The organism is Rhizobium sp. SSA_523 (assembly GCF_030435705.1).
In the GTDB taxonomy this organism is placed as follows: domain Bacteria; phylum Pseudomonadota; class Alphaproteobacteria; order Rhizobiales; family Rhizobiaceae; genus Neorhizobium.
On record NZ_CP129381.1, the window covers coordinates 402,034 to 863,406 of the forward strand.

General features: G+C 62.3%; 397 protein-coding genes, 1 pseudogene and 2 riboswitches (2 of these 400 cut by a window edge). Of the genes and pseudogenes, 210 read left to right on the plus strand and 188 right to left on the minus strand.

Annotated elements, in window-relative coordinates; genetic code table 11:
* From QTJ18_RS03235 to QTJ18_RS03265, 7 genes are all read left to right on the plus strand, one after another.
* A protein-coding gene (locus QTJ18_RS03235; protein WP_252752067.1) for an ABC transporter permease crosses the window boundary here: on the plus strand, positions 1 to 1,488 show its 3' portion. The gene continues 366 nt to the left of window position 1, outside the view; only the last 1,488 of its 1,854 coding nucleotides appear in the window; the start codon falls outside the window, past its left edge; its stop codon occupies positions 1,486 to 1,488.
* Positions 1,488 to 2,621, plus strand: a complete 1,134-nt coding sequence (locus QTJ18_RS03240) for an ABC transporter ATP-binding protein (RefSeq protein ID WP_252752066.1) — start codon at positions 1,488 to 1,490, stop codon at positions 2,619 to 2,621. Before QTJ18_RS03235 ends, QTJ18_RS03240 begins: the two co-directional genes overlap by 1 nt.
* Positions 2,622 to 2,658: 37 nt before the next feature.
* A complete protein-coding gene (locus QTJ18_RS03245) occupies positions 2,659 to 3,798 on the plus strand; it encodes an ABC transporter substrate-binding protein (RefSeq protein WP_301557760.1) in 1,140 nt (379 codons plus the stop codon).
* A 20-nt stretch (positions 3,799 to 3,818) separates the two neighbouring features.
* Positions 3,819 to 4,958, plus strand: a complete 1,140-nt coding sequence (locus QTJ18_RS03250) for an ABC transporter substrate-binding protein (RefSeq protein WP_252752064.1) — start codon at positions 3,819 to 3,821, stop codon at positions 4,956 to 4,958.
* 45 nt (positions 4,959 to 5,003) lie between these two features.
* Entirely contained in the window at positions 5,004 to 6,128 is a 1,125-nt protein-coding gene (locus QTJ18_RS03255) for an ABC transporter substrate-binding protein (protein ID WP_252752063.1), read from the plus strand.
* A gap of 82 nt (positions 6,129 to 6,210) precedes the next feature.
* Complete coding sequence (locus tag QTJ18_RS03260) at positions 6,211 to 7,116, plus strand: inositol monophosphatase family protein (protein WP_252752062.1); 906 nt, start codon at positions 6,211 to 6,213, stop codon at positions 7,114 to 7,116.
* Positions 7,117 to 7,199: 83 nt separating this feature from the next.
* Entirely contained in the window at positions 7,200 to 7,829 is a 630-nt protein-coding gene (locus tag QTJ18_RS03265; RefSeq protein WP_252752415.1) for a dual specificity protein phosphatase family protein, read from the plus strand.
* Positions 7,830 to 8,005: 176 nt separating this feature from the next.
* On the opposite strand, the gene QTJ18_RS03270 is transcribed toward QTJ18_RS03265, so the two are convergent.
* From QTJ18_RS03270 to QTJ18_RS03280, 3 genes are all read right to left on the minus strand, one after another.
* Positions 8,006 to 8,377 carry a hypothetical protein gene (locus QTJ18_RS03270; RefSeq protein WP_252752061.1) on the minus strand — a complete coding sequence of 124 codons (372 nt, stop codon included), beginning with the start codon at positions 8,375 to 8,377 and terminating at the stop codon, positions 8,006 to 8,008.
* A complete protein-coding gene (locus QTJ18_RS03275) occupies positions 8,374 to 9,234 on the minus strand; it encodes a DODA-type extradiol aromatic ring-opening family dioxygenase (RefSeq protein WP_252752060.1) in 861 nt (286 codons plus the stop codon). The genes QTJ18_RS03270 and QTJ18_RS03275 overlap by 4 nt, the downstream gene beginning before the upstream one ends.
* A gap of 195 nt (positions 9,235 to 9,429) precedes the next feature.
* Entirely contained in the window at positions 9,430 to 10,236 is an 807-nt protein-coding gene (locus QTJ18_RS03280) for an IclR family transcriptional regulator domain-containing protein (protein ID WP_289852021.1), read from the minus strand.
* Positions 10,237 to 10,508: 272 nt separating this feature from the next.
* On the opposite strand from QTJ18_RS03280, the gene QTJ18_RS03285 reads away from it, so the two are divergent.
* From QTJ18_RS03285 to QTJ18_RS03325, 9 genes are all read left to right on the plus strand, one after another.
* On the plus strand, positions 10,509 to 11,321 hold the full coding sequence (locus QTJ18_RS03285) for a citryl-CoA lyase (RefSeq protein WP_252752058.1): 813 nt from the start codon (positions 10,509 to 10,511) through the stop codon (positions 11,319 to 11,321).
* Between the two features lie 10 nt (positions 11,322 to 11,331).
* Positions 11,332 to 12,477 carry a CaiB/BaiF CoA transferase family protein gene (locus tag QTJ18_RS03290; RefSeq protein WP_252752057.1) on the plus strand — a complete coding sequence of 382 codons (1,146 nt, stop codon included), beginning with the start codon at positions 11,332 to 11,334 and terminating at the stop codon, positions 12,475 to 12,477.
* Positions 12,478 to 12,502: 25 nt separating this feature from the next.
* Positions 12,503 to 12,907, plus strand: coding sequence for a YciI family protein (locus QTJ18_RS03295; RefSeq protein ID WP_252752056.1), 405 nt, complete (start codon positions 12,503 to 12,505; stop codon positions 12,905 to 12,907).
* 25 nt (positions 12,908 to 12,932) lie between these two features.
* Complete coding sequence (locus QTJ18_RS03300; protein ID WP_252752055.1) at positions 12,933 to 14,006, plus strand: C4-dicarboxylate TRAP transporter substrate-binding protein; 1,074 nt, start codon at positions 12,933 to 12,935, stop codon at positions 14,004 to 14,006.
* Positions 14,007 to 14,013: 7 nt separating this feature from the next.
* A complete protein-coding gene (locus tag QTJ18_RS03305; RefSeq protein WP_252752054.1) occupies positions 14,014 to 14,580 on the plus strand; it encodes a TRAP transporter small permease subunit in 567 nt (188 codons plus the stop codon).
* Positions 14,577 to 15,890, plus strand: a complete 1,314-nt coding sequence (locus tag QTJ18_RS03310; protein ID WP_252752053.1) for a TRAP transporter large permease — start codon at positions 14,577 to 14,579, stop codon at positions 15,888 to 15,890. The genes QTJ18_RS03305 and QTJ18_RS03310 overlap by 4 nt, the downstream gene beginning before the upstream one ends.
* 12 nt (positions 15,891 to 15,902) lie before the next feature.
* Positions 15,903 to 16,433 carry an NADPH-dependent FMN reductase gene (locus QTJ18_RS03315; RefSeq protein WP_252752052.1) on the plus strand — a complete coding sequence of 177 codons (531 nt, stop codon included), beginning with the start codon at positions 15,903 to 15,905 and terminating at the stop codon, positions 16,431 to 16,433.
* A 238-nt stretch (positions 16,434 to 16,671) separates the two neighbouring features.
* Entirely contained in the window at positions 16,672 to 19,974 is a 3,303-nt protein-coding gene (locus QTJ18_RS03320; RefSeq protein ID WP_252752051.1) for an Ig-like domain-containing protein, read from the plus strand.
* Between the two features lie 81 nt (positions 19,975 to 20,055).
* Positions 20,056 to 20,610 (plus strand): ankyrin repeat domain-containing protein, encoded by a 555-nt coding sequence (locus QTJ18_RS03325; RefSeq protein WP_252752050.1) that lies wholly within the window; start codon positions 20,056 to 20,058, stop codon positions 20,608 to 20,610.
* 56 nt (positions 20,611 to 20,666) lie between these two features.
* Here QTJ18_RS03325 and QTJ18_RS03330 read toward each other — a convergent pair whose 3' ends face one another.
* The gene (locus QTJ18_RS03330) at positions 20,667 to 21,086 is read right to left on the minus strand and encodes a winged helix-turn-helix transcriptional regulator (RefSeq protein ID WP_252752049.1); all 420 of its coding nucleotides are present in this window, start codon (positions 21,084 to 21,086) and stop codon (positions 20,667 to 20,669) included.
* 122 nt (positions 21,087 to 21,208) lie between these two features.
* Here QTJ18_RS03330 and QTJ18_RS03335 point away from each other — a divergent pair, with 122 nt between their 5' ends.
* The 7 genes from QTJ18_RS03335 (at position 21,209) to QTJ18_RS03365 (ending at position 29,379) form a co-directional block, all read left to right on the plus strand.
* A complete protein-coding gene (locus QTJ18_RS03335) occupies positions 21,209 to 22,231 on the plus strand; it encodes a zinc-binding alcohol dehydrogenase family protein (protein WP_252752414.1) in 1,023 nt (340 codons plus the stop codon).
* Between the two features lie 329 nt (positions 22,232 to 22,560).
* On the plus strand, positions 22,561 to 23,610 hold the full coding sequence (locus QTJ18_RS03340; RefSeq protein ID WP_252752048.1) for a LacI family DNA-binding transcriptional regulator: 1,050 nt from the start codon (positions 22,561 to 22,563) through the stop codon (positions 23,608 to 23,610).
* A gap of 11 nt (positions 23,611 to 23,621) precedes the next feature.
* A complete protein-coding gene (locus tag QTJ18_RS03345) occupies positions 23,622 to 25,223 on the plus strand; it encodes an FAD-dependent oxidoreductase (RefSeq protein ID WP_252752413.1) in 1,602 nt (533 codons plus the stop codon).
* A gap of 46 nt (positions 25,224 to 25,269) precedes the next feature.
* Complete coding sequence (locus tag QTJ18_RS03350) at positions 25,270 to 26,532, plus strand: ABC transporter substrate-binding protein (protein ID WP_252752047.1); 1,263 nt, start codon at positions 25,270 to 25,272, stop codon at positions 26,530 to 26,532.
* Positions 26,533 to 26,543: 11 nt separating this feature from the next.
* Positions 26,544 to 27,479 carry a carbohydrate ABC transporter permease gene (locus QTJ18_RS03355; RefSeq protein WP_252752046.1) on the plus strand — a complete coding sequence of 312 codons (936 nt, stop codon included), beginning with the start codon at positions 26,544 to 26,546 and terminating at the stop codon, positions 27,477 to 27,479.
* The gene (locus QTJ18_RS03360) at positions 27,469 to 28,311 is read left to right on the plus strand and encodes a carbohydrate ABC transporter permease (RefSeq protein WP_252752045.1); all 843 of its coding nucleotides are present in this window, start codon (positions 27,469 to 27,471) and stop codon (positions 28,309 to 28,311) included. The genes QTJ18_RS03355 and QTJ18_RS03360 overlap by 11 nt, the downstream gene beginning before the upstream one ends.
* A gap of 15 nt (positions 28,312 to 28,326) precedes the next feature.
* A complete protein-coding gene (locus tag QTJ18_RS03365; protein WP_252752044.1) occupies positions 28,327 to 29,379 on the plus strand; it encodes an ABC transporter ATP-binding protein in 1,053 nt (350 codons plus the stop codon).
* A 92-nt stretch (positions 29,380 to 29,471) separates the two neighbouring features.
* On the opposite strand, the gene QTJ18_RS03370 is transcribed toward QTJ18_RS03365, so the two are convergent.
* Complete coding sequence (locus QTJ18_RS03370) at positions 29,472 to 30,359, minus strand: LysR family transcriptional regulator (protein ID WP_252752043.1); 888 nt, start codon at positions 30,357 to 30,359, stop codon at positions 29,472 to 29,474.
* Between the two features lie 156 nt (positions 30,360 to 30,515).
* Here QTJ18_RS03370 and QTJ18_RS03375 point away from each other — a divergent pair, with 156 nt between their 5' ends.
* On the plus strand, positions 30,516 to 31,175 hold the full coding sequence (locus tag QTJ18_RS03375; RefSeq protein WP_252752042.1) for a hydrolase: 660 nt from the start codon (positions 30,516 to 30,518) through the stop codon (positions 31,173 to 31,175).
* Positions 31,176 to 31,286: 111 nt separating this feature from the next.
* Here QTJ18_RS03375 and alaE read toward each other — a convergent pair whose 3' ends face one another.
* Entirely contained in the window at positions 31,287 to 31,709 is a 423-nt protein-coding gene (gene alaE / locus QTJ18_RS03380) for an L-alanine exporter AlaE (RefSeq protein ID WP_252752041.1), read from the minus strand.
* 433 nt (positions 31,710 to 32,142) lie between these two features.
* Here alaE and QTJ18_RS03385 point away from each other — a divergent pair, with 433 nt between their 5' ends.
* The 5 genes from QTJ18_RS03385 to QTJ18_RS03405 all read left to right on the plus strand — a co-directional run bounded on the left by QTJ18_RS03385 (position 32,143) and on the right by QTJ18_RS03405 (position 37,317).
* Positions 32,143 to 33,915: a monovalent cation:proton antiporter-2 (CPA2) family protein gene (locus QTJ18_RS03385; RefSeq protein WP_252752040.1), complete on the plus strand. Its 1,773-nt coding sequence runs from the start codon at positions 32,143 to 32,145 to the stop codon at positions 33,913 to 33,915.
* Between the two features lie 157 nt (positions 33,916 to 34,072).
* On the plus strand, positions 34,073 to 35,008 hold the full coding sequence (locus tag QTJ18_RS03390) for a pirin family protein (protein WP_252752039.1): 936 nt from the start codon (positions 34,073 to 34,075) through the stop codon (positions 35,006 to 35,008).
* Positions 35,009 to 35,092: 84 nt separating this feature from the next.
* Positions 35,093 to 36,343: a DUF5996 family protein gene (locus QTJ18_RS03395; protein WP_252752038.1), complete on the plus strand. Its 1,251-nt coding sequence runs from the start codon at positions 35,093 to 35,095 to the stop codon at positions 36,341 to 36,343.
* Between the two features lie 26 nt (positions 36,344 to 36,369).
* Positions 36,370 to 36,972: a hypothetical protein gene (locus tag QTJ18_RS03400; RefSeq protein ID WP_252752037.1), complete on the plus strand. Its 603-nt coding sequence runs from the start codon at positions 36,370 to 36,372 to the stop codon at positions 36,970 to 36,972.
* Between the two features lie 3 nt (positions 36,973 to 36,975).
* Positions 36,976 to 37,317 (plus strand): hypothetical protein, encoded by a 342-nt coding sequence (locus tag QTJ18_RS03405; RefSeq protein WP_252752036.1) that lies wholly within the window; start codon positions 36,976 to 36,978, stop codon positions 37,315 to 37,317.
* A 53-nt stretch (positions 37,318 to 37,370) separates the two neighbouring features.
* Here the strand turns inward: QTJ18_RS03405 and QTJ18_RS03410 are convergent, their stop codons facing one another.
* Complete coding sequence (locus QTJ18_RS03410) at positions 37,371 to 38,378, minus strand: SDR family oxidoreductase (RefSeq protein ID WP_252752035.1); 1,008 nt, start codon at positions 38,376 to 38,378, stop codon at positions 37,371 to 37,373.
* Between the two features lie 90 nt (positions 38,379 to 38,468).
* On the opposite strand from QTJ18_RS03410, the gene QTJ18_RS03415 reads away from it, so the two are divergent.
* On the plus strand, positions 38,469 to 39,113 hold the full coding sequence (locus tag QTJ18_RS03415; RefSeq protein ID WP_252752034.1) for a TetR/AcrR family transcriptional regulator: 645 nt from the start codon (positions 38,469 to 38,471) through the stop codon (positions 39,111 to 39,113).
* On the opposite strand, the gene QTJ18_RS03420 is transcribed toward QTJ18_RS03415, so the two are convergent.
* The 5 genes from QTJ18_RS03420 to QTJ18_RS03440 form a co-directional block, all read right to left on the minus strand.
* Positions 39,091 to 40,662: a methionine--tRNA ligase gene (locus tag QTJ18_RS03420; protein WP_252752033.1), complete on the minus strand. Its 1,572-nt coding sequence runs from the start codon at positions 40,660 to 40,662 to the stop codon at positions 39,091 to 39,093. The two genes, QTJ18_RS03415 and QTJ18_RS03420, sit on opposite strands and share 23 nt — an antisense overlap.
* A 267-nt stretch (positions 40,663 to 40,929) precedes the next feature.
* Positions 40,930 to 42,729, minus strand: coding sequence for an ABC transporter ATP-binding protein (locus QTJ18_RS03425; protein WP_252752032.1), 1,800 nt, complete (start codon positions 42,727 to 42,729; stop codon positions 40,930 to 40,932).
* Positions 42,723 to 44,492, minus strand: a complete 1,770-nt coding sequence (locus QTJ18_RS03430) for an ABC transporter ATP-binding protein (protein ID WP_252752031.1) — start codon at positions 44,490 to 44,492, stop codon at positions 42,723 to 42,725. Before QTJ18_RS03430 ends, QTJ18_RS03425 begins: the two co-directional genes overlap by 7 nt.
* The gene (locus QTJ18_RS03435; protein WP_252752030.1) at positions 44,492 to 45,763 is read right to left on the minus strand and encodes an MFS transporter; all 1,272 of its coding nucleotides are present in this window, start codon (positions 45,761 to 45,763) and stop codon (positions 44,492 to 44,494) included. The genes QTJ18_RS03430 and QTJ18_RS03435 overlap by 1 nt, the downstream gene beginning before the upstream one ends.
* A gap of 3 nt (positions 45,764 to 45,766) precedes the next feature.
* Complete coding sequence (locus QTJ18_RS03440) at positions 45,767 to 47,887, minus strand: TonB-dependent receptor (RefSeq protein ID WP_252752029.1); 2,121 nt, start codon at positions 47,885 to 47,887, stop codon at positions 45,767 to 45,769.
* A 283-nt stretch (positions 47,888 to 48,170) separates the two neighbouring features.
* Between QTJ18_RS03440 and QTJ18_RS03445 the strand changes: the two genes are divergently transcribed.
* Positions 48,171 to 48,986, plus strand: a complete 816-nt coding sequence (locus QTJ18_RS03445) for a helix-turn-helix domain-containing protein (protein ID WP_252752028.1) — start codon at positions 48,171 to 48,173, stop codon at positions 48,984 to 48,986.
* 45 nt (positions 48,987 to 49,031) lie between these two features.
* On the opposite strand, the gene QTJ18_RS03450 is transcribed toward QTJ18_RS03445, so the two are convergent.
* Entirely contained in the window at positions 49,032 to 49,619 is a 588-nt protein-coding gene (locus QTJ18_RS03450; RefSeq protein ID WP_252752027.1) for a HutD/Ves family protein, read from the minus strand.
* Positions 49,620 to 50,036: 417 nt separating this feature from the next.
* Here QTJ18_RS03450 and QTJ18_RS03455 point away from each other — a divergent pair, with 417 nt between their 5' ends.
* Positions 50,037 to 51,338, plus strand: coding sequence for a sensor histidine kinase (locus tag QTJ18_RS03455; RefSeq protein WP_252752026.1), 1,302 nt, complete (start codon positions 50,037 to 50,039; stop codon positions 51,336 to 51,338).
* 179 nt (positions 51,339 to 51,517) lie between these two features.
* Positions 51,518 to 51,850, plus strand: coding sequence for a hypothetical protein (locus QTJ18_RS03460; RefSeq protein ID WP_252752025.1), 333 nt, complete (start codon positions 51,518 to 51,520; stop codon positions 51,848 to 51,850).
* Between the two features lie 37 nt (positions 51,851 to 51,887).
* Here QTJ18_RS03460 and QTJ18_RS03465 read toward each other — a convergent pair whose 3' ends face one another.
* The 7 genes from QTJ18_RS03465 to QTJ18_RS03495 all read right to left on the minus strand — a co-directional run bounded on the left by QTJ18_RS03465 (position 51,888) and on the right by QTJ18_RS03495 (position 60,354).
* On the minus strand, positions 51,888 to 52,220 hold the full coding sequence (locus QTJ18_RS03465) for a hypothetical protein (RefSeq protein WP_252752024.1): 333 nt from the start codon (positions 52,218 to 52,220) through the stop codon (positions 51,888 to 51,890).
* A 370-nt stretch (positions 52,221 to 52,590) separates the two neighbouring features.
* Positions 52,591 to 53,346: a siderophore-iron reductase FhuF gene (gene fhuF / locus QTJ18_RS03470; protein ID WP_252752023.1), complete on the minus strand. Its 756-nt coding sequence runs from the start codon at positions 53,344 to 53,346 to the stop codon at positions 52,591 to 52,593.
* Positions 53,330 to 55,339: a Fe(3+)-hydroxamate ABC transporter permease FhuB gene (gene fhuB, locus QTJ18_RS03475; protein WP_252752022.1), complete on the minus strand. Its 2,010-nt coding sequence runs from the start codon at positions 55,337 to 55,339 to the stop codon at positions 53,330 to 53,332. The genes fhuF and fhuB overlap by 17 nt, the downstream gene beginning before the upstream one ends.
* A gap of 2 nt (positions 55,340 to 55,341) precedes the next feature.
* Entirely contained in the window at positions 55,342 to 56,124 is a 783-nt protein-coding gene (locus tag QTJ18_RS03480; protein ID WP_252752021.1) for an ABC transporter substrate-binding protein, read from the minus strand.
* Positions 56,125 to 56,234: 110 nt separating this feature from the next.
* Positions 56,235 to 58,691: a TonB-dependent siderophore receptor gene (locus QTJ18_RS03485; protein WP_252752020.1), complete on the minus strand. Its 2,457-nt coding sequence runs from the start codon at positions 58,689 to 58,691 to the stop codon at positions 56,235 to 56,237.
* 100 nt (positions 58,692 to 58,791) lie between these two features.
* Positions 58,792 to 59,748, minus strand: coding sequence for a FecR family protein (locus tag QTJ18_RS03490; protein ID WP_252752019.1), 957 nt, complete (start codon positions 59,746 to 59,748; stop codon positions 58,792 to 58,794).
* A gap of 102 nt (positions 59,749 to 59,850) precedes the next feature.
* Positions 59,851 to 60,354 (minus strand): RNA polymerase sigma factor, encoded by a 504-nt coding sequence (locus QTJ18_RS03495; RefSeq protein ID WP_289852010.1) that lies wholly within the window; start codon positions 60,352 to 60,354, stop codon positions 59,851 to 59,853.
* Positions 60,355 to 60,721: 367 nt separating this feature from the next.
* On the opposite strand from QTJ18_RS03495, the gene QTJ18_RS03500 reads away from it, so the two are divergent.
* Positions 60,722 to 61,615: a DMT family transporter gene (locus QTJ18_RS03500; RefSeq protein ID WP_252752017.1), complete on the plus strand. Its 894-nt coding sequence runs from the start codon at positions 60,722 to 60,724 to the stop codon at positions 61,613 to 61,615.
* A 50-nt stretch (positions 61,616 to 61,665) separates the two neighbouring features.
* Here the strand turns inward: QTJ18_RS03500 and hutU are convergent, their stop codons facing one another.
* The 4 genes from hutU to hutI are packed head-to-tail and all read right to left on the minus strand — an operon-like array spanning position 61,666 to position 66,944.
* Positions 61,666 to 63,339 (minus strand): urocanate hydratase, encoded by a 1,674-nt coding sequence (hutU, locus tag QTJ18_RS03505; RefSeq protein WP_252752016.1) that lies wholly within the window; start codon positions 63,337 to 63,339, stop codon positions 61,666 to 61,668.
* A gap of 11 nt (positions 63,340 to 63,350) precedes the next feature.
* Positions 63,351 to 64,151: an N-formylglutamate deformylase gene (gene hutG / locus QTJ18_RS03510; RefSeq protein WP_252752015.1), complete on the minus strand. Its 801-nt coding sequence runs from the start codon at positions 64,149 to 64,151 to the stop codon at positions 63,351 to 63,353.
* A gap of 1 nt (position 64,152) precedes the next feature.
* Positions 64,153 to 65,685: a histidine ammonia-lyase gene (gene hutH, locus QTJ18_RS03515; protein WP_252752014.1), complete on the minus strand. Its 1,533-nt coding sequence runs from the start codon at positions 65,683 to 65,685 to the stop codon at positions 64,153 to 64,155.
* Complete coding sequence (hutI, locus tag QTJ18_RS03520; protein ID WP_252752013.1) at positions 65,682 to 66,944, minus strand: imidazolonepropionase; 1,263 nt, start codon at positions 66,942 to 66,944, stop codon at positions 65,682 to 65,684. Before hutI ends, hutH begins: the two co-directional genes overlap by 4 nt.
* A gap of 133 nt (positions 66,945 to 67,077) precedes the next feature.
* Here hutI and QTJ18_RS03525 point away from each other — a divergent pair, with 133 nt between their 5' ends.
* From QTJ18_RS03525 to QTJ18_RS03560, 8 genes are all read left to right on the plus strand, one after another.
* Positions 67,078 to 68,421 carry a formimidoylglutamate deiminase gene (locus QTJ18_RS03525; protein WP_252752012.1) on the plus strand — a complete coding sequence of 448 codons (1,344 nt, stop codon included), beginning with the start codon at positions 67,078 to 67,080 and terminating at the stop codon, positions 68,419 to 68,421.
* 110 nt (positions 68,422 to 68,531) lie between these two features.
* Positions 68,532 to 69,266 carry a histidine utilization transcriptional repressor HutC gene (gene hutC, locus QTJ18_RS03530; protein WP_252752011.1) on the plus strand — a complete coding sequence of 245 codons (735 nt, stop codon included), beginning with the start codon at positions 68,532 to 68,534 and terminating at the stop codon, positions 69,264 to 69,266.
* Positions 69,267 to 69,473: 207 nt separating this feature from the next.
* Positions 69,474 to 70,454 carry a LacI family DNA-binding transcriptional regulator gene (locus QTJ18_RS03535; RefSeq protein ID WP_301557767.1) on the plus strand — a complete coding sequence of 327 codons (981 nt, stop codon included), beginning with the start codon at positions 69,474 to 69,476 and terminating at the stop codon, positions 70,452 to 70,454.
* 58 nt (positions 70,455 to 70,512) lie between these two features.
* The gene (locus tag QTJ18_RS03540; protein ID WP_252752010.1) at positions 70,513 to 71,748 is read left to right on the plus strand and encodes an ABC transporter substrate-binding protein; all 1,236 of its coding nucleotides are present in this window, start codon (positions 70,513 to 70,515) and stop codon (positions 71,746 to 71,748) included.
* 102 nt (positions 71,749 to 71,850) lie between these two features.
* Positions 71,851 to 72,768 carry a carbohydrate ABC transporter permease gene (locus QTJ18_RS03545; protein ID WP_252752411.1) on the plus strand — a complete coding sequence of 306 codons (918 nt, stop codon included), beginning with the start codon at positions 71,851 to 71,853 and terminating at the stop codon, positions 72,766 to 72,768.
* A complete protein-coding gene (locus QTJ18_RS03550; protein WP_252752009.1) occupies positions 72,765 to 73,628 on the plus strand; it encodes a carbohydrate ABC transporter permease in 864 nt (287 codons plus the stop codon). Before QTJ18_RS03545 ends, QTJ18_RS03550 begins: the two co-directional genes overlap by 4 nt.
* A 14-nt stretch (positions 73,629 to 73,642) precedes the next feature.
* Positions 73,643 to 75,565, plus strand: coding sequence for a glycoside hydrolase family 127 protein (locus QTJ18_RS03555; RefSeq protein WP_252752008.1), 1,923 nt, complete (start codon positions 73,643 to 73,645; stop codon positions 75,563 to 75,565).
* Between the two features lie 12 nt (positions 75,566 to 75,577).
* On the plus strand, positions 75,578 to 76,660 hold the full coding sequence (locus tag QTJ18_RS03560; RefSeq protein ID WP_252752007.1) for an ABC transporter ATP-binding protein: 1,083 nt from the start codon (positions 75,578 to 75,580) through the stop codon (positions 76,658 to 76,660).
* A gap of 92 nt (positions 76,661 to 76,752) precedes the next feature.
* On the opposite strand, the gene QTJ18_RS03565 is transcribed toward QTJ18_RS03560, so the two are convergent.
* Complete coding sequence (locus QTJ18_RS03565; RefSeq protein WP_252752006.1) at positions 76,753 to 77,403, minus strand: TetR/AcrR family transcriptional regulator; 651 nt, start codon at positions 77,401 to 77,403, stop codon at positions 76,753 to 76,755.
* A gap of 184 nt (positions 77,404 to 77,587) precedes the next feature.
* Here QTJ18_RS03565 and QTJ18_RS03570 point away from each other — a divergent pair, with 184 nt between their 5' ends.
* From QTJ18_RS03570 to QTJ18_RS03585, 4 genes are read left to right on the plus strand one after another with little or no spacing between them, the layout of a single operon-like run.
* A complete protein-coding gene (locus QTJ18_RS03570; RefSeq protein ID WP_252752005.1) occupies positions 77,588 to 78,478 on the plus strand; it encodes a shikimate dehydrogenase in 891 nt (296 codons plus the stop codon).
* A 16-nt stretch (positions 78,479 to 78,494) separates the two neighbouring features.
* Positions 78,495 to 80,384, plus strand: a complete 1,890-nt coding sequence (locus QTJ18_RS03575) for a bifunctional sugar phosphate isomerase/epimerase/4-hydroxyphenylpyruvate dioxygenase family protein (protein ID WP_252752004.1) — start codon at positions 78,495 to 78,497, stop codon at positions 80,382 to 80,384.
* A complete protein-coding gene (locus QTJ18_RS03580) occupies positions 80,381 to 81,274 on the plus strand; it encodes an SMP-30/gluconolactonase/LRE family protein (protein ID WP_252752003.1) in 894 nt (297 codons plus the stop codon). The genes QTJ18_RS03575 and QTJ18_RS03580 overlap by 4 nt, the downstream gene beginning before the upstream one ends.
* 30 nt (positions 81,275 to 81,304) lie before the next feature.
* Positions 81,305 to 82,291: a sialic acid TRAP transporter substrate-binding protein SiaP gene (locus QTJ18_RS03585; protein ID WP_252752002.1), complete on the plus strand. Its 987-nt coding sequence runs from the start codon at positions 81,305 to 81,307 to the stop codon at positions 82,289 to 82,291.
* A gap of 18 nt (positions 82,292 to 82,309) precedes the next feature.
* Here the strand turns inward: QTJ18_RS03585 and QTJ18_RS03590 are convergent, their stop codons facing one another.
* Complete coding sequence (locus tag QTJ18_RS03590) at positions 82,310 to 82,987, minus strand: GntR family transcriptional regulator (protein WP_252752001.1); 678 nt, start codon at positions 82,985 to 82,987, stop codon at positions 82,310 to 82,312.
* Positions 82,988 to 83,192: 205 nt separating this feature from the next.
* On the opposite strand from QTJ18_RS03590, the gene dctP reads away from it, so the two are divergent.
* The 4 genes from dctP to QTJ18_RS03610 all read left to right on the plus strand — a co-directional run bounded on the left by dctP (position 83,193) and on the right by QTJ18_RS03610 (position 86,527).
* A complete protein-coding gene (dctP, locus tag QTJ18_RS03595) occupies positions 83,193 to 84,179 on the plus strand; it encodes a TRAP transporter substrate-binding protein DctP (RefSeq protein WP_252752000.1) in 987 nt (328 codons plus the stop codon).
* An 88-nt stretch (positions 84,180 to 84,267) separates the two neighbouring features.
* Complete coding sequence (locus QTJ18_RS03600; RefSeq protein WP_252751999.1) at positions 84,268 to 84,786, plus strand: TRAP transporter small permease; 519 nt, start codon at positions 84,268 to 84,270, stop codon at positions 84,784 to 84,786.
* On the plus strand, positions 84,783 to 86,084 hold the full coding sequence (locus tag QTJ18_RS03605; RefSeq protein WP_252751998.1) for a TRAP transporter large permease: 1,302 nt from the start codon (positions 84,783 to 84,785) through the stop codon (positions 86,082 to 86,084). The genes QTJ18_RS03600 and QTJ18_RS03605 overlap by 4 nt, the downstream gene beginning before the upstream one ends.
* A 2-nt stretch (positions 86,085 to 86,086) precedes the next feature.
* Positions 86,087 to 86,527 carry a type II 3-dehydroquinate dehydratase gene (locus tag QTJ18_RS03610; protein WP_252751997.1) on the plus strand — a complete coding sequence of 147 codons (441 nt, stop codon included), beginning with the start codon at positions 86,087 to 86,089 and terminating at the stop codon, positions 86,525 to 86,527.
* Positions 86,528 to 86,650: 123 nt separating this feature from the next.
* Here the strand turns inward: QTJ18_RS03610 and QTJ18_RS03615 are convergent, their stop codons facing one another.
* The 3 genes from QTJ18_RS03615 to QTJ18_RS03625 all read right to left on the minus strand — a co-directional run bounded on the left by QTJ18_RS03615 (position 86,651) and on the right by QTJ18_RS03625 (position 91,278).
* The gene (locus QTJ18_RS03615; RefSeq protein ID WP_252752410.1) at positions 86,651 to 87,469 is read right to left on the minus strand and encodes a DMT family transporter; all 819 of its coding nucleotides are present in this window, start codon (positions 87,467 to 87,469) and stop codon (positions 86,651 to 86,653) included.
* Between the two features lie 77 nt (positions 87,470 to 87,546).
* Positions 87,547 to 89,976, minus strand: a complete 2,430-nt coding sequence (locus QTJ18_RS03620) for a PIG-L family deacetylase (RefSeq protein WP_252751996.1) — start codon at positions 89,974 to 89,976, stop codon at positions 87,547 to 87,549.
* Positions 89,977 to 90,051: 75 nt separating this feature from the next.
* Positions 90,052 to 91,278 carry an ROK family transcriptional regulator gene (locus QTJ18_RS03625; protein WP_252752409.1) on the minus strand — a complete coding sequence of 409 codons (1,227 nt, stop codon included), beginning with the start codon at positions 91,276 to 91,278 and terminating at the stop codon, positions 90,052 to 90,054.
* Positions 91,279 to 91,515: 237 nt separating this feature from the next.
* On the opposite strand from QTJ18_RS03625, the gene QTJ18_RS03630 reads away from it, so the two are divergent.
* The 7 genes from QTJ18_RS03630 (at position 91,516) to QTJ18_RS03660 (ending at position 99,533) form a co-directional block, all read left to right on the plus strand.
* Complete coding sequence (locus QTJ18_RS03630) at positions 91,516 to 92,769, plus strand: sugar ABC transporter substrate-binding protein (protein ID WP_252751995.1); 1,254 nt, start codon at positions 91,516 to 91,518, stop codon at positions 92,767 to 92,769.
* 14 nt (positions 92,770 to 92,783) lie between these two features.
* Complete coding sequence (locus QTJ18_RS03635; RefSeq protein WP_252751994.1) at positions 92,784 to 93,725, plus strand: carbohydrate ABC transporter permease; 942 nt, start codon at positions 92,784 to 92,786, stop codon at positions 93,723 to 93,725.
* Positions 93,722 to 94,564 (plus strand): carbohydrate ABC transporter permease, encoded by an 843-nt coding sequence (locus QTJ18_RS03640; RefSeq protein WP_252751993.1) that lies wholly within the window; start codon positions 93,722 to 93,724, stop codon positions 94,562 to 94,564. The genes QTJ18_RS03635 and QTJ18_RS03640 overlap by 4 nt, the downstream gene beginning before the upstream one ends.
* 7 nt (positions 94,565 to 94,571) lie before the next feature.
* A complete protein-coding gene (gene argH / locus QTJ18_RS03645) occupies positions 94,572 to 96,086 on the plus strand; it encodes an argininosuccinate lyase (protein WP_252751992.1) in 1,515 nt (504 codons plus the stop codon).
* The gene (locus QTJ18_RS03650) at positions 96,086 to 97,123 is read left to right on the plus strand and encodes an ABC transporter ATP-binding protein (protein WP_252751991.1); all 1,038 of its coding nucleotides are present in this window, start codon (positions 96,086 to 96,088) and stop codon (positions 97,121 to 97,123) included. The genes argH and QTJ18_RS03650 overlap by 1 nt, the downstream gene beginning before the upstream one ends.
* Before the next feature lie 2 nt (positions 97,124 to 97,125).
* Entirely contained in the window at positions 97,126 to 98,019 is an 894-nt protein-coding gene (locus tag QTJ18_RS03655) for a carbohydrate kinase family protein (RefSeq protein ID WP_489667194.1), read from the plus strand.
* Between the two features lie 116 nt (positions 98,020 to 98,135).
* Positions 98,136 to 99,533, plus strand: coding sequence for a M20 family metallopeptidase (locus tag QTJ18_RS03660; RefSeq protein WP_252751989.1), 1,398 nt, complete (start codon positions 98,136 to 98,138; stop codon positions 99,531 to 99,533).
* A gap of 97 nt (positions 99,534 to 99,630) precedes the next feature.
* On the opposite strand, the gene QTJ18_RS03665 is transcribed toward QTJ18_RS03660, so the two are convergent.
* The 6 genes from QTJ18_RS03665 to QTJ18_RS03690 form a co-directional block, all read right to left on the minus strand.
* Complete coding sequence (locus QTJ18_RS03665; RefSeq protein ID WP_252751988.1) at positions 99,631 to 101,820, minus strand: anthranilate synthase; 2,190 nt, start codon at positions 101,818 to 101,820, stop codon at positions 99,631 to 99,633.
* Between the two features lie 284 nt (positions 101,821 to 102,104).
* The gene (locus tag QTJ18_RS03670) at positions 102,105 to 103,157 is read right to left on the minus strand and encodes a dipeptidase (RefSeq protein ID WP_252751987.1); all 1,053 of its coding nucleotides are present in this window, start codon (positions 103,155 to 103,157) and stop codon (positions 102,105 to 102,107) included.
* A 157-nt stretch (positions 103,158 to 103,314) separates the two neighbouring features.
* Complete coding sequence (locus tag QTJ18_RS03675; protein ID WP_252751986.1) at positions 103,315 to 104,139, minus strand: class I SAM-dependent methyltransferase; 825 nt, start codon at positions 104,137 to 104,139, stop codon at positions 103,315 to 103,317.
* A gap of 2 nt (positions 104,140 to 104,141) precedes the next feature.
* The gene (locus QTJ18_RS03680) at positions 104,142 to 104,966 is read right to left on the minus strand and encodes an ABC transporter ATP-binding protein (protein ID WP_252751985.1); all 825 of its coding nucleotides are present in this window, start codon (positions 104,964 to 104,966) and stop codon (positions 104,142 to 104,144) included.
* Positions 104,963 to 105,913 (minus strand): FecCD family ABC transporter permease, encoded by a 951-nt coding sequence (locus QTJ18_RS03685; protein WP_252752408.1) that lies wholly within the window; start codon positions 105,911 to 105,913, stop codon positions 104,963 to 104,965. Before QTJ18_RS03685 ends, QTJ18_RS03680 begins: the two co-directional genes overlap by 4 nt.
* Before the next feature lie 74 nt (positions 105,914 to 105,987).
* Complete coding sequence (locus tag QTJ18_RS03690; protein ID WP_489667193.1) at positions 105,988 to 107,028, minus strand: ABC transporter substrate-binding protein; 1,041 nt, start codon at positions 107,026 to 107,028, stop codon at positions 105,988 to 105,990.
* Between the two features lie 182 nt (positions 107,029 to 107,210).
* Positions 107,211 to 107,435, minus strand: a riboswitch (cobalamin riboswitch).
* 451 nt (positions 107,436 to 107,886) lie between these two features.
* Between QTJ18_RS03690 and kdpF the strand changes: the two genes are divergently transcribed.
* Genes kdpF through QTJ18_RS03720 form a run of 6 tightly spaced genes read left to right on the plus strand, consistent with a single transcriptional unit; the run spans position 107,887 to position 115,726 of the window.
* The gene (gene kdpF / locus QTJ18_RS03695) at positions 107,887 to 107,988 is read left to right on the plus strand and encodes a K(+)-transporting ATPase subunit F (protein ID WP_252751983.1); all 102 of its coding nucleotides are present in this window, start codon (positions 107,887 to 107,889) and stop codon (positions 107,986 to 107,988) included.
* Between the two features lie 19 nt (positions 107,989 to 108,007).
* Positions 108,008 to 109,717 carry a potassium-transporting ATPase subunit KdpA gene (gene kdpA / locus QTJ18_RS03700; RefSeq protein WP_252751982.1) on the plus strand — a complete coding sequence of 570 codons (1,710 nt, stop codon included), beginning with the start codon at positions 108,008 to 108,010 and terminating at the stop codon, positions 109,715 to 109,717.
* Between the two features lie 11 nt (positions 109,718 to 109,728).
* The gene (gene kdpB, locus QTJ18_RS03705) at positions 109,729 to 111,765 is read left to right on the plus strand and encodes a potassium-transporting ATPase subunit KdpB (RefSeq protein ID WP_252751981.1); all 2,037 of its coding nucleotides are present in this window, start codon (positions 109,729 to 109,731) and stop codon (positions 111,763 to 111,765) included.
* A 2-nt stretch (positions 111,766 to 111,767) separates the two neighbouring features.
* Positions 111,768 to 112,337, plus strand: coding sequence for a potassium-transporting ATPase subunit KdpC (gene kdpC, locus QTJ18_RS03710; protein WP_252751980.1), 570 nt, complete (start codon positions 111,768 to 111,770; stop codon positions 112,335 to 112,337).
* 8 nt (positions 112,338 to 112,345) lie between these two features.
* Positions 112,346 to 115,018 (plus strand): sensor histidine kinase, encoded by a 2,673-nt coding sequence (locus QTJ18_RS03715; RefSeq protein ID WP_252751979.1) that lies wholly within the window; start codon positions 112,346 to 112,348, stop codon positions 115,016 to 115,018.
* A gap of 18 nt (positions 115,019 to 115,036) precedes the next feature.
* Positions 115,037 to 115,726 carry a response regulator gene (locus QTJ18_RS03720; protein ID WP_252751978.1) on the plus strand — a complete coding sequence of 230 codons (690 nt, stop codon included), beginning with the start codon at positions 115,037 to 115,039 and terminating at the stop codon, positions 115,724 to 115,726.
* A 44-nt stretch (positions 115,727 to 115,770) separates the two neighbouring features.
* Here QTJ18_RS03720 and QTJ18_RS03725 read toward each other — a convergent pair whose 3' ends face one another.
* A complete protein-coding gene (locus QTJ18_RS03725; RefSeq protein WP_252751977.1) occupies positions 115,771 to 116,766 on the minus strand; it encodes a LacI family DNA-binding transcriptional regulator in 996 nt (331 codons plus the stop codon).
* Between the two features lie 215 nt (positions 116,767 to 116,981).
* Here QTJ18_RS03725 and QTJ18_RS03730 point away from each other — a divergent pair, with 215 nt between their 5' ends.
* The 4 genes from QTJ18_RS03730 (at position 116,982) to QTJ18_RS03745 (ending at position 122,274) form a co-directional block, all read left to right on the plus strand.
* Positions 116,982 to 117,992, plus strand: coding sequence for an ABC transporter substrate-binding protein (locus QTJ18_RS03730; protein ID WP_489667192.1), 1,011 nt, complete (start codon positions 116,982 to 116,984; stop codon positions 117,990 to 117,992).
* Between the two features lie 166 nt (positions 117,993 to 118,158).
* The gene (locus tag QTJ18_RS03735) at positions 118,159 to 120,393 is read left to right on the plus strand and encodes an ABC transporter permease (RefSeq protein WP_252751975.1); all 2,235 of its coding nucleotides are present in this window, start codon (positions 118,159 to 118,161) and stop codon (positions 120,391 to 120,393) included.
* The gene (locus QTJ18_RS03740) at positions 120,390 to 121,451 is read left to right on the plus strand and encodes an ABC transporter ATP-binding protein (protein ID WP_252751974.1); all 1,062 of its coding nucleotides are present in this window, start codon (positions 120,390 to 120,392) and stop codon (positions 121,449 to 121,451) included. The genes QTJ18_RS03735 and QTJ18_RS03740 overlap by 4 nt, the downstream gene beginning before the upstream one ends.
* A gap of 22 nt (positions 121,452 to 121,473) precedes the next feature.
* Positions 121,474 to 122,274, plus strand: coding sequence for an inositol monophosphatase family protein (locus QTJ18_RS03745; protein ID WP_252751973.1), 801 nt, complete (start codon positions 121,474 to 121,476; stop codon positions 122,272 to 122,274).
* A gap of 113 nt (positions 122,275 to 122,387) precedes the next feature.
* Here QTJ18_RS03745 and QTJ18_RS03750 read toward each other — a convergent pair whose 3' ends face one another.
* Both QTJ18_RS03750 and QTJ18_RS03755 read right to left on the minus strand, forming a co-directional pair.
* The gene (locus QTJ18_RS03750; RefSeq protein ID WP_252751972.1) at positions 122,388 to 123,518 is read right to left on the minus strand and encodes a M24 family metallopeptidase; all 1,131 of its coding nucleotides are present in this window, start codon (positions 123,516 to 123,518) and stop codon (positions 122,388 to 122,390) included.
* Positions 123,518 to 124,237 carry a type 1 glutamine amidotransferase gene (locus QTJ18_RS03755; RefSeq protein WP_252751971.1) on the minus strand — a complete coding sequence of 240 codons (720 nt, stop codon included), beginning with the start codon at positions 124,235 to 124,237 and terminating at the stop codon, positions 123,518 to 123,520. Before QTJ18_RS03755 ends, QTJ18_RS03750 begins: the two co-directional genes overlap by 1 nt.
* 124 nt (positions 124,238 to 124,361) lie before the next feature.
* Here QTJ18_RS03755 and QTJ18_RS03760 point away from each other — a divergent pair, with 124 nt between their 5' ends.
* Positions 124,362 to 125,144 (plus strand): LamB/YcsF family protein, encoded by a 783-nt coding sequence (locus QTJ18_RS03760; protein ID WP_252751970.1) that lies wholly within the window; start codon positions 124,362 to 124,364, stop codon positions 125,142 to 125,144.
* A gap of 13 nt (positions 125,145 to 125,157) precedes the next feature.
* Here QTJ18_RS03760 and QTJ18_RS03765 read toward each other — a convergent pair whose 3' ends face one another.
* The 5 genes from QTJ18_RS03765 to QTJ18_RS03785 are packed head-to-tail and all read right to left on the minus strand — an operon-like array spanning position 125,158 to position 129,815.
* On the minus strand, positions 125,158 to 126,108 hold the full coding sequence (locus tag QTJ18_RS03765; RefSeq protein WP_252751969.1) for a 5-oxoprolinase subunit C family protein: 951 nt from the start codon (positions 126,106 to 126,108) through the stop codon (positions 125,158 to 125,160).
* A complete protein-coding gene (gene pxpB, locus QTJ18_RS03770; RefSeq protein WP_252751968.1) occupies positions 126,105 to 126,848 on the minus strand; it encodes a 5-oxoprolinase subunit PxpB in 744 nt (247 codons plus the stop codon). The genes QTJ18_RS03765 and pxpB overlap by 4 nt, the downstream gene beginning before the upstream one ends.
* An 8-nt stretch (positions 126,849 to 126,856) precedes the next feature.
* A complete protein-coding gene (locus QTJ18_RS03775) occupies positions 126,857 to 127,804 on the minus strand; it encodes an NAD(P)-dependent oxidoreductase (RefSeq protein WP_252751967.1) in 948 nt (315 codons plus the stop codon).
* Positions 127,805 to 127,815: 11 nt separating this feature from the next.
* Positions 127,816 to 129,159 (minus strand): Zn-dependent hydrolase, encoded by a 1,344-nt coding sequence (locus QTJ18_RS03780; protein ID WP_252751966.1) that lies wholly within the window; start codon positions 129,157 to 129,159, stop codon positions 127,816 to 127,818.
* Entirely contained in the window at positions 129,156 to 129,815 is a 660-nt protein-coding gene (locus QTJ18_RS03785) for a GntR family transcriptional regulator (protein ID WP_252751965.1), read from the minus strand. Before QTJ18_RS03785 ends, QTJ18_RS03780 begins: the two co-directional genes overlap by 4 nt.
* 238 nt (positions 129,816 to 130,053) lie before the next feature.
* Between QTJ18_RS03785 and QTJ18_RS03790 the strand changes: the two genes are divergently transcribed.
* From QTJ18_RS03790 to QTJ18_RS03825, 8 genes are all read left to right on the plus strand, one after another.
* Positions 130,054 to 131,226, plus strand: coding sequence for a M24 family metallopeptidase (locus QTJ18_RS03790; protein ID WP_252752407.1), 1,173 nt, complete (start codon positions 130,054 to 130,056; stop codon positions 131,224 to 131,226).
* An 85-nt stretch (positions 131,227 to 131,311) separates the two neighbouring features.
* On the plus strand, positions 131,312 to 132,877 hold the full coding sequence (locus tag QTJ18_RS03795; RefSeq protein WP_252751964.1) for an ABC transporter substrate-binding protein: 1,566 nt from the start codon (positions 131,312 to 131,314) through the stop codon (positions 132,875 to 132,877).
* A gap of 4 nt (positions 132,878 to 132,881) precedes the next feature.
* Positions 132,882 to 133,832, plus strand: coding sequence for an ABC transporter permease (locus QTJ18_RS03800; RefSeq protein ID WP_252751963.1), 951 nt, complete (start codon positions 132,882 to 132,884; stop codon positions 133,830 to 133,832).
* Positions 133,825 to 134,643, plus strand: coding sequence for an ABC transporter permease (locus tag QTJ18_RS03805; RefSeq protein ID WP_252751962.1), 819 nt, complete (start codon positions 133,825 to 133,827; stop codon positions 134,641 to 134,643). The genes QTJ18_RS03800 and QTJ18_RS03805 overlap by 8 nt, the downstream gene beginning before the upstream one ends.
* Positions 134,643 to 136,319 carry a dipeptide ABC transporter ATP-binding protein gene (locus QTJ18_RS03810; protein ID WP_252751961.1) on the plus strand — a complete coding sequence of 559 codons (1,677 nt, stop codon included), beginning with the start codon at positions 134,643 to 134,645 and terminating at the stop codon, positions 136,317 to 136,319. The genes QTJ18_RS03805 and QTJ18_RS03810 overlap by 1 nt, the downstream gene beginning before the upstream one ends.
* Positions 136,320 to 136,331: 12 nt before the next feature.
* Positions 136,332 to 137,552 (plus strand): M20 family metallopeptidase, encoded by a 1,221-nt coding sequence (locus tag QTJ18_RS03815; RefSeq protein ID WP_252751960.1) that lies wholly within the window; start codon positions 136,332 to 136,334, stop codon positions 137,550 to 137,552.
* Entirely contained in the window at positions 137,549 to 138,766 is a 1,218-nt protein-coding gene (locus tag QTJ18_RS03820; RefSeq protein ID WP_252751959.1) for a M24 family metallopeptidase, read from the plus strand. Before QTJ18_RS03815 ends, QTJ18_RS03820 begins: the two co-directional genes overlap by 4 nt.
* Before the next feature lie 185 nt (positions 138,767 to 138,951).
* A complete protein-coding gene (locus tag QTJ18_RS03825) occupies positions 138,952 to 139,878 on the plus strand; it encodes a dihydrodipicolinate synthase family protein (protein ID WP_252751958.1) in 927 nt (308 codons plus the stop codon).
* An 86-nt stretch (positions 139,879 to 139,964) separates the two neighbouring features.
* Here the strand turns inward: QTJ18_RS03825 and QTJ18_RS03830 are convergent, their stop codons facing one another.
* On the minus strand, positions 139,965 to 141,155 hold the full coding sequence (locus tag QTJ18_RS03830) for an MFS transporter (RefSeq protein WP_252751957.1): 1,191 nt from the start codon (positions 141,153 to 141,155) through the stop codon (positions 139,965 to 139,967).
* Between the two features lie 121 nt (positions 141,156 to 141,276).
* On the opposite strand from QTJ18_RS03830, the gene QTJ18_RS03835 reads away from it, so the two are divergent.
* On the plus strand, positions 141,277 to 141,567 hold the full coding sequence (locus tag QTJ18_RS03835) for an ArsR/SmtB family transcription factor (protein ID WP_252751956.1): 291 nt from the start codon (positions 141,277 to 141,279) through the stop codon (positions 141,565 to 141,567).
* A 4-nt stretch (positions 141,568 to 141,571) separates the two neighbouring features.
* Here QTJ18_RS03835 and ehuA read toward each other — a convergent pair whose 3' ends face one another.
* From ehuA to QTJ18_RS03890, 11 genes are all read right to left on the minus strand, one after another.
* Positions 141,572 to 142,351 (minus strand): ectoine/hydroxyectoine ABC transporter ATP-binding protein EhuA, encoded by a 780-nt coding sequence (gene ehuA, locus QTJ18_RS03840; protein ID WP_252751955.1) that lies wholly within the window; start codon positions 142,349 to 142,351, stop codon positions 141,572 to 141,574.
* Complete coding sequence (gene ehuD, locus QTJ18_RS03845) at positions 142,348 to 143,040, minus strand: ectoine/hydroxyectoine ABC transporter permease subunit EhuD (RefSeq protein ID WP_252751954.1); 693 nt, start codon at positions 143,038 to 143,040, stop codon at positions 142,348 to 142,350. Before ehuD ends, ehuA begins: the two co-directional genes overlap by 4 nt.
* Positions 143,041 to 143,053: 13 nt before the next feature.
* On the minus strand, positions 143,054 to 143,719 hold the full coding sequence (ehuC, locus tag QTJ18_RS03850; RefSeq protein WP_252751953.1) for an ectoine/hydroxyectoine ABC transporter permease subunit EhuC: 666 nt from the start codon (positions 143,717 to 143,719) through the stop codon (positions 143,054 to 143,056).
* 60 nt (positions 143,720 to 143,779) lie between these two features.
* The gene (gene ehuB / locus QTJ18_RS03855; RefSeq protein ID WP_252751952.1) at positions 143,780 to 144,631 is read right to left on the minus strand and encodes an ectoine/hydroxyectoine ABC transporter substrate-binding protein EhuB; all 852 of its coding nucleotides are present in this window, start codon (positions 144,629 to 144,631) and stop codon (positions 143,780 to 143,782) included.
* A gap of 57 nt (positions 144,632 to 144,688) precedes the next feature.
* Positions 144,689 to 145,705, minus strand: coding sequence for a N(2)-acetyl-L-2,4-diaminobutanoate deacetylase DoeB (gene doeB / locus QTJ18_RS03860; RefSeq protein ID WP_252751951.1), 1,017 nt, complete (start codon positions 145,703 to 145,705; stop codon positions 144,689 to 144,691).
* A gap of 3 nt (positions 145,706 to 145,708) precedes the next feature.
* Positions 145,709 to 146,887, minus strand: a complete 1,179-nt coding sequence (doeA, locus tag QTJ18_RS03865) for an ectoine hydrolase DoeA (RefSeq protein WP_252751950.1) — start codon at positions 146,885 to 146,887, stop codon at positions 145,709 to 145,711.
* Entirely contained in the window at positions 146,884 to 147,888 is a 1,005-nt protein-coding gene (gene eutC, locus QTJ18_RS03870; RefSeq protein ID WP_252751949.1) for an ectoine utilization protein EutC, read from the minus strand. The genes doeA and eutC overlap by 4 nt, the downstream gene beginning before the upstream one ends.
* Positions 147,882 to 148,904, minus strand: coding sequence for a hydroxyectoine utilization dehydratase EutB (gene eutB, locus QTJ18_RS03875; protein WP_252751948.1), 1,023 nt, complete (start codon positions 148,902 to 148,904; stop codon positions 147,882 to 147,884). Before eutB ends, eutC begins: the two co-directional genes overlap by 7 nt.
* Positions 148,905 to 148,967: 63 nt before the next feature.
* Positions 148,968 to 150,413 (minus strand): MocR-like ectoine utilization transcription factor EhuR, encoded by a 1,446-nt coding sequence (gene ehuR / locus QTJ18_RS03880; RefSeq protein WP_252751947.1) that lies wholly within the window; start codon positions 150,411 to 150,413, stop codon positions 148,968 to 148,970.
* Positions 150,414 to 150,585: 172 nt separating this feature from the next.
* Complete coding sequence (locus QTJ18_RS03885; protein ID WP_252751946.1) at positions 150,586 to 151,989, minus strand: aspartate aminotransferase family protein; 1,404 nt, start codon at positions 151,987 to 151,989, stop codon at positions 150,586 to 150,588.
* Positions 151,990 to 152,002: 13 nt separating this feature from the next.
* Positions 152,003 to 153,481 carry an NAD-dependent succinate-semialdehyde dehydrogenase gene (locus QTJ18_RS03890; RefSeq protein WP_252751945.1) on the minus strand — a complete coding sequence of 493 codons (1,479 nt, stop codon included), beginning with the start codon at positions 153,479 to 153,481 and terminating at the stop codon, positions 152,003 to 152,005.
* A 120-nt stretch (positions 153,482 to 153,601) separates the two neighbouring features.
* On the opposite strand from QTJ18_RS03890, the gene QTJ18_RS03895 reads away from it, so the two are divergent.
* The gene (locus QTJ18_RS03895; protein WP_252751944.1) at positions 153,602 to 154,069 is read left to right on the plus strand and encodes an Lrp/AsnC family transcriptional regulator; all 468 of its coding nucleotides are present in this window, start codon (positions 153,602 to 153,604) and stop codon (positions 154,067 to 154,069) included.
* Positions 154,070 to 154,396: 327 nt separating this feature from the next.
* Positions 154,397 to 154,660, plus strand: coding sequence for an ArsR/SmtB family transcription factor (locus QTJ18_RS03900; protein ID WP_252752406.1), 264 nt, complete (start codon positions 154,397 to 154,399; stop codon positions 154,658 to 154,660).
* Between the two features lie 43 nt (positions 154,661 to 154,703).
* Here QTJ18_RS03900 and QTJ18_RS03905 read toward each other — a convergent pair whose 3' ends face one another.
* The 10 genes from QTJ18_RS03905 to QTJ18_RS03950 form a co-directional block, all read right to left on the minus strand.
* Complete coding sequence (locus tag QTJ18_RS03905) at positions 154,704 to 155,105, minus strand: PAS domain-containing protein (RefSeq protein WP_252751943.1); 402 nt, start codon at positions 155,103 to 155,105, stop codon at positions 154,704 to 154,706.
* Between the two features lie 96 nt (positions 155,106 to 155,201).
* Positions 155,202 to 155,723 carry a gluconokinase gene (locus QTJ18_RS03910; protein ID WP_252751942.1) on the minus strand — a complete coding sequence of 174 codons (522 nt, stop codon included), beginning with the start codon at positions 155,721 to 155,723 and terminating at the stop codon, positions 155,202 to 155,204.
* Entirely contained in the window at positions 155,714 to 156,469 is a 756-nt protein-coding gene (locus QTJ18_RS03915) for an SDR family oxidoreductase (protein WP_252751941.1), read from the minus strand. The genes QTJ18_RS03910 and QTJ18_RS03915 overlap by 10 nt, the downstream gene beginning before the upstream one ends.
* Positions 156,470 to 156,647: 178 nt before the next feature.
* Entirely contained in the window at positions 156,648 to 157,556 is a 909-nt protein-coding gene (locus QTJ18_RS03920) for an aldose epimerase family protein (RefSeq protein ID WP_252751940.1), read from the minus strand.
* A complete protein-coding gene (locus QTJ18_RS03925) occupies positions 157,543 to 158,730 on the minus strand; it encodes a galactarate dehydratase (RefSeq protein WP_252751939.1) in 1,188 nt (395 codons plus the stop codon). The genes QTJ18_RS03920 and QTJ18_RS03925 overlap by 14 nt, the downstream gene beginning before the upstream one ends.
* 9 nt (positions 158,731 to 158,739) lie before the next feature.
* On the minus strand, positions 158,740 to 159,957 hold the full coding sequence (locus QTJ18_RS03930) for a mandelate racemase/muconate lactonizing enzyme family protein (RefSeq protein WP_252751938.1): 1,218 nt from the start codon (positions 159,955 to 159,957) through the stop codon (positions 158,740 to 158,742).
* A complete protein-coding gene (locus QTJ18_RS03935) occupies positions 159,954 to 161,678 on the minus strand; it encodes an ABC transporter ATP-binding protein (RefSeq protein ID WP_252751937.1) in 1,725 nt (574 codons plus the stop codon). The genes QTJ18_RS03930 and QTJ18_RS03935 overlap by 4 nt, the downstream gene beginning before the upstream one ends.
* A 9-nt stretch (positions 161,679 to 161,687) precedes the next feature.
* Positions 161,688 to 162,809 carry an ABC transporter permease gene (locus tag QTJ18_RS03940; RefSeq protein WP_252751936.1) on the minus strand — a complete coding sequence of 374 codons (1,122 nt, stop codon included), beginning with the start codon at positions 162,807 to 162,809 and terminating at the stop codon, positions 161,688 to 161,690.
* A gap of 13 nt (positions 162,810 to 162,822) precedes the next feature.
* On the minus strand, positions 162,823 to 163,809 hold the full coding sequence (locus tag QTJ18_RS03945) for an ABC transporter permease (protein ID WP_252751935.1): 987 nt from the start codon (positions 163,807 to 163,809) through the stop codon (positions 162,823 to 162,825).
* 119 nt (positions 163,810 to 163,928) lie between these two features.
* On the minus strand, positions 163,929 to 165,878 hold the full coding sequence (locus QTJ18_RS03950; protein ID WP_252752405.1) for an ABC transporter substrate-binding protein: 1,950 nt from the start codon (positions 165,876 to 165,878) through the stop codon (positions 163,929 to 163,931).
* Between the two features lie 195 nt (positions 165,879 to 166,073).
* Here QTJ18_RS03950 and QTJ18_RS03955 point away from each other — a divergent pair, with 195 nt between their 5' ends.
* The 5 genes from QTJ18_RS03955 (at position 166,074) to QTJ18_RS03975 (ending at position 170,642) form a co-directional block, all read left to right on the plus strand.
* Positions 166,074 to 166,787 carry a ribonuclease activity regulator RraA gene (locus QTJ18_RS03955; RefSeq protein ID WP_252751934.1) on the plus strand — a complete coding sequence of 238 codons (714 nt, stop codon included), beginning with the start codon at positions 166,074 to 166,076 and terminating at the stop codon, positions 166,785 to 166,787.
* Entirely contained in the window at positions 166,787 to 167,500 is a 714-nt protein-coding gene (locus QTJ18_RS03960; protein ID WP_252751933.1) for a FadR/GntR family transcriptional regulator, read from the plus strand. Before QTJ18_RS03955 ends, QTJ18_RS03960 begins: the two co-directional genes overlap by 1 nt.
* 84 nt (positions 167,501 to 167,584) lie before the next feature.
* Positions 167,585 to 168,463, plus strand: coding sequence for an SMP-30/gluconolactonase/LRE family protein (locus QTJ18_RS03965; protein ID WP_252751932.1), 879 nt, complete (start codon positions 167,585 to 167,587; stop codon positions 168,461 to 168,463).
* A 24-nt stretch (positions 168,464 to 168,487) separates the two neighbouring features.
* Positions 168,488 to 169,402, plus strand: a complete 915-nt coding sequence (locus tag QTJ18_RS03970; RefSeq protein WP_252751931.1) for a dihydrodipicolinate synthase family protein — start codon at positions 168,488 to 168,490, stop codon at positions 169,400 to 169,402.
* Between the two features lie 112 nt (positions 169,403 to 169,514).
* Positions 169,515 to 170,642, plus strand: a complete 1,128-nt coding sequence (locus QTJ18_RS03975; protein WP_252751930.1) for a zinc-dependent alcohol dehydrogenase family protein — start codon at positions 169,515 to 169,517, stop codon at positions 170,640 to 170,642.
* Positions 170,643 to 170,698: 56 nt separating this feature from the next.
* On the opposite strand, the gene QTJ18_RS03980 is transcribed toward QTJ18_RS03975, so the two are convergent.
* The 8 genes and pseudogenes from QTJ18_RS03980 to QTJ18_RS25530 form a co-directional block, all read right to left on the minus strand.
* Positions 170,699 to 171,358 (minus strand): Crp/Fnr family transcriptional regulator, encoded by a 660-nt coding sequence (locus QTJ18_RS03980; RefSeq protein ID WP_252751929.1) that lies wholly within the window; start codon positions 171,356 to 171,358, stop codon positions 170,699 to 170,701.
* 118 nt (positions 171,359 to 171,476) lie between these two features.
* Positions 171,477 to 172,127: a hypothetical protein gene (locus tag QTJ18_RS03985; protein WP_252751928.1), complete on the minus strand. Its 651-nt coding sequence runs from the start codon at positions 172,125 to 172,127 to the stop codon at positions 171,477 to 171,479.
* Positions 172,128 to 172,321: 194 nt separating this feature from the next.
* The gene (locus tag QTJ18_RS03990; protein ID WP_301557768.1) at positions 172,322 to 172,831 is read right to left on the minus strand and encodes a chemotaxis protein CheW; all 510 of its coding nucleotides are present in this window, start codon (positions 172,829 to 172,831) and stop codon (positions 172,322 to 172,324) included.
* A 2-nt stretch (positions 172,832 to 172,833) separates the two neighbouring features.
* On the minus strand, positions 172,834 to 174,648 hold the full coding sequence (locus QTJ18_RS03995) for a methyl-accepting chemotaxis protein (protein WP_301557761.1): 1,815 nt from the start codon (positions 174,646 to 174,648) through the stop codon (positions 172,834 to 172,836).
* Positions 174,649 to 174,791: 143 nt separating this feature from the next.
* Positions 174,792 to 175,306: pseudogene (locus QTJ18_RS04000) on the minus strand (chemotaxis protein CheW).
* On the minus strand, positions 175,303 to 177,579 hold the full coding sequence (locus tag QTJ18_RS04005) for a chemotaxis protein CheA (RefSeq protein ID WP_301557762.1): 2,277 nt from the start codon (positions 177,577 to 177,579) through the stop codon (positions 175,303 to 175,305). The pseudogene QTJ18_RS04000 and the gene QTJ18_RS04005 overlap by 4 nt, the downstream one beginning before the upstream one ends.
* A complete protein-coding gene (locus QTJ18_RS04010; protein WP_252755599.1) occupies positions 177,576 to 177,944 on the minus strand; it encodes a response regulator in 369 nt (122 codons plus the stop codon). Before QTJ18_RS04010 ends, QTJ18_RS04005 begins: the two co-directional genes overlap by 4 nt.
* Positions 177,941 to 178,258 (minus strand): STAS domain-containing protein, encoded by a 318-nt coding sequence (locus QTJ18_RS25530; protein ID WP_367318032.1) that lies wholly within the window; start codon positions 178,256 to 178,258, stop codon positions 177,941 to 177,943. The genes QTJ18_RS04010 and QTJ18_RS25530 overlap by 4 nt, the downstream gene beginning before the upstream one ends.
* 442 nt (positions 178,259 to 178,700) lie before the next feature.
* Between QTJ18_RS25530 and rocF the strand changes: the two genes are divergently transcribed.
* The gene (gene rocF, locus QTJ18_RS04020) at positions 178,701 to 179,621 is read left to right on the plus strand and encodes an arginase (RefSeq protein WP_252753296.1); all 921 of its coding nucleotides are present in this window, start codon (positions 178,701 to 178,703) and stop codon (positions 179,619 to 179,621) included.
* 64 nt (positions 179,622 to 179,685) lie between these two features.
* Here rocF and QTJ18_RS04025 read toward each other — a convergent pair whose 3' ends face one another.
* The 12 genes from QTJ18_RS04025 to QTJ18_RS04080 form a co-directional block, all read right to left on the minus strand.
* Positions 179,686 to 180,507 carry an HpcH/HpaI aldolase family protein gene (locus tag QTJ18_RS04025; RefSeq protein ID WP_252753295.1) on the minus strand — a complete coding sequence of 274 codons (822 nt, stop codon included), beginning with the start codon at positions 180,505 to 180,507 and terminating at the stop codon, positions 179,686 to 179,688.
* Positions 180,508 to 180,560: 53 nt separating this feature from the next.
* The gene (gene glpK / locus QTJ18_RS04030) at positions 180,561 to 182,054 is read right to left on the minus strand and encodes a glycerol kinase GlpK (RefSeq protein ID WP_252753294.1); all 1,494 of its coding nucleotides are present in this window, start codon (positions 182,052 to 182,054) and stop codon (positions 180,561 to 180,563) included.
* Between the two features lie 224 nt (positions 182,055 to 182,278).
* Complete coding sequence (locus QTJ18_RS04035) at positions 182,279 to 183,061, minus strand: sulfite exporter TauE/SafE family protein (protein WP_252753293.1); 783 nt, start codon at positions 183,059 to 183,061, stop codon at positions 182,279 to 182,281.
* A gap of 2 nt (positions 183,062 to 183,063) precedes the next feature.
* Complete coding sequence (locus tag QTJ18_RS04040) at positions 183,064 to 185,055, minus strand: alpha-glucosidase (RefSeq protein WP_252753325.1); 1,992 nt, start codon at positions 185,053 to 185,055, stop codon at positions 183,064 to 183,066.
* A gap of 11 nt (positions 185,056 to 185,066) precedes the next feature.
* Positions 185,067 to 185,831 carry an SDR family NAD(P)-dependent oxidoreductase gene (locus QTJ18_RS04045; RefSeq protein WP_252753292.1) on the minus strand — a complete coding sequence of 255 codons (765 nt, stop codon included), beginning with the start codon at positions 185,829 to 185,831 and terminating at the stop codon, positions 185,067 to 185,069.
* An 11-nt stretch (positions 185,832 to 185,842) separates the two neighbouring features.
* Complete coding sequence (locus QTJ18_RS04050) at positions 185,843 to 186,736, minus strand: SMP-30/gluconolactonase/LRE family protein (RefSeq protein WP_252753291.1); 894 nt, start codon at positions 186,734 to 186,736, stop codon at positions 185,843 to 185,845.
* Between the two features lies 1 nt (position 186,737).
* Positions 186,738 to 187,541 carry an HpcH/HpaI aldolase family protein gene (locus QTJ18_RS04055; protein ID WP_252753290.1) on the minus strand — a complete coding sequence of 268 codons (804 nt, stop codon included), beginning with the start codon at positions 187,539 to 187,541 and terminating at the stop codon, positions 186,738 to 186,740.
* 14 nt (positions 187,542 to 187,555) lie between these two features.
* Complete coding sequence (araD, locus tag QTJ18_RS04060; protein WP_252753289.1) at positions 187,556 to 189,292, minus strand: L-arabinonate dehydratase; 1,737 nt, start codon at positions 189,290 to 189,292, stop codon at positions 187,556 to 187,558.
* Between the two features lie 9 nt (positions 189,293 to 189,301).
* On the minus strand, positions 189,302 to 190,156 hold the full coding sequence (locus QTJ18_RS04065) for a carbohydrate ABC transporter permease (protein WP_252753288.1): 855 nt from the start codon (positions 190,154 to 190,156) through the stop codon (positions 189,302 to 189,304).
* A 3-nt stretch (positions 190,157 to 190,159) separates the two neighbouring features.
* Complete coding sequence (locus tag QTJ18_RS04070) at positions 190,160 to 191,092, minus strand: carbohydrate ABC transporter permease (RefSeq protein ID WP_252753287.1); 933 nt, start codon at positions 191,090 to 191,092, stop codon at positions 190,160 to 190,162.
* A 138-nt stretch (positions 191,093 to 191,230) separates the two neighbouring features.
* On the minus strand, positions 191,231 to 192,466 hold the full coding sequence (locus tag QTJ18_RS04075; protein ID WP_252753286.1) for an ABC transporter substrate-binding protein: 1,236 nt from the start codon (positions 192,464 to 192,466) through the stop codon (positions 191,231 to 191,233).
* 61 nt (positions 192,467 to 192,527) lie between these two features.
* The gene (locus QTJ18_RS04080; RefSeq protein ID WP_252753285.1) at positions 192,528 to 193,604 is read right to left on the minus strand and encodes an ABC transporter ATP-binding protein; all 1,077 of its coding nucleotides are present in this window, start codon (positions 193,602 to 193,604) and stop codon (positions 192,528 to 192,530) included.
* Between the two features lie 241 nt (positions 193,605 to 193,845).
* Between QTJ18_RS04080 and QTJ18_RS04085 the strand changes: the two genes are divergently transcribed.
* Both QTJ18_RS04085 and QTJ18_RS04090 read left to right on the plus strand, forming a co-directional pair.
* Positions 193,846 to 194,898, plus strand: coding sequence for a LacI family DNA-binding transcriptional regulator (locus tag QTJ18_RS04085; RefSeq protein WP_252753284.1), 1,053 nt, complete (start codon positions 193,846 to 193,848; stop codon positions 194,896 to 194,898).
* Between the two features lie 71 nt (positions 194,899 to 194,969).
* Positions 194,970 to 195,983, plus strand: coding sequence for an AI-2E family transporter (locus tag QTJ18_RS04090; protein WP_252753283.1), 1,014 nt, complete (start codon positions 194,970 to 194,972; stop codon positions 195,981 to 195,983).
* A 39-nt stretch (positions 195,984 to 196,022) separates the two neighbouring features.
* Here QTJ18_RS04090 and QTJ18_RS04095 read toward each other — a convergent pair whose 3' ends face one another.
* Entirely contained in the window at positions 196,023 to 198,293 is a 2,271-nt protein-coding gene (locus QTJ18_RS04095) for an FdhF/YdeP family oxidoreductase (RefSeq protein ID WP_252753282.1), read from the minus strand.
* 128 nt (positions 198,294 to 198,421) lie between these two features.
* Entirely contained in the window at positions 198,422 to 199,603 is a 1,182-nt protein-coding gene (locus QTJ18_RS04100) for a M20 aminoacylase family protein (protein ID WP_252753281.1), read from the minus strand.
* Between the two features lie 366 nt (positions 199,604 to 199,969).
* On the opposite strand from QTJ18_RS04100, the gene QTJ18_RS04105 reads away from it, so the two are divergent.
* Positions 199,970 to 200,212 (plus strand): PilZ domain-containing protein, encoded by a 243-nt coding sequence (locus tag QTJ18_RS04105; protein ID WP_252753280.1) that lies wholly within the window; start codon positions 199,970 to 199,972, stop codon positions 200,210 to 200,212.
* A 13-nt stretch (positions 200,213 to 200,225) separates the two neighbouring features.
* Here the strand turns inward: QTJ18_RS04105 and QTJ18_RS04110 are convergent, their stop codons facing one another.
* From QTJ18_RS04110 to QTJ18_RS04120, 3 genes are read right to left on the minus strand one after another with little or no spacing between them, the layout of a single operon-like run.
* Positions 200,226 to 202,610, minus strand: a complete 2,385-nt coding sequence (locus QTJ18_RS04110; protein ID WP_252753279.1) for a GAF domain-containing protein — start codon at positions 202,608 to 202,610, stop codon at positions 200,226 to 200,228.
* A gap of 27 nt (positions 202,611 to 202,637) precedes the next feature.
* Positions 202,638 to 203,063, minus strand: coding sequence for a response regulator (locus tag QTJ18_RS04115; protein WP_252753278.1), 426 nt, complete (start codon positions 203,061 to 203,063; stop codon positions 202,638 to 202,640).
* Positions 203,064 to 203,074: 11 nt separating this feature from the next.
* The gene (locus tag QTJ18_RS04120) at positions 203,075 to 204,184 is read right to left on the minus strand and encodes a PAS domain-containing protein (protein ID WP_252753277.1); all 1,110 of its coding nucleotides are present in this window, start codon (positions 204,182 to 204,184) and stop codon (positions 203,075 to 203,077) included.
* A gap of 234 nt (positions 204,185 to 204,418) precedes the next feature.
* On the opposite strand from QTJ18_RS04120, the gene QTJ18_RS04125 reads away from it, so the two are divergent.
* Positions 204,419 to 205,507, plus strand: coding sequence for a four-carbon acid sugar kinase family protein (locus tag QTJ18_RS04125; RefSeq protein ID WP_252753276.1), 1,089 nt, complete (start codon positions 204,419 to 204,421; stop codon positions 205,505 to 205,507).
* Position 205,508: 1 nt separating this feature from the next.
* The gene (locus tag QTJ18_RS04130) at positions 205,509 to 206,219 is read left to right on the plus strand and encodes a FadR/GntR family transcriptional regulator (protein WP_252753275.1); all 711 of its coding nucleotides are present in this window, start codon (positions 205,509 to 205,511) and stop codon (positions 206,217 to 206,219) included.
* 150 nt (positions 206,220 to 206,369) lie between these two features.
* Here QTJ18_RS04130 and QTJ18_RS04135 read toward each other — a convergent pair whose 3' ends face one another.
* From QTJ18_RS04135 to QTJ18_RS04145, 3 genes are read right to left on the minus strand one after another with little or no spacing between them, the layout of a single operon-like run.
* Positions 206,370 to 207,503 (minus strand): iron-containing alcohol dehydrogenase, encoded by a 1,134-nt coding sequence (locus QTJ18_RS04135; RefSeq protein WP_252753274.1) that lies wholly within the window; start codon positions 207,501 to 207,503, stop codon positions 206,370 to 206,372.
* Positions 207,504 to 207,508: 5 nt separating this feature from the next.
* Positions 207,509 to 208,465 carry a 4-hydroxythreonine-4-phosphate dehydrogenase PdxA gene (gene pdxA, locus QTJ18_RS04140; protein ID WP_252753273.1) on the minus strand — a complete coding sequence of 319 codons (957 nt, stop codon included), beginning with the start codon at positions 208,463 to 208,465 and terminating at the stop codon, positions 207,509 to 207,511.
* Positions 208,462 to 209,658, minus strand: coding sequence for a sialidase family protein (locus QTJ18_RS04145; protein ID WP_252753272.1), 1,197 nt, complete (start codon positions 209,656 to 209,658; stop codon positions 208,462 to 208,464). Before QTJ18_RS04145 ends, pdxA begins: the two co-directional genes overlap by 4 nt.
* Positions 209,659 to 210,070: 412 nt before the next feature.
* Here QTJ18_RS04145 and QTJ18_RS04150 point away from each other — a divergent pair, with 412 nt between their 5' ends.
* The 5 genes from QTJ18_RS04150 to QTJ18_RS04170 all read left to right on the plus strand — a co-directional run bounded on the left by QTJ18_RS04150 (position 210,071) and on the right by QTJ18_RS04170 (position 216,061).
* The gene (locus QTJ18_RS04150) at positions 210,071 to 211,582 is read left to right on the plus strand and encodes an ABC transporter substrate-binding protein (RefSeq protein ID WP_252753271.1); all 1,512 of its coding nucleotides are present in this window, start codon (positions 210,071 to 210,073) and stop codon (positions 211,580 to 211,582) included.
* Between the two features lie 92 nt (positions 211,583 to 211,674).
* Complete coding sequence (locus QTJ18_RS04155; protein ID WP_252753270.1) at positions 211,675 to 212,589, plus strand: ABC transporter permease; 915 nt, start codon at positions 211,675 to 211,677, stop codon at positions 212,587 to 212,589.
* Positions 212,590 to 212,602: 13 nt separating this feature from the next.
* On the plus strand, positions 212,603 to 213,541 hold the full coding sequence (locus tag QTJ18_RS04160; RefSeq protein WP_252753269.1) for an ABC transporter permease: 939 nt from the start codon (positions 212,603 to 212,605) through the stop codon (positions 213,539 to 213,541).
* Complete coding sequence (locus QTJ18_RS04165; protein ID WP_252753268.1) at positions 213,534 to 215,141, plus strand: ABC transporter ATP-binding protein; 1,608 nt, start codon at positions 213,534 to 213,536, stop codon at positions 215,139 to 215,141. The genes QTJ18_RS04160 and QTJ18_RS04165 overlap by 8 nt, the downstream gene beginning before the upstream one ends.
* 29 nt (positions 215,142 to 215,170) lie before the next feature.
* The gene (locus QTJ18_RS04170; protein WP_252753267.1) at positions 215,171 to 216,061 is read left to right on the plus strand and encodes a dihydrodipicolinate synthase family protein; all 891 of its coding nucleotides are present in this window, start codon (positions 215,171 to 215,173) and stop codon (positions 216,059 to 216,061) included.
* Positions 216,062 to 216,132: 71 nt separating this feature from the next.
* Here the strand turns inward: QTJ18_RS04170 and QTJ18_RS04175 are convergent, their stop codons facing one another.
* The gene (locus QTJ18_RS04175; protein ID WP_252753266.1) at positions 216,133 to 218,127 is read right to left on the minus strand and encodes a BCCT family transporter; all 1,995 of its coding nucleotides are present in this window, start codon (positions 218,125 to 218,127) and stop codon (positions 216,133 to 216,135) included.
* A 338-nt stretch (positions 218,128 to 218,465) separates the two neighbouring features.
* On the opposite strand from QTJ18_RS04175, the gene osmF reads away from it, so the two are divergent.
* The 4 genes from osmF (at position 218,466) to QTJ18_RS04195 (ending at position 222,349) form a co-directional block, all read left to right on the plus strand.
* Positions 218,466 to 219,377 carry a glycine betaine ABC transporter substrate-binding protein OsmF gene (gene osmF / locus QTJ18_RS04180; protein WP_489667218.1) on the plus strand — a complete coding sequence of 304 codons (912 nt, stop codon included), beginning with the start codon at positions 218,466 to 218,468 and terminating at the stop codon, positions 219,375 to 219,377.
* 100 nt (positions 219,378 to 219,477) lie between these two features.
* The gene (locus QTJ18_RS04185) at positions 219,478 to 220,680 is read left to right on the plus strand and encodes an ABC transporter permease (protein WP_252753265.1); all 1,203 of its coding nucleotides are present in this window, start codon (positions 219,478 to 219,480) and stop codon (positions 220,678 to 220,680) included.
* Positions 220,677 to 221,612: an ABC transporter ATP-binding protein gene (locus QTJ18_RS04190; protein ID WP_252753264.1), complete on the plus strand. Its 936-nt coding sequence runs from the start codon at positions 220,677 to 220,679 to the stop codon at positions 221,610 to 221,612. Before QTJ18_RS04185 ends, QTJ18_RS04190 begins: the two co-directional genes overlap by 4 nt.
* Entirely contained in the window at positions 221,609 to 222,349 is a 741-nt protein-coding gene (locus QTJ18_RS04195) for an ABC transporter permease (RefSeq protein ID WP_252753263.1), read from the plus strand. Before QTJ18_RS04190 ends, QTJ18_RS04195 begins: the two co-directional genes overlap by 4 nt.
* 30 nt (positions 222,350 to 222,379) lie before the next feature.
* Here the strand turns inward: QTJ18_RS04195 and QTJ18_RS04200 are convergent, their stop codons facing one another.
* Positions 222,380 to 223,063, minus strand: coding sequence for an SGNH/GDSL hydrolase family protein (locus QTJ18_RS04200; RefSeq protein WP_252753262.1), 684 nt, complete (start codon positions 223,061 to 223,063; stop codon positions 222,380 to 222,382).
* A gap of 341 nt (positions 223,064 to 223,404) precedes the next feature.
* On the opposite strand from QTJ18_RS04200, the gene QTJ18_RS04205 reads away from it, so the two are divergent.
* Entirely contained in the window at positions 223,405 to 224,688 is a 1,284-nt protein-coding gene (locus QTJ18_RS04205) for an ABC transporter substrate-binding protein (RefSeq protein ID WP_252753261.1), read from the plus strand.
* A gap of 209 nt (positions 224,689 to 224,897) precedes the next feature.
* Here the strand turns inward: QTJ18_RS04205 and xth are convergent, their stop codons facing one another.
* The gene (xth, locus tag QTJ18_RS04210; RefSeq protein WP_252753260.1) at positions 224,898 to 225,668 is read right to left on the minus strand and encodes an exodeoxyribonuclease III; all 771 of its coding nucleotides are present in this window, start codon (positions 225,666 to 225,668) and stop codon (positions 224,898 to 224,900) included.
* Between the two features lie 201 nt (positions 225,669 to 225,869).
* Here xth and ku (QTJ18_RS04215) point away from each other — a divergent pair, with 201 nt between their 5' ends.
* Positions 225,870 to 226,769, plus strand: a complete 900-nt coding sequence (gene ku / locus QTJ18_RS04215; RefSeq protein WP_252753259.1) for a non-homologous end joining protein Ku — start codon at positions 225,870 to 225,872, stop codon at positions 226,767 to 226,769.
* A gap of 14 nt (positions 226,770 to 226,783) precedes the next feature.
* Positions 226,784 to 227,593, plus strand: a complete 810-nt coding sequence (gene ku / locus QTJ18_RS04220; protein WP_252753258.1) for a non-homologous end joining protein Ku — start codon at positions 226,784 to 226,786, stop codon at positions 227,591 to 227,593.
* A 44-nt stretch (positions 227,594 to 227,637) separates the two neighbouring features.
* Here the strand turns inward: ku (QTJ18_RS04220) and ligD are convergent, their stop codons facing one another.
* Both ligD and QTJ18_RS04230 read right to left on the minus strand, forming a co-directional pair.
* Positions 227,638 to 230,433 carry a DNA ligase D gene (ligD, locus tag QTJ18_RS04225; protein ID WP_252753257.1) on the minus strand — a complete coding sequence of 932 codons (2,796 nt, stop codon included), beginning with the start codon at positions 230,431 to 230,433 and terminating at the stop codon, positions 227,638 to 227,640.
* A gap of 51 nt (positions 230,434 to 230,484) precedes the next feature.
* Positions 230,485 to 230,793: a hypothetical protein gene (locus QTJ18_RS04230; protein ID WP_252753256.1), complete on the minus strand. Its 309-nt coding sequence runs from the start codon at positions 230,791 to 230,793 to the stop codon at positions 230,485 to 230,487.
* Between the two features lie 250 nt (positions 230,794 to 231,043).
* Here QTJ18_RS04230 and QTJ18_RS04235 point away from each other — a divergent pair, with 250 nt between their 5' ends.
* The 3 genes from QTJ18_RS04235 (at position 231,044) to QTJ18_RS04245 (ending at position 232,939) form a co-directional block, all read left to right on the plus strand.
* Positions 231,044 to 231,793 (plus strand): DNA polymerase III subunit epsilon, encoded by a 750-nt coding sequence (locus tag QTJ18_RS04235; protein WP_252753255.1) that lies wholly within the window; start codon positions 231,044 to 231,046, stop codon positions 231,791 to 231,793.
* A gap of 8 nt (positions 231,794 to 231,801) precedes the next feature.
* A complete protein-coding gene (locus QTJ18_RS04240) occupies positions 231,802 to 232,242 on the plus strand; it encodes a hypothetical protein (RefSeq protein WP_252753254.1) in 441 nt (146 codons plus the stop codon).
* 70 nt (positions 232,243 to 232,312) lie between these two features.
* Positions 232,313 to 232,939 carry a 2'-5' RNA ligase family protein gene (locus QTJ18_RS04245; protein ID WP_252753253.1) on the plus strand — a complete coding sequence of 209 codons (627 nt, stop codon included), beginning with the start codon at positions 232,313 to 232,315 and terminating at the stop codon, positions 232,937 to 232,939.
* Here QTJ18_RS04245 and QTJ18_RS04250 read toward each other — a convergent pair.
* Entirely contained in the window at positions 232,876 to 233,823 is a 948-nt protein-coding gene (locus QTJ18_RS04250; protein ID WP_252753252.1) for a LysR family transcriptional regulator, read from the minus strand. The genes QTJ18_RS04245 and QTJ18_RS04250 overlap by 64 nt on opposite strands.
* A 138-nt stretch (positions 233,824 to 233,961) precedes the next feature.
* Here QTJ18_RS04250 and QTJ18_RS04255 point away from each other — a divergent pair, with 138 nt between their 5' ends.
* The 3 genes from QTJ18_RS04255 (at position 233,962) to QTJ18_RS04265 (ending at position 239,489) form a co-directional block, all read left to right on the plus strand.
* The gene (locus tag QTJ18_RS04255; RefSeq protein ID WP_489667217.1) at positions 233,962 to 234,750 is read left to right on the plus strand and encodes an alpha/beta hydrolase fold domain-containing protein; all 789 of its coding nucleotides are present in this window, start codon (positions 233,962 to 233,964) and stop codon (positions 234,748 to 234,750) included.
* A gap of 247 nt (positions 234,751 to 234,997) precedes the next feature.
* Positions 234,998 to 236,182: an efflux RND transporter periplasmic adaptor subunit gene (locus QTJ18_RS04260; protein WP_252753250.1), complete on the plus strand. Its 1,185-nt coding sequence runs from the start codon at positions 234,998 to 235,000 to the stop codon at positions 236,180 to 236,182.
* A gap of 124 nt (positions 236,183 to 236,306) precedes the next feature.
* A complete protein-coding gene (locus QTJ18_RS04265) occupies positions 236,307 to 239,489 on the plus strand; it encodes an efflux RND transporter permease subunit (RefSeq protein WP_252753249.1) in 3,183 nt (1,060 codons plus the stop codon).
* A gap of 176 nt (positions 239,490 to 239,665) precedes the next feature.
* Here QTJ18_RS04265 and QTJ18_RS04270 read toward each other — a convergent pair whose 3' ends face one another.
* Positions 239,666 to 240,337 (minus strand): BA14K family protein, encoded by a 672-nt coding sequence (locus QTJ18_RS04270; RefSeq protein WP_252753248.1) that lies wholly within the window; start codon positions 240,335 to 240,337, stop codon positions 239,666 to 239,668.
* A 215-nt stretch (positions 240,338 to 240,552) separates the two neighbouring features.
* Between QTJ18_RS04270 and yghX the strand changes: the two genes are divergently transcribed.
* Positions 240,553 to 241,440 (plus strand): YghX family hydrolase, encoded by an 888-nt coding sequence (gene yghX, locus QTJ18_RS04275; RefSeq protein WP_252753247.1) that lies wholly within the window; start codon positions 240,553 to 240,555, stop codon positions 241,438 to 241,440.
* A gap of 63 nt (positions 241,441 to 241,503) precedes the next feature.
* On the opposite strand, the gene QTJ18_RS04280 is transcribed toward yghX, so the two are convergent.
* Entirely contained in the window at positions 241,504 to 242,403 is a 900-nt protein-coding gene (locus tag QTJ18_RS04280; RefSeq protein ID WP_252753246.1) for a LysR family transcriptional regulator, read from the minus strand.
* A 366-nt stretch (positions 242,404 to 242,769) separates the two neighbouring features.
* Here QTJ18_RS04280 and QTJ18_RS04285 point away from each other — a divergent pair, with 366 nt between their 5' ends.
* From QTJ18_RS04285 to QTJ18_RS04315, 7 genes are all read left to right on the plus strand, one after another.
* The gene (locus QTJ18_RS04285; RefSeq protein WP_252753245.1) at positions 242,770 to 243,744 is read left to right on the plus strand and encodes an ABC transporter permease; all 975 of its coding nucleotides are present in this window, start codon (positions 242,770 to 242,772) and stop codon (positions 243,742 to 243,744) included.
* Complete coding sequence (locus QTJ18_RS04290; protein ID WP_252753244.1) at positions 243,741 to 244,643, plus strand: ABC transporter permease; 903 nt, start codon at positions 243,741 to 243,743, stop codon at positions 244,641 to 244,643. The genes QTJ18_RS04285 and QTJ18_RS04290 overlap by 4 nt, the downstream gene beginning before the upstream one ends.
* A 5-nt stretch (positions 244,644 to 244,648) precedes the next feature.
* Positions 244,649 to 245,623: an ABC transporter ATP-binding protein gene (locus QTJ18_RS04295; protein WP_252753243.1), complete on the plus strand. Its 975-nt coding sequence runs from the start codon at positions 244,649 to 244,651 to the stop codon at positions 245,621 to 245,623.
* Positions 245,623 to 246,660 carry an ABC transporter ATP-binding protein gene (locus QTJ18_RS04300; protein WP_252753242.1) on the plus strand — a complete coding sequence of 346 codons (1,038 nt, stop codon included), beginning with the start codon at positions 245,623 to 245,625 and terminating at the stop codon, positions 246,658 to 246,660. The genes QTJ18_RS04295 and QTJ18_RS04300 overlap by 1 nt, the downstream gene beginning before the upstream one ends.
* Before the next feature lie 20 nt (positions 246,661 to 246,680).
* Positions 246,681 to 248,255: an ABC transporter substrate-binding protein gene (locus QTJ18_RS04305; RefSeq protein WP_252753241.1), complete on the plus strand. Its 1,575-nt coding sequence runs from the start codon at positions 246,681 to 246,683 to the stop codon at positions 248,253 to 248,255.
* 61 nt (positions 248,256 to 248,316) lie between these two features.
* Complete coding sequence (locus QTJ18_RS04310; RefSeq protein WP_252753240.1) at positions 248,317 to 250,266, plus strand: CocE/NonD family hydrolase; 1,950 nt, start codon at positions 248,317 to 248,319, stop codon at positions 250,264 to 250,266.
* Positions 250,263 to 251,411: a CapA family protein gene (locus QTJ18_RS04315; RefSeq protein WP_252753239.1), complete on the plus strand. Its 1,149-nt coding sequence runs from the start codon at positions 250,263 to 250,265 to the stop codon at positions 251,409 to 251,411. The genes QTJ18_RS04310 and QTJ18_RS04315 overlap by 4 nt, the downstream gene beginning before the upstream one ends.
* A 102-nt stretch (positions 251,412 to 251,513) precedes the next feature.
* On the opposite strand, the gene QTJ18_RS04320 is transcribed toward QTJ18_RS04315, so the two are convergent.
* The gene (locus QTJ18_RS04320) at positions 251,514 to 253,478 is read right to left on the minus strand and encodes an alpha/beta fold hydrolase (RefSeq protein WP_301557764.1); all 1,965 of its coding nucleotides are present in this window, start codon (positions 253,476 to 253,478) and stop codon (positions 251,514 to 251,516) included.
* Between the two features lie 150 nt (positions 253,479 to 253,628).
* On the opposite strand from QTJ18_RS04320, the gene QTJ18_RS04325 reads away from it, so the two are divergent.
* Together QTJ18_RS04325 and QTJ18_RS04330 are read left to right on the plus strand one after the other, a co-directional pair.
* Positions 253,629 to 254,144 (plus strand): cytochrome b, encoded by a 516-nt coding sequence (locus QTJ18_RS04325; protein ID WP_252753237.1) that lies wholly within the window; start codon positions 253,629 to 253,631, stop codon positions 254,142 to 254,144.
* A 29-nt stretch (positions 254,145 to 254,173) separates the two neighbouring features.
* Positions 254,174 to 254,995, plus strand: coding sequence for a RibD family protein (locus QTJ18_RS04330; RefSeq protein WP_252753236.1), 822 nt, complete (start codon positions 254,174 to 254,176; stop codon positions 254,993 to 254,995).
* Here QTJ18_RS04330 and QTJ18_RS04335 read toward each other — a convergent pair.
* The 4 genes from QTJ18_RS04335 to QTJ18_RS04350 are packed head-to-tail and all read right to left on the minus strand — an operon-like array spanning position 254,924 to position 258,088.
* The gene (locus tag QTJ18_RS04335) at positions 254,924 to 255,718 is read right to left on the minus strand and encodes a class I SAM-dependent methyltransferase (protein ID WP_252753235.1); all 795 of its coding nucleotides are present in this window, start codon (positions 255,716 to 255,718) and stop codon (positions 254,924 to 254,926) included. The two genes, QTJ18_RS04330 and QTJ18_RS04335, sit on opposite strands and share 72 nt — an antisense overlap.
* On the minus strand, positions 255,715 to 256,758 hold the full coding sequence (locus QTJ18_RS04340; RefSeq protein ID WP_252753234.1) for a glycosyltransferase family 4 protein: 1,044 nt from the start codon (positions 256,756 to 256,758) through the stop codon (positions 255,715 to 255,717). The genes QTJ18_RS04335 and QTJ18_RS04340 overlap by 4 nt, the downstream gene beginning before the upstream one ends.
* Positions 256,755 to 257,153: a 6-pyruvoyl trahydropterin synthase family protein gene (locus tag QTJ18_RS04345; RefSeq protein WP_252753233.1), complete on the minus strand. Its 399-nt coding sequence runs from the start codon at positions 257,151 to 257,153 to the stop codon at positions 256,755 to 256,757. The genes QTJ18_RS04340 and QTJ18_RS04345 overlap by 4 nt, the downstream gene beginning before the upstream one ends.
* 14 nt (positions 257,154 to 257,167) lie before the next feature.
* Positions 257,168 to 258,088: a zinc-dependent alcohol dehydrogenase gene (locus QTJ18_RS04350; protein WP_252753232.1), complete on the minus strand. Its 921-nt coding sequence runs from the start codon at positions 258,086 to 258,088 to the stop codon at positions 257,168 to 257,170.
* 337 nt (positions 258,089 to 258,425) lie between these two features.
* On the opposite strand from QTJ18_RS04350, the gene ribA reads away from it, so the two are divergent.
* From ribA to QTJ18_RS04365, 3 genes are read left to right on the plus strand one after another with little or no spacing between them, the layout of a single operon-like run.
* Entirely contained in the window at positions 258,426 to 259,532 is a 1,107-nt protein-coding gene (ribA, locus tag QTJ18_RS04355; protein WP_252753231.1) for a GTP cyclohydrolase II RibA, read from the plus strand.
* A gap of 16 nt (positions 259,533 to 259,548) precedes the next feature.
* Positions 259,549 to 260,346 (plus strand): CDP-alcohol phosphatidyltransferase family protein, encoded by a 798-nt coding sequence (locus QTJ18_RS04360; RefSeq protein WP_252753230.1) that lies wholly within the window; start codon positions 259,549 to 259,551, stop codon positions 260,344 to 260,346.
* Positions 260,343 to 261,089 (plus strand): FkbM family methyltransferase, encoded by a 747-nt coding sequence (locus tag QTJ18_RS04365; protein WP_252753229.1) that lies wholly within the window; start codon positions 260,343 to 260,345, stop codon positions 261,087 to 261,089. The genes QTJ18_RS04360 and QTJ18_RS04365 overlap by 4 nt, the downstream gene beginning before the upstream one ends.
* On the opposite strand, the gene QTJ18_RS04370 is transcribed toward QTJ18_RS04365, so the two are convergent.
* On the minus strand, positions 261,068 to 261,982 hold the full coding sequence (locus QTJ18_RS04370) for a lysylphosphatidylglycerol synthase transmembrane domain-containing protein (RefSeq protein ID WP_252753228.1): 915 nt from the start codon (positions 261,980 to 261,982) through the stop codon (positions 261,068 to 261,070). The genes QTJ18_RS04365 and QTJ18_RS04370 overlap by 22 nt on opposite strands.
* A 50-nt stretch (positions 261,983 to 262,032) precedes the next feature.
* Here QTJ18_RS04370 and QTJ18_RS04375 point away from each other — a divergent pair, with 50 nt between their 5' ends.
* Positions 262,033 to 263,676, plus strand: coding sequence for an LTA synthase family protein (locus QTJ18_RS04375; RefSeq protein WP_252753227.1), 1,644 nt, complete (start codon positions 262,033 to 262,035; stop codon positions 263,674 to 263,676).
* Between the two features lie 27 nt (positions 263,677 to 263,703).
* Here QTJ18_RS04375 and QTJ18_RS04380 read toward each other — a convergent pair whose 3' ends face one another.
* Positions 263,704 to 264,438, minus strand: a complete 735-nt coding sequence (locus tag QTJ18_RS04380; RefSeq protein ID WP_252753323.1) for an SDR family oxidoreductase — start codon at positions 264,436 to 264,438, stop codon at positions 263,704 to 263,706.
* 273 nt (positions 264,439 to 264,711) lie between these two features.
* Between QTJ18_RS04380 and QTJ18_RS04385 the strand changes: the two genes are divergently transcribed.
* The 5 genes from QTJ18_RS04385 to QTJ18_RS04405 all read left to right on the plus strand — a co-directional run bounded on the left by QTJ18_RS04385 (position 264,712) and on the right by QTJ18_RS04405 (position 272,072).
* Positions 264,712 to 265,572, plus strand: a complete 861-nt coding sequence (locus QTJ18_RS04385) for an MBL fold metallo-hydrolase (protein WP_252753226.1) — start codon at positions 264,712 to 264,714, stop codon at positions 265,570 to 265,572.
* Between the two features lie 215 nt (positions 265,573 to 265,787).
* Positions 265,788 to 267,467, plus strand: coding sequence for an adenylate/guanylate cyclase domain-containing protein (locus QTJ18_RS04390; RefSeq protein ID WP_252753225.1), 1,680 nt, complete (start codon positions 265,788 to 265,790; stop codon positions 267,465 to 267,467).
* A gap of 81 nt (positions 267,468 to 267,548) precedes the next feature.
* Positions 267,549 to 268,757, plus strand: coding sequence for a DUF3095 domain-containing protein (locus QTJ18_RS04395; RefSeq protein ID WP_252753224.1), 1,209 nt, complete (start codon positions 267,549 to 267,551; stop codon positions 268,755 to 268,757).
* A 102-nt stretch (positions 268,758 to 268,859) separates the two neighbouring features.
* The gene (locus QTJ18_RS04400; RefSeq protein WP_252753223.1) at positions 268,860 to 271,574 is read left to right on the plus strand and encodes an ABC transporter transmembrane domain-containing protein; all 2,715 of its coding nucleotides are present in this window, start codon (positions 268,860 to 268,862) and stop codon (positions 271,572 to 271,574) included.
* 33 nt (positions 271,575 to 271,607) lie between these two features.
* Positions 271,608 to 272,072 (plus strand): cyclic nucleotide-binding domain-containing protein, encoded by a 465-nt coding sequence (locus QTJ18_RS04405; RefSeq protein ID WP_252753222.1) that lies wholly within the window; start codon positions 271,608 to 271,610, stop codon positions 272,070 to 272,072.
* Positions 272,073 to 272,203: 131 nt separating this feature from the next.
* Here QTJ18_RS04405 and katG read toward each other — a convergent pair whose 3' ends face one another.
* Entirely contained in the window at positions 272,204 to 274,423 is a 2,220-nt protein-coding gene (gene katG, locus QTJ18_RS04410) for a catalase/peroxidase HPI (RefSeq protein ID WP_252753221.1), read from the minus strand.
* A 217-nt stretch (positions 274,424 to 274,640) separates the two neighbouring features.
* Between katG and QTJ18_RS04415 the strand changes: the two genes are divergently transcribed.
* Positions 274,641 to 275,597, plus strand: a complete 957-nt coding sequence (locus tag QTJ18_RS04415) for a LysR substrate-binding domain-containing protein (protein WP_252753220.1) — start codon at positions 274,641 to 274,643, stop codon at positions 275,595 to 275,597.
* Here the strand turns inward: QTJ18_RS04415 and QTJ18_RS04420 are convergent.
* From QTJ18_RS04420 to QTJ18_RS04455, 8 genes are all read right to left on the minus strand, one after another.
* A complete protein-coding gene (locus QTJ18_RS04420; RefSeq protein WP_252753219.1) occupies positions 275,594 to 276,121 on the minus strand; it encodes a DUF992 domain-containing protein in 528 nt (175 codons plus the stop codon). The two genes, QTJ18_RS04415 and QTJ18_RS04420, sit on opposite strands and share 4 nt — an antisense overlap.
* Positions 276,122 to 276,389: 268 nt before the next feature.
* Complete coding sequence (gene mmsB, locus QTJ18_RS04425; protein ID WP_252753218.1) at positions 276,390 to 277,271, minus strand: 3-hydroxyisobutyrate dehydrogenase; 882 nt, start codon at positions 277,269 to 277,271, stop codon at positions 276,390 to 276,392.
* 31 nt (positions 277,272 to 277,302) lie between these two features.
* Positions 277,303 to 278,898 (minus strand): GMC family oxidoreductase, encoded by a 1,596-nt coding sequence (locus QTJ18_RS04430; RefSeq protein WP_252753217.1) that lies wholly within the window; start codon positions 278,896 to 278,898, stop codon positions 277,303 to 277,305.
* A 137-nt stretch (positions 278,899 to 279,035) separates the two neighbouring features.
* A complete protein-coding gene (locus QTJ18_RS04435) occupies positions 279,036 to 280,046 on the minus strand; it encodes a branched-chain amino acid ABC transporter permease (RefSeq protein WP_489667212.1) in 1,011 nt (336 codons plus the stop codon).
* Between the two features lie 5 nt (positions 280,047 to 280,051).
* Positions 280,052 to 280,939, minus strand: coding sequence for a branched-chain amino acid ABC transporter permease (locus QTJ18_RS04440; protein WP_252753216.1), 888 nt, complete (start codon positions 280,937 to 280,939; stop codon positions 280,052 to 280,054).
* Positions 280,940 to 280,943: 4 nt separating this feature from the next.
* Positions 280,944 to 281,642: an ABC transporter ATP-binding protein gene (locus tag QTJ18_RS04445; RefSeq protein ID WP_252753215.1), complete on the minus strand. Its 699-nt coding sequence runs from the start codon at positions 281,640 to 281,642 to the stop codon at positions 280,944 to 280,946.
* Between the two features lies 1 nt (position 281,643).
* Complete coding sequence (locus tag QTJ18_RS04450) at positions 281,644 to 282,432, minus strand: ABC transporter ATP-binding protein (RefSeq protein ID WP_252753214.1); 789 nt, start codon at positions 282,430 to 282,432, stop codon at positions 281,644 to 281,646.
* A 15-nt stretch (positions 282,433 to 282,447) separates the two neighbouring features.
* The gene (locus QTJ18_RS04455; protein WP_252753213.1) at positions 282,448 to 283,650 is read right to left on the minus strand and encodes an ABC transporter substrate-binding protein; all 1,203 of its coding nucleotides are present in this window, start codon (positions 283,648 to 283,650) and stop codon (positions 282,448 to 282,450) included.
* Between the two features lie 175 nt (positions 283,651 to 283,825).
* Between QTJ18_RS04455 and QTJ18_RS04460 the strand changes: the two genes are divergently transcribed.
* Positions 283,826 to 284,728, plus strand: coding sequence for a LysR family transcriptional regulator (locus QTJ18_RS04460; RefSeq protein ID WP_252753212.1), 903 nt, complete (start codon positions 283,826 to 283,828; stop codon positions 284,726 to 284,728).
* 12 nt (positions 284,729 to 284,740) lie between these two features.
* Here the strand turns inward: QTJ18_RS04460 and QTJ18_RS04465 are convergent, their stop codons facing one another.
* From QTJ18_RS04465 to QTJ18_RS04500, 8 genes are all read right to left on the minus strand, one after another.
* The gene (locus QTJ18_RS04465; protein ID WP_252753211.1) at positions 284,741 to 285,103 is read right to left on the minus strand and encodes a DUF779 domain-containing protein; all 363 of its coding nucleotides are present in this window, start codon (positions 285,101 to 285,103) and stop codon (positions 284,741 to 284,743) included.
* Between the two features lie 70 nt (positions 285,104 to 285,173).
* On the minus strand, positions 285,174 to 286,688 hold the full coding sequence (gene adh, locus QTJ18_RS04470) for an aldehyde dehydrogenase (protein WP_252753210.1): 1,515 nt from the start codon (positions 286,686 to 286,688) through the stop codon (positions 285,174 to 285,176).
* 137 nt (positions 286,689 to 286,825) lie between these two features.
* Positions 286,826 to 287,782, minus strand: coding sequence for a helix-turn-helix domain-containing protein (locus tag QTJ18_RS04475; RefSeq protein WP_252753209.1), 957 nt, complete (start codon positions 287,780 to 287,782; stop codon positions 286,826 to 286,828).
* Positions 287,783 to 287,925: 143 nt separating this feature from the next.
* Positions 287,926 to 288,777: a dipeptide ABC transporter ATP-binding protein gene (locus tag QTJ18_RS04480; protein WP_252753208.1), complete on the minus strand. Its 852-nt coding sequence runs from the start codon at positions 288,775 to 288,777 to the stop codon at positions 287,926 to 287,928.
* On the minus strand, positions 288,774 to 289,625 hold the full coding sequence (locus QTJ18_RS04485; RefSeq protein WP_252753207.1) for an ABC transporter ATP-binding protein: 852 nt from the start codon (positions 289,623 to 289,625) through the stop codon (positions 288,774 to 288,776). Before QTJ18_RS04485 ends, QTJ18_RS04480 begins: the two co-directional genes overlap by 4 nt.
* Before the next feature lie 2 nt (positions 289,626 to 289,627).
* Positions 289,628 to 290,536 (minus strand): ABC transporter permease subunit, encoded by a 909-nt coding sequence (locus QTJ18_RS04490; protein ID WP_252753206.1) that lies wholly within the window; start codon positions 290,534 to 290,536, stop codon positions 289,628 to 289,630.
* 15 nt (positions 290,537 to 290,551) lie between these two features.
* Complete coding sequence (locus QTJ18_RS04495) at positions 290,552 to 291,556, minus strand: ABC transporter permease subunit (RefSeq protein ID WP_252753205.1); 1,005 nt, start codon at positions 291,554 to 291,556, stop codon at positions 290,552 to 290,554.
* 152 nt (positions 291,557 to 291,708) lie between these two features.
* Positions 291,709 to 293,304: an ABC transporter substrate-binding protein gene (locus tag QTJ18_RS04500; RefSeq protein WP_252753204.1), complete on the minus strand. Its 1,596-nt coding sequence runs from the start codon at positions 293,302 to 293,304 to the stop codon at positions 291,709 to 291,711.
* A 491-nt stretch (positions 293,305 to 293,795) separates the two neighbouring features.
* On the opposite strand from QTJ18_RS04500, the gene QTJ18_RS04505 reads away from it, so the two are divergent.
* Positions 293,796 to 294,296, plus strand: a complete 501-nt coding sequence (locus QTJ18_RS04505; RefSeq protein ID WP_252753203.1) for a cupin — start codon at positions 293,796 to 293,798, stop codon at positions 294,294 to 294,296.
* Between the two features lie 322 nt (positions 294,297 to 294,618).
* On the opposite strand, the gene QTJ18_RS04510 is transcribed toward QTJ18_RS04505, so the two are convergent.
* The 4 genes from QTJ18_RS04510 to QTJ18_RS04525 all read right to left on the minus strand — a co-directional run bounded on the left by QTJ18_RS04510 (position 294,619) and on the right by QTJ18_RS04525 (position 300,732).
* On the minus strand, positions 294,619 to 296,955 hold the full coding sequence (locus QTJ18_RS04510; protein WP_252753202.1) for a peptidase domain-containing ABC transporter: 2,337 nt from the start codon (positions 296,953 to 296,955) through the stop codon (positions 294,619 to 294,621).
* Positions 296,952 to 298,292 (minus strand): HlyD family secretion protein, encoded by a 1,341-nt coding sequence (locus QTJ18_RS04515; RefSeq protein WP_252753201.1) that lies wholly within the window; start codon positions 298,290 to 298,292, stop codon positions 296,952 to 296,954. The genes QTJ18_RS04510 and QTJ18_RS04515 overlap by 4 nt, the downstream gene beginning before the upstream one ends.
* Positions 298,276 to 299,346: an LpxL/LpxP family acyltransferase gene (locus tag QTJ18_RS04520; protein ID WP_252753200.1), complete on the minus strand. Its 1,071-nt coding sequence runs from the start codon at positions 299,344 to 299,346 to the stop codon at positions 298,276 to 298,278. Before QTJ18_RS04520 ends, QTJ18_RS04515 begins: the two co-directional genes overlap by 17 nt.
* Before the next feature lie 63 nt (positions 299,347 to 299,409).
* Positions 299,410 to 300,732, minus strand: coding sequence for a TolC family protein (locus tag QTJ18_RS04525; protein WP_301557765.1), 1,323 nt, complete (start codon positions 300,730 to 300,732; stop codon positions 299,410 to 299,412).
* 304 nt (positions 300,733 to 301,036) lie between these two features.
* Here QTJ18_RS04525 and QTJ18_RS04530 point away from each other — a divergent pair, with 304 nt between their 5' ends.
* The 4 genes from QTJ18_RS04530 to QTJ18_RS04545 all read left to right on the plus strand — a co-directional run bounded on the left by QTJ18_RS04530 (position 301,037) and on the right by QTJ18_RS04545 (position 304,242).
* Positions 301,037 to 301,174: a hypothetical protein gene (locus QTJ18_RS04530; RefSeq protein WP_252753199.1), complete on the plus strand. Its 138-nt coding sequence runs from the start codon at positions 301,037 to 301,039 to the stop codon at positions 301,172 to 301,174.
* A gap of 223 nt (positions 301,175 to 301,397) precedes the next feature.
* Positions 301,398 to 301,679 carry an acyl carrier protein gene (locus QTJ18_RS04535; protein ID WP_252753198.1) on the plus strand — a complete coding sequence of 94 codons (282 nt, stop codon included), beginning with the start codon at positions 301,398 to 301,400 and terminating at the stop codon, positions 301,677 to 301,679.
* A complete protein-coding gene (locus tag QTJ18_RS04540; protein WP_252753197.1) occupies positions 301,676 to 302,869 on the plus strand; it encodes a beta-ketoacyl-[acyl-carrier-protein] synthase family protein in 1,194 nt (397 codons plus the stop codon). Before QTJ18_RS04535 ends, QTJ18_RS04540 begins: the two co-directional genes overlap by 4 nt.
* 8 nt (positions 302,870 to 302,877) lie before the next feature.
* Entirely contained in the window at positions 302,878 to 304,242 is a 1,365-nt protein-coding gene (locus QTJ18_RS04545; RefSeq protein WP_252753196.1) for an aspartate aminotransferase family protein, read from the plus strand.
* 42 nt (positions 304,243 to 304,284) lie between these two features.
* Here QTJ18_RS04545 and QTJ18_RS04550 read toward each other — a convergent pair whose 3' ends face one another.
* On the minus strand, positions 304,285 to 304,530 hold the full coding sequence (locus tag QTJ18_RS04550) for a hypothetical protein (RefSeq protein WP_252753195.1): 246 nt from the start codon (positions 304,528 to 304,530) through the stop codon (positions 304,285 to 304,287).
* A gap of 324 nt (positions 304,531 to 304,854) precedes the next feature.
* On the opposite strand from QTJ18_RS04550, the gene QTJ18_RS04555 reads away from it, so the two are divergent.
* The 8 genes from QTJ18_RS04555 to QTJ18_RS04590 all read left to right on the plus strand — a co-directional run bounded on the left by QTJ18_RS04555 (position 304,855) and on the right by QTJ18_RS04590 (position 314,214).
* Positions 304,855 to 305,808 carry a sugar-binding transcriptional regulator gene (locus tag QTJ18_RS04555; RefSeq protein WP_252753194.1) on the plus strand — a complete coding sequence of 318 codons (954 nt, stop codon included), beginning with the start codon at positions 304,855 to 304,857 and terminating at the stop codon, positions 305,806 to 305,808.
* 143 nt (positions 305,809 to 305,951) lie between these two features.
* On the plus strand, positions 305,952 to 307,271 hold the full coding sequence (locus QTJ18_RS04560; protein ID WP_252753193.1) for an ABC transporter substrate-binding protein: 1,320 nt from the start codon (positions 305,952 to 305,954) through the stop codon (positions 307,269 to 307,271).
* A gap of 276 nt (positions 307,272 to 307,547) precedes the next feature.
* Complete coding sequence (locus QTJ18_RS04565) at positions 307,548 to 308,420, plus strand: carbohydrate ABC transporter permease (protein ID WP_252753192.1); 873 nt, start codon at positions 307,548 to 307,550, stop codon at positions 308,418 to 308,420.
* A 5-nt stretch (positions 308,421 to 308,425) separates the two neighbouring features.
* On the plus strand, positions 308,426 to 309,256 hold the full coding sequence (locus QTJ18_RS04570) for a carbohydrate ABC transporter permease (RefSeq protein ID WP_252753191.1): 831 nt from the start codon (positions 308,426 to 308,428) through the stop codon (positions 309,254 to 309,256).
* A 26-nt stretch (positions 309,257 to 309,282) separates the two neighbouring features.
* Positions 309,283 to 310,287 (plus strand): ABC transporter ATP-binding protein, encoded by a 1,005-nt coding sequence (locus QTJ18_RS04575; protein ID WP_252753190.1) that lies wholly within the window; start codon positions 309,283 to 309,285, stop codon positions 310,285 to 310,287.
* 67 nt (positions 310,288 to 310,354) lie between these two features.
* Positions 310,355 to 311,836, plus strand: coding sequence for a mannitol dehydrogenase family protein (locus QTJ18_RS04580; RefSeq protein ID WP_252753189.1), 1,482 nt, complete (start codon positions 310,355 to 310,357; stop codon positions 311,834 to 311,836).
* A gap of 9 nt (positions 311,837 to 311,845) precedes the next feature.
* On the plus strand, positions 311,846 to 312,556 hold the full coding sequence (locus tag QTJ18_RS04585) for an HAD family hydrolase (RefSeq protein WP_252753188.1): 711 nt from the start codon (positions 311,846 to 311,848) through the stop codon (positions 312,554 to 312,556).
* A 56-nt stretch (positions 312,557 to 312,612) separates the two neighbouring features.
* On the plus strand, positions 312,613 to 314,214 hold the full coding sequence (locus tag QTJ18_RS04590) for an FGGY-family carbohydrate kinase (protein ID WP_252753187.1): 1,602 nt from the start codon (positions 312,613 to 312,615) through the stop codon (positions 314,212 to 314,214).
* On the opposite strand, the gene QTJ18_RS04595 is transcribed toward QTJ18_RS04590, so the two are convergent.
* Entirely contained in the window at positions 314,207 to 314,596 is a 390-nt protein-coding gene (locus QTJ18_RS04595; protein WP_252753186.1) for a response regulator, read from the minus strand. The two genes, QTJ18_RS04590 and QTJ18_RS04595, sit on opposite strands and share 8 nt — an antisense overlap.
* 308 nt (positions 314,597 to 314,904) lie before the next feature.
* Between QTJ18_RS04595 and QTJ18_RS04600 the strand changes: the two genes are divergently transcribed.
* From QTJ18_RS04600 to QTJ18_RS04630, 7 genes are all read left to right on the plus strand, one after another.
* Positions 314,905 to 315,987, plus strand: a complete 1,083-nt coding sequence (locus QTJ18_RS04600; RefSeq protein WP_252753185.1) for a LacI family DNA-binding transcriptional regulator — start codon at positions 314,905 to 314,907, stop codon at positions 315,985 to 315,987.
* On the plus strand, positions 315,984 to 317,006 hold the full coding sequence (locus QTJ18_RS04605; RefSeq protein WP_252753184.1) for an ABC transporter substrate-binding protein: 1,023 nt from the start codon (positions 315,984 to 315,986) through the stop codon (positions 317,004 to 317,006). The genes QTJ18_RS04600 and QTJ18_RS04605 overlap by 4 nt, the downstream gene beginning before the upstream one ends.
* A gap of 174 nt (positions 317,007 to 317,180) precedes the next feature.
* On the plus strand, positions 317,181 to 318,008 hold the full coding sequence (locus QTJ18_RS04610; RefSeq protein ID WP_252753183.1) for an ABC transporter permease: 828 nt from the start codon (positions 317,181 to 317,183) through the stop codon (positions 318,006 to 318,008).
* On the plus strand, positions 318,005 to 318,784 hold the full coding sequence (locus tag QTJ18_RS04615) for an ABC transporter permease (protein ID WP_252753182.1): 780 nt from the start codon (positions 318,005 to 318,007) through the stop codon (positions 318,782 to 318,784). Before QTJ18_RS04610 ends, QTJ18_RS04615 begins: the two co-directional genes overlap by 4 nt.
* Positions 318,777 to 319,802, plus strand: a complete 1,026-nt coding sequence (locus tag QTJ18_RS04620; RefSeq protein ID WP_252753181.1) for an ABC transporter ATP-binding protein — start codon at positions 318,777 to 318,779, stop codon at positions 319,800 to 319,802. Before QTJ18_RS04615 ends, QTJ18_RS04620 begins: the two co-directional genes overlap by 8 nt.
* Before the next feature lie 5 nt (positions 319,803 to 319,807).
* Positions 319,808 to 320,731: a nucleoside hydrolase gene (locus QTJ18_RS04625; protein ID WP_252753180.1), complete on the plus strand. Its 924-nt coding sequence runs from the start codon at positions 319,808 to 319,810 to the stop codon at positions 320,729 to 320,731.
* Complete coding sequence (locus tag QTJ18_RS04630; RefSeq protein ID WP_252753179.1) at positions 320,728 to 322,506, plus strand: adenine deaminase; 1,779 nt, start codon at positions 320,728 to 320,730, stop codon at positions 322,504 to 322,506. Before QTJ18_RS04625 ends, QTJ18_RS04630 begins: the two co-directional genes overlap by 4 nt.
* 63 nt (positions 322,507 to 322,569) lie before the next feature.
* On the opposite strand, the gene QTJ18_RS04635 is transcribed toward QTJ18_RS04630, so the two are convergent.
* The 18 genes from QTJ18_RS04635 to QTJ18_RS04720 form a co-directional block, all read right to left on the minus strand.
* Positions 322,570 to 323,247 carry an energy-coupling factor ABC transporter permease gene (locus tag QTJ18_RS04635; protein WP_252753178.1) on the minus strand — a complete coding sequence of 226 codons (678 nt, stop codon included), beginning with the start codon at positions 323,245 to 323,247 and terminating at the stop codon, positions 322,570 to 322,572.
* A 53-nt stretch (positions 323,248 to 323,300) separates the two neighbouring features.
* Positions 323,301 to 323,523: riboswitch (cobalamin riboswitch) on the minus strand.
* A gap of 35 nt (positions 323,524 to 323,558) precedes the next feature.
* Positions 323,559 to 324,641 carry an enoyl-CoA hydratase/isomerase family protein gene (locus QTJ18_RS04640; protein ID WP_252753177.1) on the minus strand — a complete coding sequence of 361 codons (1,083 nt, stop codon included), beginning with the start codon at positions 324,639 to 324,641 and terminating at the stop codon, positions 323,559 to 323,561.
* A 212-nt stretch (positions 324,642 to 324,853) separates the two neighbouring features.
* Positions 324,854 to 325,642 carry a crotonase/enoyl-CoA hydratase family protein gene (locus QTJ18_RS04645; RefSeq protein WP_252753176.1) on the minus strand — a complete coding sequence of 263 codons (789 nt, stop codon included), beginning with the start codon at positions 325,640 to 325,642 and terminating at the stop codon, positions 324,854 to 324,856.
* Positions 325,639 to 326,496, minus strand: coding sequence for a hydroxymethylglutaryl-CoA lyase (locus QTJ18_RS04650; RefSeq protein ID WP_252753175.1), 858 nt, complete (start codon positions 326,494 to 326,496; stop codon positions 325,639 to 325,641). Before QTJ18_RS04650 ends, QTJ18_RS04645 begins: the two co-directional genes overlap by 4 nt.
* Entirely contained in the window at positions 326,489 to 328,441 is a 1,953-nt protein-coding gene (locus QTJ18_RS04655) for an ATP-binding protein (protein ID WP_252753174.1), read from the minus strand. Before QTJ18_RS04655 ends, QTJ18_RS04650 begins: the two co-directional genes overlap by 8 nt.
* 21 nt (positions 328,442 to 328,462) lie before the next feature.
* The gene (locus QTJ18_RS04660) at positions 328,463 to 330,067 is read right to left on the minus strand and encodes a carboxyl transferase domain-containing protein (RefSeq protein WP_252753173.1); all 1,605 of its coding nucleotides are present in this window, start codon (positions 330,065 to 330,067) and stop codon (positions 328,463 to 328,465) included.
* A 42-nt stretch (positions 330,068 to 330,109) separates the two neighbouring features.
* Complete coding sequence (locus QTJ18_RS04665) at positions 330,110 to 331,273, minus strand: isovaleryl-CoA dehydrogenase (protein ID WP_252753172.1); 1,164 nt, start codon at positions 331,271 to 331,273, stop codon at positions 330,110 to 330,112.
* A 58-nt stretch (positions 331,274 to 331,331) separates the two neighbouring features.
* Complete coding sequence (locus QTJ18_RS04670; RefSeq protein ID WP_252753171.1) at positions 331,332 to 332,099, minus strand: 3-hydroxyacyl-CoA dehydrogenase; 768 nt, start codon at positions 332,097 to 332,099, stop codon at positions 331,332 to 331,334.
* 3 nt (positions 332,100 to 332,102) lie between these two features.
* Positions 332,103 to 332,876, minus strand: coding sequence for an enoyl-CoA hydratase (locus QTJ18_RS04675; RefSeq protein WP_252753170.1), 774 nt, complete (start codon positions 332,874 to 332,876; stop codon positions 332,103 to 332,105).
* A gap of 25 nt (positions 332,877 to 332,901) precedes the next feature.
* On the minus strand, positions 332,902 to 334,044 hold the full coding sequence (locus QTJ18_RS04680) for an acyl-CoA dehydrogenase family protein (protein ID WP_252753169.1): 1,143 nt from the start codon (positions 334,042 to 334,044) through the stop codon (positions 332,902 to 332,904).
* Positions 334,045 to 334,048: 4 nt separating this feature from the next.
* Positions 334,049 to 335,233 carry an acetyl-CoA C-acyltransferase gene (locus tag QTJ18_RS04685; RefSeq protein ID WP_252753168.1) on the minus strand — a complete coding sequence of 395 codons (1,185 nt, stop codon included), beginning with the start codon at positions 335,231 to 335,233 and terminating at the stop codon, positions 334,049 to 334,051.
* Positions 335,234 to 335,359: 126 nt separating this feature from the next.
* Positions 335,360 to 336,529, minus strand: coding sequence for a phenylacetate--CoA ligase family protein (locus tag QTJ18_RS04690; protein WP_252753167.1), 1,170 nt, complete (start codon positions 336,527 to 336,529; stop codon positions 335,360 to 335,362).
* Positions 336,530 to 336,555: 26 nt separating this feature from the next.
* Positions 336,556 to 337,380 (minus strand): ABC transporter ATP-binding protein, encoded by an 825-nt coding sequence (locus QTJ18_RS04695; RefSeq protein ID WP_252753166.1) that lies wholly within the window; start codon positions 337,378 to 337,380, stop codon positions 336,556 to 336,558.
* A gap of 63 nt (positions 337,381 to 337,443) precedes the next feature.
* Entirely contained in the window at positions 337,444 to 338,730 is a 1,287-nt protein-coding gene (locus QTJ18_RS04700; protein WP_252753165.1) for an ABC transporter substrate-binding protein, read from the minus strand.
* Positions 338,731 to 338,813: 83 nt separating this feature from the next.
* Complete coding sequence (locus tag QTJ18_RS04705) at positions 338,814 to 339,890, minus strand: branched-chain amino acid ABC transporter permease (protein WP_252753164.1); 1,077 nt, start codon at positions 339,888 to 339,890, stop codon at positions 338,814 to 338,816.
* Between the two features lie 4 nt (positions 339,891 to 339,894).
* Entirely contained in the window at positions 339,895 to 340,881 is a 987-nt protein-coding gene (locus QTJ18_RS04710) for a branched-chain amino acid ABC transporter permease (protein ID WP_301557770.1), read from the minus strand.
* Positions 340,882 to 340,911: 30 nt separating this feature from the next.
* On the minus strand, positions 340,912 to 341,775 hold the full coding sequence (locus QTJ18_RS04715; RefSeq protein ID WP_489672076.1) for an ABC transporter ATP-binding protein: 864 nt from the start codon (positions 341,773 to 341,775) through the stop codon (positions 340,912 to 340,914).
* Positions 341,772 to 343,739: an AMP-binding protein gene (locus QTJ18_RS04720; RefSeq protein WP_252753162.1), complete on the minus strand. Its 1,968-nt coding sequence runs from the start codon at positions 343,737 to 343,739 to the stop codon at positions 341,772 to 341,774. The genes QTJ18_RS04715 and QTJ18_RS04720 overlap by 4 nt, the downstream gene beginning before the upstream one ends.
* A 194-nt stretch (positions 343,740 to 343,933) precedes the next feature.
* Between QTJ18_RS04720 and QTJ18_RS04725 the strand changes: the two genes are divergently transcribed.
* From QTJ18_RS04725 to QTJ18_RS04770, 10 genes are all read left to right on the plus strand, one after another.
* A complete protein-coding gene (locus QTJ18_RS04725; RefSeq protein ID WP_252753161.1) occupies positions 343,934 to 345,856 on the plus strand; it encodes a hybrid sensor histidine kinase/response regulator in 1,923 nt (640 codons plus the stop codon).
* Positions 345,853 to 346,557 carry a response regulator transcription factor gene (locus QTJ18_RS04730; RefSeq protein ID WP_252753160.1) on the plus strand — a complete coding sequence of 235 codons (705 nt, stop codon included), beginning with the start codon at positions 345,853 to 345,855 and terminating at the stop codon, positions 346,555 to 346,557. The genes QTJ18_RS04725 and QTJ18_RS04730 overlap by 4 nt, the downstream gene beginning before the upstream one ends.
* A gap of 138 nt (positions 346,558 to 346,695) precedes the next feature.
* Positions 346,696 to 347,697, plus strand: coding sequence for a TAXI family TRAP transporter solute-binding subunit (locus tag QTJ18_RS04735; protein WP_252753159.1), 1,002 nt, complete (start codon positions 346,696 to 346,698; stop codon positions 347,695 to 347,697).
* Between the two features lie 237 nt (positions 347,698 to 347,934).
* Complete coding sequence (locus QTJ18_RS04740; RefSeq protein WP_252753158.1) at positions 347,935 to 350,025, plus strand: TRAP transporter permease; 2,091 nt, start codon at positions 347,935 to 347,937, stop codon at positions 350,023 to 350,025.
* A 148-nt stretch (positions 350,026 to 350,173) separates the two neighbouring features.
* Positions 350,174 to 351,445, plus strand: coding sequence for an ABC transporter substrate-binding protein (locus QTJ18_RS04745; RefSeq protein WP_252753157.1), 1,272 nt, complete (start codon positions 350,174 to 350,176; stop codon positions 351,443 to 351,445).
* A 53-nt stretch (positions 351,446 to 351,498) separates the two neighbouring features.
* Positions 351,499 to 352,368: a carbohydrate ABC transporter permease gene (locus QTJ18_RS04750; protein ID WP_252753319.1), complete on the plus strand. Its 870-nt coding sequence runs from the start codon at positions 351,499 to 351,501 to the stop codon at positions 352,366 to 352,368.
* Positions 352,358 to 353,167 carry a carbohydrate ABC transporter permease gene (locus QTJ18_RS04755; RefSeq protein ID WP_252753156.1) on the plus strand — a complete coding sequence of 270 codons (810 nt, stop codon included), beginning with the start codon at positions 352,358 to 352,360 and terminating at the stop codon, positions 353,165 to 353,167. The genes QTJ18_RS04750 and QTJ18_RS04755 overlap by 11 nt, the downstream gene beginning before the upstream one ends.
* 18 nt (positions 353,168 to 353,185) lie before the next feature.
* The gene (locus QTJ18_RS04760; protein WP_252753155.1) at positions 353,186 to 353,932 is read left to right on the plus strand and encodes a glycerophosphodiester phosphodiesterase family protein; all 747 of its coding nucleotides are present in this window, start codon (positions 353,186 to 353,188) and stop codon (positions 353,930 to 353,932) included.
* Complete coding sequence (locus tag QTJ18_RS04765) at positions 353,932 to 354,999, plus strand: ABC transporter ATP-binding protein (protein ID WP_252753154.1); 1,068 nt, start codon at positions 353,932 to 353,934, stop codon at positions 354,997 to 354,999. The genes QTJ18_RS04760 and QTJ18_RS04765 overlap by 1 nt, the downstream gene beginning before the upstream one ends.
* Entirely contained in the window at positions 354,996 to 355,892 is an 897-nt protein-coding gene (locus QTJ18_RS04770) for a MurR/RpiR family transcriptional regulator (RefSeq protein ID WP_252753153.1), read from the plus strand. Before QTJ18_RS04765 ends, QTJ18_RS04770 begins: the two co-directional genes overlap by 4 nt.
* Before the next feature lie 10 nt (positions 355,893 to 355,902).
* Here the strand turns inward: QTJ18_RS04770 and QTJ18_RS04775 are convergent, their stop codons facing one another.
* Positions 355,903 to 357,168 carry a sensor domain-containing diguanylate cyclase gene (locus QTJ18_RS04775; protein ID WP_252753152.1) on the minus strand — a complete coding sequence of 422 codons (1,266 nt, stop codon included), beginning with the start codon at positions 357,166 to 357,168 and terminating at the stop codon, positions 355,903 to 355,905.
* 346 nt (positions 357,169 to 357,514) lie between these two features.
* Here QTJ18_RS04775 and QTJ18_RS04780 point away from each other — a divergent pair, with 346 nt between their 5' ends.
* The 5 genes from QTJ18_RS04780 (at position 357,515) to QTJ18_RS04800 (ending at position 362,411) form a co-directional block, all read left to right on the plus strand.
* Positions 357,515 to 358,165: an HAD-IA family hydrolase gene (locus tag QTJ18_RS04780; protein ID WP_252753151.1), complete on the plus strand. Its 651-nt coding sequence runs from the start codon at positions 357,515 to 357,517 to the stop codon at positions 358,163 to 358,165.
* A gap of 26 nt (positions 358,166 to 358,191) precedes the next feature.
* Entirely contained in the window at positions 358,192 to 359,262 is a 1,071-nt protein-coding gene (locus tag QTJ18_RS04785) for an ABC transporter ATP-binding protein (protein ID WP_252753150.1), read from the plus strand.
* 56 nt (positions 359,263 to 359,318) lie between these two features.
* Positions 359,319 to 360,557: an extracellular solute-binding protein gene (locus QTJ18_RS04790; protein ID WP_252753149.1), complete on the plus strand. Its 1,239-nt coding sequence runs from the start codon at positions 359,319 to 359,321 to the stop codon at positions 360,555 to 360,557.
* Positions 360,558 to 360,645: 88 nt separating this feature from the next.
* A complete protein-coding gene (locus QTJ18_RS04795) occupies positions 360,646 to 361,566 on the plus strand; it encodes a carbohydrate ABC transporter permease (protein WP_252753148.1) in 921 nt (306 codons plus the stop codon).
* The gene (locus tag QTJ18_RS04800; protein ID WP_252753147.1) at positions 361,563 to 362,411 is read left to right on the plus strand and encodes a carbohydrate ABC transporter permease; all 849 of its coding nucleotides are present in this window, start codon (positions 361,563 to 361,565) and stop codon (positions 362,409 to 362,411) included. Before QTJ18_RS04795 ends, QTJ18_RS04800 begins: the two co-directional genes overlap by 4 nt.
* Here the strand turns inward: QTJ18_RS04800 and QTJ18_RS04805 are convergent, their stop codons facing one another.
* A complete protein-coding gene (locus QTJ18_RS04805; protein WP_252753146.1) occupies positions 362,412 to 363,260 on the minus strand; it encodes a MurR/RpiR family transcriptional regulator in 849 nt (282 codons plus the stop codon).
* A gap of 158 nt (positions 363,261 to 363,418) precedes the next feature.
* Between QTJ18_RS04805 and murA the strand changes: the two genes are divergently transcribed.
* The 9 genes from murA (at position 363,419) to QTJ18_RS04850 (ending at position 373,943) form a co-directional block, all read left to right on the plus strand.
* Positions 363,419 to 364,687: a UDP-N-acetylglucosamine 1-carboxyvinyltransferase gene (gene murA / locus QTJ18_RS04810; RefSeq protein ID WP_252753145.1), complete on the plus strand. Its 1,269-nt coding sequence runs from the start codon at positions 363,419 to 363,421 to the stop codon at positions 364,685 to 364,687.
* 2 nt (positions 364,688 to 364,689) lie between these two features.
* Entirely contained in the window at positions 364,690 to 365,586 is an 897-nt protein-coding gene (locus QTJ18_RS04815) for a glucosamine kinase nucleotide-binding domain-containing protein (RefSeq protein WP_489667215.1), read from the plus strand.
* Positions 365,587 to 365,682: 96 nt separating this feature from the next.
* Positions 365,683 to 366,606, plus strand: coding sequence for an N-acetylmuramic acid 6-phosphate etherase (gene murQ / locus QTJ18_RS04820; protein WP_252753318.1), 924 nt, complete (start codon positions 365,683 to 365,685; stop codon positions 366,604 to 366,606).
* Positions 366,607 to 366,671: 65 nt separating this feature from the next.
* Positions 366,672 to 368,189, plus strand: a complete 1,518-nt coding sequence (locus QTJ18_RS04825) for an ABC transporter substrate-binding protein (RefSeq protein WP_252753143.1) — start codon at positions 366,672 to 366,674, stop codon at positions 368,187 to 368,189.
* Between the two features lie 24 nt (positions 368,190 to 368,213).
* Positions 368,214 to 369,176 carry an ABC transporter permease gene (locus QTJ18_RS04830; RefSeq protein ID WP_252753142.1) on the plus strand — a complete coding sequence of 321 codons (963 nt, stop codon included), beginning with the start codon at positions 368,214 to 368,216 and terminating at the stop codon, positions 369,174 to 369,176.
* Positions 369,173 to 370,015 carry an ABC transporter permease gene (locus QTJ18_RS04835; RefSeq protein WP_252753141.1) on the plus strand — a complete coding sequence of 281 codons (843 nt, stop codon included), beginning with the start codon at positions 369,173 to 369,175 and terminating at the stop codon, positions 370,013 to 370,015. Before QTJ18_RS04830 ends, QTJ18_RS04835 begins: the two co-directional genes overlap by 4 nt.
* Complete coding sequence (locus tag QTJ18_RS04840) at positions 370,012 to 371,763, plus strand: ABC transporter ATP-binding protein (RefSeq protein WP_252753140.1); 1,752 nt, start codon at positions 370,012 to 370,014, stop codon at positions 371,761 to 371,763. The genes QTJ18_RS04835 and QTJ18_RS04840 overlap by 4 nt, the downstream gene beginning before the upstream one ends.
* A gap of 10 nt (positions 371,764 to 371,773) precedes the next feature.
* On the plus strand, positions 371,774 to 372,805 hold the full coding sequence (locus QTJ18_RS04845) for a serine hydrolase domain-containing protein (RefSeq protein ID WP_252753139.1): 1,032 nt from the start codon (positions 371,774 to 371,776) through the stop codon (positions 372,803 to 372,805).
* A 22-nt stretch (positions 372,806 to 372,827) separates the two neighbouring features.
* A complete protein-coding gene (locus QTJ18_RS04850) occupies positions 372,828 to 373,943 on the plus strand; it encodes an anhydro-N-acetylmuramic acid kinase (protein ID WP_252753317.1) in 1,116 nt (371 codons plus the stop codon).
* A 33-nt stretch (positions 373,944 to 373,976) separates the two neighbouring features.
* Here the strand turns inward: QTJ18_RS04850 and QTJ18_RS04855 are convergent, their stop codons facing one another.
* Positions 373,977 to 374,396, minus strand: coding sequence for a GNAT family N-acetyltransferase (locus tag QTJ18_RS04855; protein WP_252753138.1), 420 nt, complete (start codon positions 374,394 to 374,396; stop codon positions 373,977 to 373,979).
* A gap of 92 nt (positions 374,397 to 374,488) precedes the next feature.
* Between QTJ18_RS04855 and QTJ18_RS04860 the strand changes: the two genes are divergently transcribed.
* From QTJ18_RS04860 to QTJ18_RS04895, 8 genes are all read left to right on the plus strand, one after another.
* Entirely contained in the window at positions 374,489 to 375,004 is a 516-nt protein-coding gene (locus QTJ18_RS04860) for an MgtC/SapB family protein (protein WP_252753137.1), read from the plus strand.
* A 267-nt stretch (positions 375,005 to 375,271) separates the two neighbouring features.
* Positions 375,272 to 375,700 (plus strand): helix-turn-helix domain-containing protein, encoded by a 429-nt coding sequence (locus QTJ18_RS04865; RefSeq protein ID WP_252753136.1) that lies wholly within the window; start codon positions 375,272 to 375,274, stop codon positions 375,698 to 375,700.
* Positions 375,701 to 375,814: 114 nt separating this feature from the next.
* Positions 375,815 to 377,650 carry an AfsR/SARP family transcriptional regulator gene (locus QTJ18_RS04870; RefSeq protein ID WP_252753135.1) on the plus strand — a complete coding sequence of 612 codons (1,836 nt, stop codon included), beginning with the start codon at positions 375,815 to 375,817 and terminating at the stop codon, positions 377,648 to 377,650.
* 20 nt (positions 377,651 to 377,670) lie between these two features.
* Positions 377,671 to 377,889: a hypothetical protein gene (locus QTJ18_RS04875; protein WP_252753134.1), complete on the plus strand. Its 219-nt coding sequence runs from the start codon at positions 377,671 to 377,673 to the stop codon at positions 377,887 to 377,889.
* Between the two features lie 169 nt (positions 377,890 to 378,058).
* Positions 378,059 to 379,240, plus strand: coding sequence for a YcaO-like family protein (locus tag QTJ18_RS04880; RefSeq protein WP_252753133.1), 1,182 nt, complete (start codon positions 378,059 to 378,061; stop codon positions 379,238 to 379,240).
* Positions 379,237 to 379,941, plus strand: a complete 705-nt coding sequence (locus QTJ18_RS04885; protein WP_252753132.1) for a TfuA-like protein — start codon at positions 379,237 to 379,239, stop codon at positions 379,939 to 379,941. The genes QTJ18_RS04880 and QTJ18_RS04885 overlap by 4 nt, the downstream gene beginning before the upstream one ends.
* A 99-nt stretch (positions 379,942 to 380,040) precedes the next feature.
* Complete coding sequence (locus tag QTJ18_RS04890) at positions 380,041 to 380,295, plus strand: hypothetical protein (RefSeq protein WP_252753131.1); 255 nt, start codon at positions 380,041 to 380,043, stop codon at positions 380,293 to 380,295.
* Between the two features lie 313 nt (positions 380,296 to 380,608).
* Positions 380,609 to 381,406 (plus strand): potassium channel family protein, encoded by a 798-nt coding sequence (locus QTJ18_RS04895; RefSeq protein WP_252753130.1) that lies wholly within the window; start codon positions 380,609 to 380,611, stop codon positions 381,404 to 381,406.
* Between the two features lie 102 nt (positions 381,407 to 381,508).
* On the opposite strand, the gene QTJ18_RS04900 is transcribed toward QTJ18_RS04895, so the two are convergent.
* From QTJ18_RS04900 to QTJ18_RS04930, 7 genes are all read right to left on the minus strand, one after another.
* Positions 381,509 to 382,942, minus strand: a complete 1,434-nt coding sequence (locus QTJ18_RS04900) for an NAD(P)(+) transhydrogenase (Re/Si-specific) subunit beta (protein WP_252753129.1) — start codon at positions 382,940 to 382,942, stop codon at positions 381,509 to 381,511.
* A 16-nt stretch (positions 382,943 to 382,958) separates the two neighbouring features.
* Complete coding sequence (locus QTJ18_RS04905; RefSeq protein WP_252753128.1) at positions 382,959 to 384,530, minus strand: Re/Si-specific NAD(P)(+) transhydrogenase subunit alpha; 1,572 nt, start codon at positions 384,528 to 384,530, stop codon at positions 382,959 to 382,961.
* A gap of 356 nt (positions 384,531 to 384,886) precedes the next feature.
* Positions 384,887 to 386,335: an aldehyde dehydrogenase gene (locus QTJ18_RS04910; RefSeq protein WP_252753127.1), complete on the minus strand. Its 1,449-nt coding sequence runs from the start codon at positions 386,333 to 386,335 to the stop codon at positions 384,887 to 384,889.
* 296 nt (positions 386,336 to 386,631) lie between these two features.
* On the minus strand, positions 386,632 to 387,384 hold the full coding sequence (locus QTJ18_RS04915) for an ABC transporter ATP-binding protein (protein WP_252753126.1): 753 nt from the start codon (positions 387,382 to 387,384) through the stop codon (positions 386,632 to 386,634).
* Positions 387,378 to 388,445 carry a FecCD family ABC transporter permease gene (locus tag QTJ18_RS04920; RefSeq protein ID WP_252753125.1) on the minus strand — a complete coding sequence of 356 codons (1,068 nt, stop codon included), beginning with the start codon at positions 388,443 to 388,445 and terminating at the stop codon, positions 387,378 to 387,380. Before QTJ18_RS04920 ends, QTJ18_RS04915 begins: the two co-directional genes overlap by 7 nt.
* A complete protein-coding gene (locus QTJ18_RS04925) occupies positions 388,445 to 389,578 on the minus strand; it encodes an ABC transporter substrate-binding protein (RefSeq protein WP_252753124.1) in 1,134 nt (377 codons plus the stop codon). The genes QTJ18_RS04920 and QTJ18_RS04925 overlap by 1 nt, the downstream gene beginning before the upstream one ends.
* Before the next feature lie 76 nt (positions 389,579 to 389,654).
* Entirely contained in the window at positions 389,655 to 390,761 is a 1,107-nt protein-coding gene (locus QTJ18_RS04930; RefSeq protein WP_252753316.1) for an ABC transporter substrate-binding protein, read from the minus strand.
* A 144-nt stretch (positions 390,762 to 390,905) separates the two neighbouring features.
* Here QTJ18_RS04930 and QTJ18_RS04935 point away from each other — a divergent pair, with 144 nt between their 5' ends.
* Positions 390,906 to 391,709: a class I SAM-dependent methyltransferase gene (locus tag QTJ18_RS04935; protein ID WP_252753123.1), complete on the plus strand. Its 804-nt coding sequence runs from the start codon at positions 390,906 to 390,908 to the stop codon at positions 391,707 to 391,709.
* Between the two features lie 5 nt (positions 391,710 to 391,714).
* Here the strand turns inward: QTJ18_RS04935 and QTJ18_RS04940 are convergent, their stop codons facing one another.
* A complete protein-coding gene (locus QTJ18_RS04940; RefSeq protein WP_252753315.1) occupies positions 391,715 to 392,116 on the minus strand; it encodes an Lrp/AsnC family transcriptional regulator in 402 nt (133 codons plus the stop codon).
* Positions 392,117 to 392,316: 200 nt separating this feature from the next.
* Between QTJ18_RS04940 and alr the strand changes: the two genes are divergently transcribed.
* Both alr and QTJ18_RS04950 read left to right on the plus strand, forming a co-directional pair.
* Entirely contained in the window at positions 392,317 to 393,435 is a 1,119-nt protein-coding gene (alr, locus tag QTJ18_RS04945) for an alanine racemase (RefSeq protein ID WP_252753122.1), read from the plus strand.
* A 27-nt stretch (positions 393,436 to 393,462) separates the two neighbouring features.
* On the plus strand, positions 393,463 to 394,716 hold the full coding sequence (locus QTJ18_RS04950; protein ID WP_252753121.1) for a D-amino acid dehydrogenase: 1,254 nt from the start codon (positions 393,463 to 393,465) through the stop codon (positions 394,714 to 394,716).
* Here QTJ18_RS04950 and QTJ18_RS04955 read toward each other — a convergent pair whose 3' ends face one another.
* The 8 genes from QTJ18_RS04955 to QTJ18_RS04990 all read right to left on the minus strand — a co-directional run bounded on the left by QTJ18_RS04955 (position 394,717) and on the right by QTJ18_RS04990 (position 405,950).
* Entirely contained in the window at positions 394,717 to 396,159 is a 1,443-nt protein-coding gene (locus QTJ18_RS04955; protein WP_489667211.1) for a sensor domain-containing diguanylate cyclase, read from the minus strand.
* Between the two features lie 121 nt (positions 396,160 to 396,280).
* On the minus strand, positions 396,281 to 397,462 hold the full coding sequence (locus QTJ18_RS04960) for a glycosyltransferase family protein (RefSeq protein WP_252753120.1): 1,182 nt from the start codon (positions 397,460 to 397,462) through the stop codon (positions 396,281 to 396,283).
* Positions 397,459 to 398,724 carry a glycosyltransferase family 4 protein gene (locus QTJ18_RS04965; protein ID WP_252753119.1) on the minus strand — a complete coding sequence of 422 codons (1,266 nt, stop codon included), beginning with the start codon at positions 398,722 to 398,724 and terminating at the stop codon, positions 397,459 to 397,461. Before QTJ18_RS04965 ends, QTJ18_RS04960 begins: the two co-directional genes overlap by 4 nt.
* A gap of 5 nt (positions 398,725 to 398,729) precedes the next feature.
* On the minus strand, positions 398,730 to 399,938 hold the full coding sequence (locus tag QTJ18_RS04970; RefSeq protein WP_252753118.1) for a glycosyltransferase family protein: 1,209 nt from the start codon (positions 399,936 to 399,938) through the stop codon (positions 398,730 to 398,732).
* Between the two features lie 61 nt (positions 399,939 to 399,999).
* Entirely contained in the window at positions 400,000 to 401,172 is a 1,173-nt protein-coding gene (locus QTJ18_RS04975) for an ABC transporter permease (protein ID WP_252753117.1), read from the minus strand.
* Positions 401,169 to 402,176, minus strand: a complete 1,008-nt coding sequence (locus tag QTJ18_RS04980) for an ABC transporter permease (protein WP_252753116.1) — start codon at positions 402,174 to 402,176, stop codon at positions 401,169 to 401,171. The genes QTJ18_RS04975 and QTJ18_RS04980 overlap by 4 nt, the downstream gene beginning before the upstream one ends.
* Positions 402,169 to 404,070, minus strand: a complete 1,902-nt coding sequence (locus QTJ18_RS04985; RefSeq protein WP_252753115.1) for an ABC transporter substrate-binding protein — start codon at positions 404,068 to 404,070, stop codon at positions 402,169 to 402,171. The genes QTJ18_RS04980 and QTJ18_RS04985 overlap by 8 nt, the downstream gene beginning before the upstream one ends.
* The gene (locus QTJ18_RS04990) at positions 404,067 to 405,950 is read right to left on the minus strand and encodes an ABC transporter ATP-binding protein (protein WP_252753114.1); all 1,884 of its coding nucleotides are present in this window, start codon (positions 405,948 to 405,950) and stop codon (positions 404,067 to 404,069) included. The genes QTJ18_RS04985 and QTJ18_RS04990 overlap by 4 nt, the downstream gene beginning before the upstream one ends.
* Positions 405,951 to 406,287: 337 nt before the next feature.
* Here QTJ18_RS04990 and QTJ18_RS04995 point away from each other — a divergent pair, with 337 nt between their 5' ends.
* Complete coding sequence (locus QTJ18_RS04995) at positions 406,288 to 407,241, plus strand: glycosyltransferase family 32 protein (protein ID WP_252753113.1); 954 nt, start codon at positions 406,288 to 406,290, stop codon at positions 407,239 to 407,241.
* A 5-nt stretch (positions 407,242 to 407,246) separates the two neighbouring features.
* Here QTJ18_RS04995 and QTJ18_RS05000 read toward each other — a convergent pair whose 3' ends face one another.
* Positions 407,247 to 407,978, minus strand: coding sequence for a polysaccharide deacetylase family protein (locus QTJ18_RS05000; protein ID WP_489667214.1), 732 nt, complete (start codon positions 407,976 to 407,978; stop codon positions 407,247 to 407,249).
* A gap of 16 nt (positions 407,979 to 407,994) precedes the next feature.
* Positions 407,995 to 409,080: a glycosyltransferase family 4 protein gene (locus tag QTJ18_RS05005; RefSeq protein ID WP_252753111.1), complete on the minus strand. Its 1,086-nt coding sequence runs from the start codon at positions 409,078 to 409,080 to the stop codon at positions 407,995 to 407,997.
* A 228-nt stretch (positions 409,081 to 409,308) separates the two neighbouring features.
* Between QTJ18_RS05005 and QTJ18_RS05010 the strand changes: the two genes are divergently transcribed.
* Together QTJ18_RS05010 and QTJ18_RS05015 are read left to right on the plus strand one after the other, a co-directional pair.
* Positions 409,309 to 410,637 carry a nucleotide sugar dehydrogenase gene (locus tag QTJ18_RS05010; protein WP_252753313.1) on the plus strand — a complete coding sequence of 443 codons (1,329 nt, stop codon included), beginning with the start codon at positions 409,309 to 409,311 and terminating at the stop codon, positions 410,635 to 410,637.
* 49 nt (positions 410,638 to 410,686) lie between these two features.
* A complete protein-coding gene (locus QTJ18_RS05015; protein WP_252753110.1) occupies positions 410,687 to 411,169 on the plus strand; it encodes a class I SAM-dependent methyltransferase in 483 nt (160 codons plus the stop codon).
* 59 nt (positions 411,170 to 411,228) lie between these two features.
* On the opposite strand, the gene QTJ18_RS05020 is transcribed toward QTJ18_RS05015, so the two are convergent.
* From QTJ18_RS05020 to QTJ18_RS05050, 7 genes are all read right to left on the minus strand, one after another.
* A complete protein-coding gene (locus tag QTJ18_RS05020; RefSeq protein WP_252753109.1) occupies positions 411,229 to 411,693 on the minus strand; it encodes a cyclic nucleotide-binding domain-containing protein in 465 nt (154 codons plus the stop codon).
* 40 nt (positions 411,694 to 411,733) lie between these two features.
* The gene (locus QTJ18_RS05025; RefSeq protein WP_252753108.1) at positions 411,734 to 414,454 is read right to left on the minus strand and encodes an ABC transporter transmembrane domain-containing protein; all 2,721 of its coding nucleotides are present in this window, start codon (positions 414,452 to 414,454) and stop codon (positions 411,734 to 411,736) included.
* 324 nt (positions 414,455 to 414,778) lie between these two features.
* Positions 414,779 to 417,514, minus strand: coding sequence for a DNA translocase FtsK (locus tag QTJ18_RS05030; protein WP_252753107.1), 2,736 nt, complete (start codon positions 417,512 to 417,514; stop codon positions 414,779 to 414,781).
* A 295-nt stretch (positions 417,515 to 417,809) separates the two neighbouring features.
* Complete coding sequence (gene lpdA, locus QTJ18_RS05035; RefSeq protein WP_252753106.1) at positions 417,810 to 419,204, minus strand: dihydrolipoyl dehydrogenase; 1,395 nt, start codon at positions 419,202 to 419,204, stop codon at positions 417,810 to 417,812.
* Between the two features lie 3 nt (positions 419,205 to 419,207).
* A complete protein-coding gene (locus QTJ18_RS05040; RefSeq protein WP_252753105.1) occupies positions 419,208 to 420,611 on the minus strand; it encodes a dihydrolipoamide acetyltransferase family protein in 1,404 nt (467 codons plus the stop codon).
* Between the two features lies 1 nt (position 420,612).
* Positions 420,613 to 421,626: an alpha-ketoacid dehydrogenase subunit beta gene (locus tag QTJ18_RS05045; RefSeq protein WP_252753104.1), complete on the minus strand. Its 1,014-nt coding sequence runs from the start codon at positions 421,624 to 421,626 to the stop codon at positions 420,613 to 420,615.
* A 1-nt stretch (position 421,627) separates the two neighbouring features.
* A complete protein-coding gene (locus QTJ18_RS05050) occupies positions 421,628 to 422,863 on the minus strand; it encodes a thiamine pyrophosphate-dependent enzyme (RefSeq protein WP_252753103.1) in 1,236 nt (411 codons plus the stop codon).
* A gap of 574 nt (positions 422,864 to 423,437) precedes the next feature.
* Here QTJ18_RS05050 and QTJ18_RS05055 point away from each other — a divergent pair.
* Both QTJ18_RS05055 and QTJ18_RS05060 read left to right on the plus strand, forming a co-directional pair.
* Positions 423,438 to 425,015 carry a glycosyltransferase family 39 protein gene (locus tag QTJ18_RS05055; protein WP_252753102.1) on the plus strand — a complete coding sequence of 526 codons (1,578 nt, stop codon included), beginning with the start codon at positions 423,438 to 423,440 and terminating at the stop codon, positions 425,013 to 425,015.
* Between the two features lie 172 nt (positions 425,016 to 425,187).
* Entirely contained in the window at positions 425,188 to 425,922 is a 735-nt protein-coding gene (locus tag QTJ18_RS05060) for a FadR/GntR family transcriptional regulator (protein WP_252753312.1), read from the plus strand.
* Positions 425,923 to 426,015: 93 nt separating this feature from the next.
* On the opposite strand, the gene QTJ18_RS05065 is transcribed toward QTJ18_RS05060, so the two are convergent.
* Positions 426,016 to 426,807, minus strand: coding sequence for a carbohydrate-binding protein (locus QTJ18_RS05065; RefSeq protein ID WP_252753101.1), 792 nt, complete (start codon positions 426,805 to 426,807; stop codon positions 426,016 to 426,018).
* Between the two features lie 11 nt (positions 426,808 to 426,818).
* Positions 426,819 to 428,615, minus strand: a complete 1,797-nt coding sequence (locus tag QTJ18_RS05070) for a heparinase II/III domain-containing protein (protein WP_489667210.1) — start codon at positions 428,613 to 428,615, stop codon at positions 426,819 to 426,821.
* Between the two features lie 260 nt (positions 428,616 to 428,875).
* On the opposite strand from QTJ18_RS05070, the gene QTJ18_RS05075 reads away from it, so the two are divergent.
* The 8 genes from QTJ18_RS05075 to QTJ18_RS05110 all read left to right on the plus strand — a co-directional run bounded on the left by QTJ18_RS05075 (position 428,876) and on the right by QTJ18_RS05110 (position 438,710).
* Positions 428,876 to 429,805, plus strand: a complete 930-nt coding sequence (locus QTJ18_RS05075) for a carbohydrate ABC transporter permease (RefSeq protein ID WP_252753310.1) — start codon at positions 428,876 to 428,878, stop codon at positions 429,803 to 429,805.
* Between the two features lie 5 nt (positions 429,806 to 429,810).
* Positions 429,811 to 430,647, plus strand: coding sequence for a carbohydrate ABC transporter permease (locus tag QTJ18_RS05080; protein ID WP_252753100.1), 837 nt, complete (start codon positions 429,811 to 429,813; stop codon positions 430,645 to 430,647).
* A 5-nt stretch (positions 430,648 to 430,652) separates the two neighbouring features.
* The gene (locus tag QTJ18_RS05085; protein ID WP_252753099.1) at positions 430,653 to 431,825 is read left to right on the plus strand and encodes a glycoside hydrolase family 88 protein; all 1,173 of its coding nucleotides are present in this window, start codon (positions 430,653 to 430,655) and stop codon (positions 431,823 to 431,825) included.
* 15 nt (positions 431,826 to 431,840) lie between these two features.
* On the plus strand, positions 431,841 to 432,950 hold the full coding sequence (locus QTJ18_RS05090; protein WP_252753098.1) for an ABC transporter ATP-binding protein: 1,110 nt from the start codon (positions 431,841 to 431,843) through the stop codon (positions 432,948 to 432,950).
* A gap of 23 nt (positions 432,951 to 432,973) precedes the next feature.
* Positions 432,974 to 433,663, plus strand: a complete 690-nt coding sequence (locus QTJ18_RS05095) for a DUF624 domain-containing protein (RefSeq protein WP_252753097.1) — start codon at positions 432,974 to 432,976, stop codon at positions 433,661 to 433,663.
* Positions 433,664 to 433,732: 69 nt separating this feature from the next.
* Positions 433,733 to 435,013 carry an ABC transporter substrate-binding protein gene (locus tag QTJ18_RS05100; protein WP_252753096.1) on the plus strand — a complete coding sequence of 427 codons (1,281 nt, stop codon included), beginning with the start codon at positions 433,733 to 433,735 and terminating at the stop codon, positions 435,011 to 435,013.
* A gap of 163 nt (positions 435,014 to 435,176) precedes the next feature.
* Positions 435,177 to 437,018 (plus strand): DUF2264 domain-containing protein, encoded by a 1,842-nt coding sequence (locus QTJ18_RS05105; protein WP_252753095.1) that lies wholly within the window; start codon positions 435,177 to 435,179, stop codon positions 437,016 to 437,018.
* A gap of 3 nt (positions 437,019 to 437,021) precedes the next feature.
* A complete protein-coding gene (locus QTJ18_RS05110; protein ID WP_252753094.1) occupies positions 437,022 to 438,710 on the plus strand; it encodes an acyltransferase in 1,689 nt (562 codons plus the stop codon).
* On the opposite strand, the gene QTJ18_RS05115 is transcribed toward QTJ18_RS05110, so the two are convergent.
* Genes QTJ18_RS05115 through QTJ18_RS05130 form a run of 4 tightly spaced genes read right to left on the minus strand, consistent with a single transcriptional unit; the run spans position 438,711 to position 442,611 of the window.
* Positions 438,711 to 439,625, minus strand: coding sequence for an ROK family protein (locus QTJ18_RS05115; protein WP_252753093.1), 915 nt, complete (start codon positions 439,623 to 439,625; stop codon positions 438,711 to 438,713).
* Positions 439,622 to 440,800, minus strand: a complete 1,179-nt coding sequence (nagA, locus tag QTJ18_RS05120; protein WP_252753092.1) for an N-acetylglucosamine-6-phosphate deacetylase — start codon at positions 440,798 to 440,800, stop codon at positions 439,622 to 439,624. Before nagA ends, QTJ18_RS05115 begins: the two co-directional genes overlap by 4 nt.
* Entirely contained in the window at positions 440,797 to 441,819 is a 1,023-nt protein-coding gene (locus QTJ18_RS05125; protein ID WP_252753091.1) for an SIS domain-containing protein, read from the minus strand. Before QTJ18_RS05125 ends, nagA begins: the two co-directional genes overlap by 4 nt.
* A 30-nt stretch (positions 441,820 to 441,849) precedes the next feature.
* Positions 441,850 to 442,611, minus strand: coding sequence for a GntR family transcriptional regulator (locus QTJ18_RS05130; RefSeq protein ID WP_252753090.1), 762 nt, complete (start codon positions 442,609 to 442,611; stop codon positions 441,850 to 441,852).
* A gap of 427 nt (positions 442,612 to 443,038) precedes the next feature.
* Between QTJ18_RS05130 and QTJ18_RS05135 the strand changes: the two genes are divergently transcribed.
* The 5 genes from QTJ18_RS05135 (at position 443,039) to QTJ18_RS05155 (ending at position 448,454) form a co-directional block, all read left to right on the plus strand.
* The gene (locus QTJ18_RS05135; protein ID WP_252753089.1) at positions 443,039 to 444,220 is read left to right on the plus strand and encodes a Gfo/Idh/MocA family protein; all 1,182 of its coding nucleotides are present in this window, start codon (positions 443,039 to 443,041) and stop codon (positions 444,218 to 444,220) included.
* 12 nt (positions 444,221 to 444,232) lie between these two features.
* Complete coding sequence (locus tag QTJ18_RS05140; protein WP_252753088.1) at positions 444,233 to 445,117, plus strand: carbohydrate ABC transporter permease; 885 nt, start codon at positions 444,233 to 444,235, stop codon at positions 445,115 to 445,117.
* Positions 445,114 to 445,974, plus strand: a complete 861-nt coding sequence (locus tag QTJ18_RS05145) for a carbohydrate ABC transporter permease (RefSeq protein ID WP_252753087.1) — start codon at positions 445,114 to 445,116, stop codon at positions 445,972 to 445,974. The genes QTJ18_RS05140 and QTJ18_RS05145 overlap by 4 nt, the downstream gene beginning before the upstream one ends.
* Before the next feature lie 27 nt (positions 445,975 to 446,001).
* The gene (locus QTJ18_RS05150) at positions 446,002 to 447,234 is read left to right on the plus strand and encodes an ABC transporter substrate-binding protein (RefSeq protein WP_252753086.1); all 1,233 of its coding nucleotides are present in this window, start codon (positions 446,002 to 446,004) and stop codon (positions 447,232 to 447,234) included.
* Positions 447,235 to 447,329: 95 nt separating this feature from the next.
* Positions 447,330 to 448,454: an ABC transporter ATP-binding protein gene (locus QTJ18_RS05155; protein WP_252753085.1), complete on the plus strand. Its 1,125-nt coding sequence runs from the start codon at positions 447,330 to 447,332 to the stop codon at positions 448,452 to 448,454.
* 50 nt (positions 448,455 to 448,504) lie between these two features.
* On the opposite strand, the gene QTJ18_RS05160 is transcribed toward QTJ18_RS05155, so the two are convergent.
* Entirely contained in the window at positions 448,505 to 449,323 is an 819-nt protein-coding gene (locus tag QTJ18_RS05160) for an AraC family transcriptional regulator (RefSeq protein ID WP_252753084.1), read from the minus strand.
* Between the two features lie 118 nt (positions 449,324 to 449,441).
* Between QTJ18_RS05160 and QTJ18_RS05165 the strand changes: the two genes are divergently transcribed.
* Positions 449,442 to 450,644 carry an MFS transporter gene (locus QTJ18_RS05165; RefSeq protein ID WP_252753083.1) on the plus strand — a complete coding sequence of 401 codons (1,203 nt, stop codon included), beginning with the start codon at positions 449,442 to 449,444 and terminating at the stop codon, positions 450,642 to 450,644.
* Between the two features lie 18 nt (positions 450,645 to 450,662).
* Here QTJ18_RS05165 and QTJ18_RS05170 read toward each other — a convergent pair whose 3' ends face one another.
* From QTJ18_RS05170 to QTJ18_RS05180, 3 genes are read right to left on the minus strand one after another with little or no spacing between them, the layout of a single operon-like run.
* Positions 450,663 to 451,775 (minus strand): D-TA family PLP-dependent enzyme, encoded by a 1,113-nt coding sequence (locus QTJ18_RS05170; RefSeq protein ID WP_252753082.1) that lies wholly within the window; start codon positions 451,773 to 451,775, stop codon positions 450,663 to 450,665.
* Positions 451,776 to 451,778: 3 nt separating this feature from the next.
* On the minus strand, positions 451,779 to 453,260 hold the full coding sequence (locus tag QTJ18_RS05175; RefSeq protein ID WP_252753081.1) for a M81 family metallopeptidase: 1,482 nt from the start codon (positions 453,258 to 453,260) through the stop codon (positions 451,779 to 451,781).
* Positions 453,261 to 453,308: 48 nt separating this feature from the next.
* Entirely contained in the window at positions 453,309 to 453,806 is a 498-nt protein-coding gene (locus QTJ18_RS05180) for a hypothetical protein (protein ID WP_252753080.1), read from the minus strand.
* 96 nt (positions 453,807 to 453,902) lie between these two features.
* Here QTJ18_RS05180 and QTJ18_RS05185 point away from each other — a divergent pair, with 96 nt between their 5' ends.
* Genes QTJ18_RS05185 through QTJ18_RS05215 form a run of 7 tightly spaced genes read left to right on the plus strand, consistent with a single transcriptional unit; the run spans position 453,903 to position 461,326 of the window.
* A complete protein-coding gene (locus QTJ18_RS05185; RefSeq protein ID WP_252753079.1) occupies positions 453,903 to 454,289 on the plus strand; it encodes a RidA family protein in 387 nt (128 codons plus the stop codon).
* Between the two features lie 15 nt (positions 454,290 to 454,304).
* Entirely contained in the window at positions 454,305 to 455,168 is an 864-nt protein-coding gene (locus QTJ18_RS05190; RefSeq protein ID WP_252753078.1) for a MurR/RpiR family transcriptional regulator, read from the plus strand.
* Positions 455,169 to 455,170: 2 nt separating this feature from the next.
* Positions 455,171 to 455,947 (plus strand): SDR family oxidoreductase, encoded by a 777-nt coding sequence (locus QTJ18_RS05195; RefSeq protein WP_252753077.1) that lies wholly within the window; start codon positions 455,171 to 455,173, stop codon positions 455,945 to 455,947.
* A gap of 34 nt (positions 455,948 to 455,981) precedes the next feature.
* Entirely contained in the window at positions 455,982 to 457,907 is a 1,926-nt protein-coding gene (locus QTJ18_RS05200; protein ID WP_252753076.1) for a beta-N-acetylhexosaminidase, read from the plus strand.
* A gap of 14 nt (positions 457,908 to 457,921) precedes the next feature.
* The gene (locus QTJ18_RS05205; protein ID WP_252753075.1) at positions 457,922 to 459,370 is read left to right on the plus strand and encodes a M81 family metallopeptidase; all 1,449 of its coding nucleotides are present in this window, start codon (positions 457,922 to 457,924) and stop codon (positions 459,368 to 459,370) included.
* Positions 459,367 to 460,569 carry an MFS transporter gene (locus QTJ18_RS05210; RefSeq protein WP_252753074.1) on the plus strand — a complete coding sequence of 401 codons (1,203 nt, stop codon included), beginning with the start codon at positions 459,367 to 459,369 and terminating at the stop codon, positions 460,567 to 460,569. The genes QTJ18_RS05205 and QTJ18_RS05210 overlap by 4 nt, the downstream gene beginning before the upstream one ends.
* 1 nt (position 460,570) lies before the next feature.
* On the plus strand, positions 460,571 to 461,326 hold the full coding sequence (locus QTJ18_RS05215) for a copper homeostasis protein CutC (protein WP_252753073.1): 756 nt from the start codon (positions 460,571 to 460,573) through the stop codon (positions 461,324 to 461,326).
* A gap of 19 nt (positions 461,327 to 461,345) precedes the next feature.
* Here the strand turns inward: QTJ18_RS05215 and QTJ18_RS05220 are convergent, their stop codons facing one another.
* A protein-coding gene (locus QTJ18_RS05220; protein WP_252753072.1) for an ABC transporter ATP-binding protein crosses the window boundary here: on the minus strand, positions 461,346 to 461,373 show its 3' portion. Its footprint extends 1,781 nt past the window's final position; only the last 28 of its 1,809 coding nucleotides appear in the window; its start codon lies off the right edge, out of view; its stop codon occupies positions 461,346 to 461,348.

Genomic DNA, 461,373 nt, shown 5'->3' on the forward strand with positions numbered 1-461,373 from the left:
GGCACGGTGCTTGCCTGGCTGATCAGCCGAACCGACATGTTCGGCCGCCGCTGGTTCGCCACCGCCCTCATCGTGCCTTACATGCTGCCCGCCTGGACCTTCGCGCTGGCCTGGACGACGCTGTTCAAGAATCGCACCGTGGGCGGCCAGCCCGGCTGGTTCGAGGCCATGGGGTTTACACCGCCGGACTGGCTTGCCTATGGGCGGGTCCCGATCATCGTGATACTGGCGCTGCATTATACGCCATTCGTCATCCTTCTCTTCGGCTCGGCGCTTCGCCGGTTCGATTCTCAGCTCGAGGATTCCGCCCGCATCCTGGGGGCCCGCCGTTATCAGGTCGCGGTCCAGATCATCTTGCCGCTGATGCGGCCGGCGCTTCTGTCGTCGATGGTGCTGATCTTCGCAAAGTGCCTGGGCGAGTTCGGGGTGCCTTACGTGCTCGGCCTGCCGGTCAAGTTCGAGGTCCTGTCCACTTCGCTCTTCCGGAGCATAGCCTCCCGTCAGACGGGTGTTGCCGGGGTCGTCGCGGCGTCGATCATGCTGATCGGCATCATCACCCTGATGATCGACGCCAGGCTGGTCCGCGAGGCGCGCCGCTTCGTCACGATCGGTTCCAAAGGCTCGATGAACCGTCAGAGCCGCCTGGGCAGGCTTCGCCTTCCGGCCACGGCGTTTGCGGCGGCAATCTTCATCCTGAGCGTCGGAATGCCCTTGCTGACGCTGGTACTCTCGACCGTGATGAAGGTGCCGGCGCGCTTCACGCTCGACAATTTCACCCTGGATTACTGGATCGGCACCGACCTCCATACGGTCGCCCTGCAGACCGGCGTCCTGCTCAGCCCCGATCTCTGGGCTGCGGCCAAGAATACGCTGATGATCGTCGGCCTCGCATCGGTGACGTCGGGCGTGCTCGGCCTGCTTGTCGGCTATGTCGTCATCCGCACGCCAATGCGCAGCCTGTCCACCTTTCTTCGGCAGGTGACTTTCCTGCCATATCTCGTGCCGGGAATCGCGTTTGCGGCGGCCTATCTCTCGCTGTTTGCAGTGCCTCGCGGCCCGGTCCCCGCCCTCTACGGCACAGTCACCATCCTGATGCTCGCCTTGATTGCCGATCAGATGCCCTATGCGTCCCGTGCCGGCATTTCGGCCATGACGCAGCTCGGAAAGGATCCCGAAGAGGCGGCGCAGATTGCCGGTGCCGGTTGGTTCCGGCGGATGATTTCGATCGTCATCCCGATCCAGAAGGGCTCGCTCGTCACCGGCGTTCTGTTGCCCTTCATCTCGGGCATCAAGGGGCTCAGCCTGTTCGTCATCCTGGCGGTGCCGAGCACCGACGTTCTGACCACCTTTTCGCTCCGCCTGGTCGATTATCACTATACGCAGGCAGCCAATGCCGTGGTGCTGATCATTGCCGCGATCGCCTATCTCGGCACCCTGCTGGCGCAGAAGCTGACCCGCACAAATCTTGCAGAAGGACTTGGAAGCTGATGCCTACGATCAACCTGCGCGGCGCGCAGAAGAACTACGGTGTGAATGCCGCGAACGCCGTGGCCGATCTGGACCTGGAAATCCGCGACGGCGAATTCATGTGCCTGCTCGGTCCCTCCGGCTGCGGCAAGACGACGACACTGCGGATGATCGCCGGCCTCGAGAACCTTTCCGGCGGCGAGATCCAGGTGGGAGAACGCGTCGTCGATTCCGTATGCCAGGGCATATTCGTGCCGCCGGAAAAACGGGAAATGGGTCTGGTCTTTCAGAGCTACGCGCTCTGGCCGCATCTGACCATCGAGCGCAACACGGATTTCGGCCTTCGCCTGCGCAATCTGCCGAAGCAGGAGCGCGAGGCGCGGGTTGAGCGGGTCATGCAGGCGCTCGACATTGCCAAATATCGTGACCGCTATCCGTCGCAGCTATCGGGCGGCCAGCAGCAACGCGTTGCGCTGGCCCGCATGCTGGCCGTCAATCCCGGCGTGCTTCTTCTCGATGAGCCGCTCTCCAACCTCGATGCGCGGCTGCGGCTGGAAATGCGGGCCGAATTGAAGCGCCTGCATAATGAGTTCAAGACGACGATCATCTTCGTGACCCATGATCAGTGGGAAGCCATGACCCTGGCCACCACCATTGCGGTGATGAACGAGGGCACGCTGCAGCAGATGGGAACGCCCAATGATATCTATGACCGTCCCGCCAACCGGTTCGTTGCCGAATTCGTCGGGAGCCCGCCCATCAACATCCTGACATTCGGCAGGCCGGGAGTATCCGACATCGCGGACAAGGCGGAAGCCTTCTTCTCCAGCCATTATTCGAGCCTGCGCGGAATAGGCTCGATCGGCATGCGACCGGAGGCGCTGGCCTATTCGCGGGATAAGCAGGACGTTCCGGCCGGCAGCTTCAGCATGGAGATGACGACCACCGGCGTGCTGCCTACCGGCGGCAGCTGGATCCTGGAATTGAAGAGCGACAATCACACGCTCTTCCTCACGACCCATGTCCTGCCGCGAATCGAGACGGGCGAAAGGGTCTTTGTCCACGCGCCGCCGGAAGCCCTTCATGTGTTCAACGCCAAAGGCGAGCGCATGGACGAGGCAGACGCTCTGCTGAGGCGGACCATGCACAGCTGACAGGAATGAGACGGGACGCTTGCTGAAGGAGGACAGTATGAAGCGGGCAATGAAGGTATATTCGGGCACAAGGATGCATCGGCTTCTGGGAACGGCCGCGGCACTGACGATGCTGGCAGGAGGGGCAGGGGCGGAGGAGGCCTTCAACCTCGAAACGCTTGTCGAGGCGGCCAAAAAGGAAAAGGCCATCACCGTCTATGACAGCACCGGCAAGATCGTCGAAATGGCGGCGAATTTCGCCAAGGCCTATGGTCTTTCCGCAGAGGGCTCGAAGGTCAAGGCCACGGCGCAGCTGGAGATGATCATCCGCGAGGCGCGGGCCAACAATATCCAGGGCGACGTCTCCATCATCAGCGATGCGCCAGCTGCCATGGCCCAGCTGATCCCGCAGGGCTTTGCCGAAAGCTGGCTGCCGCCCGATCTGGCCAGCAAGATCGCGCCGGAGCACCAAAACCCTTTGACGGTGGTCAACAGCGCCAATGTCTGGGCCTATAATACCGAGCTCTTCGACAAATGCCCGGTATCGAACATCTGGCAGCTTACGGAGCCCGAATGGAAGGGCAAGGTTGCCATGCAGGACCCGCTCGGCAAGGCGTCCTATGTCGACTGGTTCAACCAGATGGCAATGCATGGCGACGAAGACGTGGCCTCCGCCTACAAGGCGCTTTACGGCAAGGATCTCGACACGAAGGAACAGAGCGCTACCGCATCGTGGATCAAGGCTCTTGCATCGAATGCGCCATTGTTGACCGATGCCGATGCGGCGGCCGCCGATGCTGTCGGCGCCCCTGGCCAGTCAAAGCCCTTCATGGGACTGATCAGCTCGGCCAAGTTCCGTGACAATGCCGACAAGGGCATGAAGCTCGGCCTGTGCAAGGATCTGAAGCCTTGGCTTGGCTGGCTCTATCCCGGTGTCGGGCTGATCACCAAGGGCACCGACAGTCCTAATGCGGCCAGGCTCTTCATCCATTACGTGATGACGGCGGAAGGGATCGCGCCGCAGGCGATCGACGGAAAAATGTCCACCAATCGCGATGTCGGCCTGCCGGCGGATGAGCCGTCGGGCATCGGTGCCGCGCTCGACCAGCTGCTGCCCTACAGCATGGCGACCGCTCTGTCGGATTGGGACGAGCGGGAAGGCTGGCAGGATTTCTGGCGGATGAACTACCACAAATGACTGGCGGACCGGAGAGTATCATGACCAACCATGCCAATGTAACAAGCTCGCATCGCAGGAGAGCCGTCGCGGCTGCGGCGATTTTCACGTCCCTGTCCTGCGCAGGCTCCGCTTTTGCTGAGCAGGCCTTCGATCTCGACGCTTTGATCGAGGCGGCGAAGAAGGAGCCGCCGATCACCGTCTACGCAGTGACCGGCAAGATCGTCGATACAGCCCAGGCCTTCACCACGAAATTCGGCGTTCAGGCGAGCGGCAAGAAAGTCAATGAGGCAACGCAGATCGAATTGCTGATCCGCGAGCATCAGGCGGGCAATGTCGTCGGCGATGTCAGCCTTGCCACGGATGTCGCCTCTGCCATGGGCGAATTGCTGCCCCAGGGCATCGTCACCAACTGGGCGCCGCCGGATCTTTCCGGCGATATTGCAGAAAACCTGCGCGACCCGCTGGTCGTCGTCTACGATCCGCATGTCTTCACCTACAATACCGAGAAATACGACAGCTGCCCGGTGACCAACATCTGGCAGCTGACGGAGCCGCAGTGGAAGGGCAAGCTTGCTATGCTCGACCTGTTCGACAAGCCGCTGTATGCGGACTGGTTCAACCAGATCGAGAGCCATCATGACGCGGAAATGGCCAAGGCCTACGAGTCGCTTTACGGCAAGCCTCTCGACACCAGCGGCCAGACGGCGACCGCGGCCTGGGTCAAGGCTTTCGCGCAGAACGGACCGATTCTTTCGGACTCCTCGACGGTTGCAGAAGCCGCCGGAGCGCCAGGCCAGGCGGATCCCTTCTTCGTCATCACCTCGACGGCCAAATATCGCGACAACCAGTCCAAGGGGTTGAAACTCGGCTTCTGCTCCGGCGTAAAGCCTTTTGCCGGGTTCCTCTATCCCGGCTTCGGCCTGATCGCCGCGCAGACCAAGAGCCCGAACGCCGCCAGACTCTTCGTTCGCTACCTGATGACGGAGGAAGGCATCGCGCCGCAGACGGCGGATGGCAAGATCTCCGGCAATTCGAAAATTGGCCTGCCGGCAGACGAGCCTTCCGGTATCGGCAAACACCTCGACACACTGATGGCATTCAGCGCGGCCACCGCAGCCGAAGATCTCGATAAGCGGGAAGGCTGGCAGGATTTCTGGCGTGTGAATTACAAGAAATAAAGCTTGCGGCAGGTAGGCCTGCCGATTTCCTTGGGAGGGGAGAGCATGAAACATTCAAGACGTTTGGTCATCCTGCTGACAACGGCAGGTCTGTACTGCGGCGCTTCGGCTGGTGGCCTGCAGGCGCAGGACGCTTTCAATCTCGACGCTCTGATCGCAGCGGCGAAGCAGGAAGCACCGATCAACATCTATGACAGCACCGGCAAGATCGTCGAAATGGCCGAAAATTTCAGCGCCAGATACGGCCTGAAGGCGACGGGCATGAAAGTGTCGGCCAATAGCCAGCTGGAAATGATTATCCGTGAAAGCCAATCCAACAATGTGCAGGGCGATGTGGTGCTGATCACCGACGCTCCGGCAGCGCTTGCGCAATTATTGCCGGAGGGTTTTGTCGAGAATTACCTGCCCGGCGACATGGCATCGAAACTACCGGAGCAATTCCAGAACCCGCTGGCGATTTCGACCAATGCCAATGTCTGGGCCTATAATACCGAAGTCTACGACAAATGCCCCGTTGCCAATATCTGGGAGCTGACGGAAGTCAGGTGGAAGGGCAAGGTCGCGCTTGTCGACCCTTTGACCAAGGGCACCTATACCGACTGGTTCAACCAGCTGGAAACCCATGGCAGTGACAAGGTCGCCGCCGCCTACAAGGCACAATACGGCAAGGATCTCCAGACGAGCGAAGAAAGTGCAGCCGCAGCCTGGATCAAGGCCTTGGCACAGAACGCGCCGCTGGCGACGGATGGCGATGATCCTGTTGCCGAAGCCGTTGGAGCGCCTGGACAGAAGGAGCCCTTTTTCGGCCTCCTGAGCTCTGCCAAGTTTCGAGACAATCAAGACAAGGGCTATAAGCTCGGCATCTGCACCGGCCTCAACCCCTGGGTCGGCTGGACCTATATCAAGCTGGGACTGATCGCCTCCAAGACCAAAAGTCCCAATGCGGCCCGGCTCTTCATTCACTATATCCTGACGGAAGAGGGCATTGCTCCGCAGATGAAGGACGGCAAAGTGCCGACCAATACCGACATCAAGATGCCGGAAGACGAGCCCTCCGGTCTGGCAAAGGTCGCCGACAATCTTCTCGGCTACAGTTCCAGAACCGGGCTCGACGATTTTGACCGTCGTGAGGAATGGCAGGATTTCTGGCGCGTCAATTACAAGAAGTAACAGCCTGCCGCGTGCGTGCATGAAGTGCCCGGCGCGGCTCTCGTCGCGCCGACTTTCCCTTTTATGACAGGAATTGAGAAGAATGCCCAGCGACACCAGCCCCATCCGCACAACACCCGCAACGGCCGATGCAATCACTCGATCCCGGCGCCTGATGGAGGTGGCAAAGCAGGCGGCGCTTTCGGTCCGCGATCCACTGCTGGACGCCTTTCGTTCCGTCATGGGCGTCGACTACAAGGTGGACCTGCATGACATCGTCACGGTGCACGACAAGCGGGCGGAGGCGACGATACGGTCCTTCATCCTGGAGCGCGAAGCAGGATCTGCGATCATGGGCGAGGAGGGAGGCCAGGTCGGGACGGGCGATATCCAGTGGTATGTCGATCCCATTGACGGGACGGCGAATTTTGCGCGCGGCCTTGCCTTCTGGTGCGTGTCGATCGCCGCGGTGATCGACGGTGAGGTCGTCGCGGGCGCCATATACGATCCGGTTTCCGAACTCATGTTCTCGGCGGATGTCAATGGCGCCTATCTCAACGGCCAGCCGATCCGCTCTCGCGCCGTTGCGGATGAAACGCGGGCCACCTTGATCACCGGCTATCCGGTCTCGCGGGATTTCCGTCTCGATGGCCGGTCGGAAGCGCTCGCCAATCTGGGAACACTCGTCGAGACCTTCTCCACGCTGCGCCGTCCCGGCAGCGCGGCGCTCAGCATTGCCCATGTCGCGGCAGGCTGGGCGGATGCGGCGGCGGGATTCGGGGTGAATGCCTGGGATGTGGCGGCGGCCGTGCTGATCCTGAAAAATGCCGGCGGCTGTTACGAGCCGCTGACCCTCGGCAAGGTCGCGCCGGGTTCCAGGGATTATCTCTGCCCGGGTTACATCGCGACGGGCGAGGGGGCCGTTTACCCGACGCTGAACCAGGTCGCCCGCTCCATCTCCGAAGGCCGCATAGCCAAAGCGGCGCAGGTAAAGGTTCAGGCCGGGTGATCCGCGGTTTGCGCAGCGACGAGTGGAGGCAGACCATCATGCATGATCGGGAATTGATAGACATGAAGACGAACGAGGCGGAGATGACGGCGCCGAAGCCCCCTGACGACGGAGATGACGAGACGCTGCCGAAGCTCAGCCGGATCTATGAGCGCCATCCGACCTATGGCGTCGACTTCTTCATCTCGGGCAAGAAGGGCGCGAGCGATCTCAACCTGCTGCGCCGCCACGGCATCACGACCGTGGTGAATTGCGCCGTCAACCTGGATTTCAACTATGTCCGTCAGCCGCAAGTCGTGTCCGATCATGAAGGCAGCGTCTACGGTCCCGGCGAGATCCGCTATTACAAGATCGGCCTTATCGACGGCGCCGGCAATCCCGAGACCCAGATGGTGGCCGCGCACTATATTCTAAGGGCGGCGCTGGAGCAGGTCCTGCCGGACAAGCCGTCCTATCCGCGGCGCGAGCAGGGCAATATCCTGATCAATTGCCGTGGCGGACGTTCCCGCTCGGTCGCCGTCATGTCGCTTTTCCTGCACCTGACGCTGCCGGAGAAGTTCGCAACGCTCGATGCGGCCATAGCGCATGTGCGCAAGCATCGCGAATTGCCGGAAGATGAGTGGTTCAAAGCGCCGAAGCCGGTGCTGGCCGAGGCGGCAAGGCGGGCGGCCGGCTGGATCCGCATGATCGACACGGCGTCCCGCTCGGACTGATCCGTTCGCCGAAGAAACCTCTGCGCTGAAAGCACAGGCTTGTTCCTCAAGCTCGCAGAGCCGGTTTCCATCACGACGCCCCGGCTCGCAGAACGGCGGTTGCGTCTCGCGCCTCCGCCGTTCCTTGCGATTGCCCCGTCTCTGCCGAGACGATCGACCCGTTGCTCCGGTCCGGATCAGACCTCTACCGTCGGATAGTCCTTCTCGCGCCAGTGCTGCAGCTTGGCGGCGAATTCGCGCTGGAAGGAGAGCGGCCCCGACTTGGTGAAATAGGGCTCGTCATAGATGCCGATATACATCGTGAGATTCAGGAAGAAATGCGCTCCCATCTCGAACAGGGCGACGTAATCGTGATTGACGAGCGCCTCGCGCTCCTGCTCGGTGAAACTGTGAACGGTCGACACCTCGACGTCATTGCCAAGCAGCTTTGGGCCGATCGACTGTTCCCAGCTTGCCACGAGATTGCGCGGATCCTCGATATAGCGCTTCATGAGCTCCGGATCGCGATCGACGGTGAACAGGAACTTGTTGACGTAATACTTGCTCATGCCGCCTGCTCCTTCGGGTACCAGGTGAAATAGGCTTCCATCGTGTGGAAGAGATCGAGATTGTCGACGTAATCGGCGCCTTCCGGTCCCGCGACGCCGAGCATCAGGATGAAGTTCAAGAAGCCGTGCGTGGCATTGCCGCTCGCCGCCATGCTCTTGTGGGTCACATTGGCAAGGATCGCTTCGATATCGCCGGACCGCAGCCACTCGATGGCCTGGCGATCGAAGACCGGGTCGGGCCCCGTCTCCATGAATTGCCGTGGCCCGCCGAGTTCCAGCGAGAGGTGGCCGGTACCGATGGCCGCAACGCGTTTGTCGGAGGGGTAATCGTCGATCGCTTTCCGGATCGCGCGGCCGACTTCGTAGAAGCGGCGCGGCGAATGCAGCGGCGGCGCGAATATATTCGTGTAGATCGGCACCACCGGCAGGTCGTTCTGCGGACGGACCGTGATGATCGGGCAGATGATCGAGTGGTCGATCTTGAGTTCGTTGGAGAAGGCGAAGTCGAAATTCTGGTCCATCAGCGACTGGTGCATGAAGCGCGACATGTCCTCGTCGCCTTCCAGAAGATATTTCGGGATGCCGAATTCCCGCTCCTCATTGTAGAAGGTCGCGTCATATCGCGGTGCCTTGCCGATCAGGAATTGCGGGCAATTGTCGAGGAAGATCTGATGGAAATGATCCGAGCCGATCATCACCAGAATATCCGGTTTGGTCTGCGCCAGGGTCTCGCGATAGGCCTCCACCTTGCGCTTCCATTCCGGCGCCTGAGGCATCTGCTGCTCGGGCGGCATTGTGGTGGCTTTTAGATAAAACGGGTGATGCGTCGATGCCAGTGTTGCTACGAGTTTTGCCAAAGGTCCTCTCCCTGCCGATAATTGGCGCGAATGCGCCGAAATCTCCCTGGGCGACCGACAAGTAGGCCGGGCGCCGTATCCTCAATTGCCTTTCGCATCCCGTCGCGGCGCGACCTGACCGAAAGCGCGGTCGCGGCCTGCTGGCGATGGGCATGCCGCAATCCTCATCCCTCGTCCCTCATGCCTCCGCCGTCCTCATGGTCCCATGATCGATTGCAGAACCGGGTAGCGGGTAATGGCGTGAGCGATGTGCGAGGCCGTCTGCCTGAGCGCCGGCAAGCGCTCGGCCACAAGGCTTTCCGGGGTCTGAAGTCCGGTATAGCCGGAGGTGTTGAGCGCGGCGATCGTGCGGCCCTCCATGTCCCGGATCGGAACGGCAAGTGCCGTGATCCCATAATCAAGCTGATCGACCGTTGTGGAATAGCCGGCCTCGCGCACGGCCAGGATTTCCCGCCTCAGTGCCTTAGGATCGGTGATCGTCTTGGACGTGAGCGCTTTCGGCGTCACCGTCGACAGGAAGCGGTCCAACGCATCGTCCGGCAGGCCGGCCAGCAGGACCCGGCCGAGCGATGTGGCGCAGGCGGGATAGCGGGCTCCCAGCACGGCGGCAGCGCGTCGAGCCCGTTGAACCGAGACATGCGCGATATAGATGACATCTTCGCCATCCAGTGTGCCGACGGACGATGCATCGCCGAATTTCTCCACGAATTCCCGCAGATCCGGCTGCAGAACCTCTTCGATCCTGGCCGAGAAATAGAAGGCCGATCCCAGCGTCATGATCTTCGGCTTCAGGTGGAAGCGCTTGCCTTTCTGGTCGACATAGCCGAGCGCCTGCAGCGTCAGCAGGCTGCGCCGGGCCGCCGCGGGCGAGAGACCGGCACGGCGCGCCACTTCGCTCAACGTCATCTCCGGATGGGCGGCATCGAAGGATTCGAGAATGGCGAGCCCCTTCGCCAGTGCTTCGACGAATTCGACGGGCCTGTCGGCCTCTCCCGCGATCATGTCTGGCGCTGCACTCACTGTTTGCATCTCCATTGCTCAGAGCCTGCAATCGATAGCGCGTTCGACGCGGAGCGCACATAGGGCGTCCGCGGCTTTTGTGCCGCATTCATGTCCGCCAAGCCAGCCATGCGACCTCCCATCATTCTCCCCCAAGATCTAGTGCCCGGCGTCAACTTCAAGCCTCCGGACGAATGGCACTTGACGCAACCGTAAATGCTGTTAACGTTTTCGGCAAGAGGAAATATTTTCGCACAGCGAAAATGAGGAGCGCAATGCGAATTGGAAAGCAAGAACAGGCACAGACCGCCATCGCGACGTCTGATGCCGATACAATCACAGTCCGCGGGCTTGATCTCTGCGATGATCTGATCGGCAAGATCGATTTCACCGATTATTTCTGGCTGCTGGTGCTGGGGGAGAAACCTTCAGCCGCACAGCGCAAGATGATGGATGCCTGCCTCGTCGCCATTGCGGAGCATGGTCTTGTGCCGAGCGTCCAGGCGGCGCGTATGACGCTCGCTGCTGGCCCTGAAGCCTGGCAGGGCGCAATGGCGGCCGGATTGCTGGGGATGGGAAGTGTCGTCGCCGGCAGTTCGGAATCGGCCGGGCTTTATCTGGCGGAGGTTCTGGCGGATGCGGACGCCAATGGTGGTGATATGGATGCGGCCGCCATCCGCAGCCTGACAGCGCTCAAAACGGCGCGCAAAAAGGTGCCGGGCCTCGGCCATCCCCAGCACAGCGAGGGTGATCCGCGCGCCAACCGCTTGCTCGAGATCGCCGATCAGTCCGGCATCAGCGGGCGGCATGTCGATATGCTCCGCGTTCTGGCCAAGCATGCCCCGACAATCATCCAGCGGCCTCTGCCGATCAATGTCTCGGGCGCCATTCCGGCAACAATTCTCGATGCCGGCTGGCCGCTCGAAGCCATCAAAGCCGTTCCCCTGCTGGCGAGAACGGCGGGCCTTGCAGCCCATCTTTACGAGGAATCGCTCCGATCGATCGGTTTCATCATGTCTCACAAGGCGGATCAGGCCATTACCTACGACGGCAAGGCCGCCACGCGGCCCGCTGCCGCGAAGAACTGAGGAGCCCGCTATGGTCAAGATATTGAAGAACATCCGGGTCATCGAACTGGGCACCTATATTACCGGGCCTGCCGCCAGCATGCATCTGGCCGATCTCGGCGCCGATGTCATCAAGGTCGAGCGGCCGAAAACGGGCGATCCCTTCCGCGCCTTCAAGGGTGGGCTCTATTCGCCGCATTACCAGACCTATAACCGCAACAAGCGCTCGATCGCGCTCGATACCACCCAGGCGGACGATCTGGCGACCTTCCAGGATCTCGTCTCCACGGCGGATGTGTTCATCCAGAACTTCCGGCCAGGCGTTGCCGAGAAGCTTGGCTGCGGCGAGAGCGAGCTGCGCAGGCTCAACCCGTCCCTGATCTATTGTGCGATCTCCGGCTTTGGCCAAAGCGGGCCGTCGCGGGACCGTCCGGCCTTCGATACGGTGGCGCAGGCGGCGAGCGGTTTCCTGCGGCTGGTCACGCCGCCGACCAATCCGCGCGTGATCGGACCGGCCATCGCCGATGCCATCACCGGCCAATATGCCGCCATGGGAATCATGGCCGCCCTTCTGGAGCGCGCCAGCACAGGCAAGGGCCGCCGTCTCGACATCTCGATGCTGGAAGCCATGGCGCATTTCAACCTCGACAGCTTCACACATTACTATTCCGTTGGCGAAATCATGGGTCCGCTGTCGCGTCCGGTGGTCTCGCAGAGCTACACATTCGAATGCTCGGATGGAAAATGGGTGGCGATCCACATGTCCTCGCCCACCAAGTTCTGGGAAGGGCTGTTGGAGGCGACGGGCCAGCAGGCTCTCGCGCATGATCCGCGCTTTGCGGAACGCCTCCAGCGCATCCAGCATCAGGACGAGCTGATCGAGATCTTCACGCCGGTCTTCAAGCGCGACAGCCGGGATACCTGGTGTGCCCGCCTGCTTGAAGCCGAAGTGCCCCATTCGCCGGCCTATGATGCCGATGAAGCGCTGGAGGACCCGCAGGCGCTGCATCTGAAGCTAGCCGTGCCGACGCAGCATCCTGAAATGGGACAATCCAAGACGGTCCGGGCGCCCTACAGTTTCGATGGCGAGCCCGAGCTGGAGGTCGTGCCGCCGCCGACGCTGGATCAGCACGGCGACGAGATCCGGGCTGAGCTGGATCGGCGCAAGGCCGGCTGAGGCGGTCGATAGGGAGGAGGAACCGATGGCAGAAGACAGTAATCCAAAATCCGTTCCCGTCGCCGCGGTGCTGGAGGCGAGCAGGGCCATGCTGCAAAAGCAGCTCTTTGCGATCTTCACCCGGCCCGTTGACGGGCTCGGACCGATCTTCGCGATCATGGAGGAGCATCTCCAGTTCCAGGTGAGCCTGGAGAAGGAGGGCATTCTGTTTGCCGCAGGCCCCATGTGGACCGATGACGGCGAAAAATGGGAGGGCGATGGCCTGGTCATCGTCCGGGCGGAAACGCGCGAAGATGCCATCGCCATTGCCGAGCGCGATCCGATGCACCGCGCCGGCGCCCGCAGTTTCAGCGTGCGGCCCTGGCTGATCAATGAGGGCACGACGACGATAAGGCTCGATTACTCGAGCCAGACATTCTCGATTGCATAGACATCAATCCTGGGGAGGAATTACCATGCGTTTTCTATTCGCGGCCATGACTGCCGGTCTGTTCGCCATGCCGGGCGCCCTTGCGGCGCAGGAAAAGATCAGTCTCACCATCGCATCCAGCCATCCGACCGTCATTCCCTGGGTGGGGATGATGAAGACCCATTTCATGGCAAAGACCGATGAACTTCTGGCCAAGGACGGCAAATACCAGATCGAGTGGAGCGAAGCCTTTGGCGGCCAGCTCTACAAGGCCAATGCGACGCTGACCTCCGTCGAGCAGGGCATTACCGATATCGGCTGGGTCTTTTCCTTTCTGGAGCCGGCCAAGCTGCCGCTGAGCCAGGCCTCAAGCTACGCGCCTTTTGCGACCGTCAATCCGCCGCTTCAGCTGGAGGTCATGCAGGACCTGCTGGAGACCAATGAGGCGCTGAAGAAGGAATGGGAGCAGTACAATATCAAGGTGCTCGGTCTCACCAGCACCGACATGTACGATATTTATACCAAGACGCCGCTGAAGAGCATTGACGACATCAACGGCATGAAGCTGTCGGCGCCGGGTGTTCTGGGCACCTGGCTGAGAGGGACCGGCGCCAATGCGGTGGACGGCTCGCTGACGAGCTTCTACACCGATATCCAGACAGGCATTTCGGACGGTGTTCTGTCGCTTGCTCTCGGCGCGCTTCCGGCCAAGCTCTATGAAGTGGCGCCCTATATCAACCGGTTCGATGTCGGCGTTGCTTTCTCCGGGGCTGTCGCGATCAACAAGGACAGCTGGGACGGACTGCCGGAAGAGGTTCAGAACGCCATGATCGAGGCAGGAAAGTTCTACACTGCCGCGCATGGCAAGGATCTGCTCGAACGTCACGAGGTGGCGCTCAACAAGATGGTCGAACTTGGGGCAGGACAGAAGCCGCCGGTCACCATCCTCAAGATGTCGGATGAACAACGCAAGGCCTGGGTCGACAAGCTGCCGGATATTGCGGGCGAATGGGCAGCCGATCTCGATGCCAAGGGAATGCCCGCCAGCGCCTTCCTGAAGGCCTATATGGACGGATTGCGGGCCAAGGGCGAGAAGCCCATGCGCAACTGGGGCGAATGACCGGCCGATGACGCTCGAGAACGAAACCGCCACGGCTCCCGAATTGCGGGAGCCGACGAACGGCATCGAACGGGTCTGGTACCTGTTCATCGATGCCCTTGCCGCGCTGGGAACCTTCCTGATCGGCGTTCTGATGGTCATAATCTGCGCGGATATTCTGGCGCGAAACCTGATCGGATCGTCGCTGCCGCTGGTTTCCGAACTCGGCGCCCTGCTTCTGGTGATGATCGTCTGTCTGCAGCTCGCCACCACGGTCCGGGCGAACCGACTTGCCCGCACCGAGCTTTTCTTCGTCGCCTTCCGGGAGAGCTCGCCGCGGGCCGGGGCTCTTCTGTCGGCCCTCTTCAATCTCGTGGGCGCCCTGGCGCTTGCCGGTATTTCCTGGGCCAGCGTCGCGATCCTGCAGAAGGACTTCAACAGCGGCGAGTTCATCGGCGTCAGCGGCATTGCCACCATGCCGACCTGGCCGTTCCGCGCCCTGATCCTTCTGGGAATGATCGTCGCCGCGCTGCAATTCTTCGTCGCCATGGCCGGCGATCTTCGCCTTGCCTTCAAGCCTGGAGCGCCACGATGAGCCCTGTTGAAGTTGGTTCGCTTTCCATCATCGCGCTGATCGTGCTGATCTATCTGGGAATGCCCATCGGCATCGGCATGCTTGCGGTCTCCTTTGCGGGTGTTGCTGCCATTCGAGGCGATGCTGTGTCGCTGCGCATGCTTGGTGCCGTCGCAAACGACTCACTGCGCGAATATCTGTTTGCCGTTGTCCCTCTCTTCGTTCTGATGGGACTGCTCGTCACCATTTCACGGGTCGGCAAAGACACATTCGATGTCTTCCAGAAATTGCTGGGCCGGGTCACGGCCGGTCTCGGCGTCGCCACCGTTTTTGCCAATGCCGTCTTTGCCGCCATTACCGGCATATCCATCGCCTCGGCCACAGTGTTCAGCCGGGTTGCCGTGCCGGAAATGCGGCGGCATGGCTATACGCGGAAATTCGCGACCGGCGTCGTCGCGGGCTCCTCGGTGCTCGGCATGCTGATCCCGCCCTCGCTGCTGATGATCGTCTATGCGGTGATGGCGGAGGAATCGGTCGGCCGCATGTTCCTTGCCGGGATTGGTCCGGGGATCCTGCTGGCCGTCGTTTTCTGCATCACCATCCTGTTGCTGGCGCGCTTCTCGAAATCCTTCGTCTTCGAGGCCACCCATGATTCCGATGCGACCGTGGATATCGGCCTGCTGGACGTCGTGCGAAAATCGATCCCGATCGCGGCTTTGATGCTCCTGGTCCTCGGCGGCCTGTATGGCGGGTTCCTCAATCCGACCGAGGCGGGGGCGGCGGGTGCCGCCGGCGCGCTGGTGATCGCGCTCCTGCGCCGTTCGCTCGACCGCAAGTCCTTCTGGAACCTGTTGGTGGAATCCGGCCAGATCACGGTCTCGGTATTGTTCCTGATCCTGGCGGCGACCTTCTTCAGCCGCATGCTGGCACTTTCCGGCGTCCCGCGCGAACTGGCGGATATTTTCCTGTCAGGCCCGGTCGGACCCTGGGGCTTCCTGCTCTTCTATCTTCTGCTGATCATCGCGCTTGGTTGCCTGATCGATTCCATCTCGATCATGCTCATCCTTTTGCCGATTGCGCTGCCGATCGCCAGCGCGGCCGGCTTCGACCTCATCTGGTTCGGCGTTCTGACCGTTGTCGCCGTGGAAGTGGGGCTGCTCACGCCGCCCTTCGGCCTGTCGGTCTATGTCATCAAGTCTGCGATGAACGAGCCGGACCTGAGGGTGGGCGAGATTTTCCGCGGATCCTTCCCCTTCGTCGTCGCAATGATCGTCGCCATCGCGCTGATCGTCATATTCCCGTCGATTGCGACATTCCTCGCACGTCTTTGATCTGGTGGTACCATGCCCGAACTTCTCTTCATTGCCGGCAGCTTGCGCAGCGCCTCCTCGTCTCGCGCCACCGTGCGTGCGCTCGTGGCACGTGTCGAGCAGACCGTGACGTGCGAGATCGCCGAAATAGGCGGCCTGCCGCTGTATAACTCGGACATCACGGACAATGCGGAAGTTGCCGCGCTCAATGCCGCGATTGGCCGCGCCGACGGCCTGGTCTTCGTCACGCCGGAATACAACTATAGCGTTCCGGGCGTTCTGAAGAACGCGATCGACTGGGCGTCACGCCCGGCGATGAATTCCGTCTTCAAGGACAAGCCCTGCTTCGTCATGAGCGTATCGGGAGGCGCTCTCGGCGGCGTGCGGGCGCAGGGCCATCTCAAATATGCGTTGAACGGCATGTTGGCGAAGGTCTTTCCCTGCCCGGAAATCGTCATTCCCTCGGCAAACGACAAGGTGAAGGACGGGCTGCTGGTGGATGAGGCAATCCTGAACTTTGCAGAGGAAAAGCTGCGGGCCTTCATCGACACGCTCGGGTCGTAACGCCTGAGCGCTTTTCCTGTTGCGGCGGACCGGCGGCGAGATCGGCAATGCCGCTCGCCGCTTCGGCTGTTCCGGTGGCGCACAGTCGGTCTCCGCCCCCGACCGCTTGAGGGCGGATCTAAAGGAACTGTTAACCATGATCGACCTAAATTAGTGGTTGTGCATAAACCGTGCTTTCGCGCCTGGCGAGGCATTGCTACGACGCCCTTTCATATTGCGTTAAGCGTCGGAGGATCCCATGGCCATTCGCACAGTCGATTTCAATCAAGTCACTGACGGTGCGGCAGGCGGGGCGGATACGACGCTCTCGGCAGGTGGGCTGACCTTTACCATCCAGGCGGCCGGCAACTGGACCGCGAACTTCGACAATGGCCGGTTCAACTTTACCGAGGACGCCAGCCTCGGTTCGTCTCCCTTCAAGATTACCGTGACAGAGACGGACGGGTCCCGCTTCTCGCTCAATGACTTCATGGCCTATGTCGACCTCACTCCCAATATCGCGAACGGGGATTTGCCAACGGCGATCCAGATCGCGCATGTCTCGAGCCTCTCGGACGATACGTTTCAAAACTACCCTTTCCAGTATTCGACAGCCTTTCCCAATGGTCCTCAGCCACCTGTGGCCACGTCCTTCGAGATCCGCGATTACGGAGACGTCAATCCGACCACGTCCCTCTGGATGGACAATCTGGTGGTCGACAGCTATCCGAACGAACCACCTGCCGTGACGAGCATCGTCCGGGCCGCAGGGGGGACCGGTCTGCTTTCCAAGGATGCAACATCGGCCAGCTACACGGTCAAGTTTTCCGAAAGCGTCTCGGGTGTTGATGCCAGCGACTTCGTCCTGACCAGAACTGGCACCGCAAACGGTAGCATTGCGCAGGTCTCCGGCAGCGGCACGACCTATACGGTTGTCGTCAATGACCTCACCGGCGATGGCACGCTCCGGCTTGATCTCAACGCCTCCGGGACCGGCATTGTCGATGGCCAGAATGCTGCGATCCAGGCCGGCTTCACCGGCGGACAGACCTACACGCTCGACCATTTTGCACCGGCTGCGCCTTCCGCGCCGGATCTGGCCGCCGCCAGTGACAGCGGCTCTTCCAGCACCGATGACATAACAAACGTCACACTTCCAACCTTTACCGGCAGCGCGGAAAGCGGTGCGACAGTCAAGCTCTACGACGGCAATCAGGCGCTGATCGGCAGCGGCACGGCGGCGCAGGATGGCACCTGGACCATCGCGTCGACTGTTGCGCTCTCGGAAGGGGTTCACACCATCCGGGCGACGGCAACCGACCAGGCAGGCAATGAGAGCCTGTCCGGAAGCGCATTGGCGATGACAGTCGATACGACAGGGCCGATCGTTGCCGTCACGAGCGACCGCGCGGAGCTGAAGATCGGCGAGACCGCCAAGATCACCTTCACCTTCAGCGAAGATCCGGGCGCGACATTCAGCGGCGCCGATGTGACGGTTACAGGCGGCTCGCTCGGTTCGTTCTCCGGCAGCGGTGCGATCCGCACGGCAACCTTCACGCCATCGACCAATACCGACACGAGCACCGCCAAAATCACCGTGACCGCCGGGGGCTATACGGATCTCGCCGGCAATGCCGGCGCTGCGGGCGTCACGCCGTCGCTGACCGTCGATACGAAGGCGCCGGCTGCTCCGTCCACGCCCGATCTGGTCGCCGCTTCGGATACCGGCCCGCGGAGCGACGACAATATCACAGGCGATACGAGACCCACATTCAGTGGCGTTGCCGAGGCAGGATCGACCGTCACGCTCTATGCCGATGGCAACGCCATCGGCTCGGCACTTGCCCTTGACGGGACCTGGAGCATCAAGAGCGATACAAGCCTTGCAGAGGGGTCCTACGGCGTTTCGGCTACAGCGACCGACAAGGCCGGCAATATCGGCGCCAGTTCCGCCGCGCTCACCGTCGAGGTCGTCACCTCCGCGCCGACGACGTCCGTCGGAGCCATACTCTTCTCCGCCGACAGTGGCTCTTCCAGCACCGACCTCATCACCAAGACTGCCGCGCAGACGCTGTCGGGACAGCTGAGTGCTCCGCTTGCGGCCGGAGAACATGTCGAAGTGTCCCTCGATGGTGGCGCCAGCTGGACGACGGCCGCGTCCATGTCCAGCGCAACGACCTGGTCGCTCGCGGCTACCCTGGTGGAAGGAACGCATGCGCTTCAGGCGAGGGTGGTCAACCAGGCCGGCAATGCCGGTCCGGAGCTGAAGACCAGTTACACGCTCGATACCGTAGCGCCCGGTATCACGGTGCGGACGGATGCGGCAACGCTGAAGGCCGGCCAGACTGCGACCGTGACCTTCGAGTTCACCGAAGATCCGGGCGACAGCTTTACCTGGAACGGCAATTCGGGTGATGTCACGGTCTCGGGCGGAACCGTGTCGGCTATCAGCGGTAGCGGGACGACGAGGACCGCGACATTCACGCCAACCGCCGGCATTGACTCCGGCACCGCCAAAATCAGCGTTGCGTCCGGTAGCTTTGCCGACATTGCGGGTAATATCAACCAGGCGAGCAAGGTTCATTCGATCGGCTACGATACCGCTGCGCCGACCGTAACGGTCGATATCGTGGACGCGAAACTCAACCTCGCCGACGATCAGTCGGATGTTGTCATCACATTTTCCGAAAAGCCCTCGGACTTCGGCCTGGAGGATCTTGTCGCCACGGGCGGCAAGCTCGCCAATCTGCAGACCACCGCCGACCCGCTGGTCTATACCGCAGTCTTCAAGGCGGATCAGGCCTATAGCGGCAGCGGCTCGGTCAAGATCGTCGCCGGCAGCTACCAGGATGCCGCAGGCAATCCGGGAGGTCCCGCCTCCGATACGGTTCTCATCGATACAGGCGTGCCCTACACGCCGCCGCCAACCCCGGATGTACCGACGCCGCCCATCGTGGCAGGGACGGAAGGTGGAATCCTGTCGGGCACGGCTGGAAATGACAGCTTCATCGGCAGCACCGGGCTCGATTATGTCAGCTATTCCGGAGGCATCAGTGACTATCGCGTCATCACGGACGCCAACGGCAAGGTCACCGCGATCCAGGGACCGCAGGGAACCGACAGTTTCGACGGGATCGAGAGGCTTGTCTTCTCCGATGGCATTCTCGCCTTCGATGAGCCTGCCAAGCAAAGCTACCGGCTCTACGAGGCCGCCTTCGACCGGGATCCGGATCTTGCAGGCCTGTCCTTCTGGGTGGGGGAACGGGATGACGGCGCGCGCGATCTCTTGACCACGGCACGCGATTTCCTTTTCTCCACGGAATTCGTGTCGCGCTTCGGCAATATTCAGCAAATGTCGAACAGCGACATCGTGCAGCTGTTCTACCAGAATGTTCTGGACCGCCCGGGGGAAGCGCAGGGCGTTGCCTATTGGCAGGCCATGCTCGACCAGGGCATGGCGCCGGAGCACGCGCTCGTCCTGTTCTCCGAGAGCATGGAGAACCGCCAGCTTGTGGACGTGGATGTTCTGGGTGGCGTTCGCCTGTCTCTCGACCTAATCTGACGGGATTAACCCCGACAGACCCGGTGGCTCGGCTCGACCGTCTGCGGCCGGATCGGCCGGGCGGGGCGGAGGCCGCTGCACATGAGACGTTTCCTTCTGGCCGCGCTTGCCGCCCTCGGCCTCTCTTTCGGTCCGGCCGCGGCATCCGATGCGGCCGCGGTCGCTGCATTTCATGATGCCGTCCAGAGCGGCAATCTTGATCTCGCGCGATCCATGCTGGCCGCCGATTCGTCCTTGGCGACCTCGGTCGGGGCGTACGGGTTCCAGCCGGTCCACCTTCTCGACATGTATTTCGACGCGAACCTCCTCGACCTCCTTCTTGCTGCCGGAGCCGATATCAACGCCCGAAATGACGAGGGCGTCACCCTGCTTCACATCGTCACCGATCCTGATGCTGTGCCCCTCCTGGTCCAGAGGGGAGCGGATCTCGAAGCCAGGGATGCCAGGGGATGGACGCCTCTTATCATGCAGGCGAACAATCAGCAGAACGGGCCCGACGTCGTTGCCGCGCTGATGGCCAGCGGAGCCAACCCGGACGCCCGAGGCGCAGACGGCGAGACCGCCCTTTCCTTCGCCCGCGAGACCGGCGATGTCGACTTCATTGCCGTCCTGACGGAGGGGGGAGCTAAGAAGTGAGGCGGCCTGCACCAAGGGTGTGAAGGCAACGGCCGCCGTGCGGCGGGTCGCAGTGACTATATCGTCGTTGCCTCCGGATCAGGCTGATGGGACGCCTCGGTGGCCGGTGTTTCCCGCGGATCCAGACCGCGCGGCTTGCCATAGAGGCCGATGTTGGCGTCGCCCCAATCCTTCAGCGCAAGCAGGACCGGCTCCATGCTGCGGCCAAGCCTGGAGAGACTGTATTCCACCTTCGGCGGAACCTGCGCATAGACCTTTCGCTCGATTAGACCATCGTCTTCCAGCTCCCGAAGCTGGTTGGTCAACATGCGCGGCGTGACATTGGCGATATGCCTGCGCAGCTCGTTGAACCGCAATGTCCCCGAGAGCAGATGAAACAGCACCACCGATTTCCATTTCCCGTCGATGAGGCCGATGGCGGCCTCGACCGAGCAGCCGGGAGAACAATCGAAGCGCGAATGGCGAGCCTTGGCCATAACAGTATCCTTTTGATACTAGGTGCAGATTTTGTGCATATTGCATTCCGACAATGATACCGCATTTTGGTGCCACATCAATCAATCGACGACGCTGATGTCGGTGAGCAAAGGAGCACATGATGAAAGCCGTTGGATACAAAGCGCCGGGCGCCATTGGCCGCGAGGATGCCCTGCAGGATATCGAGCTTCCCCGGCCTGTTCCCGAGGGGCATGATCTTCTCGTGGAGGTGCGGGCTGTCTCGGTCAATCCGGTCGACACGAAGATTCGCAAAGGGGTGGCACCCGAGGCTGGACAGTTCAAGGTCCTCGGTTGGGATGCGGTCGGCACGGTCGTGGAAGTTGGACCGCACGTGAAAGACGTCACGATCGGCGACGACGTCTTCTATGCAGGCTCCCTGGTCCGGCCGGGTGCCAATAGCCAATTCCATCGTGTCGACGAGCGGATTGTCGGCAAGAAGCCCAGGACAATTTCGGATGCCGAGGCGGCGGCCTTGCCTCTGACGGCGATAACTGCCTGGGAAATGCTGTTCGACCGGCTGGATATTCGTAGACCCGTGCCGGGCGCCGCAAATGCCATTCTCATCGTTGGCGGTGCCGGCGGCGTTGGTTCGATTGCCATCCAGCTCGTGCGGGCGCTGACCGATGTCACTGTCATTGCCACGGCATCGCGCCCGGAAACCCGGGAATGGGTCGAAAAGCTCGGCGCGCATCATGTGGTCGACCACGCAAAACCCATCGCCGAACAGGTCGCGGCTCTTGGTGTCGGTGCGCCGGCCTTTGTCTTCTCGACCACCGAAACCCATCGTCATCTGAAGGATATTATCGAGTTGATCGCGCCGCAGGGCCGTTTCGGGCTGATCGACGATCCGGAGAGCCTGGATGTGCTGGGATTCAAGCGCAAGGCGGTCTCCATCCATTGGGAGTTGATGTTCACGCGGTCGCTCTATGAGACCGCCGACATGGCCGAACAGGGCCACCTGCTGAACGAGGTTGCGCGCCTGATCGATGAGGGCAAGCTCAGGACGACCGTGACGGAAGTCCTGTCTCCCATCAATGCGTCCAATCTGCGCCAGGCGCATGCGGCCATCGAAAGCGGCAAGACGAAAGGCAAGATCGTGCTTGAAGGATTTGGTGAGGGCTGAGGCGGCGGCAAAGACACAAGCTCGCAAAATTGCGGGCTTGTGTGTCCGGACCGGGCGCGGGCACACCGCGCCTTGCCGCGCTTCTTCGGTCAGCCGCCCCAGAGCCTGCGTCGCGCCCTGAAGTTGATCGAGGGCATGGAACTCGATCCCGTCACCGCCTGCGTCTCGTCCCCATCATCAGATCCGCGTCCCGGAAGACGGGCGCTCGCAGATCATTCCATCGGATTCCTTTTCCGCAAATTTCAGGCTTGACAGATGCTGCGCGCACAGTGCTAATACGCATTAGCAGCTAATACGTATTAGCAGATTTCTGGGATGGGAATGAGCGCGTGACGGGACGCCGGAGACTGACGCAGAACGACATTGCCAAGCTCGCCGGCGTCAGCCAGGCGACGGTTTCCCTCGTTCTCAATGGGGCTCCAACAGCTCTTGCCCGCATCCCGGCCGAAACGCGCGAACGGGTTCAGCAGGTCATCCGCACCACGGGCTATGTCGCCGATCCTATTGCCAGGCGCATGGCGAAGGGTCTCAACCGCATTCTCGGCGTATTCACCTACGAGCCGGCTTTCCCGAGCGCACAGGCGGATTTCTTCACGCCTTTCCTCCTCGGAATAGAGGAAGAGGCGCAGCAGCAGAATTACGACTTGCTGCTTCTGACGAGCGCCGGCGTCGGCAGCGACCGCAAGATCTTCTCGGAAAACAACCGGCTGCGCATTGCCGATGGCTGCCTCATCCTTGGACGCGAGTTCGACCGCGAGGAGCTCGCGCGCCTTGTGGCCGAGGATTATCCCTTTGTGGCGATCGGCCGACGTGAGGACGCTGGCGGACCCGTTCCTTACGTCGGCGGCGATTATGCCGCGGGCACCCGTGCGCTGGTGGAAAAGGCCGCGGCATTGGGGCATTTGAAACTCGCCTATGTCGGGCCGCAAGGTCCGGCGGAATCGATTGCCGACAGATGGTTCGGCTTCGAGGCGGCGCTCGGCCTGACCAAGGCCGAGCTTGCCGTTCACATCGACACCGTCAATCGCCCGGCCGCGGACATCCTGGATGCGATCCGGTCGAGTGGCGCAACGGCGGCGTTTTTCATCGAACTGGCGGATGCCGTGCGCGTCGAGACATTGGCGCGTGAGCGTGGCATCTCGATACCGGGCGATTGCTCGATGATCGTGCTCGGCAGTCACATCCGAGCCAGCCGCAGCCCGGTGCGCTTCACATCCTACGATATTCCCCGGGAGGAAATGGGCAGGCGGGCGACTGCCATGCTGGTGAACCGCATCGAGACCGGCGGCATCGGCGACCAGATCCTTCTTCCCTGCGATCCGGTCGAGGGCGAAACCCTCGGACCGGCTCCCTCGATCCCTGCAACAGGACGGATTTAGACGTGAAAGACATGCGAGCAGATATTCTTGTCGTGGGTGGCGGCCTTGGTGGCGTGGCGGCGGCGCTGGGCGCCGCGCGCGCCGGCAAACGCGTCATCATGACGGAGGAATATGATTGGATCGGCGGACAGCTCACCAGCCAGGCGGTGCCTTCCGACGAGCATACATGGGTTGAACAGTTCGGCATCACCCGTTCTTACCGACGCCTGCGCGAGGGCGTGCGCCGGTATTATCGCGAGCATTATCCCCTGACGGAAGGCGCACGCGCCTGGGGCGACCTCAATCCCGGCGCCGGCTGGGTCAGCCGCATCTGCGCCGAACCGCGCGTCAACCTTGCGGTCATCGAGAGCATGCTGGCGCCTTATCGCGGCGCCGATCGGCTGACGGTGCTGACGCCGTATCGGCCGGTCGCCGCCGATGTCGAGGGCGACACGGTCCGCGCCGTCATCGTCCGACACCGTGATACCGGCGCCGAAATCGTCATCACTGCCGATTACATTCTGGATGCGACCGAGCTTGGCGATCTCCTGCCGATGACCGGCACCGAATATGCCAAGGGTTTCGAGGCGCAATCCGACACCGGCGAGCCGAGCGCCCCGGCGCAGGCGCAGCCCGACAATGTCCAGGCTGTCTCGATCTGCTTTGCCATCGACCATGTCGATGGCGACCAGACCATCGACAAGCCCGAGAACTACGATTACTGGAAACAGTATCAGCCGCATTTCTGGGGCGGTCCGCTGCTCGGCTTCACGGCGCCGCACCCGCGCACGCTGGAGCATACGACCCGCTCCTTCACGCCCAATCCCGACGATGATCCGCTTCTCGTCGATGCCGACCAGCGCAAGGGCGGCGGTGATGAGAACCTCTGGATCTTCCGCCGCATCGCTGCTCGACGCAATTTCACGCCCGGCTTCTATGCATCCGACATCTGCCTCGTGAACTGGCCGATGATCGACTATATGGACGGCACCATCATCGACGTCTCGGAGGCAGAGAAGGCACAGCATCTGAAGGCCGCGGCCGATCTGTCCTACTCGGTTTTCTACTGGCTGCAGACCGAAGCGCCGCGCCTTGACGGCGGCCAGGGTTTTAGCGGTTTGCGCCTGCGTGGCGACATCACCGGCACGGATCATGGCCTGGCCATGGCGCCCTATATCCGCGAAAGCCGCCGCATCAAGCCGGTCACCCGCATTGTCGAGCAGGATCTCTCCTATACGGTGCGCGGCGACAAGGGTGCCGTGCGCTATCGCGACAGCATCGGCATCGGCATGTACCGCATCGACCTGCACCCCTCGACAGGGGGCGACAATTACGTCGACGTGCCGTCCTGCCCATTCGAGATTCCGCTCGGCGCGCTCTTGCCGCAACGGATGAAGAACCTCATCCCGGCCGGCAAGAATATCGGCACGACGCACATCACCAATGGCTGCTACCGCCTGCATCCGGTGGAATGGAACATCGGAGAGGTTGCCGGAATGCTGGCCGCCTACAGTCTCGAAAAGGGTCTGACGCCGCATCAGGTGCAGGCAGACGACAAGCACCTTCATGACTTCCAGGCAGTGCTGACCCGCGAGGGCATCGAGATACGCTGGCCCCATATCGCGGCCTATTGAACCACATCATCTGTTCATCGACCCCAACTTTGGAGGAGGGCTGGGAATGCCATATCATCGGACTTTGAAAGCGACTGCCTTTGCGCTGGCCCTGCTGGGGCTTGGCGGGGCGGCCAAGGCGCAGGATGCCGTCAATCTGCGGATGACCATCTGGAGCGCCAACGAAGCGCATCTGAAACTGTTCAACGAGCTTGCGGCCGGTTTCAAGAAGGATCATCCGAATGTCAGCGTGACCTATGAATCGCTGCCCTTCGATACCTATACAACGGCGCTCACGACCCAGATTGCCGGCGGCAACGCGCCGGACATGGCCTGGATCTTCGAGACGACGGCCTACGACTTCGTCAAATCCGGGGCGCTCTATCCGCTGACGGAAACACTGAAGGCGACGCAGGGCTATAATCTGGAGGAAGTCAGTGCCGGTGCGACCGAGAGATGGATGCAGGATGGCGCTCTTTATGCCTATCCTTTCTCCACCTCGCCATTCGCGATGTTCGTCAACAATGACATCATCAAGGCCGCGGGTGCCAAGACGCCGGCCGAGATGATTGCTGCCGGCGAATGGACCTGGGACAATGCGATCGCCACCGCCTCGGCTGTCGGCAAGACCGGCAAGGGCGGCCTGATCGTCCGCGACTTCAACTATCAGAACTGGCAGTATCTGACCTCCGTCTGGAACGGCTGGGGCGCCTCGCCCTGGTCCGAAGACGGCAAGACCTGCAGCATGGCCGACCAGCCGATGGCGGACGCTTTGTCCTTCATCCACGATGCCATCTTCAACAAGAAGGCGATGCCGGGCCCCGGCGAAACGGTCGACTTCTTTGCCGGCAATGCGGCCATGACGATCACCCAGATCAGCCGCGCCTCGCTGCTGCCCAAGGAGAACCCCTTCTCCTGGGACCTCGTGCCCCTGCCGAAGGGACCGGCCGGAGAGTATGCGCTGATCGGCCAGGCCGGTATCGGCGTCATGCAGTCTGGCAAACATGCCGCGACGGCGGCGGAATTCGTCGCCTATATGACCAATCCGGAAAATTCGGCGAAGCTCAGCCAGTTCTTCCCCTCCGCCCGCAAGTCGCTGCTCAGTGCCGAACTTCTGAAGAAGACCAATCCGCTCCTGACGCAGGAGCAGATCGAAAAGGTCGTGATCAACGGCATTGCCACCGGCAGGGTCATGCCCGGCCATAGCGGCTTTGCGCAGATCCAGCAGGTGGTGCGGTCCAATCTCGACGCCATCTGGCGGCCGGATGCGGACGTGCCTGCCACGCTGCAGAAGATTTGCGGCCAGATCGGCCCGCTTCTGAAGCGCTGAGGAAAACCATCATGGCTGTCGCGCACCATCATCATCAAACATCGGGACAGACCGCCTCGCGGACGTTCTGGACCATCGCGCGGCGCGACAGCCTGGCCGGCTTCCTGTTCATCGCGCCGCAGCTGATCGGCATCATCACCTTCGTCCTGGTGCCGCTCGGGCTTGTCTTCTGGTATTCGCTGCACGAATGGAACGTGCTCGCCAATACCTTCACCTTTACCGGCACCCAGAACTACCGGATGCTGATCGAGGACACGAACCTCGCTGAAGTCCTGGGTGCGACGGCGATCTTCTCCGCGGGCCTTGTGGTGTTCAACATGTCGCTGGCCCTCTTGCTGGCGGTCCTGCTCAACCAGAAGCTCGCCGGCATCGCCCTCTTTCGCACGCTGTTCTTCTCGCCCGTCGTTGTCTCGCTGGTTGCCTGGACCATCGTCTGGGGTTTCCTCCTGCAAAAGAACGGCGGCATCAACGGCATGCTGCTGATGCTCGGGATCGAGGGTCCGAACTGGCTGCGCGAGGAGACCACGGCCATGATTTCCGTCATCGTCGTCCAGGTCTTCAAGAATGTCGGTCTGAACATGATCCTGTTCCTGGCCGCTCTGCAGGGGGTGCCAAGGGAACTGTACGAGGCGGCGCGCATCGACGGCGCCCCGGCTTTCAAGCAGTTCCGCCGCATCACCCTGCCGCTGATCAGCCCGACCATTCTGTTGACGTCGATCATCACGATCGTCGGCTCGCTGCAGGTCTTCGCCCAGATCGCCGTCCTGACCCAGGGTGGTCCCGGCCTCTCCACGACGGTGCTCGTCTACTATCTCTATCAGCAGGCCTTCCAGTTCCACTATTTCGGCTATGGCTCGACACTCTCCATTCTGCTGTTCGTGATCGTCGCCGTACTGACATTTGCCCAATGGCAGATGCGCAAGAGGATCGTGTTCTATGAAAGCTGATCTTTCCCCTCGCATGCAGGTGGTGCTGTACGGGCTGATGTGCGTGCTGCTCATCCCCTTCGTCTTTCCCACCTGGTGGATGGTGACGTCTTCGATCAAGCCGATCAGCGATATCTTCGCCTTTCCGCCGCAGCTGATCCCGAAGACCTTTGACTGGACAACCTATTCCAAGGTGTTTGAGCTGCAGCCTTTCGTCCGGCAATACTGGAACTCGGCCTATATCGCGGCCGTCGTCACCATCGGCACCATGGTCGTGTCGTCCATGGCCGGCTATGCCTTCGCACGGATCAGGTTTCCCTTTGCCAATACGATCTTCATGATCGTTCTGCTCGGTCTTTTGATCCCGTCCGAAGTGACGATCGTGCCGCTGTTCCAGATGTTCCTGAAGGCCGGAATGGTCAACACCCACTGGCCGCTGATCCTCGTGCCGATCTTCGGCGCACCCAGCGTCTTTGCCACTTTCGTCATGCGGCAGTTCTTCGTGACGCTTCCGGCCGAACTGGAAGAGGCGGCGCGTGTCGACGGGCTGGGCCGCTTCAAGATCTTCCGCAAGATCGCCCTGCCGCTGGCCAGGCCGGCGCTCGCCTCCGTTGCGATCTTCACCTTCCTTCACTCGTGGAACCTGTTTCTCGAGCCGATCGTCTTCCTCTCGAGCGCCGAGCAATTCACCCTGCCGCAGGCCCTCACGCAATATACCGACGCCTATGGCGGGCCGATGTGGAACATCCAGCTTGCCGCGGCAACCCTGACGGCGCTGCCCGTCCTCATCGTCTTCATCATCGCGCAGAAGCAGTTCGTCGAGGGACTGGCGCATACCGGCCTCAAAGGCTGAATACGGGATCACACCATGGCTCAGGTCACCCTTTCCGACATCCGCAAGAATTACAGCGCTGTCAAAGTCATTCACGGTGTCGATCTTGAGGTCGAGGATGGCGAATTCGTCGTGCTTGTCGGCCCGTCCGGCTGCGGGAAGTCCACGCTGCTGCGGATGATTGCCGGGCTAGAAACCATCACCGACGGCACACTGGCAATCGGCGGCCGCGTGGTCAACGATCTCGATCCGAAGGATCGTGACATCGCCATGGTGTTCCAGAGCTATGCCCTGTATCCGCACATGACGGTGGCGACGAATATGGGCTTCTCGCTGGAGCATCGCGGCGCCAGCAAGACGGAGATTGCCGATCGGGTCAGCTGGGCCGCCGGAATCCTCGGGCTCGATGCTCTCCTGGATCGCTATCCGCGGCAATTGTCCGGCGGCCAGCGCCAGCGCGTGGCCATGGGCCGGGCGATCGTGCGAAACCCGCAGGTCTTCCTGTTCGACGAGCCTTTGTCGAACCTCGATGCAAAATTGCGGGTGGTCATGCGCGGCGAGATCAAGTCGCTGCACCAGAAGCTGAAGACCACCACCATTTACGTCACCCATGATCAGGTGGAGGCCATGACCATGGCGGATCGGATTGTCGTGCTCAACGGCGGCAAGGTCGAGCAGATCGGCGCGCCGCTGGAGCTCTACGACCGACCGGCCAACCGCTTCGTCGCCGGCTTCATCGGCTCGCCCTCCATGAACTTCATCGAGGGAAAGATCACCGCACAAGGCTTTGACGCCGCCGGTGCCCTCCTGCCATTGCCGGCCTCAGCGAAGAACCATGGAGGCCGGGCGGCCACTTTCGGCATTCGTCCCGAACATCTCCTTCTCGATCCGGCAGGCGTGAAAGCGGAGGTTCTGCTGGTTGAGCCCATGGGCGCCGAGACGCAGGTGACGATGAAGCTCGGCGATACATCCATCATCGGCGTCTTCCGTGAGCGTGTCGCGCTGGCGCCGGGCTCCATCATCGGCATTGCGCCGGATGTCGCGGCCATCCATCTGTTTGCCGCAGAAGGCGGCCGCCGCCTGGACTGAGCAGCGAAGACCGGCCTGCTTCAGCGGCAGGCGCTCTCGCAGTGCAGAGGACGCGCCGGCCATCGGCGCATCCAAAGCAAAGCCTTCGGCATTCACACCTCGTCGCCGGCGCCGGACGTGCCGAAACACTCGATCAGCATATCCGTCAGCACCCTGACCTTGCGTGACGGATACTGGCTGGGCGGCCTGACGACGAAAATCGCGGCCGGCGGGATCGGATGATTGGTCATGATCGGCACCAGCCCGCCGGAGGCGACGTGGTCGGCCACGAGCAGATGCGGCACATAGGCGATCCCGAGCCCATCGAGCGCCGCCGCAACGAGCGATACACCGTTATCGGTAACGAAGCGGCCGCGCGGCCGGATCGAGACGATCCTGTCATCCGCCATGAACTGCCAGATTTCGCCGTGGCGAAAGACAGCTTCGTGATCGGTGATCTCGTCCGGCGCCATCGGCGCGCCATGAGCCTCGATATAGGCGGGGCTTGCCACCAGCGCGCCGTATATCGGTCCGATGCGCCGCGCCACAAGGGTCGAATCCGGCAGGTAGCCGACACGGATCGCACAATCGAAACCCTCGCCGACAAGATCGACAAAGCGGTCGGTATAGGAGGAGTCGATCTGCAGGTTTGGATGTCGCCGTGCCATGTCGGACAGAACCGGCGCGAAATGCGTCGGTCCGAATGTGAGGGGCGCTGCGACGCGGATGCGGCCCCGAAGCTCGCCGGCCGGCAGAATGGTCTCGCGAGCCACATCCAGTTCGGCGGAGATCCTTGCGGCATAGTCCCTGAAGGTGGCGCCCGCTTCCGTCAGCGCTATTCCACGCGTCGTCCTTGCCAGCAACTGCACGCCAAGCTCCGCTTCCAGCTGGGTGATCCTGCGGCTGACCATCGACTTGGACAGGCCGAGCCTCAGCGCCGCCGACGATACCCCGCCCGCATCGGCTACCTCGACGAAAATCCTGAGATCTTCAATCTCCACTACGCGTTCCTCTTCTTGCAACTTCGCGTCACGAAACCGGCGGCTATCGGGCTGGGCGAGAGAATGTCACGGTCTCATGGCCTGCTTCCGAAAATGCTTCGGGGGCGGGCAGACACGCATTTCGCCACAACGAACCGCCAACCTAGGATACAATCCATGACCTTTCGTAACGGCCTCGATTCTCTGCTTCGGCCCGAGGATTCGGTCCTCGTTCTGATCGATCACCAGCCCTATCAATTGACCAATCTCAATAGCCACGATCCGCAAGCGATCGTCAACAACGTGACAGCCCTTGCCAAGCTGGCAAAGGCCTTCAACGTCCCGACCATCCTCACCAGCGTGATCGCCGATCGCGGCGGCAAGATCTTCAAGCACATCACCGATGTCTTTCCCGGCCAGGAGGTCATCGACCGCACCTGGGTTAATACCTGGGAGGACGAGAAAGTGGTCGAGCTGGTCAAGGCGACGGGCCGCAAGCAGCTGATCATTGCCGGTCTGTGGACGGAAGTCTGCGTGGCGATGCCGGCCATCCAGGCCGCCGGCGAAGGCTGGGACGTGACCGTCATTACCGACGCCTCGGGCGGAAGTTCGCTGGAATCGCACCAGGTCGCCATCCAGCGCATGATCGCGGCCGGCGTCAACATGATGACCTGGATGGCTTTGGCGGGTGAGTGGCAGCGGGACTGGGCACGGACCGAGCATGTCGAGGAACTGACGGAAGTCCTGATCTCTCACATGAGCGGCAGCGGCATTGCCTATCTCTGGGAGCAGCAATTGCTGAACACGCCGACCCCGACGAGCAAGGGCGGTCTTTGACGCGACGGCGGGGGTGGTGCGGCAGACAGCGATGACCTTCAGAGGGGGCCATCCATGCTGTCGTCGGCATCGCCCTCGCCGGCAATGACTGCCGGTGGCGGCCAAACGTGATCACGGAGATCCGATCTCGGTGTTCAACGACATCGGCTTCGAGCCGCCCTTCGGAAGTCCGAAGAGGCGTCGCACCGCATTGAGAAACGCGCCATAGGGGCGGCCAAGCACCAGCATCATGACGGCCGCGCCGAGAATGCCACTGAGCAGGCCGCCGCCTTCGGCGCCACTGATGGCAATGATGGCCGCATAGATCGGCACCTGAAACGTCATCAGGGAGAGGCTGTCCCAGAAGAGCTGCGACATCGTGGTATCGCCGGCGCGCTTCATCATCCAATCCCGCCACAGGCCGTAGGGCCTTGCCACCGGAACCATGAGCACGGCGCCGAGGAGCCGGGCATTGCAGACTTCCTCCCAGCTCATGCCGGCAATGAAACGCTCATTGAGCGCGCCGGTTGCCGTGAAGAAGATCAGGAGCGCCACCGTATCGGCGATGAATGAGCGGCGACGCAGGGACCGACCCGATAGGCGAGCCTCTGCTGCATCGCTGCCGGGCTGCCTATCTGCAGACTTGCTTGGAGACTGGGTGATGGTAACCTCTCTATCGACGAATGCGGACTTGTCTCTTGCGACTTGTCTCTTGCGACTGGCCAAGCGCGACTGGCCAAGCGCGACTGGCCGAGTGCGATCGGCCGTCGGCGTGCCTTGGAGACAGGGTAACGCGGATAGCCTCCATTAGGTGTTGCTTTTTTCGAGACAGACTATTGCAGTTTGCGCGACTATCCAGCGAGGAGCTGCAAGGCTACCTATCATGTCGGCGTCGGAGGGATGTTCAACCGAGAAGCGTCGAAGGAGCGAAAAAGGCGCCGCCGGCTGTTGTCGGTCGTTGAGGCGGCCGGAATTGAAAGGCGAGTGCATGGCTGACGTGAGCCTGGGACAGACGATCGGTCCTGCTATTGTTCTGATGGGAGCGGCCGTCGCGGCAGTGCCGTTGTTTCGCCGTCTCGGCCTGGGTTCGGTGCTGGGTTATTTCACCGCCGGCGTCCTGGTCGGACCGTCGGTGCTTGGCCTGTTTACCGATACGCTGTCCATCCTGCATTTCTCCGAGCTCGGGGTCGTCATGTTCCTGTTCGTGATCGGACTGGAATTGCGCCCGCAGAAATTATGGTCCATGCGCGGACAGATTTTCGGCCTCGGCCTTTTGCAGGTGGCGCTGGGCATTGCCGCGCTTGCCCTGACGGGGATGCTGGTTTTCGGCCTGTCCGCCCCCGTCGCCTTCATTGCCGGCGCCGGTTTTGTCCTCTCCTCGACGGCCGTTATCATGTCGGTGCTGCAGGATCGCGGCGAGGTTTCCACGCCTGAGGGGCAGCAATCCGTTTCCATTCTTCTCTTCGAAGATCTGATGATCGTGCCGCTCCTGGCGGTCGTGGCCTTTCTCTCTCCCCTGTCGGACGGCCAGGCCGGGTGGACGAGCATCCTCCTGGGTATCGGCGCTCTGCTTGTGCTGATCGGCGTGGCAAAGTGGGGACTGAACCCGTTCTTCGCCCTCCTGGCACGGGCGCGAACCCGCGAGGTCATGTCGGCCGGCGCCCTGCTGGTGGTGCTTGCGGCTGCCTGGCTTATGGATATGGCCGGGCTTTCCATGGCGATGGGCGCTTTCCTTGCCGGCGTCATGCTGTCGAGCTCGAGCTATCGGCACCAGATCGAGAGCGATGTCGAGCCGTTTCGCGGCCTGCTGATGGGGCTCTTTTTCCTGGCCGTGGGCATGTCGCTCGACCTTTCCGTGGTTGCCGCCGAATGGCTGCTTCTTCTGGCCATGCTCTGCGCTTTCACTCTGGCAAAAGGCCTCGTGGTCTTCGGCGTTGCGCGTGTCTTCGGCAGTTCCGTGCACGACGCGATCCATCGAACCTCGATGTTCCTCCAGGGCGGCGAATTCGCCTTCGTGCTTTATGCGGCTGCGGCGACAGGCGGCGTCATCGATGCGCGTGCGAATGCCGTCTTCACGACAGTGGTGATTTTTTCCATGGCGTTGACGCCGCTCCTGATGATCGTGGCCGACCGTTTCCTGCGCAGCGCACCGCAGATGCATGGTGTGGAAGCCGCGCAAAATCTGAGCGGCCGGGTGCTTATCATCGGCTTTGGCCGCTTTGGACAGATTGCCTCGCAACTCCTTCTGGCAAAGGGGGTCCACCTGTCGGTCATCGATTCCAATCCCGACCGGATCCGTGAGGCAGGGCGTTTCGGCTTCAAGGTCTTCTTCGGCGATGGCACACGGCTCGATACGCTGCACCATTCCGGCGCCGGTACGGCCGATGCGCTGATCGTCTGCATCAATGACCCCAAGGCTGCCCTCCATATCGTGGAGCTGGCGCAGCACGAATTCCCCCAGGCCAAGATCCTGGTGCGAAGCTACGATCGCGGTCATGCGGTCGAGCTGATCCGCGCCGGCGTGGATTTCGAGATCCGCGAAACCGTCGAATCCGCCTACCAGATGGGCGCGGCCGGCCTGCGCGCGCTCGGCTTTGCCGAGATAGAGGTCGAGGAAGCGGCCGAAGACGTCCGCCGCCGCGACTATGAGCGCCTGTCCGAACAGGTGCAGGGCGATGCCATGTCGGGTGCGGGCCATCTGCATGTCCGGCCCGTTCCCGAACCGCTCAGCGGTGCCAGAGCCCATCAAGCGAGAGCTTGAGCCCGAAGAGGTCCTGCAGCGAGGCAGATAGCCCGGCGCGGGATCCAGAGACGATCATCACCCCGGCATTGGCCGCATGGCGCGTTCCGGGACACGAGCAGCAAGCAGGGCGCCGCGTGCAAATCCGCGCCTGGCAAACAAGGAAAGGCGACCAGACATGAGTTGGAACCCGGCAATCGAACCAGGCTGTCCTGATGAGGTCAGCAGCGATGCAATCGAAACCCTGATCATTCCCCGTGCGCGCGACATCGGCGGTTTCGAAGTGCGCCGGGCCTTGCCGGCGCCGAAGCGCCAGATGGTCGGCCCGTTCATCTTCTTCGATCAGGCTGGACCCGCCGAACTGCTCACGGGGCAGGGCATCGATGTCCGGCCGCATCCGCATATCGGCCTTGGAACGGTCACCTATCTCTATCGCGGCGATTTTCATCACCGCGACAGCACCGGCGCCGATCAGGTGATCCGGCCGGGCGAGCTGAACTGGATGGTCGCGGGCCGCGGCGTATCGCATTCGGAGCGCACGACCGCCACTGCGCGCACCGGCCCGAACAGCCTCTTCGGGATCCAGACCTGGCTCGCCCTGCCGGACAGCCACGAGGATGTCGATCCGAGCTTCGAGCACCACGGCAAGGCGTCCCTGCCGGTCATCGAGGACGGCGGAACCACGGTTCGGCTGATCCTCGGCACTGCCTATGGCGAGGTCGCGCCGGCCACCATGTTCTCCGAAACCTTCTATGCCGATGTGACGCTGGAGAGCGGATCGCTCTTCCCGATGCCGGACAACCATGAAGATCGGGGCATCTATATCGTCGAGGGATCGATCTCGATCGCCGGTCAAAGCTTCGAGGCGCCGCAGATGATGGTGTTCCGTCCGGGCGACAAGATCACGGTCGCGGCAGGCGAGCGCGGCGCGCGTCTGATGATCCTCGGCGGTGCGACGCTTTCCGGCCCGCGTTATGTCTGGTGGAATTTCGTTGCGTCATCCAAGGAGCGCATTGAAGCGGCCAAGGCGGAATGGCGGGCCGAGAACTGGGGCAAGGGTCGCTTCGATCTGCCGGCCGATGACCGCGACGAGCACATCCCGCTTCCGGATTGAGGGTCCGGGCGACCGCGTCCGGCAAGCGCGACCGGTTCGCCCAGACCGTCATCCCTTCGCCCTCTTTCTAAGATTGGATATCCCATGAGCAGCAAATGGCCTCCCCTCGATTATCTCGGCTGGCGCGAAACGTGCTCGGCCTTGCATCTCTACCTGCAAGTGGTCGGCAAATATCGACTGGCCCATACCCCCTGGCTCAATCATTCATGGAACGCGACTTTCTATGTCACGCCGTCCGGTCTGACGTCCTCGCTTGTCCCTGACGGCCCCGGCATCGAGATCGCGTTCGATTTTCACGATCACCGCGTCTCGGGCACGAGTGGCGACGGGCGCAAGGCCTCGTTTGCTCTGCGCGCGATGACGGTTGCTGAGTTCCATGCGGCCTTCATTCGGCTGATTTCCGAGCTTGGAGGAACTCCGGATTTCCACGGTCAGCCGAATGAGGTGGCGGATCCGGTGCCCTTTGAGGAGGATCATCGGGACCGGCCTTACGACCGTGAAGCCGTCCAGAGATTTCATCGGGCCCTGATGGCCATTGACGGTGTCTTCAAGACGTTTCGGACGTCCTTTCTCGGCAAGTCCAGTCCGGTACACCTCTTCTGGGGGAGTTTCGACCTGGCCGTCACGCGGTTCTCCGGTCGTCCTGCGCCCATCCATCCCGGCGGTGTTCCGGCCCTGCCGGATGACGTAGCGCAGGAAGCCTATGATCACGAAGTGTCGTCAGCGGGCTTCTGGCCGGGCGGCGGCGGCATAGACTATCCAGCTTTCTACGCCTATGCCTATCCCGCCCCAGGCGGCTTCCGGGCGGCGTCCGTCAAACCGGATGCGGCTTTCTGGCATGAGGGTCTGTCGGAGTTCATCCTGCCTTATGAGGCGGTACAGACCGCAAGCGATCCGGATGCAGCGCTTCTCTCCTTCCTGGTCTCGACCTATGAGGCGGCCGCAGAGCTGGGTGGCTGGGACAGGGATCTGCTCGAATGCAGCCATGGCGAGCGCGGCAAGGTGCGCGCGCTGAAGGCCAGACCCTCACCGGCTGCGCCATCGGCGGTTGCCGGCGAGGTCGAGCGGGAGGATGGTGCTTCCAAGGGTCGCTACCGCCTCGTCATCGACGGCGTCGAAGCAGAGATGACCTATAGCCGCGCCGGCGAGCAACTCATCATCATCGACCATACGGATGTGCCTGCCGCCTTGCGGGGCCGAAAGGTCGGGGAACGCCTTGTTCGTCAGGCGATCGAGGATGCACGGCGCGACGGGGTCTCGATCATTCCCCTTTGCCCCTTTGCGAAAGCCCAGATCGATCGTCATCCAGAGTGGCAGGACGTGCTCCGCAAGTGAAGCGGCCGGCGGCAAGGGAGGATGATATGGCTGACGAAAGCAATCCGCTGCGGGATGCGGACAGGATCCTGATGGCGGCTGTCGACGATGCGATCGAGAATGCGGCGCGGAGTGCCGGGCATCATTTTCGGGGTGGAGATGATACCCGCTCCCGGCAGGACTATTTCGCCGATGGCGTCATGCGCCATCTGTTTCTGCGCCTTTGCGGGGCTGACCCCGCGACGGCGGCGGGTGGAGATCCGGAGATCGCCTGGAAGATCCTCTATGCGGGGCGCAACGTGGCGCGCCACTGGGAAAGGGAAGGCGAAGACCGCAAGACCGTGCGGAGAAAGAGGGAGCGGAGCGAGGATCTCGACAGGGACCGGAGCGAGCGTCGCGAGCTTATCCGCTCCGCCCAACATTATGCGATGACCCTGGTCGTGCAGGCCCTGGCGGATCAGGCGCGGCTATCCGACCCGCAACTTGTCGAGCGGCTGGAGGCGGCGATCGATGCACGAGCCGCAAAGCTCGGGATCGTTTCGGAAGCGGATGCGCTCTTTATCAGCAGCGCGAAGGACTATGTGTCGCTCCTGACCCAGACAAGGGAACAGGGGGCGGCAGAGCCCGACCATCAAGCGATCACGGAGTGACATGTGACTGACACTTGCCCGGTACCCACGCCGACAGAGCGACGGATCGCGGAGATCATCATGCGGGCGGACAGGACGCTCGCCGATGCCGTCGCCTTGTCGCTGGAGGCCGCCACGGCGCAGGCCGCGGCGGAATTGAGAGCCATGGCAGAAGAGGGCTCGGCGCCTGCGCTGGAATATTTCGCCAGCGTCATTCATCAGAGGATGTATTGCCTGATGTGTGGCGCCGATCCCGATACATTCAAAGGAGGCGATCCGAAGATCGCCTACCATGTCATCCGCAACAGCCAGAACATTGCCAAGCATTACTGGTCCGCTGATATCGAGCCTTATCCGGAACCATAGAGGATGGGCCCCGGGCTCGTGAGCTGCCTCCGCAGCTCGGGCCGGGAGCAGGATCAACGCGGTTCGAGCGTCATCAGCCCGCCACCAGCGGCTTCCAGCCTGCGCAGATAGAGCGCGGGCTCAATCAGCTGGTAGGGGAAATAGAGGCCGGGCGAAGCGGGTTCGCGCCCGTCAAGACCGGTCAGGCGCTCGAGGATCGTGGCGACACCCATGGCCGTCAGCGGCGCTGCGCCACCCGGATGAAAGACCGCATGGCGTGTCTGACGCGCCCGGCCGTCATGATCGGTCCCCGACACTGCGATCACGATTTCCGTCGACTTCGGCTCGCCACGGCGGCGGGACGAGCTGACGCCGGTGGCGAGATCGAACTGGACGTCGCCTGCGCCGGTCGCGGTTGCCAGGCCCACGACATCGATGGACGAGAAGCCGGAGCCCTTGATTTCCGTGCCGTCGATGGCGTGGAAGGTCGCCTCCGCATCCTCGCCCTGCCGCCAGATATAGGCGCCGTCGCGGCGTGTCAGCGCAGCCGGCATCATCTTCGACAAGCGTTCGAAGTCCTCTGCAACAGCGGGTCCTCCGCCATCCTCTTCATCGACGAGGGCGCCGATCTTGATTGTAGCGACATGTCCGAAGCTCTTTGCGACCTCAAGGGTCGGGATGGTGGTCGCGCCGACGAGCCATTCATAGCCGAGAACCACGGCAGACGTCCGGGGCCTGTGCATGAAACTCCCGATTTCCGGTGCGATCTCGAAAATGCCTGATGAAATGCTGAGATGCGGCACGTCGCGCGCCTGGGCGAAACGCAGCCCCGCAAGGCGGTTATCGGCGTAAAATACCGCAACGGCTCCAACCTTGCGATCGCCAAGGCCCAGATCCTCAGCCTTGAGATCCAGTTGCACCGCCTCGGCATTGCCAAGCTCCTCTGCCACGGCCCGGGCTTTCTCCATGTCCCGTCCGGCAATCAGAAACGGCAGATCGGGATGCAGGCGCCGCAACGTCGTTGCGCTCAAATGGCCGATCGCGCCCGAACCACCCATCATGAGGATTGGATTGACGTGCATGGCTTCTTCCTTTCCGTTGATCGATAAGTTACCATTGGTAGGTTTCTACTCATACCTACTTTTAGTAGGTTTGGCAACAGGGGCGTGATCATGGAGCAAAGCGGCATCAGCGAGCGGCAGGAAAAGACGGGCAAGAGGCTCTCCAAAGCCGAGCGGTATCAGCAGCTTCTCGACACCGCTCTGGCGATTGTGCGCGACGAAGGCGCCGACCGGCTGACCCTTGGCTACCTCGCGTCCTGCGCGGGCGTTTCGAAGCCGGTGGCCTATGATCATTTCAAGACCCGCTCGGACCTGCTGATTGCCCTCTACCGGTGGATCGACACCCGCAAAGTCGATGCTTTTCGAGACGCCATGGCGCGCGGTCAGCACAGCGCTTCGCAGACGGCGGAACTGCTTGCCTCCGCCTATATTCAATGCGCCGCCGATATTGACGGCGAATTCCATGCGATCGGCGCAGCCCTGGCCGGCAGCGAGGAAAAGGCCGCTGTGTTCCAGGAACTGCTCGGCCATAGCGTGGCGATGTTCGTTGCCGTTCTATCGCCACACAGCCCTCTGCCGCTTCCGGCGCTGAAGAACTGCTGCATCGGCCTTGTCGGGGCCGGTGAGGCCCTTGCAGCAGCGCGCCTTCGCGGCGATTGCGATGAGCAAGAGGCCATCCGGACCTTCGCCGGTATCATCGGTGGCGCCGCCATTGCAGCGCCGCCGGGTGCGATCAGACAGCCGAAGCCGGAGTGAGAACCTCCCGTCGGGGAAATAGCACCGCCTTCTCCTGTGTTCTTGCGCCGGTGACGAGGATGGGCTGCGCATAAGCGAGCGGCAATGGAAGCCCGAGTTTGGCATGCAGTTCACCGGCGGCCCGGGGAATGAAGGGAAGCAGGCAGCGCGCCACGACCGCGAGCCCATGCACCTGTTCTGCCAGGCATTGGCCGAGCCGATGGCGAAGCCGTGCCTGTTCATCCTCTTCGAGACCGCTGGAAAGCGCCTTTGCATCGGCCCAAGGCGTCTTGCTGGTGAAGACCCGGTTGGCGTCACCCAGATAGGCGAAGATCTCCGCCAGCCCGACATGCAGCTCATACCTATCGAAGGCCTGGTGAACCTTGGCAGGCAGGGCGTCGGCCTGGCGCACAAGCGGCGTATCCGGGACGGCTGGTGTCAGGCCGCCAAAGGCGGTCGTCAGCAGCGCAAGCACCCTGTTTGCCAGATTGCCGAGCTGCCCGCCCAGTTCCCCGGACCAGGCGGCATCCAGTCTCTCCTCCGAGAAATCCCCGTCATCGCCCGATCGGATATGGCGAAGCAGGTAATAGCGCAGGGCGTCGGGGCTCGCATAGGCATGGATCAGCCGATCCGGAGCGATCCCGTTGCCGGCGGACTTGCCGATCTTGCGGCCATCCACCGTGAGATAGCCATGCACCAGAATGGAGGAGGGCAGCGGCTGGCCTGCGGACAGCAGAATGGCCGGCCAATAGACGGCGTGAAACTTCGAAATACCCTTGCCGACAATATGGATGCGCTCGTCGGACCCGTTCCAGTACGTCTCGAAGAGGGTCGGATCCGAGCCGTAGCCAAGACCGGTCAGGTAGTTTGCCAGCGCATCGAACCAGACATAGATGACCTCGTCGCTTCCCGGCACAGCGACGCCCCATCCACGGGCGCGCTCGGCGCTGCGCGACACGCTGATATCCTCCAGTCCGCGCCGAAGCAGGGCGGTTACCTCGTTGCGGCGGTGTGCCGGCGTGATCTCAAGCTTGCCGGACTCGATCAGTTGCAGGATGCGATCGCCGTAGCGCGACAGCCGGAAGAACCAGTTTTCCTCCCGGATGATCTCCAGCTCGACGCCGTGTTCCGGGCATTTCCCGTCGATGAGTTCAGACGGGTCATAAAATTGTTCGCAGCCGACGCAATAGAAGCCTTCATACGCCTTTCGGTAAAGATCGCCGCTGGCGGCACAGGCATCCCACAAAGCATGGACGCAGGCCTGGTGCCGCGGATCCAGCGAGGTGCGCACGAATTCATCATTGGAAATGTGGAGCTGCCGCCCGAGCCGTTCGAAACTGTCGCCGTTCGCTTCGACGAAGACTGCCACCGGCTGGCCTGCGGCCTCCGCTGCCCGGACATTCTTCAAGCTGTTATCGTCGGTTCCGCATTGAAAGCGGACCTGACGGCCGAGCAGCCGGAGATGGCGGGCATAGGCGTCGGCCTGCACCAGTTCGAGCGCAAAGCCGACATGGGGCGTGGAATTCACATAAGGGATGGAGGTGGTGAGGTAGGTCGTATGGGGTGTCATGGGGATGAGCCTCTCGAAGGATTTCGTCAATCCCCAGAGGCGGATCGCCAGAGAATAGCCGCCTCTAGGGCGGTCTCTGGTGTGCCGAACACGCACAAACCCGCCACGCTATAAGCGCGGCATCATCATTTCGACGGTGGAAAAGGTGCTGTTCATGGTCTCCTGCCTAGCAGTTGCAGCGCCGCTTCACAAGACCGACGTGGTTGCGCGGTGAGCAACACCGCCTTGCAGCTTTCGCTTCAGGCAGGAGGAGCGTCTCCTTTGCCGTCAGCTGCCGTCGCTGCCTTCCCCGGGAAAGCGCCAGTGCCGGGCCCTGGCTTCAGCCTGCCATAGCGCGAAGTAGCGGCCTTTTTCCGCCAGCAGCGCGGCATGCGTTCCGCATTCCGCCACGCATCCACGCTCCAGCACGAGGATCTGGTCCGCCCGCGCAATGGTGTGCAGGCGGTGGGCAATGACGATCACCGTCCTTTGCCGCACGAGGCCGTCCAGCGCCTGCTGCACGTCCCGTTCACTCTCGAGGTCGAGTGCGGCCGTCGGCTCGTCGAGCACGAGGATCGGCGCATCCTTCAGGAAGGCACGCGCGATCGACAGGCGCTGACGTTCGCCGCCGGAGAGCCGGGCGGCTCGTTCGTCGAGGCGGGTCTGCCAGCCATCGGGCAGGTTGTCGATAAATTCAAGGCAGCCGGCCGCCTCCGCCGCGCGAATGACCTGCGCCCGCGTGGCATCCGGCCGCGCCAGGCAGATATTCTCCCAGACCGTATCATTGAACAGATAGACATCCTGGAAGACGCAGCCGATCATGCCGGCAAGCCTGTCTTGCGGGATCTGGCGAAGATCGACGCCGCCTATGCTGATCTTGCCCTGTTCGGGATCGTCCTGCCGCTGGAGCAGGCGGATGAAACTCGTCTTGCCGGATCCCGATGAGCCGACGAGCGCGGTGAAACTCCCCTCCGGAATTTGCGCCGTCACCCCGGTCAGCACCGGCGGACGCGTACGATCATAGCGGAATGTCACATCCGAGACGGCGATGTCGTGGCGAAGGGGGACGGCCTGCGGCAGCCATTGCGGCAGGGGTTCTACGGTGGTGATGGCGTCGATCTCGGTCAAGGCGGCATCCATCATCGACAGGAGGGTGGTGAAGCTGACGACCGTGCCGAGCGGCTCCATGAAACGCGCGGTCATGACGGCGGCGGCAGCGAAAATCGCCATGTCCGACCCATCGGCGCCTTGCCGGGTCAGACACAAAGCGAGGACGCAGAACAGGCTCATCTCGACGAGGATGACGACCAGCATATTGCCAGTCCCGGTCTTTCGATGCTCCTGTCGCTGAAGATTTTCCATCTGGCGAAACTGGCCGCGCAGGCCCTCTGCCTTGTCGCCTTCGAGGCAGGCCGAGCGATAGGCGGGAAGGGCCTGCAGATAGTCGAGGATCGCGGCGTTCAAGCCGGCCTGGGCCAGGCCGAGCCTCAGTCTGGACGCGTCGAGCGCTGGCCGCTGCCAATGATAGAGCACAAGCACCAGGGGCACGATGCTCAGCAGGGCAAGTCCCAGGCGCCAGTCGAAGGCGCAGAGGGCGAGATAGGCAATGATGGGCGTGATCAGCGCGCTCGCAAGCAGGTTGGCAAGGGTGAGCGCGAAGCCGAAGATTTCATCGATGCCGCCGAGCAGGGTGGCGGTGACATCGCCCGAGCGGTGGTCGGAGATCGCCTTCTGCGGCATCCGGCGCAGCGACTCACCGAGCGACAGGCGAAGCTTATGACCGCAGCGCGTCATGGAGCCGCCGAAGTCGAAGCCTTGCGCCCGCCAGCGCAGCAGGGTCGCGATGACCGTGGCGCAGCCGAATATCGCGAGCCAGGCAAGAGGAGCATGCCCGTTTTCTCCGGTGACGAGGCTGGCCAGGAGCGGTGCGAGGGCGGCAAAGGCGAGCCCCTGGAAGACGGCGGAAAGGCACAGGTCGAAAAGGCTTTGCCGCAGCGCCGATGCCTCTTTTCCGGCATGCCGGCAAAGATGTGTATAGGTCCGTACGATAGGGATGGCGGCGACACGCGCCCGGATGGCGTTCAGCATGGTGCGCCGTCCCGCTCGCCTGCCAATGCCCAGTCGCGGGATGCCAGATGCGCGGCCCAGAGCCTCGAATAGGACCCCGCGGCTGCAAGCAACGCCTCGTGCGGGCCTGCCTCGACGATCCGGCCTTTTTCCAGCAACAGGATCTGGTCGGCCTGCGTGATGGTTGCCAGACGGTGGGAGACGACAATGATCGTCTTGTCGCGCCTGAGCCTGGCCAAAGCGCGGATCATCGCCTCTTCATGATCCGGATCGGCAAAGGATGTGACTTCGTCGAGGATAAGGATGGGCCGGTCCTGCAGGATGGCGCGGGCAAGACAAAGCCGCTGGCGCTGCCCGCCCGACAGCCGGGCTCCCAATTCGCCGAGCTCGGTCGCATAGGCCTGTGGCAGGCTGTTGACGAAATCATGCAGCTGAGCGGCCTTTGCCGCAGCGACCACCGCCTCGTCCGATCTATCCGAGGCGCCAAGGCGGATATTGTCGGCGATCGAGCCGGAAAACAGATAGGGCTCCTGAAACACGAAACCGATCCTGCGCATCAGGCTGTCGCGGTCGACCTCCCGAAGATCGACGCCGCCAATCCGGATGGTTCCGGAGGTGACATCCAAGAAACGGGGAATGAGACGCGCCAGGCTTGTCTTGCCGGCGCCGGAGGGGCCGACAAGTGCTGTCACCGTGCCGGGCCTTGCGATAAAACTGATCTGCGTCAGGGCGTCGGCACCGCCGGCGTAGCGCAGGCTCACTTCGTCGAAGACGATTTCGGCACGGGCGGGCACCGGCAGGGCGGCCGAAGCCGGCTGCGCCATCCTCTCGAAAGCGAGCACCTGATTGATGCGGGCGGCGTTGATCCGCGCCTTGTTGACCATGTGGTTCAACATCATCATCGGCAGAATGGCTTCCGCCATGCCGGCGCCGAGCAGCAGGATCATCAGGAAGCTTCCGAGCTCGACGGGCTCGCGGCTCGACAGGTGGAGCGCGAGGAGGAGCAGGACGAACAGCGTCGGCAAAGGGTTGAGCAAAGCAAAGGCGCTGCGCGCAGAGAGGCTTGCATCCCGATACCACTGCGTCACCACAGTCAGATAGGCGTCGAGCGCATGGTGATAGCGGCTGAAGCTCGTGCTGCCGCTGTCGAAGCTGCGAACCACCGGCATGGCCTGGATGAACTCGACGATGGCGGCGCTGACCGCCTCGCGCGCCTGGTTGTAGCGCGCGGTGATGGCGACATGATCGCGCATGGCAAGGCTCATCACCGCGAAACCCGCCAGGATCACGCCCGCGGCTGCCAGCGCGAAACGCCAGTCGAACCCCAGGAGAAGGAGGAAGGTCAAGGGCGGCAGGATATAGGCGCGACCCGCCAGGGGAATGCTGTCGGCGACCACGACATGCAGGGCCTTCACATCCTCGAAGATCACCTTGGCCAGCATGCTGGACCCCGTCTGTTCGATCCTGCCCAGCGAAAGCTCTGCGAGATGGCGGGTGAGACGCTCGCGAAGCATGACCTCCAGCCGGAACGCCGCCTGGTGCGAGACGTCGAATGCCTTCAGCCGAAGCAGGCAGGACAGGGCGAGCGCGACACCTGCCCCGAACGGCAGCCACGGCATGTCGCTCAAGCTCCCGGTCGCGGTGAGCGTCACCGCAAATCCGAGGAGGCCGAAGGCCGCAAGACCGAGCGCGCTGCCGAGAGCCGATAGCAGGATGGCGATCAGGAGCGGCCGCCGAACCGGGGCGACCAGAGGCCAGATGCGCTTGTCCGTGATTTCAGCCATTATGCGACCTGCTGCGGCAGGCCTTGCGCCGTGCCATGCCTGGAGGAATCGGTTCGGTAGGCAAGCGACAGGAGCGCGGCCAGAAGCGCCAGGATGGAAGCCAGGATGACAACGCCGCCATAGCCGATCGGGATCGCCAGAGCCGTTGCCGCCATCATCATGGAGATCGAGACGATCTGGCTGGCGGAGTTCTGCAGCGTGTAATCCGTCCCCGGACTGCGGGGTGAGCAATGGTCCATCATCAGCGTGGCGAGCACGGTGCTGGCCGGATTGTAGCTGCAGAAGAACAACAGGGCGGCCACGGTGCCCGACACGAGGCTTGTCCCGCCGAAGGCCGGAAGCGCCATTGCCGCAACGCCGAGCACTTGCAGGAAGGCGGCCGAGACGAGCATCCGGCGCCGCCCGAACCGGCCGACGAGCCACCCGGTCGCAAGCGCGCAGACCAGGCCGCACAGCGAACCGAGACCATTGACGACGAAACCCGTCTGTTCCAGCGGCCAGCCGCCATCCGTCAGCATCGGCGTCAGGATGCCATAGGCGAGACCGTTGCCGATGGGAAAGACGATCAGAAGCGCAATCCACAAAGGAGAAGGCAGGCTGCGCCAGAAGCTCCAGGCCCGTTTGTAGACATCCGGCATCGAGGCCTTTTGCAGGCCGGATGGCGGCTCGCGGAACCGCAAGAGCTGGAGGAGCGGCAGGCAGGTCGAGGCGGCCAGAATGACCATGCAGCCGCGCCAGCCCAGGAAGGGGTAGGCGACGAGCGTCGCGCCGCCGCCCAACAGATTGCCGATCAGCCCGCCGGCCACCTGTATGCCGTTGGCAAAGCCACGACGAGCGGGCGGGACAAGGCGGCAGGCAAGCGCATCGACCGCTATATCCTGTGTGGCCGAGGCAAGCGAGACGAAAAGGCAGAGCGCGTAGACGATGGAAAAATGCTCGATCACGCTGAAAAAGGACAGGATCAAAAGCGCCAGAACCATCAGCGTCTGCAAGAGAATGAGCCAGCCGCGATAATGACCGAACCGCCCGAAGCCAAACCGATCGATGAGCGGAGCCCAGAGAGGCTTCAGGGGCCAGACGAGTCCCAGCATGTAGATCATGCCGACTTGCGACAGCGGCGCACCGGCCTGGCGCAGAATTGCAGCCAGAGCGGTGACGAAAAAGCCGAGGCCGAGAAACTGCGTAATGTAGAGACTGCCGATCAACAGCCAGTCACCGCTACGGAGATCCTGCGGACCATCCCGGCCTGCCAGGGCGGACGCGAAAGCCATGGTCTAAAACTTCCGTGTCACGCCAGCCATGACCGCACGGCCGCGGACCATGGCGCCGTAGCGGACGCCGGAGGCCGGCGCATCATAGGCATAGAGGTCGTATTTCTCGTCCAGCAGGTTCTCGCCGCGCAGGTAGAACTCGGTCTTGCCTTCCGCGAGGGCAATGCGGGCATCGAGCTTGTGGTAACCATCGAGATCGAAATGATTCTGTGGATCGGCCGGCCGCTTGCCCACATAGCGATAATCGATCCGGGTGATCAGCTGCGGCTCCGTCATGCCCAGCATGGGCTCCAGGTCCCGCGTGTAGGACAGGCTCGCCGTCGCGCTCCAGGATGCGGCGTCGGGCACCTTGTTGCCGGTCAGCACGTCGCCGTCACCGATGCCAAAGATACTGGAACGGATATCGGCATCCACATAGCTGAGCCCGGCCGTGAGGTCGAAGCCATTGCCCGGATGCCAGCCCGCGCTGAGGTCAACACCCTTGGCGCGCGTATCCGCGTTCAGCGCGCTCACGAGGAAAGTCTTGGAGTCGTAGGAGAGCAGGTGATTGTCCTCGACGCGGTTGAGATAGGCCGCGCCGCTGAGGGAAAACAGGCCTGCGGCGAATTCGGCGTCGAAACCGGCTTCGACGGAATCGGTGGTCGCGCCGCGGAACGGGCTGCCTTCGGCGATCTGCGTCGAATAGACATTGAAGCCGCCGGGCTTGAAGCCGCGCGCCACACGGGCATGGATTTCCAGGTCTGGCGTCAGAGCATAGGTCAGGCCGAGCTTGCCTGTCAGCGCATCTTCCGTGAGCTCCCGCGAATCGGTGCTGATCCCGGCTGAGCCATGATAGGTGGCATCAAACCGGGTGCGGCTTCGCTCATAGCGCAGACCGGCGTCGAGTTTCAGCCGATCGGTCAGCGGCAGCACCGTATTGCCGTAAAGTCCGTAGCGATCTGTGTCGAAGTCGCGAAAGGCGGTGCAATAGCGCCCGAAGCTGCAGCTGTCATAGGAGCGGTCGGCATGTTCGGCAAACAGCCCGAGCGCCCATTCGAGACGCTCGCCCTCCAGGGACGACCAGCGCAGATCCTGGTCGAACACATGTTCATCGGGCTTTTCCTGCCGCCAGTAGAGTGATGGCGAGTGGTAGAGAGCCGCCATCAGTGCCTTGTCGTAGACCAGCGCCTCGTTGGATTTGGCATGGTAGAAGGACGAGGTCGATGTGATGCGGCTGGTTGGAAAATCATGCGAGAGCTTCAATGCCGCCCGATCGATCGTTTGGCGCACATCATTGTAGAAGCCGGCGGGAAGGTCGAGCACCGGCTGATCCGGATAGGGACGCAGAACCAGAAGCGTAGGCCAGGCCCGCGAATCCTGCCGCTCCAGCGTGAGAAGCGCCGAGGTCGCGTCGTCAATATCCCATAAGAGGCTGCCGCGAACGGCGAAATCGCTGGGCTTGCTGATGGGCTCTCCATCCGCCAGCCTGTCGATCCAGTGGTTCTCGCCGGAATAGCGCATGGCGAAGCGCCCGCTGAGGTCTTCCGTCAGGCCGCCGCCAATCGCGCCCTCCACCGTGTGCTGCCGCCCGGTGCCCAATTCGCTGCCGATATAGCCGTCGAATTCCTGCGATGGCAGTCGCGGCGTCATGCTGACGAGGCCAGCGCTGGCTGAGGCGGAGGACTGAGTGCCCTGCGGCCCCTTCAACACGTCTATACTGTCGAGATCCAGCGTGCCAAGCCTGAGATAGCGAGCATTCATGGAGCTGCCATTGACGGAAAACGACAGGAGGCTGTCGTCCATGTTCATCGGATACATGCCGCCGACACCCCGCACATAGGTGGTCGACAAATGGTTGCCGCCCCAGGAATTGATGGCGATGCCGGGCGTCGCGTTCAGAACGTCCTCGACCGTCTTCAGCCGTCGTTCTTCCATCGTCTTCGCGCTGAAGGGCGTATGGCCGGCCGAGCCACTGCCAGTGGCCGAGACCGTCACCCTTTCCAAAACTGTGTCGTCATTCGCGCCCGGCCTGCGAGCCTTCCCATCCTGCGCCTGGCCCACTGCCGGCAGCAGAAGGACGAGGGTAAAGAGCGCGCAGGACAGACTTGTCGCATTGTGGAGGTGGCGGAAGAAGGCAGTATGCATGAACTTGCTTTCCAGTCTCGAAATACATGAGTTCATCTATCAACTATTCTGTTTGCTTTTCCGCCCCGATAGAGTCAAAGATCAACCGCTTCCAATCAAACTCATGATTGTCATGCCATCAGCATCCCGAAGACCTTCTGTCGGAACCACCTCAGCATCAGGATTTCCCCCGGAGCGGGAGAGCCATCGGCTGATCTCAAGCTTTCTCTCGCAGGACCGCGCGGGCCAGGCCGGACCGCATCGATATGAAAGCGCTTTCCTTCCCGTGCAGGATGGCCTCGAATTGCTGTATTGGAAGGGATGGTTCGCCGAGACGGTCGACATGGCGCTGCTGGATGATGCGGATCGCATTTTCTTCAGCTTCAACTGCCGCATGGACGGCGCAGCGGCCTGCATTTTCCAGGGCAATGGCGCCGGCGAGCACGTGATCGGCGAGAATGCCGGCACCATCCAATACGGCCCGGGCCGGCGCGGGATCTATCGTCAGAGCGGGCTGGTGGAAAACCTGTCGATCATGATCCGGCGGGATCTGTTCGAGACCTGGTGCCGCGATGTCGATCCGGACCTGAGCGAAATGCTGCGATCGGGAGGCTTCCAGGGAGGCCACCGGGGCGGCGAACTCATGGCGACGGCGCATCTTCTCGGCGAGGCGCTGCAGCTCGTCGCAAAGGGCGACCGGCAGGCGAGGCATTCATTGTGGTTTCAGGCTCAGAGCATGCTCATCATCGGCCTGTTTCTGGAAGCGCGGACGGAGGCCGGCGAGGGCAAAGTTTCAGAGGCGCAGCGCCAGCGCCTGCACAAGGCGCGCGACCGGCTGCTTTCCGATCTCAGTCTCGCCCCGGCGCTTGCGGATCTGGCCCGCGATGCCGGGCTGAGCCTGCCCAGCCTGACGCGCGGCTTCCGCGCGCTTTATGGCGACAGCCCCTACAACCTCTTCCAGAAAGAACGCATGCAGGCGGCCCGCCGTCGCCTTCTGGATGCGGATGGCTCCGTCGCGTCGATCGCCACGGAATTCGGTTATACCAATACCAGCCATTTCGCCTCTGCCTTCCGCAAGCAGTTCGGCATCGCCCCCGGCTCGCTGAAGCGCCAGGGCTGACAGGACCGGCTGACAGGACCGGCTGACACGTCTGGCTGGCGGGGATCAGGCCTGCGTCGTCCGATCGACCGGGTCGATCGAAATCACATAGCACATTCCCTTGCCGCTCAGGCTGATCGGATATCCGGCGGGCAGGCTGGCCGCATCCATTGCCATCAGGGCGATAGTCTGCCCGTCAGAGACAAGGGAGAGCGTCTCGGCGGCGACCAGGAGAATGGTGACGGACGATTGCGGCACCAGGTCCAAGCTCCCGCAGACATCGATCCGCCGGACGCCGTGGCTGTATCGACCCCGCCGCGTCATGACATTCAAGTCCGTGATCGGGCCGTTCGCCAGTTTCGCCGCAACGGGCGTGTCTGCCGGAAAGGCGAGCGGCTCGCTCTGCGTTGTCAGAACGTGCAGCTCCCGCCCGCCGATCTCCAGCTGCATCTCCGCTCCGCTCAGGATCGACAGGGTCCGGTCTATGCCGGCAAAGACGGAAAACGGGCCGTCGCTTGCGACCGTCGCCATGCTGACGCGCCAGTCGAAATCGGAAAGGCCGGCGTCTTCCGGGAAAACGGCAATTTCCACCGTCTCTCCACCGCCATTCTTCCAAGGCATTCTTTTGTGATCGATTTGGCGAAAGAGCTTCATGACCAATCCGGGCGCCGGAGCAGGGCAGGGGCAGGAGGGAAGGCTCAGACGTCCAAAGCCTCTCCGGTTCAAACGCCTCTTACACGAGCTTTTGCCCAGGCCGCAAGAATGGCACCGGCTCGCTTGCCGCAGTTGCAGAAAACATGCCATGAGCTTGAAGGCCGATTTGGCCGGCGCGACACGAAAGCATCGGCTGCGCCAACATGCCAGAGGTGACATGACGTCAGGACCGATCGACGCTGAGGCCCGCGCAGCAAAAGGCTTGCGGGGCCTGCAAGAGCGCAGGAAACCCGTGAAGGATTGGAAGAGCGGCTCGACGCGTGCGGTTGGATACTTCGGGCAGGCTGTCCACGCGCCTGCTCCAGGCGGAGTGGGCGATCTGCCCAAAGTCGGACATTGAGGCGCCGTCACCCGTCCTTGAAGGCGCGTCTGGTCATCCGGCAGCTGATCCTTCAGTTCCTGGCGGTGGCCGCGGCAGCCATCGGTTTCATCGTCTTTTTCCTGAATTCGGGGCTGGACGGCATGTATGTCGAGGAGGCGATCGTGGACGTCGCCGCGCAGTCGATCCTCCGCGACAGGACAGGAACAGCCGTCGTGACGGTCACGCCGGAACTCGCGCGGCTTCGCAGCGAGGCCCCGGATCTTTGGTTTGCCGCCAAGCTCGACGATGGCACGGTCGTCTCCTTCGGCCAGGTCCCGCCGGAATTTGCGCCGCTCCTTCCCCATCTCGACAAATTGTCCTCTGCGGACATGCGGGGTGAATTCGCGCCCTTTACCCTGTCCGCCATCGTGCGGCAGGAGACGGGGCCAGCGGGGTCGATGAAAATTATCGCCCATGGCACGGTCAAACCCTTCACGGCTCTCATCATGATGGCATCCAATGTGGTGGCCGCCACCATTTTTCTTACCCTCGCGCTGCTCTCCGTCATCGCGACGCCGATCATCGTGAAGCGCGCCCTCGCCGGCGTCATGAAGACGGCGGAGGAGGCGCAGCGGATCGATGCGGAGCGTCGAGGCGTGCGGCTTTCGGAGGACAAGGTGCCTCGCGAGATCGGTCCGCTTGTCCGGGCGGTCAATGATGCGCTCGAGCGGCTCGACGAGGGCCATGAGCGTCAGCATCGGTTCATTGCGTCTGCCGCTCACGAATTGCGCACACCGATCGCCATTCTCAGAATGAAGATAGAGGCCGCGGAGGAGGGCGCCCTGCAGGGTCTCCTGCCCGACGTCTCGCGGCTTGCAACGCTTGCCGAACAATTGCTCGATCTTCATCGGCTCGACAATGGCGCACCCACCGAGCGAATCGACCTTGCGCGCCTGGCGCGCGGCGTGGCGGCCGATATCGCCCCGGTTCTGATTGCTGCAAACAAGACGATCGAGGTGATCATCGAAACGCCCGGTCTGATCATGGGTAACAGCGGATCGATCGAACGGGCCTTGACCAATCTCATCCAGAACGCCGCCGAGCACGGCGGGCAAGCGGTGATCGTGCGGGTGAAGGGTGCGTGTGTGGAAGTCGAAGACAATGGCGAAGGCATCCCGGTCGAGGAGCGGGAGCGGGTTCTCGAACCCTTTTACCGGCTGCGGCCGCGCTCATCCGGCGCCGGCCTGGGCCTGAACCTCGTCAAACAGGTTGTCGAGCATCACGGCGGTCGCCTTGCAATCGCCCAGACACGCGGAGGTGGTGCCCTGGTTCAGCTGGTTTTCAAGGCAATGAACTGAGACCGAACTGGCAAAGTGCTGCGCGAGCAAAGCCAGGAGCGTTTCGTCCCGACAATGTTGCTGCAATCTTTTTGGCTGCTCTTTGCCTCTCCGGGCAATGGGCGCGCTTCAAAAGGGCGCCCTTGGCTTGGCCCGTACCGGCATGGTTTGCCGGTATCCCATCCCTATAGGAGAACAGAATGCAGAAACGCCCTCATATCCATTATCGCCGCATGGCGCTCATGGTCGCATCCCTCACTCTTCTCGGAGCGACGCTCGCCGGATGTGTGTCCGACGAAGAGCGCCGTTACCAGGGCGCCAGCACCTGCGAGAGCTTCGGAGCGCCTTACGGGTCGCGCGCCTATACGGCCTGCATGCTGCAACAACAGGGTCGGCGGGATGCTGCGCAAATGGAATCGCTCGAGCGGACGCGCATGACGCAGGAGATCGCCAGGAATGCACAGGAGATGGCCGACCGCGCCCGCTTTGACCGCTGCCGGCGCGATCCCGACCGGCGCGAGTGCCGGCGCTAAGCGCAAAGTCCTGTCCGCCACCGCGACAGACTGGGGCTCAACAGCGGAACGGCAGGAAAGTGCTGGCCGTTCCGCCATTCATCGCGGCGATCGTCAGGATGTTCGCCGCCTGGATCTCGGCCGGGTTCTGCGGACATATGGCGGTGTGGTCGAGACATCCCGCCGCCATGAACGTCTCGTTCAGGGCCTTGAAGCTTGGGGTGAAGCGCGTCGTATCCATAACCGATGGCAGATCATTCCATGCTGACCGGTAGATCTGACACTTCTTGACCTGCCAGTCGGACGGCGTGGCCGAGGCGGTGGGCGGATACGACCAGAACGCCGCGGTGAAGGCGGCGAGAACCGGAAGGCTGCTATAGGTTCGTTTCATCGTCTACTCGCTGGTTTCCTTGGCGATCGCGCGCGCGATGCCGGCAATGGTGTTGTTGCGGTCCCTCGTCGAGGCCGACGTCCGGGTGATGCAGACCCGGCGCAATCAGCGTCGCGCGTCGCACCAGTGCTCGCCAGGGCCGCCTTTGTGGTCTCACGCAGATTGATCTCCTTCAGCCGGGATCGCCGGATATGTCATGGCTGTCCGAAGGCTGGTCGGGCGACAGACCGGCGGGCGCGCCGGATCGTCCCGCGCACTGCTGCTTGCTGCACTTTCCGCTCTCCGTCAACGCCGGAAGCCAGATGCGCTGTCCGGACGCGCAGGAGCAGGCAAGACCGCACATTGCAAAAGCCAATCGCCGCACTGCGAACTAAGGACCTATCCGAGAGAGGGGGCGGTCCGCCTCTTTCGCCGGCACCTCGTCCAATGGACAGGTGCCGCAGAGCTTGAGTGAGGGGATGAGATAGCGCAGGCAGCAGACCTTCCGCTTGCGAACCGATCTGCCATCCTTGACCGTGTAGCGAACCGGCTCGTAAAGCATATTGCGCCGTCCGTCCGGCCAGAGCCGGCTGGCCAGCATGTCGCGACCGTGGGAAATGCTCTGCGTCTCGCCGATCATCCCGGCGCAGAAGCCGATCACGTTTTCGGTAATGTTGCCGACATTGGCCCACAGGACCTTCTGGGGCAGTCCGCTGACTTTGGACAGGCTGGCGACCAGCGGCAGGACATGCCCATCGAAGATCTCGTCGAACCGGTCGCTGAAATGCTCGGATACCGGCACCGGCGTGCCTGCATGCTCGAGAAAGAACTGCTGCGGACGACCATCGGCGGCAAGCGTGACCCCCATAGCCTCCAGCCGAACCGGCAATGCCCGGCTGAGGACAAGGTTGATTGCGAGGACCGGCATCAGAAGGTGGGAAAAATACTGCTTGGACCATTGCGATGCCACGGCCCGCTGTTCAGGTTCCGCGTAATTGCCGGCGAAGCGGGCCAGCACCTGGTGCAGGTAATCCGGTTCAGCGAGCACGGGCCCGGCAATGACTGCCGGCCTGCCGTCGAACAGACAGAGCCGGTCTCCCGTCTCCACGAGTGGTTCGGCAAACAGCTGCCTAAACTCTTCGATCATGCCTTAGTCCTCGCAGCAGGAAATAGAGACTGCCCAGCAGTGTTGCCACGGTACCGGCCGGGATCTGCCAGGGAAAGGCGATAGTCCGGCCCAGCCAGTCTGCGAGGATCATGCAGGTGGCGCCGATGATTGCCGCACCATAGACCTGCTGCATCGGCCGGTTCAGCCCGGCGCTCCGGGCGAGATGCGGCGCGACCAGGCCGGCAAAGCTCAGCGGGCCGACCAGGAGCGTTGCGGCACCGGTCATCGCGCCGATGAGGAGCATAAGGATCAGCCGGCTTCTGGCGACGCCGATGCCGAGCGAGCGCGTTGCTTCCGCACCCATCGGCAGGATGGCAAGCCAGCGGGCAAGAAAGGGCACGAGAGCCAGGGAAATCGCCGCGAGCAGGAGGGCGAGCCAGGCATCGCGTTCGGTCACGGAATAGGTCGATCCGGCCATCCAGCCGAGAAGCCGCTGGACGCGCATGTCGCCGAACAGCGCGAGCAGAGAGGTGAGGGCGCCGGTGAGGGCCGCAAGCGCAATGCCAGCCAGCAACATCCGTTCCGATGCAAAGCCTGACCGTCGGCCGGACCAGAGGAGAAGCGCCAGAACCAGAAGTGCCCCCGCACCGGAGAGCAGCATCATACCTGTCCGGCCAAGGCCCGGCAGGAAGAAAATGGTGATCATGAGCACCAGGGCGCCGCCGGAGGAGAGGCCGAGGATTTCAGGGCTCGCAACCGGGTTGCCGGTCAGCCGCTGGATCAGGCATCCGGCAATGGCGAGCATTGCGCCGCCGGCGCCGGCGGCGACCATTCGCGGCAGCCGCCAGGGCAGGACGGCGCCGATATCGCTGACGGATTGGAAATGCCAGCCATCCGGCAATTTCCCGAGCGTCAGGGCGATTGCGCAGGCGAGGCCGAGCAGGGAAACAGCAACGATGAGCGAGCCCGGGCCCGCGGCATCGTGTGTTTTCGACAGGACCGGAAGATGCTGCGGTCGTTCCGGACTGCCGTGCCGTCCGGCCCGGCGAAGGAGCCATATCAGGATCGGCGCGCCCAGAAGCGCGGTCATGGCGCCGGCCGGAATGTCGAGCCCGCCGGTCAGCCGCAGAATGCCCTGATCGACCACCGTCAAAAGCGCCGCAGAGATAAGGGCGCCGTAGACGAGCTTCCGGCGATAGCCCCTGGCACCCAGGCCGCGCGCGATCGCCGGGCCTATCAGGCCAACGAAACCGATCGGCCCCACCGTCGCGGCAATTGCGGCGCTCAAGCCTGCTGCAACCAGCAGGCCGGTCAGCCTGAGGGCGAATACCGGTGTGCCGGCGCTTCTGGCGCTGTCGTCTCCCAGATCCAGAACGGCCAGTGGCCGGTGCAGCAGCCAGGCGACAGAGCCCGTGCCAACGAGGATCGGCAGGAGCACTGTCACATTGTCCCAGCCGATCTGGACGAGGGAGCCGGTCTGCCAGGACAGAAGGTCGCTCAGTTCCTCGAAGTGGACGAGAAAGGCGGCGCCGCTATAGGCTTCCAGGCTCAAAGACAGCATCAAGCCGATCAGAATGACGCGCACGGGCTGAAACTGCGAGCGGTATGCGAGAAGGAAAACAGTCGCGAGGGCCGCCAGTCCGCCCAGCCAGATGATGGGTTGCTGACCAAAGGCCAGGACCGATGGCATCCACAGCACGGCTGAGAAGAGCAGGGCCTTGGCGCCGGAAAATACGGCAAGCGTGCCAGGTTCGGCCAAAGGGTTGCGCAGGATCTGCTGGAAGAGGACGCCGCTCACGCCGAGGGAAAGCCCGGCGATCACGCTGATGGCAAATCGCGGCATGAGACTGTAAGTGATGAGGATGGCCTGCAGATCATCCCCTGCCGCCTGCGTCACAGCCCTCTGCAAAGGCGCAAGGCCGCCGGCATTTGCCAGCAGGAGGGCAAGTGCGGCCATGACCGCAAGCACGGTCACGACCGGAAGCGCGGTGATGGGAAAGCGGGTCGGCGGCGCAGGTGAGGTGACAGCCATGATCATCCTGCTCCAGCCAGGGAGGCAACGAGCTGCTGCGCCAGACGTGTGGCGCTCACGACGCCGCCGCTCGGATAGATCACCGGCATCCGGTTGACCCTGCCATGGCGCACCGCAGGCAAGGCACGCCAGAGCGGGCTGTCGGCAAGGCGGGCCATTGCAATCTCCGTCTCCCGGCCGCGATCGAAATGGACGATCCGGGCATCGGGATTTCCGGCCAGTTGCTCGATGCCGATCGACGCGACACCGGAGGCGTTGACCCGGCCCGTCCAGGCATTGCGCAGCCCCAGACGGGCCATGACATCCCCGACGAGCCCGTTTCCACCGAAAATCGCCACCTGCCGGGCATTCTGATTGAACCGGCAAAGGTAAAGCGGTGGAGTGCTGCGCCGGGAGAAGCTCTCGGATGCCGCCGCCAGTTCGGCGTTGCAATGGGCAATGGTGGCTTCAGCGGCTTCCACGCGGCCGGCCAGCTTCGCGAGGATGCGCAGCTGCGCCTGCATGTGCTCGACCGCCGGCACCGTGCCGGCAAAGGTCGAAATGGTCTGAATGCTTGCAAGACGTTTGAGATTTTCCAGTCCGCTTGCCTGCCAATCGGCCATGACGATCAGATCGGGACGCAGCAATTGGAGAAATTCTAGGTTCGGCTCCTGCAAAGGTCCGAGATCCACGGTCTCCGGCGAAAGCGAGGGCTCCGAAACCAGCCGGTTGTACAGCGGCACATTGGCAATGGCCAATGGCTGGACGCCGAGCGTCAGGAGCAATTCCGTGATCAGCAAATCCATCGAAACGATCCGTCGGGGCGGCCGGACCTGCGCCGCCTGCAGCGGCGCTGCGACGGCGAGGCTGAGTGCCATGCCGCCGCAGAGAAATCGTCGACGCGTCGAAGCCGGAACTACCATTTGTAGCTGAGCGTGGCGGTCACTGTCAGCGGTTCGCCATAGCGGCATCCGTCCGAATAGGTGCAGGTATAGAATTTCTTGTCGAACAGGTTGCGGGCGTTAACCTTGAACTCAGCGCCTTCCAGGTCCTGGGTCAGCTTGCCGAGATCGATGCTCGCCATGGCGTCGACAAGCAGATAGGAAGGCGCGTCCGTCTTGCCATTGAAGATATTGGTCGATCCGGTATAGCGCATGCCGGCGCCCAGCTTGACGCCCTCCAGTCCCAGATCGTCCAGCTTGTAGTCGGCCCACAGAGAGACCGCATTCCTGGGAACGAGCGGAATCTGCTGCCCGATTTCGCTGGCCAGGGCGCTCTCGGTAATCCGGGCATCGGTATAGGAATAGGCAGCGATCAGGCCGAGATTGTCGAATTCGGCCCGGGCTTCCAGTTCGACGCCGCGCGACCGCACCTCTCCGAACTGCGACACATTGCCGAGTGCATCGGTCGTCGTGAGGTTCGTTTGCGTCAGATCGTAGACCGCGGCGCTCAGCAGGAGATTGCTGCCTTCCGGCTGATAACGCAGGCCTGCCTCGTACTGAACCGCCTCGTTCGGCTGCAAAGGATTGCCGGTTACGGTCACCGAACCGGCCTGCGGCTGGAACGACTGGGCGATGCTGACATATGGGGCAAGCCCGTTGTCGAACAGGTAGACCAGTCCCGCGCGGCCCGTCAGCGCATTGTCCGACTGGTCCGTCACGCGGCCGTTCTGGTAGGATCTGACGGTGCTGTCCGTCCAGTCCTGCCTGCCGCCCAAAAGCAGGACCCAATGATCGTCGAACTTGATCTGGTCCTGGAGGTAAAGGCCGTAGCTGTTCGCCACCGTGTCCGAACCGCGATCGACGGCATAGTTGATCGCAGGGTTGGAAAGGGTCGCGCCGGTTCTCAGATCGAGAAGGCTCACCCCTGCGCCGCGATAGCGATGGCTGTCATAGCTGCGGCGGTAATAATCGAAGCCGCCCAGCACGGTATGCTCTGCGCCAAGGGCATCGAACGTATATTCGAGCGAAGTGTCCTGCGTGACGCCGTAGGATACCTCCTCGCGCACGCTTGCAAGGCGGGCAAGCCGGCCGCCGGAATTGGCCAGCGTGGATACATTGCCCATCATGTAGTCCCAGCTGACGTCCGAGTAGAAATAGCGCGCCTTGTTGCGAAGCGTCAGGCCGTTGTCGAACTGATGCTCGAAGTCGTAGCCGATCGTGTAGCTGTCGCCCTTGTACCTGTCGAAGCCGTCTATGCCGAGAAACATGTCGCGGGGGATGCGTCCCGTTCGGACATCGTCCAACTGCAGCGGGGTGGAGAAGCCGGCATTGAAGTGCTGATAGCTGGAGAGAAGCGTCAGCGATGTCGCAGCATCCGGTGCGATCGTCAACGCCGGGGCGATATAGACCTTGTCGTCCGGCGTATTGTCGACCCAGTTGTCGGCATCGCGAACAAGACCCGTCAACCGATAGCTGAAAATGCCTTCGTCATCCAAAGGCCCGCCAAAATCCGCCGATAACTGCTTGCGGCCATAGGTGCCGAACTCGAGATTGACCTCGCGCAGCGGGTTCGTCGTCGGGCGCTTGGAGATGGCATTGACCACGCCGCCCGGCGAAAGCTGACCGTAAAGCATGGATGCCGCGCCGCGCAGGACGTCGATCCGCTCCAGTCCGTAGGGCTCCTGGCCGCCATCATAGACGTTGGACTGGTATTTCATGCCGTCCCGCAGGCTTCCGAGATTGCCGTTGGCGACATTGAACCCGCGGATGGTCAGATCGTCGACGGATCGGCTGAAGGCGCCCGATTGCATGGCGATACTGGGCGTATAGGCCAGGGAATCGGAGATCGACGTCGCGCCCTGATTGCGGATCTGGTCCGACGTGACGACAGTCACCGCCTGCGGGGTCTCGATGATCGGCGTATCGGTCTTGGTGCCCGCAGCGGTTACCCGCGCCACATAGCCTTCCACTGGTCCGGTCCCGGTCTGGTCGCCACTGACATAGACAGGGGCCAGCGTCAGCGAGTCGCCCGCCTGTCCGCCGTTCACCGTCGCCTGCTCCGCCGGACCGGAGATCGTCACCGTCGTTGCCGTCGTGAAACGATAGGTCAGGCCGGTGCCGGAAAGCAGCCGCCCAAGAGCCTCTTCCGGGCTCATGGTTCCTGAAACGCCGGCGGTCCGCTTGCTGCGCGTGATGTCAGCCGGATAAAGGAGCTGAAGATTGCTGCGGCTGCCGAAGGATGCCAGGGCGGAACCGAGCGAGCCAGGGGCAATCGAATAGGAGAGGGATGCCTGCTGGAGCCTCGGCCCGGTTGCCGCGGAAGATTGCGCCGACGCCGCTGCCGGCAGCAGGCTTACGCTTGCCAGAAGCAGGGCCGCGCGCCCTGAAAACCTCATCGTCCGCCCGTTCTTCGCGCCCGCCAACCCCGTCATGATCATCGTCCTGTCCTGTCTGCCCCGCCGGCTTTCATCGCCGTTCGGGTGCTAAGACGGGCGAAGGGGCAATCGCCTCACCCCCTTTGCGACCTTTTTTTCAGACGATTGCGCGCGGCAACAGGAGGACAAGCAGAGGCGTGACCTCGATCGCGCGGACCGGCAGCGTGCTGACGATGGCGTCCAGAATACCGTCCGGGTTCTTGACGTCGAAGACGCCGCTGACACGCAGCCGCTCCAGACTCGTACCGACGATCTGCAGCCGGCCGTGGCGATAGCGGTTCACGTCGCTGACGACGCTGTTCAGTGGCTTGTCGTTGAAGATCAGGCGCCCGTGGCGCCAGGCCGTGTCGATCTCCGCATCGGCAACACCCACCGCGCCCAGGCCGGCGGCGCGGTATGACACGGTCTCTCCGGCGCTGAGACGGATATGCTCGCCGCTCGGCGCGGTGACGGAGACCGCACTTTCCTGAACGCTCGTGCTCACTTCGTCGCCAAAGATGCTGACGACGAACTGCGTTCCCAAGGCTTCGATCTGTCCGCCCTTTGCCTCGACCGCGAACGGCCTGCGGCCATCGGCGGCGACATCGAAGAAGGCGCGGCCACGCTGAAGGCGCAACCTTCTCCGGTCGTCGGAGAAATCGATGGCCAGTGCCGAGTCGGCATCCAGTGTTACGCCGGTGCCGTCCGGCAGGCGCGTCTCGCGGATCTCGGCGATCGCCGTGAATTCGTCGCTGACGATATAATCCTGGATGTTTCCGAGCCAGCCAGCAGCAAGAGCCGATGCGGTGACGCCGCCGCCAATCAGCAGAGTTCGGCGGGAAAGCCTTTGCGGAGCGCGCGTCTTGTGCTCACGCGACGCGATCGGGAGACGATCAAATTGCATCCACAACCGTTCCAGGCGATGATATTCCGCTGCATTATCGCGACACCGCGCATACCAGGTGCGGAATTCATCGATTTCAGCCGGTGTGACCTCGCCGGAATTCATGCGTGTGAACCAGGCTGCCGCTTCCGCCTGCCGGTCCGTGCTTCCGCCGCCATCTGGGCCCGTCATCCGAGTTCCGCTCATTCCGTCGATTTGCCGTTTGCCTTGCATCTTAGACGGATGACAAGGCCAAAACCACACCCGGCTCCGCCCAAATTTCGGGAAGGATCTCTAGTCGAGAATGTCGCCCAACTCAGTCCTGAGGCTCAGTAGCGCCTTCATCATGTGCTTCTCGACCATGCTTTTCGATATGCCGAGACGCGCGGCAATCTGTGCATGGGAGAGGTCCTCGAACTTGTGCAGCAGGAAAACTTCCCGCTGCCGCTTCGACAAGGTGGCCAGCGCCTTCTCGAGCTTCTGAACCATGCGGCGATGATCCAGAGTGGCCTCGGGCGTCGGCATCGGCGCAGGCACATCGGTTGGGGCTTCAACCTGAACGAAACGCTGCCGGAGCGTGCGCGCCCTGGCGTGGTCCGTCGCAAGATTGCGGGAGATCTTGAACAGATACGCGCGTGGGTTGGCAATCGAGGCCTGTGCTTCGCGAACGGTTGCAAGGCGCATGAAGGCATCCTGCATCAGATCGGGGGCATCATCCTCCGGAACGCCGACCCGTCGGATGAACCGCATGAGTTCCTCCGAGTGGCTTCTGAACAGTTTTTGCAGGTCCCAACCCAAATCCGGGTCTCGCGTTAAAAGATGAGGATAGATCTCCTCTTTTAAGCCGCTCGTCGATCATTGCAAGATGCGGCGCTGCATCACCTTCGCAAAAATCCCGCCGTTTCGCCATTGCGGCCGGCCTGGAGGGTGGAAAGCAAGAGCATGTTCCCGCAGCCGCTCGCCTGACGGTCGAATGAGTGTTCGGCTTCTGTGCGCCGCATGCCGTCAATGCGGCTCTTTGGGCTTTGCAATGCGCGCAAAGCATGACAATGCAAGCCTGACCGAATCCATCTCAGCGTTCGCCGATCTGTGGCCGGACCCAGTCTCGCACTGTGGCCCGATCGTCACAGCGCGCGGTCGTAAGTTTTGACCCTGAAGGACTGACATGAAAGACGATCCCATCCACGCGCAGCAGGCGCCTCAGACCGAGTTTTTGAAAGGCCTCTGCTGGATGGCCCTCAGCATGGTGTCTTTCATCGGCATGTCGGTCGGGTCGCGCGAACTGGCGCAGACCTTGTCCATCCAGCAGGTTCTGTTCTTTAGGGCGCTTGTCGGTTTCGGCGTCATCCTGACGCTCGGTCCTGTCCTGTTGCGCGAGTTGCAGGCCCGCAAGCTCATTCGGCTGCATGTCCTGCGCAATGTGGTCCATTTCTTCGCCCAGTATCTCTGGACGATCGGCGTCGTCATGCTGCCGCTCGCCTCCGTTTTCGCGCTTGAATTCACAATGCCCATCTGGGTAGCCTTCTTCGCCTTCATCTTCTTGAAGGAAAGGCTGACGAGGCCGCGAATCCTGGCCACCATCGGAGGCTTTGTCGGCGTTCTGCTCATTGTCCGCCCCGGAATAGGCATGGTGGACCCTGCTGCCGGCCTCGTGCTGATCGCCGCGGCGGGTTACGGCCTCTCGCTCATCTTCGTCAAACAGTTGACGCGGGAGGTGTCGCCGGTCGCGATCGTCGTCTGGATGATCCTCATTCAGCTGCCGCTCGGCTTCCTCGCATCCTTGACGGATTGGCGGCCGGTATCCCTTGCCGACGTTCCCTGGATGCTGATTGCCGGCCTCGGCGCGCTGGCGGCGCATTACTGCCAGGCCCAGGCGCTCAAGCGCCTGGACGCATCCGTCGTCATGCCGATCGATTTCCTGCGCGTCCCCATGGCAGCTGTCGTCGGTTACTATGCCTATGCGGAAGCCATTGATCTCTGGGTCTTCCTGGGTGGCGGGATCATCCTGTTTTCCAATTATCGCGCAGTCATGGCGGAGCGGCGCGCCGTGCTGACCTGACCGCACGCGATGGCGCTCGGGTCAGCACGGTCCTGGCGGACAGGAAAATCTTATTCGCCGAGAATGCCTGGCAGGCGCAGGCCCTTTTCCCTCGCGCATTCCATGGCGATGTCGTAGCCGGCATCGGCGTGGCGCATCACGCCGGTCGCCGGGTCGTTCCAGAGGACGCGCTCCAGCCGGCGCGCTGCGTCATCGCTGCCATCGGCGCAGATCACCATTCCCGCATGCTGCGAGAAACCCATTCCGACGCCGCCACCATGGTGAAGCGAGACCCAGGTGGCGCCCGAGGCCGTGTTCAACAGTGCGTTCAGCAAAGGCCAGTCGGACACGGCATCCGAACCGTCCCGCATGGCCTCCGTCTCCCGGTTGGGAGACGCGACGGAGCCGGAATCCAGATGGTCGCGGCCGATCACGATCGGCGCGCTGAGCTCACCCGTGCGGACCATCTCGTTGAAGGCCAGGCCGAGCCTGTGGCGGTCTCCGAGCCCGACCCAGCAGATGCGAGCCGGCAAGCCCTGAAACGAGATGCGCTCGCGCGCCATGTCCAGCCAATTGTGCAGATGCGTATTGTCCGGCAGCAATTCCTTGACCTTGGCGTCCGTCTTCAGGATGTCCTGCGGATCGCCGGACAGGGCGGCCCAGCGAAAGGGGCCAATGCCGCGGCAGAAGAGCGGGCGGATATAGGCAGGCACGAAGCCGGGAAATGCGAAGGCATCCGCGAGACCTTCATCCTTGGCGACCTGGCGGATATTATTGCCGTAATCGAAAGTCGGAATGCCCTGCCTGTGAAAATCGACCATGGCCGCGACATGGTCGCGCATGGAGGCGCGCGCCGCCTTCTCGACCGTCTTCGGCTCGCTTGAGCGCTTTTCCCTCCATTCGGCCATGGTCCAGCCCTTTGGCAGATAGCCATTGATCGGGTCATGCGCCGATGTCTGATCGGTCACCATGTCCGGCCGGATGCCGCGTCTGACCATTTCCGGCAGGATCTCGGCACAATTGCCGAGAAGGCCGACGGACTTGGCTTCGCCGGCTCTCGTCCAGCGGGTGATCATGTCCAGGGCCTCGTCCAGCGTCGCGGCCTTCTCGTCGACATAGCGGGTCCGCAGGCGGAAATCGATCGAATCCGGATTGCATTCGATGGCGAGGCAGCAGGCGCCCGCCATGACGGCGGCCAGCGGTTGCGCACCGCCCATGCCGCCGAGACCGCCGGTGAGAACCCATTTGCCTGTCAGATCGCCACCATAGTGCTGGCGGCCGGCCTCGACAAAGGTCTCGTAGGTGCCCTGAACAATGCCCTGGGAGCCGATATAGATCCAGGATCCGGCGGTCATCTGGCCGTACATGGCCAGTCCCTTCTTGTCCAATTCGTTGAAGTGATCCCAATTCGCCCAATGCGGAACGAGATTGGAATTGGCGATCAGCACCCGCGGCGCGTCCTTGTGGGTCCGGAACACGCCGACCGGCTTGCCGGACTGCACCAGTAGCGTTTCGTCCTCGTTCAGCGTCTTCAATGTCTCGACGATCCTGTCGAAGCTCGCCCAGTCGCGGGCCGCCCGGCCGATCCCGCCATAGACCACCAGCTCGGCCGGGTTTTCGGCAACATCCGGATCGAGATTGTTCATCAGCATCCGCAAGGGCGCTTCGGTCATCCAGCTTCGCGCGTTAAGCTGCGTCCCACGCGGACTTTTGATGTCGCGGCTGTTATGGCGAGGATTGTCCATGCATGATCTCCCTAACGTCTCATAGAAAGCGCGCATTGTTCGATGCGCTCGAGGATGGTCTTCAGATGGACGCGAAGCCGCTGCGCTTTGCTCTCGTCATAGGCAAAGGGCGGTGCCTCGCTGGAAAGATGGCTCGACTGCGCAAGCTCCATCTGGATGGCATGAACGTGATCCTCCGGCTGCCCGTAATGGCGCGTCGTCCAGCCGCCCTTGAACCTGCCGTTCAGCACGCAGGAATAGCCGTGGGCTTCGGCGGCGACGCTGGCGGCGGCGCTTTCGAATTCGGATGCGCAGGTCGTTCCAAGATTGGTGCCGATGTTGAAATCGGGCAGAACACCCTCGAAGAGGAAGGGGATGCGGGAACGGATCGAATGGCAGTCGTAGAGCACAGCGATGCCATGGATCGACTTTACCCGCGCGATTTCTGAAGCGAGGGCGGCATGATAGGGCGTGTGGAACCGCTTCAGGCGGTCGTCTATGTCGGCCGCGTCCGGTTCCCTTCCGGTTGACCAGATCGCCTGGCCGTCGAAATCGGTGATCGGCACAAGGCCGGTGGTGTTCTGGCCGGGATAGAGACTGATGCCGGCCGGATCGCGATTGGCATCGATGACATAGCGGTGGAAGCGCGCCCGCACGCTGGTCGCGTTCGGCAGCAGCCCGTTATAGAGCCTGTCGATATGCCAGTCGGTGTCGGCGAGGCGACGCCCGTTATCGTTCAGCCGGCTCCAGACCGCCGCCGGCACTTCGGTGCCGGTATGAGGAAAGCCGAGAATGACGGGCGAGGTGCCGCGGCTTACGTCGACAGGGATCATGTCATCGCTCCAGGGACGGCAGAAGACCGGCGGAGACGGAGGCGTTCAGCCTGCCGGACGCAACGAGTTCGATGGCATTCTGCAGGTCCGTCGCCATATACCGGTCTTCCTCCAGGGAGGGCACCACGGCGCGAATGGCGGCGACGGCCTTTTGCAGCTCCCGGCTGGTCTCAACCGGTCTGAACTCGATCCCTTGTGCAGCCGCCAGTGCTTCGATCGCCAGGATGCCAAAGAGGTTCTCGGTCATTGCCAGGAGACGACGGGCGCCGTGGCAAGCCATGGAAACATGGTCCTCCTGATTGGCCGATGTCGGCGTCGAATCCACGGAGGCCGGATGCGACATCTGCTTGTTTTCCGACATCAGCGTAGCGGAGGTGACTTCCGCGATCATCAGCCCGGAATTCAGGCCCGGCTTCTTCGCGAGAAAAGCGGGCAGGCCGTAGGAAAGCGCGGGATCGACCAGAAGCGCGATGCGGCGCTGTGAAATCGCGCCGATTTCACAGATTGCCAAAGCGATCTGATCGGCTGCGAAGGCCACCGGCTCGGCGTGAAAATTTCCGCCCGACACGACCGACCCATCCGACAGGACGAGCGGATTGTCGGTGACGGCATTGGCCTCGATTTCCAGCGTCCGGCCGACCGAGCGCAGCAGGTCCAGGCAGGCGCCATCGACCTGCGGCTGGCAGCGGATGCAATAGGGATCCTGAACGCGCTCATCGCCTTCGACATGGCTGATCACGATCGCCGAGCCGGCCAGCAGGGCGCGCAGCGCGGCGGCAGTATCGATCTGCCCCTGATGACCGCGCAGCGTATGGATTTCGGGATGAAAGGGCGCAACCGATGCCATGGCCGCGTCGGTCGACATGGCGCCGGTGATCAAGGCCGCCTGGGCCGCCCGGTGAGCGCGAAACAATCCGGCAAGGGCCAGTGCGGTCGAGGTCTGGGTGCCGTTGATCAGCGCCAGGCCCTCCTTTGCGGCCAGCGCGATCGGCGCCAGGCCAGCTTTCTCAAGGGCGGCGGCACTCTCCATGCGCTCGCCGGCATAGTAGGCTTCCCCATGGCCCATCATGGTCGCCGTCATATGGGCAAGTGGAGCCAGATCGCCCGATGCGCCGACGGAACCTTTTTCCGGAATGACGGGAATGACGCCCTTTTCCAGCATCTGCTCGATGAGCAGCACAATCTCCAGGCGCACGCCCGAGGCGCCGCGGCCGAGGGAGATGAGTTTGAGCGCCATGATCAGCCGCGTGATGTTTTCCGGAAGCGGCTGGCCGACGCCGCAGCAATGCGACAGAATGAGGTTGCGCTGCAGAGTGGCCACATCCGCAGCATCGATCTTGATCGAGGCAAGCTTGCCGAAGCCGGTATTCACGCCATAGACGGGTGCATTGGCACTGGCGATCTCGGCAATGCGTCGGGCTGCCTTTTCAATGCCCGCGTGAAAGGCCGGCTCGATGCGGACTGCATCGCCGCTCCAGTAGATCTGCTCCAGGTCTTTCAGCGATACGGATCCGGGTGTCAGCGTGATGGTCATCTTTCGATCCTCTGTCCCTGGAAGATGCGGGCATGGAGCGGGTTGTAGCCGATCCGATAGACAAGTTCGGCCGGTGACTCGACGTCCCAGACGGCAAGATCGGCCGATTTGCCGGGCTCGAGGGTGCCGGTCTGGCGATGCAGGCCAAGGGCGCGGGCGGCCTCCCGGGTCGTACCGGCAATGCATTCCTCGATCGTCAGGCCGAAAAGGGTTGCCGCCATGTTCATCGCAAGAAGCAGGGAGGTCAGCGGCGATGTACCGGGATTGCAATCGGTGGCGATTGCCAGAGGCACGCCCGCCTGCCGCAGGAGCGCCACTGGCGGTTTGCGGGTCTCGTTCAGCGTATAGAAGGCGCCGGGCAAAAGAACCGCCACCGTGCCGGCCTGCGCCATGGAAAGCACGCCATCCTGGTCCAGATATTCGAGATGATCTGCCGACAGCGCGCCGAAGGACGCAGCAAGCTTTGCGCCGCCGAGATTGGAGAGCTGTTCGGCATGCAGCTTGACCGGGAGGCCAAGCGATCTGGCCAGCTGGAAGACACGGGCCATTTCGTCAGGCGAAAAGGCGATGCCTTCGCAAAATCCGTCCACGGCGTCGACCAGACCTTCCGAGTGCGCGAGTTCGAGACCCGGCAGCACGACCTCGGCGAGATAGGCCTCCTTGCGGCCCTTGTACTCTGCCGGTGTCGCATGGGCGGCAAGATAGGAGGTCTTGATCCTGACCTCGCGCAAAGCGGCGAGCCGCCGCGCCGCCCGCAGCATGTTCAGCTCGGTCGGGATATCGAGTCCGTAGCCGGACTTGATCTCGACGGTCGAAACACCTTCGGCCAGCAGGTGATCGAGCCGAGCAAGTGCGCCCTGCGCCAGCGCCTCGACGTCTTGCGCCCGCGTTGCCGTGACCGAGGAGACGATGCCGCCGCCGGCGCGGGATATGTCTTCGTAAGTCGCGCCATTCAGCCGCATTTCGAATTCCTTGGCGCGATTGCCGCCGAAGACGAGATGCGTATGGCAGTCGATCAGGGCGGGGGTGACCAGGCGTCCTTCGAGATCGATCGTCTCAGCGCCTTGCAAGTCCCGAGGAAGATCGGTCCGTCTGCCCACGAAGGTCAGTTCGGCGCCGGCGACCGCGATGACGCCGTCGGCGATCACGCCCAGTCCGCTTAAGCCCTCTCCGCTTGATCCCTGTCCACTAAGGTCTGGGGCAAGCGTCACCAGGCGGGCATTCCGGTACAGCGTCTGTTGAGGAGGGCTCGTGCGCATCGGGTTCGAAACTCATCCCTTTGGTGTTGCGGTCCAATCCAGATGCCATTAATGTATATACATAATGATCGGGATTGCAAGACGTCCCATGGATCGCCAAGGGCCTCGGCGCAGGAAGAAGGGAGAATTCGGAATGGAGATCTTGGCTGCGCGAGCGCTTCTGGAGGAGGGGTGGGCACAGGATGTCCGGATATGTATCCGCGACGGTGTCATCGATCGGATCGAGAAGGAGTTAGGGCCGCAGCCCTCCGGCGAAAGCGTGGACATTCTGGTTGCGGGAATGCCCAACCTTCACAGCCACGCGTTCCAGCGCGCAATGGCAGGTCTTGCCGAAGTGAGGGGAACGGTCGCCGACAGTTTCTGGAGCTGGCGGAGCCTCATGTATCAGCTTGCTCTGACCATGACGCCGGATCAGATGGAGGCGGTGGCGGCAAAGGTCTATATGGAAATGCTGGAGGCCGGTTTTACTCGCGTCGGCGAATTCCACTACCTCCACCATGACAAGGACGGCAGAGCCTATGCCAATATTGCCGAGCATGCGGAACGCATCGCTGAGGCCGCCGCCGATACGGGCATCAATCTGACGCTTCTTCCGGTCTTCTACGCGCATTCCAATTTCGGCGGTGTCGCCCCCGTCGACGGGCAGCGCCGGTTCATCCATACGCTCGACGCATTCTCGGACCTGATGGAGGCAAGCGAGCGCGCGATCAAGCCGCTGCGAAACAGCAATCTCGGGCTCGCTCTGCACAGCCTGCGCGCGGTCACCCCTGCCGAACTGCAGAGGCTGGTGGAGCGGCACGGTGACGGGCCGATCCATATTCACATTGCCGAGCAGGCGAAAGAGGTGAGCGACTGCCTGGCCTGGTCGGGCGCACGGCCGGTGGAATGGCTTCTCGCCAATGCGCCGGTGGATGCAAGGTGGTGCCTCATCCATGCAACCCATATGACGCAAAGCGAGACGCTCGGCATGGCGGCAAGCGGCGCGCTGGCCGGTCTATGTCCGATCACCGAGGCAAACCTTGGCGACGGCATTTTCCCGGCAGAGACATTTCTCCAGGCCGCCGGAAATTTCGGCATCGGATCGGATTCGAATATCTCCATCTCGGTTGCGCACGAATTGAGACAGCTGGAATATTCACAGCGCCTGCGTGCGCAGGCGCGCAATGTGATCGCCGAGCCGGGCCAGTCGACGGGCCGTAAGCTGTATGAGAAGGCCCTGCTGGGAGGGAATGCCGCGCTTGGCCACCATGCCGTGGTCAGGCCGGGCGCCGCTGCCGATCTCGTATCCCTGCGCGCCGATGCCGTCTTCGTGCGTCATGCCGACCAATTGCTCGACCACTGGGTTTTTGGCGACGGCGTGACGGTGGACAGCGTTTGGGCGGCTGGCATCAAATGCGTTGCCGATGGGCGTCATATTGCTCGCGACGTCATCGTGAAGCGGTTCCGGCTGGCCATGGAGACCCTCATGGACTGCTGATGGCAGACATGCCGACGCTTGCACCTATCTGCAGAAGGCGGCACATGTCAGAGTGGCAGGCCGGCGCCCTGATGCAGACCCAAAGAGCGCCGCACCACTTCGGATGACACATGCAACAGCAGAGCAAATCGCGATCGACCCTTCACCAGACGATTCTCGGCGAACTGGAACAGAAGATCGTTTCCGGTGAATGGCCGCCCGGCCACAAATTGCCGTTCGAACTGGATCTGGCAAAGACCTACAACGTGTCGCGCATGACCGTGAACAAGGTGATGACACAGCTCGTGAAGGCCGGACTGATCGAGCGCCGCAAGCGTTCGGGCTCCTTCGTTGCCCAGCCCAAGGGCCAGTCGGCAATCCTGGAGATCAACGATATCGAGTCGGAGGTCCGAGCGCTGGGCCAGTCCTATGCCTTTTCCATTCTGTCCAAGGCCATGCGACCGATGCATGAGATCGACACGGCGGATTGGGACGTTCCCGGCACTGCGCGGATCCTTGTCCTCACCTGCTTGCACCAGGCAGGCGGCGTGCCCTTCTGCCTCGAGGAGCGGCTGATCAACCTGGATGTGGTTCCGGAAGCCTCGAGCGCCGCCTTCGAGACGGAGCCGCCGGGCAACTGGCTCATCCGGCAGGCCCCCTGGTCGACGGCCGAACACCGGATCTTCGCAGTCAATGCAACGGACCGGCTGCCCGCGCTGCTGCAGATCCCGAAAGGCTCCGCCTGCCTGATCGTCGAGCGGCGGACCTGGAGTGAGGTGGGGCCGGTCACCCATGTCCGCCTGACCTATCCCGGCAAGCAGCATGCGATCGTCGCCCGATTTTCTCCGGCCTCCAAGCCCGCCTGATCTCATCCGTCACTGCGGCACTTTCGTTGCCCTTACCTGACCGAGGCCGTTTGCCTTCCGCCGGCTGCCGTTCCTCCAAAAAATGAAAATGGGGACGTGGGAAAACGTTTTCTCATATTGACGATCGCTTTGAGAAAAGCTTTTCTCATTGCAAGAGGCAGGGAGGCGACACTGGTTAGTCAGCGAACAAGATCCACGCGTGCAACAATACACGATGTCGCCCGTGCCGCCGGCGTCAGCGTCTCCACGGTCTCGAAGGCGCTGAACGACAATGGGCGGATGGCGCCGGATACCCGTGCCAGAATCAAGCAGGTCGCGGAGGGCATCGGCTTCAGGCCCAATGCGCTGGCCCGTGGCCTGCTTTTCAACCGCTCCTTCACGATCGGACTGCTCACCAACGATACCTATGGCCGCTTCACGCTGCCGGTCATGGCCGGCGTGTCCGAGGCCCTGGTCGACGAAGGCGTCTCGGTCTTTCTGTGTGCGATCGAAGACGATCCGGCGCTTGGCAAGATCCATGTCGACGCAATGCTGGACAAGCAGGTGGATGGGATCATCGCGACCGGCAAGCGCATCGACCGGGCGCTTCCGGTGGATCTGTCGGGGCTGTCGGTTCCGGTGGTCTACGCCTTCACGCAGGGCGCGCCGGAAAGCGTGACCTTTACCTCGGACGACGCGCAAGGGGTCGAGCTTGCCGTTGCGCAGCTGCTGGCGCTTGGCCGGCGGCGGCTGGTTCATGTGACGGGGCCGGAGGATTTCGCCTCGGTACGCGAGCGCGCTGCCGCCTTTCGCACCCATACCGGAGCTGCAGCGGAGGTGCTTTGCGGCGTCTGGTCGGAGGCCTGGGGGCATGAGGCCGTCGCCAGGCTATGGGGCAGGGGTGGCGAGACGCCCGACGGCATATTCTGCGGCAATGATCAGATCGCGCGCGGCGTCGTGGATGCTCTGCGCGAGCGCGCGGTGCGTGTGCCCGTGGATGTCTCGGTGATCGGTTTCGACAATTGGGAAATCATGGCCGATCAGGCACGTCCCCCGCTGACCTCGGTCGACATGAACCTGAAGGAACTCGGCAAGGAGGCCGGGCGCACGGTGCTTGCGCTGGCGGAGGGCAAGATCATCGAGCCGGGACTGCGCAAGCTGCCCTGCCGGCTTGTGGTGCGGCAATCCTGTGGAGGCGGGGTCGCTTGAAAATCAAGACGTGAGGAGACGGGAGCGTCGCAGACGCCCCGAAGAGGAGGAGGAAGTCATGATCAAGAAATTATTGTCCGCGACATGCCTGTTTTCTGTCGCGCTGATGTCCACCGCTTCGGCGGACACCATTTCCATGTGGGTGCGCTCCGGAATCGGCGATTCTTTTAAGGAACTGGTGAAGGCCTATAACGCCAAGGGCGGCGATACGGTGGAACTGACCGAAGTGCCCTTTGCCGAACTGGTGCAGAAATACGCAACGGCGATTGCCGGCGGCCAGGCGCCCGATGCGCTCTCCCTCGATCTCATCTATACGCCGGCCTTCGCTGCGGCCGGCCAGCTGGAGGATCTGACCGATTGGGCGCGGTCGCTGCCTTATTTCAACGCGCTGTCGCCCTCGCATATCAAGCTCGGCACCTATGACGACAGGATCTACGGCCTGCCGCTCTCGGTGGAAACCTCCATCTTCGCCTGGAACAAGGACCTCTACAAGAAGGCCGGTCTCGATCCGGACAAGGCCCCGAAGACCTGGGAGGAGATCGGCGACAATGCCCGGAAGATCCGTGCGCTGGGCGGCGATACCTATGGCTTCTACTTCTCCGGCGGCGGCTGCGGAGGCTGCATGATCTTCACTTTCACCCCGCTCGTCTGGGGCGCCGGTGCGGATATCCTGTCGGAGGATGGCAAGACGGCGACGCTCGATACGCCGCAGATGCGCAAGGCCATCGATGTCTATCGCGACCTTGTCGCCAAGGATACGGTACCGGCCGGCGCCGCCAGCGATAATGGCGTCAACTTCCTGTCCATCACAAATGGCAAGATCGGCCAGCAGAGCCTCGGCGCATTTGCGATCGGGACGATGGTGACGCAGCATCCCGAGATCGATTTCGGCGTGACGCTGATACCCGGCGTCGACGGCAAGCCGTCCTCCTTTGCCGGCGGCGACAATTTCGTCGTCACCAAGGCCACGCCTCGGCTCGATCAGATCAAGGCTTTCCTGGAATACACCTATTCCGTCGAGGGCCAGACGATCATGGCCGAATATGGCAGCCTTCCGACGCGCGCCGATATTGCCGATCAGGTCCTGTCCGGGCTGGATCCGCGTCTGAAGGTAGCGATGAGTGCGGTTTCCCTCGCGAAAACGCCCTATACCCTGCAGTTCAACGATCTGATCAATTCCGCCAATGGTCCCTGGGCCACCTTCATCAATGCCGCGATCTATGGCGACGATGTTGACGGCGCCTTCTCGGATGCGCAGGCGGAGATGCAATCGATCCTCGACGCGGCGCAATAGGCAAGGCCGGCGGAACGCGGAGCCGTCCGTCCTGCGAACCTCGGGAGGAGCCGCACCGGCTCCTCCACGGATCTTCAAAAGACAAGCGAAGCGATCATGACGATGACCCTTGCAGCATCAGGGCCGCCTCGCGTGCGGCGGCGAAAACGAAGACGATCCGGCCTGACGGGCATGCTCTACATCGCGCCGGCAATGGCTCTGGTGACGGTCTTCTTCGTCATCCCGGTTCTCTTTACGCTCTGGATGAGCTTCCACCGGTGGCCGCTTCTGGGAGAGCCGAGTTGGATCGGCCTGCGCAATTACACGCGCATGCTTTCCGATGGCCGCTTCTTTACGGCCCTCGGTTTTACGGCGCGTTACACGGTGATCGTCACCATCGCCATTTTCGCCGTCGCCTTTCCGCTCGCCTTCCTGGTCGAAAAGCAGCGGTCCTTCGTGGCGACCTACCGGACGATCATCTTTCTGCCGGTGGTTGTCGGCCTTGCCTCCGCATCGCTGCTATGGGTCTGGCTTGCCAATGTCGACAGCGGCCTCTTTTCGCCGCTTTTCCAGGCGCTTGGGGTGACCTCTGGCCGGGTGAACCTGCTGGCGAATTTCGATCTTGCCTTTGCGACCATCATCGTCATGGTCGTCTGGAAAATCGCTGGTTTCACCATGATCATCCTTCTGACGGGCCTGCAGGCGATCCCGGCGGAGCTGACGGAGGCGGCGCGCATCGATGGAGCCCGCCGCTGGCAGCGGTTCCGCCATCTGACGCTGCCGCTGATGCGCCGCACCCTGGCGCTGGCACTCATCCTGTCGATTACCGGTTCGATCCTGGCATTCGACCAATTCTACATCATGACCTCGGGCGGACCGCAGAACCGGATGATCTCCGTGGTCTACTACATCTTCAATCAGTCCTTTGTGTCCTTCAATCTGGGCTATGGGGCGGCCTTGTCCATCGTGCTTCTGGCCATACTGCTTGTCATCAGCATCATCCAGCTGTGGCTGCTCAAGGTAGGAGACGAGCGGTCATGACAGGATCCCGACATCGTCGCGCCCGCAAGGCGCTGTTGAACCGCATCGCCTATCACGGCGTGGGCATCGGCACCGCCTTCTTCTTCCTTGCGCCTTTCCTCGTCAGCCTTCTTGCCTCCTTCCGCTCCAACCGGGAAAACGCCCTGCCGCCCCTGCCGCCCTGGCCGACGACCGGCATCAGCCTCGATGCCTATCGGGCGCTGGACGGCTTCGGTGCCGGCATCTGGCAACACACGCTGAACTCGCTTGCCGTTTCGCTCGGCACGGTGATCCTGACGGTGGCGGTCAGCGTGCTGGCGGGATACGGTTTCTCGCGCTACCGTTTCCCGCTGAAGAACGTGCTCTTCGTGCTGATCATCGCAACGTTGATGATCCCGTTCCAGTCGATCCTGACGCCGCTATTCATCATTCTCGCCACGCTTGGTCTCAACAATTCGCTGTTCGGACTGATGCTGATCTATGTGACGCTGCAACTGCCCTTTTCTGTCTTCATGATGCGCAATGCCTTCGATGCGGTGCCGAAGGAAATCGAGGAGGCAGCCCGCATCGATGGGGCGCGCGACCTCAGGCTCCTGGTTCGCGTGCTTCTGCCACTCGTCATGCCGGGTATCGCGACGGTCTCGATCTTCGCCTTTCTCAATGCATGGAACGAGTTTCTGGCGGCGCTCGTGCTGCTGTCCAGCAATGACAATTATACGCTTCCGGTCCTGATGACGGCGGTGCGCGCCGGGCGTCTCGGCGCCATCAATTGGGGTGCGGTGCAGGCCGGCGTTACCGTGATGGTGGTGCCCTGCCTCTTCGTCTTCCTTCTCCTGCAACGCTATTACATGCGCGGTCTGATGGCTGGCGCGGTGAAATAATGGAAAGAGAACCCATGACCATTTCTCGTAAAGATCGCCAGTTCCGCCCCGTCGCCGTTCCTGATGTCAAGATCGCCGGCTTCTGGGGCAAGTGGCAGGATGCGGTCTGCCGCTCGACCGCCGCAACGCTGCTCGACCGCTGCGTCGAGGCCGGAATGGTGCGGGCGATCGATGTCGACCAGCCAAGCCCCGGCATCGTCATTCCGATCCTCGACTGGGGCGGCACGACCCAGATGTTCTGGGATTCCGATCTCGGCAAGTCGATCGAGACCATTGCCTATTCGCTGTATCGCGCGCCCAATCCCGTTCTCGAGGCAAGAGCGGATGCGATCATCGATCTCTACGAGAAGCTGCAGGACAAGGACGGCTATGTGAATGCCTGGTTTCAGCGCGTCCAGCCCGAGCGGCGCTGGAAGAACCTGCGCGATCATCACGAGCTCTACTGTGCCGGCCACCTGATCGAGGCGGCCGTTGCCTATTATCAGGCGACCGGCAAGCGCAAGCTGCTGGACATCATGTGCCGCTATGCCGACTACATGATTAAGGTCTTCGGACACGGCCCGGGACAGATTGCCGGCTATGACGGGCATCAGGAAATCGAGCTGGCGCTGGTCAAACTTGCCCGCGTGACCGGGGAGACGAAATATCTCGCCCTCTCCAGGTTCTTTATCGACGAGCGGGGAACGGAGCCGCATTTCTTCACCCTGGAGGCGGAGCGGGACGGCCGCGACACGAAGGACTACATCCAGAAGAGCTATGAATACGGTCAGGCGCATCGTCCTGTCCGCGAGCAGAAGAAGGTCGTGGGTCACGCCGTGCGGGCCATGTACATGTATTCGGCCATGGCCGATCTTGCGACCGAGTACAGGGACGACAGCCTGACCAACGCCCTGGAAGCGCTCTGGGACGATCTCGTCTCCAAGCAGATGTACATTACCGGCGGTATTGGTCCGGCGGCCTCCAATGAGGGCTTCACCGACTATTACGACCTGCCCAATGATACGGCCTATGCCGAGACCTGCGCCTCGGTTGGCCTGGTCTTCTGGGCGAGCCGCATGCTCGGCCGTGGCCCGGATCGCCGCTACGGCGACATCATGGAGCAGGCGCTTTACAACGGCGCCCTGCCGGGACTGGCGATCGACGGCAAGACCTTCTTCTATGACAATCCGCTGGAATCGACCGGCAAGCATCACCGCTGGAGATGGCACCATTGCCCCTGTTGCCCGCCCAACATTGCGCGGCTCGTCACCTCCATCGGTTCCTATATGTATGCCGTGGCTGATGACGAGATTGCCGTGCATCTGTACGGCGAAAGCAGCCTTCGCTGCACGCTCGCCAATGGTGCCGACCTGTCGCTGAAACAGAGCACGGACTATCCCTGGGATGGAAAGATAAGCTTCGAGCTCGCGCTTTCCGATCCGGCGAGCTTCGCGCTCTGGCTGCGCATCCCCGAATGGGCCGGAGCTGCGACGCTGAGCGTCAACGGCCAGATGCTCGACCTGTCGGCCGCCATGACCAATGGCTATGCCCGCATTAATCGCGAATGGCGGGATGGCGACCGGGTGGCGCTGCTGCTGCCGCTCGCCCTCAGGCCGCAATATTCCAATCCCAAGGTGCGGCAGGATGCCGGCCGGGTGGCACTGATGCGCGGGCCTATGGTCTATTGCGCCGAGGAAGTCGACAATGGCGGCGATCTCAACGCCATCGTCGTTCCGCAGACACTGCCCGAGGCGAGCACGCAGCTGCTGGCGGACCTGAATGGTGCGGTCGCCGTCACTCTGGCGGTCGAGCGGGAGGATACCGAGGCCTGGGGCGAGGCACTGTATCGGGCGACACCGGCGCAGCGCCGTCCGGCGGATCTGCGCCTGGTTCCCTATCATCTATGGGACAATCGTGCGCCCGGCAGCATGCTCGTGTGGTTCCAGGCGGGGAAGTGACGGATGAACCACATGACGTATGACTTGAGGCCGGCCAGCCTGGTTCTGTCGGATGTTCGCAAGAGCTATGGCAGCCTGGACGTGATCCACGGCATCGATCTGACGATAGGCGAGGGCGAATTCGTCGTCTTTGTCGGGCCATCCGGATGCGGCAAGTCCACGCTCCTGCGGATGATCGCCGGGCTTGAAGAGGTGACCGAGGGTGATGTGGTGATCAAGGGCCGCGATGTCACCGATCTCGATCCCTCCGAGCGGGGCATCGCCATGGTGTTCCAGTCCTATGCACTGTATCCGCATATGAGCGTGCGCGACAATCTGGCCTTCGGACTGAAGATGTCGCGCACAGCCACGGTCGAAATCGACCGGCGGGTCGCTCAGGCTGCGGCCATCCTCAAGATCGAGCATCTCCTGGAGCGGCGGCCGGGCCAGTTGTCCGGTGGCCAGCGTCAACGGGTGGCGATCGGCCGCGCCATCGTCCGCAAACCGGATGTCTTCCTGTTCGACGAGCCGCTGTCCAATCTCGATGCGGAACTGCGTGTCTCGATGCGCATCGAGATCGCACGGCTGCACCGCGATCTCGGCAATACGATGATCTATGTGACGCACGACCAGACCGAGGCGATGACGCTCGCCGATCGTATCGTGATCCTGCGGGACGGCCGGATCGAGCAGGTCGGCTCGCCGCGGCAAGTCTATCAGGATCCCGCCAATACCTTCGTCGCGGGCTTCATCGGATCGCCGCGCATGAACCTGATCGAGGCGACATGGGAAAGGGGCGCCCCTCGTGTCAGTGAGACGGTCTTGCCCGCCCCGGCGGTGAGGCAGCCGCCTGCCGACGGCGCATCCCTCACCTTCGGCATCAGGCCCGAACACATCCGGATTGCGACGGATGACCAGGAGGGGTTGCCGGCTGTCGTGGAGTTCAGCGAATATCTTGGTGGCACCTGCTACCTCTATTGCCGGCTGTCGGGAGGACAGGCCCTGACCATTGAGAGCCGGGATGAACTCCAGCTGCAGAGCGGCGACAGGTTGACCCTCGCTCTGCCGGCAGAGCGCAGCTTTCTGTTCGATGCATCCGGCCAGCGCCTGCGCTAGATCCCAGGGGCGCATCGGAAGCCAGGCCGGGCCTTGGGGCGGGAACGTTCTTTCCGTGTGGATCGACAGGCCGATCTCAGCGGATCAGCCCGTCAAGGCGTGCAGGTGACATAGGCGACCACCGCGTCGGCGATCATCCGCTTGTGCCGGTTGTAGGTCTCGGGTTCCGACAGGTCGCGATGGAAGATCGTCCCGAAGGTGTAGCGATTCGAGACGCGGAAAAAACAGAAGGCACTGATAAGCATGTGCAGGTCGATGGCATCGACATCGGCGCGGAACAGGTTTTCGCGCCGGCCGCGCTCCAGAACCTCTTGGATCGTCTTGACGATGGAGAGGTTGAGGTCGCCGATTTCCGCCGACTGCTTCATATGATTGGCGTAGTGGATATTCTCGATGCTCACCAGCCGCACGAAATCGGGATTGTTTTCATCGTGATCGAAGGTGCTGCCGATCAGCGTCCGCAGGGCCTCCACCGGTGGCATATGCGCCAGTTCAAGATCCTCCTCCAGCGTGCGGATCTTGCGATAGGCCTTTTCCAGCACAGCCAGATAAAGACCCTCCTTACTGCCGAAATAGTAGTAGATCATCCGCTTGGACGTTTTGGTTTTCTCGGCGATGGCATCGACGCGCCCGCCTGACAGGCCAAAGGCGGAAAACTCTTCGGTCGCGACCCTGAGGATATCCTGCTTCGTCTTTTCCGGATCATTCTTCCGGGTCTCGCGTTCAACCGGCGTTGCCACCATTTCGATCCATCTCCTGTGCGGGCGACCGACCCGCAGATGTCACTTCATATTCAGCTTCGGCGCCTTCATCAACTTAGTCTTGTTGACACGTACTGGTTAGTACATTACGAGATTCGCTCAACAGGCGTTTGGAGGAGCGCCGACGGCAGACGGATCTTGTCCCTCGGCCGCCGGTGGGAATGACATGGATACTGCCCGCACTGCGAGGTTTGAAGCCGGCCTGATCGGCAAAGGAATACAGGCATCCCTGACGCCTGCCATGCATATGGCAGAGGGACGCGCCCAGGGTCTCGAATATCACTATCATCTCCTGGACCTCGATGAGGTCGACAAAGGCGCGGTAGCCCTGCCCGAGCTTATCGCCGATGCGGAGCGCCGTGGCTTTGGCGGCCTCAATATCACCCATCCCTGCAAGCAGCAGGTGATCGCTCTCCTGGACGATCTGTCGCAAGAGGCGCGGGCGCTTGGTGCGGTGAACACGGTCGTGCTGCGTGACGGACGTCGCCATGGGCACAATACCGATTGGTGGGGCTTTGCCGAGAGTTTCCGGCTTGGCCTGCCCGGGGCGGATCTCGCCTCGGTGGTGCAGCTCGGCGCCGGTGGCGCTGGCGCTGCCACGGCCTTCGCCATCCTGCGCTCGGGCGCTCGCGCGCTGACGATCTTCGATCAGGACCACGACCGCGCGGAGAAGCTTGTCGAGACCATGCGCCAGCATTTCGACAAGTCCGCAATCCGCGTCGGAACCGATCTTGCCGGCTCGATGGCGCATGCCTCCGGCCTTATTCACGCAACGCCGACCGGCATGGTGAACTATCCGGGCCTGCCGCTGCCGGCGGCGCTTTTGGAGCCGTCGGTATGGGTGGCGGAGATCGTCTATTTCCCGCTCCATACGGAGCTTCTCGTCGAGGCGCGCCGTCGCGGCTGCCGGGTGTTAAACGGCGGGGGAATGGCCGTCTTCCAGGCGGTGAAAGCCTTCGAACTCTTCACCGGCATAGAACCCGATGCGCAACGCATGCTGAACCATTTCGCGCAAATGACCAGCGCGTCTGCGCGGCAGGCTCTGCTTCAGGATTGATGCCAAGGAGGCGCTCATGAAAACTTCGATTGCGACGGTTTCCATCAGCGGCGAACTTCCGCAAAAGCTGGAGGCGATTGCGCGGGCGGGATTCGACGGCGTCGAGATCTTCGAGAACGATTTCCTCGCCTTTGATGGAAGCCCGCGCGATGTCGGGCGCATGGTGCGCGATTTCGGCCTGGAGATCACGCTGTTCCAGCCCTTCCGGGATTTCGAAGGCATGCCGGAGCCGCATCGCTCCCGCACCTTCGATCGGGCGGAACGCAAGTTTGACATCATGCAGGAACTGGGGACCGACCTGGTGCTGGTCTGCTCCAATGTCTCACCGGTTTCCCTGGGCGGTATCGATCGCGCTGCGGCGGATTTTCGGGAGCTTGGCGAAAGGGCAGCGAAGCGCGGGCTGAAGGTCGGCTTCGAGGCGCTTGCCTGGGGCAAGCATATTTTTGACCATCGCGATGCGTGGGAGATCGTGCGGCGCGCCGATCATGCCAATGTGGGCCTGATCCTCGACAGCTTTCATACGCTCGCGCGCAAGATCGATCTCGGTTCCATCCGCTCGGTGCCGAAGGACAAGATCTTCATCGTGCAATTGGCGGATGCGCCGCTGATCAACATGGATCTCCTGTACTGGAGCAGGCATTTCCGCAATATGCCGGGCGAGGGCGATCTGCCCGTTGCCGATTTCGTCGCCGCCATCGCAGAGACCGGCTATGACGGCTATTTCTCGCTGGAAATCTTCAACGATCAATTCCGCGGCGGCTCCGCCAAGGCGATCGCGGCGGATGGCCAGCGGTCCCTGCGATATCTCGGCGACCAGGTGCGCAGGCGCCCTGAAGTGAAAGCGCTCACGGTGCCGCCCATGCCCGACCGGGCCAAGGTGAAGGGCGTCGCCTTCATTGAGTTCTCCGTCGGCCAGGATGATGCGGAGCAGTTGGTCGCGATGCTGCGGGCGCTCGGGTTTGCGCGTACGGCTATCCACAAGACAAAGAAGGTCAGCGTCTATCAGCAGGGACAGATCCGCATCCTCGTCAATACGGAGGAGGAGGGCTTTGCGAGTGCCGCCTACGCCGTTCACGGCGCCTCCGCCTACGCCATGGCGCTCGACGTGGATGATGCCGAAGCCGCTCTCAGCCGCGCCGTTGCACTTGGCGCGGAGCAGTTCAGTCAACCGGTCGGGCCTGGCGAGCTGGAGGTTCCGGCTATCCGGGGCGTGGGCGGCGATCTCATCTACATGATCGATGACGTCAGCATGCTCGGCCGGCTGTGGGACATCGATTTCGAAGCCGCGCCGCAGGATGCGACGACCGGACATGCATGCCTGACATCGATCGATCATGTGGCTCAGACCGTGGCTTATGAGGAAATGCTGACCTGGCTGTTGTTCTACACATCGATTTTCGAGACGGCAAAGACGCCGATGGTCGATATCATCGACCCGGCAGGGGTGGTGCGCAGCCAGGTGGTCGAAAACAGCGAAGGCGATCTGCGCATTACGATGAACGGCGCGGAGAACCGGCGCACGCTGGCCGGCCATTTCATCGCGGAAAAGTTCGGCTCCGGCATTCAGCACATCGCGTTCAAGAGCAGCGACATCTTTGCGACCGCGAAGGCGCTGCGCGAAAACGGCTTCAAGGTTCTGCCGATCTCTCCGAACTATTACGGCGATGTCGAAGCGCGCTTCGGACTTGATCCTGAACTGACCGAACGCCTGAAAGCCGAGAACATCCTCTATGATCGCGACGATCACGGCGAATATTACCAGCTTTACAGCGGCACGTTCGGAGAGGGCTTCTTTTTCGAGATCGTCCAGCGCGAAGGCTATCGCGGCTATGGCGCGGCCAATGCGATCTTCCGGATCGCAGCACTGAAGAAGCAGATCCGACCCGAAGGGATGCCTGCCGCATGACGAAGATTGTCCCGGCCTCCAGCGTCGAATGCCTGGTTCGTTCGCGCGATCAGTTGGGCGAAACGCCATTGTGGTGCGAACAGAGCCGGAAACTCTGGTGGCTCGACATCGAGAAACCGAAGCTGCAGAGCTACGACCCTTCGGCTGATTTCCATGAAATCATGCCGATGCGCGGCATCACCTTTCTCGGCAGCCAGGCCTTGACGACGTCCGGCCAACATCTGCTTGCGCATGATCTCGATCTCGTCCTGCAAGCGGCGGATGGCGGTCCGCCCTCGCTTTTCGCACGGGTGGAACATGGTCTCGACAACCGTCTCAATGACGGGCGCGTCGACCGGCAAGGACGTCTGTGGATCGGGACCATGGACAACCAGTTGCACCGGCCAGCCGGCGCCCTCTACCGCGTCGATCCATCCGGCGAGGCGACCCGCATTCTGGGCGATGTGGTCGTCAGCAATGGAATAGCGTTTTCGCCGGATGGACGGCGCTTTCACTTCACCGACACGCGGCGGCACAAAAGCTGGGTGTTCGACATGGATCCGGACGATGGGGTCCTGTCCAATCAGAGGCTCTTCGCCGATTATTCAGCAACCGGCGACAGGCCCGACGGCGCCTGTTTCGATGCTGATGGCGGTCTGTGGACGGCCTTCTTCGCGGGGAGCCGCGTGGTTCGCTACAGCCCGGACGGCCGGATCGACACTGTCATCGAGCTGCCGGTCACCAACCCCACCTGCGTCTGCTTTGGCGGCGACGACTTGCGTACGCTGATCGTCACGACCGCCAGGAAGTTCCTGCCTGAGGAGACGCTGGAGACGGAGGCATTGGCCGGCTCGGTCCTGGCCATTCATGGCCTGGCCGAGGGACTGCCGGAAAACCGATTCGCCGCGTGAGGACGCGGCATTAAGAGAGGGAGGAACCCCATGTTCAAACTAACGCGACGGCAGGCGATCGCCGGAACTGCCGCAACCGCGGCCATGATTGGTCTGCCGAAGGCGGCCTTTGCAAAGACGACGCTCCGCTTTGCCGATGTCACCACCGCCGATGCGCCACGCTCGCAGGCTCTGGTGAATATCTTCGCCAAGGAAATCGGCGACGAGTACGAGTTCAAGCCCTATTTCGGATCGACCCTGTTGAAACAGGGAACCGAACTGGTTGCCGTCCAGCGCGGCAATCTGGAAATGGCCATGCTGCCGCCGTCCGATTTCGCCAAGCAGGCGCCGGAGTTCGATATTCTGGGTGCGGCTTACGTGGTGCGCAGTGCCGCTCATCTGCAATCGATCTTCGATAGCGAGATCGGCGAGGAATTCCGCAAGATCGCCCGCGAGAAGCTGCGGGTGGAAATCCTCGCGCCCGCCTATTACGGGGCACGGCACGTCAATCTGAAAGGCAAGAAAAAGGTCATGCGGCCCGAGGATCTGGCCGGCGTGAAGATGCGCATGCCCGGCGGCGAGAGCTGGCAGTTCCTCGGAAAGGCGGTCGGTGCCAATCCCGTGGCGATGGATTATGCCGAGGTCTATACGGGTCTGCAGACAGGCGCGATCGATGCCCAGGACAATCCGCTGCCGAACGACAAGCTGATGAAATTCTATGAGGTGACGGATCAGATCATTCTGACCGCCCATAATATCGGCTTCGGTCTTCTTCTCATCGGATCATCCACCTTTGATGCCCTGCCTGCGGCGGAACAGACGCGCATGCGCGAGGCGGCACGCAAGGGCTTCGCCTGGAGCACAGCCGAATACGAGAAGCAGGAGAAGGAACTGGTGGGCTTCTTCCGCGAGCAGGGGCTGGAGGTCTACGAACCGGATCTTGAAGCCTTCCGCGCCTATGCGCAGAAGCAATACATGGAATCGCCGCTTTCCGCTTCCTGGCCGGCCGGCATGCTCGACAAGATCAACGCGCTTTGACAGGCGGCGGCGGCCGCATCACGGAATGCGGCCGCTCTTCTGCACGTGCTCTACGCCGTTTTTCACGTGCCGGGTCAGCATCCGGCACGCACCCTCGTGATCCCGTTTCAGGGCAAGCTCGAAAAGCAGTCTGTGATCATCCACGACAGGCTGGCCGCGGAAGGATTCCGCAAGCAGGTGGTAGCGCAAGAAGCGGTCGAACACCGATGACAGCGCGGCCATGAGATTGACCGAATTGCAGGCCGACACCAGAGCCTGGTGGAACTCCCAGTCATAGCGCACCCAATCGACCGTGCGTGAGGAATCGCCGGCCAGCAGGCTTCGCTCCACGGATGAGAGCTTATGATGGGCTGCTACCAGCCGCGCCTCCCATTCCAGGTCCCCGCCTGTGAAGGACAGTCCCAACGCGTGACATTCCAGCAGGATCCTGAGATCGGCAAGCTCGAGAAGCTCGCGGGTGGAGGCAGGGCTCACCTCGAACCCGCGCTGTCCCTCCGCCACCACCAGGTTCTCGGTGGTCAGCCGGTTCAGGATTTCCCGCAATGTCGAGACGCTGACGCCGTAGCGCGCCTTTGCCTGTTCCAGCTTGATCTTGGAGCCCGGCGGCAAGGCGCCGGAGATCAGATCCTCGCGAATCCGTCTGAAGGCCGTTTCGCCGGCTGTTTCGCGCTGGGGAAGTTCCTGCTTGGTTATCATGCGGGTTACTTTACATCATATGATCTGAAAAACGTACGATAAAAATCGGTTGACTCGTGGATTTCATGCGTCATGCTGGTTTCAGCCAATTGACTAAACGTACCGTTCCGTACATTGTTAGTGCGATGCAGCCGAAGAGGAACGGCTTATCCATGGGAGGTCATCCGAAAGTTTCGGATGATGGAGACACACAGGAGGAATACAGATGAACTTCAACCTTACCCGTCGGTCCGTCATTGGTGCCGTCATGATGGCTGCCACGGCTTTGGCCAGCCCGGTGCTGGCGCAGGAAAAGCCGGTGCTGAAATTCTCGGCTGTCTTTTCAGAGCAGGATATCCGGGCCCAGATGACGAAGATGCTCGCCGAGGACATCAAGAACGATTTCACGCTTGATCCCTATTACGGCGGCAATCTGTTCAAGCAGGGAACCGAGCTCGTCGCCATCCAGCGCGGCAATCTGCAGATGGGCAACATTGCGCCGCAGGATATTTCCAAGCAGATCCCGGCATGGTCCGTTCTGACCTCGGCCTATCTCTTCCGGGATGCCGCGCATCTGACCGCTTTCTTCAACAGCGAGGTCGGCGCTGAATTCAAGAAGATGGCTGAGGACCAGCTGGATATCCACATTCTCGGGCCGACCTATTTCGGCGCGCGCCAGGTGGGGCTGAAGCCGAACAAGAAGATCACCACACCGCAGGATCTCAGCGGCATCAAGCTGCGCATGCCGGGCGGCGATGCCTGGCAGTTCCTGGGCGAGGCCCTGGGCGCCAATCCGGTTCCCGTTGCCTATGCCGAAGTCTACACCGCGCTGCAGACCGGCGCGATCGACGCGCAGGACAATCCGCTGCCCAACGTCAAGAACATGAAGTTCTACGAAGTCATGTCGCAGATCGCGCTCACCTCGCACCTGATCGGCTACGACCTCCTGGTCATTTCCAACAAGACCTGGAATGCCATGACGCCGGAGCAGCAGAAATCCTTCCAAGCGGCGGCCGACAAGGCGATGAAGTTCAGCGAGGACAAGCACCTTGCGCAGGAGAAGGCGCTGATCGAGGAATTTCGTGCGGCGGGTCTCGAGATCTACGAGCCGGATCTTGATGCCTTCCGCAAGTTCGCCCAGGAAAAATATCTGAACTCGGATCTGGCGAAATCCTGGCCGCAGGGCATCCTGGAAAAAGTGGCGGCTCTCTGACGCGCCGCCGCGCTCGCGTGTGCACACGATAGGGTGGCGGCGAGGCCGGATCGGCCGTCCCGCCACCTCTCTTCCTGGAGACTGATACATGCCCCCAAAAATGCTGGCCACCGGCGAATGGCTGAGACGGCGCGCGGAAAACCTTCTGTGCCTCATGCTTCTGACGATGTTCGTCGTCTTCATGCTGCAAATCATCTTCCGCTATGCCCTCAACATGTCCATCGGCTGGACCCATGAAGTCAGCGTGGCGCTGTGGATCTGGATCGTCCTCTTCGGTTCGGCTTTCGTGGTCCGGGAGGTGGACGAGATCCGCTTCGATCTCATCTGGGGCGGTGCAGGTGACAAAGCGCGGCGGGTCATGCAGACGATCTGCTCCCTGGCCCTGATCTTCCTGTTCAGCATCTCGCTTCCGGCCGTGACCGACTATGTCACCTTCATGAAGGTGGAAAGCACGGCCTATCTCAAGATCCGCTTTGACTACCTCTACTCCATCTACATCATCTTCGCGGTCGCCATGATCATCCGTTACCTGTGGCTCGCCGTTCAGGCAGTCCACGGACACGCGCCCGAAGCTTTCGATCCCACCAAGGCAGGCTCCGGCGTATGAATATCGCAAGTCCTTTTTCCATCACGCTTGTGATCATCACGGTCCTGGCCTTCCTGGGCCTGCCGATCGGACTGTCGATGATCTGCGGATCGATCCTCTACCTGCTGCTGATCGGCGCAGACATGGGCATTGCCGCCGAGCAGTTCCTGAACGGCATGTATTCGAACTATGTCATCCTGGCGGTGCCGCTCTTCATCCTTGCGGCGGAATTCATGAATGTCGGCTCGATGACGGAACGCCTGCTGCAGTTCTGCAATGTGCTTGTCGGACGGTTCCGGGGCGGCCTCGCGCAGGTCAACATCGTCCAGAGCATCATTTTCGCCGGCATGTCCGGCTCCGCGATCGCCGATGCGGCAGGCAGCGGCAAGATGATGCAGAGCATGATGACGCGCGACGGGCGCTATACGCCGAGCTTCGCAGCTGCCCTGACGGCAGTCACCGCGGTGGTCGGTCCGATCATTCCGCCGTCCATTCCGATGATCATCTATTCACTCGTCTCGGATGCCTCGATCGGCTATCTCTTCCTGGCCGGCATGGTGCCCGGTCTGCTGATGGCGGGCCTGCAGATGGTTCAGGTGGTGATCACGGCGCGGCGTCGCAATTTCCCGGTCGAGGAACCGGTTCCGCTGCGGCAGATTCCGAGCATCACGATCCGCGCCTTTCCCGCGCTGATGATGCCGGTCGTGCTTCTCGGATGCATCTATTCCGGCATCACCACCCCGACCGAGGCAGCGGCCATTGCGGCAGCCTATGCGCTCGTCATTTCCGTCTTGCTCTATCGCAGCATCACGCTTCGGGATTTCTATGCCTCGCTGTTGACCAGCGCTAAATCAACCGCCTCCATCGGCATGCTGATTGCCGGGGCACTCGTCTTCAATTACGTCATCACGATCGAGAATATTCCAGATAGCATCCGCGTCCTGCTGACAGCCTGGGATCTGACGCCGACCGGCTTCCTGATCCTCGTAAACATCATCCTGCTGATCCTCGGCTGCATCCTCGAAGGCACGGCGATCCTGCTGATCATCGTGCCGGTCTTCATCCCCACGGCCCAGGCCCTCGGGATCGATCTCGTCCATTTCGGCGTGGTCGTCGTCGTCAATATCATGCTGGGCCTCGTGACGCCGCCCTATGGCTTGCTTCTGTTCATCGTGGCCAAGTTTTCCGGGGCTCCGATCAAGGACATCATCGTCGATGCCGCACCCTTCCTGTTCTGGATGGTGGTCTGCCTCGCCTTCATCACCTTCGTTCCGGACAGCGTGCTGTGGCTGCCGAGGCTGCTTGGATATCAAGGATAATCATGAAACCGATCTACATACTCAATGGTCCCAACCTGAACCGGTTGGGCAAGCGTGAGCCGGACATTTATGGCCTGACCACGCTCTCCGAAGTCGAACAGATGTGCCGCGACGCCGCCGGCGAGAGGCCTGTCGAATTTCACCAGACCAATAGCGAAGAGCGGCTGATCGATTGGGTGCATGAAGCGATCGATTCGGGGGCTGGCATCATCATCAACCCGGCCGCCTTCACCTTCACGTCGATCGCTCTCCTCGACGCGCTGAAGATGTTCAAGGGGCCGATCATCGAGTTCCATATCAGCAATGTCCACCGGCGGGAATCGATCTATCACAGATCCTACGTCTCAATGACGGCAACGACTGTCATGGCCGGACTGGGCGCCGAAGGTTATCCTCTGGCGGTCAAAGCCCTGGAAACGCTCATCTCCCGCGGAATGCGGTAAAGCAAAGACTGCGCCGGATCGAAAATTCGGCGCAATTGTCATCCGCCGGTCATCCGCCCGTCGTGGATGACGAGGCGGGGCCGGGTGCAAGACCTGCCGATGCAGGGATGGGAGGGCCGGGCCTCAGTGGCGCCTGTCCGTGATGCGTTCCAGCAGTGCAGCGCCCTGCAAGGCGGCCAGGATGATCGCAACGCCCAGAATGACCCGCCATTCCGGCACTTCATCGAAGAGGAAATAGCCGATCGCCGTGGCGAAGACGATCGACAGGTAACCGATGGGCGCAAGCAGGCTCGCATCGGCCAGCCGGTAGGCCCGCAGAAAACAGTATTGGCCGAGCTGGGCGAGAAAGCCGATAGCAAGGAGCGGCGGCCAGTCGGCGGCGGCCACCGGATGCCAGGTCAGACCGGCCGGGACGGCTGTCAGGACCGCCAGACCTATCGTGTAGAAGACCATCATCACCGTGGTGTTCTCATCCCTCAGGGCCCGCGTCTGGACAACGGCGAGCGCACCGAAGACGACCGAGACAAGCACGACCAGGATCCGGCTGTCGAAGCTCGACGTGCCGGGCGCGATGATCATCAGCACGCCGAGAAAAGCAAGACCCGCGCCGGCCCAGCGAAGAGCGCTGATCCTTTCGCCCAGCATGACCGTGGCAAGTCCCATGGTGACCAGCGGCCGCGAAAAGCCGACGGCGTTGACGGTCGCGAGTGGCAGCAGCGTGATTGCCAGGAAATTGCTCGTCAGCGCTATGGCATTGCAGGTGATACGGGCGATGTTGCGCCAGGGATGCCTGATATGTCGCAAGGCCTGCCTGTGGTGCCAGATCAGCGGCAGGATGAAGAGAAGACCGATCAGGGCGCGGATGAAAACCAGCTGGAAAGCCGGATAGCTCACACCCTGCAGCTTGACGAGCGCGGTCATGCCACCGGACACAAGGCTCATATCGATCAGAAGCCAGCCAATGGCCTGACCGGGCTTCTGCGCGTCCAATGAAGCCGCCGCTCTGGTCTCGTCCCGGCTCACGCGGGCTGCACGAGATTGGCCATGATGCGGAAGGCGCCGGAAACCAGCCTGTCCATCTGATGGTGCAGGACAAGGCTCGTATGCGTGTGGCGACCCTTGCCGATCCTGGCGGAGACCAGTGCTCCCGTCAGGGGCTGTTCGCCGGCATCATGCATGGACAGGAGCGGCACATAGGCATCGTCCCAGCGGGAGGCGAAATAGAGGCCGCGCTCCTTGTTCCATCCGCGCCAATCCTCCTCATTCAGTCGGTTCGGTCCCGTCAGCAGCGGATGATCGGGCGCCAGTATGGTGACGGCGGCGTTCGGATCCGTCACCCGCCATCGCAGCGAGGGGCTGCCGATTTCGAGCAGACGAACCGGGGTCTGTGCCGGATCCCATCCGTCGCTCGGGCGATGATACAGAGTGACGAGATGTCCCCCTTCCTCCACGAACCGATGCAGGCGAGGCCTTGCTGCGGCGAGGTCGTTTCGCAAGCCGAAGGCGAAGATGCCGATGACGATCGTGGTGAAGCGGGACAGGTCACCGGAAAGGGCCGTCTCGTCCATTTCGGTGACGTCGAGACCCATCCGGGAAAGCCAGGTCCCGACGTGGTCGGCGCCTCCGCCGACATAACCGATCCTGGCGCCATCAGGCAAAGCAATATCGAGGCAGAGTATGTTGAGCGCGGCACTTTCTCGATAGGCAGACCGGCCGATATGGGGATAGACGATCGGCAGGGTGCGATAGGCAGGTCGCCCATCGATTTTCGGCTCGAGCCGCAGCAGGCCCTGCCGTGGCTCCGTCTCGGCCCGCAGTATCCAGCCCCCATCGTTAGGTTCCATGGCCCAGCCGGCGGGCGCCTCGATTGACAGTGCCGCAGTCTCGCCCTGTATCTTCGCCTGGATCGGCCATTGCCGTGCGTCCGCCGTGACCGGAACAATCACGGTCTCGGGGGTAAGGGTCACCGATTGCCGCGGTGCCACCAGAAGAGGCTCCTCGAAGTCGAAGCAGGCGCGCGCGATCCTTCCAGACACTTCCGCCGTCAGTTGCAGATGTGCCTCGCCATTGCCACCAAGACTGGACCAGCCCGGCTGGAAGAGGTTGGAGAAGGCAGCATCCTCGGAGGCGGTGAGCCGGAAGATGCATTCCTCCCCGGTCTGCTCCTGCTTTGCCGTCACGCCCGCCGGAAGAATCGGCGTGATTTCGACAGCCGTCGAAGAGGGCGACAGCTCCACCGTCAGAACGGCCGTGCCGCCTGGGCCGATCGAGGCCGGCTCGCAATAGGCACGCTCGAAAAGACCCGAAGCGTCCAGGATGGCCGCGTCGATCTCCTGGCGCTTTCGGGCGATGCGATGCGCATGCGCCTTTTGAAACGGCTCCGACGCCTGTTCTGCGACCCAGACCAGATGGCCTGCGGCAGCCGTCAGATGCTGCAGGATTGCGTCGCGATGCGGAAAGGCCTGCTGGGCGGCGGTGATGTCGCGATCAGCCGAGGCGAGCTTGTCACGCAGGGCGCGGAGAACCTCGTCCGCGGGCCCGTCGGCACGCTGCTCGAGCTCGGTGGCACTGGAGGCCAGGGCGGATAGCGAGGTGGGCAAGCCATCCTGAATGGAGGCTTCGGACCGGGGCGCAGCGGCGAATTTCAGGTGCAGCGGCCAGCGGCTTGCCGCGTGTTTCGGCCAGCGGCCCATCCCCTGGGAGGCGTGGAAGTAGCGCGACCATTCGCCGATCCGGTCAAATTCGGCGCCGGTGGGAAGATCGCGGCCTTCGACGCGCAGCGTCAGTGTCGTCTCCGGGGGCGGAACCTCATCATCATAGGTGCTCCCGCCGCCTGACCAGGCGGGCAGGTAGAATTTGGCGACCTGCCACGGAGCAAGGCCCTCATGCGCATGCTCGGGAAAGGCATTCGCATCGGAGGCCAGCGCAATCGCGGCCTCGGCCGCCTGGGTCATCGCCCGGTGGTGGCCATGCTGGCCGGGAACGTCGAGAAAAGTGGGGATCACGATATCCGGCCGTGTCTCGCGATAGGCTCTGACCAGCCGCTCGATGATCCGCTCCTTGCCCCAGCGCTCGAAGGTTGCGTCACCATCCTTGGAGAAGCCGAAATCGTGGACCGGATCATCCGGCCCGTGGCCGAGCCATGCAATGTCGGCATCGATGACGCGGGCGGATTCCTCAAGCTCGCGGGAGCGCACCACGCCAAGAGCGCCGAGCCTCTCCGGCCCAAGGGCATTCTGCCCACCCTCGCCGCGCGTGGAGCAGGCGATGATAACGCGCATGCCGAGGCCGAAGCGGAGCCATGCCAGCATGCCGTTTTGTTCATCATCCGGATGTGCTCCGGTGTTCATGACGGTCAAGACGGTGGAGAGGCGGCTGAGCTTGCGGTGCAACCGGACGAGCGCCGGATCGCTCATCTGCCGTTCGATGCGTTCGCGGGCTGTTAGCATGGGGCCTCCTCCGATTGTCAGGCAATGTCAAAAAATGAGGAACGCGATTTACGAGAACCTCATGGAATGGCTCATTCAGGGCAAGGCGCCCTGCGTGTTGTGCAGCGAGATGTCGAGCTTCGGCGTGACGATGTCGAACAGAGGAATGGCCGCGGCACCGAGAGCAGCCGTCAGCTGTCCCGTCTGCCCGCGAATGACGCGCGGCAGGTCGCGCTGGCGACGGCTGGCAACCGATGTCGGCAAGGGCGCCATATGGGCGATAAGCGCGTCGATGATTCGATCCGGCATCGTCCCGCCGATGATCAGGGTCTGCGGATCGAGAATGTTTTCCAGCATCGCGACCATCGGGCCGAGATGGCAGGCCGCCTCCTCGATCCACTCCATGATGACCGGGTGCTTGTCCGCATGCAGGCGGTCCAGATCGGCCATCTCGGTCTCGGCAATGCCTGCATTTTCCAGCCGTTCCTTCAAGGCATAGAGGGAAACATAGCCTTCGAGACAACCCTTCTGGCCGCAGGACGGGCAGGGGCGGCCGCGCGGAATGACGGTCACATGGCCGATTTCGCCCGCATTGCCGAAGGCGCCGCGATAGGGCGCGCCGTCCTGGATGATGCCGAGGCCGAGCCCCACGCCGAAATAGATCATGCAGAAATTGGAAATAGCGAGGCCGGCGCCGAACAGACGCTCGCCAACCGCTGCGGCGGTCGCATCATTTTCGACAATGACCGGGTAGCCGCAGGCGTCGCCCAGTATTTGGGCCGCATCCCGCCCGGAAAAGCCCGGCAGGGTCGTCGGGCCGACCGATGTCATTCCGTCGATCTCGAACGGCCCCGGCATGACCACGCCGGTTCCCAGAAGCCGGCTGTTGATCTCGGCGCCGATGGCCGAGAACTCCTTGGCGAACATTGCCAGAATATAGTCCGGTGTCCGATCGCGCAGCGGCAGGATGCGCTTTGCCCGCAGCCGTCCGGAAAGGTCCAGCGCCACGGTGACGATATGATCGGCAGCGATCTCGACACCGATCGTGATGCCGCCTTCGGGATTGACGGCAAACTGGATCGGCGGCTGACCGCGGCCGCTCCGGCGCCGTCCCATCTCGATCAGCAGTCCCTCGCCCACCAGTTCGTCCACGATGTTGGCCACGGCCTGCGGCGTCAGCTGGGTGAGCTTTGCGATATGCGCGCGTCCGAGAGTCTGGTGCCGTCGAACGATATCCAGCACCACGCGACGATTGTGCTCGCGGCTGCGTTCGGGATTTTTGCCGATCGCTATCGGCGTCTGGTCCTTGGGATGGATCGTCATGTCTTCGTCCTCAGCCATTCTTCCATACGTCCGTCACTCGTGAGTGGCAATAGAATAAGATAAGTAAATTATGTTATTGACATCGCTCCGGGTTCAAGAGAGCGTAGGGGCGAGGTGCCACGGGTACCGTCGTCCGGCAAGAGCGGCCGGATCAACAAGGTCATGGCGTTCGTGAAAAGCGAGCGTTGGGAACAATCGCCCCAAGACCGGAAAGCCGGCGGGGAACAGGAGGCACACATGCGCAAATCAGTTTTGTTCGCCGGACTCGTTGCCGGTTTCAGCAGCTTCGCTTTCAACGCCGCGCAGGCGGTGGAAATCGAGTATTGGCAGTATGTTTTCGACACCCGCGTCAAGGCCATGGACCAGCTGATTGCCGAGTTCCAGAAGGCCAATCCGGATATCACCGTCAAGCAGGTCACCTTTCCCTATGCCGATTACCAGACGCGGGTGATCGCTGCGAACATGTCCGGCAACGGACCGGACGTGATGCAGCTCTTCTACGGCTGGCTCGACAAGTTCGTGGCCGGTGGGATCTTGCAGCCCTTGCCGCAGGACGCGTTCCCGCATGCCAAGATCGAGAGCGAGTTCTTCCCGATCGTGTCGGCCATGAAGCGCGAGGGCGAATATTACGGCCTGCCGACTGCCGTCCGTTCCCTCGCCCTCTTCTACAACAAGAAGCTCTTCAGCGAAGCCGGTCTCGACCCGAACAAGCCGCCGCAGACCCTGGAAGAATTCGTTGCTGCCGGTGAAAAGATCGCCAAGCGGGATGATGCCGGCAATCTGGTGGTCGCCGGATCGACGCTCGACATGGCCGGCCAGGACCATCAGTGGTGGCGTGAAGTTCTGATCCGCCAGTATGGCGGTGTGCCCTATACCGAGGACGACACCAAGGTCGCCTATGACAGCGAGGCGGGCGCCAAAGCTCTGGCCTTCTATACAAGCCTGCAGCTGGAGAAAAAGATCGGCCAGGCCGGTTTCATGGATGAAGGTCAGGCCGCGTTTCGTGGCGGCAAGGCCGGCATGACCATCGATGGCACCTTCCGCCTGGGCTCGTTCAGGACGATCAAGGATTTCGAATGGGGCGTGACCGAGCTTCCGGCCAATGCGGAAGGGGTTCGCTCCAACTATGCCAGCTATTTTGCCAATGGAATCAATGCCAAGACCACCGGTGAAGAACTTGAGGCCTCGAAGAAGTTCCTGGCCTATATCTCCTCGCCCGAGGCCATGGACATCTGGTTGAAGACGGTTGGCGAATTGCCGGCACGCCGGGCCGCCGCCATGACGGACGCCAATCTGAAGGATCCGGTCTTCGGTCCCTTCCTGAAGGGGCTGGAATATGCCCATACCACGATGTTCAAGGATGAGGCTGCCCAGCGGCAGAATGCCATCGACATGGTGAACCGCATTCTGCTCGAGAGCCAGCCGGTTGCGGAGTCGCTGAAGCAAGCGGCCGAAGCCGAGCAGGAAATCATCGACGCAGCCAAGCCCTGAGCCAGGAGCCAATCATGGCCGTGATCCCACAGCAGGGGGCGACGAACAGTCGCCCCGGCGGCTCCGGCCGCGACCGTTTCTCCATGCACACCAAGCGCCTGCTCTGGGTCTGGGGTTTCCTGGCACTGCCGATCCTCTTTTACGCGGTGATCCGGTTCTATCCGACGGTGCAGGCCTTCTATCTCTCCTTCACCAACTGGGATCTGCTGCGCCCGGCAAAGTTCATCGGGCTTGCCAATTACATCAAGCTGTTCAAGGATCCGCAGTTCTGGAAGGTGTTCAAGAACACGTTCACCTATCTGATCATAGGCACGCCGCTCAGCCTCCTCCTGTCTTTTGCGATCGCCTATTATCTCGATCGCGTGCGCTTCATGCACAATACCATCCGCGCGCTCTACTTCCTGCCGTTTCTCACCACGGCTGCGGCCATGGCCTGGGTGTGGCGGTGGTTTTATCAGCCGGCGCCGATCGGCGTCATCAATGATATCCTGGCAATGGCCGGCATTCCGCAACAGCCATTCATCCGCTCCACCGATCAGGCGCTGTTCTCGATCATGGTCACGGCGATCTGGGCCGGGCTCGGGTTTCAGATCATCATCTTCATGGCCGGCCTGCGCTCCATTCCCTCCACCTTCTACGAGGCAGCGCGCATCGACGGTCTCGGCGAATGGGCGATCCTGCGCAAGATCACACTGCCGCTGTTGAAGCCGACGACGGTCTTCCTCGTCGTCTTCTCCTCGATCGGCTTCCTGCGCATCTTTGACCAGGTCTACAACATGACCACGAATGATCCGGGCGGACCTCTCGGCTCGACCAAGCCTCTGGTGCTGATGATCTATCAGACGGCGTTCAACTCCTATGCCATGGGTTATGCGGCGGCCCAGACGGTTGTTCTCTTCAGCATACTGATGGTCGTCTCGCTTCTGCAGCTCTTCATCCTGAGGGAGAAAAAATGAGCGACGCTCCCGTGCTTCATCGCGCCAATATCCGCCCTGGCCGCATCATCGCCTGGACCGTTCTGTTCATCGGCGGGCTGATCATGATTTCGCCGCTGGCCTTCATGTTTTCGACCTCGCTGAAAACCGCCGACCAGGTCTACGACCTGCGGCTCATTCCGGCCGCGCCGACGCTTGCCAATTACGTGGCGGTGCTTGCGGATGGCCGCTTCATGCGCTGGTTTCTCAATTCCTCCATTGTCGCCATAGCGGTCACGCTGTCGAACTGCTTTTTCGACAGTCTGGTGGGCTATACGCTGGCAAAATTCCAGTTCCGCGGCCGCCAGTTCATCTTCATCGCCATTCTGTCGACACTGATGATCCCGACGGAAATGCTGGTCATTCCCTGGTATCTGATGTCGAGCCAGCTCGGCTGGCTGGATAGCTATTGGGGCATCATGTTCCCGGGCATGATGACGGCCTTCGGCACCTTCCTGATGAAGCAGTTCTTCGAGACGGTACCCAACGACTTCATAGAGGCGGCGCGGGTCGATGGTCTGAACGAGTTCCAGATCTGGTGGAAGGTTGCCATGCCCCTGGTGACGCCCGCCCTCTCGGCACTTGCCATCTTCACCTTCCTCGGCAACTGGACCGCCTTCTTCTGGCCGCTGATCGTGACGACAAGCAAGGAACTCTACACCCTGCCGGTCGGTCTCTCGAGCTTTGCCGTCGAACAGTCGATCCAGTGGGAAATGATCATGACCGGCGCTGCGATCGCCACCCTTCCGACACTTCTCGTTTTCCTCGTCTTGCAGCGCTACATCGTCCGCGGTGTCATGCTGGCGGGCCTGAAAGGATAATCGTCTCATGGCCGATATGAGCCCCCGTCTTTCCGATACAAGCCGCTTTCCGGACCCCGTCTACAAGGAAACGGTTCTGCGGCCGCTGTTCGATGGCGCCAAGAGCCACCACGTCGATGCCTTCCGACGCATCGACCGTGCGCATCTCGTCATGCTCCACGAGACAGGCATTCTCGATGCCGGGACGGCAGGCCGCATCGCCTCTGCCCTGGAAGCCATCGATGCCGAGGTGGATCCCGCAACGCTTGTCTATACGGGCGAAGTCGAGGATTATTTCTTTCTGATCGAAAAGGAGTTGAAGGCCCGGATCGGCGTCGACACCGCGGGACGCCTGCACACGGCCCGGTCGCGCAACGATATCGACCACACGCTCTTCAAGCTCGGTCTGAAGCACCGCATCGACATGCTGATGGAAAAGGCCCGCGGCTTGCTCGCCGCCATGATCGATGCCGCCGATCGCAACAAGGCGACCCTGATCGTCGCCTATACCCACGGACAGCCGGCACAGCCGACCACGTTCGGCCATTATCTGTCGGCCGCGATCGAAATCCTGATCCGCGATATCGAGCGTTTCGCGCAGGTGCGCCAGATCGTCGATCTGTCATCCATGGGCGCCGCCGCCATCACCACGTCCGGCTTTCCCATCGACAGGGACAGGGTCGCGAAACTTCTCGGCTTCTCCGCGGCGCAACGCAATTCCTATTCCTGTATTGCCGCGGTGGACTATACGACCTCGACCTATTCGGCAATCGAGCTGATGTTCCTGCATCTTGGCCGGTTGATCCAGGATTTCCAGTTCTGGACGAGCTTCGAGGTGGGGCAGATCTACGTGCCGAATGCGCTTGTGCAGATCTCCTCCATCATGCCGCAGAAGCGCAACCCCGTGCCGATCGAACATTTGCGCCATCTGGCGAGCCAGACATTCGGCCGCGCCCGCACGGTGATCGACGTCATGCACAACACGCCCTTCACCGACATGAACGACAGCGAAGGCGAGACGCAAGGCATGGGCTATGAGGCTTTCGCCTCCGCCTTCCGGGTGCTCGACCTTCTTGCCGCACTGGTCCGGCAGATCAGCATCGATCCGGAGCGTGTCGATCACAATATCAGACGCTCCTGCATCACGATCACGGAATTGGCCGATACCCTGGTGCGCGAGGAGGGTCTTTCCTTCCGCGAGGCGCATGAGATCGCCGCTTCCACCGCCAGAAGCGTCGTTGCCGCGGGGGGCGATCTGCCCGGCAATGGCTTTGATCCCTTCGTCGCGGCCTTCAAAGGGTCGACGGGTCGAGCACCGTCCATGGATGCCGAACGCTTTCGCGCCACCGTCTCGCCCGAGCATTTCGTTGCCGTGCGGCAAAGGTTTGGCGGACCCGCGCCGGAACCGATGGAGGCCGCTCTCGCCAGCTACCGCGATAGGCTGGCGGATTTCGAAGCCAAAGCGCAACAGGCTGCGCAATACGAGGCGGCCGCGGCCGCAGAACTGCACGACAGGTTCACCGCACTGATGGGAGCGCGCTGATGGCGACGATCGAACTGACAAAGCTGGTCAAGCGCTACGGCAAGGTGGAAGCCGTCAAAGGCATTGATCTCTCCATCAGCGACGGCGAATTCATCGTCTTCGTCGGACCCTCCGGCTGCGGAAAATCCACGACATTGCGGATGATCGCCGGTCTTGAAGAGATTTCGGCAGGTGAATTGCGGATCGGCGGCGAGATCGTCAACGAGCGGGAACCCAAACAGCGCAATATCGCCATGGTGTTCCAGAACTACGCGATCTACCCGCATATGACCGTCCGGCAGAATATCGGCTTCGGCTTGTACACCTCGGATCTCGACAAGGCGGAGAAGAACAAGCGGATCGAGGAGGCAAGCCGCATCCTTGGTCTCGATGCCTATCTCGACCGTCGACCGGCAGCTCTGTCCGGCGGACAACGCCAGCGTGTCGCTATCGGCCGTGCCATGGTGCGCGATCCCTCGGCCTTCCTCTTCGACGAACCGCTATCCAATCTCGATGCGCAATTGCGGGCCCAGATGCGGATCGAGATCAAGCGTCTGCACCAGCGGCTCGGAACCACGACGGTCTATGTGACGCATGACCAGGTCGAGGCAATGACCATGGCCGACCGTATCGTGGTGATGAAGGACGGCCGCATCCTGCAGGTGGGCACGCCGTCCGAACTCTATGAAAGCCCGGTCGACGTCTTCACCGCGCGCTTCATCGGCAGCCCGTCGATGAACCTCTTGCCGGGGCATCGCGGCGGCGGGATCGTCACGCCCGGCCCCGATGGCGATGTCATGATCGGTATCCGCCCCCATGACCTCGTCGCCAGCCGCGATGGGTCCGGCGAAGGCACGAAGATCACCGGAACGGTGACGGCGGTCGAGCCGCTTGGCCCCGAGACGCTGGTTCACCTGGATGTCGGCGGCGCGGAAGTGGTTGCAACCGCACGCGAGAAATTCGTTCCTGCCGTTGGCAGCCAATTGTCGTGCTATGCGCCTGCCGGCAGCCTCTACGTTTTCGATGGCCGGACCGAGGCCCTCCTGGAGCGGGCATGACAATGCAGGCACCTATGCCCTCGGCCGTGCTCAGTATTGGCAGGCTCTACTGCGATCTGATCTTCACCGGGCTCGACAGCCTGCCGGTGCTCGGCCGCGAGGTGTTTTCCAGCGGAATGAAGCTTGCCGCCGGCGGCGGCGCCTATATCGCGGCCGCGCATATCCATCACGTCGGCCGGCAGGTCGCGCTGGTTGCAAGACTGGGCTCTGATGCGCTCTCGCGGGAAGTCGCGACCGAACTCGCTTCCAGCGGCATAGATCTGCGCTTCGTCGAACATGCGGACGATGCAGGTCCGCAGGTCACCGTCGCAGCCGTCATGGGACATGACCGGGCCTTTTTGACGAAGCGCGCCGGCAGCGCCCGTCCGGCCACGTTGCCGGCGGCGCTGGACTGGTCGCTGGCGAAGCACCTGCATATTGCAGAATATGCCACGCTGCATGAAATGCCGGACCTCGTTCGGGAGGCGAAGGCCAAAGGCCTCAGCGTTTCGCTGGATCCGAGCTGGGACAGCACGCTGATTTACGACAAGCATCTTCTGGAAGCCTGCGAGGGCGTCGATCTTTTCTTGCCCAACCGGGAAGAGGTGGAGGCAATCACCGGTCTCAAGGATCCTGAGGCAGCGCTTGACCGCCTTCTGGAGATCTTTCCGCATGTGGCGCTGAAGGATGGTGCATCAGGCGCCTGGGTGGCGGCCAAAGGATTCCGGCTTCACCACCCTGCCGAGCCCGTGCCGGTCATCGACACCACCGGCGCCGGGGATGCCTTCAATGCCGGATTCCTCAATGCCTGGCTCGACGATACTCCCCTGGAAGACTGCCTGCATGCCGGCATTTCGGCGGGAAGTCTCGCCGTCCAGGCGGCCGGTGGCGCTTCGACTGTCCGGCCCGATCGCTAGACCATCGAGCCCGAGGGGCCGACGGTCCGTTTTCAACCTGCAGCGACAGACCTTTCTGAGGGTCTCGAGATCTGGCACAGTCATCTGCATCAGAAACGTCAGAGGCTTTGAACAGGATGGATCGGCAGAATGTGATCGCGGCAGCCTCGGCCTATGCCACGAATGGAGGATTGGCGGCGGATCTCGCCGACCTTGTCTCGCAGCGCTCGATCAGTCAGTCGGAGGGGCGCCCGGAGGACCTGCTGGCCTATCTGACAGACAGCATGCGCCCCATGCTCGAGGCGCTCGGCTTCAGCTGCGTCATCGCCGACAATCCGCGGCCCGGCGGCGCTCCCTTTCTCATCGGAAGCCGCATCGAATCGCCGGACCTGCCGACCGTCTTGATCTACGGACACGGGGATGTCTGCAATGGCGAGGCGCATCGCTGGCGCAAGGATCTCGATCCGTTCACGCTGACGGTCGAAGGCGACAGGCTCTATGGTCGTGGGACGGCCGACAACAAGATCCAGCATCTCATCAACATCAAGGCGCTGGAGATGATGATCGCCGCACATGGCCGGCTCGGCTTCAATGCCAAGATCATCATCGAAATGGCCGAAGAGACAGGCTCCTTCGGCCTGCGCGAATTCTTCGAGGCGGAGCGGGACGCGCTCTCGGCGGATGTGCTGATCGCGTCGGACGGGCCGCGGCTTGCGGAGGACGTGCCGACCATGTTCATGGGGTCACGTGGCGGCCTATCCTTCGATCTGGTCGTCAACCTGCGCGATAGCGATCACCATTCCGGCAATTTCGGCGGCTTGCTGGCCGATCCGGTCATCATCCTCTCGCATGCAATCGCCGCCATTGTCGACCGGCGCGGGCAGATCAAGATTCCGGAATGGCGTCCCACCAGCCTCACGCCCGATATTCGTGCTGCTCTGAAGGATCTGCCGCCGCGCCGCCATGATGCCGATTGGGGCGAGGCGGATCTGACGCCGAGTGAACGCGTGTTAGGGTGGAATTCGCTAGCGGTTCTGGCGATTTCCGCCGGCAATATCGATGCGCCACAAAATGCCATAGCAGGGTCCGCCCGCGCGACCTGTCAGCTCCGCTTCGTCGTGGGGACCCCGATGGAGGATATCCTGCCGGCGCTCCGTCGCCATCTGGATGCGCATGGATTCCAAGGCGTCGCGATCAGCCCGGCCAAGGGGGAGCCGTTCAAGGCCACCCGGTTTGCGCCCGATCATCCCTGGGTGCGCTTCGTCGAATCCTCGATTGCCGCGGCCACGGGCAAGGCCCCGCATGTCCTGCCCAATCTGGCCGGCTCGCTGCCGAACGATGCTTTCACCGACATTCTCGGTCTGCCGACCATTTGGATACCGCATTCGCACGCCGAATGCGGCCAGCACGGTCCCAATGAACATGCCCGCCTCTCGATCGCGGAGGAGGGAATGCGCATCATGACCGCGCTTTTTCTCGATATCGGCGAGAAAGCCGCCGATCTCGCGCAGCTTCGCACGAGATCATCTGTCTGAGCAGAGCGAGGTCGGCAAGCCGAGGCAATATCTGCGCGGATCCGTCGATTTCCCTCGGCTCCGCTGCGAAAACCGCGGGACTTTCGAGCGCTCTCAGTTAGGCGGCCTGTTCCTTCGCGCGGCGTGAGAGATGCGCAACCACATTCTCGATCATGCGCATTCCGGCATCGCCGCCCAGCGTCATGATGCTCTCCGGATGGAACTGTACGGCTGCGACCGGTTCCCTTGCGTGTTCGATCCCCATGATTGTGCCGTCCTCGCTTTCGGCTGTGATGATGAAGTCCGGATGCAGCGTCTTCGGATCAGCGAAGATCGAATGATACCGGCCCACGGTCACCTCACGGCCGAGGCCGGAAAAGACGATCCCCGGCTCCAGAACACGAATACGCGACGGCTTGCCATGCATGGGAAGGGCCAGCTGGCGCAGTTCCCCACCATAGGCTTCCGCCAAGGCCTGCAGTCCCAGGCACACGCCGAAGACCGGCAGACCGCGCGCCCTTGCGGTTCGGATCGTCGCCTTGCAGTCGAAGTCCTTGGGGTTGCCGGGCCCGGGCGACAGCACCACGAGATCGGGGTCGATCCGCTCGAAGATTTCCTCTGCAACCGGCGTGCGGACGGTGGAAACCTCGGCGCCCGTCTGTCTGAAATAATTGGCAAGCGTGTGAACGAAGCTATCCTCGTGATCGACGAGGAGAATGCGGATCCCCTTGCCGACCGGCGCGACGTCCCGCCCGAGTTTCGATGTATTGCCGCTGCGCGCATCGCGAATGGCGGCGATCATGGCCGAGGCCTTCAGCTCCGTTTCGGCCTCTTCCTCCTGCGGGTCGCTATCGTTGAGCAGTGTCGCGCCGGCGCGCACCTCCGCAATGCCGTCCTTGATGCGGATCGTGCGAAGCGTGAGGCCAGTATTCATGTCGCCGTTGAAGCCGACCATGCCGATGGCGCCGCCATACCAGGCGCGCGGGCTGCGCTCGTGCTTTTCGATGAATCGCATTGCCCACAGCTTCGGCGCGCCGGTTACGGTGACTGCCCAGGCATGTGACAGGAAGCCGTCAAAGGCATCCATATCGGGCCTGAGGCGGCCCTCGATATGGTCGACGGTGTGGATCAGGCGCGAATACATTTCGATCTGGCGTCGGCCGATCACCTTGACCGAGCCCGGTTCGCACACGCGCGACTTGTCGTTGCGATCGACATCGGAGCACATGGTCAGTTCCGATTCGTCCTTTTTCGAATTCAGCAGTTTCAGGATCTGCTCGGAATCGGAGATTGCATCCTCGCCGCGCCGGATCGTCCCGGAAATCGGGCAGGTCTCGATGCGCCGGCCGGAGACCCGCACAAACATTTCCGGCGAGGCGCCGACCAGATATTCCTGATGGCCGAGATTGATGAAGAAGGAATAGGGGGAGGGGTTGATCGCCTTAAGACGGTTCGAAATTTCCGAGGGCCGCGACTCGCAGCGCTCCATGAATTTCTGGCCGGGCACAACTTCGAAAAGATCGCCGCGGCGAAAGCTTTCTTTCGCCTTGACCACAAGCTCTGCATACTCGCCGGGCCGGTGGTCGCCCTTGGGCGGGATCGTGTCCGTCTGCCGGAAAGGCTCCGGCGCGATGTCTTCCGAGCGGCCAACCGTGGTTCGTCCATCCTTGGCGAAGTCGTAGCGGTCCACCCAGGCCTTGGCGGAATAGTGATCAACCACCAGGATTTCGTCCGGCAGGAAAAGCACCATGTCGCGCTGATCGTCCGGCCGATCGAGGACCAGATCGATGGCATCGAACTGGAAGGCCAGATCATAGCCGAAGGCGCCGAACAGGCCAATCGAACTGTCGGCATCCGAATGGAAGAGATCGACGATGGCCCGCAGAACCGTGAAGACGGTCGGCATTTTCGAGCGCTCTTCCTCGGTAAACGCCCGGGACGGCGGATCGACGGTCAGATCGAGGCGGCGCGTCGTCCGCTGGCCGAGCGACAATTCGCCTTCACCGGCCAGACGCTCCGCGATGATTTCCAGCAGGACCTCGCCGCGGCCATTATACGCTTCGATCCATAGCTTGCGCCCGAAAGACGAGATCCCGAGCGGCGGATCGACGATTGCCGTATCCCAGCGGGTATAGCGACCCGGATATTCGTAATTGGAAGAGAAGACGGCTCCGCGCCGTTCATCCAGCTTGTCGACATAGCTCGACACGGCATCGGCATAGGGTGTCGCCCGGCGCTTGCGGCTGACGGTAATGCCCCCTCGCGTCTCATAGACTTCAGAGCCGTCGTCTTCGATGATCGTTACCATGCTGACACCTCTTCCACTTTCCCATTGGCCCTGGCCTGGAGGAGGCTTGATACAAAAAAGCCGCCTCGGTCGTTGCGGGCGGCTTTGTCTTGTCGTTGGACGTGACTGATCGAGGCCGCCTTTAGCGTGCCCACCACCAATTAGCCATGTTCATCGACGTTTTCATGACTGATCTCATAGCGCGACTGCAGAAGTCTGGCAAGATGGCTGTCGCACCCAGGTCGGCCGAAGCGTCTCTCACTCCTGCGGCGACCGGATCGACGCGGTGAAGGCGCCGGCAAGGCTCAGCGGCCCCAGGTCCGTTCGAGAAGCGCAATCCAGTTGCGGTGGCCGATTTTTTCCAGCGCGTCGTCATCATAGCCAGCCTGGCGCAGCGCATCGATCAGACGCGGCAGGCCTTCGGCACTGCCGATCTTTCGGGAGATCAGTGTGCCGTCGAAATCCGAGCCGAAGGCCACGTGGTCGATTCCCACCCGCTCCACAAGATAATCAATGTGGCGAACCATGACTGCAAGCTCCAGTTCGGCATCCATCACCCCTTGCGGATGGAGAAAGCGGACGCCGAAGTTCAGGCCGATCAGGCCCTGCGTGTCCCGAATGGCATCGAGTTGCCGATCCGTGGCATTGCGGCTGTGGGGGCAGATGGCGAAGGCATTGGAATGCGAGGCCACCAGCGGCGCATCTGAAAGGCGCGCCACGTCCCAGAAGCCGGCATCATTCATGTGCGACAGGTCGATCATGATCTTCAGGCGGTTGCAGGCTCGTACCAGGTCGCGGCCGGCATTTGTCAGGCCCGGGCCAATATCCGGCGAATGACCGAAGCGGAAAGGAACGCCATGCGCGAAAATGTTCGGCCGGCTCCAGACAGGCCCGAGGCTCGCCAGGCCAGCCGCGTGCAGGACTTCGAGCAGATCGAGGTCCGGTCCGGCCGCTTCGAAGCCTTCGATGTGGAAAACCGCGGCGAATATGCCGGCCTCCAGGCAGTAACGGATCTCGGCCGCGGACCGGCAGATGCGCAATGCTGCGTCGGAGGCGGCCTCCAGGCGGCGCAGCAGTGCGGCTTGCGCAAGCGTCTGGTCCAGCGCCGAGGCCCGCTCCACCTGCGGCAGATCGCCGTTCTGGTCGGGATGACGGCCGGGGGAGGGCACGTAGACGGCGCAAAGGCCTCCGGCGAGCCCGCCGGTGCGAGCGCGCGGCAGATCGATGTGGAGATGGGGATCGCCTTGCAGAAACCGCGCTTCCATGGGTGTCGGGTTCTTTCGACTCTCGCTCATCAGGCGCGACAGGATGTCGTTATGGCCATCAAAGACCAGTATCGGGGATTTGGTGTCGGGCATGGATCATCCTGACCGGGCGCGTCGCGGGAATTAGGCCGCGCGACAGGCGCAGTGGTTTCGGGTGTGGTGAGCAAGGCTTACCACGAAAAGACAGAATAACACCCCAAACATCTCTCTGCGGACGGCGCGGCGATTGGCATCGAACCGAGGCGGCTGTTCAAGGATCTTGCCGGACAGCCCGCTCACTCCCTTTCCTTTCATCACGGTCATCCGGACGGATCGCGGTCAGGATGAAGCGGCGATAGAGAAAGGTGCGAAGACGGTTGCGGAGATCGGCTTTCTTCCTTTGGGCGGCGCGGATTGCGGCGCCACTGTGGATCGAGGCAAAGCGAAAGCCGGCCGCACCCAACAAGGGTTCGATGCTTTCAGGCGTCAGGCCGCTGCCGAAGGGAAGGCGCTGCATGATTGCGGAATGAGCCTCGCTCATGGCGCCGTCATAATGCGGGTCGGGACCGATGACTGTCTCCAGAAGCCGGATGGCGAGGTTTGCCGCCCGGCCGAGCGGCGCATGGCTTGCCCAGTTGCCGTCGAAGATCAGCAGCCGTCCCCCCGGCCGCAGCACGCGGAACCAGTCGGCAAAGGCCTGCTCGGGCCGCGTGAGCGTCCAGACCAGATGGCGGCAGATAACGGCGTCGTAAGCGGCGTCCGGCTCCATCGTCTCTTCGGCATCGGCAAGGAGAAAGCGGGCACGCGGGTTCCCGGCGTGCTTGGCGCGCGCAACGGAGAGCATGGCCTCGGAAAAATCGAGCGCCGTCACGTCATGGCCAAGCGACAAAAGAACATTCGTGACTTCTCCCGTCCCGCATGCCAGCTCCAGGACCCGTTTCGGCTCCGCCCCGATCGCGGCCCTGACCGCGGCCGCCCAGGCATCCATTTCCGGACCGGGCGGAATGCGGTGGCCGAAGGCGAGGTCGAATGTTGCCGATCGGCGGGACCAGTAGTCCCGGATGTCTTCTTTCAGGTCGTGATTGGAGAGGGCCATGATCATGCACCTGCAGCCGGCCGCAGGGGCGCCGGGGCCGATATCCGTGACGTCGCGCAAGCCACGCCGCGCGGAAGAAAGCGCAGGTGCAGGATGCCGTCGCGGTCGGGCTCGATCTCCGCCTCGACGCCGAAAACCTCCCTGACGGTCTGAACCGTCAGAACCTCTTGGGGACGTCCCAACGCCACAAGGCGTCCGCCCTGCATCAAGGCGATGCGGTCGCAGAAAAGGGCAGCGTGGTTGAGGTCGTGTAGCGCCGCGACCACCGTCAGCCTCTGCTTCTTGACGAGATCCAGGAGCCCGATCTGGTGGCCTATGTCCAGGTGGTTGGTGGGTTCGTCGAGCAGCAGGATGTCCGGCTCCTGCGCCAGCGCGCGGGCGATATGCAGGCGCTGTCGCTCGCCGCCCGACAGGGTATGCCAGGCGCGGTTTGCAAGATGGGCCATGTCGACATTGTCGAGCGCGGCGTCGACGACGGCATCGTGATGCTGCGACCAGGGCGACAAAGGCGAAAGATAGGGCGTGCGGCCAAGCTCCACCGCCTGCCTGGCGGTGATCCTCTCGCCTGTCTCCGCCTGTTGCTCCACCAAAGCGAGGCGCTGCGCCACGGCGCGCCGGCCAAGGCTGCCGATCGGCTCGCCATCGAGCCGCATTTCGCCGGAGCTTGGTTTTCGCACGCCGGCCATCATCAACATCAGGCTCGTCTTGCCTGATCCGTTCGGCCCGATAATGCCCAGGAATTCGCCGGACCGGACGCAGAGGGAGACGTCGCGAACGATTTCGGCATTCCCGCTCGACCACGATAAGCGATGTGCTTCGAGTGTCATGTGCGACCTCTCCTCTGAACCAGGATGATGGCGAAGGCCGGTGCGCCGAACAAGGCGGTGATGACGCCGATCGGCAGGACCTGGCCGGGAATGATGATCCGCGACAGGATATCGGCGACGATCATGAAGACGGCCCCGATGAGAGCCGTCGCCGGCAGGAGAACGCTGTGGCGCACCCCGACCAGAGCACGCGCCGCATGCGGGATGACAAGCCCGACAAAACCGATCGAGCCGACGATCGCCACCATGGTGGCGGTCATCATGGCCGAGACGCCGACCAGCGCCAGATAGGTGCGCCGGACGGAGATGCCGAGCGATGCCGCCGATTCCGATCCGAAGGTGAAACCGTCGAGCGCGCGCGAGTGCCACAGGCAGACCAGCAGGCCGATGACGGCGGCAGGCACGGCAAGCCAGGCATCCGGCCAGCGAACGCCCGAGAGGTTGCCGAGCAGCCAGAACATGATGCCGCGTGCCTGTTCCGCGGTGGCCGCCTTGGTGACGATGAAGGAGGTGAGGGCGTTGAAGAGCTGCGACCCGGCGACGCCCGCCAGAATGATGGATGCCGTGCCGCGCCCCGCCTTGACGGCGAGAAGGCTGATCAGCGCAAAGGCGAGGAGCGCGCCGAGAAACGCGCCGAGAGGCAAAGTCAGCAGGCCGGCCCCCAGGCCGAGAATGGCGACGCAGACCGCACCGGTCGACGCGCCGGCGGAAATGCCGAGAATATACGGATCCGCCAGCGGGTTGCGCAGCAGGGATTGCAGAACCGCCCCCGACAAGGCAAGGGCCGTTCCGCAGGATGCCGCCACGACGGCACGGCTGAGCCGATAGCTCCAGACAATGCCCTCGTCGATGGGCTCGAGAGGATAGCCGGCATTCCACAGACGATTGGCCACCGTCTGCGCGACCGTCGCGAAGGGGATGGAGGTTTCACCGATGGCAGCCCCCATCCACAGCGCCAGGAGCAGAAGGACGAGCGCGGCGAGTATCGCCACGCCGCGCCTGACCGGTCCCCGGATCCGGCTCACTGCGCAAGACCGGCGTGAGCGATGTCGTTTGCCAGCGCTTCAATGCCGTCGATCGTCCGGATCGTCGGGTTCATCGCCTGCGCATCCATGGAAAAGACATGGCCTTGCCTGACTGCCGGCATGAGGCTTGCCACCGGATCATTCTTGAGGAAGTCCAGTTTTGCCTGCAGGCTGTCGAGCGGATAGCGGCGACGATCCATGGCGCCCGCCACGATGATGGAGGGATCCGCCTTGGCGATCGTTTCCCATCCCACGGTCGGCCATTCGTCATCGGTCTTGATGATGTTGTCGATGCCGAGGGCGGACATGATATAGCCCGGCGCGCCATTCCGGCCGGCGACATAGGGATCGGCGCCGGCGGCGCTGGAGAACCAGAAAACGGCGGACAATTTGCCCTTGGCCGAAGCGATCTTGGCACGGGCAGCCGCCTCGCGGCGCTGCAGGTCCGCAACCAGTTCCTCGCCCTTGGCCTGGACATTGTAGATCATCGCCAGCTCGCGGATCTCCTTGTAAACCTGATCCATCGTGAAGGGCTGGTGGCGAACGCCGTCGCTGGCCGCCGAATTCTCCTTGTCCGCGCAATCGGAAGGAGAGGTATAAACCGGAATGTTCAGTTCCTCGAACTGCTCCGGCTTGGCAACGACCCCTTCCGGTCCCACCTGCCATTGAAATTGAACCGTCACCAGATCGGGCTTCTTGGAAAGGACGCTCTCGAAGCTTGGATCATTATCCGCCAGCCGGTCGATCCCGGCATTGACGGCCTCGAACTGCTTCAGCACCGGGCTGACCCAGAGCGCCGTTCCCACCACCTTGTCCGAGAGGCCGAGCAGATAGAGGATCTCCGTGCTGCTCTGGCCGATCGACACCGTCCGCGTCGGCGCGCGTTGAACGACGATGGTGCGGCCGCAATTGCTGAGCGTCAGCGGATAGGTCGTCTCCACCGCTGCGGCTTGAGCCGGAGCAAGGACGAAGGCGGCCGCGCCAATCGCAAAGGACGAGAAGAACACGCCCGCGCGAAGCAGGTTTTGGATGAGCATTTTCATGATTTCCCCAGACAGGATCAAAGGCCGCAAGACGCGGCGGATACAGCGAAGTTGGCTCCGATCAGTCGCGTGACCGGACAGGGACTTGGATCTGGGAAAACCAGCATGATTCGGCGCCGGAGGGCGCTGGTGGTCAACATGGCATTACTCCTGCTCGGGCATCCCCGCCCGTGACGATGGATCAGTGTTTGACGGCAGGTCTCCTGGCTCACGAATATCCGCCGCTCATCTGCCTTCCCGTACAAATCTGTACAGTGGCATGGCGCAAGGCCACGAGGATGAACGACAATCCGCTTACAGTTGCGGGGGCAGCCACGGCATTGACCCGAAAAGGGGGTCTCACCGTGTTCCCTATTAATCCCCTTCGATACTGGATCGGGGAACCGTCGCAGTGAGATAACGAGGTTCTCATCATCAGGTCAAGGCCTGTTGCGAGACGATCGGCAGGGTAGGGCTCCTGGCGATAGGCCAGTCGCGCGTTCCGGCGCCTCTTGTGCCATCATACTGTCCCATCCTCGCGTCTCTTTATCGTCCTGCCTGGCACGGCCGCAGGCGATGCCTTTGCTCGCCCTTCACCTGGCCCTGCTCGCCTCAATGGCGCCTTTGCGTCACGCGGAGACATACGTAACACTATAACATCCGTCAAGGGTTATTGTAATGTTATAACAAAATCTCGCCTCTTTATGTTTTCTTGATGTCGTGGGCTCGCCTTCGCCATCGAAGCCTGACCGCAGGCCCGGATAAGTTTCCTGCCATCAACAGGAGAACACCCATGCTTGACACCCTCTTCCTTCTGCTCGGCTGCGGCACGCTGCTCGCACTTGGCGCCTATGCCCTTGCCCTTGATCGTCTGTGAGGCCGGCAATCATGTTCGAAGCCCTTCTTGGTCTCGCCGTGGCAATCGGTCTCGGCATCTATCTCGTGGTCACGCTTCTGCGTCCCGAGCGCTTCTGATCCTCCAGGAGATTTCCTCATGACTATTCTCGGGTGGCTGCAGATCGGCCTCCTCTTCCTCGCCGTGCTGATCGCCATCAAGCCGCTGGGCCTCTACATGGCCAAAGTGTTCGCCGGCGATCCGACGCTCCTCTCACCGGTCCTGCGGCCTTGCGAGCAGGCCCTCTACCGCATGTCCGGCATTCGTGCCGACAAGGAGCAGACCTGGCTTGGCTATACGCTGTCCATGCTGGTCTTCTCCCTCTGCGGCTTTCTCGGCCTTTACGCCATCCTGCGCCTGCAGGCCTATCTGCCGCTCAATCCGCAGGGTTTTGTCGGCGTGGCGCCCGATCTGTCGTTCAACACGGCGGTCTCCTTCGTCACCAATACCAACTGGCAGAATTATGCGGGTGAGACGACGCTCAGCCATTTCAGCCAAATGGCCGGGCTGACCGTCCAGAATTTCCTCTCGGCGGCAACCGGCATGGCCATGGCGATCGCCTTTACGCGCGCACTGGCCCGTTCGAAAGTCTCCACGCTCGGTCATTTCTGGGTGGATCTCACCCGTGCCACGCTTTACGTCCTGCTTCCCATCGCCTGCATTACGGCGATCGCCTTCGTGGCGATGGGCCTGCCGCAGACGCTGGAGGCGGCGGTGTCGGCGACCACGCTGGAAGGCCCGCAGCAGGTCATCTCGCTTGGCCCCGTGGCATCGCAGGAAGCCATCAAGCAATTGGGCACGAATGGCGGCGGCTTCTTCAATGCCAATGCGGCACATCCTTTCGAGAATCCGACGGCCTGGTCCAACTATCTGAACATTTTCGCAATGCTCTCGCTTTCGGCCGGCCTCGTCTTCACGTTCGGCGAAATGGTGGGAAATCGGCGGCAAGGCTGGGCCTTGATTGCGGCGATCGCGCTTCTCCTGATCCCGGCCGTCGCGGTCACCTATCATGCGGAGGCGCAGGGCAATACGATCCTGACGGCGCTCGGCGTCGATCCGGCACTCGGCAATATGGAAGGCAAGGAGCTGCGCTTCGGCCAGGCCATGACGGCCCTGTATGCCGCCGTCACCACCGGCCTTTCGGACGGCGGGGTCAACGGCATGCATGGCTCGTTTACCGGACTCGGCGGCCTTGTGCCGATGTTCCTGATCCAGCTTGGCGAGGTGCTGCCGGGCGGTGTGGGATCGGGGCTATACGGCCTTCTCGTCTTTGCGCTTCTGTCGGTGTTCGTTGCCGGTCTGATGGTCGGGCGGACGCCGGAATTTCTCGGCAAGAAGATCGAGGGCCGGGAGATGACATTCGCCATGCTGGCAATCCTCATCCTGCCGCTCGCCATTCTCGGCTTCACCGCCGTCTCCGCCCTGCTTCCCATCGCCGTCTCCAGCATCGGGACCGCGGGCCCGCACGGGCTGTCGGAGATCCTCTACGCGTTCACCTCGGCAGCCGGCAATAACGGCTCCGCCTTTGGCGGGCTCTCCGGCAACACGCTCTGGTACAACAGCACACTCGGCATTGCGATGCTCTTGGGCCGTTTCGCCTATGTCATCCCGGTCATGGCGATTGCCGGATCGCTTGCCGCGAAGGTCCGGGCACCGGCCTCCGCCGGCACCTTTCCCACCGACGGCCCCCTGTTTGTCGGCCTGCTGGTCGGCATCATCCTCATTCTCGGCGGTCTGCAATTCTTTCCGGCGCTGGCGCTGGGACCGATCGCTGAACATTTCGCCATGCTTGCCGGCCAGACTTTCTGAAGGAAAATTCCATGTCCAAGGACCATCATGCTCCTGGCTTCCTCGATCCCTCCATTCTCTTGCCGGCGCTGCGCGGCGCCGTGCTGAAGCTCGATCCGCGCCTGCTGCTACGCAATCCGGTGATCTTCGTGACCGAAATCGTCGCGGCGGTGGTGAGCCTCCTCTTTCTGCGCGATCTGCTTGTGCAGCCCGGTACGGCTGCCTTTTCCGGTCAGATCGCCGCCTGGCTGTGGTTCACGGTGCTGTTTGCGACCTTTGCCGAAGCGGTTGCCGAAGGTCGCGGCCGGGCGCAGGCCGACAGCCTCAAGCGCAGCAAGACGGACCTGACGGCGCGGCGGGTCGAGCCGGATGGCCGGCTGGCAAGGATTGCCGCCACGGAGTTGAAGATCGGCGATATCGTTCTTGTCGAGGCGGGGGATCTGATCCCCGGCGACGGAGAAGTCATCGAGGGTGTCGCCTCGGTCAACGAAAGCGCCATCACCGGCGAATCCGCGCCAGTCATCCGCGAATCCGGCGGCGACCGCTCCGCCGTCACAGGGGGCACCCAGGTGCTCTCGGATGCGATCAGGGTCAAGATCACCGTGGCGCCTGGGTCCTCTTTCGTCGACCGCATGATCGCACTGATCGAGGGCGCGCAACGGCAGAAGACGCCGAACGAGATCGCCCTCTCCATTTTGCTCTCCGGTCTAACCCTGATCTTCCTGTTTGTCTGCGTGGCGATCTGGGGACTCGCCGGCTATTCCGGAACGCTGCTGTCGGTCACCGTGCTGGCGGCACTTCTCGTGACGCTGATCCCCACCACCATCGGTGGCCTGCTGTCGGCGATCGGCATTGCCGGCATGGACCGCCTCGTGCGCTTCAACGTCATCGCAACCTCCGGACGCGCCGTCGAGGCTGCCGGAGATGTCGACACGCTGCTTCTCGACAAGACCGGCACGATCACCTTCGGCAACCGCATGGCGAGCGATTTTTTGCCCGCGCCAGGCGTTACGGCCGCCGAACTGGCCGAGGCGGCGCTTCTCGCCAGCCTTGCAGACGAAACGCCGGAAGGCCGCTCCGTCATCGCGCTCGCCACCGGGACTTTCGGCATCGCCCCGCCGGCCGCCGCTTTCGACAAGGTGATCCACTTCACCGCCGAAACCCGGTTGTCAGGCGTGGACAAAGGCGAGCGGCGGCTGCGCAAGGGTGCGGTCGATTCCATTCTGCGCTTTGCCGGTCTGACGGAACAGGAGGCTCCGGCCGCCTTTCTCCGGGCTGTCGAACAGGTCGCCCGCAGCGGCGGCACGCCTCTCGGCGTCGTCGATGCGAACCGCCTGCTCGGCGTCATTCACCTGAAGGATGTCGTCAAGCCCGGAATCAAGGAGCGTTTTGCCGCCCTCCGCGCCATGGGGATCCGGACCGTCATGGTCACCGGCGACAATCCGGTCACCGCAGCGGCCATCGCCTCCGAGGCCGGGGTCGACGATTACCTTGCCCAGGCGACACCTGAAGACAAGCTCCAGTATATCCGGCGCGAGCAGCAGGGGGGCCGTCTGATCGCCATGTGCGGCGATGGCACCAATGATGCACCGGCGCTGGCCCAGGCGGATGTCGGGGTTGCGATGCAGACCGGCACCCAGGCCGCCCGCGAGGCCGCCAATATGGTGGACCTGGATTCCAGTCCGACAAAACTGATCGAGATCGTCGAGATCGGCAAACAGCTTCTGATGACCCGCGGCTCGCTGACCACGTTCTCGATCGCCAATGACGTTGCCAAATATTTCGCCATCATCCCGGCCCTGTTCGTGGCGACATACCCGGCGCTTGACGGCCTCAACATCATGCGCCTGGCCTCGCCGCAATCGGCCATCCTTTCGGCGGTCATCTTCAATGCTTTGATCATCATCGCCCTGATCCCGCTTGCGCTCAAGGGTGTTGCCTACCGGCCCGCCGGCGCCGCATCGCTGTTGCGCCGCAACCTCTTCGTCTACGGGCTTGGCGGGCTTCTCCTTCCCTTTGCCGGCATCAAGATCATCGACCTTGCCGTCAGCGCCCTCAATCTGGTGTAACCATGCTGAACCATGTCAGACCCGCATTCACGCTTTTCCTCGCCTTCACCGCAATCACCGGCCTTGCCTATCCGCTGGCAATCACCGGTCTGGCGCAGGCCGTCATGCCGGAGGCCGCGAATGGCAGCCTTGTCACCCGCAACAATACCGTCATCGGTTCGTCGCTGATCGGCCAGGCCTTCGCGAGCGATCGATACTTCTGGCCGCGTCCCTCCGCCACCAGCCCCTCGCCCTATGCCGCCAACGCCTCCTCCGGCTCCAATCTCGGCACGACCTCGGCGAAATTGCGCGACCGGGTCGCGCTCGACCTGGAACGGCTGCGCGCGGCGGGCTTGGCAACGCCTGTTCCGGCCGACGCGGTGAGCGCCTCCGGATCCGGCCTCGATCCCGATATTTCGCCCGACTATGCGCGCGCGCAAGTCGCACGGGTTGCGGCGGCGCGCGGGCAGGACGAAAAGACGATCGGTCCGCTGGTCGATCGTCTGATCCGCAAACCGGATTTCGGCTTCATCGGCGAACCGCGTGTGAATGTGCTAGAGCTCAACCTGGCACTGGATGCCCTGAACGAATGAGAGACTGAATGGCGGACGACGACCGCACTCACACCGGCCGGCCGGATCCGGACGCCCTGCTTGCCCTGGCGAAACAGGATCGCCGGGGCAAGCTGACCGTTTTCCTGGGCATGGCTCCGGGAGTCGGCAAGACTTATGCTATGCTGTCGCGGGCGCGCCGGCTGCGGTCGGAGGGCGTGGATATCGTCGTCGGCCTGGTGGAAACCCATGGCCGGCAGGAGACGGCCGAACTGATCGACCGGCTTGAGGTGCTGCCGCGCCGGCAAATTTCGCATCGCGGCGGGGCGCTGGCGGAGTTCGATCTCGATGCTGCCCTGCTGCGCCGGGCGCGCATCCTCATCGTCGATGAACTTGCCCATTCCAATCCGGAAGGCAGCCGTCATCCCAAGCGCTACCAGGATATCGAGGAATTGCTGGAAGCCGGCATCGACGTCTGGACGGCGCTCAATATCCAGCACCTCGAAAGTCTCGGCGACCTCGTCGGCCAGATCACCGGCGTCACCGTTCGCGAACGGGTCCCGGATGTCGTGCTGAAGCGGGCGGATGAGGTTCTGCTCGTGGATCTGCCGCCGAGCGAGCTCATCGAGCGACTGAAGGAGGGAAAGGTCTATTTGGCCGACAATGCCGGCCGCGCCATGGATCGCTTCTTCCGTCTCGGCAATCTGACGGCCCTGCGGGATCTTGCGCTGCGCCGCGCCGCCGATCGTGTCGATGATCAGATGGTCGATTACCTGAAGCAGAACGCCATCGAGGGGCCCTGGGCCACCGGGGAGCGTCTGATCGTCTGCGTCGGTTCTGATCCGCTGTCGGAAAAGGTCGTGCGGATCGCCGCACGGCTTGCCTCCGGCCTGAACGCGCCCTGGATCGTCGTTTCGATCGAAAGGGCGGATCAGGAGGTGGAAACGCCGGAGCGGCTGCAGGTGCTGGATTCGATCTTCCGGCTTGCAGAGCAGCTCGGGGCCGAAACCCGCCGGGTGATCGGTCATGATTTCGTCGACGAAATTCTGAAACTCGCGCGCCGGGAGCATGCCACGCAGATCGTGATCGGCGCGCGCCAGCGAGGCGTGCCGGCGCGGTTCTTCCAAAGGTCGCTGCCGGATGCGCTGGCCAGACGGGCATCCGGGCTTGGCATTCATCTGGTGACCTCCGACACGCCGGAGATGCAGCGCCGACCGAGAAGAGCCCGCAGACTGGACGCGCCCGCGGCTTTGCGATCTACCCTGATCGCGCTCGGTCTGGTGATGCTGACAACCTTTGCGGGGCGGCTCTTCGAGACCATCATGCCCTTGCCGAACATCTCGCTGATCTTTCTTCTCGGCGTCCTCGGGGCGGCGGCACTCGATGGTTATGTCGGCGCGCTGCTTGCCGCCGCTTTCTCGACGCTTGCCTATAATTTCTTCTTTATCGATCCGCTCTACACCTTCACCATTGCCGCGCCGCACGAGGTCTTCGCCCTCTTCGTCTTCCTGGCCGTCGCCGTGGTGTCCGGAGGCTTCGCCTCACGGATCCGCCAGCAGGCGAGCGTGGCCGGCATGCGGGCCACGGCGCTCCAGTCGCTCTACGACTTTTCCCGCAAGCTCGCCGGTACGGCAAAGCGCGATGACGCGGTCTGGCTGGCTGTCTCGCAATTGCAGGTGAGCCTGAAGCGCTCCGTCGTCTTCCTCCTGCCGAGCGAGGGCGACCTGCAGATGGCCGCCGCCTGGCCGCCGGACACAGAGCTGGATGTGACCGACATGGCTGCGGCGCGATGGGCGCAGAGCCGGCGGGAGACTGCCGGTGCGGGCACAGGAACGTTGCCGAACAGCCGGTTTCAGTTTCGCCCGCTTCTGGGGCCGCATGACATTGTCGGCGTCTGCGGGATCGCCCACCTATCCCGCGACTTCGATCTCAACGAGGAGAGGGCGGTCGCCGCCGTTCTCGACCAGACGGCAATTGCGCTGGACCGCGCCCGGTTGGCCGACGAGACGCTCGCGCAAGCCGCCAAGCTCGAAGGCGAGCGCTATCGCGAGGCGCTTCTGTCGTCCATCTCCCATGATCTGCGCACGCCATTGGCAACGATCACCGGTGCGGCCACGAGCCTCAGCGCGCTCGGCGACCGCATGGATGCCGAAACTCGGCGGGATCTGCTGGCCTCGATCGAGGAGGAGAGCGGCCGTATGAGCCGCTTCGTAGCAAACCTCCTGGATATGACCCGCATCGAGGCCGGGACCCTGAAACCCAAGCAGGATTGGATCGATGTTTCGGATGTCGTTCAATCGGCGGTGGAGCGAATCCGCAAATATGTCCCGGACGGTCTCATCGAGACCGGCATTGCACCGGACCTGCCGCTCATCCGCGGCGATAGCGTGCTGCTTGGCCAGGTGCTTTTCAACCTTCTCGACAATGCGGTCAAATATGCGGGGCACGATGCGATCAAGGTCTTTGCACGGCGCGATGGTGCGCAGGTCATCATCTCCGTCACCGATCTTGGCCGCGGCATTCCGCCGGAGGATCTGGACCGGATCTTTGAAAAATTCTATCGAAGAGGCAAGCCGGACGGCCGGGCACCCGGCACCGGTCTCGGTCTCTCGATTGCCCGCGGTTTTGTCGAGGCGATGGGGGGAACGATCCATGCCGAAAGCCCCGCCTTCAAGAAGAAGGGGACCCGCATCGTGCTGCGGTTTCCTGCCGCGGATGAATAACAAGGGATAGTCGTGGCGATGAGCCTGCCCCGCATTCTGGTCGTCGACGACGAGCCGCAAATCCAGCGCTTCCTCAAACCCGCCCTGTCGGCTGCCGGCTATGAGGTGATCGAGGCCGGCACGGGCGGCGAGGCCTTGAAGGCCGTGGCAACCAGATCCCCGGATCTGGTCATCCTGGATCTCGGCCTGCCGGACATGGACGGCAAGGATGTCATTGCCAGCTTGCGCGGCTGGAGCAATGTGCCGATCATCATATTGTCGGCGCGGGACCGCGAATCCGAGAAGGTCGATGCGCTGGATCTCGGCGCCGACGATTACATCGAAAAGCCTTTCGGCATCGGTGAACTCACCGCGCGCATCCGCACGGCCCTGCGTCACGGCAATCGGCAGGATGCGATCCCCACCATCGTGGAGGCGGATGGTCTCACCATCGATCCCCTGCGGCGACGCGTGTCTCGGGCGGGCGGGCTCGTCCATCTCACGCCCAAGGAATATGATCTGCTATTGCTTCTGGCGCGGCATGCGGGTCGCGTCGTCACGCACAAGATGCTCCTGACCTCGGTCTGGGGACCGGCGCATGGCGACGACCTGCATTATCTGCGCGTCTTCATCGGGCAATTGCGACAGAAGATCGAGCGCAACCCGACCGAGCCTGCCATTGTCCGAACGGAACCGGGGGTCGGCTATCGCCTGATCAGCGACCAGTAGGACCAAGCGCGGCGGATACGCTATCTGGCCGAGCCTTTCCAGGCTCAGCCGGCTCGGATGGACGAGCGCCAGATCAGTTCGGCCCGAAGCTGGATGCGCTCCTCGCCTTCCTCCGCCTGCGATAGCCAGCCAACCGCCTGTCGGGCAATCTCCTCCACAGGCTGGGCGAAGGTCGTCAGATCATAGGAGGTCCAGGAGGCCTGTTCGATATCGTCGAACCCGGCCACGCAAAGCTGCTCGGGAATGCCGACGGCGAACTGCTGGCGGGCGGCATCCATGAAGCCGCAGGCGATCAAATCAGTGGCGCAGAAGACGCCGTCCGGTCGCTCCGGCAGCGTCAGCAGCCTTTGCGCGAGCACGCGGCCGGATTCATAGCCCGTATGGCCAAATCGTGCGACGGTCACTTCCATCCCCATGCTGCGCGCGGCGGCGACGAAGCCGATTTCCCGCGCCACAAGGCTCGGCGTACCGGCCTGTGAATTGGCGAAGCCAAGCCTTCGGCAGCCGGCGCGGACAAAGGCCGTGACGATCCGCTGGGCGGCTTCGGCATCATTGAGGTTGATCCGCAGAGGGCCGGCCTGATCGTCGTCCCGATTGATGAGGACGAGCCTTTGCCCACTCTTGAGGCAGAGCTGGGTGATCCGTTTGTCGGGCAGGCCGGACAGAATGATGGACGCATCGGCCCGGTAGCGGATCGCCTGGCGCAGGGCCAGATCCACGCTTCCGTCTGAGCGATCCGTATTGATCAGCATGGCGATCTTGCCGGACAGCTGGAGTTGCTGAGTGATTGCCCGGATCAGGGCAGAGCGGTAGGGCGTGCCCATTTCCGAGACGATGAGGCACACAATGCCGCTCTCATTGCGCATCAGGCCGCGCGCCAACTGGTTGACGTGATAGCCGAGCGCTTCTGCAGCCTCGAGCACCTTGCGCCGCGTCTCCGCCGAAACGCTGGCGCCTGGCGTGAAGGTTCGCGACACCGCTGAGCGGGACACGCCCGCACGCTCGGCGACCTCCTGTGCGCTAACGAAGACCCTGCTCATGTTCTTACCGACGGTTGTTTCCTGGGCGACATCTGTCGCACAGACTTGCAATCTTGTGCAAGCGCGAGCTGATCAAGAACGCGACCGGTCTCAGCTTTTCGATTGACAGCCGAGTTTCTCTCATGCGACCGTTTGCACACGCTTGCAAAAGGCGACGGCAGGAGGATGCCGGAAGATCGTATCTGGGAGGAGAACTCATGAACACGTCGAAATGGATGATTGGCGGGCTTGCCGTCGGCATGTCGCTCGTCGCCTATACGGCCAAGGCCGCAGGCGACCTCAACCTGATCTGCTCGGCAGATGTCGTCATCTGCGAGCAGATGAAGAACGGCTTCGAAAAGGAGCACGACATCAAGGTCAACATGGTGCGTCTGTCCTCTGGCGAGACCTATGCCAAGATCCGCGCCGAGGCCCGCAATCCGAAGACGGATCTCTGGTGGGCCGGCACCGGCGATCCGCATCTCCAGGCCGCATCGGAAAACCTGACGCAGGAATACAAATCGCCGATGCTGGCGGAGCTCAACGACTGGGCTGTCCGCCAGGCGGAGAGCTCGCAATACCGCACCGTCGGGGTGTATGCCGGTGCACTCGGCTGGGGCTACAATAACGATCTCTTCAAGCAGAAGAAGCTGAAGGAGCCGAAATGCTGGGCCGATCTTCTGGATGCCTCGCTGAAGGGCGAGATCCAGATTGCCAATCCCAATTCCTCCGGCACGGCCTATACCGCGCTTGCGACGCTGGTGCAGATCATGGGGGAAGATAAGGCTTTCGACTATCTGAAGCAGCTCAACGGCAATATTTCGCAATATACGAAATCCGGTTCGGCTCCGGTGAAGGCGGCAGCGCGCGGCGAGACGGCGCTGGGCATCGTCTTCATGCATGATGCGGTTGCCCAGAAGGCGGAAGGCTTTCCCGTCACGGTCGGCGCTCCCTGCGAAGGAACGGGCTATGAGATCGGCTCCATGTCGATCGTGAAAGGTGCCAAGAACCTGGAGAATGCCAAGATCTGGTATGACTGGGCGCTGAAGGCCGAGGTCCAGTCGCGCATGAAGGATGCGAAATCCTTCCAGCTGCCCTCCAACAAGAATGCGGAAATTCCCAAGGAATCGCCGCGCTTCGAGGACATCAAGATGATCGACTACGACTTCAAGACCTATGGCGACCCGGACAAGCGCAAGGCGCTTCTGGAGCGGTGGGATCGAGAAGTGGGTGCTGTCGCCAACTGACCTTTCGGGTCGGGTTTCGAGACGGGCAGGGTGCGCCTGCGCCGTGCCCGTACCTGAACGATGAGATGCCGGCCTTGTGGTGCCCGACTGAACAGTCGGACCGCAGGTCTGCAACAGGTCGCGTCGCCGGCGCGGCCTCTCCCACACGGATCGATCGGATTTGGACATGGACAACAGCAGACGACGGCTGTCGATCGTGCTTGCGCTCGGCCTGGCTGGCTTTCTCATTCTGCCATGGTATCGCATCGAAGGGGGTTTCTTTTCCTTCGGCTGGCTATCGGGCTTTCCCTTCGAAGCGTCGAGCGCGCCGGCGATCCTGCAGATTTTCGCCGAAGGCAGGATCTGGCTTGCGGTGATCGGCTTGCTGATGCTGGCCGCGATCGGCGTACGGCAGATGGAGGATGCCCATGCCCGCGGCGGCTGGCTGCGCAGCATCGGCGTGGCGGGCCTTGCCTTTCTTGTCCTGCAGGGTCTGGCGATCGGCTTTTCCGGTTGGACCTGGTCGATCAGCGAGACGATCTTCGGCGCCCTGTCGGACGGTCAGCCATCCATGGGGGCGGGTGCGGTCGTCAGCGGCTTCACCTTCGTCCTCCTCTTCGCTTTCGGTCTGGCCGATCGCGGCGTCATGCGCGGCGATGCCTTCGTCGTCGCCTCGATCTCTCTGCTGGTGTTCCTCGTCGCCATTTTCGTTTTCTATCCGATCGGCAGCATGTTCGTCGGGGCATTTCAGGATTTCGACGGCTCGTTCCGCGCCGACGGCTTCCTGCGCAATATCGTCGATCCTTCGATCTGGAGCCTCGATTGCGTCATTGGCGGCCCGCGTTGCGGGGTCGCATGGCGCACTCTGTTCCTCGCCATCATGACGGCAACGGGCTCAACCCTCATGGGCCTTGCCTTTGCCCTCGTTGCCACGCGCACGCGGTTTCGCTTCAAGAAGAGCTTGCGGCTGCTGACGGTGCTGCCGATCATCACGCCGCCCTTTGTCGTGGGCCTGGCGCTGATCCTGCTGTTCGGCCGCTCGGGTGTCGTCACCCAGACACTGGCTGATCTCTTCGGTGTCGAGCCCGGGCGCTGGCTCTATGGTCTGACCGGGATCTGGATCGCGCAGGTGCTGTCCTTCACGCCGATCTCCTTCCTCGTGCTGATCGGTGTGGTGGAAGGGGTGAGCCCCTCCATGGAGGAGGCCTCGCAGACCCTGCGCGCCGACCGCTGGCGGACCTTCTGGCATGTTTCGCTGCCCTTGATGAAGCCGGGTCTCGCCAATGCCTTTCTGATCGGTTTCATCGAGAGCATGGCGGATTTCGGCAATCCCATGGTCCTCGGCGGCAGTCATGGCGTGCTGTCAACAGACATATTCTTTGCTGTGGTGGGCTCGCAGAACGATCCGAGCCGTGCGGCCGTCCTCGCCATGATCCTGCTGGTCTTCACGCTCTCGGCCTTCCTGGCGCAGAGGCTCTGGCTCTCGGGCAAGAATTTCGCGACCGTCACCGGCAAGGGCGATAGCGGCCAGCATGCGGCCCTGCCGCGTTCCGTTTCGGTGGCCGTGCACGCTCTGGTCATTCCTTGGATGATCCTCACCGTTGTCGTCTATTGCATGATCCTGTTCGGCGGCTTCGTCAAAACCTGGGGTCTCGACCATTCCTTCACCGTGGAGCACTATTTCAAGGCCTTCTCCATCCGGTTCGGCGAAAGCGGCATAGCCTGGACGGGGGTCGCCTGGAACTCCTTCTGGACGACGATGGAGATCGCGCTGATATCGGCTCCGCTGACCGCTGCCGTGGGCCTGCTGACGGCATATCTGATCGTGCGTCAGAGATTTGCGGGCCGCGAACTTTTCGAATTCGCCCTCATGATGAGCTTCGCCATTCCGGGAACGGTCATCGGCATCAGCTACATCATGGCCTTCAATCTTCCGCCGCTGGAGATGACCGGCACTGCCGTCATCCTCGTCGCCTGCTTCGTCTTCCGCAACATGCCGGTGGGCGTGCGCGGCGGCGTTGCAGCCATGAGCCAGCTCGACAAGAGCCTGGACGAGGCCTCTCTGACGCTGAGGGCAGACAGTTTCCGCACCATTCGCAAGGTCATCCTGCCTTTGCTTCGGCCGGCGATCACTGCGGCACTGGTCTATTCCTTCGTGCGGGCCATTACCTCGATCAGCGCCGTCATCTTCCTGGTCAGCGCCCAATATAACATGGCCACATCCTACATTGTCGGCCTGGTCGAAAACGGCGAATACGGGGTGGCGATCGCCTACTCCTCGACATTGATCGTCGTCATGGTCGTCATCATCCTCGGCTTCCAGCTTCTGGTGGGAGAACGGCGACTGAGACGGGAGAACCGCGTCGCAATGGCAGGAGCGCGACCGGTCGCGTCCCCGCTTGCCAAGGAGAAAACAGCATGAAGACCATAAGAGCCGGCTCGGTCGTCTTTCAGAATGTCCGCAAGATATTTGGCAGCTTCACAGCGATCCCCGATCTGTCGCTGACGATTGAACCGGGGGAACTGGTCACGCTGCTGGGCCCATCCGGCTGCGGCAAGACGACGACCCTGCGGATGCTGGCGGGCCTGGAGCATCCGACCAGCGGGCGCATCCTGATCGGCGGCAAGGATGTCACCATGCTGCCCGCCAACGAGCGCGACGTATCCATGGTCTTCCAGTCCTATGCGCTGTTTCCGCATATGAACGCCCTCGATAATGTCGCCTACGGGCTCCAGTCCTCGGGCATGAAGAAGGCCGAGGCGAGGGAAAGGGCGGAAGAGGGACTGGCTCTCGTGGGGCTTGCCGGTTTCGGGCAGCGGCTTCCTGCCGAACTGTCGGGCGGCCAGCAGCAGCGTGTGGCGGTGGCAAGGGCGCTCGCGCTCGAACCGCAGGTCCTGCTGCTCGATGAGCCTCTGTCGAATCTCGATGCGCGGCTGCGGCGGCGGGTGCGCACGGAAATCCGGGACCTGCAGCAAAGGCTGGGCTTCACCGCGGTCTATGTGACGCATGACCAGGATGAGGCGCTTGCCGTTTCCGACAGGGTGGTGATCATGAAGGATGGCGAGATCGCCCAGGCCGGATCCCCCCGCACTCTCTACGAGTCTCCGGCATCGGCCTTTATTGCCGATTTCATGGGCGAGGCGAATGTCATCGACTGCGAGATCGTCTCGACGCAGGCGGATATGGCCACTATTCGCATCGGCGGGCTGGAACAGCAGGTTCTCTCCAGAGGCTCCGTGCCCGGACCCGGTCGGCTTGCGGTCAGGCCGAACGCCATCGTTCTGGAGCCGGCCAGCGAGGCGGCCCTTCTCGGGACCATCCTGCATTCCGCCTATCTCGGCGACCATATCGAATACGAGGTCGAGACGGCGAGCGGCACTTTCTTCGTCGTCGATCCTGCAGTAGACCGCTCCCTGGCGACATCGACCCAGGTGGCGATCGGCTTCAGGGACCGAGGCATCGCCCTGATTTCCCCCTGACCAACCGAGGTTCAACGCATTCATGCCCCTTACCCTTCACGAGATGATCGACCTACGCTTCGGCTTTGCGCAGACCATGGCAAAGGAAGCCGCTGCACTCGCTCTCGATTACTTCAACCGCCGCGAGACGCTGGTGATAGAACAGAAGCGCGATCCGCAGGATGTCGTGTCGATTGCCGATCGTGAAGTCGAGACCCTGATCCGCAAGCTCGTTGCGGACCGCTTTCCCGAAGATGGCTTTCTCGGCGAGGAATTCGGTCTGCAGGCCGGCACTTCCGGCTCGACATGGGTGGTCGACCCGATCGACGGTACCAGTCCTTTCGTGAACGGCATGCCGACCTGGTGCGTCTCCATTGCCCTCATCGTGGACGGGCAGCCGGTCATCGGGGTCATTGCAGCGCCCTGCCAGGACGAGCTCTATGCGGCGGCCACCGGCCATGGCGCTTTCCTGAACGGAAAGAAGCTGACGCTTGACGGCAGCCGCACCATCCGCAATGCCGTAACAGGCATCGGCGCCAATCATCACGTGACACCGAAGGCCGTCGCGACCATCGTCGACAATCTGCTGTCGGCGGGCGGAAACTTCATTCGCAACGGGTCAGGCGCGCTGATGCTGGCCTATGTCGCCGCTGGCCGCCTGGTCGGATACTACGAACCCTATATGCATGCCTGGGATTGTCTGGCAGGCTATTGCCTCGTTCAGGAAGCCGGCGGCTGGTATCTCGATTTCCCCACGGATGGCGACGGGCTGACCCGCGGCGCGCCGGTCCTCGCCGCAGCGCCCGGCGCCAGGGAAGACCTTCTGCGGATCGCCGGTCTCTGACGATCGGCTTCCGGCGTGATCACACAGCAGTGGCCGCGGCCGCTCGGGAAAGCTGTCCCGGGGGCCGCGCCTTCAGCGCCGTCTGACAGGACGCAAACCATGTCGGCAAAAACCTATTTGACGAAAAGCTGCCGCTTGAAATTCGTCAGCCGTTCGAACCCCGTTTGCGTGATTGCAATGGTTTCCGACATGCCGAAGCCGCGGGCCAGGACATAGGTATGGAAAGTCTGCCCCGGCTCGAAGGTCCAGTCGCATCCCCTGGCGGCTTCGAGAGGTTCTCCGCCATTCGGCTGCAGCAGCAGGCCCACAGAATAGAAGGTCTTGTTGGTATAGGTCTCGCGCAGGCCGGCGGATAGAACGCCATCGCGATAAATGGCATCGGCCTCGCCGGCGGATACGCCCGGCTTCACCGCGCGCAGCGCCTCGTCCTGAATGGCGATGAGCGACTCGACAACCCGATGATCATCGTCGTGGACCGGGCCGATGCGGATTGGCCGCATGAACCTTGCGTGATAATGCCGGACATTCGGCGTGGTCTCGATCTGCACGATATCGCCCGGCTCCAGGATCCTGTCACTGTAGCCGCCGTGCAGATGGAAGGCGCGCTCCCCAGAGGACATGACACCCGGGCCCGGAAGGTCGCTTCCGGCGCGGATCATGGCCGCGCAGACTTCGGCGGCCATTTCGCGCTCCGAGACGCCGGCGGCTGCCGTATCGATGGCGGCCTGCATGCCCGCTTCCGCGGCCTTGGCCGCGCGTCTCTGATAGGCGATTTCCGCCGGCGATTTGATCAGCCGCATGCGCGGCGTCAGATCGCTTTCATCCTGCCATTCAATGCCAGGAAGCGCCGTCTTCAGATAATCGTAGCGGCCCGCCGAGAGCGGCCAGGCAGAAAGCTCGATACCCACGCGCGCATGCCGGCCGAGCCGGCTTGCGATCGCATCGGCGGCCAGTTTCATCCGGTCATCGCTGTCGCTCCACATGACACGGTCGGGAAAGACGCAGGTGCTGTCGAGGTAATATTCCTCCACGTCGCGGCAGAACAGCGTCGGATCACCCTCCGCCGGAATGATGGCGAACTGCAATGTGCCGTAGGCGCGCGTGAAGTAGCCGGTGACCCAGGTCACGGTCTCGGGCAGGAAGGCGATCAGGCCGTCGAGCTGTCTGTCGCGCAGCGCTTGCTGAACGCGGGAGAGGCGAGCGAGATATTCCTCGCGATCAAACCAGTAGGCTGTCGTCACCATCAGTGCATGTCCTTGCGATCGCCGTTCTGAACAAGTTCGGCAAAGCGTGTCAGCATGGTCTTTGCCTCGCCGGCTTCATGCGCCTCAGCCTTCAGGTGATCGATATCGGCGCCGTCGGCCTCCATGCGCTCGCGGTTTTCCTCGAACCAAGCAATGGCCTGTGCCTTGGTGACTTCCGGGTGACCCTGGATGCCCCAGACAGGACGGTCTCGATATCGCCAGATCTGGTTCGGGCAATCATCCGAAGAGGCCAATATCGTCATGTCGGCATGTCCGGCCCGGACTTCGTCATTGTGCCAGACAAACATATAGACGCTGTCCACCAGATCGCGTGCCAGCTGGTCGCTACGCGCAGCCTCGGTGAGCGGCAGATGCTTGTAACCGATTTCGCAGCTGGTCCGCCGGAAGACCTGGTCGCGGCCGCAGAGCGCGGAGGCGAGGATCTGGCTGCCGAAGCAGATGCCGAGCATAGGAATGTCCAGCTCTGCCGCTTCCTGGATCAGCTCGTGCTCCTTCAGGATGAACGGGATATCCTCATAGGCGCCGTGCGGACTTCCGGAGAGGAATATGCCGTCATAGCCTTTCAGCGAAGCGGGAAACTGCCCGTCATAGGCCCAGTAACGATCCACATTGAGGCCCCAGGTTTCGAACCTGTCATCCAGTTTGGCAACCGACTGAAACTTCCGCCCGTTGCCAAGATAAAGAAGGCGTCCTGCCATGATTATCCCCGCTTCACTAGTTTGCACACCGTTGGTATACCATTGGTCTTCAGCGTGCAACGGAGAATCTGTGACGGGCAGCCGACGGCCTGCTATTGGCAGAACAATCTTGTGAGGGAGCATCATGCGGATCGATCTCAATTCCGACCTCGGCGAAGGCTTCGGTCCCTGGAGCATGGGCGACGACGCCGCCATGCTCGACGTCGTGAGCACAGCCAATATCGCCTGCGGTTTCCACGCCGGAGATCCCGATACGATGCGCAGGACCCTGAAACTGGCAAAGGCGAGGGGCGTGGCGGTGGGCGCCCATCCGGGCTACCAGGATCTGATCGGCTTTGGTCGCCGGCGTATCCCGGGACTGACGGAAACGGAGGTGGAATCGCTTGTGGCCTACCAGATCGGGGCGATGGCCGCCCTGTGTGCGCTTGAAGGTCATCCGATGACGCATGTGAAGACGCATGGCGCGCTCGGCAATGTCTGCGCCGACGATGACGCCATGGCGCTTGCGGTGGGGCGGGCCATCCGCGCCGTCGATCGCAACCTGGCATTCATGGTCATGCCGGGAACGGCCACAGCGCGCGCAGCCGACAGGCTCGGCCTGACGCCCATCAACGAGATCTATGCCGACCGTACCTATGCCGATACGTTCAACCTGTCGCCGCGAACCGAACCCGGCGCGGTCCTGCATGATGCGGATCTCGTTGTTGCGCGCGTCCTGACCATGGTGCGCGAAAACTGCCTCACCTCCACCAGCGGGCGGCGGCTTTCCGTGCCGATCGGATCGGTCTGCGTCCATGGCGATACGCCGGGCGCGGTGGCGATGGCTCGCCGCTTGCGGCAAGGGTTGGAGGCGTCCGGCTGGACAATCGGCTCGTCGGTCGTGCCCGGGCCCGAGCCGGGCCGGTGACACGGCCACCGCGTCACCCCGGATCTCGCTCAATGGTATCGAGGACATCCGCCAGGCGATCTTGTGCATCCAGAAGAAGATCTTCGGCGGCATCGGCACTTATGCGCCGGAACCGGAATTTCTGTCCGTTGGGCATCTGCGCCAGGCGCAAGAGATCGGCCGAGGCAATGGTCGCAATCTTCGGATAGCCCCCGGTGGTCTGTCCGTCGGCCGTCAGTACGATGGGTTTGCCGGAGCCGGGCACCTGGATGGATCCGGCGAGGGTCGCGTCCGATACGATGTCATGGCCCTTGAAGGCGCAGATCTGCGGTCCCTCCAAAACCATGGCCATCCGGTCGCGCGCCGGTGTCGGGGAAAAGGGGCGGCTCAGCAGGCTGCTCCATGTCGATGCATCGAAATAATCGTCCTGTGGTCCGGCAATGATGCGGATCGGCGCCTGGCTGCGAAGATACGGGCTGCCTAGTCGTTTCGGTGCCATATCCTTGCCGTGTCCGAGCGGAAGGAGGTCGCCTGCGGCCAGCACGCGCCCGCCCAGCCCGCCGACGCCTGTGCGCAGATGGGTGGAGCGGCTGCCGAGCACGGGCTCGGTCACGATCCCTCCCGAGATTGCCAGATAGCCCCAGACGGCGCCCTCAAGCGCGCCGACGGTCAGCGTCTCGCCGCGGCGCAGCACATGGCTTTCCCAACAGGTACGCGGTTGGCCGTCGATATCGATGGCACAGCGGCCTCCGGTCACGGCGAAGAGGCAATCCCGTTCGACCTTGAACACGCCGCCGACCAGCGCGAATTCCAGGCATGCGTCTGCCTCCCTATTGCCAACCAGCCGATTGGCGATCCTCTGGGAGTCGCGGTCAACAGGTCCGGATGGAGAGAGACCGAAGGATCGATAGCCGTGGCGTCCACCGTCCTGAATGGTTACCAGCGGGCCACAGCGCAGGATCGAGAGGCAATTTGCAGGCATCATGTGGCATCCCTGCCGGTCAGCGGCTCAAGCGTGAAATCGCTTGATCCGGCCGAGGCGTCCAGCGCGGCTGCCTCATCCGCCTCGATCGCGCGGAAGCGGATCCGGTCCCCGGCTTTCAGCAAGAACGGATCGCGCCGAAGCGGGTTGAAGAGCCTGTAGGGCGTGCGCCCGAGGAAGCGCCAGCCGCTGGGGCCGGGCACGGAATTGATGCTGGTCTGGCGGCCGCCAATGCCGATGGCGCCGGCCTCGATCCTCTGGCGCGGAACGGCCAGGCGCGGCGTGTGCAGTGTCTCGGCAAGACCGCCGAGATAGGCAAAGCCGGGCGCGAAGCCGATCATGTAGACACGATATTCCGCCGCGAGATGGAGATCGATGACCGCTTCCACGGAGAGCTGCTTCATCTCGGCAAGCTCCCGCAGGTCGGCCGCATGCGCGCCGCCATAATGAACCGGAAACGAGAACAGGCGACCGGGCGGTACGATGCCTGTCTCCTCCTGCTGAACGCGACGAAGGAGCTCGAGGCCGAGCGCGTTCCCGCGGATCTGCCGGGGATCGTAGATGACGGTGAGGGAGCGATAGGTCGGGATCGTCTCGCAGGTGCCGGGTAAGGGAGCCTGGGCAAGCGATCGATCGAGGGCCAGAACCTGGCGGTTTGCCGCCTCGCTGACGGTATCGGAGAATTCGATTGCGAGGGCCTGGTCGCCGCTTCGGACGATGCGCGGATATATCGTCGTCGTCACGTCCTGATCTAGTCCTTTCGCAGCGCGCCGGTCCGCTGCAATTGCGCCAGAACCTTGTCTGCCACGAGAAGCCCGGTCCGTTCCAGTGCCTCCTGCGTCGAGCCGCCAATATGCGGCGTCAGGATGAGGTTCGGGCAGGACAGCAGCGGATGGTCGCGGACGACAGGCTCGACGGCGAGAACGTCGAGCGCCGCACCGGCGATCACGCCGGCGGACAGCGCGTCGGCGAGCGCCGCCTCGTCCACAAGCGCGCCGCGCGCCGTATTGATGAGAAATCCGTCTGGCCCGAGCAAAGCGAGGCGGTGGCAATCGATCACCGGCAGCGTGTCGGGAATGCCGTGCAGCGACAGGATGTCGGACCAGCGGCACAGAGCGTCGATATCCGGCATGACGGTCAGTCCCGCCTGTTCCAGGCGATCCTTATCGGCGAAGCGGGAAAAGACGGCGACTTCCATGCCGATCGCCTGGGCGATTTGCGCGACGCGGCCGGATATATTGCCATAGCCGAGAAGCCCGAGCCGCCGCGCGGACAGCTCGACCGTTCGATGCTCCTGGCGAAAGCGGTCATTGCCACGGCGCGCCGCCCCGTCGGCCGCGATCAACCGGCGCGCGCAGCCGAGCATCAGGGCGATCGTCAGTTCTGCAACCGATTGGGCATTGGCGCCAGGCGTATTGACCAGCGCGATCTCGCGCTGTGCCAGCAATGGCTTGTCGACTTTCTCCGTGCCGGTCCCGTGGACGCCGACGACCGACAGATGTGGCGCGGCCTCGATCTCGCGGCCGGACAATCCATGATTTCGGGTGATCACGGCGCGAGCGAAGGCGAGGTGCGGGCGCAGCGTCTCGAAAGCCGTGTCCCTCGCGACATGGACGCGAAGACCGGCCTCGATCAGACGCGCGACGGCAACGTCCGCAATCGGCTGGATGATCAGGCAGTCACAGGGCTGATCCGTCATGAGATGCGGTTTCACCCTCTGTCCGGAGGATCGAGGCAGAGGGCGGAAGCGAGCCTGGCGGCATCGGCGAAATCCGACATATCCATATGCTCCTGCGGATTATGACTGCCATGGGCATTGCGAATGAAGATCATGCCGGTCGCGACGCCTTTGCCGGCGAAGACGGCAGCGTCATGGCCTGCGCCGCAGGCCATCAACTGCGTGGGAATGCCAAGCCGCTCCGCATGCTCCGCCAGCGCCTGAACGAGACGAAGATCCATCTTTGCCGCTGTGCTCCCAGTCAGGCGGCCAAGCTCGAACCGAACCCGGTGATCGGCCTCGATGCGACGCACGGACCGGTCCAGGATGTCCTGCATCTGATCGAGCGTTTCCCGCTCCTGACTGCGAATGTCGACGGAAAAGTTCAGCCGTCCGGCAATCTTGCTGAACGCCGCCTCGGCGGGGTCGGTGGAGAATTGGCCGAAGGTGACGACGAGATCCTGTCCTTCCGCCTCCAGCCTGCTCCAGTGCTCGTCGAGATCGCTCACCAGGACGGCAGCGGCCCGCACGCAATCCTGCCGATATTCACGCGGTGTTGCGCCCGAATGCGCATAAACGCCGAGGCACCGCGCCTCGCGATAACGGAACGAGCCGCGAATGCCGGTGACGATGCCGACTGGAAGCCCCCTTTCGATGAGGACCGGCCCCTGCTCGATGTGCGGTTCCAGGAAAAGCGCGATGCGGTCAGGATCAAGAAAGGCTTTGCCTGCCCGCAAGGCGGCCGTGTCACCGCCCGCCGCATCGATGGCCGCACCAAGCGAGACCTGATCGGAGGAGCGCTTGACGTGATCCAGTTCATCGGCGCCGAGCAGGCCGAAGGCGCCGCGGCTGCCGATATAGGAGGCGCCGAACCATGTGCTTTCTTCCGCTCGTATCACCATGACCGTCACATCGCGCAGCGGGCGAATGCCGGCCTTCACATAGCCTGCGACGACTGCAAGGCCCAGCAATACGCCTGCCGCGCCATCGAAATTTCCCCCGAGTGGCACTGAATCGATATGCGATCCGATGATCACCCCAGGCCCTTCCTCGCGGCCCTTCATGGTGAGGTAAAGATTGCAGGCCATGTCCATGGCAATGTCGAGGCCGAGCTTCTTGGCCTCGCGCCGCACCATGTCATGGGCGATCTGCTCTCCCAGACCGTAAGATGCCCGGGTAATGCCGCGATCTGTGCCAGTGCGCTGCCGCAATTCGGCGAACAGCCGTTCCGCAAGGGCGATGTCTGCCGGGGCTGGATCTGCGGCGGCAGGGTTTGCCGAAGCGGCCTCTGTCGAGGGAGCCTGATGCCCACGCATGCTTTTCGTTGCCATGCTCATGCGCGCGTCAGCCTGCGGATGATGCTTTCGCGTACATTGTCGATATGTTGCCGCATCAGCTCGGCCGCCTCGTCCGACCGGCCGGTCCGCAGGGCCTCGACGATCGCCAAATGCTCCCGGCAGGTTGCCTCCTGCCGCTCCGGGACACTTCGAAGGTCGAAGATCTGTGTCTGACGGCGCAGGGTCCGGATGATCTGCGCCAATTGCGGATTGCCCGCCGCATCGCCGATGCCGTCATGCAGCTGGTCGTCGACGCCGCGCACGAGGCTGCGCTCGGGCTTGCGATCCCCGCTTCGGGCAAACTCGATCAGGCTGTTCAGGTCCTGCGTCAGCCGGTCCAGAAGGTCTGGCGGCATGCGTCCGGCCGCAAGCCTTGCAGCTTCCGGCTCGAGCAGCTGGCGGATCTGCAGCGCATCCATGTAATCCTCGATCCGCATCTGCTTGACCTGCAGGCCGCGACTTCCCTGGCGGATGAGCAGGCCTTCCCCTTCGAGCATCAGCAGAGCATCGCGGATCGGCGTCCGCGACATGCTCAAGGTTTCGGCGATGCGCCGCTCGGTGATCATCGCGCCAGGAGAGGCCTGTCCGGAAAGGATCAGGTTCAGGATCTGCTCGTAGGCCTGCAGCGCCAGCCGCTTGTCGGTCTCAATCAGCATAATAGTTCCGTTTTCCCTCCCGGTCTGGCGTCGCCGGCGGACAGAGTCGTTTGGTGCCACATGAGGCGCCGGTTGTCATCACAATGCGCATACCCGCGATGGTGCAGGGGCGTTGCAGGCATCGGACGAAGCATCACGAAATATTTGTATTCCGCTGGTTGACGGTTGGTATACCAATCCGTAGGGTGATGCAACACCAAGCTTGATCGCCACGACAGATGAGGACAAAGCAGTGACCATGATGTTCCAGCCGAACTTGCCTTTTACGCGGGAAGAGCATCTTGATCGCCAGCGCCGTCTCAGGGAGGAACTGGCCGCTCGCGGCGTCGATGCCATGCTGGTCTTTGCCCAGGAAAGCATGTATTGGCTGACCGGCTACGACACGGGCGGCTTTGTCTACTTCCAGTGCCTGGTCGTTCCCACGGATGGCCGCAAGCCCATTCTCCTCACACGTCGTCCGGATCTGGTTCAGGCGAAGCAGACCAGCATCATCGAAGACATTCGCATCTGGTGGGATGCGGAGGATGCCAATCCGGCCGCAGATCTGAAGGTCATCCTGGAGGAACTCGGTCTCGGCGGCGCGCGCATTGCCATCGAACTCAACACGCACGGCCTCACCGGATGGAATCTTTACCGGACGCAGCAGACCATCGGGGACTGGTGCCGTCTGGAAGATGACAGGCACCTGATCCGCTGGCTGCGGCTCGTCAAATCGCCGGCGGAGATCGCCTATACCCGCAAGGCGGCGGATATTCTCGATAGCTCGCTCGAAGCCGTCATCGCAGCCGCCAGACCCGGCGTGCTCGACAGCGATCTGAAGGCTGTGTATCTGACCTCGATCCTGGGGCAGGGCGCGGACATGCCGCCCAATGCGCCGCTCTTCAATTCCGGGCCTCGTGCCGTCTATGGCCGCGGCGTCTCCGATCCGCGCCGGCTGGAGGAGCAGGATCAGATCCTCGTCGAATATCCCGTCGCCTACCGGCGCTACAATGTGAAGACGGAATGGACCATCCTGTTCGGCAAGGTCTCCGATGCGCACCGCAAGATGTATGATGTGGGGCGCGAGGTCCTGCAGAAGATGACGGATATCGCTCGGCCCGGAACGACGCTGGGCGAGATCTTCGACGTCTACGCCGATGGTCTCGACAAAGCCGGCTACAAGCGCGCCCGCTACGGCGCCACCGGCTATTCCGTCGGCTGCACATTCGCGCCGACCAGCATGGATGTCCCGCCGATGATCTATTCCGGCAATCCGACGCAGTGCCAGCCGGGAATGACGCTTTTCTACCACGTGATGAATGGTGACAGCGACACCGGGCTTGCCATGGGTGTCGGCCACACCCTGCTCGTCACCGAGGGTGCGCCGGACGTGCTGACTGCCTTGCCCGAGGAGCTGACCGTGATCAGCTAGCAGGGCCCATAACCCGAACCTGGCGCATACAACAAAAAACCGCCACCCAGGTTCAAAGTCGAACCAGCCTTAGAGGGGCAACACAATGACGACATTCATGATTTCCCGCCGTACCATGGTCCTGGGGCTGGCTTCGACAGCCCTTCTTCCGGGCATAGACATGCTGCCTGCCGACGGCAGTGCAGGAGCGCTGGCCGCGGAACCGAAATCGGGCGGCACGCTAAAGATCAGCCATTCGACGCGTATTGCGACCCTGAACGTGATGACGCTTTCGGGCCCGGCCGAATATCCGGTGATCGACATGATCTATTCGGGTCTCACCCGCATGGGGCCGGACAACCAGCCCAAGCCGGATCTGGCAGAGCGGTGGGAAGCCAGCGACGATGCCAAGACCTTCACCTTCTTCCTGCGTCCGGGCGTGACTTTCCACGATGGCGCAAGCTGCACGGCCGATGATGTGGTGGCCACATTCATGGCCATTCTCGATACCAACCGTCCCGCGGCCGCCCGCTCCGTGCTGAACATGATCGACACGGTCGAGGCGGTCGATCCGACGACGGTGAAATTCTCGTTGAAGGTTCCCTTCGCCGATCTGCCGATTTCCACCGCCCATGCCAATGCCCGCATCCTGTCGAAGGCCGCCATCGATGGCCCGAAGGAGAAACTGGATACGACGGCCAACGGCACCGGACCCTTTATGCTGGAAACCTATGACAGCGCGCGCATGGTCCGTCTCGTCAAAAACCCGAAATACTACATCGCAGGCAAGCCTTACCTCGATGCCATCGAAATGCATCTCTTCCCCGATCTGGCCGCGGAGAGCGCGAACTTCCTGTCGGGTGCGATGGATGTCATGCTGACCGTTCAGCAGGCGGATTTCGACCGGATCTCGAAAGCCACCGGCATCACGGCCAAGCGCGTACCCTCAGGCCGTTTCGTCAATGTGACCATGCGCCAGGATCAGAAGCCCTTCGATGATGTGCGGGTGCGCAAGGCCCTCGCTATGGCCGTCGACCGGCCGATGCTGGTGGATCTCGTGCTGGAGGGACTGGGCCGGCCGGCTTATGACAATCTCATCTCGCCGGAATTCCCTTACGCGATCAAAACCCCGGAAATCGCCTACGATCCTGCCGCGGCCAAGCAGTTGCTGGCTGAGGCCGGCTATCCCGACGGCATCAAGATCACGCTCGTCGCCTCCAACCGGCCGGCCATTCGCGGGCAGGTCGCCATCGCTCTGAAGCAGATGGCGCTGCCGGCTGGTTTCGATATCACTGTCGAGAGCATGCCGCATGATACCTATCTCGCCAATGTGTGGATGAAGGGTCAGTTCTACATGGGATATTGGGGCATGCAGCCAACGGAGGATGCGACGTTCAACCTCCTGCTCACCTCCAATGCCTCCTACGAGGATACGGCCTGGAAGAACGAGACCTTCGACAAGCTGATCGCCGATGCGCGGGCCACCACCGATACGGCCAAGCGCGCCGAACTCTACGCCAAGGCACAGGAACTCCAGCTGGCCGAGACGCCCTATATCGTGCCGATCTTCGAAGACGTTCTGACAGCCAGCGGCAAGGATGCGCAAGACTGGACCGTGGCGCCGCTGTCGCGCTACTTCTACGCCGAGAACGTCTGGCTCAACAGGGCGTGACGGGATGAGCTGGGGCTATTTCATCCGCCGATTGTTCGCCGTCATTCTCGTGCTGGCAATCGTCACTTTCGCGGTCTTCGCCATTACGACCATGCTGCCGGGCAATGCGGCGATCATGATCCTGGGGGAATATGCCACTCCGGATTCCATCGCTGCGCTCGAAAGGCAGTTGCGGCTGGATCAGCCCTGGCACGTCCAATATCTGACCTGGGTGACCGGGCTGTTGCACGGCGATTTCGGCACCTCGCTCAGATTGTCCCTGCCGGTGACGGAGGTCGTCGGCGAGGCTTTCCTCAATTCCGCAACACTTGCGGCGACAGCATTGGTCTCGGTGACTGTCATCGCCATCCCGCTTGGGGCGCTGGCCGCCATCAAGCGGGGAACGGCCTATGATCTCCTTCTTGGCCTGTTCAGCTATATCGGCACCGCCCTGCCGGAATTCGTCACCGCGACGCTGCTTCTGGTGTTCCTGGCCGGACCGGACAATGGCCTGTTTCCCGCTGGCGGTTTTGTCGCCCCCTGGGAGAACCTGGCTGGCTTTGCCGCCCATGTCGCGCTGCCTGCCCTGACGCTTGGCCTGATCCTCATGGCGCATATCGCCCGTCAGGTCCGCTCCGAAATGTCGGAGGTCCTGGCCTCCGATTATATCCGCGCCGCGCGCCTCAAGGGCATCAGCGAAAGGCGGGTGATCCGCCGGCACGCTCTGCCCAATTCGCTGGCGCCGGCGGTGGCCGTCATCTCGCTGGATATCGGCTATCTGCTGGGCGGCATCATCGTGGTGGAGGAAATCTTCGCCTGGCCGGGCCTTGGGCGATTGCTGATCTATGCGCTGGAAAATCGCGACCTGCCGGTCATCCAGGCCGTCACTCTGCTGCTCGCAGGCGTCTACGCGCTGTCCAATCTGTTGTCGGATATCGTGATCGCCATGCTCGACCCGAGGGTGCGCTATGCGTAATGTCTTCACAACTCCCACCGCGGTCGTCGGCGCCGTTCTGCTGACGATCGTCTGCATCGCGGCGATCTTCGGCCCCTGGATCGCGCCTTACGACCCGCAGGCTTTCGACCCGCTCAACCGCCTGCAGGGTCCGTCCGCCGCCCACTGGTTCGGCACCGATCAGTTCGGCCGCGATCTTCTGTCCAGGGTCCTGAACGGCGCTCCGGCAACCGTCGCCTTCGGTGTCGGCGCAACCATTCTGGGCGTAGGCATCGGCTCCGTCATCGGTGTCGTGGCGGGCGTGACCGGAGGCTGGGTGGATTCGACCATCATGCGGATCTTGGACGGCTTGCTGGCCGTGCCGGATCTGCTGTTCACCCTGCTGATCGTCACTATTCTCGGAGGCGGCATGGAACATGCCATGCTCGCCGTCGCAGTGGCCTTCGCGCCCGGAATGGCCCGGATATCGAGAAGCGTCGTCCTTTCGGTGCGGACCCGCGATTATGTGCGTGCGGCCGTCGCACGCGGCGAATCCAGCCTCTACATCGTCGGCTGCGAAGTGCTTCCGAATGCATTGAGCCCCATCGTGGTGGAAGCGACCATCCGTGTCTCCTTTGCCATCATGATCGGCGCAACGCTCGGCTTCCTCGGGCTCGGAGCCCAGCCGCCGAGCACCGAATGGGGATTGATGGTGGCAGAGGCCCGGCAATTCATGTTCCGCAATCCCTGGTGCGTCGCCATTCCCGGCCTGTCCATTGCCATGGCTGCGCTCGGCTTCAACCTCTTCGGCGACGCCCTCCGCGACAGCCTTGATCCGCGAAGGAGCCATTGATGACCATGCTCGCCCCCATAGAGACGCGGTCGCTTTCGGATACGGCAGTGCCGGTTCTGTCTGTGCGCAATTACTCGCTTGGCTACCGAACGGCGCAGGGTCTTGTTCCGGCTCTGAAAGATATCAATCTGACGATCGCCAAAGGTCAGACCATCGGCCTGGTGGGAGAATCCGGCTCCGGAAAATCGTCGCTTGCCTGGTCAATCATGCGCTATCTGCCGGAGAATGCGCAGGAGACAGGCGGCGCGATCCGCCTTTGCGGCGAAGAACTGCTCGATCATACACCCCGGCAGATGGCGGATCTGCGTGGCCGGCGGATGTCCATGGTGTTCCAGGATCCGTCGACTGCGCTCAACCCGACGCTTCGCCTGGGCGAGCAGATTGCCGAAGTTCTGATCCGCCACCGCGGCCTGACGAAACAGCAGGCCTGGGCGGAGGCCGAGGCGGCGCTTGCGCGGACCGGCATAACCCGGCCGAAGGACATGCTGCAGCGCTTTCCGCATGAGGCGTCCGGCGGCGAAAAGCAGCGGGTGGTCATTGCGACCGCCTTTGCATGCGAGCCGGAACTCATCATCTTCGACGAGCCGACGACGGCGCTGGACATTCTGACGGCGCGCCAGATCCTGGATCTTTTCAACCGCTTGCGGGAAGAAACCGAAGTCTCGGCGCTTTATATTTCGCATGATCTCGGTCTCGTCGCGCGGGTAGTGGACGATGTGTCGGTGATCCACAAGGGTGTGATCGTGGAAACCGGCCCCGTGCGGCAGGTCTTTCGCAAGCCGACGGACCCTTATACGCGCCACCTCATAGGCGCCGTACCCAATCCGGATCGCTGGATCGGCGTGACGCCGCCGGCCGAGCCGGAAAGCCTGGTGCGGCTGGAGAAGATATCGGTCCGCTACGACAGGCCCTCCTTCCTGCAGAAATTCCTGAAACGGGGGCAGGAAGATGCCTCTGCTCTCTGGGGCGCGCGCGATATCAGCTTCGATGTCCGCAAGGGCGAACTGCTCGGCATTGTCGGCGAGAGCGGATCGGGCAAATCGACCATTGCCAAGGTGCTTGCCGGCCTGCAGGATTTCGAGGGGACGCTCGATCTCGGCGAGCAACAGCTGACGGGCCGCCGGCAGATCGACAAGGCCTATCGCCGCAAGGTGCAGATCGTCTTCCAGCACCCGGATGCCTCCCTCAATCCCCGGCAGAAGATCGGCACGATCATCGCGCGCCCGCTCAAGCTTTACGGAATCGTTGAGAAGGACAGGATCAGGCAGCGCGTTGCCGAGCTGCTCGAAATGGTCCGGCTGCCCGCCGACTATGCGGGCCGCTTTCCGCACCAGCTCTCCGGCGGCGAGAAACAGCGCGTTGCCATTGCGCGGGCATTCGCGGCCGAACCATCCCTCGTCATCTGCGACGAGGTGACCGCGGCGCTGGATGTTTCCGTTCAGGCGGCGGTGGCCGAACTGCTGGTCAAGCTGCAGCACGACACGGGGACGGCCTGTGTCTTCATCACGCATGACCTGAACCTCATCCGCCAGTTGGCGCACCGGATCGCCGTCATGCACCACGGCAGGCTGGTGGATTTCTGCGATCGTGACGAGGCCCGGTCGGAGGCGCGGGATGCCTATACCAAGGCGCTGCTCGATGCCGTCCCCATCCACACCAGTGCAACCCCGGAATGAATGGAGGCTTTGATGACAAAAGCGACTGAACTTGCCGCCGGCATAGACCGCAAGGCCTGCCTCGATGTCCTTGCCGACATGGTGCGCCACAAGAGCTATTCCGAGACGCCGGGCGAGCGGGTTCTCGCCGAACATATGGCCGATGTCATGCGCAAGCTCGGTCTCGAGGTCGAACTGCAGCCGGTCGTCGGCGAGCGCGTCAATGCCATTGGCATCTGGCGCGGCACTGGCGGCGGCAAGAGCCTGCTGTTCAACGGCCATCTCGACACCAATCCGGTCACGGAGGGATGGACGGTCGATCCTTGGGGCGGAATCGTGGACGAGGATTTCATCTACGGGATCGGCGTGTCGAATATGAAGGCCGGCGATGCGGCCTCGCTCTGTGCGGTCAAGACCCTGATCGATCGCGGCATCCGCCTGAAGGGCGATGTGGTGCTGACCTATGTGATCGGCGAATTGCAGGGCGGTATCGGAACCTTGCAGGCGGTGCGCGCCGGAACAAGGGCGGATTACTTCATCAATTCGGAACCGTCCGACTTGCAGGCGATCACCATGCATGCAGCGGCCTTCACGTTCATCATCGAGCTGGAAGGCATTACGCGGCATCTGTCGAAGCGGGAGGCGGCAGTCGACGCCATCCGGGCGGCCTGCGAGCTCATCCCGGAACTCAGCGAGATGACCTTTTCCGACGCGCCGAGCGCAGAGCATGCCAAGGTCAACCGTGTGCATGTGGGCGTCATTCACGGAGCGCTCGGACGGGACCTGCATGAGTGGCGCCCGCCGCAGGTGGCGGATTTCGTTCGGCTGAAAGGCTCCGGCCGCTATGGGCCGGGGCAGACACGGGATAATGCGCTGAAGGACATGCAGAAGGTTCTGGACCGGCTGGCCGAGCGGCATCCCGGGTTGAAAGCACGGGTCTTTGCCGAGACGAAGGACGGCCAGCCGACAATGCCGGCCTTCGAGGTCGCCAGGGATGCGCGTATCGTCAAGGCGCTGAACGCGGCCTATGAAGCGGTGCGTGGCGAGCCGCAACCGACCGGCGCCATTGCGCCGCCCGCCTATTTCGGCACGGATGCAGGCCATCTCTGGGCCGAAGGCGGGATGGAGGGCGTGGTCTGCGGTCCTGGCGGCCGATACAACACGATGCCGGACGAGCGCGTCGACATTGACGACTATCTCGACATGATCCGCATCTACCTCCTGACCATGACCGATATCTGCGAGTTTGCATGACTTTCCCCTACGTTCCGCAGGAATTTGCAGCCCGCACGCCCGGCGGACGGGATGTGGCTCTGAAGTTCGCGCCCGAGGAGTTCGCCCGCCGCCTTGCCGCCACCCGCAAGCGCCTGCGCGAGCGCGGCCTCGACGCGCTGATCGTCTTCGCGCAGGAGAGCCATTATTGGCTGACCAGCTATGACACGGCCGGCTATGTCTTCTTCCAGGCCGGTCTCGTGCTGGCCGACGAGGACAGCGAGACCGTCCTTCTGACGCGGACGCCGGATCTGCGGCAGGCAAGCGTCGCCTCGCTCTACGATGACATCCGCGTCTGGCTGAACGCCGAACAGGCCAATCCGGCCGAGGACCTGCGGGCAATTCTCGCGGAAAAGGGACTTTCCGGCGGCAGGATCGGCATCGAATATGCGACTTACGGCCTGACCGGTGCCAATGCCCGCCTCGTCGACAAGGCTCTGGAGGGATTTTGCCGGACCGAGGATGCGTCCGATATCGTGCGGACCGGGCGATTGGTGAAATCCGCAGCGGAACTGGAGCATGTCCGCGCAGCCGGCCGGCTGGCGGATGCCGCGGTAAGAGCTGCGATCGAGGCCACCCGACCGGGCATTCCCGACACCGTGCTGAGCGGCGCAGCGCTGACGACCATGCTGGCGGGTGGCGGCGATATTCCTTCGGGCGGGCCGCTTGTAAATTCAGGCCCCCGCGCGCTTTACGGACGCGGTATCGGTGGGCCGCGCCTGATCGAACCGCAGGATCAGATCCTCGTCGAACTTGCAGGTTCGCACTGCCGCTATCATGTGGTGGTCGAGCATACGCTGGTCACGGGCACGCCGGATCCGCGTCAGGTCGACATGCTCAATCTGGCGCGGGAGGCGCTGGAGCAGATCAAGGATGCCGCGCGAGCGGGACGCGAACTCGGTACGCTGGACGATATTCACCGGGCGGTGCTGGATGGGGGAGGCTTTGCCAAGGCACGCTATGCCGCTTGCGGCTATGCGCTCGGCTGCACCTTCAAACCCACCTGGATGGACGTGCCGCCGATGATCTATTCCGGAAACCCGCTGGTCATGCTTCCGGGAATGGTCTTCTTCGTGCACATCATGATCCCCGATGCCTCGACGGGGCTGACGGCAGGCGTGGGCCAGACCTTCGCCATCACGGAGGGGGCGCCGGAAGTCTTCAGCGACCTTCCGGTCGAACTCTACCGGTGCTAGGGCGCCGCAGTCGCCTCCTTCGACAGGAGAACGGCGCAGTGGCGGCGCGCGAACATTCGGCTGTCCTTGAAAGCGCCGGCCGTTGCTATATGACGGTAGCCAAAGGGAAAACCGGTGAGGGACAGGCCACGCCCGGCATCAGGTTCCAGACACGATGATCGTCAATGTGACATGAAAGGTATGCCATGACATTCAGCTCGCAATCGAAAGGCGTTTATGCCATCGCCACCACGCCTTTCCTGGATGATGGCTCGATCGATTTCGACTCCGTCGACCGGTTGACGGATTTCTACCAGGATAGCGGCTGCAGCGGCATCACCATTCTGGGCATCATGGGCGAGGCACCGAAGCTGGAGCCGGAGGAAAGCCGCGCCATCGTGAAACGCGTCGTCGCGCGTGCGCGGGTTCCGGTCATCGTCGGCGTTTCGGCGCCCGGTTTCGCAGCCATGCGTTCCCTGGCGCGCAGTTCCATGGATATGGGCGCGGCCGGTGTCATGATCGCGCCTCCGCCGGCATTGCGCACCGACGACCAGATCGTCGGCTATTTCGGCCAGGCGGTCGAGGCCGTGGGCGAGGATGTTCCGTGGGTGCTGCAGGATTATCCGCTGACGCTGACGGTCGTGATGTCGCCGGGAGTGATTGCCAAGATCATGTCCAATCATCCGTCCTGCCTGATGCTGAAGCATGAAGACTGGCCGGGTCTGGAAAAGATTTCCAAGTTGAGGGCGCTGCAAAAGTCCGGCGAGCTGCGCGAATTCTCCATTCTCTGCGGCAATGGCGGCATGTTCCTCGATTTCGAGCCGGAACGCGGCGCCGACGGGGCGATGACGGGCTATGGCTTCCCGGACATGCTGAACGAACTCGTGCAGCTGTTTGCCGATGGCAAGCGCGATGAGGCGCATGACCTGTTCGACGCGCACCTGCCGCTCATCCGCTACGAGCAGCAGCTCGGCGTGGGACTGGCTGTGCGCAAGCATGTTCTCAAGCGCCGCGGCATCATCACCACCGATGCGCAGCGCCGTCCGGCCCAGATGCTGACCCCAACGGCCAAGGCTGAAGTGGATTATCTGCTGGCGAGAATGGCGAAGAAAGACAAGCGCGCGGCCTTCTGAGGCAGGCATCGCTCTCTGATCTCGTGCTCTGGCCGCGGCGCAGGACAATGTGCCGCGGCTTTTCGCATGGAGGATGGCGCTTGCCGTCAGTCGGGGGTCTTGAACTTTCGCAGCAGACCGGCAAGCGCTGAAAACAAAACGATCAAGGAGCCGTAGATCAGGGTGGTGGAGGTGAGCCCCAGCGTGCCGATCGTCAGGCCAGCGATCAGCGTGGGCAGTCCGAAAGCGAGATAGCTCAGCGTGAACAGCGAGGCGAAGAGCTCGCCCCGCTCCTCGGCCCGGACAGTCGGCACGATGGAGCGCATGACGCCGTAGAAACAGGTTCCAAATCCTGTCCCGGCAATGGTCAATGCCACCAGATAGGCTGGAAGGGATTGCCACAGGATGGCAAACAGCGTGAGCGCAGTTCCCAGTGCAAGCGCCGAGGTGCCATACAGGGTGACGCTTCGGGAGGAGTGCTTCCGGGCCAGAAAGCAGGCACCGGCTCCGGCGCCGCACAAAAGAACGATGACGATTGCCTGCGTGGTGTGATCTTCGGCGCCGAAGACCTGGCGGATGATGGGTGCGCCGAGCGAGAGATACAGACCGCCGGTGGCCCAGCCCGCGATTACGGCGGGAGCGCTGCGCCAGAAGGCCTTTGCGGCGGAGGCGGGCAGGCCGATGCGCGGGCGAAGCGATGACCAGACGCCTTCGTGGCGAGGCGCGGTCTCGGGAATTGACCAGATGACGACGGCAAGCAGTGTGTAGGCGACGATCAGCAGGCCGAACACATCGGCCTCCGCCGTCACGGTGATGTCCATCAGCAGGCCCGCCCCCAGCGCGCCCAGCGCCAGGCCGCTGAGCGGGATGACGGAATTCCAGATGGAGGCGCTGCCGGGGCGATCCCTGGGCTCAAGATCGACAATGGCCGCCGAGAGGGCCGAGAGCAACAGGCCCGCGGCAATGCCCTGCAGGGTTCTGGCCAGCATCAGCTGCGGCACGTCAGTTGCCTGGTAAAACAGGAGGAGGCTGAGAGCCAGGAGGAGAAAGCCGAAGGAGATCACCGGCCGCCGGCCCAGATGATCCGACAGCGACCCCGTGACAAGAAGCGAGGCCAGCAGGGCAATCGTGTAGACGGCAAAGATGCCGGTCAGCATGGCCGGAGAAAAGCCGATGCTTTCCTGAAGCATGGGGTAGAAAGGCGAGGGCGCGCTTGCCCCGGCCATCATCACGGCCATGGCGGCGAGCGCCGTGCGGAAATCGGAGCGGCGGGGAATGGCAAGGGTCGATCGGGACAAGGCGCACCTGATGGTTCGATTTCTTTCGAACCAATCTCTACTGTTCTTTTGCCGAGGGTTCAATTAAAATCGAACCATGGCCCATGATATTGCAGATCTACCTCATCCCTCCTGCGAGCAGATGAAGCTCACGGATGTCCTCTTCGCCTTGAGCGATCCTGAACGGCTGGAGATTGTGCGGCAGGTTGCCGATGGTCCGATCGAAATGGCGCAGTGCCATCTCCTGGACCCGCGGACGCCCAAATCGACGAAATCACATCACATGAAGGTGCTGCGCGAGGCGGGCGTCCTGCGCAATGAGATCATGGGCCGGGGTCGCCGGCTGACCCTTCGCCGGGAGGATCTCGAGGCGAAATTTCCCGGCCTGATCCAGTCCGTTCTCTCCGCTGCGGTGCCTGTTTCTTCCGACTGAACCGTCAGGCAAGAACGGAGGCTAGAAATTCCCGTGTGCGCTCCTGGCTCGGCGCCTCGAAGATCCTTTCAGGCGCGCCCTCCTCGCAGATGCGCCCTTTGTCGAAGAAGCAGACCCGGTCGGACACCTCACGGGCAAAGCGCATCTCGTGTGTGACCAGGAGCATGGTCAGATCATGCTCATGGGCAAGATCGCGAATGACCGAGAGAACTTCGCCCACCAATTGCGGATCCAGCGCCGAGGTAGGCTCGTCGAAGAGGAGGACACGCGGCCGCATGGCCATGGCGCGGGCGATCGCCACCCGCTGCTGCTGCCCGCCCGACAATTGCACCGGATAGTGATCCTTCTTGTCCGCCAGCCCCACCATCTGCAACAGCTCGATGGCCCGTGCCTCGGCCTCGGCGCGCGCCATGCCCAGAACACGAACGGGCGCCTCGACGATATTGCGCAGGACTGTCATGTGCGGAAACAGGTTGAAGCTCTGAAAGACCATGCCGACATGGTTGCGGATTTGCCGAAGATGCCTTTCGGATGCCTGGAAGCGCCCCTTGGCGCCCGGTTCGTGGTAGGAGATGCCGTCGAGCGTGAGGCGGCCCTCCTGGAATGGCTCCAGCGTCATGAGGATGCGCAGCACCGTCGACTTGCCCGATCCGGAGGGTCCGATCAGGGTCACTTTTTCGCCCTGCGCGACCTGAAAGTTGAATTGATCGAGCACCGTCAAGATGCCGAAGCGCTTGGTCACGTCGGAAAAGTCGATGAGAGGGCTGGTCTTAGTCTCGGTCATCGCATGGGGATCCCTGCTTTGGGGAGCTTTTTCTGCAGGCGGTGAAGGCCGGCCGAGCAGATCAGCGTCAGGAGAAGGAAGATCACGCCAACCAGTGTCAGCGGAACGAGATATTCGAAGGTTCTTTCGCCGATCATGTTCGCAAGGCCCATCATCTCGAGCACAGTGACGACGGACAGAACCGGGGTTTCCTTGATCATCGCCACCAGGTAATTGCCCATGGCAGGGACGATGCGCGGGATCGCCTGCGGAATGATGATGTCCCGATAGGTCTGCATGCGCGTGAGGTTCAACGCGGTGGCAGCTTCCCACTGGCCGTAATGGACCGCTTCAATGCCGCCGCGATAGACTTCCGAGGTATAGGCTGCGTATTGCAGGCCGAGCGCCAGAGCCCCGGTCAGGAAAGCCGGCAGCACGACGCCGAATTCAGGCAGCACGTAATAGAGGAAGAAGAGCTGCACAAGGAGCGGCGTATCCCGCAGGAACTCCACGATGATGGCGGTGGTCCAGGAGACGGATTTCAGGCGGCTTCGCCGCAGCAAGGCGAAGACAAGGCCGAGGACGAGCGCGATGGCGAAGCCGGCCGCCGCGGCTTTGAGCGTCACCGTCAGGCCGATCAGAAGGATCGGGAGGATGGACAGGGCATAGGTGACCCAGCTCGTCGTATCCCATTCATAACCGTACATCATGATGTGGATCTCCTCACGGCTGCGCCTCGCGGGGGAAGACATTGCCGCGCCGGACCAGACGCTCGATCACCTTGATCACCGCCATCAGCAGCAGGGACATGGCAAAATAGCCGACCAGGGTGACGGAATAGATGCTTGCGCTGTCCAATGTCAGGTTGCGGATGGATTGTGCGGCGAAGGTCAGGTCGGCAATCGAGATCAGCGAGACCAGCGAGGAGAGTTTCAGCGTTTCGATTGCAAGATTGCCGAAGGCAGGCATCATCTCCACAATCGCCTGCGGCAGGGAAATGCGAAACAGCGTCTGAAAACGGCCGAAATTGAGCGCCCGGGCCGCCTCCAATTGCTGGACCGAAACCGATGCCAGGGCGCCGCGCACGATTTCTGCGCCATAACCGCCAGCATGGGCGGCCAGCACGAAGATGCCGGTGGTGATCGGGTCAAAGCTGAAGCCGATAAGCGGCAGTGCGTAGTAGAACCAGAAGAGCTGCACGAACAGCGACGTGCCGCGAAACACTTCCGTGTAGCAGAGCGCCACCTTTGACAGGATTGGCCCACCCTCGGCCCGCATGATGCCGAAGAAAAAGGCCAGACAGGCGCCAATGACGATGGCCGCCAGCGTGATCGACATGGTCACGAGCGCGCCTTGCCACAGCATCGGCAGATAGGTTGCCCAGTTCATCGGGAAATCTCTCCAAAGCGTGTGGAGCGGCGCCTGATCCTTGCCAGGCGCCGCGCTCCGTTATTTGCCGGCGCAGAGATCGGCGACCGACTTCTCCGCAGCCGCGGCAATGCTCTGTTCGGAGAGACCATATTTCGTCAGGATCTGCTTGTATTCATCCGTCTTGCGGAATTCCACCAGAGCCGCATTGAAGGCATCGCGCAGGTCCTTATCTTCCGGGCGGAAGGCGAAGCCGCCATAATTGCGCACCGGGGCGTCCTTCACGACGGGATCGGTGAATGGCTGGACCTGTTCGACATTCGTCTGGTCCTTGGCCAGTTCCGATACAGTTAGCTCGGTGGCGGCATAGGCGTCGACACGGCTCTGAACGGTGGGGATCGCATCCGCATTGGCCGGGATGAAGACGATCTGGTCATCCTTGACACCTACGGCGCGCAGGAAATCGACATTGTTCGCGCCCGAGACCACAGCCACTTTCAAGGATGGATCCTTGGCAATATCGGCATAGGTGGTGAGGCCCTTGGGATTGCCCTTCTTGACGAGAAGTCCTTCGCCATATGAGGAATTCGGCTCGGTGAAGGCGACCTGCTTGCAGCGCTCGGGCGAAATATTCTGTTCTGCCGCGGCAAAATCGAAGCGCTTCGCCTTCAGTCCGGGGATCAGCGTTCCGAACGGCGTTACCGTCCAGTTGACCTCGTTGACGCCGATCGATTTCAGGACGGCGTTCGCAACGTCCGGGCCGATTCCTGCCGAAGTGCCGTCCGGCTGCATGTAGGAATAGGGAACCTCGTTGGCGGTGGCGGCCCGGATATAGCCCTGCTCCTTGACTTCATCGAGTGTGAGCGCGTTTGCCGCGCCGATGCCGATCGTGAGGGCAAGTGCGGAAATGCCGGCGAGTTTGGTGATATGCATGTCAATCTCCTCTGGTTGTGGTTCGCGGTCTGTTTTCAGATCTCGCTTTTTGCGGTTTCAGTCGGCTGTCTCCAGGACGGTGGCGACAACAGAAAGACAATCGCCGGCCTTGACGAGACCGGGGACGTGACGCGCGGCAAGCACGCCATCCATCGCGGCGCGATAGGTCACCGGTGCGAGACCCGTCTTGCCGATGGGGTAGACACAGGCAATGACCTCGCCTGCCTTGACGGCGTCGCCGAGATCGCGCGTAAAGGCGATCAGACCGGCATCTTCCGCGAATGTGAAACAGTCGCTGGAGGGCATGTCCAGCCAGCAGGTCGGCGCGCGCTCCGGCTCGCCCTCCAGTATCCTTGCGTGTCGCAGCAGGTTAAGGGCGCCTTTGCGAGCGATGCCGATGGTCCTGGCACTTGCCGTTCCTGCGCCGCCCAGTTCGGTCGTGACGAAGACCTTGCCCATCTCCTCGACAGTGGTGTCGAGCATTCCGACGGCATCGATCTCCAGCATTTTCATCGAGAAGGGGGCGTTGAAGGCACCCACCGCATCGAAGCAGCGGGTCTCCTGATCCTTGTCGGCAAGCTCATGGGCCGCCGCATAGGGCAGGAAATCCAGCGTGCGTCCGCCGGAATGGAAGTCGAGGACAATATCGGCCATCGGCACCAGATGGCGCGTCACGTAATCGGCGATCTTCTCCGTGACGCTGCCATCCGGCCGGCCGGGAAAACTGCGGTTGAGATTGCCGCGATCGATCGGCGAGGTCCTCGTTCCGGCACAGAAGGCGGGGTAATTGAGGGCAGGGACGATGATGATGCGGCCGCTGACCTCGGCAGGATCGAGCGTCTGCGCCAGTTCGAACAGGGCCGCCGGCCCCTCATATTCGTCGCCGTGATTGGCGCCCGTCAGAAGCGCTGTCTGCCCCTCGCCATTGGCAATGACGCAGATCGGGATCATCACCGACCCCCAGGCGCTGTCATCCCGGCTGTAGGGCAGGCGCAAATGACCGTGCTGAACGCCTTTTCCATTGAAGTCGACGGTGGCGACGATGGGGGATGGTCGGGAGAGACTGGCAAGCATCGTTTAATCCTTCACGAACAGCTTGCGCGGCGCGTTGGAGAGGCATTCGACACCGGTTTCGGTGATCGCGATGCTTTCGGTGATCTCCAGGCCCATATCGTCCAGCCACAGGCCGGTCATGAAATGGAAGGTCATTCCCGGCTTCAATTCCGTGCGATCCCCCGGCCGCAGACTCATGGTGCGCTCGCCCCAATCCGGCGGGTAGGACAGCCCGATCGGATAGCCGGTGCGGTTGTCCTTGACGATGCCGTACCTCTTCAGGACGGCGAAGAAGGCATTGGCAATATCCTCGCAGGTATTGCCGGGTCGTGCCGCGGCAAGGCCGGCCTCCATACCTTCCAGCGTCGCCTTCTCCGCATCGAGAAAGGCCTGGGTGGGCTTGCCGAGAAAGACGGTGCGCGACAGGGGGCAGTGGTAGCGCTTGTAGGCGCCGGCGATCTCGAAGAAGGTGCCTTCTCCGACACGCATGGGCTTGTCGTCCCAGGTCAGGTGCGGGGCGGATGCGTCGGCGCCGGATGGCAGGAGCGGGACGATGGCGGGATAATCGCCGCCGAATTCCGGCGTGCCGCGAATGCCGGCATCATAAATTTCCGCAACCAAATCGCATTTGCGCATGCCGGGCTCGACCACGTCGACAATACGCTGATGCATGAGTTCGACGATTTTGCCGGCCTTGCGCATGTAATCGAGTTCCGTCGGGCTCTTGACGGCGCGCTGCCAGTTAACGAGACCGGCGGCGTCCTTGAACCGCGCATTCGGAAGATGGGCCTGCAGCGATGCAAAAGCCGCAGCCGAGAAATAGTAATTGTCCATCTCGACGCCGATCGACGTCGACGACCAGCCCCGCTCGCCGATGATCTGCGACAGGAGATCCATCGGATGGCGCTCGGTCGACTGCACGTAGTGATCGGGATAGCCGATGATATTGTCGTGGTCGAGATAGGCGGTCCGCTTGGCGCCATTGCCATCCTGCTTGCGGCCGTACCAGACCGGCTCCCCTTCCGGGGGCACAAGCACGCATTGATGCACATAAAAAGACCATCCGTCATAGCCCGTCAGCCAGTGCATATTGGACGGGTCGGTGACGATCAAAAGGTCGATGCCAGCCTTCTCCATGGCGCGGCGCGTCTTGGCCAGCCGGTCCGCATATTCCTCGCGGGTAAAATTCAGCGTCAGGCTCATGCTGCGCCTCCCCTGTTCCTATCGGTTGAAAACCTGTGGCCGCGGCCCGCCTCGTGAGCGCGCCGGAGCGCGAGATTGGCAATGGCCGTATCCTGGACGCCGGTTCCGGTAAGGTCGGCGAAAGTGATGTCCTCGTCGCCGCGCCTGCCTGTGGCTTTTTTGCAGATGACGGCGCCGAGTTCGGCGAAGCTCTGGTCCGCCGCAGCCGTCCCGGCCTCGATGGCGTGATGCAATTCCCCGAGAATGCGGGTCTGCGACAGGCGGTCCGCGATATAGATCGCGCGCCCGAAGAGCGCCGGATCCACCTCGTTCTTGTGTTCTGCATCCGAGCCCATCGCGGTGAGATGCTGGCCGTGCTCCAGCCAGTCGGCCGCGAGGATCGGCGCCTGCGCCGGCGTGGTGGTAACGATGATATCGACACCCTGAACGGCATCGCGGGCAGTCTCGGCTGCCACGATCTCTATGCCGAATTCGTCTGCCGCCGCAGCGGCAAACTGCACCGCTTTGGCCGGATCCCGGGCCCAGACCCGCGCCGCGCGGATTGGCCGGACCAGCATCAGTGCAGCCAGTTGCTGGCGCGCCTGCGCGCCGGCACCAAGGATGGCGGCGGTCGATGCCTGCTGTCGGGAGAGGTGACGCGCGGCCACGGCGCCGGCCGCGGCGGTGCGAATATCCGTCAGATAGCCATTGTCCAGAAGCAGGGCCTCGACGAGGCCGGTGCGCGCGTTGAACAGGATCATCAGCCCGTTCAGGCTCGGAAGGCCAAGCTTGGGATTGTCGAAGAAGCCGGGGCTGACTTTGATCGCGAACCCGTCCAGGCCCGGAACATAAGCGGTCTTGACGTCCACCTCACCGCGAAATTCCGGTATGTCCAGCCGCAGAATGGGCGGCATGGCCACTGGCTTGGTAGCCAGCGCGGCAAAGGCCTCCTCGATGCAATCCACCGCCGAAAGATCGAGCGGGACGAGGCTTTTGAGATCTTCTTCGCTGAGGATCAGCATGTCCAGCGCCCCTGCAGAATTTGCCGGTGCAGCGCCGGATCGATATTGCCGCCGGATACGATCACGGCCGTGGGGCCGGACACGGAGAGACGGTCGGCAAGAAGAGCAGCTATTCCGACAGCGCCGGCACCTTCGAGCGTGAGCGCGTCTTTGCTCGCCGCATGACGGATGCCTGCGGCAATCTCCTCCTCATTAAGAAGAATGACCTCATCAAGAAGGCTGCGGCAGAGTGCGAAGGTGACGGCATTGGCGTCGCCGATGCCGCCGCCCAGCGAATCCGCCAGGGTCTGTTCCTCGCGAATGGCGACCGGTCGTCCGGCGGCGATGGCGGCATGCATGGCCGCGCCGCGCTGCATCGAAATCCCGATGACGCGCGTCGATGGCTTCAATGCCTTCACAGCAACGGCGATCCCGCCGGCAAGACCGCCGCCGGAGAGAGGCACGAGGATGGTTGCGACGTCCGGCAGGTCCTCAAGTACTTCCAGGCCGATGGTTCCCTGTCCCGCGACGACCTGCACATGATCGAAGGGTGGAATGGCGATGAGGCCGTCTCTGGCTGCCAGTCGATCGACTTCTGCCTGCGCATCGTCCTGAGACATCCCGACGATTTTGACCTCGGCGCCGAGCGCCCGGATGGCTTCCACCTTGTTGGCCGGAACAAGCGCCGACATGCAAACCGTGGCCGGGAGACCCAGATGGCGGGCGGCAAAGGCGACGGCGCGACCATGATTGCCCGTCGAGGCCGTGACCAGGCCACAGCGGCGCTCCGCCTCGTCCAGCGACAGGATGGCATTCATCGCGCCGCGCAATTTAAAGGCACCGATGGGCTGCTCCGTCTCCAGTTTCAGCCAGACGGCGTGGCCGCAATGCCGCGAAAGACTGTCCGACCGGATCAGCCGGGTGCGTGTGACGGCACCGGCGATCCGCGTTGCGGCCGCTTGCACGTCCGCCAGCCGGACCGGCGGGGGAGTGTTCAACGTCGCGTGATGGAGCTGTTCCCTCTTCATGATTGTCATGTTGAGAGCGAAACAAAAACATGTCAATTATTATATTGTAATGATGCAATCATTCCGACAGGCTCAGCTGAGCACGCCGATATCATAGACCGGCGGAAGCTGCTCGAATGTCTGGCGCACCACTGTCAGGGCCCGCACGAGGCCGGCATCGCTCAACCGCCCGCCGAGGCAGATGCGGATGCCACCCCCATGGCCGGCGCCGGCGATGAAAGGCTCCGACGGCGTAACGGCGACCTTTTGATGATTGAGCGCCCGGACAAGGCCATCCTCCGTCCAATGCGGTGGAACTTTCAGCCAGGCGCAGAGGGAAAGCGGATGGGTGGAGGCGATCTGGTCGTTCAATATGTCGGCGGCGATCTGCTGACGGCGCCGCGCCTCTTCGCGTTGAACCGCCACCAATTGCGCGGCAATGCCGGTCTCGACCCATCGTGTGGCGATCTCTCCGGTCAGATAGGTGCCGCTCCAGCTCGAGACGCGCAAGATCGAGGCTGCCCGGATGGAATAGGCGGGAGGCACCACAAGATACCCGACGCGCAGACCCGTCATCACGGTCTTGGTAAAGCTGGTGATGAAGAAGCCGAGCTCGGGAAGCATGTCGGTGATCGACGGCAGGTCGTCGTCGAGCATGGGGCGATAGACCTCGTCTTCGACCACGAAAATCCCATGCCGCGCGGCGATGGCGGCGATCGCCTGCCGGCGGCCCGGGCCCGAAACGTGACTGGTCGGATTGTTCAGGCTGGGAATGAGAACCAGGGCTCGCACGCCGCCAGCCGCACAAGCCGCCTCAAGGGCCTCCGGTATGATCCCCTCCTCATCCGTCGGCAGCCCCTTGATACCAAAGCCAAGCACGTTCGACAGGCCGATCACGCCGTGATCGGTCAGGTTCTCGCAAAGCACCACGTCGCCTGGCCGCACGATGCAGCTCAGAGCCAGGAAGATGCCGTGGGCGGCGCCGTTGGTCACCAGAATCCGGTCGATGCCCGCCGTCACGTTGAGCGATGCCAGCCAGACGCGGGCAGCGTCACGATGACGGTCGAGCCCGGCGATGGGACGACACGGGCGCATGAAGGCCGCATTATCGCCCTCGGAGAGCGCATGCAGGATCTCGCGCGAGGCGGTCTCATGCGCATCGAGATAGACGCCGCGGATAATCGACAGGTCCAGCACCTCATCGGGGCTGTGGTCCAGCATCATTCGCCCGGCGCGCTCGGTGACACGGGCCCTGACAAAGGTTCCGCGGCCGATCTCCCCGCTGAGATAGCCGAGCCGCTCCGCCTCCTTGTAGGAAAGGCTGACTGTCTGCACCGATAATCCGAGGTCACGGGCAAGGTCGCGATGCGTTGGCATGCGATCCATCGGCTTCAGAACGCCGCTCTCGATATCGGCGATGATGCATGCGGTGAGAGCCGCGTGCTTCGTCTCGCCGCGCTGCTTGGCCAGGCTCGGCTTCCACGCGATCGGCTTGGCGAGCATGTCCGCCGGAACCGCAGGATTGGCTTGATAACGCATGAAATTGTCTCGTTCGAATTGAGGCGCATTTCATGACATTATGCACGCTTTTGCGTAAAAGATAAGCAGGCGCGCGAAAATCAACCGGGACCGGCGACATATTTGCCGCTCCCGGTGACTGACCAGACAGAACCGACCCCGCCAAACAACAAGGGCCGAGCAGGCGAGGGGATCAGGCTGTCGCGCGCTCCCGTGCCAGTTCATCCATGACGGAGCGCACGGCGGCTTCGGCAATGGCGACCATCTCGTCGACATCGTCCTTGGTCGTGACGAGCGGCGGGGCAAAGCCGAGTATGTCGCCGTGCGGCATGGCGCGCGCGATGAGGCCGCGGCTGCGCGCCGCTTTCGATACGCGTGCGCCGACAGTGAGATTGGCGGCAAACCGCGTCTTCTTCTCCCGATCCGCAACGAATTCGACGGCCCCCATCAGGCCGACGCCGCGCACTTCTCCGACGATCGGCAGTTGGGCGAAGGCGGCCTTCAGCCGTTCCTGGAAATAGGCCCCGACGGTGCGCGCATTGCCGGGCAGGTTCTCGCCCTCGACGATGTCGAGCACGGCATTGGCCGCCGCCGCGCCGATTGGATGCCCAGAATAGGTATAGCCATGCGAGAATGCTCCAACCCGGTCGGCACCCTCTTCCAGAACCTTGTAGACCTTCTCCCCGACAATGGCCGCAGAAAGCGGGAAATAGGCCGAGGTGAGGCCCTTGGCGACGGTGATAAGGTCAGGTTCGATCCCGTAATGCTCGGAACCGAACATGGAGCCCGTGCGACCGAAGCCGGTGATCACTTCATCGGCAATCAGCAGGATGTCGTACTTCTTCAGGACCTTTTGCACCTCTTCCCAATAGCCCTGCGGCGGCGGGGTGATACCGCCCGTTCCCAGAACCGGTTCGGCAATGAAGGCGCCGATCGTGTCGGGGTCTTCGCGCAGGATCATCGCTTCGAGCTCGGCGGCGCGACGCCTGGAGAAATCCGCTTCGGTCTCGCCAGCTTCGGCGCCCCAGTAATGATGCGGGGCTCCGGTGTGCAGGATACCGGCCCGCGGCAGATCCATGTGATCATGGTAAAAACTCATGCCGGTCATCGAACCGGAGACAACGCTGCAGCCATGATAGCCGCGCTCGCGCGAAATGATCTTCTTCTTGTTGGGCTTGCCGCGCAGGTTGCTGTAATACCAGACGAGCTTCGCCTGCGTCTCATTGGCGTCCGAACCGGACATGCCGTAGAAGACCTTGCTCATCTTGCCGGGCGCCATCTTCACCAGCCGGTCCGACAGGATGGCCAGCTCTTCCGTCGTGTGGGCGGCGTAGGTGTGGTAATAGGCGAGGCGGTGGGCCTGACGGGAAATGGCCTCGGCGACTTCGGTGCGTCCATAGCCGATATTGACGCAGTAGAGGCCGGCAAAGCCATCGATCAGCTGGTTTCCGTGAACATCCTGGATGCGGATGCCCTTGCCGGTTTCAACGATGGTCGGATCGCCCATCTTGCCGCTGGCAAAATCCTTGAGCTGCGTGAACGGGTGAAGAACCGCATTGCGGTCCATCTCTGCGATCTGTTGGGGCGTGGCGGTCATTCTTCTATTCCTTTCATGCAGCAAGATTGCCGAAGCAGACATATTTGGCTTCGAGATATTCGAGGATGCCGTGGCGCGATCCCTCGCGGCCCAGGCCGGACTGCTTCCATCCGCCGAACGGAATGGGGGCTCCGGTAAATTTCGGCGTATTGACGGCGACCATGCCGTAGTCCAGCCGGTCGGTCAGGCGCATCGCGCGCGCAAGATCGTTGGTGTAGACATAGGCGGCCAGACCCATTTCGGTGGCATTGGCCCGCGCGAGAACCTCGTCTTCCGTGTCGAAGGGCAGGATCGCGGCGACAGGACCGAATGTCTCTTCCCGGGCAATCAGCATGTCGTCGGTGACATCGGCGAGCACCGTCGGCGCGACAAAATTGCCGCCGAGCGGGCTGTCCTGACCACCGCAGACGAGGCGCGCTCCGGCCGAGAGCGCCTCGGCAATCTGCTGCCGGCACTTCTGCGCGACGGAGGGTCTTGTCATGGGACCGATATCCGTTCCGGCTTGAAGGCCGTGGCCGACAGTCAGGCTTGCGGCAGCCTCCGCGAACTGCGTGACAAAGCGGTCGTAGACGCGGCGTTGGACATAGATCCTGTTCGCCGCAAGGCAGTCCTGGCCGGAGGTTGCGAATTTTGCGCCGAGGCAACCTTTGACGGCCTTTGGCAGATCCGCATCCTCGAAAAGAAGGAAGGGTGCATGGCCGCCAAGTTCCAGCGAGGCCTTCTTGATGGTCTGGGCCGATTGCGAGAGCAGAATGCGGCCAACCTCCGTCGAGCCGGTGAAGGAGAAGGCCCGTACGGCCGTGTGCTCCAGCAGACGGCGCGCAAGGGGTGCCGCTTCCCCCGTTATGACCTGGAAGACGCCGGCGGGGATGCCCGCTTCCTGCGCCAGTCTGGCAAGAGCCAGGGCCGAGAGCGGGGTCTCAGGGGCTGGCTTCACGATCATCGTGCAGCCCGCCGCCAGGGCGGCACCGGCCTTTCTCGTGATCATCGCGGACGGAAAATTCCACGGCGTGATGGCCACTGTCACGCCCAATGGCTGCATCTGCACAGAAAGCCGGCTGTCGGCCAGATGGCTCGGGATCGTCTCGCCATAGGCACGCTCCGCCTCTCCGGCGAACCAGTCCAGAAAGCTCGCGGCATATGCGATCTCGCCTTGCGATTCCGCCAGCGGCTTTCCCTGCTCAGCCGTCATGATGACCGACAGATCCTCGGCATTGTCCCGCATCAGGCGGCCCCATTCGCGCAGGATCCGGCCGCGCTCGGCTGGCCGCGTATCGCGCCATGTCAGGAAGGCCGCGCCTGCCGCCTCGACGGCGGTATCGACATCGGCTTGTGAACAGGCCGCGACACTGGCAATAAGCTCGCCGCTCGCCGGATCGACGATGCCGAGGGAATGGTCGCGTGCGATCCAATGACCGGCGAGAAAGGCGCGGTGTTCAACGAGATCGGGCCGCTTCAGCTCTTCAAGCGCTTTTTGTGCAATGCCATTCATGAAACTCTCCCAGCTGGCGACGGCGAAGAGTAACCTGTAGCTCGCGCCGTCAGACGGCGTTGACAGCTGAGCTTGCGCAGGATTTATGCAATCTAATCGAGAAAAGCGGAGAATTTCTGCATGGCGACACTGGACAGGGCGGATCGGGCATTGCTTGAGGCGGTGCAGGCGAACAACCGGCTGACATCGGAGGAACTGGCGGCGATCGTCAATCTTTCTGCGACGGCATGCCAGCGGCGACTGAAGCGGCTGCGGGAAGAAGGGGTGATCGAGGCGGATGTGTCGATCGTATCGCCCAAAGCGGTCGGCCGCGGTATCACCATGATCGTCACTGTTTCTCTGGAGCGCGAGCGTGCGGATATTGTCGACAGGTTCAAGGCGGCGATCCGAGCGACGAAGGAGGTCATGATCGGCTTCTACGTTACCGGCGATGCGGACTTCATCCTGGTGATCACGGCAAAGGACATGGAGGATTACGAGGCCTTCACGCGCCGCTTCTTCTATGAGAACCATGACATCAAGGGCTTCAAGACCATGGTCGTCATGGATCGGGTGAAAGCGGGCTTTGCATTTCCTATTCAAGACTGAGGAAATACAGAGGTGCGACAAGGTCCGGTTAGTCTTGCTGTGGCAGAGTTGAACCTTGTCGGGAAGAAACGGGGCTGCGCCGACAGCTTTAGATTGACGCCTCGTGCCAAAGGTTCTACGCCTTCAAGCGCCGCCGCTGATCTGCGCGACCTGTTGGACCGACCCTCTTGGCTGATCCCAGGCGTTCAGGATCTGGAGGGCAGGCAAGGTGATATGTCGGACTTCGGTGGATAGAACGTGATGGTAGGCGACAACAGCGTTTCTGCAGAGCCATCGTTGGAGCAATTGCCAGACCTCCTGGATAGCCAGGCAAGGTTGCTGGTCGCCATGGCGAATGAGAAGCGTCTGCAGATCCTGAAGATCATTTCCGAAAAAGAGATGGGTGTAGGCGAACTGGCCATGCAGGTCGGCTTGAGCCAATCCGCTTTATCCCAGCATCTCGCCAAGCTTCGCGCGGATGCACTGGTGACGGCGCGGCGAGAATCGCAAACCATCTATTATTCGACGCAGCATGTGGGCGTCCGCCGGATCCTGTCGACGCTGGAAGAACTGTATTCGAAAGCTGAACCAGGGACCGGGGTCGCCTCCTGACGGAAGCGAGCTTCCGCATGCCGCAGGGACACGGGCTTTCGCATCAGAAAATCGACGGCGCACGGTCTCTTGCAACGGCAGCCGGCACGACAATGCCGGCATAGCGGACCGGATCTCCGCTTCTGTTGCGGAAGACCCGCGCAAAACAGACGACATCCTTGTAGTAGCCGTCCAGTCCACACACCCGATAGGAGTCCTGCTGCGGTCTGTGCAGCACAATACAGTCCCGTATGGTCTTCGCCAGGCGTGGCCGGTCTATAGGGTGCACGCGTGAGAGATAGGTTTCGACGGGCAGGCCCTGCTCTGCCTGAAGCGCATCCAATCCGAACAGTTCTGCAAGCGCATGGTCGGCATACAGAATATTGTCGGGAATGTCCCAGGTGAACAGACCCGTTTCGGGAACCTCAAAATCCTGCGCCGCATAGACTGTCTCCGCGGGACACATGCGCTCTCCTCTTGCACCACTACCCACAAGTGTATTCTAGGGTTCCTGAAGGCAACTTCAAGGTAAGTGGCTTACCAAGGTAGGGTCTTGTTGCCGCTAACGAGCGGCGGTTGGTGCTTCCTGCCAGGTCATCAGCTTGGCCAGAATCCGATCGACGATCTCGGCCGCCGGTCGATCGATATCGACCTCCACCGCTTCGTCGGGGCCTGGAGTTTCGAGCGCCTGAAACTGGCTGTCCAGCAAGGACATCGGCATGAAATGGCCACTGCGGTGCGCCATGCGTGCGGCAATGACTTGCCGGCTTCCGGAAAGATGGACGAAAACGACCGCACCGCCGGCGCCGGACCTGATCCTGTCGCGATAGACGCGTTTGAGAGCGGAACAGCCGATGATCAGCGGCGCGTCCCGGTTCAATGTCTGTGCGATCCGATCGAGCCAGGGCCATCGGTCCTCGTCCGTCAGCGGCGTGCCGAGACGCATTTTCTCGACGGATTGCGGCGAATGGAGATCGTCGCCATCCCGATACGGCATGCCGAGGCGCTGCGACAGCATGGCCCCGATGGTCGACTTGCCGCTGCCTGCAACGCCCATCACAACGATCCGTGAGGTCACAGGCATGCGGTTACTCCGCCATCGACATAGAGGATGTGGCCATTGACGAAGCTCGACGCGTCGGAGGCGAGGAAAATACAGGCGCCCTGCAACTCCTCGACTCTGCCCCAACGGCCGGCCGGCGTTCGCTTCTCGAGCCAGGCGGAAAAGGCGGGATCCGCGACCAAAGCGGCGTTGAGCGGCGTGTCGAAATAGCCGGGAGCGATGGCGTTGCAGTTGAGGCCATAGCGAGCCCAGTCGGTTGCCATGCCCTTGGTCAGGTTGGCAACGGCACCCTTCGTCGCCGTATAGGGCGCGATCGAAGGTCGCGCCAGGGCCGACTGAACACTGGCAATGTTGATGATCCTGCCCCGGCCTCGGCCGATCATATGGCGCGCGACCGCCTGGCCCACATGAAAGACGCTGGCAATATTGGTCTGGAGAAGGCGCTCGAAGGCATCGGCCGGGAAATCCTCCAGCGGCGCCCGGTGCTGCATGCCGGCATTGTTGACCAGGATGTCGATGGACAGGCCCTTGGCTTCATGGTCGTCTATGGCTAGGCGGACTGCTTGATGATCCGTCGCGTCGAAAGAGAGCGTATCAGAGCCGTCGATCGTCGCTGCGGCCGCTTCCAGCCGGTCGCGGTTGCGGCCGTTCAGCACGACCTTGGCACCGGCATTCGCCAGGCCCTGGGCCAGCGCAAAGCCGATCCCCTGCGAGGAGCCGGTGATCAGCGCCCGCTTGCCCTCCAGATTGAACAGGTTGATGGTCAAACTCTCGTCCTCTCCCATGCCGAAAGATGCGCCGTCCGCCTCGGCGTTCGCCGCCACTGGATGATGGATCGCTGATCAATGTCAAGCGGCGAGTGCGGACCCGTTACAGAGGCGCGGAACGGTCATAAAGCTCCGGTCCTTCCATCTGCCCGCTCTGCCCTGCCACCGATCAAGATGGCTACTCTGTTGGCCGCGAACCTAGCCCTCTGACCTCGACTGCGAAGCGCGCTTCGATCCAGCGTCCGGGCGAAATCTCGGCGAGCCCCTCTTCCTCTTCCGTCAGGGAGGCTCGGTCGAGTGCGCCGGCCCGGTGGGAGACCGGCTCAAGGCAGAGATAGTCCGGCATTCGGTGGACAGCGAGATGCGGAAGCCCGAGCGCGTAGGTCATCTCCACCATAAAGCCGCGATCCCGGACGATCTGTGCTCGCGACCATGCCGCAAGATGGATCGTATAGCCTGCCACATCCGGCAGAAGATCCTTGCGGCGCAGTTCGGGTGCAGCGCCGTTCGGCAGGTTCTGGCCGTCGAGGGGATAGGTCAGCTTCGCATCGGTGGAGGCCCTGTCGAACAGCGCTGCATCGAAATAGGGATGCCAGCCGAGACCGCCCGGCATGACGTCGCGGCCGGTATTGATCAGCCGCAGAGCGACTGTCAGCCTGTCGCCATCGATTGCGAAATCCTGCTCCGCCCGGAAATCGAAGGGCCAATCCTCGTCGGCCGCATAGTCGAGGACCAGACCGATCGCGTTCCGATCCCGGTGGCTGACGGTCCAGACGCGCCGATGGGCTGGTCCGTGCATGCCATCCGGCTTGAGCGCCGGATGCGGGGCGAGCCGGTAGCTCTTGCCGGCGTGCCGCAGCACACCGCCTCTCACCCGGTTGTGGAACGGAAACAACGGATAGGCGCCCGCCTTCGGCCACTCGAAAGGCGCGAAGGGCTCGCTCGACATCGGCACCAGAATATCGCCCAGGTCACGGTGCCAGAGGCGGCTCATGCGGCCGCCGGCGGCCGGGCGAAAGGCGGCGCGCAGGGCGCTCTCGCCAATCGTGACGTCGCCTGCCGCGTTTCGGGCGTCAGGCGAAGGCATAGGAACCGTCGGGCCGTTTGGGGACGCGCCTTTGCCAATGGATGTATCCATCCTCCTGCATGGCCTTCTCATCCATCTCGACGCCCCAGCCGGGCCTGTCCGGCCTCAGTTCCAGATAGCCGTCCTTGGGCAGGTAGGGATCGACCACATAGCGCGTCTCGTCCTCCCGGCTCTCGATCTCCGTACCGCCATAGACATAGCACTGGCCTTTCGGCAGACGATATTCGAGGATGCGAAAGTTCTGCGTGGCCGCGGCGAAGTGAACATTGACCGCGGTCGCCAGGGGTCCCATGGGATTATGCGGCGCGATACTGACGAAATGCGCTTCAGCCAGAACGGCAATCTTGCGCATTTCCGTGATCCCGCCCACCACGCAGATATCCGGCTGCACCCAGTCGGCGCCCTTCACCTGCAGAAGGCGCAGGAATTCATATCGGCTGTAGAGCGATTCGCCCGTGGCCAGCGTGCAGTTCAGGCCCTGTTTCAGCTCGCCCCAGGCCTCGAAATTTTCCGGCCGCAGCGGCTCTTCGAAGAACAAAAGATCGTAAGGGGCAAGCGCGTTGCCGAGTTGCCGGGCCGCGGCGGGCTCGAAGATTTTCGCATGCGCATCGAAGGCGATGTCGTAATCTGCGCGCACGGTCTCGCGCAGCGTCCGGAAATAGTCCGCCGATGAGCGGATTACCTCTCCCCAGCGGTTCGCATGGATATCGATCCTCCAGGGGCTGAGCTTGAAGGCGTTGAAACCCCAGCCCTCGTTCAGCCGGTCGAACTCATCGCGCGCAGCCGGCGCATCGGGGGCGGTGTAGACGCCGGCATAGACGCGGATGCGATCGCGCACAGCGCCGCCAAGGAGCTTGTAGACCGGAACGTTCAAGGCCTTGGCGGCGAGGTCCCAGAGGCAATGGTCGATTGCCGAGATTGCCGACAATCCAAGTGCGCCGGGCGGGAAGCGGCATTGCTGGACCAGCAGGTTGACGAGATATTCGACCCGGGTCGGATCCTGCCCGGCGACGAAGCCGTAAAGATAGTCCAGAAGCGGCGGCAGGGCGAGGTCGGGGCCGTGATTGTAACATTCGCCCCAGCCTGTCAGCCCATCATCGGTATCCAGTGCGACGATGACCCTCGGGCGATCCTTGTCCCGCGTCACATGGACCCGCATTCGATCAATTTTCATCAGACGGCCTCATGCACGAAAATAATTGCGGCGCTGAAGGCGGGTCTGAACATACAGATGCTCGCCATAGGTGCCGGGATTGTAGGACTTGGAACTCTCCGGCACGGGAATGGACACATTGCCTTCGCTCGGGAAGCGCGCCACGAAGTCCTCGTCGATGTCGCAGCCGAGACCGGGGGCGTCGGGAACTGCGAGAAAGCCGTCCGTCTGAACCGGATGCGGCACGATCGTGTGCTGGCGCCCCTCCCAGTCATCGTCGATGCGCTCGAGGATCAGCGCATTGGGGATGGACGCCAGAACATGCAGGGCTGCATATTCGGCAACCGGACCCAGCGAGCCGGAATGCGGCGCCATCTGGATGTGATGGGCTTCCGCCATGGCGGCGATCTTCTTCATCTGCGTAATGCCGCCGGCTCGCCCCGTATCCGGCTGGATGATGTCCACCAGTTCCTGCTCGATCAGCTGGCGCTCACCGAATATGGTGGCGCTGCGCTCGCCTGCCGCAAGCGGGATATGGGCGGCATCGCGGATGCGGCGATAGCCTTCGACATTGTCCGGCGCGATGGGATCTTCTACCCAGAGCAATTCGTACGGCTCCAATGCGCGCACGAGACGGCAGGCATCTGCCGGCGTCATCCAAGGCGGGCCGTGCAGATCGATCGCGATATCGATCTCGTCGCCGAGCGCCTCGCGCAGGCGCGCCACCTTGCGAACCGGATCGGCAACGCCGCCGCACTTGATCGCCTTGATGCCGCGGGATTTGACCGCCAGCGCCCGCTCGGGCGTATTGGCATGCGAGTAGATCGGAATGCGGTCGCGCATCTTGCCGCCGAGCAGCATCCAGACTGGCACGCCAAGCGCCTTCCCCTTGATATCCCAGAGCGCCATGTCGATGCCGGTCATCGCCCCGGCTCCCACAGTGCCGAGCATGCCATGGCCCATCATGGCGATCGCCATCTTCTGCCAGAGCTTTTCGATATGTGCGGGATCCTCGCCGATCAGCAGCGGCGCGAGATCCTTGATCGCCGTCTCGATCACGCGCGGCCAGCCGGAGCATTCGCCGATGCCGGTTATGCCCTCGTCGGTCTCGATCTTCAGGAACAGCCAGTTGCGCGTGCCTTCGAGCTTGTGCTGCGTAACGTGCTCGGCATGCCCGTCGGAGGCCCATTTGGATGGGTCCGGCTGGCCGGCATGCATCAGAAAGGTACGGATTGCCGTGATCTTCATCGTGCGGAGCTTCCATTCTTGATAGTGGGGGATTCGACATAGCGGAACCGTCGCGAGCGGTCGCGATCGCGCGGATCAGGCCGCGGGATCGCTGAGAGAAGTGCCTGGGTATAGGGGTGATCGGGGGCGTTGCAGACCTTCTCGGCCTCGCCCACTTCAACGATCTTGCCGCGATACATCACGCCCACCCGATCGCACATGTAACGGATGACACCGATATCGTGGCTGATGAAGATATAGGCGAGGCCGAGCTGGTCCTGCAGCTTCATCAGCAGATCGAGGACCTGGAAGCGCACGGATACGTCGAGCGCCGAGGTTGCCTCGTCGGCGACGATAATGCGCGGATTGAGGGTGATGGCGCGCGCAATGCCGATGCGCTGGCGCTGACCGCCGGAAAAGGCATGTGGGTAACGCTCGCGCCCACGCGGATCGAGACCAACCTGTTCCATCAGGTGGCTGACGCGCTCGTCGAGCTCCTTGCCGCGTGCAATGCCGTTGACGAGCAGCGGCTCGCCAATGACCTGGGCCACCGTCATGCGGGGATTGAGCGAGCCGAACGGATCCTGGAACACCATTCGCAATTCCCGACGCGCCGCCTTGAGCGCTGCCCCCTCGATCTTGGCCAGATCGACGACCGTCCCGTCCGCCTTGCGGTAGAGAATTTCGCCGGCGGTCGGATCGTAGAGGCGCATGATCGCACGGCCCATCGTCGTCTTGCCCGATCCGCTTTCCCCGACAATGCCGAGGGTTTCGCCCGGCAGAAGCGAGATCGACACATTATCCAGCGCCTTGACGGTCCCGAAATCCTGCGTGAGGTTCCTGACTTCGAGGATCGGCGCCGCGCTGCGATCGAGCGGCGGGCGCGCCAGCCTGATCTCGGCCTTCTGCTCCAGTTTCAGCACGGAGCCGATGAGCATCTTGGTGTAGTCATCCTGCGGCGAGTGGAAGATCTGCTCCACCGGCCCGTATTCTTTCGCCACTCCGTGATGCATCACCAGCACATCATCGGCGATCTGTGCCACCACGCCCATGTCGTGGGTGATGAAGAGCACGGCCATGCCGGTCTGCTTTTGCAGCCTGGCGATCAGGTCCAGGATTTCCGCCTGGGTCGTGACGTCCAGAGCAGTCGTCGGCTCGTCCGCGATCAGCAGCTTCGGCTTGCAGGCAAGGGCCATGGCGATCATGGCGCGCTGGCGCATGCCGCCCGAATACTGGAAAGCGTAGCGGTCGATCGCCTGGTCGGGATTGGGGATTTCGACCTGTCTCAGAAGCGAGATAGCCTCCGCCCTAGCCTGTGCCTTGGTCATGCGCATGTGCAGCCGCAGGGCCTCGGTGATCTGGTCCCCCACGGTGTGGACGGGCGACAGCGATGACATGGGCTCCTGGAAGATCATGGCGATGTCGCGCCCGCGGATATCGCGGATCTGCTTGCCGCGCGGGTTCAGTGCGGCGAGATCGACCGGTGTGCCATTCTCGGTGTTCAGCAGGATGGAGCCGGACGCGATCTGGCCGGGCGCGTCGATGATCTGCAGGATCGAGCGCGCGGTCACCGACTTGCCGGACCCGCTTTCGCCGACCACGCACAAGGTCTTGCCCGCTTCGATCGAGAAGGACAGGTCATCGACGGCGCGGAACACGCCGGTGCGAAGCGGAAACTCCGTCACCAGGTTTCGCACGTCCAGAAGAGGCTTGCGGGGCGGCATGGAGACTATAGCAGACATGATCCGCCCTCACTTGTTATAGGGATCAGCTGCGTCGCGCAGACCGTCGCCGAGCAGGTTGAGCGCCATGACGGCAACGACGACGGCAAGGCCGGGCATGAAGAGCCAGGGTGCCGTGGCGATCGAGCGAATATTCTGGGCCTCGCGCAGGAGGACGCCCCAGGAGATGGTCGGCGGCTGCAGGCCAAGGCCCAGGAAGGAGAGCGAGGTTTCCGCCAGGATCATGGCCGGTACGGCAAGCGTCACCGAGGCGATGATGTGACTGGAGAAGCTCGGCAGCATGTGGCGGAAGATGATGCGTCCTTCGGACACGCCGTCGAGCCTGGCCGCCGCGACGAATTCCTCGGTCCGGAGCGACAGGAAGCGGCCGCGCACGACACGCGCAAGCTGCGCCCAGCCGGTGAGCGACAGGATGATGGTGATCATCATATATTGCAGCGTTGCCGGCCAGCCCTGCGGCAGGGCTGCGGCCATGGCCAGCCAGATCGGAATTGTCGGCAGCGAGAGGACGAAATCGATGACCCGCTGCATGACGAAGTCGATCCTGCCGCCATAATAGCCTGAAATTCCGCCGAGGATGACGCCGAGCATCAGCGAGATGAAGACGCCGACCAGGCCGATGGACAGGGAGACCTGGGCGCCCTGGACGACACGACTGAAGACGTCGCGCCCCAGCCTGTCGGCGCCGAACAGAAAGATCGGCTGGCGAGGCTCGGCAGACGCCATCAAATGGATGTTCGCATTGAAAAGTCCCAGGATCGAATACTCATAGCCCTGTCCGAACAGCCGGATGCCGATCTTGCGCGTCTCGTCCTCCTCGTAGATCGCGGCGAGCGTTTCAGGATCGCGCGTCAGTTTCAGCGGATGGAAATAGGGGCTGATGGAGAAGCCGTTGCTGGTATCGATGAAGTGGATCGGCTGCGGCGGGTGGAAAGTCGCCCGGGCATTCTGCTGGTTCGGGTCATTGATCGCGAAAAAGCCGGGCACGAGTGCCACGAGATACATGGCAATGGTGACCCAGAGGGATATCATCGCCAGGCGGTGGCGCTTGAAGGCCCACCAGATGAGCTGCCATTGCGATGCGACGGCGGCTCGGTCGGGCTGGATGGTGGTGATGGCGATATCGGCCATGGCAGCGTGTCCTCTATTCGAGCCGGATGCGCGGATCGACCAGCGCCAACAGGATGTCGCTGATCAGGGAGCCGATCAGCGTCAGCGCGCAGATCAGCAGGACAAAGGCGCCGGCGAGATACATGTCCTGCGCCATCAGCGCCTGCAGGAGGAGCGGAGCGGCGGTTGGCAGGTTGAGGACGATGGCGACGACGACCGATCCCGAAATCAGGTTTGGAAGCAGCCAGGCGATCGTCGAGATGAACGGATTGAGCGCAATGCGCATCGGATATTTGGTCAGGAGGCGGAATTCCGAAAGCCCCTTCGCCCTGGCGGTCGTCACATAGGGCTTGGGCAGTTCATCCAGCATATTGGCGCGCATGACGCGGATCAGGCTGGCGGTCGAGGAGACCGCGAGGATGATGACCGGCAGCCACAGATGCGCCAGCAGATCGGCCATCTTTGCCAGGCTCCAGGGCGCGGTCTCGTATTGCGGCGAAAACAGCCCGCCGACATCCTGTCCGAACTCCACCGCGGCGATATACATCAGCACCAGGGCGAGCAGGAAAGAGGGAATCGACAGCCCGAGGAAGCTGAAGGCGGTGAACATGTAGTCGCCGATCGAGTATTTGCGCACGGCGGAATAGACGCCGATCGGCAGGGCGATGGCCCAGGTGGCCAGGAGGCTTGCCACGGCAAGGATCAGCGTCAGCGCCATACGTTCCCAGATCAGGCCTGACACGGGCTGCTGCCATTCGAAGGAAATGCCGAAATCACCCTCGGTGATGATCCCCCAGATCCATTTGAAATACTGGATGAGGAGGGGGTCGCCGAGACCGAAGCGCTCCCGAAGGCTGGCTGCGGTATTCTGGTCGATGATTTCGTTGGAGGCGGCCAGCGTGGCGATATAGGTGGTGACATAGTCTCCTGGCGGCAGCTGGATCAGCACGAAGGCGAGGAAACTGACGGCGAACAGGGATGGGATCATCCACAAGAGCCGTTTGACGATGAATTTCAGCATGGCAGATACTCGCAGACATCCGTCCGGGCTCCGGCCGCACATCCCTTTAGGATATGTGGCCGGGCTCAGGCATTGGGTGGGGCGTCGTCCGCTGGCGGTCGGCGCCGGTTTGTCGGCTATCAGCTGGTGAAGGTGAATTGCTGCGGAAGCGCGGGTCCGGGGTTTGGCCAGGACCAGCTGTCCGGCTCTTTCTCCGGGACATTGCGCAGATTGTTGCGGATGATACCGAAGCCGCCGACCGCAAGGCAGATGCCGACAGTCTCGAATTCGTCCGCTGCCAGGTCGAAGAGCTGCTTCATGATCGCCCCGCGCTTGTCGATATCGGCCGTCGAGCGTGCTTCGTCGAACAGCTTGAACCGCTTCTTCTGGCTTTCCGGCGGCTCTTCGCCCTTGGCGCCGTTCGACGTGTACCAGAGCGTCCACGGGATGGCGTAGCGCGAGCCCTGCGGGTGGAAGGCGAAGTAATCGCGTGGATCGAGCATCGGGTCGAGCCCGCCGGGACCCGGCCAGACGGCGGCATCATGGGCGTTGTCATCTCCGCGCGTATAGTAGAGAGCCCGCTCGATCGTATTGACCTTCATGTCGATGCCGATCTCCGCCCAGTGTGATTTGACCAGTTCCAAGGTATCGACCAGGTCCGGATACAGTGTGGGAATGACATCGATGGCAAAGAAGACCGGCTGCCCGTCCGGGCGCAGGCGCATGCCGTTCTGTCCCTTCTTGTCGAAACCGGCCTTGTCGAGCAGGGCATTGGCCTGATCGGGATCGAATTCGGTGAACTGACGGGCGAGCTTCTCGTGATACCAGGGGTGACCCGGCCGCGGTCCCGTCTGATAGGGCTCGCTCTGGCCGAAATAGACGATATCGATGATTTCCTGACGATTGACACCGAGCGACAGCGCCTGGCGGAAGGACTTGTCGGCGAACATCTTTCGCATCGCCGGGTCCTTGTGTGTCATGTTCAGGTAGATCTGGCATTGCTGGGCGGCCGAGGGAACGAGAGACAGCAGCCGGTAGTCGCCTTTCTGCATGTTCTGCGACAGTGTCGGCTTGTTCGCCAGCACGCTGATATGGCGCTCCTGAATGTCGATCTTGCCGGAAATCACGTTCAGCATCAGGGATTCAACGTCCTGCGAGATGCCGAAGTTCAGTTCGTCGATATAGGGAAGCTGGTTGCCTTCGGTATCCACCTGCCAGAAGTAGGGGTTGCGCTCCATCACCACGCGGGTCGCGCCGCCGGAATAGGGCTCCTTGACCACCCACGGATCCAGAACCGGCTTTTCCGGATTGGACCAACGCGAGGGGATTTCGATGTCACCGCATTTGGCGCGGAAAAGCTCGGTCCAGCTGGACACGCCGGCTGCCTTGACGTCGGCATCGAGGTTGGAATTGTATTTGGGCAGGAACTTGCTGCAATAGTGCTTGGCAAACAGGGTCGGGTGCTGGCCGAGCGGCGTGGCGAGGTTTTCCAGATACAGCGCGTTCGGTGCGGCAAAGGTGAATTTGACCGTCTGGTCGTCGATCTTCTCGACCAGCACCGGCTTGCCCGCGACGGCCAGCTGGGCCGGCGTCGAGCTGTAGAGCTCGGTATTCTTGACGCAATCCTCGATCGCGAACACGACGTCATCGGCGGTGAAGGGGTGGCCGTCGGACCATTTGACGCCGGGGATCAGGTGGAAAGTGAAGATGGTCGCATCGGCACTGACCTCCCAGCGCTCGGCAAGGTTCGGCAGCACTTCGGTGAATTCCATGTTCCAGCGCACGAGGCTCTGATTGCCCACCATGCGCAGGATGCCGTTGTGATCGGATGAACCGCGCAGGCCGCGCCGCAGGCTGCCGCCATAAGTGCCGACCTTCTCCAGCGGCGTCACCACCATGGGCTTCGGCGGAAGCCGTTCGGCCAGTGGCGGCAGTTTGCCATCCTTGACCATGGCCGCCAGTTGCGGGGCCTCCTTGCCCTCCGCCGCCGCAGCGCCGCGGGGAACCAGCGAAAGAGCCGCCGTCGCACTCAGGCCAGCCAGAATGGTGCGGCGGGTCACGCCACGTGATCGGAATTCCTCGTCGTGCATCGCATTCTCCTCCCGCGATCCCTCGATAGGCCGGATCATAGGCGGCTCTCCCAAGCCGATCCGGCACGGCCCCTCCAAGGCCGACGCCAGGACCATAGACACCTTTTCAGATGATGACAAGTATTGACAGATTTTTACAGCTTGCCTATGCCTCTCGCTGTGGAGAGAGGCGTTGAGACGCCGCTGGAGGACAATATGGCAATATCTGACAAGTCTAAGGACATGCTGGCAGCGGTGTCGACGGCGACGTTGACCACGGTTCTCTTGAAGCGGGGGCTGCGCAATGTCTTCATCCGCGGCATACACAAGATCAATCCCGATGCACCGCGCATGGTCGGCGAGGCCTTTACGCTGCGCTACATTCCGGCGCGCGAAGACCTGGACCATGTCGGCGCCTTCAATGATCGTAGCCATCCGCAGCGCCGGGCCATCGAGGAATGCCCGGAGGGCGCGGTCCTCGTCATGGATAGCCGAAAAGATTCCTCGGCCGCTTCGGCAGGGGGCATTCTGGTGACACGCCTGTGGAAGCGCGGCGTGGCGGGCGTGGTGACCGATGGCGGTTTTCGCGACACGCCGGATATCGCGAAATTGCCGTTTCCGGCCTATCACGCGGCGCCGTCGGCACCCACCAATCTGATCCGTCACCACGCGCTGGATATCAACCAGCCGATCGGGTGCGGCGATGTCGCCGTCTATCCGGGCGATGTCATCGTGGGAGACGACGAGGGCGTCGTGGTGATCCCCGCAAAAATTGCGGAGGAGATCGCTGCCGAAGCCTTCGAGCAGACGGTCTTCGAAGATTTCGTCGAAGAGCAAGTCAAAGCCGGCCGTGGCATTTTCGGTCTGTATCCGCCGAATGCCGAGGCGGAGGCCGAATATGCCGACTGGCGTCGAAACAAGGGGCGATAATGAACAAACCGGAGCTGATCGCCAGGTCGAGCGGCCAGACACGCTACAGCGACATCATCTACGAGAAGATCGTGTCGATGATCGCCGATGGGCGGTTTCCCGTCCACGAACGATTGCCGTCGGAGACCAGCCTTGCCGGCATGCTCGGCGCTTCACGTCCCGTTGTGCGGGAGGCGCTGGAACGGCTGCGCAAGGACGAGCTGATCGTATCGCGCAAGGGTTCCGGATCCTACGTTCGCCAACGACCCGATTCCTCCGTCCTGACCCAGGTGCCGGTGGGCTCGCTGGCCGATGTGCAGCGCTTCTTCGAGTTCCGGGCCGGGCTGGAGGCTGAGGCCGCCGCCCTTGCCGCCCGCAACTGGCAGGCGGCCGACAAGACCCGGATCCAAGCCACATTCGAGGCGCTGGAGCGCTGTCTGTTGCGCCACGATCTCGGCGCCGAGGAAGATCAGCAGTTTCACGACGCGGTGGCGCAGGCAACCGGCAACCAGTTTCATACGATGGTCCGGGAGTGGTTCAAGCCGCATATCGCGATCGGCATGTCGGTGACGAGAAGTCTCAGCCTCAAGCGGACGCCGGACCATGTCCGCGCCGTGCAGGACGAACACGACGCCATCGTGCGGGCCATTTTCGAGCGACGGGAAGCGGATGCCCACGCCGCGATGAAGACCCATATTCTCAATGCCCGGGCGCGAATGTTCCGCGGCGTCTGACATTCCATCTGCCGCATGGCATCGCCGGAGGAGGCGGGTCCTGGTGCAGGTTTCTGATAATCGTCTGTCATGAGGGAGGCAGTCATGCCGCAGACCACGATCATTCACCCGAAGACCCGCACAGTGCTGGATCGACCTTTGCATGTGGGGGAATCGCCGTGCTGGGATGATCGCAGCGGCGATCTGTGGCTTGTCGACATCCTGGCTCCCGCCGTCCTGTGCATCCATGCCGGCGGCAGCGTCTCGCACTTTCCCATGCCTGCCCTCATCGGCTGCCTGGCGCTTTGCGAGAGCGGCCGGATCGCCGTCGGCCTGCAGACGGGTGTTCATCTAATGGATCCGGAGACCGGACGTCTGGAACGCCTGTGCGATCCGGATGGTGGCCGCGCGGATAGCCGCCTGAATGACGGCAAAGTCGGTCCGGACGGGCATTTCTGGGTCGGCACGCGCGACGAGGCCGTTCCGCAGACCGGCAATGCGCGGCTCTATCGGGTGGCGCCGGATGGCAGTTTCGATCAGGTCCTGGATGGCCTCAATACGTCGAATGGGCTCGCCTGGAGCGCGGATGGAAAGACCATGTTCCACTCCGACAGCAGCCAGCAGTTTCTGCAGAGCTTCGCCTTCGATCCTCAGACCGGCGCGCTTGGCCCGGCCCGGCGGCTCTTCGACTTCACCAATGCCGAGGGACGCCCGGACGGTGCGGCAACCGACATGCAGGGCTTTTACTGGAGTGCCGGTGTTCTGGACGGCAAGCTCAATCGCATGTCGCCGGAGGGAGAAATCGTCGAGCTGTACCAGCTTCCCGTCAGCGGGCCGACAATGCCCTGTTTCGGCGGACCGGAGCTGAAGACTGTCTATGTAACCAGTCTGAAGCGCAAGGAGGGGGTCATCGATGAGATGGGAACCGTGATCGCCTTCGAGGTGGATGTGCCGGGCGTTCCGGTCCACCGCTTTCCCGTTTGACGCCTGGATCAGGAGGAGTTTCCCATGCCGATGGAACCGATGAAGACGGCGCTGCGAGGCATTTCCGGCGTCCCGGTCACCGCCTATGATGCGCGTGGCGAGGTGGAGCCGGACGTCACCGCCCAGGTCTATGCCCGTGTGGCGGCGGCGGGGATCCACAATATCGTCGCGGCCGGCAATACCGGTGAGTTCTACGCGCTGACGCCGAGCGAGATCCTGCGGGTTTACGAGGCAGCCATTCGGGGCGTCGATGGCAGGGCGCCGGTGACGGCCGCGATCGGCCGCTCGCTCCGGGAGGCGGTGGATCTGGCACAGCGCGCCAAGGACATGGGAGCATCTGCCGTGATGGCGCATCAGCCGGTCGATCCCTTCGCCGCGCCACAGGCACAGATCGATTATTTCCGACGCCTTGCAGAGCTTTCGCCCCTGCCTCTGGTCGCCTATGTGCGCGCCGATGGCTTTGCCGTGGAAGATCTGACGCGCCTTGCGGGCCATGCCAATATTGCCGGTATCAAATTCGCCACGCCCGATCTGATGCTGCTTGCGCGCGCCATTGTTGCCGCCGATCCAGCCGGTGCGATCTTCGTCTGCGGTCTGGCGGAAAGCTGGGCGCCGGCCTTTGCTGCTGTCGGTGCCCAGGGCTTCACGTCCGGGCTGGTCAATGTGGCACCGCAATTTTCGCTTGCCGTTTTGTCGGCCCTGCAGAAAGGGGATTTCGCCGCGGCGCGAGCGGTCGTCTCCCGCATCGAGGGTTTTGAGCGGCTGCGGACGAAATATCGCAACGGGGCCAATGTCACGGTGGTGAAGGAGGCGGTGGCTATGAGCGGTCTGAATGTCGGGCCGGTGCGGCTTCCGGGGCTTCCCGAGCTGGACGAAGGCGACCGCCAGGCGCTCAAAGCCATGCTCCAGGACTGGCAGAGCGGATCTGTCACCGCCTGATCATCTGCCTTTGGCAACCGGCTCTCATTGATCTTCCTGACGAGACGCCTCATTCTGCACCTGCCCCGGGTGGGAGAGTCAGCAGGGGCAGCGTCGATCAGAGGAGACAGTCATGAAGATCAGGGCAGCCGTCCTGGATAGAACGGGCGTTGAACCGCCCTATGCCTCAGCCAGGCCTCTGCGCATCCAGGAGGTGGATCTCGAAGGGCCGGGGCGTGGGGAGGTTCTGGTCAGAATTGCGGCCGCGGGGCTCTGCCATTCGGACCTGTCCGTCATCGACGGAAATCGGCCGAGACCCTTGCCGATGGTGCTCGGCCACGAGGCCTCCGGCGTGGTGGAGGAGGTTGGCGCGGATATCCATGATCTTCAGGCTGGCGATCATGTGGTCTTCGTCTTCGTTCCCAGTTGCGGGCACTGCCTGCCTTGTGCCGAAGGCCGTCCAGCGCTCTGCGAGCCCGGCGCGGCAGCCAATGGCCGCGGTGAATTGCTGGGCGGCGCAATGCGGCTGAAGCGCCATGGAGAGCCGCTCCATCATCATATCGGCATATCGTGCTTTGCCGACTATGCAACAGTCTCCCGCCGCTCGCTGGTGAAGATCGATCAGGACATCGCCCTTGACGTTGCGGGCCTGATGGGGTGCGCAGTGCTGACCGGCGCCGGAGCGGTGTTCAACTCCGGCGATATACGTCCCGGAGGCTCCGTCGCCGTGGTCGGACTGGGCGGCGTCGGGCTGGCAGCGGTGCTGGGTGCCGTTGCGGCCGGCGCCGAAACCATCATCGCCGTTGATCGTCTCGATTCCAAGCTTGCCGCGGCCCGGCAGATGGGCGCCACTCATACGTTCAATGCCGGCGATGCGGATCTGGTGGCAGGGCTGCGCGCGTTGACGAAGGGCGGCGTCGAGGTGGCGCTGGAATTTGCCGGTTCCGTCAAGGCGCTGGAACTTGCCTATGCCGTGACACGGCGCGGCGGCACGACGATCACCGCCGGTTTGCCGCATCCTGCTGCCATGATGCAGCTTCCCGCCGCCTCGCTTGTGGCGGAGGAGCGGATCCTGAAGGGAAGCTATCTCGGCTCCGGCGTGCCTGCTCGAGACATACCGCGCTTTCTCAATCTCTATCGGCGCGGCAAGCTGCCGATCGACAGGTTGCTCACGCATCGCTTCCGCCTTGACGAGATCAATGACGGCTTCGACAGGCTGGCGGACGGCTCGGCCCTGCGTCAGATCGTCGTCTTCGATTGACGGCCGGGCATTGCAACGGAAGGGCGTGAAAAAGCCAGCGACGATGGTCCGGGCGGTCAGGCTGACGGCTCGCCCTTGCTGCCCTCGGCCAAAGCTCTCAATGCCGCAAGCTCGCGGATGATGATCCGTTCCGGCTGATCGAAGGAAATCAGGCGGGATCGCTTGAAATTGCTCAGGCAGCGGCTGACGGTTTCCGGCGTCAGACCCAGCCAGTCCGCAAGCTCTGCCCGCGTCAGGTGCAGGATGATGGTGATGCGGCGGTTACTGGCCGTGCGCTTCGGGCGCGAAAAGTGGTCGGCGAGGTCGAGAAGGGCGCTGGCCACCCGCTCGGGTGCCGTCTTTCGCCCCAGGAGAAGGCTATGGGCTTGCGCCCGGAGGAGCATCTGGCGCGCGGCCGCATCGACTATCCGGGGCTGATCTGCGGCGGCGATCCGTTCGAGGTGGCAATAAGTGAGAGTGATGGCCTTGCCGTGGCCGGCGTCAAGCAAATCCCCGCTGATCACGCTACCCGGGCCAAGCACGTCGAGGATCTGCCGGCGTCCATCGGGCAGGTCCGTAAAAAGGGCCACGCATCCGCTCTCGATCCGAAACACCAGCGGCACCTTGCGGGAGCGCAGCGGGATGAGGGCGTGCGGCGGCAGGCTCGTGACAGCCATCGCCACAGGGTCGATTTCGGGCGGGCCGTGGCGGTGGATCTTCCCGAAGGCATCCGGCAATCTGTTCAACATGATGGAATCTTCCGGCTTTCGCCGGCCAGATCCTACGGATCGGATCTGCCGGCCGAGCTGACAAGGCTGTCATCTGCGACAGCGGTTCTCACATTTCGACGATCAGTCAGAGAACGGCCGGGAGAGGTGGCGCCCGCGGTGCGGCATTCGGCAAAAACAGGCGTGGAGGGATCACGGAATCGGTGAAAACCGGCAGGCGCGTGCCCGGCTTGCTCCTGTTGCCGCAAGCACTGTCCGGCGGCGCTGGCAACGCGATGTCCAGGGAAAGCCGGCAGGCCTCGCAGCCGATGCCGAGGCTGCGGCTTTGGTGCCTGGCCTTGTCCTTCTTCACAAGGCAAAGATCAGGAACTGTGCCATCGGGAAGGGTATAGGCGTTTGCCTCGGCAGCGATTGGCGAGATTTCGACGACGGTGCCAGACCCAAGGACTGCCGCAGCCGGCCCCAAAGCGGCAGAAGCGCCAGGAGGAGCGTGGGAGAGGGAGACCAGCAGCAACGCAACGACGCATAGAAGGCGGGTCAGCGCGTCTCTTATCCTGCTCCAAGCTGTCATCATCGTCCTGTCGCTGTCGAAGGCCGGCGGCTTGATCGTGACATCAAACCTCAAAATGATCGCAGTTCGGCAGGCATACCGGACCACCACAAGCGCTAGCCGCATCAAGGTCGCAAATGGCGTCAGGCCGATACCGCCCTTAGCGCAGCTAACCTCGATCTTATAGCGCCCTTCCTGGCTTCGAACAAAGGTTTCGGGCTGCGACACTTGCGCCCGCCACAAGGCATGAAGGCGCGAAAAAGGGGGGAGCAAGAGAGCAAAGAGCAAGGAGGATCGCTCAAGCCGGAGCGACGAGGGCACCGGGCGCTGGACGAAGGTTTCGGGCTTTGCCGTCCGGGCAATGAGAGGCTAGATCCGGCGACCCGCTGGGACGTCTGCCGGCCTCAGGCCGGCAAACCCCATCATGCGACGCTTTGGTGATCTGGCTGTGCGAGGCCGGCAAGCGCGCTGCTGGAAAGCGCGCTGCCGGAATCGGAGAAGAGGCGGGCGAGATCGACGATGACGACGAAGCCGCCATCGCGGCGCACGACGCCGGCAATATAATCGGAACGCCAGGCAATGCCGATATCCGGAGGGCTCTCGATCCGGCTCTTCTGGAAGGGCACGACCTCGTAGACCCGGTCGGCGACAAGGCCGAGGGTGAGGATGCGGCCGGCAATCGGCACATCGATCACCAGGATGCGGGTATGCGGTGTCTTGTCCGTGCGCGACATGCCGAGCCGCAGGCGCAGGTCGATGACCGGGACGCCCTGGCCGCGCACATCGCGCAGCCCGAGAAGATACTCCGGCCCATGCGGGATCCTGAAGGCCTCCTCATGGTCGAGGATCTCGCGCACCACATCCACCGGCACGGCAAAGATTTCCGCGCCGAGGCTGAAGGTCACGAACTGGGCTTCCGTGGTGGCGAGCATGGTCATGCGCTTTCCCGGAAATCGGCATCGTGTTCGTCGGGGCCGCCGACCGTCATGTCGAGCGCGAAACCCTTGGCCCGCGCCTGCTGGGCAGCCACGCTGTTATCGGCGCGCTTAACCGCAAGCGGACGATGAACCGCCCGGCTGGCCGCCGGTGCAACGCGGCTCGCGCCAGCCTTCGCGGACAGGTGCCGGTTCGACTGTTCGATCCGGAAGAAGGCGATGGAGGCCTGCAGTTCCTCGGCCTGTGCGGCCAGTTCTTCCGATGTCGCGGACATCTGTTCGGAGGCGCTGGCATTTTGCTGCGTCACCTGGTCGAGCTGCTGGATCGCCTGGTTGATCTGGGCAGCGCCGATATCCTGTTCGCGGCAGGCGGCCGAGATTTCCGAAACCAGTTCCGCGGTCTTCTGGATGTCGGGCACCAGACGGTTCAGCATTTCGCCGGCCTCCGTTGCCGCAACCACCGTGTCGCCGGACAGGGCGGAGATTTCCGCGGCCGCGGCCTGGCTGCGCTCGGCAAGCTTGCGCACTTCCGAGGCCACCACGGCAAAGCCCTTGCCATGTTCGCCGGCGCGCGCCGCTTCGACAGCCGCATTCAGCGCCAGAAGATCGGTCTGGCGGGCGATTTCCTGCACGATGGAGATCTTCTCGGCGATCGTGCGCATGGCGCCGACGGCCTTGCCGACGGCCTGGCCGGAGGCTTCGGCATCGCGCGACGACTGGCGGGCGATCTTTTCCGTCTGGCTGGCATTTTCGGCGTTCTGCTTGATATTGGCCGCCATTTCTTCCATCGAGGAGGAGGCCTGTTCGGCCGCCGAGGCCTGTTCGGTCGCGCCCTGGCTCAGCTGTTCCGAGCTTGCCGACAATTCCTGGCTGCCGGAGGAGACATTGTCGGAGGCCGACAGCGCGTCGCCCACCACCGCCCGCAGGCGCTCCACCATGCTCCTCAGGGACATGCCGAGCGTATCCTTGTCAGAGAGCGGCTTGACATTGACGGTCAGGTCGCCATTGGCAATCTGATCCGCAACGCGAGCCGTTTCCCGCAGATTGCCGGTCATGATGCGGACACTCTCGACGACGTCGCGAATTTCGTCATTGGTCTTGATGTCGATCTCCTGGTCGAGGTCGCCGATCGCCACCGCATCGGCAACGCTCTTCACCTTCTTCAGGCCGCTATTGATGCCCAGCGCAATCCAGGTGGCGACGCCGACCGACAGGACGAACATCGTTGCCAGTGCGGCGATCAGCAGGTTGCGGGAATCGTTGTACTGTTCATTGGTCGCTTCATCCGTCGTCTTCAGATCGGCGGCAATGGCTTCCCGAACGGCCGCCAGGCTGATGAGCATCTCATTGAAGGCCTTGCGCCCTTCGCCCATCGACAGGTCTCCGGCCGCAGCATTGCTCTGCGCGGTGTTCTCGATCGCCAGTTTGAGGACGCGTTCATCGATCTGCCGCCATGTCGCAAGCTGGTGGGTCAATTCCGTCGCCTTTTCGGCGATAAGCGGGTTCTTGCTGCGAACCAGCACTTCGAGCGCCTGATCGGCCTGCTGCAGATTGTTGCTCACCGAGGAGACGAAGCCGTTGATCAGGTCGGGATTCGTATTGATGATGGCGTTCTTTTCATCCCGGATTGCGTTGAGGATGCCCACCGACATATCCGAGGAGATCCGCAAATTGGCGGAGGGGCCGTCGACGATATCGGTGACGGCCGTGTTCAGGGCTGCCAGGTTGGAGATCGCGATGATGACGGTCGCGCTCGACAGCAGGATCAGAAAGCCGAAGGCCAGGGCCAGCTTGAGTTTAATGGTAAAGCGCATGAGAAGCTCTTTCAGCAAAATGGTGTTGATGGGTGACGCGGGCTTTGATCATCGCCCTTTGACCATGCCCGCGGGCTGGTCGGATCCCCCTCATGAGGCCCTGTAATCCTGGTGTCGGAGATGACGGCCGAATGGCCGCCAACCTAGATCTGCGGTGCTGGAATGTCCGTCCTCGTCCTTTGCGCGGAGAAGATGGTCTTGAGGTTTGGAATGATGATGAACTCGCCCTGACGTCTGACGAGGCAGTCGATGAAGTCTGGCCTCCAGCGCATTCCGACGCTGGGCGGCGGTTCGCCATTGGCCTGTTCGAGTGTGGTGACCTCGTGGACCTTGTCGGTCCGGATTCCGGTCAAGGTCGGCTCGCCGTCGAGATCGAGTTCGATGACGATGATGCGGCTGTCGATGGTGGTGGTGGTTGCCTCCATGCCGAAGGCGAGCCGGATATCGGCCAGCGGGATGACCTTGCCGCGGAAGTTGATGACGCTTGCGACGAAGGGCTTGGCGCCGGGCACCGGGTTTCGGGCAGAAGGTCGAGGATTTCCTGGACTTTCACCGCCTCGAGCGCGAACATTTCGCCGGCGATCTCGAAGGCGAGGACCTCGATCTCCTGGCGGCCTTCCCAAAGATGGTCTGGTAGCTTGCGCAATGCTTCGCTCATCCTGCCGCGCGCAAATGCGCCTCCTGTTGCTGACCGGCCGCCACGAGATGGGCGACATCGAGAATGAGGGCGACGCCGCCATCGCCGAGAATGGTCGCACCGGAGAAGGTGACGACGTCGTGATGCAGCTTGGACATGGCCTTGATCACGGTCTGGTGGTCGCCGATGATCTGGTCGACGACGAGGCCGACGCGCTCGGCGCCGGTGGAGATGACGACGACCTTCTGGAAGGGATCGGGCTTTGTGCCGGTCTGGAAGAGATCGCGCAGGCGGATGAAGGGGACCAGGCTGTCGCGCAGCGAGATGAAGCTTCGCCCGCGCGAGCGCATGTCGTCTTCGACGGAGAGTTCGAGACATTCCTCGACGGCGGACAGCGGGATGACGTAGCGGCCCGTGCCGACGCGCACGAGCAGGCCGTCGATGATGGCCAGCGTCAGCGGGATGGCGAGCGCGATCTCGGAGCCCTGGCCGGGCCTGGAGACGACATTGATGGTGCCGCGCAGCGCATCCACGGTGCGCTTGACGACATCCATGCCGACGCCGCGGCCGGACAGGTTGGTGACCTGCTGGGCGGTGGAGAAGCCCGGCTGGAAGATCAGCTGCAGCAGGTCCTGGTCGGAAAGCGTGGCATTGGCGGCGATGATGCCGGAGCTTTCGGCCTTGGCGCGCACCCTCTCGCGGTCGATGCCGCGGCCGTCATCCTTGATGGTGATGATGACCTCGCCGGCCTGCTGGCGAGCGGCCAGCAGGATGCGGCCGGTGGGCGATTTGCCGCTTGCGCGCCGTTCCTCGGCGCTTTCCAGCCCGTGATCGCAGGAATTGCGCACCAGATGCACGAGCGGATCGGCCAGCCGCTCGATGACGCTCTTGTCGACCTCTGTGGTTTCGCCTTCGGTGACGAGCTCGATCACCTTGCCGGTCTCGATGGCCAGATCATGGACGAGGCGGCGGAAGCGGCCGAAGAGCTGGGCCACCGGCACCATGCGCAGCACCATCATCGTGTCGCGCAGCTCGCCCGACAGGCGCTCGACATCCTCGGAGACGGCGCGCAGCATCAGGTCGCCGCTAGAGCCGGCGAGCTGGCTGAGGCGCGACTGGGCAATCACCAGCTCGCCGACCCGGTCCATCAGCTCGTCCAGCCGTTCGGCCGGCACGCGGACATTCTCGGCAGCCTTCTGCTGCTTGGCATCGGCAGGCGCCGCGGCGCGCCCTGAAGGAGAGGCGGGGGAGGTCGCCAAAGATGCTGAAGATGCAGGCGCCGGAGAGGCGGCAACGGACGGGGCCGAAAAAGCGGTGATGGAGGCCGAAGGCGCATCCGGCGCGGCCGCTGCAGCGGGGCCATCGGCGGCAGGCTCGGGTACGGCAGGCTCGGATACGGCAGGCTGGGATGCGGCAATCGTCGGCGCTGTATCGCTGTCCGGCGCAGGGGCCAGGCTCACCGAAAGCTCCATATCGTCCATGACGAAGATGAACACGTCGTCGATGGCCGAGCGCGGCTTGTCGGTGACAAGCTCCAGCGTCCAGCCGATGTAAAGATCGGTGGCGACCAGCGTATCGATGGCGGGAACAGGGCTGATATCGGCCAGGACGGTGCAGGCGCCGAGCTCCCTCAGCTCGTCGAGCAGGCCGAGCGGATTGGTGCCATTGGCCATGGCATTCTGTGGCAGGCGAAAGCGGATGCGATAGGTCACGGCCTGCCCGGCGGGTCCGGAGGAAGAGCCTGAGGAAGAGCCAGAGGTTGGGCCAGAGACAGAGGTTGAGCCGGGGGTTGAAACGGAATGTGCGACAGAGGTCGGCAGCCGGGCCGGCGCAGCGCCATCTGCGGCACAAGGTCCGCCGGGCTCATCGGCTCCATCCATGCCCCCATCCTTGCCCCCTTCCTTTCCGGCACCTCCCGCGGCGGCGGCAACCGCGCAGCGCAGGCGCGCCAGCAGGGTCTCGCTCATCTCGTCATGCTGGCCGCCCGGCACCTCGATGAGTGCCCGCATATGGTCGGTGGCGCCGAGCACGGCGGTGACGAGATCGTGCGTTGCCGGCACCAGGCCCTTGCGCACCTGGTCGAAGGCGGTCTCGCAATGATGGGTGAAGGCGGCAAGCGCCTCGAAGCCGAACATGGCGCCGGAGCCTTTGAGCGTATGCAGCCCGCGAAAGACCGCATCCACCTGCTCCTTGTCGGCAAGGTCGTGGTTGAGGTCGAGAAGACCCTGTTCCACCTGCTCGAGAAGCTCGGCAGCCTCGGTGCGGAAGACGGCGATCGGATCGGGGAAACTCATCGGCCGAGCACTTTCTTGGCGATCTTGACGAGGCTTTCCGGATCGAACGGCTTGGTGAGCCAGCCGGTCGCGCCGGCGGCTTTCGCCTGCGCCTTCAGTTCATTGTCGGATTCGGTGGTGAGAAAGATCACCGGCACGCCCATCAAGGCCGGGATCTTGCGCAGCTCGCGGATCATCGTCAGCCCGTCCATATTGGGCATGTTCAGATCGGTCACGACGAGGTCGAACTGGCCGGCGGACAGTTTGGCAAGCCCGTCCCGGCCATCCACCGCCTCGGTGACGCTGTAGCCGGCATTGGAAAGGGCCACGCGCGTGGTCAGCCGGATGCTGGCGGAATCGTCGACGGTGAGGATGCGGGCGGTCATGCGGTTACTCCTTCATGAAGCCAGAAGTGCCGGTCCTGAGCCGTCATGGCCGAGAGAAAGCCGGCCCGATCCAGAAGATCGAGAAGGCTGCCATCGGCGGCACGCGACAGGCGGACAACACGGCCGGCCGTGCCCGCATAAATGCGGGCCGATTCCAAAAGCTGCAGAAAACTCAGATCGAATTGCGCATCACCGGCAAGGTCGAGCTCAACCAAACCGTGCTGCGACAGAGCAGACAGAAGCCTCTCCTGATGCGCCGAAATCGACCGGAGCGTGAGATTGCCGTCAAGTTGAAGTGTGAGGGAGGAGACCACAAAGTCATTCCGGTGAAGCGTTGCGAATATGTGGTCATGATTGACTGAAACTGCTATCGAATAGTTAATTTCGGATGATGACAAATAGTATGTTCTAAATTGATAAGAAGGGCATAATCAAGAATTAACGACTCAGTTATTCTTGGCCAAGCCAGTCGAAAGCAATGCGGGAAAACAGCTGCAAGACATTCTGAAGTAATGGCGCAGCACGCATCCGATGGTTGAAGCGGCGGCAGCGCTGCGTCTGGAGAGGGGTAGGTCCCGCTCCACCGCCGATAGGATCCCACCAGCCCCTGCCGAACTCCGACCTTTCCCCGATCCATCGAACGGACGGGCCGGTGTGGCAGGTCAAACTGTCGGTTCCGACTTCCGAATCTGGTCGATCAGACCATATCGATCGACACATTCCTATGGTTTTATGCCGGAAAACGGAGAGAGACATATGCTTTGCAAATTGATCGGGGTACCGCTTCAGGATGGCGCTTCGCAACTGGGATGCGAAATGGGACCAAGTGCTTTGCGTACGGCCGGCCTCGTTTCGGCGCTCAGTGAACTGGGCCATGAGGTTTCGGATCTCGGCAATCTGTCCCCGGCGTCCGCAAATGTCCCGGCGCATCCCAATTCGGCTCTGCGCAATCTGGACCGAATCAGCGGCTGGATCGCTGCCATTGCCGATGCGGCCTACCAGGCGAGCTTTGACGGGATGCCGATCTTTCTCGGCGGCGACCATGCTTTGTCCGCCGGCAGCGTCGCCGGTCTGGCACGGCGCGCGGCAGAAGAAGGCCGGCCGCTCTTCGTCCTCTGGCTGGATGCGCATACCGACTTTCACAGCCTCGACACCACTACGAGCGGCAATCTGCATGGCGTCCCGGTCGCCTATTTCACCGGGATGCCGGGCTTTGCCCCTTTCTTCCCTGAGCTTTCGCACCGCGTCGATCCGGCCCATGTCTGCATGGTCGGGATTCGCAGCGTCGATCCGGCGGAGCGGGCGGCGGTGAGCCAGACCGATATCACGGTGCATGACATGCGGGCCATTGACGAGCATGGCATAGGGCTTCTTCTGACGGAATTCCTGGAGCGGGTATCGGCCGCGGGCGGACTGCTGCATGTCAGCCTCGATGTCGATTTTCTCGATCCGGCCGTCGGTCCCGCCGTCGGAACCACCGTGCCGGGCGGCGCGACCTTCCGCGAGGCGCATCTGGTCATGGAGATGCTGCATGACAGCGGTCTCGTCACCAGCCTGGATCTCGTCGAGCTCAATCCCTTTCTGGACGAACGCGGCCGCACGGCAACGCTTCTGGTGGACCTGACCGCCAGCCTGATGGGGCGCAAAGTCATGGACCGTCCGACCCGGCGCTATTGAGCGGAGCAGCCGGTCCTATAGAGCCCGGTTGATCGATGATTGGCCCGAGACATCGAGCTTGGCCTCAGTATGACGAGGCCTTGCCGCCGTGATAGGCTTCGCCGCGGGCGCGCAGCGCCTGGATCTCGCGAAAGCCGGCGAGTTCGGCAAGCCCGGCCTGACGCAGCAGCGCCACGTCATAGGGGCCGGGAATGAAGCGATAGCCGCGCTCGAGAAGATCATGCACATTGGCACCGGCATTGGGCACAGTGCCGAGCACCTTGCCCGCCGCCAGTATGGCGCTCTCTGCCGCTTTTGCCAGCGCCTGCACCTCAGCATGCCCGGTCTGGCCCAGCAATCCCATCGAGGCGGCCAGATCATTGATTCCGATGAAAATGATATCGGCCCCCTCGATCGCCGCAATCTCGGCGGCATTCTCGATCGCCTGGACCGATTCCAGCTGGATGGCGATCAGCATTTCCGCATTCGCGCGGAAAGCGTAATCGGGCTCCGCGCCATAGCCGGACGCGCGCACGACCGAGGCTGCATAGCCGCGAATGCCTTGCGGCGGGTAGAGACAGGCCTTGACCGCGGCCTGCGCCAGCGCCGGAGTGTCCACCGAGGGGATCATCACCGACTGGACGCCGGCATCGGCGATCCGCTTCAGAAGCACGTGATCGTTCCAGCCGACGCGCAGCATGGCCGGGCTCGGCGTTGCCTCGATCGCCCGGAGCGCGTCCACGGCATCCTTCACCTCGCCGACCCCGTGTTCGTGATCGACCAGAAGAAAATCGAAGCCGACATGGCCGAGGATTTCGCCATTGGTCGGCGAACCGCCCGCGACCCAGCAGCCAAAAAGCGTTTCGCCGGCAGCAAGCCGCGCCTTGATCGAATTGGTCTTGAACATCAGCAACTCCAAAAAAGGGCAGGCGGGCAATGTCGTCCGTTCGGGACCCTCGGCTATTTGCCAAAGGCCAAGGTGCATTTCACAGCCGAATCCCAGCCTTTCAACAGAGCGCTGCGTTCGCCCGAATTCATTGTCGGAGAAAACTCCCGCTCGCGGTGCCAATCCGCCGCGAACCCGGCGCGATCCGGCCAGATTCCGGCCCCGTGGCCAGCGAGCCAGGCCGCTCCCAGCGCCGTCACTTCGGCCGAGGCTGACCGGTCGACGGCAATGCCGAGAATATCGGCAAGCCTTTGCATCGTCCAGTCATTGGCCGACATGCCGCCATCGACTCGCAGCAAGGTATCGGCCGGTCCCGGCCAGTCCTTGCGCATGGCGCCGAGCAGATCATGGGTCTGGAAGCAGACCGATTCCAGCGCCGCCCGGGCAAATTCCGCCGGGCCGGTATTGCGGGTCATGCCGAACATGGCGCCACGCGCCTCCGCATCCCACCAGGGCGCGCCGAGCCCGGTGAAGGCCGGCACAAGATAGACACGCTGGCCGGGATCGGCCTTGGCCGCCAGCTCGGCGGTCTCGGATGCCTTGCCGATCATCTTCAGCCCGTCGCGCAGCCATTGGACCGCCGCACCGGCAATGAAGATCGAGCCTTCCAGGGCATAATGCGTGTCATTGCCCAACCGGTAAGCAATCGTCGTCAGCAGGCGGTTTTTCGAGGCGACGCGGTCGGCGCCGGTATTGAGGAGCGCAAAACAGCCCGTCCCATACGTCGATTTCATCATGCCCGGCGTGAAACAGGCCTGCCCGATGACTGCCGCCTGCTGATCCCCCGCCACGCCGCGAATGGCGATGCTTGCGCCAAAGATCTCGGGATCCGTTTCGCCGAACGCGTCAATATTGCTGAGGATCTCCGGCATCATGCTGCGCGGGATGTCGAACAGCGAGAGAAGCTCGTCATCCCAGGCCACCGTGCCGATATTGCACAGCATGGTGCGCGAGGCGTTCGTGACGTCGATGACGTGCCGCTTGCCGCCGGTCAGCTTGTAGATGAGCCAGCTGTCCACAGTGCCGAAAGCGAGATGACCGGCTTGTGCTGCCTCGCGCGCACCCTCGACATTGTCCAGGAGCCAGGCGATCTTGGTTGCGGAGAAATAAGGGTCGATCAGCAGACCGGTGCGCTCGGCCACGATGTCGGAATGACCCTCGGCGCGCAGCCTTGCACAATGATCCGAGGTGCGGCGATCCTGCCAGACAATCGCCCGATGAATGGCTTTTCCGCTGCGGCGGTCCCAGACCAGTGCCGTCTCGCGCTGGTTGGTGATGCCGAGCGCGGCGATCTGCTGTGCCGTGACACCCGCCGCTGCGATTGCCTTGCGGGCAGTCTCGACGGTCGAGGTCCAGAGATCGTCCGCCTCGTGTTCGACCCAGCCTGACTGCGGGAAATGCTGGGTGAACTCCATCTGGCCGACGCCGCGGCTCTGATAGGCGCGATCGAAGATGATCGAGCGGGTGGATGTGGTGCCCTGGTCGATGGCGAGAATGAAGTCCTTCATGCGACAAGATCCGTTTTCATCATGACATCAGCGTGTGCGGCAGCGCCATGCTGCCGAAAATCAGGGAAGGAAGGATAAGGTGCGCTGCAGCCGGCGCAAATTTCCGCCACTGCTCCCCGGCTCCCCCCGTCGAGACTGTTTTGGTAGCATAGATGCGGGCTTGCAAAAGCCTTTTTTGACGGTGAAGCCATGCCTTCAGTGTCCTTTCTTGCGCGAGGCCGGTTTCAGGATCCCATCTCCAGCGCAGACTTCAGCACGGATAGAGCGGCGGGAAGCAGAAGCGAGAGGCCCGACAGGAACAGGAGGAGAAAGGCCGCTCGCCGCATTGCCACTGGTGACAGGGGAGGCGGAAAGCGGCGCGCCAGTGTCGTGGCGGCGATGACGACCGGAATGGCGGTCAGCGCCCACCAGAACGAGGCGGAGGGAAGTTCGCCGCTTCCGGCGACGATGGCGAGGCGAATGACGGAATTGATGGCGAAAATTGCCACAAGCGTCTCGCGCACCGCGCTCGGCTTCAGCGGCTGGCGATAGAAATGATAGATCAAAGGCGGGCCGGATGTGGAGAACAGTCCGCCCATCAGGCCCGCTACGGCGCCGAAGCCGGCAAAGGATGAAGCACCCGAGGTCTTGGGAAGGACCTGCGGCTTCAGCGAGAGCTGGATGCTCGACGTGATGATCAGCGCGCCCAGCACAATCTTCAGCCAGTCCAGCGAGGCTGACACCATCAAGCCGAGCAGCCAGTAGCCGATGCCGAGGCAGAGCAAGCTCGCCGCCAGCGCCGGCCAGAACTGTCTGAATGCAATATCGCGCCAGCCTTTTGCGAGAACCTGGGCCGCATTGACGATCACCAGGATACTGACCAGCACGGCGGCGTCGGGCAGGGGCAGGATCCCCGTCAACCCGACCCCGCCCATCATGATGAGGCCGAGCGCAAAGCCCGTCAGGGTCTGCGTATAGGCAGCGATGAAGGCGATGCCGAGAAGACCCGCCAGCGCGTGCGGGCCCATGATCAGATCGTCCGCAGGGCGTCGAACAGGGCAGTCTCCGCCGCACCCGCGCGGTAGAAGACCGGCGGCGAACCGAGCGGCGAGGCGATCTCGATCTCCCGTCCGCCGGCATGCTTCTCTCCCGACCAGACATGCACCCAGGTCTCGTTCTTCGGCAGATAGACGCGGCGCGCCGTATCGCCCGCCTGCCATACAGGTGCAACCAGCAGGTCCCTGCCGTAAAGGTAGGCGTCCTGGATCGTGTAGGTGTCACGATCATCTTCATGATGCAGGAAAAGCGGGCGCTGGACGGGAAGACCGGTCGAAGCCGCCTCTGCCGACAGCGCCTTCAGATATGGGGCGAGATGAACATAGATGGAGGTCATCCGGGCAAAATGGGCAAGAACCTCCGGATCCTGGTCGATTTGCACATTGTCCAGCGGGCGGTTGCCTTCGTGACTGCGCATGACCGGCGTGAACGCCGCCATTTCGGCCCAGCGCATCAAGAGTTCCGGCGTCCGGACATTGCCGAACAGGCTCGTATAACCGCCGATATCGGAATGGTGATAGGCATTGCCAAGTAGACCGGAGGAGAGCGCGCCGCACATGACGGTCACCAGACCATCATGGCGGGAGAAGTCGACGGATTGGTCGCCGCCCCACAGGAGAGGGCAATGGGCCTGGACGCCGGTAAAGCCTGCACGCATGAAGAACAGTGCTTCCCCCGTCTGGCCCCGGCTTTCAACGGCACGGGCATTCACTTCCGCCCAGAGCGTCGGCCAGGCATTGTGCATCAGCTTGGCATCGACGCCATTGGCGAGCTTGACGTCGATCGGCAGATATTCGCCGAAATCCGCCATCCAGCCGGACAGGCCGAAGTCCAGCATGTTCTTGCCCAGCACCTCTTCCGCAAACCAGGCAGCTGCCTCGGAATTGGTGAAGTCGACGACCCCGCAGTCGAACTCGCCGAAATCCACAAGTGCCGTGTGCCCCGCCTCGTCCTTGGCAAAATAGCCTCGTTCTTCGGCGGCCGGATACAGTGTACCGTCGACGCAGATATAGGGATTGACATAGCCGAGGAAGCGGATTCCCTCGTCGCGCAGAGCGGCAATCTTCTGCCGGAGATGCGGGTAGCGCTCCTCATTGGCGCGCCAGTCCCAGAACAGGCGTGCGCCGAACGAGGTGTGGCGCAAGCCGATCCAGTCCTCGCACCACAGGCCCGAAACCTTGACACCCGCCTGCCGCATCGCCTCCATGCGTGTGAAAGAGTTGTCGCCGTCCTTCAGGCCAAGGATGGCACCGGAATAGACCCAGTCAGGCAGTTGCGGCTGGCGGCCGAAACGCTCGGACAGCTGCCCCACCAGCGCGACAAAGGTCGGGGCGGCAAAAAATTCCAGACGCTCGGGAATGGCCCAGACCTCGATTTCGTGGAAATCCGGGCGGCGGAAGTCGAAGACCAAATAGGCGGTCGTTTCGACATGGACCGCATATCTGCGCGAGGAGAGAAAGGTCGGTTGCGGATAATTGGTGTTGTAGTAGTCGCCGCCGGCGCGACCTGTCACATCGGATTTGAAGGTGATCTCGCTGGTCTTGTCACGACCCACGCCGGGTTCGGACGTCCAGAGGGGAAAACGGCGGCCGCGCATGTCGAAATAGGACATTTGCTCGCCACCGCCCCAGACATGTTCATCGCTGTCGGCGGTCAGACGCAACCAGACGCGGTTGATTTTCGCATCCAGCGCCTCGGTCACCAGATGGTGGCCGTCAAGGGTGATGACGAAGCGGGGATCCAGACCCTTGGCGGCAGAGAAGCTGAGGCGGTTTCCCTCGATCTCGACATGGACCAGCGCGGTCCGTTCGACGACATAGTCATCGATGTCGAAATTGCCGCGATACATGTCCATCCGCTCTTCGCCGTGCCCGACGAACAGGGCTGGGGATGCATCGGTGTGACGCAGGATTTCGCGGCCATCAAGGGTGAGCGAAAAGCCGCCGGGTATGAGGTCAAGCTGCATGGTCATGCTTTCTAGTTCTGGGTCAGTCCGGCATCGACGACGAAATTGGCGCCCGTGCAGCCATTGCTTTCGTCGGAACCGAGGAAGAGAGCCATGCGCGCGACATGGCTGGCATCCAGGCGGAATTTCAGCGCCTGGAGATCGATGAACTGCTGGTTCTGCTCCGGGCTGGTCCAGAGCTTCAACTGGCGTTCGGTAACAATGGCACCCGGCACGATGCAGTTGACGCGGATGCCATCGGCACCCAGTTCACGCGCCAGCGTCTTCGTCAGGCCGATAATGGCGGCTTTCGACGTCGTGTAGCCGACCATGCCCGGCCGCCCGCGCATGAAGGAGATGGAGCTGAACATGATGACGGATCCGCCGCCATTCTGCCGCATGCTTCTGCTTACCGCCTGAGTGACGAAGAACTGATGGTCCAGATTGAGCGCCAGCGCGCGACGCCAGTAATCCGGCTCCACCTCGTCCATGGCATGGCGATCATCCTTGCCGGCATTGTTGAGCAGGACGGAGACCGGACCATGATCGGCTTCAATCCGCTCGACCGTGGCGCGGGTGGCGTCAATATCGGTCAGGTCGCAGGAATAGAAGTTCGCGCCACTTGCCGCGGCCGTGGCAGCGCCGGCGGTCTGGTCGATATCGATGAAGGAGACCCGCGCTTGCTGCGCGCGGTAGGCCTTGACTATTTCTTCGCCGATGCCCGATGCGCCGCCGGTGATCAGCACATGGCGGTTTGCAAGCGATTGGTAGCGGACGGTATCATAAGGTGCGGACATGGATCTGTGTCTCACGCGTCGAGTTTGAAGTGCGGTTTTGCCAGGCCGGCGACGTCTGTGCGCATGGCGAACAGCGCTCCGGACAGCGGATATTGCGCGAGTTCCTCAGCCGGCCGGCCAATGCTGGCACTGGTGCAATAAAGGCTGCGCAGGTCCGGGCCGCCGAAGGTGACCATGGTCGGGCATTTCACCGGCACGGGATATTCCGCCAGCAGCCGACCGTCCGGCGCATAGCGCTGTACGCGGCCCCCTTCGAACAGGGCGGTCCAATAGCATCCCTCTTCGTCGACAGCGCCGCCGTCCGGCCGTCCCTTGTCGGTTTCGGAGCCGAATGTCGCAAACAGCTGGCGATTGCCCGCTTCACCTGTCATCACGTCGTAATCATAGGTATAGAGCGCGTAACGCAGAGTGTCGGAATGGTAGAGGCGGCGGCCGTCGGGGGAAAAGGCGACGCCATTGGAGGTCAGCAAGCGATCGGCGAGAACCGTCAGGCCGCGATGGTCGAACCGGTAGAGGCTCGCGATCGCGCGTTCCCGCGTCTCGTCAACCGTGCCGGCGATGAAACGTCCGGCAGGATCGACCATGCCGTCATTGAAGCGGCTGATCGACTGATCCTCGGGATTGTCCGCCAGTTTGCGGAGGCGCTCGCCTTGCGGCGAGAGGAGCCAGAGGCCGGAGCGCAGGCCGGCGATGAAGCCGCCACCCTCGGCCAGGCCGATGCAGCCGACCTCTTCCGGCAAGTTCAGCGTCTGCAGCGCGCCGTCGGCGGGATCAAAGCGGTGAATACGGCTCTTCTTGATGTCGACGAAAAACAGGACCTGTTCGTCGACGGACCAGAGAGGGCATTCACCGAGGTCGCAGCGCATGTACAGGACGGGAACGAAAGGACTTTCCACGTTGGCCATGTCAATAGGCCGCGGTGGGGGCGACGGCCGGCTTGTCCACGCCTTTCATCTGCCCGAGCCACTCATTCGCGCGGCCGGTCATCATGGCGATGTCCGAGGCAATGGCGGCATAATCATAGCCATAGCCGATGAAGCGCTTCACCATATCGGGATTGGGACCGACAATGCCGATCGGCTTGCCGGCAGCATGCGCATCCTTGGCGGCCTTTTCAATCAGCGCCTGGACCTCCGGATGGGCGATATTGCCGATATGGCCCATGGCAGCCGAAAGGTCGCCGGGTCCGACGAACAGCGCATCAATGCCCTCCACCGAAGCGATCTCCGGCAGCCGCTCGATCGCTTCGGGCGTTTCCAGCTGCACGATCGTGCAGACATCGTCATTGGCCGTCTTCAGATAGTTTTGAATAGTGCCGAAACGCGAACCGCGATGCACGGCGGCGACGCCGCGAATGCCCTGCGGCGGGTAGCGCGTGTAGGACGCGGCGGCCTTTGCCTCTTCCGCCGTCTGCACAAAGGGCAGCATTACGGTGCGGGTGCCGGCATCCATGCAGCGTTTGACCAGGACCTGATCGTTCCAGGCCAGCCGTACGACGGCATCCGCCGGCGTACAGCCGATGGCGCGCAGGATATGCGCAAGATCGGATACCTCGATCGGCACATGCTCCATATCGACGACGAGAAAGTCGAAGCCGGCATAGCCGAGCGCTTCGGCACTCGCCGGTGCTGCAGCCATCAGCCAGGTTCCGAGCGGCGTGGCGCGGTTCTTGTCGGTGAGCCAGGACTTGAAGGGGTTCAGTGTGCTCATGGACTCATCCTTTTTCAGAAAATGACAGGGTCCGGCACCTTGGCCGATCCGCTGAGGAAGTCGAAATCGCAGCCTTCATCCGCCTGGCTGACATGGCTCTGGTAAAGCGCTGCAAAGGAGCGTTCATAGATGCGCGCCGTCGGCTTCCAGACCGCCCTGCGGCGCTGCAATTCATCATCATCGACCCGCATGTTCAGCGTGCCGGCCGTGACATCGAGCTCGATCAGGTCGCCGGTCCGCACCAGAGCGAGCGGCCCGCCAACGGCGGCCTCCGGCGTCACATGCAGAATGCAGGTGCCGTAATGGGTGCCGCTCATCCGACCGTCGCAGATGCGCACCATATCGCGCACACCCTGTTTCAGCAGTTTCTTGGGGATCGGCAGATTGCCCCATTCCGGCATGCCGGGGGCGCCAACCGGGCCCGCATTGCGCAGGATGATGACGGTATCTTCAGTCACGTCGAGATCCGGATTGTCGAGCGTCTTGTTCATCGTGGCCGGATCGTCAAAGACAAGCGCCGGACCGACATGCTGCAGGAATTTCGGATTGGCGGCGGAGGATTTCATCACCGCCCCATTGGGCGCAAGGTTGCCGCGCAGCACTTCCAGCGTCTTGCCCCTGGAGAGCGGCACGACCGGATCCTCCTCGCCGCGGATGATGTCGTCGTTCCAGCAATCCGCATTGGCGATGTTTTCGCCGAGCGTCTTGCCGTTCACCGTCGGCCGTTCGAGATGCAGGTGAGGGGAAAGCTTTTTGAGAAGCGCGTTGAGGCCGCCGGCGAAATAGAAATCTTCCATCAGATATTCGCCGGACGGAAAGACATTGGCGACCACCGGAACCCTGCCCGCCATGGCGGACATGTCGTCGAGGGTCAGGCTGATGCCGGCGCGCCTTGCCATGGCGATCAGATGGACCGCAGCATTCGTCGATCCCCCCATGGCCATGTAGGCGACGAGACCGTTTTCGAAGCTTTCCTTGCTCAGAATGTCCGAAGGCTTCAGATCCTCCCAGACCATTTCGACGATGCGCTGGCCACACAGCGAGGCCATGCGCGGGTGACCGGAATCCACCGCCGGGATGGACGAGGCGCCCGGCAGGGTCATGCCCATGGCGTCGGCGATCGACGTCATGGTGGAGGCCGTGCCGATCGTGTTGCAGGTGCCCGCCGAGCGCGTCATGCGGCTTTCAAGATCCACCCAGTCATCCTTGGTGATGTTGCCGGCGCGCAATTCGTCCCAGTATTTCTTCGTATGCGTTCCCGCGCCGGTCTTGATGCCGCGCCACTGGCCGTTGGCCATGGGCCCGGCCGGGCAATAGATGACGGGCAAATCCATCGAGAAGGCGCCCATCAACAGGCCGGGAGTGGACTTGTCGCAGCCGCCGAGAAGAACGGCCCCATCAATGGGGTGGGAGCGCAGCAATTCCTCGCATTCCATGGCAAGGAAGTTCCGGTAGAGCATGGTCGTCGGCTTGACCATGACTTCACCCACCGACAATGCCGGCATTTCCACGGGGTAGCCGCCGGCCTGCCACACGCCGCGCTTGACGGCTTCCGCACGATCGCGCAGATGCGCGTGGCATGGGCTCATCTCGCTCCAGGTATTGATGATGCCGATGACAGGCTTTCCCATGAACTCGTCGCGGCGCATGCCCATCTGCTGCGTGCGCTGGCGATGCGCGAAACCACGCATGTCATCGGAGGCGAACCAGCGCTGGCTGCGCAGTTCCGACAGGTCTCTTCTCTTGGTCATGGCGTTAACTTATCCCTTGATGCCGCCCGCCGTGAGGCCGGAGACGACACGCTCCTGAAAGATCACGATCAGGATGGCGACAGGCACGATGCCCACCACCAGAGCGGCGGAAATGACGGGCCAGGGGAAGGCGAATTCGCCCTGGTAGAGCTGGATGCCGACGGGCAGGGTGCGCAAAGCCGGATTGGAATTGAAGGACAGGGCCAGCAGGAATTCGTCCCAGGCATTGACGAAGGCGAGAATGCCGGCGGTGAAAACGCCCGGCGCACAAAGCGGAACGACAACCTTGAACAAGGCGCCAAGGCGCGTGCAGCCGTCGATCATCGCGGCGTTCTCAAGGTCTCGCGGAATGCCCTCGAAGAAGGATACCAGCATCAAGGTGCAGACCGGCAGCGACAGGACGGTATAGGGCAGGATCAAGGCGATCCAGGTGTTGAGAAGGTTCAGCGTCCGCATGATCTCGAACAGCGGAACCAAGAGCGTGACGAGCGGAAAGGTCGAGACGGCGATGATTGCCGACAGGATCAGGCCGCGATAGCGCAGGTTTAGCCTTGCAATGGCGTAAGCCGCAAGGACGGCCACCAGAAGCGTCGTGCAGGTCGAGAGCAGCGCCACCATGAAGCTGTTGAACAGGAAGATGTGCAGCGGCTGATCGGAAAAGGCCTGCATATAGTTGGCAACCGTCGGCGCATGCGGGAACCAGGTGATCGGCTTGACCGTCAGCTCGGCTTCCGTCTTCAGCGAGGTGAAGAGGATCCAAAGTGCGGGAAACATGCCGTTCACCAGCAGTATGGATGCCGCAATCAGGCGCAGCGGCTTGCCGGTGAAGAAGGATTGGGGGCCGGAGGCTGTTACCTGGCTCATGGCTTAGTCCTTGGTCCGGATGATGCGGAGATAGACGACGGTGACACACATGGAGAGCACGAACATCACCACGGCGAGGGCCGAACCGTAACCGAGATCGAGGAAGGAGACGGTGTTCTGGTGAATGTACATGGCGAGCGTGGCGGTCGAGGTGCCCGGCCCACCGCCGGTCATCATGTAGGGAATGTCAAAGGTCTGCAGGGCGGTGATGGTGCGGAAGATCAGGGCCACGACGATGGCCGGCTTCAGGAGCGGCAGCGTGATTTCGAAAAACTGGCGAATGCGTCCGGCGCCGTCCACATCGGCCGCTTCGTAGAGCGAGCGGGGGATGGTCTGCAGGCCGGCCAGGATGATCAGGGCCATGAAGGACGAGGTCTTCCAGATGATGGTCAGACAGATCGCCGCGAAAGCCAGGTTGGGCGAGTTGAACCAGATCACCCCCTCGATGCCGAACCTTGCAAGCACATCATTGACCACGCCATATTCGGAATGGAAGAACCATGCGAAAATCAGGCCGGCAAAGGACAAAGGAAGCGCCCAGGGGATCAGCAGCGACAGGCGCACCGGCCATTGCGTGCGAAACGGCAGATTGGCAAGCAGCGCCAGGGCCATGCCGACAACAAGAGCTCCGGGCACCGTGATGAGGGTGATGAGAACCGTGTTCCAGGTCGTTTCCCAGAAGACGGGATCGGTAAACATCAGCTCGTAGTTTTCCAAGCCGACGAATTCCGCCGGCAGCCCGGAGGTCAGCGACAGCGAAAAGAAGCTTGTATAGCCGAGCCGCAGCACCGGATAGACGATGATCAGCAAGAGCAGGATCGCCGTCGGCGCCAGGAGGAGGACTGCAAGCGCCCGATCGCTCAGGTCCAGCCAGCGGGACCATGCCGGCGGCTGCTTCTCGATCCTGTCGGTGATGGAAAGTGTTGAGGGTGTCACCGCTGCAGCTCCCGCATGCAAGACGAAATCAAAAGATGAAGATGAGCAAAGGCGACCGACAATCGATCAATCCCTGCGCATCGGCTCCGGAAGCGGTCGGACCGGCCGCTTCCGGATGTTCGAGAGGCGATGCCGCGCTTAGCGGATGATGCGCCGCAGACGCGCTTCGATCTGGGCTGCGCCATCTTCCGGCGTCGTGACGCCGGCCAGAACCGCATTGACGGTCGTGCGGATGACTTCGCTGACTTCGTTGTAGCGCGGCGTCACAGGGCGCGGCTTGGCGGTTTCGACGACCTGCTTGGCATCGGCGAACCACGGGGCCGCCTTCAGCACTTCGGCATCCTGGTAGAGGCTAGAATAGGTCGGTAGCAGCGAGCCGTTGACGGCCATGTGCTTGGAGGCTTCCTGGCTGGACAGGAACTCGACGAGTTTCTTGGCCTCGTCCTTGTGTTCGGAAAAGGCCGATACGCCCCATTCCCAACCGCCAAGGCAGGTGGACGATTCACCGCCGGCTACGGCCGGAAGGCGCGTGACGCCGACCTTGTCCACCACGGCCGATTCCTTGCCCTGCGACTGCGCCCAGGCATAGGACCAGTTGACGGCGAAGACGACGTTGCCGGCCTGGAATTCCTTGCGGGTATCGTCGGTCGCAACTTCGGCGATGTTCTTCTTGGAGATGCCTTCGTCGACCATGCTCTTCCAGAGCTTCAGGGAATTGACGGCCGCCTGCTTGTCGAAGGTCAGCTTGCCGTTCTCGACGAGGTTCTTGCCCTGGCTCCAATAGGGCAGGAGGAAGGTGCAGACCGCGCCTTCGATCGCCTTGCCCTGGAAGGAGAGGCCCTGCAGATCCGGGTTGTTTTCGCCGCCATTGATCTTCTTGACCGCGGCCTTCAGCTCATCCCAGGTCTTCGGCGGCTCGATGCCGTATTTTGCAAGAAGATCCTTGCGGTAGTAGAGGAACATGGAATCGGCGAAAGCGGGCAGGGCAACGGCCTTCTCGTCGACTGTATTGGCCTCGGCATAGGCCGGCAGGTAGACCGCCATATCCTTGTTCTCGAACGGCACGGTCCAGCCTGCCGCGGCGAACTGGGCAGGACGGATAACGTCGAGGATCAGAACGTCGAGCGAGGAATCCTTGGCCGACATGATCGTGTTGAGATATTGCGCCTGCGCTTCCGACGTGTTGCCGCCGGTCTCAATCGTCACTTTGGTGCCGGGATTGGCGGCCTCGAACTTGTCGAGGACCTGGCGCCAGACCTGCGGCTGATGCTGGCTGGAGATATAGACCTTCAGTTCGGTATCGGCGAAGGCCGGTACGGCAAGACCGAAGATGGTGGCGGACAGCAGCGCCTTCGTCAAAATCGAATATTTCATTGAACTTCTCCCAATTTACGTCCTGTACGCGGGCCCCGGTAACTCCCCCGCGCGCGGAGTATCATGCGATGGCGCGTTCGCTCGCGGCATCGAAGAGGTGAACTTTCGACGGATCGAGGCCGAGCCGCAAGGTGGTGCCCACCTTGGGACGCATATCGGGCGGCATGCGCGCCGTCAGCATCTCGCCGCCGATGAGGAAATGGACCAGCGTGTCGGAGCCCAGCGGCTCGACGACCTGCACATCCGCCGTCAGCGTCATCGCAGGATCGGCAAGCGTCACGAAATGTTCCGGACGGATGCCGACGATCACCTCGCGGCCGTCTTCCATGTTCTGCTTGCCGGCGGCGAGCATCGACAAGGGAATGCGGTCGCCATTGGCAAATTCCAGGGACCCGGCAGCGACCTTGGCGCGCGCGAAGTTCATGGCCGGCGATCCGACGAAACCACCGACAAAGACGCTTTGCGGCTTGTTGTAGACGTCATCGGGCGTGCCGACCTGTTCGATGTCGCCACCGCGCAGGATGACAATCCGGTCCGCCAGCGTCATCGCCTCCACCTGATCATGGGTTACGTAGATGATGGTGGTGCCGAGCTGCTGGTGGAGGCGCTTGATCTCGGTGCGCACCTGACCGCGCAGCTTGGCATCGAGGTTGGACAGCGGCTCGTCAAAAAGGAAGACCTGAGGCCGGCGCACGATCGCGCGGCCCATGGCCACGCGCTGTCTCTGGCCGCCGGAGAGCTGGCCGGGCCGACGATCCAGCAAATGACCTATGCCCAGCATCTCGGCGGCTTCGTTGATGCGGCCTTCCGCATCCTTCATGCTGACGCCGCGCACCTTGAGGCTGAAGCCCATGTTCTCGCGGACGGTTTTGTGCGGATAAAGGGCGTAATCCTGAAACACCATGGCGATGTCGCGCTCACGGGGCGCCAGACGGTTGACGACGCGATCGCCGATACGGATCTCTCCGTCGGTAATGGCCTCAAGCCCGGCGATCATGCGCAAGGTTGTGGATTTGCCACATCCGGACGGACCGACGAACACGACGAACTCGCCATCCTCGATCTCGAGATCGATTCCCTTGACGATCCGCAAAGCGCCATAGCTCTTATCAAGCTTGCGAAGGCTAACCGAAGCCATTCCTACCTCCCGACCGCCGGACGCCATATCCGGCCGCATTCCAATTGGACGCCATCATAGCGCTACGATTTCAAAATGCAATCCGGCTCTTTCTGCCTTTTCACAATTTACCTACCGTCTCCGATCTGTCGAAATTTGAGCAGAAAAAACATGAGCTTCCTTATGTCAGGCTACAATTAGTCGTTGCCCTGAGGCGACCGAAAGGATAGATTTCGCATCGTAGCGCTATGCGGAGACTGGTATGTCGGAGGATGTCAGATCGGATTTGGAGCGGCCTGTGCGGCAGCGGCGCAAGATGCAAAGCGTCACGATGACCGATGTCGCCGATTACGCAAAAGTCTCGCCATCCACCGTGTCGCTCTATCTGCGGCGGCCCGAGGCGGTTTCCGCAAGCGCCGGCAGCGCCATAGCGCGCGCCATCGACAAGCTGAATTACGTGCCGAACCTCGTCGCCGGCGGTTTGGCGGCAGCCTCCTCGCGCGCCGTCAGCATCATCGTTCCGTCGGTCCGCAATGCCTTCTTTGCTGAAACCGTCGCGGCCATGCAGACGGCACTGCGCAAGGAAAGGCTGCAGGTCATCCTCGGCCATACGGAATATGACGAGCGCGAGGAGGAGGATCTGGTGCGCACCGCGCTCTCCTGGGCGCCGGCCGCCATCGTGGTGACGGGTCTTTCGCACAGCGAGACCACACGCCGGATGCTGGGCAATGCCAAGGTTCCGGTAATCGAGATCTGGGAACTGGGCGGTCCGCAGATCGATGCGGCGATCGGTTTCCATCATGATCAGGTGGGCGCTGCGGCGGCCCGCCATCTCCTGCAGCAGGGAAGGCGCCATCTGGCCTTTCTCGGCGCCCGCATGCACGAGGACCGCCGTGCCAAACTCCGCTGCGATGGCTTCATGGCGACCGCGCGGGACGCCGGTGTCGTCGCCGAGGTCGTGCAACATCCCGATGCCTCCTCGGCCGATGTCGGCGCCATGCTCTTGTCGGAGACGATGCAGCAGCTGCCGCAGACCGACGGGATCGCCTGCTCGAATGATCACGTCGCGCTTGGTGTCCTGTTCGAATGCCAAAGAATGAGCATTGCCGTGCCGGAGAGACTGGCGACGATCGGCTTCGGAGACCTGAGCTTCAGTGCCGCCTGCAACCCGCCGCTCAGCACCATTCGGCCCTCCGGCGACCTGATTGGCCGCGAGGCCGCACGCCTGATCCTGGAGCAGCTTGCGGGGCGGGCACCGCAGCCGCAAACGATGATCGACACACGCTTCACCCTTCTGCATCGGCGCAGCAGCTAGCGCGAAGGGAGACGGACTGCGGAACCCAGGTCTCGAGGCGACGTTCCCCGAAGGCACATTCGGAGAGCCTCATGTCCCGCGCCCGCATCTCGGTCATTGTCCTGCTTGTTCTTCTCGTTCTGCTGATGGTGGCTGCCCCCTCCATGCTCCTCCTGACCTTCGCAGGCCTGCTATTTGCAATCCTGTTGAATGCGGGCGGCTCGTATGTCGCGCGCTGGACGGGGCTCGGTGACCGAACAGGCGTCCTGGCATTCACGTTCATGATCTTCGCGACGCTGATCGTTCTCGGCTTCTGGTTCGCCCCGGCGGTCGGGGAGCAGATCGACCAGCTATCCGATGCCGTTCCCAAGGCCATAGCGCGGCTGGAAACCTGGCTTAGCCATTATCAATGGGGGCAGGACATGATTTCACGGCTATCGGTGGAGGATCTGTTGACCGGCAGCCTCCGGTCGACCGCCACCTCTGCCGTCACCACGACCTTTGGCGGGCTCGGCAATATTGTCATCATCCTGTTCATCGGCCTTTATGGCGCCCTGGAGCCGCAGATTTATCAGCGCGGGCTTCTGGCGCTACTGCCGCCTTCCGCGCGCGCGCGCGGCGAGGATGTTCTGCAGAAATCGGTTTCGCGGCTGCGGCATTGGCTGAAGGCGCAATTCCTTTCGATGACCGCGGTAGGCCTCCTTACCGCCCTCGGTCTCTGGGCGATCGGCCTGCCTTTGCCCCTGCTGCTCGGCCTGATGGCGGCGCTGCTGGCCTTCATTCCGAATATCGGGCCGATCCTCGCCTGCCTTCCCGCCCTTTCGCTTGCCCTGCCGAGCGGCATGACGATGGTGATCTGGGTGTTGATCGTTTATACCGCCGTACAAACGGCCGAGAGTTATTTCCTGACGCCGCTCATCCAGCGCCATGAGGTGCATTTGCCGCCGGCACTGATCCTCTCCGTGCAGATTCTGCTTGCCGCACTGTTCGGTATTCTCGGCCTCGCGCTGGCAACGCCGCTGACGGCGCTGGCCATTGTCCTCGTCCGGGAAATCTATGTACGCGATTATCTGCGCGGGGGAGAGGCGCCGGTCGAAGAGGCATGAGCCGTCACTTCGTCGGTGACGGCTCCAGTAGCGGCTTCTTCAGGCGAGAATGCGTACCGGCACTGATTTGGAGGCCGGTGTCTTCGACTGGATGTCGTGATGCGACAGCGGGATCAGCCAATTGAGTTCCGGATAATAACCGCCGACACAACCATCGGGAAGATCGAAGGGAATGACCTTCAATCCCGTGACGCCCCGCGGCTTGCCATCCTCCGCATCCGAGGCGAGGCCAACGATCTGGCCCTCCTTCAGGCCGGCGCGCTCCATCTCCTGCGGATTGATCAGCAGGACATCGCGCGTTCCTTCGATGCCGCGAAGCCGGTCGCTGAAACCATAGATGGTCGTGTTGAACTGGTCATTGCTGCGCAGCGTGATCAGCCTGTAGCGCCCAGGCTTGTCGGGAAAGCCGGTGGCCGACAATTGCTGCGGCACGCTGAATTCGGCCCGCCCGCTTTCCGTCTTCCAGATCCGTTCACGAGCGCTGTTGCCGCGGTAGAAGCCGCCGGCGGTGAACATGCGTTTGTTGAAATCGTGGAATTCCTGGGGGTAGGTCGTCTCGATGAGATCACGGACCTTTGCGTAATCAGCCTGCCATTCGTCCCATTTGACGCTGGGATTGGGCGGCAGCGTGGCTTTTGCGATACCGGCGACAATGGCAAGTTCCGAGAGGAGATGCTCGCTTGCAGGCTTGCGCTTGCCAACCGATCCGTGGATGCAGCTCAGGCTGTCTTCCATCGTCACCGTCTGCGGGCCGCTGGCTTGCATATCCTCTTCAGAGCGCCCGAGGCAGGGAAGCAGATAGGCCACCTGCCCATTGACCAGATGACTGCGATTGAGCTTGGTTGCGATCTGCACCGTCAGCCGCATGCGCGTCCATGCCTCTTCCATCGCTCCGCGTTCCGGAATCGCCCGGATGAAATTGCCGCCGAGGCCGAAAAACGCCTTCACGTCGCCGGCAAGAATGCCCTCGCAGGCATCCACGGTATTGAGGCCTTTTTCCATCGGCGGATCGAAATCGAAGAGTTTCGCCAATTTCTCCATCGGGACCAGCTCCGGCTTTTCCGAAATGCCGACCGTTCGCTGGCCCTGGACATTCGAGTGACCACGGACCGGGGAGACGCCGGTCCCGTCGCGGCCGATATTTCCCTTCATCAGCAACAGGTTGACGAGCATTGCAATATTGTCGAAGCCGTGGACCTGCTGCGTCAGCCCCATTCCGTAAATGCCGATCACCCTCTCGGCCTCGACATAGACCTGGCCGGCCTCCTGCAGGGCTTGGCGGGTCAGGCCGGAATTCGCCTCGATCTCGTCCCAGCTGGTGGCGCGCACCTTCTCGACGAATGCATCGAAGTTATGTGTATGGCTCTTGATGAAGTCATGATCGAGAACGCTTTCGCCACGCGCCTGTGCCTCATCCTCCTTGGCAAGAACATGCTTGCAAAGGCCCATGATCGCGGCGATATCGCCGCCCGCCTTGACCTGCAGATACTGACAGGAGATCGGCGTTTCGTCTCCGGTCAGCATTTCCGTCGGGCTCTGCGGGTTGATCATCGAGATCAGCCCCTTTTCCCGCACCGGATTGAAGGTCACGATTCGACAGCCTCTCTTCACGGCTTCCTGCAGGGGGTGCAGAAAGCGCGGGCTGTTGGATCCGGTATTCTGGCCGAAGAAGAAGATTGCGTCGCAGGTGGAGAAATCCTCGAAGACGGAGGTGCCAACGGAGGCGCCAATGACCTTTTTCAGACCGACCGAAGTCGTCTCGTGACACATGTTTGAACTGTCGGGAAGATTATTGGTGCCGTAGAGCCGCGCAAACAGGGCATAGAGATAGGACGTCTCCAGGCTGGCGCGTCCCGATGCATAGAAGACCACCGATTTCGGGTCCAGCTGTTTCAGCTCCCCGCCGATCGCTGCAAAGGCCTCCTCCCAGGAGCAAGGCACATATTTGTCCTGCGCCCGGTCCAGGCGCATGGGATGCGTCAGGCGTCCCTGTTGTTCAAGATCGTAATCATTCCACGATTGCAGCTCAGTCACGGTGTGTTTAGCGAAGAAGTCGGGCGTGCAGCGGCGGGAGGTCAGTTCCCAGAGCGTTGCTTTCGCGCCGTTCTCGCAAAACTCGAAGGTGTTGTGCTTGGCCGGCTTGGTCCAGGCACAGGAGGTGCACATGAAGCCGCCCGGCTTGTTCTGGCTTGCCAAGGTCTCAAGCGCGCCGGGTGTCGGCCATTCCTTGCCGAAGATGCGGGAGATGCCGCGAAGCGAACCCCATCCGCCTGCCGGGCCATCATATTTCACCGTTTCGTGGTCGGACATGGCGCATCTCCCTGTTTGCCGGTCATATGGTGTCCCGGCAACTATGGAACAGACGCCAAGGTTCCCCCGTCGACAGCGTCATCGGGTCGCAGCCGCTGTTTCCGCTGCGCGAAGACAGCCTGCCTTGATCACTCGGAGAGATAGCGTTCGGCAAGCCGGGCCCAGAGAGCGGCACCGACAGGGATATTGGCATCGTCGAAATTATAGCGGGGATTGTGCAGGAAGGCCGAGTCAAGCCCGTTGCCAAGGCGTACGAAACTGCCGGGGCACTCTTCCAGCATATAGGCAAAGTCCTCGCTGCCGGGAATAAGCGGGCACAGGCTGACCTTGTCTTCGCCGAGAAGCTCCTCGGCCACCTGCCGTATGAGAGCCGTCTCCGCCTTGGAATTCACGACGACCGGAGTCCCGCGCATATAATCCACCTCCACACGGGCGCCATGGCCTGCGGCAGTGGACGTCGCAAGCGAGGTAATGCGGTCCTGCAGCCGGTCTCTTATGCCTGCGTCGAAGGAGCGGATGCTGAGCGCCAGCGTCGCTGTCTCCGGAATGACATTGGCGGCCTCGCCGGCATGAATGGCCCCCACGGTCACCACAGATGTCTGCGTGGGATCGATGCTGCGCGAGACCACCGATTGCAGCGACACGACCAGCAGGCAGGCGATGTAAACGGGGTCGATGGCCAGGTGCGGGCGCGAGGCATGGCCGCCTCTGCCGATCACGGTAATGCGGGCGGTATCCGAGGCCGCCATGATGGCGCCTGGCCTTATCATGATATGGCCTTGCTCGACGCCTGGATGATTGTGCAGGCCGTAGACGGCATCGCAGGGAAAGCGCGTGAAGAGGCCGTCGGCGATCATCCGCTGCGCGCCGCTCCGGCCGCTCGCCTCTTCAGCCGGCTGAAAGATGAGGTTCAAAGTGCCGGAGAAGCGTCGTGTGCGCGCCAGATATTCGGCGGCTGCCAGGAGCGTGGTCGTGTGACCGTCATGGCCACAGGCATGCATCTTGCCCGGGCTCGTGCTGGCATAGTCCAGGCCGGTCTCCTCCAATATCGGCAGAGCGTCCATATCTGCGCGGATGCCGATGCTTCGCGATCCCGTCCCCACTTTCATACGAGCCACGAGGCCGTGCCCGCCAATGCCGGTCGTCACCTCGTAGCCGAAGGCTTGCAGCTTTTCCGCAACGAAACGCGCCGTCTCCACTTCCTCGTGGGATAGTTCCGGATGCGCATGCAAATGCCGGCGGATGGCCGTGAACTCGGCATGAGTCGCTTCGAAGTCGGAAAGACGGGCATAGGCATTGTCGTGCGGCATGTTGGACCTCGCTGTTGTGCATCGCGGACTCGATATCTTTGGGAGGCATCATAAACAGCGATGGTGGCAAGGGTCACCCTGTTTCGCATTGACCGCGCGTGAGCGCCGTGGGCGGGGCCACAACTCCCCAGCCCTCGAAATATATACATTCACAAGTACATCGTGTTCTAGATTCAATATTTTTCAATATTTCTTCCTGAAAATCCGCGAATGGCAAACGGAAACTTCGGTTATTGCCTGATACGCTGCAGTATATATTGCAAGATTATAATTTAGACATCCATCATGATCAGGACCAGGCTACCTGTAGGCTTTTTTTACTGAGTGTCTGTCGGATTGGATGCCGAGATCAGGAAAGGAGAGAATATGTCGACGGAACAACCCGCACCCCGCCGCCGGATGTTGAAGAGCGCGCGGCTTGTCTTCAACGGCGGCCACAGCGCGCTGAGCTGCGTTCTGCGCGACATGTCGGAAACAGGCGCCCGCGTATCTCTCGAAAACACGATGGATGTGCCGGATGAGGTGCAATTGCTGCTGGATGACGGTACCCGCCATGAATGCCTGGTTGCGCGCCGGCAGCTCAAGGAAATCGGCCTGCGCTTTCGCTGACCGCTTCCGTCGATCAGAACTGGCGCAGCTGTGAGAGCAGTGCCCGCATCTCCACCTTGAGACCGTCCGGGGCGTAGTCGATGGTCGCGCCGCCGCTGCCGGTGAGGCCGAGCCGGATCAGTTTCGATCCGAAGCCGGTCGAAAGCGGTGCAGACACAGGCGGACCCTGGCGTTCAACCCAGGTCATCAGCAATGCGGAATCGTCATTGGCTGGCTCGACAGTCCAGGTCACGGCGACAAGCCCGCAATCATTGGCCCAGGCGCCATATTTTAGCGCATTGGTACCGAGCTCATGCATCAGCAGCGCAAGCGCCAAGGCAGTGCGCGGCCCCACCTCCAGATCCGGTCCGGAAATTTCGCAGCGGGCAGGCGGGGAGAGGGGGCCGAGCACAGAGCTCAGGACGGACATGATGCGTGCCGAGGAGCCGTCCCGGCCGAGAAGAACTTCATGGGCATTGGACAGAGCGTGCAGCCGGCTGATGAAGGCCTGGACATGAGCTCTTTCCTTGACCGGCCGAAGCGTCTGGCTGGCAATCGCCTGCACCATCGCCATCGTATTCTTCAGGCGATGGCTGATCTCGTGATTGAGAATCTGCTGTTCTTCCTCGGCCCGGATCCGGGAAATGGCTTCGCGCGTCCTGTCCGCAACCGTGCGGACGAAATCCTGTTCCTCGACCGTGAATTCGTGCGGCTTGTCATAATGGACGAACATGACCCCGACAAAAGCGCCGTGGGCCATGATCGGCACATTGACCAGCACGGAAATACCGATGGATTGCAAAAGCGCCGCCGAGCCTGCCGTGCGCGAATCCGCGGCGACATCGGATATGATGACGGTTTCGCCGCGCTTCAGGTCTTCGATGTAGGAGCCGTAGTCGCGGAAATGGTGAAGCCCAGCCACGGTATCGACGCCGGCCGCACGCCAATCCGGCAGGAGCGTCACGGTTTCAGCAATCGGGTCCACGATTCCGTAGCCAGCCCGCGTGGCGCCGGCGAGGCTGTGGGCCATGATCTCCGCAGCCGCGAAGGCAACCTCCGGCGCGCTGTCCAGTTCGCGAATCTTGTCGCCCAGCTCCAGAAAGGCCAGTTGCCGGCTTTCCGAAAGTTTTTGTGCCGTGGCATTTCGCGCGACCTTGATGAAGCCGGACATGCGCCCTTGCGCCGTATCCGGCAGCGGCCGGATCGTGCCGTCGAGAAAGACGCGCGAGCCGTCGGCCGTCATGTGCCAGCGGCGATCGGGTGCGACGCCCTCCACCAGCGCCCGCCGGCATTCCGCTGCCGGAACCCCGGCATCGCGGTCTTCATTGGTGAAGATCGAATCGAAGGGCTGGCCCAGCATCTCGGCCTCAGCCCAGCCAAACGTGTCTTGCGCGCCGCCGAACCAGCTGGTGATCGTCTGGTCTGCGTCCAAGGTCAGGATGATATAATCCTTGGCCCCCTCGACGATCAGGCGCAGCTTGGTCTCGCTGTCCTGCAAAGCCGCGGCGGATTCCATGCGGTCGGTCACGTCCAGGAAGGTGATGACGAAGAGATTGTCTCCCATCGTCTGGATATAGCCCTCCACCCAACGGCCAGGCGCCGCAATCCAGCGGGTGAAGCGGCGATTGCGCCCTGTCTGCAGCACCTCGGCGACATCGGCGATCCAGTCCGAGCCGAGATTGGGGAAAAGGGTACGGATGGTCTTGCCGCTGATCGTTTCGATTTCGACGCCGATCAGTCTCGACCAGGCCGGATTGACGGTCTCGATCCGCCAGTCGATCACACTGCCATCGCGGTCGCGGATGACGGATCCGATGACGATACCCTCTTCCAGCTGCTCGAAGAGCCGGCTCCAGCGCTGCTCTGTCAGAAACACTTCGATCTGGCCCGATGCTACCTCGCCAAGCCGCGCCATCAGGTCGACATCATGGGCCGTCCAGCCGCGCGGCGCGTTGTCGATCGCCGCCAGGGCGCCGACCACCAGCCCGTTCGGCAGGGTCAGCGGAACGCCGAGATAAGAGGTGACGCCGAGATCCTCGATCGCCAGATTGTCCCGGACGAGATCGTGCAGACGGGCGTCGCCGACGATCAGGGGCGCATTGGCGTTGACCACATGCTGGCAGAAGGAGTGGGTGAGCGGCGTTTCCCCGCGTCTGGCCCATTCCCCCGGAAGGCCGATATGCGCGGCAAAGACCTGCCGGTCCTCGTCCAGAATGGATACCAGCGCGACGGGGCAGCCGAGCGCCACCTTCACCAGTTCGACGACATTTTGCAGTTCCGGACGCGTTTGCTTGTCCAGCAATCCAGAACCACGTGCGACGCCGGCATTTCTCTTGCGGATGATATCCGACCCCTCCGGCCCGACGCCATGCGGGGCTGCGGTGTCTTCTTCATCGAGGGACGATATCGATCCGCTCACCGGCGTTCCTGTCAATGATCTTGGAGATTACGCGGAGCGCGCAGCGTGATAGGCCGGGGAGATGACCAGGCTTGGCGGCGGATCGGGATTTTCGCGATCACCGGCGACGAAGGTCTCGACGAAGGACAGGGCGTTCTTGAGGCCATTCATCGTGTAGGGCTTTTCGATAGCGCCCAGCGCGCCGGCAAAATCATCGGGGATGCGCTTCAGATTGCCCGATACGAAGACGTAAGGGATCTTCCTTTCGGCCAGGAAGCGGCCAACCTCGATCCCGGTCGGACCATCCAGAAGCTGGATATCGACGAAGGCGAAATGAGGCTGCTTTGTCTCGATGAGCTGGATCGCCGCAGTCTTGTCAGCCGCAATGCCGGCAATGTCATGCCCGGCTGCGTCGACTTCGCTTTCCAGTTCCATCGCCAGCAGCGCTTCATCTTCGACAATCAGTATTTTCACTAGTATTCCTCTCAGTCCTTGACCGGTAATGTGACGCAAACTTCCGTCATGCGTCCTTCGACATGCCTTTTGATTTCGGCGCGCAGCTGGATCGAACAGGCCTCCAGCATGCGGCGGCTGAAGGCTTCCTCTTCGGCATCAACCTCTACGGGGGTGACCGTATCGACGACACGTATGAGGAAATGGCCGTTCAGACGCCGGATCTCGAGATGAATCTCGCCTCCGCCGTCGCTCAGCCCGCGACGCACCGCATCGCCGACCAGTTCGTTGATGATCAGCGCAAGGGGTGATGCCTTGGTGGCAGGGACCACAACTTCGTGCAAATCGGTCGTCAGACGGATGTCGGTTCTCTGCAGGGCCCCGACGATATCGATCACCAGCGTATTCGCAAAATCCGCGACATCGAAATGGCCGACATCCTCGTCGTTCAGGAGCTTCCTCTGGACCGTGCTCAGGGCCTCGACACGGTTCAGCACCGACATCAGCGTCCGCTTTACCAGATCACGCTCGGCCATCCGAGCCTGAAGCTTCAGGATGGAAGCGATCGTCAGGAGATTGTTCTTGACGCGATGATCGACCTCGTGGACCAGCGCGGTCTTGGCGCGCAGCGCATCGGTCAGGTCAGCGGTGCGCTGCTCGACCTCCTCTTCGGCAATGTGACGGGCCCTTGCGAGCTCCGCCTCCTTGCTCTTGATATCGGTGAAGTCGAGCTGTGAGGCGAAGAAGTAGATGACTTCACCCGACACATCGCGGACCGGGCTGACAAAGAGCGCGTTCCAGAATTTCGAGCCATCCTTCCGGTAATTGAGGATGTCGATCGCCAGATCGCGCTCTTCGGCAACGGCCTTGCGGATCTTGTCCACCGCCTTGGGGTCCGTATCGGGACCTTGGAGAAGGCGGCAGTTGCGGCCGATGAGTTCCTCGGACGAATAGCCGGTCAGCTCGCAGAACGAGCGATTGCAGAAAATGATCGGATTGTCCGCCTGGCGTGGATCCGTAATCAGCATAGGCATGCGGGTCGCCTTGAAGGCGGCCGCGAACGGATCTTCCGAGGCATGGGCCGCGACGAGCCGTTCGCCGGCGTCTTTAGCGTCCCGCCGAGATTGAGGAGTATCGGTCATTCCAAGTCCCACCAGCGTGCAAGGCCTTCAATGCGCCGCGTCATAATTTGTTCCCGCATATGCTGGCCGTCAGCCCTCTCATCTACAGCCTATACTTGCTCTTGGCCATCGCTGTTTCACAATCAGGAAGCGCTTCGAAAACGGTCGCGATATTTGTGATCCTGTTCGATTATTTTGCTGAAAACGAAAGGTATTTGTGTCAAAGAAAGATGACAACAATGTTTGGGGGCCAACTTGCTTGCGATCATCGCCGATGATTTGACCGGAGCGCTCGATTCGGCGGCACCCTTTGCGGCGCGCGGCTGCAAGACTGTGGTCGTTCTGGCCGAAAACGGTTTGACGGAAGCCTTGCAGGAAGCGCCGGAGGTATTGTCGGTCGACCTGTCCTGCCGGGAAGCAACGGCACAGGAGGCGCGGCGAAGGGCCGCTGCAACCTTGGCGGCGCTGCCGGCCGGCACGACGCTCTTCCTGAAGATCGATTCGCGGCTGAAAGGCCATATTGCGGAACTTCTCGAGGTCTTCTCCTTCCATGCGGCGCTGGCGGCGCCGGCCATACCGGAATTCGGCCGCATCGTTCGGGATGGGCATGTGGCGGGCTTCGGGGTCGACACTCCGATCGAAGTCGCCGCAAAGCTTGGCGCCTTAGTGGAAAGATGCACGATCCCCGACACGGTGACGACCTCCGACATGCTGGAAGCCGCCCGCCAGGCGCAGGCGAGAGGTGTTGATCTCTTCATCGGTGCGCGCGGTTTGGCCGAAGCGCTCGCACAGATCGAAACGTCTACGGTGCATCCCGTGATGGCGCAGATTCCCGCAGGCCCGGCCGTCTTCGCGATCGGTTCGCGCGATCCGATCACTCTTGCGCAAATCGACATGCTGAAACAGCATGCGGCTCTCGATCTGCGACCGGCGCCGAATGGCGCAGTGTCGGACCGGGCGCCCGTGCGGGGGCCGCTCACCCTCGTGCAGGCGACGGAGGGCGTAGAGGTCAATTCACCGGAGGCGGTTGCAAAGGCTTTGGCGGACGGCATTGTGCCGGCGCTCACTGAGACGGCCGCTACCTTGCTTTTATGCGGCGGAGCGACGGCGGAGGCCGTTCTTGATCGCATGAAAATCACGCATTTCCGCCTGGTGGGAGAATGTCTGCCGGGGCTGGGCCTTGCGCAATTGGGCACGCAGTGGCTCATTGCGAAATCCGGCGGATTCGGTGAGCCGGACACGCTGCGCCGTGTCGCCGATGCGGTTCTGGCGAACTCGGCCGGCGGAGCGACCCCAAGCGGCAAACCCGGCATTCGAATAACGGCGATCGGAAAGACGAAATGAGATGAGGCCAAGCAGCGGAGCGGCACGCAAGGCGCTGCCGGACATCGTCTTTGAACGAATACACCGGGCGATCAAATCCGGCGCCTACGGCTCGGACGAGCGCTTGCCGACCGAGCATGAATTGGCGGCGGAGTTCGAAGTCTCGCGGCCGGTCATTCGCGAGGCACTGCGGCGATTGCGAGAGCAGGGCCTGATTTACTCCAGGCGCGGCGCCGGCAGCTTCGTCCGGTCGCTGGGCATGAAGGAGCCGCTGGGCTTCGGCCAGCTGGAAAATGTCGCCGACCTGTTGAACTGCTATGAATTCCGGCTGACGCTGGAGCCGGCCGCAGCGGCTGCCGCAGCACTGCGGCATTCAGCGGAAGACCTTGCAAGCCTGCGCCAGGCGCTGGAACTGCTGCGCGATGCCACGAACCGCCAGTCACATCGCGAGGATGCCGATTACCAGTTTCATCTCGCGATCGCGCGCGCGGCGCAGAACAATTATTTTTCGACCGCCATGGAGGCGTTGAAGGATCATATTGCCGTCGGCATGCGGTTTCATGGCGCCTCTGTCAAGCGGGAGGCGTCGGGCCTGTCGCGGGTCTTCGGGGAGCATGAGGCCATTGCCAAGGCGATAGCGGCGCGCGATGCCGAGGCTGCCCGCCAGCTGATGCTGGACCACCTGACGGGTTCGCGCGACCGGCTGTTCCAATCCTCGCCGCGCCGAGCGTAAACCGATCGTACGAGGAGCAGGGGCGGCGCCTGCGGGCGCAGCCGCCATGCCTTGGGCGCAAGCAGCCGGAACTTTCCCGTTGAGCCTGCTGCGCCTTCCTGCGCTGGCATGCTTTATCCGACGCTGGTCTGCGCAGATATGGGCGAAAGCTCAGTACGCTGCCTGGTAGATCCGGGAAACGTCGTCGACCGTCATGTCCACCGGATTATTGTCCATCAGCCGACGGATGGCATGCGCCTCGGCCGCGAAACCTGGCAGGTCCTCCTGGCGCGCGCCGTGCGCGGCAAGGGACATTTCAATGCCCAATGCCTGGCAGTAGTCGAAGGCCGACCGTCGCAGATCCTGTTGCGACAGGCCGCCGCCAAGACCCAAGGCCGTGGCGATCTCTGCCGTCTTTTCGACAACGCATGGCTGGTTGAAGGCCAGGACATGCGGAAAGACCACGGCATTCGCCAGACCATGCGGCAGGTGAAGCCGCGTTCCGAGCGGATAGGCAATGGCGTGGCCCGCTGCCGTGTTGACGGGACCAAGGCAGATGCCGCCGTAATAGGAGGCGAGCATCATGCCCTCGCGGGCCTCGGCATCCGAGCCGTCGCGGACAGCCCGCTCCAGATAGCGCCCGACCAGTCCAATGCCCATGCGGGCAAAGCCGTCGATCATCGGATGCGATCGCCGATTGGTGAAGGCCTCGACGCAATGCGCCATGGCGTCGACACCCGTTGCGGCGGTCACCGAGGGCGGCACGGAATAGGTCAGTTCCGCATCCAGAACCGCCAGATCGGCGATGAGATGCGGACTTTCCACGGCAATCTTGTTACCAGCCTGCGGGTCGGTGATCAGCGAGCGGATGCCAGCCTCCGAGCCTGTGCCGGCCGTGGTGGCGACCTGCGCCAGCCTTGTCGCCCGTCCCGCCACCCGGTTGGGGCCGGCGACGTCAAGAAGCGACTGAGAGGAATCCCAGAGGGCGGCGACCAGCTTGGCGACATCCATGACGGAGCCGCCGCCAAGCCCCACTACCAGATCGGGTTTGGTCTCACGTGCAGCCGCCAGGGCAGCGTCCAGAGTGGCGATGTCCGGCTCGCCGGGAATGGCGTCGAACAGGCTGACGCGGCCGCGAAGCTGCAGGCGCTCCACAAAACCTGCGGTGATCGGCGTTGCAATGACCAGCGTGGATCGTGTGTCGCCCGCCCATCTGCCCGTTTCTGCAATGCTTCCCGTGCCGACGATCAGGCGGCGCGGCTGATGCACGGTGATGGCGGTGGTGCCCATGATCGTTTGCGCCATCTTGGTCACTCCTGGCTTTTGCCGCCAGCCACCAGCCGGCGTGCATAGGCAATGGCGGACAGCATGTTGCCGTGATTTGCAATTCCCTTGCCGGCAATATCGAAGGCCGTGCCGTGATCGACGGAGGTACGGTCTATCGGCAGTTCCACCGAGACATTGACTGCCGTGTCGAAAGCCACCAGCTTGATCGGGATGTGACCCTGGTCATGATACTGCGCCACCACCAGGTCGAAGGCTCCCGAATAGGCGCGGTGGAAGACGGTATCGGCAGAGATCGGCCCCTGTGCATCGATTCCCTCTGCCCGGGCCGCCGCGACAGCCGGCGCGATCTGGTCGTCATCTTCCGTTCCGAACAATCCGTTCTCGCCGCAATGCGGGTTGATGCCCGCCACCGCGATCCGCGGCGCGGCATAGCCGATCCGTTTCAGATGACGGTCGCCGGCGCGGATGGTGGCCAGCACACGCTCCGTCGTGGCGCGTGCAATGGCCTGCTGAAGCGAAACATGGGTCGAGACATGAATGACCTTCAGACGCTCCGAGGCCAGCAGCATGTAGGCAGCCGAGGCGCCCGTGAGACTGCGCAGCATGCCGGTATGGCCATCATAATGATGTCCGGCAAGATTGAGCGCCTCCTTGTTGATCGGCGCTGTCACAATGCAGCCGATCATGCCGGCCTCGGCATCCCGAACGGCCTTCTCAATGAAGCGGAAGGCGGCATCGCCGGCGATTGGAGAGAGCTTTCCCCAGGGCAGGGGGGCGCCCTCGACTGGCAGGTCGACCACGAAGGGTTCGAGCTCGAGCGCAAGGCCAAGTGCCTGCCGCGCTGCCTCCAGCGTCGAAAGATTGCCGTAGATGCGGGTCACGGCCCGATCCGCCTCGCTCATATCTGCAAGCGCCCGGACCGCGATCTCCGGGCCGACGCCCGCCGGATCTCCCATGGTGATGCCGATGATCTTGCTCATGCTGTTCTCCCGCCCTTGATGCCGGCCCAACCTGGGGCGAGGCGAACATATTTGATCGCCCGGCGATGATAGGTATAGCTGATGTGAAGGCTGCCATCGCCACCTTCGAGAAGCCAGGGATAGGACATTTCCTGGTTTCGTCCGTCGGTCGAATCGTTCGACAGGCAGGTGCCCGGCCCGCTCTCGATCGTAAGGCGCACGGGGAAGCTCGCTCCGCCATCCTCCGACAGGCACACGCTGACCGGGGCGCGGGGAACGCCCCAGATCGGCACGCAACCGCCTTCGGGATCGGCATCGGGACGATCATCCTCCTCGCCGAGCTCGTCGTAGAGCGAGGCCCTGCGATCGCTGGCCTCTACCGCGCTCACCGGATTGCAGATCATGGCGAGCCGCCCATCATCGAGGCGAATGGCTGCGATCGACGAATTGTTATTGGGAACATCGACAGGCGCCGGGGAGGACCAGCTCAAGCCGCCGTCCTCGCTGACCGCGCGGTGGACGAAATCGGCCTGCCGACGCCGGAAGAAGGCCGCATAGCGGTTCTCTCCGATCGCGACCGGACTGAAATGGACGCAGCCGATGGAGTCCGGCACCGCCTCCAGGGTCCAGCTTTTGCCGCGGTCACGGGATATGCCCATCGCCGCCACGTCGTGGCTGCCGTTCCATTTCTGGCCGGGTCGCTGCACGCATCGGAAGATCGGCAGAAGCCACGCCCCGTCCTTTCGCACAACCAGCGGCGCACGGATGAAACAGCCAAGCGGCAGATCGAGATAGGATCCGTTTTCGGCGCTCAAGAGGCCAGGATCGGCTGGATCGCGATGCAGTTCGGTCATCCGGATCCGACATTCATCCTGATTGCCGGAGGGTTGTGAGGTGTGAAAGAGGAGCAGGCGGCCGTCGGGTGCTGTGAAGAGAACCGGGTTCTGCTCGGAATGTGCCTCATCGAAACTGAGCCTCTGCGCCGCACCCCATCGGGAGGCGCCGGGCTGCAGAAGCGACGCATAGATGGAAATGTCCGACTTGCCTTCAAGCGAGCCGCCAAACCACGCGCAGATCAAGGTGCCGTCCGGTAGCTCATGCAGAAAGCTCGCATGATTCTGGACCATGGGCGACGGAAGAAGCGCTTCCTGGCGCGTTGGCGTGATCCCGTGCAGGGCTCCGGTCATCCCGGCCGCAATGTCTTCAGGTGTCATGGACCTCTCCTCTCGGCTTCGAAGAATGACAATTCGACAAAGTTGTCAAGTTTGTTTGATGACGGATCTGGGCACGATCTCTGTATAAAACTGCCACAAGTCACTGATATGAAACAAATATTATGCTGTGTCAAAAATTCTATAGAGGGCAAAGCGGAAAACAATTTGACAAAGTAAGGCAAAAGACTGATGGTCTGGTCATCGGCTGGCATCCGCAGGGATGGGCCAAGGCGCCAGTCGCGGGGCTTTGTTTGTAGCGGCGGCGTTGTCGTCCGCAGCATGCGGGGCGAGGAAGCTGCCGGGCAGGCGAGCGCAAGGGAAAAGCCGCCTGCCTATCCTGCGAGACGCCGCGCTTGCAGCGGCTGCCGCCGGCAAGACTGAACAGAACGTCTCAACCTGGGAGGAGCATGACGTGAAGAAATCTCTATTTTCCGGCGCCCTGATTGCAGGCGTTGCGCTTGCGGCCGGTTTCTCGCCGGCGCTGGCAGCCTCCGGGCCCATCAAGATCGTGCTGCCGGAAGAGGCGGATCTGCTGGAGCCCTGCATGGCGACGCGGTCCAATATCGGTCGCATCATCATGGAGAATGTCAGCGAAACCCTGACCGAGCTCGACGTGCACGGGAAGGAGGGGGTCATGCCGCGTCTGGCGGAGACATGGGAGCAGAATGCGGACGGCAGCTGGCGCTTTCATCTGCGCGGCGGCGTCAAGTTCTCCGATGGCAGCGCCTTTGACGCGAAGGATGTGAAGCACAGCTTCGACCGGGTCATGAGCGACAAGATCACCTGCGAGGCGAAGCGTTATTTCGGCGGCATGACGATCAACACAAGTGTGGTCGACGACAAGACGATCGATATCAAGACCGATCCGGTCCAGCCGATCCTGCCGCTTCTGATGTCGCTTGTGACCATCGTGCCGGAAGACACGCCGATGGAGTTCGTGCGCGAACCGATTGGCACCGGCCCTTACAAGCTGTCCAACTGGACTCCCGGTCAGCAGATCGTGCTGGACGTGAGGGATGATTACTGGGGCAAGAAGCCGGAGGTTACCCAGGCGACCTACCTGTTCCGCACCGATCCTTCGGTTCGAGCTGCCATGGTCCAGACTGGTGAAGCCGACCTGACGCCGACGATTTCCGAACTGGATGCGACGAACCCCAAGACCGATTTCGCCTATCTGAACAGCGAGACCGTCTACCTGCGTATCGACCACAATATCCCGCCGCTGGGCGATGTGCGCGTGCGCCGGGCATTGAACATGGCGATTGATCGCGAGGCCTTCATCGGCACGCTCGTGCCGGAAGGCGCGGTCCTGGCAACGGCCATTGTGCCGCCGACGACGCTTGGCTGGAATCCCGAGGTGAAGCAATTCGCCTATGATCCCGAAGCAGCCAAGAAATTGCTGGCGGAGGCCAAGGCAGACGGCGTTCCCACCGACACACCGATCACCATCATTGCCCGGACGGCGAATTTCCCCAATGTGACGGAAATCATGGAGGCCATTCAGCAGCAGCTGCAGGAAGTGGGCTTCAAGATCGAACTGAAGCTGGTCGAGGTTGCGGAACACGAGACCTATTATTCCAAGCCCTTCAAGGAAGGGCGCGGCCCGCAGATCGTTGCAGCCATGCACGATAACTCCAAGGGCGATCCGGTCTTCTCCATGTTCTTCAAATACGCATCGAAAGGCACGCAGTCCGGCTTTTCCGATCCCAAAGTCGATGACATGATCCAGCGCGCTTCAGCCGCGGTGGGTGACGAGCGGGCAAAGCTCTGGTCGCAGGCCATTGCCTATCTGCACGACGAGGTCGTGGCGGATGCTCTCCTCTTCCACATGGTCGGATTTGCGCGGGTTTCGGAGCGGCTGGAATTCAAGCCGACAATCGCCACCAATTCGATGCTGCAGCTCTCCGAGATCGGCATCAAGTAAAGGCGGACCGGCCGGTCGCCGCTCGGGTGGCCGGTGGGCAGACGGCGGCGGGGTCACCCGCCGCCGCATTTGACTTCTGAGGGAGGATGACCATGCTCGGTTTCATACGAAAACGCTCCATCGCCAGCCTCATTTCGCTGGTCGGCCTGGTCGTGATGGTGTTCTTCCTGTCGCGCCTGACTGGCGATCCCGCAGCTTTGTTTCTTCCCGTCGAAGCCTCCGCCGAAATGAAGCAGCAGTTCCGCGAACTGCACGGCCTGAACGATCCCCTGATTGTCCAGTTCGGCCGCTATGTCGCGGATGTTGTGACCGGCGATCTGGGGGAATCCTATCGCAAGGCCCGCCCGGCCCTGGATGTCGTTCTGGAAGCCTTCATATGGACCCTGTGGCTCGCCGTCATTACCATGAGCCTGGTCACGAGTGCGGCCATCGTGGTGGGCTCGCTCGCTGCCTTCCGCTCCGGCGGCTTCTTCGACCGGTTCTCCTCCATGCTATCGCTGATCGGCGCATCCGTGCCGGATTTCTGGCTGGCCATCGTGGCCATCGTCGTCTTTTCGGTCAATCTGGCGATCCTGCCAACCTCCGGCACAGGCACTGTTCTGCACTGGATCCTGCCGATCGCCGTCCTGTTCGTGCGTCCCTTCGGGATCATCGTTCAGGTCGTGCGCGGCTCGATGATCAGCGCGCTTTCCTCTGCCTATGTGAAGACGGCAAGGGCCAAGGGCGTGCGCTCCGGCCCGATCATCTTCATCCATGCCTTGCGCAATGCCATGTTGCCCGTCATCACGGTCATCGGCGATCAGGCGGCAAGCCTGCTGAACGGTGCGGTCATCGTCGAGACCATTTTCGGCTTCCCCGGCGTCGGCAAGCTGATGATCGATTCCATTTTGCAAAGAGACTTCAACGTGGTTCTGGCTGCCATCCTGGTCACGGCGATCGCGATCTTTCTCATGAACCTGCTGATCGATCTGGCCTATGCGCTTCTCGATCCCCGCATCCGGCATTGAGGGGAGCCGTCCCATGAGCATTCCCGCCCCCCGTCTTGCAGACCAGGCAGAGGTTCTCGCCGAGGAAGCCTCGTTTCCCCGCCGTCTTTTCCGCATGCTGCTGGCCGATAAATTCGCACTCTTCGCCGCCGCCTTCCTGCTGCTGATGATTTTGCTCGCGCTGATCGGACCCGCCTGGCTGGCAGAGGAGGCGGTGAAGCAGAACCTGCGCGGCCGCAACCTGCCGCCGTTCAATTTCGACCGTCCCTTCCTGTGGTGGCTGGGCGCCGACGCTCTGGGACGGCCGCTTCTGGCCCGCATCATCGTCGCGGCACAGAACACGCTGCTGGTCGCCGCCGGGGCGGTCCTGATGTCGGCCCTGGTCGGCACCTTCCTCGGCTTGATCGCCGGCTATGCCTCGCCGCGTGTCAGCCAGGTCATCATGCGTCTCGCCGACGTGATCATGTCCTTCCCCTCGCTGCTGATCGCGGTCATCGTCCTCTATCTGCTCGGCTCGTCCATCGTGAACCTGATGGTCGTTCTGTCGATCACCCGAATTCCGGTCTATCTGCGCACGACGCGCGCGGAAGTGCTGGAAATCCGAGAGCGCATGTTCGTCCAGGCGGCCCGCGTCATGGGAGCTTCAGACAGGCGGATTCTCTTCCGGCATATCCTGCCGATCGTCTTCCCGACCCTTACCACCCTCGCGACCCTCGATTTCGCTTACGTCATGCTGGCCGAAAGTGCGCTCTCCTTTCTCGGCATCGGCATCCAGCCGCCCGATATCACCTGGGGCCTCATGATCTCGCAGGGGCGCCAGTATCTTACCAATGCCTGGTGGCTATCCTTCTGGCCCGGGCTTGCCATCATTCTCACCACGCTGTCGCTGAACCTTCTGTCCAACTGGCTGCGGATCGCGCTGGACCCGTCACAGCGCTGGCGGCTTGAAATGAAAGGGTCCGCGAATGGCTGATCACCTGCTGGAGGTGCGCAACCTCTCGGTCGAATTCCACACGGCTGCCGGCGTGGTGAAGGCGGTGCGCAATATCTCCTATCATCTTGATCGGGGCGAGACGCTTGCCATCCTCGGCGAGAGCGGATCGGGCAAATCGGTGTCGTCCTCGGCCATCATGAACCTGATCGACATGCCGCCCGGCCGGATCACGTCGGGTGAAATCCTGCTCGACGGGCAGGATCTGCTGACCATGCGCCCCGAGGCCCGCCGGGACGTGAACGGCAAGCGGATCGCCATGATCTTCCAGGATCCGCTCAGCCATCTCAACCCGGTCTACACCGTCGGCTGGCAGATTTGCGAGGCAATGACCGCCCATGGCATGCCGGCGAGAAAGGCCGAGGCAGAGGGACTGCGCCTGCTCGGCCGTGTCGGCATCCCGGATCCGCAGGCGGCAATGGAGAAATATCCGCATCAGTTTTCCGGCGGGCAGCGCCAGAGGGTCATGATCGCCATGGCGCTGGCACTGAAACCGGATTTGCTGATTGCTGACGAACCGACGACAGCGCTGGATGTGACGGTGCAGGCGGAGGTTCTGTCGCTGCTGAAAGAGCTGCAGCAGGAGATCGGCATGGGCATCCTGATCATCACCCATGATCTCGGCGTTGTTGCCGAGCTCGCCGACCGGGTCGTGGTCATGGAAAAAGGCGTCCTGGTGGAAAGCGGCAGCGTCCGCGATGTCTACAAGAACCCGCAGCACGATTATACGCGCCGGCTGATTGCGGCCGCGCCCGGGCGGGGCGCGATGCATGAGGACGAGCCACGCGGCGACCTGCTTCTCACTGTGCGCGATGTGCGAAAATCCTACGGCGCCTTCGAGGCGCTGAAAGGTGTGTCTTTCGATCTTGCCGCCGGTCAAACCCTGGCGATCGTCGGCGAAAGCGGCTCCGGCAAATCGACACTGGCCCGCGTTCTCTTGCGTCTGGACGAGCCCGACAGCGGCAGCGCGCATTGGCAGGGCAGGGATCTTTTCACCTTGTCGCCTGCCGAACTCTACAAGCTGCGGCGGGACCTGCAGATGGTCTTCCAGGACCCGACGCAATCGCTCAACCCACGCATGACCGTCTACCAGCTCATTTCCGAGGCCTGGGCAATCCATCCGGACATCCTGCCCAGATCAGGATGGAAGGAGCGGGTCGCGGAACTTCTGCACCAGGTTGGACTGTCCCCGGAGCATAGCCGGCGCTATCCGCACCAGTTTTCCGGCGGCCAGCGCCAGCGCATCGCCATTGCCCGTGCGCTCGCGCTCGAGCCACGGCTCATCATCTGCGACGAGGCGGTTTCGGCCCTGGACGTGTCCGTCCAGGCGCAGGTCATCGATCTGCTGGACCGGCTTCGCAAGGAAACCGGAATCTCCTTCATCTTTATTGCCCATGATCTGCCGGTCGTGCGTGATTTCGCCGATCAGGTCATGGTGATGCGGCAGGGGCAGATCGTGGAAATGGGCGGCGTACGAGAGATCTTCGAACGACCGCGCGAGCCTTACACGCAAGCGCTTCTGGCAGCCAGCCTGGAGCCCGATCCCGACATTCAGGCTGCAAGGCGGCTCGGCCGCAGCTAGAGACAGTTCGTCTGCAAAGGAGTTTCTCAATGTCCGCCAAGGCCTACGTCGCCCTCGTCACCTGCTTCAATGACGATGAGACCATCAATTTCGAAGCCACGCGCGCCCAGGTGCGCCGCCAGGTCGAGGCCGGCAACAACATCATGTGCGCCGGAACCAATGGCGATTTTACCGCGCTGACATTCGAGGAAAAGGTTCACCTGACGGAGCATGTCGTTGATGAAGTTGCGGGCCGGGCAAGCGTCATCGTCAATGCCGGCATGCCCGCCACCTTCGAGACCATCAAGCTCGCCAAGGCGTTCGACAGGATCGGCGTCGATGGCATCGCCGTCATCACGCCCTTCTTCATCGCCTGCACGCAGGACGGCCTGATCCGCCACTTTTCCACCGTTGCCGATGCCGTGAAGACCCCGGTCTATCTCTACGACATTCCGGCCCGCACGCAGAACCATATCGAACCGGAGACCGCCCGCGTGCTGGCCGCCCACGGAAATATTGCCGGTATCAAGGATTCCGGCGGGGCGCAGCAGACACTGGAAGCCTATCTCGGCGTGGCGCGATCCGTGCCGGATTTCGCCGTCTATTCCGGTCCCGACCATCTTGTCCTCTGGTCGCTGCAAAATGGCGCTGCCGGCTGCATTTCCGGCCTTGGCAATGCCCTGCCGCAGGTGCTTTCCGCCATGATCCAAGCCTATAATCGCGGCGACATCGACGAGGCGGAGCGCCAGCAGGCGATCTATACCGCCTTCCGGACCGATCTCTACGCGCTTGGTTTTGCGCCCGCCATGGTCAAGCGGGCTCTCTATCTTCAGGACCCGAGCGTTGGCGCCAGCCGGCAGCCGGCGCTTCTGCCCGACCCGGAGCAGGACGCCCGGATCCGTGACATTCTGGTCCGCTACGGGATCCTGACCGCCGCCTGAACCCGGCCTTTCGCGTCCGGCCTCCCGCGGGCCGGCGCTCGTCACTACTGGTCGTATTGCCCGCAGAATTGTCAGCTGCCGGTCTGCGTATGCTCCGGCGCGCCGAGCACCAGCGAGGTCTCGGGCATCTGGACCACTTGCAGGTAGCGGTCGAACTGCACCAGGACATCGGCAATGATCTGGTCGCGTCCCATTCCCATCACATCATATCCGCGGCTTCCGTCGCTGAAATAGGTGCGGGCCTCGGACCTGTGCTCCTGCCGCGTGGCCTCCAGCGCGGAAAAGGCCGGCAGCCTGAAGCGGGCGGGCTGTACGCCATAGACGAAGTCCCGCACGCCTTCGGCGGGCACTGTCAGGCTGACGGTGTGTTCCTGCGGATCGTGGGCGACCGTGGCGCGCCGTCCGCGCCGCTCCAGTTCCTGCGCCACATCCTTCAGCGCCGGCGTCACCGTATCGGCCAGAAAGCGCTGCACGTCGGCTTCCGTCGGTGCGTTCAGGATCAGGCTCAACCGCCGCTGCCAGGTCAGGCCGGCGGCGGGGGCCGCCTGCGGCTGGCTGCCGCCGAGGCTGATGCGGCTCTGGGCAAGATCCGAGGACATGCCCTTAAACAGCGCCCAGACGAGAAGAAGCATGATCAACGAGAAGGGCAGGGCGGTGGCGATGGTGGCCGATTGCAGGGCGGCAAGTCCGCCCGTCAGCAGCAGAACCCCTGCGATAATGCCTTCGAGCGAACACCAGAAGACCCGCTGGATGGTCGTTGTTTCCGTCTCGCCGCCGGCGGCGATCGTATCGACGACCAGAGAACCGGAGTCCGAGGAGGTGATGAAGAAGACAGCCACCAGCAGCACGGCGAGTGTGGAGGTGACGGTCGGCAGCGGCAGATACTGGAAGAACTGGAAGAGGGCGATGGAGAGATCATCCTGCACGGCCACGTGCAGCGCTCCCTGCGCCACCGTCGTATCGATGAAAAGCGCCGTATTGCCGAACACCGTCATCCAGAAAAAGGTGAAGCCGGCGGGGATGAACAGAACCGCGGTCACGAATTCGCGCACCGTGCGGCCCCGCGAGATGCGGGCGATGAACATGCCGACAAAAGGCGACCAGGAAATCCACCAGGCCCAGTAGAACAAAGTCCAGGCATCGATCCATGGCCGCGGTTCATAGGCATAGATATTGAAGGTCCGCAGCACGATCGAATCGAGGTAGAAACCAATATTCTGGACGAAGTCCCGCAACAATTGCGCGGTCGGCCCGACGGCAAGGACGAAGACCATCAGCAGGACGGCGATCATCAAATTGAGCTCGCTGAGGCGCCGGATGCCCTTGTCGACACCGGTGACGACGGAAATAGTCGCCGTCATGGTGATCACGGCGATCAGGATGAGCTGGACGGTGACACTGTTCGGCAATCCGAGCAGGTAGTTCAACCCGGCATTGATCTGCAGAACGCCGAAACCAAGCGATGTGGCGATCCCGAACAGAGTGCCGCAGATCGCAAATATATCCACGGCATGGCCGATCGGGCCATGAATGCGGTTCTTCAGCAGAGGATAGAGGCCGGAGCGCACCGTCAGAGGCAGATTATAGCGATATCCGAAATAGGCGAGCGACAGGCCCACGACGGCATAGATTGCCCAGGCGTGGATCCCCCAGTGGAAGAAGGTGACACTCATGGCCTGGCGCTGGGCGGCAACGCTCAGCGGCTGTGCTTCCGGGGGCGCGGCGAAATGCGTGATAGGCTCGCCAACGGAAAAATACATGAGACCTATGCCCATGCCGGCGGCAAACAGCATGGCGATCCAGGACAGATACTGGAAATCCGGCAGCGAATCCTCCGGTCCCAGCTTGAGATTTCCGTACTGGCTTGTCGCGAGAAACAGGACCGAAAATATGAAGATCGCCACCGCCAGCAAATAAAGCCAGCCGAATGTGCTCAAGATCCAGGCCTGGACTTCGGCAAACACAGTTTCCGCATTATCGGGAAAAAGAATGCCGATCGTCAGGAAGATCACGGTGACAACCACGGCGCCGATAAATACAGGCGGGTTCATGACGAGCTTCGGCATTAGCCATTCCTTGCGATGTTCTTCTTTGGAACCCTTATCTGCCGCAGCTGAATGACCTTTCAAGTGTCAGACAGCCACAACCGCGTCCCGGCTCGCATTTCCTCTCGCCCCCGGTCCGTCCGGGCGTCTTTTGGCGTTGACATTGATGATGCTGCCCCTTGTCGCGGCGGCTTCCTGCGCCACCTAAAGTGCAACGCGTGGCGGGATAGGTCACCGCCGCGATGGCGGCGTCGAATGCCGCTGACATCGACCGCCCATCCGGGCGGTGAAAATCCGGACATTGTCACTGTTGAGCGCCTGGGCGTGGGAAGATTTCGAAGGGATAGGGTATCGTGAAAATGTTTGCAAAACTGCTGATGGCGGCCACGGTTTCCGCCATGACGGCGCTCGGCGCGCAGGCGGCTGATCCGGTCGTTGTTTCGTCGAAGCTGGATACGGAAGGTAGCGTCCTTGGAAACGTCATCATCCAGGCGTTGAAGGCCAAGGACATTCCCACCGAGAGCAAGATCCAGCTGGGCGCAACGCCGATCGTTCGGCAGGCGATCACCCAGAACCAGATCGACCTCTATGTGGAATATACGGGCAATGCCGCGTTCTTCTTCAACAAGGCTGATCTTCCCGTCTGGAACAAGGCGGACGAAGGCTATGAGACGGCAAAGAAGCTCGATTACGACGCCAACAAGATCGTCTGGCTGACGCCGGCCCAGGCAAACAACACCTGGGCGATCGCCATCAGATCCGATATCGCCGAGGCCAATTCGCTGAAGACCATGTCCGATCTCGGCAAGTACATTGCCGGTGGCGGCCAGATCAAGCTTGCAGCCTCGTCGGAATTCGTCACCTCCGCCGCGGCCTTGCCAGCCTTCCAGAAAACCTATGGGTTCGAACTCAAATCCGATCAGCTGATCACCCTTGCCGGCGGCGATACGGCCGCAACCATTGCCGCAGCCGCACAACAGACCTCCGGGGCGAATGCTGCCATGGTTTATGGCACGGATGGCGGCATCGCGCCCTCCGGCCTGGTGGTGATGGAAGACGACAAGGGCGTTCAGCCGGTCTATCTCCCCACGCCGATCATCCGCGAGGAGGTTTTGAAGGCCTATCCGCAGATCGCGGAGATCTTGAAGCCGGTCTTCGAGGCGCTTGATCTGAAGTCCCTGCAGGAGATGAACGGTCGCGTCCAGGTGGGCGGCGAGCCGGCGGATGCGGTTGCCGGCGATTTCCTGGCATCGCATGGCTTTGCCAAGTAGAGTTACAGGCTCTTGACCTGCGCTTCTGGTTTGGCCCGGACGACCTTCGTCCGGGCTTTCCGGTAGACGATAAGACGGAAATTGCAAGCAGCATCCGCCCATGGCCAATCCGACGCACAAGGCACTGACCGCAGAGCCTATCCGACGCATCGACAAACTGGGTGCGATCCTGCTGCCGATCATTCTGCTTGGCCTGTTCGCCGAGCCCTTTGCGCTCTCGCGCGCGAACCGGATTGTCGCGGCGCAACCCGTTTTGCTGTTCGATGCCTTGCCGGCGTGGCAGGCCGGAGGTGCGATGGCCGGCATTGTTCTTGCGGGCCTGATGCTGATCCTGCCCACCCGCACCACCCTCAGGCTGTCTCTCGCCAGCCTGGCCATCGCTGTGTTGACCCTGCTTCTCGGACAGGCGGCGGCTAACCTGCTGCCGGAGGCGAACCGCTATGCGCGCGTCTCGCCCGGCGGCGGCTACTGGCTGATGCTGTTCGGTTTTTCCATCGCGCTTGCGGATTCCATCGCAAGGCTTCGTCTAGGGCCGGGCAGGCGGATCGGCCTTTTGGCCGTCGCTCTGCTGGCGCTTGCCGCCCTCCTGGCCTCGGGGATCTGGGATTCGGTCTCCATTCTCAAAGAATACGACATCCGCCGCGCGGCCTTCTGGCGCGAATTGCGCACCCATTTGCTGCTCGCCGGAGGCTCGCTTTGCGCTGCTGCCATCGTCGGCATTCCGCTCGGCATCCTGTGTTTTCGAGCCCCCCGGCTGCGCGCCGTCATTCTGAACAGCCTGAATATCGTGCAGACCATCCCGTCGATTGCACTCTTCGGGCTGCTGATCGCACCCTTGGCGTGGATCGGCCGCAGTGTGCCGGGCGCCAATGCGATCGGCATAGCGGGCATCGGCATCGCCCCGGCGTTTGTCGCCTTGTTCGGCTATTCTCTTCTGCCAATGGTGGCAAACACCGTCGCCGGACTGGAGACCGTATCGCGCGATGCACGCGATGCCGCCCGCGGCATGGGCATGACGGTCCCCCAAAGACTCTGGCAGATCGAAGTGCCGCTGGCCTTCCCCGTGATCCTGACCGGAATCCGGATCGTATTGGTGCAGAATATCGGAATGGCCGTCATCGCGGGACTGATCGGCGGCGGAGGTCTCGGGACCTTCGTGTTTCAGGGTATCAGCCAGACGGCAACCGATCTCGTCTTGCTGGGCGCGCTGCCTGTCGTCGGAATGGCCTTTGCGGCTGCCATCATCCTCGACGCGCTGGTAGAAATGAGTGCGCGGGGTTCAGTGAAGGGGCATGCGACATGATCGAGATCGAAGCGGTCAGCAAGGTTTTCGGAACCGAACCGGCGGTGGACAATGTCTCCCTGACCGTCGACCGGGGCGATATCGCGGTCATTGTCGGGACATCGGGTTCCGGCAAGACGACGCTGATGCGGATGATCAATCGCATGGTGGAGCCGACCTCCGGCGTGATCCGCATCGACGGCCAGGATCACCGCAGCGTGCCGCCATACCAATTGCGGCGGGGGATCGGCTATGCCATCCAGGGCCATGGCCTGTTTCCGCATCGTTCTGTCGCCGACAATATCGCTACGGTACCGAAGCTGATGGGTTGGACAAAGGCGCGCATCGATCAGCGCGTCGACGAGCTGCTGTCGCTGTTTCACCTCAACCCCGCGCAATTTCGCCATCGCCTGCCGCATGAGCTGTCGGGCGGCCAGAAACAGCGCATCGGCGTGGCCCGGGCACTTGCCGCCGAACCGCCGCTTCTCCTGATGGACGAGCCGTTCGGCGCACTGGATCCGATCATCCGCGGCAAGGCGCAGGAGGATCTTCTCACGATCCAGCGCAATTTCGCCACGACCATTGTCCTCGTGACCCATGACATGGACGAAGCCATTCACCTCGGCACCAGGATCGCGGTGATGGACAAGGGCCGCTTGCTGCAATACGCGCCGCCGGCGGAGATCGTGACGCATCCGGCGACGCAGTTCGTCCAGGAATTGCTGGGCGAGAAGGACCGGGCCTTCCGGCTTCTGTCGCTGCAGCAGGTCGGCCGGTTCATCGAGGCGGGAGAGGCGTCCGGTGCGCCCATCGACAGCCGCGCCAGCTTGAAGGATGCGCTGGCCGAATCTCTCTGGTCGGGGAGGGAGATGCTTCCGGTAACCCGCGAGGGAGCGGTCGTCGGCCGCATCAGCCGGGCACGACTGCTTGCCTCGGCGGAAGGATCGCCATGAAGGCGTCGCTTGTCGCCCGATTGCTGCTGCTTGGCCTGTTGCTCGCTTTCCTCATTCGCCCGATGATGTTTGCGCCGCTCTTTGCGCCGATGACGCTGCCGGGCGCGGCAGCGATCTACACGCAGACCAGCCTGCTATCGCTGACCCTCAGCCATCTTGCTCTGGTCGCTGCGGCAACCACGGCCGCGACCATCGTATCCGTGGGACTGGCCATTCTCGTCACGCGACCCTTTGGCGCGGAATTTCTGCCACTCTCCCGCTCGATCGCAAATGTCGGGCAGACATTTCCGCCGGTTGCGGTTCTGGCGCTCTCGGTTCCGGTCTTTGGCTTCGGCCCTGTGCCGACATTGATCGCGCTCTTCTTGTATGGCCTCCTGCCCATATTCGAAAACACCCTGACAGGCCTTACCAATCTTCCGGACGATGTCGTCGAGGCGGCCCGTGGTGCCGGCATGACCGAGCGGCAGCGCCTCATCGGTGTGGAATTCCCGCTGGCCCTGCCGGTGGTCCTTGCGGGCATTCGCCTGTCCGCGGTCATTTCGCTGGCCACGGCAACGATCGGCTCGACCGTGGCCGCGAAAACGCTCGGCGAGGTGATCATCGCCGGATTGCAGGCCAATAACATCGCTTTTGTCCTGCAGGGCGGCCTGGTGGTGGCTGCCATCGCCCTTCTCACGCATGATGGCTTCGTGTCACTGGAGCGCTATCTGGCGCGGCGCACGGGCCGAACGGCCTGAGCCGCGATCGCGCATTTCGAAGACGATCCTTCACCCGTTCGTCCCCTCCGCCCCATCCATGGAGGGGGACGGAGGAAGCGGCAGGGAACGGATGACCGGCACGAGAGCCTCGGCGAGAGCGTGATGCGCCGTCTCGGTCAGATGCACGCCATCGATCGGAGAGACTTCTGCGACGCTGCCGGCGTCGAAGAAGCTGGCGCCGATTTCGGCCGCGACCTTGGCGAAGAGCTCGGCGAGACGGGCCGACTTGGCCGCCGCGCCGGCGATCGATTCGCCAAATGGCGGCACTTCGATGACGGGGACGGGCGCTATGACGAGAAGATGCGGAGCCCGGCCTTGCGGTCCACACGCCGCCTGCCGGATCTTCAGCAGGATCTGGCGCAGGCCGTCGGCAATATCGATCGGCGGCAGGTTCAGACGCGCCTTCAGATCATTGGTACCGAGCATCACGGCGACGACGTCCAGCGGCGCATGCGTTTCGAGGATGGCGGGAAGGACGGTCATGCCGTTTTTGTGCGGCCCCGTCAGCGGGTTGTCGAAGACCGTCGTTCGGCCCGGAAGACCCTCATCGATGACCCGCCACTGCGATCCCAGAGCCTTCTGAAGGCGAGACGGCCAGCGAATATCGGGTCCGTAGCGATAATTGCTGCGATCGGGAAGCGTGGGGGAGGACCCATGAGTGTTGGAATCGCCGTAGATCAACAGAACAGGCATGCATGGTCTCGCAATTGGAGGAACAGGACGTCAGGCGCCGGTCGCTTTTACCGACGCGGGAAGCTTGAGCCGAAACCTAGGCGACAAGGCGCCGAGGGGGCAAGGTCAGGTTGCGCTGATCTCCTTCACATACTCCCTGGTTCTGGCTCACTGGCTTTGGCCCACTGATTTTGGCTCATTTTGGTTGGTAGCGTCGTTGACCTTCAATACGGAATATGATTGTCTTCATCAAAATGAAACAGCATTCCGAAAAAATCAATATCGAGTTTCGCAAAGATTGAAGGTAGGTCTGGCACTGCTGTCGCCAGGCACGAGCCGCCGAGCACTCTGGAGGAGAGACAATGGCTATCACACGCAGGCAGGTTTTGGGAGGAATGGCGGCGGGGGCCGGACTGGCCATGGCGCCGCTCGGCAATGCTCTGGCGCAGGCCAGCAGCATTCGGCATTTCTGGTGGGGAAATCCGGCGCGCGACAAGCGGACATTTGACTTCATCGCGCTTTTCCAGAAATCCCATCCCACGATCACCGTCAGCGGCGAATCCATCGGCTGGGGCGACTACTGGACCAAGATGGCAACACAGGCCGCCGGCGGGAATATGGCCGATGTGGTTCAGATGGACCACGGCTACATCCATGAATATGTGTCGCGCCAGGCGCTGCAGCCGCTCGATCCGCACATCGGCAAGGGGCTGAAGCTCGATCATTATGACGAGAGGGCCAATGCCGTCAGCACGATCGACGGGAAGGTATATGGCGTCAATATCGGCTCTACCAGCCAGGCCATTCCCTATAATATGCGCGTCTTCGAAGAGGCCGGCATCGCCTTCGATCCCTTGGCATGGACGACCGAGGATTTCAAAAAGGTCTGCGCCACGATTACGGAGACGTCGAAGGGACAGGTGAGGGGCTCCGAGGACCTCTCGCTCTATATCGAGAACTTCGAAGTCTGGGTGAGGGCGGCAGGCCATGATCTCTATCAGGAGGATGGCACGCTCGGCCTGACGGCGGAAGACATTCGAAGCTATTGGCAGTTCTGGAGCGAGCTGCGCGATGCGGGCGTCGTGGAGGACAAGAATGCGACGGTGGTGCTGGACAAGGGAATGAACGACCTGGGCATCGTCAAGGGAACGGCAGCAATGACCTTCCGCTACGCCAACCAGATCCCCGCGGTCCAGTCACTGATCAAGGATCCCGTCGGCGCCGCCATGGTTCCGCAACGGCCGGGACTCGGCTTCGGTCACTTCGTCATGCCGTCCATGTTCCTGTCGCTCAGCCGCGACGTGAAGAACCCGGACGCGGCAATTGCCTATATCAATAGCTGGATCACCGATCCGGAGGCGATCCGCATCCTGGGGGTCGATCGCGGCATTCCGCCCAGCGCCACGGGACGCGATGCTCTGGCTCCGGTTCTGTCGGATGTGGAGAAGAATGTCGTTTCCTATTTCGCCGGCATTCAAGGCAAGATCGGCCCGACCCCGAAGCCCAAGCCGAAAGGCGCCGGAGAAGTGCGCGATTCCTTCATGCGCACCGGAACGGAGGTCGTGCTCGGCAACCTGTCCGCCGATGATGCCGCCGGCCAGTTCGTTCAGGATGCCGAAGACATTCTGGCACGCGCTCAGCGCTAAGCGGCCGACTGCCGCGCGATCATCCATTGCTGCGCAGGGGAGACTTCTCGCCTGCGCAGCAATGGCGCTGGTTGCTGTACCGGTTCCAGCTCGTTTGCCGCGTAAGACACATTATGGAACTTGAGCGAACCTAAAGCCCCTGCAGTGGCTTGCCGCGATTGGATGAGGCTTTGAGCCGCCGCTTACGCCGCGTCAGGTTCAACCCGGATCTATCGGATCTCGATCCAGACCGGCGCGTGATCGCTCGTATGGTCAAGGGCTCTGGCGAAGCGATCGACGCCGGTCCGCGCAAGCGCCGGTGCAAGGGCCGGACTGAGAAGGAAATGATCGATGCGCAGGCCGGCATCCCTGGCGAAGGCGTTCCGGAAATAGGGCCAGAAGGTATAGATCCGCTCATCCGGGTGAAGATAACGGATCGCATCCGTCCATCCCTGGTTGACGAGATTGCGATATGCCGCCCTGACCTCCGGCCGGAACAAGGCGTCGTCCTGCCAGCGCTCCGGCTTGTAGACATCGAGGTCTGTCGGCATCACGTTGAAATCGCCGATCAGCGCCACGGGAGCCTCGAGATCGAGAAGATCCTGGGCATAGTGGCTGAGCCGCTCGAACCAGCGCAGCTTGTAATCGAATTTCGGGCCGGGCGTCGGGTTGCCATTGGGCACGTAAAGGCAGCCAATCAGGATGCCATTGACGATGGCCTCTAGATAACGGCTCTGCTGGTCGTCGATCTCACCCGGAAGACCGCGGCAGGTCTCCAGCGGTTGCTCGTCGCGCGCCAGGATCGCCACGCCGTTCCAGGATTTCTGACCATGCCAAATCGCGCCATAGCCGGCCTTTTCCAGCTCGCGCCGGGGAAATTTGGCATCCGGTGCCTTCAGTTCCTGCAGGCAAACCACATCCGGACGCGCCTGAGCCAACCAGGCCAGCAGAACGTCAAGACGCCCATTGATGCCATTGACATTGTAGCTGGCAAGCTTCACGCGCCATCTCCCTTACGGTCTTTTCTGCGACACAAACGCGGGCGCCAGCCAAAAGATGCAGGCTTTCAATGGCTTCGACAAGACTCGCACAGCGTGCAGGCCCATTCGGCTAAGTCATTGAAAATGGATTCATTTCGAATCGGAACGATTCGCCCGCTGATTCGGTTGAATCGCATCGGTTGCGTCAGGAGTTCGAGTGCCATGGTCTCACCCAGAGCAAATTGGAAAGGCTTCATCAAGTTCGGCGAAGTGTCCTGTCCGGTGGCACTCTATACCGCCGCGTCCTCTTCGGAACGCATCGCATTCAACACGCTCAACCGGCAGACGGGCAATCGCGTCCGGCGGGAATTCATCGACAGCGAGACCGGCGAACCGGTGGAACGCGAAGCGCAGGTCAAGGGCTACGAGATCGACAATGGATATTACGTCATACTCGAGCAGGAGGAGGTTGCCGCGGCCATACCCGGCAGCGACAAGACGCTGACGATCGAGGCCTTCATCCCCTGCGACCAGGTGGATACGACCTTTTTCGACAAACCCTATTACCTCGCTCCCGACCGTCTGGGCATGGAGGCTTTCGTGCTGTTGCGCGATGGCATGAAACGGGAGAAGGTCGCGGCCATCGCCCGCACGGTCCTATTCCGCCGCATGCGCACGGTGCTGATCCGCCCCCATGGAAAAGGTCTCATCGCCTCCACGCTGAATTTCGACTATGAGGTGCGCTCCTCCGTCAAAGCCTTTGAAGAACTTCCGGATCTGAAGATCGAGGGGGAGATGCTGGAACTGGCGGAGCATATCATCGCGACGAAGAAGGGCGATTTCGACGCCTCGGCCGTCGACGATCGTTACGAGGCCGCCGTTGCCGAACTGGTGAAGGCAAAGATCGAGGGTCGCGCTCTGCCGAAGAAGAAGACGCCGAGCGCTGCGAAGCCCAATGATCTGCTTCAGGCTCTGCGGGAAAGCGCGGGCATGGCGAAACCCGGCCGGGCAAAGCGCGTGCCGGCAGCGGCCAATCGGGCGGCATCGGCCAGAGGCGCCGCGACGTCGTCAACGGGTGCGGCAAGGGCTAAACCTGCATCACCTGCTCGCCGGGCGAGCTGACAGGAGGAATGCGCATGGCCGTTCGTCCCTATTGGAAGGGCTATCTGAAACTGTCGCTGGTGACCTGCCCGGTGCAGATGATGCCGGCGACGTCGGAAAGCGAGAAGGTCCGTTTCCATACTCTGAACCGTGCGACCCAGAACCGTGTCGTGAGCCGCTATGTCGATTCGGTGACGGCGCGGCCGGTCAAGGAAGGCGACGAGGTCAAAGGTTATCAGCGCGGTGAGGATGACTATATCATGCTCGAAGATGACGAGCTCGATGCCATCGCGCTCGACAGCACCCGGACGATCGATATTTCCACCTTCACGCCGCGCGACAGGGTCGAGTGGATCTGGCTCGACACGCCTTATTATCTCTCTCCCAACGACCCCGTCGGGCAGGAAGCGTTCTCCGTCATCCGCGACGCCATGGAATCGCAGGCTATGGTCGGCATCTCGCGCCTCGTCATTACGAGACGCGAACGTGCAGTCATGTTGGAACCGCGCGGCAAGGGAATCATACTCTGGACGCTGCGCTATGGCGATGAGGTACGCGACGAATCGGCCTATTTCAGCGGCATCGGCGATGAGACGGCCGATGCCGAGATGATGCCTTTGGTTCAGAAACTGATCCGAACGCAGACGCGGGACTGGTCGCCGGCGCTCGTCGCCGATCCCGTTCAGGCGCGCCTGATGGACATCATCAACGAGAAGAAGAAGGCACTGAAGGGCCGCGCCAAGCCGCCCCGGAAAAAGCTCAATGCCAGCCCGGCCGGCAATGTGATCAATATCATGGATGCACTGAAAAAGTCGGTCGCCGCCGAATTGCGGTCCGGCAAATAGGCGGCGGCTATTGTCTTCAGGTCTCCTGTCTCTGCGCCAGATGGTCAGGCAGCGTTCTTCTTTGCTTTTGCAAGGCGCTTGATCGCCTGACCGAGCGGCCGGTGGCCCTCCGCATAATCCTGCCAGGCGGTTGATTTCGCCAAGAGACCCGGCACGGTCCGAATGGTAAAGCGCTTGGGGTCGAGTCCTGTTTTGACCTGCGTCCAGTTGAGCGGCATCGACACCGTCGCACCGGTCCTGGCCCGCGGCGACAGGGGCGCGACGGCCGTCGCCATTCTGTCATTGCGCAGATAATCGAGGAAAATGCGCCCTTCCCGCTGCGCCTTTGCCATCTTGATCAGATAGAGATCCGGCTGATCGCGCGCCATCTCCTGGCACACATCATGAGCGAAAGCCTTGGCCTCATCCCAATTCAGCGGCTTGCCTTTCGAAGCCGTCAGCGGCGTAACGACATGCAGGCCCTTGCCGCCTGTCGTCTTGCAGAAGCTGACCAGTCCGAGGTCTTCCAGCCGATCGCGAATCTCGCGGGCGGCCTCGATCACTGTCTCAAACGGCACATCCGGCCCGGGATCCAGGTCGAAGACGAGGCGTCCCGGCACGTCCGGCTGGCCCGGTGCGCAGTTCCAGGGATGAAGCTCGACGCCGCCGATCTGAGCTATGGCCGCAAGGCCTTCGACCCGGTCGATCTGCAGATAGGGCTTCTTGTCACCGAAGACCGTCACCAGTTCCAGCAGGTTCGACGTACCGGGCATGGCATGTCGCTGGAAGAACTGTTCGCCGCCGATGCCATCCGGCGCCCGGATGATGGAGCAGGGGCGACCGCGAATATGCTCGATCATCCAGGATCCGACAGCCTCGTAATAGCGCGCCAGATCAAGCTTGCTGACCGGCTGGTCATCACCGGCATCCGGCCAGAGCGCCTTGTCCGGGCTGGAGATCATCACGCCCATTACCGGCTCCTTGCCGCCGCGACGTGCTTTGCCCGCAGGGGCTTTGCTTGGAGGGGCTTTGCCCGCAGGGTCTTTGCCCGACGGGGCTTTGCTCGAGGGGCCTTTCGCCTTTTCCGGTTCCGGCAATTCGGTCGTCTCGGGTGCAGCCGGCGTCTCGGCCTCCACTTCGCGTGCCGGCTTATCATCCCGCAAGCCCTTGAAGGCCGCCTGGCGCACCTGGCCGTCAGTGGTCCATCCCGCAAATTCGATTTCGGCGACGAGTTCCGGTTTCAGCCAGACGATATCCGGCGATCGCTTCGGCGCGCCGATGCCGGTGAAAGGCGATTTCTCGGCCTCCATCTCCCGCAGCCGGGGCAGAAGCTTGTCCACCGTGGCAGCGCCATAGCCCGTGCCGACCCGACCGACATAGACGAAGTGGCTGCCGCGATAGACGCCGACGAGCAGAGAGCGGAATTTGCCGTTGGTCTTGGCATAGGCGCCGATTACCACCTCATGCCCTGCCCGGCATTTTGATTTGGCCCAGCTGTCGCTTCTGCCCGATTGATAGGGCGCATCCATCCGTTTTGATACGATGCCTTCCAGCGAAAGCTTGCAGGCGGATTTCAGGACCGCGTCACCGCCGCTTTCGAAATGCTCGACGAAGCGGAGCCTTTCGTCCTCGCCGGCCCCGGACACCAGGGCCTGCAGGCGGTCCTTGCGCTCGGTCAGCGGCAAATCGCGCAGATCCTCCGGTCCGTCGAACAGAAGGTCGAAGGCGAAATACACGAGCTCATCCGTCTTGCCTTCCGACATGGCGGCCTGGAGGGCTGCGAAATCGGGCGCCCCCTGATCGTCGAGCGCACAGATCTCGCCGTCTATGATGCAATCCGGCAGATCCTTGGCAGCTTCAGCGATGGCGCCGTATTTTGCGGTCCAGTCGAGGCCTTTGCGGGTTTTGAGCGCCACCTCGCCATTCTCGACCCTCAACTGGATGCGATAGCCGTCAAACTTGATCTCGTGAAGCCAATCCTTGCCGGCCGGCGGGCGGGCAAGGCTCTGGCACAATTGCGGCGCGATGAAATCGGGCATGGCGGCAGCCGGGCCTTTGGCGCCCTTTGCCTTGCGAGCAGCCGGCTTGGCCTTTTTCGCCCGGGCATTTGCCTTCTTCGCCTCCCCGCTTCCGCCGCTCTCTTTGCTCCCGTCCCTCTCGTCCTTATCCTCCATCTCCTCCCGTTCTTCGGCAGCGAGGCCCTGACTGCTGTCCCAGACAGCATCTGCCGCAACTGTGCCGCTTTGCAGCATGAAGGGCTTCGGCTTCTTGCCCTTGCCGGATGCAATGGCCTCCATGGTGCGACCCGAAGCAACCGAGGTGGCGTTCTCTTCCAGGATCGCCGCGCCATTCTCTTCTACCGAATAATCGTCGTGATGCTTGATCAGCAGCCAGTTCGTCCGCTTGCCACCATCGCGATCATTGCGCATGCGCACCAGGACGAAGCTGCCCTGCAGCCGATCGCCCGTCAGGGTGAACTTGAAATCGCCTTTCGCCAACGCCTCCTGCGGCGATTTCCGGCCTTCCGGCTCCCAATAGCCGCGATCCCAGAGCATCACGGTTCCGCCGCCATACTGACCCTTGGGTATCGTGCCTTCGAAATCGCCGTAATCCAGCGGATGGTCCTCGACCTCCACGGCAAGCCGTTTGTCATGCGGATCAAGCGAAGGCCCCTTGGTCACCGCCCAGGATTTGAACACCCCATCGAGTTCCAGGCGCAGATCGTAATGCAGCCGGGTGGCATCGTGTTTCTGAATGACGAAACGGAGCCGGTTGGACGGCTTGATATCGGTATCCCCGGCCGGCTCCTTGGTTATTTTGAAGTCCCGCTTGGATCGATAGGTGGAAAGATTGTCAGCCATGGCTGCGCTGCTCCTCACAGGATGAAAATGCGCGGCTACCGCCGGGCCTCGTCAGCGCCCCGACACCCGGATGGCGCCTGCCTCGCCAAGGCTTCGCTGGACGGCGGGCAACTGATGGGCCGCAATATCGGCGGAGACTTCGATCTCGCCATTCAGCGGGGCATCGGTTCGCGCACCATGCTCGTGGTTCGCATCGCCGCCGGATGGTGCGGCGCCGGAGGTATTGGCTGAAGATGTAGACTGGATGAAGATGTCCGGGCGGGAAATCCCGTGCTGCTGGACCAGATGTTCAACTGCAAGATCCGCAGCCTCGCGGGTCTCGAAGGTTGCGCGGACGGTGGTCGTGCTATCGTCGGCCATGATGCATGTCCTCTGCTGTTGGCGTTGACATAGTTCAAACGCGCTCCGGGCGCGCTGGTTTCGGTGCGCAGCAGACTCTTTGTCAAGAATGGCAAGGTGGCACGATAAATATCGTCGGGTTGACAGCGAAGCCCGTGCCTCCTGCCGCTTGACCGCCATCCCCGTTCCTCGTGACAATCCGGCGGAACCACAAGCGCTCGCTCTGGATTGACGGCGAGAGGATCACCATCAACAGGCTGCTATCATCGACATGTCACGACCCAGGATACGCGTCATCGATCTTGAAACAGGCGGCAATGGCGCCAATGATGTCTGCGAGATCGGCTGGCAGGATGTCGTCCAGGGCGAGGATGGGAAATGGCATGTGAATGACGAGCGCGGCGCGCTGCTCGTCAATCCGGGCCGGCCGATGTCCACCGATACGATTGCCGTGCATCACATCCTGGATTCACATGTGGCGGACGCGCCCTTCTGGAAGGAAGTCGGGGGCGGCATATTGCGCCCGCCGGGCCGGCTGGACGCGCTGGCCGCGCACCGCGCCGCCTTTGAGCAGCGCTATTGCACGCCGCGCCTGACCGGCGGAACCGACTGGATATGCACCTGGAAGTCGGCCCTGCGCGTATGGCCGGACCTGCCCCGTTTCTCCAACCAGATGCTCCGCTATCAACGCATGCCGGAGGGCCTCGTCCACGAGATCGGGCTGCCTGCGCATAGGGCCATGCCCGACGCCTATGTCACGGCACATCATCTGCGCGATCTGCTGAACGCCGCCTCGCTTGAACAGCTTCTCGCCTGGAGCCGCGAACCCGGCCTTCTCCCCCGTGTCCCAGCGGGGCCGGATCGTGGAAAGGCTTGGGACCGGCTAAGCCTGCAGGCGCTGCAGGAGGCAGCGCAGGATCGCGATGCCGACATCCGCTTCAGCGCACAGACGGAACTGTCGCGCAGGGCGCCGGGTGACGCCCCCTCGCCTCCCGAACCTGCTCAACGAACGCTTTTGTGAGGCGCCGCTTGGCCAAGACCTATCCCGTGACGCCCGATGGACGCTATTTCGTCGTCAAATCCCGTCTCTGGCGCAAGAGCGATCCTCGGCTCGATCAGCCGACAGTGGAGCGCCTTGTAAAAGAGCTCATGTCTGCCCGCCGGGCCGTCCGCGATGCAAAGCAAAAAATCAGGAGTGGCGCCGAAGCGGACGTGGCAAAGGCGCGCGATCTCTTGGCCGCTGCCCGCCGGCGGGTCGATGCGGCCAAGGTGTCGCTGGGAGAACGCGGGCCCGTATGGTGGGAGGATGGTTCGCCGGACTACAACCGGCATCTGGTCCGCAACAGCCCTTATGCCGAGTGGTTCGCGGCTTTGCCCGGCGGCAAGGAGGAGGCCAGTGGTTCGATTGCGACATTTGCATCCGGTCGCGGCACCCCCACGAGCAAATGTCGCAACCACCAGAACCACTAGCAACCATCTCACTCCAGTCGAGTTTCGGAAATCTACATTTGCTCGGAGAGCGTGCCGATGCAGGTTCAACGTGAATTCCATACCAACGCCTGTGACGGCGCTTCCGCAACAGGATCTCGTGCCCGTGAAGACGCTTCAGCCGCTCATCCTGACCGCCCGCATCGCCGAGGCCGATCTTGCGCCGTTCGATCAGCTGCGGCAGAGGCACTTCCCGCGCGATCGGGTGGTGCTGCCCGCGCATCTGACCATGTTCCATCGCCTGCCGGGCGAATACCGGCATCAGGTCCGCGATCTGATCGCGGCGGCGGCAGGCGCAAGACACGCCTTCGAGGCGCCAGTGACAGGGCTGCGGCACCTGGGCGGCGGTGTTGCCTTCGTCATCGAAAGCGTGGAGTTAGAGGGCCTGCGTGCCGAGTTGCGAAAAGCCTTTGCGCCGTGGCTGGGCGGGCAGGACATGCAGAAATGGCAGGCGCATATCACCATTCAGAACAAGGTGACGCGCCTGGTGGCCAACGAAACCTATGAATGCCTCTCGGCGGGCCTCAAGCCGACAGTGATCCACGTGGAAGGCGTGGATCTCAGGACCTATAAAGGCGGTCCTTGGGAGCACGAGCAAACGGTTCTCTTTGCTCCTCAGGCGGGAAGTTTGACGGGGGCGACGGGTTTCGGCAGATCCTCGCCATCCCGCAATCCCTGAACAAGCTTGGCCAGCCAATCGACAAAGACACGGACCTTGTTGCTGAGATGGCGCGTCTGGGGATAGACGATATAGAGCGGCAGTTTCTCGCACTCCCAATCCGTCAGGATCTCCACCAATTGCCCGCGAGCCACCGCATCGGCCGCCATGAAGGCCGGGGTCTGGCCAATGCCGATCCCCGACTGGATGGCATTGACGTAAGAGCGCGCATCGTTGACGGAGACGATATAGCGCGGATCCACCTCGACGACCTCCTCACCGCGGCAGAACTCCATGGTAAGGACACGGCCGGCCGAGGCGTTCAAATAGCCGACCGCGAAATGATCGGCTGCAATTTCCCGGGGATGCGTCGGCTCGCCAAAATTCCGGAGGTAGAAGGGCGATGCATAGGCGCGCATCCTGAGCTCCCCGACTTTACGGGCCACCAGCGACTGGTCTGTGGGAGTACCGCCGCGCAAGGCGCAGTCGACGTTTTCGGCGATGTAATCCACGAGTCGGTCACCGACGCCGATATCGAGCTGGATCTGCGGGTAACGCTGATAGAAATCACAGAGGTTGGGGATCACCAGAAGGTCGGCAAAGGCACCGGCCATTTCGACCCGCAGCCGGCCCGAAGGCTGGGCCTGCGAATTCGACATGGAGCCGTCCAGCTCCTCGATTTCCGACAGGATCTGGATTGCGCGCTCGTAATAGAGGGCACCATCCGTCGTCACCATGACACGCCGGGTCGTGCGGTTGAGAAGTGTTGTCCTGAGATGCGCCTCCAGGGACTGCACCATATTGGTGACCGTCGCCTTCGGCATTCCGAGCGCCGTGGCCGCCCGTGTGAAGTTTCCGGTTTCCACGACGCGCACGAAGACACGCATTGCCGATAGCTGATCCATGCTTGCTCCAGCGACAGCCGATTGTTGGCCAATATGGAATAGTGTTGCCATATCCGGCCGGCTTGTGTGGATATGACTGTATAATAATATTTGCACAAGAGCTGGAGCTGTTGCAACAGCAAGTGTTTGGATAAGACGATCATGACACAGTGGGACACTATCGACGCGATCGGAGCGGCAAAGCCCTCCGTTCCCCTGCGTCGCTATGAGAGCGCCGGCGTCAAGCGGGTTCCGCCGATTGTCCTCTACCTTCGCGGGCGCGCCTTCCTGGACCGCGACCGCGGCGAGACCGAGCGGCCCATCGCCAAGGCCCTGGCACAGGCGGGAGCCGTGGTGCTGGAAGCGGATTATACCAAGGCATCGCGCAATGTCTTCCCGCAGGCCATGGAATGTGCCTTCGAAGCCTTGGCCTATCTGTCTCACCGCCGCAGCGAAGTGGCCAATGCCAAGTCGCCGCTATTCGTCGCCGGCGATGAGGCCGGTGGCAACATCGCCGCCGGCGTCGCGCTGAAGGCCCGCGACCTTCTGCCCGGCAAGTTGAGCGGCCAAATGCTCTTTTCGCCGATGATCGATCCGCAGATGGCGACGGTTTCCTTTCGCAGCGCCGATGCATTGGGCATGCGCGAGGCCTGGTCGGATGGCTGGAGCCACTATCTCGGCTCCTTTCTCCAGCACCCTTATGCCGCGCCCTGCCTCTGTTCGAGATTGGCAAACCTGCCGCCCGCCCTGCTGGTCACCTCCGAGGATGATCCGCTGCGCGATGAGGTAATGGGCTATTCCAGCCGGTTGAAGACATGCGGGGTCGAGGTTCGCAATTACGTCTTTGCCGCGGAGGCGGGATGGACCAGCATCTACCGCGAAGGGACAGGCGCCTGGCTTCCGGCCCTGTGTAATGAGTTCAATACATTTGTCGAAACGGTGCAGTGACGGACCCGTACCCAAGGCGGTTTCGCATGCACTCTCACTGACGGTCGAAGGAGACCCTTATGTGCAAACTAGTGAATTGCCGATGACCAAGTGAGGCCGGACGAACTGTCAGGCCACCACCCAGACAGGAAGACCTCGTTTTCGGCCGTGACAGCGCACCGCCGAGGCCAGCGTTTTTCCTCGTCAGCCTCTGCCTGGTTCAAGACCTTTTGAGACTATTCGGCGGCGAGCCGCCAAGGAGAACACAATGACATCGAAACTGGCAAACTGGGCCCTTTGGGGCGCCGGACTTAGCACTGCTGCCCTCATTTCAGGCGCAGCCATCTATCTGCAACTGCCGCAGGGCGCCAATGCGGCAGCAGCGAGTGCGGCCGCGCAGGCACCGGCCGTACCCGTTACGGTCGCCTCCGTCGAGCCGCGCAGCTTCACCAGCTGGCAGGAATTTTCCGGCCGGCTGCAGGCGATCGACCGGGTTGAGTTGCGCCCGCGTGTGTCGGGCGCCATCCAGTCGGTGCATTTCCGCGAGGGTGGCCTGGTGCGTGAAGGTGACATCTTGTTCAAGATCGATCCCAAGCCCTATGAGGCAGCCGTCCGCGAGGCACAGGGGCTTGTCGCCTCGGCACGGGCCAAGCTTGATCTCGCGGTCATTGAACTCGAGCGCGGCGAATCGCTTGCCAGCAAGAAAACAATCTCCGAAAGCGAGCTGGCGCAGCGCCGGAGCAATCAGCGGGATGCGGCGGCAAGCCTCCAGTCCGCCGAAGCGGCCCTGACGGTTGCGGAACTGAATCTTGGCTATACCGATATCCGGGCGCCGATCTCGGGCCGGGTAGGCAAGATCGACGTCACGCTCGGAAACCTGGTGGCCGAGGGCGCCTCCTCCACCCCGCTGACAACGATCGTCTCCATCAATCCGATCTATGCCAGCTTCGACGCGAGCGAGGAGCTCATCGCGCGCATCCTCTCCGAGGTTCAGACCAAGGATGGCGTGCCGACGATCAGCAGCGTCCCGGTCGAAGTGAGAACGCTCGACGCGAGAGCGCCGGCGATCACCGGCCACATGCAGCTCATCGACAACGAGGTCAATACCGCGAGCGGTACCATTCGCGTTCGGGCCGAACTGCCCAATCCCGATGGCCGGCTGATCGCCGGACAATTCGTTCGCGTGCGGCTCGGCCAGCCAAAGCCGGAGTCCCGGCTGCTGATCAGCGAGAAGGCCGTCGGAACGGACCAGGACAAGAAGTTCGTCTTCGTCGTCGACAGCGCCAACACCGTCACCTACCGGCCCGTCCAGCTCGGCGCCGCGGTGGATGGCATGCGCGTTGTCGAAGAAGGCCTGGCGACCGGCGACCGGATCGTGGTGAGCGGCTTGCAGCGCATCCGGCCCGGCTCGCTCGTTACGCCCGAGACGCAGGCCGAACTCGCCGCGAAATAGGCAGACCGCCCGGCGGCAGGCCGGGCGCAACTTCAACCATCGACCTGGATCCCGCCCCGCGGCGCATTGCGCGCGGGGTGCGTGACCGGGCTTGCCTCTAACACCCTGGAGAGAGGGTACCACCATGAACATCTCAAGATTTTTCATCGACAGGCCGGTCTTTGCCGCAGTCTTGTCGGTGTTGATCGTCGTGGCCGGCCTGCTTGGCATGCGGGCCCTGCCGATTTCGGAATATCCGGAAGTCGTGCCGCCCTCGGTCGTCGTGCGGGCCACTTATCCCGGCGCCAATCCGACGGTCATTGCCCAGACGGTGGCGACGCCGCTCGAAGAGCAGATCAACGGCGTCGAGGACATGCTCTACATGTCCAGCCAGGCGACCTCCGACGGCGTTCTGACACTGACCGTGACGTTCAAGCTCGGGACCGATCCCGACAAGGCGCAGCAGCTTGTGCAGAACCGCGTCTCTCAGGCCGAGCCCCGGCTGCCGACGGAAGTTCGGGCGCTGGGCATCACCACGGTGAAAAGCTCGCCCGACTTCATCATGGTCGTCAACCTCGTCTCGAGCACGGATCGCTACGACCTGACCTATCTGCGCAACTATGCGACCCTCAACATCAAGGATCGTCTGGCCCGCATCGAAGGCGTCGGCCAGGTCCAGGTCTTCGGGTCGGGCGACTATTCGATGCGTATCTGGATCGATCCGCAGAAGGCGGCGGAGCATTCGCTGGCCGCCAGCGACATCACCAATGCGGTGCGGGGCCAGAATGTGCAGGCGGCTGCCGGCATTATCGGCGCCTCGCCGAGCCTGCCGGGCGTCGATCTGCAGCTTAACGTGAACGCCCAGGGTCGATTGCAGACGCCGGAGGAATTCGGCAATATCATCGTCAAGACCGGTTCGAATGGCGAGATCACCCGCCTGCGCGATGTCGCGCGTATCGAGCTCGGCGCCGCCGACTATACGCTGCGGTCACTGCTGGACGGCGAGCCGGCCGTTGCCATTCCGGTGCTTCAGGCGCCGGGCTCGAATTCCATCGAGATTGCCGACAATGTGCGCGCCACGATGGATGAACTGCAAAAGGCCATGCCGGAAGGCGTCCGCTACGAAATCGTCTACGACACCACCGAATTCGTGCGTGCCTCGATCGAGAAGGTCATCGACACCCTGCTCGAAGCCGTCGCACTGGTGGTCCTCGTCGTGATCGTCTTCCTGCAGACATGGCGCGCCTCGATCATTCCGCTGATTGCCGTGCCGGTCTCGGTCATCGGTACGTTTGCCGTCATGTATATGTTCGGCTTTTCCGTCAATGCACTCACGCTCTTCGGCCTCGTGCTGGCCATCGGCATCGTGGTGGATGATGCGATCGTGGTCGTCGAGAATGTCGAACGCAACATTGAGAACGGCTATACGCCGCGGGAAGCCACCTATCGCGCGATGAGAGAAGTGTCCGGGCCGATCATTGCGATCGCTCTGGTGCTGGTCGCCGTCTTCGTGCCGCTTGCCTTCATCTCCGGCCTGTCCGGCCAGTTCTACCGGCAGTTCGCCCTGACCATCGCCATTTCGACGGTGATCTCGGCGATCAACTCGCTCACGCTGTCGCCGGCCCTGGCGGCCCTTCTCCTGAAGGATCATCATGCGCCGAAGGATCGCCTCACCCGCATCATGGATACGCTGTTCGGCTGGTTCTTCCGTGGCTTCAACCGCGCCTTCGGTGCGGCATCGAATGGCTATGGCCGGACGGTGGGCGGGCTTTTGTCGCGCAAGAGCCTGGTGATGATCATCTATCTTGCGCTGGTCGGCCTGACTTACACCATGTTCAATGCCGTGCCGGGGGGCTTCGTGCCCAGCCAGGACAAGCAGTATCTCGTGGGCTTTGCCCAGCTGCCCGATGGTGCCTCGCTGAACCGCACGGAAGAAGTCATCAAGCAGATGAGCGAGATCGCCCTCAAGCAGCCGGGCGTCAAGCATGCCATCGCCTTCCCCGGCCTCAACATCAACGGCTTCACCAACGGCTCCAATGCCGGCGTGGTCTTTGCCGTGCTGGACGAATTCGAAAACCGCAAGACGAAGGAGCTTTCCGGCGACAGCATCGCCCTTTCGCTTAACCAGCAATTCGCCGGCATTCAAGGCGCCTTCATCGCCATCTTCTCGCCGCCGCCGGTCAACGGCCTGGGAACGACAGGCGGCTTCAAGCTGCAGATCGAAGATCGCTCCGGTTTCGGCTATCAGGCACTCGACGAGGCGACGAAGGCCGTCATCGGGAAGGCTTACCAGACGCCGGAGCTGGCGGGCATCTTCTCAAGCTATCAGATCAATGTGCCGCAACTCTATGCAGACCTGGATAGAACCAAGGCAGAACAGCTTGGCGTATCGGTGACCGATGTCTTCGAGACCCTGCAGATCTATCTCGGCTCCCTCTATGTGAATGACTTCAATGCCTTCGGGCGGACCTACAGCGTTCGTGTTCAGGCAGACGCCAAGTTCCGTGCGCAAGCAGACGATATCGGACGCCTGGAGGTTCGCTCCCAGAGCGGCGAGATGATCCCGCTTTCGGCGCTGCTGAAGGTGGAGGAAACGGCCGGGCCGGAACGGACGACGCGCTACAATGGCTTCCTGTCGGCCGATATCAATGCCGCACCGGCGCCCGGTTTCTCGTCCGGTCAGGCCCAGGCTGCCATGGAGCGAATCCTGCAGGAGACGCTGCCCTCCGGCATAGATTACGAATGGACCGATCTGACCTACCAGCAGATCCTCGCCGGCAATTCGAGCCTGATCGTCTTTCCGCTGGCGCTGCTTCTGGTCTATCTCGTCCTGGCCGCGCAGTATGAGAGCCTCACCCTTCCCTTGGCGATCATCATGATCGTGCCGATGGGCGTTCTTGCGGCGCTTGCCGGTGTCTGGCTGACGGGCGGAGACAACAACATCTTCACCCAGATCGGACTTGTGGTCCTTGTGGGACTATCGGCCAAGAATGCGATCCTGATCGTGGAGTTTGCCCGGGAACTCGAATTCGAAGGACGGACGCCTTTCCAGGCGGCCGTGGAGGCGAGCCGGCTGCGCCTGCGTCCCATTCTGATGACCTCGATGGCCTTCATCATGGGTGTCGTTCCTCTCGTCATCTCGACCGGCGCGGGTGCCGAGATGCGGTCCGCCATGGGTGTGGCGGTGTTCTCGGGAATGATCGGCGTGACCCTGTTCGGGATCTTCATGACACCGGTCTTCTACATGCTGGCCCGCCAGCTGACCGGAGGCCGGCCGCTTGCCCGCCACGAATCGGAGGCAGCTCCCGCTCTCTCTCCAGCGGAGTAACGATCTGCCTCCTTCGGCCGGAACCGCCGCATCGTCTGCCGCGATGGACGGAAGGCTCCGACCTGCCGCGCGGGTCAACCACCGCCGACCCGCGCGGCGCCCCTCTTGCCAAAGTCTCGACAGGGCGTCGCGCACGCGTCTCCGTCTCGACTTGAAGCTGCACTACTCCCAGTCGATTACTCGCACTGGCGACGCGGGCCACCACCGAAGGGCTGGTAGGTATTGTCGTCGACCCGATAGGATCTGTAGCGGGCAAAACAGGACTGGACATGCTCGGAGCGGGCATAGTCTGTAACCTCGCCGGCCATTGCAGTCTCCGTCGCGCCGGCCATGGCCGGATCGCTTGCCTCTTCGACGAAACTGTCTTCGCCACTCGGCGGCGGCGACATGGCATCCGTGCCGGTCGCGGCAACGGTTTCGCTGGACGGCGGGGTGAAGGGCGACACGCATTCCCGGCGGCCGCCGCTGAAGGGCGTGTAGGAATTATCGCGAGGACGGTAGGAGCGATAGCGCGACGAACACCAGTCGAGATGGGCCTCGCTCAGTTGCGGCTCCTCGGTGGAAGGCGTGAGATCCGGCGCAACCGAACCGGTGACGGTATCGTCGATCGTGTTCGCTGGCGGCGGCGGCGTGTCGGCCTTTGCCTCGGCAACCAGGCCCGCCACCCGTTCAAGCCCCTCTTCCGAACGGTCCACCCGAACCGGATGATTGGTCCACAGATCGGCCGAACTGGTCAGATGCCTTGTCTCCCCGCCGGCGGAAAAGAATGCGAAGGCGGTGACGACCCCGCCGACGAACATGACGACGGCAAGGGACAAGCCGCCGAGGACGAGAAGAACCACTCTCATAATGCGCTCCCTGAATTCAACTTCAGTGCAGAATGCCAGAGGATGGATCAGGTTCCGATTTCTCTGAAATCTTGCGGGGCATGCACAGAAAGAGCCTGCGCTGCCTGCTGACGCGAACGTGAAGGCCTCAGCCCCATTGCCCCTCATCTCGTAGCGGCACGCTGTAGAAGAATATGCTTACATGCACGGGATGCATGACGCACGGAGGGAACAGCATGACACGGATGACAGCCAAGGACTTTCCGCAAGAGCTTCTCGATCTTTATGATTTCTACGCGCATGGAAAGATAACCAAACGCGAATTCCTGGATCGGGCCGCGAAATTCGCCGTCGGCGGCATGACGGCCGCCACCCTCGTTGCAGCACTCTCCCCAGATTATGCCCTGGCACAGCAAGTAGCGTTCACCGATCCCGACATCACGGCAGATTACATCACCTACCCGTCGCCGAAAGGCCATGGCGAAGTGCGCGGCTATTTCGTCCGTCCGGCAAAGCTGCAGGGCAAGGCGCCGGCGGTGGTGGTGGTGCACGAGAACCGCGGCCTGAACCCCTATATCGAAGACGTCGCGCGCCGCGTGGCCAAAGCCGGCTTTATTGCGCTGGCGCCGGACGGCCTGTCCTCCGTCGGCGGCTATCCCGGCAATGACGAGAAAGGTCGCGAATTGCAGTCGACGGTTGATCCGCAGAAGCTGATGAATGATTTCTTCGCCGCCGTCGAATTCATGATGAACCACGAGGCCTCCACCGGGAAGACCGGCATTACCGGTTTCTGCTATGGCGGCGGCGTTGCCAATGCCGCGGCGGTCGCCTATCCGGAGCTCGGCGCGGCCGTGCCCTTTTACGGCCGCCAGCCACGGGCGGAGGATGTGGAGCGCATCAAGGCCCCGCTTCTCATACACTATGCGGAACTGGATACGCGCATCAACGAGGGCTGGCCCGCTTATGAGGCCGCTCTCAAAGCAAACGGCAAGACCTATGAGGCGTATATCTATCCGGGCGTGAACCACGGATTCCACAATGACTCGACGCCGCGTTACGACGAAGCGGCGGCGAAATTGGCCTGGGACCGCACCATTGAGTGGTTCAGGCGCCACCTTGCCTGAACTGCCGAGCGCATCCGCCGCAATTCTCCCACCTCATCCGGGCAAGAGCGGCAGGGTCTTGCGTCATACCTGCGAAGCGGTTTCGGCCTGGCGCCGCATCAGCTCGACAAAGGCCTCGCAGCTCCAGGACAGAGCGGCATCAGCCTTGGTGATGATGCCGTAATCCGCCTGCTTGGCGGATACGAAAGGCCGCATGATCAGCTGATCGCTGACGAAGAAGGAGGCGATCAGCGTCGGCACAATGGCCACGCCCAGTCCGTGCGCAGCGCAGACGCAGGCGGTCTCGACGGAATGAACCTCCAGACTGCACCGATAGCTCGGCACCATCCGCCGCAATTCGTGCTCCAGTTCATTGCGGTTGATCCTTTGGCGTCCGAGCAGGATGAGGTCGTTGCGCGCCAGATCGTTGACGTCGATGGCGTCCTTGCCGGCGAGCGGATGTCCGATCGGCATGACGCAGGTCGTGCCACTGGAATAGAGCGGCGTTGCCTGAAAGCCGGGCTCTTCCGGCGGCAGGCGGACAAAGCCGATCTCCGCGACGCGCCCGCGCACCATCCGCTCGATCGCATCATAGGGACCGCTGAGGATCTCCACCGTTACCCGCGGATGATCCTTTTTGAAGCGCGCCACCAATGGCGGCAGCATTGTCGTGGCCAGGCTGTGGGGAAAGGCGACGCGGATAAGCGCCTCGCCGAAGATGCCGGTGCGGAGATCGCCGATCTTGGTGCGCAGTTTCGCCATGCTCTGCGAGACTTCGTCGATCTCGCCGACCAGTAGATAGGCCTCGGGCTTGGGTTTCAGGCGTCCCTTTTCACGCAGGAACAGTTCGCGTCCGATTTCCTCTTCCAGCGCGGCCAGTTGACGGCTGATGGCCGATTGCGACAGGCCAAGCTGGGAAGCCGCCGAAATCGTCGAGCCGGTATCCATGATGGTCTTGAAGATTTCGAGCTGCTTGAAATTCATGAGTCGATCCTAGTGGTTCGGTTCCGACATTTGCGTCCATTCGCAGCACCCTCAAGCGCAAATGTCGAAATCAAGAGAACCACTAGCAACCATATGATTCTAGTGGAATTTCCGATTTGACATTTGCTCTGGGAGAGTGCCGCAGGCGGGAGACAAATGTCAAATTCATTCCACTGGCGGATCGCCGCGTAAGGCAAGCACTCATCACTCGCGACCGTCAGCGCAAAAACGCATAGGGTGATGCCGTCTCCTCATAAGATTGCGGGTCGTTTCAAGACCGCTATCGTTCACGCATCAAAAAAATCAAAAAAGGGGTTCCAACAATGGTTTTCGACTGTCCTTTCCACCTGCCCGGGATTTGAGGACGTGAGCGTCTTCATCATCCGCCGGCTCATGCAGAGCGTGGCTGTTCTGCTGGTGACCGCCCTCGTCGTCTTCCTCGGCGTCTATGCGATCGGCGATCCCATCGAGATGCTGATCTCCCCGGATGCCAGCCCGGCCGAACGGGCTCAGGTCATTGCATCTCTGGGGCTGGACCAGCCACTCTGGCAGCAGTTCCTGACATTCATCTGGAACGCTCTGCATGGCGATCTTGGCCGCTCCTTCGTCTTCAACCGTCCCACCATCCAGCTGATCCTGGAGCGCCTGCCCGCAACGCTTGAACTGACGCTCACGGCCCTGGTGATTGCCCTGGTGATCGGCATACCGCTCGGTCTCATCTCCGGTCTCAAGCCGAACAGCGCCACCGACGAAGCGATCATGACAGGTTCGATCCTCGGCTTCTCGCTGCCCAGCTTCTGGCAGGGCATGATGTTGATCATGATATTTTCCGTCTGGCTGGGCTGGCTACCCTCCACCGGCCGGGGCGAACTCGGCTCTTTCCTCGGCATACAGTCGAGCTTCTTCACGCTGGACGGTCTTGCGCATCTGGTCCTCCCGGCCGTCAACCTCTGTCTGTTCAAGCTGTCGCTGGTGATCCGCCTGACCCGAACGGGCGTGCGCGAGACGATGCCCCTGGATTTCGTCAAGTTCGCCCGCGCCAAGGGGGTGTCTGAGCGCCGGATCGTCTTCGTCCACGTGCTGAAGAACATTCTCATCCCGCTGATCACCGTCGTCGGCATGGAGCTTGGCAGCATGCTCGCCTTTGCCGTGGTCACGGAAACCATCTTCGCCTGGCCGGGCATCGGCAAACTTTTGATCGATTCCATCATGCGGCTCGACCGGCCCGTTGTCGTTGCCTACCTGCTCGTCATCGTCAGCCTGTTCATCGTGATCAATTTCATCGTCGATATCCTCTATTCGCTGATCGATCCCCGCGTTCGCCTGGGAGGTCAGTCATGAGTGTCGTTTCATCGATCCTGCGCGAGGAAACGCTGGCCGGCCGGCTCCTGCGAGGAATTGCAACCAGTCCCAAGGCTCTGATCGGCGCGTCGATCTGTCTTCTGCTCCTGGTGGCCGCGCTCGTCGGACCCTGGATCACGCCGCAGAACCCCTATGACCTGGCGGTGCTGGATATTCTGGATTCCAAGCTGCCGCCCGGTTCGGAAAGCATGGACGGCATGGTCTACTGGCTCGGAACAGACGGGCAAGGCCGCGACATGCTCTCGGCAATGATCTATGGCTTGCGCACGAGCATTGGCGTCGGCGTCTTTTCCGGCGTGGTCGCGCTCGTGATCGGCACGGTTCTCGGCCTCGTCGCTGCCTATTACGGCGGCCGCATCGACGCCTTCATCATGCGCATCGTCGACCTGATGCTGGGCCTTCCCACGATACTCGTCGCCCTGATGCTGCTTGCCCTGCTCGGCCAGGGTCTCTGGAAAGTCATTTTCGCGCTCGTTCTTGTTCAATGGGCCACCTTTGCGCGCTCCGCCCGCAGCGCGGCGCTGGTGGAGAAGAACAAGGATTATGTGGAGGCCGCTGTCACGCTGGGGATCAGCACGCCCCGCATCCTGTTCGGCCATCTTCTGCCGAACTGTCTGCCGCCGCTGATCGTCATCGGCATGTTACAGGTGGCCAATGCAATTTCGGCAGAAGCCACGCTCTCCTTCCTCGGGATCGGCCTGCCTATCACCGAGCCTTCCCTCGGCCTGCTGATCGCCAATGGCTACCAGGTTCTGATGTCGGGAGAATACTGGATCAGCGTCTATCCGGGGCTTCTTCTGCTCGTGCTGGTTTTTTCCATCAACATTACAGGAGACCGCTGCCGCGAAATCCTCAATCCCCGGCTGGGAGAAAGGTGAGCTCCATGGTTCAGCCCGTTCTTGAAGTGACCGATCTCTCAACGCATTTTTCAACCCGGCGGGGAATAGTCAAAGCCGTCGACGGCGTTACCTTCAGCGTCGGACAGCGCGAAATCGTCGGCCTCGTGGGCGAGTCCGGCTCAGGCAAATCGATCACCGGCTTCTCCGTGCTCGGGCTTGTGGATCCGCCAGGCCGCGTCGTCTCCGGCAGCATCCGCTTTCAGGGCGAGGAATTGACGGGCCTGCCGCAAAAGGCCATGCGCGCCATTCGCGGCAAGCGCATCGCAATGATCTTCCAGGACCCGATGATGACGCTCAATCCCGTCCTTTCGATCGGGACACAGATGGTGGAGGCGGTGCAGGCGCATGACCGGGTGAGCCGGCAGGAGGCCCGCGAAAGGTCGCGCGATGCGCTGGGCCTTGTCGGCATCCCCTCGCCTGAAGAGCGACTGGATGCCTATCCGCACCAGTTTTCCGGCGGCATGCGCCAGCGTGTCGCCATCGCGATCGCCCTTCTGCACCGGCCGGACCTGATCATCGCCGATGAACCCACGACGGCGCTGGACGTGACGATCCAGTCGCAGATCCTCTTCGAGATCAAGCGGCTGGCGCGGGAGTTTTCCATGGCTCTGGTCTGGATCAGCCATGATCTCGGCGTGGTTGCCGCGCTCGCCGATCGTGTGATGGTCATGTATGCCGGCCGCATCGTCGAGGCAGGACCGGTGGACGATGTGCTTGCCAAGCCGGCCCATCCCTACACGCTGGGGCTGATGCAGGCTATCCCGTCAGCCGTGCCGCGCGGCGAGGCCCTGCGTCCCATTCCCGGCATGGCGCCCAACCCGCTCGCACGCCCCTCCGGCTGCTCGTTCCGGGATCGCTGTCCGCGAGCCACCGCCGTCTGCTGCGAAGACCCGCGGCTTGATCGGGCGGATCTGCGCGAGTGGCGCTGCTTTCATCCTTTCCAGGGGGAGGCCGCCTGATGACCGACACTCTAATCGAAGCACGCAATGTCAGCCGGCGCTTCACCCGCGAACTCGATTATGCCGAAAGACTGGCGCGCGTCTTCGGGGCAAAGATTTCGCAGAAGACCGTGCATGCGGTCGATGACGTAAACCTCGCCGTGAAAAGCGGCGAAGTCGTCGGCCTTGTCGGCGAATCCGGCTGCGGAAAATCGACGCTCGGCCGCATGATGGCCGGCATCATGCCGACGAGCGAGGGCACGGTCTCCTGGAAAGGCCGGGCTCTGTCCGAGCTGAAGGGTGCCGACAAGCGACGCGCCCGCCTTGCGGCACAGATGATCTTCCAGGATCCGATGTCGACGCTCAATCCCCGCAAGCGCGTCATCGATATTATCGGCGAGGCGCCCCTGGTGCACGGGCTCGTGGCGCGCAACCAGTTGCGGTCCTATGTCGGCGAACTGGCGCAACGTGTGGGCCTCGATCCGTCCTATCTCGATCGCTACCCGCATCAGTTTTCCGGCGGGCAGCGGCAGCGCATCGGCATTGCCCGGGCTCTCGCCGTCAAACCGGAACTGATCGTGTGCGACGAATCCGTTGCTGCCCTCGACGTTTCGATCCAGGCGCAGATCCTCAACCTGTTCATGGATCTTCGCAGCGAATTCGGACTGACCTACCTCTTCATCAGCCATGATCTCGGCGTGGTGAAGCACATTTGCGACCGGGTCGTGGTCATGTATCTCGGCCGCGTCGTGGAGACCGGAACGCCCGACGAATTATTTGCCAATCCGCAGCATCCCTACACGCAGGCCCTCGTCCGCGAATTGCCGAGCGTTTCGGATCGGCGGCGTGATTTCACGCCCGTACGGGGGGAGATCCCCTCGCCGCTCCATCCGCCGCCCGGCTGCCACTTCCATCCGCGCTGTCCCTTCGCCTTCGACCGTTGCCGCGTCGAGCGGCCACTTCTTCGCGAAACCAGCCCCGGCCAGGCCAGTGCCTGCCACCTTCACGATGCCGACACTTCGGCGACCAGAACCGAAACGGCGCAGACCGTCAGTTAAACCGAGAGAGGAAGAGAACCATGTTCCGTAAGAGTTTTTTTGCTGCTGCAATGGCCAGCACATTATGGGTTGTGCCACTGGCACAGGCGGCCGATCTGACGATCGGCAGCGCGACCGAGCCGTCCTCGATCGACCCGCAATTCTCCCGCACCGGCAACAATCAGAACGTCGCGATGCAGATCTTCGACCGCCTGCTGGAGACCGATACGACCATCGGCATCCATCCAGCGCTGGCCATGTCCTGGGACAATATCGACCCACTGACCTGGCACGTGAAGCTGCGCGAGGGCGTCAAGTTCCATGACGGATCTGCGATGACGGCAGAGGACGTCATCTTTTCGCTGACGCGGGCGAAGAATATCCCCAACAGCCCCGCGCCCTTTTCCGGCAATGTCGCGTCCATCGACAGCATGAAGGCGCTGGACGACCTGACGATCGAGTTCAAGACAAAGCAGCCGACGCCGGACTTCATCGAGCAGGTCGGCTTTGTCTATATCGTCAGCAAGAAGGCCGCCGAAAACGCGACGATCGAGGACTTCAACAGCGGCAAGGCAGCGATCGGTACCGGGGCCTACAAGTTCAAGTCCTGGACACCGGGCGACAACCTGTCCCTGACCCGCAATACGGCCTTCTGGGGACGCCAGCAGGACTTCGACAATGTCACCATCAAGTTCATTTCGAATGATGCCTCCCGCGTCGCCGCTTTGCGCTCGGGTGCCGTGGATCTGATCGACGCGGTCCCGCCGGGAGACGTGAAGACGCTCTCGTCCATGTCCGAGCTCAAGGTGTTTTCCATTCCCTCGGCACGTCTTATTTATCTCGCGATCGACGCATCGCGCGACAAGAGCCCCTTCGTGACCGACAAGGCCGGCAAGCCTCTCGACAAGAACCCGCTGAAGGATCGCAAGGTCCGCACCGCCTTGTCGGAAATGATCAACCGCCAGCTGATCGTCGATCGCATCCTGGACGGGTCCGGCGAGCCGGCCGGCCAGCTGGTGCCGGACGGCGTTGCCGGCAATGATCCGGCGATCAAGGCCCCGGCCTATGCGCCCGACCATGCCAAGACGCTTCTGCAGGAGGCCGGCTACGCCGATGGCTTCGGCCTGACGCTGCATACGTCCAATGACCGCTTTCCCGGCGATGCCGAGACCGCTCAGGCGCTTGGCCAGATGTTTGCCCGCGGTGGCCTGAAGGTGAACGGCGTCGTGGCGCAGCCCTACAATGTCTACACCAAGGCGGCTTCCGGGCAGGAATTCAGCGCCTTCATCTTCTCGCTCGGCAATTCCACGCCGACCTCCGCAACGGGCCTTCGCAATCTGCTGATGACCTATAACAAAGAGGGGGGCACGGGATCCTTCAACCGCGTGAGGTACAGCGATCCGACCTTCGACAAGATGATGCAGGAGGCAATGGCCGAATTCGACAGCGAGAAGCGCATTCAGCTTCTGCAGCAGGCGACGGCCTATGTCTTCGAAGACATGCCGATCATCCCTCTCTTCTGGCAGAAGGTTCACTGGGCGGGCAAGGCCACGCTCTCCTATGATGCCAATATGACGGAAGACACCAGCGCCACACTGACCAAGCTTGCAAAGTGACGCGACGCGGACGCCGCCTGCGGCGTCCGCTTTTCACCTTCGACTTTTAAGGACATTCGAGATGAATATGCTGGCGTCTTCCGCACGGGAAGCGATCGCCGACGACGTGATCGTGGAACGCAATGTGATGGTGACCATGCGCGATGGCGTGCGCCTCGCGACTGATATCTACCGTCCGGCAGAAAATGGCCGGGCCCTGTCCGGACGCCTGCCCAGCATCATAGAGCGGACCCCCTATGGCAAGATGGAAAGGTCGCGGTCCGAAATCGAAGTCGGGATGACGACGCCTTTGCGGCGGGACGAAGTGGCGTGCTATTTTGTCCGGGCCGGCTATGTGGTCGTATACCAGGACTGCCGCGGCCGCTATGCATCGGAAGGCGAATTCTCCAAATATATCTCCGAGGCCGCGGATGGTTATGACACTGCCGCCTGGCTGGTTGAACAGGAATGGTCCGATGGCCGTTTCGCCACCATGGGTCTGTCCTATGCGGCCCACACACAGGCCGCGCTGGCGTGCCTCAATCCTCCGGGCCTTGCCTGTATGGTGATGGATTCCGGCGGCTTCTCGAACGCCTATCAATGCGGCATCCGCCAGGGTGGCGCTTTCGAGCTGAAGCAAGTCACCTGGGCCTATAACAATGCCCGCGAGGCAGCCTCGGGTCTCGTCAAGGCCGCCATCGAGGCCGAAGATCTGACCGCCTGGTTCGCCGCCCTGCCGTGGCGGGAAGGCGTATCGCCAATCCGCGAGGCACCCGAATACGAGGCCTATCTTCTCGATCAGTGGCGCAGCGGCACGTTTGACGACAGCTGGCGACGGGTAGGCCTCTATATGGAGGGCTCATACAAGACCTTTCCGCGGGTGCCGATCGTGCTGATGTCCAGCTGGTACGACGCCTATGTCAAATCGACCCTCGACAACTTCAAAGGTCTCTCCGGCGATGCGGAGCGACCGCTCTCGCTGATCATGGGGCCGTGGCTGCACGGCAATCGCAACAGCACCTTTGCCGGCGATATCTCCTTCGGCAGTGAAGCGCCGATCGGCGGGCACGTGGCGGAGAGCTGGCTCGATTTCAGGCGGCGGTGGTTCGATCGCTGGCTGAAGAACAAGGTCGAAGACAAGGCAGAAGACAGGGGTGAGAGCCGGGTGACGGAATCCTCCGTGCGCTTCTTCCTGATGGGATCGGGATCCGGCACGAAAACGGCCGAGGGTCGCCTCGACCATGGCGGGTTCTGGTGCCAGGCATCTGATTGGCCTGTTCCTGGTACCGATTATCGCTCGCTCCATCTCCACGCGAGCGGACGGTTGAAAGAGGAGCGGCCGGCAGAAGAGGCTGAGGCCCTCACCTATGATTACGATCCAGCGAATCCGGTTCCGACCATCGGAGGTTCGCTGACAAGCGGTCAGCCGATCTTTGAGGGCGGTGGCTTCGATCAGCGCGAGGCGGACCGCTTCTTTGGCTGCACAAGGCCGGGACTGCCGCTTTCCGCACGCGCCGATGTGCTGTGCTTCGAAAGCGAGCCGCTGGCGGAAGACCTGGCGGTGGTCGGGCCGATTAGCATCGAACTTTTTGTCGCTTCCAGCGCGCCGGACACAGATTTTACCGCGAAGCTCGTCGATGTTTATCCGCCGAGCAAAGACTACCCCGCGGGCTTTGCCTTGAACGTGACCGACGGCATCTTCCGCTGCCGGTATCGCAACTCCTTCGAGACGCCGGAACCGCTGGTTCCCGGCGAGATCTTCAAGATCACCATCGAGCCATTCGCAACGGCCAATATCTTCAAGAAGGGCCATCGCATCAGGCTCGACATTTCCTCGTCCAATTTCCCGAAATATGACGTCAATCCCAATACCTACGCCCCGGAAGGCACCGGGCGTGAAAAACAGGTGGCGCGCAACAGCGTCTTCGTCGATGCCGCACATCCGTCACGACTGATCCTGCCGGTCCTCCCAGGCGCTCAGATCCAGAAGTTGAAACCTCTGGCAGAACAGCAGGATACAGCGATCCGATGAACCTGACCCTAGCCGTCACGGGACAGGTTCTCATCCACCAGCCGCTGGATCTTACGGGAGCAGCGGCCGGTGACCTGCTGGACTTTCTGAAAGCAGACGTGACGATCGGCAATTTCGAAGGCGTCGTGCAGGCGCCCGGCGCCTGGCCGACCAAGACGAAGACCGTCCATGCGGTCGACAAGGAAGTTATCGCCTCGCTGGCCGGTTTGCATTTCACGGCGATGAGTCATGCCAACAACCACGCCTTCGATCTGGGCCCGCCAGGCATTTCCGCCAGTCACGCGGCCATGAAGGCGCACAAGATCCAGCTGGCCGGCAGCGGAATGGATCTCTCGGCCGCGTGTTCTGCGGCGCCGATCACCATCGGCGCCCAGACCGTGGCGCTTCTCTCGGTTGATCTCGGGCCGCAGCCGGAGATCGTCTATGCAGGACAGGATCGAGCGGGGATTGCGCCCTTGCGGCTGCGCCGGAAAATCCTCTTGCCGCCTGACGACTATGCACGCCTGTCGGCGCTGAACGAGGCATTGGGCGATGCCGCCCGTCTGCGGGCGCGGCAAAAGGTCGGCTATAGCGGCGAGGTGGTGGAGGGCTTGGAAGCCTTCGGTACGGTTTTCCTGCCCGGCGATCGACTGCAGCCGCGATGGGACGTCGACCCGACCGATCGGGAGAGGCTACAGGCGGAAATTCTGGGCGCCAAGGGACGCGGCGAAATCGTTGTGCTGGCATTGCACAGCCACCATTGGGACGCGGACTGGACGGTCACGCCGGTCTGGTATGACAGGCTGACGAAGGACCTGGTGGATGCCGGAGCGGACGTCGTCATCGGGACCGGGGCGCCGGTTCTGCAGCCTATGCGCATCTACCGCGATCGCGCCATATTGCCGGGCCTCGGCAACTTCATCTTCCATACCCGACGCGCAGCCGTCTATGACCGCGAAGGCGTGGATGTCTGGACCAGCGCTGCCGTCCGTCTGCATCTGGACCCCGAGGGTCGCTGCCTGCAAGTCAATGCCATGCCGATCCGCGCCTCTCGGGCCAGTGCGACGGGCAAGACCAAGCCGCCCTTCGCCGCCGCACCTGCGCTTCTCACTGGCGAGGAGGCGCAGACGGTTCTGCAAAGACTGGAATGCCCCGAGCGGCGCTGAAGCGGGTGCTGGCCTAGAGCAGGTCCAGCAAGAGTGCGTCACCGCTTTTGTGTCCGGACTGCGTAAAAACAAAGATATAGAGCATTTCAGGTGATCCTGTTTCTACCGGAAATGCTTGGCGTTCTCCAGGTCTCGCGCGCGTGCCAGAATGGTGTCGAAGTAGATGTCGCGAGCCGCTTGTGGCGTGAGATTGTGGTCGGCGCCCTCGATGAAGGTGACGGTCACATTTCCGAGGCCTGCCAGCCTCTCCCCGTCCGGACCGAAATGATAGGTGAGATGGTCCGTTCCGACGTCGCCGCGGCTATAGACCAGGCTCAGCCGCCGCCCGCTCGCCTGATACTGTTTGAAGCCATCCCGCACTTGCCTCTGCTCCTGCCGGCGCAGCAGGGAGAAACCGATGGCGGAGGCCAACTGCTGTTCCGCCCGTTCTGCCACTTTCCCCAGGAGGTTCTTCAAGGATTGCGCCACATCCATTTCGCCGCGCAGGGCACGGCCGATGATGGCCGGGTTCAGCAGCTTGCGCCGATAGCTGGCAAGGCTCTGCGGCAGGGCGCGCATGGTTCCATCAAGCGGATAGCGTTCATCCCACACGAAGGCATAGGGATTGACCAGAACAAGACTTTTCAGGCGGTCATCCACGAGCCCGGTTCGAAAGGCGAGATAGGCGCCGCTGCAGCGTCCGACGCCGACCACCGGTCGGCCGATGCGTGCGTCCAGGAAAGTGAGCGCTGCCTGTGCATCATCCAGCTGCGAGGTCGCATAGAGAACCTGGGCCGGCGCGCCCTCGGCCGGCGGGCTGTCGCCGACATTGGCGCAATCGAACCGAAGCGATGCGATGCCGGCGGCGGCCAACCGCCGCGCCGTGAGTGTCGCGAGCCGGCCCCAGCCGGAATGACGGTCATAGGCCGAGCCGAAGAGGAGCACGCAGACCTCCGCAGGATCTGCAAGCGGCTCGCACAGAACGCCGGCCAGCCGATGATGATTCCCGAAGGACACGCCGGTCTCGCAGAAGACAGGAGTCCGGAGTTCGGTTTCTGCGCGAGGAAAACCGCTCAACACACGGATTTGTGTAGACTTTTCATACTCTGAAGTCTGCTTGGATACCCAGCCGACCAGGGTTTCAATGTCGCTTTCGCCGATCCGGGAGCTCATCGGGCCGGCGATAAGGGCGTCATAGCCTGCGAAAGGATCGCGTTGAAGTGACGTCTGAGCTGTCTCCAGCCGCTCGGCCAGCTCATCATTCCCCAGCTGACCCGGACGTTCGAAAAGCAGATAAGGAACTTTTCCTATCTCATTGATCGTGCTGAGTTTCAGCCGTGAGAGCTCCTTTGCCGCCGCGGCTGGCATAACAAGACCGGCGATGGCGGTCTGCTCCGCAGGGCGGCGCTCGGAGGTCTCGAGGTTCAGCCCGTCATCGACCACCTTCGCCCAGACCGAAAGCTCGCGCAGGTAGGAACGGCCGGACACCACCGGCGCCAGCAGCGCCATGGCCGCAAGCCCTTCAAGGGAGGCCGAGGCCTGCAGGGCGAGCGAGGCGCCGAGGCCCTGGCCGATCAGGATGATCTCGTCATGGCCACGCTCCCTAAGGTGACGCGCGGCTTCGCAAATGCTCTCGCGCCAAAGATCCAGGCCCTCCGAAGCCGGTTCAGGATCGAGTGAATTCCCTGTGCCGGGGAAATCGAAGCGGAGGCTGGCAATACCTGTCGCCGCCAGACGATCTGCGAGGAGGCGGAAGAATTTGCGCGTCGACAGCTCTTCCAGCCCCCAGGGCGCGACGAGCAGGACCGCCGGCGACCGCGCAGTCTCTTCCGCCGCACGGGCCGGCATGTAGCGGGCCGCGCACAGGCCGAAGGAGACGGGTTCGGCTGCCGGTATCTGCCCGCGATACCCGGATCGCGCAGTTTCGTCCGCCTCTGGTGTTCGGGTCGGGGAAGCGTCAGGGGCAGTCTCGATGGCTCGGCTTTCGGAGGCTGTCAGCATGGCGTGAAACGTCGTCCTCGCGGGTCTAGATCTGAAGGGCCAGGGTATGGGTCTGCGGTTGACATTCCATGCCCAAGCTTCATTCACCCTTTTAAGGCCGAACCGTTAGGGTCGGCTTTTGCTATTCCTTAAAAAGTGAGTGTTCGCAGATTTCGGGACAGGTTACCCTGCCGCTCCGGCTTAAGAGGGTAAGAATCCGCAACGCTGATGACCGGCAAGGGCAATGGGAGGGAGATTATGACGGGATCAACCTATGCGCCGGCCTTGCGCGTGCTTCATTGGTCCATAGCCATCCTCATCTTCTGCATTTGGCCGCTTGGCTACATGATCAAATTCGTGCGTGACGAGGTCAAGCTCGACTTCTACCTGCTGCACGAATCCCTGGGATTCCTAGCGCTGTGGATCATGATCCTGCGGATCGGTCTGCGGCTGAGGCACGGCGCGCCCGCGCCGATCGTCACCGGCTTTCACGGCCGTCTCGCAGGCCTCGTCCACACATTGCTTTACGCATTCCTCATCATCATGCCGGTCAGCGGCTTTCTGGCCACGAATGCGCATGGCTTTCCGCTCAAATGGTTTGGTCTGGTCGAGGTCTGGAGCCCCTTAAACAAATCGCCCGGCGTCGCTCCAATATTTTCTCGCATACACGAATGGAGCGCATGGACCCTTTTGGCGCTTCTCGCGTTACATCTGACTGGCGTGATCTTCCACCACGTGATCCGTCGTGACCGCACCCTTTATCGAATGCTCTAACGGATGTGATCTGGATGCGCCGCATAGACATGACCGACACAATCTGGACCCGCCTTTTGGAGATCCGCGACCGGACCCGCGAGGATCTCGGTCGCTCCTCCGATCCCGCCTTTGCCTTGTATGGGCCAATAGCTGCGGCCCGCGGCCGTTTCGTTCTGGCGCAGGTCGGCCAGTCCCTTGACGGGCGCGTGGCAACGCCCTTCGGCGATGCGCAGGATATTTCGGGTCCCGAAGGTATTGCCCATCTGCACCGCTGCCGCGCGCTGGTCGATGCGGTGATAGTCGGCGTCGGAACAGTCAAAGCCGACAATCCACGCCTATCCGTGCGTGCCGTCCGCGGCCGCGACCCTGTTCGGGTCGTGATCGATTGCCATGCGCAGCTTGCGGGTGACGAAGGCCTGTTCCACGACGGCGGGGCGCCGGTCATCGTGATCCAGTCGGACGAGGCGCCGCGCCGCAGCTATCCGGCAAAGGTGATCCGCCTGCCTCTCGGCGAGAGCGGCATCTGCCCTGAGGATATTCTCGATGCGCTGGATGATTGCAAGCTGAAACGCATTCTGGTGGAAGGCGGCGCGCGGACGATTTCGCGGTTCATCGACATGGGCCTTGTCGATCATCTGCATGTCGCCATTGCGCCGCTGATTATCGGGTCCGGGCCGCAGGGCATTTCCCTGCCGCCGATCCGCAAGCTGTCGGAAGCACATCGGCCGGAGGCCGAAGTCTTCAGCCTCGGCAGCGACATCCTCTTCGACTGCCGTCTGCGCGAGGAGCCGATGATGTCACTTGGCCGGCAAAGCCAGAAGGTCCAGGTGACCGACAAGGCAGCTGCCGCCCTCGTCGATGTCGGCTAGGCGGGCATCCCGCCAGGACATGACGGAGGCGTGATCCAGTTCCGCCATTTCCAGAACCGGTGCCACCATGCCTTCCACGAAAGCCCGGTGAAGCGCAGTCTCGGCCGGACCCAGTCGCCACGGACTGTCGGCGGTCGAGACGCGGAAACCCTCATTCTCGAGAACCGTCTTCAGATGCGGCGTCGCCATCGGCCCGAGAGCCTGGCCCAGGCCCTTGTCCGTCGTCTGGTGCCGGTTGAAGATCCGCACGATCTGGAGGTCGAGGACATGCCGATTGGTCCACGCGATCCGGCCATCGTAATTCAGCGCCGCATACAGACCCGTGCCGGCGGCGGAAAGTTTCGAGGCCAGTCCTTCGCAAAAGGCCGCCGAGCAGAGATCGAAGAAGGCCGAGGCGGTCAGGACCGTGCAATCCTGCAACGGCAGGGCGTCGAGGCTGGAAAGATCCAGCTGCAGATAGTCGACATTTTCATGACCAATGCGCCTTTCCGCCTCCGCGAGCAGCATGCTGTCGTAATCGACGAGCGTCCATCTCGCATTGTCCGGCAGACGCCCGGCCAGGCTGCGAAAGGTCGAGCCCGTTCCGCATCCGATATCCATCAACCGCGCCGGCGTCTCGCCGTCATGCAGATACCGGCCAAGCTCGGCCAGCAGCCCGTCATTGCGGGCTCTGGCATCCGCCGGTTCGCGCAGGCTGAGCCAGCCGCTTTCAAATCCACTCATGCGACTGTCCTCAGGCTGTCGGCCACGATCGCGCCGGTTTGCTGCCAGGTGGGCAAGGCCTGGCCGGCGCGGTAGGACGCCTCGGCCATATGCTGGCGCGCCGCCGTGTCGCTCAGGAGCCGGCGCAAAGCCGCGGCGAAGGCTTCCACATCATCCACCGGCACCAGGATGCCCGCATCCGAAGGAACGACGTCCGGCACGGCGCCCGCCGCACAGCCGATGACGGGAAGGCCATAGGCGAGCGCTTCGGCGAAAACCATTCCATAGCCTTCGTAGCGGCTGGCGAGCGCGAAGATGTCGGCCTTTGCCAGTTCATCCGCGACGTCGAGCACTTCGCCGGCAAGGATGAGCCTGTCTCCAAGGTCAAGCTCATCGCGCAGGCCAGCCAGCGCCGCCGCCACAGCCGGATCGAGATCAGGACTGCCGATGATCGTCGCCGTGAACGGAAGATCCTCAAGCCGTGCCAGCGCTCGCATCAGGACATCATGACCTTTCCGTGTCGTCAGCGATCCGATCGAGACGATATGAGGCACCGCATTATGCGGCTTCGCCCGCGCGGCATGCGCCGTGCCGGGCAGCGCGACGGTGATGGCCTGTGCCGGGATCGAAAACAGGCTGCTCAACTCGCGGGCCGTGGCGGGCGATGTCACGATGACATGACGAACATGGGCGAGGGCCATAGCCTCCCGTTCCAGCAGCGCCTCGCGCGCGGCGGCCGATAGCCCGCTTTCCAGCCCCAGCGGGTGATGCACCAGCGCAACGATGCGCAGGCGCTGCGCCTCGCGTGCCGCCCATTCGCCCATCACGCCGAAAGCCAGGCCATCGATCAGGACCAGGCTGTCATCCGGCAGGGCGGACAGAAGGGACCCCGCGTGCTCCAGCACATCGGCGGCAGGATTGGGAAATCCGTTCCCGAGCCCGATGGTGCGCACCGGCTGACCGAGTGCGATCAGTTCGGCGATCAATTGCCTGTCATAGCCGTAGCCTCCGGTCTTGGTGTCGAGATCACCCGGATAGGCGAAGACAAGCTCGCCCCTCAAAGGTCGGCCTCGTACCAGCCGCGTGCGGCGTGGCTTTCATGCAGGAGAACCCGCAGGCGGCAGATCCGCTGGCTGCCGGAGCCGAGACGGCCCGCCTTCACGGCCACGGCCAGCTGGTCGAAAATATGCTTGGCAAGCACTTCAGTGGTCGTGACCCGGCCCTTGAAGACATCCAGTTCGTCGAGGTTCTGGTAGTTCAGCGGCTTCAACGCCTCGCCGACCACCTGCGTTGCGAGCCCGATATCCACCGCGAGGCCGTCTTCGTCGACATCCTTGGTGAAGAAGGCGGCATCGACGACGAAGGTCGCCCCATGCATTCCCTGCGCGGGACCGAAGACCGGACGCGGGAGGCTATGGGCAATCATGATGTGGTCGCGAACTTCGACTGCGAACATGGGAGGCTCTCTTTTTACTGGAATGAAATGCGATGGCACAGGGTTGCGGATGACTGGAGGATACGCGGATAATCCGCTGGCAGATCACGAAAGGCGCTTTCGCCGGAGATCAGCTGATCCAGCCGCCGATCGGCAAGGAGATCCATGGCTTTCGCCATGCGACGCCGGTGGTCCCAGCGGGCGCGCATCGAAGCCGAGACTTGCCCGACCTGCGAGGACACGATGGAGAGCCGCTTGGAATGGAAGGCGCCGCCCAGGCAGAGGCTGACCTGCCTTTGCCCGTACCAGCTGGCCTCGACCAGCCGTGCTTCCATGCCGGCCAGTTCGATGGCTTCCGCAAGCGCAGCAGCCGACCCCGACGCGTTGATCAGCCGGTCGAAACTCCCGTCGAGGCTGCCCGGCACGGTGAAAGCAATATCGAGCGCGCTGGCAAGACTGGCGCGCTCCAGATTGGGATCGACGAGGACGACCTCGGTCCCGGGAATGGATCGTGCCAGGAAAGCGACAAGCGTACCGACGACACCGGCCCCGAAGACGGCCACACGTTCGCCGGGCTGGATGGCCGCATCCCAGACGATGTTGAGCGCCGTCTCCATATTGGCCGTAAGAACGCCGCGCGCCGCGGGCAGATCCGCGGGAAGCGGAACAATGCCTGAAACAGGAACGACAAATCTGTCCTGGTGCGGGTGGAGACAGAAAACGGTCTGGCCAATCAATTCCGCCTCGCCAGCTTCCACCGTTCCAACGGCACAATAGCCGTATTTCAGCGGAAAGGCGAATTCCCCCTCCATGCAGGGAAGCCGCATCCTCTCGCGCTCGCTCTCGGGAACCAGACCCTGGAAGACCGTAGCCTCCGTACCGCGGCTGATCCCGGTATAGAGAGTGCGCACCTGGACCTCCCCGTCGCCCGGCGGACGCAATGCGGTGGACCGCATGGACGTTTTTCCCGCAGCCTCGAACCAAAGCGCCTGCGCAGACGTTGAGCGTTCTTGGGAGTCCGGTCGAAGCGGGGAAAATGTCATGCGATCATCCTGTGGAGGAGGCCTCGTAGTCAGGGGCGATAAGGGGGACAGGGTGCCAATTCAGTGTGGTCGGCTCTCGCCAGCGACTTTCGTCATCGACACCTTGAACTTCATTTCGAGTTTAGCTGGCACTAACTAGAGCAGGACAAGAGGATGTCGCCCCCTGATCAAAGAAAATTGTTTTCGGTCAAATTGACGATCCACCGGCCCTACATCTGCGTAAACACTGCCAATATACCAGGAGGACAGCATGACAGGCGAGAGCCCCTTCTCAATCAACGGGACAGATCCGGCAGTGGAGGTCGAACGCACAGTATCGGAGTTGCGCTATGGTCGCCCGATCATTCTGCACGACAACCAGAACAAGATGGCGCTCGTCGCGCTCGATGCGGTCCAGCCTCGCCTCTTCGACCAGTTTGCCGAAGCTGCGCGGCAGAACCATGGACTTTTGCTGACGCGGCCGCGGGCGGCTCGCATCGGCATCAAGACAACCACGGATGTGCTGGTCCCGCTTGCCGGTAAAGGTTTTGACTGGGCGTCCAGGCTTTCCTACGCGGTCGACGTCGACCGGCCGGAGACATGGACAGCCGCGCCGGCTCTTGCTTCCGCCGCCGTCGATCTGACTCAGACCGCTTTACTGCTCCCTGCTCTCGTCTGCGCTGACGTCTCGGAGGATTCCTCGGCGTTTTCCGGTTGCTGTAGCCTTCATGCGGACCGGATTGCCGGCGCGCGGCCGGCGCGCGAAAGCTTCCAGCAGATCGTCAGGACGCGTGTGCCGCTGAATGACTACGGCGATGCGGATTTTGTCGTCTTCCGTGGCGGCCTTGCCCAGAAGGATCAGGTTGCCATCATCGTCGGCAAGCCGGATGTGTCGAAGCCGGTTCCCATCCGCATCCACTCGTCCTGCATCACCGGCGATCTGTGCGGCTCGCTGAAATGCGACTGTGGCGACCAGCTGCGCAACGGGCTGGACCTCCTGCTACAGGCCGGCGGCGGCGTTCTGCTTTATCTCGATCAGGAAGGACGCGGGACGGGAATCGGCGCCAAGATGCGCGCCTATGGCTATCAGCATCGCGGACTGGATACGATCGATGCCGATGCGGAGCTTGGCTTTGCGCCCGACCACCGCCGCTACGAGTCGGCGATTGCCATGCTGAAGCTCCTGTCGATCTCGCAGGTCGTCGTCTACACGAACAATCCGACGAAGATCGAGAGCCTGCGACGCGCCGGCATCACCGTCCACGCCCGCACGCCGGTGCTTGGACGCGTCACGAGCGAGAATGAGAACTATCTGCGGACCAAGACCTTGCGGGCCGGCCATATGCTGGACCTCGAAACCTTGATCGCAGCGGAATGACTGCTGAGGCATCCCCATGACACTGCTTCAGGATCTGAGTGAACGGGCCGGCGAGCCACAGAAGCGATGGTTGCCGGATGGCGGCGGGCTGATGGCGAATACGCTGAAAGTCCTGCTGTCGGTCTACTGCGTCTCGCTCCTCATCGGCTGGATGGCGACACGCCATCTGGCGCTCGAGGGACATGTGGTCATGCTTGCCGCGGCAATTCTCGCCGTCATGTTTCTGTTCGTCCTCATGGGCCTGCCGCGCCACCGGCATGCGAGGTTCGGCTATGGCAATGCCGTGACCGCGATCCGGGCGGGCCTGGTCAGCCTCGTGGCGGCCACCATTCTTTCCTCGCAGAGCTTTGCCGAGGGCGAGGTCACGGTCCTCATCTGGTCAATGGTCGCCGCCACCTGCCTGGCTTTGGCCCTGGACGGTGTCGACGGTTCGCTTGCCCGCCTCTTTCGCCAGCAATCCGAACTCGGCGCCCGCTTCGACATGGAGGTGGATGCCTTCCTGATCCTGATGCTCTCCATTGCCTGCTTCGTTCTGGACAAGGCCGGCGCCTGGGTCATGGCAATCGGGATGATGCGCTATGCCTTCGTCGCGGCGCAATGGCTCTTCCCTGCCCTTCGGGCGGAACTCTTTGCCTCGGTGCGGCGCAAATTGGTCTGCGTTATCCAGGTCGCGGCCTTGTGCCTGGCCGTCGTTCCAGGCCTGGCACAGCCTTTCACCGGCGCCCTCTGTGCCATCTGCCTGCTTCTCCTGGCCTATTCCTTTGCCGTGGACACGGCATGGCTCATCACGCGGTCGAGGCGAGCAGCCCGATGAGGAAGGGCGTTTCGACCCAGCTCGGTCTGTTGCGATCGGTCGTGATCTATTACGGCCTTCCCTGGCGCCGGCGCAGTCTCCATCGGTTCTACGGCGCCCTCATCGAGCCCGGCCATCTGGTATTCGATATCGGTGCCCATGTGGGAAGCCGAAGCCGGACACTTGCGGCGCTGGGCGCGCGGGTGGTCGCCGTCGAACCCCAACCGGTCTTCGCGGATTTCCTTGAGCGGCATCTGGCCAAACGGCTGCTGGCGCTGGAGCGGGTCGCCGTGGGGCGCGAGATGGGCGAAATCGACCTGCACATCTCCACCCGTCATCCGACGGTCACCAGCATCTCGCCGGAATTCCTCGCGGCGGCGAAACAATCGCCCGGCTTCTCGTCCGTGGACTGGGACAGCAAGGTCAGGGTTCCGATGACGACTTTGGAAAGCCTGGTGTCGCGTTACGGACGTCCGGACTTCTGCAAGATCGATGTGGAGGGTGTCGAGGCCGATATCCTGCGCGGCATGGAAGCGCCGCTGCCGCTGATCGCCTTCGAATACATTCCGTCCATGATGGCGCTGACGGAAGCGGCGATCGAGGTTCTGGAGCAGAAGGGCCGCTACCGCTTCAACCGCGTGATCGGCGAAAGCCATCGTTTCCACGCGGAGGAGTGGGTGGATGCCCTGACCCTGCGCCGCGATCTTGCCGGCCTACCGAGGGATGCGCCGTCGGGTGACATTTACGCGCGCCTGTCGCCTTGAGCCGTCACATGGCCCTTACGGCGATGAAAGACGAGGACGGCGAGGCCCGGCAGCGAACCGATCAGCGCAAGAGCTCCGTACAGGATACTGGCGGCGACACCCTGCGCGCTGGCGAGCCCGACCAGCGGCCAAAGCGCCGCTGCGGCGGCTTCCCGCGTTCCCCAGCCGCCGAACCCGGTGGGGATCAGCATGGACAAGAGGCACAGAGGAATGACGGTCACCAAAGCGGTGACAGGCAGAGCACCGCCTGTTGCATAGGCCGCCAACCAGAAGAGCAGAAGATAGGCGCCCGTGGTGCCGAGACTGAGCAGGAGCTGTACCCTCCAAGCTCCTCTTTCGACGAAGGCGCGAGTGAGATCCTGGCGAAGGGACCGGAGCCGGCGCAGGATCAATCCGCTCGCGCCCAGCAGCAGCATGACGACAAGGGCAAGCCAGACCGGCGCCGCGCCCGGCAGGATCCTGGCCAGCAGGCTTGGCCAGAACAGGAGGCCGCAGGCACAGATGGAAAAGAAAGCGAGCTGGCCCGACAGGCGCTCCAGGATTACCGCTTTTGTCGAAAGAGCCATCCCCGCCCCGCCCTCTCCTCGACCGCGATAGGCGCGCAGGGCGTCTCCGGCCATGCCGCCGGGCAGGACCTGGTTCAGCGCGCTGGCGAGGTAATATTCACCGAGCGCATGGCTCGCCGGCATTTTCTGTCCGAGCCGGCCTGCGGTAAAACGCCAGCGCAGGGCGGACAGGATGATCTGGATCTGGACGATGACAAGTCCGCTCACGACGGCAAGGAGCGAGACTTGGCCCAGGGCCTGTCGGATTGCCGCCGTATCGAGAAGCAGAAACAAGGCCAGCAAAAGGCTGATGATCGCCAGGCCACTGGCTATGGGAATGGGACGCAACTGCCTTGTCTTCCTTCCTGTCTGAATAACGCATTTCTGGAGGTTTTACCGTGAGATCCGACAGTCGGGCCAGCACAATCGCAGATCAGGAAGGTCCTGGCCGGCGCGGTCTCGGTGGGCTGGCTGCCTGGACCATGGTTCTCCTGACGAGCTTTCTGGTCCTGACCCTGCCCGATCATCCAGACGCCATCACCCCCGCCGCATTTCTTCGCCTGCCATTGGAGCTTCCAATCCTGATCCTGCTGCTGGCCATGGTGCGGGGACCGGCCAACATGGCTTTGCGTCTCGCGGTTACAATGCTTGCCGGCCTCATCCTCTCGCTGAAGCTTGCCGATATCGCGGTCCAGACGGCTTTCCAGCGCCCCTTCAATCCCTATCTCGATGCCAAGATGGTGATCGACGGCTGGAACCTGTTTTCAGGAACCGTCGGGGTCACCGTTGCCGGCTTGATCATCCTGACCTCCATCCTCCTGGTCGCGGCTCTCCTGACCCTTTACGCGATTGCGATGAAACGGATCTCTCGATCCGCTCCTTACGTCCGAGGCGGCGCCGCCTTCGCGGCAGGTCTGCTCATCTGTATCGGTGCCGCATCCCTGGCCACTCACCGCGCGCTTCCGCTGCAATGGGAGGCCGGAATGGCGCCCAATCTCGTCAACCGCGTCACGCTTGTCGCGCATTCGGTTGCCGATATGGCCGAATTCGAAGCCGAGATCCTTCAAGACCGCCCTTTGCCGCCGCCTGACACCCTGTTCAACGCGGTCAAGGGGCGCGACGTCATCCTGATCTTCATCGAATCCTATGGCAGGAGCGCCATCGAGGATCCGGCCTATGCGCCGACCATAAAGCCGCGGCTTGCGCGCCTGGAACAGGCGTTCGCGGCAGAGGGATTTTCCGCAGCAAGCCGGTGGGTGACCTCCCCGACAGTGGGCGGCTTGAGTTGGCTCGCCCACGGATCGCTGCTGTCCGGCCTCTGGATCAACAATCAGGCGCGCTATGACCGCCTGATGATCAGCGAGAGGCCGAGCCTCAACCGCCTCTTCTCGCAGGCAGGATGGCGCAGCGTCGCGGTCATGCCGGCCATCACCATGGCCTGGCCGGAAGCCGATTATTTCGGCTATGATCAGGTTCTCGCGGCGCGCGACCTCAACTATAGGGGCAAGCCCTTCAACTGGGTCACCATGCCCGATCAATACACCCTGTCTGCCTTCGAGAAGCAGGTGCGCGCGGTGGATCCGCGCAAGCCGGTCATGGCCGAGATCGCGCTGATATCAAGCCATGCGCCCTGGACCCCGGTCCCTTCGCTGATCGATTGGCACTCCGTCGGTGACGGGACGAGTTTCAACGACCAGGCGGCAGCCGGTCCGTCGCCGCAGGATGTCTGGGCGCAGAATGATCGCGTGCGCAACCATTATATCCGCACCATCGATTACAGCCTCGAAACGCTCGGGAGCTACATTACGAACTTCGGTAAAGATGCGCTGTTCATCCTGATCGGCGACCACCAGCCGGCAGCACTCGTCACCGGTCCGGATGCCTCCCGCGATGTGCCTCTTCATATTGTGACGCGCGATGCTGCCCTGGCCGCTCGCTTCCAGGCGCAAGGTTTCGTGTCCGGGCTGACCCCGCAGGACGGGACGCAGATGTCGATGAGCAGCCTGCGCAGCCTGCTCATCGATACGCTGACAGATGGGTGATCAACGTCTCGCAGGTGGCTTCGAGCCTCAGAGCGCCCAGCCGCCATCGATATTATAGGCCTGTCCGGTCGTATAGGTGGCCCCCGCGAGATAGACGGCAAGGCCGGCAATCTCTTCCGGCGTTCCGAGCCGTCCCATCGGCTGACGGGCGATGAAGGCCGCGCGTGCTGCCTCGTAATCGCCTTGAGCGCGCATTCTTTCTTCCAACGAGGGGCTCTGCACGGTCCCTGGGCAAATCGCGTTGCAGCGGATGCCCTTGCCGACGTAATCCGCGGCAACCGATTTGGTCAGTCCGATGACGGCGGCCTTGGTCAGGCTGTAGGCGCAGCGATTGGGAACCCCTTTAATGCTGGAAGCGACCGACGCCATGTTGATGATCGCGCCCTCCCCCTTCTCAAGCATGCCGGGCAATGCGGCCTGGATGGTGCGGATCATGGCGCGGACATTGAGGTCGAAGGCGAAACTGAGATCCGTGTCGTTGACGTCGAGAACGCTGCCGCTATGGACGACGCCGGCGCAATTGAACAGGATATCGACGGTGCCGACCTCGGCAAAGAAGCGCTTCACAGCCTCGCTATCGAGCACGTCGAGCCGTTTGGTGGTGATCCTCTCCTCGGAAGACAGTGTGGAGAGCGCCTCCTCGTTGATGTCTGTCGCCAGGACCCGCGCGCCGGCCGCCGCAAAGGCCAGCGCGCTGGCGCGGCCGATCCCCTGCCCTGCCGCCGTCACGACAACAAGCTTATTGTCCAATCTCGTCATGATCTTCTCTTCCATCCCTGTTTGACGTCCGGGGCTCTCCTCGCGCCCGGTGCTGCAAAGGCCAGTCACGCAGATGCGCAGTCGACCGTGAGCAACCACAATTCCCCCGTTTCGGCGGAGTTTGGCAAGCGAAATTGTCTCCGGCGCGACCACTTCCGTCACTGTGTCAGGTGACACTTATGCGAAAGCACTTGCCTTTCGGGCGAAAAAACCCTTGGCTGCAAGAAAAGGTAAGGTTTGCGCCCCATATTGATGCAAGAGGCGCATGATGGACAGATGACGGATCACCAGTTTCAGGCCAAATTCTGGGGCACGCGGGGCAGCGTCCCCGTCTCCGGTAAGGATTTTCAGCGTTACGGCGGCAACACCCCTTGCATTGAAGTGCGGTGCGGCGGGCACGTGATGATTTTCGACGCGGGGTCCGGAATCCTCGGCGCGGGACAAGCGCTGCTCGGCGAGGATGTCAGCGAAATCGACGTCTTCTTCTCGCACTGTCATTACGACCATATCATCGGGCTTCCCTTCTTCAAGCCGATCTACAATCCCGCCACGACGGTCTCTTTCTGGTCCGGGCACATGCACGGGAGAATGACGACGTCGCAGATGATCAAGCAGTTCATCAGCCCGCCCTTCTTTCCGATCAATATCGAGATCTGCAACGCCACCCTGCGTTTCTGCGACTTCGCGGCCGGAGCCGTCCTGACACCGAAGCCCGGCATCACTCTGAAAACCTTCAGCCTGTTCCATCCCGGCGGATGCATCGGCTATCGCATCGAATTCATGGGCAAGATCCTGGCTTTGGTGTTCGACATCGAACATGTGCCGGGCGAGCTCGATCCCGTGGCTCTGGAAATGATGAAAGGTGCGGATGTCGTCGTCTATGATTCAGCCTTCACCGAATCGGAAATGCAGCGCTATCGCGGCTTCGGCCACTCGACCTGGGAACAGGGCGTTCGGCTGATGAAGGCGGCAGAGGCCAAGAAACTTGTTCTCTTCCATCACGCGCCGGGTCGCACCGATGGCGAAATGGCACTGTTGGAGAAACTGGCGCAGGAGGCCTTTCCGGATACGATTGCCGCCTATGACGGCCTGGTCATCGATTTCGAGACGGAAATGGAAGCGCCGCTTTCCGAGTGAGCCGATTGCCGCAAGCGCGGCGAATATGCTGCTAACTTTGTACCGAGCCAAAGTTTGCTCGCCGTTCGAGGAATGCTCCCGCCGCTCGGGTTGACGTCAACTTTGGATGGTAAACAGGTCTCGGGCCATGGAAAAGCCATCAGCATAGCGTCAGGCCCGTGGCCTATTCTGTCGGCCGGGTTCAGATCTTATTCGCACAACAGGTTTTGTCACGCGTGGATGCCATCAGGAATGCCTTTTCGGAGCGGCAATTGCGCCGGGCGCGGATCCTCAGCGGCCTGATCATCTTCCTGTTCCTGCTCATGCACACGCTCAACCACAGCATGGGGCTGATCTCCGTGCGCGCGGCCGACCAGGCCCGGCCGCTGCTATTGGCCGTCTGGCGCTCTGCGCCCGGCACCTTCCTGCTTTACGGCTCCTTTGTCGTCCATATCGTCCTCGTGCTGCGCACCCTCTATATCCGCCGCAGCCTGTCCATGCCCAATGGCGAAGCGATCCAGATCCTGCTGGGTCTGCTCGTCCCGGTTCTCATCATCGACCATATTCTGTCGACGCGAGTGGCCTCGACCCTCTTCCATCTCCGCGACAGTTACGAAACCATCGTGCATTTGCTGTGGAGCAAATCGCCGCGCGACGGCGTCATCCAGTCCATCGCACTGATCGTCATCTGGGCCCATGGTTGTCTCGGCATTCATTTCTGGCTCCGCCATCGCGCCTGGTATGTGCAGCTCTGGCCCTGGATCCTGACCTTTGCCATTCTGGTGCCGACCCTGTCGCTCCTGGGATTTGCCCAGATGGGGCGGACGCTTGCCAATCCGACCTTCCCCTTGAGCGGCTTTCCCGGCGGGACTTACGATCCCACGCTGCTTCCTGCCGGAGCTGCCGATACGTTGCGCGACATCAAGGCGGTTCTCTATTCCGGCCTCGCGGGCGCCCTGTTCTTCGTGCTGGCCGCGCGGCTGATCCGTTGGCTGAAGGCGCGCGCGCATCTTGTCACCATCCGCTACATTACCGGCGAAGTGATCAGCGTTCCCCGCGGCTTCACCGTCCTGGAGGCAAGCCGCGTCGCCGGCAAGGCCCATTATGCGGTCTGCGGCGGCAAGGGACGCTGTTCGACCTGCCGCGTCCAGATCATCGACGGACAGGACAATCTGCCGCCGCCGGATCAGCTGGAATCGCATACGCTGGAGCGCATCCATGCCGAACCCGGCGTGCGCCTTGCCTGCCAGCTGCGACCAACGGGCACGGTGACACTCTCGCCCATTCTGGTCGCCCTCCCGCAGACGCAGGGAACGCCGGACAATTACGAGGCGATTCCCGGACGGGAGCGGGAAATCGCCATCCTCTTCTGCGATATCCGCAACTTTACCAGCCTTTCCGAAAGCCGGCTGCCTTTCGATATCGTCTTTCTCCTGAACCGCTATTTCGCGGTTGTCGGATCGGCCGTCGAGGCCGCCGGCGGACGGGTCGACAAATTCATCGGCGATGGCGCCATGGCCCTGTTCGGGATCAGCGAGGGCATGGACGAAGGTTGCCGGCAGGCCGTCCGAGCCGCGGCCGCGATCATGGATGGCGTCGATGAACTCAATCGGCAAATGGCACAGGATCTGACGGTTCCACTGCGGGTGGCAATCGGCATTCATGCCGGCTCCGCCGTGGTCGGCACGCTCGGTTACGGCCAGACGCGCAATCTGACCGCGATCGGCGATACGGTGAACGTCGCAAGCCGCATGGAGGCGACGGCCAAGGAACTCGATATGCCGCTGGTCATATCCGAGCCGGTCGCCAGCTGCAGCGGCGTCGATACGACAGGGGCGGACGCCCGCGAAATCACGGTGCGAGGCCGCACCATCCCCTTGAAGATCTTCGTCTTGAACCGGCCGGCGGTCGGCTGAAGGAAGCGGCGCGGAGGTCTTGCGCGCGGTTGCGCCTCCAAGCCATCGTGCGTCCGGGAAAAATCCGTGCTAGCGTCGCGCATGACAAGCAGCGACGACAACAGCTTCTATCAAACGCTCCCGCTCCTGACGCGGTTCGAAGGGGTTGCGGATGCCTCCAACTACGCGCCTTTGCCGGAGGGCTGGCTATTGGCTGTCGCCGATATTGTCGGCTCCACGAAGGCTATCGAAGAGGGTCGCTATAAGACGGTCAACCTGGCCGGCGCCAGCGTCATATCGGCGCTCTTGAACGGAACAGGCGCGCGGGACTATCCTTTCGTGTTCGGCGGCGACGGCGCAACCGTCGCTTTACCCGGACATCTCGCCGACCAAGCGGCCGATATCCTGACTGCCGTACGTGACTGGGTGCTCATGGAGTTGCAGCTGGAGATGCGCGTCGCCCTCGTGCCGATCGCCGATATTCGCGCGGCCGGCCATGATGTGCTGCTTGCACGCTTCGCCGCCAGCGACCATGCCACCTATGCGATGTTTTCCGGGGGCGGGGCGAGCTGGGCGGAGCAGCAGATGAAGGCCGGCGCCTATCAGCTGACCACGCCTTCCGCGTTCCCTCCTGACCTGACCGGCCTTTCCTGTCGCTGGGATCCGATCGCAGCCCATCATGGCACAGTGCTCTCGATCATCGCCAAACCCGTATCCGAAGCAAGAATGGCAGAATTCAAGGCGCTGGTCGAGGACATCATCGCCACAACCATCGAAGCGGAGCGGCAATCCCATCCGCTTCCCGAGCAGGGGCCGGGCCTCAGCTTCTCCCTGTCCAGCCTGAAGGCGGAAGCCATTACCGTGCCGCCGGACCGCCGGCTGCGGAAGTGGCTGTCCGCCGTCACTCAGGTCGTCCTGTCGATCGTGCTGCACCGGTTCAACCTGTCTCTCGGCTCCTTCAACGCCCGCGCCTATGCGCGGGAGGTCGCGGCCAATTCCGACTTCAGAAAATTCGACGACGGGCTGAAAATGACGGTGGATGTCGACGAAGAGAGGCGCCGGCGGATCGAAGCCGTGCTCGAGGCGGCCGAGGCGGCCGGCATATGCCATTACGGTATTCATCAGCAGGATAGCGCCTTGATGACCTGTTTCGTGCTGGCGCCGCTTTCGCATGATCACCTGCACTTCATCGATGGCGGAAATGGCGGCTACGCGCTGGCGGCTCAGCAATTGGCGCTGAAGCTAACACCAGATAAAGCCGTGAGTGAAACAATGCGAGGCGTCGGGGCGCATGGTCCGCCACTTGCCTGATTGCCAAGCGGTTCTGCAAACGCAATAGTGGGTCCGGACGCTTGAGCAGGGGGAAGACGGGCAATCACGTCAGCAGTCGATGGTGTGAGCCGGCAGAGCACGATGGAAAAAAGTCTTACCCGCTATATCTGGTCCAATACCTACAAGCAGCAGCTGTGGATCCTGATGATCGTTGCTGCATCCATGGTCCCCTATTTCCTCTCCTTCGACCTGCCGAAGCGCATCGTCAACGGGCCGATCCAGGGGGAAGGCTTTTCCTCGCCCGACGATACGCAGCGGTTTTTCCATCTGTCCTTCGATCTGCCGGGTCTGGGCCATGTGGAGCTCTTCGAGGGCTTCGAACTGGACCGCGTGCAGATGCTGATGGCGCTCAGCGGCGTCTTCCTGGGTCTGGTCGTGCTGAACGGGCTCTTCAAATTCTATATCAATACCTACAAGGGCCAGCTCGGCGAACGCATGCTGCGGCGCATCCGTTTCGAGCTCGTGGACCTTGTTCTTCGCTTTCCGCCCTCGCATTTCAAACGCGTTCGCGGGGCCGAAATCGCCACCATGGTGAAGGACGAGGTGGAGCCGCTGGGAGGCTTCACCGGAGACGCCTTCGTCCAGCCGGCCCTGCTTGGCGGTCAGGCGCTGACGGCGCTGGCTTTCATCGTGACGCAGAATTTCTGGCTGGGCATGATCGCCCTCGGCATCGTGATGGTGCAGGCCTTGATCATCCCGCGGATGCGAAAGCGGCTGCTGGTGCTCGGTCGCCAGCGCCAGCTGACGGCGCGCGAATTGTCGGGGCGGGTCAGCGAGATCGTCGACGGCATCCACACCATTCGCGGCCATGACACATCGAACCTCGAACGAGCCGATATAGCCGATCGCCTCGGCCGGATCTTCTTCATCCGCTACGATCTGTATCAGTGGAAATTCCTCGTCAAGTTCATCAACAACTTCCTGGCGCAGGTGACGCCATTCCTGTTTTACGCAATCGGTGGCTATCTCGCCCTGCAGGGGCGGATCGATATCGGCCAGCTGGTGGCCGTCATCGCTGCCTATAAGGATCTGCCGGGTCCCCTGAAGGAACTGATCGACTGGGATCAGGCGCGGCAGGATGTCCAGGTCAAATATGCGCAGGTGGTTGAGCAGTTCGACGTGGACGGCGTGTCCGACCCCAAGGTCCAGGCGGTGGTGACAGACCATGTCGCCCGCCTGTCGGCGCCCCTGGTGGTGACGGGCCTGCTGATCACCGACGATTCCAATGCGCCGGTTCTCAGCCATGTCTCCCTGCAGATCGAGCCCAATGAAACGGTCGCCATCCTGGGTGAGAACGGCGCCGGCGGCGATGCGCTGGCCGAGGCGCTTGGCCGGATCGTCTGGCCCGCAGCGGGCCGCATCACGCTTGATGGACATGATATTCGCGAGGTGCCGGAATCGGTGACCGGGCGCCGGATCTCCTATGTGTCGGCGGATGCCTATTTCTTCCATGGCAGCCTGCGGGACAATCTTCTCTACGTCCTCAAGCACGCGCCGCTGCTGGAAGCCGACACCGAGGGGCTGGACATGCGCAGCCTGCGCCGGAACATCATGGAAGCCATGAGCTCAGGCAATCCGGTGCTCGACCTCAACAGCGACTGGATCGACTACCGGTCGGCGGGTGCAAGCGGCCCGGACGACCTGTTGAAGGTCATCCGCCCGGTCCTCGACGCGGTGACCATTTCCCACGACCTTTTCGAACTGGCCCTGCGCTCGCGCGTCGACATGGAAACCCATCCCGAACTGCCGCAGCGGATCGTCGAGGTTCGATCCGCACTGCGCCGGCGTCTCGACGCGCATGATCTGGAAGGCGTGATCGAGACCTTTGCCGACGGCAGCTATAACAGCCTCGCGACCGTCAGCGAGAACATCCTGTTCGGCGTCCTCAAGCCGGATCTGCTCGATACGCAGTCGCTGGCGCGACATCCCTATTTCCGCGCGGTCCTGCGCGATTCCGGATTGGCGGAACGGCTCTTCCGCATGGGTCTGGAGATCGCCGAGAATGCCGTTGAACTGTTCCGCGATCTGCCGCCGGACCATCCCTTCTTCCAGCAGCTGACCTTCATGGCGGCGGAGGATATTCCAACCTTCGAAGCCATGCTTCCGAGGTTGAAGGGCCAGCCCTGGGACAAGGCCTCGCCCGAAGAGCGCAGCAGCATCATTCGGTTGAGCTTCGCCTATATCGAACCGAGACACCGTTTCGGTCTCCTGACGCCGGAACTGACCGCCCTGATCGTGCAGGCGCGACGGGATTTCTACTCCGACATTCCGGCGGATCTTGCGGAAGCCATCGAGCGCTATGATCCGTCCAGCTTCATGCCGTCCGCATCGCTGATGGACAATGTTCTCTTTGGTCGCATCAGCATGCAGAATGCCGATACCACCGATCAGATCCGCCATCTCATCCGCGAGATCTTCCAGGAACTGGAGCTTGAGGATCACGTCCTGTCCATCGGGCTCGATTTCCAGGTGGGCGCGCAGGGACGAAGGCTGACGACCGTGCAGCGGCAGAAGCTCAATCTGGCGCGCGCGCTTCTGAAACGATCGGACTATTTTATCTTCAACCGCCCGCTTCCGGCCCTCGATCAGCGCGCCCAGGAGACGATCATCACCAATATCATGCGCGACCTGCATGAGGATGGCGAGAAGCCGGCGATCATCTGGGTGCTGCCGAATGCCCGGATGAGCGAACTTTTCGACCGGATCATGGTTTTCCAGAATGGCAATCTTGTCGAAAATGGGACCTATGCTGAACTTGAGGGCCAAAAGAGTATGTTCAAGCAGCTCGTCTCGTAATATCGTCAGGGCAGAGATGAAAGGTTTTAGCCAATGCTATTGAAGGACGAGGTTGAAATGCTGCGGCGGGTGCCGCTCTTTTCCAAGATCGCTCCGGCGAAGCTGAAACTCCTGGCCTTTGCCTCGGAGCGCCTGACCTGCCGCGAAGGACAAAATCTGTTCCGCCAGGGTGATGTCGGTGATGCCGCTTATGTCGTGCTGTCGGGAACAGCCGAGGTTCTGGTGGATACGGCAGACAGCGAGATCAAGGTGGCCGAGGTGGAACAGAATTCCATCGTCGGCGAGATCGCCATTCTGTGCGACGTCTCCCGAACGGCCACCGTGCGCGCCACGTCGAAGCTTGAAGTGCTCAAGATCAGCAAGGACAACTTCCTCGACCTCATGAATGACTTCCCCGACATGGCGGTGGAGATCATGCGGGTTCTGGCCGACCGCCTCAACCATACGACCCTGGAATTGACGCAGGCGCGCAGCCGCGAACACGCTCCGGCGCATTGACTGTCATCCTCGGATGAAAATCGAGCGCCCGACAATCGGGCGCTTATTGATAGGTCGTGCTGGTCGTCGGCGATGATTTCTGGATGAAGGCGACCGGACGAGCCGGCCGCCTTGCCATAACCAGCCCTCGATCAGGATTTCGCCAGATCGAAGCGATCGGCATTCATGACCTTCACCCAGGCGGCAATGAAGTCGTTCACGAACTTCGCCTTGTTGTCGTTCTGGGCGTAGACTTCCGCCAAGGCACGCAATTGCGAGTTTGATCCGAAGACCAGATCGACGCGGCTGGCGGTCCATTTCACCGCTCCACTCTTGCGATCGCGTGCTTCGAACAGGTTCTCGGCGGGCGTGACAGGCATCCAGGCAACGCTCATATCCATGAGGTTGACGAAGAAGTCATTGGTCAACTGGCCGGGACGATCGGTCAGCACGCCATGTCTGGAGCCGCCGACATTATTGCCAAGCACACGCAGGCCGCCAATCAGCACCGTCATTTCCGGCGCCGTCAGGGTCAGGAGCTGCGCCTTGTCGATCAGCATTTCCTCATCCGAGATGGTGAATTCCGCTTTCTTGTAATTGCGGAAACCATCGGCTTCAGGCTCGAGAACATCGAAGGCTTCCGCATCCGTCTCGTCCTGCGTTGCATCGGTACGGCCCGGGGCGAAGGGGACTTCGACATTGTAGCCGGCCGCCTGTGCCGCACGCTCGACGGCAGCCGACCCACCCAGCACGATCAGATCGGCCAGCGAGACCTTCTTGCCATTTGAGGCGGAGGCATCGAACTCGGCCTTGATGCGCTCAAGCACCGAAAGAACGCGCGCGAGCTGTTCCGGCTGATTGGCCGCCCAGTGACGCTGCGGCTCCAGGCGGATACGGGCACCATTCGCTCCACCACGCATATCGGAACCGCGGAAGGTCGAGGCAGATGCCCAGGCGGTCTGGATCAGCTCCTCCGCCGAAAGCCCGCAAGCCAGCAGCCTGGCCTTCAGGTCCGCGATATCCCGGGCGTCGACCAGCGCGTGATCGACAGGCGGAACGGGATCCTGCCAGATCAGGTCTTCCGCAGGAACCTCGGGGCCGAGATAGAGGACTTTCGGACCCATGTCGCGGTGCGTCAGCTTGAACCAGGCGCGTGCGAAGGCATCGGCGAACTGATCCGGGTTCTGGTGGAAGTGCCGCGAGATCTTCTCGTAGACAGGATCCATCCGCATGGCGATATCGGCCGTGTTCATGACGATCGGCACCTTCTTCGACGCGTCTTCCGCATCCGGAGCATGGTCCTTTTCGGCAAGGTTCTTGGCATGCCATTGCCATGCGCCGGCGGGGCTCTTCACCAGCTCCCAGTCATAGCCGAACAGCACGTCGAAATAGCCCATGTCCCAGGTCGTGGGATTGGGGGTCCAGGCCCCTTCGAGACCGCTGGTGATCGTGTCCGATCCCTTGCCGCTCTTGTGGGTGCTGATCCAGCCAAGGCCCATTTCGGCAATGCCTGCCGCTTCCGGCGCCGGGCCGACATGCGCGGCATCGCCTGCGCCATGCATCTTGCCGAACGTGTGGCCACCGGCCACCAGCGCGACGGTCTCCTCGTCGTTCATGGCCATCCGGGCGAATGTGTCGCGCACGTCGCGTCCCGAGGCGATCGGATCCGGCTTGCCATCCGGACCTTCAGGATTGACGTAGATGAGGCCCATCTGAACGGCAGCAAGGGGATTTTCAAGCACGCGGTCGCCCGTGTAGCGGCTATGCTCCTTGTCACTTGTCGCCAGCCATTCGGTCTCCGAACCCCAGTAGATGTCTTCCTCCGGCTCCCAGACATCGGGACGGCCGCCGCCAAAGCCAAAGGTCTTGAAGCCCATGGATTCCAGCGCGCAATTGCCCGCCAGGATCATCAGATCCGCCCAGGACAGAGCATTGCCGTATTTCTGCTTGATCGGCCAAAGGAGACGGCGGGCTTTGTCGAGATTGCCGTTATCCGGCCAGCTGTTCAGCGGCGCGAAACGCTGTGTGCCTGAGCGTGCCCCACCGCGGCCGTCGGCGGTGCGATAGGTGCCGGCGCTGTGCCAGGCCATGCGGATGAAGAAGGGGCCATAATGGCCGTAATCTGCAGGCCACCAGTCCTGGCTATCGGTCATCAGGGCGTACAGATCCTGCTTCACCGCCTTCAGGTCGAGAGCCTTGAAGGCTTCGGCATAGTTGAATGTCGGAGCCATCGGGCTCGACAGCGCGGTGTTCTGGTGCAGAATCTTCAGATTGAGCTGGTTCGGCCACCAGTCGCGATTGCCCCGCATGCTGAGGCTTGTTGCCCCATGCGCCACCGGACACTTGCCTGTCGGCTGCTTCGTCACGTCCATCTTTCCCTCCAAGATCATTATCTAGTCGATTATTATCATCATCTTCATCATCATCCCGAGATGCGACGATCATACGACGAAATCGGGCTGAAAAACGGTGGCATGGCAACCGGAAGAAACGATAGTACGCGCCGCCGGAAACCCGCTCCTGGTCATCTATCAAAAAGGTTCCATTAAAGTAATTTCGATTACCTGATGACTGTGATAATCAAATCCTATGACGAACATCACTCTGCGCCAGCTGCGATATTTCGAAGCCCTGTCCCGCCACGGCCACTTTGGTCGGGCGGCTGATTCCTGCGCAATCTCGCAGCCGGCCCTGTCAGTCCAGGTCAAGGAACTGGAGGAAACGCTGGGCGTGGAGCTTCTGGAACGGGGTGCGCGACAGGTGCGGCTCAGCAGCTTCGGGGAGGAATTTGCGCTGCGCGCCCGGGAGATCCTGCGATCCGTCGACGAGCTCGCAGATATGGCACGCGCGTCCCGCGACCGGCTGACCGGGCGCCTGCGCGTCGGCATCATCCCCACAGTCGCGCCCTATCTACTTCCGGCCATGGTCGCGCGGCTGACATCGGATAATCCGTCTCTGGATATTCATGTGCGCGAAACCGTGACGCAGAAGCTTTTGGATGAGCTGGCGGAGGGGCGACTGGACGCCGCCATCGTGGCGCTTCCCATCGCGGAGGCGGCGCTGGAAGAGGCTCCCCTGTTCGACGAGCAGTTTCTCCTCGTCAGGCCCGCCGTTGATGCGGGCAAGCCGGTACCAGACAGCCATCAATTGCGGGAGATGCGCCTCCTGCTTCTCGAGGAGGGCCACTGCTTTCGCGATCAGGCTCTGTCATTCTGTGCCAGTGGAGCCGGAAATCGCAGGCCGCGCGAACTGCTTGACGGCAGCTCGCTCTCGACGCTGGTGCAGATGGTCAGTGTCGGGATCGGCGTGACGCTCATTCCGGAGATCGCCGTGCCCGTCGAAACGCGGTCGGCCGATGTCTGCGTCGCCCGCTTCACCGCACCGCAGCCGTCCAGGCGCATCGGCATGGTCTGGCGCCGCACCAGCCCGATCGCCAGGCAGCTGCGTCAGTTGACCCTCATCGTGCGCGAAGCGGCCGCAACGGTGAAAGACACCGCTGCGGCCGCCTGCAATCTTCATGAAACCAGTCGTGGCAGCGCCGCTTAGGCGGGCGTCAGCGTCATGGACGTGCCGGTGGCCGCAAGATTCAGGCCCAGCTGGCCGGTCACGCTGACCGTCTGCAGATGGATCGAGCCTGCGGTGCCGCCAACCAGGACATTCACACCTGCGCCGGCTGCAACCGTCACTTCAGCGCTTGCGCCCTGATAGAGGCCCGACAGGGACCCGTGGTGATAGCCGGCCGTCGGTGCGAAGACCGCCCAGATCATCCGGCCGCGCGTGGTGAAGCCGATATCGACGCCCATCTTGCGCACGACGCCCGTGTAGCGGTCGAGCGGCTCGGAGCCGACGGTCGAGGTGAAGACGCAATCCGCTTCCTTGGCCGAACCGAGCACATAGCCTACACCGCCGCCGATGGCGCAATCCAGATAGCCGATGCGAACGCCGCCACGCTGGTCGGACTCCTCGTAGACCGGAGCTCGATCGCGGACGGTGAGATCGGCCGACAAAGCCGTTCCGGCGCTGGAGAGGACGGGAAGCGTGGCAACCGCTACGGCAAAGATCTTTTTCATCGAAATACTCCTTTGATGCTGTCGCTGCCGGCCCGGCGACGTTGAAACATCGGCGACCTTGCATAAGCCTGCAGAACTGCACCGTTAACGCACGTGGCAAAAAAATGATCCTGCCTGACCGCAGTAATAAAATCTTGCGGTCTTAAACAATTGTAATGGCGGGGGCTTCCGGTCCCGTTACGGGACATTCCGAAGTCTTTGGCCTAGGGGCGGCACCCTGAAGAGCAAAGGCCGGGTTTATCCCACTGGCCGTGACGGAACCGGAGATCTAGGCCTTGCCGCGCAGGAACTCTATTATGGCCGAGAAGTCGCGCCCGCCATGGCCGAGCTTGTCGAACAGGCCGTAGATCTGCGCCGCCTCTGCGCCAAGTGGGGTTGCAGCGCCTGCGGCCAAAGCCGCCTCCTGCGCGAGCTTCAGATCCTTCAACATGAGGGCGGCGGCGAAACCCGGCACATAATCCTTATTGGCGGGCGATGTCGGCACAGGGCCCGGTACCGGGCAATACGTCGTCAAGGACCAGCATTGACCGGACGAAGTCGATGCGACGTCGAACAGCGCCTGGTGCGACAGGCCAAGCTTTTCGCCGAGCGCGAAGGCTTCGCAGACCCCGATCATCGATATTCCGAGGATCATATTGTTGCAGATCTTTGCGGCCTGGCCGGCGCCGGCATTTCCGCAATGGACGATCTTCTTGCCCATCGCCTCCAGGAGATTGAGGCCTCTTTCGAAAGCGATGTCCGTCCCGCCGACCATGAAGGTCAATGATCCGGCACTGGCGCCGCCCGTACCGCCGGAAACCGGCGCATCGAGGGATTGAAGCCCGGCATCTTCGGCAATCTTATGCGCCTTGCGAGCATTCTCGACATCGATGGTCGAGCAATCGATCAGCAGAGCGCTGGACTTTGCCTCAACCGCGATCTCGGTCCAGACGCTGATCACATGTGCGCCGGCCGGCAACATGGTCACGATGACATCGGCCTTCGCCACCGCCTCGGACAGCGCGCGCGCCATGGGAAGCGAGGCGGCCTCGGCCGCCTTCCGTGCAGCCTCCGACAGATCGAATCCCGTCACCTGATGCCCTGCCTTGGACAGGTTGCCGGCCATGGGCAGGCCCATATTGCCCAAACCGATGAATGCGACAGTCGCCATTTGCAGTATCTCCCTGAATTGAAGCCCATATTTACCGATTATCGGCGAGAATCATCGCAGCCGCTTTCTCGGCGATCATGACTGTCGGCGAATTGGTGTTGCCGCTGGTGATCGTCGGCATGATCGAGGCATCAGCAATGCGCAGTCCGCGAAGCGCCCTCAATCGAAGGCGCGAATCCACGACGCTGTTCGCATCGGCCCCCATTCGGCAGGTGCCGACCGGATGGAAAATGGTGGTGCCAATCGCGCCTGCCGCCTCGATCAATTGTTCTTCCGTCTCGTAATCCGGCCCGGGCTTGTATTCTTCGGGATGGAAGCGGGCAAAAGACGGCTGCCGCGCAATCGTGCGCGTCAGGCGGATCGCCTTGACGGCCACCTGGCGATCGGCCTCGGCGCTGAGATAGCGCGGTGCGATGGCCGGCTGAAGCGCGAAATCCGGCGACCGGACATGCACCGATCCGCGACTTTCGGGCCGCAGGTTGCAGACGCTGGCGGTTACCGCCGGAAAGCGGTGTACCGGATCGCCGAACTTGTCCAGCGATACCGGCTGGACATGATATTGCAGGTCCGGCGTTTCTTTTTCCGGCCCGGAACGGGTGAATATCCCAAGCTGGCTGGGCGCCATGGCCATGGGACCGGACCGGCGCAGCAGATATTCCAGCCCGATGGCCGCCTTGCCGAACAAGGCCGAGGCTTTTTCGTTCAAGGTCGGCACGCCCGTCACCTTGAAAACGATCCGCAATTGCAGATGGTCTTGCAGATTGGCGCCGACTGCCGGAACGCTGCGGATCACATCTATGCCGGCTTGCTGGAGAATGGCCGGATCGCCGATTCCCGACAGTTCGAGAAGATGCGGCGAGCCGATGGCTCCTGCGCAGAGAACCGTTTCCCGCTTTGCCGTAAAGCGCTTGCTGATGCCCTCATGGCGAACCTGCACGCCGACGACCGCGCCATCCTCGATGATGAGTCGCTCCGCCTGGGCCTTGATCAAGACCGTGAGATTGCCGCGTGCCAGTGCCGGCTTCAGAAAGGCTTTCGACGTATTCCAGCGCACGCCGGAGCGCTGATTGACATCGAAATAGCCGCTGCCTTCATTGGTCCCGCGGTTGAAATCGCTGGTTTCAGGAATGCCGGCTTCCTTGGCCGCCTGCTGGAAGGCTTCCAGCACGGCCCAACGGACGCGTGCCCGCTCCACCCGCCATTCGCCGCCGGCGCCATGCATCTCGTCTTCGCCCTTGTAGAAATCCTCGGAACGGCGGAAGATCGGCAGGACGTCATCCCAGCCCCAGCCTTCGCAGCCCATCTGGCGCCACTGATCGTAATCCCGTGCCTGGCCGCGCATGTAGATCATGCCATTGATGGAGGAGCAGCCGCCGAGCACCTTGCCGCGCGGGTAATTCAGCGCGCGACCATTCAGCCCCTCCTCCTTCTCGGTCGTGAAGCACCAGTCGGTGCGAGGATTGTTGATGCAGTAGAGATAGCCGACCGGAATGTGGATCCAATGGTAATTGTCGCTGCCCCCGGCCTCCAGAAGCAGAACCCGCACATTGCGATCCGCCGCCAGCCGATTGGCCAGGACGCAGCCGGCCGAGCCGGCGCCGATGATGATATAGTCGAAGCTTTCCACAACAGGTCTCCACAGGAGGGTCCGCGAGGGGTTCCAGACGGGATCTCGATCAGGTCACACCGCACGCGCGGGTGCTCGCCATTCCTTGGCGCCGACCGTCACCGCGTGCGGACCGTGCGGCTTGCAAGATCCGGGCGTTACTGGCGGTGATCGAGCCCCAGGCGGCGACCGATCCGCGAGGCATAGAGCTCGCCGACAATGCCTCGACGAAACAGCAAGACGCAGACCATGAACACGACGCCGGTGATGATCGTGACCGGGAAGCCGGTGGTCGCTAGGTAATTGCCGAGCGTTACGATGAAACCCGCACCCACAATCGGGCCGAACATGGTGCCGATGCCCCCGAGCAGCGTCATCAGGATCACCTCGCCGGACATCTGCCAGGCAACATCGGTCAGCGTTGCAAACTGGAAGACCAGAGCCTTCAGGCCACCGGCGAGGCCGGCAATCGAGGCAGAGAAAACGAAGGCGCCGAGCTTGTAGCGCTGCACCGCATAGCCCAGCGAAATCGCGCGCGGCTCGTTTTCCCGGATCGACTTGAGGATCATGCCGAAGGGCGAATTGACGAAACGCCAGATCAGGAACAGACCCAGCAGGAAGGCGCCGGCAACCGTGTAATACATGGCAAGCGGCTGGTTCAGGTCGATGAAGCCCAGCAGATGGCCACGCGGCACGGACTGGATCCCGTCCTCACCCCGGGTGAATTCGGCCTGCAGGCAGAAGAAGAAGAACATCTGCGAAAGCGCCAGAGTGATCATCGCGAAATAGATCCCCTGCCGCCGGATGGCCAGGGCGCCCATGACGAAGCCGAGCACTGCGGCGCCCGCAACGCCGGTCAGCACGCCAAGCTCCGGCGGAAAACCCCATTCCTTCACCACATGAGCGGTGAAATAGGCGGCGCCGCCGAAAAAGGCGGCATGGCCAAAGGACAAGAGACCGGTATAGCCGAGCAGAACGTTGAAGGCGCAGGCGAACAGGGCAAAGCACAGCACTTTCATCAGAAAGATCGGGTAGACGAAGAAAGGTGCGGCGAGCAGCAGCCCGAGAGCGATGAGGCCAAGGATGAGCCTGGCGGCAGACTTGCCTTCGCTCTGCAGCGCGCGCGCCTGCGGCACTGCCGTGGAGGTTGTGGTGTGCGAGCTTGTCATCAGATTCAAGCCTCCCGTCCGAAGAGGCCAGCCGGCCGAATGAGCAGAACGATCGCCATGATGACGAAGATCACGATATTGGATGCCTCCGGATAGAAGACCTTGGTCAGACCCTCCGCAATGCCGAGCATGTAGCCGGTCACGATCGAGCCCATGATGGAGCCCATGCCGCCCACCACGACGACGGCAAAGACGACGATGATGATGTTGGAGCCCATCAGCGGCGACACCTGATAGACAGGCGCAGCCAATACTCCGGCAAAGGCTGCCAGAGCCACCCCAAGACCATAGGTGAAGGTCAGGAGCAACGGAACATTGACGCCAAAGGCCTGGACGAGCGTGGCATTTTCGGTTGCCGCGCGAAGATAGGCGCCAAGCTTGGTCTTTTCGATCAGGAACCAGGTTGCGATGCAGACGACAAGCGAAACGACGACCACCCAGCCACGATAGATCGGCAGGAACATGAAGCCGAGATTGGTGCCTCCCGCCAGCAGAGCGGGCGTTGCATAGGGCTGGCCGGATGCGCCGTAGAGATAGCGGAAGGTGCCTTCCAGGGTCAGCGCCAGGCCGAAGGTGAAGAGCAGGCCATATAGCGGATCCAGATCGTAGAGCTGCCGCAGAAACAGCCGCTCCACTACGGCCCCCAGCAGACCGACAATGAGCGGCGCAAGGACGAGCGCCGGCCAATAGCCAATTCCGACGAAGGTCAGCAACAGATAGGCGGTGAATGCGCCGAGCATATATTGCGCCCCATGGGCGAAATTGATCATGCGCAGCAGGCCGAAGATGATTGCCAGGCCGAGCGACAGCAAGGCGTAGAAGGAGCCGTTGATCAGGCCGATCAACAACTGACCGAGCAGGGCCTGAACCGGAATGCCGAATATCATCGTCATGGCATCAAACCCCCAGAACCTTGTGCAACATATCCATCCGCTCCGGCAGTTGGGCCACGGGGAATTCGGAGACCACCTGGCCATGATCCATCACGTAGAAGCGGTCTGCGACGCGCGCGGCGAACCTGAAATTCTGTTCCACCAGGACAACCGTCATGCCGCGCTGCTTCAGCGTTTTCAAAACTTCGCCGATGCGTTGCACGATCACGGGAGCGAGACCCTCCGTCGGCTCGTCCAGCAAAAGAACCTTGACGCCCGTGCGCAGGATACGCGCAATGGCCAGCATCTGCTGTTCGCCGCCGGACAGGCGCGTGCCGGGACTGTTGCGCCGCTCGTAGAGATTGGGAAAGAGTTCGAAGATTTCCTCAACCGACATGCCCTGGCCGACAGCCGGCGGCAGCATCAGGTTTTCGATGACGTTCAGGGAGGCGAAAATGCCCCGCTCCTCGGGAACATAGCCCAGGCCATGATGGGCGGTGCGGTGCAAGGGCACCTGCATCATGTCCCTGCCGGCAAGACGGATCTCGCCCTGCCGCTTGCGGAGAATGCCGACAATGGTTCGCAGCGTCGTCGTCTTGCCAACCCCGTTGCGGCCGAGAATGGTGACCATCTCCCCCTCGCCCACCGTCATGTCGACGCCGTGGAGGACATGGCTTTCGCCGTACCAGGCGTTCAGCCCCTTGATCTCGAGAAGGGTCTTCATCTCACGCCTCCTCCACGCCCATATAGGCGGTGCGAACTTGCGGATTGCGGCTCACCGTCTCGTAATCGCCCTCGGCGAGGATCTCGCCCCGCTGCAGCACCGTCACATGATGGCAGAGATCGGCGACGACGGAGAGATTGTGCTCCACCATCAGAACGGCGCGGGTCCTGGCGACGTCGCGGATGAGATTTGCAATCGTGCCGATATCTTCCTGGCCCATGCCGGCCATCGGCTCGTCGAGCAGCAGGACCTTCGGCTCCAGGGCGAGGGTCGTTGCGATCTCCAGCACGCGCTTGCGTCCGTAGGAGAGATCTGCAGCCAGCACCTGATGTTCGCGAGCCAGCCCCACGGAGTCCAGCAGGGCCTCGGCATGTCCGTTCAGGCTGTCCAGCGAAGAGAGCGGCCGCCAGAACTGATGGGCCAGATTGTGATTGCGTTGAAGCGCGACACGGACATTGTCAAGAACCGTCAGATGCGGAAACACCGCCGAGATCTGGAACGAGCGCACCAGCCCCATGCGTGCGACCTTGTCCGGCGGGGTGCGGGTAATGTCCTGCCCCATCAGCGTGATCTTGCCCGCTGTCGGCTGCAGAAACTTGGTCAGCAGGTTGAAAACCGTGGTCTTGCCCGCTCCGTTCGGGCCGATCAGCGCATGCACCTCCGCATGGCGTACATCGAGGTCCACATCGCGGACGGCCGTGAAGCCGCCGAAATCCCGGCGCAGACCGCGGGCGGACAAGACCACCCGCGACTCCGGCCGCTTGCTCTGCTCAGCGAAAGCGTTTGTCATCGGCGCTTGCAAGCCTCACTTCACCAGTTCGCAGCCGCTCTTGGCAGGATCGATATAGGCTTCCTTGCCAGGAATGGTGGCCAGGACATTGTAGTAATCCCAGGCCTCCTTGCTGTCCGCCGGCTTCTTGACCTCAAGCAGATACATGTCATGGATCATCCGGCCATTGGCGCCCACCGTGCCGCCGCGACCGAAGACATCGTCCACCGGCATCTCATGGATCGCCTTGGCCACGGCTTCCGTTTCGTCCGAGCCCGCCTTTTCGATGGCTTTCAGATATTGCAGCACGGCGGAATAGGTGCCGGCATGGATCATGTTCGGCATTTTTCCGGTCTTCTTCATGAAGCGCTCGCCGAATTTCCGGCTCTCGTCATCGCGGTTCCAGTAGAAGCCTTCGGTCAGTGTCAGACCCTGAGCCGCCTCCAGTCCAAGCCCGTGCACTTCCGCGAGCGTGAACAGAAGGGCTGCCAGACGCTGGCCGCTCTGCGTGATGCCGAATTCGGCTGCCTGCTTGATGGCGTTCTGCGTATCCGCCCCGGCATTGGCCAGACCGACCACCTTGGCGCCGGACGATTGCGCCTGCAGCAGGAAGGAGGAATAATCGGTCGTGGCCAGCGGATGGCGAACCGAGCCGACGACCTGACCGCCATTGGCCTTGACGAAATCGCTTGTCTGCTGCTCCAGCGAATAGCCGAAAGCATAGTCTGCGGTCAGGAAGAACCAGCTGTCGCCGCCCTGCTTGACGAGCGCGCCGCCAGTGCCCACGGCAAGCGCATGCGTGTCATAGGCCCAGTGGAAGCCATAGGGGCTGCACTGCTTTCCCGTCAATTCGGTCGTTGCAGCACCCGTGACGATGTCGATCTTCTTCTTTTCCTTCGCGATGGCCTGCACGGCAAGCGCAACCGACGAGGTGGTGAGCTCCATGATCGCATCGACCTGATCGGTATCGAACCACTGGCGTGCGATGTTGGAGGCGATATCGGGCTTGTTCTGGTGGTCGGCATCAACGATCTCGACCGGCACGCCGAGCACCTTGCCGCCGAAATCCTCGACGGCCATCTTGGCCGCCTCGACCGAAGACTTTCCGCCGAAATCCGCGTAGACGCCGGACTGATCGTTCAGAATGCCGATTTTCACTTTGCCATCGGATGGTGCGGCCACGGCAGCGGCCGCGCCGGCCACAAAGATTGCGGCAGACGCCAGAAGCATTTTGCGCATTATCGATCTCCTCCCAGAGATGCTCAAACAGATTGTGACTGTTCAGTTTTGGCGAGTGCTCTCCTTAACACCCGCCGACACGCAAGGATCATCCGGCATAGTTCTCATTGACGCAACCCGAGCAGCGGACTAATTGCAAACAGGATCTGTTCATTAATGAACAGAAGGGAGACCGATGCGCACGCCATTCACCTGGGACGACCTACAGTTCTTCCTTGCGGTCGCACGATCCGGACAATTGTCGACGGCAGCCCGGCAGCTGCGCAGCAGCCATGCGACTGTCTCACGCCGCATCGACCGGCTCGAATTCTCTCTCAAGGTCAAATTGTTCGAGCGCAATCCGCGCGGCTATGTCCTGACACCGCTCGGCCATCGCTTCGTGGAAACCGCTGAAAAGGTCGAGCAGGAAGCGGAGCGCCTGCAGGAGGAGATCTGCGGTGGTCCGGGCCTGCAACGCGGCGTCGTGCGCCTGTCCGCGCCGGAAGGGTTTTCGAATTTCTTTCTGGCGCAGAGACTGCCGGATCTGGCCGCACATTCTCCCAATATCTCGCTGGAACTGGTGACGATCCAGCAGATCATGTCTTTGTCGCGCAAGGAGGCCGATCTCGCCGTGGTGCTCGATCCGCCCAAGGCGGGTCCCTATTATTGTGAACAGCTGACGGAGTATCATCTGGGCATTTTCGCCACGGCGGATTACCTGGATGCGCACGGCGTTCCGCAATGCGCAGACGACCTTTTGGCGCATGCCTTTATCGGCTATATCCAGGATATGATCTTCGCACCGGGCCTCGATTACCTGGGCGACGTGCACCCGCGCATCCGGCCCGGCTTTCAAAGCTCGAGCATATTCTCGCAGCTGACGGCAACGCGCAATCACCTCGGCCTCTGCGTGCTGCCAATGTTCATCACGAACCAGTATCAGGAGCTTCGCCCGGTTCTTCCGGAACTCGTCCTGCGCCGCCACTACTGGCTGGCCTGCCACCAGGACCTGCTGCAGGTCGGGCGGGTGCGCTCGGTGATGGATTTCCTGCGCTCGACCGTGGGAACCAATGCCGATAATTTCGCGCCAGGCCTCTGATCGCAACAGGACCTACGGCGCGACGGGGCCGGTCATGCAGACCTGTGAGCGCAGCAGGAAGCGTTTTTCGCGCCCGTTATCGAGGGAGAACATGCCGCCGCGGCCAGGCACGACGTCGATCACCAGATCGGTGTTCTTCCAGGCCTCATATTGCAGGCCACCGATATAAAAGGGAGCACCGCCAATATAACCCAGAAGCACATCATGGTCTCCCACCAGAAACTCACGCGCCGGATAGCACATCGGCGAGGATCCATCGCAACATCCGCCCGACTGGTGAAACAGGATGTCCGGATGATCCTGCCTGATCTCATCGATCAGCGCCAAAGCGGCTGGCGTGGCGGTGACCATTGTTCGCGGAGCGGTGACCGGCATGATGACGTCCCTTATCCTTCAAGGCAGGCTCCCGATCCGCCCGGATCGGAAGCCATGGATGCGGGCCGGATCAGAAGAAACCGAGCGCCTTGGGAGAGTAGCTGACCAGCATGTTCTTGGTCTGCTGGTAGTGATCGAGCATCATCTTGTGCGTTTCGCGCCCGATACCGGACTGCTTGTAGCCGCCGAAAGCGGCATGGGCCGGGTAGGAGTGATAGTTGTTCACCCAGACACGGCCTGCCTGGATATGCCGCCCGAAGCGGTAGCAGGTATTGGCATCGCGGCTCCAGACGCCCGCGCCAAGCCCGTAGAGCGTGTCATTGGCCAGCGCCAGCGCTTCGTCTTCATCCTTGAAGGTGGTGACCGAGACGACGGGTCCGAAGATTTCCTCCTGGAAGACCCGCATCTTGTTGTGGCCGCGGAAGACGGTCGGCTTGACATAGAAGCCACCGGCCAGCTCCCCGTCCAACTCGTTGCGATATCCGCCCGTTAGGAGTTCGGCGCCTTCCTGCTTGCCGATGTCTATATAGGAGAGGATCTTCTCCAGCTGCTCGCTCGAGGCCTGCGCACCGATCATGGTGCCCAGGTCGAGCGGGTTGCCCTGGACGATCTTCTCGACGCGCTTCACGGCCTTTTCCATGAAGCGATCATAGATCGACTCATGGACCAATGCGCGGCTGGGGCATGTGCAGACCTCGCCCTGGTTGAGGGCGAACATGGCAAAGCCTTCGAGCGCCTTGTCCAGGAAGTCGTCGTCGGCATTCATGATATCGGCAAAGAAGATGTTCGGCGACTTGCCGCCCAGTTCGAGCGTGACCGGGATGAGGTTCTGGCTGGCATATTGCATGATCAGGCGACCGGTCGAGGTCTCGCCGGTGAAGGCGATCTTGGCGATGCGCGGGCTGCTGGCCAAAGGCTTGCCGGCTTCCAGGCCGAAACCGTTGACGATGTTGAGCACACCCGGCGGCAGAAGATCGGCGATCAGCTCCGCCAGGACCAGGATGGAAGCCGGTGTCTGTTCGGCCGGCTTCAGCACCACGCAATTGCCTGCGGCAAGCGCCGGCGCGAGCTTCCAGGCAGCCATCAGGATCGGGAAATTCCATGGAATGATCTGGCCGACGACGCCGAGCGGCTCATGGAAGTGATAGGCCACCGTATCTTGGTCGATCTCGCCGATCGTGCCTTCCTGCGAGCGGACGCAGGCGGAGAAATAGCGGAAATGGTCGATCGCCAGCGGAATATCCGCGGCCATGGTCTCGCGAAGCGGCTTGCCATTGTCCCATGTCTCGGCTTCCGCCAGGAGCTTGAGATTGGCCTCCATCCGGTCGGCGATGCGGTTCAGCATGTTGGCGCGCTCGGTCGCCGACGTGCGTGCCCAGCCATCCTTGGCGGCATGGGCAGCATCAAGCGCCAGGTTCACATCGTGCTCATCGGAGCGGGCCACTTCACACAGAACATTGCCCGTGACCGGCGTGGTGTTCTGGAAATAGCGACCGTTCACCGGCTCGCGAAATTCGCCATTGATGAAATTGCCGTATTTGAGCCTGAACGGCGATGCGGCCAGCGGCTGGACCTGCATGTTCATATCTGATCCTCCAGTTGATGGGCCCCTCTCCTCGGGCCCGATGGAGACATGTTTGCGCAAAGGGATGACCGGGCGATAGCGGGTGCCGCCAATGTTGCTTTGCACACTGTCGCAGGCTTGCGACAACCGGGAACTGCCTATTGAACCTCGAACCGCTTCAGCTTGCGATGCAGCGTGGCACGGCTGACGCCCAGCATGGCCGCCGCTTTCGACACATTTCCCTGGGTCCGGGACAGCGCGCGGCGCAGCGTTGCGCGTTCGGCCTCGTCCAGATCGTTGAGCGGATCGCCGCGTTCCTCGCGCAGCGCATCGCTGGCGGGCAAGCCTTGCGCAATGCGATGGTCGTCCAGTTTCAGGGCCAGGCGGGCCGCACGCGTGGCGCCGATGACGAGATCGTCCTGATCGACCGCCAGCAGGGCCGAATGCTGGCTTGCCTGCGGCACCAGAAGGATCCGCGCGCCGGCAAAGGCCTGCCTGAAGAGATTGGTCTCGACCCTGACCGCGGCATCGCGCACGGCTTGCGAGAGCATGGCAAGCGTGATGTCGCTGACATCATTGCGGCAGGTGGAGACGTCGAGCGCGGCGGCCACCTGCCCCAGATGATCCCGAATGGGTGCAGTGGCGCAGGAAAGTCCGGTATTGGCGCTCAGGAAATGCTGGTCCCGATGAATGACGACCGGTCGTTCATCGGCAAGCGCCGTGCCGATGCCGTTGGTGCCGACACAGGCCTCCGTCCAGACATGCTGCTGCCAAAGGCCGACGGCGCGAAAATCGGCATCGTCGCCGGCAGAACCCCGCCGATCGACCACGATACCTTCGGCATCCGACAGAAGTATGCAGCATCCCGCCCGCCCCACGGTCTGATAGAGCCGGTCGACCTCTTCGGCGGAACTGCCGATCAGCCGTGCCATGCGCTCGTGCGCCTCGCGAAACACGGCGTCCTCCACCCGGCGCGGTTTCATGGCCCGTTCGGGGGCCAGATGGTAGACGTCAAGGCAGCGGCGCCAGGACGCCGCAACGGGCGACGCAATGACCGCGGACGACCGCGCCGCCGTCTCATATACAAGATCCGAATGACTGGGTTCACGCCGCATCCGCCCCTCCCAAAGCATCGTCAGGCCTGGAGGCTAGCATAGACCGGGGCAGAAGACCCTGACAAATGGCAAGACGATCAGCCGGCGGAAGTGACGCAGATTTGCGACAGTTCCGCCGACTGATTGCGGATTACCGTTGGACGCTAGGCGACAGCCTGCTTGCGGGCGAGACGGGCGCGGATCGATTCCACATCGGCGCGTGGCGTTGCGGCAAAAAGCGTGCGCGTATAGGCATGCTGCGGATCGTTGAACACTGCCTCCCGCGTTCCGTATTCCACGGCCTCGCCGTAATACATCACCATCACTTCATCGGCGATGTATTTGACCACCGACAGGTCGTGGCTGATGAAGACATAGGTCAGCCCGAATTCTTCCTGGAGATCGGCAAGAAGATTGAGAACCTGCGCCTGCACAGACAGGTCCAGCGCCGAGACGGGCTCATCCAGAACCAGAAGCTTCGGGTTCAGCATGAGCGCGCGGGCGATGGCGATGCGCTGGCGCTGGCCGCCGGAAAACATGTGCGGATAACGGTTATAATGTTCCGGTGCGAGGCCGACCTTGACCAACATCTCGGTCGCCCGCTCGCGCCGCTCCGCGGCCGACATCTTCGTGTTGATGGCCAGCGGTTCTCCCAGAACATCGCCGATCTTCTGGCGCGGGTTGAGCGAGCCATAGGGGTTCTGGAACACGATCTGGACCTTGCGGCGCATCTCCGACGTCAGGTGGCCCGGCCGGGTGTCGACCGTCTTGCCCTCGATCAGCAACTCGCCGGCCGTCGGTTCGTCGATGAAGGTGAGGATGCGGGCAAGGGTGGACTTGCCGCAGCCGCTTTCGCCAACGATTGCCAGGGTCTTGCCGGCATCGAGCTTGAAGGAGACGCCCTTCACTGCATGGACGACCTTTTCCGGTTTGAACAGGCCCTGCGGAACATGATAATCCTGCTTGATATTGCGGATTTCGACCATGGGCGTCGTGCTGGTATTGTTGTCGCTCATCTTACGCCTCCTGCCAGATCTTCTGCCGTCATGAAATCCGATACGGTGCTCAGACGGTTGCCGGTCGCGTTTTCCGGCAGAGCCGAAAGAAGAGCGCGGGTATAGGCATTCTTCGGCGCTTCGAAGAGAGAGAGCACATCGGCCTCCTCCATCTTGCGCCCCTTATATTGGACGATCACCCGGTCGGCCGTCTCCGCCACCACGCCCATGTCATGGGTGATCATGATCAGGCCCATGCCATGCGCGGCCTGCAGCGACATCAGAAGATCGAGGATCTGCTTCTGGATCGTCACGTCGAGCGCCGTCGTCGGCTCATCGGCGATGAGCAGTTTGGGATTGCAGGCGATAGCGATGGCGATCATTACCCGCTGACACTGGCCACCCGACATCTGATGCGGGAAATGGTTCAGCCTTTCCTGCGGGTTGGGCAGTCCAACCTGCTCGAAAAGCTCGATGGCGCGCGCCCGTCGCTCCTGCTTGTTCATGCCCATATGGATGCGCAGGACTTCCTCGATCTGGAAGCCGACTGTGAAGCAGGGGTTGAGGCTGGCGATCGGCTCCTGGAAGATCATCGCCATGTCCTTGCCGATCAGCTTGCGGCGCTCATTATCGGACAGAGAGCGGATGTCCCTGCACTGGAACACCATCTTGTCGGCGGTGATTTTCGCCGTCCAGGGCAGAAGGCCCATGACCGCCAGCATCGAGACGGATTTGCCCGAGCCGCTTTCGCCGACAATGGCCAGCACTTCCTTCTCATCGACGGACAGGGATACGCCGTCGACGGCCTTGAACCAGCCGGTGGCCGTTTCGAATTCAACAGTCAGGTTTTCAATTTCAAGAAGCGCCATGATCAGGACCTCTTCATCTTGGGATCGAGCGCATCGCGCAGGCCGTCGCCCATCAGGTTGATGGCGAGGACGGTGATCAGGATTGCGAGTCCGGGGAAGGTGACGACCCACCAGGCACGCAGGATGAATTCGCGTGCCTCGGCCAGCATCGTGCCCCATTCCGGTGCCGGCGGCTGTGCGCCCATGCCGAGAAAGCCGAGCGCGGCCGCGTCCAGAATGGCGTTGGAGAAGGACAGGGTCGCCTGGACGATCAGCGGCGCGGTGCAGTTCGGCAGGATGGTGCGGAACATCAGACGGAACGGGCCGGCGCCGGAAATCCGGGCTGCCGTCACGTAATCACGCGTCTTCTCCGCCATGACAGCGGCGCGGGTCAGGCGAACGAAGTGCGGCTGCAGGGTGAGCGCGATTGCGATCATGCCATTCGTCAGGCTCGGCCCGAGAATGGCCACCAGCACCAGAGCCAGCAGCAGCGAGGGGAAGGCCAGGATGATATCCATGAGCCGCATGATCACCGTGTCGACCCAGCCGCGATAATAACCGGCAATCAGGCCAACCAGAATGCCGCCGGTCAGCGACAATGTGGTGACGAAGAGACCGATGAAGAGCGAATACTGCGCGCCATAGATCAATCGGGAGAGGATGTCGCGGCCAACCGCATCCGTGCCGAGCAGATAGGTCGCCCGTCCGCCTTCCAGCCAGGCCGGCGGCACCAGGACGGCATCACGATACTGTTCGAAGGGCGAATGCGGTGCGATGACCGAGGCGAAGACGGCGACGATGACGAGAGCGATGAAAACGAAGAGGCCGATGACGGCGCCCCTGTTTTCCGAAAAATAGAACCAGAACTCCGCCAGCATCTGGCGGCGAAGCGCCGCGCTGCTGACCGCTTGGGTCTTGGCTGTGTCTGCCATGGGATTTTCTCCTTCTTAGTGGCGGATACGCGGGTTGATGAGGCCGTAGAGCACATCGACGATCAGGTTCACCACCATGATGATGCCGGCGATCAGCAAGAGCCCGCCCTGGATCACCGGGTAATCCCGGCGGAAGACGCTATCCACCATCCATTTGCCGATGCCGGGCCAGGAAAAGATCGTCTCGGTCAGGATGGCGCCGGCCAACATGACGCCGATCTGCAGGCCGATCGTCGTGATGACGGGGATCATCGCATTTCGCAGGGCGTGCAGGCTCACCACACGGAACGGTGAAAGACCCTTGGCGCGCGCCGTGCGGATATAGTCTTCCGACAGAACTTCGAGCATGGCGGATCGTGTCTGGCGGGCGATCACGGCCAGCGGAATGGTGGCAAGCACGATCGATGGCAGGATCAGGTGACTGAGGGCCGAGGTAAAGGCGCCTTTCTGTCCCGACAAAAGCGAGTCGATCAGCATGAAGCCGGTAACCGGCTTGAAGAAATAGAGAAGAGAGATGCGTCCCGAAACCGGTGTCCACTGCAGGATGCCGGAAAACAGAATGATCAGCAGCAGACCCCACCAGAAGATCGGCATGGAATAGCCGACGAGCGCAATGCCCATCATGGACTGATCGAGCGCCGAGCCCCGCTTGATCGCAGCAATCACACCCGCAGGGATGCCGATCACGATCGCGATGACGATGGCGCAGAAGGAAAGTTCGACCGTTGCCGGGAACAGGGCCATGAACTGCTGGAGGATAGGCGTTTTGGAGACGATCGACGAACCGAAATCGCCGGTCAGCACGCCACCGAGATAATCCAGATACTGCATGACGATGGGACGGTCGAGACCCAGCTGCGCACTGATCTGCGCATGGCGCTCGGGCGACATGACCCGCTCGCCGGACAGGAGAGCGACCGGATCACCTGGCAGCAGCCGGATAAAGGCGAACGCAATGATCGAAACCCCGATGAATGTCGGGATCAGCACGGCGAGGCGCCGAAGGAGAAAGCCAAACATGGTGGGACCCACTTATTGTTCTTGTCGGGTTCAGGCCGGCGGCGGTGTCTGTCGCCACGTCCGGCTGCCCTTGGATCGATCCGGCGCCCGGGTCGATCGTGCGGAAAAGCCGCAGGGCGAGACACCCTGCGGCCTTAGATGAATTGCGGCGATTACTCGGCCAGGTCGACGTTTTCGAAGGTGAAGTCGCCAAGCGGGCTCTGTACGAAGCCGGTCACTCCCTTGCGCATCGGTACGATCGACAGAGAGTGATCGAGCGTTGCCCAGGGAGCTTCGCGCTTGAAGACAACCTGTGCCTGCTCGTAAAGCTTGGTGCGCTCGGCCTGGTCGGACGTGACCTTAGCCTTCTTCACCAGCTCGTCGAACTCCTTGTTGCACCACTGCGCGCGGTTGTTACCGCCAACAGCATCGCAGCCGAGAAGCGTGTCGAGGAAGTTGTCCGGGTCGCCATTGTCACCGGTCCAGCCGAGCATGGCCGCACCGTCGCGATCCTTAGCCTTCGAACGCTCGAGATATTCTGCCCATTCGTAGGAGACGATCTCGACCTTCACACCGATCTTGGAGAAATCATCCTGGATGATTTCGGCGGCGCGGCGGGCGTTCAACATGTAAGGGCGCGATACGGGCATGGCCCAGACCTTCATCGAAAGGTCCTTCACGCCGGCATCGGCCAGCATCTTCTTTGCGGCTTCCAGGTCGTAGGCGTCGTCTTCGATCGTGTCGTTATACGACCACATCGTCGGCGGGATCGGGTTCTTGGCCGGGGTGGCCATGCCCTGGAAGACGGCGTCGACGATAGCCTTCTTGTTGATCGCCTTGTTCAGGGCCTTGCGAACTTCCGGCTTGTCGAAAGGAGCCTGGGTCGTGTTGTAGGCGAGGTAGGCGACGTTCAGGCCTTCCTGTTCCATGACCTGAAGGTTCGAATCCGACTTCATCGACTGCACGTCGGCGGCATTCGGATAAGGCATCAGGTGGCATTCGCCAGCCTTCAGCTTCTGATAGCGAACCGAAGCATCCGTGGTGATTGCGAAGACGAGATCGTCGATCTTTGGCGCGCCACCCCAGTAGTCAGGGTTCTTGGCATAGCGGATGACGGCATCCTGCTGGTAGCCGACGAAAGCGAAAGGACCTGTGCCGAGCGGCATCTGGTTCAGCTGCGCCATCTTGCCGTCGGCCTGCAGCTTGTCTGCATATTCCTTCGACATGATGGAGGCGAAGGGCATGGCCAGATTGGCGAGGAAAGGCGCTTCCGGACGGTTCAGGACGAACTTGACCGTCAGGTCGTCTACCTTTTCAACCGACTTGATGAGGTCGGGGAAACCCATGCCTGCTGCATATTCCCAGGAGGTGCCGGGCACATACTGGTTCCACGCATTGTCCTTGTTGATCTGGCGATCGATCGAGAAGACGACGTCGTCAGCGTTCAGCTCGCGGCTCGGCGTGAAGAAATCAGTGGTCTGGAATTTTACGCCTGAACGCAGCTTGAAGGTGTATTCCTTGCCGTCTTCGGAAACCGTCCAGCTCTCGGCGAGTCCGGCAACCGGCTTCGTCGTGCCCGGTTCGAACTCGAGGAGGCGGCTGTAGACCGGATGCGCGGAGGCATCAAACGTCGTGCCGGCGGTATAAAGGCCGGGATCGAAGCCTTCCGGCGAGCCCTCGGAGCAATAGACGAAGGTCTTTGCACTTGCGGCTGTGGAAAGGAAGGAAGCTGCCAGCAGCGCCGCAGCAAAGCCAAATTTGTATTTCATTTCTGTCTCCCATGGGTACGAAGCGGTCCCACCGCAATCGACCGTGTTCGATGTCCAGATCGCAAATCCGCAGAGACGGCTGTTCGCTCGCTTATTATTCTCGCCGCACTCCGCCTTTGATTGCCTCCACGCCTCTGAACAGGCCTGAAACCACGCCAAAACGTCAGGCAACGCCCTTCTCTTATCCTTTGCTCGGAGCTTGTAAAGTCGAAGCCTCCGGACAAAGCCTGCAAAATTAACGAAAGATGTATCACCTTTCCGGTGTGAAAACGTTAGAGGCTTAAAGAGAAATAAAATTTCGCGCCTTGCTGCGATGCGAGATGTTTGTCCCGGTTTCGCCGAGCTTGGCAATCGGGATATGCCTCTCCCCATCAGCCTGCAGATCCCCGGCGGACCTTATGCAAACCGCGTCCGAGCAGGATCCGGGAACCTTTCCGCCCATCCGGCCTTGAGAGGAGCGCACATTCCGTGACTGATGAGGATGATCGAAAATGCAGCAACCGGAAGCCCTGACCTTCAGCGAAAGCGATTGGGTCCCCAATCATCCCTCGCTTCCGGTGCTCCTGTACCGCGGCGTCTTCGACGGCCAGGATAGCGAACGCGCCGAAATGATCGAATCGCGATTTTCTACCCACCAATGGCAGGGACTCTGGCGCGACGGCGTTTTCTCCTATCAGCACTATCACAGCCAGGCGCACGAGGTGCTTGCCATTGCCAAGGGCCACGCGCGTCTGTTGATCGGTGGCTCGAACGGCTCGATCCTGGACGTCTCGGGCGGCGATTGCCTCATCCTGCCGGTCGGCACGGGGCATATGCGGCTGGAAGCGACGGCCGATTTCCTCGTCATCGGCTCCTATCCGCCCGGACAGGAGGCCGATATCCTGACAGAGGCACCCTCCCCGGCGCAAAAGGAGGCGATCGCTCAGCTCCCCCTCCCGGCGACAGATCCCGTCTATGGCGCCGACGGGCCTCTTCTCAGCCTCTGGAGATAGGAAAGACCGCACCACGTCGCCGGCCGGGACATGACAAAGATCAATCCTGTTGTCATTTCCCTTGAAAGGTGTACCACTTACACCGTCGCGTTGAGGAGCGCGATACAGTCACTGCATTGGGAGGATCATCCATGCTGCTCACCGGCGTCGCACTCGCATTCTGTCTTGGTATCGGCGGCATCGCCTTCTTTCGCTGGCGCGACGGGACCTGACGCCGGATACCACTCCACCTGGTGGTTCGTTCCCGACATTTGCAATCGTTCGCAGCACCCTGAGAGCGTTCCGCATGCGGGAACCAAAGGTCAAGTTCATTCCCCCAGCGTCATCTGGACGATTGGCCGGCCTCGTCGCGCGGCTGCGCTGACTGGCGCGCTATCACCCGTCTTAGTCTGAGGCTTGCCTGCGCGCCGATATCACTCGGGGCGGGCGAAGCAAGCGTCGCTTCGTGTTGCGGCGGCGGTGCGCTCGTCACGATTGCCGGCGGTAGCTCGTTCACCGGCAGCGGAGGCGGTTCGCCTATCAACGGAGCCTCTTGAGCACACTGCCCTCTGGTCAGGGCAAGAGGGGTCAGCACCCCATCCAGCATCGAATAGGCCCGATCGACATAGTCCAGCACCCGCTCGCTATGGGTGACGAAAATCTTCCCGCCCTCGCTCCGCGCCAGGACATTCAGGAGATCCAGCTCCGTTTTCCGATCCAGATTGGCCGTGATCTCATCGAACAGCATCAGCCGCGGCCGACGGCAGATGATCCTGGCCGCCAGCAGGCGACGGCGCTGGCCGGTGGACAGCAGGGAGTTGTTGGGTGACACGAGAGTGGCGAGCCCCTGCGGCAGGGCCTCGACCTCCTCGGCAAGCCCAACCTCGGCGAGCGCCTGCTCGATCCGTTCGCGGGGGATCTCCGGATCGAAAAGGCTGACATTCTCGGCCACCGTGGCCGCGAAGAGGGTATCTTCGGCGAAGACGGCGCCGATATTGTTGCGATATTCCATGATGCCGAAAGCGCCGAGCGGCTGCCCGTCGACAAATATGCCGCCACCGGTGGCGGGCGCGATGCTGGCGATCACCTTCAGAAGCGAGGATTTGCCGGAGCCCGATTCGCCGACGATTGCGATGCGCTCACCCCGTTCGACATTGATCGTCAGGCTCGCATTGCGCACCACCGGCCTCTCCTCCTCGCCGAAGGAAATGGAGAGATTGCGCACCTCGACGCTGCGGCGGATCGCCTTGCGGATCGTCGCGGTCCTGCGGTTAACTTCCGGCGGGTTCTGGATAACGTCCTCCAGCCGACGGATGTGGGAGGAGATCACGGTCAGATGCATCAGATTGGTGGTGAGCGCATCCGCCATCTGAAAGAAGGTGCCGCGCAAGGCGAAGAACGCGTAGAGCATGCCGATCGTCATCTTGCTCTGCAAAACGGCCGCAACGCCAAAATAGAGGGTGACGACGGTGCCGAGCACGACCAGAAGATGGACCATCAGCTGCGTGTCTATCTGCAGGCGGCGCGAGACGAAGTCCCGACCTGCGTAGCGGGCGAGCTTGTCGAACCAGCGCTGCTCAAACCGCTCGGACAGATTATGCGCCTTCAGCGTCTGGATCCGGTTCAGCCCATCCAGCAGGACGCTGACTTCCTCGCTCTTGGCGCTGAGGGCATCCGTCGTCGCATCCTGGGTCCGCCGCATGTAGAGCATGCGAATGCCGACTGCGAGGACGAGCGTGCCGAGCACCATCAAAGTCATTTCGGTCGAATAATAGGCCATCAACGTGAGCGAGAGCACCGATACGCCGGCTTCCGCGAAGGAGCGGATCATCCCGTCCGAGGCGTAGGCCTTCACCTGGTCGACCGAATTGAGGCGGGTTACGAAGTCACCGGCATGCCGGGCCTCGAAATAGGTGAGCGGCAGGCGGAATCCGTGCCCCACCACGGAGCGGGAAAATTGCAGCTGCATGCCGATCGAGCTGCGCAGGATGATCACGTCACGCAGCCACTGCCCCACGCCGTCGAACAGGAGGAGTGCCAAAAGACCGATGGTCAGCACGCCAAGGAGATCGACATCGGCCTGCGGCAGAACGAAGTCCAGGGAGATCTGCAAAAGAATGGGCGTCGACAGCGACAGGATGCCGATCGCAACCGAGACCGTGAAGATCTTCCAGAAGATCGCTTTATAGCCGGTGGTGGCGCCAATGATCTGCCAGATGGTCAGATCATCGGTTTGCGATGCGATTTTGTCGAAGCTGGCTCTGGAGTGGAATTCCAGCGCGACCCCTGAAAAGTGGCGGGCGAAATCGTCGCGGCTGAAGTCCCGCCGGCCGACGGCCGGGTCATGGATGATGAAGCGACTGCCGCGAATGGCTTCCAGCACCACATAGTGCCGCCCTTCCCAATGCAGGATGGCCGGCAGGCTGAGGCCCGTCATTTCTTCGATATTCTGCACGCCGAGGCCCCGCGCCTCAAGCCCGAACTGGCCAGCAAGGTGGTAGAGCTCGGCAAGCGACATGCCGCCGCGGCTGATCTGGTGCAGCGAGCGCATATAGGGAAGATCGACATTGTGGCCGTGCGCATTGGCAATCATGGCCAGACAGGCCAGGCCGCATTCCTGCTGTTCGCTCTGCAGCAGGGTGCGCACGCGCATCTTGTCCGAGAAGAACGGCAGTCTCACAGGCGCCCCCTCATGGCGAGAACCGGATCAAGGACCCAATCGATGAGCCGGCGCTTTTCCACGACCACATCGGCCGACAAGGTGGAGCCGATCAGAATCGGGCGCTCCTTCCCATAGGCCATGATGGTGCGCCTTTCCGGCTCGACCTCGACAAGATATTTCGATTGTGCCGGCGCTGCCTGTGCCGCCTGGGCAGCAGCCGGCATGACCGGCGCTGCGGCCTGCTCGTCCGGCTTGGGAACGCTCATCGGCTGCGCGCTGATGGCGATCAGGCGGCCATATTGCACGCCGAAAGTCTTGTAGGGAAAGGCATCATATTTCAGCACCACGCGCTGGCCGATCTGCAGCAAGCCCATGGTCTTGGAGGGCGCTTGCAGGCCAATGACGAAAGGCGCATCCGGATTGCCGATCGCCGCCACCGTATCGCCGAGCGTCACGGCAGAGCCTTCCCGCACATTGAGCGCCACAACCTGCCCATCGGTTGCGGCGATGATATCGGTGGCGATGGCGGTGCGGGCGCGCTCGATCTTCGCCCTGAGTTCCGCCTGCAGGCGGCGCAGTTCGGCAAGCTGGCTTCGGCTGCTTGTGGTATTCAGCATGACCGAGCGGCGGCGCTCGATCGACGATGCGGCAAGCTGCGAGGTCTGCAGGCGGACAGATGCCAATTGCTGCAGGTAATCCTGCCGCAGCCTCTCCTGCGTCGCCAGCGTCTCCCGCGTCGTATAGCCCTGTTTGAGATAGGCCCGCAGCCTGCCGACGATTTCGTCCTGCGCCGACAATGCCTGAACCAGGTCCTTTTCCTGCTGCCAGAGATTGGCCTTGAGCGCCTCGAGATTCTCGTCAAATTTTGCAAGATCCTGATCGTCACGCTGCAGGACGGCCTGCAGGCTGTCGATCTGCTTTTTCACTGTGGCGCTCTGCTCGCTCAGCGCCGTCAGATCCGATTGCGAGAGCGATACCGATCCCGACGCCGTCTGCTGCGGCAGGATGGTCAGCAGCCTTTGCCCCGCTTTGACCTCCTCGCCCTGCGTCACCCAGAGTCTCGCTATGGTTCCATCCACGGTCGCCGTGATCCGCTGCCCGCCCTGCGTACCGAGCACGATGCCGCGCATCGTCTCCTGCTTGGCAAAGGAGCCGATAAAGAGCGCCAGCAGGATGAAACCGGCAAGGCTGGCAAAGAACGCGGCCAGCACGGTCGATGCCGTGTCTCGCCGCAGCTCGATCGTCGAGGACAGGTCATGCAGGCCGGCCATTTCGAAATGGCTCATGGCCGAGCGCGACCGATGAGAGCCCGTGCGATCGCGCAGCCGGTCGAGTAGCCTAGGCCATGCCGGCATTCCGGTCCTCCTCCATCCTAGACGGCGCGACCGGCCTGTCGAGAAAGAATTCGTCGAGGCGGGTCCACATATGCCATTGCGGCGGATCAAGGCTGATGAAGCTCTCGATCTGGCGCGCCACCGCACCCGCCAACCGGTTGCGATCGGCAGGCGAATTCTGCCAGACCTCGAAGGGCTGGCCGAAGACGATCCGATCCCCGCTAAGGCTGGAGACGGTCGTCATCGGCAGCACCACGGCATTGAGCATCCGGGCCATGGCGTCGAGGCCGAAGCCGATGCTGGCGGCCTGTCGAAAAAGGGTGATCGCGGCCGGATTTCCGTAAGTGTGCGGAAGATCGATCATCGACAGGACCACAGCACCTTTGCGCGCAAAGCGCATCGCCTCCATGAAGTCGCCCTCGTTCCGGGTGTTGAGGATGTAGACCTCGCTGGCCACTTCCTGGAGCCTCGCCATGGCTGCCACATTGCGCTGGTGATCCTCCCTTGCCCGAAGCACGAGCAGGCGCCTGCCATTGAAAAAGCGCCAGAGGAGATAGCTGATCGAGATGGGGAAGATGCCCATATGCATCGAGGCAAGAATGACATTGCCCTGTGAGGCCGCCATCCGTTCGACCAGCGCTTCGTCCGAGACGGAAATAGTGCGCGCATCGGCAATCAGCTGCGCACGGCTTCTCGCCAGTCCTGCCAGCCACTCCAGGATCTGCAGGCTGTCGTGAAAATCATGCTCGACCGCCATGGCATGCGCCTGCGCGGCCCCAAGTTTGAGATGACGTGACAGGAGGGGCTCGAGACCGAAGCCGACCCCATCGCGCCGAGACAATGTTGCCCGCCACAAAAGCCGCAGCAGCGGACGCCGGACCCGCAGCGGATAGTGTGCGAGGCGCTGCAGCACGCCTGCAAAGGGCAGGTCGGCCAGCACCTCGTCACCCGCCAGGGCGTCAGGAGGACCCACGGCGCTGTCGACACTGCCGCCGGCAACGCCTTGCCCCTGCCCGAGGCCCGGCACTTGGCGCACGCCATCCATCGTCCCGTCGTGATCCGCCCCTGTCCGCATAGGCCGTGCCATCTCCTTGTTCACCCTTCCCTCACCTCACCCGAGCACGCGCGGACGCCGCTGTCAGCGGAAACTGCGCGCGGTCAAACCGACATCGCGAGGATCGAGGTCTCCCATCACGGCAAGCAACCGGAAGCCCGCCAGCCGCTTGGCATGTTGCGCATCGGCAAGCGCCACCGTGGCAGTGAGCGCCGTCTGCTGGGCCTCCAACAGATCGGTGACCGTCCGCTCCCCGGCCTCGATTTCCGCCGCGACCGCTTTCACCGCGGCCTTCGCGCCCTCGGTCTGCTTCTGGATGTCGCGCAGTTGCGCGTCGTAGGACCGGTAGATCTCGAACTGTTTGCGCGCTTCCGTCGACAGTTGCAGCGAGGCATCCTGGCGGTCCCAGCGGCGCTGGAGGGCCTGGGTTCGCGCAAGATCTGCAGCCGGCGCAATTGTTGCGTCGAAGATGGGCACAGAGGCGCGCATCAGCACGGCAGAATTATCGACTCGATCAATGGCCGGCGTCGTGTCGAACGCGCGGGCGACCCTGCCGACGAGACTGATGGTCGGCAGGAATTTTCCGAGAGCGGCGCGTGCCTGGTAGTCCGCTTCCTGTTCCAGATGAACCGCCATCTTGACCTTGGGGTTCTGCTGGCCGGCGCGCTCGGCGGCATGCCCGGCGCTGTCGGGCAGACGGAAGCGGGCCAGATCCAGCACCGCGCCTTCGGGCAGCGGGTGGCCGGTGAACTGCTGATAGGCGAGCTCGGCGGTGTCCACTGCGGTTTCCGCCTGCTTTTGCGTGGCCTTGGCACCTTCCAGTGCAGCGTCCGCCAGCCTGACCTGCGAAACCGTCACCAGTTCATCATTGAGGAGGCGCTTCGCCAATTTGCTCGCCTCACGCCGCCTGCCGGTGGCCTGGCTATAGGCAGCGAAGATCGCCCGCGCCCGGATCACCTCAAGCGCGCGCTCGGCCCGCTCCAGCATCAGCGTCTGGCGGGTATCGAGCGATGCCTGTGCCGCATAGGACACGCCCTCGCGTGCCGCCTTGATCCGGTTGAGGTTCTGAAACCTGTCGAACAGTTTCCACGAGACTTCCACGCCCAGGGTCGAGGGATCGCGTTTGCCGTAGGCGTTCGGGCTTCCCATCGTGATATCCGGCGAATAGGAAATGCGCCCTCCCATGACCCACTCCCCCGCCGCCGCCACCTTCGGCAGCAGGTCGGCCGTCGCAAGCCTCAGCCGCGCATCCGCGATGGAGCGCAGGGCGGAATCCTGATTGAGCCTCAGTTCAAACTGGGAAAAATCCTGTATCTCCTGTGAAAATGCGCTGCTTCCAATTATAACTGAATATAACAATATAATTGAAGTCAGATATCTAGCTGACGGATGCGGGAGCCGAAGCATTCGGCGCGTGCAGATCCTGCTGCGTCCATGCCCATTGCTAACCTTGAGAGAGCGCTGCGACGGCCACTCTCTATTCACCCGTTTCCACAATATAATCATGGTGATAACCTTGCGGGGCCGTCGGCTTGCCGACACTTTGTCTGCCTCAGCCTTTTCATATGTAAATCTCTACCTATTAATAGTTAATCAATTTCCAAATCGCTTAGAGGTCATTTTATATTGCCTCAAATCGGGAACTACGGAATATAAACACTGCGACAGCGAAGATTGTCGTATAAAACTCTAATATACACGGAGAACGACCATGCAGGAACTCAAGCTAGAAGATCTGAAGAAGCGCGGCGGCGGCGTCGGCACGTGCGGTTACGACAAGGGCAATGGCGGCGGCAGTAATGCGAATTGCGGCTGCGGCAGCAAGAGCAATAGCTCCAAGTGCAGCTGATTGCATCTTGAGGCGCGAAAGTGTTAGATACTCAGCATTCTGAATCTGACACTTTCGCACACGCTCGCGATTCCAAGAATTATCTCACTTATTACTCGATCATGATGCTCGATTTGAGTGATTTCACACAAGCAGGCGCGGCGCCTTCAAAGTCAGTGAAGTCGCTGTCAGTTCGCCCCGCATATCCCCGACTCTCGCGGCGAAATACCAGAAGGATCCGAAAATGACGAATGAAACATTTCTTCGCATCCGGGATATACTTGTCGAAAAAGCGGCGAAGGATCCGTCGATGATCCACGTCGAGACGAAGCTCGAAGATCTCGGAATCGATAGCTTCGACTTTATCGAATTCGTATTCTTCGTCGAAGATGCGTTCGGAATCCAGATCGATGTCAATTACAATGATATCGGGTCCCGCCTGAAGACCGTCGGGGATGTTGCCAAGGCCGTCGACGATCTGCTCGCTGCCAAGCGAATGAAGACGCTCGGTTCGGACGCCGCATGATGCGCAGCGTCTTCGTCACCGGTTATGGCGTCATCTGCCCGAGCGGCAGCGACAGCTCGACCTTCTGGAAGACGCTGACCGACGGCCATGCCCATACCGCAGCCCCGCGCTGCATTCCCGGCTCGCCATTGCGCGTGGCCGAGCTGTGTGACGAGACCTTTCTGGACGGGATCGACGTAAAGCCCGTTGCGCTGGACCGCAGCGCGCAATTCGCCGTGAAGGCCTCGCATGAGGCGCTGGCCATGGCAGGTATCGTGAAGGGGCATTTCGACCCTGTCCGGATCGGCATTGTTCTCGGCAATGGCGGCGCCGGGCTGACGACGCTCGATGAACAATTCCGTCGCCTCTATGGCGACAAGCAGCCCCGGTGCCATCCGCTCGCCGTGGCGAAATCCATGTCCAGTTCCTCGGCCAGCTGGGTATCGATCGCCTTCGGCATCCGTGGCCCCACATTCGTCATTGCCAGCGCCTGTGCCTCCGGAACCCATGCCATCGGCGTGGCGATGCAGATGATCCAGTCAGGCATCGTGGATGTTGCGCTGGCAGGCGGCTGCGAGGCGCCCCTCAACGAAGGCACCATCCGCGCCTGGGACAGCATGCGGATTCTCTCGCCGGATGTCTGCCGGCCCTTCTCCAAAGGACGTCTCGGGCTGACGCTTGGCGAAGGGGCCGGCGTGCTGGTGCTGGAGGCTGAGGACCATGCCCGCGCAAGGGGTGCCACATGCCATGCAAGGCTTGCGGGCTTTGCCTGTTCTGCCGATGCTGCCGACATGTTCAATCCATCGGCGGAAGGCATGGAAGGCGTCATGCGCGAGGCGGTGGCGAATGCCGGACTCGCGCTGTCCGACATCGGCTATATCAATGCGCATGGCACCGGCACCATGGCCAATGACGTGACCGAAAGCCGCGCCGTCTGCGCCGTTTTCAACGATGCGCCTCCGCCGACCAGCAGTACCAAGAGCATGACGGGCCACGGGCTCGGCGCGTCGGGCGGAGTGGAGGCGGTCGCAACGGTGATGGCATTGGCACAAGGGCTCCTGCCGCCGACGGCGAATTTCCTGGAGCCCGATCCGGATTGTCCTCTCGACTGCATTCCCAATGTCGCTCGAAAGGCCCAGGCCCTTGCGGCTCTCAGCAATTCCTTCGCATTCGGCGGGTTGAATGCCTCGCTGGTCCTGACCAGAGCATAAGGAGCGCCATGCCGCAGGAGCACGATCCGCAGAGCCTTTCGGACCTGGACATGGCGCATCACCTGCACCCCTTTGCGGATATGCGCGTGCAGCAACAGCATGGCGTGCGCGTAATGGTCGAGGGCGATGGTCTTTACGTGACCGATTCCGCCGGGCATCGCTATCTCGATGCCTTTGCCGGCCTCTGGTGCGTCAATGTCGGCTACGGCCGGCGCGAGATTGCCGATGCCGTCCACAGGCAGATGACGGCCCTGCCCTATTACAACACGTTCTTCGGAACGACGACGGAACCAGCCGCCCGGCTGGCCGAGCATATCTGCCGCCTCGCCGGTCCTCGCATGAACCATGTCTTCTTCACCAATTCCGGTTCCGAAGCCAATGATACCTGGCTGCGCATGGCGCGCCTTTACTGGCGCTGCCGGGGCGAACCGGAACGGACCGTCGTCATATCAAGACACAATGCCTATCACGGCTCGACCATTGCCGGCGCGAGCCTCGGCGGGATGCGCCACATGCATGAACAGGGCGATTTGCCCATCCCCGGCATAGAGCACATCGGCCAGCCGTACTGGTATGGCGAGGCCGGAAATCTCAGCCGGGAGGCGTTCGGCCTTGCCCGCGCCCGTGAACTGGAGGAAAAAATTCTGGAGATCGGCCCGGATCGGGTCGCGGCCTTCGTCGCGGAGCCGATCCAGGGTACCGGCGGGGTGATCGTTCCGCCCTCCACCTATTGGCCGGAGATCCAGAGGATCTGCAAGCGCTATGGCATTCTGTTGGCGGTGGATGAAGTGATCACCGGCTTCGGGCGCCTCGGACATTGGTTCGGCTATCAGCATTACGGTATCGAGCCGGATTTCTGCGCCATCGCCAAGGGCCTCTCCTCAGGCTATCAGCCGATCGCCGGTGTCATCGTCGCGGATCGCGTCGCCGATGTGCTGATCAATGATGCTGGCGCGTTCCAGCATGGCTTTACCTATTCCGGCCACCCGGCTGCGGCGGCTGCCGCTCTTGCCAATCTGGCCATTCTGGAACGGGAGAAACTCGTCGAACGGGTGCGCGACGATGTCGGACCCTATTTCCAAGCGGCGCTGCGAAGCCTCGAGGATCAGCTGATGGTGGGAGAAACCTCGGCTGTCGGGCTCCTCGGCGCCGTTCAGCTGACGCTTGAGAAATCGACGCGGACCCGCTTCAGCAGACCGGGCGACATAGGCATGGTCGTGCGCAATTTCTGCTTTCGCGACGGGGTCATTCTTCGCGCCGCCGCCGATCGTATTCTGCTCGCACCGGCTTTTACCATCACGCGCGATGAGATCGACCATATCGTCCGAACCCTGCGGGCCGTGCTGGACGAGGTGGTGGCGGAGCTATCGTGACACGCCGCTGCTCTCGGTCCAGCCGGAGGAGCCGGCCGCGGATCAGCGGAACAGACCGGCGGGGTTCCAGGCCGAGAGCGTGCCATAAATGCCGAAGATAACGGACAGGGCAACGAGCAACATCAAGCCACCGAAGATCAGTTTTCTCTGCATTCCTATAGCCTTTCTTGCATGGTCGGCCTCGACGACCGGACCGGTTCGCCCGTTGGCGCCGGCATCGGAGAGGTTTGATATCACCGCCAGCAGCGTCCGTAAGGGTTGATTACCGGTCGCGATGACAATCAGCAAGCAGGCTCCGGTCCGACGACGATCCTCTGGCGGAGCGGTGGCGGCATGATGCGGGCTGCGGCTCATCGGCCAAGGCCTCGCCATGATGTTTGACACACATGGCCAATCATGCCAGCAACTAAGACGAATGGACATCCAGAGCTCGAGGCGTGGCATGGGCAGATTTGGTTCAGGTTCAGGAGCGCAGCCGCCAATGGATTGGCTGGTCCTCATCCTCTCCGAAGGCGATGGCGAGGCCCGTCCGGCCTGCACCCGTCACAGCAGGAGCGCCGCGCAGCATTGCGCGATGCGCTTTCGGCCTCACATGCGCATCCGGACGTAACCATGGCAAGGCGGTCTGATACGCAAGGGCGGCTCGACGATGCGGCGCGGGCGGGCTGGCTTTATTATGTCGCCGGTCGGACGCAGGACGAAATCGCGACCGCCATGGGCATTTCGCGCCAGTCCGCCCAGCGGCTCGTCTCGCTCGCCGTCGCAGAGCGCCTGATCAAGGTGCGGCTGGATCATCCGATTGCGGCCTGTCAGGAACGCGGCGAAGCGCTGGCGCAGAGATATGGCCTGCGATATGTCGAAGTCGTCCCTTCCGATCCAGCCGGCACATCGACGACGGTTGGCATTGCCGAAGCGGCCGCGGCGGAAATCGAGCGGTGGCTGAAGCGACCCGACCCGATCGTTCTGGCAATCGGAACCGGCCGTACGCTGAAGGCCGCGGTGGATCAGCTGCCAAGCATGGAATGCCCGCAGCACCGAATCGTTTCCCTCACCGGCAATATCGGGCCCGACGGATCGGCCGCCTTCTACAACGTCATCTTCTCGATGGCCGACGCCATCAAGGCCCGTCACTATCCGATGCCGCTGCCGGTCCTATGCCCCTCGGCCGAAGAGCGCGACGCGCTGCACATGCAGTCGCTGGTCCAATCCACCTTGAAGCTCGGCGCCGAGGCGGACGTGACATTCGTCGGCGTCGGCGAACTCGGCACAGAGGCGCCGCTCTGCGTCGACGGCTTTCTCGCTCCGGAGGAGATGGCGGAGCTGATCTCTGCCGGCGGCGCCGGCGAAATCTGCGGCTGGATCTTCGATCACGAGGGACGCCTGCTTTCCGGACCGATCAACGAACGTGTGGCCAGCGTGCCGATTCCCTCGACCATCCGCTCAACCGTCGTCGGTGTGGCCATGGGACAGCGCAAAGAAAAGGCCATTCTGGCCGCGCTGAAGGGCGGCCTTCTCAACGGATTGATCACCGACGAGCGAACTGCCGGGCAATTGCTCAGACAGTGAGCAGATTTTTCTGAACCAAATCAAACCCCTAATTTCCAGCGGTGCATTGCAGCAACGAATGACGCTTGACATCTGTAGGTGTGAAATGAGTAATTGCCCACGAGCGAAGCTAATGCTCATTTTAGATCTTCTGGGAGGAAGAGATGACATTGAAATCCATTCTGCTGGGCGCAGTTTCCGCGCTCGCCCTTTCCGGTATCGCCTCCGCCGAGACGCTGACCATTGCGACGGTCAACAATGGCGACATGATCCGCATGCAGAAGCTTACCGACGACTTCAAGACGAAGAACCCCGGCATCGATCTGGAATGGGTCACGCTGGAAGAAAACGTTCTTCGCCAGCGGGTCACGACGGACATCGCGACCAAGAGCGGCCAGTACGACATCATGACCATCGGCATCTATGAAGCGCCGATCTGGGGCAAGCAGGGCTGGCTGGCACCGCTTGACACTCTCGCAGCGGACAAGTCCTACGACGCCGATGATCTTCTTCCGCCGATCCGCTCCGGCCTGACGGTCGACGGCAAGCTGTATGCCGCTCCCTTCTACGGCGAAAGCTCGATGGTGATGTACCGGAAGGACCTGTTTGACAAAGCGGGCCTGAAAATGCCGGATGCCCCCACCTGGGACTTCATCGCCGATGCCGCCCGCAAGCTGACAGACAAGTCCTCCGAAACCTACGGCATCTGCCTGCGCGGCAAGGCCGGCTGGGGCGAGAACATGGCCTTCCTGACGGCCGCTTCCAACTCCTTCGGCGCACGCTGGTTCGACGAGAACTGGAAGCCGCAATTCGACCAGCCGGAATGGAAGAACACGCTCGACTTCTACGTCAAGCTGATGAAGGATGCCGGTCCTCCGGGCGCATCCTCGAATGGCTTCAACGAAAATCTCGCGCTGTTCCAGACCGGCAAATGCGGCATGTGGATCGATGCCACGGTCGCCGCCTCCTTCGTGACGAATCCGAAGGAAAGCAAGGTCGCCGATCAGGTCGGCTTCGCGCTCGCCCCCGACAATGGTCTCGGCAAGCGCGGCAACTGGTTGTGGTCCTGGAACCTTGCCATTCCGGCCGGTTCCAAGAAGGTGGAAGCCGCCGAGAAGTTCATCGCATGGGCAACCAGCAAGGACTACCTCAACCTCGTTGCGGAGAAGGAAGGCTGGGCGAACGTTCCTCCGGGCACGCGCACCTCGCTCTACAACAATGCCGAATACACCAAGGCTGCGCCTTTCGCGAAAATGACGCTCGACTCGATCAACTCCGCCGATCCCAAGCAGCCGACCGTCAAGCCTGTGCCCTATGAAGGCGTGCAATACGTTGCCATTCCGGAATTCCAGGGCATCGGCACGGCCGTCGGCCAGCAATTCTCGGCAGCGCTGGCCGGCCAGGTCACCGTCGACCAGGCGCTGAAGAATGCGCAGCAGTTGACGGAACGGGAAATGGCGAAGGCCGGCTATCCGAAGAAGTAAGACTTCGTGTTTCGTGAGCCGCAGTCCATGCGGCTCACCCCCTCTGCCCTGCCGGGCATCTCCCCCTCAAGGAGGGAGATCGGCAAGATGCCAGGCCACTGCAATGACACAACGCTGCAGTGGAATGTCTCGCTGCTGATCGGTGCTGGGGTTTGAGCGGGCGAAACACGGTGATCTCCCCCGCTTCAAGGGGGAGATCACCGGCGGGACAGAGGGAGGGGTCCCTCACATCGCAAAACTCAATTCTCAATTTCAACATCGCGGAGGCGTGCTTTCATGGCGACGACCCACACACGCTCGGCAGCGCGCCTGATGATGGCGCCCTCCGTCATCTTGCTGCTGGCCTGGATGATCGTGCCGCTCTGCATGACCATCTATTTCTCCTTCCTGCGCTACAATCTCCTGATGCCGGGCATGGAGGAATTCACAGGCTTCCTGAACTATCAGTTCTTCCTGAGCGATCCGGCCTTTTTCGATGCGCTCATCAACACGCTCCTCCTGGTCGGCGGGGTCCTCGCCATCACCGTGATCGGCGGCATGGCCTTTGCACTCCTGCTCGATCAGCCGATCTTCGGGCAAGGCATTGTCCGCATCCTGGTGATTGCGCCCTTCTTCGTCATGCCGACGGTGTCCGCCCTCGTCTGGAAGAACATGTTCATGAACCCGGTGAACGGGCTCTTCGCCTGGATTGCCCGCAGCCTCGGCTTCGCGCCGGTGGATTTCCTCGCGGCGATCCCGCTGATCTCGGTCATCATCATCGTTGCCTGGCAATGGCTTCCCTTCGCCACGCTGATCATGCTCACCGCGCTGCAATCACTTGACGAGGAGCAGAAGGAGGCCGCCGAAATGGACGGCGCCGGCTTTATCCCGCGCTTCATCTATATCGTGCTGCCGCACATGGCGCGGGCAATCACCGTCGTGATCCTGATCGAGACCATCTTCCTCCTGTCGGTCTTTGCTGAAATCCTGGTGACCACCAATGGCGGACCGGGCACGGAAAGCACCAACCTCACTTATCTCGTCTATGCCCAGGCGCTGTTGCAATTCGACATTGGCGGGGCATCCGCCGGCGGCATCGTGGCGGTCATCCTCGCCAATATCGTCGCCATTTTCCTCGTCCGCCTCATCGGCAAGAATCTGGAGGCCTGAAGACAATGGCACGCAAGGTTTCCACCCGCCGCAAGCTGGTCACGAGCGCCATCGCCTGGACCATCGGGATCCTGATCTTCTTCCCGATCCTGTGGACATTCCTGACCAGCTTCAAGTCCGAGGGCGATGCGATCGCCTCGCCGCCGGTCTTCCTGTTCTTCCACTGGACGACGGAAAACTACATCGAGGTGCAGAGCCGTTCTGACTACGCGCTGCACTTCTGGAATTCGGTCATCATGTCGCTGGGCTCCACGCTGCTCGGCCTGCTGATCGCCATTCCTGCCGCCTGGGCCATGGCCTTTTCGCCGACCAAGCGGACCAAGGACGTGCTGATGTGGATGCTGTCGACGAAGATGATGCCGCCGGTGGGTGCGCTGATCCCCGTCTATCTGATCTTCCGCGATGCCGGGCTCCTCGATACCCGCATCGGCCTCGTGATCGTCCTGACCCTGATCAACCTGCCGATCATCGTCTGGATGCTCTACACCTACTTCAAGGAGATTCCGGGCGAGATTCTCGAAGCCTCCCGCATGGACGGAGCGTCGCTGGCCAAGGAGATCATCTACGTCCTGACGCCGATGGCGGTCCCCGGCATCGCCTCTACACTCCTGCTCAACATCATTCTGGCATGGAACGAGGCATTCTGGACGCTGAACCTCACCACGTCGAAGGCAGCACCGCTGACCACGTTCATCGCCTCCTATTCCAGTCCGGAAGGCCTCTTCTACGCCAAACTGTCGGCCGCTTCGACCATGGCGATCGCACCGATCCTCATTCTCGGCTGGTTCAGCCAGAAGCAACTTGTTCGCGGATTAACTTTCGGCGCCGTCAAATAGGCAGCGGATAAACAAGGAACACCCTCATGGGCAGCATCACCCTGCGCAATGTTTCCAAGATCTTTGGCGAAGCGAAAGTCATTCCTTCCATCGATCTTGATATCTACGACGGCGAGTTCGTCGTTTTCGTCGGACCGTCCGGCTGCGGCAAGTCCACGCTCCTGCGGCTGATCGCCGGGCTTGAAGATGTCAGCGGCGGCGAGATCATTATCGACGGGCAGAATGCCACCGAGGCCGCGCCCGCCAAGCGCGGGCTGGCCATGGTCTTCCAGTCCTATGCGCTCTATCCGCATATGAGCGTGCGCTCCAATATCGCTTTCCCGCTGAAGATGGCCAATGTCGACAAGGCGGAGATCGACCGCAAGGTCACGGATGCCGCTCGCGTCCTCAACCTCACCGATTATCTGGAGCGCAAGCCGCGTCAGCTCTCCGGCGGGCAGAGGCAGCGCGTGGCCATCGGCCGCGCCATCGTGCGCCAGCCGAAAGCCTTTCTCTTCGACGAGCCGCTCTCCAATCTGGACGCGGCGCTGCGCGTGAACATGCGGCTGGAAATCAGCGAATTGCACCAGACTCTGAAGACGACCATGATCTATGTGACGCATGATCAGGTCGAAGCCATGACCATGGCCGACAAGATCGTCGTGCTCAACCGCGGCCGCATCGAGCAGGTCGGTTCGCCGCTGGATCTCTACCGCAAGCCGGCCAATCTCTTCGTCGCCGGCTTCATCGGCTCGCCGCGCATGAACCTCATCGAAGGTGATTTCGCCAGAAGCCAGGGCGCCAAGACAGCTGGCATCCGGCCCGAGCATATCCGCCTGTCCCACGACAGCGGCCTGTGGGAAGGCACCGTCACGGTTGCCGAACACCTCGGATCCGACACTTTCCTGCATGTGGACGTCAAGGGCATCGGCCAGATCACGGCGCGGGCGGGCGGCGAATTCGACTGCCGGCACGGCGACCGCGTCTATCTGACGCCGGACCAGGACAAGCTCCACCGGTTCGGTGAGGACGGGCTCGCGCTGCCCCAGTAATCAATCGCCCGGCGCGCCGGGCGAATGCGACATTTCAAGTTCTGGACCCTTCGAGGACCAATCGATCATGACCGTGAAACTTTCTCTCTCTGCGCTCCCGGATCTCGCCAAGACGGCCGCGGTGCCGAGCTACGCGCAAAATCGCCTGCAGGCAGGTATCCTGCATTTCGGTGTCGGCAATTTCCATCGCGCCCACCAGGCCGTCTATCTGGACGATCTGTTCAATGAAGGCCTTGACCATGATTGGGGCATTGTCGGAGCCGGCGTTCTGCCCTCCGATCAGGCGATGCGGGACAAGCTGTCGGCGCAGGATTTCCTCACCACGGTTGTCGAGCAGGACAATAATCGCACCGCGGCCCGCGTCACGGCGCCGATGATCGACATCCTGCCGATCGGTGATGCCGCTGCCATCATTGCAGCGCTTTGCAATCCCCGCATCCGGATCGTGTCGCTTACCATTACCGAAGGTGGCTATTTCATAGACGCCAATGGCCAGTTCAATCCGCAGCATCCTGCCATTCAGGCGGATGCCGCCAATCCGGATGGGCCAAAGACGGTCTTCGGCCTGATGATTGCCGGCCTCAAGGCGCGCCGCGATCGAGGCATCACACCGTTCACCATCATGTCCTGCGATAATATTCCGGGCAATGGCCATGTGACGGAAAGCACCGTGTGCGGCCTCGCCAGGCTTTCGGATCCGGACCTCGCCGACTGGATCCAAGACAACGTTTCCTTCCCCAACTCCATGGTTGATCGCATCACGCCTGCCACGGGAGCGCGCGAGATCGATCTCCTGTCCAGCCAGTTCGGTATCGAGGATAACTGGCCGGTCTTTTGCGAGGAATTCAAGCAATGGGTCATGGAGGATCGGTTTCCGGCCGGCCGGCCCATGCTGGAGCGGGTCGGCGTGCAATTCGTGCCGGACGTTGCACCCTATGAACTGATGAAGATCCGCATCCTGAATGGTGGCCACGCCGCGATCGCCTATCCTGCGGCCCTGCTCGACATTCACTTCGTTCATGAAGCCATGGAACATCCGCTGATCCGCGCCTTCCTGGCCAAGCTCGAACATGACGAGATCATCCCCGTCGTGCCACCGGTACCGGATACCGATCTTGCAGATTACTTCCGCCTGATCGAGCGGCGGTTCGCAAACCCCAAGATCGGCGACACCATTCCGCGACTGGCGCAGGACGGCTCCAACCGCCAACCAAAGTTCATTTTGCCCTCCACCGTTGATCGCCTGCAGCGGGGCGAGGATATTGTCGGGCTCTCCCTCGTCTCCGCATTGTGGTGCCGCTATTTTGCCGGAACCTCGGACAGCGGCCGAGACATCGTCTTCAACGATGCGAGCGCCGAGCGCCTGCACGCCTCGGCCCTCCAGGCAAAAAGCAATCCCATGGCCTTTCTGGCGCATGATGACATTTTCGGCGCAGTCAGCGGCTCGGCGCATTTCCAGGCCCGTTTCGCGCATGCGCTGCAAACCCTGTGGACCAAAGGCACTGCCGAAACGCTTCAGCTCTATCTCGACGACGGCCTGGCGGTTTAGACTGATGCCATGGAACAGGCTCGTGATTCCCTGCTGATCTTCGATTGCGACGGCGTGCTGGTGGACAGCGAGCCCCTGTCCATCCGGGTGCTGATCGACGCGGTCGAGGCACATGGCGGCACGCTGGACGAGGCGGAAGCCTACCGCAAATTTCTGGGCCGCAGCCTGTCCAATCTTGTCCAGGTCCTCGACAGCGATTTCGGGCTTTCCGCCGATGCAGCGTTTCTCGAGCGCATGCGTCGCGATCTGTATCAGCGATTCAAGCAAGAGCTGAAACCGATCCGGGATGTCGACGCCGCGCTGCAGGTGCTGCCGTATCGCCGATGCGTCGCTTCGTCGAGCCAGCCCGAGCGCATCCGCCTGTCGCTTGAACTGACGGGCCTGCTGTCGTTTTTCGAGCCGCATATCTTCAGTGCGACCATGGTGGAGCGCGGCAAGCCGGCGCCGGATCTCTTTCTGCATGCGGCGCGGGAAATGCAGACCGACCCCTCGCGCTGTATCGTGATCGAAGACAGCCCGGCCGGCATCAGGGCAGCGCAGTCGGCCGGCATGGCCGTGTTCGCCTTCACGGGCGGCTCGCATGCCGATCGTCAGGAATATCGGGCGGAAATCGCAGAGCTTTCTCCCGAGGTTACATTTGACGCGATGGCCGATTTGCTCCACCTTGTGCACGCATTCAACAGTGGGAGGATCTCTCTTCCGACGCTTCGCCCGACGTGACAGCAAAGCGCGCCAGGGCTCTGGTCACAACCGACGGACGAGGGAAGAAACGGTATATGGGCGATCTGGTGGTGGCGGTCGATGTGGGGACGACCAGCGCACGTGCTGGCGTCTTCGACCTGTCCGGCCGGCTTCTGGCGAAGGCCCGCCATCCGATCCTGATGGTCCGGCAAAGCGATATTCTTGCCGAGCATTCGTCCGAAGATATCTGGCAGGCCACCTGCCTGGCCGTTCGTGCGGCCATGGGCGAAGCGGACATCGCGGCGGCCGACGTCAAGGGGATCGGCTTTGACGCAACCTGCTCGCTGGTCCTGCGCGCCCGGGACGGCACGCCCCTCAGCGTCTCGGCGAGCGGCGGGGCAGGTCTCGACACGATCGTCTGGTTCGATCACCGGGCGGTTGCGCAGGCCGAGGCCCTCAATGCCACGCACCATCCTGTCCTTCGCTATTGCGGCGGAACGATCTCGCCGGAGATGCAGATCCCGAAGCTGATGTGGCTGAAGCAGCAGATGCCGCAATGCTGGGCGCGGATCGGCCATGCGTTCGACCTTGCCGATTTCATGACCTGGCGGGCGACAGGCTCCGCGGCGCGATCGCGCTCTACGCTGAGCGCGAAGTGGAACTTTCTCGCGCATCGGAATGAGGGATGGGATACGGACTTTCTTGCCGCCGCGGGGCTTGATGATCTGCTCGAAAGAGCGGGTCTGCCGCAGAGTGGCCGGGCGGTGGGCGACAGCCTGGGCCGCCTGACGCCAGAGGCTGCACGCGACCTTGGCCTCTGCGAGGAATGCCTCGTCTCGCCCGGAATCATCGACGCCTATGCCGGTGCGCTGGGGGCGCTTGGTGGCGCTGCGGCGCGGTCGGGTGCCTCGGGCGATCTCGCCTTGATCGGCGGAACATCCAGTTGCGTCGTCTCCCTATCCTCGCAACCGGTGTTCACCAACAGCCTCTGGGGTCCGTTTCACGGCGCGCTTCTGCCCGATCTATGGCTGGTGGAGGGGAGCCAGTCCGCCGCGGGGGCGCTGCTTGATCATATCGTCGCCATGCACGCAGCCGGTGGAGAGCCGACCGCGGCACGGCATCACGAGATCATCGAACGCATTACCCTCCTCAGGCAAGAGCAAGCCTTCGACTTTGGCCGTTCGCTGCACATCCTGCCGGACTTTCACGGCAATCGGGCGCCGCTCGGCGATCCCCGCGCCACGGGCACCATAGCCGGCCTGACGCTGGACCGATCCTTCGACGGCCTATGCCGCCTGTATTGGCGCACATGCGTCGCCCTCTCGCTCGGCATTCGCCAGATTCTCGAGACCATGATCGCGACAGGCCATCCGGTCGAGACGCTTCACCTGGCAGGCGGCCATGTGCAGAACAGCCATCTGGTGGAACTCTATGCCGATGCAACCGGCTTCAAGATCCGCGTTCCGGCCGCTCCCGACGCAGTGCTTCTGGGGACCGCCATGGCGGCGGCCGCGGCGGCGGGATGCTTTACCACCCTTGCGGACGCTGCAAGCGCCATGGATCAGGGCAGCCGGCTGATGCTCCCGAACCCGGCCGCGAGGCGGATCTACGATCGCGACTACGCCAGATTTCGCGCGATGCAGCGCCACAGAGCGGAACTTGCCGGCATGGATGACGAAGCCGAGGCCGTCAATTGAGCTTTGCATTGCCCGAGCCAAAGAGCTCGCGGGCGATCACATTCAGTTCCTTCGGCTTCTCGCAGAGCGCAAAGCCGGTATAATTCTTCGGAAGGGCGGATGCACTGACGCTTGTTGCGAAGAGGAAGGGGATCTTGCGTTGCACCAGGCGATCGGCCACGAGAAAGACGGTCTCATCTCTCAAATGAAGGTCGAGAATGGCGGCATCGACCCGCTCCGTCGCCAGCTTCTCCAGCGCATCGCTTGCGGTGGCGACAGGACCAATGATCACAACTCCCGCCCGTTTCAGCGCCCGGCCAGTGTCATCCGCAAGGAAATAAGCATCCTCGACGATCAAGATCCGCTTGCCGCGAAAGAGACCTATGGAATCGGGGTTCTTCACTGGGTCTCCTGTTAATTGACGGGATGTCATGCCACGCCGCGCGAAATAGTCATGCGCGGAACAATCTTACGTGCCGGTGAGGCGCCGTTTTCTGGTCACGCCAGGGGACCAATGCTGGCCTTAACCAGCATCCACACCAACAGTTCCTGACGGGGCCGTGATTTGCCGCTTTCTCCACAGAGGCATTGAGACTGTGTGATCCGGAGCCCTCACCTTGATGTGGAAAGGGTTCAACGCATGAGGATGGACTCGACATGGCGCTGTGGCTTCGGTACAAGATTGATTAATCGATTAATCAGGGCAGATGCATGTCCCTTCCGCGCGCCGGCTCCAGTTTGCACCAGATCGCATCGCTTCTCGGCGTGTCGTCGGCAACCGTGTCGAATGCCCTGGCGGGAAAAGGCCGCGTTTCTGCCGAGCTGGTGGAAAAGATCCGGCTGACGGCGTCGCAGCTCGGCTATGTTCCCAGTCAGACAGGGCGGGCCTTGCGCACCGGCCGCACCCATGTTCTCGGCCTGGTCCTGCCCAATATCGCGAACCCGCTTTTCCCGCAGATTGCACAAGCCATAGAGCAATGCGCTGCCAAGGCCGGCTACGGCATACTGATTGCCGATTCCCACGGCGATATCGCCGCACAGACAGCGGCCATCAAGCGGTTGATCGAGCGTTCCGTCGACGGGATCATCGTCGTGCCCCGCCGCGGAACCCGAATTGCGGATGCCGGACGACCTGTCGCGGTCATCGACAGTCCCTCCACGCCCGGCAATACGGTTTCCGCCGATCACTGGCAGGGCGGCCAGGCCATTGTCGACCATCTCGCCGCTCTTGGCCACAGACAGTTTCTGCTGATCGGCAACAACCCCGATTCCAACGTGCAGAATGATCGGATCGGCGGGATGAGGTCACGGCTCCCGGCGGGAGGCCGCGCGGAGATCCTGTGGATCGAGCTGCATGAGAGGCAGCGGGGAAGCGGCGTGCTGCTCGGTCTCAGGGAGAAGGTGGCGGAGGGCTTTACGGCCTTCTGCGCGGTCTCGGACCTCCACGCCTTGCGAGCCCTTACCGAATTGCAGGGTGCCGGGATCGCTGTTCCGCAACAGGCGAGCGTGACCGGTTTCGACGATCTGGTCTTCTCATCCGTCATCACGCCTGGTCTCACCACGGTGCGGATGGACATGGCGCTCATTGCGGAGATCGCCATACGGTCTCTGACACAGACAATCGAGCACGAGACGATGGCCACACAGGAACAACCGCGGCAGGCACGAAGCACGCTTGTCGCTGCGGAACAAAAAAGCGTGCCAATGGCGCTGGTCGTCCGTCAGACCTCTGGACGGGCAGCGCAACAAAAACAACCGATGATGGATCTGCTTCCGGAAGGAGAACACGGATGACAAAGATACTGATGGCATCAGCCACCGCACTCTTGATGACGACGAGCCTGGCACTGGCTCAGGAAAAGGTCTTGACCGTTTCGGTCTACGCCTTTGCGCAGGACGACTTCAAGGCGATCGTTTACGATCCCTTCGAGAAGATCTGCGGCTGCAAGCTGGTCGTCGAGACCGGCAACAGCGTCGAGCGGCTGGCCAAAATGGAAGAATACAAGGACAATCCGGTTGTCGACATGGCCGTCGTGTCCATGGCCGATGCGCTTGCAGCATCGCGCAAAGGGCTGATCGACAAGATCGACACGTCGAAGCTTTCCAATTTCAACAAGCTCTACGACGTTGCCAAGGATCCGAACGGCGACGGCATGAGCGTCGGCTACACCTTCTACGCCACGTCCATCGTCTATCGCACGGACAAGATGAAGATCGAATCCTGGGGCGACCTCCTGAAGGATGACATCGTCTCCCACGTCGCCTTCCCGAACGTGACCACCAATCAGGGACCGCCGGCTCTCTATATGCTCGGTCAGGCTCTGGGCGGGGATGCTCCCGACCTCAAGGCGCCGATCGACGCCGTGGGCGCCAAGAAGGACGAGATCGTCACCTTCTATGTCAAGTCCTCGCAGCTCGTGCAGTTGATGCAGCAGGAAGAGATCTGGGCAGCGCCGGTGGGACGTTTCGCCTGGGCGCCGTTCACCAAGCTCGGGCTGCCGATCGCCTGGGCAACGCCGAAGGAAGGCCAGACCGGCGGCATGAACGTCATGATGGTCACCAAGAATTCCAAGAACCGCGACCTGGCGCTGCAGTTCATGGATTTCTGGCTGTCCACCGAAGTGCAGACGAAGCTGGCGGAGAAGCTGATCGACAGCCCGGCCAATTCAGAGGTCAAGGTATCCGACGAGGTTGCCAACAACATCACCTATGGCGCCGAAACGGCTGAGAGCCTGAAGCTCATCCCCTCGGATGTCGCGCTCGATTACCGGGACCAGTGGCTGAGCGAATGGAATGCGAAAGTCGGCCAGTAAAGGCCGACGGGCGGCAAGCCGCAGTCGCCGCGGCGGCTGCCCTTGGTCTGCACCCTGATCCCGGTCTCCACCCCGTGCGACGGGGTGGAGATCAGGGTTAAATGACACCAGACGTGTAATATTGCAGATGCGGCATGAGATCGTCCGCAGCTGCGCCAGTTGAGGCAAACCAGAATGTTCCAGAATCGCACGGCGGGATTGGCGCTCGCACTGCCGGCGGCCTTGTTCGCGGCCCTTGTCTTCCTCGTGCCGGTCGCCCTCTTGCTGTCGGAAGGCTTTCGCAGCGCCGATCAATGGACGCTCTCTGCCTATGTGGATTTCTTTGCCCAGCCGCTCAACCGGGCGGTCTTCCTGCGTACGCTGAAACTTGCCGCGCTTGTCACCGTCGTTGCTGCGGTGATCGGCTATGCGGCGGCTTATGCCATCGTGTCGCTGCCGCCGGGCTCCAAGGGCAAGATGATCGGCCTGGTCGTCCTGCCGCTGATGATCTCGCCGGTTGCCCGCACCTATGCCTGGATCGTCATTCTCGGACGGACCGGCATCGTCAACCAGGCCCTGCAAGCCATCGGGCTGACGGATGAGCCTTTCCGCATCCTGTTTTCCGAGACGGCGATCTTTGTCGGCCTGCTGCAGCTCTTTCTGCCGCTGATGATCATCTCCTTGATCTCCGCACTGGAGAACCTGCCGCGCGACGTCGTCCCGGCCGCCCGCATTCTGGGCGCCGGCTGGCTCAGCGTCTTCTGGAAGATCATCCTGCCGCTGACGAAGGAAGGTCTCGTCATCGGCGGAACGCTGGTCTTCACCGGATCGATGACGGCCTACATCACCCCGGCCATTCTCGGCGGGTCCAAGGTGCTGATGCTGGAGACCCTTCTCTACCAGCAGGTCAGCGTCTCGAATAATTTCGTCGCCGCCAGCGTCATTGCCTTCATCCTCATCGTCATGAGCTTTGCCGCCAACATCCTCCTGAAACGCATTGCCAGCGCAAGGAGCGGCAAATGATCCAGCGCCTCGTCACGCCCACAATCCTGTTCCTGGTGATGCTGTTCCTCATCGGGCCCTTCCTCATCATCGTGGCCGCCTCCTTCTCGGCCGGGGAGACGCTTGCCTTCCCTCCACAGGGCCTGTCGTTCCGCTGGATCATCAAGGTCTTCACCATTGAGAGCTTCCGTCAGAGCTTCGGCATCTCGATGTTTCTTGCCATCGGCGGAACCCTTGCGGCCCTTCTCCTCGGCATTCCGGCCTCCTACGCCATGTCGCGCTACCGCCTGCCCTTCTCGGAAACGGTACGATTCCTGGTCTCCATGCCGATCATCGTCCCGGGGATCATCGTGGGCCTGGCCCTGCTGCGCTATTTCGTGATCCCGGTCGGCATCCCGGTCATCCTGGCGCTCTTCATCGCCCATACGGCGCTTATCCTGCCCTATGCAGTCCGCGTCGTCTCGGCCAGCCTGGCCAATCTGCGTGCCGACATGGAGGAGGCGGCGGTCATCCTCGGCTCCTCCCGGCTCGGCGCCTTTTTCCGCATCGTGCTGCCCAATATCCGCGGCGGCATTCTCTCGGCCTTTATCCTGGGCTTTGTCACGAGCTTCAACCAGGTGCCCGTTTCGCTGTTTCTGTCCGGCCCCGGCGTGCGCACCCTTCCCATCGACATGCTGGGTTACATGGAAAATGTCTTCGATCCCTCCATCGCGGCACTCTCCTCCCTGCTTGCCTTCCTCTCCATCGGCATCGTCTTTGCCGCCGAACGCTTCCTTGGTTTTTCCCGCTATGTCTGATCAAACCTATCTCTCTCTCGAAAAGCTCTCGCTCGCCTATGGCAAGACGGTCGCCGTCAAGGATCTCGACCTCTCCATCAAGAAAGGCGAGCTCCTGGCTCTGCTCGGCCCTTCCGGCTGCGGCAAGACGACGACCATGCGCGCCATTGCCGGGCTGATGAAGCCCGTCGGCGGAAAGATCGTGCTCGATGGCCGCGACATCACCCATGTGCCGGCCAACAAGCGGGAAATCGGGCTTGTTTTCCAGTCCTATGCGCTTTTCCCGCACCTGACGGTCTTCGAGAATGTCGCCTTCGGTCTGCGGATGAAGGGAATGGACGGCCAGGATCTGCGCCGGCGGGTGGAAGACGGTCTGCGCTCCGTCGGCCTGTCGGAATTCGCCGACCGCAAGGCGACCGATCTTTCCGGCGGACAGCAGCAGCGCGTCTCGCTCGCCCGCTCAATGGTCGTTCAGCCCAAGCTGCTGATGCTCGACGAGCCCCTCTCCAATCTGGACGCGCGGCTGCGCCTGGACATGCGCAGCGAGCTGCAGCGGCTGCAGAAGGAGACCGGCATGACGATGATCTTCGTCACGCATGACCAGGTGGAGGCGCTGGCGCTGGCGGACAAGATCGTCGTGATGCGCAATGGCGCGATCGAACAGATCGGCACGCCCGAACAGATCTACAACCAACCGGCCTCCGCTTTCGTGGCCGATTTCGTCGGCTTCGAAAACATATTCGAAATCCGCAACGGCATGCTCGTCTCGGAATCGGGAGACGCGGTCATGCCGGCTGATGGTCGCGACGTCTCCGGCCTCGCCTGGCGTCCGGGCATGGTCGTGCTCGGCGAGGGATCGCAGACCGGAACTGTCAGGGGCGTCTCCTTTGCCGGCAATATTCGCGGCTACACGCTGGACACGCCGCTCGGCACCATCCGCGCCGAGGTGGATGCCGCCCTTCCCGCCTATCAATTGGGCGAGACGGTCCGATTCGACCTGCCAGTCACGAATGCCGCACCGCTGCAGCGCGTCGGATGAGTGCCATGGGCATCTGGATCGATACCGATATGGGCTTCGATGATATCGCGGCCATTTTCGTCGTGCAGCAGGCGGGACTGACGATCGACGGCATATCGCTGGTCTTCGGCAACACCGTCTTTGACCAGGTCTGCGCCAATGCAGCCGGCGCCGCAGCCGCTTTCGGCTGGTCCTTCCCGCTTCATGCCGGCCGGAGCGGCCCGGTCATGGGGCGCCTGGAGACAGCGCAGGCCATCCTTGGCGAGACCGGAATCCCAACCCTTGGCCAGTCGCTTCCAAGGCTTGCCGGCCATTATCCGTCGCTTGCATTCGACGCGCTTTGCCGATGGCTGAGCGAAGACACGGGACCGCGCCGCATCCTGGCGCTCGGCCCGCTGACCAATATTGCGGCGCTGGTTCTGGCGAGGCCGGATCTGGCTGCGCGGATCACGGACCTGACCTGGATGGGCGGCGGCGTGACGCGCGGCAATCATACCGCTTCGGCGGAATTCAATGCGCTCGCCGATCCCGAAGCCGTGGCGATCATTCTCTCGCATCGGCTGCCGCTGCGCATGGTCGATCTCGATTTTTGCCGCAAGATCCAGGCAGGTCCTTCCGATGTGGACGCCATTCGGGCCGCCGGTGGCCGCAATGCGGGTCTCCTGGCAGACCTGTTCGGGGGCTTTGTCGACATCGCTCTATCGCGCGGGCGTCCCAGCATGGCGCTCTACGATCCCGCCGCCGCCGTAGCCTTCACGCATCCTCACCTGGTGACGTTCGAACCGGCTCGCATCGACATGGAATGCGCCGGCCAGTTCACGCGCGGGCGCACCGTTGTGGAGACCCGGCAGAGTCATGGCGAGTTCAATGCCCATTTCGCCGCTGATTGCGACGCGCAGCGCGTGAAGGCGGCAATCATCGATGCACTTGCAACGGAGGCCGCACGATGACGTCGCATATTGCAGGCGAACCTTCCGATCTTCATGATGAGCACCTGCGCACAAAAGCCGTGGCGGCGGCGCGCGGAGATGCGCCTTTCGACAGGCTGATCGTCAACGGCGTGCTGATCGACATGGTGACAGGCGAGCAGCGCCGGGCCGATATCGGCCTGGTGGGGCCCCTGATCGCCAGCGTCCATGCGCCCGGTTCCCGCACCGACGCGATGGAGCTTATCGATGCCGGCAATGGCTATATCAGTCCCGGCCTGATCGATACACATATGCACATCGAGAGCTCGATGGTGACGCCTGCCGCCTATGCCGGCGCCGTCGTGCCGCGCGGGGTGACCACCATCGTCTGGGACCCGCACGAATTTGCCAATGTGCATGGGGTCGCCGGCGTCCGGTTCGCGGTGGATGCGGCGCGTGGCCTGCCTCTGCGCATGGTCGTGCTTGCCCCGTCCTGCGTGCCCTCGGCACCCGGGCTGGAATTGAATGGCGCGGATTTCGATGCCGACGTCATCACGGATCTTTTGTCCTGGCCGGAAATTGGTGGCATTGCGGAAGTGATGACCATGCAGGGCGTGATCGATCGGGAGCCCCGCATCAGCGCCATCCTGCAATCGGGTCTCGACGCCGGTAAACTGATCTGCGGCCATGCCCGCGGCCTCGGCGAAAACCGCCTGGCGGCTTTCATGGCGGCTGGGATCACCTCCGATCATGAACTGACCTCGGGCGAGGATCTCCTCCAGAAACTCAGGGCCGGACTTTCGATCGAGCTGCGCGGTTCGCATGATCATCTCCTGCCGGAATTCGTGGCAACGCTCAATCGGCTCGGCCCCCTGCCGCAGACGATCACGCTCTGCACCGACGATGTCTTCCCCGATGATCTGCATGAGCGCGGCGGTCTTGATGATGTTGTGCGCCGTCTGGTGGCCTACGGACTTGATCCGGTCAAGGCGCTGCAGGCGGCGACGCTGAATGCCGCCCGTCGATTGGGCCGCGAGGATCTGGGCCTGATCGCCAGTGGACGCCGGGCGGATCTCGTCGTGTTCGAGGATCTCCGGAGCCTGCGGGCGCGCCATGTCATCGTCAATGGGAAGGTCGTCGCCGCATCCGGACGTCTTCTTGATCCTTTGACAGCGCTTGAAACTGCCGGTCTGAAGCAGTCGATGAAGATTGACCCGGTCACCGCAGATGGTTTTCGGGTTCCCGCAGCGGGAGAGCGAGTTAGGATTGCGACCATCGACAAGCCGCGCTTTACCGCCTGGGGAGAGATGGAGGCGCAGGTCCGCAACGGCACGGTGGTTCCGCCCGATGGCACGACGCTGATTGCGGTTGCGCATCGACATGGTCGCGCCGATCCGCGTCCGCGTGTCGGCTTCCTGCTTGGCTGGGGCCAATGGCGCGGCGCTTTTGCGACAACCGTTTCGCACGACAGCCATAATCTCACGGTCTTCGGCGGCAATGAGGAGGATATGGCGGTCGCTGCCAATGCAGTCATCGCGGCCGGCGGCGGCATGGCCGTTGCACGCGACGGCGCGATCGAGGCCCTGCTCCCGCTGCCCGTCTCAGGTCTCGTCAGTGAACAATCCCTGGATTCCGTAGCGAAAGGCTTTACCGAACTCCGGTCCGCCATGGACAAGATCGTCGACTGGCAGCCGCCTTATCTGGTGTTCAAGGCCTGTTTCGGCGCCACTCTTGCCTGCAATGCCGGACCGCACCAGACGGATCGCGGCATTGCGGATGTGACGACAGGCCGTCTGCTTCAAACACCTGTGCTGTGATCCTTAAAGACCCCGCCGTTTCATCGCGACAGCGGGGCCAATGATCATGGGAACAGTCGAGGCTCAGGCAAAGCTGTGCAGCCGCTCATTGAACATCGGGCTTCGGCTGAGGCGGCTCAGTGCCTTTGCACCGGCGAGAACGGCAAGATCGATCAGCGGCTCCAGGATGACGACAGTCATGTAGGCGCCGCCGAAGGCCCCGATGTCGGCGAGGTTCTGGACGCTGACGCCGTGACCATACAGCGCCCAGAACGCGACCCAGGCAACGATCCCGCCCTGGAAGGCCGTCGAAAGTGCGAGGGTCTGCGCGTAAGTGAGATCGACATAGGCCGTCTTTGCCGGAATGATGCGCCGCGCCAGAAGCCGGATGCCCCATAGCGGCAGCAGCAGCGTCGTCACATTCATCCCATATTGCGGCAGATCCAGCGGGGCGAAGAAGAGACCCTGAAGAAGCAGTCCGGCGGCAAGGCCGATGGCTGCCGGCCCTGCGCCAAATAAAAGGAGAAGCGTCGAGCCGAGGATCAGATGCACCTCAGAGACGCCGACAGGATGATGCGGCAAGACTTCGAAAAAGCAGAATACGAGGACCGTGGTCGCCAGACTGCGCAGGGCAAGCGCGCCGAGGCCGCTTTGCCGGACGGTCTCACCCGCCATCTTGACTGTCAGTCCAAGACCGATTGCTGCGGTTGCATAACTCAACACGAGTTTGGCGCCGTCAACGACGCCGGGTTCGATATGCATGATCTTCTTCCTTATTCCACGCCCACCGCGTGAATGTGTAAAAGTTCGAGCGCGTGCGCCCAGTGCTGATGGCAGGTCTCCTGGCTTGCGGTTCATCACTTCGTCCACCTTCCCAATTCAAAAGAACCAGTGGTGTCTGGACGTCATTCGCCGCTTACAGTTGCGGGGGCAGCCATGGAATCGTGCCGCGCGGGCATCCCACCATGTTCCCTTCGAAGCGACCTTGCTTCGACTCGTCGGCGCAAGCCGACGAGAACCATCACAGGAAGTCTATCGCCGCGCCGGCCCAATTGGCAAGGCGGCCGTGATCCTCATCCACCATGGGAAGGACGGACAGGATCTGACGTAACGGCAAACGAGGGATCGCCGCCCTCGGCCTCACTGGCCATCTGCGCCAGAAGCGCTGGCGGCACGGCGCCGATCTCCGGATAACGCCAGCGCGGCGAGCGATCCTTGTCGATGATGATCGCCCGAATGCCTTCGACGAAGTCCCCATGCTCCAGCACGCGCGACACGAAACGGTATTCGTTGCGCAGGGCCGTGTTCAAATCATCGGCACGGCGTATGGTCGAAAGCGTTGCCAGAAGGGAGATCGGCGATGCGGCCGTCATCGACGCGAGCGCCTTTTGCGCCCATTCGCCGGGTTCTGTGGCGAGCCGGTCGAGGATCCCCGTCACGCTTTCGGCATCGAAGACGCGCGAAATATTGCTCTCAAGCCTTGCCACCTCACTCTCCGGCGGCTCCGAAGCAAAGCTTTCAATCTGGCTGATGTCGCCGCTATCCAGCAGGCTCTGCTTCAGCGCGGGCAAAGACTCGCGCCGGACATAGAAATCGGCGAAGCCGGCATGGATGGCGGTGGCGCCATCCATCCTGGCTCCGGTCAGGCCAAAATATTCGCCGAGCCTGCCAGGCGCGCGGCGCAAGAGATAGCTTCCACCCACATCCGGGATCAGCCCGATCGCGCATTCGGGCATGGCGACGACTGAATGTTCCGTGACCACGCGATGCGATCCATGGGCCGATATGCCGACGCCCCCACCCATGACGATACCATCCATGACGGCGACATAGGGTTTGGGAAACCGGGCGATCAAGGCATTGAGACGATATTCGTCGCGCCAGAACAGATTGCCGGAGGTGAAGTCGCCACTCTTGCCGTAGTGATACATGGACGTGAGATCACCGCCCGCCGAGAAGGCCTTTTCGCTATCGGCATCCACCATGACCAGAGCAATATCTGGATCATCCGCCCATCTCGTCAGCGCCGCCGTCATCGCGTCGACAACCGGCCGGTTGACGGCATTCAAGACCTTTGCGCGGGTCAGCGTGATATGGCCGACGCGGCCCTGCCTGCGGACTGAAATATCCTGATGCGTCTGGTCTTCCTGGCTCACAATCTCTGTCTCCCGCTCAAGCGCTTCTCGATATGGTGGCGCGGCATCGCCATCGCACTCCGTGTCCACTCTATGCTGTTAGGCCTTTGTCCGGCTCCTTTCGGCAGATCCTAACCAGATTTGCATTGGCCTCCCAATGCTTCGTCCGCTTAGTTTGATGTTTCGACGCAGGTTCTGGTCGGAAAACCGTGGGACACTTTTCCGGAACCTGCTTAGTCTGCCCTGTCCCATGCCGGCTTTCGTTTCTCGAAGAAGGCTGCGATCCCCTCGCGCGCTTCGTCCTGCTCCCAGGTGTCCGCCAAGGCTGCAATACTGTCTTCGATCCGTTGAGGATCGACGGAGCGGGACAGCGTGCGCAGGAGGTTCTTGGCCGCGGCGACAGCCCCTGGTGCCGTGGATAGATAGGCCTCTGCTTCGCGCATCGCCTCTCCCAGAAGTGCATCCCGGTCGACAAGGCGGGAAACAATGCCAAGTTCCATCGCCACCCCTGCAGAAAAGCGCTTGGCCGACATAAAGACACGCCGTGCGTGTCCTTCGCCCATTCGGGCCAGCACATAGGGCCCGATCGTGGCGGGGATCAGCCCGAGCCGCGTCTCCGTCAGGCCGAACAAGGTCTCGGGCGCTGCGAGAACCACGTCGCAAATACAGGCAATGCCGACACCGCCGCCAAAGGCGCTGCCATGCACCGCGCCGATCAGCGGCTGCGGCAGGCTGTTCAAGGCACCGAGCATCTCGGCCAGTTTGCGCGCCTCAGTCATCCGCGTCTGGCGATCTGCCGCCATCTGCTGACGCATCCAGTCCAGGTCACCGCCCGCGCAGAACACATCCCCCTCGCCGGCGAGCACGATCGCCCGAAAATCCCGGCGATCCTGCGCCGCAGCCGCGAAAGCGGTCAACTCGGCAATCATCTGGGACGACAAGCTGTTGCGCTTGGCCGGCCGGTTCAGCCGGAGCTGTACGATGCCGCGCGCATCGATGTCGCTCGTGATCGTCTCTGTCATGCCGGGCTCCTCAGTGTGCGGGCAAAGGCCGCGACCTTATCCAGGGCATCAAGATCCAGTCCGGTGTCAAAACCGCTGCGCAGCAGATGCCGGGCGACAAGCTCCGTCGCCACATTGCCGGCAGCGCCTGGCGCATAGGGGCAACCGCCTAGCCCGCCGACAGACGCATCGAACACGCGCAGGCCGGCTTTGAGAGCCACATCGATATTGGCCAGCGCCAATCCGCCGGTATCGTGAAAATGACCTGCGAGCCGGCGGGCGGGGACCTGCTCAAGGACCGCCGACAGCATGGCAAAGACGGCGTCGGGCGTGCCGCGGCCAAGTGTTTCGCCGAGCGAAATCTCGTGGCAGCCGAGCGCCAGAAGCTCCCTCGCGACTTTCGCCACCTGAGCCGGCGCAACTTTGCCTTCGAAGGGGCAATCCGTGACGACGGAGACATAGCCGCGCAGCCGCAACCCATCCGTAAGGGCCGCCTGCGCCACGGGCGCTACGCGATCGAGGCTTTCGGCGATCGATGCATTGAGATTGGCCCGGCTGAAGCCCTCGGTCGCAGAGACGAAGATCGCGACCTCGTCGGCCCCGGCCGCCTTCGCAGCCTCGTAGCCTTTAAGATTCGGGGTCAACACGCAATAGGACAGGCCTGACCGGCGCGGGACACCCGCCATGACCTCAGCCGCATCCGCCATTTGCGGCACCCATTTCGGGCTGACGAAACTGGTCGCCTCGATCCGGCTAAAGCCGCATGCTGCCAGTTGGCGGATCAGGGCCAGCTTCTCTTCCGTCGCGACGAAGCGGCTTTCGTTTTGCAGCCCGTCACGCGGGCCGACTTCGTAGAGTTCGACAAACTCACGCATCGGCCATGCTCTCCGCTTCCAGCTGAACCAGCGGATCTCCTGCGGCTATCTGCTGGCCTTCCGACACGAAAACGGCAGCCACCCGGCCGGCGCGCGCGGCTTTCAGCGTGTGCTCCATCTTCATGGCCTCCAGCAGACATAGAGGCTGATTGGCAGCCACCTCCGTGCCCTCGGAAACGAAGATGGCGCGCACCAGGCCTGGCATGGGCGCAAGCGTCATGTCATCGCCGGGACCCGCGGCAGCATTGCGGTTCAGCGCGTCATGCCGCGTGAAACTTGCCGTCGTGCCAGCGCCGAAGACGTGAATTCCCCCTGCCTCCACGATCCGCAGCGGCGCTTCCCCCTCAAGGCGCCAGCCGGCCCCCTGGCGCCGCGCCCAAAACACCTCGCCGGCAATGTCGACGCGCGCCGCGTCCGGACCCTCGACCGTGATCACCGCATCGATGACCCCATTTTGCCTGTCCAGCCGGACTTGCCGGCTCCGAGGCGACCAGAGGGCAAATCCGGCGGTTGGCGCCTCGCTTATGCCGGCGGCATGCAAGGCAGCGGCCGCGGCCAGGACAGTTTCGCGGCGGGTATGGTCCGACCCTCTTGTGAGATCCGCAAGATCACGGGCAATCAGGCCCGTATCGACCTCGCCGCGGGCAAATCCCGCATGACGCGCCAGCGCCCCCAGAAAGGAAAGATTGGTGACGGTTCCGGCAACCTCCGTCTCGTCCAGCGCCCGGCCGAGCCTCGCCAAGGCGATCGCGCGCGTCTCACCATGGGTGATGATCTTGGCGATCATCGGATCATACCAGGGGGAAATCTCGTCACCGCTGCGAACGCCGGTATCGGCACGGCAATGGTCGGGAAAGGCAAGATGCAGCAGCCGGCCCGTCGCAGGCAGGAACCCGGCCGCGACATCTTCGGCATAGAGCCGCGCCTCAAAGGCGTGGCCGGAAAGCCGGATCTCCTCCTGCCGCAAGGGCAGCCGCTCGCCGCTTGCCACCCGCAACTGCCATTCCACCAGATCAAGCCCGGTCACGGCTTCGGTGACCGGATGTTCGACCTGCAGCCTTGTATTCATCTCCATGAACCAGAAGCGGTCCGGATGAAGGCCCTCGGAGCCGTCGACGATGAATTCGATCGTTCCGGCCCCCGAATAGCCGATGGCTTTTGCCGCCCGGACGGCCGCCGAGCCCATGGCTTCGCGCATTGCGGCTGTCATTCCCGGCGCGGGTGCTTCCTCGATCACCTTCTGGTGGCGGCGCTGCAGCGAGCAATCCCGCTCGAACAGATGCACCGCGTCTTCGCCATCGCCGAAGATCTGCACCTCGATATGGCGGGGTGCGGCCACGTATTTCTCGATCAAAACAGCGTCTTTGCCGAAGGCATTGGCCGCCTCGGATTTGGCCGATCGCAGCGCCTCCGCAAAATCGGCCTTATCATCGACCCGCCGCATGCCCTTGCCGCCGCCCCCGGCGACAGCCTTGATCAGCACCGGGTAGCCGATCGCCTCCGCCTGGCCAGCCAGGAAACCGCCATCCTGTTGATCCCCGTGATAGCCGGGCACCACCGGCACGCCGGCCTGTTCCATCAAGGCTTTGGCAGCATCCTTGAGACCCATGGCGCGAATGGCTTTGGCCGAGGGCCCGATGAAGACGAGACCGGCTTTTACAACGTCATCGACGAAATCCGGATTCTCCGACAGGAAGCCATAGCCCGGATGAATGGCCTCGGCGCCGGTCTGCAGGGCCGCCGCGATGATCAAATCGCCGCGCAGATAGCTGTCCTTGGGGGCGGCGCCGCCAAGCGCCACGGCCTCATCTGCCAGCGCGACATGGCGGGCCTTTGCATCGACATCGGAATGAACGGCGACAGTCGAGACGCCTATCGCCTTCGCCGTCTTGATGATGCGGCAGGCGATTTCACCGCGATTGGCGATCAGGATCTTGCGAAACATCGTCAGGTTCTCCAATCCCGCTCACATGCGGAAGAGGCCGAAACGGGTTTCCCCGATCGGCGCGTTCAGACTTGCGCGAAGCGAAAGGGCAAGAACGTCTCGGGTCTTGCGCGGATCGACGATGCCGTCGTCCCACAGCCGCGCCGAGGCGTAGAGCGGGTGGCTCTGACGCTCGAACATCTGCAGGGTCGGCCGCTTGAACTCCGCCTCCTCCTCCACACTCCAGGAACCGCCTTTGCGCTCGATGCCCTCGCGGCGTACGGTGGCGAGCACGTCGGCCGCCTGTTCTCCGCCCATCACCGAAATGCGGGAATTGGGCCAGGACCACAGGAAGCGCGGCGAGAATGCCCGCCCGGCCATGCCGTAATTGCCGGCCCCGAATGAGCCGCCGACCAGCATCGTGATCTTCGGCACGGCTGTCGTCGCAACGGCGGTCACCATTTTCGCGCCATGTCGTGCAATGCCCTCATTCTCATATTTCCGACCAACCATGAAGCCGGTGATATTCTGCAGGAAGACGAGCGGTATGCCACGTTGCGAGCAGAGTTCGACGAAATGCGCGCCCTTCTGGGCGCTTTCGGAGAACAGGACGCCATTATTGGCGACGATCCCGACGGGGCAGCCCCTGATATGGGCAAAGCCCGTGACGAGGGTTTCTCCGAAACGGGCCTTGAACTCATCAAAGCGGCTGCCGTCAACGACGCGCGCGATCACTTCGCGAATATCATAGGGGGTGCGCAGATCGGCCGGCACGACGCTCAGGAGCTCCTCCGGATCGTAGGCGGGGTCTTCCGGGGCCTGCCATTGGATTCCGGCGCGAGGCTGGCGGTTCAGATTGAAGACGGCCCGCCTGGCAAGCGCCAAAGCATGCCCGTCATCCTCGGCCAGATAGTCCGCAACGCCGGACAGGCGCGTATGCACGTCTCCGCCGCCGAGATCCTCCGCGCTGACAACCTCGCCCGTCGCGGCCTTCACCAGAGGCGGGCCGGCCAGGAAAATCGTCCCTTGATCGCGCACGATGATCGACACGTCGGACATGGCGGGCACATAGGCGCCGCCTGCGGTGCAGGATCCCATCACGACGGCGATCTGGGCAATGCCCATCGCGCTCATCTGAGCCTGATTGTAAAAAATGCGGCCGAAATGGTCCCGATCCGGAAAGACTTCATCCTGGTTGGGAAGATTGGCGCCGCCGCTATCCACGAGATAGATGCACGGCAGATGACAGGCCTGCGCGATCTCCTGCGCCCGCAAATGCTTTTTGACCGTCATCGGATAATAGGTTCCGCCTTTGACGGTGGCGTCATTAGCAAGGATCATGACGTCCTGGCCCTCGACGCGGCCGATGCCGGCAATCATGCCGGCACCCGGCGCGGCATTGTCATACATGTCATGCGCGGCAGTCGCGCCGATCTCGAGAAAGGCCGAGCCGGCATCGAGAAGGTTGGCAACCCGGTCCCGCGGCAGCATTTTTCCGCGTGCGACATGCCGCGCCCTTGCCTCTTCGCCGCCCCCTTCGGCGGCAGCTTCGGCTGCAGCGCGCACGGTTTCGAGAAGGGACAGATGCTGGGCGCGATTGCTGCGCGCGGCCTCTGATGCGGATATAAAGTCGGATTTCAGTTTCATCGGCGCCTCCAGCCGTTATACGCGGGACGAGTGGCGAGGTATTCAGGCCATTGAGGACATCAGCTCCCGGCCGATGAGCATACGGCGGATTTCGGACGTGCCCGCGCCGATTTCCATCAGTTTGGCATCGCGGAACAACCGGCTGACGACACTGTCGCTCAGAAAGCCCGCGCCACCGAGCGCCTGCACGGCCTGGTGTGCCTGGACCATGGCCTGCTCGCTGGCGTAAAGGACGGCGCCGGCGGCATCCTGGCGCGTCACCTCGCCGCGATCGCAGCTCTTGGCCACTTCATACACATAGGCCCGTGCCGTGTTGAGTGCGACATACATGTCCGCGATCTTGCCCTGCATCAGCTGGAAGTTGCCGACCGGCTGCCCGAACTGCTCGCGTGTCGAGACATAGGGCATGACCTCGTCCAGGCAGGCAGCCATGATGCCAAGCCCGATGCCCGACAAGACCACCCGTTCGAAGTCGAGGCCGGACATCAGCACCCGAACGCCCCTGCCCTCTTCGCCCAGCACGTTGTCGAAAGGCACTTCCACCTCGTCGAATATCAGTTCGGCAGTATTGGAACCGCGCATTCCGAGCTTGTCGAAATGGGGGCTGGTGGAAAAGCCTTTCATCCCCTTTTCGACGATGAAGGCAGTGATGCCCTTGGAGCCCGCATCCGGATCGGTCTTGGCATAAACCACCAGCGTGTCGGCATCCGGACCATTGGTGATCCAGTACTTATTGCCTTTCAGGACATAATATCCGTTGCGCTTCGTGGCCCTGAGCTTCATCGAGACGACGTCCGAGCCCGCGCCGGGCTCCGACATGGCCAAGGCACCGACATGGTCGCCCGAAACCAGGCCGGGAAGATATTTCCGGCGCTGCTCCTCCGAACCGTTCAGCTTGATCTGGTTGACACAGAGGTTGGAATGCGCGCCGTAGGAGAGGCTGATGGAGGCGGATGCGCGGGCAATTTCTTCCACGGCAACGGTATGGGCGAGATAGCCCATGCCTGCGCCGCCATAGGCTTCGTCCACCGTAATGCCCAGGAGGCCAAGTTCGCCCATTTCCCTCCACAGGGCATTGGGAAAACTGTTCGAGCGATCAACCTCGGCGGCAATCGGCTTCAGCCTCTCCTGCGCCCAGTCGTGGACGGTCTCCCGCAGCGCTGCGACATCCTCTCCAAGGTCGAAGCGCATCGTGGCATGGAACATGAAATCCTCCTCACTGGCCTCACGGGCCTCACTTGGCCTCGGATCGCCTCGCTTAGCTTCATTTGGGGGCCATGCGGAGGGCGCCATCCAGTCGGATGACCTCTCCATTCAGCATGGCATTTTCGATGATGTGCCGGACCAGCGCCGCATATTCGGCGGGTTCACCGAGGCGCGAGGGAAAGGGCACGGATGCGCCGAGCGTATCCTGCACATCTTGCGGCATCCCGGCCATCATCGGCGTCTTGAATATGCCCGGCGCGATGGTCATCACGCGAATGCCGTGGCGGGCAAGTTCGCGCGCCATCGGCAATGTCAGGCCGACGACGCCCGCCTTGGATGCGGCATAGGCCGCCTGTCCGATCTGGCCGTCGAAGGCAGCAATCGACGCAGTGTTGACGATCACACCGCGTTCGCCGCCTGCATCCGCCTGCGAGCGGGCCATCGCTTCCGCGGCCAGCCGGCCCATGTTGAAGGTCCCGATCAGATTGATCTGGACGGCGCGAGCAAAGCTTTCCAGCCGGTGCGGAGCCTCCCGGCCCAACACTTTCTCACCCGGTGCAATGCCGGCACAATTCACCAGACCCTGCAGTCCGCCGAATTCGCTTTCCGCCAGCCTGACCGCGGCCTGCGCCTCCGCCTCCAGCGTCACGTCGGTTTGGACGAACCGCGCCGAGGCGCCAAGCGCCGCCGCTGCCGCCTCGCCCGCCCGGGCATCGCGGTCGGCAAGCACGACGCGCGCGCCCGCGGAAATCAACATGCCCGCCGTCGCCGCCCCGAGGCCCGATGCCGCGCCTGTGACAAGGAAGGTCTTGCCCGCAATGTCCATGGCTCACCTGTTCTTGAAATTGGCGGCGCGCCGCTCGACAAAGGCCGCCATGCCTTCGGCCCGATCATCCAGAGCAAAGGTCGACTGGAACAGGCGCCGCTCAAACAGCAGACCTTCAGCAAGCGTCGTCTCGAACGCGCGGTTCACCGCATCCTTGGCCATGGCCGCTGCCGGTTGCGACATTCCAGCGACGACAGCGGCAATCTTGACCGCCTCCTCCACCAGATCTGCGGAAGGAAAGACGCGGCTCACCAGACCGCAGCGCTCGGCCTCGGCCGCATCCATCATTCGGCCGGTCAGCACCATATCCATGGCCTTGGACTTGCCGACGAAGCGCGTCAGTCGCTGCGAACCGCCCATGCCGGGAATGGTGCCGAGCTTGATTTCCGGCTGGCCGAATTTTGCACTGTCGGCCGCCAGGATGAAATCGCACATCATGGCCAGTTCGCAGCCGCCACCGAGGGCGAAACCGGAAACGGCGGCGATGATCGGCTTGCGGCGGCCGGTGAACAGCGACCATTCCGCGAAACGATCGGCCACCGCTACATCCTGGAAGGTGAGCGCCTGCATCTCCTTGATATCGGCGCCGGCGGCAAAGGCCTTTTCCGACCCGGTCAAGACGAGGCAACCGATGCCGGGATCGGCGTCGGCATCGGCCGTTACCGCGATCAATTCCTCCGTCACCTTCGAGTTCAGGGCATTGAGAGCCTCCGGCCGATTGAGCCGGATCAGCAGAACCTTGTCCCGCCGTTCGGTGAGGATGGTTTCATAGGTCATCGATTTCTCCTTTGCCGCGTCCTGCTCACGCATCCGCCAGAACCGCGCGCGCAATGATCAGACGCATGATTTCGTTCGTGCCTTCCAGGATCTGGTGAACCCGCAGGTCACGCACGATCTTCTCCACGCCGTAATCCGCCAGGTAACCATAGCCACCGTGCAATTGCAGGGAACGGTTCGCAACCTCCCAGGCATCGTCGGTCACATGCTTCTTGGCCATGGCGCACAGCATTGTGGCATCCGGCTGGCGGGCGTCGAGCGCCGCCGCGGCCCGCCACAGGAAGGTGCGCGACACTTCCAGCGCCGTCGCCATTTCTGCGATCTGGAATTGCAGGGCCTGAAACTCGTTGAGCCTCTGGCCGAAAGCCTTGCGCTCAGAAACATAGGCGATGGCCTTTGAAAGTGCCGACTGCGCGCCGCCGAGGGAGCAGGCGGCAATCGAGGTGCGTCCGCCATCCAGCGCTTCCATGGCGAGTTTGAACCCTGTTCCCTCCGGTCCGAGCATGGCGTCTTTGCCAACCCGCACCCTGTCCAGCAACACTGTGCGGGTGGGCTGGGCGTTCCAGCCCATCTTCTTTTCATTGGCCCCGAAACTCAGGCCCTGTGCGCCCTTTTCGACAATGAATGCCGAAATACCCTTCGGACCCGGCCCGCCGGTGCGTGCCATGACAACGTAGAGATCCGTCTCGCCGGCGCCGGAGATAAACATCTTCTGGCCCGTCAGCAGGTAGGCGTCGCCATCGCGTTCGGCGCGCGTGGTCAAGGCTGCAGCATCCGAGCCGCAGGCGGGCTCGGTGAGGCAGTAGGATGCGAGGATCTCCGCAGTGCAGAGACGCGGCAGGACGTTTTCCTTCTGTGCCGCACTGCCATGCTTGTCGATCATGCTCGCCACCATGTTGTGGATCGACAGATAGGCGGAAATGGCAGGGCAGCCGGTTGCCAGGGCCTCGTAGATGAGAACCGCATCGACCCGCTGGAGACCCGACCCGCCATGATCTTCCGAGACCATGATCCCGCCAAGTCCAAGCTGCGCCGCCTTGCGGATCACGTCTACCGGGAAATGCCGGGTCTGGTCCCATTCCAGGGCCTGCGGAGCGATCTCGTCACGGGCAAAGGTCTCGGCCATGTCGCGAATGGCGACCTGTTCTTCGGAAAGCGAAAAATCCATGGGTTCAATCCAGTCTCTCGAGGGCAATGGCGGTCGCCTCACCGCCGCCGATGCAGACGCTGGCAACGCCTCGCCGCCCGCCGGCCATCTGCAGCGCCGACAGCAAAGTGACGAGAATTCGCGCACCGGAGGCACCGATCGGATGGCCGAGCGCGCAGGCGCCCCCATTGATGTTCACCTTTTCCGGCGGCAAAGCGAGTTCACGCATCGCCGCCATGGGCACGACGGCGAAGGCCTCGTTGATCTCATAGAGATCCACCTCGTCCGCAGACCATCCGCACCGCTGAAACAGGCGCTGCATCGCGCCGATCGGCGCCGTCGGGAAAAGCCGTGGCTCACTGGCATAAGCGGTCTGCGCCACGATGCGTGCGAGCGGCGACAGCCCGCGGCGCTCTGCCTCCTCAAGGCTCATCAGCACCAGGGCCGCGGCTCCATCGCTGATCGAGGATGAATTGGCCGCCGTTACCGTGCCTTGCGGGCGGAAAGCGGGTTTCAGCATCGGGATCTTATCCGGCCGCGCATGACCCGGCTGCTCATCGGTATCGATTGTCGCGGCGCCGGCCTTTCCGGAAACGGTCACCGGCGCGATCTCGTTGCCAAACCGGCCCTCCGAAATGGCAGCCTGCGCACGAGACAGTGATTGCAGCGCATAGGCATCCTGCGCTTCGCGGGTGAACTGGTAGGCTTCGGCGCAATCCTCGGCAAACGTGCCCATCAGACGGCCGCTCTCATAGGCATCCTCCAGCCCGTCGAGGAACATGTGGTCCACGACCCTGCCATGCCCCATGCGATAACCGCCGCGGGCCCTGTCCAGAAGATAGGGCGCATTCGACATGCTCTCCATGCCGCCGGCCACCAGGGTCCGTGCCTCCCCGGCCCTGATTGAATCGCAGGCCATCATCACCGTCTTCATGCCGGAGCCGCACATCTTGTTGATGGTCGATGCCGGTGTCGAGACCGGCAGACCGGCGCTCAGCGCCGCCTGGCGGGCCGGCGCCTGCCCCTGTCCGGCGGTCAGCACGCAGCCCATCAGCACTTCATCGACTTCGGAGGGGTCCAGCCCGGCACGCGCAAGTGCCGATTGAATGGCGACACCGCCCAGTTCGGCGGCCTTCCTGCCCATAAGCGCACCCTGAAAACCGCCAATGGGCGTACGGGCGGCGCCAACGACCACGACGTCATTGCGCATATCTTCCTCCTGACACGAAGACCGCGATCCTCATGCTATGCTCCCGGCCACAGACTTATCCTTTATTCGGCGGACGAGACAAGGGGCGTCTTGCCCGACCGTTTCAGCCATGCCGCGTCCCTCCGATCACTCGTAACTGCGTCGGTCCTCGATCACCTTGCCGTCATTGGGCAGTGCACCCGGCGGCAAGAGCTCCACCTGGCCCCGCATTTTCAGCGTCGCGACAATGCTTTGCTCGTAAAGCGCCGGATTGGTCGCCCGGGTTTCGATCTGCACGGTCATGATGTCCATCTCGCCTTCGCGACTGGCGACGACCCGAGCGCGGGCGATTTCATCGTGACGGGCCACCAGCTGGGCGACCTGTTCAGGCCGTACGAACATGCCCTTGATCTTGGTCGTCTGATCCGCCCGGCCCATCCAGCCCTTGATTCGCCGATTGGTGCGCCCGCAGGGGCTCATCCCCGGCAGGATGGCGGAGAGATCGCCCGTGGCAAAGCGCGTGAGGGGATAATCCGGGTTGAGCGAGGTCACCACGACTTCGCCCACTTCTCCATCCGGAACGGGATGATCGGATCCGGGCCGCACGATTTCGACGATGATCCCCTCATCCATGATGAGCCCTTCCATGGCCTTGGATTCATAGGCGATATTGCCGAGATCGGCGGTCGCATAGACCTGCAGGCAATCGATCCCCTGATCGGCATAGGCCTGGCGCAGGCTGGGAAACAGCGCGCCGCCGGAGACGGCCGCCTTGCGGATGGCAAGCGTTTCTCCCATATCCTGCGCCTTTTCCAAAAGGATCTTCAGGTAATCGGGCGTACCGGCATAGACCGTCGTACCGATATCCACTGCGGCGCGCACCTGAAGTTCCGTCTGTCCCGTTCCTGCCGGGAGCACGGCTGCGCCCACCGCGCGGGCCCCATTTTCAAAGATCATGCCGGCCGGCGTCAGATGATAGCCGAAGCAATTGTGCACGATATCGCCCCGCCCGACGCCCAGGGCATGCAGGAACCGCCCCATCCGCCACCAGTCATGGCTGACCCCGCCCGGTTCGTAGATCGGGCCGGGAGATTGAAAATAATGAACGATAGCGCCTGTCGGCAGCCCGCCGAAAGGCGGCTTTGCCTTTTGCCGTTCTGAGAGTTCGGCCTTGCGCAGGACGGGCAGCGAAGCGAGCGCCGAAAGCGAGCCGAGCCGCGCCTCGCCGCGTTGCGCAAACAGCTCGTTGAGGAGTTTCAACTGGCCGGCCTCGCGTTCATCCTGGGAGCGCGTTTCAAGGTGATCGAAATGAGTCATGATTTCTGTCCTTGCGTCTGCCGTCCTCATGCCAGCCACCGCTTCCGACGCCGGTAGCTGCGGACATCGCGGAAACTGTTGCGCCCCTTGTCCGACATGCCGAGATAGAATTCCCTGACGTCCGGATTTTCGCGAAGGTCGCGCGCCGGCCCGTCCATCACCACCCGGCCGCTTTCCAGGATGTAGCCGTAATGGGCGTATCGAAGCGCGACATTGGTGTTTTGCTCGGCCAGGAGGAAGGTCACGCCCTCGCCCTCATTGACCGCCTTGACGATCTCGAAGATCTGCTCGACCAGCTGTGGCGCGAGCCCCATGCTGGGTTCGTCGAGCAGGACGCATTCGGGCCGGCTCATCAGCGCGCGGCCGATCGCCGTCATCTGCTGCTCGCCGCCTGACGTGTAGCCGGCCTGCGATTTGCGCCGCTCCTTCAGCCGCGGAAAATAGGTGTAGACCATATCGAGATCGCGGCGAATTTCCGCCGTGCCGGCCCGACGCGTATAGGCGCCGGTAAGGAGGTTTTCCTCCACCGTCAAATGTTCGAAGCAGTGGCGACCCTCCATCACCTGGATGACGCCGCGCGCCACCAGATCCGCCGGAGACAGATCCTGCACGCGATTGCCGCGATAGATGATCGACCCTTTGGTGACCTCGCCCCGCTCCGATTTCAGGAGATTGGAGATCGCCTTCAACGTGGTCGTCTTGCCGGCGCCGTTGCCGCCGAGAAGCGCGGTGATGCCGCGCCTGGGCACCGACAGGCTGACCCCCTTCAGCACCAGGATGACGTGATTGTAAATCACCTCGATATTGTTGACCTCGAGAAGCGTCTGGTCATTGGTTTCGGCGTTCAGCATGGATGTCGTTCCGGCGGAAAGGTGCGGTTCCGCCCCGGCCGATCGGCCGGAGCGGATCCTGTCTCACTGGCAGCGCGCTGCGATGTTGTTTTCCTTGGCGTAGGCAGCCGAGTCTTCCATGATCAGCGGCGTCAGCACCTCGTCATCCGGGGCGATGAAATCCGTCACCAGGTTCCATTTCTTCGAGCTCGCATCCCACTGCTGGATGAGAGCGGCGCCCGGCCCTCCGTGATCGGCGCACGAGGCCTTGAACGGCTGGCCGAATTTCGGCAGGCCCAGTTCGGCCATGCGCGCCTCGGTGATTTCCAGCTGTTCGAAACCCTGCCGCAGATCGGCGGCGGTGATGGCGGATTTGCCGGTGATCGCCTGTGCCTTGCGAATGGCTTCGGAAATCACCAGCGCCGCATACATGCCGCGCGAGTAGAGTACCGAGCCGACCTGATCGCCGGCTCCGCTTGCCTTGCCGGCATCCAGCACATGGGTCTTGATATCCTTGTAGACTGGATAATCCATGCCGGTGCCATGCATGGCGAGCGATTTGTAGCCATTGGCGCCCGAGCCGGCAGGCAGGACGTCGTTTTCCGAGCCCGACCACCAGACACCGATGAAATTCTCCATGGGATAGTTGATATTGGCGGCTTCCTGGATGGCCACCGCATTCATCACGCCCCAGCCCCACATCACGACATAATCCGGCTTTTCCCGACGGATCTGCAGCCACTGGCTCTTCTGCTCCTGACCCGGATGATCGACGGGAACCTGCACGAGGTTGAAGCCATGCTTTTTCGACAGCTCCGTCAGGGTCCGGATCGGCTCCTTGCCATAGGCGGAGTTGTGATAGACAAGCGCGATCTTCTTGCCTTTCAGATCACCCTTGTTCTGGTCGAGCAGGTGGCGGATGGCAACGCTTGCCGCGTCCCAATAATTCGACGGATAGTTGAAGATCCACTCGAAGACCTTGCCATTGGCAGCCGATGTGCGGCCGTAGCCCGGCGTATACATGGGTATGCCGTCGGCGGTTGCCTTCGGGATCAGCTGGTATGTGATGCCGGTCGAAAGCGGGTTGTAGACCAGAGCGCCGCCGCCCTTGGTCGCCTCATAGCATTCCACGCCTTTCTCGGTATTATAGGCGGTCTCGCATTCGCGGATCACCACCTTTTCACCACCAATGCCGCCATCGCGCTGGTTGAGCAGGGTAAAGTAGTCGTTGAAGCCATCCGCATAGGGGATTCCTCCCGGTGCATAGGGGCCGGTGCGATAGGACAGGTTCGGCACGATCAGATCGGCAGAGGCCGGCATGCCGGTCATCAGCATCGTGGCGGCCGCAAGGGCTGCAAGCATTGTCTTCATCTCATTTCCTCCCAGACAAAGATGAATTTCCATTTTCCGTCCGCGACCCGTCGGGCCGCGGCATTTCCTGCATTGCCCGCCGCTCAATGCGGGAAGGGCCAGAGACGAAGTTTCTCCTTCGCCGTGCGCCATAGCTGGTTCAGCCCGTGCGGTTCGACGATCAGGAAGATGATGATGAGGCCGCCGACGATCATCAGTTCGATATGCGCGGCGAGATCCGTCGCCCAGCCGAACTGGCCGACAAGGATATTCTTCAAGAGCACCGGCAGGAGAACCAGGAAGGCGGCGCCGGCGAAACTGCCGAAGATCGAGCCGAGACCGCCGATGATGATCATGAACAGAACCAGGAAGCTCTTCTGGATGCCGAAGGCTTCGCCCACTTCGACGGCGCCGAGATAGACGGAGAAGAACAGCGCGCCGGCAATGCCGATGTAAAAGGATGACACGGCAAAGGCCGAGAGCTTGGCGGTCAGCGGATTGACGCCGATGATCTCCGCCGCGATGTCCATATCGCGGATCGCCATCCACCGCCGGCCGACCGAGCCGCGCGTCAGGTTGCGCGCCAGCCAGGCAAGGGCAAAAAGGATGAGGAGGCAGAACAGATATTTGGCCCAGGCCGGCGTGCTGGCGCCGGTCACCGCAACGCCCAGCATGGTGCGCTCCGGCGCGGTGATCTGGCCCGAGGCGGAGTAGTTGTAGAACCACGGAACCTTGTTGAACAACCAGACGAGAAAGAACTGCGCAGCCAGTGTGGCGACGGCGAGGTAGAAGCCCTTGATGCGCAGGCTCGGCAGGCCGAACAGGACGCCGACCCCGGCCGTGACGAAGCCGGCGAGCAGGACATGGATGACGAAGGGCACGTCCGGCATAGCCGTCATCAGTTTATAGCAGGCATAGGCACCCACGGCCATGAAACCGCCGGTCCCCAGGCTGACCTGTCCGCAATAGCCGGTGAGGATGTTCAGGCCGATCGCCGCAATCGCATAGATCAGGAACGGGACGAAGACGGCATTGGCCCAGTAATCATTGATCAGGAACGGCACGATGCCGAAGGCAATGGCCACCACGAGATAGTAGCGGATGCGATCGAACCGGATGGGGAAGGTCTGGCTGTCGGCCACATAGCTTGTCTTGAAGTCACCGGCTTCACGATACAGCATGATCTCACACCCTTTCGATGATGCGTTCGCCGAACAGACCCTGCGGCCGGAAGACGAGGAAGACGAGCGCCAGGACATAGGCGAACCAGTTCTCGGTCGCGCCGCCCACCAGCGGACCGACGAAGAATTCGAAGAGCTTCTCGCCCATGCCGATGATGAGGCCGCCGACAATGGCGCCGGGAATGGAGGTGAAGCCGCCGAGCATCAGCACCGGCAGGGCCTTCAGGGCGATCAGCGAGAGCGAGAATTGCACGCCGGATTTCGAACCCCACATGATTCCGGCGACCAGGGCCACGATGCCGGCGATCGACCAGACGAGCACCCAGATGAAGCGCAAGGATATGCCGACCGAAAGCGCTGCCTGGTGATCATCCGCGACCGCCCGCAGCGCGCGCCCCTGTTTGGAATATTGCGAGAACAGCGTGAGGGCCAGAACCAGAAGCGCGGCGACGATCGCTGCCACGATATCGAGGCGGTCGATGAAAAAGCCGTAGCCGAACCACGCGCCGGTGACGCTTTCGATCGTATCGTCGATCCCCTTCGGCAGGCCGATATCGAGCGTCTTGATATCCGATCCCCACATCACGTCGCCCAGACCTTCAAGGAAATAGGCGAGCCCGATTGTCGCCATGAACAGGATGATCGGCTCCTGGTTGACGAGATGCTTGAGCACGTAGCGCTCAACCAGCACCGCCAGCAGCGTCATCACGGCCGCTGTGAGAAGAATGGCCACCAAAGCGGGCACCTTGAAGCCGAAATGGTGCAGGTTCGTGCCGAAGATGGCATTGATCAGATGCGCGAACGGCACTTGCCCTTCCATGATCCCGACGAGCGTCAGGGCGGCAAAAAGAGCGAGCACGCCCTGGGCATAGTTGAAGATGCCGCTGGCCTTGAAGATCAGCACGAAGCCCAAGGCGACAAGGGCATACATGACACCGGCCATCAGCCCGTTCAGCATCACTTCCAACGCGTAGTAGACGGTATCGGGCATCATCCAAACCTTTCTGCGTCTGTGGGCGCCTCAGTCATGGGCCACCCCGAGATAGGCATCGATGACGGCCTGGTTGTTGCGGACCTCATCAGGCGTCCCGTCGCCGATCTTCTTGCCGTAATCCATCACCACCACCCGATCGGATAGATCCATGACGACGCCCATGTCGTGCTCGATGAGTGCGATCGTCGTTCCGAACTCGTCGTTGACGTCCAGGATGAACCGGCACATGTCCTCCTTTTCCTCGACATTCATGCCGGCCATCGGCTCGTCGAGAAGAAGAAGCCTGGGTTCGGCGGCGAGCGCGCGGGCAAGCTCGACCCGCTTCTTGAGGCCGTAGGGCAATCGACCGACCGGGGTCTTGCGAATGGCCTGGATCTCCAGGAAATCGATGATCTTCTCCACCTTCTCCCGATGCTCGGTCTCCTCCCGCTGCGCCGCGCCCCACCAGAAGGCCTGATGCAGCAGCCCGGTTTTCATCAGGGTCAGCCGGCCTGTCATGATGTTGTCGAGGACGCTCATGCCGTCGAAGAGGGCGATGTTCTGGAAGGTGCGGGCAATGCCCTGGCGCGCCACCTGATAGGGATTCATGGCCGGGCGCCGCTCGCCGCAAAAGAGAACCTCGCCCTCCTGCGGCGTATAGAAGCCGGAGATGACGTTCAGCATGGAGGATTTGCCGGCGCCATTCGGCCCGATGATCGAGCGGATCTCGCCTTCACGGATGTCGAAGCTGATATCGGTGATCGCCTTCACGCCGCCGAAGCGAAGCGTGATATTGCGCAACGCCATCAGCACGTCGCCGATCGGCCGGCCGTCCGCCGTGACGGTCCCGCCGCCGAGAGGCTGGGCAAGCGTATCGGGCAAAGGCGAGGTCTGCGGGATCTGGGCGTTCATGCCGCCGCCCTCCGCTCAGGCAGCATGACGATCGCCGCATCCTCGATTTTGAGCACCGCCTTCAGAAGACCCTTTCGGCCATCCTCATAGGTAACGTCCGTCTGCGTGGCGATCGTGGTCGAGCCATCGTAGAGCGCCCGGATGAGATCGTCATATTTCTCGGCAATGATGTTGCGGCGGACCTTGCGGGTGCGGGTCAATTCGCCGTCATCGGCATCCAGCTCCTTGTGCAGGATGAGGAAGCGGTGGATCTGGCAGCCGGCCAGCATGCTGTCTGCGGCTATCGACCGGTTCACCTCCTCCACATGGCTGCGGATCATCGCGTAGACTTCGCGATGCCCGGCCAATTCCTGATAGCTGGAATAGGCGATATTGTTGCGCTCGGCCCAGTTGCCGACCGCCGTCAGGTCGATGTTGATGAAGGCGCAGCATCGGTCGCGATCGGCTCCGAACACCACCGCTTCGAGAATGTTCGGATAGAATTTCAGCTTGTTCTCGACATATTTGGGAGCAAAGAGATGGCCCCCGGCCATCCGCCCGACATCCTTGGCCCGATCGATGATGCGCAGGTGGCCGGTCTTCGGGTCGAAGAACCCCGCATCGCCGGTCGCCACCCATCCCTCTGCATCCTTCGTCGAGGCCGTGCTGTCGGGATTCTTGAAATATTCCACGAACGTGCCGGGGCTGCGGTAGAAGACCTCGCCGGTCTCGCCGATCCGGACCTCCACACCCGGCGACGGCACGCCCACCGTATCGGAGCGCACTTCGCCATCCGGCTGCTGCGTGATGAAGACGCTGGCTTCGGTCTGTCCGTAAAGCTGCTTCAGATTGATGCCGAGCGCCCGGTAGAAATCGAAGATATCCGGGCCGATGGCTTCACCGGCAGTATAGCCGACACGGATCCGGCTGTAGCCGAGCGTGTTCTTCAGCGGGCCGTAGATCAGAAGATCGCCCAGCCGGTAGTTCAGCCGGTCGAGGACCGAAACCGGCTGGCCGTCGAGCAGGGCCGGACCGACCTTGCGCGCATGGGCCATGAATTTGCGGAAGAGCCACTTCTTGAAGGGCGCCGCATCCTCCATGCGGATCATCACATTCGTCAGCTGGCCTTCGAACACTCTCGGCGGCGCGAAGAAATAGGTAGGGCCGATCTCGCGCAGGTCCGTCATCATGGTGGCGGCGCTTTCGGGGCAGTTGACGCAAAAGCCGGCCCACATGGCCTGCCCCATGGAGAAGATGAAGTCTCCGACCCAGGCCATCGGAAGATAGGCGAGGATCTCCTCGTCAGGGCCGAGATGATCGAAACTGCAGGTATTGCGCGCCGTCTCGATGATATTGCGGTTGGACAGGACGACGCCCTTGGGCTTGCCGGTCGTGCCGGACGTATAGAGCATCACGCATGGATCATCATAGGTCAGGGCGGCAATGCGCCTGCCCAGCTCGGCTTCGAAACGATGATGCGCGGCGCGGCCCTCGGTGAGGACATCGGCGAGGGCATTCATCCGCGAATGATCGTATTTGCGCATGCCGCGCTTGTCGACATAGACGACCTGTTCGATGCACTGGACCCGTTCCTGCACCTCGATGACCTTGTCCACCTGCTCCTGATCACCGCAGATGACGAACCGCGCGGCGCAATGTTCGAGGACATATTCCGCCTCTTCCGCGACGGCATCCTGATAGAGCGGAACCGGGACTGCGCCACACATCTGCGCCGCTATGATCGACCAGTAGAGCGAGGGGCGGTTGCGCCCGACGACCGCCACGAAATCCCCCTGTCTCAGTCCGAGCGCGAGCAGGCCCATGGCAAGGGCGCGTGTCTCCACATGCGCCTCTTCCCAGCTCCAGGCCTGCCAGATGCCGAATTCCTTTTCGCGATAGGCCACGCGCTTTGGAAGCATCCGCGCATTGCGGGCCATCAAGGCCGGAATGGACGCCAAGCCCGGTTCGGGCGCGTGATCGGTCATGAAACTCCTCCCCTTGTGCCCTTGTCCTGGGGCAGGAGCGTAGCCGGTCTGCTCGCCAGCCTTCGCTCATGACGGGGAGCTTCACGGCCAAGCGTTTCGCCAGTTTGTCCAAAACCTAACGAATTGTAACAGCCGCCGATTGGCCCTTTCCCGCCGGGGTCGCCAGTGCTAGCCATGCGTCAGGGAGAACAGGGATGCCGATTTCCGGGGAGGAACATAACGGCCTCATGAAGACGGGGCTGAACCTGATCAGCCAGGCGCTGTCGATCTTCGACAGCAGCTTGAACCTGGCCGTGTGCAATCGCCGCTACCAGGATATGTTCGACCTTCCGGAAGCCTATGTCACGGCGGGGGTGAGCTTCGAAGAGACGATCCGCCTGCTCGTGCGGCGGGGCGAATACGGGCCGGTCGATGACGAAGAGGAGGCCGTCCGGTCGCGGGTCGAGGCGGCCAGGGCATTCGTCCCGCACTATATGGAACGGCTGCGCTCGAATGGCCGCTGGGTATCGGTCGAGGGCTTCCCTCTGCCGCAGGGTGGTTGGGTGACCGTCTATACCGACATCACCGAAGTACGCATCCAGCAGCAGATGCTGCGCACGCGCTCCGTCGAGCTTTCGGAACAGCTCCTGTCCAACACGGAGAGACTGTCCGAAACCAATCGCGCGCTTTCCGCCGCCAATACCGCGCTGGAAGCGGCGAAGAACCAGCTGGCGGAGATGGAGGCGCGCACGCGCCTGACCACCGAAATGATGCCGGCCCATATTGCCCACGTCGACAGAAATTTGCGCTATACCTATACCAATCGGCGGCTTTCGGCCGTCATTCCGGGCCGGCCCTCCCAGATTATCGGCCTGACCGGCTATGAGGCGCTCGGGGAAAGCTCCTTTGCGAAGATCAGACCGCATCTGGCGCGGGCGCTGGCGGGCGAAGCCTCCGTCTGCGAATTCACCGATGCCGATTCCGGCCGGCGAATCCGCACCGCCTTCACGCCAGACCGCATCGGCGAGGGACCGATCAACGGCGTCTATATCCTGTCCACCGACATCACCGAGGAAAGCCAGGCGCGGGCGGCGGTGCTGCAGACCCGCAAGCGCGAGCTTGCTGCCCAGCTGACCTCCGGCCTCGCTCATGATTTCGCCAATCTGCTGACCATCATTCTCGGCCTGCAGACACGGCTGGAACAGCTGGATCTGCCGGAGGGCGCGGCCGAACTCGTGACCTCGACACTGGCCGCGGCGCGGCGCGGCGGCACGCTGACCGACAGGATCGCCTCGATCTCCGGTCAGAAGCAGCTTCGCCCGGAACCGGTTCATATGCCGACCTTCCTGCACGATCTCTGCCGCCTGGCCGGCCCCGCCCTTCCCGATCATATTTCGCTTCGCCTGCAATCGGAGCCGATCGAGACCCCGCTGGTTCTGGATGCCGGAGCGCTGCAGGATTCGCTTCTCAATCTGATCCTGAACGCAAAGGATGCGATCGGCGCTGTCCCGGGCACGATTAGCCTGCATGCGCGCAGCATTCACGAGACCTGGCTGGAACTAGCGGTCTGCGATACCGGCTGCGGCTTCTCGGACAAGGCGCTCAGCCATGCCTTCGATCCCTTCTTCACCACCAAGGGCGGCGAGGGATCAGGGCTTGGCCTATCGATGGTCTACGATCAGGCGACGATTTCCGGCGGTACGGTGCGCCTGGAAAATCTTGCGGGCGGGGGTGCGCGCGTGGAGCTGCGCCTGCCCTATCGCCCGGCCCCGGCCAATGCTCCATCGCGCCTCGTGCTTCTCGTGGAGGATAGTGTGGAAATCCGGGAGACGGTGCGGGACATGCTGCTGCGGCTGGGACATGCCGTCGTCGAGGCCGCCAGCGCCGCAGAGGCGGAGGCTCTGGCCGACGTTCCGGAACTGGATATTCTTCTGACCGATCTGCATCTCAAGGGCAGCATCAACGGGCTGGATCTGGCGCAGAAACTCCAGAAACGCCGCGCGCTTGCCGTCGGGGTCATGACCTCGCTGCCGTCCTCGGCACCCTTAAGACAGGCGGCCGACGCAAGGTTCCCGCTCTTGGCGAAACCCTTCGAAGATCGCGCGCTGGCCAGCTTCATCACCAGGGTGGCCGGATGACGGAACCCCTGGTCGCCATTCTCGACGACGAGCCGGAGATCCGGCAGATCCTGTCCGACGCGCTTTCCGAAGCCGGCTTTCGCACCATGACCTTCGGCCGCGCCGGAGAGTTCGAAGCAGCGCTCAAACGCTGCGTTCCCGATGTCTGCCTTGTCGACCTCGGGCTGCCGGATCGTGACGGCCTGCTTCTCGTGCACCGGCTGGCCATCGATTCGGGTGCGGCCATCATCATCATTTCGGGGCGGGCGCAGGTGCAGGATCGCGTGATCGGCCTGGAACTCGGCGCCGATGACTACATCATCAAGCCTTTCGAGCCGGCGGAGATCGTCGCGCGCGTGCGGGCACGCCTGCGAAAGGGTCGATCGAGCACCGAACGAACAAGCCAGATCGCCCGCTTCGACGGCTGGACCGCTCTGTTCGACAGCTACATGCTGGTTTCGGAAACGGGCGAACAGGTTTCCTTCTCGAACGCCGAGGGCCAGGTACTACGTCTGTTTCTCGAACGGCCGCGCCGGCTGATCTCGCGCACGCAAATGCAGGAGGCACTGGGCGGGGCAGCGGGAGAGAGCTTCGACAGGGCGATGGATGTGCGCATATCCCGGCTGCGCACGAAGCTGGGTGAGGACCCGAAGAACCCGGCACTGATCAAGACGATTTATGGCGCCGGCTATATTTTTCTCGGCGATGTCCGCTGGGAGTAGGCGCCGCGTCTTTCGGTTGAAGGTAAAAACTTTGCGAGAAAGCGCTCATTTTGGCAAAATTGTGTCCCAAAGCTTGCTCAATCCGGGAAACCCTTCTACCCTGCCGCTAGAAAAACAATCATAGGAGAAGGAACGGTTATGAAACACGTCAAATTTCTCGCGGGTGCAGTGCTTGCCCTAGGTCTCGCCACATCGGCCGGTGCACAGGACATGTCCTTCTTCCGGATCGGGACTGGCGGCACGGCCGGCACCTATTATCCGATCGGCGGCCTGTTGGCGAACGCCATTTCCAGCCCGCCCGGTTCGCGCAGCTGCGACCAGGGCGGCTCCTGCGGCGTTCCCGGCCTCGTTGCCTCCGCACTCTCCTCCAACGGTTCGGTCGCCAATATCAACGCCATTGCCGGCGGCACGCTGGAATCGGGCTTTGCCCAGTCGGACGTGGCCACCTGGGCGCATTCCGGGACCGGAATCTGGGAGGGCAAGCCCGCCGTTGAAAAGCTGCGTGTGATCGCCAATCTCTATCCGGAAAGCATCCACCTCGTCGCAAGCGCGGAATCCGGCATCAAGAGCGTCAAGGACCTGAAGGGCAAGCGCGTCTCGCTCGACGAGCCGGGCTCCGGCACGCTTGTCGATGCGCGCATCATCATGGAAGGCTACGGATTGAAGGAAGCGGATGTGACCGCAGAATTCCTCAAGCCGGATCAGGCTGCCGACCGCATGCGTGACGGCGCCATGGACGCCTTCTTCTTTGTTGGCGGCTTCCCTGCCGGTGCGATTGCCGAACTGGCCAGCCAGCACAAGGTGACGCTCGTCCCGATCACCTGCGATGAGGCTCCGTCCATCTGCGAAAACTACAGCTTCTTTGCACAGGACACCGTGCCGGGCGGCACCTATGAGGGCAATCCGGATGCGGTCAAGACCCTGTCCGTCGGTGCCCAGTGGATCACCAGTGCGGATCAGCCGGAAGAGCTGATCTACGGCATCACCAAGGCTCTGTGGAACGAAAGCACCCGCAAGCAGCTGGATGCGGGCCATGCCAAGGGCAAGGCCATCACCAAGGAAACCGCGCTGAACGGCGTCGGCGTTCCGCTGCATCCGGGCGCCGAAAAGTTCTACAAGGAAGCCGGGCTTCTCAAGTAAGCACAGCGCTCTAGGGTCGACCCTCAAGCGGGGGTTGGGGCTTCGGGCGTGGCGAGAGCGGGTTCTGGGCGCGACCAGGAGAAGAGGCTGCCGTGGTGACCAGGTCCAAATAGGCTTTTCGACGCCTTCGCGGAGAACGCTCCAGACCCCGACTGGGTTTGGCCCTAGGACGCAGAACAAAGGTCGCGCAGGCAATGCGCGGCCTTGCTTGTCTTTGGATTGCAGGAGATGGATCTCATGACGACCGAAAAGAACGACAATGCGCCCGCGCAGGACATCCGTCACCTGACTGCAGACGAGCTTCAGGCAATCGAAGAGACCTATGATCCGGAGCTGCGCTTTCGGGTTCTGGCCTGGCCGCTGACGATCGTAACCGGCGCGATCCTGTTCCTGCTGTCCTGCTATCACTATTACACGGCGGGGTTCGGCATTCCCCAGGCCACGATCCATCGCGGCCTCCACATGGGGGTCACGATCCTTCTCGTCTTCCTGAGTTTTTCGGCCTTTGGCAAGAAGGAGGTCAAGCCAGGCATTCTGGCTCCCTTCGGGCTACCCGCTTTCGACTGGATACTCGGCATTGCCGGTCTTGTAACGGCCCTTTACGTTCCGTGGATCTACAGCGAGCTTGCCTTCCGCGTCGGCAATCCGCTGCCCATCGACATCGTGATGGGGACAATCCTGATCGTCGTCCTCCTGGAAGCGGTGCGCCGGTCCATGGGATGGCCGCTGCCCGTGATCGCCATCCTCTTCATGGCCTATGCCTATTACGGCAAGTCCATGCCGGGCATCTTGGTTCACCCCGGTGCGAGCTGGGGAAATATCGTCAACCATCTCTACCTCACCTCGCAGGGCATTTACGGCACGGCCCTCGGCGTCATCGCCACCTATGTCTTTCACTTCGTCCTGTTCGGCGTGATGGCGACGCGCATCGGTCTCGGGCAATTGTTCATCGACGTCGCGTCTGCGATCGCCGGCCGCTATAGCGGCGGGCCGGCCAAGGTTGCGGTTCTGTCCTCTGCACTGCTCGGCTCCATCTCCGGCTCGTCGATCGCCAATACGGTCACCACCGGCGCGCTGACAATCCCGGCCATGATCCGCGTCGGCTATCCGCGCCATTTCGCTGCGGCCGTCGAGGCCGCCGCATCGACCGGCGGGCAGATCACGCCACCGGTGATGGGCGCCGTCGCCTTTTTGATGATCGAATATCTCGGCCTGCCGCTCACCACGATCTTGACCGCCGCCCTGGTGCCGGCCTTCATGCATTTCTTCGGGGTGCTGGTGCAGGTGCATCTGGAAGCCAAGCGGCTCGGCCTGCGCGGCCTCTCCGCCTCCGAACTCCCCAATGTCCTGAAAGTGCTGCGCGAGGGTTGGCTCTCGGTCGTCCCGCTGATCATCCTGATTGCCGTGCTGCTGTCCGGCCGCACGCCGTTTGCTGCCGCCTTCTGGTCGATCAGCGCGTGCTGTGTCGTTCTTCTCATCCAGCAGGTTCGCGCCAACGGCCTCACTGCGGGCCTGGCAGCGACGGCGCATGGGATCTGGGAAGGCTTCATCCTCGGCGCCAAGCAGTCACTCTCGGTCACCGCCGCGGCAGCGCTTGTCGGCGTCGTCATCGGCGTGGTCACCCTGACCGGCGTCGGCTTCAAGATCGCCTACATGGTCACAGGCCTCGCCCAGGACTGGGCGGCGTCGGTGCATGGCGTGCTCGCCCTCCTGCCCTTCGACGTCATGGGTGTGCCGACCCTCACTCTGCTGTTCACCCTCCTGCTGACGGCGGTGGTCTGCATTCTGATGGGTTGCGGGATTCCGACCACGGCCAATTACATCATCATGGTCGCGGTCGCGGCACCCATCCTCGGCCTGCTGGGGGTGGAACCGCTTGTCGCCCACTTCTTCGTCTTCTACTACGGCGTTCTGGCCGACGTGACGCCGCCGGTGGCCATGGCCGCCTATGCCGGCGCGGGAATTGCCGGAGCCAATGCCTTCAAGGCGGGCAATACAGCCTTCCGCTTGAGCATGGGAAAGGCGCTGGTACCCTTCGTCTTCGCCTTCCAGCCGGCACTTCTGCTCGTCACCGCGAACTTCACCTGGGGCAATTTCCTGCTTGCCTTCATCGGGACCGTCCTCGGAATCATCGCGCTGGCTGCGGCCGTATCGAACTGGCTGTTTGCGCCGCTCCATTGGTATGAGCGCATCGCGCTAGTCTTCTCCGCCATCCTGCTCGTCGCGCCGGACCTGACGGCAACGATCATCGGTATCGTGCTGGTCGCCCCCATTGCGATCCGGCAATTGCTGGTCAGGAAGACAGCCCACGCCGTCGGCAGCCGCTAGGGGCAGCACCGACGATCTCCGGCCCTGACCGCGCCGCTACGGTGCGGTCAGACGGAATGTCATCAAACCATAATATCCGTGTCACCTGCCTGTCTCGAAGCGGCAGTACTCGATCCTCATTGCAATTTCACTTGCACAGGAGAGAGAGATGGCTTCGAAATTTCATCGCGCAATTGCAGCCGGCGCTCTGGCAATGCTTGTTGCCATGGGAACCTCAACGGGACAGGCCGACGCGGCCACCACCGTCAAGTTCTGGCACAGCTTCAGCAAAACCAATGGCGACGCGCTGGCGAAAATCATCGCAAGCTTCGAAAAGGCTAATCCCGATATTCGCGTCGAGGCGGAATTCGTCGGCAATTACAATGATATCGTCGCCAAACTGCAGGCCGCCATTCCGGCACGCCGCGCGCCGGATGCCGTTATCCTGGAAGTGACCCGCTACGGCCTGTTTGCCAATAACAATATCCTCACCGACCTCACGCCCTATGTCGAGGCGGATCCGCTGAAGAACGACCTTTACGATTTCGCCCGCGAGATCGGCGTCATCAACGGCAAGAATTACGTGGTGCCGTTCAATTCCTCGACACCGGTCCTCTACGTCAACAGGGATATTTTCGCCCGCGCCGGCCTCCCTGCCGACACGCCCCTGAAGACATTCGACGATATTCTCGCAGCCGCCAAGACGATCCAGGAAAAACTCGGTTCGGAAGGGGTTTCCGGCATCGCCGCGCCCGGCCAGTTCGCGCGCTGGGGCCTCGTAATGGCCAATGCCAGCGACCTGATCGACAGCACGACCAACGAAATCCTGCTCGACAAGCCCAACACTATCGAAGCCTATCAGTGGATGGCGTCGCTGGTGAAGGAGCACAAGGTCGCCTCGCCGGACGGCGTGACGGACGAGGACAACGGCAATGCTGCCTTCATGGCGGGCAAAGTCGGCATCGACATGGATTCAACCGGCAGCTATGGCGGGATGAAGAAGGCGCTCGGCGATAAGCTCGGCGTTCGGCCCATGCCCTGCAACAAGGTCTGCTCCGTGCCGATCGGCGGCGCCGGCATCGGCATCATGGCATCGTCTGCGAAAGAGGTGCAGGATGCGGCCTATAAATTCGTCAGCTATGCCGCCTCGCCGGAGGCCAATGCGATCTGGTTCGCCGCGACCGGTTACCTGCCGATCAACAAGAACAGCGCGGCTCAGCCCGCGGCACTGAAGGCGCTGGAGTCGCAGCCGGGCATCGACGTTGCGATCAACTCCCTGCCCCATGCGCATGGCCGCGCCCGATCGACCGTCGTCACCTGGATGCGTTCGAACGAGTACAAGGTCTGGCAGGTCATGGCGCTCGGCCAAGGCGGCGTCGAAGAGACCCTCAAGGATTTCGCCAAGCGCACGCGCACTGAAAACGAGCGCGTCAGCAACTGATCTCTCAGCAGAGGGCGCCGGCGGACCGTGAGTCTGCCGGCGCGGCCATGACCATGTCCCGCAAGTTCACCCCCTATCTCTTCGTTGCGCCGTTGATGATCTTCATTGCGGTCTTCACCTATATTCCCATCCTCACCAGCCTCAATCTGAGCCTGCGCCAATGGAACTTCCTGACGCCGGACATGCCCTTTGTCGGCCTGCGCAACTATCAGGACCTGGCGGCGTCGAGCGAATTCTGGAATGCCCTGAAGGTCACCACGCTGTTCACGGTCCTGTCCGTGCCCCTGCGACTGGCCTGCGCCCTGGCGATCGCGAGCTACCTCGTGCGGGAAACGCTGCCATCGCGTCTCCTGCGCGGGGCGCTCTTCCTGCCGGCCGTCACCTCCACCGTATCGATCGCGGTTGTCTTCTCGTGGGTCTTCGCGACCGATTACGGCATGGTGAATGCAGGCCTGGCAGCGCTCGGGCTGGGCAGGCCGCAATGGCTGCAGGATCCGCACCTCGCGCTCTTCGTCATCATCATGGTCAATACCTGGAAACAGATCGGCTATGACGTCGTCATCTATATTGCCGGCCTGCAAGCCGTTCCGCAGGAGCTCTACGATGCGGCGTCCGTCGATGGCGGGCGCCGCCTGCACGTGTTTCGCCGGGTCACCTTCCCGCTGGTCATGCCGACGACCTATTTCCTGCTGGTCATCTCCGTCATCGAGGCCTTCCAGGTCTTCACCATCGTCAATGTCATGACGCATGGCGGGCCTGCCGGCGCAACTGACATGATCGTCAACCGCCTCTATGAAATCGGGTTCGTCTTGTTCGACATCGGCCGCGGATCAGCACTGGCGGTGCTGCTTTTCATCCTGCTTGTCGGGCTCGCCATCCTGAAATCCCGCATTATCGGCCGCAAGGTGCATTATGAAGCGTGAACATCCCGCCTTTACCGGGCTCGCCCTTCTGGCCGGCCTGCTCTTCCTCTCGCCGGTCCTCTATTCCGTCTGGATGTCGTTCCAGACGGCCGACGCCTTCTACACCGGAACATTCGCCTTCACGCTCGCAAATTACACCCGCTCGATCAGCGAGTTCAATTTCGCCCGCTATCTGCTGAACAGCGTGATCGTTTCCGGCCTCGTGACGGTGCTTGGCATCACTCTGGCGACGCTTGCCGCCTTCGCCTTTGCCCGGTTCCGCTTCCCAGGCGGCGACCTGCTGTTCGGCGCGACCGTCGCGACGCTGATGATTCCCAGCCATATCAGCCTCATTCCGAACTACCTCACTCTGGCCAAGGCCGGGTTGCTCGATACCTATGCGGGGCTCATCCTGCCGGCCATTTCGAATGGTTTTGCGGCCTTCTTCCTTCGCCAATATATTCGCGGCATTCCGAAAGCGCTGGATGAGGCCGCCTACATGGACGGCGCCACGCCCCTGCAGGTCCTCTGGCGAGTCATCGTGCCCCTCTCGCGGCCGGCCATCGCCTCCATGGCCCTCTACATCTTCATCACCGAATGGAACAATTACATCTGGCCGCTGGTCGCCGTCGGGCGGCAGGATCTCTACACGCTGCAGGTCGGCCTGGCCCGGCTCTACAGCATCAATCCCGGCGAAGGCCTCGTCGATTGGCCGTTGGTCATGGCCGCCTCCACCATCACCATCCTTCCCGTGCTGATCGGCTTCCTGCTGGTGGAACGCCATCTGGTGCGCGGGATCACGATGGGCTCCGTCAAGTAAAGCAGGATCTTCCGAACAATGACACGCATCGCATCGCATCGCGGCGGCACCCTGGAATTCGGCGACAGTACGCCGCAAGGCTTTGCCGCAACCGCCAGAATGGGTCTCGAGGAAGTCGAATTCGACGTCCATCCGACGGCCGATGGCGCCATCATCGTCCATCACGACCCGACGCTGGATGCAACCACCGACGCCATCGGTGAGATCTCCAGCCTCACCTTGAACGAGGTGAAGGCCGCGCGGATCAACTATGGCGGTGGCGGCCATCCCTTGACCCTGGACGAGCTCTGCAGCCTTTTCAGCACGAGCCCCGTGGATTTCCGGTGCGAAATCAAACCGGGGGCGGATGGCCTGCCGTACCCGAATTTCGTTCCCAAGGTGATCGGCCTTCTGTCGGACTGCGGAATGCTGGAGCGGACCGTGTTTTCGTCGTTCCTGATCGCATCGCTGGACGCGTTGCGCAGCGCATGTGATCGCCCCCGGCTGTGGCTCGTGAGCCCGGCCGTGCTGCGTCAGCTTGGGGTGGGCACGGTTGTCGAGGTCGCCCGCAGCCATGCCATCGCCGAGATCGGCCTGCATGTCGATACGCTGGATGAGGCCACTGCCGCCGCCATCTGCGCCGCCGATATCGAGCTTGGGTGCTGGGCTGCTCACACCAGCCCGCAGATTCGCAAAGCGCTGGCCTTTGGCGTGAAGGTATTCACGACAGACCGCCCGACTCTGGCAATCGAGATCCGTAACGCAGCTGAGAAAGGATATGTTTGATGAGCGGCATAGAACTGACCGGCATCCGCAAGGCCTATCCGGGCGGCCAGCCCGTTCTGCACGGGATCACGATGGATATCCGTCCGGGCGAGTTCGTGGTCATCGTCGGCCCGTCCGGCTGCGGAAAATCGACTTTGCTCCGGATCATCGCCGGACTGGAACGGTGCGACGCCGGCGATCTCCAGATCGGTGGTCGCCGCGCCAATGATCTTGCGCCGCAGGATCGCGACATCGCGATGATCTTCCAGAACTACGCGCTCTATCCGCACATGACCGTTCGCGAGAACATCGCGTTCGGCCTGGAATTGCGCGGGATGGGTCGAACCGAACGCAACCGGCGTGCCGATGATGTGGCGCGCATGCTGCAACTGGAACCCTTTCTGCAGCGCAAGCCCGCAGCTTTGTCCGGCGGGCAGAGACAGCGCGTCGCCATGGGCCGGGCCATGGCCCGCGACAGCTCCACCTTCTTGATGGATGAACCGCTCTCCAATCTGGACAATGCCCTGCGGGTAACCTTGCGGGCCGAGATCAAGGAGCTTCACCGCCAGCTCGGCGCGACCATGGTCTATGTCACGCATGATCAGACCGAGGCGCTCTCGCTTGCCGATCGCGTCGCGGTGATGAAGGACGGCCATTTGCTGCAATTCGATCGGCCGGACGTCATCTACGACCGGCCCGCCAATCGCTTCGTCGCCGGTTTTCTCGGTTCGCCTCCGATCAACTTCCTGCCGACGGAGAAAGTGCCGGGCCTGGCATATCAAAGCGGGTTGACTGCCGGGCTGCGCCCGGAAATCCTGGAGGTGCATGCCAGCAGGCCTCAGGGCCATGCTCTGGCGGCGCGGGTGATCTTCTCGGAAATGACAGGTGCCGATCTTCTGCTTCACTGTGAAAGCGAAGCCGGCAGACTGATCGCCATTGCACCCCGCACCAGCGTGCCGGAAGATCGGGACGCGATTTGGATCTCCTGGGATCCCCGCCGGATCCTGTTCTTCGATGATCAGGACGGCAAGCGGGTCGACCCTCCGGAGGGCGTCACTGCCCTGGAGCCTGCGGAGATGCTTGAGTGACGTCAGAGGTTTTTGTCCCCGCAGCCTTTCAAAGGCTCATCCGTCATCACGCCGCTCAACTGACCGATGCGGATACGCGACTGCTGAATGTCCTGACGGAAAATCCCGTCAGAGCGGCGATGGAAAACGGGAAAGACGTCTCTGTGCGGGCGGGCGTCCATCCCGCCTCTGCCGTCCGGCTGGCACGCCGGCTGGGGTTCAAGGGATATCCCGAGTTCCGGGCCTTCCTCCAGAAAAGCCTGCTGGACGGCGGCGATGATTTCGAAAACCCGGCGGCCAGAATGGCGGCCCGTCTGGTCAAGGCGGAAGAAGGCGGCCTTCTCGGATCACTCGTCAGAAGCGAAGTCTCCGCCTTGGAGGCGCTTCGTGGATCCGTCGGGGACGAGGACATCCGGGCTTTCTCCGGCAGCCTGTGCCGAGGTCGGCGCGCCTATATCGTCGGGCGCGGCCACGCGGCAGCTCTCGCATCGCTGGTTGCCTTGCGTCTCACCCGATCGGGCTATGACGCCGTCGATCTTTGCGAGCGCATGCATCAGTTCGCCGAGACCATGGCCGGCCTCACAAAGGATGATGTAGTTTGGATCTTCGCCTTCCGGCGGACATCGCCGGTGATCCAGGACGTGATCTCGCTGAGCGCCCGGGCGGGCGCCACCTGCCTCCTGCTGACCGATCTGCCACCACCGGCTTTCAGTGCCCTTTCGCCCTCCCTCCACCATGTCATCAGGATCTCCCGCGGGAAGCCCGGCGAGTCGCAGTCCCTCGTCGTGCCGATGACGTTGGCCAATGCGGTGATTCTCGATCTGGCTGCCATCGATCAGGGACGATCGCTCCAGGCGCTCGACGCCTTCCGGGCCTTCCGCGCCGGTTCGGGCCTTTCCGCGGCGCTTCTCTGATCCTCGCGCCTCATTCAAGATGCCAGCGGTTCTTGCCGTTCATCTTGACCTGGTAGAGCAGCAGGTCGGCACGCGCGCAAAGCTCGTCGATGGCAGACTTGACCGGCGTCCAGAGCCCGCCAATGCTGGCGCCGATCGCCACACTCTCTTTCGCAAGGAGAATGGGCTCGCGGACCGCCCGTATCAGTCGTTCCGCCACTTCGCAGCCGCCCTCGCGATCGGCGGCGAGCACCAGGACAAATTCGTCGCCGCCGACGCGGGCCACCAGATCGTGATCGCGCAGATTGGCCCTCAGGCGACGGGCGGTCTCGAGCAGCACCAGGTCTCCGGCCGCATGACCGTAGCGGTCATTGATCGGCTTGAAGCCGTCGAGGTCCATCGCCAGCACGACATAGCCCGCAGGCGAGGCCATCGCCTCATAGCCATCGTCGAGGCCGCGGCGGTTGAGCAGGCCGGTCAGAGCATCCGTCTGGGCCTTCAGCGCCATCTGCTCCAGGCGATGCCGCTCGTCCGTAAAATCGACCGCAACGCCGACAATGCGGACCGGCTGCCCCGAGCCATCACGCAAAAGCCGCCGGTCGCAGCGGATCCAGCGCTCCCCGGCAACGGTCTGCAGCCGGTATTCCGCCACCGACTGATCGATCTGGCCGTTGATCAGCCGCTGAAGATCGGCCGCCGTCATGTCTTCCTTCCGCACGCGACGCAGATAGGCGTCCAGATCCAGCCGCGGCATTTCCGGGCCGCCAATGAAATGCGCCAGCTTTTCCGATGTGAGGAAGCGGTTTGCCGCTATATCCATATGCCAGAAGCCGCCCTGCAGGGCCTCCATGGCAAGCTCCACCTGCGCGGCCCTCTCCGCCAGCTCGATCTCATGCTGTTTCTGCCGGGTGATATCCTCGACCTGGGTGATGAAGCGCACGGCAGCGCCTGCCTCGTCCCGCATCACGGCAAGATGAACGCGGGTCTGGACGATGCGGCCGTCGGGAAGGGTGAAACGCTTCTCGATGGAGTAACCCTCGCTGCGCCCGGCAAGAATGGCATCCAGCAAGGCCCGCTCGGCCTGTACATCCTCGGCATAAGTGAAGGTCTCGAGGCTGTGCCCGATCAGCTTCGCCTGCGCCCGTCCAAGCAGTGCAAGAAGGGCTGCATTGCAGCGAACGACCTTTCCCTGGGCATTCAGCAGGGCAATGCCGATCGGCGCATGTTCGAAGGCGAAGTTGAAGAGGGCCAAGCGCCCCTCAGGCGTGTCGTAATGTCCGCTGTCCTGCTCTGCCATCTCGGTTCCTCCTCCGTCTGCTATGGCTGAAAAGGCCACGATCGACGGTGTGTTCCGGCGGTTGGTCGCTGAACAGGCAATGGCTACGCCCTCCTATTCATTAGTAGGATATAATATACGTCGGGTGAGAATAAAGTCGCAGGGCCATCGGATCTGCAGTCAGCCTGACGAAAGCGTAGCGGACCTGACCCCACCTGACCCGTGCCAAGTCGGAAAATATTTTATTCTCATCGCCTCGAAAAAAGGGAATTGAAAATTCCTATTCCCTAAGGCAAGGTGAAGCCCGCACCTGCAGGTGGCGCCATGCGCCGGTACCGAGGTGCTGCCTGTCAGCGAGGAGTGGGCGATGGTTGAGGATGGGAATGCCGCGCACCGCGCATCTTCAGCGCCCGGTCTGCTGGTCTTCGATGTCGGTGGCGTCTTCATCGATCTCGATCTCGGGGCGCGCCGGCGGATCCTGACCGGCGGTGGTCGGCCAGAGCACGAAAGCCAGGCCGCCCTCGCCGCGGCCAGCGCGGCGTTTCGCTTGGGGCGCATCACATCCGAGGACTATGCCGATCAGGTGGCAAGGGCCTGCGCCATCACCCGTGAGGACGTCATCGTCGCGGAGACGGCACTTCTTTCCGGCATCCTGCCGGAGATGATCGCCTATGCACGGTCGCTGCGTCCGGACCATCGCGTCGTCTGCCTCTCCAACACCCAGGCGATCCATTGGCGCCACATCATCGAACATATGCTGGGCGAGGCGCTTTTCGACGCCTGTTACCTCTCTCATGAGATGGGAATGGAAAAGCCCGGCGACGACATCTACCGCGCTGTGCAGGAACGGGAGAAGCGCAGCGGGGGCGACATCATCTTCATCGACGACACGCTTGAGAACATCGCGGGAGCCAGACGCTGCGGCTGGGTTCACAGCATCCACCACCGCACAGCGGACACCACGATCGCCGCCGTGGAGGACCTTCTGCATCCCGGTGCCGATCGCAAGCGCGCCTGACGAGACCACAAACGGAGTTTTTGCAATTGGCACGGTTGTCACTGAGGGGAATCAAGAAGCGCTTCAAGGCCGTCGAGGTCCTGCATGGCATCGATCTCGATGTCCAGGACCGCGAACTCATCGTCTTCGTCGGCCCGTCCGGCTGCGGAAAGTCCACCCTTCTGCGCTTGATCGCCGGCCTCGATCCCATCACCGACGGCGAGTTCAGGCTGAACGATCAACGGATGAACGAGGTTGCCCCGTCGCGGCGCGGGATCGCCATGGTCTTCCAGTCCTACGCCTTGTATCCGCATATGAACGTCTATGAAAACATGGCCTTCGGCGCAAAGTTGATGGGCCTCTCCAAGGCGGAGGTCGAGGCGCGGATTTCCGAGGCCTCACGCATGCTGCGCCTGGAACCGCTGCTGGAGCGGCGCCCGCGCGAACTCTCCGGCGGCCAGCGCCAGCGTGTGGCGATCGGACGCGCGCTGGTTCGCAAGCCGCAATTGCTGCTCCTGGATGAGCCCCTGTCAAATCTCGACGCTGCCCTGCGTTCGGAGGTTCGGCTGGAGATCGCGCGCCTGCATCGGGAGATTGGCGGGACGACCATCTATGTGACGCATGATCAGGTCGAAGCGATGACGCTGGCGGACCGCATCGTCGTGATAAATGGCGGCCGCATCGAACAGTTCGGCTCGCCGCGGGAACTCTACGAGACACCGGCCAATACCTTCGTTGCCAATTTCATCGGCTCGCCGCGAATGGCCCTGATACCGGTGGAGCGGGAGGGCAACCGTCTGACGGTAGAGGGAATTGGCCATCTGACGGCAGATCGCGGCCCGCAGACGCCGGACAGGAGCCTGCTCCTCGGGATCCGCCCTGACGGCATGACCATTGTCGACGCCGAAGCCGATGAGGGTCTCGCCGCCGAAGTGGTCTACACCGAATATCTGGGCGATACCGCCTTTGTCTATGTCCGCTTCGGTGACAATCCGCCCATGTCCATCCGCTGCGCTCCGGATTGCCAATACCCGCCTGGAATGCCGGTGAAGATCCGCTTGCTGCCGGGCAAGGCGCATTATTTCAGTTCAGCCACGCAACAAAGGCTGCCGGCGTGACGGCGGCTATCGAGGCGAAATCAAACCTTGTGAACGAGAAAAAGAGAGGAACAGACATGAAACGCTACCTACTGGGCGCATCCCTGGCCGTCGCAACTCTGCTGTCGGCAGGCGCGACATTCTCCGCCGACCTAACCTTCTGGACCTGGCGTCAGGAGGACAAGGCCGAATACGAGAAATTCTTCGAGGCCTTCCACAAGACCAATCCGGATATCAACATCAAGTTCGAGGCCTTCGAGGCCACAAGCTACAATACCGTTCTTGCAACGGCGCTCGCCGGCGGCAAGGGGCCGGATCTCATGATGACCCGCACCTATGGCGGCATTGAGAGCCTGGCCGGTGCGGGTTATCTGATGCCGCTGGACGAGACGAAGATCCCGGCGATCAAGGGCTTTTCGGAGCCGGCGCTCGCGTCGGAAACCATGCGCTCCGACAAGAAGCTCTACGCTGTTCCGGCGGCGAGCCAGACCATGCTGGTGATCTACAACCAGGAGATCTTCGAGCAGAACGGCCTGGCCGAGCCGAAGAGCTGGGCCGAGCTCATCGCCGCCTGCGAAAAGCTCAAGGCTGCCGGGCTGATGCCCTTCGCCAATGGCACGGCGACCGGCTGGCAGAACGAGACCATCGTCTCGGCGCTCACCTCTTCCATCATGGGCAAGGGTTTCTACAGCGACCTCATGGCGGGAAAGACGGATTTCAACGATCCGCGCTATATCGAGGCGCTGACGCGGCTGAAGGAGGTCTCCAACTATTTCCCGGAAGGCTTTGTCGGGCTTGACTATGCCTCCGCGCAGCAGCTCTTCACCTCCGGAATGGCCGCGATGTTTGCCGGCGGATCGTTCGAGCTTGCCAATTTTGCCAAGCAGAATCCCGATCTGAAGATGGGCGTCTTCGCAGCGCCCGGCCTGAAGGAAGAGGATGAGAAGCTGGTCGGGCTGTTCTTCGATTCCGGTTTTGCCGCCAATGCCAATACCAAGGAGCCGGAAGCTGCGCTGAAGTTCCTGAATTATGCGGCAAGCCCCGACTTCGCGCAGGCGTTTGCCAACCGGCTGAACAATATCTCGGCCGTCCCGGGCGTCACCTTCGACAGCCCGGTTCTGGCAAAGATCGCCGAACTCAACAAGCAGTCGATCGCCTACATGACGCTTGTCAACTTCCGCTACGGCGAACCCACAGGATCGAACCTCATCCAGGCCGGCGTTTCGAAGATGTTCAACGGACAGGCCACGCCGGAAGAGGTGGCAAAGTCGATGACCGATGGTCTTTCGGCCTGGTACGAGCCTTTCAAGAAGTAGTGGCCTTTGTGCCTCGGGGCGGGCGTTCGGCCCGCCCCGACACCCAGCCGAACCGTTCGAAAGCCGCATTGGCCTGCAAGGAATGACGATGTTGACCAGCACACTCACCGGACGCCGGCTCTGGATCGCCGCGCTCGTGGTGCCGCCGATGGCCTTCATGTGCCTGTTTCTGGTGTACCCGATCCTGTCGGCCTTCGCCTATGCCTTCTATGAATGGCATGGCCTGGCGCGGGGCGATTTCATCTGGTTCGACAATTTTCACCGGGTCCTGTTCGAATATCCCTTCTCCGAACGCACGATCAATGCCTTCAAGCACAATATCATCGTCTTCTTTGCGCTGATGGTCCTGCAGAACGGCGTCGGCTTCATTCTCGCTTACTGCCTGTGGCGCGAACTCTGGGGCGCGCGCTTCCACCGGATCGCGGTCTTCTTGCCGGTGGTCCTGTCGACGGTGATCGTCGGCCTGTTGTGGAAGCTCTTCCTGCATCCCCTGTTCGGCGCGGTCAACGTCTCTTTCCGGTCGCTCGGACTTGGCGCGCTGGCGCAGCCCTGGCTTGGTCAGGATTCCACGGCCCTGGCGGCCATCATTGCCGCCAATGCCTGGCATATGGTCGGCTTCCCCACCCTTGTCTTTCTCGCCGGAATGCAGCGGATCCCCTCCGAGATCCTCGATGCCGTGCGAATGGAAACCGAAAGCGAATGGGTCAAGATGAGCAAGATCGTCTGGCCGCTCGTTGCGCCTTCGGCAACGGTCGTCTTCACGCTTCTGTTCGTCGGTGCCTTCAACTGGTTCGAGCTTCCCTTCGTCATGGCCGGCATTGACGGATCTCCGCACGGCGCAACGGATGTGCTCGGCCTCTATTTCTACCGCACGGCCTTTGGCAGCATGTCGGCATCGGCGGAAAATTTCGGGCCAGGCAGCGCGCTGGCGGTGCTGATCTTCCTGTTCATCGCCGTGATATCGAGCGTCATCACCCTCAAACTGCGCAAGCGGGAGATCCAGCTTTGAGAAGCGACAGCCGCAGCCACACCTTCAGGACCTTCGGCTGGGATGGCCTGATCCAGATCATCCTGATCGGCAACAGCATCGTCATGCTCGCGCCGATCGTCATCATGATCTTTTCCGCCTTCAAGACCAATGCGCAGATCTTCAGGTCGCCCTTCAGCCTGCCGGACTTCCGCCATGTCGGCAATCTGGTGCGGGTGTGGACAGAGACGGATTTCGTGCTCTACCTGATGAATTCGTTCATCGTGACAGGCGCCTCCATTGCGCTCATTCTGGTGCTCGGCACCATGGCGGCCTATGCGATCGCGCGCTATGAATTCCGCGGATCGAGCGCCATCCTCCTGTTCTTCCTGGCCGGCCTGACGCTGCCGCTGAAGCTTGCGGTCATCCCGCTCTTCATTCAGATGCGCGATCTCGGCCTGATCGATTCAAGGTTCTCGCTGATCTTCATCTATGTCGCGACAGGCCTGCCGACGACCGTCTTCATCATGACCGGCTTTATCCGCAGCCTGCCGAACGAGCTGGAGGACGCTGCGCGCATGGATGGCGCCAACGAGGCGCGCATCATGTGGTCGATCATGCTGCCTCTCGTCCGACCGGCCATGGTGATTGCCGGCATACAGAACGTCGTGCCGATCTGGAACGACTTCTTCTTTCCGCTGATCTTCATCCAGAACAATGATCTGAAGACGCTTCCCCAGGGACTGACCACTTTCATGGGCGAGTTCGGCACAGATTGGGGCGTGCTGTTTTCCGGGCTGACCCTTTCGGCTCTGCCGATCATCCTGCTCTATATCGGGCTCTCGCGCCAGTTCATCAACGGCATGACGGCCGGCGCGATCAAGTGATCACGTCTTGAGGATGGCGACCGCCGCCTCGCTGGCGAGGATCTGTTCATGGGCGCCCGGCAGGGACTGGACGAGCGCAAGGAAGATCAGATCGGTGATGGCCAGTTGCGCATCCCGCGATGTAATCGCCGACGACCGGACCCGCTCCTCGTCGGCCACCGTGTGCAAGGCAATGTCGGAGAGCTCGCTCAGGCGGTTCTGGTGCAGCCCGGTCAGCGTCACGATGGTTGCGCCTGATCCGCGCGCGAGCTCGGCAAGCCGGATCGTTTCCACATTGCTGCCGGATTGCGAAATGGCGAACAGGACATCCTCTTTCGACAGGCTCGCGGCATTGGCCATCTGGATATGCGTATCGCTGTCGACGAGCACCATCAGACCCAGCTTCAGCAGCTTGTAGGAGAAATCGCGCGCGACGAGCGAGGAGGCGCCGATCCCGGCCAGATGGATGCGGCGCGCCGAGATCAGCGCCGTCACCGCACCCATGACATGATCTTCCGCATTGACCTGCATGGTCTGCTGCATGGCCGAAACCTTGCTGGCGACAAGCTTTTGCTGGATCGTGATCAGATTGTCGCCGGCCTCGATCGAGCCATGGATCATGCCCGTCGGCACGCGCCACTCCTGCGCCTTGGCACGCGTCACCGCCATCTTCAGCTGCTGATAGCCATCGAAACCGATCTTTTGCGAAAACTTGACCACGCTGGACTGGCTGCGCCCTGTCGCAGCCGCCAGCTCTGCCGAAGACAGAGTGAGCATGCGTTCGGGATCATCGATAATAAACCGGCCGATCTCCCGCTCGGCTTCGGTCATTGTCTCCAGCTTCGCATGGATGACTTTCAGAACGGACATGCTGGCCCCCGCCTCTCGTCTCGAAAAGGAATAACCTATTCGGAACTGAAAAATTATCTGGAATATTATAGACGCTCGCCTATGATCGGTCATCCCCCCATCGTCCCTTCAGAGGGCAGGAAATCAGCCGCCTGGCGGCACTGCGTGGAACCAAGATCATGGATCAGCTTCGCATTACCGGTGGTCGCAGGCTGGATGGCGCCGTCCCGATCTCCGGCGCCAAGAATGCCGGCCTGCCGCAGATCGCGGCATCGCTCCTCAGCCCCTACCCACTCGAACTGACCAATCTCCCGAAAGTCTCCGATGTCGACAATATGCTGCGCATCATCGGGCAGTATCAGGCGCAGGTCACCAGGGAGGGCCAGGCGGTCCGTATCGATCCGAGCGCCGTCGAGCCGGGGGACGTGGATTACGAGACGGTGCGCAAGATGCGGGCTTCCATTCTCGTTCTGGCGCCGCTGCTTGGTCGCTTCGGCCATGCCAAGGTGTCGCTACCCGGCGGCTGCGCCATCGGCGCTCGGCCGGTGGACATGCATCTGCGAGTTCTCACGGCGCTTGGCGCCAATGTGATGATCGAAGGCGGCTATATCGTCGCGACGGCAAAAGGCGGCCTCTCCGGCGCCCGGATCGTGCTGCCCGGCCCTTCGGTGGGGGCCACGGAAACAGCATTGATGGCGGCCTGTTGCGCGTCCGGGGAAACGGAAATCCTCAATGCGGCACGCGAGCCGGAAGTGTGCGACCTTGCCGCCTGCCTGATCGCCATGGGGGCCTCTATCGAGGGGGCGGGCACGCATCGCCTGCTCGTGGACGGGCAACGCACCTGGCGCCCTGCCAGCCATCATGGCATTCCGGATCGGGTTGAAGCCGGCACCTATGCGGCGGCAGCCGTCATTACCGGCGGACGGATCGAACTCGTCAATGCCCGCATGGAGCATCTCGCCTCGGTCTTCCAGGCGCTGGAGGCCATGGGGGCGACCATCTGGCCGGGCGATCGCGGGGTCGTGGTCAGCGGTCCGGCCACCCATCCCGGCGGTCTGCGCCCGACCGATATCACCACGGAGCCCTATCCCGGTTTTCCGACGGATCTGCAGGCGCAGTTCATGGCCATGGCCGCTCTCGCCGATGGCGCGAGCCTCTTTCGCGAGACGATCTTTGAAAACCGCTTCATGCATGTTCCGGAGCTGACGCGGCTGGGTGCCGATATCGCGCTCAATGGATCGGTCGCCATGGTGCGCGGCCGCAGCCGCTTGAAAGGCGCGCCGGTCATGGCGACCGACCTGCGCGCATCCGTGTGCCTCGTGCTTGCCGCGCTTGCCGCAGAAGGCGAAACCATCATCAACCGGGTCTACCACCTGGATCGGGGATATGAACAACTGGACCGCAAGCTGGCGCAGTGCGGAGCCGATATAGAGCGGATTTCGCAATGACCATGATGGAACAGGCGCAGCGGCTCTATCTCGGCGTCGATGGCGGCGGCACTGGCTGCCGCGCACGGCTGGAGGACGCGCATGGCGCGGTCCTCGGCCAGGGACTGTCAGGCCCGGCCACGACGCGGCTCGGCACGGAAAAGGCCTGGGCGTCAGTGCTGAAGGCCTGGCGAGCGGCGGCCGAGGAAGCGGGCCTGGACCCCGATCACGCGCCCGCCGTTTCCGCCGGGATCGGCATTGCCGGACTGACCCGGGCCGGAACCCGCCAGGAACTGGAATCGATGCCGCATCCCTTCGGCTCCACCTGCTTCACAACCGACGGCGCCGCCGCCTGCCTCGGCGCACATTCCGGCCGTGACGGCGCAATCGTCATTGCCGGAACCGGATCCATCGGCCTTGCGATTGTCAGCGGAGAGGAACGGCGGGCGGGAGGCTATGGCTTTCCGATCTCCGACGAAGGAAGCGGCGCAGACCTTGGATTGAAGTCGATCCAGGCGGCCTTGCGTGCCCATGACGGCCGGCGTGAAATGACGCCGCTGATGAACGAGGTGATGGGCCGTTTCGATCATGAGCCCGCAAAAGTGGTGGCGTGGATGGATCGAGCGACGGCCACCGATTATGCCACATTCGCGCCGCTGGTTTTTCGTCACGCCGACCAGGGGGAGCCCTCCGCGCGGCAGATCGTTCAATCCGGTGCCGAGCAGATCGACACGCTGATCCGCCGGATGGTGGATTACGGGGCGCCAAGTGTCACCCTCTTGGGCGGTCTGTCGGGTTCTCTCGAACCCTGGCTGGCCCCGGATGTTCGCCGTCGATTGAAACCGGCGGATGGCGATGCAGTCTCCGGTGCCATCATCCTGGCGAAACAGATGAAGCACCATTCGACCGGCCGCTCATGAACCTCTTCTGACGCGCCGGAAGGAATAATATATTCCTGCCTGAATTGACATTTGGAATATAAAATCCTAAACAATGAAAAACGGAAAGTGAGCATCATGTCCGCCCAGCATCTTCTTGCAGAGCTTCAGCAGCTGGTTTCGGAGGCGCGCAATCCGAACTCCATGAACATCGACCTCCTGCCCACCGAAGACATACTGACGGTGATGAACCGTGAGGATGCCAATGTTCCGGGCGCTGTCGCGAAGGTCATTCCGGAAATTGCCAAGGCGGTGGATGAAATCGTGCGGGCCTTCCGCCAGGGCGGCCGGCTCATCTATATTGGTGCGGGCACAAGTGCTAGGCTCGGCGTGCTGGATGCGTCCGAATGCCCGCCAACCTTCTCGGTACCGGAAGGCATGGTCGTCGGCCTGATTGCCGGTGGCCAGCGCGCCATCCTGCATGCCGTCGAAGGCGCGGAAGACGATGTGGATGAAGGTCGCCGCAATCTCGAGGATATAAGCCTGACGGCCAAGGATGTTGTCGTCGGCATCGCTGTCAGCGGCCGCACGCCTTACGTCGTTGGAGCTCTGAATTACGCGAAATCGATCGGTGCCACGACGGTATCCCTCACCTGCAACCCGCTGTCGACGCTTGCCGATATGGCCGATATTGCCATTTCTCCGGTCGTCGGCCCCGAGGTCGTGACCGGCTCGACGCGGCTGAAATCCGGAACGGCGCAGAAACTCGTCCTGAACATGCTGACGACCGCCAGCATGATCCGCATCGGCAAGACCTATGAAAACCTGATGGTTGATCTTACGATCAGCAATCAGAAACTGCAGGCGCGCGCCATACGCATCATTTCCGAGGCCACCGGCTGCTCTGCCGACCAGGCGGAAGAAATTCTGGAAAAGAGCGGCAACAACGTCAAGCTCGCCATTCTGATGGTGCTGACGGGGCTGGACCGAGACTCGGCCGGCGCAGCCCTTCTTCAGAGCGACGGCTTTCTGCGCAAGGCGCTTGAAGCGGCGCCACATTAGCGTTTCATCGATCAGCCTAGTCCAGGCCGCAGAAGCCCGGGCAGAGTAACAGAGGGAGAATGACCATGACGCATCGAATGACCCGCAGGCTTTTGGCCTGCGCCGCAGTGGCAATCGGCCTTATGGCCGGCGCGCCGGCCTCGGCCGAGGCGGCGACCTTGAAAATGGCCTGGGCGCAGGACGCGACCGGCCTCGACCCGCACAAGCAGACCGCCTTCTCATCCATCCGCCTTCTCGAACTGATCTATGAACCCCTGGTGCGACTGGATGGTGATCTGAAGATCGTGCCGGCGCTGGCGACGGAATGGACCTTTTCCGACGACGGCAAGACCCTGACCTTCAAGCTGGACCCGAAGGCCAAGTTCCACAATGGCGCGCCGGTCACCTCCGCCGATGTGAAGGCCTCCTTCACCCGCATCCTGGATCAGACGACGGCCGCCGCAGCGCGGGCCAATTATCTGTCGATTGCCAGTATCGATACTCCGGACGATCAGACCGTCATCTTCAACCTATCGCAGCCGGATGTGCCCCTATTGACGGCCATGGGCTCGATCAATGCCGCGGTGGTTCCGGCCTCTGAAATCGCCGCCGGCAAAGTGGGCACAGAAGCAGTCGGATCCGGACCCTTCAAACTACAGTCTTGGGAGCCGAACTCCAAGGAAGTCCTCACCGCCAATGCCGATTGGGCGGGCGGAAAGGTCGGCGTCGACGGGATCGACATCAGCGTCCTGCCGGATGAGAACGCCATTCTTGCCGCGCTGCGGGCCAAGCAGGTCGATTTCGCGCTTCTCAACGATCCGCTGGTGGCCACGCTCGTGCCGCGCGTTTCCGGGCTGACGCTTAATCGCAAACCGGTTCTCGCCTACCACGTCCTGCAGCTCAACGCGTCGCGCAAGCCGATGACGGAGCTCAAGGTGCGCCAGGCCATTTCCTGCGCCGTGGACCGCAAGGACATTCTCGATACCGCCCTTCTTGGCGAAGGCGAGGTGACCGGTCCCCTGACCATGCCGGACTACCGCTCCGATCCGAATTCCCTCTTCTGCTACAGCCGGGATCTCGACAAGGCGAAGGCTTTGATGGCCGAAGCGGGCTATGCCGACGGCTTCTCCGCCACCGTCATCGCCGCAACCGGTGAACCGCCGACGGCCGCATCGGAGGCACAGGTCATTCAGTCGCAGCTGAAGGACATCAACATCAACCTCGACATCAAGCTGATGGAGCTGAATGTCTATGTCGATACCTGGTTGAAGGGCGATTTCGACATGGCCGTAGCGCTCAATGGCGGGCGTGCCGACCCCTATTCGATGTATAACCGCTACTGGACGAAAAACGGCAATCTGCAGAAAGTGGCGAATTACATCGACGACACGCTGGACGACCTGATGCAGAAGGGCCGCGTGGAGACCGATCCTGCCAAGCGCAAGGAAATCTTCGCCGCCTTCGAAAAGCACCTTGCCGAGGTTGCACCCTGGATCTGGCTGTATACCGGCTACGCCTATACCGCGCAGCAGGCCAATGTTCAGGGCTTCGTCCCGACCCCGGACGGCTCGCTCTTCGGCTTGTCCAAGGTATCGCTGAAGTAACTGGATAATGAGGCGAATGAGCCGATGAACTACCTCTTCCGACGCCTCATCACGTTTCCGCTCGTGATGCTCGGCGTGTCCGTTCTGGTCTTCGTTGCCATTCGCCTCGTTCCAGGAGATTCCATCACCGCCATGCTCGGCACCGAGGCCGGCCTGCTCACACCGCAGCAGCGGGAGGCCTTGACCGCCTATTTCGGTCTCGACCAGAGCTGGCTGACACAATATGGACGCTGGATCAGCGGTGTCGTCACCGGTGACCTCGGCATCTCGGTCACCTATGGCAAGCCGGTGCTGGAGGTCATCCTGCAGCGGTTCCCGTTGACCCTGGAACTGGCACTGCTCTCCATGGCGATCGCGATTTGCGCCGGCCTTCCGCTCGGCGTCTTCGCGGCGACACGCAATGAGCGGCATTCCGATCTCGCGGTGCGCATCTTCGCCATGATCGGCCAGTCCACGCCAAGCTTCGTCATCGGGCTGGTGATGATCTTCATCCTCTCCTCATTCTTCGGCATCCTGCCGGCCATGGGGCAGTTCATCCCGTTCCGCGACGATCCGATCGGCAATATCAGCCAATTGATCCTGCCGGCGCTTACGCTCGGCCTTTCCTTCACCGCCTCGGTGACGCGGATCTCGCGCTCCGCCATGCTGGATGTGCTGAGCGATGACTATGTTCGCACGGCACGCAGCAAGGGCGCTTCCAAGCGTCGGGTGATCTGGCGGCACGCTTTGCCCAACGCCCTGATCCCGGTCGTCACCCTGAGCGGCGTGGAATTCGGCTATCTCCTCGGCGGGGCCGTCCTGGTGGAGCAGATCTTCGCCCTGCCCGGCCTCGGCCGCATGATCCTCGAGGCTATCTTGCAGCGCGATTACGCGCTGGTGCAGGGAAGCGTGCTCTTCGTGGCGCTCAACTTCATGCTCGTCAACCTTCTCGTCGACCTCGTCTACGTCCTGCTCGATCCGCGCATCCGGCTGGGAGGACGGACATGAGACCTTTCCTCCAACGCCTGATGCGCCATCCGAGCGGCCGGATCGGCCTTGCCGTCGTTTTGCTCTACGTCCTCGTGGCCATTCTCGGACAGGCGGGCCTGACCCCCTACGACCCCTTGCAGCAATTTCGGATCGAGCGCCTCCAGGGGCCATCCGCTGCCCATTGGATGGGTACGGACATGTTCGGCCGCGACGTCTTGAGCCGCCTGATGATCGGGATCGGCCAATCCTTCATCGTCGCCTTCTCCTCTGTCGGCATCGCCGCCGTACTGGGAACCCTGCTCGGCTTGACCGCCGCCTGGTTCGGCCACCTCTGGGACGGGCTTGTCATGCGCAGCATGGATGTATTGCTGGCCTTCCCCGCCATCTTGCTGGCCCTGCTGTTCATCGCGGTGGTAGGGCCTGGAACCTTCACCAGCATCCTCGCCATTGCCTTCGTCTATACGCCGATCTTCACCCGCGTCGTCCGTGGCCCGGCTCTCTCCATCAAGGCGCGTGATTTTGTCGATGCCGCCCGCACCTTCGGCAGTTCCACCTCCTATATCCTGTCCCGACATCTGATGCTGAACCTGGTCGCGCCGCTGACCGTGCAGGTGACACTGGCGCTTGCCTGGTCGCTCCTGACGGAATCCGGCCTCAGCTTCCTCGGCCTCGGCACGCAGCCGCCGGACTCCTCCCTGGGCCTGATGCTGTCCGACAGCGTCAATCTCATGGAAATGGCGCCATGGCTCCTGGTCTTTCCGGGCCTCGCCGTCATGCTCGGGATCCTCGGCTTCAACCTCCTCGGCGACGCCCTTCGCGACGTCCTCGATCCTCGAACACGACGAGCTGCCGCATGACCCCGCTTCTTTCCGTCAGAGATCTGAAAGTCGGCTTCGGACGCGGCGACCAGGTGCGTGAAGTGGTGCATGGCGTCACCTTCGATCTTCAGGCCGGCGAGACACTGGCCATTGTCGGAGAGAGCGGCTCCGGAAAATCGGTGACGGCGCTCTCCATCAACCGCCTCATCGACGATGGCGGCGGCCGCATCCTGGGCGGGGAAATGCACTTCGCTACCGCCGCCGGCGACCGTATCGATCTTGCAAGGGCCGGGGAGCGACAGCTGGAGAAGATCCGCGGCGCCGAGATCGGCATGATCTTCCAGGAGCCGATGACCTCGCTCAACCCGGTTCTGCCGATCGGCCGCCAGATCGAAGAGGCCTTTTCGCTGCAGCGTGGGCTGAGCGGCGCTGCCGCAAGGGCTGCGACGCTGGATGCACTGGAACGGGTGCGCATTCCCGATGCCGCGCGTCGGCTGGGCTATTACCCGCACCAGCTTTCCGGGGGCATGCTGCAACGGGTGATGATCGCAATGGCGCTGGCGACCCATCCGCGCCTGTTGATTGCCGATGAACCGACGACCGCGCTCGATGTCAGCGTGCAGGCCCAGATCATGGCGCTCCTGGCGCAATTGCAGCGCGAAGCAGGCACCGGGATGATTTTCATCACCCATGATATGGGGCTGGTGGCCGGCATTGCGGATCGTGTCATTGTCATGCAGGCCGGTCAGGTGGTGGAACAGGGACCGCTCGACCGTATCCTCGACCAGCCGGAGCATCCTTACACCCGGCATCTTTTGAAAGCGGTACCGCATTTCTCGAAGGGTCGGCAGGTGCGGACGGATTTTCACCGGTCAGACCGGGATACCGATACGCCCATGCTCAAGGTGGATGGGTTGACCGTCCGCTTCCCGGCCGTGGCCGGCCTGCTGAAACGCAAGATCGGCGCCATCCACGCCGTCGAGGATGTCGGCTTCGAGGTCATGCCGGGCGAGACGCTCGCGATCGTCGGGGAGAGCGGATCGGGCAAATCGACGACCGCCCGGGCCCTGCTCGGGCTGGTGAGGGCGGATCGCGGGCAATTCAGCGTCGAGAAGGCGCAATCCGGGACGCCGCGCAAGCCGATCCAGATGGTCTTCCAAAATCCCTATGCCTCCCTCAATCCGCGGCTGAATGTCGAAAGCCTGCTCGCCGAACCCGTCATTGCCTCGGGGCAGAGGATCGACGCGTCCATCCGCGAGAAAATGCGCCGGCTTCTGGATCGTGTCGGGCTGCCGGCCGATGGTCTTTCCCGCTACGCCCATGAATTTTCCGGCGGTCAGAGGCAGCGCCTCTGCATCGCCCGCTCGCTGATGGTCAATCCATCGGTCCTGGTTCTGGACGAGGCGGTATCGGCGCTGGACGTTTCGGTCCAGGCGACCGTTCTCGACCTCCTTATTGATCTGCAGAATGAACTGAAGCTCGCCTACCTCTTCGTGTCGCACGACATGGCGGTTGTCGAGCGCATCGCGCATCGTGTGGCCGTTCTCTATGCCGGCAGGATTGTCGAGATCGGCCGGGCTGCCGCGGTTCTCGCATTGCCGCAGCATGATTACACGCGCCGGCTGATCGCCGCGGTTCCCACCATGGACCGTCGGCACGAATCCTACGAGCTCAACACGTCGTCCGTGCCATCGCTGCTGCGGCCGAAGGGCTACGAGCCCGAAAAGCCGACATGGCGGTCTTGCGGAGACGATCATCTTGTTCGGGTCGAACCCGACGCAGCGTGAGGAGGCGTTCATGCCAAGCGATCAGGATCAACTGGCCTCTGCCGACCAGCGCCGGGCGTTTGACGATGCCTTCGCCCTGCTGGCGAGCGCCATAGAAGAGGGCCGCATTCCCGGCGGCGTCCTGGGATCAATCGACAGCAACGGGACGCGCTTGGTCAGGGCGGCCGGTCTGGCTCAGAAGACGGGCGTGCCGCGGCCCATGCTGCGTGACACCTGGTTCGATCTCGCCTCGTTGACCAAGGTCGCCTTCACCACACCGCGCATTCTCAAGCATGCAGCGGAGGGGCGTATCGATCTCGATGCTCCTTTGACGACGGTCATACCGGATCTTCGCCAATATGATCCCGCGGCCTGGGAAAGAGCCGTGACCTTCCGGCAGTGTCTGGGACACCAGACGGCTTTTCCCGCCGTCGAACCGCTTTACACCTATGGCGGCGATCCGCACCGTCTGCGGGCCTTTGTGCTGCAGAGGGAGTGGCGGCAGGGACCGCCCGTCTATTCCGACATCAATTATATCCTGCTTGGAATCGCGCTGGAGCGACTGGCGGGCAAGACCATCCGCGATCTCGATCCGGGCCCGGGCTTTGCCTTTGGCGCGGCCGAAGCCGAATGCGCAGCGACGGAATTTTGCGCATGGCGGGGTCGCGTGATGTGCGGTGAAGTGCATGACGAGAACTGCTACGCTTTGCAGGGATCCGGTCATGCCGGCCTATTCGGGCGCGTGGACGCGGTGCTGGATTATGCTGCGGATCTTATCGCCGGCGATGCATCCGGCGATCCTGTCGTCGCCTGGATGCGGACACCGCTCAGCGACCGGCGGACACATGGCTGGGAACGTCCCTATCCCGGCTGGTCCGGTGGGTTGCGCGCCAACAGTTCCGTCATCGGCCATACGGGCTTTACCGGGACAGGCCTCTGGATCGACTTCGACAACAGACGGGCATGGACGCTTCTGACGAACCGCGTCCATCCGAGCCGGCACGCCGATAGCGGCATATTCACGCTTCGCCCTGCTATTGGCGACGCGATCAATGGGATTTGAGGAGGCGATGATGGAAAACAAGATGGAGCCGGTTTGGGCGGTCGGGCTGATGACGGGGACCGTGCTGGACGGCAATATCGACGTGGCGCTGCTGAGGACCGATGGAGAATCCATCGATTCCTTCGGCGCCTATACGCTGGCGCCTTACGATCAGTCGGTGCGCGACCTTCTGGAACGGACGCTGAGCGCGGCGCGGCAGTGGAACTTCGAAGGACCGGAGCCGGACCTGTTCAGGGAGGCGGAGGACGCCTTGACGCGGGCGCAGACGCAGGCGGTCCGGGATCTGGTGGAGAGCGCCGGGCTGACGATGGCCGATATCGGCATTGTCGGCTTTCACGGGCAGACAGTGCTGCACCGCGCGCCGCAGCCGGGCCGGGTTGGCGCCACACGGCAATTGGGTGATGGCTCGCTGATGGCGGATCTCCTGAAGACCAAGGTGGCGTATGATTTCCGCAGCGCGGACGTGCGGGCGGGCGGCCAGGGCGCACCGCTTGCGGCCGTTTATCATGCGGCGCTTCTGCGCCGGGGCGCACAGGATTCCTCCGCCGCGGTGCTCAATCTCGGCGGCGTGGCTAACATCACCTGGACGGATGGCAGAGGCGGCCTTGCCGCTTTCGACACGGGTCCTGCCAATGCTCCGATCAATGACTGGGTAAAGCAGTACGGTCACGGCGAAATGGATCGCGACGGCATGCTTGCCGCAGCCGGCACGGTCGACGAAGAGCGCTTGAAGCAGTTGCTCACCCACCCTTATCTCTCCGCCGCCTATCCGAAATCGCTCGACCGCTTCGACTTCGGCGCGGCAATGGCCGACGGCCTGAGCCTCCAGGATGGCGCTGCAACCCTCACCGCATTCACCGCCTCGGCGGTCGGCAAGGCGCTCGATCTCCTGCCGGTTCGCCCGCAAAAGCTCTTTGTCAGCGGCGGCGGCCGGCACAATCCGACCTTGATGCGGATGCTGGCTGAACGGGCGCGCGTGAGCGTGCAACCGGCGGAAACGCTCGGCTGGCGGGGCGATGCCGTGGAGGCGGAATGCTTCGCCTTCCTCGCCGTTCGGGTCCTGCGTGACCTGCCGATCAGTTTCCCGACGACGACCGGCGCCAGGGAGCCGATGACCGGCGGACGGCTGGCCGGATGAGACGGCGGCGCGCCCGCCGCCGACAGATGGCGATTACAGCTTCTTTTTGAGGAAGCGGCGGGTGCGGCCAAGCGGAAAATCAGGCAGTTCGCCGAAGACCTCGAAGCCATGGCGCCTATAGGCCTTCTCCGCGACCGGGTTGAACGTGTCGATCCAGGCGCTGTGGCAGTCCCGGCTGCGCGCCTCCGCCTCCGCCGCCGTCAACATTTGCCCGGCCAATCCCCGGCCGCGTTGATCCTCAGCGACCCAGAGCCACTGGATGTAGAGCCAGCCCCAGGCCGTGTGTCCATTGATGCCGGCGACCAATTCGCCCGTCTCGTTGCGGACCAGAACCGTGAGCGGCAGGCGGTTTGAAGGACCGACATCGCCTTCGTTGAAGCCCGTCAGGTTTTCGCCGATGCGCGCAATCTCTTCGGCGGATGCGTTCGCGGTGACCTCGATCTTGTGTTTCATCTTTTCCTCTTCCGTTTGCAGGCCATAATGCGTGCCCCGTCTTCGACCGGTGACAGCGGGAACCCGGCGGCGCTTCCCAAGTTCGAGCGCTCATGGAAACCCTGGCACAGGAATTGAACCACCAAACCTATCTGTCGGTCAGCGTCATGGCCCTTCGGCTGTGCGTCGCACTTTTCTGCGGCGCTGTCATCGGTTTCGAGCGGGAATGGCATGATCATGCCGCCGGTTTCAGAACCCATATTCTCATCTGCCTGGCCGCTGCCGTGGTTGCGATCGCAGCCATAGAGATGACGCATCTCAACACGTTCGAGACGGACCAGACCCGGATCGATCCCTTGCGGCTGATCGAGGCGCTGACCAGCGGTGTGGCCTTCCTGGCGGCCGGGACGATCGTCTTCGCCCGCGGGGAAGTGCGCGGCCTCACCACCGGTGCCGGCATGTGGCTGGCGGGCGTGACCGGGCTCGCCTCCGGTCTGGGCTTCTGGCAGCTGGCCTTCCTGGCCACGCTTATGGCCATGGCGGTACTCTGGCTGCTCCGGATGGTCGAACGGGCCATGCGATTGCGCGACGGCAAACAGGCCGGCCGAAGGGAAGATGAAAAACCCTGAGCGAAAACCGCCTGCTGCGGCCCGTTTGCCAAGAGAATCGCAGAAATCAAGTGCAGAATCCTCAACTTCTGCCGCTCTCCCCTCGCCGCAAGGCAATGATTTCCTTCTTTCCAGTGCATTTCCCGGCTCGCCTTTTATAATTTCACAGCATGCCGATTTTTTTAGCAATTCATGAACAACAACACGGGATGGCAGCACGAAAGTGATTGCTCTTCGTTGAAATTTGGCGCAATTTGCATCCTAGAACTTGTATTCGGAGAGAACAGAGTGAAGAAGTCCCCCAATGCGATCGACGTGCATGTCGGTTCCCGCATTCGCCTTCGCCGCACCATGCTCGGAATGAGCCAGGAAAAGCTCGGTGAAAGCCTCGGCATCACGTTTCAGCAGGTGCAGAAGTATGAAAAGGGTGCCAATCGCGTTGGCGCCAGCCGTCTTCAGCATATTGCCGAAGTGCTCAATGTGCCGATCCCCTTCTTTTTCGAAGGCGTCCCGGGGGCAACGACCGAACAGCCGGAACTGACCGGCGATGCGGCGAGCGAATTCATGGGGTCACGGGAATGCGTGGCGCTCGCCACCGCCTTTGCGTCGATCGAGGACAAGCGCGTCCGGCAGAGCATTCTGAGCCTTGTGCAGTCGCTGGCATCGGATCAGAGCGCGAGCCGCGACAGCAAGAGCAGCCTGCACGTCACTCAGTGATACGCTGTCGGCCGAGCCTGGTGCTGACCGGGCTCTATGGCAGATGGACATCACGTTTTGCGGCCAATGCGCCACGCTCAGAGGCGCACGGGTTTGCGGATTGGTTGAAAGCGGATGGCATTCACGCTCAACACCTTGGGCAATTGCCAACTCACGGATCAGCAGGGAAAGCTGGTGCGGGCGCCGCTGATCGCCCTGCATATTCTTGCCTATCTCCACGAAAATGGCCCGCAGATCTCACGGCGAGACCTCGCTTTGATCTTCTGGCCCGGCCATCCGGAAGCCGCCGCCACCAATCTCCGGTCGACGCTGTTGCGTCTGTCGAAGGCCACGGTCCATGCGCCGGCGCCGCTGATCATCAGCGAAGGCTCGACGCTGTCCCTCAACCACGAGGTTGTCGTCTGCGATCTCGGGCGCGGCCGACAGGGCGATCCGCTGGCACGGCTACGCGCTTCCTGTGATGCGGTTGCACGCCAGTTCTTTCCTGCCGAAGCTGCGCTCAGCACGCCTTTTGCGGGCTGGGTCAGGCAGGTGCGGCGCCAGCTTCTGGCGGAACTGCGCGCGCTGCTTCTGACCATTGCCGCCTCGCCGCAAGCGCCAGAGGTTCGCGGCGATCTCCATCGTGCCGTCGTCATGATCCTGGAGCAGGATCCGCATGATGAAGAGGTGCGGCGCCATTTGTCGGCCCGCAATCCGGCCGCATCGGCCGTCATCCTGGCAGAACAGCCTTTGCAGTTCCGGCCAGAAGCCCGTCCATCCGTTCACTCGTTCCCGCTGGTGGCGCCGCAGACGGACCTCGCCGCGATCACGCCGCCGCGCGTGGCTCTGCTGCCGCCGGAAACATCGGGGGCAGCGCAGAAAGCCGGCTCCATCGCCAATGCGCTGATCGAGGATCTGACCATCGATCTCTGCGCCAGCCGCTCCGTCTCGGTGGTCGCGCCCTATACGTCCGAACAGATCCGCGCTTCCAAGGACAAGGCGGCGCTTCTGGAGCGTCACCGGGTCATCTATGCCCTCGACACGCAGCGCCACGGCGACACGCTTTTCGTCCAGCTGATCTTCATGCCGACGGATGAAGTCGTCTGGGCTCGCCGCTTCGACCTCGACGCGCGGTCGGTCAACACGCAGCGCGTGCAGATGGCCGATGCGATCAAGGGCAATGTGACGCAATTGGTGCGCGATCAAGCCTCGCTTGCGGATCACTTCACGGACAAGCCGGAGGCCTATTTTGCCTATCTGAGAGGCATACAGAGCCTGTCCGGCATCACCCTTCCCTCCGTTCGCAAGGCACGCCGGCATTTCCGCGAGGCGCTGGATCATGACAAGGCCTTCGGCATGGCTCTTGCGGGCGTTTCGCGCACCCTGACGCTCGAATGGGTACTGATGGCACGCGGCGACAAACAATTGCTTTTGCAGGCGGAGAATCTCGCTCTCCTGGCCATGGATGGCAATCAGCAGCTCTCCAGCGCCTATAAGGAACTGGGGGTGAGCCAGCTCTATCTGGGCAAGATCGATGAAAGCGTCGAAGCTCTCCATACGGCGGAGGCCTTGAGCCCGCATTATGCTGATGTGCTGCTCAGCCACTCGGACAGCCTGGTCCATGCCAGCAAACCGGATCTGGCGCTTGCCAAGATCAAGCAGGCCATGGACCTCAACCCCGCAACACCGGATACCTACCTGTGGACGGCCGCCGGGGCGAGCTTTTTTCTACATGCATATGACGAAGCTTTGAGTTATCTTCAACGCATGCGCGATTCCCGATCGGCAGATCGCCTTGCTGCAGCCTGTTGGGCAATGCTTGGCGAAACACAAAGGGCGCGCAGGTGCCGTAATCGCGTACTCGAAGATAATCCCGATTTCGACTTGGAGCGTTGGCTCAGCTTTATCCCGATCAAGGAAAAGTGGCAGCGCGATCTCTATCACGAAAGCCTCACCAAGGCTGGATTTTAACCTAGGATCGGAGAATGCATATGACGAAAGCTGTACTTCTCGGCCTCTCCGGCGAGCAGAACCTCTGGATCGTGGATCTGGAAAAAGGATCTGTGAGCCAGCTTGATGCGCCGATGTCTGAAAAGCTCGCCGAAGCCGCCTCGATGCGCGACATCGAGGGTGCTGTCATGAAGGGTATCGATCTTGCGGTCGCTCTTCCCTCCTCGACCAGGATCGCGCAGGGCCTCTTCGAAGGCTGAGGATCCATCGCATTGCCATTCGGCGACAGGGCGGGAACGACCTGTCGCCGCCCTGATCTTACCGACACAATCTTCATGAGAGAATCCCGCGCTTCATACGCCTGCGTCCCTGCGGCCAGTGCCGTGATCCGCGCTGTGCTCAGCCATCAAAGTCGTTAGGTCCTGGACCGTGAGCGTCTTCTCCTACAGGGCATGTCCGGCGCGCGAGACGCTGGCTCGCGTCACGCCCTTTCTGTCGCGCCTCGGCATCACACGCGTCTCCAATCAGACCGGGCTCGATCGGATTGGCATCCCCGTCTGGTGCGCGTTCGCGCCCAATGCAAAGGCCATCGTCATCGCCCAGGGAAAGGGCGTCACCGATGACGATGCACGGATTTCAGCCGTCATGGAGGCGGTGGAGCGCTCGGTCGCCACAATGCCCACCGTTCAGCCGCTACGGTCGAGCCTTCGGGATTTCCAAGGGTCCGGCAGCCGAAGTGACAGTCTGAACGAGTTCCTGGGCCTCCATTCCAAGCCACTGCCCGAAGATGGTGTCCTCGATTGGGTCGAGGGCCGACATCTTGTATCGGGGCAGGCCGTCTGGCTCCCTTATGAAGCGGTTCACCTGGACCGCAGCGACGATGACCGCCACTACTGGCAATCCTCAGACGGATTGGCCTCGGGCAATACGGCAGAAGAGGCGACATTTCACGGCTTGATGGAACGCATAGAACGCGACGCATTGGTCCTGTGGGAGACCAGCCATGCCGCGCAGCGCTGGTCGCGCCGGATCGATCCCGCGAGCATCGAAGCGGCCGATGTGCAATCCATGCTGAAAATGATCGATGCGGCAGCGCTCGACATCGCCCTGTTCGACATGACGAGTGATCTCGGCTTTGCCGCCATGGCCGCAATCCTTGCACCCAGACACAGGCCGCGCCACCCGCCGCTTCGCCATGTAGAGGTGACACTCGGATGCGGTGCCGGATTGCAGCCGGAACTTGCCGCTTCCCGGGCCATCAGCGAGGCTGTTCAATCGCGGATGACCTTCATTGCAGGCGCACGCGACGATCTTCTGCCGGCTTTGTTCGAAGACGCCGCCGATACCGATATCCTTGAGGCGCTGGATGTGCCGGTTCGCATCGCGCTGGCATCGCTCCCCAGCTGGAATGCCGCAGGCGCGGCAGATGCGCTGAAATTCACGATCCAGCGCCTGTCCGACAGGGGGATAGACCGCCTCTATGCCGTGGATCTCGCCCCGGATTGGCTGCCCGCGTCGGTCGTCAAGGTGGTTGTGCCGCAACTCGAAAGCCCGGATGGCGACCGGCGGCAGCGCCTGGGTCTCCGCGCGCTCTCAAAGGCTCTGCTATGAAAATTGTCTTTGTCGGCCCCAGCCTGCCGGATGCTGCCGCTCACGCGTCGCCGGACATGATAATTCGGCCGCCCGCCAGACAGGGTGATGTCATGAAGGCCCTGTCCGAAGATGCGACAGCCATTGGTTTGATCGACGGCGTCTTCGAGCAGGTCGCACCCATCTGGCACAAGGAATTGCTGTTCGCGCTTGCCAAAGGGCTTCCGGTATTGGGGGCGGCCAGCATGGGCGCCTTGCGCGCGGCCGAATGCGCGGCCTTCGGCATGATCGGCGTCGGGCGCATCTATGAAGAATTTGCGAAGGGTGAGCGTGTCGACGATGCCGATGTTGCCGTGCTGCATGCGCCGGCGGAATTGCGCTACGCGCCGCTGACGGTTCCGATCGTCAATATCGATGCGACTTTGGCCGAAGCCTTGCGGCAGGGACTGGTCGACGAAGCGCTGGCTGCCGCCTTGGGTTCTTCGGCACGGCAAATCTTCTACAAGGAGCGAAGCTGGAAGCGCATTGCCAGCCATGCCGGCTTCGACTGGCCGGCCATGCAGACGCTTCTTGAACGTGCCGCTATCGACCAGAAGAGATTGGACGCCCTTCAGATGCTTGACGTGCTGTCGCGCATGCCCGCCGTGCAAAAGCACGAGCCTCGCGATTGGCGGTTCAACAGCACGCCGCTCTGGCGTGCGCTCTATGGTGGTGAAGCGTAACTTCTATTAGCCCATTCTTGAAGAACGTCCCTCAAGACGTGTGCAACGCTATTGCAACGCGCATGCAACGGTCTTCTATGCGAATGTTCTGGAGTGAGAATGCTTCAGGGGAATGAAATGACGCTTGCCGATCTCGACGTGGAGATGCACGACCGACGCGAGGAATATTACGCTCTCATCAACATGCTCGGCTACGCTCAGGGAATTGCGCAGACGCTAGGAGCCAAGGTTGCCGCGGACCATGCGGATGCCGCGCGACAGATTCTTGTCGCTGCCTTGCAGGAAGAGTTTCCAAGCCCGCTGACCAAGGACGGCGTGATGCGCCTTGCCGCGACATCGGCCGGCCACTGCTGAGCCGCAGTCGCGCCGTCAGAGACAGACATCAGATCCACCGCCCAAGGCGTGTGAACGGGGGGAGGTCCAGGGGTCGGACCTTCTCCCGTCCTTTTTCCGTCTCGCCGATCATCATCCGCTCGCCCGGCGCTCCCGGCGCGGGACCGGACCTATTTGCGTTTGACACAGGGCTTGCCTCGGCGCAAATGTCAGCCGTCAGACAACCAGGCGACGCCCGATCCACTCGACCATGACAGGCGTTCGCATGCCGCAACTACCCCGGTTCGCGGCCGGGCAGCAGCAAAACAGGGAACCAGCCCTTTCATGAGACCGCATGGATGATCGCCCTCACAACCGCATAGTCGGCCAGCGCTGGTCGCATCTGCGCGCCACGATGCAGCGACTTGAAAAGGGTCGCGACGCCTGGGCCATGCGCTGGCAGGCGTTCTTTGCGCTGATCGATCTCGCGATCCTGGCCTTCTTTCTGTTCGGTCCTTACTTCCGGACCGGCCCCAGCTATCTGATCGTCGATTATGCCATTGCCTGCTGGATTGCCGGCGAACTCGTGGCACGTGCCATGGCCTCATCGGGATGGAAGCGTTTTCTGCAGCGCCCGATGACCTGGGTGGACTTCATCATCCTGGTGACGCTGCTGTTTCCGAATGTCCTGTTCAACTTCGCCTTCCTGCGCGCCATGCGCATCTGGGCGATCGGCAATAGCCCCCTCCTGCGGGAGGGGCTGCGGCGGTTCGGCTGGCTTCAGTATCAGGATGTCGTGCGCGCCTGCCTGAACTTCCTGGTCTTCCTCTTCATGGTGACCGGGTTCGTCTACACCTCCTTCTTCTACGGGCGGGATGCCGGCGAAGGTTTTGTCGACGCTTTGTATTTCACGGTGGCGACCGTGACGACAACGGGATTTGGCGACATTACCCTTCCGGGCACGCTCGGAAAGCTGACCTCCGTCGCGACGATGATTATCGGCATATCGCTCTTCGTGCGCCTGGCGCAGGCGATCTTCCGGCCCTACAAGGTCAACTTCCCCTGCCCGCAATGCGGCCTGCAAAGACATGATGCCGATGCCGTCCACTGCAAAGCCTGCGGCTATCTTCTGAATATTCCGAACGAGGAATAAGCCCGGCGGCAGCAGGGACGCCGGGATGGTGCCCATGACCGCGGCAACTGGCGGAAATGGCCCGCGGCGACAAGCGTCAGCCTCCGCGGACCTTGGCAATCCTTACCGGATCATCGGCAGCAGTTCCGTGACGGATTTCTTGGCATCGCCGTAGAACATCCGGGTGTTCTCCTTGTAGAAGAGCGGATTTTCGATGCCGGAGTATCCCGTGCCCTGACCGCGCTTCGAAACGATCACGAGCTTTGCCTTCCAGACTTCCAGCACCGGCATGCCGGCGATCGGCGAATTGGGATCCTCCTGCGCCGCCGGATTGACGATATCGTTCGAGCCGATGACGATGACCACCTCCGTGCTGGGGAAGTCGTCATTGATCTCATCCATTTCCAGAACGATATCGTAGGGCACCTTCGCTTCGGCCAGCAGAACGTTCATGTGGCCCGGCAGGCGACCGGCCACCGGATGGATGGCGAAGCGAACCTTCTTGCCGGCACTGCGCAGCTTGCGGGTCAATTCGGAAACCGCCTGCTGCGCCTGGGCCACGGCCATGCCATAGCCTGGAACGATGATCACGCTATCGGCCTCGTTCAGCGCATTGGCAACGCCTTCGGCATCGATGGCGACCTGTTCGCCGTCGATCTCCATCTGCGGTCCGGCCGTGGCGCCGAAGCCGCCGAGGATCACGGAAACGAAGGAGCGGTTCATCGCCTTGCACATGATGTAGGAGAGGATGGCACCGGAAGAGCCGACCAGCGCACCCACGACGATGAGCAGATCATTCGAGAGCGAAAAGCCGATCGCCGCCGCGGCCCAGCCGGAATAGCTGTTCAGCATGGAGACAACCACCGGCATGTCCGCGCCGCCAATGCCCATGATGAGGTGATAGCCGATGAAGAAGGCGAGCAGGGTCATCAGGAGCAAGGTCCAGATGCCGGATCCGTTGACATAGGAAAACAGCAGGACGAGCGACAGGATTGCAGCGCCCGCATTGAGCATATGTCCGCCGGGCAGTTTCTTCGCCTTGCCATCTACCCTGCCGGCAAGCTTGCCGAAGGCGATGACGGATCCGGTGAAGGTGACCGCACCGATGAAGATGCCGAGGAAGACCTCCACCTTCAGGATGACCTGTTCGACGGGATCCTTGTGGGCGAGGATGGCCGCAAAGCCGTCAAGGGTTGCGCGGGTCGCTTCGTCCATCGCCAGAACGCGCTGAAGCTCCAGATGCGCATTGAACCCGATAAAGACCGCCGCAAGGCCGACCAGCGAATGCATGGCCGCCACAAGTTGCGGCATTTCCGTCATCTGGACCCGCTTTGCGACGATCCAGCCGATCGCGCCGCCGGCGGTGATCAGCACCAGCGACAGAAACCAGTTGCCAGCCCCCGGACCGACAAGCGTTGCGAAGACCGCGAGCGCCATGCCGACGATCCCGTACCAGACGGCCCGCTTGGCGCTTTCCTGCCCCGAAAGGCCGCCCAGAGAGAGAATGAAGAGTACTGCCGCCACGACATAGGCAGCCGTCGTAAATCCGTAATCCATCGTCACCCTCTCCCGTTCACGACTTCTGGAACATGGCGAGCATGCGCCGTGTCACGAGGAAGCCGCCAAAAATGTTGATCCCGGCCATGAACACCGAGAGCGCCGCCAGGAGGATGATGAGGATGCTTCCCGAGCCGATCTGCATCAGCGCACCCAGGATGATGATGGAGGAAATGGCGTTGGTCACCGCCATAAGCGGCGTGTGCAGGGCGTGCGACACGTTCCAGATGACCTGGAAACCGACGAAGCAGGCAAGAACGAAGACGATGAAATGGCTCATGAAGCTGGCGGGGGCATAGAGCCCGGCGAGAAGCAGCAGCGCGCCGCCGCCGGCCAGCAGGGCAAACTGGTTTTTCGTCTGCGCCTTGAAGGCCGCGATTTCGCGGGCGCGCTTCTCCTCGGGTGAAAGCTCCTTCACCTTCTCTTTCGGCTTGGCCGCGGCAATGGCCTTGATCTTCGGCGGCGGCGGCGGGTAGGTGATCTCGCCGTTGAAGGCAATGGTGGCGCCGCGGATCACATCATCTTCCATGTTCTGGACGATGATGCCGTCCCTGGCCGGCGTCAGGTCGCTCACCATATGGCGGATATTGGTTGCATAAAGCGTGGATGCCTGGGCGGCCATGCGGCTCGGGAAATCCGTATAGCCGATGATCGTGACGCCATTGTCCGACACGACTTTCTCATCGGCAATGGTAAGGTCGCAATTCCCGCCCCGCTCTGCCGCCAGATCGACGATGACGGAGCCGGGCTTCATGGCCGCCACCATGTCGGCCAGCCAGAGCTTCGGCGCATCGCGGCCGGGAATGAGTGCCGTGGTGATGACGATATCGATATCCGGAGCGAGTTCGCGGAACTTGGCGAGCTGCTTTTCCCGGAACTCCGGCGAAGACGGTGCGGCATAGCCGCCGGTCGCTGCGCCATCCTGATTGGCGTCGAATTCGAGATAGACGAATTCGGCTCCCATGCTCTCGATCTGCTCGGCCACTTCCGGCCGCACGTCGAAGGCATAGGTGATTGCCCCAAGCGAAACACTCGTGCCGATCGCCGCAAGCCCCGCCACACCAGCCCCGATGACGAGCACCTTGGCAGGCGGGATCTTGCCGGCGGCCGTGACCTGGCCGGTAAAGAAGCGCCCGAAATTGTTGCCGGCCTCGATGACCGCACGATAGCCTGCAATATTGGCCATGGACGAGAGGGCGTCCATCTTCTGCGCGCGCGAAATGCGCGGCACCATGTCCATGGCAATCACCGTGGAGCTGGTCTGTTGCGCCTGCTCGAGCAGGTCTTTGTTCTGCGCGGGATAGAAGAAGGAGATCAGTGTCTTTCCGGCAGTAAGCCGCGCCACTTCGACGGGTTCCGGCGGTCGGACCTTGGCGATGACGTCCGCCTGCGCGTAAAGCGAGGCCGCATCGGCGACGATCTCGACGCCTGCACCGCGATAGGCATCATCCGAGAAGCCCGCGGCGCGGCCGGCGCCGGCCTCAAGCAGGCATTGATGGCCCAGTTTCTGCAGTTGAACCGCGCTGTCCGGCGTCATTGCAACGCGGGCCTCGCCGCCAAAGATTTCCTTTGGTGTCCCTATTCTCATCCCCATCTCCCTCTGCGGCAGCGACGGCACAGTCTTCACCATGCACGACTTCTTCACCATGCACGACATTCCCGGCCCACAGATCGCCCTTACCGACCATCGGCGGTGCGGAACCAGCCTGATCGCTGCAAACCTGTCTCTGGCCAGAGACTGGATAGCATCAAGCGGCTTCGTTTGACCACCACAGTTAGGGCTGATTCGGTACGCCGGGAGGATCTGCCGCAGCCGGATGCGGCTGCGGCTTGACCAACCAGGTCAGGCATGCGGCGCGGCGGGCCTGCGGCCGGAACCGGCAGGCTCCCTCCCGGCTTCGTCCGGCTTCGCCGGATCCCGGTCCGCTTGTCGTCAACGCTGCATCAGAAGGGATAGTGCTGATGCGGATCTTCGATGGTGATCCAGCGCAGATCGGTGAATTCGGCAATCGCCGCCTTCCCCCCGAACCGGCCATAGCCTGACCCTTTGACGCCGCCGAACGGCATCTGCGCCTCATCGGCAACCGTTGGCCCGTTGATATGGCAAATGCCCGCCTCCAGCCGCGAGGCCAGATCCATGGCGCGCTTCACATCCCGGCTGAAGATCGATGAGGAGAGGCCGTAATCCGTGTCATTGGCAATCCGCAGCGCCTCCGCCTCATCCTTGACGCGGATCACGGGTTTGACCGGGCCGAAGCTTTCCTCGTCGAAGGAGCGCATGCCCTCGCGGACATTATCCAGGAGAGTCGCCGAGACCACGCTGCCTTCAACCTTGCCGCCGGCCGCCAGATTGGCACCCTTTGCGAGAGCGTCATCAATGAAGGCCTGCATCTTCTGCGCAGCGTCGGGATTGACGAGCGAGCCGAGCACCACATGTCCGCGCGGATCGCCCGCCGGCAATTGCTGGGCGCGCGCCGACAGCTTTGCGACGAACTCGTCTGCAATGGCTTCATGGACGATCAGCCGTTCCGTCGACATGCAGATCTGCCCCATATTCATGTAGCAGCCAAAGACAGCCGCATTCACGGCGGCGTCGATATCGGCATCCTCCAGCACGATCATCGGCGCCTTGCCGCCCAGTTCCAGCAGCGCGGGCTTGAGATGGCGGCCGCAGAGCTCACCGATGATGCGCCCGACCTTGGTCGAGCCGGTGAAGTTCACGCGGCGGACTTCCGGCGCCGCGATCAGCGCTTCCACGATCGCGGCCGCGTCTTCTGGCGCATTGGTCAGAACATTGATCACCCCATCCGGAAGGCCGGCCTCCACCAGAACCTCGCCGATGAGAACATGCATGGCCGGGCAGGCTTCCGAAGCCTTCAGGATCGCGGTATTTCCGCAGGCGATCGCCATGGCGATGGCGCGCGTGCCGAGGATGACAGGCGCATTCCAGGGCGCGATGCCGAGGCAGACACCTGCCGCCTGGCGAATACCCATGGCCAGCGTGCCCGGCTTGTTCGACGGAATGACCTCGCCCTGGATCTGCGTGACCATGCTTGCCGCCTCGCGCAGGATACCGGCGGCGAGCATGGTGTTGAAGCCGGCCCAGGGTGCCGTTCCACCGGTTTCGGCGATCATCAGTTCCGCAAAACGGTTCGACTTGGTTTCCATCACGTCCGCCGCCTTCAGCAGCAGGGATCGGCGATGCCCCGGGCCGGTGCGGGACCATTCCGGGAATGCCGCCTGCGCCGCGGCCACGGCTGCCTTTACATCGTCCAGGCCGGCAGCTGGCGCTCTCGTTGCCACCTGCCCGGTAAACGGGTCCAGGCGATCGAAGGTCTTGCCGGATGCGGCAGCGACTTTGTTGCCGCCGATGATTTGCTGAATCTCGATCATGTCGTCTCCTCTTCGCTGATGCTCATGCGAATGTCACACAAAGCGCCGGCGCCTCTGCCCCCGGCGTTCCATGCAACCACCTGCCCGGCTATCGGCTACCGCTGCAGCCGCCGGGCACTCCCGAAAAATGTATGCTACACTTACTAACTCTTGCACAAGCAAAATGTCGTGAGGCAATCGCCGCCGCGGATCTTCAACGGTGGGTCAGGGAGCAGGACGGGAAGAGGCAGGGACAAACCGAGGCCACGCCGCCGGCAGCCTCGGATCATCTCTTCGGGCTGGCAGATCAGGAGGGATCAAGCCGTTCCGTCGACGATCACCTGCGGGCGACCGAAGCTGCAGCGCTCGATCCGGGCGTCGACGCGATAGACCGACCGCAGCATGTCCGGGGTCACCACGTCCATGGTCGGTCCGCTCGCCTTCAATTCACCCTCGGCAATCACCATGGTATTGGAGCAGTAGCGCAGCGCGTGATTGAGATCATGCAGCGCGATCAGGACGGCGATGCCATCCCGCTCGGCCAGGCGGCGCATGAATTCCAGTACCTCGATCTGGCGAAAGAGATCCAGCGCCGAGGTTGGCTCATCCATCAAGAGAACCTCCGGCCGACGGACCAGGGCCTGGGCGATTGCCACCAGCTGGCGCTGCCCGCCGGACAGGGCGCCGAGGTCGCGAAAGGCAAGATCGGCGATATGCAGGGAGCCGAGCAGCCGGTCGATCTCCTGCAGATCATGATCTCCGACCCGCCAGCCTGTCCCCTGCTTGGCGGCCATGAGAATCGACTCATAGACCGTCAGCACCGCATTGGCGCCGGTATCTTGCGGCATGTAGCAGATCGGACGAAAGCCTTCGCGGACGTCCTCCACCTGCACGACCCCCTGCCCTTTCAACAGCCCGGCCATGCGCTTGAACAGGGTCGATTTGCCGGCGGCGTTTGGCCCGATCAGCGCCGTCAGTTCGCCGCCGCGCAGCCAGTCCGTCGAAATGTCCTGAAAAACCTGCGCCTTGCCGTAGCGCGCGCCCACCTGATCCAGTTTGAGGGCTACCATGCGCGTCTCCGATTGGTGAAGATCAGGGAGAAGAAGAAGGGAACGCCAACCAGCGCCGTGATCACGCCGATGGGCAGGATGGCGCCCGGAATGAGCATCTTGGACAGGACGGAGGTCGAGGACAGGAGCAGCGCGCCGCAGATGACGGAGCCCGGCAGGAAGAAACGCTGGTCCTCGCCCACCAGCATGCGGGCGATATGCGGACCAACCAGCCCGATAAAGCCGATCGTGCCGACGAAGGACACGGGTATGGCTGCGAGGAGGCTGACGAGCAGCATCGTCTCCAGGCGCAGGGCGCGGACATTGACCCCGAGGCTCGCGGCCTTGTCGTCTCCCAGTCGCAGGGCCGTCAGGGCCCAGGCCCGGCGCGCAAACAGGGGAACGCAGATGACAAGCGCTAGGAACGTTACCGCGACCTTGCCCCAGGTCGCCTTGGTGAGGCTGCCCATCGTCCAGAAGACGACGGCGGCCAGCGCCTGTTCGGAGGCCAGGTATTGCAGCAGCGAGAGAAGCGCGTTGAAGGTGAAGACCAGCGCAATGCCGAGCAGCACGATGGTTTCGACCGTCACCCCCCGAAGCGTCGACACGCCGTAGATGAAGAGGGATGCCAGCATTGCCATCAGGAAGGCATTGATCGGCACCATGAACTGCACCGCCGCCGGGAAGACGGCAACCCCGGCCACCAGCGCCAGCGCCGCGCCGAAGCCCGCCGCCGCTGAAATGCCGAGCGTGAAGGGACTGGCCAGAGGATTGGCAAGGATCGTCTGCATCTGCGCGCCCGCCAGCGAAAGACAGGCGCCGACCGTTACCGCCATCAGCGCCACCGGCATGCGGATATCCCAGATGACGACGCGAAGCTGGTTGGAGACCACGTCCGGGGTGAATATGCCGGCAAGGACTTCCGAGAGCGAATAGCGCGCCGGACCGAGCCCGATATCGAGCGCCACGGATAGCGCCAGAACCAGGGCCAGTCCCATCAAGATGGCGATGCGACGCGCCGCCAGCGCACGGTAACGTCCACGCGCAACGACCTCATCTTCCCGCTGAAGTGCCACCACCATCAATTCGATCCTCGCGGCAGGGATGCGAAATAGCCGGTCTTATAAGCGATCGGCAGGAATTTCTCGTGAAACTCTCGAAAAGTCTTTTCCGGATCGAGATCGGCAAAGAGGTCGGGATGAAACCATTTCGCGAATTGCTGGATGGGGACGAATTCGTACGGGGCACCGTAGAACTGGTGCCAGACGGCATGCACCTGGCCCTTTTCGACCGCCTGCAGACCGGAGAAGGGTGTGCGCGTCATCAATGCAGCAAGCCTTTCCCTGGCAAGCTTCATATCGGCACCGCGCCCGACGGGGACGAATTGGTTGATGTCGGATTCCGCCGCCCAATTCGAGCCGGTCACGATGATCTGGTCCGGATTGGAAACCACCAATTGCTCCGCATTCAGATCGCCAAAGGTCGCGGTGATGATCCCGTCGGCAATGTTACGACCGCCGGCGGCATTCACCATGGCACCGAAGTTATAGGGGCCGAACGTGCGGCAGCAGCTGTTCTCGCCGGTAATGCCGGGTGCGCGCTCGATGAAGACTGTCGGACGGTCAAGCGTTCGCACGCCCGCCAGGCGATCCGTCACCCTGGCAATCTGTTCGCGACGATAGGCCTTGAAACTCTCCGCCTGTTGCGTCGCGCCGGAAATCTGGCCGAGGAGATCGATGGATTTCTCGGTGTTCTTGTCGGGATCGATCCTGAAATCGAGATAGACGATGGTGATGCCGGCCGCGGCAAGTTTCGCTTCCAGACCGCTATCGGTAACGGATTTTTCCGATTCCAGATTGAGCGTCAGCACATCCGGAGCAAGCGCTATGGCGGATTCGACATCGAACGTGCCGCTCGGAATATAGCCGAACATCGGCAATTCGGCGATGTTCGGGAAATGCTCGACATAGGCTGCGTAACTGTCCGGATCCTTTTTCAGCAGATCGTCGCGCCATCCGGCAATCGTGTCGAATGTGTGCTCGCCCTTCAATGCGGCAATCACGTGCACCTGCCGGGCCTCGCCGACGAGAACCCGCTTGGCCGGCAGATCCAGGGAGACCGTGCGTCCGGCCACATCGGTGATCTCCGCGGCGAAGGCGGGCGTGGCGAAAATGGATAAGAGGACGAAAAGCGTCCGAAAAAATTTTGCAGGCATGGCTGCCTCCCGTGAGAAATGACCGGCAGACAGAGGTCCGCCGGCTTCGACTATTGGTGCGGTGAGGGTCCCGCTCTTACGTCGGGTCGTTCAGCGAGACGAAGTAACCGGAGTGATAGGGCACCGGCAGGAACCGATCATGCAGTTCCTGGAAGGTCGCCTCGGGATCGAGATCCTTGAACAGATCCGGATGCAGCCACTTGGCGATCTGCTGAACAGCCACGAACTGATAGGGATTGTTGTAGAACTGGTGCCAGATGGCGTGGACGTTCTTATCCTTCACCGCCTTGATATCGGTGAAGGCCGGTCGCGCCATCAGCTCCGACAGCTTCTTGCGCGCCAGCGCCTTGTCGGCACCCGGTCCCACGCCCACCCATTTGCCGGCGGGCACATATAGTTCCCAATTCGCGCCGGTGACGATGACCTGATCCGGGTCGGAGGCGATGATCTGCTCCGGATTGACCGTGCCGAAGGTTCCGGGGATGATCTTGTCGGCCATGTTCAAGCCGCCTGCAATATCGACCATTCTGCCGAAATTCTCATTGCCGAAGGACATGCAGCAATCATCGCTATAGCCGCCGGCCCGCTCCATGAAGACGAGCGGCTTCTTCAGATCCTTGGCCTTGGCAATGACATCGGTGACGCGCTTGATCTCGGCATCGTGGAAGGTCACGAAGTCCTCGGCGCGTTTTTCCTGGCCGAACAGCTTGCCGATAAGCCGCATTGACGGATCGGTGTTCTCCATCGCCTTTTCGCGGAAGTCGACATAGACGAGCGGAATGCCGACCTTGGAGAGCTTCTCGATATAGCCACTCTCCTCCGTCGCGGATTTGGCGTCGATGTTCATGATGATGACGTCCGGCTTCAGCGTCACCGCCTGTTCCACGTCGAACGTGCCATCCTTCATGCCGCCGAATGTGGGGATCTTTGCCATCTCCGGAAATTTCTCGAGATAGATGTTCCAGCCATCCAGGTCCGCCTTCTTGAAATCGTCGCGCCAGCCGACCACGCGCTTGAACGGCGCTTCCGTATCGAGGGCAGCGGTAAAGTAGATCTGTCGGCCTTCGCCGAGAATGACGCGCTCAACCGGGATATTCACCTCGACTTCGCGACCGGTAATGTCGGTCACCTTCACCTTTTCCGCGGCATGCGTTACACCCGCCAGCAAAGCAAGTGAAACCATGGCGGCTGCGGCCACCTTAGACACGTTGAACACGTCTGCCTCCATCTGATGTTTCTGGGGCATCTATGATTTTATGACTTTTATCGTCAAGAATTATCTTTTAGAAGAATTCCAACATATTGATGACCACAACGGGAAGATGTGATGCAGGATTATGCAGCCCCCGCTAACTACAACCTCAAGGATGAGATCAAGGCTTACTGGTCTCTGCGCGCCGAAACCTTCGATACCCAGCCGGGCCATGAGATCTTTTCCGAGGCCGAACGTCAGGCCTGGCATCGTCTGATCCTGCGCCATCTCGGCGAAGGCAAGGGCCGCGCCGCGCTCGACCTGGCCTCGGGAACCGGAGTGGTCTCCCACCTTCTTGACGATCTCGGCTTTCGCGTCACCGGCATGGACTGGGCCGAGCCCATGCTGGAGCGCGCGCGCGAGAAGGCAAAGAGCCGCGGCCGCAGCATCCGCTTTCTGATGGGTGATGCGGAGCACACGATGGAGGATGACGACAGCTATGACGTGATCACCAACCGGCATCTTGTCTGGACCCTGGTCGATCCGAAATATGCATTCGTAGAATGGCACCGGATCTTAAAAACGGGTGGCCGGTTGCTGATCGTCGATGGCGACTTCGTCAATCCCGGCCTTTTCTCCATCCTCAGCAAGCGGCTTTCCACCCTGATGGGCGCATTGGGCATTTCTGGCAGAGGAATGGAGAACGGCCCGGCAGCGGCGCTTGCAGAAACCCATCGCAGCATCCTGTCACGGGTTTATTTCTCACAGGGCGCGCGAGCGGAAGCCGTCGTCGACCTGCTCCGGCAAGCGGGCTTCAGCCAGATCACCATCGACACGGATATGCGCGCCATCCATCGCGCGCAGAAACGGCATTTTAGCTTTCTGAAAGGCCTGGAACGCTCGACACAGCATCGCTACGCGATCTGCGCGGTCAAATAGCAAGTTCACCGTCTGCGTCCGCGCGCGGTCAAGGCATTGCGGATGGAGAAGCTGGAATGAATGCGGCTGACGCCTGGCAGTTTCGAGAGGATTTCCGTGTGGATCCTCTCGAACTCCCTCGGGCTTTCAACCTCGACGCGGAGAAAATAGTCCCAGTCGCCGGTCATCAGATAGCATTCGCGGATTTCAGGATGTTTGCGCACCGCATCCTCGAACCGGTTCAAATAATCTTCCGTCTGCCGGTCCAGCGTGATGTTGATCATCACCGCAAGCGTACTTCCTTCCTCGGCGGAACCGATAAGAGCGGTATAGCCGCGAATGACCCCCTCTTCCTCCATCGTCCGGATGCGCCGCAAGCAGGCGGAAGGCGACAGGCCGACAGCCTCCGCCATTTTGGCACTGCTCATGCGCGCGTCGAGCCTGAGAAGGCGGATGATGTTGCGGTCGATGGCATCCAGAGAAGCAGCCACGCGGGATTCCTTCGTCACCAGGATCAATATTGGACGGATTTGAGCACAAATGCACGATTCATGCAATAATTGATAATTTCACGCATGATCGGTGAGCTATCCTGAAGCTCCGGAAAAGGCGCACACAGGATCGATCTATGGACATGCATTCCAGTCAAACCTGGCAGAAGGTCGGTGCAGCCGGCATACTGACCGTTGATCTTGCGGCGCTGCGGCGCAATTACAGGCGGATTGCGGACATGGTCGCCCCTTCGCAGGCCGGCGCCGTGGTCAAGGCCAATGCCTATGGCCTCGGCGCCGAGCACGTGGCGCAAGCGCTGTTTGCCGAAGGCTGCCGCACCTTTTTCGTCGCGGAATATGGCGAAGCGGTCGCCTTGCGCGCCCGTTTGTCGCGCTCTGCGGAGATCGTCGTGCTCAACGGCCTGCAGCCCGGAGCCGAGGCCGATTGCGCGCAACGCGGCATCATCCCCGTGCTGAATTCTCTGGAACAGACGGCGCGCTGGCGCAGCATTGCGACGCTCTGCAGCGACGGGCTTCCTGCGCTGCTGCAAGTCGATACCGGCATGGCGAGGCTCGGCATGTCGCATGCAGAGGCGGCAAGTCTTGCTGCCAATCCCGGCATGCTGGCAGGAATCCGGCTGCGCTACATCATGAGCCATCTGGGCTGCGCCGATGAAACGGAGCACCCGCATAATCACGCTCAGGCTCAGGAAATGCAGCGGATCTCGGCGTTGTTTCCGACCATACCGCTCTCCTTCGGCAATTCCGGCGGATCCTTTCTCGGCGAAGCGTTCCGCGGCGCCCTGGTGCGGCCGGGCATTGCCCTTTACGGCGGGCGATCCACCGACCGGCCCGGCGATACAGTGGAGCCTGTCGTGCGGGTGGAGGGCGCGATCATCCAGACCCGGCTCGTGGACGACGGGACGGCCGTCGGCTATTCCGCCAGCCACACCACAACCGGCAAACGGCGCCTTGCGACCGTCTCGCTTGGCTATGCGGACGGGATCCTGCGCGCGCTCAGCAATCGCGGCGCTTTCTACGCCGGCGCACAGCGCCTGCCGATCGTCGGCCGCGTCTCCATGGACAGCACGATCATCGATATCACCGATCTCGAGGGCGAGGACCTAAAGCTCGGCAGCCTTGTCGAGTTCATAGGTCCGCATCAATCGCTGGAAGCGGTTGCGGCCTGGGCGGACACGATTTCATGGGAGGTGCTGACCTCTCTCGGCGCGCGCTACCAGCGCCATTATATCTGAGACAAGAAGAAGACGGGGAAGACCTTCATGAACATCATCATCCTTGGCGCTGGCGTCATTGGCGTCACCTCGGCCTATTATCTGGCGAAGGCAGGACATTCTGTCACCGTGCTCGACCGGCAGGCCGGGCCGGCGCTGGAGACGAGCTTTGCCAATGCCGGCGAAGTGTCCTTCGGCTATTGCTCGCCCTGGGCGGCGCCCGGAATTCCGCAAAAGGCGCTGAAATGGATTTTCATGGAGCATGCTCCGCTGATCCTGCGCCCGAAGCTGGACGGCCCGATGCTGACCTGGATGATGCGCATGCTGATGAACTGCACCTCGGCGCGCTATGCGCAAAACAAGAGCCGCATGTTGCGCCTGGCGGATTACAGCCGGCTGGCGCTGGCGGAGGTTCGGGCCGAAACGAATGTGGTTTATGATCAGCGCATGCAGGGAACTCTGCAGCTCTTCCGCACAGAGGCGCAGCTGGAAGCCTCGGCCAAGGACGTCAAGGCGCTGGCTGCCGATGGCATACCATTCGAGGTTCTGGATCCGGACGGCTGCATTCGCGTCGAGCCGGCTCTTGCCCATGTACGCCACAAGATCGTCGGCGGTCTTCTGACCCCAAAGGATGAAACGGGCGACTGCTTCAAATTCACAAATCTCTTGGCAGACAAGGCTGCGGGAATGGGCGTGAGCTTCCGGTGGGGCGTTTCCGTCAAGGGGCTGGATGTTCAGGGCGGCGAGGTGAAGGGCGTCGTCACCGAGCGTGGCCTGATCGCCGCCGATGCCGTCGTCGTGGCACTCGGCAGCTATTCGCCGTTGCTGGTCAAGCCGCATGGCATCGACCTGCCCGTCTATCCCGTCAAAGGCTATTCGCTGACCATCCCCATCACCGATGCATCGAGAGCACCCGAATCGACGGTCATGGACGAGACCTACAAGATCGCCATCACCCGGCTTGGCGATCGCATCCGCGTCGGCGGCATGGCAGAGATTTCCGGCTATACGAATGATCTCGGCGCCGCACGCCGCCGCACGCTCGAACATTCCGTCACGGATCTCTTTCCCGGCGGCGATGTCTCGCGCGCCGATTTCTGGTCCGGTTTGCGGCCGATGACGCCGGACGGAACGCCGGTAATCGGGCCGACGCGCATCCGCAATCTCTACTTGAACACCGGCCACGGCACGCTCGGCTGGACCATGAGCTGCGGCTCGGCCAAACTTCTCGCTGATCTGGTGGACGGCAAGGCACCGGATATCGAAAGCAGGGATCTTTCCATCAGCCGCTATGCGGCGTGATCAGGCCTGGCGGATAAGCGTCAGACTGCGGCGCTGCTGGCCGCGCTTGTCCTCATACATCAGCGCGTCCGCCCGCTTCACGACGCTCTCCACGCTCTCGCCGTCCTCGCTCGTCGCACAGCCAATGGCAATGCTCAGCGGTGCGCTCGAATAGAACTGGTTGTTGATCTTCAGGAGTTCCTGGATCGTCTCGCTCATGGCATTGACCGCCAGGCGGTCGGCGCCGGGCATCAGAATCGCAAACTCGTCGCCGCCGATGCGGGCCGCGTGGTTCGGCCGCGAGACCGCGCCGTTGAGCACCTCGCCGATCCGCCGCAGAAGCTGATCGCCCGCATCATGCCCGAGATTGTCATTGGCATCCTTCAGTCCGTTCAGATCGATCATGATGACCGAGAGCGGACGCAGCGGCTTGCGCTCGAGGCGGTTCATCTCTTCCATGTAGAAGGCGCGATTGTGCAATTTCGTCAGCACATCATGCTTGCCGAGATATTCCAGGTAGGCCTCGGCCTTCTTGCGTGCCGTAATATCGGTCAGCGCCACCTGGACGAGCGACCAATCCTGCTCATAGCCGGGAAGCACGGAAAACTGCAGCAGCACGTAGCGCTCCGAACCGTCGAGCGCGTAATTGACCACTTCGCGCTGGTGGAAGAGGTTGTCGTTCCACAGATCGATGAGCTGCTCCTTGAAGTGCTTCTCCATCTCGTCGCGGAATATCTCGTTCTGGCGCCGGAACAGCGTCTGCCGATCGCTGGCGCAGAAAAGATCGAGCGTCGCCTGGTTGACGTCAATCACACGGATCTCGCTCATGCATTGCTGGACAAATTCCGGATGCACATCGGTGAACACCCGGAAATCCACGATGCCGCATTGCCGGACTTCCTCGATCTTGTGCTTGATCCGGCTGAAGTCCTCGACCCACAAAGATACCGGCGAGTGCTGGAAGATGCCTTCCGCATATTGGCGGTTGCGCGCTTCTGCACGCCTGGCCTCTTCCCGCTCTGTGATGTTCTCCGTCGTCAGCAGCACCTGACCCAGCGTCGCCTCGAAGCCGGGCAGAACCGTGCCGCGCAACTGTATGTCCAGCCGGCGGCCCGAAAGGGAATAATTGACCGTGTTGCTGGCAAATTCCGTCTCGCCGTCGAAAAGCGCCGCGAGTTCGTTGATATGGCTCTCCAGCATCTCATCCCGGAAGATGCGGGAGAGATTGCCGATGAGATGCGTCTGATCCTGCGCCTCGAACAGCTCCAGAACCTTTTGGTTGACCTTCAGGACGCGGATCTGCCCGGCGCATTCGGCAATACGGGACAGATCCGCACGCAAATGCGCCCGGATATCTGTAACACCCGCTGCCTTCCAGGATTCGAACTGCCGTTTGACCTGGCTGAAGTCCTCGATCCACATCGGGATCGGCGCGAGGTCGAAAATATCGGAAGTCAGCTGCATCGCCATCATCATCAACACTTATATTCATCATGAACGATACGTGCCGCCTGCGCGGCTCGCGAATCATATGCGCAAACTAGAGTATGAAGCTTAACAGCAAACTCTCACGTGCGAGATCCTGTCATGGAGTCGGAATTTTTTCGCCACTGTGGGCTTCTTCAATGAGCCGGCCGATCAGCCGCGCAGTGTCCTGCGCACCGGAAAGCCCAATGCCTGGAGGCTTGGACCTGCGGCTTTGACCGGCCAGGGAGACGGCCCGAGCCAGCTTAGAGCCGCTCAGTTCCTCTTCGCGGACCACCTGGGCAAGCCCCATGGCCTCGAGTTTCTGCGCGCGCACGGTCTGCTCCGTTTCGCCGCCGGAGGCGAACGGCACCAGGACAGAGAGGACGCCGGTGCGCAAGACGTCGCAGACCGTGTTGTAGCCGGCCTGCGATATGGAGATGCTGGCATTTGCCAGAAGGCCCGGGAAATCCGGCCGAAACCGCACCAGTGTGACATGCGCCGGCGTCTGGCGGGACAAGCGATCGAATTCCTCTGCCGGCAGATTGGGGCCGGTGATCAGGCACCAGCTGCGTGCGTCATCAAGCAAGGCCTGCGCCTCGATAGCGGCGCCGATCAGCTGCGCCCCCACGGCGCCACCCCCCGCCGAGACGACGATATCGAACCGGTCTGCCGCCGGGACCGGCGGCTCCGGCGCGACCAGGCCTGTATAGTGGACCTTGCCGGTGATGCGCGCAGCAAGCGGAAACGTGTCTTCCAGCCGCACGAAAGCCGGATCGCCATGCACCAGGACGCCGTCGAAATCATCTTCCACGAGTTGCGCCGTCTCCTCGTCGCGTCCCGGCTTGCGGTTCTCTTGCAGAATATCGCGCACGGAACTGAAGAGGAGCGGTCGGGGCCTTGCGGTCCTGATCGCCTCCAGAAGCGGCAGCAGTTCGAACCGCATCTGCCGGCGACCAAAGGGAAAGGCCTCGATCAGCACGGCATCCGGCTTGATCTCGTGAAAGGCCGAGAGCAGCGCGTCGACGCGCCTGGCCTTGTAAGTGTCGTCCACCGGTGAACCCTGCGCATCGGCGAGACCTGAAAACGCGCTGTTGGAGGCAAGGATGGCCGGCAGTTCCACATGCCGCACCGTCTTGTCGGGAAAACCCTCGATCCGGTTGCCGCCCGTGACCATGGTCACGTCCAGGCCACTCTGCTGCATCGCGACCGCAATCCGGCTGGCGCGGACCAGATGCCCGATGCCCAAGAGGTGCTGGACATAGAAGAAAACGCGCCGCCTCATCTGCCCGGTGTCATTCATGACGGCGTATTGCTCCCCTGGTCGATCGCCCAGCTTTCCTGAAACAGCCGGTCGAGATCCTGGATACTGTTGCGGTGGTCGAAATCCCGACGCACCTTTTCCTCGGCCCGCGCGCCAAGCGCAAGACGCAGGGCGGGATCGCCGATCATCCGCTGAAGCGCTCTGGCCAGGGCCGCCGGATCGTCCGGTTCGACCAGTAGACTGTTCTCCTGGTCTTTGAACAGCTCGACTATGCCGGACACGGCCGTGGAGACCACCGGCAGGGCCTGGCTCGCGGCCTCGACCATCACATTCGGCAAGCCGTCGCGGTCGCCATCTTCGGTGATGCGGCAGGCAAGGGCAAAGAGATCGCTGTCGCGATAGTGTTGCAGAACATCCTTCTGGTCCAGGGCGCCTTTCCATTCGATGCGCGGCGATAGTTTCAGTTCATCCGCCAGCTGCTTCAGCCGAGCCAGCTCATCGCCGCCGCCAATATGGGTGAAGCGCCAGTTGATCTCCGATGGCAGCCGGCTCAGAGCCTGCAGCAGCACATCATAGCCCTTTTTCCGGACCGCCCGACCGACGCTGACAATGCGAACCGGATCCTGCGGATCCCGGCCGTCCCTGGCCGGCCGTCCGTCTCGCATGGGCGGAAAACGATCAAGGTCGAGACCGTGGTAACTCAGATGCACATGGCCGCGGCCATCGGCCAGGCGCGTGAGCTGCTCATATCCGACCCGGGTGCAGGTCACCGCCCAGGCGGCCTCCTGCAGCTTCTCCCGCAGGTCCCAATCCTCAGACGTCCAGATATCCTTGGCATGGGCGGAGACAGTCCATGGCATTTCGCCGATCAGCGCGGCATAGCGGGCGACGGAAGCCGGCGTGTGGATGAAATGCACGTGAAGCCATTCCGCATCGTTCGGCCACTCGGCCACCAAGACGGCGGCCTGGCCGAACCTGCGGATGCGGTTTCGCGAGACATCTCTCCGGAAATCGCTCCAGAAGGCCCGCAGCGCAGTCTTCAGACCTTTCCGTCTTGCCACGGCAAGAAGCGCTTTCAGCACCCGCACCGGTTCTTCATGAAGATATTCCGGCAGGTACCAGACCGGCGCCTGGATTTCGTCATGCACCGGGTGGCGCTTCTTGTCGGTCGGACGCCGCATTGCGACGAGTTCCAGGCGGAAGCCGGCCCGTTCCAGTCCCAGAAGCTCCTGGGCGATGAAGGTTTCCGAAAGACGCGGATAGCCTTTCAGCAACACGACGATCTTGCGCATGCGCGGCATGGCCCTCAGCCTTGCGCGAGGGAAAGATGCGGGTTTCCCTTTTCCCGAAGCCATCCTTCGACGACTTTCGAAATGGTCGGGAGACCCTCCATCTGCAGGCCCGGCGCCGTGACCGAGGGCGGCTGGCGCTTCAAAAGGTCCTTGATGGCGGAGGCGAAGCGCAGGTTGTCGGCTGAATCATCGGCCGAAAGCATGCTCACCAGGCCGAGCTCTTCCGCCCGGGTCGCCCGGATGAGCTGCTCTTCCCGCGGCTGCGTGCGCGGAACGATCAGTGCCGGTTTGTCGAAAGAGAGAATCTCGCAATAGGTATTGTATCCGCCCATCGCGATCACGGCCCTGGCGCCGGCGATGCGATCTTCCATCCGGTTGTCGAATTCAAGAATTTCCAGATGAGGATGGCCCTGGCACGCTTCGCGGAAGTGGTTTCGCTGCTCTGCCGACATATAGGGGCCGAGCACGATCACCGCCTTCTGCGTCAGGCTCGGATCCGCCGCATAGGCGCCGATCACATCGCGCACGAGATCGGCCCCGTCCCCGCCACCGCCGGTGGTGACGAGAATGTAATCATCCGGCGTCACCCCGGCCGGCAGGGCTTCCGCATAGGATTTGCGCTGCAGGAAGCCGACGAACCGCATCTTGTTGCGCACCGAAACCGGCACGTCGATTCCCGTCAGCGGATCGTAGAAATCCGGCGGGCCGTAAACCCAGACATCGTCGTAGAGGTTGCCGATCTTGTTCAGGACGCCGTGGCGTTTCCATTCCGCTTCCAGAAGATGCGGGGCATCCATGACATCGCGCAGTCCGAGAACAAGCGTCGTGCCGCGTGTCTTCAGATAGGCGAGCGTGTCTTCCACCTCGCCGCGCAAGCCGAGCGGTTCCTTGTCGATGATGAAGATGTCCGGCTCGAAACTCTCGGCCGTGTGGCGGATGATCGACTGTCGCATCTTCAGCGTTTCCTGAAGATCGATATGCCGGTCCATCGAGGTATACTCGCCATTGCGCAGCTTGATCACGCTGGGGATCTTCACGAAGTCGACGCGTGCGCGATAATCGAAGGCGCCGGCAATGGTGGCCCCGGAAATGATCAGCACATTCAGCCCGCGGAAATCTTCGACGAGCGAATGGGCAATGGTCCGGCAGCGCCGCAAATGGCCCAGGCCGAACGTGTCATGGCTATACATGAGAACACGGGCATTCCCTAGACGTCTCGGCATACTCTGTCTTCTCCTTAGAATTCCAAGTGCCGGACACGCCTCCTCGCGCGTTCCGATGCTGTCATTTATACGGATCTGCGGCATCTCTAAGTCCGTCGCCCAGGAAATTAAAGGCGAGGATCACGAAAATGACCGGGACAACCGGAAACAGAAGCCAGGGATACAAGGCAAGGACGCTGACCGAGCGGGCCTCGGTCAAGAGGACACCCCAGCTCGTGATCGGCGGCCGCAGGCCGAGACCGAGGAAGCTCAGCGTCGTCTCGCCGAGGATCATTCCCGGTATGGTCAGGGTGGCGCTGGCGATCAGATGCGACATGAAGCCCGGCACCAGATGCCGCCCGATGATCCGCGGCGTTTTCGCCCCCATCAGCTGCGCGGCAAGCACATAATCCTCCTCCCGCAGGGCGAGGAGCTTGGATCGCACGGCGCGCGCAAGCCCTGTCCAGTCCAACAGGCCGAGGATGAAGGTTATGCCGAGATAGACCAGCAGGGGCGACCAGTCGACGGGCATGATGGCGGCAAGCGCAAGCCACAACGGAATGGTGGGAATGGACTGTAGGACCTCGATAATGCGCTGCACGACGAGGTCGAACCAGCCGCCCCAATAGCCCGCAAGCCCACCGATCACGATTCCGAGAACGAAGCTGGTCATGACGCCGAGCAGGCCGATGGTGAGCGAAATCCGGGCGCCATAGAGGATGCGGGAGAAGATGTCGCGGCCAAGCCGGTCCGTTCCCATCAGGAAGAGTTGCCCCCCTTCCGCCGGACAGACAAAATGAAAATTCGCGTCGACCAGGCCCCAGAAGCGGTAAGGCTCGCCGGCGCAGAAGAAGCGCAGGCGCTGCACATCCGTCTTGTTGTCGGAATAGACCCGGCGCAGCGTCTGCATATCCAGTGTCATCGTCTGCCCGTAGACGAAGGGTCCGACCAGCTCGCCTTCATGAAACAGACGAACCTGCTGCGGCGGCGCAAAGATGAAATCCATGTTGCGGCTATGCACCTTGTAGGGCGCCAGCATCTCCACCACGGTGATCATCAGATAGCCGATCAGAAGCACGATCCCGGAGATCAGCGCCAGGCGATGGCGTTTGAACCGCCACCACATCAGCTTCAGCTGTGAGGCCTGATCGGCAATGGTGCCGGATGTCGCCATATCCTCGGCATAGGGATCGAAATCCGTCTGGCGCACATAATGCGGAAGTGTGTCGGATTGAGTGGGCGAAGAGGTCGTCACTTGGTGCTTCCTCCCCGCAGACGGATGCGCGGATCGAGCAGCGCCAAGGCAATATCGGAGACCAGGACGCCCAGCACAGTCAGGAAGGCGAGGAACATCAGGAAAGACCCGGCCAGATACATGTCCTGGCTCTGGAGTGCGCGGATGAGCATGGGACCCGTTGTCTCGAGCGACAGGACGACGGCCGTGATTTCGGCGCCGGAAATGACCGCCGGCAGGATGGAGCCGATATCGGAGATGAAGAAATTGAGCGACATGCGCAGCGGATATTTGACCAGCACGCGGAAGGGATGAAGGCCCTTCGCCTTGGCCGTCATCACATATTGCTTGTGCAATTCATCGAGGAGGTTGGCGCGCACCCGCCGCACCATGCCCGCGGTGCCGGCCGTGCCGATGATGATCACCGGGATCCACAAATGCTCCAGGATCGACCGGAACTTCTCCCAGCTCATCGGAGCATTGAGATATTGCTGATCCATCAGATGGCCGATCGATGTGCCGAACCAGATATTGGCAAAATACATCAGCACGAGGGCCAGCACGAAATTCGGCACAGCCAGGCCAATAAGCCCGAGCAGGGTCAAGCCGTAATCGCCCCAGCTATATTGATGGGTGGCGGAATAGATGCCGATCGGAAAGGCGATCAGCCAGGTCAGGATGATGGTGACCGTGGAGACCAGGATCGTCAGCCACAGGCGGTCGCCCACGACATCGGCGACAGGTAGCCGATATTCGAAGGAGTAACCGAAATCGCCGACAAACATGCCCCCCACCCAGTTCAGGTAGCGGATGGGCATAGGCTGGTCGAAACCATATTGCGCCCGCAACTGCTCGATCTGTTCCATATCGGCCTTTTCGCCGATCGCCTTCAATTCCTCCACATAGCTTTCGAAGTAGTCGCCCGGCGGCAGCTCGATGATGGTGAAGACCAGCATGGAGATCAGGATCAGCGTCGGGATCATCACAAGGATGCGCCAGAGAATGTAACGGATGAACTCACGCATCGCGGTCGTACCAGAATGTATCCGGCATGTAGACGCCGAGATAGGAGAGTGGATCATAACCGTAAAGCCCCTCCGCCGGCACGTTGCGAAGGCTTCGCGCGTGGACGATCGGCTGCAGGGTGGCATTGACGGTCCCGATGGTGAAGACCTGGTCGGTGAATGTGTGCAGCATGCGCTGCCAAATCTGCTCGCGCTCCGCAACATCCTGCGCATTCTGCCATTGCGTCAGAAGATCCAGCAGATGCTGAGCCTCCGGCAGGTCCGGTGCGCGTCCATCACTGCCGCCCGAGAGGCTGTGAAGACCCCATAGCGGCCATTGCTGCTGGCCGTCAGTGGTCGGCGCCAGCTCCTTCGGCGACATATCCGCCGTCGCGATGCCATTGTCGATCCCCTGCCCGACCGTCATGATCGTGTCGCCACCCTTGAGCCTCCGGCGCAAGAGTTCGCGCTGGGATACACGAACGAAGATCCGGATGCCGATCTCGGCCCAGTAATCACGCACCAGTTCGAGAACGTCGCCCTCGACGCTGTTCTCGCCTGCCGACTCCACCGTAATATGCGCCGGACGGCCATCGGCCAGAAGGCGGGTGCCGTGAATGTTGCGTTCCGACAATCCCGCTTCGTCGAGAAGCCGGTTCGCCGCCTCCGGATCAAAAGACGCCCAGGCGGTACGATAGGCCTCGTTGAACAGCGGACTAGCCGGCAAGACAGTATTGGCGCTCTCGCTGGCCAGCCCGAAGAAGACGGCCTTGTTGATTTCCCGGCGATTGATGGCGAGCGACAGGGCGCGGCGCACCCGCACATCCCGCCAGAGGGCGCGCCAGACATCATCCTTGCAGTTGAGGTTCGGGAACAGGCAGACCCGCGAACCCTGGATGCGCTTCCACAGATCCACCTTCAGCGGGTAGCGCTGCTCGGCGCTCTTGAGGAAGGTATAATCGGAAAAGTCGAGATTGGTGAATTGCAGGTCGCTTTCGCCGGTTCCGGTCTTGGCGGCGATCAGGTCCGACGAACTGACATCGAGCAGGACGCGGTCGACATAGGGCAATTGCTGGCCGGCTTCATCCACCCGGTGGTAATAGGGATTGCGCTCGAAGACGAAGCGCCCCGAGGGAGGAGCGGTCCGATTGCACCAGGCATCCAGCGTCGGCAGGTCCGGATTTTCCGGCCGCACCGTGCGCGACATGCGCTGGAAGAGGGCCACCCAATCCTTCACATGCTCCTTTTCGACAAGCTCCTTCAGCCGTTCCTTCGTCTGATATTTGCTGTGAAACTGCCGGAGATAGGCGGATGGCATCATCAGCCTCAGCGGCGAGGCCGAGGCGATATCGGTCAGGAAATCCGGGTTAGGCTCATCCCAGCTGTAGCGGATCGTCAGCGGATCCAGAACCTCGAAACGCGGCTCGTGGCCATTGACCTTCAGACTGGCCGGCATGCCCCCGCGATAGAGTTCGGCATCGAGGAACATGTCCTCCCAGACGAAACGGAAATCCTCGGCGGTAAACGGAGAGCCGTCGGACCACCGATGCCCCTCGCGCAGGCGGAAGGTGAAGATGCGCTCCTCTTCGATCTCGAAACCGGCGACGAGATCCGCTTCCAGTTCCAGCCTTTCGTTATAGCCGACCAGCCGCGCATAGGAGATGACGGGCATATAGCGGATATCCCGCTGGCCACCGATCAGAATGCGCAGTGATCCGCCATAGCGGCCGGTCGATCGGCCGCTGGCTGAGAGGTTGACGAGCCGGGGATTGCGGGGCAGTCGTTCCGCGACCGGCGGCAGAGGCGTGCCATTGCCGGTCTCGCTGACAAAGCCGGAATCGCGATAGGCTGCAAGAAGTTTTCCCGGCACCAGCGTGCCGGCCAGAAGCGCCAAAGCCTGTCGCCGCGAAATCATGGCCTCAGCTCCCTCGCATCGACATCACGGCGCGCCAGGACCAGATGTCCCCCGCCAAGATCGGCATGAACGAGTTCATCCGCCCGCTCGGACTGAAACTGACGCGCCCATTCCTTGCGTGCGATGCTGCTCGGCATGCCGACGGCCGAAAAATCGAGCGGGTGATCGAGATTGGGCACCGGAACCGCCGCCAGCAGCTTCTTCGTATAGGGATGAACCGGATGCCGCATGATCACGTCACAGGGGGCGATCTCCACGATACGACCGGCATACATGACGGCGACACGATCGGCCATGTAGTTCACCACGGCCAGATTATGCGAGATGAACAGGTAGGTCAGGCCGAGGTCGCGCTTCAGGTCCTTCATCAGATTGAGAATCTGCGCCTGGATCGACACGTCGAGCGCTGAGACCGGTTCGTCGCAGATCAGAAGGTCCGGGCTCAGTGCCAGCGCGCGAGCGATCCCGATCCGCTGCCGCTGGCCCCCGGAAAAGCTGTGCGGGTAGCGGCTGAGGGCGCTGTCCGGCAGACCGATGGCGCGGATCAGCCGGCTGACGGCATCCAGGCGGGCAGCGGCATTGCCGCGCTTGTGGATTTCCAAGGGCTCGCTGACGATGTTTCGCACCGTCATGCGCGGCGAAAGCGAGGAAACCGGATCCTGGAACACCATCTGGATGCGCTTGCGCAACAGATCGAGATCATCCCCCTCCGCCTGCCGGATATCGACCGGGCCGTTTTCGCCGTGATAGAGGATTTCGCCTGCATCGGCAGTCACGCCGCGCATGAGGATCTTGCTCAGCGTCGTCTTTCCGCAGCCGCTCTCGCCGACCAGGCCAAGCGTTTCGCCGCGCAGAATCTCGAAGCTGACATCGTTGACGGCCAGGGTCGGGGGCGGCGGCGACAGGCCGAATCCCCCGCCGCGTTTCGACTGAAACGATTTCGATACGTGGCGAACCTCGAGCAGAACCGGTGACAGGCCGCTGCCGGCCGCGCACGGCTCAAGCAGGCCTGCGGTCTCCACCTTGATCTCGCGCAGCGGCTTCAGTCGCTCGTCGCGCGCCATCTCGAAATCGGGCACGGCATTCATCAGACCCTTGGTATAGGGATGGGTCGGGCTGCGGAAGATTGCCTCCACCGGCCCCGATTCCATGACCTCGCCCCGATAGACGACGGAGACTTCATCGGCCATGGTGGCGACCACGCCAAGATCGTGGGTGATCAGCAGCATGGCCATGCCCAGCTTGGACTGCAGGTCCCGCAGCAGCTTCAGGATCTGCGCCTGGATCGTCACATCGAGCGCCGTGGTCGGCTCGTCAGCAATCAGCAATGAAGGATCGCAGACCAGCGCCATGGCGATCATCGCCCTTTGCCGCATCCCGCCCGACAGTTCGAAGGGATACATGTCGAAGGCTCGGCCGGGATTCTGGAAGCCGACAAGGCCGAGCATGTCCTCGCACCGTTTGCGACGCTCGCCCGATGTCAGAACCCGGTGGATCTTGAGGCTTTCCTCGATCTGATTGCCCACCGTATGCATCGGCGAGAAGGACGTCATGGGCTCCTGAAAGATCATGCCGATCCGGTTGCCGCGAATGGCGCGCATCGTGCGGCCGTCTTTTGGCAGCGCCAGGAGATCGACTTCCTCTCCCGTCTCGGGATCGTTGAACAGGATTCGGCCACCAATCCGGGCGGAAGGCGTTTCGATGCCGACGATGGTGCGGCCCAGGACGGACTTGCCGGAGCCGGATTCGCCGACAAGCGCGGTGACCTTGCCCGGACGAACGCGCATGCTGATGCCGCGGACGGCGCGGATATCGCCTCCCATCATGGGGAAGGAAACGGTCAGGTCTTCGACGCGGAGCAGGTCCGTGCGTTCTCTCATTAACAGATTTTCCCGAAACCCGCTCGGCGCGCTCCGCTGCAGGCATGTTCCCAGATTTTTTTCAGACCGTATCTCAGCGTCTTGCTCCTGTCCATGATCAACGGCTACAAGACCTTGCAGCTCAAGACATTGATCTGATTCATGATCCTTGTCAGGACGGCGACAGTTTCGAAGAATTCGCACGATGGCTTGTCGGTTTTGACGGTCGTGGCGCGATAACCTCGTCCTGTCGGCCCGCGCTGCCGCCGGATCTGCCTCGTCGCATGCCATGCATTTGCCGCATCTTTGGGTTCGAGGGCAATTCCACACCTTCTTCCGAACAGGGACGATTTCGCGCATGACGCCGCTTGAAAGCCTCCGACAGATCCGCGCCGCGATTGCCGCTGGAGATCACGGCGCGGCGCGCACGCGGCTCGACCAACTTGCGGCCGATGCGCAGGAGGACGCCGCGCTCGGCCCCCGGACGATGCTTGGCCTGCCTCGCAAGGTCCACTCGACCTATCTGAAACTTGCAAAGGCGGAACGCCGGACCGTGGAGCGCATGGGCCTTCAGCAAAGCCTTGTGCCGCCGCCGGAGCTTCTGGCGCCCTTCATCCGGTTCACCTCGGCAGAACGTCGGGCCATGAACGCCATCAACCGCGAGCCGGTGCCCCGGATCCTCCACCAGATCTGGATCGGCTCTCTGCCCCTGCCGCAGGGCAGCGAAGCCTGGCGCGACCATGCCCAGGCTCATGGCCTGACCTATCGGCTGTGGCGCGAGGAGGATCTGTCGCAACTGGGCGTGATGGAAGACCCCGTCTTCGCGCATATGCTCGCCGCCGGGGACTATCCCGGCGCCGTCGATTTGGCCCGATATGCGGTGCTGGCCGCAGAGGGCGGCATTTACCTGGACTGCGACTGGTATCCGGCGCGGGACGATGTGAGCTTTGCCGATCTCCTGCCGATGACGGGCCTTGCGGCCTTGGCCGAGGACACGCCGCGCGCGACCGGTATGGGGAGCCTGTTGCTGAGCAATGCCTTCATCATGATTCCCGCCGGCCATCCGGTCTTCCAGCGGATGCTCGCAATCCTTCCCGAGGTGATCCGTCTTTTGCCCGACGGGCCGGCCTGGTGGTCAACCGGACCGCTGATCATGACGCTTCTGATGCGCGGAACCAGCGTTCTGGTTGCCGATGCCGGTCTTGTCTCGCGCACCCTGCCACGCCGCGCCGCCTTCGCGGCCGTGGAAGAGGCGCGTGCGCAGACCCTCGCTGATGATGGTGGATTGCTGATCGGCTGGAAATCCTGGTGAAAGCCTCAGACTGACAAGATCTGCTGCGGCGAAAGCCAGCGGCAGGCGGGGTGGCTCGCGGTGAGCTCGAACAGGGCGTCGATGACCTGCCAGGCCTGCTCGTCATGCACCAGATGATGGGTGAGAATGCCGATCGCCGGGACCGGCTGCTCGCTCTCCAGCAGGTCCAGGATATCGCTGAAGATCTGATCGCTGTCGCGGCCGCCGCGCGTGCCGCGCCAATCCATGATATCGACATGCGTATTGAGAAGCGGCAGAGGTGCTGGTCCTTCCCGGCCGAATACGGAGAGCGCGGCAAAACCGGCAGATGGAAGCCGCGCCACGATTTCAGGCGCAATCCGGTTCCACGGCGGAACCAGCATTGCAAGGCAAGCCGGCCCATGGAGTTCCTGCAGCTTTTCTCTGCCCTGGCTTAACTGCGAGAGCACAGCCTCGGCAGGACGATGGAGCCCGAGCTCCTGCTTCTTCGCCGGCGGCTCCGCGTGGTTTCGATGCGACCAGCCATGCACGGCGACCAGGGCGTGCCTTTCCCGCTCCAGCCGCTCGGCGAGCGGCCTCCCCGTCTTTTCGGGGATGACCGCAAGCGTGAGGGGAATGGCGTGCTCGCCGGTGGCCAGGAGCAGACGGTCGAGCGCCTGCGTGGGATCGACGGCATCGTCGTCCCGGAGCCAGAAAGTGGCTGTCTTGCCCGTGTCGCCCAAACGGTCCAGATGGTCCCTCAGTGCCGATTGCGTCATCATCTCCATCCTTTGTTTATGCGGCGCCGCTGACATCTCGAAGAATGGCATCCAGCCTCTGGCTGGCCGCCTCCAGCGACCGCTCCTCCAGAACGAAGCGGCGTGCCGCAAGCGACATCCTGCCGCGACGCTCATCCTCCTGCAGGAGCTGCCGGATCGCCCTCCGATAGGAGGCCAGATCCCCGCCCGGCACGAGGATGCCGCTGCGCCCATCCGATACGACTTCGGACACGCCGGCCACGTTTTCGGCGATCGTCGGCAGACCTGCCGCCTGAGCCTCCAGATAGGAGAGGCCATAGGCCTCGCCATGACCGGGCCAGAGATAGAGCGACGCGGAAGACAGAACCGCACGGACGGCCTCCGCCGGCAATTCGCCATGCCAGACGAGCCGCTCGGGAGGAATGGCGGAAAAAGCATCGGCCACCTCGCTTCGCGCCGGCCCGTCCCCGACGACATCAAGCGTCCATGCCTCGTCAAGCAGCCCGGCAAGCACCGCCGCCAGGCAGCGATAGCTGCTGAGCTTGTCGCCCGGCCGCATCATGGCGACGACCGCCAATCGGCCGGCGCGCGGCCTCGGCGTCAGGAGCCGGAAGGGCGCAACATCAATGAAGGGTTGCAACCTTTCCAGACGCGCCTCGGGCACGGCCTCGTAGAGGCCCGCCCGGTCGCGGTCCGTCAGGCAGATATTCACCGCGGCCTGCCGGATGCCCTCGACGATCGCCTTTTGCGACAGCGCCCATCCGCCGATGTCGCGCCGGCGCGAATAGGAAGATTCGGCCGTGACATAGGGAATTCCGGCCTGCCGGGAAAGGATGGGGCCCAGTCGGTCGGGAGCCTTGTAATAGGGATGATAGGAGAACCAGAGATCGGGAGCGCCGGTCTGGCGCCACATCGCGGAGATGCGCGCGCGCTCCTCCTTCGCCGCGACCTCTTGTTCCGCCGGCACATCCGGGCTTGGCGAAAAGGCGCGCAGATGCGAAACGACCTCGACTTGATGTCCAGCAAGGCCGAGCGCGGCGAGCAATTGCCGCGCCATCAGCCGATCGCCGGACGGGACGGAATGTTCGGGCGATTTCAGCGGAGCGTAGAAAGCGATCTTCATGTGCGCGAATAGGGTGGCCGACGCCTCAAAATTGCAAGGGGGCTTGCTGCCTTTCCCCGCTTTTGCTCAAGGGCGCCGAGCGACAGAGGTGAACGCCCCGCATGCCGATCATCGCCAGGGTGTCGCGAGCCCGTGATCAGCCCTGATCTTGACAGGCGAGCGCCGGACAATCAACTGAACGGCTCAAGACAGGATCAGGACGAGGTGAAGCAGGTGGACCAGACACAGATGATGCCGACGGATCTCCTTGCCGCCATCGAGCAGAAGACGATCAAGGCCGGCGTGATCGGGCTTGGCTATGTGGGCCTGCCGCTGGCCATGAGCATGTCGCGCGCCGGCTTTACGGTTCTCGGTTTCGACATCGATCCGGACAAGAAGATCCAGATCGAGACACACAAGAGTTACATCGATGCCGTTTCCGATGCCGTTCTGGCAAGGGAACAGGCGGAAGGACGCTTCTCCGCCACCGACGATTTCGGCCGTCTGGGCGAATGCGACGTGATCGCCATCTGCGTGCCGACGCCCCTGACGCGCCACCGCGACCCGGATCTGAGCTATGTTGAGAATACCTGCCGCGCCATCGCCGCGAGGCTGCGCCCAGGCCAGCTGATCGTGCTGGAATCAACGACCTATCCGGGCACGACTGAGGAGGTGATGAAGCCGATCCTCGAAGCGACGGGCCTGACGGCCGGGCAGGATTTCTTCCTCGGCTATTCGCCCGAGCGGGAAGATCCCGGCAATCGCGACTTCGACACCTCGTCCATTCCCAAAGTCGTGGCCGGCGACGGCGCCGCGGCAAGCGCTTTGATGCAGGCCTTCTATGGCGCCGTCGTCAAGACGATCGTGCCGGTGTCCGGCACGCGCACCGCCGAGGCTGTCAAACTGACTGAAAACGTCTTTCGGGCGGTCAATATCGCCCTCGTCAACGAGTTGAAGCTCGTCTACGACGCCATGGGAATCGACGTCTGGGACGTCATCAACGCCGCCAAGACCAAACCCTTCGGCTATATGCCCTTTTATCCGGGACCGGGGCTAGGCGGGCACTGCATCCCCATCGATCCCTTCTACCTCACCTGGAAATCACGGGAGTTCGAGCAGCCAACCCGGTTCATCGAACTGGCCGGCGAAATCAATACTGCAATGCCGCGTTACGTGGTCGACAGGCTGGCGGAGGCCCTCGATCGGCGCCTCGGACGCGCCCTCAGCCGCTCCAAGGTCCTGATTCTCGGCCTCGCCTACAAGAAGAACGTGCCCGATATCCGCGAAAGCCCATCCTTGCGGCTGATGGAATTGATCCTCGAGCGCGGCTCCGAGGTTCTCTATCACGACCCGTTCATCGCCGAGATTCCGCGCACGCGCGAATATGGCCACCTGAAAGGCCGGCGTTCGGTCGAGCTGACCCCGCGATGCCTTGACGAGGTCGACGCGGTGATCATTGCCACCGATCATGATCAGGTCGATTACGCGGCTGTCGCACAGCACGCCAGGCTGATCATCGACACGCGCAATGTCTTTTCCCGCCAAGGCCTTCCGGCCGACAAGGTCGTCAAGGCCTGACGCAGTATCGGCCATTCATGCAAGAACTTGCCCCGATAGGAGACTGCCCGTGAGCAGACTGGATAGTTTCATCAACCGGATGAGCGCTCAGCGCGACATGCTGAACCATGTGCGCGACACTTACTCGCTGCCGGAAGGCGGCGCCATTTTCGAGATCGGCCTGGGCAATGGGCGCACATTCAGCCACTTGCGGGAGAATTTCCCCGATCGGCGCATCATTGCCTTCGATCGCAAACTTGCCTCCCATGCCGATGGCACGCCTGACCGGGAGAATTTCGTAGAGGGCGAGATCCGCGAGACGGGCCAGGCCTTTATCGGCGCCGAGGCTGCTCTGGTGCATGCTGATATCGGAACGGGTTACGACGACAAGGATGCCGTCACGCTCACATGGCTGCCGCAAATGGTGGCCGGCATGCTGGCCAGCGGCGGTTACGCGGTGAGCGGCCTGCCGCTGTCACATCCGGAACTGGAGGAATTGCCGCCGCTGCCGAATGTGCGGCAGGGACGCTATTTTCACTATCGTCGCCGCTGAACCGCCTCCTCGCAGGGAGGTCAGAGGCCTGGAGCGACGTAAATACCTGTGGAAAACCCTCAGGCGACCGGTTCGACATTGGCTTTGGCGGCCAGGCCGGGCGCCATCGCCCGGTCCCGCAGCGATTCCGCCAGAGCCCGGCTGACATCGACACGCATCTTCGGATTGTCGGCAATGATCTTGAGAAAGCAGTCCCGGCCGATTCTTAGAGCTTCCACATCGGTCCTTGCAACCGCCCGCGCTGCCCTTGGCGCCTCTCCCATCAGGCACATTTCACCGATGATGGAATTGCGCGAGGCCGAAGCCACCACATTTTCGCCAAAGCCTGTGTCTACCACCACATCGATCGTGCCGCTCAGCACGACAAAGGCGCAGTCGGCGGTATCGCCGCAGTGAAACAGCGTCTCGCCGGCATTATAGCAGATCCTTGCCGACGAAAAGGCGAGGAGCTTCAGCTTGCAAGGATCTATCCTATTGAAATAGGAGACCTGGCGCAGCACCTGCACTTCGTCCTTGAGTAACATCGCGTCCACCACCGAGCTGACACTCACTGGTGGCATTCAATCATGCTACCAGCGATTTGAAAATACCGCTTTCCTTATCAAGCGTCTCGAATGATCCGTCTTCGACCACCTGACCGCGGTCAAATACGATCACACGATGAAACATTCGTGACAGCGATGTGTTCGAAAGTACCCAAATAATTGTTGGATTATTATCCTGACCGCGCAGGAACTCGATGGTCGAGCCGACAATTTCCTCCTGCATGCGCCGGTCCAGCCCCGGCAGGGCCCGGTTGAAGACATAGAAATCCGACCGTCTGACCAAGGCACGCGCAAGGCTTAGCTTGTGGCGTTGCGCCAGCGTCAGGCGGCGGCCGCTGGATCCGACATCGAAGCTCAGGCCAAGGGCTATGAAGGATTCGTACAGCCCCTGCTCCTCCATGATCCTTGCCGCGACAGGGCGGAGTTTACCCGCGGCATCCGCCACACGATAGGAAAGCTTGCCGAACAGCACGTTCTCGCGCAGCGTCGCAGCCGCCATATAGCGATGCGGATCGTAGCGCTCGACCCGGCTGCGCAGGTCCGCCGGGAGATGCTCATAGAAACGGTCGCGTGCAGCAACGATCGCTTCCATTGCCTCCGGCGTCAGGACGCCGAGACGATAGCGGGGCTCGATGTAGTGAAGGCTGAGTCGCAGGATCTCGCCCCGCTCCTCGCGGGAGACATCACCGGCCGACCTTGCTTGCTGGCGCTGCAGGAATTGCTGGTAGAATGCGATATCGTCCGACGTGATCCGGTCCAGCTGCTGGAAGAAGGGATGGTCGGGCGGCAGGTCGGCAAAGATTTCCACGAGGTTCTCGGCAATGGTGAGGCCGATCCCGTAGAGCATGCCCGATAGATTGGTCGCATCCAGAACATCGAACACTTCCGGACTGTCGGTGATGTCGCCATCGGAAAAGCTCGTGCTGCGGGTGGCCGCGAAGAAGAGGTTTTCGCCGACCGTCGCCTCCATATTATAGGCCGCCGGGTCGAAATGCGCCACGACATGCGCAAGGCCCTCCGCTTGAAGCGCTTCCCGCAACGCATGGCGCATGGCCACCACCCGCTCCGCCAGAACGGGGTTCTCCTCGGGATCGACGAAGGAATGCAGTGCGAGCTCCATCACATCCTCGGTCAGTTGTACGGCGTCGAGCGCCCGCATGACCGATTGCTTGAGATCGTCGTCGAAGCCGCGGAGCACCGATGTGGATCGTCTGTCGATCCAGTCGGCACTGAGATCGAGATCCGGATTGCCGGCCAGTCGCGCCTCGTTGACATCCCAGCGCCGGCGAATGGCGTCGCGCCCGGAATAGCTGACCGTGGTGAAGGGCGCATGTTTCAGGCCATAGACGAGATTGTCCTTCAGCGTGCCGTGGAACAGGTAGCTGTCCGGCGAGACATAGGAGATCCGCCGCCCTGCCACCGATTCCGGCAGGTCCAGAAGATCCATTTCGCCAAGGGTGATGCGGCCGGCGGCCGGCCACACAAGACGGCCGAAGGCTCTGGCAATGCCCTCTCCCCCGCTGCCGATATTGTCGATGATCGCCACGGTCTCGCCGGGCTCGATGCGCAGATTGGCATTGTCGACCACCTTGACGCCGCTGCCGTCGATGATCGTCAGATTATGCGCATGCAAGGCACCCTCCACCGATTGCGAAGCGACAGCACCCGGCTCATGCAGCCGCGGATCGATGAGGACGCCCGGCTGGAACTGCTCTAATACCTGCTCGTATTTCACCTGCACATCCTGGCGCGCCTGATCCCAGTCGATCAGTTCCTTCAGCGGCCCTGGCAGATCCTTGTAAGCATTGATCACAGCCACCAGCTGGCCGACATCAAGCGAGCCACGCAGGGCAAAATAGCCGCCGATCGAATAGAAGAGGAACGGTGTCAGCTGCGACAGGAAGTTGTTGATGAACTTGACCAGAAATTTCCACTGATAGAGATCGAAGCGAATCTTGTAGATCTGACCCAGCCGCTCAGCGATATCGGCACGTTCGTAATTGGAGGTGTCAAAGGCATGGATCGTTTCGATCCCGTCGACGATTTCGCCGACCTTGCCGGCCAGGTGCCGCGCGGTGATCTGCCGCTGTCGGCCAAGCTCGATGAGGCGGCGGCGCATCTTCGGGATGATGCCGACCTGGATGCCGACCATGACGGCCGCGATCAGCCCCAGCCAGACATTCTGGAGAAAGATGAAGAAAAGCGCCGCCGCAGCCTGTCCGCCCAGCATGGCCGGCTGGACGAAGGCATCGCCCGTGAAGCCGCCGAAGGGCTCGACCTCATCCTTCACCATGGTGGAGATTTCGGCGCCATGAACCTGTTTCAGCGCCGCCGGCGGGAAGCGCAGGACGCGATCGACCAGTTCGAAACGGATGCGGCGCAGCAGGCGCTCGCCCAGCCGTCCCTTGAAGGTGTTGATATAGAATTTGAAGAGGCCGTTGATGATGACCAGCAGGAGAAAGACGCCGCTCAGCGCCATCAGCGTGGACAGCCGGTTGAGCTCGACCCCGTCAAAGCCGATCGACCACCCGGTAAAGGGAATATCAAAGGAGAAGGCCATGAAGAGCGCGGTCGAATCCGGCTGTTCAAAGCCGATCCCCTGAATGGGGCCGTTGATGATCTGCTTGGGAAGATCGAAGGCCGCGAAATACGGAATCATCGACAGCAGCACGATGGCCAGAATCCAGGCCTGCTGCTTGCGCGTGTGACTCCAGATATATCGAAGTAGGTTGGGTTCCATCAGCAATCAGTCATCGGGTGTCCGCAGGGGCCACGGCGAACCTTCCGAAGAGGGCCGAGGTGGAGCTTCGCTCAAGGCGAACAGGATATAGGAGATCTCCTGCACCGCGCAAATGGGACAGAGGCGGCTGCAGGACCACGTCTCGACAAAGTTTTCTGCCGGTGTGTCACAAGTGCTTCATAATCGATGACCACCGGAACGCGATGAGGCCAGGGCCGCATGACGCGTCCTGGCCTAACCATTACTTTAGCAAACCGTAATATCTACTGAGCCTCGCCAGAACTTTTGACAGACAAGGCTCAGACCACAGTCAGTCGAGGGGTATTATTCCTCACCCTGCGAAACGCCGGTCTTGCCGGAGATGATCTCCCGCTTTCCGACATGGTTGGCCGGGCCGACAAGCCCCTCCTGCTCCATGCGTTCCACCAGCGAGGCAGCGCGGTTATAGCCGATCGACAGGCGGCGCTGGATGTAGGATGTCGAGCATTTGCGGTCCTTCATCACGACCTTCACGGCCTTGTCGTAGAGATCGTCACCATCCTCGGAACCCATGGCGGATTTGTCGAAGACCGCTCCGTCAGCTTCCTGCTCCTCGTCCACCTCGTTCTCGTCTTCCGTCACGGTGCCCAGGTAATCCGGCCGCCCTTGCGCCTTCAGATGCGTCACCACATGCTCGACTTCAGCATCCGATACGAAAGGACCATGAACGCGCGACACCCGGCCGCCGCCGGCCATGTGCAGCATGTCGCCCTGGCCGAGAAGGTGCTCCGCACCCTGCTCGCCCAGGATCGTGCGGCTGTCGATCTTGGAGGTCACCTGGAACGAGATACGGGTCGGGAAATTGGCCTTGATCGTGCCGGTGATGACATCGACAGAGGGACGCTGGGTCGCCATGATCAGATGGATGCCGGCGGCACGCGCCATCTGTGCCAGGCGCTGGATGGCGCCTTCGATTTCCTTGCCGGCCACCATCATCAGGTCGGCCATTTCATCGACCACCACCACGATATAGGGCATGGGCGACAGATCGAGTTCCTGATCCTCGTAGACGATCTCGCCGGTATTGCGATCAAAACCGGTCTGCACGCTGACGGTGATCGTTTCACCCTTCTCGCGCGCCTGAGCTGCCCGGGCATTGTAGCCGTCGATATTGCGCACGCCGAGCCGCGACATCTTGCGATAGCGGTCCTCCATCTCGCGCACGGCCCATTTCAGCGCCAGAACGGCCTTCTTCGGATCCGTGACAACCGGCGTGAGGAGATGCGGGATTCCGTCATAGACGGAGAGTTCCAGCATTTTCGGATCGATCATGATCAGGCGGCATTCTTCCGGGCGCAACCGGTAAAGCAGCGACAGAATCATGGTATTGATCGCGACGGATTTGCCCGAGCCGGTGGTGCCGGCGACCAGCAGATGCGGCATTTTGGCCAGTTCCGCAATCACCGGCTCGCCGCCGATCGTCTTGCCGAGGCAGAGCGGCAGGCGATGCTTGGTTTCCCAATAATCCTCGCACTCGATCAGTTCGCGGAAAAACACCATTTCCCGGACATGGTTCGGCAGTTCGATGCCAATCACGTTTCGGCCGGGGACCACGGCCACGCGCGCGGAAAGCGCCGACATGGACCGGGCAATATCGTCGGCAAGGCCGATCACCCGCGAGGATTTCACGCCCGGCGCCGGCTCGAATTCATAGAGCGTGACGACCGGCCCCGGCCGCACATCGATGATCTCGCCCTTGACGCCGAAATCCTCCAAAATGCTTTCCAGCAAACCGGCACTCTGTTGCAGCGTGTCCGGCTGCATGGCCTCGGTCTGCTGACCATAGGGCTTCTGCAGCAGCGAGATTGGCGGGAATTCGTAGGAATCATCGCTCTGGCGAACGGTCATGGCGCCCTGCAAGCCGAGAAGACCCTGCGGCTTGCGGCGTGTCGAGCCCGCCTCTGTCGTCATGACCGGGGGCTTCGGTGCAAAGGCCTCGCCAGAGTCTGGCATCAGGATCTCGGACCGCGTGCCATCGGCGGCGGGAGCGGCCGTTTGCGAGGATGCGACGCCTGCCTGTCTGGCATCGGCAGCCTGGCCGGCCATGACCTGCAGGGTTGCCGGAGCGGCTTGCGGATCTGTTCCTTCCGGCAGGACCTGCGCGCCGGCGGAGGATTGCATGACACGATCGACGAGCGCGGCAACCGTTTCCATCTCTCCAGGCGCGACAGACAAAGGCGGCACGACCGGCATCGGCGCCACGGCCATGCCCTGAACCGGCAAAGCCTTTGCGACTGTTGCCCGGTCGGAAAGCCGGACTTCACGGTAAAATGCGGTGACCGGCCCGGCTGAAGTCGCCTGGCGCCGCTGAACATTCTGCAAGGACGGACGCGCATCGACTGCCGGTCTTCCCAAAGCCGGGCGAAGAGCGCCCTGCTGCAAAGGGCCGGCTGCGGCGTTGGGAGCGGCTGTATATACCGGCGCCGTTGCCGGCAGATCGCCGAGCATCCCGCCTTCGAAAAAGGCAAAATCCGACAGCCAAAGCGGCAATGCGCCAGGCATGGTGCTGGGCTTGGAAGCGGCAGCCATATCCTTTGCCGAAGCGGCGCTGGCCGACACGGGATACGTGACCGGATAAGTCGGCGCGGGCGCCACCTCCACCTGCGGCGGCACTGCAGGCACCTCTACAGGCCTGGCGCGCTTGAAAATCAGCGCACGGGGTGACGGTTCGGGCTTCACCTTCGGCTTTTGCGGCAGATTGAGAGCTGGCGGCTGGTGCAGGGCCGTCGCCGCGCCGGTCAAAGCCTGGACCAGGATTTCCGGCGCGAAAGCGGGATCCGAGGGGCCGGCGAGCGGCAGATCCACTGGCTCGACAAGACGCTCCGCGGCCGCCGGCATCCGCTCTTCAGGCGACACCGCCTGAACCTGATCGCGCGCTCGCGGACGCGCCAATGCGGCTTCCGGCGTGCGGGTGAAACGGACATTGGGTGCCAGCTTGAAGGCCGCCTGCCACGGCGCCTGTTCAATGGTCGCCTCGTTTGGATCGACCTGCGGACGCGGCGCAGCATGACCAGGTTTCATCGGGCCTCCTTGTGTATCCTCAGTCTGGGTTTCGGAGGCTTTGGAAAAGTTTGTTCTGGGAAACTGCATGACACCGACCACATACTCACTTGGCAGCTCTATGAAGTAGAAAATAAAGGTTAATGCCGCGTTTCGACGGGCCCTATCCCGGTTCATATTTTATCAGGGACAGGACCCGGGCCGACCGGGATCCACCAGATCAAGATACTGGAAAATATAGATATTCGCCGATTTTACACCGCTGAGGCAGGTGCGGGCGGCCGCGACGGCGCCGGGTCGCCGCGCATGCGGAGCATCAGGCGTGAAGCGCCTTCCCAAGGGCCGACAACGCAACCTCCTGCAGGGTTTCCGAGAGGGTCGGATGTGCATGAATGGTGGCGGCAAGATCCGTCACGGTGGCACACATTTCAACTGCAAGCCCGAATTCGCCAACCAGTTCGGCACAGCCTGCGCCGACGGCCTGGAAACCGAGCACAAGCCCTGATTTGGCTTCGTGCACGATGCGGACGAAGCCGTCCGACCGTTCGAGAGTCAAAGCGCGTCCATTGGCCCGCATCGGATAGGATGCGACCTCCACCTGATGGCCGGCCGCCTTCGCCTGAGCCGGCAGCATTCCGACCACCACCACCTCCGGGTCGGTGAAGCAGACGGCCGGGATGACGCGCTTGTCCCAGCGTGCCGGATGGCCGGCGATGACATCCGCAACAAGCTCGCCCTGCGCCATGGCGCGATGGGCAAGCATTGGCTCCCCGGTGACGTCGCCAATGGCATAGACGCCGCGCATGGATGTCTGGCAACGGTCGTTGATGCGCAGGAACGGGCCCTGCATATCCAGGCCCAGGCTCTCTAATCCGAATCCCTGCAGGGCGGGCTTTCGCCCGACAGTGACCAGCACCTTTTCCGCCGGCACCTGTTCGACAGCGTCACCCTTGCGCACGGAAAGCAGGCCCCGCTGCGGATCATGGGCCTGTGCCACGGAATCGAAGCTGAGAGAAACGCCAAGCGCCTTCAGCCGGGCGCTGATCGGCTTTGACAGGTCCTCGTCATAATGCGGCAGAATATGGGGTTTGGCCTCGATGATGGAAACCCTGGCGCCGAGCTTGGCGAAGGCGGTGCCGATCTCCAGGCCGATATAGCCACCGCCCACAACCGCCAGCGACTCCGGAACCTCAGTCAGCGCGAGGGCCTCGGTGGAGGAGAGAATATCGCCGCCGAATGGCAGTGCCGGAACCGTCACAGGAGTGGAGCCCGTCGCGATCACAAGGTTCTGGCAGGCGATGCGCACCGATCCCTCGCCGGTCTCCACCTGCACCGTCTTGCCGTCCAGAACGGTGGCCATGCCGGTCATCACATCGACGCCTGCCTTGCGCAGCAAGCCGGCGACACCACCGGTCAGCTGGCGGACGATGCCGTCTTTCCAGCTCATGGTGCGCGACAGATCGATCGCCGCGCTTTGCGCAGAAATACCGAGCCTGGAGTGGCCGGCGGCCGCTTCCTTCACGCAGTGGAACTCATCCGCCGCATGGATCAGCGCCTTTGAGGGGATGCAGCCGATATTGAGGCAGGTGCCGCCCACCGCCTGCTTTTCGACGATGATCGTCTTTTGCCCGAGCTGGCCGGCGCGGATCGCCGCGACATAGCCTCCGGGGCCGGCCCCGATGACAAGGACATCGCAGGAGAGATCGGTCATCTGTCAGTCCTTCATGAAAATTAGGGCCGGGGTTTCCAGCAGGGTCTTCATCTTCTGAACGAATACCGCCGCGTCGAAGCCGTCGATGATGCGGTGGTCGAAACTGGCGGAGATGTTCATCATCATCCGCGGCACGAAGGCAGAGCCGTTCCAGCTTGGCCGCATGGCCATGCGGTTGATCCCGAGGATCGCCACTTCCGGCTTGTTGATGATGGGTGTGGTGGCGATGGCGCCGAGCGGCCCCAGCGAGGTTATGGTGATGGTCGAGCCCGACAATTCCTCGCGCTTCGCCTTGTTGCTGCGGCAGGCGTCCGAAAGCCGGGTGATCTCTCCGGCCATGTCGAAGAGAGACCGGTCCTGGGCGTGGCGCAAGACCGGCACCATGAGACCGCCATCCGTCATGGTCGCAATGCCGATATGGACGGCGCTCGAATAGAAGACCTGATCAGCTTCATCGTCATAACGCGCGAAGACTTTCGGCGATGTCTCGCGGGCCTTGACCAGCGCCGCCGCCACCAGCGGCAGGAGGGTCAGCTTCGGCTTGTCGCCGCGGGTCTCGTTGAGCCTTGCACGCAAAGCCTCGATCTCCGTGACATCCACCTCCTCGACGACCGTGATATGCGGGATGGCGGCATTGGCCTCGCTCATGCGCCGCGCGATCATCCGCCGGAGCCCTGTCACCTTGACGGTTTCGACGATCTCCTCCGACGGCTGCGAAGGCGAGGCAGTCCCCCTCCCCGGGCGGATCTCCTGCTGCCGCCCGTCGTCGAACCACTGATCGAGATCGCTATGGGTGATCCGCCCGGCCGGCCCGGTGCCCGCAACCCGTCGCAGATCGATCCCAGCCTCACGCGCCCGCTGGCGCACGGCAGGGGACGCCAGGACGGCGGCGCCTTCGGGCCGGACCGGTGCAACCCGCATCGGGTCCGGCATGCGAGGAGCGGCATGGCTCTTGTCCGCCGAAAGGCTGTTTGCATCGGCAACTGCCGACGCGATTGCCGCCTGGGCGCCATGCGCCGCTGCAGCCGGGGGCTCGGCCTCGGCCTGCGCCGGCGCTTCATTCTCCGCCTCTTGCTGCAGGGCATCGTCAGGTGGCGCAGACGCGACTGGCGGTGCGCCGGCGCTGTCCGCCGTCGCGTGCATCTCCGGCGTTCCGCCCTTCGAGGCATCGTCCTCGATGCGGATGAGATCCGATCCGATCGCCAGCGTCTTGCCGACCTCCCCGCCGATCCACACCACGGTGCCGCCATAGGCGGAGGTGATCTCGACCGTCGCCTTGTCCGTCATGACGGCCGCGATCGGATCGTCCTCACGCACGAAATCTCCGATCTTGACCAGGATTTCGGCGACTTCCGCCTCGGTCACACCTTCCCCCACATCCGGCAGGCGAATTGTCTTGATGGCCATGTCAGACCTCCATTACCGCTTGAAGTGCCCGGCGAACGCGATCCTGTCCGGGAAAGTAATCCCATTCCAGCGCATGGGGATAAGGCGCATCCCAGCCCGTCACGCGCTGGATGGGCGCCTCGAGATGGTAGAAGCAGGCCTCCTGCACGCAGGCGATGATCTCCCCCGCCAGGCCGGAGGTCTTGGTTGCCTCGTGCAGCACGATACAGCGTCCCGTCTTGCGGACCGATTCCTCGATCGCAGCGAGATCCAGCGGCAGAAGCGACCGCAGATCGATGATCTCCGCATCGATCCCCGCCTTCTCCACCGCGGCCTCGGCCACGAAGACCATTGTGCCATAGGTGATGATGGTGACGGCTTCGCCCTCACGGTGGATGCGCGCCTTGCCGAGCGGAACCGAGTAATAGCCCTCCGGCACCTGGCCGAGCGGATGGTTCTTCCAATTTTGCGACGGCGCCTTGTGGTCGCCGTTGAAAGGCCCGTTATAGAGACGCTTGGGTTCCAGGAAAATGACCGGATCGGGATCCTCGATGGACGCGATCAACAGCCCCTTGGCATCATAGGGCGTGGCCGGCTGCACGACCTTCAGTCCCGCCACATGGGTGAAAAGCGCTTCCGGGCTCTGGCTGTGCGTCTGGCCGCCGAAAATGCCGCCGCCGGTCGGCATGCGGATCACCATCGGACAGGAAAATTCTTCGTTCGAGCGGTGCCGGATTCGTGCGGCTTCCTGGGTGATCTGGTCGTAGGCGGGATACATGTAGTCGGCGAACTGGATTTCGACGCAGGGTTTCATGCCCTGGGTCGCCATCCCGATCCCGAGCCCCACGATGGCGCTCTCGTTGATCGGCGTATCGAAGACCCGCTCCTCGCCGAATTTGGTCTGGAGGCCGGCCGTACAGCGGAAGACGCCGCCGAAATAGCCGACATCCTCGCCGAATATCACCACTTTGGGATCGCGGGAGAGCATGACGTCCATGGCGTCGCGCAAGGCCTCGATCATGGTCATGTTTGCCATGTCAGACCCCCATTTCCTGACGCTGCCTGCGGATGTGCTCCGGCGTATCGGCATAGACCCCCTTGAAGAGGCTGGCGCCGGGAATGGGTTGGGGATCGAGCATGGTGCCGGCCGCCTCCACCCGCTTCTGAACCTCGATGACCTCCGCCAGGATCTCCGACTCCGCCTGCACATGGCGGGCTTCGCTCCACTCGTCGATCAGGATCAGATGCTGTTTGAGCCGTTCGATGGGATCGCCGAGCGGCCAGGCCTTGGCTTCATCCTTGGGGCGATAGGCGCTCGGATCATCCGACGAGGAATGGGCGCCGACCCGATAGGTGTACCACTCGATCAGGACCGCGCCATGGCCCTGGCGCACCCGTTCCGTCGCCCATTTGGAGGCGGCCAGGACGGCGAGATAATCATTGCCGTCCACCCGGATCGCCGGAATCCCGTAGCCCAGCGCGCGGGCCGCATAGGTCCGGCCATGGCCGCGGGCGACACCGGTATAGGTGGAAATGGCCCATTGGTTGTTGACGACGTTCAGGATGACCGGCGGCCAATAGGACGAGGCGGAGAGAAGGGCGGTATGGAAATCGTTGGCCGCCGTCGATCCGTCGCCGATCCAGCCGATGGCGATCGTATCCTGCCCTGTCAGCGCATTGGCCATGGCCCAGCCGACGGCATGCACATATTGCGTGCCGAGATTGCCGGACACCGTGAAATATCCATACTCCCGTGCCGAATGCAGCGTCGGCAACTGTCGGCCCAGAAGCGGATCGAAACTGTTGGAATAGAACTGGCCCATCAGCTTTTCCAACGGGTAGCCGGCAGCGATCAGCAGGCCCTGCTGCCGATAGGTGGGAAAGTTCATGTCTCCCTTGCGCAGATAGCGCTGGAAACCGCAGCCCACGGCTTCCTCGCCGATGCCCTGGATATAGAAGGACATCTTCCCCTGCCGCTGGGCATTCATCATCCGCATGTCGATGATGCGCGACTTCATCATGTCGCGCAGTCCGCTGCGCAAGGCATCCGGGTCCTCGAGCGCGAGATACTCCGCCCAGGGCCCCACAGCCTCGCCGGCATCATTCAGCACCCGGACGAGCGAATTTGCATGATCGATGCAATCCTGCGCCGCCACATCATGGGCCAGGACCGGGAGCGTGCCGGCCTGCGGGATCTCCAGGGATGAAAAATCAGGCTTGTCTCCCGGACGGGCCGGCGGATGGGCAAACTGCAATTTGATATGCGAAGTCACTCTCTTCTCCTCCAAGGAAGTGCATTCGTGCGGCCACCTCTTGCGGTGGCTTGGGAGCCGGACCCAAGTGGTCCGTTCCTCGCAGGCGAGGCGACGCTGTCGCCGGTACGCGTTCGGCAAGCGACGGCACGGCTTTCCTGCCGTCTCCAGTCGTCACGCTTCAGATTTCGTCGGGATCGTCCTCAATCGACATGTCGGCCTCCTCCCAAAGGCAACATTCGCTCGCTCCAAATCGGAGTGTAGCGAGGCGGAATTGAAATGTCTGAACTTTGTTCGCGCAGCTTTTGATCTTATCTGACCCGCAGAGCATGATCGCGTGAAACTCTCGGTCGCAGACCAAGCCGCGGGCTAGCCAGCGCGGGCCGCTGCGACGCGCATCTCGGTGGCAATGTGGCGCCGATCGTTGATAATGGCGAAGAGCGTACCGGACCAATCGGACGCTTGAGTGTTTTGGATAAGAGAGCAGCAACCCCTTGTTTCAGGGTTTTGACACGGATATCGGTTTCCAGCCGCTGGAGCATCTATCAGATTTGAGGATGCGCCAGACAGAACGACGTGGAAATGAAGAAAAAGCATGCGGACGCTTGTCAGATCAGCAGCAGCGGAAGGGTTCAGCCAGGCGCGAAGCGTCCTGATGCGCCTCGTCTACAGCCTGGTGACGAAACCCTACGCACTCTTTGGTCTGTTTGCGGCCTATTTCCTGCTCCAGACATTGATCCGCACCTTCCTCTCGCCTGCTTTGCGAATCGATGAGGCACAGCAGGTTCTCTTCGATCAATGGCTGGCTTTCGGGTACGACGCACAGCCGCCGCTCTACAACTGGTACCAGCAGATCCTGTTTTCCGTGTTCGGGATCTCGATCGCCGGCATTGCAATTGCGAAAAATCTCGTCCTCTTTCTGATCTTCTTCTTCTACATCAAGACCGCGAGGCTCGTTCTGACCGACCGGCGCCTGGTCGCTGTCGCGGCATTTGCGCTCTTCGTCATTCCGCAGGTCTTCTGGCAGGCGCAGCGCGACCTGACCCACACGACCATGCTGATGCTGAGCGTGACGCTGCTCCTCTACCTGATCGTGAAGGTCATCCAATCCGCCAGCCTGTCGCTCTATATCGGCATCGGCCTCTGCGTGGGCATGGCCTTTCTGTCCAAATACAACAGCCTCATTATTCTACCGGCGGTGCTTTTCTCCGTCTGGCAGCATCCGGTCGGGCGCGCCCGAATTCTCGATCGAAGGTTTCTGGTCTCCGTCGCGATCGCGGCCGTTCTGTGTGTCCCTCACCTTCTCTGGCTCTTCGACAATCTCGGCCTGGCCTCGGATGTCACGCTGCAACGCATGGCCGAGGACGCGCCGCGCGGCCGCCTGCTGCAGATCGCACTCGGCATTCTGACCTTCATCGGCGGGGCGGCCGTCATCAGCTGCGTTCCGGTAGCGCTGATCGCCCTGTCGCTGCGAGCGGGCGCAACGCCGAGGGAGCCGACCGGGAACCGTGACTGGTATCGCTTCTTCCGGACCTATTTCATTGCCATCGGCATCATCATGCTGGTGCTTATCTGCGTCATGACGCTGACGGAAATCCGCGACCGCTGGCTCCTGCCGCTGTTCATGCCCCTGCCGCTGCTTGCAACGCTCTGGCTCGAGCAGTCAGGCTTCAATCTCGCCCGTTTCGTCTCGCGATTCGTGCCGATCGGTCTTGTCACGATGGTGCTGGTGCCTCTGGCCATTCTCGTCTCCCTGCCGCTGATGGCGCTGATCGGGCAGCGAACGAGCTCGAACTACGACTGGAAGGCGTTTGCCACCTGGTTCGAAACTCACGAGACACTCTCCCCCGCCCTGATCGTCACGGGCGACTGGCGGACGGGCGGCAACCTGCGCTTCCAGTTCAAGGATGTCCCGGTGGTGACCATCACCTATGGTGACTTCGTGCCGGCAATCGACGTCTCCGACGCGCGGCCTATCCTCCTAGTCCAGACAACGGGCACGGAGAATTTTGCCGAAATGCAGGCCTGGCTGGCGAGGACCTATCACTTCCAGGTCGATATCAGCGACATCCGGTCCGTCGAGATCCCGATGTATGTGCCCACCAGAGACGAGACCCTTCGCTTCAACTACGCGCTGATCCGGCCTGCCGACATCACCGTCATCGGCAACTGACCCGCAGTTTGACGCCAGAGCCGGTCAAGCGCCGGCTGAACGCAGTCCGCCGCCTGCCAAATTCGTCATATGTATCCCAACTTTTCAAAGAAAGAGTTGTAGATCCGCGAAATTCATCATACCTAATAAGGGGAAATCTTACCGCAACGGACTGGTGCGTGGACCTGTGACGATACAAACGAAAACTCGCGGCCGTCAGACAGGCTCTCTGGTTTCGAAAGTGAGCGACAGTCTGCGTCAGGCCATTCTCAGCGGCGACTATTCGCCCGGCGAGCGTCTGCCGAGTGAGATCGAACTGACCGAGGCGCATGGCGTGAGCCGAACCGTCATTCGCGAAGCGATCGCCGCTCTGCGCTGCGATGGGCTGGTCGATGTCCGTCAGGGCGCAGGCATTTTCGTTCTTCGGCCGGCGCATGCCAAACCAGCCGCACCAGGCGTCGACCGCCAGAGCCTGTCCTCCGACCTCGAAGTGCTTGAGGTCCGGACGCCCTTGGAAATCGAGGCGGCGGGGCTGGCGGCCCAGCGGCGCTCCCCGGCCCAGGAAGAGGCGATCTTCGCCTGCCATGCAAGGCTTCTCGCCTGCATCGAGGCCGATCAGTCGATCCGCGAGGCCGATCTTGCCCTGCATATGGCGATTGCCACGGCCACCAATAATCCGCTCTTCATGGCGTTTCTCGAACAATACGGCCCGGCTGCCATACCGCAATCGAAAGTGGTTCCGGAGCATCAGGGCGCCCAGCAGACCGCCTATCGTCGCCTGATCCACAAGGAGCACGAGGCGATCATTCTGGCGATCTCCGACCGCGACGACGCCGCCGCGCGCGATGCGATGCAGGCCCATCTACGCGGCAGCCAGATGCGCTACCGGGACATGCTGCGCGACATGCGCGGCATCTCCCAGGGCTGATCGTATCCACTGCATATCAAGGGCATTGCAAGCGCCCGCTGAGGAGCACGCCCTCGTTGCCGCCGCCTTGCGCCGGCCTGGCTCGACAGGGTTTCAACCTTGCGTCTCGGAGCCCCAGAATTCAATCTGCGTCAGGGCCGGGTACGGGGACGGATCGTCGGCCTTGATCAGCGTGTGAAGCTTTGCCCATTCCACCACCCGCCGCTCAAGCGGAAAACGCTGGCCGTTGCCGGACTTGCGCAGCGACAATTGCGCGAGGCTGCCATCGGAGAAACTGATGCTGGCGCCCTGCCACCAGGCGTCGTGGGGGAAATCGGCCCGCAGATAAAGCACCACCTCGTCCAGGAGCACCGGCCGGCCGAAGTGGAGCGTCAAGGCCGCCTCCGGATCGCGATTGATGCCCCAGCTGGTGAAAGGCCAGAAACCGTGATCATGGCTGGCCCTTTCGCCATCGATCGCATTGCGGGCCGCAAAGGCCGCCTCTCCGCGTGTTTCGACATTGGCCTCCGCATGCGGAAATACCGCCGCATTGCCGTGCTGATCGAAGGGATTGAGGGCAAGATTTCGGCGCGCAGCAACTTCGCAGGGCTCGGCCTGGCGGACCTGCAGGCGATGGAGCTGCCCCTCGAATGCGAGCGGCGCATAGGTCTTGCGTGCATCGGAAAAGGGGACGACAAAGGCATATGGCGCCTCAGTCAGGTACAAGAGCGCCGGCATGACCCCGGCATCCAGCGAGACCCATGCATGGCCGGCCTGCGAGGCGACAAGCTCAAGCCGGTCGCCTGGCTTATATTCCTCGCGATAGACAAGAACCGCCTCGCGCGCGCCGGTCGTCTCGCCCTTCACCGTGCCTGCCGCATCGATCACCCTGAGGGTCAGTTGCATTTCTTCTACTCCTAGATGATCGTCAGCGTCAGCGTCGGCCCGGACAGAGGCACGGCAATGCGATAGAGACGCTCGGGCCAGCTCTGGCGCAGACGGGCGTCGGAAATGATGATGGTCTCGGCGGTGATCGCCCCGGCGCCCTCGGTCAGGATTTCCGCAAGCTCGCCGAGCCGGATCCGCCCCGCCTCAATGCTTGGCTCCTCCACCGTCATCAGGGACAGGACGGCCGGCCGTTTGCCTAGATGCTCGTCGCGGATTTCGAGCGCCCGGCCGCGCAGCAGCCGGACCCGCCGCCAATAGCGTTCGACCTTCGCCTCCGGCGGATAGGCACCGGCGAGATCGAGTGAGATCTCCGCCTCCTCCTCGGCGAAACGGACCTGCTGGTCGCGCGCCGCAAAGGCCTCGCCATCCGCCTGCATCACCTCGCCGAAACTCGGCACATTGTGATAGGCTGACTGCATGGTCCAGATGTCGTAGCGACGGGGCGAAAAGGTCTTGGCGGTATAGGTCTCCACCCCGACATCGATGAGCAGAGGCCGACCATTCTTGTAGACGGTGAGACTGCCGACATCGTTGTGGTTATGGCTCTCGCCATTGTTGCCACCCTTGACGGCAACGGCAAATTGCGCGTCCCGGACGATGGCGAGGCCTATGCCCGGATAGAACCAGTCCGAGGCCGGCGGCGGTGGATCGGCCCAGCCGGCAATCTCCGCGGACGCCTCTATGGCCTGCAGGCGGTACCAGAGATTCCACTCCTCCTGCATCAAGGGCGAAGGCGACCGCCGCCAGCCTTCGGCTGCAAACGCCTGCAGCGCCGGCGAGCGTACCGCCCGGCCAAACAGGAATTCGCGCGCGCCGCAGGGTGGCACGATGGCGGCGGCATCGGCAAAATTGAAATAGCTGTCGCCGCTGACATGCATGCGCCAGATGAAGTCCGCCATATTGCGGATTTTCGGCTCCTGCCACACAGGCTCCATCAGGCCGGGCGAGGCCTTATCCAGCACGGTCATGGCGCCGAACAGACAGAGAGCCGCGTGGCGGTAATAGACGACCCCCTCTTCGCAGGCACCGTCTTCGGCGTAATCCTTGATGAAGGCGTCGAGGCTGTGCAGGGCCTTGTCGACCACCGCCTTGCGCTGACCCTGGGAGAAGGGCAGAAGGAAGCTTGCCAGAAGCACATTCTGGGTGATCCAGGCCGTCCAGTTGTTCATCCTCTCCTCGCCCCGGCCCATCCACCAGAAATGGCGGGAGAGATAAGGCTGCAGGATGCGCCGCTCGACCTCGCTTTCCAGCCGTCGCACAAGCGTCTCATCCGCAGCCGAGAGCGGCGCGCGCAAGAGCGAAAGAACGCTGGCTATATTGGCCGCCGTTTCGGCTGCGAAGAGATCGATCACCGGCTCGGCCGGATCCGGCAGGGGTTTGCGCGCTCCGCCACGCTCATAGGCATTGTGGGCGGGAAGCTGCCAGCCGCTTTCCTCCGCGATCAGCCAGAGGCCGTCGATGATCGCGTCAAGATAGCGGCCTTGCCGGGAGACGCATTCGGCCAGCACCAGGTGGTTGAGCTTCAGCCGGCGGGCGAAATACAGCGCCTCGAAACCGGCCCTGTCACCCGTCCGGACATAGGCACGATAGTGGCTGGCGAGAATTTGCGTCCAGGGTGTAGACAGCGCCTGCTCACCCTCTTCCAGCAAGATCTGGGCGAGCTTCGGATCGAGAGCATCGAAGGGAGAGGTCGTAGACGCTGTTTGCGCCAGGGGCGCAACATCCCGCAGGACAGGCGCCACAAAATTCGCTCGCTCTATGAACACGGCATTGCTCCTCCGCGGTCGCTTCCCCTGCAACCGCACGATCCACTTATCATACCTATTTTGGCTTATCCAGCAGATTGGTCATATCTAATAGGAATTTGTTTGACCACTGCAAAATCCATGCTATGCAGATCGTCGGAGGCCGACCCGCAGATCCTGCGGCCGGATAGCATGAAACGCGATTTTTTCGCAGACCCATCCGGTGGACATCCACGGATCCGGGCGGCAGGAGGAAACGGGTGAGCACGATAAGCCCAGTGATGTCAGACAGCCAGCGCCAGGTGGCCGGCCGCCGGAAAGTCCGCGTCGTGTCGAAGCGCCGGCGCCGGATCGAAGACGCGCTGATCGCCTATTCCTTCATTGCGCCCAATTTCCTGGGCTTTGCCATCTTCACGCTCGGGCCGATCCTCTTTGCTTTCGCGCTGGCCTTCATGCACTGGGACGGATCGAACCCGATCACCTTTGCCGGGCTGGACAATTTCTGGCGTCTTTTCGAAGACCCGGCCTTCATCGACGCCTTCTGGAACACGATCATCTACACGGCAGTGTCCGTTCCTTTGACTTTGGCCTGCGCGCTCGGCCTCGCCGTGCTTTTGAACCAGAAGATCTTCGGCCGGAATTTCTTCCGCACAGCCATGTTCTTTCCTTATGTCGCCTCCCTCGTCGCCGTGGCGGTCGTCTGGAACATGGTGTTCAACCCCGAAATGGGGCCCGTCAACATGCTGCTCTACACGATCGGCATCCCGCCGGAAAATCTGCCGGGCTGGGCCGCCGACCGCCATTGGGCCATGATCACGGTCATCCTGTTCGGGATCTGGAAGAGCATGGGCTATTATATGGTGATCTATCTTGCCGGCCTGCAGGGGATCAACTCCGAACTCTACGAGGCTGCCGGCCTCGACGGGGCGAATGCCTGGCAGAAATTCATCCACGTCACCCTGCCGCAGCTTGCCCCCACCACCTTCTTCGTCACAGTCATGCTGACGATCCAGTCCTTCAAGGTGTTCGACCAGGTCTACATGATCACCCAGGGCGGGCCAGGAACCTCGACGCTGGTGCTCGTCTACCACATTTATAACGAGGCCTTCATTTCCTGGGATCTCGGCTATTCCAGCATGATCGCCCTTGTTCTTTTCCTTCTGGTCCTGGTTGTCACCGTCGTCCAGTTCCGTCGGCAGCGGGAGGACTGATCGCCATGAAGATCGCTGGCCACAAGATCAAAGGCTCGACCCTCGCCGTCTACCTGACCGTGATCGTGATCACCGTCGTGATGCTGCTGCCATTCGCCTGGATGCTGTCCGCCTCGCTGAAGCTCGACCGCGATGTCTTCGCTTTCCCGATCGAATGGATCCCCGCGCAGCCGCGCTGGCAGAACTATGTCGACATCTGGACGAAGATCCCGCTCGCCCTGTTCATCTACAACACGTCCAAGCTGACGATCATCGTCACCATACTCCAGCTTCTGACCTCGAGTTTCGCGGCCTATGCCTTCGCCAAGCTCGATTTCCCTTACAAGAACACGCTGTTCCTCGGCTATATTGCGACCATCGCCATGCCCTGGCAGGTCTACATGGTCCCGCAATTCCTGCTGATGCGCGAGTTCGGCCTGAACAATACCCACCTCGCCCTGATCTTCCTGCAGGCTTTCACCGCCTTCGGCGTCTTCCTCATGCGGCAATTCTACATGTCGATCCCCAACGAGCTTTGCGAGGCGGCGCGGATCGACGGCATGAACGAGTATCAGATCTGGGCGAAGATCATGCTGCCCCTGTCGAAACCGGCTTTGTCGACGCTGACGATCTTCACCTTCGTCACGACCTGGAACGACTTTCTGGGGCCGATGATCTATCTGACGAAGACCGAGCTGAAGACCATCCAGATCGGCCTTCGCATGTTCATTTCGCAATATTCGGCCGAGTACGGACTGATCATGGCCGCCTCCGTGGTGGCGCTCATTCCGGTCCTCGTCGTCTTCCTGGCCCTGCAGCGCTTCTTCGTCGAAGGCGTCGCATCGTCAGGCTTGAAAGGTTGACCCCCATGGATGCCGCGCTGCGATCCGCCCCGACGCCGATTACCGATCAGGAGATTGCGGCGGCCCTCGATATTGCCGTAGACCAGGTGCGTCGCAACCTGCCGAGCTTCACCTATGCGGCGCAGAACCATTCCAGCGTCGGCAATCTCTATCCGCCGGTGGCCAATGACCAATGGACGGCCGGCTTCTGGCCGGGCGAAATCTGGCTGGCCTTCGAGCATAGCGGAGACAAGGTGTTCCGCTATGCGGCGCAGATCCAGGTGCAGAGCTTCCTGCACCGGATCGAGAACCGCATCGAGACCGATCACCACGACATGGGCTTCCTATATTCGCCCTCCTGCATCGCGGCGTGGAAACTGGTGGGCGACGAAGACGGGCGCAAGGCGGCGCTCCTGGCGGCCGACCAGCTCATTGAGCGCTACCAGCCGGTGGGCCAATTCATTCAGGCCTGGGGCCGCAAGGGCAATCCCGATGAGTACCGCTATATTATCGACTGCCTGCTCAACCTGCCGCTGCTCTACTGGGCAACGCGCGAAACGGGCGATGAGCGCTATCGCGAAATCGCACTGACCCATGCGCGCACCACGCTTGCCAATTCGGTCCGGCCTGACGATTCAACCTATCATACCTTCTACATGGATCCGGAAACCGGCGCCCCGGTGCGTGGCGCCACCAAGCAGGGCTATAGCGACGACAGCTTCTGGGCGCGCGGCCAGGCCTGGGGCATTGCGGGCATGGCGCTCTCCTATCGCTACGAGCGGCTGCCGGCCTACAGAGAAGCCTTCGAGCGCCTGCTGCGGTTTTATCTCGAAAGACTGCCGGCGGATCTCGTTCCCTATTGGGACCTGATCTTCACCGAAGGTTCGGACGAGCCGCGTGACAGCTCATCCGCATCCATCACGGCCTGCGGCCTCCTGGAGATGGCGGAGCTGGTCGAGCCGGAGGAGGCAGAGCGCTACCGCGATCTGGCCCGGCGGATGATGAAGAGCCTGACGGAAGCCTATGCCGTGAAGGACCCGGCCCTATCGAACGGCCTGGTCCTGCATGGCACCTATTCCAGGAAGACCCCGCACAATACCTGCCGCGGCGAAGGCGTCGACGAGTGCGTATCCTGGGGGGACTATTATTACATGGAAGCACTGACGCGCCTGTCGCGCCGCTGGTCTTCCTATTGGTGATCGCGTGAGGGGATAATGGCCAGCATCTCGCTGAAAAAACTGAACAAGACCTTCGGCGCACTGACGGTGGTGCACGATATCGACCTGGAAATCGCCGACAAGGAATTCATCATTCTCGTCGGGCCGTCCGGCTGCGGTAAATCCACGACGCTGCGCATGATCGCCGGACTGGAGGAAATCTCCGGCGGCGAACTGATGATCGGCGACGATCTGATGAATGACGTCCCGTCGAAGGATCGCGACATTGCGATGGTCTTCCAGAATTATGCGCTCTATCCGCATATGACGGTCTACAAGAACATGGCCTTCGGCCTCACGCTCCGCAAGGCGCCGCGCGATCAGATCGACCGGCAGGTGCAGGAGGCGGCGAAAATCCTCGACATCACGCATCTGCTGAACCGGAAGCCCAAGGCTTTGTCCGGCGGCCAGCGTCAGCGCGTGGCGCTTGGTCGCGCCATGGTTCGCAATCCGGCGGTCTTCCTGCTCGACGAACCGCTCTCCAATCTCGACGCCAAGCTGCGCGGAACCATGCGCGCCGAAATTACCAAGCTGCACAAGCGGCTGGACGCGACCTTCATCTACGTCACCCACGACCAGGTGGAAGCCATGACCATGGCGGACCGCATCGTGGTGATGAAAGATGGTCATATCCAGCAGGTGGATACGCCGCAGAACCTGTATGACCGGCCCGTCAACATGTTCGTCGCCGGCTTCATCGGAGCGCCGCAAATGAACCTGCTGCCCGCGATGATCGAGCGCGAGGGGGAGCGTTTCGTGGCCATCGTCGATGGGCAGAGGCTTCCGCTTCCCGCCAGCTTCAATGCGGGGCGGATTGCGCCCTACGTGGGCAAGGAAATCGTCCTCGGCATCCGGCCGGAAAATTTCCACGAACTGGCACCGGGCGACATCGATCCGGCCAATACGGCGCCATTCAGGGCGGTCGTCGAACTGGCGGAACCGATGGGATCGGAAATCCACCTGAACCTCATCGCCGCGGGACGCGCCCTGATCGCCCGGGTTTCGCCGCGCTTTCGATCGCGCATCGGCGACGACATCACGCTGACGGCCGATATGACCAATGCGCAGCTGTTCGATCCCAAGACCGAACGATCCATTCTCTATTAAGCGGCAAGCGGAGAAGAAGCGGCATGCAATGGCTGGAGGCATTGTGGACCAGGGAAGGCAAGGGCATCGCCAAGGATGCGCCGAAGAAGACCGGGCTCGCGCTGTTTTTCGAGATCATTGGCCGCGAATGGTGGGAACTCGTCAAGTTGAACCTGCTCTTCCTGCTGGCCAGCCTGCCAATCGTCACGCTGCCGGCGGCCGCCTTCGCGACGGCACGCATCTGCCGATCCATGGCGGAAGATCGCAACGTGTATCTGCTGCGCGAGTTTCTCGAAGCCATGCGTGATTATGCCCTGCGCTCGCTGCAGATCGGCCTGTCCGGCGCGCTGGTCCTGGCTCTTTGTGTCTATGCGGTCGTCAGCTATGGCGCCGCCGCACGGGACACGCTTCTTTATGCTGCGCCCTTGGCCATGAGCCTCGTCGCCACCGCTTTCGTCGCCATCATGCTTCCCTATGCGGTCATGATCAGCGTCGGACGCCGCCTCTCCATCTGGCAGACCGTGCGACTGGCAGCCCTTGCAACGCTTTTGCGGCCGCTGCCGATGCTGGCAGCACTTCTTTTCGTCGGCGGCCTCTGGCTGGCGCATATCGCTTTCTACCCGGTCTCCGTCTTTCTTCCGGTGACCGTCAATTTCTCACTCGGAATGTTCGCCGTGGCATTCGGCGCACGCGGGGCGGTGGCAGAGGTTCTGGCCACGGTTCGGGAGGATTAGCAGGACCATAGGACGCCGCAGGCGGCTTGAGCGCCACCTGCCTCATTAAATCAGGGAAGGAGAATGAGTATGAAACTGGATATCCTGTCGAGATCAATGATCGCCGCCGCCGCCGGATTGGGCATGGCGGCTTCAATGGGAAGCGCAGCCCTTGCGCAATCCGCAGCGCCGGTAACCCTCAAATGGGCGCTTTGGGATTGGGACAAGGTTGCCTATTACAAGCCGCTGATCGAGGCCTATCAGGCCAAACATCCGAATGTGACGTTCGAGCATGTCGATCTCGGCTCGCAGGACTACACGCAGATGATCGCCACCCAGCTGACCGGCGGCGCCACCGATATCGACGTCGTGACGATCAAGGATGTGCCGGGTTACGCAACGCTCGTGAAGGCCGGCAATATCGCGCCGCTGAACGACACCATTACCGAGGCCAAAATCGATCCGGCAGCCTATGGCGGTCTTCTCGATGAGCTGACGATCGACGGCAAGATCTATGCCCTTCCCTTCCGTTCGGATTTCTGGGTCGTCTATTACAACAAGGATGTTTTCGACAAGGCCGGCGTGGCCTATCCGACCAATGACATGACCTGGAAGCAATTCGATGAGATTGCGGAGAAGCTGAAAAGCGGTTTTGGGGCCAACAAGGTCTATGGCGCCCTGTTGCACACCTGGCGGTCGACGGTTCAGTTGCCCGGCATTCAGGACGGCAAACATACGCTGGTGGAAGGTCAGTATGACTTCCTGAAGCCGTGGTACGACCGGGCGCTCGCATTGCAGAAGAGCGGTGCCATCCCGTCCTACGCGTCTTTGAAGACCTCGAACACCCATTATTCGGCGCTCTTCTTCAATGGGACGATCGGCATGCTCCCCATGGGCACCTGGTTCATCGGCACCCAGATCGCCAAGGTCAAGAGCGGCGAGTCCAAGAGCGCGAACTGGGGAATCGTCAGCTTCCCGCATCCTGAAGGCGTTGCAGCCGGCACGACCGCGGCGCAGCTGGCAGGGCTTTCGGTCAATACCAATTCGGCGCGCAAGGATACGGCGCTCGATTTCATCAAGTTCGCGGCCGGTCCGGAAGGCGCCAAGATCATTGCCGAAACCGGCACCATCCCTGCAATCCGGTCCGACGACGTCGCGGCGAAGATTGCCGGCCTGCCGGGCTTCCCGCAGGACGAGGCGAGCCGCACGGCACTGAAGGCCGGCAAGTCCTACCTCGAAATGGCTGTGAACCCGAACGCCGCCAAGATCGAAGTGGTTCTCAACCGCGTCCACGATGCCATCATGACCGACAATGTTCCCGTCGATCAGGGCCTGAAGGACATGACCGAGGGCGTGAAGGCCATCCGCTGATCCTTTCCCGGCGGTCCCGCGCAGCGCAAGCTTCAGCGGGACCGCTCTTGCCTGCCGACAACCGATGCATGGGAATGTGCCACTGAAACCGGTCCGTGCCGGTCACGGTGGTCAGCTAGCCCCGCCGCATATGCGATCCTGTCATGAAGATATGAGTGCCAGAATGTATGATCCCGCCCGCGCCAATGCCCTGAACGGCAATCCCTTGAAGAGCCGTGCGGACCTGCAGAAGGCACTGCTGGACCTCTTTGATCCGCTGCTTCCCTATTTCTCCGAGGGCGGCGCCCGGGTGCGGCTTTCGGCGGCTGGCGCGATCTTCGATCATGCTGCCGCAGATCTCGAAGGCTTTGCACGGCCGCTTTGGGGCATTGTCCCTTTCGTTGCCGGCGGCGGCACGTTTCCGCATTGGGATCTGTACCGCAAAGGCCTGGCGAATGGCACCGATCCGGACCATCCCGAATATTGGGGGGATGTCGGCGACCGCAACCAGCGCCTGGTCGAGCTGGCGGCCATCGGCTTTGCCCTGGCGCTTGTGCCAGACCATGTTTTCGAACCGCTTGAACCCTCGGCAAAACGCAGGATCGAAGCCTATCTCCTTGCCGCGCGCGATCGAGACTATGTGGACAATAACTGGAAGTTCTTCCGGGTCCTTGTCGATCTGGGCCTTACCCGCATCGGCGCCAGCTACGACCGGTCGAAGACGGAGGCCTATCTCGACGAATTGGAAGCCTTCGACATCGGTGATGGCTGGTATCGCGATGGTCCGGTCCGGCGTGTCGACCATTACATCCCATTTGCCATGCATTTCTATGGCCTCATTTACGCGACCCTTTGCAAGGATGACCCTTCCCGGAACGAGCGGCTCCTGGCCCGCGCAAAGCGGTTCGCACCGGATATCCGCCACTGGTATGGCCCGGACGGGGCAGCGCTGGCCTTCGGCCGCAGCCAGACCTATCGTTTCGCCGCCGGCGGCTTCTGGGCAGCGCTCGCCTTTGCGGATCTGGAGGCGCTGCCCTGGGGCGAGATCAAGGGCTATTACCTGCGCCACATCCGATACTGGTCGCAGCTGCCGATCGCAGATCGCGACCGCGTGCTGTCTGTCGGGTACGGCTACCCGAACCTCCTGATGAGCGAGAGTTACAACTCCGCCGGCTCACCCTACTGGGCGCTGAAATTCTTCCTGGCCCTGGCCTTGCCGGAGGACCACCCCTTCTGGCTGGCAGAGGAAGCGAATGCGCCCGTCTTTGACGACGCTGTCCCCTTGGAAAAGCCCGGCATGGTGGCCATGCATACACAGGGGAACATCGTCGTCCTTGCGTCCGGCCAGGAGCACGACAAGATGCGCGGCTCCAATGAAAAATATGCGAAATTTGTCTATTCCACCCGCTACACCTTCAATATCGAGGCAAACGACCGCCACTTCGACGCCGCGTCCTTCGATGGCATGCTCGGCCTCTCCGATGACGGCGTGCATTTCCGGATGCGCGAGACCCTGGACGAGGCGCTGATCGCCGGTAGCGCTCTTTTCTCGCGGTGGCGGCCTTATGCGGATGTGGTGATCGAAACCTATCTTCTGCCGGCCGCCCCCTGGCATATCCGGCTGCACAAGGTGCAGACGCCTCGTCCGCTGATGACGATCGAAGGCGGCTTTGCCATTGCGCGCGCCGATTTCGCACGCGACACGTCGCAGTCGGAGAGCGGTCGTGCCGTCTGGTTCGGCAAAGAGGATGTCACTGCGATTGTCGATCTGGCGGCCGACAAGCGGGAGGGGCGCGCGCATCTGCCGATCGCCAATACCAATCTCCTGCACGCGAGAACAATCCTGCCGCAGTTGCGCGGCACGATCCCGGCCGGAGAAACAATCCTTGTTACGGCCGCCTGCGCCTTGCCACGCAGCGCAGGAATGGGCTTTCTCGACAATCCTCCTCCCGCGCCTGATCCAACGGCGCTCGAGACACTGTTCCGGCAAACGGGCCGCCGCGTTGCAGCCTTTGATATCGGGTGACGTATGGTGGAGGCGCAGGATCAGCCGGCGGGCATCGATGACCGTCGCAACCGGCTGAACATTCTCACCTGGGAGCGGTCCAGAAGCGATATCGAGGATCCCTCGCATCAGACGCGATTGCGCGCATTGGAGATCGCCGCCGGCGCGCATTTCGCGCCAGATGTCTATATTGCCGAGAAGGCCGAGGTCCATACGGAGCGGCTCAGCATGGGGCATGCCTCATGGATTGCCGGTCATGCCATCGTCAGGGGCGACATAAAGCTCGGCGATAATGTCTCGGTCAATCCCTATGCCTGTCTCTCCGGCAGAGTGACGATCGGCAATGACGTGCGAATTGCCTCCCATGTCAGCATTGTCGGCTTCAATCACGGTTTCGATGACCTCGACACGCCGATCTTCCGCCAGCCTCTGACATCGAAGGGGATCGAGATCGAGGACAATGTCTGGATCGGCGCCAATGCGGTGATCCTGGATGGGGTGCGGATCGGAACAGGAAGCATTGTCGCGGCAGGCGCCGTCGTCTCGCAGGATATTCCGCCTTTCTCCATTGCCGGCGGCGTTCCGGCGCGCGTGCTGAAGTCGCGTCGTCCAAAGCCCCCCTCGTCCCGCAGCCTGGCGGAGCAACGGCTTCTGGATCTCAATGCCGCAGCGCAGCGGGACTGGCGGTCGGTCATCGACCATGCCCGTTCCGGCGACGCCCGCCGCTCTCCCTCGTCCCATCTCTCTCCTTCGGCCTTTTCCTCTCCCGACGCCAGCGGCCGACCTGTCTCCACGCTTCGGCATCTCTGCGATGTCATCGAGATATCGGCAGCCTTCGGCGCGACCGATGAAGCGGGCGACAGGTCCGATCTTGTGACATATCTCCGCTCACTCCAGGATGAAGAAACTGGCCTCTTTCCTGAGCCGGGGAAACCTGTTGGAGGGCCGCTCGCCGCAGATCCGACCGCTCTCTATAATCTTCTGGCGGTGACGTATGCGCTGGAATGCCTGGGGTCTGCCCCGCAATTTCCCATAAGAGCGGTCGAAAGGCTTTCCGCGGCAGAGCTTGTGGCCTGGCTGGACGGACTTCCCTGGCAGACCCGTGCCTGGCATAGCGGCGCAACCGTCGATTCAATCGCCACCGGTCTGTCGATCAATGCGCGGTATTTCGGCGGCGGAGACAATCGGCATGCGCTGTTCGGCTGGCTTCTGGCACAATGTGACCGGCGCACCGGCCTTTGGGGTCATGAAACCGCCAAGGAGGGCCTGCTGCAGCCGGTCAATGGCTTCTACCGCCTGACCCGAGGATCCTATGCGCAATTCGGTCTCGCCCTTCCCTATCCGGAACAGGCCATCGATTCGGTGATCCGCAACTACCGCGACCATGACGGTTTTGCCGGCGATCATATGACCGCGTGCAATCTCCTGGATACGGTCCATCCGCTGCTTCTCTGTCTGCAGCAAACCTCGCATCGGCGCAGTGAAGCCCAGTCGATCGCCGAGGACATCATCCTCACCCTCGCCCCGCTCTGGCAGGCTGGACGTGGCCTGCCTTTCGCGACGGGCCATCCCCCCGGTCTTCAGGGGACCGAAATGGGCCTGTCGCTGCTGTGGCTTGCCGCAAAGCTCGCCGGCCTGGAACAATGCTTGAGCTACACGCCATGCGGCATCCACCGGTTTGGACCCGTTCATTTCCCGATAGCGGTCGGGTGATCAGGGCCGACCGCCCATAGACAGGCCCAGAATAGCCGCGCCGATCAGTCCGGGCTCGACGGTGCAGGCCGCCTTTACGACAAGCGGCCGATCGAAGCGGCGGAGAATGCGGGCGCGCACGGCCTCGTCGATCGCCGTCAGCAGGCTCTCAGCATTGGAGAGCCCGCCCCCGACCGGGATGATCGTGGTGCCGGTGACATTGGCAACCAGCGCAAGCGGCCCGGCCAGAACATCGACAACCACATCGATCGTGCGTGCGGCATTGCCATCCCCGCTTTCCCAGGCCCGGATGATCTCCTCGCTTGTCCGGGTCTCGCCGTGAAGATGATGGTGCAGCCGCTCCAGCCCCCTGGCGCTGCAGGTGGCATCGAGGCAGCCTTGCAGGCCGCAGCCGCACTGGAACCGGGGAAGATGGGCCGGCGGCGTGCCGGCTTGCGTGGCGGCGACCGGCGCATGGCCCCATTCGCCGGCAAAGCCGCCGTCGCGATTGATCAGCTGACCATCGATGACCAGCCCGCCCCCGACGCCCGTGCCGAAAATCACGCCGAAAACGACCCGGTGGCCCCTGCCCGCCCCTATGCCGGCTTCGGCAAGCACGAAGCAATCCGCATCATTGGCCACCAGCACCGGCAGGCCAAGCGCCGCCTCCAGATCCTGCTGCAGGGGTCGTCCGTGGATGCAGGGCACATTGGCGACAACGGCGCGACCCGTATCGGGATCGATAATACCGGCAATGGAGAGCGCCACACAGGCCGGCCGCTCCGGCGCCAGATCGATCACCGATTGCAAGACCGCCACGAATGCAGCGAAATCGTTGAGCGGCGTGGCCTGGCGCGGCACAGGGCGCACATCGTCCGGCGAGAAAGCGAGCGCACCTTTGATCGTTGTGCCGCCAATATCAAAGCAGACGATCATGACAGGGTTGGCTCCGTTGCGGAACCGGCGACGATCCTGCCGGATATCCAGGTGGATCGCAGCGCGAGCTTGGGGTCGAGAACCACCAGATCGGCATCGCTTCCAGGGGTCAGCATGCCTTTGCCCGATGCGCCGATCGCTTCGGCGGGATAGCGAGACGCCATTTGCAGCGCTTCCGTCAGCGGCAGGCCGAGGCGCTCATGCACGAACCTGACGCAGGAGAGCATGTCGATATCGGCACCCGCCAGGGTTCCGTCTGCCAAGGTCAGCCGCCCGCCGCTGCGGTAGACCTTCCGGCCGTTCAGTTCGAAACCGTCATCCTCCGTGCCGATGGTCGACATGGCATCGGTCACCAGGAAGATGCGGGCGGGACCAAGCTTGGCGCGCAGAGCGACGCTCATCGAAACCGGATCGACATGGAATCCGTCCGCGATCAGCCCGCATGAGAGGCGGCCATCCTGCAGGGCGGCGCCAACCAGGCCCGGCTCGCGGTTGCCGAACTGGCTCATGGCATTGAAGAGATGAGTCACCATCGATGCCCCCGCATCGGCATAGGCCCCAGCCTGCTGTGCACTTGTGTCCGTGTGACCCAGGCTGATGACATAGCCCGCCCGGCTCAAGGCTTTTACCTGCTCCAGTGTCACGCTTTCCGGCGCAATGGTGATCAGCGCCTTGCCGAAACTGCCCGCAGCAGCGATCAGACGCTGAAGATCCTCCTGCGACATCGGCCGGATAAGAGCGGGATCATGGGTTCCCTTGCGAGACAGCGACAGATGCGGCCCCTCCAGATGCAGGCCCAGAAAGCCCGGCACCTGAGCCGAAGCGCAAGCGCGCCCGGCCACCAGGGCCGTCTCGCGAATCTCCACCGTGTCGGTGATCAGCGTCACCAGCAGTGCCGTTGTGCCGAAAGCGGCATGGGCCTTGCAGATGGTCGCGATACCGCTCTCACTCGGGTCATTGTTGAACAGCACACCGCCGCCGCCATTCACCTGCAGATCGACAAAGCCCGGCGCGACAAGGCAATCGCCCAGGGCATGACGCCGCTCGGTCTCCGGCACCGCTTGCTGCGGCACGATCGCCTCGACCCGGCCTTCACGCACGAGGAGCGCGTGATCGTGCCATAGAGTTTCGCCATCGAAGATTTGACCGGCGGCAAGCGCGAAGGAATCCGTCATTGCGTTACCGTTACCTTCTGCAGAGCGGCAGGCTTGTCGGGATTGAACCCGCGTTGCCGCGACAATTGCTCAACCATGCCATAATAGGGAATGATCAGGCACAGCGCATCGGTCAGCGGATGTCCCGTCTTGACAAAGGGCAGTCTCGCAAGGCCCTCGCCGGCTTCGGATGTGGCGTAGACCGCAGCATTCTTGGCGACCAGTTTCGACGCCGTGGCAATGATCGAGTTTTCGGCCTTGTCACGCGCCGCAAAGGCCAGCACAGGAAAGGCCTCCGCCACAAGCGAGACCGGCCCATGCAAAACCTCTGCGGAGGAATAGGCTTCCGCGTGGAGTTCGCAGGTTTCCTTGCACTTCAGCGCCGCTTCCGAGGCTATGGCAAGGCTCGGGCCGCGACCCAGCATGTAAAGGGATTCCGCCTTCGCCAGCGCATCGATCGCGCCGCTCCAGTCGAGGCCGAGAGCCTGGTCGAAGTGATCCGGCAGAGCTTCGACCGCTGCCTTGAGCGAGGGATCATTCTTCCAGTGCGAAAGGATCGCAAGGCCGGAGACGATGGAGTTGACGAAGGATTTCGTCGCTGCGACGGCAATTTCCGGTCCCGCCGAAATGTCGATCGCCAGGCTGGACGCCTCGCTCAGCGGTGAGGGAACCGTGTTGGCGAGTGCGATCGTGAAGGCGCCGCCATCCACTGTCGCCTTGGCAAGCGACACAATATCCGGGCTGGCGCCCGACTGCGAGACGGCCAGCGCCGCAGCCCGCGAGAGCTTGAGCGGCACCTCGTAGATCGAAGCGAGCGAGGGACCGAGTGACGCAACCGGCACGCCGAGTTCAAGCTCGATGGCATATTTCAGAAAATGAGCAGCATGATCGGACGAGCCGCGGGCAATGGTCACGACGACGGCAGGATCCTTGTCCCGCAGCGCCTGTCCGGCATCGGCGAGAAGCCGCGACTGGCTCTCAAGAAGATGTGCGGCAACCTGCGGGATCTGGTCGATCTCCTGTCGCATGATCGAAGTCATAGAATAGGCCTTTCCATTTCATGTGCGGCGTCAGGCGCCGATTGTCAGTTCTGCAACGAGATCGTAGGCGTCGCTGCGATAGAGGGCGGTCGAGATTTCCATGACCCGGCCGGAATCGAGATAGGCAATGCGCTGGACACTCAAGGCCGCGGCACCCGGCGCCACACCCAGAAGCTCGGTTTCATCCTCCTTCAGCAGCGTCGCCGAAATGCGCTGATTGGCGCGAACCGGACGGATGCCGCGAGCGGACAGCGCCTGATAGAGGGAATTGTCCACGCTGTCCGGCTCCGGAAGAAGGTCGTCCGGCAGGCTGGTACGTTCGAGCGCGATCGGCATGTCATTGGCCGTGCGCAGACGGACGAGCCGTGCCACGCGCGCCGAGCCGGACAGACCGAGGGCCATTGTTTCCTCGGGCGTCGGATGATGAAGACCACGGCCCAGCCATTGCGAGCCCGCCGACATTCCACGCCTGCGCATATCTTCGGAAAAGGACGTGAGGCGCGTCAGGGGCTGCTGCATGCGCGGGACGGGCTTGACGACGAATGTGCCGGAGCCGCGCCGACGCACCAGCAATCCCTGATCGACGAGCTCGTCGATCGCTTTGCGGACGGTTACCCTCGAGATCGCCGCGGAATCCGCAATGTCGCGTTCGGCCGGAAGCGCATCGCCGTGCCGCAACCTGCCATCCGCCATGGCCTGCTCGATCATCTTCTTGAGCTTGACATATAGTGGCCCGCCGCTCGCTGACTGAAGCTGCGAGAAGGGCACCGCATCATTGGCAGTGTCACTCATCTTGCGTCACTCATGCTTTGCTCTTCGCATTCCGCATCCGTCTTGTGGCCATGGCCGCGCCGCTCCCTGAAGCTGCAGACAATACCAATACCGTTCCAAAAGCGCAATTGGTAAGGCTGATCTTGTTCGCTCAGCAGGCTCCTAAAGAAAGAAGCCTGCGTTTTCAGTAATTTATCAAAGAGCGCAACTACGACGCCTCGTTTCAGCTAGACGATTGGCCTTTTTTTGGTATCAAATGTTAACAAGCAAAAGGTTTGGTGGCCGTTCGGGGCGTCAGGAACTTCCTGATTGGCCCGCAATCGAACTCGCCCGTGGTATGAAAATGAATTTCACGATGCCGCTGATATATCGATTTTCCAGTTGACTGACGGGTTTCGCTATCACAGTCTATGAAAAATAATTACGAAAATGGGGAGCTGGCCACGCTATGAAGGTCGCCATCATCGGACTGGGATTCCGTCTGGGATATCTCGGGCACATCTTCCGGCAGATCGACCCTGCCTTCGAAATCGTTGGCTATGTTGATCCGGCACCTGCCGGGCTGGAGCGGCTGACCGAAGCCGGCATCTCGCCGGGGCGCAGCTATGCCACGCCTGAGGCGCTGATTGCGGGCGAAGAATTCGACCTTCTGATGATCGGCTCTCCCAACCACCTGCATCTGGAGCATATCCGGATCGGGCTCGAGGCCGGACTGACGGTCTTCACGGAAAAGCCTATCGTCGTTTCCATCGAGGAAAGCCTCGCGCTCGCCAGCCTTCTGCATACCTTTGGCCATGACCGCCTGCTGGTCGGCCTGGTGCTGCGATATTCGCCGCTCTACCGCGATCTGCGTGAGGCCCAGGCCAATGGCATGCTCGGCGAGATCGCCTCCATCGAGGCGTCCGAACATATCGCGCCCTATCATGGTGCCTTCTTCATGCGCGACTGGCGGCGATACAGCCGCTATGCCGGCGGTTTCATGCTGGAGAAATGCTGCCACGATCTCGATCTCTACAACGGCGTCATGGGATCGCGCCCGCGCTTTGTGGCAAGTTTCGGCGGCCGCAAGAGCTTCGTCCCCGGCAATGCGCCCAGCCAGTCCGGCGTGAACGATCTCGAAGTCTATCATCGCAAGCCGAGCGGCTGGATGGGCGCCGACAAGGTGTTCGACAGCGATGGCGATATCATCGATTTCCAGACCGCGATCGTCGAATATGAATCCGGCGCCTCCATGACATTCCATACCAATCTGAACGTGCCGGACGAGTTCCGCCGCTTCTGCGTGATCGGCTCCAAGGGCATGGCGGAAGGCGATTTCGTTCGCGGCTTCCTCGACGTGCATGACGCCCATACAAGTGAGAAGCGTCTGGCCAACACCTATCAGGCGCCGTCGACCACCTCGCATCATTACGGCGCGGATGAGCAGATGGCCGCCGATGTGCTGGCGCATATCACAACGGGTGCGGCCTTGCCCGTCTCGGCGCTCGATGCCATCGAGGCCGGCATTCTGGCATTGGCCATGGACGAGGCGCGGCAAAGCCGCAAAGTCGTCGATCTTGCGCCCGTCTGGCACCGATACGATGCCTGCCTGCATGGCGAGAATGACGCGGCCCAGGCGAAATCGGCCTAAAGGAGGCGAGCCATGCACGCCAAACGTAGCGCCGTCCTGTTTGCCTGGATCCTGCTGGCGCCGGCGCTTCTCTATGTCTGCGCCATCGTCGCCTATCCCCTTGTCGATACCTTCATCCTCTCCTTCACCGATGCCTCGCTGAAGAAGACGACGAACTGGGTCGGCTGGGACAATTATGACAAGATCTTCAACGGCACCTTTGCCGAGGTCATCATCCGCACCTTCGTGTGGACCTTCTTCTCCGTCTCGATCAAGATGATCATCGGCACGTTCGGCGCGACCATGCTGAATGCCGCCGTCCCCGGTCGCGCCCTGTTTCGCGTCCTCACCATGCCGCCGTGGATCGTGCCGATGGCGATCGGCATCTTCATGTGGGGCTGGATGTATAACGGCCAGTTCGGCATGATATCCGGGCTTTTGCAGCGCTCCGGCCTGAGCGACGGGCCGATTGCCTTCCTCGCCCATGGCTCGACGGCATTCTGGGCAACGGTCGTGACCGATGTGTGGATCGGCGTGCCCATGGTCACGCTCTTTATGCTGGCGGCCATGCAGGCGATCCCGCAGGATCTCTACGAAGCTGCCTGGACGGATGGCGCCGGCCGTTTCTACCGCTTCCGCCGCATCACCCTGCCGCTGCTCGTCCCCTCGATGATCACCATGTCGATGCTGTCGCTGATCGCCACGTTCAATTCCTTCGATATCATCTGGATCCTGACCCAGGGTGGGCCGAATGGCGAAACCACGACGATGATCATCGACACCTACCGCACCGCGATCGGCTCGAAGAAATATGGCGAGGGGGCTGCCCGGGCGGTGATGATCTGCATCTTCCTGTCGATCTTCTGCCTCTGCTATTTCCGCGTCACCAGCCGGCTTTCCTCGGGAGAAAAGCAATGAAACAGCCTGTACAGCTGATCAATCGCTATCGCTGGTACGAGCTGGTCGGCATTTATTGCGGCATCGCCGCTTTCCTGACCTTCGTTCTCGCGCCCTTCGTCGAGGGCTTCCTCGTCTCGCTGAAGCCGCTCAGCCAGCTGTTCTCGTCCCCCTACCGGTTCATCCCGCAGAATGGTTCCTTGCGCGCCTATGTGACGATGTGGGAGAGTGTGCCGGGGTTCGGCCGCTATATCTTCAACTCCTTCTTCATCTCGACCATCGTCACCATCGTCGTCCTGTGCCTCGTCGTGCCGGCGGCCTATGCCTTTGCGCGCTTCAACTTCCGCGGACGCGGAACGCTGCTCGGCGCCTTTCTGGCCGTCAACATGTTCTCCGGCGCCGTGCTGTTGATCCCGCTGTTCCGGCTGATGCGCGAAATCGGCGTGCTCAACACCTATTTCGCCATGATCGTTCCTGGCGTCGCCTTCCTCATTCCCTCGGCCATCTGGCTTCTGCGCACCTACATGATGCGCATCCCGCGCGAACTGGACGAGGCCGCCTATGTCGATGGCGCCAGCCATTTCTACACGTTGCGCCGTGTCATCCTGCCCATCGCCATGCCCGGCATTACCGTCGTCGCGATCACCACCTTCATCGGCTCCTATGCCCAGCAATTCATCTTCGCGCTCACTTTCAACGCCAAGAGCGAATACATGCCCCTGCCGGTCGGCCTCTATGCCTATTTCGGCCGCCAGGAGGTCATCTGGAACGAGTTGATGGCCGCGAGCTTCGTCGGCATCGCGCCGGCCATGATCGTGATCTTCTTCCTGCAACGCTATCTCGTCAGCGGCCTGACCGCCGGCGCGGTGAAACAATAAACAACCTCTAAGAATGGGAGCATACTGATGACAATGTCGTTCAAGACTGGGATCTACGCCGCAGCACTGGTGGGCACCACCATGCTGAGCCCCATCGCAGCGCAGGCCGCGGATCAGGAAATTTCCTGGATCTATTGCGGCGACAAGATCGATCCGATCCACGAAAGATATATCAAGGAGTGGGAAGGCAAGAATCCGGGTTGGAAGGTCGCCCCGGAAGTCGTGGGCTGGGCCCAGTGCCAGGACAAGGCCACGACGCTCGCCGCAGCCGGCACGCCGGTCGCCATGGCCTATGTCGGTTCCCGCACGCTGAAGGAATTTGCCCAGAACGATCTGATCGTCCCCGTTCCGATGACGGATGAGGAGAAGAAGTCCTATTACCCGAACATCGTTGATACCGTGACCTTCGAGGGCACGCAGTGGGGCGTCCCGATCGCCTTCTCCACCAAGGCGCTCTACTGGAACAAGGACCTGTTCAAGCAGGCCGGCCTCGATCCCGAAACGCCGCCGAAGACCTGGGCGGAAGAGATCGCTTTCGCAAAGCAGATCAAGGAGAAGACCGGCATTGCCGGTTATGGTCTGCCGGCCAAGACATTCGACAACACCATGCACCAGTTCATGCATTGGGTGTATACGAACAACGGCAGGGTGATCGACGACAAGGGCAATATCACGATCGACAGCCCGCAGGTCCTGGCCGCCCTGAAGGCCTACAAGGATATCACGCCCTATTCGGTCGAAGGCGCGACAGCCTACGAGCAGAACGAGATCCGCGCCATCTTCCTCGACGGCAAGGTCGGCATGATCCAGTCCGGCTCCGGCGCCGCCTCGCGGCTGAAGGCGACCAAGATCAATTGGGGGATCGCACCGCTGCCACTCGGCCCTGAGGCCAAAGGCGAAGGCACGCTGCTGATCACCGACAGCCTGGCCGTCTTCAAGGATTCGGGCGTCGAGGAGAAGGCGATCGAATTCGCCAAGTTCATCACCTCTCCTGCCCCGCAGGGCGAATATGAATTGCAGGGCGATGCCGGCCTCACACCGCTTCGCCCCTCTGCCCAGGTCGATGCCTTCGTTGCCAAGGATCCTTTCTGGAAGCCGTTGATCGACGGCATCACCTATGGTGGTCCCGAGCCGCTCTTCACCGACTACAAGGGATTCCAGAACGTCATCATCGCCATGGTCCAGTCAGTTGTAACCGGTCAGGCCGAGCCGGAGGCCGCCTTGAAGAAGGCCGCTGCGGATCTCGAGCAGTACAAGTAAGACCAGGCCGGGTGGCGCCAATCAGATGCGCGCCACCCGTCTCCCCTTCCCCTTCCGCCGAGGCCGATCGTTGCGGCGAACGGAGACTGAATACATTGGGACAGCTAAAACTCGAAAAGGTACAGAAGTTCTACGGGGACTTCGAAGTGCTGAAAGGCGTCGGCCTGGAAGTGAAGAATGGCGAATTCGTCGTCTTTGTCGGCCCCTCCGGCTGTGGCAAATCCACGCTGCTGAGGATGATCGCGGGCCTGGACTCCACCAGTTCCGGCGACATCATCATCGACGGGGTGCGCGTCAACGACAAGCCGCCGGTTCAACGCGGCATTGCCATGGTCTTCCAGTCCTACGCTTTGTATCCGCACATGACGGTTTTTGAAAACATCGCATTTCCGCTGCGGGTCGAGCGCCTGCCGGACGAACGAATCCGCGAGAAGGTGGAGGCCGTCGCCAAGGTGCTCCAGCTCGACCAGCGGCTCCAGCAGAAGCCCGGCATGTTGTCCGGCGGCCAGAGGCAGCGCGTCGCCATTGGCCGCGCTATCGTGCGCGAACCAAAGATCTTCCTGTTTGACGAGCCCTTGTCGAACCTCGATGCCGCCCTGCGGGCCGATATGCGGATCGAGCTTTCCAAGCTGCACCAGGAGCTGAAGGCCACGATGATCTATGTCACCCATGATCAGGTGGAGGCCATGACCATGGCAGACCGGATCGTGGTGCTGAATGCCGGCAAGATCGCCCAGGTCGGCGCGCCGCTGGAACTCTATCACAAGCCGGAAAACCTGTTCGTCGCGGGCTTCATCGGCAATCCGAAGATGAATTTCCTGCCGGTGACCTGCACAGGCGCCAATGAGGCGGGGGTGACGATCGATTTCGGCGGCCAGACCATCACGGTTCCGGTCGCGCCCCGCAGCGATATCGTCGGCAAGCCTCTCACGCTCGGCATCCGCCCGGAGCATCTGCGCCTCTCCGGCGGCGACCTGAAGATCACGGTCACTCCGACGGTCATCGAAAGGCTGGGCGTCAACACGGTTGCCTATGCCAGCCTGCCAAGCGGCGAAAGCTATTGTGCCTTGCTGGCCGGATCCGCGCCCGTGCGGGTAGATCAGCCGGTGGAAACCGGCATCCGCGCTTCCGATTGTCATCTTTTCGATGCCGATGGAATGGCGCTTGAGCGACAGGTGGATTGGCAGAGGCTGGACGCGCCTGACGTGTCGGCCGCCTGAGAATCAGCGCGGGCTGCAAAGGCTCGCCGTGGCGGCCGGGCCCGCCCGAATTACGGTAGCTGCGATTTGAGATAGGTGCTGGGTGATCGACCCAGCACCCGGCGAAACATTGTCGAAAAAGCCGCTATGTTCTCGTATCCTGCATCCAGCGCCACATTGGTCACGGCCTCACCCTCCGCCAGGCGCGGCAGTGATGCGAGGAGACAGGCCTGCTGACGCCAGGCGACGAAGCTCAGCCCGGTCTGCGCCCTGAAATGCCGCGTGAACGAGCGCCTTGCCACGCCCATGGCGCTGGCCCATTCGTCGATGCTCGTGCGCGCCGAGGGCGCCTCCAGGAATTGCCGACAGAGCTTTGCCAGCTTGCGATCATGGGGAAAGGGCAGTCCCAGCGGTCTTTCAGGGAAATGCTGAAACTCGTCCAGCAGCAATTCCTGCACAAGGGCCAGGCGGCGCTCCGTGACCGGCTTTGTATCCTGATCGACCAGTTCGTCGATGAGGTTGCGACCCAAAGGCGTGACTTCGACCACGCGGGGAATGCTGGTCTTTTCCGTCATGGGCTCGACATAGAGCGACTGCATCTCAACCGCGCTGATCATTTCGGCGAAATGCCATGCATTGGCAGGGATGATCAGGGCGTGGCCGGGCGGGATCATCCAGCGCTGATCATCCGTGCTGACGAGAACGATGCCGCGTCTGGCGAACCAGAGCTGGGCGCGGGTGTGCGAATGACGCGGCACGCTCAGACCGGCCGGATATTGCCGCGCCAGCGCCACCACCGGCTCATTCGCCTGATCGATCCAGGACAGGCTGCGAAGATGGGGATCGCCCTCCTGCCGCCGATCGGGGTCACTGAGATCGAGATGACGCATTTGGCCCACTCACGATAAAGAACGACCACAGCACAAAAGCGGGCCAGCCACAAGCCGGCTATCAAGCGTGCCGATCCCCATTTCAGTGGGGATAGTATCGTCAACAGGGACAATCGGGATGGCAAGCGTCACAGCCGTCGGAGGGCACGTCGAAAAGACCGCCTTCTCCATCATCTTCGCCGCCAGCTTCTGCCATATGCTGAACGACATCATGCAGTCGCTGCTGACGTCCCTCTACCCTCTGCTCAAGGACAATTACGCGCTCGACTTTGCGCAGATCGGCCTGCTCACCTTCGCCTTCCAGGTCACGGCCTCGCTGCTCCAGCCGGCAGTCGGCATCGTCACAGATCGCTGGCCCATGCCGTTTTCGCTGCCGGTCGCCATGCTGTGCACCTGTGCGGGATTGTTCACGCTGGCCTTTGCCGGGCATTACTCCGTCCTGGTGCTGGGCGCCTGCCTAATCGGCATAGGCTCGGCGATCTTCCATCCCGAAGCCTCCCGCGTGGCACGCCTGGCCTCCGGCGGCCGCCATGGACTGGCGCAGTCCTTCTTCCAGGTCGGCGGCAATACCGGCACGGCGATCGGGCCGCTGCTCGCCGCCTTCATCGTCATTCCGCGTGGGCAATCCGTGCTGAGCTGGTTTTCGCTGATTGCGCTGCTCGGTTTTGCCGTTCTCTCCGCCGTCAGCGTCTGGACTTTGCGCCATCGTCGCAAGACCGCCGGTCGCCCCGCCCCCAGCCGCACCCTGCCGCTGCCGCCCCGGCAGGTCGCCTGGACGCTCGCCATCCTGATCGTGCTCACAGCCACGAAAAACGCCTATCTCGCGAGCCTTTCCAGCTATTTCACCTTTTACGCGATCCACAAATTCGGCGTTGATGTACAGCAGGCCCAGCTTCTTCTGTTCCTCTTCCTCGGCGCCTCGGCAGCCGGCGTATTCTTTGGCGGCCCCATTGGCGACCGATTCGGCTCACGAAGCGTCATCTGGTTCTCCATCCTCGGCGTCATACCCTTCGCGCTGCTGCTGCCGCATGCCAACCTGTTCTGGACGTCGATCCTGGTGGTGGTGATCGGCTTCATCTTCTCTTCCGCCTTCTCGGCCATCGTCGTCTTCGCGCAGGAACTGGTGCCGGGTAGGGTCGGCCTGATCGCCGGTCTGTTCTTCGGCTTTGCCTTCGGCTTTGGCGGCATCGGTGCAGCGGTGCTCGGCCTGTTCGCCGATCGGCAAGGCATAGAATTCGTCTATAACCTCTGCTCCTACCTGCCGCTGCTCGGCCTGTTGACCGTGCTTCTGCCGCGCTTGCCGGGCCGCCGGCAAGCGTGATCAGCGGCTAACCGCCGCTTACCAGACCAAGCCGCGCGCCGCCACATCCTCCACCCGTGTCACGACGCCGTTCCGGTGAAAGGTCATGACATCGAATAGGTTGGAGACAACGCAGGTGTGGTTGGGAATGATGCGGATGCGCTCGCCAATGTCCGGCCGGCGCCCCCGCACGTCCTTGAGATCCACGGTTCCGTGCTCTTCCGAAAGCGTGGTGATGCGGGCATCGGGATAGTCGAGGATATGGCCGTAATCGGCAAAACCGAGCAGATCGGATGTCAGAGCCTTGGATCCCGCATCGATGATGGCGCGATCGGGCGTCGGACGCGATACGACGGTCGCGAGGATCTGCATGGCACAATCCTCGAAGCCGCAATGGCCGGCGCGGACCATGGAGCGATCATTGTAGATATAGGTGCCTGCGCGATGTTCCGTCGCAGCCGTGACCAGATGGGCGGAATAGAGGCTCGGCGTTCCGCCATGCGATCGGATCGGGCATTCGATACCCTCCGCCGCCAGGTCAGCCATGGCTTGACGGAAAAATCGATCGACCGCCTGTTCCGTGTTCGGTTTCGGATAGGTCACCAATCCGCCGAAGGAGAGGCTTTCGCTGATGACGATCCGCCGGGCGAGAGCAACCGCCTCCGCAGGGCTCTGCACACCGCATCGCCCGCCGCCTGTGTCGCACTCCACCAGAACTGTCAGCGGCTTACGATGGGCAAAGAAGGCGGCAAGCCCATCCACTGTCTCCAAGCTGTCCGCGACCACTTTCAGGTCGGACATGCGCTCGTTGAGGGCGGCAAGCCGGGCAAGCTTCTGTTCGCCGACGATGTTGAAGGTGATGAGGATATCCTGGAAACCGGCCGCGGCGAAGATCTCGGCTTCGGTGACTTTCTGGCAGTTGATGCCCTTGGCGCCGGCATCCACCTGCGCCCTCGCCAGCGAAGGGATCTTGTGAGTCTTGATATGCGGCCGAAACCCTAGTCCATGCGCATCCATATAGGCCTGTACGCGGGCGATATTGGCTGAGAGCGTGTCCTCGTCGATCACCGGCAAGGGGGTCGACAGATCCTCCAGCCGGTCGCCCGGTGCCGGCTTCGGAAAGGGCGGCAGTGATGGTTCGTCACATGACATCGATCAGGCGGCCTCTGTTCCATGCGGGTCGGCCATGATCGGCCAGATATCGCGCCTGACCCGCCGGTACGGGTTGGTCGCCGGATTGTTGGGATAGGGCGTGCCGGCCGAACAATAAAGGATATTGGCGGCGATCTTGGAGAAGGCGGCATAGAAATGATTGGTCGATTTGATGACCAGAATGTCCTTCTCCAAGGGATTGATGCCAAGCGCGGTGAAGAGTGACGGATCATAGCTCTGCACCCGCACCGAGCTCAGGATGACATCGATCCCTTTCAGCCGGATATGCGCCGCATCGCCGAACGGTGCGATACTGTCTCCGAACCGCATCTGCGCATCCGGCGTCAGCTTCATCACCGTCACCAGCCCATCGACAGGATGACCGGTGCCGGGCGCGGACTTCGCACCGAAGCGCAGCGGGATCTCCGCACCCTCCCCCGCCGCCATGCAGATCTGCACGGCGATCGGATCCCAGATCATGCCAATCGCGACATTGGTGGCCCCACGTGCCAGGAGCTCTTCCAGAATGACGGTGGCATCGCCGGCTGTTCCGCCGCCCGGATTGTCCCACATATCGGCAATCACGACAGGACCGTTTGCGCCGCCGCGGACCAGATCCAGCGCCTCGGAAACCGCCTGCGTCTCATCGATCCAGGGCATCATGTACGTGCCCCGCCGGGCATAGAGGTCGAGGCCGAGGCTGCGGGCGAGCTGATCGCCCTTTTCGCGCTTGCCATTCGTCACGGCAATCATCTTCGTGCCCATTTCCGGAACGTCGCCCGCCATGAAACCGTGGATGACTGAGAGCGACAGGACATCCGGATCACTTGCTTCAATCGTCTTCAAGCGGTCGACGAAGCTGCGCATCGGCTCACGCGACGTGGGAAAGACGTCGATCATGCGGCAGTCGAACACGGACATGACCGGCTGAACTCGGCCTTCCAGGGTGTCGACCGCGATCGCCCAGAGGTCCTCGGCACGATCAACGAAATCAGTATGCGGAAACTCCTTGAAGACGACGAAGAAATCGGCTGCTGCGACGCGCTTTTGCGTCAGATGGCTGTGAGGGTCGAGTTCGGCACACACGAGAATTTCGGGGCCGACGATCTCCCGGATACGGGTCAGAAGATCGCCTTCAGGATCGATATAGCCATCCGCCACCATCGCGCCATGGAGGCCGAGCACGACAGCATCGACGGGCAGCGCCGATGTGAGCTGGTTCAGGATCTCGTCTCGCAGGCTTTCATAGGCAAGCCGGTTGACCAGACCGGCCGGATCGGCCCAGGCGGCAGTCCCCTCGATCAGCGTCCAGCCTTTGACGGCGCAGACCCGCCGCCCGACCGTAAGCGGCGCGGTGCACAGGGTCGGCGTTTCCGGATGCTGACCCGGCGGCGCGTAGAGCGATTCCTCAAAAGCGCGCCGGTCGACGCAGATCGGCGAAAACGTGTTGGTCTCGGTGGCGAGGGCGGCGGTGAATATGCGCACGTCGGTCTGCTTTCATGTCTTGGCAATGGCGTCTCTGGGAAACGACGTTCAGCCCATCGGGTTCGGCAGATAGCCGGTAAAGCCGGCAATCTTCCAGCGCCCCGCGTGGAGCCGGCAGTAATAGAGTGTCTGCCACTTCATCACGTCCAGCGTGCCATCGCTCTTCACAATGCCGCCATCGAATTTCTTGCGCACCAGCGCCGTTTCCCCGGCAATCTCGATGTCTTCCAGCGTGGTGGTCGTGAAGATCGCCGTGCGTGGCTCCTCGCCGTAGGAATTGGCCCGGAAATCTTCCGCCTGGCGCAACCATTCCGCGCGATAGGCGGCGAGGTTGGGAAAGGCCAGCCGCCAGGCATCGGGGTTGGGCTCCCGATTGCCGGATATGCCGATAAACCCTTCCTCGATGAAATCGTCTGCGACCATGCTCCAGTCCGCGGCAAGGAAGGCATCGATATCGCGCGCGACCAGCATGTCCCAGATGGCATGCCGGGCGCCGTCACTTTCGGGAAAGGGATTGCGGAAGGGATCGCGCGTAAGAGCACTCATCTAAATTCTTTTCATGGATTGACAAAAACTCTGGTCAAATTCCCGCGAATATGGTCGAGTGTCAACGATCCACGAAAATAATTTCCATGGAGTGTCATGTCGATCAAGCGTTACGGGGCCGAAAAGGCCGGTGCGGGTGGCCAGCGTCTCCCCTTTGCCAGGGCCGTCGAAGCGGATGGCTGGCTGCATGTCTCGGGCCAGGTCGCCATGGAAGATGGCGAGATCATCACGGGCGGCATTGTCGAGCAATCGCACAAGGCGATCGGCAATCTCATCGCCATCCTGCACGAGGCCGGCTACGGCGTGGAGCATGTCGTACGCTGCGGGGTCTGGCTGGACGATCCGCGGGATTTCTGGAGCTTCAACAAGATCTACCAAGGCTATTTCGGCGAACATCCGCCGGCGCGCGCCTGCGTGCAGGCAAGCATGATGGTTGACTGCAAGGTTGAGATCGACTGCATAGCCTACAAACCAAAGGTTTGAACGGGCTGGAGCATCATGGACATATTCGCCTTACTGCAGGAAGAACGCGGCCAGTTCTCTGCCGCCGAACAGAAGATCGCCGATATCCTGCTCGGTGACTTCGACTTTGCGGTGAATGCCTCGATCATCGAACTGGCGGAGAAGGCGGACGTCTCGCCACCCACCGTGACCCGCTTCTGCCGCAGGCTCGGCTGTCAGAATTTTGCGGATTTCAAAGTCCGCCTGGCTAAGTCGGCCTTTGTCGGCGTGCGGTATCTCAATCCGGAAGCCAAGAGCACCCAACCGGCAGATGTCGCCGAGGATGTCATCACCAAGGCGCAGAATGCGCTCTTTCTCATCCACCGGGCGCTCGATCCCGCAGTGCTGGAAAAGGCCGCCGACCGGCTGTCGCGGGCCGATATGATCTATGCCTTCGGCTCCGGCGGCAATTCGTCGATGATCGCAAACGAGTTTCAGAACCGGCTCTTCAGGCTGGGATCGAGGGTCACCGCCAGCAGCGATCACAACATGCAGCTGATGTTCACCGCCGCGGCCCATTCCAACGATGTTCTCGTCGGTTCGTCCTTTTCCGGGCGCAACCATGAGCTCATCCGCTGCTTCAAACTTGCGAACGAGAACGGCATCAGCACGATCGCGCTCACCCAGAGCGGCAGCGAGGTTGCCAATGCCGCCGAAGTGGTGATCGGCATCGACCTGCCGGAGGGCGACAATATCTACCGCCCGACCTCCACGCGGTTTGCCTTTCTGGCCGTCGTGGACGTGCTGGCAAGCCTTGTCGCCTATCGCAACCGCAAGCTCTCCACCGTCACTCTTCGTCATATCAAACAGCAGCTTGTCGAACACCGGGATGGTGACGACCGGCAAATTCTTGGAGATTAGCCATGTCCCGATCCGTTGCCGTGGTGACCGGTGCCGCCGGCGATATTGGCCGCGCGATCGCCGCCCGGCTTGCGGATCTCCATGATGTCGTGGCTCTGGTCGATATCGATGCGGCCGCCCTGCAAGCGACACTGGCTGACCTGAAGCAGCCCGACCGGTTCTCCGCCATCGCCTGCGATGTGACGAATGAGGCGAGCCTCCGTTTCATGGCAGAGCAGGTTGCGGCGCTGGGCACGGCTCGCACGCTCGTCAACAATGCCGGCGCGGCGCGCGCGGTCTCCCTCCACGAGACGACGGCCGCGATCTGGCGACAGGATGCAGCCCTCAACCTGGAGGCCGCCTTCCTGACCTTCCGTGCACTGGAACCGGCCTTGAAGGTCAGCCAGGGCTCGGTCATCAATATTGCCTCGGTCAACGGCATGGCCGTCTTCGGCCATCCCGCCTATAGCGCGGCCAAAGCGGGCCTCATTCATTTCACGAAGCTGGTGGCCGTGGAATACGGCAAATTCGGCATTCGCTCCAACGCGGTTGCGCCCGGCACGGTGCGCACCAAGGCGTGGGAAGCACGGGCAGCCGCCAATCCGCAGGTCTTCGAGGATGTCAAGCGCTGGTATGCGCTTGGTCGCATCGCAACGGCGCAGGATGTCGGCAACGCCGTCTTCTTCCTCGCAAGCGATCAGGCTGCCGCAATTACCGGCGTGTGCCTGCCGGTCGATTGCGGGCTGACGGCCGGACAAGCCGAGCTGGCGCGGACCTTCTCGCAATCCGAACACTACTGAACCATGCAAAGACATGAGCTGAAGGGGAAGTGATATGACCAAAGCTGATTTTCGCCTTGAGAATGCCTGGGAGCCGGTGGACGGCGATAGCTGCGGGCGCTTCATCTTCCATCTCTTCAATCTGTCCGACACGCCAATCAGCGGCTTCAAACTGGCCTATACCTCGCTCACCCGCATCAAGGATTCCGAAGAGCCGCATTGCGAGAACGCGCAGTTCCTTCGCCGCAACGCCAATTTCCATCAGTTTGCGCCGCAGGATGGCTTGGTGCTGGCACCCGGCCAGAGCTGGCGCTTCACCGTTGCACCTTTGTGGCGGCCGGCACGGCATCGCACCGACGGGGCGAAATCCGCCTATCTCACCCTGTCGGACGGCACCCATGTACCGGTCAGCGTGGACGATACGCTGCTTTCCGGCAGACCCGCGGAACCTGCGCCGGTGCTGATGCCGAAGGGCGAGGTCACCGAGCCCTTCTCACTTCTGCCCTGGCCGAAGACGGCAAGCCTGGTCGCCGGCGCGGATGTCCCCGTCGCGCTTTACCCGGCGGAGGCAACGCCGCTCGCCGACCGCCAGGCCATGCAGGCAATCGGAGCGCTCTATCGGCGACTGTTCCAGATCGGGCAACAGCCCTTCTCTCAGGCCCCTGTCCATGCCGGCAAGGTGCTGCGCTTCGTCGACCGGGCCGATCTCGCGGCCGAGGCCTATGAGCTGGACTTTGCGGACGACATCACGCTTGCCTCCTCCGGCCCGGCCGGACGCCAATACGGTCTGACGGCGCTCGCGCACCTTCTGCACGGCGCAAGGACACAGCCGCACATTTATCGGTTCCCGGCATCCGGGCGCATCGAGGATGCGCCGCGTTACGGATGGCGCGGCTGCCACCTGGATGTGTCGCGCCAGTTCTATCCGGTGGCCGACGTGATGCGGCTGATCGATATTCTCGCCTGGCTGCGGCTCAACATCTTCCATTGGCATTTGAGCGATGACGAGGCCTGGCGGCTGGAGATCAAGGCCTATCCGACACTGACGACGCTCGGCGTTCTGCGCGGACCGGACGAGCCCATGCTTCCTCAACTGGGCAATGGTGCCGAGCCGGTCGGCGGCTTCTATGCCCAGGCGGATGTGAAGGCGATCGTTGCCCATGCTGCCGGATTGAACGTCGAAGTCGTTCCGGAGATCGACATTCCGGGCCACAGCACGGCGACGCTGATCGCCTTGCCGGAACTGACCGATGGACAGGAAGCCCCGGACAGCTATCGCTCGGTCCAGGGCTATCCCAACAATGCCCTCAATCCGGCCGTCGAACTGACCTACGAGTTTCTCGGAAAAGTGTTCGACGAAATGGTCGAGCTTTTCCCGTCAAAGCTGATCCATATCGGCGGGGACGAGGTCGCCGCCAATACCTGGATGGCATCTCCGCTGGCCCGCAAACTGATGGAGGAGGAAGGCATAGAGGGTACTTTCGGCCTGCAGAGCCATTTCATGAAACGGATACAGGCCATGCTCCTGCAGCGCGGCCGGAAACTCGCCGGCTGGGATGAAGTGTCGCATGGCGGCGGTGTCGATCCCGATGGAACGCTGCTGATGGCCTGGCAGAAGCCGGAAGTGGGCGTCGAACTGGCCAGCCAGGGCTATGATGTCGTGATGACGCCGGGTCAGGCTTACTACCTTGATATGGTGCAGGATGAGGCCTTCCAGGAGCCCGGCGCCAGCTGGGCCGGAACCGTGCCGCCGAAACATACCTATACCTTTGAGGCGGTCGGCGAATTTCCCGACGCGCTGAAGGCGCGCATGCGCGGCGTTCAGGCTTGCATCTGGTCGGAGCATTTCCTCAATCGCGATTATTTCAACCACCTCGTCTTCCCGCGCCTCGGCGCCATTGCCGAAGCGGGCTGGACGCCGAAGGAGAACAAGGACTGGCTTCGCTTCGCGGCCCTCAGTCCGCTGATTCCCAAGCTTTGAGAGGAGATATTTAAATGACCTATCGCATTGCCGTTGGCGGTATTCATACCGAATGCTCCACATCCTCGCCGGTGCTCATGCAGCCGGACGATTTCCGTGTCCTGCGCGGCAAGGCCTTGCTGGAGGCGGAGTATTTCAACTTCCTCCAGTCCGAGGGGATCGAGCATCTGCCGCTCCTGCACGCCCGGGCCGTCCCCGGCGGCCCTCTGGCACGGAGCACCTATGAGGCCTTCAAGGCCGAGTTCCTCGATCTCCTGAAGGCCAGCCTGCCGCTGGACGGGCTATATCTCGCCATGCATGGCGCGATGAACGTGGATGGCATGGACGATGCCGAAGGCGACTGGATCTCGGCTGCCCGCGCGGTGGTCGGCCCGGATGTTCCTGTCGCCGCAAGCTACGACCTACATGGCAATGTGACGCAGCGGATCATCGACCAGCTGGATATATTTGCAGCCTATCGGACCGCGCCGCACATCGACGTGCGCGACACGATGGTGCGGGCCTGGTCCATGCTGGTCAAAACGCTGACGACCGGCAAAAGGCCTGGCCTGGCCTTTGCTCCTATTCCCGTGCTGCTGCCCGGCGAGCGCACCTCAACCGAGGATGAGCCGGCCAAGGGCCTTTATGCGAGGCTGCCCGCTCACGATGCGCAGGACGGCATCTGGGACGCCAACCTGATGGTCGGCTATGTCTGGGCCGACGAGCCGCGCGGCACGGCCTGCGCCGTGGTGACCGGTACCGACAAAACGAAGGCCCGGCAAGCGGCCGAGGCCATTGCGCAATCCTATTGGGCGGCCCGCCAGGATTTCCGGTTCGGTCCGGTGACGGCGCCGCTCGAAACCGTGCTCGACATCGCAGAGAACACACAGACCCGGCCCATCATCCTGGCCGATTCCGGCGACAACCCGACCGGTGGCGGTGTTGGCGACCGGGCGGATGTGCTGGCGGCCCTGATCGACAGGGGGTTTTCGGGAGCCGTCATCGGCGGCATTACCGATCCTCCGGCGGTGGCGGCCTGCTTCGGCGCAGGCTCTGGCGCAAGCCTGACACTGACGATCGGTGGCTCTCTGGATCCGAAAAGCCCCAGCGTCACGACCGAGGTGGCGGTGGTCACGCTCGATGACCCGGGCGATGAGGCGGAGCGGCAGGCGGTTGTCGCGATCGGCGGCATTACGCTCATCCTGGCGGCCCGCAGGCGGCCCTATCACAACATTTCCGACTTCACCCGACTGGGCATCGATCCGCACGAGGTCCGGCTGCTGGTCGTGAAGTCCGGCTATCTCTCGCCGGAACTGGCGCCGATCGCCAATCCCAACCTGATGGCGCTGACCGATGGGGTTATAAACCAGGATATCGAGCGCCTGCCGAACAAACGCCGCCGCAATCCAACCTATCCGTTCCAGAAGGACTTCGATTTCACCGCCGAGGCAAGCCTCTCCCGTCGCTGGACAGAGACGCCGTGAGAACCACATTTCGTGCGACATGGGCCGATCCCCGCCTTCGGGTCTCGGCCTTTGCCATCTTCTGTTTCGGAACGACGGGGGCGGCCACCTCCCCCTACCAGTCCATCATCGGCATTCAGGAGCTCGGCCTCAGCAATTCGGGCTATGCAAGCCTGATGTTTGCGGCGGCTGTCATCAATGTGACAGCGAGCGTGATGATGGGAATCCTTGCCGACCGGCTGGGCAATTATCGCACATCGATCATCTATGTCTCTCTCTTCGGCATTGGCGGTTTCGGCCTTGTCTATCTTGCCGCCAGCGCGCCGGCCTTCGTGATTGCCAAACTCCTGCTATTGCCGATCTTCGGCGCGTTGAATTCCCTGATCTTCGCCAATGTCAGGGCGAGTTCGCGGCAATTGTCCTCGGCGGATCTGGCGGCGGTCAACTCCACCATCAGAGCCACGATCTCGCTCTCCTGGGTACTCATGCCGGGCGTCGTCGGCATCGTCCTGGCCGGCGCGAGCTCCATGCTGCCCGCCTATCTCATCGCCACCCTGGCCGCAGGCCTCTGCTTCGTCCTTGGCATCGGCTTTCTGCCAAAGGCCGAGCCTCTGGCACCGCAGGGCGACGCACGGCGCTACCGGTTTCTGTCCTCGCTCGGCGAAGTCGTCGTGCCGCGCGTCGCGCTGCGCATCGCCGCGATCGCCCTCATCTGTTCCATGCTGCATATCAATGATGCCGTGCGGCCGTTGATAGTCACCGGAAAGGCACAAGGCAGCGTGCAGGATCTCGGCATCGTCGTCGGCATTGTCGCCGCTCTCGAGATCGTCTTCATCCTCTTCTGGGGCAGAGCCGAACGCTGGCTGACGCCGGTTCGGGCGCTTGCCATCGGCGCCGCGCTCTATGCCGTCTATCTCATCCTTCAGGGACTGGCCACGGAACGCTGGCACATCTATGCACAGACGCTGATCAGTGGCTTTGCCGCCGCCGCCATCATCAGCCTGCCCATCACTTATCTGCAGGATCTGATTGCCGACCGGCCCGGTCTGGGCAGCTCGCTGATCGCGGTGAATATTTTCTTGAGCGCTGGGTTGAGTGCGGCGATCTTTGCGCTTGGCACAAGCATCGCCGGTTATGGCTTCACGTCGATCCTCGGCGCCGGCGTCGGGGGTTTGGGGATCATCCTGCTCCTCGTTCTCGAAACCCGCAAGAAGGCGTGACATGCAAGCTTCCTCCCCGCAAGGCAAACCCGTCCTGGAGATCTGCGTCGACAATGCGGAAGGGCTGTTCGCCGCGATCGAGGGTGGCGCCGACCGTATCGAACTGTGTTTCGCGCTCTCCGTCGGCGGGCTTACCCCGTCGCGCGGCTTCATGGAACTTGCGGGCCGGCAGCCCATCCCCTGCTATGCCATGATCCGGCCACGCGCCGGCAATTTTCAGTTCACGCCCGAGGAAGTCCTGGTCATGAAAGCCGATATAGATGCGGCCCGGGCCGCAGGCCTGACCGGCGTGGTGATCGGCGCCTGCCGGTCGGATGGGCGGCTCGACGAGGAGGTGCTGGGCTCGCTTTGCCGGCATGCGGCAGGGCTGGACCTGACGCTGCACCGGGCCTTCGACACCGTGCCGGACAAACACGAGGCGCTGGAAACCGCCATCAGGCTCGGCTTCTCCCGCATCCTGACCTCCGGCGGGCAACAGACCGCGATGCAGGGCATGGATCAGCTGGCCGACCTCATACAGCGCGCCGCCGGGCGCATCACAATCATGCCGGGGTCAGGCGTGCGGCCGGACAATGCTGCCCATTTGATCGAGCGGCTCGGCGCTTCCGAACTGCATGCCTCCTGCTCGTCCCGAACTGTCGAGGAGAACACGACACTCGTCGAGCTGAGCTTCGCCGCGCGCGAAGCCCTGAAGACAAGCGCCTCCTGCGTCGCGGCGCTGCGAAAGATCCTGCATGGGGAAGGAGCCGCCTGCTGACGCCCTCCTCTTGCAGGTCTCAGTCGATCTGCACCAGATGGCCGGGA

What these genes read in the sequence shown, in the direction of transcription:
- QTJ18_RS03240 (WP_252752066.1), top strand. Translation starts at nt 1,488, where the DNA reads ATGCCTACGATCAACCTGCGCGGCGCGCAGAAGAACTACGGTGTGAAT.
- QTJ18_RS03245 (WP_301557760.1), top strand. Translation starts at nt 2,659, where the DNA reads ATGAAGCGGGCAATGAAGGTATATTCGGGCACAAGGATGCATCGGCTT.
- QTJ18_RS03250 (WP_252752064.1), top strand. Translation starts at nt 3,819, where the DNA reads ATGACCAACCATGCCAATGTAACAAGCTCGCATCGCAGGAGAGCCGTC.
- QTJ18_RS03255 (WP_252752063.1), top strand. Translation starts at nt 5,004, where the DNA reads ATGAAACATTCAAGACGTTTGGTCATCCTGCTGACAACGGCAGGTCTG.
- QTJ18_RS03260 (WP_252752062.1), top strand. Translation starts at nt 6,211, where the DNA reads ATGCCCAGCGACACCAGCCCCATCCGCACAACACCCGCAACGGCCGAT.
- QTJ18_RS03265 (WP_252752415.1), top strand. Translation starts at nt 7,200, where the DNA reads ATGACGGCGCCGAAGCCCCCTGACGACGGAGATGACGAGACGCTGCCG.
- QTJ18_RS03270 (WP_252752061.1), bottom strand. Translation starts at nt 8,377, where the DNA reads ATGAGCAAGTATTACGTCAACAAGTTCCTGTTCACCGTCGATCGCGAT.
- QTJ18_RS03280 (WP_289852021.1), bottom strand. Translation starts at nt 10,236, where the DNA reads ATGATCGCGGGAGAGGCCGACAGGCCCGTCGAATTCGTCGAAGCACTG.
- QTJ18_RS03285 (WP_252752058.1), top strand. Translation starts at nt 10,509, where the DNA reads ATGCGAATTGGAAAGCAAGAACAGGCACAGACCGCCATCGCGACGTCT.
- QTJ18_RS03290 (WP_252752057.1), top strand. Translation starts at nt 11,332, where the DNA reads ATGGTCAAGATATTGAAGAACATCCGGGTCATCGAACTGGGCACCTAT.
- QTJ18_RS03295 (WP_252752056.1), top strand. Translation starts at nt 12,503, where the DNA reads ATGGCAGAAGACAGTAATCCAAAATCCGTTCCCGTCGCCGCGGTGCTG.
- QTJ18_RS03300 (WP_252752055.1), top strand. Translation starts at nt 12,933, where the DNA reads ATGCGTTTTCTATTCGCGGCCATGACTGCCGGTCTGTTCGCCATGCCG.
- QTJ18_RS03305 (WP_252752054.1), top strand. Translation starts at nt 14,014, where the DNA reads ATGACGCTCGAGAACGAAACCGCCACGGCTCCCGAATTGCGGGAGCCG.
- QTJ18_RS03310 (WP_252752053.1), top strand. Translation starts at nt 14,577, where the DNA reads ATGAGCCCTGTTGAAGTTGGTTCGCTTTCCATCATCGCGCTGATCGTG.
- QTJ18_RS03315 (WP_252752052.1), top strand. Translation starts at nt 15,903, where the DNA reads ATGCCCGAACTTCTCTTCATTGCCGGCAGCTTGCGCAGCGCCTCCTCG.
- QTJ18_RS03320 (WP_252752051.1), top strand. Translation starts at nt 16,672, where the DNA reads ATGGCCATTCGCACAGTCGATTTCAATCAAGTCACTGACGGTGCGGCA.
- QTJ18_RS03325 (WP_252752050.1), top strand. Translation starts at nt 20,056, where the DNA reads ATGAGACGTTTCCTTCTGGCCGCGCTTGCCGCCCTCGGCCTCTCTTTC.
- QTJ18_RS03330 (WP_252752049.1), bottom strand. Translation starts at nt 21,086, where the DNA reads ATGGCCAAGGCTCGCCATTCGCGCTTCGATTGTTCTCCCGGCTGCTCG.
- QTJ18_RS03335 (WP_252752414.1), top strand. Translation starts at nt 21,209, where the DNA reads ATGAAAGCCGTTGGATACAAAGCGCCGGGCGCCATTGGCCGCGAGGAT.
- QTJ18_RS03345 (WP_252752413.1), top strand. Translation starts at nt 23,622, where the DNA reads ATGCGAGCAGATATTCTTGTCGTGGGTGGCGGCCTTGGTGGCGTGGCG.
- QTJ18_RS03350 (WP_252752047.1), top strand. Translation starts at nt 25,270, where the DNA reads ATGCCATATCATCGGACTTTGAAAGCGACTGCCTTTGCGCTGGCCCTG.
- QTJ18_RS03355 (WP_252752046.1), top strand. Translation starts at nt 26,544, where the DNA reads ATGGCTGTCGCGCACCATCATCATCAAACATCGGGACAGACCGCCTCG.
- QTJ18_RS03360 (WP_252752045.1), top strand. Translation starts at nt 27,469, where the DNA reads ATGAAAGCTGATCTTTCCCCTCGCATGCAGGTGGTGCTGTACGGGCTG.
- QTJ18_RS03365 (WP_252752044.1), top strand. Translation starts at nt 28,327, where the DNA reads ATGGCTCAGGTCACCCTTTCCGACATCCGCAAGAATTACAGCGCTGTC.
- QTJ18_RS03375 (WP_252752042.1), top strand. Translation starts at nt 30,516, where the DNA reads ATGACCTTTCGTAACGGCCTCGATTCTCTGCTTCGGCCCGAGGATTCG.
- QTJ18_RS03385 (WP_252752040.1), top strand. Translation starts at nt 32,143, where the DNA reads ATGGCTGACGTGAGCCTGGGACAGACGATCGGTCCTGCTATTGTTCTG.
- QTJ18_RS03390 (WP_252752039.1), top strand. Translation starts at nt 34,073, where the DNA reads ATGAGTTGGAACCCGGCAATCGAACCAGGCTGTCCTGATGAGGTCAGC.
- QTJ18_RS03395 (WP_252752038.1), top strand. Translation starts at nt 35,093, where the DNA reads ATGAGCAGCAAATGGCCTCCCCTCGATTATCTCGGCTGGCGCGAAACG.
- QTJ18_RS03400 (WP_252752037.1), top strand. Translation starts at nt 36,370, where the DNA reads ATGGCTGACGAAAGCAATCCGCTGCGGGATGCGGACAGGATCCTGATG.
- QTJ18_RS03410 (WP_252752035.1), bottom strand. Translation starts at nt 38,378, where the DNA reads ATGCACGTCAATCCAATCCTCATGATGGGTGGTTCGGGCGCGATCGGC.
- QTJ18_RS03415 (WP_252752034.1), top strand. Translation starts at nt 38,469, where the DNA reads ATGGAGCAAAGCGGCATCAGCGAGCGGCAGGAAAAGACGGGCAAGAGG.
- QTJ18_RS03420 (WP_252752033.1), bottom strand. Translation starts at nt 40,662, where the DNA reads ATGACACCCCATACGACCTACCTCACCACCTCCATCCCTTATGTGAAT.
- QTJ18_RS03425 (WP_252752032.1), bottom strand. Translation starts at nt 42,729, where the DNA reads ATGCTGAACGCCATCCGGGCGCGTGTCGCCGCCATCCCTATCGTACGG.
- QTJ18_RS03430 (WP_252752031.1), bottom strand. Translation starts at nt 44,492, where the DNA reads ATGGCTGAAATCACGGACAAGCGCATCTGGCCTCTGGTCGCCCCGGTT.
- QTJ18_RS03435 (WP_252752030.1), bottom strand. Translation starts at nt 45,763, where the DNA reads ATGGCTTTCGCGTCCGCCCTGGCAGGCCGGGATGGTCCGCAGGATCTC.
- QTJ18_RS03440 (WP_252752029.1), bottom strand. Translation starts at nt 47,887, where the DNA reads ATGCATACTGCCTTCTTCCGCCACCTCCACAATGCGACAAGTCTGTCC.
- QTJ18_RS03450 (WP_252752027.1), bottom strand. Translation starts at nt 49,619, where the DNA reads ATGAAGCTCTTTCGCCAAATCGATCACAAAAGAATGCCTTGGAAGAAT.
- QTJ18_RS03460 (WP_252752025.1), top strand. Translation starts at nt 51,518, where the DNA reads ATGCAGAAACGCCCTCATATCCATTATCGCCGCATGGCGCTCATGGTC.
- QTJ18_RS03465 (WP_252752024.1), bottom strand. Translation starts at nt 52,220, where the DNA reads ATGAAACGAACCTATAGCAGCCTTCCGGTTCTCGCCGCCTTCACCGCG.
- fhuF (WP_252752023.1), bottom strand. Translation starts at nt 53,346, where the DNA reads ATGATCGAAGAGTTTAGGCAGCTGTTTGCCGAACCACTCGTGGAGACG.
- fhuB (WP_252752022.1), bottom strand. Translation starts at nt 55,339, where the DNA reads ATGGCTGTCACCTCACCTGCGCCGCCGACCCGCTTTCCCATCACCGCG.
- QTJ18_RS03480 (WP_252752021.1), bottom strand. Translation starts at nt 56,124, where the DNA reads ATGGATTTGCTGATCACGGAATTGCTCCTGACGCTCGGCGTCCAGCCA.
- QTJ18_RS03485 (WP_252752020.1), bottom strand. Translation starts at nt 58,691, where the DNA reads ATGACGGGGTTGGCGGGCGCGAAGAACGGGCGGACGATGAGGTTTTCA.
- QTJ18_RS03490 (WP_252752019.1), bottom strand. Translation starts at nt 59,748, where the DNA reads ATGACGGGCCCAGATGGCGGCGGAAGCACGGACCGGCAGGCGGAAGCG.
- QTJ18_RS03500 (WP_252752017.1), top strand. Translation starts at nt 60,722, where the DNA reads ATGAAAGACGATCCCATCCACGCGCAGCAGGCGCCTCAGACCGAGTTT.
- hutU (WP_252752016.1), bottom strand. Translation starts at nt 63,339, where the DNA reads ATGGACAATCCTCGCCATAACAGCCGCGACATCAAAAGTCCGCGTGGG.
- hutG (WP_252752015.1), bottom strand. Translation starts at nt 64,151, where the DNA reads ATGATCCCTGTCGACGTAAGCCGCGGCACCTCGCCCGTCATTCTCGGC.
- hutH (WP_252752014.1), bottom strand. Translation starts at nt 65,685, where the DNA reads ATGACCATCACGCTGACACCCGGATCCGTATCGCTGAAAGACCTGGAG.
- hutI (WP_252752013.1), bottom strand. Translation starts at nt 66,944, where the DNA reads ATGCGCACGAGCCCTCCTCAACAGACGCTGTACCGGAATGCCCGCCTG.
- QTJ18_RS03525 (WP_252752012.1), top strand. Translation starts at nt 67,078, where the DNA reads ATGGAGATCTTGGCTGCGCGAGCGCTTCTGGAGGAGGGGTGGGCACAG.
- hutC (WP_252752011.1), top strand. Translation starts at nt 68,532, where the DNA reads ATGCAACAGCAGAGCAAATCGCGATCGACCCTTCACCAGACGATTCTC.
- QTJ18_RS03540 (WP_252752010.1), top strand. Translation starts at nt 70,513, where the DNA reads ATGATCAAGAAATTATTGTCCGCGACATGCCTGTTTTCTGTCGCGCTG.
- QTJ18_RS03545 (WP_252752411.1), top strand. Translation starts at nt 71,851, where the DNA reads ATGACCCTTGCAGCATCAGGGCCGCCTCGCGTGCGGCGGCGAAAACGA.
- QTJ18_RS03550 (WP_252752009.1), top strand. Translation starts at nt 72,765, where the DNA reads ATGACAGGATCCCGACATCGTCGCGCCCGCAAGGCGCTGTTGAACCGC.
- QTJ18_RS03555 (WP_252752008.1), top strand. Translation starts at nt 73,643, where the DNA reads ATGACCATTTCTCGTAAAGATCGCCAGTTCCGCCCCGTCGCCGTTCCT.
- QTJ18_RS03560 (WP_252752007.1), top strand. Translation starts at nt 75,578, where the DNA reads ATGACGTATGACTTGAGGCCGGCCAGCCTGGTTCTGTCGGATGTTCGC.
- QTJ18_RS03565 (WP_252752006.1), bottom strand. Translation starts at nt 77,403, where the DNA reads ATGGTGGCAACGCCGGTTGAACGCGAGACCCGGAAGAATGATCCGGAA.
- QTJ18_RS03570 (WP_252752005.1), top strand. Translation starts at nt 77,588, where the DNA reads ATGGATACTGCCCGCACTGCGAGGTTTGAAGCCGGCCTGATCGGCAAA.
- QTJ18_RS03575 (WP_252752004.1), top strand. Translation starts at nt 78,495, where the DNA reads ATGAAAACTTCGATTGCGACGGTTTCCATCAGCGGCGAACTTCCGCAA.
- QTJ18_RS03580 (WP_252752003.1), top strand. Translation starts at nt 80,381, where the DNA reads ATGACGAAGATTGTCCCGGCCTCCAGCGTCGAATGCCTGGTTCGTTCG.
- QTJ18_RS03585 (WP_252752002.1), top strand. Translation starts at nt 81,305, where the DNA reads ATGTTCAAACTAACGCGACGGCAGGCGATCGCCGGAACTGCCGCAACC.
- QTJ18_RS03590 (WP_252752001.1), bottom strand. Translation starts at nt 82,987, where the DNA reads ATGATAACCAAGCAGGAACTTCCCCAGCGCGAAACAGCCGGCGAAACG.
- dctP (WP_252752000.1), top strand. Translation starts at nt 83,193, where the DNA reads ATGAACTTCAACCTTACCCGTCGGTCCGTCATTGGTGCCGTCATGATG.
- QTJ18_RS03600 (WP_252751999.1), top strand. Translation starts at nt 84,268, where the DNA reads ATGCCCCCAAAAATGCTGGCCACCGGCGAATGGCTGAGACGGCGCGCG.
- QTJ18_RS03605 (WP_252751998.1), top strand. Translation starts at nt 84,783, where the DNA reads ATGAATATCGCAAGTCCTTTTTCCATCACGCTTGTGATCATCACGGTC.
- QTJ18_RS03610 (WP_252751997.1), top strand. Translation starts at nt 86,087, where the DNA reads ATGAAACCGATCTACATACTCAATGGTCCCAACCTGAACCGGTTGGGC.
- QTJ18_RS03615 (WP_252752410.1), bottom strand. Translation starts at nt 87,469, where the DNA reads ATGAGCCTTGTGTCCGGTGGCATGACCGCGCTCGTCAAGCTGCAGGGT.
- QTJ18_RS03620 (WP_252751996.1), bottom strand. Translation starts at nt 89,976, where the DNA reads ATGCTAACAGCCCGCGAACGCATCGAACGGCAGATGAGCGATCCGGCG.
- QTJ18_RS03625 (WP_252752409.1), bottom strand. Translation starts at nt 91,278, where the DNA reads ATGACGATCCATCCCAAGGACCAGACGCCGATAGCGATCGGCAAAAAT.
- QTJ18_RS03630 (WP_252751995.1), top strand. Translation starts at nt 91,516, where the DNA reads ATGCGCAAATCAGTTTTGTTCGCCGGACTCGTTGCCGGTTTCAGCAGC.
- QTJ18_RS03635 (WP_252751994.1), top strand. Translation starts at nt 92,784, where the DNA reads ATGGCCGTGATCCCACAGCAGGGGGCGACGAACAGTCGCCCCGGCGGC.
- QTJ18_RS03640 (WP_252751993.1), top strand. Translation starts at nt 93,722, where the DNA reads ATGAGCGACGCTCCCGTGCTTCATCGCGCCAATATCCGCCCTGGCCGC.
- argH (WP_252751992.1), top strand. Translation starts at nt 94,572, where the DNA reads ATGGCCGATATGAGCCCCCGTCTTTCCGATACAAGCCGCTTTCCGGAC.
- QTJ18_RS03650 (WP_252751991.1), top strand. Translation starts at nt 96,086, where the DNA reads ATGGCGACGATCGAACTGACAAAGCTGGTCAAGCGCTACGGCAAGGTG.
- QTJ18_RS03655 (WP_489667194.1), top strand. Translation starts at nt 97,126, where the DNA reads ATGCAGGCACCTATGCCCTCGGCCGTGCTCAGTATTGGCAGGCTCTAC.
- QTJ18_RS03660 (WP_252751989.1), top strand. Translation starts at nt 98,136, where the DNA reads ATGGATCGGCAGAATGTGATCGCGGCAGCCTCGGCCTATGCCACGAAT.
- QTJ18_RS03665 (WP_252751988.1), bottom strand. Translation starts at nt 101,820, where the DNA reads ATGGTAACGATCATCGAAGACGACGGCTCTGAAGTCTATGAGACGCGA.
- QTJ18_RS03670 (WP_252751987.1), bottom strand. Translation starts at nt 103,157, where the DNA reads ATGCCCGACACCAAATCCCCGATACTGGTCTTTGATGGCCATAACGAC.
- QTJ18_RS03675 (WP_252751986.1), bottom strand. Translation starts at nt 104,139, where the DNA reads ATGGCCCTCTCCAATCACGACCTGAAAGAAGACATCCGGGACTACTGG.
- QTJ18_RS03680 (WP_252751985.1), bottom strand. Translation starts at nt 104,966, where the DNA reads ATGACACTCGAAGCACATCGCTTATCGTGGTCGAGCGGGAATGCCGAA.
- QTJ18_RS03685 (WP_252752408.1), bottom strand. Translation starts at nt 105,913, where the DNA reads ATGGGGGCTGCCATCGGTGAAACCTCCATCCCCTTCGCGACGGTCGCG.
- QTJ18_RS03690 (WP_489667193.1), bottom strand. Translation starts at nt 107,028, where the DNA reads ATGCTCATCCAAAACCTGCTTCGCGCGGGCGTGTTCTTCTCGTCCTTT.
- kdpA (WP_252751982.1), top strand. Translation starts at nt 108,008, where the DNA reads ATGACTATTCTCGGGTGGCTGCAGATCGGCCTCCTCTTCCTCGCCGTG.
- kdpB (WP_252751981.1), top strand. Translation starts at nt 109,729, where the DNA reads ATGTCCAAGGACCATCATGCTCCTGGCTTCCTCGATCCCTCCATTCTC.
- kdpC (WP_252751980.1), top strand. Translation starts at nt 111,768, where the DNA reads ATGCTGAACCATGTCAGACCCGCATTCACGCTTTTCCTCGCCTTCACC.
- QTJ18_RS03715 (WP_252751979.1), top strand. Translation starts at nt 112,346, where the DNA reads ATGGCGGACGACGACCGCACTCACACCGGCCGGCCGGATCCGGACGCC.
- QTJ18_RS03720 (WP_252751978.1), top strand. Translation starts at nt 115,037, where the DNA reads ATGAGCCTGCCCCGCATTCTGGTCGTCGACGACGAGCCGCAAATCCAG.
- QTJ18_RS03725 (WP_252751977.1), bottom strand. Translation starts at nt 116,766, where the DNA reads ATGAGCAGGGTCTTCGTTAGCGCACAGGAGGTCGCCGAGCGTGCGGGC.
- QTJ18_RS03730 (WP_489667192.1), top strand. Translation starts at nt 116,982, where the DNA reads ATGATTGGCGGGCTTGCCGTCGGCATGTCGCTCGTCGCCTATACGGCC.
- QTJ18_RS03735 (WP_252751975.1), top strand. Translation starts at nt 118,159, where the DNA reads ATGGACAACAGCAGACGACGGCTGTCGATCGTGCTTGCGCTCGGCCTG.
- QTJ18_RS03740 (WP_252751974.1), top strand. Translation starts at nt 120,390, where the DNA reads ATGAAGACCATAAGAGCCGGCTCGGTCGTCTTTCAGAATGTCCGCAAG.
- QTJ18_RS03745 (WP_252751973.1), top strand. Translation starts at nt 121,474, where the DNA reads ATGCCCCTTACCCTTCACGAGATGATCGACCTACGCTTCGGCTTTGCG.
- QTJ18_RS03750 (WP_252751972.1), bottom strand. Translation starts at nt 123,518, where the DNA reads ATGGTGACGACAGCCTACTGGTTTGATCGCGAGGAATATCTCGCTCGC.
- QTJ18_RS03755 (WP_252751971.1), bottom strand. Translation starts at nt 124,237, where the DNA reads ATGGCAGGACGCCTTCTTTATCTTGGCAACGGGCGGAAGTTTCAGTCG.
- QTJ18_RS03760 (WP_252751970.1), top strand. Translation starts at nt 124,362, where the DNA reads ATGCGGATCGATCTCAATTCCGACCTCGGCGAAGGCTTCGGTCCCTGG.
- QTJ18_RS03765 (WP_252751969.1), bottom strand. Translation starts at nt 126,108, where the DNA reads ATGATGCCTGCAAATTGCCTCTCGATCCTGCGCTGTGGCCCGCTGGTA.
- QTJ18_RS03775 (WP_252751967.1), bottom strand. Translation starts at nt 127,804, where the DNA reads ATGACGGATCAGCCCTGTGACTGCCTGATCATCCAGCCGATTGCGGAC.
- QTJ18_RS03780 (WP_252751966.1), bottom strand. Translation starts at nt 129,159, where the DNA reads ATGAGCATGGCAACGAAAAGCATGCGTGGGCATCAGGCTCCCTCGACA.
- QTJ18_RS03785 (WP_252751965.1), bottom strand. Translation starts at nt 129,815, where the DNA reads ATGCTGATTGAGACCGACAAGCGGCTGGCGCTGCAGGCCTACGAGCAG.
- QTJ18_RS03790 (WP_252752407.1), top strand. Translation starts at nt 130,054, where the DNA reads ATGATGTTCCAGCCGAACTTGCCTTTTACGCGGGAAGAGCATCTTGAT.
- QTJ18_RS03795 (WP_252751964.1), top strand. Translation starts at nt 131,312, where the DNA reads ATGACGACATTCATGATTTCCCGCCGTACCATGGTCCTGGGGCTGGCT.
- QTJ18_RS03800 (WP_252751963.1), top strand. Translation starts at nt 132,882, where the DNA reads ATGAGCTGGGGCTATTTCATCCGCCGATTGTTCGCCGTCATTCTCGTG.
- QTJ18_RS03805 (WP_252751962.1), top strand. Translation starts at nt 133,825, where the DNA reads ATGCGTAATGTCTTCACAACTCCCACCGCGGTCGTCGGCGCCGTTCTG.
- QTJ18_RS03810 (WP_252751961.1), top strand. Translation starts at nt 134,643, where the DNA reads ATGACCATGCTCGCCCCCATAGAGACGCGGTCGCTTTCGGATACGGCA.
- QTJ18_RS03815 (WP_252751960.1), top strand. Translation starts at nt 136,332, where the DNA reads ATGACAAAAGCGACTGAACTTGCCGCCGGCATAGACCGCAAGGCCTGC.
- QTJ18_RS03820 (WP_252751959.1), top strand. Translation starts at nt 137,549, where the DNA reads ATGACTTTCCCCTACGTTCCGCAGGAATTTGCAGCCCGCACGCCCGGC.
- QTJ18_RS03825 (WP_252751958.1), top strand. Translation starts at nt 138,952, where the DNA reads ATGACATTCAGCTCGCAATCGAAAGGCGTTTATGCCATCGCCACCACG.
- QTJ18_RS03835 (WP_252751956.1), top strand. Translation starts at nt 141,277, where the DNA reads ATGAAGCTCACGGATGTCCTCTTCGCCTTGAGCGATCCTGAACGGCTG.
- ehuA (WP_252751955.1), bottom strand. Translation starts at nt 142,351, where the DNA reads ATGACCGAGACTAAGACCAGCCCTCTCATCGACTTTTCCGACGTGACC.
- ehuD (WP_252751954.1), bottom strand. Translation starts at nt 143,040, where the DNA reads ATGATGTACGGTTATGAATGGGATACGACGAGCTGGGTCACCTATGCC.
- ehuC (WP_252751953.1), bottom strand. Translation starts at nt 143,719, where the DNA reads ATGAACTGGGCAACCTATCTGCCGATGCTGTGGCAAGGCGCGCTCGTG.
- ehuB (WP_252751952.1), bottom strand. Translation starts at nt 144,631, where the DNA reads ATGCATATCACCAAACTCGCCGGCATTTCCGCACTTGCCCTCACGATC.
- doeB (WP_252751951.1), bottom strand. Translation starts at nt 145,705, where the DNA reads ATGCTTGCCAGTCTCTCCCGACCATCCCCCATCGTCGCCACCGTCGAC.
- doeA (WP_252751950.1), bottom strand. Translation starts at nt 146,887, where the DNA reads ATGAGCCTGACGCTGAATTTTACCCGCGAGGAATATGCGGACCGGCTG.
- eutC (WP_252751949.1), bottom strand. Translation starts at nt 147,888, where the DNA reads ATGCTGATCCTCAGCGAAGAAGATCTCAAAAGCCTCGTCCCGCTCGAT.
- eutB (WP_252751948.1), bottom strand. Translation starts at nt 148,904, where the DNA reads ATGACAATCATGAAGAGGGAACAGCTCCATCACGCGACGTTGAACACT.
- ehuR (WP_252751947.1), bottom strand. Translation starts at nt 150,413, where the DNA reads ATGCGTTATCAAGCCAATCCTGCGGTTCCGGCGGACATGCTCGCCAAG.
- QTJ18_RS03885 (WP_252751946.1), bottom strand. Translation starts at nt 151,989, where the DNA reads ATGACCGCCACGCCCCAACAGATCGCAGAGATGGACCGCAATGCGGTT.
- QTJ18_RS03890 (WP_252751945.1), bottom strand. Translation starts at nt 153,481, where the DNA reads ATGAATGGCATTGCACAAAAAGCGCTTGAAGAGCTGAAGCGGCCCGAT.
- QTJ18_RS03895 (WP_252751944.1), top strand. Translation starts at nt 153,602, where the DNA reads ATGGCGACACTGGACAGGGCGGATCGGGCATTGCTTGAGGCGGTGCAG.
- QTJ18_RS03900 (WP_252752406.1), top strand. Translation starts at nt 154,397, where the DNA reads ATGGCGAATGAGAAGCGTCTGCAGATCCTGAAGATCATTTCCGAAAAA.
- QTJ18_RS03905 (WP_252751943.1), bottom strand. Translation starts at nt 155,105, where the DNA reads ATGTGTCCCGCGGAGACAGTCTATGCGGCGCAGGATTTTGAGGTTCCC.
- QTJ18_RS03910 (WP_252751942.1), bottom strand. Translation starts at nt 155,723, where the DNA reads ATGCCTGTGACCTCACGGATCGTTGTGATGGGCGTTGCAGGCAGCGGC.
- QTJ18_RS03920 (WP_252751940.1), bottom strand. Translation starts at nt 157,556, where the DNA reads ATGCCTTCGCCTGACGCCCGAAACGCGGCAGGCGACGTCACGATTGGC.
- QTJ18_RS03925 (WP_252751939.1), bottom strand. Translation starts at nt 158,730, where the DNA reads ATGAAAATTGATCGAATGCGGGTCCATGTGACGCGGGACAAGGATCGC.
- QTJ18_RS03930 (WP_252751938.1), bottom strand. Translation starts at nt 159,957, where the DNA reads ATGAAGATCACGGCAATCCGTACCTTTCTGATGCATGCCGGCCAGCCG.
- QTJ18_RS03935 (WP_252751937.1), bottom strand. Translation starts at nt 161,678, where the DNA reads ATGTCTGCTATAGTCTCCATGCCGCCCCGCAAGCCTCTTCTGGACGTG.
- QTJ18_RS03940 (WP_252751936.1), bottom strand. Translation starts at nt 162,809, where the DNA reads ATGGCCGATATCGCCATCACCACCATCCAGCCCGACCGAGCCGCCGTC.
- QTJ18_RS03945 (WP_252751935.1), bottom strand. Translation starts at nt 163,809, where the DNA reads ATGCTGAAATTCATCGTCAAACGGCTCTTGTGGATGATCCCATCCCTG.
- QTJ18_RS03950 (WP_252752405.1), bottom strand. Translation starts at nt 165,878, where the DNA reads ATGCACGACGAGGAATTCCGATCACGTGGCGTGACCCGCCGCACCATT.
- QTJ18_RS03955 (WP_252751934.1), top strand. Translation starts at nt 166,074, where the DNA reads ATGGCAATATCTGACAAGTCTAAGGACATGCTGGCAGCGGTGTCGACG.
- QTJ18_RS03960 (WP_252751933.1), top strand. Translation starts at nt 166,787, where the DNA reads ATGAACAAACCGGAGCTGATCGCCAGGTCGAGCGGCCAGACACGCTAC.
- QTJ18_RS03965 (WP_252751932.1), top strand. Translation starts at nt 167,585, where the DNA reads ATGCCGCAGACCACGATCATTCACCCGAAGACCCGCACAGTGCTGGAT.
- QTJ18_RS03970 (WP_252751931.1), top strand. Translation starts at nt 168,488, where the DNA reads ATGCCGATGGAACCGATGAAGACGGCGCTGCGAGGCATTTCCGGCGTC.
- QTJ18_RS03975 (WP_252751930.1), top strand. Translation starts at nt 169,515, where the DNA reads ATGAAGATCAGGGCAGCCGTCCTGGATAGAACGGGCGTTGAACCGCCC.
- QTJ18_RS03990 (WP_301557768.1), bottom strand. Translation starts at nt 172,831, where the DNA reads ATGCTCGCCACCACGGAAGCCCAGTTCGTGACCTTCAGCCTCGGCGCG.
- QTJ18_RS03995 (WP_301557761.1), bottom strand. Translation starts at nt 174,648, where the DNA reads ATGCGCTTTACCATTAAACTCAAGCTGGCCCTGGCCTTCGGCTTTCTG.
- QTJ18_RS04005 (WP_301557762.1), bottom strand. Translation starts at nt 177,579, where the DNA reads ATGAGTTTCCCCGATCCGATCGCCGTCTTCCGCACCGAGGCTGCCGAG.
- QTJ18_RS04010 (WP_252755599.1), bottom strand. Translation starts at nt 177,944, where the DNA reads ATGACCGCCCGCATCCTCACCGTCGACGATTCCGCCAGCATCCGGCTG.
- rocF (WP_252753296.1), top strand. Translation starts at nt 178,701, where the DNA reads ATGCTTTGCAAATTGATCGGGGTACCGCTTCAGGATGGCGCTTCGCAA.
- QTJ18_RS04025 (WP_252753295.1), bottom strand. Translation starts at nt 180,507, where the DNA reads ATGTTCAAGACCAATTCGATCAAGGCGCGGCTTGCTGCCGGCGAAACG.
- glpK (WP_252753294.1), bottom strand. Translation starts at nt 182,054, where the DNA reads ATGAAGGACTTCATTCTCGCCATCGACCAGGGCACCACATCCACCCGC.
- QTJ18_RS04035 (WP_252753293.1), bottom strand. Translation starts at nt 183,061, where the DNA reads ATGGGCCCGCACGCGCTGGCGGGTCTTCTCGGCATCGCCTTCATCGCT.
- QTJ18_RS04040 (WP_252753325.1), bottom strand. Translation starts at nt 185,055, where the DNA reads ATGCAGCTTGACCTCATACCCGGCGGCTTTTCGCTCACCCTTGATGGC.
- QTJ18_RS04045 (WP_252753292.1), bottom strand. Translation starts at nt 185,831, where the DNA reads ATGTCCGCACCTTATGATACCGTCCGCTACCAATCGCTTGCAAACCGC.
- QTJ18_RS04050 (WP_252753291.1), bottom strand. Translation starts at nt 186,736, where the DNA reads ATGGCCAACGTGGAAAGTCCTTTCGTTCCCGTCCTGTACATGCGCTGC.
- QTJ18_RS04055 (WP_252753290.1), bottom strand. Translation starts at nt 187,541, where the DNA reads ATGAGCACACTGAACCCCTTCAAGTCCTGGCTCACCGACAAGAACCGC.
- araD (WP_252753289.1), bottom strand. Translation starts at nt 189,292, where the DNA reads ATGACCAAGAGAAGAGACCTGTCGGAACTGCGCAGCCAGCGCTGGTTC.
- QTJ18_RS04065 (WP_252753288.1), bottom strand. Translation starts at nt 190,156, where the DNA reads ATGAGCCAGGTAACAGCCTCCGGCCCCCAATCCTTCTTCACCGGCAAG.
- QTJ18_RS04075 (WP_252753286.1), bottom strand. Translation starts at nt 192,466, where the DNA reads ATGAAATATTCGATTTTGACGAAGGCGCTGCTGTCCGCCACCATCTTC.
- QTJ18_RS04080 (WP_252753285.1), bottom strand. Translation starts at nt 193,604, where the DNA reads ATGGCTTCGGTTAGCCTTCGCAAGCTTGATAAGAGCTATGGCGCTTTG.
- QTJ18_RS04085 (WP_252753284.1), top strand. Translation starts at nt 193,846, where the DNA reads ATGTCGGAGGATGTCAGATCGGATTTGGAGCGGCCTGTGCGGCAGCGG.
- QTJ18_RS04090 (WP_252753283.1), top strand. Translation starts at nt 194,970, where the DNA reads ATGTCCCGCGCCCGCATCTCGGTCATTGTCCTGCTTGTTCTTCTCGTT.
- QTJ18_RS04095 (WP_252753282.1), bottom strand. Translation starts at nt 198,293, where the DNA reads ATGTCCGACCACGAAACGGTGAAATATGATGGCCCGGCAGGCGGATGG.
- QTJ18_RS04100 (WP_252753281.1), bottom strand. Translation starts at nt 199,603, where the DNA reads ATGCCGCACGACAATGCCTATGCCCGTCTTTCCGACTTCGAAGCGACT.
- QTJ18_RS04105 (WP_252753280.1), top strand. Translation starts at nt 199,970, where the DNA reads ATGTCGACGGAACAACCCGCACCCCGCCGCCGGATGTTGAAGAGCGCG.
- QTJ18_RS04120 (WP_252753277.1), bottom strand. Translation starts at nt 204,184, where the DNA reads ATGACCGATACTCCTCAATCTCGGCGGGACGCTAAAGACGCCGGCGAA.
- QTJ18_RS04130 (WP_252753275.1), top strand. Translation starts at nt 205,509, where the DNA reads ATGAGGCCAAGCAGCGGAGCGGCACGCAAGGCGCTGCCGGACATCGTC.
- QTJ18_RS04135 (WP_252753274.1), bottom strand. Translation starts at nt 207,503, where the DNA reads ATGGCGCAAACGATCATGGGCACCACCGCCATCACCGTGCATCAGCCG.
- pdxA (WP_252753273.1), bottom strand. Translation starts at nt 208,465, where the DNA reads ATGAGCAAGATCATCGGCATCACCATGGGAGATCCGGCGGGCGTCGGC.
- QTJ18_RS04145 (WP_252753272.1), bottom strand. Translation starts at nt 209,658, where the DNA reads ATGACACCTGAAGACATTGCGGCCGGGATGACCGGAGCCCTGCACGGG.
- QTJ18_RS04155 (WP_252753270.1), top strand. Translation starts at nt 211,675, where the DNA reads ATGCTCGGTTTCATACGAAAACGCTCCATCGCCAGCCTCATTTCGCTG.
- QTJ18_RS04160 (WP_252753269.1), top strand. Translation starts at nt 212,603, where the DNA reads ATGAGCATTCCCGCCCCCCGTCTTGCAGACCAGGCAGAGGTTCTCGCC.
- QTJ18_RS04165 (WP_252753268.1), top strand. Translation starts at nt 213,534, where the DNA reads ATGGCTGATCACCTGCTGGAGGTGCGCAACCTCTCGGTCGAATTCCAC.
- QTJ18_RS04170 (WP_252753267.1), top strand. Translation starts at nt 215,171, where the DNA reads ATGTCCGCCAAGGCCTACGTCGCCCTCGTCACCTGCTTCAATGACGAT.
- QTJ18_RS04175 (WP_252753266.1), bottom strand. Translation starts at nt 218,127, where the DNA reads ATGCCGAAGCTCGTCATGAACCCGCCTGTATTTATCGGCGCCGTGGTT.
- osmF (WP_489667218.1), top strand. Translation starts at nt 218,466, where the DNA reads ATGTTTGCAAAACTGCTGATGGCGGCCACGGTTTCCGCCATGACGGCG.
- QTJ18_RS04185 (WP_252753265.1), top strand. Translation starts at nt 219,478, where the DNA reads ATGGCCAATCCGACGCACAAGGCACTGACCGCAGAGCCTATCCGACGC.
- QTJ18_RS04190 (WP_252753264.1), top strand. Translation starts at nt 220,677, where the DNA reads ATGATCGAGATCGAAGCGGTCAGCAAGGTTTTCGGAACCGAACCGGCG.
- QTJ18_RS04195 (WP_252753263.1), top strand. Translation starts at nt 221,609, where the DNA reads ATGAAGGCGTCGCTTGTCGCCCGATTGCTGCTGCTTGGCCTGTTGCTC.
- QTJ18_RS04200 (WP_252753262.1), bottom strand. Translation starts at nt 223,063, where the DNA reads ATGCCTGTTCTGTTGATCTACGGCGATTCCAACACTCATGGGTCCTCC.
- QTJ18_RS04205 (WP_252753261.1), top strand. Translation starts at nt 223,405, where the DNA reads ATGGCTATCACACGCAGGCAGGTTTTGGGAGGAATGGCGGCGGGGGCC.
- ku (WP_252753259.1), top strand. Translation starts at nt 225,870, where the DNA reads ATGGTCTCACCCAGAGCAAATTGGAAAGGCTTCATCAAGTTCGGCGAA.
- ku (WP_252753258.1), top strand. Translation starts at nt 226,784, where the DNA reads ATGGCCGTTCGTCCCTATTGGAAGGGCTATCTGAAACTGTCGCTGGTG.
- ligD (WP_252753257.1), bottom strand. Translation starts at nt 230,433, where the DNA reads ATGGCTGACAATCTTTCCACCTATCGATCCAAGCGGGACTTCAAAATA.
- QTJ18_RS04230 (WP_252753256.1), bottom strand. Translation starts at nt 230,793, where the DNA reads ATGGCCGACGATAGCACGACCACCGTCCGCGCAACCTTCGAGACCCGC.
- QTJ18_RS04235 (WP_252753255.1), top strand. Translation starts at nt 231,044, where the DNA reads ATGTCACGACCCAGGATACGCGTCATCGATCTTGAAACAGGCGGCAAT.
- QTJ18_RS04250 (WP_252753252.1), bottom strand. Translation starts at nt 233,823, where the DNA reads ATGGATCAGCTATCGGCAATGCGTGTCTTCGTGCGCGTCGTGGAAACC.
- QTJ18_RS04260 (WP_252753250.1), top strand. Translation starts at nt 234,998, where the DNA reads ATGACATCGAAACTGGCAAACTGGGCCCTTTGGGGCGCCGGACTTAGC.
- QTJ18_RS04265 (WP_252753249.1), top strand. Translation starts at nt 236,307, where the DNA reads ATGAACATCTCAAGATTTTTCATCGACAGGCCGGTCTTTGCCGCAGTC.
- QTJ18_RS04270 (WP_252753248.1), bottom strand. Translation starts at nt 240,337, where the DNA reads ATGAGAGTGGTTCTTCTCGTCCTCGGCGGCTTGTCCCTTGCCGTCGTC.
- yghX (WP_252753247.1), top strand. Translation starts at nt 240,553, where the DNA reads ATGACACGGATGACAGCCAAGGACTTTCCGCAAGAGCTTCTCGATCTT.
- QTJ18_RS04280 (WP_252753246.1), bottom strand. Translation starts at nt 242,403, where the DNA reads ATGAATTTCAAGCAGCTCGAAATCTTCAAGACCATCATGGATACCGGC.
- QTJ18_RS04290 (WP_252753244.1), top strand. Translation starts at nt 243,741, where the DNA reads ATGAGTGTCGTTTCATCGATCCTGCGCGAGGAAACGCTGGCCGGCCGG.
- QTJ18_RS04295 (WP_252753243.1), top strand. Translation starts at nt 244,649, where the DNA reads ATGGTTCAGCCCGTTCTTGAAGTGACCGATCTCTCAACGCATTTTTCA.
- QTJ18_RS04300 (WP_252753242.1), top strand. Translation starts at nt 245,623, where the DNA reads ATGACCGACACTCTAATCGAAGCACGCAATGTCAGCCGGCGCTTCACC.
- QTJ18_RS04305 (WP_252753241.1), top strand. Translation starts at nt 246,681, where the DNA reads ATGTTCCGTAAGAGTTTTTTTGCTGCTGCAATGGCCAGCACATTATGG.
- QTJ18_RS04310 (WP_252753240.1), top strand. Translation starts at nt 248,317, where the DNA reads ATGAATATGCTGGCGTCTTCCGCACGGGAAGCGATCGCCGACGACGTG.
- QTJ18_RS04315 (WP_252753239.1), top strand. Translation starts at nt 250,263, where the DNA reads ATGAACCTGACCCTAGCCGTCACGGGACAGGTTCTCATCCACCAGCCG.
- QTJ18_RS04325 (WP_252753237.1), top strand. Translation starts at nt 253,629, where the DNA reads ATGACGGGATCAACCTATGCGCCGGCCTTGCGCGTGCTTCATTGGTCC.
- QTJ18_RS04330 (WP_252753236.1), top strand. Translation starts at nt 254,174, where the DNA reads ATGACCGACACAATCTGGACCCGCCTTTTGGAGATCCGCGACCGGACC.
- QTJ18_RS04335 (WP_252753235.1), bottom strand. Translation starts at nt 255,718, where the DNA reads ATGAGTGGATTTGAAAGCGGCTGGCTCAGCCTGCGCGAACCGGCGGAT.
- QTJ18_RS04345 (WP_252753233.1), bottom strand. Translation starts at nt 257,153, where the DNA reads ATGTTCGCAGTCGAAGTTCGCGACCACATCATGATTGCCCATAGCCTC.
- QTJ18_RS04350 (WP_252753232.1), bottom strand. Translation starts at nt 258,088, where the DNA reads ATGCGGTCCACCGCATTGCGTCCGCCGGGCGACGGGGAGGTCCAGGTG.
- ribA (WP_252753231.1), top strand. Translation starts at nt 258,426, where the DNA reads ATGACAGGCGAGAGCCCCTTCTCAATCAACGGGACAGATCCGGCAGTG.
- QTJ18_RS04360 (WP_252753230.1), top strand. Translation starts at nt 259,549, where the DNA reads ATGACACTGCTTCAGGATCTGAGTGAACGGGCCGGCGAGCCACAGAAG.
- QTJ18_RS04365 (WP_252753229.1), top strand. Translation starts at nt 260,343, where the DNA reads ATGAGGAAGGGCGTTTCGACCCAGCTCGGTCTGTTGCGATCGGTCGTG.
- QTJ18_RS04385 (WP_252753226.1), top strand. Translation starts at nt 264,712, where the DNA reads ATGACGGATCACCAGTTTCAGGCCAAATTCTGGGGCACGCGGGGCAGC.
- QTJ18_RS04395 (WP_252753224.1), top strand. Translation starts at nt 267,549, where the DNA reads ATGACAAGCAGCGACGACAACAGCTTCTATCAAACGCTCCCGCTCCTG.
- QTJ18_RS04400 (WP_252753223.1), top strand. Translation starts at nt 268,860, where the DNA reads ATGGAAAAAAGTCTTACCCGCTATATCTGGTCCAATACCTACAAGCAG.
- QTJ18_RS04405 (WP_252753222.1), top strand. Translation starts at nt 271,608, where the DNA reads ATGCTATTGAAGGACGAGGTTGAAATGCTGCGGCGGGTGCCGCTCTTT.
- katG (WP_252753221.1), bottom strand. Translation starts at nt 274,423, where the DNA reads ATGGACGTGACGAAGCAGCCGACAGGCAAGTGTCCGGTGGCGCATGGG.
- QTJ18_RS04415 (WP_252753220.1), top strand. Translation starts at nt 274,641, where the DNA reads ATGACGAACATCACTCTGCGCCAGCTGCGATATTTCGAAGCCCTGTCC.
- QTJ18_RS04420 (WP_252753219.1), bottom strand. Translation starts at nt 276,121, where the DNA reads ATGAAAAAGATCTTTGCCGTAGCGGTTGCCACGCTTCCCGTCCTCTCC.
- mmsB (WP_252753218.1), bottom strand. Translation starts at nt 277,271, where the DNA reads ATGGCGACTGTCGCATTCATCGGTTTGGGCAATATGGGCCTGCCCATG.
- QTJ18_RS04435 (WP_489667212.1), bottom strand. Translation starts at nt 280,046, where the DNA reads ATGACAAGCTCGCACACCACAACCTCCACGGCAGTGCCGCAGGCGCGC.
- QTJ18_RS04440 (WP_252753216.1), bottom strand. Translation starts at nt 280,939, where the DNA reads ATGACGATGATATTCGGCATTCCGGTTCAGGCCCTGCTCGGTCAGTTG.
- QTJ18_RS04445 (WP_252753215.1), bottom strand. Translation starts at nt 281,642, where the DNA reads ATGAAGACCCTTCTCGAGATCAAGGGGCTGAACGCCTGGTACGGCGAA.
- QTJ18_RS04450 (WP_252753214.1), bottom strand. Translation starts at nt 282,432, where the DNA reads ATGACAAACGCTTTCGCTGAGCAGAGCAAGCGGCCGGAGTCGCGGGTG.
- QTJ18_RS04455 (WP_252753213.1), bottom strand. Translation starts at nt 283,650, where the DNA reads ATGCGCAAAATGCTTCTGGCGTCTGCCGCAATCTTTGTGGCCGGCGCG.
- QTJ18_RS04460 (WP_252753212.1), top strand. Translation starts at nt 283,826, where the DNA reads ATGCGCACGCCATTCACCTGGGACGACCTACAGTTCTTCCTTGCGGTC.
- QTJ18_RS04465 (WP_252753211.1), bottom strand. Translation starts at nt 285,103, where the DNA reads ATGCCGGTCACCGCTCCGCGAACAATGGTCACCGCCACGCCAGCCGCT.
- adh (WP_252753210.1), bottom strand. Translation starts at nt 286,688, where the DNA reads ATGAACATGCAGGTCCAGCCGCTGGCCGCATCGCCGTTCAGGCTCAAA.
- QTJ18_RS04475 (WP_252753209.1), bottom strand. Translation starts at nt 287,782, where the DNA reads ATGCGGCGTGAACCCAGTCATTCGGATCTTGTATATGAGACGGCGGCG.
- QTJ18_RS04480 (WP_252753208.1), bottom strand. Translation starts at nt 288,777, where the DNA reads ATGAGCGACAACAATACCAGCACGACGCCCATGGTCGAAATCCGCAAT.
- QTJ18_RS04485 (WP_252753207.1), bottom strand. Translation starts at nt 289,625, where the DNA reads ATGGCGCTTCTTGAAATTGAAAACCTGACTGTTGAATTCGAAACGGCC.
- QTJ18_RS04490 (WP_252753206.1), bottom strand. Translation starts at nt 290,536, where the DNA reads ATGGCAGACACAGCCAAGACCCAAGCGGTCAGCAGCGCGGCGCTTCGC.
- QTJ18_RS04495 (WP_252753205.1), bottom strand. Translation starts at nt 291,556, where the DNA reads ATGTTTGGCTTTCTCCTTCGGCGCCTCGCCGTGCTGATCCCGACATTC.
- QTJ18_RS04500 (WP_252753204.1), bottom strand. Translation starts at nt 293,304, where the DNA reads ATGAAATACAAATTTGGCTTTGCTGCGGCGCTGCTGGCAGCTTCCTTC.
- QTJ18_RS04505 (WP_252753203.1), top strand. Translation starts at nt 293,796, where the DNA reads ATGCAGCAACCGGAAGCCCTGACCTTCAGCGAAAGCGATTGGGTCCCC.
- QTJ18_RS04515 (WP_252753201.1), bottom strand. Translation starts at nt 298,292, where the DNA reads ATGCCGGCATGGCCTAGGCTACTCGACCGGCTGCGCGATCGCACGGGC.
- QTJ18_RS04520 (WP_252753200.1), bottom strand. Translation starts at nt 299,346, where the DNA reads ATGCGGACAGGGGCGGATCACGACGGGACGATGGATGGCGTGCGCCAA.
- QTJ18_RS04525 (WP_301557765.1), bottom strand. Translation starts at nt 300,732, where the DNA reads ATGCTTCGGCTCCCGCATCCGTCAGCTAGATATCTGACTTCAATTATA.
- QTJ18_RS04530 (WP_252753199.1), top strand. Translation starts at nt 301,037, where the DNA reads ATGCAGGAACTCAAGCTAGAAGATCTGAAGAAGCGCGGCGGCGGCGTC.
- QTJ18_RS04535 (WP_252753198.1), top strand. Translation starts at nt 301,398, where the DNA reads ATGACGAATGAAACATTTCTTCGCATCCGGGATATACTTGTCGAAAAA.
- QTJ18_RS04540 (WP_252753197.1), top strand. Translation starts at nt 301,676, where the DNA reads ATGATGCGCAGCGTCTTCGTCACCGGTTATGGCGTCATCTGCCCGAGC.
- QTJ18_RS04545 (WP_252753196.1), top strand. Translation starts at nt 302,878, where the DNA reads ATGCCGCAGGAGCACGATCCGCAGAGCCTTTCGGACCTGGACATGGCG.
- QTJ18_RS04555 (WP_252753194.1), top strand. Translation starts at nt 304,855, where the DNA reads ATGGCAAGGCGGTCTGATACGCAAGGGCGGCTCGACGATGCGGCGCGG.
- QTJ18_RS04560 (WP_252753193.1), top strand. Translation starts at nt 305,952, where the DNA reads ATGACATTGAAATCCATTCTGCTGGGCGCAGTTTCCGCGCTCGCCCTT.
- QTJ18_RS04565 (WP_252753192.1), top strand. Translation starts at nt 307,548, where the DNA reads ATGGCGACGACCCACACACGCTCGGCAGCGCGCCTGATGATGGCGCCC.
- QTJ18_RS04570 (WP_252753191.1), top strand. Translation starts at nt 308,426, where the DNA reads ATGGCACGCAAGGTTTCCACCCGCCGCAAGCTGGTCACGAGCGCCATC.
- QTJ18_RS04575 (WP_252753190.1), top strand. Translation starts at nt 309,283, where the DNA reads ATGGGCAGCATCACCCTGCGCAATGTTTCCAAGATCTTTGGCGAAGCG.
- QTJ18_RS04580 (WP_252753189.1), top strand. Translation starts at nt 310,355, where the DNA reads ATGACCGTGAAACTTTCTCTCTCTGCGCTCCCGGATCTCGCCAAGACG.
- QTJ18_RS04585 (WP_252753188.1), top strand. Translation starts at nt 311,846, where the DNA reads ATGGAACAGGCTCGTGATTCCCTGCTGATCTTCGATTGCGACGGCGTG.
- QTJ18_RS04590 (WP_252753187.1), top strand. Translation starts at nt 312,613, where the DNA reads ATGGGCGATCTGGTGGTGGCGGTCGATGTGGGGACGACCAGCGCACGT.
- QTJ18_RS04600 (WP_252753185.1), top strand. Translation starts at nt 314,905, where the DNA reads ATGTCCCTTCCGCGCGCCGGCTCCAGTTTGCACCAGATCGCATCGCTT.
- QTJ18_RS04605 (WP_252753184.1), top strand. Translation starts at nt 315,984, where the DNA reads ATGACAAAGATACTGATGGCATCAGCCACCGCACTCTTGATGACGACG.
- QTJ18_RS04610 (WP_252753183.1), top strand. Translation starts at nt 317,181, where the DNA reads ATGTTCCAGAATCGCACGGCGGGATTGGCGCTCGCACTGCCGGCGGCC.
- QTJ18_RS04615 (WP_252753182.1), top strand. Translation starts at nt 318,005, where the DNA reads ATGATCCAGCGCCTCGTCACGCCCACAATCCTGTTCCTGGTGATGCTG.
- QTJ18_RS04620 (WP_252753181.1), top strand. Translation starts at nt 318,777, where the DNA reads ATGTCTGATCAAACCTATCTCTCTCTCGAAAAGCTCTCGCTCGCCTAT.
- QTJ18_RS04625 (WP_252753180.1), top strand. Translation starts at nt 319,808, where the DNA reads ATGGGCATCTGGATCGATACCGATATGGGCTTCGATGATATCGCGGCC.
- QTJ18_RS04630 (WP_252753179.1), top strand. Translation starts at nt 320,728, where the DNA reads ATGACGTCGCATATTGCAGGCGAACCTTCCGATCTTCATGATGAGCAC.
- QTJ18_RS04635 (WP_252753178.1), bottom strand. Translation starts at nt 323,247, where the DNA reads ATGCATATCGAACCCGGCGTCGTTGACGGCGCCAAACTCGTGTTGAGT.
- QTJ18_RS04645 (WP_252753176.1), bottom strand. Translation starts at nt 325,642, where the DNA reads ATGACAGAGACGATCACGAGCGACATCGATGCGCGCGGCATCGTACAG.
- QTJ18_RS04650 (WP_252753175.1), bottom strand. Translation starts at nt 326,496, where the DNA reads ATGCGTGAGTTTGTCGAACTCTACGAAGTCGGCCCGCGTGACGGGCTG.
- QTJ18_RS04655 (WP_252753174.1), bottom strand. Translation starts at nt 328,441, where the DNA reads ATGTTTCGCAAGATCCTGATCGCCAATCGCGGTGAAATCGCCTGCCGC.
- QTJ18_RS04660 (WP_252753173.1), bottom strand. Translation starts at nt 330,067, where the DNA reads ATGAAACTGAAATCCGACTTTATATCCGCATCAGAGGCCGCGCGCAGC.
- QTJ18_RS04665 (WP_252753172.1), bottom strand. Translation starts at nt 331,273, where the DNA reads ATGTTCCATGCCACGATGCGCTTCGACCTTGGAGAGGATGTCGCAGCG.
- QTJ18_RS04670 (WP_252753171.1), bottom strand. Translation starts at nt 332,099, where the DNA reads ATGGACATTGCGGGCAAGACCTTCCTTGTCACAGGCGCGGCATCGGGC.
- QTJ18_RS04675 (WP_252753170.1), bottom strand. Translation starts at nt 332,876, where the DNA reads ATGACCTATGAAACCATCCTCACCGAACGGCGGGACAAGGTTCTGCTG.
- QTJ18_RS04680 (WP_252753169.1), bottom strand. Translation starts at nt 334,044, where the DNA reads ATGGATTTTTCGCTTTCCGAAGAACAGGTCGCCATTCGCGACATGGCC.
- QTJ18_RS04685 (WP_252753168.1), bottom strand. Translation starts at nt 335,233, where the DNA reads ATGCGCAATGACGTCGTGGTCGTTGGCGCCGCCCGTACGCCCATTGGC.
- QTJ18_RS04690 (WP_252753167.1), bottom strand. Translation starts at nt 336,529, where the DNA reads ATGACTCATTTCGATCACCTTGAAACGCGCTCCCAGGATGAACGCGAG.
- QTJ18_RS04695 (WP_252753166.1), bottom strand. Translation starts at nt 337,380, where the DNA reads ATGCTGAACGCCGAAACCAATGACCAGACGCTTCTCGAGGTCAACAAT.
- QTJ18_RS04700 (WP_252753165.1), bottom strand. Translation starts at nt 338,730, where the DNA reads ATGAAGACAATGCTTGCAGCCCTTGCGGCCGCCACGATGCTGATGACC.
- QTJ18_RS04705 (WP_252753164.1), bottom strand. Translation starts at nt 339,890, where the DNA reads ATGCTGTATCGTGAAGCCGGTGACTTCAAGACAAGCTATGTGGCCGAC.
- QTJ18_RS04710 (WP_301557770.1), bottom strand. Translation starts at nt 340,881, where the DNA reads ATGCCCGATACCGTCTACTACGCGTTGGAAGTGATGCTGAACGGGCTG.
- QTJ18_RS04715 (WP_489672076.1), bottom strand. Translation starts at nt 341,775, where the DNA reads ATGAACGCCCAGATCCCGCAGACCTCGCCTTTGCCCGATACGCTTGCC.
- QTJ18_RS04720 (WP_252753162.1), bottom strand. Translation starts at nt 343,739, where the DNA reads ATGACCGATCACGCGCCCGAACCGGGCTTGGCGTCCATTCCGGCCTTG.
- QTJ18_RS04725 (WP_252753161.1), top strand. Translation starts at nt 343,934, where the DNA reads ATGCCGATTTCCGGGGAGGAACATAACGGCCTCATGAAGACGGGGCTG.
- QTJ18_RS04730 (WP_252753160.1), top strand. Translation starts at nt 345,853, where the DNA reads ATGACGGAACCCCTGGTCGCCATTCTCGACGACGAGCCGGAGATCCGG.
- QTJ18_RS04735 (WP_252753159.1), top strand. Translation starts at nt 346,696, where the DNA reads ATGAAACACGTCAAATTTCTCGCGGGTGCAGTGCTTGCCCTAGGTCTC.
- QTJ18_RS04740 (WP_252753158.1), top strand. Translation starts at nt 347,935, where the DNA reads ATGACGACCGAAAAGAACGACAATGCGCCCGCGCAGGACATCCGTCAC.
- QTJ18_RS04745 (WP_252753157.1), top strand. Translation starts at nt 350,174, where the DNA reads ATGGCTTCGAAATTTCATCGCGCAATTGCAGCCGGCGCTCTGGCAATG.
- QTJ18_RS04750 (WP_252753319.1), top strand. Translation starts at nt 351,499, where the DNA reads ATGTCCCGCAAGTTCACCCCCTATCTCTTCGTTGCGCCGTTGATGATC.
- QTJ18_RS04755 (WP_252753156.1), top strand. Translation starts at nt 352,358, where the DNA reads ATGAAGCGTGAACATCCCGCCTTTACCGGGCTCGCCCTTCTGGCCGGC.
- QTJ18_RS04760 (WP_252753155.1), top strand. Translation starts at nt 353,186, where the DNA reads ATGACACGCATCGCATCGCATCGCGGCGGCACCCTGGAATTCGGCGAC.
- QTJ18_RS04765 (WP_252753154.1), top strand. Translation starts at nt 353,932, where the DNA reads ATGAGCGGCATAGAACTGACCGGCATCCGCAAGGCCTATCCGGGCGGC.
- QTJ18_RS04775 (WP_252753152.1), bottom strand. Translation starts at nt 357,168, where the DNA reads ATGGCAGAGCAGGACAGCGGACATTACGACACGCCTGAGGGGCGCTTG.
- QTJ18_RS04780 (WP_252753151.1), top strand. Translation starts at nt 357,515, where the DNA reads ATGGTTGAGGATGGGAATGCCGCGCACCGCGCATCTTCAGCGCCCGGT.
- QTJ18_RS04790 (WP_252753149.1), top strand. Translation starts at nt 359,319, where the DNA reads ATGAAACGCTACCTACTGGGCGCATCCCTGGCCGTCGCAACTCTGCTG.
- QTJ18_RS04795 (WP_252753148.1), top strand. Translation starts at nt 360,646, where the DNA reads ATGTTGACCAGCACACTCACCGGACGCCGGCTCTGGATCGCCGCGCTC.
- QTJ18_RS04805 (WP_252753146.1), bottom strand. Translation starts at nt 363,260, where the DNA reads ATGTCCGTTCTGAAAGTCATCCATGCGAAGCTGGAGACAATGACCGAA.
- murA (WP_252753145.1), top strand. Translation starts at nt 363,419, where the DNA reads ATGGATCAGCTTCGCATTACCGGTGGTCGCAGGCTGGATGGCGCCGTC.
- QTJ18_RS04815 (WP_489667215.1), top strand. Translation starts at nt 364,690, where the DNA reads ATGATGGAACAGGCGCAGCGGCTCTATCTCGGCGTCGATGGCGGCGGC.
- murQ (WP_252753318.1), top strand. Translation starts at nt 365,683, where the DNA reads ATGTCCGCCCAGCATCTTCTTGCAGAGCTTCAGCAGCTGGTTTCGGAG.
- QTJ18_RS04825 (WP_252753143.1), top strand. Translation starts at nt 366,672, where the DNA reads ATGACGCATCGAATGACCCGCAGGCTTTTGGCCTGCGCCGCAGTGGCA.
- QTJ18_RS04830 (WP_252753142.1), top strand. Translation starts at nt 368,214, where the DNA reads ATGAACTACCTCTTCCGACGCCTCATCACGTTTCCGCTCGTGATGCTC.
- QTJ18_RS04835 (WP_252753141.1), top strand. Translation starts at nt 369,173, where the DNA reads ATGAGACCTTTCCTCCAACGCCTGATGCGCCATCCGAGCGGCCGGATC.
- QTJ18_RS04840 (WP_252753140.1), top strand. Translation starts at nt 370,012, where the DNA reads ATGACCCCGCTTCTTTCCGTCAGAGATCTGAAAGTCGGCTTCGGACGC.
- QTJ18_RS04845 (WP_252753139.1), top strand. Translation starts at nt 371,774, where the DNA reads ATGCCAAGCGATCAGGATCAACTGGCCTCTGCCGACCAGCGCCGGGCG.
- QTJ18_RS04850 (WP_252753317.1), top strand. Translation starts at nt 372,828, where the DNA reads ATGGAGCCGGTTTGGGCGGTCGGGCTGATGACGGGGACCGTGCTGGAC.
- QTJ18_RS04855 (WP_252753138.1), bottom strand. Translation starts at nt 374,396, where the DNA reads ATGAAACACAAGATCGAGGTCACCGCGAACGCATCCGCCGAAGAGATT.
- QTJ18_RS04860 (WP_252753137.1), top strand. Translation starts at nt 374,489, where the DNA reads ATGGAAACCCTGGCACAGGAATTGAACCACCAAACCTATCTGTCGGTC.
- QTJ18_RS04870 (WP_252753135.1), top strand. Translation starts at nt 375,815, where the DNA reads ATGGCATTCACGCTCAACACCTTGGGCAATTGCCAACTCACGGATCAG.
- QTJ18_RS04875 (WP_252753134.1), top strand. Translation starts at nt 377,671, where the DNA reads ATGACGAAAGCTGTACTTCTCGGCCTCTCCGGCGAGCAGAACCTCTGG.
- QTJ18_RS04885 (WP_252753132.1), top strand. Translation starts at nt 379,237, where the DNA reads ATGAAAATTGTCTTTGTCGGCCCCAGCCTGCCGGATGCTGCCGCTCAC.
- QTJ18_RS04890 (WP_252753131.1), top strand. Translation starts at nt 380,041, where the DNA reads ATGCTTCAGGGGAATGAAATGACGCTTGCCGATCTCGACGTGGAGATG.
- QTJ18_RS04895 (WP_252753130.1), top strand. Translation starts at nt 380,609, where the DNA reads ATGGATGATCGCCCTCACAACCGCATAGTCGGCCAGCGCTGGTCGCAT.
- QTJ18_RS04900 (WP_252753129.1), bottom strand. Translation starts at nt 382,942, where the DNA reads ATGGATTACGGATTTACGACGGCTGCCTATGTCGTGGCGGCAGTACTC.
- QTJ18_RS04905 (WP_252753128.1), bottom strand. Translation starts at nt 384,530, where the DNA reads ATGAGAATAGGGACACCAAAGGAAATCTTTGGCGGCGAGGCCCGCGTT.
- QTJ18_RS04910 (WP_252753127.1), bottom strand. Translation starts at nt 386,335, where the DNA reads ATGATCGAGATTCAGCAAATCATCGGCGGCAACAAAGTCGCTGCCGCA.
- QTJ18_RS04915 (WP_252753126.1), bottom strand. Translation starts at nt 387,384, where the DNA reads ATGGTAGCCCTCAAACTGGATCAGGTGGGCGCGCGCTACGGCAAGGCG.
- QTJ18_RS04920 (WP_252753125.1), bottom strand. Translation starts at nt 388,445, where the DNA reads ATGGTGGTGGCACTTCAGCGGGAAGATGAGGTCGTTGCGCGTGGACGT.
- QTJ18_RS04925 (WP_252753124.1), bottom strand. Translation starts at nt 389,578, where the DNA reads ATGCCTGCAAAATTTTTTCGGACGCTTTTCGTCCTCTTATCCATTTTC.
- QTJ18_RS04930 (WP_252753316.1), bottom strand. Translation starts at nt 390,761, where the DNA reads ATGGTTTCACTTGCTTTGCTGGCGGGTGTAACGCATGCCGCGGAAAAG.
- QTJ18_RS04935 (WP_252753123.1), top strand. Translation starts at nt 390,906, where the DNA reads ATGCAGGATTATGCAGCCCCCGCTAACTACAACCTCAAGGATGAGATC.
- QTJ18_RS04940 (WP_252753315.1), bottom strand. Translation starts at nt 392,116, where the DNA reads ATGAGCAGTGCCAAAATGGCGGAGGCTGTCGGCCTGTCGCCTTCCGCC.
- alr (WP_252753122.1), top strand. Translation starts at nt 392,317, where the DNA reads ATGGACATGCATTCCAGTCAAACCTGGCAGAAGGTCGGTGCAGCCGGC.
- QTJ18_RS04950 (WP_252753121.1), top strand. Translation starts at nt 393,463, where the DNA reads ATGAACATCATCATCCTTGGCGCTGGCGTCATTGGCGTCACCTCGGCC.
- QTJ18_RS04955 (WP_489667211.1), bottom strand. Translation starts at nt 396,159, where the DNA reads ATGCAGCTGACTTCCGATATTTTCGACCTCGCGCCGATCCCGATGTGG.
- QTJ18_RS04960 (WP_252753120.1), bottom strand. Translation starts at nt 397,462, where the DNA reads ATGAATGACACCGGGCAGATGAGGCGGCGCGTTTTCTTCTATGTCCAG.
- QTJ18_RS04965 (WP_252753119.1), bottom strand. Translation starts at nt 398,724, where the DNA reads ATGCCGCGCATGCGCAAGATCGTCGTGTTGCTGAAAGGCTATCCGCGT.
- QTJ18_RS04970 (WP_252753118.1), bottom strand. Translation starts at nt 399,938, where the DNA reads ATGCCGAGACGTCTAGGGAATGCCCGTGTTCTCATGTATAGCCATGAC.
- QTJ18_RS04980 (WP_252753116.1), bottom strand. Translation starts at nt 402,176, where the DNA reads ATGCGTGAGTTCATCCGTTACATTCTCTGGCGCATCCTTGTGATGATC.
- QTJ18_RS04985 (WP_252753115.1), bottom strand. Translation starts at nt 404,070, where the DNA reads ATGATTTCGCGGCGACAGGCTTTGGCGCTTCTGGCCGGCACGCTGGTG.
- QTJ18_RS04990 (WP_252753114.1), bottom strand. Translation starts at nt 405,950, where the DNA reads ATGAGAGAACGCACGGACCTGCTCCGCGTCGAAGACCTGACCGTTTCC.
- QTJ18_RS04995 (WP_252753113.1), top strand. Translation starts at nt 406,288, where the DNA reads ATGACGCCGCTTGAAAGCCTCCGACAGATCCGCGCCGCGATTGCCGCT.
- QTJ18_RS05000 (WP_489667214.1), bottom strand. Translation starts at nt 407,978, where the DNA reads ATGACGCAATCGGCACTGAGGGACCATCTGGACCGTTTGGGCGACACG.
- QTJ18_RS05005 (WP_252753111.1), bottom strand. Translation starts at nt 409,080, where the DNA reads ATGAAGATCGCTTTCTACGCTCCGCTGAAATCGCCCGAACATTCCGTC.
- QTJ18_RS05010 (WP_252753313.1), top strand. Translation starts at nt 409,309, where the DNA reads ATGATGCCGACGGATCTCCTTGCCGCCATCGAGCAGAAGACGATCAAG.
- QTJ18_RS05020 (WP_252753109.1), bottom strand. Translation starts at nt 411,693, where the DNA reads ATGTTACTCAAGGACGAAGTGCAGGTGCTGCGCCAGGTCTCCTATTTC.
- QTJ18_RS05025 (WP_252753108.1), bottom strand. Translation starts at nt 414,454, where the DNA reads ATGGAACCCAACCTACTTCGATATATCTGGAGTCACACGCGCAAGCAG.
- QTJ18_RS05030 (WP_252753107.1), bottom strand. Translation starts at nt 417,514, where the DNA reads ATGAAACCTGGTCATGCTGCGCCGCGTCCGCAGGTCGATCCAAACGAG.
- lpdA (WP_252753106.1), bottom strand. Translation starts at nt 419,204, where the DNA reads ATGACCGATCTCTCCTGCGATGTCCTTGTCATCGGGGCCGGCCCCGGA.
- QTJ18_RS05040 (WP_252753105.1), bottom strand. Translation starts at nt 420,611, where the DNA reads ATGGCCATCAAGACAATTCGCCTGCCGGATGTGGGGGAAGGTGTGACC.
- QTJ18_RS05045 (WP_252753104.1), bottom strand. Translation starts at nt 421,626, where the DNA reads ATGGCAAACATGACCATGATCGAGGCCTTGCGCGACGCCATGGACGTC.
- QTJ18_RS05055 (WP_252753102.1), top strand. Translation starts at nt 423,438, where the DNA reads ATGCGGACGCTTGTCAGATCAGCAGCAGCGGAAGGGTTCAGCCAGGCG.
- QTJ18_RS05065 (WP_252753101.1), bottom strand. Translation starts at nt 426,807, where the DNA reads ATGCAACTGACCCTCAGGGTGATCGATGCGGCAGGCACGGTGAAGGGC.
- QTJ18_RS05075 (WP_252753310.1), top strand. Translation starts at nt 428,876, where the DNA reads ATGTCAGACAGCCAGCGCCAGGTGGCCGGCCGCCGGAAAGTCCGCGTC.
- QTJ18_RS05080 (WP_252753100.1), top strand. Translation starts at nt 429,811, where the DNA reads ATGAAGATCGCTGGCCACAAGATCAAAGGCTCGACCCTCGCCGTCTAC.
- QTJ18_RS05085 (WP_252753099.1), top strand. Translation starts at nt 430,653, where the DNA reads ATGGATGCCGCGCTGCGATCCGCCCCGACGCCGATTACCGATCAGGAG.
- QTJ18_RS05090 (WP_252753098.1), top strand. Translation starts at nt 431,841, where the DNA reads ATGGCCAGCATCTCGCTGAAAAAACTGAACAAGACCTTCGGCGCACTG.
- QTJ18_RS05095 (WP_252753097.1), top strand. Translation starts at nt 432,974, where the DNA reads ATGCAATGGCTGGAGGCATTGTGGACCAGGGAAGGCAAGGGCATCGCC.
- QTJ18_RS05100 (WP_252753096.1), top strand. Translation starts at nt 433,733, where the DNA reads ATGAAACTGGATATCCTGTCGAGATCAATGATCGCCGCCGCCGCCGGA.
- QTJ18_RS05105 (WP_252753095.1), top strand. Translation starts at nt 435,177, where the DNA reads ATGTATGATCCCGCCCGCGCCAATGCCCTGAACGGCAATCCCTTGAAG.
- QTJ18_RS05110 (WP_252753094.1), top strand. Translation starts at nt 437,022, where the DNA reads ATGGTGGAGGCGCAGGATCAGCCGGCGGGCATCGATGACCGTCGCAAC.
- QTJ18_RS05115 (WP_252753093.1), bottom strand. Translation starts at nt 439,625, where the DNA reads ATGATCGTCTGCTTTGATATTGGCGGCACAACGATCAAAGGTGCGCTC.
- nagA (WP_252753092.1), bottom strand. Translation starts at nt 440,800, where the DNA reads ATGACGGATTCCTTCGCGCTTGCCGCCGGTCAAATCTTCGATGGCGAA.
- QTJ18_RS05125 (WP_252753091.1), bottom strand. Translation starts at nt 441,819, where the DNA reads ATGACTTCGATCATGCGACAGGAGATCGACCAGATCCCGCAGGTTGCC.
- QTJ18_RS05130 (WP_252753090.1), bottom strand. Translation starts at nt 442,611, where the DNA reads ATGAGTGACACTGCCAATGATGCGGTGCCCTTCTCGCAGCTTCAGTCA.
- QTJ18_RS05135 (WP_252753089.1), top strand. Translation starts at nt 443,039, where the DNA reads ATGAAGGTCGCCATCATCGGACTGGGATTCCGTCTGGGATATCTCGGG.
- QTJ18_RS05140 (WP_252753088.1), top strand. Translation starts at nt 444,233, where the DNA reads ATGCACGCCAAACGTAGCGCCGTCCTGTTTGCCTGGATCCTGCTGGCG.
- QTJ18_RS05145 (WP_252753087.1), top strand. Translation starts at nt 445,114, where the DNA reads ATGAAACAGCCTGTACAGCTGATCAATCGCTATCGCTGGTACGAGCTG.
- QTJ18_RS05150 (WP_252753086.1), top strand. Translation starts at nt 446,002, where the DNA reads ATGACAATGTCGTTCAAGACTGGGATCTACGCCGCAGCACTGGTGGGC.
- QTJ18_RS05160 (WP_252753084.1), bottom strand. Translation starts at nt 449,323, where the DNA reads ATGCGTCATCTCGATCTCAGTGACCCCGATCGGCGGCAGGAGGGCGAT.
- QTJ18_RS05165 (WP_252753083.1), top strand. Translation starts at nt 449,442, where the DNA reads ATGGCAAGCGTCACAGCCGTCGGAGGGCACGTCGAAAAGACCGCCTTC.
- QTJ18_RS05170 (WP_252753082.1), bottom strand. Translation starts at nt 451,775, where the DNA reads ATGTCATGTGACGAACCATCACTGCCGCCCTTTCCGAAGCCGGCACCG.
- QTJ18_RS05180 (WP_252753080.1), bottom strand. Translation starts at nt 453,806, where the DNA reads ATGAGTGCTCTTACGCGCGATCCCTTCCGCAATCCCTTTCCCGAAAGT.
- QTJ18_RS05185 (WP_252753079.1), top strand. Translation starts at nt 453,903, where the DNA reads ATGTCGATCAAGCGTTACGGGGCCGAAAAGGCCGGTGCGGGTGGCCAG.
- QTJ18_RS05190 (WP_252753078.1), top strand. Translation starts at nt 454,305, where the DNA reads ATGGACATATTCGCCTTACTGCAGGAAGAACGCGGCCAGTTCTCTGCC.
- QTJ18_RS05195 (WP_252753077.1), top strand. Translation starts at nt 455,171, where the DNA reads ATGTCCCGATCCGTTGCCGTGGTGACCGGTGCCGCCGGCGATATTGGC.
- QTJ18_RS05200 (WP_252753076.1), top strand. Translation starts at nt 455,982, where the DNA reads ATGACCAAAGCTGATTTTCGCCTTGAGAATGCCTGGGAGCCGGTGGAC.
- QTJ18_RS05205 (WP_252753075.1), top strand. Translation starts at nt 457,922, where the DNA reads ATGACCTATCGCATTGCCGTTGGCGGTATTCATACCGAATGCTCCACA.
- QTJ18_RS05215 (WP_252753073.1), top strand. Translation starts at nt 460,571, where the DNA reads ATGCAAGCTTCCTCCCCGCAAGGCAAACCCGTCCTGGAGATCTGCGTC.